General features: G+C 35.3%; 346 protein-coding genes, 2 tRNA genes and 3 pseudogenes (1 of these 351 cut by a window edge). 112 read left to right on the top strand and 239 right to left on the bottom strand.

Annotated elements, in window-relative coordinates:
- Positions 1 to 435: 435 nt before the first annotated feature.
- The 5 genes and pseudogenes from JI747_RS20530 to JI747_RS13830 form a co-directional block, all read right to left on the bottom strand.
- Positions 436 to 791 (bottom strand): annotated as a pseudogene (locus JI747_RS20530) (RHS repeat domain-containing protein); the annotation flags it as partial.
- A 211-nt stretch (positions 792 to 1,002) separates the two neighbouring features.
- The gene (locus JI747_RS13845) at positions 1,003 to 1,521 is read right to left on the bottom strand and encodes a hypothetical protein (RefSeq protein WP_225689485.1); all 519 of its coding nucleotides are present in this window, start codon (positions 1,519 to 1,521) and stop codon (positions 1,003 to 1,005) included.
- Positions 1,522 to 1,523: 2 nt separating this feature from the next.
- Complete coding sequence (locus JI747_RS13840) at positions 1,524 to 4,997, bottom strand: DUF6443 domain-containing protein (protein WP_225689484.1); 3,474 nt, start codon at positions 4,995 to 4,997, stop codon at positions 1,524 to 1,526.
- 6 nt (positions 4,998 to 5,003) lie between these two features.
- The gene (locus JI747_RS13835) at positions 5,004 to 7,892 is read right to left on the bottom strand and encodes a hypothetical protein (RefSeq protein ID WP_225689483.1); all 2,889 of its coding nucleotides are present in this window, start codon (positions 7,890 to 7,892) and stop codon (positions 5,004 to 5,006) included.
- Positions 7,893 to 7,897: 5 nt separating this feature from the next.
- Entirely contained in the window at positions 7,898 to 9,541 is a 1,644-nt protein-coding gene (locus tag JI747_RS13830) for a T9SS type A sorting domain-containing protein (RefSeq protein WP_225689482.1), read from the bottom strand.
- A 693-nt stretch (positions 9,542 to 10,234) separates the two neighbouring features.
- On the opposite strand from JI747_RS13830, the gene JI747_RS13825 reads away from it, so the two are divergent.
- The 8 genes from JI747_RS13825 to JI747_RS13790 all read left to right on the top strand — a co-directional run bounded on the left by JI747_RS13825 (position 10,235) and on the right by JI747_RS13790 (position 20,601).
- Positions 10,235 to 12,637 (top strand): hypothetical protein, encoded by a 2,403-nt coding sequence (locus JI747_RS13825; RefSeq protein ID WP_225689481.1) that lies wholly within the window; start codon positions 10,235 to 10,237, stop codon positions 12,635 to 12,637.
- Positions 12,638 to 12,716: 79 nt separating this feature from the next.
- Positions 12,717 to 14,840: a Tex family protein gene (locus JI747_RS13820; protein WP_225689480.1), complete on the top strand. Its 2,124-nt coding sequence runs from the start codon at positions 12,717 to 12,719 to the stop codon at positions 14,838 to 14,840.
- 292 nt (positions 14,841 to 15,132) lie between these two features.
- Positions 15,133 to 15,951, top strand: a complete 819-nt coding sequence (locus JI747_RS13815) for an RIP homotypic interaction motif-containing protein (protein WP_225689479.1) — start codon at positions 15,133 to 15,135, stop codon at positions 15,949 to 15,951.
- A 165-nt stretch (positions 15,952 to 16,116) separates the two neighbouring features.
- On the top strand, positions 16,117 to 16,521 hold the full coding sequence (locus JI747_RS13810) for a hypothetical protein (RefSeq protein WP_225689478.1): 405 nt from the start codon (positions 16,117 to 16,119) through the stop codon (positions 16,519 to 16,521).
- Between the two features lie 14 nt (positions 16,522 to 16,535).
- Entirely contained in the window at positions 16,536 to 17,264 is a 729-nt protein-coding gene (locus JI747_RS13805) for a curli production assembly/transport protein CsgE (protein WP_225689477.1), read from the top strand.
- Between the two features lie 11 nt (positions 17,265 to 17,275).
- Entirely contained in the window at positions 17,276 to 17,689 is a 414-nt protein-coding gene (locus JI747_RS13800; protein WP_225689476.1) for a curli production assembly/transport component CsgF, read from the top strand.
- Positions 17,690 to 17,710: 21 nt separating this feature from the next.
- A complete protein-coding gene (locus JI747_RS13795) occupies positions 17,711 to 19,078 on the top strand; it encodes a CsgG/HfaB family protein (protein WP_225689475.1) in 1,368 nt (455 codons plus the stop codon).
- A gap of 11 nt (positions 19,079 to 19,089) precedes the next feature.
- Positions 19,090 to 20,601, top strand: coding sequence for a carboxypeptidase-like regulatory domain-containing protein (locus JI747_RS13790; protein ID WP_225689474.1), 1,512 nt, complete (start codon positions 19,090 to 19,092; stop codon positions 20,599 to 20,601).
- 183 nt (positions 20,602 to 20,784) lie between these two features.
- Here JI747_RS13790 and JI747_RS13785 read toward each other — a convergent pair whose 3' ends face one another.
- Positions 20,785 to 21,435, bottom strand: coding sequence for a response regulator transcription factor (locus tag JI747_RS13785; RefSeq protein ID WP_225689473.1), 651 nt, complete (start codon positions 21,433 to 21,435; stop codon positions 20,785 to 20,787).
- Positions 21,436 to 22,012: 577 nt separating this feature from the next.
- Entirely contained in the window at positions 22,013 to 22,189 is a 177-nt protein-coding gene (locus JI747_RS13780; protein ID WP_039369265.1) for a histone H1, read from the bottom strand.
- Between the two features lie 182 nt (positions 22,190 to 22,371).
- Between JI747_RS13780 and JI747_RS13775 the strand changes: the two genes are divergently transcribed.
- A complete protein-coding gene (locus JI747_RS13775) occupies positions 22,372 to 22,617 on the top strand; it encodes a hypothetical protein (RefSeq protein WP_225689472.1) in 246 nt (81 codons plus the stop codon).
- A 1-nt stretch (position 22,618) separates the two neighbouring features.
- Here JI747_RS13775 and JI747_RS13770 read toward each other — a convergent pair whose 3' ends face one another.
- Positions 22,619 to 22,972, bottom strand: a complete 354-nt coding sequence (locus JI747_RS13770) for a DUF488 domain-containing protein (RefSeq protein WP_225689471.1) — start codon at positions 22,970 to 22,972, stop codon at positions 22,619 to 22,621.
- A gap of 205 nt (positions 22,973 to 23,177) precedes the next feature.
- Here JI747_RS13770 and JI747_RS13765 point away from each other — a divergent pair, with 205 nt between their 5' ends.
- From JI747_RS13765 to JI747_RS13745, 5 genes are all read left to right on the top strand, one after another.
- On the top strand, positions 23,178 to 24,581 hold the full coding sequence (locus tag JI747_RS13765) for a glycoside hydrolase family 28 protein (RefSeq protein ID WP_225689470.1): 1,404 nt from the start codon (positions 23,178 to 23,180) through the stop codon (positions 24,579 to 24,581).
- 1 nt (position 24,582) lies between these two features.
- On the top strand, positions 24,583 to 28,170 hold the full coding sequence (locus JI747_RS13760) for a DUF4450 domain-containing protein (RefSeq protein ID WP_225689469.1): 3,588 nt from the start codon (positions 24,583 to 24,585) through the stop codon (positions 28,168 to 28,170).
- 7 nt (positions 28,171 to 28,177) lie between these two features.
- Positions 28,178 to 30,313 carry a hypothetical protein gene (locus tag JI747_RS13755; RefSeq protein ID WP_225689468.1) on the top strand — a complete coding sequence of 712 codons (2,136 nt, stop codon included), beginning with the start codon at positions 28,178 to 28,180 and terminating at the stop codon, positions 30,311 to 30,313.
- Between the two features lie 302 nt (positions 30,314 to 30,615).
- Positions 30,616 to 31,659 carry a GntR family transcriptional regulator gene (locus JI747_RS13750; protein ID WP_225689467.1) on the top strand — a complete coding sequence of 348 codons (1,044 nt, stop codon included), beginning with the start codon at positions 30,616 to 30,618 and terminating at the stop codon, positions 31,657 to 31,659.
- Between the two features lie 88 nt (positions 31,660 to 31,747).
- Positions 31,748 to 32,191 (top strand): nuclear transport factor 2 family protein, encoded by a 444-nt coding sequence (locus JI747_RS13745; protein WP_225689466.1) that lies wholly within the window; start codon positions 31,748 to 31,750, stop codon positions 32,189 to 32,191.
- 459 nt (positions 32,192 to 32,650) lie between these two features.
- Here JI747_RS13745 and JI747_RS13740 read toward each other — a convergent pair whose 3' ends face one another.
- From JI747_RS13740 to JI747_RS13695, 10 genes are all read right to left on the bottom strand, one after another.
- Complete coding sequence (locus JI747_RS13740) at positions 32,651 to 33,802, bottom strand: alpha-hydroxy acid oxidase (RefSeq protein ID WP_225689465.1); 1,152 nt, start codon at positions 33,800 to 33,802, stop codon at positions 32,651 to 32,653.
- A gap of 3 nt (positions 33,803 to 33,805) precedes the next feature.
- On the bottom strand, positions 33,806 to 35,191 hold the full coding sequence (locus JI747_RS13735) for an FGGY-family carbohydrate kinase (RefSeq protein WP_225689464.1): 1,386 nt from the start codon (positions 35,189 to 35,191) through the stop codon (positions 33,806 to 33,808).
- Positions 35,192 to 35,567: 376 nt separating this feature from the next.
- Positions 35,568 to 36,848, bottom strand: coding sequence for a sugar isomerase (locus JI747_RS13730; protein ID WP_225689463.1), 1,281 nt, complete (start codon positions 36,846 to 36,848; stop codon positions 35,568 to 35,570).
- Between the two features lie 229 nt (positions 36,849 to 37,077).
- Positions 37,078 to 39,180 carry a bifunctional aldolase/short-chain dehydrogenase gene (locus JI747_RS13725; protein ID WP_225689462.1) on the bottom strand — a complete coding sequence of 701 codons (2,103 nt, stop codon included), beginning with the start codon at positions 39,178 to 39,180 and terminating at the stop codon, positions 37,078 to 37,080.
- Between the two features lie 252 nt (positions 39,181 to 39,432).
- Positions 39,433 to 41,499: a RagB/SusD family nutrient uptake outer membrane protein gene (locus tag JI747_RS13720; RefSeq protein ID WP_225689461.1), complete on the bottom strand. Its 2,067-nt coding sequence runs from the start codon at positions 41,497 to 41,499 to the stop codon at positions 39,433 to 39,435.
- Positions 41,500 to 41,508: 9 nt separating this feature from the next.
- Positions 41,509 to 44,550 (bottom strand): SusC/RagA family TonB-linked outer membrane protein, encoded by a 3,042-nt coding sequence (locus JI747_RS13715; protein ID WP_225689460.1) that lies wholly within the window; start codon positions 44,548 to 44,550, stop codon positions 41,509 to 41,511.
- A gap of 328 nt (positions 44,551 to 44,878) precedes the next feature.
- The gene (rhaM, locus tag JI747_RS13710; protein ID WP_225689459.1) at positions 44,879 to 45,193 is read right to left on the bottom strand and encodes an L-rhamnose mutarotase; all 315 of its coding nucleotides are present in this window, start codon (positions 45,191 to 45,193) and stop codon (positions 44,879 to 44,881) included.
- A gap of 6 nt (positions 45,194 to 45,199) precedes the next feature.
- Positions 45,200 to 46,288, bottom strand: a complete 1,089-nt coding sequence (gene rhaT / locus JI747_RS13705) for an L-rhamnose/proton symporter RhaT (protein WP_225689458.1) — start codon at positions 46,286 to 46,288, stop codon at positions 45,200 to 45,202.
- Between the two features lie 395 nt (positions 46,289 to 46,683).
- Positions 46,684 to 47,514, bottom strand: coding sequence for a GLPGLI family protein (locus JI747_RS13700; protein WP_225689457.1), 831 nt, complete (start codon positions 47,512 to 47,514; stop codon positions 46,684 to 46,686).
- A 61-nt stretch (positions 47,515 to 47,575) separates the two neighbouring features.
- Positions 47,576 to 47,830 (bottom strand): hypothetical protein, encoded by a 255-nt coding sequence (locus tag JI747_RS13695; RefSeq protein WP_225689456.1) that lies wholly within the window; start codon positions 47,828 to 47,830, stop codon positions 47,576 to 47,578.
- Positions 47,831 to 48,084: 254 nt separating this feature from the next.
- Here JI747_RS13695 and JI747_RS13690 point away from each other — a divergent pair, with 254 nt between their 5' ends.
- Positions 48,085 to 48,306 (top strand): helix-turn-helix domain-containing protein, encoded by a 222-nt coding sequence (locus tag JI747_RS13690; RefSeq protein WP_225689455.1) that lies wholly within the window; start codon positions 48,085 to 48,087, stop codon positions 48,304 to 48,306.
- 164 nt (positions 48,307 to 48,470) lie between these two features.
- Here JI747_RS13690 and JI747_RS13685 read toward each other — a convergent pair whose 3' ends face one another.
- The 8 genes from JI747_RS13685 to JI747_RS13650 all read right to left on the bottom strand — a co-directional run bounded on the left by JI747_RS13685 (position 48,471) and on the right by JI747_RS13650 (position 62,218).
- Complete coding sequence (locus JI747_RS13685; protein WP_225689454.1) at positions 48,471 to 49,619, bottom strand: glycoside hydrolase family 88/105 protein; 1,149 nt, start codon at positions 49,617 to 49,619, stop codon at positions 48,471 to 48,473.
- A 235-nt stretch (positions 49,620 to 49,854) separates the two neighbouring features.
- Positions 49,855 to 50,631 (bottom strand): rhamnogalacturonan acetylesterase, encoded by a 777-nt coding sequence (locus JI747_RS13680; protein WP_225689453.1) that lies wholly within the window; start codon positions 50,629 to 50,631, stop codon positions 49,855 to 49,857.
- 3 nt (positions 50,632 to 50,634) lie between these two features.
- Positions 50,635 to 52,515 (bottom strand): rhamnogalacturonan lyase, encoded by a 1,881-nt coding sequence (locus JI747_RS13675; protein ID WP_225689452.1) that lies wholly within the window; start codon positions 52,513 to 52,515, stop codon positions 50,635 to 50,637.
- A gap of 300 nt (positions 52,516 to 52,815) precedes the next feature.
- The gene (locus tag JI747_RS13670; RefSeq protein ID WP_225689451.1) at positions 52,816 to 53,613 is read right to left on the bottom strand and encodes a hypothetical protein; all 798 of its coding nucleotides are present in this window, start codon (positions 53,611 to 53,613) and stop codon (positions 52,816 to 52,818) included.
- 152 nt (positions 53,614 to 53,765) lie between these two features.
- Entirely contained in the window at positions 53,766 to 56,540 is a 2,775-nt protein-coding gene (locus JI747_RS13665) for a glycosyl hydrolase (RefSeq protein WP_225689450.1), read from the bottom strand.
- A gap of 117 nt (positions 56,541 to 56,657) precedes the next feature.
- On the bottom strand, positions 56,658 to 57,980 hold the full coding sequence (locus JI747_RS13660) for a rhamnogalacturonan acetylesterase (protein ID WP_225689449.1): 1,323 nt from the start codon (positions 57,978 to 57,980) through the stop codon (positions 56,658 to 56,660).
- Between the two features lie 3 nt (positions 57,981 to 57,983).
- Entirely contained in the window at positions 57,984 to 60,839 is a 2,856-nt protein-coding gene (locus JI747_RS13655) for a glycoside hydrolase family 2 protein (RefSeq protein WP_225689448.1), read from the bottom strand.
- Positions 60,839 to 62,218, bottom strand: a complete 1,380-nt coding sequence (locus JI747_RS13650) for a rhamnogalacturonidase (protein WP_225689447.1) — start codon at positions 62,216 to 62,218, stop codon at positions 60,839 to 60,841. The genes JI747_RS13655 and JI747_RS13650 overlap by 1 nt, the downstream gene beginning before the upstream one ends.
- 212 nt (positions 62,219 to 62,430) lie before the next feature.
- Here JI747_RS13650 and JI747_RS13645 point away from each other — a divergent pair, with 212 nt between their 5' ends.
- Entirely contained in the window at positions 62,431 to 63,999 is a 1,569-nt protein-coding gene (locus JI747_RS13645; RefSeq protein WP_225689446.1) for a sigma-54 interaction domain-containing protein, read from the top strand.
- Between the two features lie 667 nt (positions 64,000 to 64,666).
- On the opposite strand, the gene JI747_RS13640 is transcribed toward JI747_RS13645, so the two are convergent.
- The 19 genes from JI747_RS13640 to ilvE form a co-directional block, all read right to left on the bottom strand.
- On the bottom strand, positions 64,667 to 65,287 hold the full coding sequence (locus tag JI747_RS13640; protein ID WP_225689445.1) for a TMEM175 family protein: 621 nt from the start codon (positions 65,285 to 65,287) through the stop codon (positions 64,667 to 64,669).
- Between the two features lie 297 nt (positions 65,288 to 65,584).
- Entirely contained in the window at positions 65,585 to 66,934 is a 1,350-nt protein-coding gene (locus tag JI747_RS13635) for a sigma-54-dependent transcriptional regulator (RefSeq protein WP_225689444.1), read from the bottom strand.
- 22 nt (positions 66,935 to 66,956) lie between these two features.
- Complete coding sequence (locus tag JI747_RS13630) at positions 66,957 to 69,200, bottom strand: histidine kinase dimerization/phosphoacceptor domain -containing protein (RefSeq protein ID WP_225689443.1); 2,244 nt, start codon at positions 69,198 to 69,200, stop codon at positions 66,957 to 66,959.
- Between the two features lie 45 nt (positions 69,201 to 69,245).
- Positions 69,246 to 69,911: a YoaK family protein gene (locus tag JI747_RS13625; RefSeq protein WP_225689442.1), complete on the bottom strand. Its 666-nt coding sequence runs from the start codon at positions 69,909 to 69,911 to the stop codon at positions 69,246 to 69,248.
- A gap of 4 nt (positions 69,912 to 69,915) precedes the next feature.
- The gene (locus tag JI747_RS13620; RefSeq protein WP_225689441.1) at positions 69,916 to 70,389 is read right to left on the bottom strand and encodes a Dps family protein; all 474 of its coding nucleotides are present in this window, start codon (positions 70,387 to 70,389) and stop codon (positions 69,916 to 69,918) included.
- A gap of 1 nt (position 70,390) precedes the next feature.
- A complete protein-coding gene (locus JI747_RS13615) occupies positions 70,391 to 70,816 on the bottom strand; it encodes a DoxX family protein (protein ID WP_225689440.1) in 426 nt (141 codons plus the stop codon).
- Positions 70,817 to 70,827: 11 nt separating this feature from the next.
- Entirely contained in the window at positions 70,828 to 72,720 is a 1,893-nt protein-coding gene (locus tag JI747_RS13610) for an amidohydrolase (RefSeq protein ID WP_225689439.1), read from the bottom strand.
- The gene (locus tag JI747_RS13605; RefSeq protein ID WP_225689438.1) at positions 72,720 to 73,463 is read right to left on the bottom strand and encodes a M17 family peptidase N-terminal domain-containing protein; all 744 of its coding nucleotides are present in this window, start codon (positions 73,461 to 73,463) and stop codon (positions 72,720 to 72,722) included. The genes JI747_RS13610 and JI747_RS13605 overlap by 1 nt, the downstream gene beginning before the upstream one ends.
- Positions 73,464 to 73,655: 192 nt before the next feature.
- Entirely contained in the window at positions 73,656 to 75,044 is a 1,389-nt protein-coding gene (locus tag JI747_RS13600; RefSeq protein WP_225689437.1) for an alginate export family protein, read from the bottom strand.
- A 19-nt stretch (positions 75,045 to 75,063) separates the two neighbouring features.
- The gene (locus JI747_RS13595; RefSeq protein WP_047439490.1) at positions 75,064 to 75,696 is read right to left on the bottom strand and encodes a hydrolase; all 633 of its coding nucleotides are present in this window, start codon (positions 75,694 to 75,696) and stop codon (positions 75,064 to 75,066) included.
- A gap of 189 nt (positions 75,697 to 75,885) precedes the next feature.
- Positions 75,886 to 76,194, bottom strand: a complete 309-nt coding sequence (locus JI747_RS13590; protein WP_225689436.1) for a phosphoribosylpyrophosphate synthetase — start codon at positions 76,192 to 76,194, stop codon at positions 75,886 to 75,888.
- Between the two features lie 19 nt (positions 76,195 to 76,213).
- Complete coding sequence (locus JI747_RS13585; RefSeq protein WP_225689435.1) at positions 76,214 to 77,035, bottom strand: alpha/beta fold hydrolase; 822 nt, start codon at positions 77,033 to 77,035, stop codon at positions 76,214 to 76,216.
- Positions 77,036 to 77,331: 296 nt separating this feature from the next.
- Positions 77,332 to 78,600 carry a threonine ammonia-lyase IlvA gene (gene ilvA, locus JI747_RS13580; RefSeq protein ID WP_225689434.1) on the bottom strand — a complete coding sequence of 423 codons (1,269 nt, stop codon included), beginning with the start codon at positions 78,598 to 78,600 and terminating at the stop codon, positions 77,332 to 77,334.
- A gap of 132 nt (positions 78,601 to 78,732) precedes the next feature.
- The gene (locus tag JI747_RS13575) at positions 78,733 to 80,199 is read right to left on the bottom strand and encodes an ATP-binding cassette domain-containing protein (protein ID WP_225689433.1); all 1,467 of its coding nucleotides are present in this window, start codon (positions 80,197 to 80,199) and stop codon (positions 78,733 to 78,735) included.
- 289 nt (positions 80,200 to 80,488) lie between these two features.
- The gene (gene ilvC / locus JI747_RS13570) at positions 80,489 to 81,970 is read right to left on the bottom strand and encodes a ketol-acid reductoisomerase (RefSeq protein WP_225689432.1); all 1,482 of its coding nucleotides are present in this window, start codon (positions 81,968 to 81,970) and stop codon (positions 80,489 to 80,491) included.
- Between the two features lie 98 nt (positions 81,971 to 82,068).
- Positions 82,069 to 82,659, bottom strand: a complete 591-nt coding sequence (gene ilvN / locus JI747_RS13565) for an acetolactate synthase small subunit (protein ID WP_225689431.1) — start codon at positions 82,657 to 82,659, stop codon at positions 82,069 to 82,071.
- A gap of 77 nt (positions 82,660 to 82,736) precedes the next feature.
- Positions 82,737 to 84,479 carry a biosynthetic-type acetolactate synthase large subunit gene (ilvB, locus tag JI747_RS13560; RefSeq protein ID WP_225689430.1) on the bottom strand — a complete coding sequence of 581 codons (1,743 nt, stop codon included), beginning with the start codon at positions 84,477 to 84,479 and terminating at the stop codon, positions 82,737 to 82,739.
- Positions 84,480 to 84,554: 75 nt separating this feature from the next.
- Entirely contained in the window at positions 84,555 to 86,240 is a 1,686-nt protein-coding gene (gene ilvD, locus JI747_RS13555; protein WP_225689429.1) for a dihydroxy-acid dehydratase, read from the bottom strand.
- The gene (gene ilvE / locus JI747_RS13550; RefSeq protein WP_225689428.1) at positions 86,233 to 87,135 is read right to left on the bottom strand and encodes a branched-chain-amino-acid transaminase; all 903 of its coding nucleotides are present in this window, start codon (positions 87,133 to 87,135) and stop codon (positions 86,233 to 86,235) included. Before ilvE ends, ilvD begins: the two co-directional genes overlap by 8 nt.
- A gap of 536 nt (positions 87,136 to 87,671) precedes the next feature.
- Between ilvE and JI747_RS13545 the strand changes: the two genes are divergently transcribed.
- Entirely contained in the window at positions 87,672 to 88,550 is an 879-nt protein-coding gene (locus JI747_RS13545) for a helix-turn-helix transcriptional regulator (protein ID WP_317197621.1), read from the top strand.
- Between the two features lie 41 nt (positions 88,551 to 88,591).
- On the top strand, positions 88,592 to 89,548 hold the full coding sequence (locus JI747_RS13540; protein WP_225689426.1) for a nitrilase family protein: 957 nt from the start codon (positions 88,592 to 88,594) through the stop codon (positions 89,546 to 89,548).
- A gap of 65 nt (positions 89,549 to 89,613) precedes the next feature.
- On the opposite strand, the gene JI747_RS13535 is transcribed toward JI747_RS13540, so the two are convergent.
- Positions 89,614 to 89,778 carry a TetR/AcrR family transcriptional regulator gene (locus JI747_RS13535; protein WP_225689425.1) on the bottom strand — a complete coding sequence of 55 codons (165 nt, stop codon included), beginning with the start codon at positions 89,776 to 89,778 and terminating at the stop codon, positions 89,614 to 89,616.
- Positions 89,779 to 90,129: 351 nt separating this feature from the next.
- Here JI747_RS13535 and JI747_RS13530 point away from each other — a divergent pair, with 351 nt between their 5' ends.
- Together JI747_RS13530 and JI747_RS13525 are read left to right on the top strand one after the other, a co-directional pair.
- Positions 90,130 to 92,463: a TonB-dependent receptor gene (locus JI747_RS13530; protein WP_225689424.1), complete on the top strand. Its 2,334-nt coding sequence runs from the start codon at positions 90,130 to 90,132 to the stop codon at positions 92,461 to 92,463.
- A 3-nt stretch (positions 92,464 to 92,466) separates the two neighbouring features.
- Positions 92,467 to 93,273 carry a DUF4249 domain-containing protein gene (locus JI747_RS13525; RefSeq protein WP_225689423.1) on the top strand — a complete coding sequence of 269 codons (807 nt, stop codon included), beginning with the start codon at positions 92,467 to 92,469 and terminating at the stop codon, positions 93,271 to 93,273.
- A gap of 114 nt (positions 93,274 to 93,387) precedes the next feature.
- Here the strand turns inward: JI747_RS13525 and JI747_RS13520 are convergent, their stop codons facing one another.
- The 9 genes from JI747_RS13520 to JI747_RS13480 form a co-directional block, all read right to left on the bottom strand.
- Entirely contained in the window at positions 93,388 to 93,759 is a 372-nt protein-coding gene (locus JI747_RS13520; RefSeq protein WP_225689422.1) for a response regulator, read from the bottom strand.
- Positions 93,760 to 93,787: 28 nt separating this feature from the next.
- Positions 93,788 to 94,357 (bottom strand): chemotaxis protein CheB, encoded by a 570-nt coding sequence (locus tag JI747_RS13515; protein ID WP_225689421.1) that lies wholly within the window; start codon positions 94,355 to 94,357, stop codon positions 93,788 to 93,790.
- Positions 94,358 to 94,369: 12 nt separating this feature from the next.
- On the bottom strand, positions 94,370 to 95,200 hold the full coding sequence (locus tag JI747_RS13510; protein WP_225689420.1) for a CheR family methyltransferase: 831 nt from the start codon (positions 95,198 to 95,200) through the stop codon (positions 94,370 to 94,372).
- Complete coding sequence (locus JI747_RS13505; RefSeq protein ID WP_225689419.1) at positions 95,201 to 95,566, bottom strand: response regulator; 366 nt, start codon at positions 95,564 to 95,566, stop codon at positions 95,201 to 95,203.
- A 15-nt stretch (positions 95,567 to 95,581) separates the two neighbouring features.
- The gene (locus tag JI747_RS13500) at positions 95,582 to 99,190 is read right to left on the bottom strand and encodes a response regulator (protein ID WP_225689418.1); all 3,609 of its coding nucleotides are present in this window, start codon (positions 99,188 to 99,190) and stop codon (positions 95,582 to 95,584) included.
- Between the two features lie 4 nt (positions 99,191 to 99,194).
- Entirely contained in the window at positions 99,195 to 100,670 is a 1,476-nt protein-coding gene (locus JI747_RS13495; RefSeq protein WP_225689417.1) for a hybrid sensor histidine kinase/response regulator, read from the bottom strand.
- Positions 100,671 to 100,936: 266 nt separating this feature from the next.
- A complete protein-coding gene (locus tag JI747_RS13490) occupies positions 100,937 to 101,236 on the bottom strand; it encodes a hypothetical protein (protein ID WP_225689416.1) in 300 nt (99 codons plus the stop codon).
- A 154-nt stretch (positions 101,237 to 101,390) separates the two neighbouring features.
- Entirely contained in the window at positions 101,391 to 102,671 is a 1,281-nt protein-coding gene (locus JI747_RS13485; RefSeq protein WP_225689415.1) for a cryptochrome/photolyase family protein, read from the bottom strand.
- Between the two features lie 11 nt (positions 102,672 to 102,682).
- Entirely contained in the window at positions 102,683 to 103,159 is a 477-nt protein-coding gene (locus tag JI747_RS13480) for an SRPBCC family protein (protein WP_225689414.1), read from the bottom strand.
- Between the two features lie 210 nt (positions 103,160 to 103,369).
- On the opposite strand from JI747_RS13480, the gene JI747_RS13475 reads away from it, so the two are divergent.
- The 3 genes from JI747_RS13475 to JI747_RS13465 all read left to right on the top strand — a co-directional run bounded on the left by JI747_RS13475 (position 103,370) and on the right by JI747_RS13465 (position 104,800).
- Positions 103,370 to 103,750, top strand: a complete 381-nt coding sequence (locus tag JI747_RS13475) for a hypothetical protein (RefSeq protein WP_225689413.1) — start codon at positions 103,370 to 103,372, stop codon at positions 103,748 to 103,750.
- 13 nt (positions 103,751 to 103,763) lie between these two features.
- A complete protein-coding gene (locus tag JI747_RS13470) occupies positions 103,764 to 104,282 on the top strand; it encodes a hypothetical protein (RefSeq protein WP_225689412.1) in 519 nt (172 codons plus the stop codon).
- Positions 104,283 to 104,440: 158 nt separating this feature from the next.
- Positions 104,441 to 104,800 (top strand): hypothetical protein, encoded by a 360-nt coding sequence (locus JI747_RS13465; protein WP_225689411.1) that lies wholly within the window; start codon positions 104,441 to 104,443, stop codon positions 104,798 to 104,800.
- A 302-nt stretch (positions 104,801 to 105,102) separates the two neighbouring features.
- On the opposite strand, the gene JI747_RS13460 is transcribed toward JI747_RS13465, so the two are convergent.
- The 3 genes from JI747_RS13460 to JI747_RS13450 all read right to left on the bottom strand — a co-directional run bounded on the left by JI747_RS13460 (position 105,103) and on the right by JI747_RS13450 (position 112,867).
- Positions 105,103 to 107,847, bottom strand: a complete 2,745-nt coding sequence (locus tag JI747_RS13460; protein WP_225689410.1) for an RCC1 domain-containing protein — start codon at positions 107,845 to 107,847, stop codon at positions 105,103 to 105,105.
- A 620-nt stretch (positions 107,848 to 108,467) separates the two neighbouring features.
- On the bottom strand, positions 108,468 to 110,720 hold the full coding sequence (locus tag JI747_RS13455; RefSeq protein ID WP_225689409.1) for a T9SS type B sorting domain-containing protein: 2,253 nt from the start codon (positions 110,718 to 110,720) through the stop codon (positions 108,468 to 108,470).
- Positions 110,721 to 110,791: 71 nt separating this feature from the next.
- Positions 110,792 to 112,867: a T9SS type A sorting domain-containing protein gene (locus JI747_RS13450; RefSeq protein ID WP_225689408.1), complete on the bottom strand. Its 2,076-nt coding sequence runs from the start codon at positions 112,865 to 112,867 to the stop codon at positions 110,792 to 110,794.
- Between the two features lie 882 nt (positions 112,868 to 113,749).
- Between JI747_RS13450 and JI747_RS13445 the strand changes: the two genes are divergently transcribed.
- On the top strand, positions 113,750 to 114,856 hold the full coding sequence (locus tag JI747_RS13445; protein ID WP_225689407.1) for a glycine-rich protein: 1,107 nt from the start codon (positions 113,750 to 113,752) through the stop codon (positions 114,854 to 114,856).
- Between the two features lie 208 nt (positions 114,857 to 115,064).
- On the opposite strand, the gene JI747_RS13440 is transcribed toward JI747_RS13445, so the two are convergent.
- Together JI747_RS13440 and JI747_RS13435 are read right to left on the bottom strand one after the other, a co-directional pair.
- On the bottom strand, positions 115,065 to 115,574 hold the full coding sequence (locus JI747_RS13440) for a hypothetical protein (RefSeq protein ID WP_225689406.1): 510 nt from the start codon (positions 115,572 to 115,574) through the stop codon (positions 115,065 to 115,067).
- 201 nt (positions 115,575 to 115,775) lie between these two features.
- The gene (locus tag JI747_RS13435; RefSeq protein WP_225689405.1) at positions 115,776 to 116,657 is read right to left on the bottom strand and encodes a helix-turn-helix domain-containing protein; all 882 of its coding nucleotides are present in this window, start codon (positions 116,655 to 116,657) and stop codon (positions 115,776 to 115,778) included.
- A gap of 396 nt (positions 116,658 to 117,053) precedes the next feature.
- Here JI747_RS13435 and JI747_RS13430 point away from each other — a divergent pair, with 396 nt between their 5' ends.
- The 5 genes from JI747_RS13430 (at position 117,054) to JI747_RS13410 (ending at position 120,716) form a co-directional block, all read left to right on the top strand.
- Positions 117,054 to 117,287, top strand: coding sequence for an alpha/beta hydrolase (locus tag JI747_RS13430; RefSeq protein WP_225689404.1), 234 nt, complete (start codon positions 117,054 to 117,056; stop codon positions 117,285 to 117,287).
- 165 nt (positions 117,288 to 117,452) lie between these two features.
- Positions 117,453 to 118,538 (top strand): NADH:flavin oxidoreductase, encoded by a 1,086-nt coding sequence (locus JI747_RS13425; RefSeq protein WP_225689403.1) that lies wholly within the window; start codon positions 117,453 to 117,455, stop codon positions 118,536 to 118,538.
- A gap of 371 nt (positions 118,539 to 118,909) precedes the next feature.
- A complete protein-coding gene (locus JI747_RS13420; protein ID WP_225689402.1) occupies positions 118,910 to 119,275 on the top strand; it encodes a DsrE family protein in 366 nt (121 codons plus the stop codon).
- A 77-nt stretch (positions 119,276 to 119,352) separates the two neighbouring features.
- Positions 119,353 to 120,240 carry a helix-turn-helix domain-containing protein gene (locus tag JI747_RS13415; RefSeq protein ID WP_225689401.1) on the top strand — a complete coding sequence of 296 codons (888 nt, stop codon included), beginning with the start codon at positions 119,353 to 119,355 and terminating at the stop codon, positions 120,238 to 120,240.
- A gap of 8 nt (positions 120,241 to 120,248) precedes the next feature.
- Entirely contained in the window at positions 120,249 to 120,716 is a 468-nt protein-coding gene (locus JI747_RS13410) for a nucleoside deaminase (protein ID WP_225689400.1), read from the top strand.
- A 69-nt stretch (positions 120,717 to 120,785) separates the two neighbouring features.
- Here JI747_RS13410 and JI747_RS13405 read toward each other — a convergent pair whose 3' ends face one another.
- The 6 genes from JI747_RS13405 to JI747_RS13380 all read right to left on the bottom strand — a co-directional run bounded on the left by JI747_RS13405 (position 120,786) and on the right by JI747_RS13380 (position 129,655).
- A complete protein-coding gene (locus JI747_RS13405; RefSeq protein ID WP_225689399.1) occupies positions 120,786 to 122,354 on the bottom strand; it encodes an ABC transporter permease/substrate-binding protein in 1,569 nt (522 codons plus the stop codon).
- Positions 122,351 to 123,271, bottom strand: a complete 921-nt coding sequence (locus JI747_RS13400) for an ABC transporter ATP-binding protein (RefSeq protein WP_225689398.1) — start codon at positions 123,269 to 123,271, stop codon at positions 122,351 to 122,353. Before JI747_RS13400 ends, JI747_RS13405 begins: the two co-directional genes overlap by 4 nt.
- 9 nt (positions 123,272 to 123,280) lie before the next feature.
- Positions 123,281 to 124,471 (bottom strand): ergothioneine biosynthesis protein EgtB, encoded by a 1,191-nt coding sequence (egtB, locus tag JI747_RS13395; protein ID WP_225689397.1) that lies wholly within the window; start codon positions 124,469 to 124,471, stop codon positions 123,281 to 123,283.
- 15 nt (positions 124,472 to 124,486) lie between these two features.
- Positions 124,487 to 125,467: an L-histidine N(alpha)-methyltransferase gene (gene egtD / locus JI747_RS13390; protein ID WP_225689396.1), complete on the bottom strand. Its 981-nt coding sequence runs from the start codon at positions 125,465 to 125,467 to the stop codon at positions 124,487 to 124,489.
- 269 nt (positions 125,468 to 125,736) lie between these two features.
- Complete coding sequence (locus tag JI747_RS13385; RefSeq protein WP_225689395.1) at positions 125,737 to 128,628, bottom strand: AsmA-like C-terminal region-containing protein; 2,892 nt, start codon at positions 128,626 to 128,628, stop codon at positions 125,737 to 125,739.
- A gap of 238 nt (positions 128,629 to 128,866) precedes the next feature.
- A complete protein-coding gene (locus JI747_RS13380; RefSeq protein ID WP_225689394.1) occupies positions 128,867 to 129,655 on the bottom strand; it encodes an SDR family oxidoreductase in 789 nt (262 codons plus the stop codon).
- 696 nt (positions 129,656 to 130,351) lie between these two features.
- Between JI747_RS13380 and JI747_RS13375 the strand changes: the two genes are divergently transcribed.
- Positions 130,352 to 130,519: a hypothetical protein gene (locus tag JI747_RS13375; protein WP_225689393.1), complete on the top strand. Its 168-nt coding sequence runs from the start codon at positions 130,352 to 130,354 to the stop codon at positions 130,517 to 130,519.
- Between the two features lie 45 nt (positions 130,520 to 130,564).
- On the top strand, positions 130,565 to 131,659 hold the full coding sequence (locus JI747_RS13370; RefSeq protein ID WP_225689392.1) for a heparan-alpha-glucosaminide N-acetyltransferase domain-containing protein: 1,095 nt from the start codon (positions 130,565 to 130,567) through the stop codon (positions 131,657 to 131,659).
- Positions 131,660 to 131,798: 139 nt separating this feature from the next.
- Here the strand turns inward: JI747_RS13370 and JI747_RS13365 are convergent, their stop codons facing one another.
- The 4 genes from JI747_RS13365 to JI747_RS13350 all read right to left on the bottom strand — a co-directional run bounded on the left by JI747_RS13365 (position 131,799) and on the right by JI747_RS13350 (position 138,741).
- The gene (locus JI747_RS13365; protein WP_225689391.1) at positions 131,799 to 133,376 is read right to left on the bottom strand and encodes a Na+/H+ antiporter; all 1,578 of its coding nucleotides are present in this window, start codon (positions 133,374 to 133,376) and stop codon (positions 131,799 to 131,801) included.
- A 399-nt stretch (positions 133,377 to 133,775) separates the two neighbouring features.
- Positions 133,776 to 133,847 (bottom strand) — tRNA-Arg (locus JI747_RS13360).
- A 76-nt stretch (positions 133,848 to 133,923) separates the two neighbouring features.
- Positions 133,924 to 135,687 (bottom strand): TonB-dependent receptor, encoded by a 1,764-nt coding sequence (locus JI747_RS13355; protein WP_225689390.1) that lies wholly within the window; start codon positions 135,685 to 135,687, stop codon positions 133,924 to 133,926.
- Positions 135,688 to 135,777: 90 nt separating this feature from the next.
- Positions 135,778 to 138,741, bottom strand: coding sequence for a tetratricopeptide repeat protein (locus JI747_RS13350; RefSeq protein WP_225689389.1), 2,964 nt, complete (start codon positions 138,739 to 138,741; stop codon positions 135,778 to 135,780).
- Positions 138,742 to 138,991: 250 nt separating this feature from the next.
- On the opposite strand from JI747_RS13350, the pseudogene JI747_RS13345 reads away from it, so the two are divergent.
- The 3 genes and pseudogenes from JI747_RS13345 to JI747_RS13335 all read left to right on the top strand — a co-directional run.
- A pseudogene (locus JI747_RS13345) lies at positions 138,992 to 140,650 on the top strand (APC family permease); the annotation flags it as partial.
- A 422-nt stretch (positions 140,651 to 141,072) separates the two neighbouring features.
- The gene (locus JI747_RS13340) at positions 141,073 to 141,384 is read left to right on the top strand and encodes a DUF962 domain-containing protein (protein WP_225689388.1); all 312 of its coding nucleotides are present in this window, start codon (positions 141,073 to 141,075) and stop codon (positions 141,382 to 141,384) included.
- Between the two features lie 86 nt (positions 141,385 to 141,470).
- On the top strand, positions 141,471 to 141,818 hold the full coding sequence (locus JI747_RS13335; RefSeq protein WP_225689387.1) for a DUF4377 domain-containing protein: 348 nt from the start codon (positions 141,471 to 141,473) through the stop codon (positions 141,816 to 141,818).
- Positions 141,819 to 141,853: 35 nt separating this feature from the next.
- Here JI747_RS13335 and JI747_RS13330 read toward each other — a convergent pair whose 3' ends face one another.
- Together JI747_RS13330 and JI747_RS13325 are read right to left on the bottom strand one after the other, a co-directional pair.
- Complete coding sequence (locus JI747_RS13330; RefSeq protein ID WP_225689386.1) at positions 141,854 to 142,804, bottom strand: SPFH domain-containing protein; 951 nt, start codon at positions 142,802 to 142,804, stop codon at positions 141,854 to 141,856.
- A 176-nt stretch (positions 142,805 to 142,980) separates the two neighbouring features.
- The gene (locus JI747_RS13325; RefSeq protein ID WP_225689497.1) at positions 142,981 to 144,336 is read right to left on the bottom strand and encodes a deoxyguanosinetriphosphate triphosphohydrolase; all 1,356 of its coding nucleotides are present in this window, start codon (positions 144,334 to 144,336) and stop codon (positions 142,981 to 142,983) included.
- Between the two features lie 72 nt (positions 144,337 to 144,408).
- Here JI747_RS13325 and JI747_RS13320 point away from each other — a divergent pair, with 72 nt between their 5' ends.
- Complete coding sequence (locus JI747_RS13320) at positions 144,409 to 145,143, top strand: DNA-formamidopyrimidine glycosylase family protein (protein WP_225689385.1); 735 nt, start codon at positions 144,409 to 144,411, stop codon at positions 145,141 to 145,143.
- Here JI747_RS13320 and JI747_RS13315 read toward each other — a convergent pair.
- Together JI747_RS13315 and JI747_RS13310 are read right to left on the bottom strand one after the other, a co-directional pair.
- Entirely contained in the window at positions 145,140 to 145,862 is a 723-nt protein-coding gene (locus JI747_RS13315) for a LytR/AlgR family response regulator transcription factor (RefSeq protein WP_225689384.1), read from the bottom strand. The two genes, JI747_RS13320 and JI747_RS13315, sit on opposite strands and share 4 nt — an antisense overlap.
- Entirely contained in the window at positions 145,859 to 146,938 is a 1,080-nt protein-coding gene (locus tag JI747_RS13310; protein ID WP_225689383.1) for a sensor histidine kinase, read from the bottom strand. The genes JI747_RS13315 and JI747_RS13310 overlap by 4 nt, the downstream gene beginning before the upstream one ends.
- A 194-nt stretch (positions 146,939 to 147,132) precedes the next feature.
- Between JI747_RS13310 and JI747_RS13305 the strand changes: the two genes are divergently transcribed.
- From JI747_RS13305 to JI747_RS13290, 4 genes are all read left to right on the top strand, one after another.
- A complete protein-coding gene (locus tag JI747_RS13305; protein ID WP_225689382.1) occupies positions 147,133 to 147,561 on the top strand; it encodes a hypothetical protein in 429 nt (142 codons plus the stop codon).
- Positions 147,562 to 147,563: 2 nt separating this feature from the next.
- Positions 147,564 to 148,535: a hypothetical protein gene (locus JI747_RS13300; protein WP_225689381.1), complete on the top strand. Its 972-nt coding sequence runs from the start codon at positions 147,564 to 147,566 to the stop codon at positions 148,533 to 148,535.
- Between the two features lie 763 nt (positions 148,536 to 149,298).
- Positions 149,299 to 150,018, top strand: a complete 720-nt coding sequence (locus JI747_RS13295) for an AAA family ATPase (protein ID WP_225689380.1) — start codon at positions 149,299 to 149,301, stop codon at positions 150,016 to 150,018.
- Between the two features lie 37 nt (positions 150,019 to 150,055).
- Positions 150,056 to 150,607, top strand: coding sequence for a GNAT family N-acetyltransferase (locus tag JI747_RS13290; protein WP_225689379.1), 552 nt, complete (start codon positions 150,056 to 150,058; stop codon positions 150,605 to 150,607).
- An 88-nt stretch (positions 150,608 to 150,695) separates the two neighbouring features.
- Here the strand turns inward: JI747_RS13290 and JI747_RS13285 are convergent, their stop codons facing one another.
- Positions 150,696 to 153,692 carry a LamG-like jellyroll fold domain-containing protein gene (locus tag JI747_RS13285; RefSeq protein ID WP_225689378.1) on the bottom strand — a complete coding sequence of 999 codons (2,997 nt, stop codon included), beginning with the start codon at positions 153,690 to 153,692 and terminating at the stop codon, positions 150,696 to 150,698.
- Between the two features lie 288 nt (positions 153,693 to 153,980).
- On the opposite strand from JI747_RS13285, the gene JI747_RS13280 reads away from it, so the two are divergent.
- Both JI747_RS13280 and JI747_RS13275 read left to right on the top strand, forming a co-directional pair.
- The gene (locus JI747_RS13280; protein WP_225689377.1) at positions 153,981 to 154,466 is read left to right on the top strand and encodes a hypothetical protein; all 486 of its coding nucleotides are present in this window, start codon (positions 153,981 to 153,983) and stop codon (positions 154,464 to 154,466) included.
- A gap of 162 nt (positions 154,467 to 154,628) precedes the next feature.
- A complete protein-coding gene (locus JI747_RS13275; protein WP_225689376.1) occupies positions 154,629 to 155,168 on the top strand; it encodes a contractile injection system tape measure protein in 540 nt (179 codons plus the stop codon).
- Positions 155,169 to 155,323: 155 nt separating this feature from the next.
- Here JI747_RS13275 and gcvP read toward each other — a convergent pair whose 3' ends face one another.
- Positions 155,324 to 158,182, bottom strand: a complete 2,859-nt coding sequence (gene gcvP, locus JI747_RS13270) for an aminomethyl-transferring glycine dehydrogenase (protein WP_225689375.1) — start codon at positions 158,180 to 158,182, stop codon at positions 155,324 to 155,326.
- Between the two features lie 393 nt (positions 158,183 to 158,575).
- On the opposite strand from gcvP, the gene JI747_RS13265 reads away from it, so the two are divergent.
- Positions 158,576 to 158,731, top strand: coding sequence for a hypothetical protein (locus tag JI747_RS13265; RefSeq protein ID WP_225689374.1), 156 nt, complete (start codon positions 158,576 to 158,578; stop codon positions 158,729 to 158,731).
- On the opposite strand, the gene JI747_RS13260 is transcribed toward JI747_RS13265, so the two are convergent.
- The 20 genes from JI747_RS13260 to tpx (JI747_RS13165) all read right to left on the bottom strand — a co-directional run bounded on the left by JI747_RS13260 (position 158,728) and on the right by tpx (JI747_RS13165) (position 173,301).
- Positions 158,728 to 159,378 carry a J domain-containing protein gene (locus tag JI747_RS13260; RefSeq protein WP_225689373.1) on the bottom strand — a complete coding sequence of 217 codons (651 nt, stop codon included), beginning with the start codon at positions 159,376 to 159,378 and terminating at the stop codon, positions 158,728 to 158,730. The two genes, JI747_RS13265 and JI747_RS13260, sit on opposite strands and share 4 nt — an antisense overlap.
- A 458-nt stretch (positions 159,379 to 159,836) precedes the next feature.
- Positions 159,837 to 160,109: a hypothetical protein gene (locus JI747_RS13255; RefSeq protein WP_225689372.1), complete on the bottom strand. Its 273-nt coding sequence runs from the start codon at positions 160,107 to 160,109 to the stop codon at positions 159,837 to 159,839.
- Positions 160,110 to 160,193: 84 nt separating this feature from the next.
- Positions 160,194 to 160,535 carry a hypothetical protein gene (locus tag JI747_RS13250; protein WP_225689371.1) on the bottom strand — a complete coding sequence of 114 codons (342 nt, stop codon included), beginning with the start codon at positions 160,533 to 160,535 and terminating at the stop codon, positions 160,194 to 160,196.
- A gap of 13 nt (positions 160,536 to 160,548) precedes the next feature.
- Positions 160,549 to 161,103, bottom strand: a complete 555-nt coding sequence (locus JI747_RS13245) for an RNA polymerase sigma factor (RefSeq protein ID WP_225689370.1) — start codon at positions 161,101 to 161,103, stop codon at positions 160,549 to 160,551.
- A gap of 357 nt (positions 161,104 to 161,460) precedes the next feature.
- Complete coding sequence (locus JI747_RS13240) at positions 161,461 to 163,464, bottom strand: S9 family peptidase (RefSeq protein ID WP_225689369.1); 2,004 nt, start codon at positions 163,462 to 163,464, stop codon at positions 161,461 to 161,463.
- A 171-nt stretch (positions 163,465 to 163,635) separates the two neighbouring features.
- Positions 163,636 to 164,100, bottom strand: coding sequence for a DoxX family protein (locus JI747_RS13235; RefSeq protein WP_225689368.1), 465 nt, complete (start codon positions 164,098 to 164,100; stop codon positions 163,636 to 163,638).
- Between the two features lie 40 nt (positions 164,101 to 164,140).
- Positions 164,141 to 164,584, bottom strand: coding sequence for an SRPBCC family protein (locus JI747_RS13230; protein ID WP_225689367.1), 444 nt, complete (start codon positions 164,582 to 164,584; stop codon positions 164,141 to 164,143).
- A 27-nt stretch (positions 164,585 to 164,611) separates the two neighbouring features.
- Positions 164,612 to 165,040 (bottom strand): SRPBCC domain-containing protein, encoded by a 429-nt coding sequence (locus JI747_RS13225; RefSeq protein ID WP_225689366.1) that lies wholly within the window; start codon positions 165,038 to 165,040, stop codon positions 164,612 to 164,614.
- Between the two features lie 102 nt (positions 165,041 to 165,142).
- Positions 165,143 to 166,009 (bottom strand): VOC family protein, encoded by an 867-nt coding sequence (locus JI747_RS13220; RefSeq protein ID WP_225689365.1) that lies wholly within the window; start codon positions 166,007 to 166,009, stop codon positions 165,143 to 165,145.
- 103 nt (positions 166,010 to 166,112) lie between these two features.
- Positions 166,113 to 166,352, bottom strand: a complete 240-nt coding sequence (locus JI747_RS13215; RefSeq protein WP_225689364.1) for a helix-hairpin-helix domain-containing protein — start codon at positions 166,350 to 166,352, stop codon at positions 166,113 to 166,115.
- A 34-nt stretch (positions 166,353 to 166,386) separates the two neighbouring features.
- Positions 166,387 to 166,800: an SRPBCC family protein gene (locus tag JI747_RS13210; protein ID WP_225689363.1), complete on the bottom strand. Its 414-nt coding sequence runs from the start codon at positions 166,798 to 166,800 to the stop codon at positions 166,387 to 166,389.
- A gap of 78 nt (positions 166,801 to 166,878) precedes the next feature.
- Positions 166,879 to 167,310: a VOC family protein gene (locus tag JI747_RS13205; RefSeq protein WP_225689362.1), complete on the bottom strand. Its 432-nt coding sequence runs from the start codon at positions 167,308 to 167,310 to the stop codon at positions 166,879 to 166,881.
- Positions 167,311 to 167,601: 291 nt separating this feature from the next.
- Positions 167,602 to 168,375: an alpha/beta fold hydrolase gene (locus tag JI747_RS13200; RefSeq protein WP_225689361.1), complete on the bottom strand. Its 774-nt coding sequence runs from the start codon at positions 168,373 to 168,375 to the stop codon at positions 167,602 to 167,604.
- 3 nt (positions 168,376 to 168,378) lie between these two features.
- Positions 168,379 to 168,903, bottom strand: a complete 525-nt coding sequence (locus JI747_RS13195; protein ID WP_225689360.1) for a DinB family protein — start codon at positions 168,901 to 168,903, stop codon at positions 168,379 to 168,381.
- A 97-nt stretch (positions 168,904 to 169,000) separates the two neighbouring features.
- Positions 169,001 to 169,453: a hypothetical protein gene (locus JI747_RS13190; protein WP_225689359.1), complete on the bottom strand. Its 453-nt coding sequence runs from the start codon at positions 169,451 to 169,453 to the stop codon at positions 169,001 to 169,003.
- A 108-nt stretch (positions 169,454 to 169,561) separates the two neighbouring features.
- Positions 169,562 to 169,969 carry a VOC family protein gene (locus JI747_RS13185; protein ID WP_225689358.1) on the bottom strand — a complete coding sequence of 136 codons (408 nt, stop codon included), beginning with the start codon at positions 169,967 to 169,969 and terminating at the stop codon, positions 169,562 to 169,564.
- A gap of 41 nt (positions 169,970 to 170,010) precedes the next feature.
- A complete protein-coding gene (locus JI747_RS13180; RefSeq protein WP_225689357.1) occupies positions 170,011 to 170,421 on the bottom strand; it encodes a VOC family protein in 411 nt (136 codons plus the stop codon).
- Between the two features lie 77 nt (positions 170,422 to 170,498).
- The gene (locus tag JI747_RS13175; protein WP_225689356.1) at positions 170,499 to 171,089 is read right to left on the bottom strand and encodes a Crp/Fnr family transcriptional regulator; all 591 of its coding nucleotides are present in this window, start codon (positions 171,087 to 171,089) and stop codon (positions 170,499 to 170,501) included.
- A 367-nt stretch (positions 171,090 to 171,456) separates the two neighbouring features.
- Entirely contained in the window at positions 171,457 to 172,668 is a 1,212-nt protein-coding gene (locus JI747_RS13170) for a DUF763 domain-containing protein (protein ID WP_225689355.1), read from the bottom strand.
- Positions 172,669 to 172,800: 132 nt separating this feature from the next.
- Positions 172,801 to 173,301, bottom strand: coding sequence for a thiol peroxidase (gene tpx / locus JI747_RS13165; protein WP_225689354.1), 501 nt, complete (start codon positions 173,299 to 173,301; stop codon positions 172,801 to 172,803).
- Between the two features lie 162 nt (positions 173,302 to 173,463).
- On the opposite strand from tpx (JI747_RS13165), the gene JI747_RS13160 reads away from it, so the two are divergent.
- The 3 genes from JI747_RS13160 (at position 173,464) to JI747_RS13150 (ending at position 177,400) form a co-directional block, all read left to right on the top strand.
- A complete protein-coding gene (locus JI747_RS13160) occupies positions 173,464 to 173,916 on the top strand; it encodes a T9SS type A sorting domain-containing protein (protein WP_225689353.1) in 453 nt (150 codons plus the stop codon).
- Positions 173,917 to 173,931: 15 nt separating this feature from the next.
- Entirely contained in the window at positions 173,932 to 175,056 is a 1,125-nt protein-coding gene (locus JI747_RS13155) for a hypothetical protein (RefSeq protein WP_225689352.1), read from the top strand.
- A 124-nt stretch (positions 175,057 to 175,180) separates the two neighbouring features.
- A complete protein-coding gene (locus JI747_RS13150; RefSeq protein ID WP_225689351.1) occupies positions 175,181 to 177,400 on the top strand; it encodes an NADP-dependent isocitrate dehydrogenase in 2,220 nt (739 codons plus the stop codon).
- Positions 177,401 to 177,647: 247 nt separating this feature from the next.
- Here the strand turns inward: JI747_RS13150 and JI747_RS13145 are convergent, their stop codons facing one another.
- A complete protein-coding gene (locus JI747_RS13145; RefSeq protein ID WP_225689350.1) occupies positions 177,648 to 177,986 on the bottom strand; it encodes a winged helix-turn-helix transcriptional regulator in 339 nt (112 codons plus the stop codon).
- 103 nt (positions 177,987 to 178,089) lie between these two features.
- On the opposite strand from JI747_RS13145, the gene JI747_RS13140 reads away from it, so the two are divergent.
- From JI747_RS13140 to JI747_RS13110, 7 genes are all read left to right on the top strand, one after another.
- Positions 178,090 to 178,836, top strand: a complete 747-nt coding sequence (locus tag JI747_RS13140) for an SDR family oxidoreductase (protein WP_225689349.1) — start codon at positions 178,090 to 178,092, stop codon at positions 178,834 to 178,836.
- 197 nt (positions 178,837 to 179,033) lie between these two features.
- Positions 179,034 to 180,017, top strand: a complete 984-nt coding sequence (locus tag JI747_RS13135) for a heme-binding domain-containing protein (RefSeq protein WP_225689348.1) — start codon at positions 179,034 to 179,036, stop codon at positions 180,015 to 180,017.
- Positions 180,017 to 180,457, top strand: coding sequence for a hypothetical protein (locus tag JI747_RS13130; RefSeq protein ID WP_225689347.1), 441 nt, complete (start codon positions 180,017 to 180,019; stop codon positions 180,455 to 180,457). The genes JI747_RS13135 and JI747_RS13130 overlap by 1 nt, the downstream gene beginning before the upstream one ends.
- A gap of 138 nt (positions 180,458 to 180,595) precedes the next feature.
- Complete coding sequence (locus JI747_RS13125; protein ID WP_225689346.1) at positions 180,596 to 181,612, top strand: sensor histidine kinase; 1,017 nt, start codon at positions 180,596 to 180,598, stop codon at positions 181,610 to 181,612.
- Positions 181,593 to 182,357 carry a LytR/AlgR family response regulator transcription factor gene (locus JI747_RS13120; RefSeq protein ID WP_225689345.1) on the top strand — a complete coding sequence of 255 codons (765 nt, stop codon included), beginning with the start codon at positions 181,593 to 181,595 and terminating at the stop codon, positions 182,355 to 182,357. Before JI747_RS13125 ends, JI747_RS13120 begins: the two co-directional genes overlap by 20 nt.
- Before the next feature lie 145 nt (positions 182,358 to 182,502).
- Positions 182,503 to 183,282, top strand: a complete 780-nt coding sequence (locus tag JI747_RS13115) for a DUF1223 domain-containing protein (RefSeq protein ID WP_225689344.1) — start codon at positions 182,503 to 182,505, stop codon at positions 183,280 to 183,282.
- 152 nt (positions 183,283 to 183,434) lie between these two features.
- A complete protein-coding gene (locus tag JI747_RS13110; protein ID WP_225689343.1) occupies positions 183,435 to 183,827 on the top strand; it encodes a DoxX family protein in 393 nt (130 codons plus the stop codon).
- Between the two features lie 261 nt (positions 183,828 to 184,088).
- Here the strand turns inward: JI747_RS13110 and JI747_RS13105 are convergent, their stop codons facing one another.
- The 4 genes from JI747_RS13105 to JI747_RS13090 form a co-directional block, all read right to left on the bottom strand.
- Positions 184,089 to 185,279: an MFS transporter gene (locus JI747_RS13105; protein ID WP_225689342.1), complete on the bottom strand. Its 1,191-nt coding sequence runs from the start codon at positions 185,277 to 185,279 to the stop codon at positions 184,089 to 184,091.
- A 69-nt stretch (positions 185,280 to 185,348) separates the two neighbouring features.
- Positions 185,349 to 186,350 carry an aldo/keto reductase gene (locus tag JI747_RS13100; protein WP_225689341.1) on the bottom strand — a complete coding sequence of 334 codons (1,002 nt, stop codon included), beginning with the start codon at positions 186,348 to 186,350 and terminating at the stop codon, positions 185,349 to 185,351.
- An 88-nt stretch (positions 186,351 to 186,438) separates the two neighbouring features.
- Positions 186,439 to 187,344, bottom strand: coding sequence for a helix-turn-helix domain-containing protein (locus JI747_RS13095; RefSeq protein WP_225689340.1), 906 nt, complete (start codon positions 187,342 to 187,344; stop codon positions 186,439 to 186,441).
- A 121-nt stretch (positions 187,345 to 187,465) separates the two neighbouring features.
- The gene (locus JI747_RS13090; protein WP_225689339.1) at positions 187,466 to 187,891 is read right to left on the bottom strand and encodes a hypothetical protein; all 426 of its coding nucleotides are present in this window, start codon (positions 187,889 to 187,891) and stop codon (positions 187,466 to 187,468) included.
- Between the two features lie 283 nt (positions 187,892 to 188,174).
- Between JI747_RS13090 and JI747_RS13085 the strand changes: the two genes are divergently transcribed.
- Positions 188,175 to 188,462 carry a GNAT family N-acetyltransferase gene (locus JI747_RS13085; protein ID WP_225689338.1) on the top strand — a complete coding sequence of 96 codons (288 nt, stop codon included), beginning with the start codon at positions 188,175 to 188,177 and terminating at the stop codon, positions 188,460 to 188,462.
- Here the strand turns inward: JI747_RS13085 and JI747_RS13080 are convergent, their stop codons facing one another.
- Positions 188,463 to 189,560, bottom strand: a complete 1,098-nt coding sequence (locus JI747_RS13080; RefSeq protein WP_225689337.1) for an MBL fold metallo-hydrolase — start codon at positions 189,558 to 189,560, stop codon at positions 188,463 to 188,465.
- Between the two features lie 142 nt (positions 189,561 to 189,702).
- Here JI747_RS13080 and JI747_RS13075 point away from each other — a divergent pair, with 142 nt between their 5' ends.
- Both JI747_RS13075 and JI747_RS13070 read left to right on the top strand, forming a co-directional pair.
- Positions 189,703 to 191,238 carry a S41 family peptidase gene (locus JI747_RS13075; protein WP_225689336.1) on the top strand — a complete coding sequence of 512 codons (1,536 nt, stop codon included), beginning with the start codon at positions 189,703 to 189,705 and terminating at the stop codon, positions 191,236 to 191,238.
- A 10-nt stretch (positions 191,239 to 191,248) separates the two neighbouring features.
- Entirely contained in the window at positions 191,249 to 191,812 is a 564-nt protein-coding gene (locus tag JI747_RS13070; protein WP_225689335.1) for a YdcF family protein, read from the top strand.
- 34 nt (positions 191,813 to 191,846) lie between these two features.
- Here JI747_RS13070 and JI747_RS13065 read toward each other — a convergent pair whose 3' ends face one another.
- From JI747_RS13065 to JI747_RS13055, 3 genes are all read right to left on the bottom strand, one after another.
- On the bottom strand, positions 191,847 to 192,443 hold the full coding sequence (locus JI747_RS13065) for a hypothetical protein (RefSeq protein WP_225689334.1): 597 nt from the start codon (positions 192,441 to 192,443) through the stop codon (positions 191,847 to 191,849).
- 18 nt (positions 192,444 to 192,461) lie between these two features.
- Complete coding sequence (locus JI747_RS13060; RefSeq protein ID WP_225689333.1) at positions 192,462 to 192,962, bottom strand: RNA polymerase sigma factor; 501 nt, start codon at positions 192,960 to 192,962, stop codon at positions 192,462 to 192,464.
- 148 nt (positions 192,963 to 193,110) lie between these two features.
- Positions 193,111 to 194,730, bottom strand: coding sequence for an NADP-dependent glyceraldehyde-3-phosphate dehydrogenase (locus tag JI747_RS13055; protein WP_225689332.1), 1,620 nt, complete (start codon positions 194,728 to 194,730; stop codon positions 193,111 to 193,113).
- A gap of 161 nt (positions 194,731 to 194,891) precedes the next feature.
- Here JI747_RS13055 and tpx (JI747_RS13050) point away from each other — a divergent pair, with 161 nt between their 5' ends.
- Positions 194,892 to 195,464 carry a thiol peroxidase gene (gene tpx, locus JI747_RS13050; RefSeq protein WP_225689331.1) on the top strand — a complete coding sequence of 191 codons (573 nt, stop codon included), beginning with the start codon at positions 194,892 to 194,894 and terminating at the stop codon, positions 195,462 to 195,464.
- 48 nt (positions 195,465 to 195,512) lie between these two features.
- Here the strand turns inward: tpx (JI747_RS13050) and JI747_RS13045 are convergent, their stop codons facing one another.
- From JI747_RS13045 to JI747_RS13020, 6 genes are all read right to left on the bottom strand, one after another.
- Entirely contained in the window at positions 195,513 to 196,244 is a 732-nt protein-coding gene (locus tag JI747_RS13045) for a TonB-dependent receptor plug domain-containing protein (RefSeq protein WP_225689330.1), read from the bottom strand.
- A gap of 218 nt (positions 196,245 to 196,462) precedes the next feature.
- Entirely contained in the window at positions 196,463 to 197,047 is a 585-nt protein-coding gene (locus JI747_RS13040) for a gluzincin family metallopeptidase (RefSeq protein ID WP_225689329.1), read from the bottom strand.
- A gap of 65 nt (positions 197,048 to 197,112) precedes the next feature.
- Positions 197,113 to 198,051: a tetratricopeptide repeat protein gene (locus JI747_RS13035; RefSeq protein WP_225689328.1), complete on the bottom strand. Its 939-nt coding sequence runs from the start codon at positions 198,049 to 198,051 to the stop codon at positions 197,113 to 197,115.
- Between the two features lie 303 nt (positions 198,052 to 198,354).
- Complete coding sequence (locus tag JI747_RS13030) at positions 198,355 to 199,113, bottom strand: Rossmann-fold NAD(P)-binding domain-containing protein (RefSeq protein WP_225689327.1); 759 nt, start codon at positions 199,111 to 199,113, stop codon at positions 198,355 to 198,357.
- Positions 199,114 to 199,466: 353 nt separating this feature from the next.
- The gene (locus JI747_RS13025) at positions 199,467 to 199,922 is read right to left on the bottom strand and encodes a DUF6261 family protein (protein WP_225689496.1); all 456 of its coding nucleotides are present in this window, start codon (positions 199,920 to 199,922) and stop codon (positions 199,467 to 199,469) included.
- Between the two features lie 7 nt (positions 199,923 to 199,929).
- Positions 199,930 to 200,166: a hypothetical protein gene (locus tag JI747_RS13020; RefSeq protein ID WP_225689326.1), complete on the bottom strand. Its 237-nt coding sequence runs from the start codon at positions 200,164 to 200,166 to the stop codon at positions 199,930 to 199,932.
- 319 nt (positions 200,167 to 200,485) lie between these two features.
- Between JI747_RS13020 and JI747_RS13015 the strand changes: the two genes are divergently transcribed.
- Positions 200,486 to 201,592, top strand: a complete 1,107-nt coding sequence (locus JI747_RS13015; RefSeq protein WP_225689325.1) for a DUF4365 domain-containing protein — start codon at positions 200,486 to 200,488, stop codon at positions 201,590 to 201,592.
- A 289-nt stretch (positions 201,593 to 201,881) separates the two neighbouring features.
- On the opposite strand, the gene JI747_RS13010 is transcribed toward JI747_RS13015, so the two are convergent.
- The 10 genes from JI747_RS13010 to JI747_RS12965 form a co-directional block, all read right to left on the bottom strand.
- Complete coding sequence (locus JI747_RS13010) at positions 201,882 to 202,472, bottom strand: DUF6624 domain-containing protein (protein WP_225689324.1); 591 nt, start codon at positions 202,470 to 202,472, stop codon at positions 201,882 to 201,884.
- 386 nt (positions 202,473 to 202,858) lie between these two features.
- On the bottom strand, positions 202,859 to 204,196 hold the full coding sequence (locus JI747_RS13005) for a WG repeat-containing protein (RefSeq protein ID WP_225689323.1): 1,338 nt from the start codon (positions 204,194 to 204,196) through the stop codon (positions 202,859 to 202,861).
- A 9-nt stretch (positions 204,197 to 204,205) separates the two neighbouring features.
- Positions 204,206 to 206,191: a urocanate hydratase gene (locus JI747_RS13000; RefSeq protein ID WP_225689322.1), complete on the bottom strand. Its 1,986-nt coding sequence runs from the start codon at positions 206,189 to 206,191 to the stop codon at positions 204,206 to 204,208.
- 272 nt (positions 206,192 to 206,463) lie between these two features.
- Positions 206,464 to 206,883 (bottom strand): endonuclease domain-containing protein, encoded by a 420-nt coding sequence (locus JI747_RS12995; RefSeq protein WP_225689321.1) that lies wholly within the window; start codon positions 206,881 to 206,883, stop codon positions 206,464 to 206,466.
- 193 nt (positions 206,884 to 207,076) lie between these two features.
- The gene (locus tag JI747_RS12990; protein ID WP_225689320.1) at positions 207,077 to 211,276 is read right to left on the bottom strand and encodes a T9SS type B sorting domain-containing protein; all 4,200 of its coding nucleotides are present in this window, start codon (positions 211,274 to 211,276) and stop codon (positions 207,077 to 207,079) included.
- 410 nt (positions 211,277 to 211,686) lie between these two features.
- The gene (locus JI747_RS12985) at positions 211,687 to 211,977 is read right to left on the bottom strand and encodes a hypothetical protein (RefSeq protein ID WP_225689319.1); all 291 of its coding nucleotides are present in this window, start codon (positions 211,975 to 211,977) and stop codon (positions 211,687 to 211,689) included.
- Positions 211,978 to 212,029: 52 nt separating this feature from the next.
- Positions 212,030 to 213,013, bottom strand: coding sequence for a 2-hydroxyacid dehydrogenase (locus tag JI747_RS12980; protein WP_225689318.1), 984 nt, complete (start codon positions 213,011 to 213,013; stop codon positions 212,030 to 212,032).
- Positions 213,014 to 213,099: 86 nt separating this feature from the next.
- Positions 213,100 to 213,339 (bottom strand): prevent-host-death protein, encoded by a 240-nt coding sequence (locus JI747_RS12975; RefSeq protein WP_225689317.1) that lies wholly within the window; start codon positions 213,337 to 213,339, stop codon positions 213,100 to 213,102.
- 58 nt (positions 213,340 to 213,397) lie between these two features.
- A complete protein-coding gene (locus JI747_RS12970) occupies positions 213,398 to 213,799 on the bottom strand; it encodes a DUF1801 domain-containing protein (protein WP_225689316.1) in 402 nt (133 codons plus the stop codon).
- Positions 213,800 to 213,932: 133 nt separating this feature from the next.
- Positions 213,933 to 214,583, bottom strand: coding sequence for a protein-L-isoaspartate(D-aspartate) O-methyltransferase (locus JI747_RS12965; RefSeq protein ID WP_225689315.1), 651 nt, complete (start codon positions 214,581 to 214,583; stop codon positions 213,933 to 213,935).
- A 125-nt stretch (positions 214,584 to 214,708) separates the two neighbouring features.
- Here JI747_RS12965 and JI747_RS12960 point away from each other — a divergent pair, with 125 nt between their 5' ends.
- The 8 genes from JI747_RS12960 (at position 214,709) to JI747_RS12925 (ending at position 222,122) form a co-directional block, all read left to right on the top strand.
- Complete coding sequence (locus JI747_RS12960) at positions 214,709 to 215,671, top strand: Gfo/Idh/MocA family protein (RefSeq protein ID WP_225689314.1); 963 nt, start codon at positions 214,709 to 214,711, stop codon at positions 215,669 to 215,671.
- A 256-nt stretch (positions 215,672 to 215,927) separates the two neighbouring features.
- Entirely contained in the window at positions 215,928 to 217,649 is a 1,722-nt protein-coding gene (locus tag JI747_RS12955) for a cellulase family glycosylhydrolase (protein ID WP_225689313.1), read from the top strand.
- A gap of 65 nt (positions 217,650 to 217,714) precedes the next feature.
- Entirely contained in the window at positions 217,715 to 218,161 is a 447-nt protein-coding gene (locus JI747_RS12950) for a DUF5362 family protein (protein WP_225689312.1), read from the top strand.
- A 68-nt stretch (positions 218,162 to 218,229) separates the two neighbouring features.
- Entirely contained in the window at positions 218,230 to 219,108 is an 879-nt protein-coding gene (gene bla-A, locus JI747_RS12945) for a CGA/CIA family class A beta-lactamase (protein WP_225689311.1), read from the top strand.
- Positions 219,109 to 219,138: 30 nt separating this feature from the next.
- Positions 219,139 to 219,561 (top strand): hypothetical protein, encoded by a 423-nt coding sequence (locus JI747_RS12940; RefSeq protein WP_225689310.1) that lies wholly within the window; start codon positions 219,139 to 219,141, stop codon positions 219,559 to 219,561.
- The gene (locus JI747_RS12935; RefSeq protein WP_225689495.1) at positions 219,561 to 220,451 is read left to right on the top strand and encodes a 3-hydroxybutyryl-CoA dehydrogenase; all 891 of its coding nucleotides are present in this window, start codon (positions 219,561 to 219,563) and stop codon (positions 220,449 to 220,451) included. The genes JI747_RS12940 and JI747_RS12935 overlap by 1 nt, the downstream gene beginning before the upstream one ends.
- 72 nt (positions 220,452 to 220,523) lie before the next feature.
- Positions 220,524 to 221,843, top strand: a complete 1,320-nt coding sequence (locus JI747_RS12930) for a hypothetical protein (RefSeq protein ID WP_225689309.1) — start codon at positions 220,524 to 220,526, stop codon at positions 221,841 to 221,843.
- Between the two features lie 39 nt (positions 221,844 to 221,882).
- On the top strand, positions 221,883 to 222,122 hold the full coding sequence (locus JI747_RS12925) for a hypothetical protein (protein WP_002977986.1): 240 nt from the start codon (positions 221,883 to 221,885) through the stop codon (positions 222,120 to 222,122).
- 70 nt (positions 222,123 to 222,192) lie between these two features.
- On the opposite strand, the gene JI747_RS12920 is transcribed toward JI747_RS12925, so the two are convergent.
- From JI747_RS12920 to JI747_RS12875, 10 genes are all read right to left on the bottom strand, one after another.
- Positions 222,193 to 222,597 carry an META domain-containing protein gene (locus tag JI747_RS12920; protein ID WP_225689308.1) on the bottom strand — a complete coding sequence of 135 codons (405 nt, stop codon included), beginning with the start codon at positions 222,595 to 222,597 and terminating at the stop codon, positions 222,193 to 222,195.
- Between the two features lie 142 nt (positions 222,598 to 222,739).
- Positions 222,740 to 225,142 carry a phenylalanine--tRNA ligase subunit beta gene (pheT, locus tag JI747_RS12915; protein WP_225689307.1) on the bottom strand — a complete coding sequence of 801 codons (2,403 nt, stop codon included), beginning with the start codon at positions 225,140 to 225,142 and terminating at the stop codon, positions 222,740 to 222,742.
- Between the two features lie 161 nt (positions 225,143 to 225,303).
- A complete protein-coding gene (locus tag JI747_RS12910; RefSeq protein WP_225689306.1) occupies positions 225,304 to 226,026 on the bottom strand; it encodes a LytR/AlgR family response regulator transcription factor in 723 nt (240 codons plus the stop codon).
- A 2-nt stretch (positions 226,027 to 226,028) separates the two neighbouring features.
- Positions 226,029 to 227,060: a sensor histidine kinase gene (locus tag JI747_RS12905; RefSeq protein ID WP_225689305.1), complete on the bottom strand. Its 1,032-nt coding sequence runs from the start codon at positions 227,058 to 227,060 to the stop codon at positions 226,029 to 226,031.
- A gap of 207 nt (positions 227,061 to 227,267) precedes the next feature.
- On the bottom strand, positions 227,268 to 228,485 hold the full coding sequence (locus JI747_RS12900) for an ABC transporter permease (RefSeq protein WP_225689304.1): 1,218 nt from the start codon (positions 228,483 to 228,485) through the stop codon (positions 227,268 to 227,270).
- A gap of 169 nt (positions 228,486 to 228,654) precedes the next feature.
- Positions 228,655 to 229,392, bottom strand: coding sequence for an ABC transporter ATP-binding protein (locus JI747_RS12895; protein WP_225689303.1), 738 nt, complete (start codon positions 229,390 to 229,392; stop codon positions 228,655 to 228,657).
- Positions 229,393 to 229,473: 81 nt separating this feature from the next.
- On the bottom strand, positions 229,474 to 230,733 hold the full coding sequence (locus tag JI747_RS12890) for an efflux RND transporter periplasmic adaptor subunit (RefSeq protein ID WP_225689302.1): 1,260 nt from the start codon (positions 230,731 to 230,733) through the stop codon (positions 229,474 to 229,476).
- Positions 230,734 to 230,763: 30 nt separating this feature from the next.
- Positions 230,764 to 232,068 carry a TolC family protein gene (locus tag JI747_RS12885; RefSeq protein WP_225689301.1) on the bottom strand — a complete coding sequence of 435 codons (1,305 nt, stop codon included), beginning with the start codon at positions 232,066 to 232,068 and terminating at the stop codon, positions 230,764 to 230,766.
- 197 nt (positions 232,069 to 232,265) lie between these two features.
- Positions 232,266 to 233,396, bottom strand: a complete 1,131-nt coding sequence (gene dnaN, locus JI747_RS12880) for a DNA polymerase III subunit beta (RefSeq protein ID WP_225689300.1) — start codon at positions 233,394 to 233,396, stop codon at positions 232,266 to 232,268.
- A gap of 83 nt (positions 233,397 to 233,479) precedes the next feature.
- Entirely contained in the window at positions 233,480 to 234,091 is a 612-nt protein-coding gene (locus JI747_RS12875) for a hypothetical protein (protein ID WP_225689299.1), read from the bottom strand.
- Positions 234,092 to 234,168: 77 nt separating this feature from the next.
- Between JI747_RS12875 and JI747_RS12870 the strand changes: the two genes are divergently transcribed.
- Positions 234,169 to 234,525 carry a diacylglycerol kinase family protein gene (locus tag JI747_RS12870; protein ID WP_225689298.1) on the top strand — a complete coding sequence of 119 codons (357 nt, stop codon included), beginning with the start codon at positions 234,169 to 234,171 and terminating at the stop codon, positions 234,523 to 234,525.
- A gap of 26 nt (positions 234,526 to 234,551) precedes the next feature.
- Here the strand turns inward: JI747_RS12870 and JI747_RS12865 are convergent, their stop codons facing one another.
- From JI747_RS12865 to purB, 7 genes are all read right to left on the bottom strand, one after another.
- Positions 234,552 to 235,010, bottom strand: coding sequence for a GyrI-like domain-containing protein (locus JI747_RS12865; protein ID WP_225689297.1), 459 nt, complete (start codon positions 235,008 to 235,010; stop codon positions 234,552 to 234,554).
- Between the two features lie 122 nt (positions 235,011 to 235,132).
- On the bottom strand, positions 235,133 to 235,465 hold the full coding sequence (locus JI747_RS12860; protein ID WP_225689296.1) for a gamma-glutamylcyclotransferase family protein: 333 nt from the start codon (positions 235,463 to 235,465) through the stop codon (positions 235,133 to 235,135).
- The gene (locus JI747_RS12855) at positions 235,465 to 236,091 is read right to left on the bottom strand and encodes an SGNH/GDSL hydrolase family protein (RefSeq protein WP_225689295.1); all 627 of its coding nucleotides are present in this window, start codon (positions 236,089 to 236,091) and stop codon (positions 235,465 to 235,467) included. The genes JI747_RS12860 and JI747_RS12855 overlap by 1 nt, the downstream gene beginning before the upstream one ends.
- A 76-nt stretch (positions 236,092 to 236,167) precedes the next feature.
- Entirely contained in the window at positions 236,168 to 236,551 is a 384-nt protein-coding gene (locus JI747_RS12850; protein WP_225689294.1) for a ribonuclease inhibitor, read from the bottom strand.
- Between the two features lie 165 nt (positions 236,552 to 236,716).
- Positions 236,717 to 240,412, bottom strand: a complete 3,696-nt coding sequence (locus JI747_RS12845; RefSeq protein ID WP_225689293.1) for a phosphoribosylformylglycinamidine synthase — start codon at positions 240,410 to 240,412, stop codon at positions 236,717 to 236,719.
- Between the two features lie 31 nt (positions 240,413 to 240,443).
- The gene (locus tag JI747_RS12840) at positions 240,444 to 241,406 is read right to left on the bottom strand and encodes a WG repeat-containing protein (protein ID WP_225689292.1); all 963 of its coding nucleotides are present in this window, start codon (positions 241,404 to 241,406) and stop codon (positions 240,444 to 240,446) included.
- Between the two features lie 60 nt (positions 241,407 to 241,466).
- The gene (purB, locus tag JI747_RS12835; protein WP_225689291.1) at positions 241,467 to 242,894 is read right to left on the bottom strand and encodes an adenylosuccinate lyase; all 1,428 of its coding nucleotides are present in this window, start codon (positions 242,892 to 242,894) and stop codon (positions 241,467 to 241,469) included.
- A gap of 449 nt (positions 242,895 to 243,343) precedes the next feature.
- Here purB and JI747_RS12830 point away from each other — a divergent pair, with 449 nt between their 5' ends.
- Positions 243,344 to 244,228, top strand: a complete 885-nt coding sequence (locus JI747_RS12830; RefSeq protein ID WP_225689290.1) for an AraC family transcriptional regulator — start codon at positions 243,344 to 243,346, stop codon at positions 244,226 to 244,228.
- Between the two features lie 65 nt (positions 244,229 to 244,293).
- Complete coding sequence (locus tag JI747_RS12825) at positions 244,294 to 245,457, top strand: iron-containing alcohol dehydrogenase (protein ID WP_225689289.1); 1,164 nt, start codon at positions 244,294 to 244,296, stop codon at positions 245,455 to 245,457.
- Positions 245,458 to 245,660: 203 nt separating this feature from the next.
- On the opposite strand, the gene JI747_RS12820 is transcribed toward JI747_RS12825, so the two are convergent.
- The 6 genes from JI747_RS12820 to JI747_RS12795 form a co-directional block, all read right to left on the bottom strand.
- A complete protein-coding gene (locus JI747_RS12820) occupies positions 245,661 to 246,068 on the bottom strand; it encodes a hypothetical protein (protein ID WP_225689288.1) in 408 nt (135 codons plus the stop codon).
- 111 nt (positions 246,069 to 246,179) lie between these two features.
- Entirely contained in the window at positions 246,180 to 248,507 is a 2,328-nt protein-coding gene (gene bglX / locus JI747_RS12815) for a beta-glucosidase BglX (protein ID WP_225689287.1), read from the bottom strand.
- A gap of 166 nt (positions 248,508 to 248,673) precedes the next feature.
- Entirely contained in the window at positions 248,674 to 249,381 is a 708-nt protein-coding gene (locus JI747_RS12810; protein ID WP_225689286.1) for a carboxylesterase family protein, read from the bottom strand.
- A 68-nt stretch (positions 249,382 to 249,449) separates the two neighbouring features.
- Positions 249,450 to 250,838 carry a glucoamylase family protein gene (locus tag JI747_RS12805; protein ID WP_225689285.1) on the bottom strand — a complete coding sequence of 463 codons (1,389 nt, stop codon included), beginning with the start codon at positions 250,836 to 250,838 and terminating at the stop codon, positions 249,450 to 249,452.
- 71 nt (positions 250,839 to 250,909) lie between these two features.
- The gene (locus JI747_RS12800) at positions 250,910 to 252,337 is read right to left on the bottom strand and encodes a RagB/SusD family nutrient uptake outer membrane protein (protein ID WP_225689284.1); all 1,428 of its coding nucleotides are present in this window, start codon (positions 252,335 to 252,337) and stop codon (positions 250,910 to 250,912) included.
- Positions 252,338 to 252,348: 11 nt separating this feature from the next.
- A complete protein-coding gene (locus tag JI747_RS12795) occupies positions 252,349 to 255,180 on the bottom strand; it encodes a SusC/RagA family TonB-linked outer membrane protein (protein ID WP_225689283.1) in 2,832 nt (943 codons plus the stop codon).
- A gap of 414 nt (positions 255,181 to 255,594) precedes the next feature.
- On the opposite strand from JI747_RS12795, the gene JI747_RS12790 reads away from it, so the two are divergent.
- Positions 255,595 to 256,272, top strand: a complete 678-nt coding sequence (locus JI747_RS12790) for a DUF4197 family protein (RefSeq protein ID WP_225689281.1) — start codon at positions 255,595 to 255,597, stop codon at positions 256,270 to 256,272.
- Positions 256,273 to 256,313: 41 nt separating this feature from the next.
- A complete protein-coding gene (locus JI747_RS12785) occupies positions 256,314 to 256,619 on the top strand; it encodes a DUF493 family protein (RefSeq protein ID WP_225689279.1) in 306 nt (101 codons plus the stop codon).
- Positions 256,620 to 256,672: 53 nt separating this feature from the next.
- Here JI747_RS12785 and JI747_RS12780 read toward each other — a convergent pair whose 3' ends face one another.
- The 19 genes from JI747_RS12780 to JI747_RS12690 form a co-directional block, all read right to left on the bottom strand.
- A complete protein-coding gene (locus JI747_RS12780; RefSeq protein WP_225689277.1) occupies positions 256,673 to 257,023 on the bottom strand; it encodes an ArsC/Spx/MgsR family protein in 351 nt (116 codons plus the stop codon).
- Positions 257,024 to 257,073: 50 nt separating this feature from the next.
- Entirely contained in the window at positions 257,074 to 257,688 is a 615-nt protein-coding gene (locus JI747_RS12775) for a deoxynucleoside kinase (protein ID WP_225689275.1), read from the bottom strand.
- Between the two features lie 25 nt (positions 257,689 to 257,713).
- Positions 257,714 to 258,589, bottom strand: coding sequence for a hypothetical protein (locus JI747_RS12770; RefSeq protein ID WP_225689273.1), 876 nt, complete (start codon positions 258,587 to 258,589; stop codon positions 257,714 to 257,716).
- A 139-nt stretch (positions 258,590 to 258,728) separates the two neighbouring features.
- A complete protein-coding gene (locus JI747_RS12765) occupies positions 258,729 to 259,757 on the bottom strand; it encodes a glutaminyl-peptide cyclotransferase (RefSeq protein WP_225689271.1) in 1,029 nt (342 codons plus the stop codon).
- 96 nt (positions 259,758 to 259,853) lie between these two features.
- Complete coding sequence (locus tag JI747_RS12760; protein ID WP_225689269.1) at positions 259,854 to 260,879, bottom strand: glutaminyl-peptide cyclotransferase; 1,026 nt, start codon at positions 260,877 to 260,879, stop codon at positions 259,854 to 259,856.
- Positions 260,880 to 260,915: 36 nt separating this feature from the next.
- Entirely contained in the window at positions 260,916 to 261,299 is a 384-nt protein-coding gene (locus tag JI747_RS12755) for a VOC family protein (protein WP_225689267.1), read from the bottom strand.
- 4 nt (positions 261,300 to 261,303) lie between these two features.
- Entirely contained in the window at positions 261,304 to 261,729 is a 426-nt protein-coding gene (locus JI747_RS12750) for an SRPBCC family protein (protein ID WP_225689264.1), read from the bottom strand.
- Between the two features lie 29 nt (positions 261,730 to 261,758).
- Positions 261,759 to 263,372, bottom strand: a complete 1,614-nt coding sequence (locus tag JI747_RS12745) for a Na+/H+ antiporter (RefSeq protein WP_225689262.1) — start codon at positions 263,370 to 263,372, stop codon at positions 261,759 to 261,761.
- 63 nt (positions 263,373 to 263,435) lie between these two features.
- Positions 263,436 to 264,110: a DUF2490 domain-containing protein gene (locus JI747_RS12740; protein WP_225689260.1), complete on the bottom strand. Its 675-nt coding sequence runs from the start codon at positions 264,108 to 264,110 to the stop codon at positions 263,436 to 263,438.
- A gap of 227 nt (positions 264,111 to 264,337) precedes the next feature.
- Entirely contained in the window at positions 264,338 to 264,790 is a 453-nt protein-coding gene (locus JI747_RS12735) for a VOC family protein (RefSeq protein ID WP_225689258.1), read from the bottom strand.
- A gap of 77 nt (positions 264,791 to 264,867) precedes the next feature.
- The gene (locus tag JI747_RS12730) at positions 264,868 to 265,239 is read right to left on the bottom strand and encodes a VOC family protein (RefSeq protein WP_225689256.1); all 372 of its coding nucleotides are present in this window, start codon (positions 265,237 to 265,239) and stop codon (positions 264,868 to 264,870) included.
- Positions 265,236 to 265,640, bottom strand: a complete 405-nt coding sequence (locus JI747_RS12725) for an alpha/beta hydrolase family protein (RefSeq protein WP_225689254.1) — start codon at positions 265,638 to 265,640, stop codon at positions 265,236 to 265,238. Before JI747_RS12725 ends, JI747_RS12730 begins: the two co-directional genes overlap by 4 nt.
- Before the next feature lie 2 nt (positions 265,641 to 265,642).
- Complete coding sequence (locus JI747_RS12720; protein WP_225689252.1) at positions 265,643 to 266,113, bottom strand: hypothetical protein; 471 nt, start codon at positions 266,111 to 266,113, stop codon at positions 265,643 to 265,645.
- A gap of 62 nt (positions 266,114 to 266,175) precedes the next feature.
- Positions 266,176 to 266,631 (bottom strand): DUF1569 domain-containing protein, encoded by a 456-nt coding sequence (locus JI747_RS12715; protein WP_225689250.1) that lies wholly within the window; start codon positions 266,629 to 266,631, stop codon positions 266,176 to 266,178.
- A gap of 147 nt (positions 266,632 to 266,778) precedes the next feature.
- The gene (locus JI747_RS12710; RefSeq protein ID WP_225689248.1) at positions 266,779 to 267,987 is read right to left on the bottom strand and encodes an ABC transporter permease; all 1,209 of its coding nucleotides are present in this window, start codon (positions 267,985 to 267,987) and stop codon (positions 266,779 to 266,781) included.
- A gap of 2 nt (positions 267,988 to 267,989) precedes the next feature.
- On the bottom strand, positions 267,990 to 268,943 hold the full coding sequence (locus JI747_RS12705; protein ID WP_225689246.1) for an HlyD family secretion protein: 954 nt from the start codon (positions 268,941 to 268,943) through the stop codon (positions 267,990 to 267,992).
- Positions 268,944 to 268,961: 18 nt separating this feature from the next.
- Positions 268,962 to 270,371 (bottom strand): TolC family protein, encoded by a 1,410-nt coding sequence (locus JI747_RS12700; protein ID WP_225689244.1) that lies wholly within the window; start codon positions 270,369 to 270,371, stop codon positions 268,962 to 268,964.
- 151 nt (positions 270,372 to 270,522) lie between these two features.
- Entirely contained in the window at positions 270,523 to 271,008 is a 486-nt protein-coding gene (locus tag JI747_RS12695) for an ecotin (RefSeq protein ID WP_225689242.1), read from the bottom strand.
- Positions 271,009 to 271,050: 42 nt separating this feature from the next.
- On the bottom strand, positions 271,051 to 276,978 hold the full coding sequence (locus tag JI747_RS12690; protein WP_225689240.1) for an alpha-2-macroglobulin family protein: 5,928 nt from the start codon (positions 276,976 to 276,978) through the stop codon (positions 271,051 to 271,053).
- An 18-nt stretch (positions 276,979 to 276,996) separates the two neighbouring features.
- Here JI747_RS12690 and JI747_RS12685 point away from each other — a divergent pair, with 18 nt between their 5' ends.
- The 4 genes from JI747_RS12685 to JI747_RS12670 all read left to right on the top strand — a co-directional run bounded on the left by JI747_RS12685 (position 276,997) and on the right by JI747_RS12670 (position 279,633).
- Positions 276,997 to 277,752 (top strand): UbiA prenyltransferase family protein, encoded by a 756-nt coding sequence (locus JI747_RS12685; RefSeq protein ID WP_225689238.1) that lies wholly within the window; start codon positions 276,997 to 276,999, stop codon positions 277,750 to 277,752.
- Between the two features lie 3 nt (positions 277,753 to 277,755).
- Complete coding sequence (recF, locus tag JI747_RS12680; protein ID WP_225689236.1) at positions 277,756 to 278,835, top strand: DNA replication/repair protein RecF; 1,080 nt, start codon at positions 277,756 to 277,758, stop codon at positions 278,833 to 278,835.
- 75 nt (positions 278,836 to 278,910) lie between these two features.
- Positions 278,911 to 279,285, top strand: coding sequence for a four helix bundle protein (locus JI747_RS12675; protein WP_225689234.1), 375 nt, complete (start codon positions 278,911 to 278,913; stop codon positions 279,283 to 279,285).
- A 54-nt stretch (positions 279,286 to 279,339) separates the two neighbouring features.
- Positions 279,340 to 279,633: a hypothetical protein gene (locus tag JI747_RS12670; protein WP_225689232.1), complete on the top strand. Its 294-nt coding sequence runs from the start codon at positions 279,340 to 279,342 to the stop codon at positions 279,631 to 279,633.
- Here the strand turns inward: JI747_RS12670 and JI747_RS12665 are convergent.
- From JI747_RS12665 to JI747_RS12655, 3 genes are all read right to left on the bottom strand, one after another.
- Complete coding sequence (locus JI747_RS12665) at positions 279,611 to 281,638, bottom strand: site-specific recombinase (RefSeq protein ID WP_225689230.1); 2,028 nt, start codon at positions 281,636 to 281,638, stop codon at positions 279,611 to 279,613. The two genes, JI747_RS12670 and JI747_RS12665, sit on opposite strands and share 23 nt — an antisense overlap.
- A gap of 91 nt (positions 281,639 to 281,729) precedes the next feature.
- Complete coding sequence (gene mtgA / locus JI747_RS12660) at positions 281,730 to 282,374, bottom strand: monofunctional biosynthetic peptidoglycan transglycosylase (RefSeq protein ID WP_225689228.1); 645 nt, start codon at positions 282,372 to 282,374, stop codon at positions 281,730 to 281,732.
- Between the two features lie 42 nt (positions 282,375 to 282,416).
- Positions 282,417 to 283,463, bottom strand: a complete 1,047-nt coding sequence (locus JI747_RS12655) for an ABC transporter substrate-binding protein (RefSeq protein WP_225689226.1) — start codon at positions 283,461 to 283,463, stop codon at positions 282,417 to 282,419.
- 59 nt (positions 283,464 to 283,522) lie between these two features.
- Here JI747_RS12655 and JI747_RS12650 point away from each other — a divergent pair.
- Positions 283,523 to 283,596 (top strand) — tRNA-Arg (locus JI747_RS12650).
- Between the two features lie 423 nt (positions 283,597 to 284,019).
- Here the strand turns inward: JI747_RS12650 and JI747_RS12645 are convergent.
- The 17 genes from JI747_RS12645 to JI747_RS12565 all read right to left on the bottom strand — a co-directional run bounded on the left by JI747_RS12645 (position 284,020) and on the right by JI747_RS12565 (position 298,736).
- Positions 284,020 to 284,901 carry a helix-turn-helix domain-containing protein gene (locus JI747_RS12645; protein ID WP_225689223.1) on the bottom strand — a complete coding sequence of 294 codons (882 nt, stop codon included), beginning with the start codon at positions 284,899 to 284,901 and terminating at the stop codon, positions 284,020 to 284,022.
- 115 nt (positions 284,902 to 285,016) lie between these two features.
- A complete protein-coding gene (locus JI747_RS12640; RefSeq protein WP_225689222.1) occupies positions 285,017 to 287,269 on the bottom strand; it encodes a TonB-dependent receptor in 2,253 nt (750 codons plus the stop codon).
- A gap of 50 nt (positions 287,270 to 287,319) precedes the next feature.
- Complete coding sequence (locus JI747_RS12635) at positions 287,320 to 288,213, bottom strand: urea transporter (protein ID WP_225689221.1); 894 nt, start codon at positions 288,211 to 288,213, stop codon at positions 287,320 to 287,322.
- 85 nt (positions 288,214 to 288,298) lie between these two features.
- Complete coding sequence (locus JI747_RS12630) at positions 288,299 to 289,000, bottom strand: hypothetical protein (protein ID WP_225689219.1); 702 nt, start codon at positions 288,998 to 289,000, stop codon at positions 288,299 to 288,301.
- 49 nt (positions 289,001 to 289,049) lie between these two features.
- Positions 289,050 to 289,868, bottom strand: coding sequence for an urease accessory protein UreD (locus JI747_RS12625; protein ID WP_225689217.1), 819 nt, complete (start codon positions 289,866 to 289,868; stop codon positions 289,050 to 289,052).
- Positions 289,869 to 290,507 carry an urease accessory protein UreG gene (gene ureG / locus JI747_RS12620; protein WP_225689214.1) on the bottom strand — a complete coding sequence of 213 codons (639 nt, stop codon included), beginning with the start codon at positions 290,505 to 290,507 and terminating at the stop codon, positions 289,869 to 289,871.
- Positions 290,508 to 290,672: 165 nt separating this feature from the next.
- Positions 290,673 to 291,371 (bottom strand): urease accessory protein UreF, encoded by a 699-nt coding sequence (locus JI747_RS12615; protein WP_394371146.1) that lies wholly within the window; start codon positions 291,369 to 291,371, stop codon positions 290,673 to 290,675.
- The gene (ureE, locus tag JI747_RS12610; protein ID WP_225689212.1) at positions 291,364 to 291,873 is read right to left on the bottom strand and encodes an urease accessory protein UreE; all 510 of its coding nucleotides are present in this window, start codon (positions 291,871 to 291,873) and stop codon (positions 291,364 to 291,366) included. Before ureE ends, JI747_RS12615 begins: the two co-directional genes overlap by 8 nt.
- The gene (locus JI747_RS12605) at positions 291,873 to 292,502 is read right to left on the bottom strand and encodes a hypothetical protein (protein ID WP_225689210.1); all 630 of its coding nucleotides are present in this window, start codon (positions 292,500 to 292,502) and stop codon (positions 291,873 to 291,875) included. The genes ureE and JI747_RS12605 overlap by 1 nt, the downstream gene beginning before the upstream one ends.
- A 151-nt stretch (positions 292,503 to 292,653) precedes the next feature.
- Complete coding sequence (gene ureC / locus JI747_RS12600; protein ID WP_225689207.1) at positions 292,654 to 294,375, bottom strand: urease subunit alpha; 1,722 nt, start codon at positions 294,373 to 294,375, stop codon at positions 292,654 to 292,656.
- Position 294,376: 1 nt separating this feature from the next.
- A complete protein-coding gene (ureB, locus tag JI747_RS12595; RefSeq protein WP_225689205.1) occupies positions 294,377 to 294,745 on the bottom strand; it encodes an urease subunit beta in 369 nt (122 codons plus the stop codon).
- 11 nt (positions 294,746 to 294,756) lie between these two features.
- Positions 294,757 to 295,059 (bottom strand): urease subunit gamma, encoded by a 303-nt coding sequence (gene ureA / locus JI747_RS12590; RefSeq protein WP_225689203.1) that lies wholly within the window; start codon positions 295,057 to 295,059, stop codon positions 294,757 to 294,759.
- Between the two features lie 151 nt (positions 295,060 to 295,210).
- Entirely contained in the window at positions 295,211 to 295,573 is a 363-nt protein-coding gene (locus JI747_RS12585; protein WP_225689201.1) for a hypothetical protein, read from the bottom strand.
- A 323-nt stretch (positions 295,574 to 295,896) separates the two neighbouring features.
- Positions 295,897 to 296,907, bottom strand: a complete 1,011-nt coding sequence (locus tag JI747_RS12580; RefSeq protein ID WP_225689199.1) for an NAD-dependent epimerase/dehydratase family protein — start codon at positions 296,905 to 296,907, stop codon at positions 295,897 to 295,899.
- A gap of 64 nt (positions 296,908 to 296,971) precedes the next feature.
- Positions 296,972 to 297,547, bottom strand: a complete 576-nt coding sequence (locus JI747_RS12575; RefSeq protein ID WP_225689197.1) for a Crp/Fnr family transcriptional regulator — start codon at positions 297,545 to 297,547, stop codon at positions 296,972 to 296,974.
- Between the two features lie 174 nt (positions 297,548 to 297,721).
- Entirely contained in the window at positions 297,722 to 298,480 is a 759-nt protein-coding gene (locus JI747_RS12570; protein ID WP_225689195.1) for a Cof-type HAD-IIB family hydrolase, read from the bottom strand.
- Positions 298,467 to 298,736 (bottom strand): SemiSWEET transporter, encoded by a 270-nt coding sequence (locus tag JI747_RS12565; RefSeq protein WP_225689193.1) that lies wholly within the window; start codon positions 298,734 to 298,736, stop codon positions 298,467 to 298,469. The genes JI747_RS12570 and JI747_RS12565 overlap by 14 nt, the downstream gene beginning before the upstream one ends.
- Before the next feature lie 229 nt (positions 298,737 to 298,965).
- On the opposite strand from JI747_RS12565, the gene JI747_RS12560 reads away from it, so the two are divergent.
- From JI747_RS12560 to JI747_RS12525, 8 genes and pseudogenes are all read left to right on the top strand, one after another.
- Positions 298,966 to 299,451 (top strand): pyridoxamine 5'-phosphate oxidase family protein, encoded by a 486-nt coding sequence (locus JI747_RS12560; RefSeq protein WP_225689191.1) that lies wholly within the window; start codon positions 298,966 to 298,968, stop codon positions 299,449 to 299,451.
- A 15-nt stretch (positions 299,452 to 299,466) separates the two neighbouring features.
- A complete protein-coding gene (locus tag JI747_RS12555; protein WP_225689189.1) occupies positions 299,467 to 300,471 on the top strand; it encodes a ligase-associated DNA damage response exonuclease in 1,005 nt (334 codons plus the stop codon).
- Positions 300,468 to 302,048, top strand: coding sequence for an ATP-dependent DNA ligase (locus JI747_RS12550; RefSeq protein ID WP_225689187.1), 1,581 nt, complete (start codon positions 300,468 to 300,470; stop codon positions 302,046 to 302,048). Before JI747_RS12555 ends, JI747_RS12550 begins: the two co-directional genes overlap by 4 nt.
- Positions 302,045 to 304,507, top strand: coding sequence for a ligase-associated DNA damage response DEXH box helicase (locus JI747_RS12545; protein WP_225689185.1), 2,463 nt, complete (start codon positions 302,045 to 302,047; stop codon positions 304,505 to 304,507). The genes JI747_RS12550 and JI747_RS12545 overlap by 4 nt, the downstream gene beginning before the upstream one ends.
- Positions 304,504 to 305,151 carry a ligase-associated DNA damage response endonuclease PdeM gene (gene pdeM / locus JI747_RS12540; RefSeq protein ID WP_225689183.1) on the top strand — a complete coding sequence of 216 codons (648 nt, stop codon included), beginning with the start codon at positions 304,504 to 304,506 and terminating at the stop codon, positions 305,149 to 305,151. The genes JI747_RS12545 and pdeM overlap by 4 nt, the downstream gene beginning before the upstream one ends.
- A 279-nt stretch (positions 305,152 to 305,430) precedes the next feature.
- Positions 305,431 to 305,637: pseudogene (locus JI747_RS12535) on the top strand (ferritin-like domain-containing protein); the annotation flags it as partial.
- A 126-nt stretch (positions 305,638 to 305,763) separates the two neighbouring features.
- The gene (locus tag JI747_RS12530; protein ID WP_225689181.1) at positions 305,764 to 306,201 is read left to right on the top strand and encodes a tetratricopeptide repeat protein; all 438 of its coding nucleotides are present in this window, start codon (positions 305,764 to 305,766) and stop codon (positions 306,199 to 306,201) included.
- A gap of 90 nt (positions 306,202 to 306,291) precedes the next feature.
- On the top strand, positions 306,292 to 306,657 hold the full coding sequence (locus tag JI747_RS12525; RefSeq protein WP_225689179.1) for a hypothetical protein: 366 nt from the start codon (positions 306,292 to 306,294) through the stop codon (positions 306,655 to 306,657).
- A 56-nt stretch (positions 306,658 to 306,713) separates the two neighbouring features.
- Here the strand turns inward: JI747_RS12525 and JI747_RS12520 are convergent, their stop codons facing one another.
- Positions 306,714 to 307,802 carry an alkene reductase gene (locus tag JI747_RS12520; protein WP_225689177.1) on the bottom strand — a complete coding sequence of 363 codons (1,089 nt, stop codon included), beginning with the start codon at positions 307,800 to 307,802 and terminating at the stop codon, positions 306,714 to 306,716.
- Between the two features lie 29 nt (positions 307,803 to 307,831).
- Positions 307,832 to 308,665 (bottom strand): nitroreductase family protein, encoded by an 834-nt coding sequence (locus JI747_RS12515; RefSeq protein ID WP_225689175.1) that lies wholly within the window; start codon positions 308,663 to 308,665, stop codon positions 307,832 to 307,834.
- 55 nt (positions 308,666 to 308,720) lie between these two features.
- Between JI747_RS12515 and JI747_RS12510 the strand changes: the two genes are divergently transcribed.
- Complete coding sequence (locus JI747_RS12510) at positions 308,721 to 309,140, top strand: winged helix-turn-helix transcriptional regulator (RefSeq protein ID WP_225689173.1); 420 nt, start codon at positions 308,721 to 308,723, stop codon at positions 309,138 to 309,140.
- A 387-nt stretch (positions 309,141 to 309,527) separates the two neighbouring features.
- Here JI747_RS12510 and JI747_RS12505 read toward each other — a convergent pair whose 3' ends face one another.
- Positions 309,528 to 311,846: an outer membrane beta-barrel family protein gene (locus JI747_RS12505; RefSeq protein WP_225689171.1), complete on the bottom strand. Its 2,319-nt coding sequence runs from the start codon at positions 311,844 to 311,846 to the stop codon at positions 309,528 to 309,530.
- A gap of 191 nt (positions 311,847 to 312,037) precedes the next feature.
- Here JI747_RS12505 and JI747_RS12500 point away from each other — a divergent pair, with 191 nt between their 5' ends.
- Positions 312,038 to 313,741 carry a helix-turn-helix domain-containing protein gene (locus JI747_RS12500; protein WP_225689169.1) on the top strand — a complete coding sequence of 568 codons (1,704 nt, stop codon included), beginning with the start codon at positions 312,038 to 312,040 and terminating at the stop codon, positions 313,739 to 313,741.
- Positions 313,742 to 314,329: 588 nt separating this feature from the next.
- Here the strand turns inward: JI747_RS12500 and JI747_RS12495 are convergent.
- From JI747_RS12495 to JI747_RS12475, 5 genes are all read right to left on the bottom strand, one after another.
- Complete coding sequence (locus JI747_RS12495) at positions 314,330 to 314,848, bottom strand: DUF2911 domain-containing protein (RefSeq protein ID WP_225689167.1); 519 nt, start codon at positions 314,846 to 314,848, stop codon at positions 314,330 to 314,332.
- Between the two features lie 25 nt (positions 314,849 to 314,873).
- Positions 314,874 to 316,565 (bottom strand): sodium:solute symporter, encoded by a 1,692-nt coding sequence (locus JI747_RS12490; protein ID WP_225689165.1) that lies wholly within the window; start codon positions 316,563 to 316,565, stop codon positions 314,874 to 314,876.
- A gap of 100 nt (positions 316,566 to 316,665) precedes the next feature.
- A complete protein-coding gene (locus tag JI747_RS12485; RefSeq protein WP_225689163.1) occupies positions 316,666 to 319,161 on the bottom strand; it encodes a PIG-L family deacetylase in 2,496 nt (831 codons plus the stop codon).
- A 159-nt stretch (positions 319,162 to 319,320) separates the two neighbouring features.
- A complete protein-coding gene (locus tag JI747_RS12480) occupies positions 319,321 to 319,965 on the bottom strand; it encodes a response regulator (RefSeq protein ID WP_225689492.1) in 645 nt (214 codons plus the stop codon).
- On the bottom strand, positions 319,965 to 320,699 hold the full coding sequence (locus JI747_RS12475; protein WP_225689161.1) for a sensor histidine kinase: 735 nt from the start codon (positions 320,697 to 320,699) through the stop codon (positions 319,965 to 319,967). The genes JI747_RS12480 and JI747_RS12475 overlap by 1 nt, the downstream gene beginning before the upstream one ends.
- Positions 320,700 to 320,936: 237 nt before the next feature.
- Here JI747_RS12475 and JI747_RS12470 point away from each other — a divergent pair, with 237 nt between their 5' ends.
- On the top strand, positions 320,937 to 321,203 hold the full coding sequence (locus JI747_RS12470; RefSeq protein ID WP_225689159.1) for a hypothetical protein: 267 nt from the start codon (positions 320,937 to 320,939) through the stop codon (positions 321,201 to 321,203).
- A gap of 87 nt (positions 321,204 to 321,290) precedes the next feature.
- Here the strand turns inward: JI747_RS12470 and JI747_RS12465 are convergent, their stop codons facing one another.
- From JI747_RS12465 to JI747_RS12420, 10 genes are all read right to left on the bottom strand, one after another.
- Positions 321,291 to 322,724 (bottom strand): hypothetical protein, encoded by a 1,434-nt coding sequence (locus JI747_RS12465; protein WP_225689157.1) that lies wholly within the window; start codon positions 322,722 to 322,724, stop codon positions 321,291 to 321,293.
- A 10-nt stretch (positions 322,725 to 322,734) separates the two neighbouring features.
- Positions 322,735 to 325,515 carry a collagen binding domain-containing protein gene (locus tag JI747_RS12460; RefSeq protein WP_225689155.1) on the bottom strand — a complete coding sequence of 927 codons (2,781 nt, stop codon included), beginning with the start codon at positions 325,513 to 325,515 and terminating at the stop codon, positions 322,735 to 322,737.
- Between the two features lie 33 nt (positions 325,516 to 325,548).
- A complete protein-coding gene (locus tag JI747_RS12455) occupies positions 325,549 to 326,349 on the bottom strand; it encodes a fimbrial biogenesis chaperone (RefSeq protein ID WP_225689153.1) in 801 nt (266 codons plus the stop codon).
- Positions 326,350 to 326,430: 81 nt separating this feature from the next.
- Positions 326,431 to 326,976 (bottom strand): peptidoglycan-binding protein LysM, encoded by a 546-nt coding sequence (locus JI747_RS12450; RefSeq protein WP_225689151.1) that lies wholly within the window; start codon positions 326,974 to 326,976, stop codon positions 326,431 to 326,433.
- Between the two features lie 205 nt (positions 326,977 to 327,181).
- Positions 327,182 to 327,727 (bottom strand): peptidoglycan-binding protein LysM, encoded by a 546-nt coding sequence (locus JI747_RS12445; protein WP_225689149.1) that lies wholly within the window; start codon positions 327,725 to 327,727, stop codon positions 327,182 to 327,184.
- Positions 327,728 to 327,770: 43 nt separating this feature from the next.
- Positions 327,771 to 328,316 (bottom strand): peptidoglycan-binding protein LysM, encoded by a 546-nt coding sequence (locus JI747_RS12440; protein WP_225689147.1) that lies wholly within the window; start codon positions 328,314 to 328,316, stop codon positions 327,771 to 327,773.
- A 653-nt stretch (positions 328,317 to 328,969) separates the two neighbouring features.
- Positions 328,970 to 329,515: a peptidoglycan-binding protein LysM gene (locus JI747_RS12435; protein ID WP_225689145.1), complete on the bottom strand. Its 546-nt coding sequence runs from the start codon at positions 329,513 to 329,515 to the stop codon at positions 328,970 to 328,972.
- A 203-nt stretch (positions 329,516 to 329,718) separates the two neighbouring features.
- Positions 329,719 to 330,261, bottom strand: a complete 543-nt coding sequence (locus JI747_RS12430; RefSeq protein ID WP_225689143.1) for a peptidoglycan-binding protein LysM — start codon at positions 330,259 to 330,261, stop codon at positions 329,719 to 329,721.
- 51 nt (positions 330,262 to 330,312) lie between these two features.
- Entirely contained in the window at positions 330,313 to 330,471 is a 159-nt protein-coding gene (locus tag JI747_RS12425; protein WP_225689141.1) for a hypothetical protein, read from the bottom strand.
- Between the two features lie 242 nt (positions 330,472 to 330,713).
- Positions 330,714 to 331,646: a helix-turn-helix domain-containing protein gene (locus JI747_RS12420; protein ID WP_317197620.1), complete on the bottom strand. Its 933-nt coding sequence runs from the start codon at positions 331,644 to 331,646 to the stop codon at positions 330,714 to 330,716.
- Between the two features lie 127 nt (positions 331,647 to 331,773).
- Between JI747_RS12420 and JI747_RS12415 the strand changes: the two genes are divergently transcribed.
- The 7 genes from JI747_RS12415 (at position 331,774) to JI747_RS12385 (ending at position 338,478) form a co-directional block, all read left to right on the top strand.
- On the top strand, positions 331,774 to 332,535 hold the full coding sequence (locus JI747_RS12415) for an SDR family NAD(P)-dependent oxidoreductase (protein WP_225689139.1): 762 nt from the start codon (positions 331,774 to 331,776) through the stop codon (positions 332,533 to 332,535).
- Positions 332,536 to 332,566: 31 nt separating this feature from the next.
- A complete protein-coding gene (locus JI747_RS12410) occupies positions 332,567 to 333,736 on the top strand; it encodes an aldo/keto reductase (protein ID WP_225689137.1) in 1,170 nt (389 codons plus the stop codon).
- Positions 333,737 to 333,849: 113 nt separating this feature from the next.
- Positions 333,850 to 334,266, top strand: coding sequence for a (R)-mandelonitrile lyase (locus tag JI747_RS12405; protein WP_225689134.1), 417 nt, complete (start codon positions 333,850 to 333,852; stop codon positions 334,264 to 334,266).
- Between the two features lie 72 nt (positions 334,267 to 334,338).
- Positions 334,339 to 335,337 carry a carboxymuconolactone decarboxylase family protein gene (locus JI747_RS12400; RefSeq protein WP_225689132.1) on the top strand — a complete coding sequence of 333 codons (999 nt, stop codon included), beginning with the start codon at positions 334,339 to 334,341 and terminating at the stop codon, positions 335,335 to 335,337.
- A gap of 42 nt (positions 335,338 to 335,379) precedes the next feature.
- Entirely contained in the window at positions 335,380 to 336,558 is a 1,179-nt protein-coding gene (locus tag JI747_RS12395) for an NAD(P)-dependent alcohol dehydrogenase (protein ID WP_225689130.1), read from the top strand.
- A gap of 200 nt (positions 336,559 to 336,758) precedes the next feature.
- A complete protein-coding gene (locus tag JI747_RS12390) occupies positions 336,759 to 337,655 on the top strand; it encodes a helix-turn-helix transcriptional regulator (protein WP_225689128.1) in 897 nt (298 codons plus the stop codon).
- A 76-nt stretch (positions 337,656 to 337,731) separates the two neighbouring features.
- The gene (locus JI747_RS12385; protein ID WP_225689126.1) at positions 337,732 to 338,478 is read left to right on the top strand and encodes a glucose 1-dehydrogenase; all 747 of its coding nucleotides are present in this window, start codon (positions 337,732 to 337,734) and stop codon (positions 338,476 to 338,478) included.
- Between the two features lie 313 nt (positions 338,479 to 338,791).
- Here JI747_RS12385 and JI747_RS12380 read toward each other — a convergent pair whose 3' ends face one another.
- The 10 genes from JI747_RS12380 to JI747_RS12335 all read right to left on the bottom strand — a co-directional run bounded on the left by JI747_RS12380 (position 338,792) and on the right by JI747_RS12335 (position 348,684).
- On the bottom strand, positions 338,792 to 339,712 hold the full coding sequence (locus tag JI747_RS12380) for a helix-turn-helix domain-containing protein (RefSeq protein WP_225689124.1): 921 nt from the start codon (positions 339,710 to 339,712) through the stop codon (positions 338,792 to 338,794).
- Positions 339,713 to 339,771: 59 nt separating this feature from the next.
- Positions 339,772 to 340,623 (bottom strand): SDR family oxidoreductase, encoded by an 852-nt coding sequence (locus JI747_RS12375; protein WP_225689122.1) that lies wholly within the window; start codon positions 340,621 to 340,623, stop codon positions 339,772 to 339,774.
- A gap of 174 nt (positions 340,624 to 340,797) precedes the next feature.
- Positions 340,798 to 342,375 (bottom strand): MFS transporter, encoded by a 1,578-nt coding sequence (locus tag JI747_RS12370; RefSeq protein WP_225689120.1) that lies wholly within the window; start codon positions 342,373 to 342,375, stop codon positions 340,798 to 340,800.
- A 20-nt stretch (positions 342,376 to 342,395) separates the two neighbouring features.
- Positions 342,396 to 343,454, bottom strand: coding sequence for an HlyD family secretion protein (locus JI747_RS12365; RefSeq protein WP_225689118.1), 1,059 nt, complete (start codon positions 343,452 to 343,454; stop codon positions 342,396 to 342,398).
- A 26-nt stretch (positions 343,455 to 343,480) separates the two neighbouring features.
- Positions 343,481 to 344,803 carry a TolC family protein gene (locus JI747_RS12360; RefSeq protein WP_225689116.1) on the bottom strand — a complete coding sequence of 441 codons (1,323 nt, stop codon included), beginning with the start codon at positions 344,801 to 344,803 and terminating at the stop codon, positions 343,481 to 343,483.
- Positions 344,804 to 344,851: 48 nt separating this feature from the next.
- Positions 344,852 to 345,274 carry a MarR family winged helix-turn-helix transcriptional regulator gene (locus JI747_RS12355; RefSeq protein WP_225689114.1) on the bottom strand — a complete coding sequence of 141 codons (423 nt, stop codon included), beginning with the start codon at positions 345,272 to 345,274 and terminating at the stop codon, positions 344,852 to 344,854.
- A 240-nt stretch (positions 345,275 to 345,514) separates the two neighbouring features.
- Complete coding sequence (locus JI747_RS12350; RefSeq protein ID WP_225689112.1) at positions 345,515 to 346,603, bottom strand: alkene reductase; 1,089 nt, start codon at positions 346,601 to 346,603, stop codon at positions 345,515 to 345,517.
- A 30-nt stretch (positions 346,604 to 346,633) separates the two neighbouring features.
- Positions 346,634 to 347,083 carry a nuclear transport factor 2 family protein gene (locus JI747_RS12345; RefSeq protein WP_225689110.1) on the bottom strand — a complete coding sequence of 150 codons (450 nt, stop codon included), beginning with the start codon at positions 347,081 to 347,083 and terminating at the stop codon, positions 346,634 to 346,636.
- A gap of 141 nt (positions 347,084 to 347,224) precedes the next feature.
- Positions 347,225 to 347,527: an ArsR/SmtB family transcription factor gene (locus JI747_RS12340; protein ID WP_225689108.1), complete on the bottom strand. Its 303-nt coding sequence runs from the start codon at positions 347,525 to 347,527 to the stop codon at positions 347,225 to 347,227.
- A 161-nt stretch (positions 347,528 to 347,688) separates the two neighbouring features.
- The gene (locus JI747_RS12335) at positions 347,689 to 348,684 is read right to left on the bottom strand and encodes a YhdH/YhfP family quinone oxidoreductase (RefSeq protein WP_225689106.1); all 996 of its coding nucleotides are present in this window, start codon (positions 348,682 to 348,684) and stop codon (positions 347,689 to 347,691) included.
- Between the two features lie 109 nt (positions 348,685 to 348,793).
- Here JI747_RS12335 and JI747_RS12330 point away from each other — a divergent pair, with 109 nt between their 5' ends.
- On the top strand, positions 348,794 to 349,171 hold the full coding sequence (locus JI747_RS12330) for a winged helix-turn-helix transcriptional regulator (RefSeq protein ID WP_225689104.1): 378 nt from the start codon (positions 348,794 to 348,796) through the stop codon (positions 349,169 to 349,171).
- 838 nt (positions 349,172 to 350,009) lie between these two features.
- Here JI747_RS12330 and JI747_RS12325 read toward each other — a convergent pair.
- Together JI747_RS12325 and JI747_RS12320 are read right to left on the bottom strand one after the other, a co-directional pair.
- Positions 350,010 to 350,204 carry a cold-shock protein gene (locus JI747_RS12325; RefSeq protein WP_225689102.1) on the bottom strand — a complete coding sequence of 65 codons (195 nt, stop codon included), beginning with the start codon at positions 350,202 to 350,204 and terminating at the stop codon, positions 350,010 to 350,012.
- A gap of 17 nt (positions 350,205 to 350,221) precedes the next feature.
- Positions 350,222 to 350,881 carry a DEAD/DEAH box helicase gene (locus JI747_RS12320; RefSeq protein WP_225689091.1) on the bottom strand — a complete coding sequence of 220 codons (660 nt, stop codon included), beginning with the start codon at positions 350,879 to 350,881 and terminating at the stop codon, positions 350,222 to 350,224.
- A 445-nt stretch (positions 350,882 to 351,326) separates the two neighbouring features.
- Between JI747_RS12320 and JI747_RS12315 the strand changes: the two genes are divergently transcribed.
- On the top strand, positions 351,327 to 352,274 hold the full coding sequence (locus JI747_RS12315; RefSeq protein ID WP_225689089.1) for a beta-1,6-N-acetylglucosaminyltransferase: 948 nt from the start codon (positions 351,327 to 351,329) through the stop codon (positions 352,272 to 352,274).
- A 157-nt stretch (positions 352,275 to 352,431) separates the two neighbouring features.
- Here the strand turns inward: JI747_RS12315 and JI747_RS12310 are convergent, their stop codons facing one another.
- From JI747_RS12310 to JI747_RS12290, 5 genes are all read right to left on the bottom strand, one after another.
- A complete protein-coding gene (locus JI747_RS12310) occupies positions 352,432 to 353,535 on the bottom strand; it encodes a calcium:proton antiporter (protein WP_225689087.1) in 1,104 nt (367 codons plus the stop codon).
- 45 nt (positions 353,536 to 353,580) lie between these two features.
- Positions 353,581 to 353,850 carry a heme oxygenase gene (locus JI747_RS12305; RefSeq protein WP_225689085.1) on the bottom strand — a complete coding sequence of 90 codons (270 nt, stop codon included), beginning with the start codon at positions 353,848 to 353,850 and terminating at the stop codon, positions 353,581 to 353,583.
- Positions 353,847 to 354,068 carry a hypothetical protein gene (locus JI747_RS12300; protein ID WP_225689083.1) on the bottom strand — a complete coding sequence of 74 codons (222 nt, stop codon included), beginning with the start codon at positions 354,066 to 354,068 and terminating at the stop codon, positions 353,847 to 353,849. Before JI747_RS12300 ends, JI747_RS12305 begins: the two co-directional genes overlap by 4 nt.
- 122 nt (positions 354,069 to 354,190) lie before the next feature.
- The gene (locus JI747_RS12295; protein WP_225689081.1) at positions 354,191 to 354,409 is read right to left on the bottom strand and encodes a CsbD family protein; all 219 of its coding nucleotides are present in this window, start codon (positions 354,407 to 354,409) and stop codon (positions 354,191 to 354,193) included.
- 110 nt (positions 354,410 to 354,519) lie between these two features.
- Positions 354,520 to 355,080 carry a helix-turn-helix domain-containing protein gene (locus JI747_RS12290; protein ID WP_225689079.1) on the bottom strand — a complete coding sequence of 187 codons (561 nt, stop codon included), beginning with the start codon at positions 355,078 to 355,080 and terminating at the stop codon, positions 354,520 to 354,522.
- 161 nt (positions 355,081 to 355,241) lie between these two features.
- Between JI747_RS12290 and JI747_RS20375 the strand changes: the two genes are divergently transcribed.
- The 14 genes from JI747_RS20375 to JI747_RS12225 all read left to right on the top strand — a co-directional run bounded on the left by JI747_RS20375 (position 355,242) and on the right by JI747_RS12225 (position 369,506).
- On the top strand, positions 355,242 to 355,373 hold the full coding sequence (locus JI747_RS20375) for a hypothetical protein (protein WP_262904158.1): 132 nt from the start codon (positions 355,242 to 355,244) through the stop codon (positions 355,371 to 355,373).
- Positions 355,374 to 356,402, top strand: a complete 1,029-nt coding sequence (locus JI747_RS12285) for a glycoside hydrolase family 130 protein (protein WP_225689077.1) — start codon at positions 355,374 to 355,376, stop codon at positions 356,400 to 356,402. It begins immediately after the preceding gene.
- A 43-nt stretch (positions 356,403 to 356,445) separates the two neighbouring features.
- A complete protein-coding gene (locus JI747_RS12280) occupies positions 356,446 to 358,725 on the top strand; it encodes a glycosyltransferase (RefSeq protein WP_225689075.1) in 2,280 nt (759 codons plus the stop codon).
- Between the two features lie 105 nt (positions 358,726 to 358,830).
- The gene (locus JI747_RS12275; RefSeq protein WP_225689074.1) at positions 358,831 to 359,256 is read left to right on the top strand and encodes a DUF1896 family protein; all 426 of its coding nucleotides are present in this window, start codon (positions 358,831 to 358,833) and stop codon (positions 359,254 to 359,256) included.
- Positions 359,257 to 359,689: 433 nt separating this feature from the next.
- Entirely contained in the window at positions 359,690 to 361,099 is a 1,410-nt protein-coding gene (locus JI747_RS12270) for an aminotransferase-like domain-containing protein (protein WP_225689072.1), read from the top strand.
- A gap of 81 nt (positions 361,100 to 361,180) precedes the next feature.
- A complete protein-coding gene (locus JI747_RS12265; RefSeq protein ID WP_225689070.1) occupies positions 361,181 to 361,687 on the top strand; it encodes a GNAT family N-acetyltransferase in 507 nt (168 codons plus the stop codon).
- Between the two features lie 367 nt (positions 361,688 to 362,054).
- A complete protein-coding gene (locus tag JI747_RS12260) occupies positions 362,055 to 363,047 on the top strand; it encodes a phosphotransferase (protein ID WP_225689068.1) in 993 nt (330 codons plus the stop codon).
- A 132-nt stretch (positions 363,048 to 363,179) separates the two neighbouring features.
- Positions 363,180 to 363,395 carry a hypothetical protein gene (locus JI747_RS12255; protein WP_225689065.1) on the top strand — a complete coding sequence of 72 codons (216 nt, stop codon included), beginning with the start codon at positions 363,180 to 363,182 and terminating at the stop codon, positions 363,393 to 363,395.
- Positions 363,396 to 363,868: 473 nt separating this feature from the next.
- Complete coding sequence (locus JI747_RS12250) at positions 363,869 to 364,156, top strand: putative quinol monooxygenase (RefSeq protein ID WP_225689063.1); 288 nt, start codon at positions 363,869 to 363,871, stop codon at positions 364,154 to 364,156.
- Positions 364,157 to 364,909, top strand: coding sequence for an alpha/beta hydrolase (locus JI747_RS12245; RefSeq protein WP_225689061.1), 753 nt, complete (start codon positions 364,157 to 364,159; stop codon positions 364,907 to 364,909).
- Between the two features lie 155 nt (positions 364,910 to 365,064).
- Positions 365,065 to 366,009, top strand: coding sequence for an aldo/keto reductase (locus JI747_RS12240; RefSeq protein ID WP_225689059.1), 945 nt, complete (start codon positions 365,065 to 365,067; stop codon positions 366,007 to 366,009).
- 200 nt (positions 366,010 to 366,209) lie between these two features.
- The gene (locus JI747_RS12235; protein ID WP_225689057.1) at positions 366,210 to 366,620 is read left to right on the top strand and encodes a hypothetical protein; all 411 of its coding nucleotides are present in this window, start codon (positions 366,210 to 366,212) and stop codon (positions 366,618 to 366,620) included.
- Positions 366,621 to 366,812: 192 nt separating this feature from the next.
- On the top strand, positions 366,813 to 367,376 hold the full coding sequence (locus tag JI747_RS12230) for a hypothetical protein (RefSeq protein ID WP_225689052.1): 564 nt from the start codon (positions 366,813 to 366,815) through the stop codon (positions 367,374 to 367,376).
- A gap of 6 nt (positions 367,377 to 367,382) precedes the next feature.
- On the top strand, positions 367,383 to 369,506 hold the full coding sequence (locus tag JI747_RS12225; protein ID WP_225689051.1) for a cation:proton antiporter: 2,124 nt from the start codon (positions 367,383 to 367,385) through the stop codon (positions 369,504 to 369,506).
- A 148-nt stretch (positions 369,507 to 369,654) separates the two neighbouring features.
- On the opposite strand, the gene JI747_RS12220 is transcribed toward JI747_RS12225, so the two are convergent.
- Entirely contained in the window at positions 369,655 to 369,825 is a 171-nt protein-coding gene (locus tag JI747_RS12220) for a lmo0937 family membrane protein (RefSeq protein WP_225689050.1), read from the bottom strand.
- 249 nt (positions 369,826 to 370,074) lie between these two features.
- On the opposite strand from JI747_RS12220, the gene JI747_RS12215 reads away from it, so the two are divergent.
- Entirely contained in the window at positions 370,075 to 370,581 is a 507-nt protein-coding gene (locus tag JI747_RS12215) for a pyridoxamine 5'-phosphate oxidase family protein (protein WP_225689049.1), read from the top strand.
- Positions 370,582 to 370,714: 133 nt separating this feature from the next.
- On the opposite strand, the gene JI747_RS12210 is transcribed toward JI747_RS12215, so the two are convergent.
- Positions 370,715 to 371,113 carry a hypothetical protein gene (locus JI747_RS12210; protein WP_225689048.1) on the bottom strand — a complete coding sequence of 133 codons (399 nt, stop codon included), beginning with the start codon at positions 371,111 to 371,113 and terminating at the stop codon, positions 370,715 to 370,717.
- Between the two features lie 361 nt (positions 371,114 to 371,474).
- Between JI747_RS12210 and glk the strand changes: the two genes are divergently transcribed.
- Positions 371,475 to 372,551 carry a glucokinase gene (gene glk, locus JI747_RS12205; RefSeq protein WP_225689047.1) on the top strand — a complete coding sequence of 359 codons (1,077 nt, stop codon included), beginning with the start codon at positions 371,475 to 371,477 and terminating at the stop codon, positions 372,549 to 372,551.
- A gap of 299 nt (positions 372,552 to 372,850) precedes the next feature.
- On the opposite strand, the gene pgl is transcribed toward glk, so the two are convergent.
- From pgl to JI747_RS12175, 6 genes are all read right to left on the bottom strand, one after another.
- The gene (gene pgl / locus JI747_RS12200; protein ID WP_225689045.1) at positions 372,851 to 373,576 is read right to left on the bottom strand and encodes a 6-phosphogluconolactonase; all 726 of its coding nucleotides are present in this window, start codon (positions 373,574 to 373,576) and stop codon (positions 372,851 to 372,853) included.
- A gap of 9 nt (positions 373,577 to 373,585) precedes the next feature.
- A complete protein-coding gene (zwf, locus tag JI747_RS12195; RefSeq protein ID WP_225689043.1) occupies positions 373,586 to 375,100 on the bottom strand; it encodes a glucose-6-phosphate dehydrogenase in 1,515 nt (504 codons plus the stop codon).
- 31 nt (positions 375,101 to 375,131) lie between these two features.
- Positions 375,132 to 376,562 carry an NADP-dependent phosphogluconate dehydrogenase gene (gene gndA / locus JI747_RS12190; protein WP_225689041.1) on the bottom strand — a complete coding sequence of 477 codons (1,431 nt, stop codon included), beginning with the start codon at positions 376,560 to 376,562 and terminating at the stop codon, positions 375,132 to 375,134.
- A gap of 105 nt (positions 376,563 to 376,667) precedes the next feature.
- Positions 376,668 to 377,129 carry an RpiB/LacA/LacB family sugar-phosphate isomerase gene (locus JI747_RS12185; protein WP_225689039.1) on the bottom strand — a complete coding sequence of 154 codons (462 nt, stop codon included), beginning with the start codon at positions 377,127 to 377,129 and terminating at the stop codon, positions 376,668 to 376,670.
- Positions 377,130 to 377,199: 70 nt separating this feature from the next.
- Positions 377,200 to 379,209: a transketolase gene (gene tkt, locus JI747_RS12180; protein ID WP_225689037.1), complete on the bottom strand. Its 2,010-nt coding sequence runs from the start codon at positions 379,207 to 379,209 to the stop codon at positions 377,200 to 377,202.
- Between the two features lie 287 nt (positions 379,210 to 379,496).
- Positions 379,497 to 380,747 (bottom strand): hypothetical protein, encoded by a 1,251-nt coding sequence (locus tag JI747_RS12175; RefSeq protein ID WP_225689035.1) that lies wholly within the window; start codon positions 380,745 to 380,747, stop codon positions 379,497 to 379,499.
- Positions 380,748 to 381,056: 309 nt separating this feature from the next.
- Here JI747_RS12175 and JI747_RS12170 point away from each other — a divergent pair, with 309 nt between their 5' ends.
- Positions 381,057 to 381,713, top strand: a complete 657-nt coding sequence (locus JI747_RS12170) for a 3-keto-disaccharide hydrolase (RefSeq protein WP_225689033.1) — start codon at positions 381,057 to 381,059, stop codon at positions 381,711 to 381,713.
- A 104-nt stretch (positions 381,714 to 381,817) separates the two neighbouring features.
- Here JI747_RS12170 and JI747_RS12165 read toward each other — a convergent pair whose 3' ends face one another.
- The 13 genes from JI747_RS12165 to JI747_RS12105 form a co-directional block, all read right to left on the bottom strand.
- Positions 381,818 to 382,399 carry a TetR/AcrR family transcriptional regulator gene (locus JI747_RS12165; protein WP_225689031.1) on the bottom strand — a complete coding sequence of 194 codons (582 nt, stop codon included), beginning with the start codon at positions 382,397 to 382,399 and terminating at the stop codon, positions 381,818 to 381,820.
- 75 nt (positions 382,400 to 382,474) lie between these two features.
- On the bottom strand, positions 382,475 to 383,227 hold the full coding sequence (locus JI747_RS12160) for an SDR family oxidoreductase (RefSeq protein ID WP_225689028.1): 753 nt from the start codon (positions 383,225 to 383,227) through the stop codon (positions 382,475 to 382,477).
- A gap of 174 nt (positions 383,228 to 383,401) precedes the next feature.
- A complete protein-coding gene (locus tag JI747_RS12155; RefSeq protein WP_225689026.1) occupies positions 383,402 to 384,322 on the bottom strand; it encodes a helix-turn-helix domain-containing protein in 921 nt (306 codons plus the stop codon).
- A 60-nt stretch (positions 384,323 to 384,382) separates the two neighbouring features.
- Positions 384,383 to 385,219: an SDR family NAD(P)-dependent oxidoreductase gene (locus JI747_RS12150; RefSeq protein ID WP_225689024.1), complete on the bottom strand. Its 837-nt coding sequence runs from the start codon at positions 385,217 to 385,219 to the stop codon at positions 384,383 to 384,385.
- Positions 385,220 to 385,329: 110 nt separating this feature from the next.
- A complete protein-coding gene (locus JI747_RS12145; protein ID WP_225689022.1) occupies positions 385,330 to 387,330 on the bottom strand; it encodes a hypothetical protein in 2,001 nt (666 codons plus the stop codon).
- A gap of 1 nt (position 387,331) precedes the next feature.
- A complete protein-coding gene (locus JI747_RS12140; RefSeq protein WP_225689020.1) occupies positions 387,332 to 390,082 on the bottom strand; it encodes a DUF6603 domain-containing protein in 2,751 nt (916 codons plus the stop codon).
- 92 nt (positions 390,083 to 390,174) lie between these two features.
- Complete coding sequence (locus JI747_RS12135) at positions 390,175 to 390,867, bottom strand: tail fiber protein (RefSeq protein WP_225689018.1); 693 nt, start codon at positions 390,865 to 390,867, stop codon at positions 390,175 to 390,177.
- 11 nt (positions 390,868 to 390,878) lie between these two features.
- Complete coding sequence (locus JI747_RS12130) at positions 390,879 to 392,417, bottom strand: hypothetical protein (RefSeq protein WP_225689016.1); 1,539 nt, start codon at positions 392,415 to 392,417, stop codon at positions 390,879 to 390,881.
- 5 nt (positions 392,418 to 392,422) lie between these two features.
- Entirely contained in the window at positions 392,423 to 396,784 is a 4,362-nt protein-coding gene (locus tag JI747_RS12125) for a hypothetical protein (RefSeq protein ID WP_225689014.1), read from the bottom strand.
- 2 nt (positions 396,785 to 396,786) lie between these two features.
- The gene (locus JI747_RS12120; protein WP_225689013.1) at positions 396,787 to 397,392 is read right to left on the bottom strand and encodes a hypothetical protein; all 606 of its coding nucleotides are present in this window, start codon (positions 397,390 to 397,392) and stop codon (positions 396,787 to 396,789) included.
- Positions 397,393 to 397,918: 526 nt separating this feature from the next.
- Positions 397,919 to 400,657, bottom strand: a complete 2,739-nt coding sequence (locus JI747_RS12115; RefSeq protein WP_225689012.1) for a hypothetical protein — start codon at positions 400,655 to 400,657, stop codon at positions 397,919 to 397,921.
- Between the two features lies 1 nt (position 400,658).
- On the bottom strand, positions 400,659 to 402,077 hold the full coding sequence (locus JI747_RS12110) for a phage tail protein (RefSeq protein ID WP_225689011.1): 1,419 nt from the start codon (positions 402,075 to 402,077) through the stop codon (positions 400,659 to 400,661).
- A 2-nt stretch (positions 402,078 to 402,079) separates the two neighbouring features.
- On the bottom strand, positions 402,080 to 402,818 hold the 3' portion of the coding sequence (locus JI747_RS12105; protein ID WP_225689010.1) for a zinc ribbon domain-containing protein. The gene runs 113 nt beyond the window's last position; the window shows 739 of its 852 coding nt (coding positions 114-852); its start codon lies off the right edge, out of view — the gene reads right to left on this strand; the stop codon is at positions 402,080 to 402,082.

The following is a 402,818-nucleotide window of genomic DNA, read 5'->3' as shown; positions in this document are numbered from 1 at the left end:
TTCTTTCAAAATTGCCAAAATTTGGCTGTCTGTAAATTTACTTATTCTCATATCCTAAAATTAATTGTTTTTTCTAGTTAATCTTAGGGTTATAAATTGTCCAGTTTTTAGGGAAACTTACAGATCAGCGGCAACCGTATTGCCTGATGGACTTGTGGTTACAGTATTACCCATGAATGCCCCACCAACAACGAGCTCGTTTTGAGGCGTAGTGTATGTGTTTTGCGCATTGACATTGACTGTAACCGAATGATTATCAATAGAATTAACCAATTGTTGTGCGTCAGTATTCAAAGTTCCATTTCCTGCTGGTGTGTAAGTCACCTTGCCTGCCTGATCCATAGATAAGTTTAGTTGACCTTGAACTGATTTTTGTAATTCGGTGAAAGCCGCCTGTCGCTCTGCTCCAGTGATCACAACATCAGTTCCTTGTCTTCCATCCGGATCAATAAATCTCAAAGGATTGTTAAAAGCATAATTATAAGGACTATATCTTCTCATCTTTTCCGCCAGTGGGTCAACCACACCCCATCTACCCAAATCTGGCATATAGAATCTGGCTCCATAATCATACATTCCTGAATCCGTCTGTAATTCCTTACCATTGTACTTGTATTGGTATGAAGAATTTCCAGCCGTAGGATTATACCCTTCATGCTTTAATCCAAATGGATAATAATTATTCTCTTCCAGCACTTCTATAGCTTTCCGTTATTAAAGTAACTTAATCTTACATTTCCTAAATGATCCGTGTAATTGTAGATATACTTATTATTTCCAAAATCAATCCATCACTAACTCTGATACACTAAGAATGATCTTCAATCATTTGCATATGTTTTTTTCTTCAAAAATATACAAGAGTAAATGTTCCCTACCCTTGCTTTAAAATAGCTCTTTCAAATAAGTATTGAAAATCAACGATTTATTTTTGAAAATATTCATCACTAACTCTGAAACATTACCTTTATTTAACACATCACAGCAATCGTTTGGAAAATATTATATTCCTTTATGCTCTTCTTTTATCAACTTCCATTTTTCTTCTTCACAAGAATATTGAAAAATAATAGTTGAGCCACCACCGTATGAAAATTCATACTTTTTATTTTTCAAATGTAAACTTGCATCAAGGATATTGATTGTCAGAACACTCCCATTAAGATTAGGGATTATTTTCCAAATATTTATCCCTTTTTTCAATAGCTTTCTATTTTTATGATCCTCGATATCTATTGTTTTTAAAGGAATAGCAACTTTTATATTTTCTAATTTCACCGATGAAGAATTATGGTCTATTACATACGTATTATTAATTGTATTTTCTAAATTATTTATATATATATTCCAATTATCATCTTGTCTATTTTTTTTCAATTCTTTATTATAAAATCTGTATAAATCGTTAGCTTTTATTACAATAGCTGAATCTATTAATTTTTTTAAATCATCTTTTTTTTTATTTTGTGAATAAATATTACCAAATATTAACACAAAAAAGCATATTATTATTTTTCTCATAACTATTTCTTATTTGGGGTTACAAAATACTTTTGAGGAACTGTAGCTTGTACACCTTTATTGTTATAAATATAAACAGTACCATCTCTTCTGCCGAAAACATACTCACTTTTATTGTGTCCACCTTCAATATCTCCTCCTCTAAATGAGGGTGCTTGATTCCATTTGCTAGTGTCCTTACCTTCTATTTTTACACCACTTGGGTGATCATGAAAAGTAACTTGATCTGTAAAATAGGTAGTAATTGAAATGGTTGCCGTTTGATCAACCCCTGGAACTCCTACCTTTCCAGGAGGAGCTTCTACAACCGTACCATCTTTTTTGATTCTACCACCATACTCTCTATTATTCGCATCGGATGTTCCTCCTTTTCCATCGTCTTGGTTTACAATATTTACCATCGATTGCCTTGTATCTGCACTGCTTTCTATCTCTACACTATTATCATATGCAATGCTGTTAGCTTTAAAAGCATCGGTCTTACCTGAATTTTCTGTGATGAATTTTTCTGTAGATTTTCTGTCTTTATTAGAAATCCCTTGAGAGGGTGCTCCAGAGTCAAAACTTGTCTTCGTTGTTTTAACTACATATATTTTTTTATCATCAATACCATCATTACCCAGATATGTTCCATCTTCACTTATGAAATCCCCTTCTAATCTTCCATCTGGATCAATAAATCTCATGGGATTATTGTAAGCATAACGATATGGTGACCAGCCTCTGTTAATTTCCGCCAGTGGATCCACCACACCCCATCTTCCCAAATCTGGCATATACATTCTTGCTCCATAATCATACATTCCCGAATCAGTCTGTAACTCCTTACCATTGTACTTATATTGGTATGATGAATTTCCAGCCGTAGGATTATACCCTTCATGCTTTAATCCAAATGGATAATAGTTATTCTCTTCCAACACTTCTATAGCTGTCCCGTTATTAAAGTAACTTAATCTTACATTTCCTAAATGATCCGTGTAATTGTAAATATACTTATTTTTCACAAAATCATAGTACCCTTCCGCTGTTGGGTAGAATTGTAATGCAGTCACAAAAACGGTAGTTCCTCTAGGCCCGCTTTCTGCACTTCCTTTATACTGAAAACCATCTAAGTAATCCGTAATCTCTGTGGAAAGCTGAGTGGCTGTTCCAAAAGGATCATAGGGGGCAAACTTGTATGTTTTTTTCACTTTTACCCCATCTGCACGGTACAGATAAGAGGTATTGTTTCTTAAAATCCCTGTTCTTGTCGAAAGTCCTGCATTGAATAAAAGAGATGACGGAAGATTAAGGAAATTATAACCTATTCCTAAAATCCCTTTATCTACATGACTGGTCATATTTCCATTGAGATCATAAGGAATCGTATTTCCTGAAGTATCCGGATACCCATTGTACTGACCTGAGAGGTCGGTAACACTGTTCAGCCTGTTTCCTGTATAGCTGTAGCTAAGGTCATCGATAGTCATTGCTGTAGCGCTTCCTGTCAGAAGCCCTTCGGATCTTTTCAGATTGGTAATATTTCCGTTCAGGTCATAGTCGAGTTTCTCAAAGTATTCCTGAGCCGATGGATTGGTATCTTTCTGATAAAAACCTGCCTGCAATCTGTTTAATCCGTCATAAACATAGCCGTAGCGTCTCAGATTATCACCAGATGTAGTGGCTGTTTTCCAGGATACTTCTGCTATATTTCCGTTGTATTTAGGCTTTACTTCCAGGTTAGGAAAATCTGAATTGGGAAACGCCAAACCCTGCACCTGATTGTAATTGATCTTATATCCAAAAAGGTCTGTAGTTCCCAGGTTCACAGGATCATTGATCTGCGTCATCCAACCTCTGATATTGTAGGCATAATTAACTTCCTGAAGACCAATCCCTACAGTTGTTCCTCCCACTTTCTTGGTGGTCAATTGAGAAAGTTCATTATAATCATTCTGCGCCAGTATTTCTTCAGCATTATTATCTACTTTATGCTTGTGAACTTTCAGCCTGTTCTGGTTGTCGTATTCAAAAATCTCAGTGATCACTCTTTCAGTATCGGTAGAGAGTCTTTTATGATACGTAAGAGTCTGTTTAGCCAGTCCTGCAAAATCAAGCTCAGATTCTGTTTTGGTATAGCCTCCCAGATGGTTGATGGAATGGGTGGCGATTACCCTTCCTTTGGTGTCGTAATAGCTGTAGCTCTTCGTCCAGTTATCATCTTCTATGTTTTTCACATAGGAAGCCAAAGGCAGCCCTTTAGTACTCAACTCTGAGCTCATATTGTCTGTTAATACAACACTCTGATTAGGAATTGTGGGAGTAAAAACGGGAGTCCCTGCCGGATAGGTATCGTAGTAATTGACAGACAAAACTGTTTCAATATCCAGAAAGTAGGTATTGGTATAGTAAACCTGTATTCCACTTTTTGAGTATCCATTGGTATTCCTTGATTCGGCTATGGTAAAATATCCTGCCTGGTTTTGCATATTCACTCTGTCTCCACCTGCAAGTATTCCTGTCATAATTACTCTTCCGAACTGATCATATTTGGTGAATATCCATTTGCTTTTGGCATTCAGATTGGCATCCTGAGTCATGATGAGCCTGTCTGCTTTATCATATACCATATATTCCCAGCCTTTTCCGGGAACTTTCTTTTCTACCAGGCGGTTTCTGCCATCATATTTGTATTGGTAGCAAAGGTTGTTTAGAGTCGTTTCATCAACCGCATTGGCCGCAGCTGCCAATGGCGGGATAACATAAGCCAGCTGATTGTAGTTGTTATATACATAATAGGTATCTGCTTTGGTATCCGTATCGAGCATTTTTCTTACCATTACCACCTGCCCCTTCCAGTTTTTAAACTCTATGGTCATATTGCCGTCTTCATCGGTTACCGTATTCTTATATAATTCACCCGTTGCATAAGATGCTGGTGATAAAACAATCCCGGAAACAAATGTAGAATAATTAAAGCTAGCAGTATATTTTTTTACCTCACCGTCTGTACTGGTACCATAATCAAATTGTACAGGCTTATTGCTCCATGCATCTCCCACCTGCTTCTGGCTTAAAATTCTATCTAAGGGAGAGTTTTCCACTTGCTTTTCTGTAAATATCCTGTCTCCATTATAAACATTATTGGGATCTGTAACCGGATAAGGAATTAATCCTGATGCCTGAGGATATATGGAGCCATTAGTGGTAGACTGCTGGGGAATAGGCAGATACTCTCTGGTCTGTCTGCCAGACCCGTCATAGACAATGGGAGTGGCAACATCTCTTCCTAATGGGGAAGCTTTTATATTCACCACCTGCTTGGCCCTTCCCAACCCATCAAAATACTGCACCGTTTCTGAGGTTCTTACATCAGGCTTCGTAGGATCGCTTAAATACGTTTTAGAATACACGTAATTTTCTGTTGTGCTTAGCTGAGCATGGGCAGCGCCCCCCATCAACAAAGCACTTATAGGAATCATCATTTTTTTCATCGGGTATTAGTTTTTGTAGTTGTACTTGAATTCTTTTACCGTTTTATAAATCAGGTTTCCTGCTGCATCTTTCTCCTGTTGCTTTATTTCTTTCAGGCGCTGGGTGGCATCATAAAGATAAAGCTCCCGCATACCTGATGGCTGTGTAATGCTCGTTATTCCTATAAAAGGATCATAAGTATAAGTAGATATCTGGGCGGTAAGCAATGCAGGCTGTTTTCTGAAAGCGTCTAAAGCAGAGATTAATGTTCCTTCATTGGCAGGGTCTAAAGCATCAGCATCTGAAGCCGAGACAATATCTGCTGCCAGTGCGCCAGCTACAGAATAAGGGCTCCCAACAATTTTAGCAATAGGCTGCGTCCCTCCGTATCCCCAGATTATAGAAGTTACAACGCCCTCTTTTGTAGTGTATTGCAACAAATTACCATTTGCATCATACTGGTCATAGGTAAGCTCAGCAGACATTGCTGCAGTCTGTAGATCTTGCGACAAAACAGAAGTAGGAAATAAGTGAGACGGATCATCATATCTGTTTTCCGTTTTAGAGACAAGATTGTCATTCAGTTTAGTTTGTGTCTCAATAAGCTCTTTAAACATATTTTTGTTTAAGAGCTTCGTAAGCTGTTTGCTGTAAGGATAAGAATAGTAGGTTTCGCTGATGTCTCCATGATCATTAGATTCTTTAGTATACTCTACATTAAAGTCATTTTTACTCACAAGAGTTTCCTTAAAGGTAGTTGCTGTCCTGTTTTGTGGGAAATACATAGTATTGGTCACCTTATGTTTCTTTATAAAGACCGGATAAAGGGTTGTGTAACCTGCCGCATTTTCAATAATGAATGAATCAGCGTCTAAATTTTCGTAGGTATATTCATGGTTTTCGGAAGCAATTTTTTCTTGGGCTGCGCTAAATAGCTCTTTGCTCAATAACAAACCTTTGTTATTGATATCTTCCAGATAATTATAGTATTGAAAAAAATATCCGTCATCCATCCCAAAAAATGTATATTTTGTATATCCGCCATCAGCATCCACTTCTTTCACATTCTTATAAATAATATTTTTATTAATTTCAGTATCTCCATACATGGTAATAAAATCTGAGCTTTTATTGAAGCTTATAAAAGGAGAAAGGTTTCCGCTTGATGCATGGCTGTCTGAGAATTTTTCATACACATAGTTTTTAGATTTTGAAGGGGTAGCCGAAAATTCAGAATCATAATATTCAATACTTTTGATTCTTGCCCCATACTTACTTTTATAATTGTGCTGGGCTACATCTGTATCTGTAAGCTCTGATACCGAAAAATTTCCGACCCCTGTCGTATTTCCTGTAATTGTTATGGTATGCTGCCCGGCCATTGCCACCGGAATATAGATTCTGCCATATCCATCTGCGGTCATCTGTATAGGTTCATTGTCAAACATCGGGCCTATAACCGGTATTGTATCGGGATCCAACAGCGGGTTGGGATCATACCCTATCACCTGAAAACACAATATAAGCGATCTGTGATCCGGAATATTTGTTGACCCTGGAGTCACATTAAAAGTGAATACAGTATTCTTTTTTGTATTAAAATTAAAAGAAGCAATTTGTTTATAATATTGTGTTTCTTTGTCATGCGCATATATAGTTTGCGGTCCTGTAAGAGGATCGTTGGAAACTGAAGTTCTGTTAAAATAATATTGATTGGATTCAAAATTGAATTTTACAAATCCTTTTGTAGGCAATATCATTTTTGAAAGAGTTCCTATAGTAGAATATTTGGGGTTATCCGTCCACTCTCTTATAGGCTCGGGGTCAGAAGGACATACATCAAATCCAAAGTTTGGTGATGGTCCATAATCCTTTTCTGTACCTGTGCTGTTATACGTAAATGAATAAGCTTCTATTTCATTTCCCTGTCCATTTTTCCTGGTTATTTTATCAAGAGTGTTGGTATCATAAGTTACCTTATTCGTTAATGAATATTTATAATAAACCAATCCGCCGTAAGTAAAATCAATCTGCTGAATGAGCTTATTTTGGGGATCTTTTAATTCAGCCTTCTTAATAAGATAGCAGTCAGACATATGGGTAGAATTAGATTTATATCTGTTTTGAGGGTAGTAATCATATTCCAGATTGACCTCACCATATCCGTTTGAAATAATCCTTTTAGGTTTATAATCCGTATATGACAAAAGATTATCCTCTATATAAGAATATTCTGCGTACTCAATACTAATGATTTCCTGATTCCTAGGATCAAGTACTTTACTCAGGTAATAAGCCCCCTTATGATTATAGCTGTAAGTACGATCCAGAACCTTATTGGCTTTGTCAAAAAAATATTGATTACCATATTCATCTGTAATTTTAAAACTCAAAATATCAAAATAAGCAGTAGGAGAATTGGTAAACTCTATTTTTTCTTTAGAAGTACCTAAGTTTTGTACTTTAAACGTATTATCATTCATTTTCCTGAAAATAAATTTACCCGACATCCCAAAGGCATTGAAGTAATAAACATCATTGAACTGAAAAATATCCATATTCATAAGGGGATTATTGGCATTTTTTTCATCAGGGCCTCCAATTACCGCCTTAGAAATAACATTATTTGTATTCATCAGACTCCAGCCCAGACCAACATCAGAAGATTTCTGAAATCGTCCTGCATTTTTAGAATGATAAGATAAATTGACATTAATATTGATATTCTTATTTTTGGTAGGCAAAGAAAATCCCGGCAAATCTATTTTGGGAACCCCCGTAGAAATATCAACCGGTGAATCTACATAGGTAGACAGATAAGAAACCGTAGGGATAGGTTTGAAAATATCAACCGTGGTATTCTGCGCATATATTTTTATACAAAATAGCGTTAATAGAAAGATTATTTTTTTCATCATATTTATTTCTTAATCAGTTTAGCATTCGCTGTTTTATTTGTATCCGTTTTTATCGTAATCAAATAAGCCCCCTGAATCAAAGGCTGCGTATTGATCTTCGTTACCTTGTTCTTAGTCTTCAGACTCTGAAGCTGTCTTCCCGCCATATCATACATCATAATATCTGCTTCCTTGAAATCAAACCCGATCTCTACATATGCATAATCCGATACCGGATTCGGATAGATCTTAATATCCTGCTTCTCTATTAACTGATCCACCTGTTGATCACCCAGCTTTACAATCTTCCAGTTCTCCTTTCCTAATTCCTCAGCGCTCGTTCCTGCCAGAATAATAGAACCATCTCTGTTTAATTTAATATCCGAAAGTCTTTCCTCTCTCTTTCTCGATTCTCCCTTCACATGTTTTCTCCACTGCTCATTGCCATTCTCATCGATATACAGCATCCAGAAGGTCTCATCATCGGCTTCTATTCTCCCTTCTGCCTGAGTGTAGCCTCCAAGTAAAACTCCTTTAGTAAGGTCTTTATTCTTTTCTCTTTCATCTTTTTTCAGAATCACATGCATGCCCATCAGAACATCTCTGTTCTTAAAGTTGTAGGATTTCTGCCAGATCTCTTCACCTCTTTCATTTAATGAAATCAGCCAAAGGTCGGTTCCTTCTTCTACGCCTACGGTTTTATTGCCTGAGCGTTCTGAACGGCTTTCTCCTCCTATGATAAATCCTGAGGTAGTCATGGCTAATGTTCTCAGGTGATCGTCTCCTGTTCCGCCATAGTTCTTTTCCCATTCTACTTTTCCGTCTTTGCTGAGTTTAATGATCCAGTAATCACCTTCTCCGAAGTTGTTCGTGGTTTTTGGATAACGGGATACGGGATTCGAGGTGGCAGTACCTGTACCCGAATTCGCCCCCGAATCACTCAACCCGGAACCCGAACCCCGCATCTCGGAACTCCTCGAATAGATTCCCAGTAAAACACCTCCGTCTTTTGTCGGAATCATTTTTTCTACTTCGTCTAAGCCTTTTCCGCCCAGAATAAGTTGAGAGATTTCTTTTCCGTTTTTATCTAATTTTACGATGAGAACATCCTTTGAACCGTAACCTTGTGCAGAGTTTTGAACATTTCCTGCCACAAAGAATCCTAAATCGGTGGTTTGAATCACGGCTCTTGCTTCTTCATCGGAGGTACTGCCTATGGTTTTCTGCCAAAGCTCATCTCCGAATTCATTGATTCTGATGAGCCAGATATCGGAGCCTCCTTTGGAGTCTTCTTTTTTATCAAGACCTTTTCCGGAAAAAGTGGTACCCGCCAGAACGAAACCTCCATCCTGCGTAGAAAGGGAAGCAGACAGATAGTCATGGTTCTTCCCTGCGAAGTATTTTTCCCAGACTTCTTCGCCCTGCTGGTTGAGTTTCACCAGATGAAAATCGTAGCCATTATTTTGCTTTTGGCTGCTGGCTGTTTGCGATTGGCTTTTAGATTGAATAGAGCTTCCGGTAATTAAGTACTGAAGATCTACGGTCGGGGTCACCTGGCTTAAGAAATCCTGTGTAGAGGATTTGATGTCTTTCTGCCATAGGACTTCCTGAGCCGATAAGCTCAGAATCATGCATAAGAAGTATGCACTCGTGTAGAGTTTTTTCATCCTGTGTTTAGTTAAGTTTCTTGTTATTAATTATTGAAAACGCTGCAAAAATATTGTTTTTATTTTAAAATGATGAAATATTTGTGAATATTCGTATTTTATCCTCTTTTTTATTATTCTTAATGCTGGTAAAGCAAAGATATTACTGCGCTGCGACAAATTATGTCGTGTCTTATTTTACAATCATTAAGATTCACACAAATCAGCTGAAACCGGTTGGTGAGCTGTCTGTAACCAGTATCTGGCTGGTGAAAACCACTTGTAAAAGCCCTTGCAGCCGGTTATTGAAGTGTCAGAACGCGGTTGCTAACTGCTTGCAAGGGCCTATGTAAGTGGTTTCTACCATTTAGGAAACCCCTTTTAAGGGGTTGGGAACCGGGTATACCCACCTAGAGAAGTCCCTGTCACCACTTCAGCAACTGGTTGCAGCCACTTCAGGACCACCTTAGGGGTGGTTCGGGACCGGGGTAAAAGAGGTTAGGAATTAGCTATATCAGGAAACATTATACATGCTTTTTATTTTGGAATCCCTATTCTTTTATATATCCGATGCACCACAGGCTCATCAAAAAATTGCATGATCAGACTATACCGGCAAAAACCCTCTCTATCATTCTTTAATCCTGCGATCTCATAAAATAAATTTTGAATTACGTTTGAAAAATGTATTTTTATGCCCTTAAATAAAAAATGATGAAAAAAATGATCTTCACATCTTCTTTGATGTGGTCTTTAACGCTTTTTGCACAAGGCAAAGCTGAACAAGCCTTAAAAATCTTTGAAGAAAAATACCCTCAGGAAAAAATTCACCTCCTTTTTGATAAGAAAAGTTATGTGGCAGGAGAGAACCTGTGGTTCAAATCTTTTATCTATACAGGCTATGAACCTACTTCTGTTTCTACCAGCTTATTTGTAGAGCTGTATGACAGCAACAAAACACTTCTTGATAAAAAGATGATCCCTCTGCTTAATGGTGAAGGGAACGGAAATTTTGCACTTCCGGAAAATATGAAAGAAAATGTGTATTATATTCGTGCTTATACTACATGGTCTACCAATTTCAGTGAAGAGTTTCAGGCGATACGATCTGTTGAAGTCTACAATCCGTCATCTCCCGAAAAGCTGATGATAGATACTGCTTCGGGATGGAATGTTACCCTGCATCCGGAAAGCGGTACTTTTATTGATCAAATCAATACAAAATTCGCAGTAAGGCTACATTCAAAAGGACAAAAACCATTGAACTGGAAGGGGTATATCACAGAGCTCGCCCGTCCGGACGTAAAGCTTACCTCCTTCAAAGGATTTGATGAGAATATAGGATCTTTTAAACTGACTCCTGAGCTTGGAAAAAAATATCAGCTGACCGTTGAAGATGATAAAGGAAAGAAACAAACAGTGGATCTTCCTGAAGTCATTTCTGCGGGGATTAATCTTCAGATGGAAAGCAGCCCTGAGGCAATAAAATATTCTCTGGTTTCTAAAAATATGGGAACCGAATCACAAACATATACAATTTTGGGGACCATCAACGACCAGATCGTATATAAAGCCAAGCTGAATACTTTATCTGATAAAATATATACAATCCCTACTGAAAAGCTTGTGAACGGGATTTTACAGCTAAGCATATTCAACGAAAAAGATGATCTGCTTTTACAAAGAATGTGTTTCATTCAGCCTAAACATCTGCAGGTAAAAAAAGCTGAACTCTCAAAAATATCTTTCAACGGGGCTTCCCGGTCTCAAAATATCTTTAATATCACAAACTCTATTGATTCTCCTAACTATACTGTTTTAGTTTTAAATGGAGACAGTAAAAGTACAGAAGATGAGAACAGCTTTCTAAGTACACTCCTGCTGACAGGAGATATTTCTACCGATCTTGAATCTCCTGCCCGATATTTCAGAAAAGACTCTGATGCTGATGCATTGGATGCTGTTTTAATCTCTGAAAAATGGAAAAGATATGATTGGAAAATGATCATGGCAGGAAGCTATCCGATGATCAAGAATAAAACAGAGCCTTATATCTCTTACAAAGGAAAGGTTACCCTTTCAGGAAAACCGGCAGCCAATACGGATCTGAATCTTATATTTTCTATGCCAGACAACGGAACAAAATTTTATCAGATCAAGACGGATCAAAGTGGGTTCTTTGCTCTTCACGGGCTTATGTTTGAAGATTCTATAAAATTTTCTTATCAACTGAATGACCCCAAAATCCCTAAGGAACAAGTGCAGGTAATCTTTCAGCCCAATTACTCCTACATTCCTCTAAGGGGAGCCTTACCCCGGTCTTATTATACTTTGCAGCCCCGCACCCCGGAAGACCAGACCTCTCCTGAAGTCATTAAATATACGGAAGCCAAGAATATGTATAAGGTAATCAATGAGAAAGCAACCCTTATAGAAGAAGTTAAAATTATAAAGCAGAAAAAAAATCTGACTAAAAAACTTAATGATGAACTGAGCAGTCTCACGTTTAAAAACAGCAATGAAGTAATATTCGATTTTGTAAATGACATCAATGCCGGCTCATATATGAATATCCTTGACTACCTTCAGGGCAGAGTTGCAGGATTACAGATGCAGAAACAGGGCTTTGATGTCACCGCTACCTTCAGAGGCGCTCCTATTTCTATTTTCCTTGATGAAATGCCGGCCTCGCCTTCACAGATATCTTCGCTGCCTTCATCAGATGTAGCGATGATAAAAGTTATAAGAGGCTATTTTGTAGGAGGTACTGGCGGTAATACCAACGGAGCAATTGCAATCTATACAAAACGGGGCGGTGTCTCAGGAAACATAGACAACTCTTCTAAGCCTACCAATTTGAAGCAAATTACCTTGAAAGGCTATGATAAGGAAATAGCGTTTTCAAACCCGGACTATAGCAATGAAAGCTTTAAAAACATTTCAAAAGATACACGAACAGTGCTCTATTGGAACCCATTCTTAGAGATTCAGCCCAAAGAACCGGTAAAGGTAGAGTTTTATAATAACGATGAAACAAAGGATTACAGGGTTATCATTATTGGATATGACTCCAACAGCTTTCTCCCTGTTTATTATGACAATGTATTGAAGCCATAATTTTTAAAGCCTGATCTCTTTTTGATCAGGCTTTTTATTAAGGTTAAAACTTAGTATTTTAGCCATTCAAAAAATTGAAATGAATACGACAGGCTATATACAGCAGACCCTCAATATATCAGAAAAAAGTATCAGCGCTACCTTAGCATTACTGGCAGAAGACTGCACGATTCCTTTTATCTCGCGCTACCGTAAGGATAAGACGGGAAACCTGGATGAAACGCAGATCGAGCAGATCGCTAAGCTGAGTAAGCAGTTTGAAGACCTCATCAAAAGGAAGGAAAGCATTCTGAAATCGATTGAGGAGCAAAACGCCCTGACTCCGGAACTGAAACAGAGAATTGAGGAAAGCTTCGACCTTCAGGAGCTGGAGGATCTGTATCTCCCCTTCAAAAAAAGAAAGAAAACGAAAGCCGATGCCGCAAAGGAAAAAGGCCTGGAACCTTTGGCCAAAATCATCATGAGCCAGAAAAACAACGACCTGTTGTTTTTGGCTTCCAAGTATGTGAATGATCTGGTTTCTTCTGAAGAAGAGGCCCTGCAGGGGGCCAGAGACATCATGGCAGAATGGATCAACGAGAATATGTATGTAAGAAAGAATCTCCGCCGCCTGTTCCAGAGAAAGGCTGTGATAAGCTCTAAAGTGGTGAAGGCGAAAAAGGAGGAAGAGGAGGCCCAGAAATTTTCCCAGTATTTTGAATGGGAAGAAAACCTCAACAGAACGCCTTCTCACAGGTTATTAGCCATGCTGAGAGCAGAAACGGAAGGCTTCGTCAAAACGAATGTAAGCATCGATAAGGAAGAAGCGGTAGATTTTATTGAGAATGCCATCATTAAATCTAATAATGAATCGGCTGAGCAGATCTCATTAGCCATCAAAGACAGCTATAAAAGATTGCTGGAGCCCGCCATTTCCAATGAAACGTTACAGGAAGCCAAAGAAAAAGCAGATAAAAAAGCGATCGAGATCTTTTCTGAAAACTTAACCCAGCTCCTCCTCGCTCCTCCTTTGGGCGAAAAGAGAATTCTGGCAATAGACCCAGGATATAAAAGCGGCTGCAAAATTGTCTGTCTGGATGAAAAGGGAGATCTTCTGCATAATGAGACCATCTATCCCCACGCTCCGCAGAATGAAAGCGGAATGGCCATGAAAAAGATCCGGTCGATGGTGAATGCTTATAATATTGATGCGATCTCCATCGGAAACGGAACGGCGAGCCGTGAAACGGAGTTTTTCATAAAAAAAATCGCTTTTGATAAGCCTTTACAGGTTTTTGTGGTTTCTGAAGCGGGAGCATCGGTATACTCTGCAAGTAAAATTGCAAGGGACGAATTCCCGACGTATGATGTGACTGTTCGTGGTTCTGTTTCTATCGGAAGACGTTTGGCAGATCCATTGGCAGAGCTTGTAAAAATAGACCCAAAGTCTATCGGAGTGGGACAATATCAGCATGATGTAGACCAGACCCAGCTGAAAAACGAGCTGGATGCTACGGTGATGAAGTGCGTAAACTCCGTCGGTATCAACCTGAACACTGCCAGCAAATCTTTATTGAGCTATGTTTCGGGAATCGGAGAAAAGATGGCAGAGAATATTGTCAACTACCGGACTGAAAACGGAGCATTTGAGGATAGAAAGCAATTGAAAAAGGTACCGAGATTAGGAGAGAAAGCATTTCAGCAGGCGGCAGCATTTGTGAGAATTAATAATGCTAAAAACCCTCTGGACAATTCGGCTGTACATCCTGAAGCGTACGGAATTGTAGAAAAAATGGCTAAGGATCTGGGAATTAAAACGCATGAACTGATTGCGAATAAGGAAAAGATTGCTTTAGTACCTCCTGAAAAATATATCACTGAGGATATCGGAATCTTAAGCATTAAAGATATTCTGAAAGAACTTGAAAAACCGGGACTGGATCCAAGAAAAGCGGCGAAGGTTTTTGAGTTTGACCCGAAGGTAAAAAGCATTAAAGATTTAAGAACCGGCATGGTCTTGCCGGGAATCGTGAACAATATCACGGCTTTCGGATGTTTTGTCGATGTAGGGATCAAAGAAAGCGGGCTGGTTCATATTTCCCAACTGAAAGACGGTTTTGTTTCCGATGTCAATGAGGTGGTAAAACTGCATCAGCACGTTCAGGTAAAAGTCACGGAAATTGATGAGGCCAGGAAGAGAATACAGCTCAGCATGATTTTATAAAAACAATGAATAAAAAGCCACTGTTTAAAGGATTTAAACAGTGGCTTTTTATTTACAGTCTCCGCCTTTAATTTTATTTCATATGGTTACGAGCCAAAATTTCAGGTACTTATTTGGGGTGACAGGACACCGTGATTTCCCGTAACAATTATCCGGTAGATAAGAAAACCCATAAACGGTTAGTTTTAATACCGTATCTGGTGATTTTACTAATTTACAGGAGTTTGGTGGTTTCTTACTTTGGTTTTGCGTCTACCTTTGTCTCACTATTAACCAATTAATTTTTACTAAAATGAAAAATTTTATTACTGGTGTTTTTACACTATTGGCAACAGGATTTGCATTCGCTCAAGCAAACATTGATGTGAGTACTCAAATGGGAAACTTAAATGTAGCCACTGTGAATCAGGCAGGACTTCTTAATCAAAATTATCTTGTACAGGACGGTAACCGTAATAGTGCAGATATTGATCAGACCGGAGCTTATAATGTAAATATTGCTTCGAGCCATGGTAACAGAAACTCTATTGATGTAGACCAAATAGGTTTGGCAAACGTAAATGTAACGAATCAGTATGGAAACCGAAATTCTGCCAAAACATGGCAAGTAGGAGCCTTTAACTCTACTACCCAAACACAGATCGGTAGAAGAAATGATGCGACTTCCACACAATGGGGATGGGGTAATGAGGTAGTACAATACCAGGATGGTAGAAGAAATGAAGCCTCTGCTTTACAGATAGGAATCGATAACAGTGCTACACAGGTACAGTTAGGAAGAAGAAATGATGCTTCAGCCGTACAACTTGGAAACGGAAACTCTATTATACAATATCAGGCTGGTAATGATAATATGGCTTCTCATACTCAGGTAGGTATGGATAATGTGGCTATTGCTGCGCAAGTAGGTAATGATAATTCAGCAACAGGAGTGCAGATAGGTTCTGACAACGAATTGTATCAATTACAGATTGGTAATTCGAATACAGCAATTGATTATCAAATAGGAAATAGTAATATGACATCAGTAAGTCAATTTGGAACTTACAATTTCCATTTAGGAACTCAGCTTGGAAATGGTAATTCATTGACAGTAGTACAATCTAACTAAGAAGTTAATAAGCAATGTAAAGGAGAGGCATTTTAGGCTTCTCCTTTTCGTTTTTCAATACCCGTATTTTCACTACCGAATGTAACTGGAAACAATGATTTTCATGGTGTACCCTATTCATGTGTTTTGTGGAAATAAGTATTAAGGTACCTTTAAATAAAAAAAATGAACACCTTCGCCCGATTCTTTTTCTGCTTTGGATTTTTATTTTTTTCTTCTCTAAAGTCGCAGCAGGTAGAATGGAATCAAATTAACAGTAGCAACGCTTTAGATTTAACGCTCATACAGGCTAAAGATAATTTTACTTCGTATTCAAATATTATACAGATAGGAGATGCTAATAATGTGGAGGCCATGATCAATGCCAAAACCAGTATTCTTATCCAGCAGCTTGGAGATTACAACAGCTTATTCTTTAACAATTCTTTTTCAGATACCAAGACAAAAAACGCCATCAGCACCCAAGGCAACAACAATATTGTCGATATAACGGGCAGCAACAGCGTATCTGAAAACATGAAGCTGAATGTAAAAGGGGATAATATGACCATATTTATGCGAAATTATTAAAAGGAAAAGAAATAATGAGAAAAATTCTTTTACTGTTTATTTTTCTTACCGTCTTTCTGTCCGTCGACTGTAATGCTCAGGAAGAAAGAAAAGTATCTGCCAAAATTGAAAGTGAAACCATAGAACAGCAATTAATTGTAAAAGCTTTTGCCTCCAACAGCACTCCTGTATATAAGGAACTCAATTATCTGTTAGTATCCATCAAAAAAGGAAACGGAGGCAATCTTTCAAATAACCGCCAAAGCGGAAAGTTTTCTATCAATCCGAATGAAGTAAAAAAGCTCTCTGAGCTCAGTGTAAATCTGGATAGAAAAGATGCTATAAAAATATTCCTTTATATAAGGGATGAAGAGTCTCAGAAACTGATTGCTAAAGACAGCCTGGAAATCAATCAGGAAGCCTTCAATAAAAAAACAAGTAAAATTGAAGAAGACGTTTTCTCAGAACTCAAAGGACTGACTATAGATGAAACAAAAACCAAAGTGGGAAAAGACTTTTATGATTTGTTTTATATGCAATACAGCCAGCTTCCGGAGAAAAACAATTCTACAATCACGATATCAGAAATTCCTACACAGGGAGTAAACGGACAGATTAATATCGCCATTGAAGATAAGGTCATCTATAGCTTCATGACCAATCCCAATGAAGACTATTTAAAGGAACAGCTTTTTAACAGTTTCCGTGTAATTAAAGAATTTATCGCTAAGAAAAATCTTATTAAAAATGAATTTATATACTAAAAACAAAGACCATGAAACCACTTTTCGTTTTTCTTATTCTGTTTTGCGGGGTATTTCTTGGGAAATCTCAGCAGCTTGTATATAAACCTATCAATCCCGCCTTTGGGGGAGATACTTTTAACTACCAATGGCTATTGAGCTCTGCAAACGCTCAGAATCAATTTGATAATAATAAAGATAATTTGAACGATTTGCTAGGCAAAATGAATTCTATGGATAGTTTTAGTGAGAGTTTAAACAGACAAATTCTCAGTCAATTATCACAGAAATTGTTTGAAAATCAATTTGGTGACGGTGAACTTAAACCCGGAAATTACCTTATAGGCTCTTTGTATGTACAGATTTCCAGCACCGCACAAGGATTGTTGATTAGTATTTTGGATACCAGTACGGGAGATCAATCTGAGATTGTGATTCCAAAATAAAAATAATAAAACTAATTTACCATGAGATTTTACATGTACATCAGAATTTTTTTCTGTGTAGCACTTATATGTGTTTCCATAGGGTGCAGTTCTCTATTCGGACTTCCCTCTACACCAGAAAAATCAACACTTGGCGAAAATACTCCTTATACAAAAGAGTTAAAAGATCTTATTCCGCCAAAAGAACGTATTGTAATAGGAGTCTATAAGTTCAGAGATCAGACAGGACAGTATAAACCTTCTGAAAATGGTAATAACTGGAGTACTGCCGTACCTCAAGGGACAACAACTATTCTTATTAAAGCGCTGGAAGACAGCAATTGGTTCATCCCCATAGAAAGAGAAAACATCGCCAATCTACTGAACGAGAGACAGATCATCCGTTCTACCCGTCAGGAATATATGAAAGATGCCGATAAAAACAGTCAGGCACTGCCCCCGCTTCTCTATGCAGGAATCCTATTGGAAGGAGGCGTTATTTCCTATGACAGCAATGTGATGACCGGAGGGTTGGGAGCCAGATATTTCGGAATAGGAGCATCTACCCAATACAGACAGGACAGAATCACCATCTATCTTCGCGCGGTTTCTACCTTAAACGGAGAAATACTCAAAACCGTGTATACTTCAAAAACAATTCTTTCGACCAGCGTTAATGGCAGCTTTTTCAGATATATCGATACCGAAAGACTACTGGAAGCTGAAGTAGGATTGACACAAAACGAACCTGTGCAGCTGGCCGTGACAGAAGCAATAGAAAAAGCTGTTAAAGGATTAATCGTAGAAGGAATAAGAGATAAAATATGGGGAAAAGCTGTTGAAGACAATACAGCCATTTATCAGCCTCTTATCAAAAGCTATGAAAATGAGCAGAATGATAATCAAAACAGAGTGATTGGTAATAAATACCCGGCCGACTACAGACAAAAATTCTCTTTGTATGCCAATCTCGAAGCCCAAAAGGTAAAAGATGACTACGTTAATCCTAAATTTAATCTGGGAGCTAAGTTTGGTTTTAAATACCTTATTAATCCTTACTTAAATCTAGACTTTAGTGCCAGTATTTTTACTATAGAAAATCAAAATATTTTTTCCCGTACCTATTTTGTACCTGAGGCGAATCTGGAATGTATTATTTTACCCCAGTATAAACTTACTCCTTTTATTTACGGAGGGATCGGAGCCATGTATTCCGGTGTCAATCCTCAATATAAAGGTCAGTTTGGCGGAGGATTAGAATATATGGCAGGAAAAAACTTCGGGATAAGAGCTTCCTCACAATATGATCTGGGATTCAAAGATGACTGGGACGGGATCGTGAATGGAAAAAGAAAAGACCAGGCCTTGAGATTTTCGATAGGAGTTAACTTTTACATTGGACAAAAATAAAAACTTAAACTATGAAAACGATATTTAGAATTCTCAGTATACTCCTCTTCTCCATTTTTCTTGTTTCCTGTAACGAAGACCTTATTGATCAGGCCCAATCCGGAACACTAAGAGGAAAAGTAGTAAAAAGAGGAACGAATGTGCCTATAGAAAACGTGAAAATCTTTACGGCACCTACTACAGAAACTGTTTTTAGCAAAGCAGACGGAACTTTTGAAATTCCTAATATGCCTGTTGGGAATTACTCTGTAAAAGCTGAATTGAGTGGATATCTGACCACTTTTCAGGCAGTCAATATTCAAAAAAAGGATCAGATTGTCACCGTTGCTTTTGAACTGGATGATGATAATTCGCTGAATACGGCACCTACAACGCCGCAATTACTCAGCCCTACGGACAACTCCGTCAATCAGCCTCTCACAGTAGAACTGACCTGGAACTCTACAGATCCTGATACAGATGATGTGCTGAAATATAACCTTACCATTAAAAATAATCTGGATACCAATGTGATTCAGGTTAATGATCTTACGACCAATCATTATACACTTTCGAATCTTAAATTTGGAGTAAGCTATTTCTGGCAGGTTTCAGTTTCGGATGGAATTCATTCGGCGGTATTAAGTGCAATCAGCAAATTTACCACCAACACAGTTCCAATGAATCGCTATCATTATGTGCAAAAACAAAACGGAAACCTCTTCATTGTATCGAGCAATGAATTAGGAGTCAACTTCCAGTTTACCAATTCTTCTTATAATAGTTGGCGACCTAGAAAAAATAATAATGCGGGATTAATTGCATTTTTAAGAACCGAAGGAGGAAATACGCATATTTATACTGCCAATCCGGACGGTTCCAATGTCTTTAAAGTAACAACCGTTCCGGTAGCCGGATTTAATAATAATGAAATGGATTTCTCCTGGAGCACCAACGGACAGGAATTTCTCTACGCCAATTTTAATAAGCTTTACAGAATTAATAAAGATGGAAGCGGGTTGAATTTAGTCTACACAGCGCCTTCCGGAACTATGATCTCAGAATGCGACTGGAGCTATGACGGAAGCAAAATTGCCCTAAAAACCAATAACGTGAATGGATACAATACTCAAATTTACATTATTGATATGCTGGGTAATACCTTAAAGACCATTTTATCAGGAACCTTAGGAGCCAGCGGCGGTCTCAATTTTTCAGTGGACGGAAACCGATTGCTATACACCCGTGATGTTTCAGGATTTGAAGATGGAAGCGGTAATTACCGACAACTCGATACAAGAATCTTTGTCTATGATTTTATAGCCAATGCCACCTATGACGTATCTAATGAAAGTGATAAACCTCAGGGTACAAATGATTTAGACCCTAGATTTTCGCCGAATAATGCACAGATTATTTATACCAATACCTCCAACGATAATATTTCTCCTAGAAATGTGGAAGTGATTGACCTCAACAGTTCTATGACCGATATGACGAGAACTGTTCTCTTTACCAACGCAGAAATGCCTGATTATGAATAGAGTTTTTAAATAGTATGGAAGATCTGATACAAAAAACGGATCTTTAATAAAAGTCCGGATTTTATGATCCGGGCTTTTATTTTATCATACCATTTAAAATCCTTATCATATAAAGACGAATTATAAAAAATAAACTCCGGATATATTTTATCCGGAGTTTATTTGAATACTACTTGTTGGTTATTAGTCTATAATATGATTTTCAATGGCGTATTTTACTACCCCTACAGAATTTTTGACATTTAGTTTTAATAAAATTCTTTTGCGGTGAGTTTCTACAGTATTAATGCTTATGAAAAGTCTTTCAGAAATATCTTTGCTGCTTAAGCCGTCACAAATTAGTTTTAATATTTCCAGTTCACGTTTGGTAAGAGGATCCTGCATGTGAAATCTTTGTTTTTTTTCGTCTGTGTTCAAAAAGTTGATCATTTTTTCTTTGGCATGATCACAAATATAGATTTCATTGGATAATAAAGCCTGAATAGATTTTAAGAACTCATCATATCTGCTGTTTTTATCAAGATAGCTTTTTATCCCTTTATTAAAAAGCTTCCTGATATCCATTATATCATAATTATTTCCTATGATAATGATCTTTATATTTTTGTTTTCCGTAGTAATTTTTTCTACATTTTTATAAAGATCGGTTAGCCTAAGCATATTGGAACTAATCATTAAGAATTCGGGAGATTGGTCCTGAAGATTTTCTTGAAGGGCTTCATAAGAATTACACAAATCAACAGTACTAAAAAGGTTGCTTTGAGTCAGGAGTTTTGATAAACCTTCAGTATAAAGCATCGGCTCATCAAAAATAGTTAATCGTGACTTCATCATGGTTTAGTTTTTTTGTATAGTAAATATACGAATAAAAGCTTACGTTTTTAATAAAAAAATTAAATTAATTGAGTTTTTTTTTATTTTTTTGTTTATTTTTTTAATATTTTTTTAAATATTTGATAAATAATTCTCTTTTTTTTGATTTGTGTTCGAAAAAATACGAGTTATTGTTAATAAAACCCTCTACCTATGGGCTTTTCAGAAATTACTTTATCATTTAATTAACGCTTTAGTGATATGCTTTATAGCAAAATCAACAAAGTTAATAATGAAGTAAAATTCATATTCTTTTTATTTCACAGTTCACATATGGATAAAAATTAAAAAACAGGAGATATAGCTCCGGTAATGACCAACTTTAGCCTTAAGGTATACAATTGCATTTTTTTATAAAAAAGAGACTATAAAATAGTCTCTCCTTTTTCTTTACAAATCATATTGTGTCGCTTTATCAGGCTCAATCGGATTATTATATTTTTTGATATTCTCTTTTTAATCTCGTATTTATTTCAACATTCCTCTGTTCACTGAAAGGCATAAAAAAACCGGCTGAAATAAGCCGGTAAAGAAATTTTTATTTTTTTGATTCTTCAACAGAAACTTTTCTGAAGTCTTTGAACAATTTGCTCAATTCCAAAGCTGCTTTACGAGCTCTTGTACCAGCTGCTTTGTTTCCTTTCTCAGCTTGTTGGTTAGCTTCAGTTGTAAAAGTTTCGAATTCCGCGTTGATTTTTTCAATTAGTTCTTTCATGTATTTAAAATTTTAGGCTGCAAATATAGGCTTTCAGGCGAATCTAGCCTAGTCTGATTAAAAAAAATTAATATTTAATCCATAAAATCAGGTAAAAAAAGTGAAAATTTGAGAAAAAATATCCAAAACATAGACTGACATTGAATTTTTATTTACTTTTGACGCCTTCTTACAATGACACTATGAATAAAAAAATACTGAGTTTCGCACTTCTGCTGTTCTGCATCACCCTTATATCCGCTCAAATTACCAGTACTCCTGAAAATTCTAATCAGGTAACGAATACCATTACCCAAGGCGGAATCGGATTGGGATCTGTAATTGCAGTAGTGGCTTCATGGGACAGGAACCAATCTATTTTGTGGGCCATCATTCACGGTATATTAAGCTGGGTGTATGTCATTTATTTTGCATTCACGAGAGACTAAGCTATTTTAAAGATTCCAGATAACGTTTCAGGATGATAGGATGACAGTGTTCTTCATCTTTTGCCGCGTATACCAGTGTGATCTTTTCCTGATTTTTATGCTGTTGCAGGAACTTTTCGCTCTCATCATTGCTTTGGAGTTCCTGCAGATATTTTTCTGAAAACTCTTTCCATAACTCCGGATCATGATGAAACCAGTGTCTTAATTCCGTAGACGGGGCAAGATCCTGATTCCATTCATCTATTTCTGCTTTTTCTTTGGAAAGCCCTCTTGGCCAGAGTCGGTCTACCAAAATACGGTACCCATCTTCCGGAGAAGCCTCTTCATATACCCGTTTTAAAGCAATCTCTACCATATTACCCATTTTAAAACAGAATAAAGATAGGAAGACTTCTCTTTATTTCAACATTATCGGTATTTAATTTATCTTTGAAACCATGCAATCGATTACAAAATTGATTAATATGCCGACAGTGCAGGATAATTTTTAAGTACAATTATTTTAGATTGCGATACATAAAGGAAAATCTTGGAAGCCAACTTCTTTAAAACCTTATTTTATGAAAAAATACGCCTTAGTCTTTATAATTTCACTATTCTCAGCTTCAATCTCGGCACAATACAGGCCATGGACTTCAGCACAACAGCCTTTGAAGGAAATTGAAGCCCTTAAAAAGCAAATTGTAAAGCCCAATTTCAGAAAAAAAGATTACCTCATTACAGATTTTGGAGCTATTGGAGACGGAAAAACCAAAAATACGGAAGCCTTTAAAAAAGCTATCGAAAAATGCAACGCAGAAGGCGGAGGAAGAGTGGTCGTTCCTAAAGGGATATTTCTAACCGGAGCTATTTATTTAAAAAGCAACGTCAACCTGTACGTAAGTAAAGAGTCAACCATTTTATTCAGCCAGGACAGCAACGACTACCCTATTGTTTTCACACGCTGGGAAGGAATGGAATGCATGAATTATTCTTCATTAATATATGCTTACGAAGAAGAAAATATCGCGGTAACCGGAGAAGGGACACTGGACGGAAATGCAGATTTAGACAACTGGTGGTTTTGGTGCGGAGCTACAAAATACGGTTACAACGAATCCCGTCCGGGAAGACAAAATCCGGCTCGTGCAAAGCTTCACGAATACATGGCTCAGAGAAAACCTGCAAGAGAAAGAATCTTTGGAGACGGATATTACCTAAGACCGAATTTCGTACAGCCTTACCGATGCAAAAACTTCTGGATGGCAGATGTTTTGGTTAAAAATTCCCCGATGTGGAATCTGAATCCTGTTCTTTGTGAAAATGTATTGATTGAAAGAGTAAAAGTGATCAGTCACGGACCAAACAATGATGGTTTTGACCCTGAAGCCTGCAAAAATGTGTGGATTAAAGATTCATATTTTGACACAGGAGACGACTGTATTGCCATAAAATCTGGAAGAGACGAAGACGGAAGAGATATCGGAAGACCGGCAGAAAATCATATTATTGAAAACTGTGAGATGAAAGACGGACACGGAGGTGTGGTAATCGGAAGTGAAATTGCAGGTGGTGCAAAAAACATTTATGCCACCGGCAATATCATGGACAGTAAAAATCTTGAAAGGGCTTTAAGAATCAAAACAAGTTCCAGCCGTGGCGGCATCATCGAAAATGTATTTTTCTACAATACCAAAGTGGGTGCTTATAAAGAAGCCGCAGTACGTTTCAATATGCATTATGAAAAACCTGGTAACTATATTCCGACCATCAGAAATATCTGGGTTGAAAACCTGACCGTTGAAAAAGGAGGAAAATACGCTGTTTTCTCTGATGCTTACGAATCTTCACCTGTTACCGATTTCACCATGGTAAATGCCAAAATGAACGGTATTGAAATACCGTATAAGGTAGATTATCTGAAAAATGTTACATTGAAAAACGTAAGTGTAAACGGAAAACCTTTAACCGAGCTAAAACCGTAACATGCGAAGAACAACCCTTTTCGCCGGACTGATTGTTCTATCGGCGTTCTCATCTTCTTATTCCCAATCAAAACATTGGCAGAATAATGACCGCGAGCTGCACTACAAAGAAGACAGGGGCGATTTTTTATTGGTCAACGGAAAATACCGTTTCAACCGTGCGTTGTATGGTGACAATCGTGCTTCCCGTGTAGAAGCAGGAGATCTGCCGGAATTTGCATTATATCTTCCCGGAATGGGTGGAAATCTTCAGTTTGTTATCCAAAAAGGAAATTCTATTAAAAAACTGATTAATGCAGAAAAAATTGAAACGCGTTATCGTCCCGGTTCAATGTTATATCAAATTAAAGATCCCATTTTAGGAAACGGAAGCTTGAAACTGACCGTTTTAGCACAATCAAAGGAAGAAGGTCTGGTTGTAAAACTGGAAACATCAACGGTAGACCCATCCGCAAAAATATATGCTGTATTTGGTGGAGCAAGCGGTACAACTTTCAGCAGAAATGGAGACATTGGAGCAGATCCGGAATCCGGATTTTATTTGTTGCCAGAATATTGTTCAAATAATCAGTTTCAGGCATTAAAGAACCAGTTTCAGTTGAATTATTTAAACAAAAAAAAAGAAACTCAAATGGTAAACGGGAACTTTTCAAATGTTCCTTTTTTGCAGATGACCGATGCAGAAACATTAGAAAACCTTCCTGCTTTTACTCAAAATAAAATAGTCAAATCTCCAGTTATTTACGCTTCCTATTCAGCACAACAGCAACCTGTTTATATTCAAATCTCCAAAGGAAAATCCAATAAAAATTTTTCTGATGAAGACTTAAAAACGCTTTTTAATGAAGCTGAAAAATCACGGTTAACATTAACCAATCAGATTCAGCTAAATACACCTGATGCAGAGTTAAATAACTTCGGAGCCAATCTAGCCGTTGCAGCCGATGGAATTTGGGAAAGTCCTACTTATCTTCACGGTGCTGTAGCGTGGAGAATGCGATTAAATGCATGGCGTGGCGCTTATGTTGCAGACGTTCTCAGTTGGCACGACCGTGCAAAAGAACACTTTGAAAGTTATGCCAATTCACAGGTTTTACAGCCCGATTTAGCTCCTGTGGAAATGGATACGAATCTTCATTTGGCTCGACATGCTGAGAAAATGGGAAACTCTGTATTTTCCAGCGGGTATATTTCAAGAAATCCGAACGATAATACAAAACCGCATCACTATGATATGAATCTGGTGTTTTTCGACCAGATGTTCACTCATTTCAATTACACCGGAGATCTTGAATTTCTAAAGAAAATGTGGTCCACAATGGTTCGCCATATGAACTGGGAAAAACGAAACTTCAAACGTGGTGACCTGTATGATGCTTATGCGGCAATTTGGGCAAGTGACGCACTACAATATTCGGGGGGAAAAGTTACCCATACTTCGGCTTATAATTACAGAGCTAACCGTGAAATGGCAAAACTGGCCAAAATTATAGGTGAAAATCCCCAACCTTATAAAAAAGAAGCAGAAAGTATTTTAAATGCAATGAAAACCCAGCTTTGGATTAAAAGCAAAGGACATTTCGCTGAATATAAAGACGCTTTGGGCAATCAGACCGTTCATGACATCCCCGGAATCTGGTCGATTTATCATGTCTCGGATGCCTATATTTTAAATGAATTTGAGGATTATCAAAACTTACAGTACATCAATAATCATATTCCGAAGATTCCTGTTACAGTGAAAGGTGCTGTAAACAAAGACTATTACACACTTTCTACCACCAATTGGCAGCCTTATGACTGGTCGATTAACAATGTTGCTTTGGCTGAAAACTTACAAACCGCTTTGGCATATTGGCAATCGGGAAGAAATGAAGACGCTTACAAACTGTGGAAGGGAAACCTTGTAGAAAGCATGTATTATGGAATCAGTCCGGGAAATTTTGATCAGTTATCTCATTACGATGCATTTCGTGGAGAATTGTACCGTGATTTTGCAGATCCGATTGGCGTTGCTGCAAGAACCTTAACGGAGGGACTTTTCGGAGTTTACCCTAAATTATTAGATAATACCATTGAAATAAAACCTGGTTTTCCAAAAGACTGGAATTTTGCAGCATTAAAACTTCCGGATTGGGAATTTAAATTTAACCGAAATTCAAAAAAAGCAGAATATTTTTTCAAATCAAATTATTCAAAACCGGTTGCTTTAGAAATGCAGATTCCGGTGAATCATTCCAATATAAAATCGGTAAAAGTAAACGGGAAGAAAATAGAATGGAAAATAAAACCAAATTCTATTTTACAGCCTTTTATACAATTTAAAACACCAACTGGGAAAGAATTTAATATTGAAATCAGCTATTCTGGGGAAGAATTAAAAAATGAGCAAACTGATTATATCAATTATATTTCTGAAAACCTTCAGTTGAATTTAGATTCCAAAAAGAAAATCCAACAGGTTTACGATCCTCAAGGATTAATTAAAAATTCCCCTCCAAAGGGAGAAGACGGGGTGGTCAGTCCACAATTTGAATTAATTCAACAAGAAAGAAAAGGAACATTTTTCGTTCAGGTAGAACAGGACAAAACAAGTTGGTGGCAACCTGTGAATGTGGATATCCGTTTTCCTCTGGAAACTAAATGGATCAATAAAAAACTTACCATTCAATCAGGATCTTCAAATCCTATTAATGGAAAATTGAATGTTAATGGCTTCAACAAAACTTTCTCTGTTCAGAAAGATAAAATTACATCCATTGAAATTCCTGCCAATTATTTAAGTAAAGGAACCAATTCCATAGAATTTGAATACAACGGTATTAAGCAAAATATTGAGATTACAGATTGGGAAATTGAAAATAAAGGAGAATTCAATACCATCTCATTAGCTTCGAAATACAATGAAAAAGTAACTGAAATCTTTAATCAGAAATACCTTTCACCGAGGCTTAACGTTCCTACTCTACAACTTCCGTGGCAAGGAATCGGAAACTGGTGTTATCCGTTAATTACGGCCCAAATCGATGATAACGGATTGATGAATAAAAGAAAAAACGGAAAAGTTGATTTCTTAGAAATTCCTTTCCTGATCGATAATGCAGATAAAAATATTGTCTTTACAAGTCAGTGGGATAATTATCCTAAATCGGTTGAAATCCCTGTTTCGGGCAAAGGAAAGAAAATTTATTTTCTGATGACAGGTTCTACGAATCCGATGCAGTCACAAATTATTAATGGGAAAATTACTGTTCAATATGCTGATGGTTCAACTTCAGAATTAGAACTGAAAAATCCAGTGAACTGGTGGCCGATTGAGCAGGATTTGTTTGATGATAATTTCGCTTTTGAAATTCCGGATGACAAAATTCCTTACAGAGTTCAACTGAAAACAGGAGAATTATATAAAGGCGGAAGTTTGCGCCAATATTCAGGGATTAAAGGATTTACAGACCGTGCCGTAGAAGGTGGCGCTGCAACCCTACTGGATTTACCAATTGATCCGAACAAAGAATTAAAATCAATACAATTAACAGCAGTAAGCAACGATGTTGTTATCGGAATGATGAGTGCTACTGTTTTAAAATAAAAATAAAATGAAGAAATTAGTCATATATCTGAGTTTTTTTTGCATTGGATTTTCTACTCTCAATGCTCAGAAAATCGACCGTAAAAAAGTCGTTCAGCGACATAATATTGTTAATGTAAAAGCAGATACTTTATCTTCTTTAACGGTTGGAAACGGAAAATTTGCGTACACGGTTGACATTACCGGAATGCAGTCGTTCCCCGAATATTATAAAAATGGAGTTTCTCTCGGAACTCAGTCTGAATGGGGATGGAACAGTTTTCCCAATACTGAAAACTATAAGTTTGAGGAGACTTTAAAGCCCTACGATTTTAATAATGACGGACGAAAAGCATTGTACAGTGTTCAAATAAAAGAACCTGAACGCAACAAAAAAGCCGTTGAATATTTCCGTGTGAATCAGCATCGTCTTCAATTAGGAAATGTAGGAATCGAACTGTATAAAAAAGACGGCCAGAAAGCAAAAATTTCAGATCTACAAAACATCAGTCAGACAATTGATTTGTGGACGGGAATTATTACGAGTGAATTTACTTTGGAAGGAACTCCTGTAAAAGTTTGGACGGCTTCTTTTCAAAATTCTGATAAAATCGGAGTTAAAGTTGAGTCGGATTTAATTACTCAAAAAAGGCTTAAAGTTTTCACCCATTATCCCTATCCCAGCGGACAATTCTTAGATGAAGCCACTTTTTACGGAAATGAAGATAAACACTCTACAAAAATTATTTCATCAAATGCAACGCAGGGTTTGATTGAACATAAGTTACAAACCGCTGATTATTTTACCCAATTGTATTTTACAGAGGGTAAATTAAGTGAAGCAGGAAAACATCATTTCGTTTACGAACCTTCTGCCAAAAGCAAAACCATCGAACTGAGTGTTGAATTTTCAGCTAAAAATGCAAAAACGTCTAAAAGCTTATTTGCTGATGCTGAAAAAGAAAGCACTTCTGGCTGGAAAAACTTCTGGGAAAGTGGTGCTGCCGTTGATTTTGAAGGAAGTACCGACAAAAGAGCCAACGAACTGGAGCGCAGAGTTGTATTATCAGAATATTTAACCAAAGTGCAGTGTGGGGGAAGCAATCCGCCACAGGAAACCGGTTTAACATTCAACAGCTGGTACGGAAAACCACACACGGAAATGCATTGGTGGCACGGTGTTCACTACGCTTTGTGGGGAAGACCCGAAATTTTGGAAAAGCAACTGGATTATTATTTCAGATCGTTTGAAAAAGCAAAAAAATTAGCTGAAAGACAAGGGTACAAAGGAGTTCGTTGGATCAAAATGTCGGATAATGACGGAAACGAAAGCCCTTCTTCTGTCGCTGCATTTTTGATTTGGGAACAGCCACATTTAATTTATATGACCGAACTTTTATATCGAAATAACAAGGATAAAAAAGTTTTGGAAAAATATAAAGATCTGGTTTTTGCAACAGCAGAATTTATGGCCGATTTTGCCACTTACGATAAAGAGAAAAACCACTATAACCTGGGAAAAGGAGTCATTCCTGCACAGGAGGTTTTCCCTGCGAAAGATACTTATAACCCTACTTACGAAGTTGCGTATTGGGATTGGGCGCTGAAAGTGGCTCAGCAATGGAAAGAAAGATTGGGAGAAAAGAGAGATAAAAAGTGGGATGATGTCATTTCAAAACTGGCTCCGCTTCCGGTTCAGGATAATGTTTATTTATCGACAGAATCAGCAAAAGATTCTTTCACATTCCCGAAATGGATGACCGATCACCCTTCTGTTTTGGGCGCTTTAGGAATGGTTCCTGAATCTTCAAAACTGGATAAAAAAATCATGAAAAACACCCTGGATATCGTCTGGGAAAGATGGAACTGGGAACATACCTGGGGTTGGGATTTTCCGATGACTGCGATGACCGCCGCAAGATTAGGGCTTCCCAACAAAGCTCTGGATGCGCTTTTCATGAATATTCAAACCAACACCTATCTGAAAAACGGACACAATTATCAAGATGGTAGATTGAGAATTTATCTTCCTGGAAATGGCGGAGTATTAACAACCGTTGCGATGATGTTGGAAGGTTGGGACAATTCTACGGGCGAATTTCCAGGTTTTCCAAAAGATGGTTCCTGGAAAATAAAAGCCGAAGGTTTCAAAAAAATGCCTTAATTTTTTTCACATTCATATAGTTCAAAGTCTGTTCTGAAAAGGGCAGGCTTTTTTCATTAGAATTGTTTACACAACTTGAAGATTTTCAGAACTTCCACCCTTATTTGGTCGTGAAAATTTCAGATATTCCCTCTTCATTAAACTCAATTCTTACATTAATTTCAGCTGAATAAAAGCATCTTTATTAATTTAACATAATTAAAGAATAACTTGTAAAAAATTCGTAACTTGTCTCCCATGATTGTAAGTCAAATTTTGGAGTTATTTCTTAATTTGATGCTAATATCCCTTTATTTAAAGCCATGGCAGAAACATTCGAAATTTATATTAATGAACATTCAAGAGTTCCGAAATACAAGCAGATTGTAGATTCGATTCTGAATGGAATTGATGGCGGAGAGATTCAAATTGGAGAAAAAATCCCTTCCATCAATGAACTGAGTGAATCCTGTTTTCTTTCAAGAGATACAGTAGAAAAAGCCTATAAAGAGCTTAGGAAAAGGCAAATCATAGAATCTGTAAAAGGGAAAGGATATTATATTTCGCGTGTCAACAAAAATGACATTATCAATATCTTCTTTTTGATCAATAAGCCAAGTACTTATAAAATGATGATTTATAATTATTTCGTCAATGCAATCGGTACCAAAGGCAACGTGGAAATGTACATTTACCATTGTGATGAAACGCTTTTTATTAATTCATTAAAGAAAAACATTGGAGGTTTTGATTATTATGTGATCATGCCTCACTTCCGTGATGAACAGTCAAAACATACGAGCTCAACACAGGAAGTAATTGATATGATAGAAAAGATTCCTAAAAATAAGTTACTGGTGCTGGATAATACGAAACCTAATATTTCAGGGGAATACGGCTCTATTTTTCAGGATTTTGAGCACGATATTTATGATGCACTGAAAGAAGGTTTAGATAAAATCAAGAAATATGAAAAAATTATCTTGGTATATCCTAATAAATCGATTCACCCCTATCCTTTCCGTATTGTGCGTGGTTTTGAGAAGTTCTGCAAGGATTTTAAACTTGATTATGAAATTCTGGATGAAATCTACCCCGACATGGAATTACAGAAGGATATTTTTATCACTATTCGTGAACGTGATCTGGTGAATCTGGTAAAACAAGTCAGACAAAACAATTTGAAATTAGGCGAAGACATCGGAATTATTTCTTATAATGAAACTCCTTTGAAAGAATTGTTGGGAATTACTGTGATTACAACAGATTTTAAAGCGATGGGAGAATCTGCAGCGTATATGATCTTAAAAAATAAAAAGGAATCTGTCAATAATGTATTTAAATTTATTCAGAGGGATTCTCTTTAAAGTTAATCATTTAAATTTATTTTAAAAGCGCAATCGATTGCATTAAAATAATCTAATAATAATCCCTTTAAAACTATATAAATCAATTATGATTAAAAAATTAATTTTAGCCATGAGCTTTATAATGGCAATAACTGTTTCAGCACAGAAAATCAGTGATAAAGATGCAGTGAATGCCGTTGCTGAAAAACTAAGATTGGCCATGATAAGCGGAGAAAAATCTGAGTTGGAATCTTTGATTTTACCGGAACTGACGTACGGACATTCGGGAGGCCATATTGATGACGCAAAGGAATTTGTAGAAAAATTAGTAAACAAAACATCAGACTTTTTAACCATTGATATTACCAATCAAACTGTAACTATTGTTGGAAATACAGCAATTGTACATCATCATTTTTATGCAACGACTGCTGATGCAGGAAAAGCTCCGGGTGATGTAACACTGGATATTTTATTGGTTTGGGCTAAAGTGAAAAATAACTGGAAATTATTAGCAAGACAGGCTGTGAAACCTGAAAATAAAAAGTGATTTTCCAGATCATACTAAATAAAATTCGCAAGGTTTTCTTTGCGAATTTTTTGTTGGGAATATCTAAAAAATATCCATTTAATTTGTCATGCTGTAAGCATCTAATTCAAATGATGTATTTTATACATGCTTAGATCCCTACGGGATGACAACTGAATGGATATTAATATGAATTTTTTGACGCAAAGATTTTACATTTCATTCAGAATATTTTGAGTGAGCAAAGAATGAAATCAATACATTGATTTTTATGAAGCAGGCTTCTTCAGCGACAGAGTTCGCTTTACTTTGATCACTTAAATTGAACCTTTTCAAAATTACATCTTTGCGTTTAAAAATTGTTTTAGGTTTTGGCTAAAGCCAATGACAAATACCTACTAAAAAAACGGGCTAAAGCCCATTCCTATTGATAAATTTATTCCGAAATATTCTTTTTTATTATACTCTCAGCCAAAAAAACTACTTCACTCTAAAGTTTTGCAGATCTTCCGGCTTTTCACAGCACACCTGCTCCATTACCTGTCTGAACTGCATTTTCAGCATTTCGATGATGTGATCTCCACCTTTGTCTCCTAAAGCTCCGACTGCATACATAAAAGTACGTCCCATAAAAGTAAACTCTGCACCACAGCTCAAAGCACGGGCAACATCAGGACCGGTTCTGACCCCACTGTCCATCATGATTTTAATTTTATCCTTATATTTTTCGCTGATTTCTTTTACTACGGCAATCGTGGATTCTCCTGCATCTAATTGTCTTCCGCCGTGATTGGAAATAATCATTCCGTCGAAGCCTAAACGCACTGCTTCTTCGGCATCTTCATCGGAAGCAACCCCTTTAATGACCAATTTCCCTTTCCATTTATCACGGATTGCTTTGATTCTATCCGAATTTAATCTTCCTGAAAATGTAGAGTTCATGAACTGTCCCAATTGCTTTACATTCATATTTTTATCCATGTATTTTTCCATGGTCTTAAAACTTGGAACACCATGTTTCAGCATTTCTAAACACCATTGAGGTTTTGCCAACGCCTGAGAAACATTTCTGAAATTTAATTGAGGAGGCATTGCCAAACCATTTCGGATTTCTTTTGCTCTGTACCCGAAAGTCGGAACATCAGATAATACACATAATACATCATAACCAGAAGCTTCACAACGATCGAGAATATCGTCTCTCAACCACTCTTCTCTCGGATGATACAATTGATACCAAGCTTTTCCTTCCGTTAATTCTGCAATTCTTTCGATACTGCTTGTCGTAACGGTACTTAAAATGAAAGGAATATTATGTTTAAAAGCCGCTTTTGCTAAAATTTCAGGAGCATTTGGCCACATCAAGCCTTGTAAACCAACGGGGGAAATTCCGAAAGGTGCTGAATATTTTACACCGAATAATTCGGTTTCCATATTCGCTTCTGCATACGTATTATTTAGGTAACGAGGACGAAGCAGAACATCTCGTAATTCGTTTGTATTTCTGTCTCTGTTGATGTTTTCGTTACAACCTCCATCCAGATATTCGAAAGCGAAACGGGGCATTCTTTTTTGGGCTCTTTCAATCAGTAATTCAAGAGAAGCGTAACGGGTATCAAATGGAAATGACATAGTTTATAAATTAAGAATTAAAGGTTGAAGCACTTTCATCTGATAATGCTGCTGTAAAAAAGTATCGTCGATCTTCTTATTCGAAATCACCATAGAAGCTCCCAACGCAGAACCCAGCGGAGAATGTGTTGACATTACATGATAATCCTGAAAATGGTGCGACATCAGCTTCATAAATACATCATTATCAGTAAAACCACCATCGATATAAATGGTTTTAATTTCTGAATTTCCAATCGCATTTTTAATGGTATGAATCTGTAAATCCATTAATTCGATCATTAGCTGATGATAGGCTTCTTCAAAAGTAGCAAAAGAATTTAAATCTGTTTCGCTGATCATTTTTCTTTTTAAAATAATCCCTTCAAAACGGAAATACACCGCTTTGTGCTTCATCAAACGAAGGTACAACTCCTGATCGAACTGCACTTCTCTGTGGAAGCCATATTCTTTACCGTAATGAGCACACAGTTTTTCAACCTGAATTTTATATTCATTTCCCATGAAGAAACGGGATGCTTTCACTCGTTTTCCATCGATTCGCATATAATTCAGGCAATTGTTTTCGATGTCTTCGTCGGTTAAACTTTCATCATTAAACGGGTTCAAGGAAATACTCCAAGTTCCTGTTGAAAGCAATAAAAACGGTTCTTTTTTACTTAAAATATAAGGCAAAAGCGCAGAGGAACTGTCGTGAATTCCAACGCCTATTTTAATTTTTTTGTTTCTGTAAGAGGTATTGATACTTGCAGAAGTAGGTACAATCGGAGGTAATAAAGCATCGATTTCTTCTTGATACACCCAGTCATGATAATCTGCTTTGTCATAATCCCACAAATTAGTGTGACAGCCTATGGAAGTAAATTCCGACACACAAATTCCGGTAAACAAATAGGATAAATACTGTGGCAAATGAAGACTGTAACGGATCTTTTTAAATACTTCCGGATGTTTATATTTTAACCAGAACAATTGTAATCCAGAGTTCAGCATTCCAGCTTGTGGAGAAGCTGTTTCACGGGCAATTTTCAGCTTGCTCCCGTGTTTTTCGTAAAACAGATCCAGAATTTCCTGATCCATTGGTTTGGTGTAATTGTACAAGGGTGTCAGAACGTTTCCTTTCTGATCCAAGTGTACAAAACTTGCTCCATAAGTAGAAAAATTGATGGCTTTTACTTCAAAATTTTCATCATCCAGAATCGCATTAAAGTTATCTTTAATCCAGTTTTGTAAGGCTACAAGGTCTTCTGTAGGATATCCGTCTTCATCAGTGGTGAGTGGCAGTTCGGTGTACTCACGAACGATTTCTTTATAATTTTTATCAAATAAAAAGAATTTTTTATTGGTCTTTCCAATATCAAATACGATGGTTACCTTTTTTTTAGACATTCTTGCGATGAATTAAATTGTATGTGATGAAACGAAATAATTTTTTTCAGGTTTGGTTTTATCTGGTCTCTTATATTGCAGGAAACAAAAGAATCTCCTGCAAAATTTTTGTATGAATACTTTGTATTTTTATATTTTCAAGACATTTGTGCTTAGCTAAGCGTTAAGTTTAAAGTCTTAGTAATAGTATTCCAGAACCATTAAGGAGTGTTCAGATATTAAAATTTATAAAGAAAAATCCACTAGTTTCCGAGGCAATAAGCCTAAAATTCTAATAATCTAAACACTTTCAACCTTAATGATAAAAAATAAGGATACATATAATTAAAAACTTTCGATTGCACCTGAAAGTTTAAATTATCAATTTTAAATAAGATTACAATCCTGTTGCTTTTACATTCAGACCTCTTTCTGTAATTAAGTTTTCTCTTACTTTAAGGTTTCTGTAAGCCGCAATCGGATCCAATGCTGCTCCTGTCTGTAATCTTGCAGCTCTCAATAATGGACGAACATCTGTTCTGTACGCATTTTGTAAAATCTCCTGTGCACGAACAACATCATTATTCAATTGTGCATCTTTCAATGCTTTCTGATCTACTAAAAGCGCTTGCGCATAAGCAATTAAAATCGCTTCTAAAGATTGAATCAGGTCTTCCAACGGATCTTTGATGTTATGACTTGCATCGATCATCCAAGCCGGATAAGGGTTTTGAGGATTGTTTTCAATTCCGTATACCAATTCATTGAAAATTAAGAATAACGCGTAAGGTTTGATAGAACCCACCGTTAAATCATCATCTCCATATTTACTGTCGTTGAAGTGGAAACCTCCTAATTTCCCTTTATACATCAATGTTGCAACAATTTGCTCGATGTTTGAATTCGGCAAATGATGTCCCAAATCTACCAATGTATACGCTCTTTCACCGCAAGCATTGGCCAACATGAAAGACGTTCCCCAATCCTGGATGGTTGTTGAGTAGAAATTTGGTTCGTAAGGTTTATATTCAATGAATAATTTCCAGTCTTCAGGCATTCCTGCATAGATTTCTTTTAAACTCTGCTCTGTTTTTGACAAAGCGTTCTGGAAATTCAATTGCCCTGGGAAACTAGATCCATCTGCCAACCAAACGGTTAAGCTTTTTGAATCTAATTCTTTTCCTATTCTGATCACTTCTTTGTTGTGTTCCACAGCATAAGCTCTAGAATCTTCATTTACTGAATTTAAAGAACCAAATTTATAAGAATGTTTTGCATCCGGCTGATCCTGGAACGTATTGGAATTCATTGCATCAAAAACAAGTCCGTGAGAAGCTGCTTTTTCTTTGATTGCTTTCACATCACTCGGAATATCCCATGGAATATGCAGAGAAACTGCTCCTGCAGAATGCGTTAAAGCATGAATTAAACCAACATCATCTAATTTTTGTTCTAAAGAAGAAGGTTCGCCACCGTAAGAAAATCTTCCGAAACGAGTTCCTCCAGCTCCTAAAGCCCAACTCGGAATAGCTACCTGAAAATCTGCAATTTTGTTGACGATTTCAGCAACATTTACTCCTGTTTTTGTTAGTTTATTTTGTAGAAAATCAAAATCTATATTAAAATTTTCAACTTCATTTTTATTGTACTGTTCAAGTATATCTTTTTCTATAATCATGATTTGATTTTTTAAATTGATTTTTTACCACAAAAGTCACAAAGCTTTTTGTTTTACTGTAAAGCTAAAAGTATTGAAAATAAAAGTTCAAAAAAGAAGGAGATCGGTCGTAAATAAATAGAATATTCCTTTTATGATCTTCTTAGAGTTTGAATAATATCTTCATTAAACTTTTGTGGCTTTTGTGGTTAAATCTAATCAGCAATTTAATAATTATCTGTTTTACAATTTATCTTGGGAACGCATTTGCCATTCCGCCATCTACATTGATGATGTTTCCTGTACTTTTATCTAAAATAGCCACACAAGCGAACACTCCGTTTGCGATGTCTTCAGGAAGAATAATTTCATTTAATAAGTTTCTTTTTGCATAAAACGCAGGTAATTCTTCAACAGAAATTCCGTTGGCTTTTGCTCTGCCTTCCGCCCAAGAACCTTCCCAGATTTTGCTTCCAACGATAACGCCGTCCGGATTTACAACATTCACTCTGATTTTATCAGTTGCTAATTCTGCGGCCAATAATCTTGTCATGTGCTGTTGAGCTGCTTTTGCTGTTCCGTACGCTACATTATTTGGTCCCGCCACTAAACCATTTTTACTTGCAATGTTGACGATATCCCCTCCTAAACCTTGTTTTTTGATGATTTCAACACCGTTTTTGATCATTAGGAACTGGCCTTTTACCAACACATCTTCTAATAGATCCCAATCTTTTGTAGTCGTATCTTCTAATGATTTAGAAATTGCCAAACCTGCGGAATGAACAATGATATCTACTCCACCGAAAGCTAAAACAGTTTCTTTGAAAGCGTTGGCAATTGCCTGTTCGTTCGTTACATCACATGGAACACCTACAGCCTGATCTTTGCTGTATTTTGAAGTTACAGAATCTAATGCTTCCTGATTTAAATCTGTGAACACTACAACCGCACCTTCCTGAACCATTTTATCAGCAATTGCCTGCCCAATTCCACCTCCTGCTCCTGTTACCACAGCGATTTTTCTTGACAATGGTTTTTCTTTTGGCATTCTCTGAAGTTTTGCTTCTTCCAACAACCAATATTCGATGTCGAATGCTTCCTGTCTTGGTAAAGACGTGTATTCTGAAATGGCTTCTGCACCACGCATTACATTAATTGCATTTACATAAAACTCACTTGCAACACGCGTTGTTTGTTTATCTTTTGAGAAACTGAACATTCCTACTCCCGGATAAATGATGATAACCGGATTCGGATCACGCATTGCAGGGCTGTTCGGATGCTTGCACGTTTCGTAATATTCTTTGTATTCTTCTCTGTACTGTTCGAAAAGAGGAGTTAGTTTTTCTAAAATTGCAGCTGAATCTGTAAGATCTTCGTTTGGAGAAAGACTTAAAATCAACGGCTGGATTTTCGTTCTTAAAAAGTGATCAGGACATGAAGTTCCAAGTGGAGCTAAACGGTCTAAATCATTACTGTTGATGAATTCTAAAACAGTATCGCTGTCTGTGAAATGGCCTACCATTCTGCTTTCTGAAGAAGCTAAACCACGCAATAAAGGCATGATTTGCGCCGCTTTAATCTTACGGTCAACCGGAGAAAGAGATTCTACTTTTTGTCCTCCGAAAACCTGTCCGTTTTCTTCAATTTTTTTAGCGATATATTCAGAAGCCATTTCAATAACTTCTAAACTGTTGATATAACATTCGTAAGAAGTATCTCCCCAAGTAAATAAACCATGGCTACCTAGAACAATTCCACGGATTCCGGGATTATCATTTAAACATTTTTCCAATTGTAATCCTAAATCAAACCCAGGACGTTGCCAAGGAACCCATCCCATTGTGTCTCCCCAGATTTCTTTCGTGATTTTCTCACTGTCTTTTGCCGCGGCTACTGCGATCAAAGCATCCGGATGAAGGTGATCGATATGTTTGAATGGAAGAAGCCCGTGAAGAGGGGTGTCAATAGAAGGTGCTTTGCTGTCCAGATCAAAAATACAGTGATTGAACAATCCTACCATTCTGTCTTCATCTGCTAAGCCCTGATAAACATTTTTTAAGTTTCGTAGTCTTTCTGTGTACAACCCTGCAATTCCTTTTCTTGTTAAAGTTCCGATGTCACCTCCTGAACCTTTTACCCACATTACTTCAACATTTTCATTGGTTAACGGGTCTTTTTCTATGGTTTTGCAACTTGTATTTCCTCCTCCATAATTTGTGATTCTTAAATCAGCTCCCAGAATGTTTGAACGATATAAAAATAAAGCAACCTGATCGTCTCCTAAAGCTGCTGCCTTATTTTCATCCCATAGATAGTCTACGTATTTGAATGTTTTTACTTTTTCCATTGTTTGTCTTATATTTCTAAATTGTATTCCAAAATTAGATTGTAATATCCGTTACAGCATCCCGTACTATACTGGTAAATACTGAATTTAAAGATAAATTAACGTTTGATTTTCCATCGTAATTCGTCTGTATATATCAATCTTATTAGAATTATTATGATTCTTATTTTATGATTGGTTGGTTTTATAAAATTTAAACATTAAGAAAAATTTAATTCTCTTAATGTTTAAATAATTTTTAATTGTTATTTATTAATATCCAGGAAGCTGAGTCAGGTTTGGATTATCAACTAAAGGATGACCTGCTGAAGCTGCTGCGAATGGAAGTAATTCTGTTTTATTAGGTACAAATCCGTAGAAAAGACCGTCTCCTCCACCTTCAATCCAGTTTGGATAAACTCCTCCATTTTCGGCAGAACCTGTTGGTTTTGTATAGATAATATTTCCGATTTGCAAAGCGTTAAATCCGCTTGTAAATCCTACCGCTTTTCTTGCGTTTCCATTGAAAGTACTTGTGTATGCTTCAAACATTTTAGTAGGATACCATTTATCACCAGCTACTACTGTCTGTCCATGTGCTGTAACAATACTTGCTAAAGCCGTCTGATAAGCAGCATAATTTGCGGCAGCAGTAGGAACATTTTGAACGATCGCAATTTCTGCCGGGCTGGTTATTTCAATATATTTAAGTGCCAAGAACGGATCTCCATATACCTGTGCGTTCTTTTCAAATTTATAAAGACGCAAAGCTGGTGTATTTGCATAAGCGCCAGTTTTGTCTGATAAGTTTTTCATGGCCAATTTTGTAGCTTCAATTTCACTCGCAATACGATTCATTCTTATTAAATCTGTACGAAGATTAAATTCACCCGCAAATTCCCACTTACGCTCCTGAACAATAGCTGATTCGAAAGCTTGCTGACCACTTGGTATTGGTAGTGAACCAATTCCTGCACGGGTTCTCACTTGTTGTAAAGCCGCAGTTCCTGCAGCAGTAGGACCTCCGTTTAAGTAATTTTGAGTTTCGGCATACATTAATAAAACATCAGCATATCTTAGAATTGGAATATTTAAATTACGAGCATCTGCCGCCTGAGGCGCAACACACCATCCCATTCTAAATTTCCCAGACATGATACATGAAAATGTAGTCCCAACATTTACCCAAGTATCTGTAGCAGCACCCGCATTTAAGAAATAAATACTGTAAGAAGTACAAGAAACATCTCTACGCGTATCACCTGGATTAAAAGATAGATAATAACTAGGTAGTATAAATTGTAATGCTTTTCTAGATCCATAAGTCCCTCCACGAGATCCTTCCATTGCATAGACTCCAAATGCTGAATTGGTATTTGCTCCGTATTCAGCAATATGCCAAAGCATTTCAGTGTTTGTAACTGAAAACTTTCTTTGATCGAAATTGAACCACAATGCTTCAAAGCCACTTTTACCTCCCTGAGCTTGTACTAAACTCGCAGTACCACCATTAATCACCGCTGCAGCCGCATTATCTGCAATTTGATAAAGCTGCTGAACTCTTGCGTTATCACTTCTTCTAGACATTGTTCCGGCTGATCCAGTATTAAGGTCCCATCTTAAAGAATACCCTGCTGCATATAAAGCAATCCTTGCTAACAAAGCATTACCAGCCGCTTTTGTTAAACGCTCTGTCGTTGTTCCGGTAGTTGGCAAATCATTTATAGACTCCTGCATATCGGCAATAACACGATCATAAATAACATCACGAGAAGTGCGTTTTGGATATAAAGTATTTGGATCATTAGGATCCGCATCTTCCAAAGGAATCCAAACTGCGGGAACATCTCCGTATATTCTAATCAAATTGTAATAACAAAATGCACGGATAGCTTTCACTTCCGCTAATAAAGAATTACGCTTTGCACTAGGATCCATTAAACTTAGTCTTGTGATAGCGATATTAGTTTTCTCTATACTAGAATACATCGCAGCATAAACTCCTGTAACGGTATTTGGCGTATAGGCATCATACTTATAATTACAAATATTATATTTAGAATTATTAGTAGAACCGTCTTCAGAAGAATGAGTTACAGTGTCTCCTGCACCAAGTTGATAATACATTTCTGTAGAAACCAACCCTCTATAGCAACCCTGAACAAATAAATCTGCAGTATCTAAATTTTCAAAGACCGTATTGGTATCGGTAATATTATAAGCCGGTTGATCCAAAAAATCTGAACTACAAGAACTTATAAAAAGTCCGGCAATTACAATAGAAGGAATTACTACTATTTTTTTTACAAATATTGATTTATTATTGATTATATTTTTCATGATTAAATATTAAAAAGTTAAATTGATTCCAAGAACATAACTTCTTGACCGTGGATACGATGATGTATCATATCCCGGAGTTATTGCCACCCCACTCGCCGCTGAAACTTCAGGGTCATAACCAGAGTAACCAGTAATTGTAGCTACATTATTCATTGTAAAATAAATGCGCGCATTAGTTACTGCAATATGCTGTAAAAATTCTTTATTAAAACTGTAACCAATAGTGATCTGAGCAATTCTCAAATACGACCCATCTTCTACATAATATGATGATGGATAAGCAATATTAGCCGTATTTGTGTTGCTTAAGCTCCAAAGCCTTGAGCCTTCATCGGGGTTAAGTTCTTTTAATCTTATTAAGTTTGTTGTTGCTTGTCCTGTATTTGGATCTATCAAGTGATAGTAATTGTTTCCGAATTCTGAAGGTACATTCTGAAACATTGCGTAAGGGCTTAAACTTTGCTTAGTGGCATTATAGATATCACCACCAACACTAAATTTCATGAATATATTTAAATCAAATCCTTTATAAGAGAAATTATTGTTTATTCCCCCAATAAAATCAGGAGTACCATTTCCTATTTTTACTAATTTTCTTGTAAACTGATCTCCGGCTTCATTATCCGCAGCAAATTTCATATCTCCAGGCTTGGGAGTACCTGAAGCAGGTTTTACAATACCTGCCTTTAAAGTAAGTGTTCCATCTGCAGCCTGATTAAAATCATCGGTTGTATAAATCCCTTGATAAACATAACCATACATATCTCCCAACTGCTCACCTACTTTAGCATAATATGTTACCATTCCTGATCTGCTTCCTCCTACACTAAATGGTCTGTTGTCTCTACCATCCAAAGCAAGAACCTTTGACTTGTTAAAACCTATATTAGCGTCTGTCGACCATCTGAAGGCTCCAGATTTTACGTTAAGAGTATTAAGGGTAAATTCCATACCTCGGTTTCTCATAACTGCAATATTTTGATATTGTGTAGTATACCCTGAAGAAACTGGTAAACCAACTGGTAATAACATTTTATTTACATCATTATTATAAAACTCTGAAGTTAATTTTATTCTGTTATTCAAGAATGCTAAATCTACCCCAATATTGGTTGCTTTCATTTCTTCCCATTGTAACGTTCGGTTACCTACAGTATTACCTGTTGTATATGCAGGATTATTAGGATCATTGTTGATAGGGTAGGCTGTAAGTACTAAATTTGTTGTGTATAAACTATTTGATATATCATTATTACCAGTAATTCCATATTCAAATCTTAATTTAAAATCGTTAACAATACGATTGATCTTACTGTTTTGCCAAAAATTTTCCTGAGAAATACGCCATGCTGCAGCTACAGATGGAAAAGTTCCCCATCTATATTCTGAATCAAACTTGGAAGAACCATCTCTACGAATAGTAGCAGTCAATAAATAGCGATCATCATAATTATAATTTACACGTCCAAAATAAGAACTTATCGCATAACTGGAATGATCGACATTTTTATCAGCTACTGTTGCATTACCAATATCATCTAATCCATAGTTATAAATCGGAAATTTGACTAATTTCATGCTATTATTTTCAGATTCCTGATAAACAGCTTCTTGTCCTACTAAAACAGTAACCTTATGCTTTTCTGCAAATGTTTTATTGTATGTTAAAGTATTTGTTATCTGATAACGGAAGCTTTCTGCATTTGCAATACTTCCGTTGATCCCAGTAGTTACAGGATCTGTTAAATATGCACGGGAATTTATATCTGAAAATGATGTAGATTTACTGTTATTCCAGTTATAAGAACCTGCTGTTCTAAATGTGAAATTTTTCAAAAAGTCAAATTCAACACCTGCATTCGCTACAAATGATCTAAAACGTCTGTTGGATGTAGAAGCCTGAGTTTCTATATATGGATTTTCTGTATCAAAACCAGAATCCAATCCTGAATAATCACCATAAGTCTGTGTATTAAATAACTGATCGTTTGTGAATTTAGTTCCTCCTGTAATAGGCTGAAGAAGGATTTTTTTCATTCCCGAATATGCTCCTCCTCCGTTTGTAGAATTGGAATTAAACATTGAACTAAAGTCGACTCTTATTCCTTTATATAATTCAGAATTAATATTAGCACGCAATGAATTTCTAGTTTCACTGTAATTAGCCAACAAACCATCCTGCTTATTGTAGTTATAACTAATAAAAGCCTGGGTTTTGTCATTTCCTGCAGAAATATTAACATTCTGATTTTGAGTTGTCCCTGTACCCCCAAGCATTTTGTCTTGCCAATCCAAAGAAGGGGCCAATGCATATCTGTTATTTATTCTACCATAAACTCCTGTATAAAATCCGGGAGTATCAGTTCCCAAACTATTATCGAAAACATTACTCCATTGAGTTGTTTTTCCTGAAAGTTGTGCCAGTTCATATTGATATTTAACATAGTCTTCAGAATTTGAAAGCATATCCAACTTCTTTGAAAGCATATCGAATGACATAAAAGAGTTGTAATTAACAGTCGTTCTACCTTTTTTTCCGGTTTTTGTTTTAATAACAATAATACCATTCGAACCACGTGCCCCATAGATTGCGATTGCAGAAGCCCCTTTTAATACATCAATACTTTCAATATCATTTGGATTAATTACATTTAATGCATTATCCAACTGAAAACCATCAACAATATAAAGCGGCTCTGTTCCCTGAGTAATAGATGCTCCACCACGAAGAGTAACATTGGCACCCGCTCCCGGAGCTCCTCCCGAAGTCACAATATTCAAACCTGCTGCTCTACCCTGTAATGCCTGTAAAGCATTCATGGCTGGTGTAGCCGCCAAATCTTTTGCTGAAACTGAAGATACAGACCCTGTCAAGTCAGATTTCTTAACTTTACCGTAACCAATCACCACCACTTCCTCAATATCCTTAGTTTTGTCTTTTTTTATGGTATCGTTTACGGTTTTTTGTCCGAACATAAAACCTGATGCCAGCAAAAACAGCGGTGCAATGAGCGGCTTAAAATTCTTAGGTTTAACTTTGATTAGCATATATTAATTTTTATTTACTTTTATTTACATTCCGAAAGTACATTGTTGCTCATGTTTTAGCATCCTGCCATATCCTGCATTATAAAATTCATAATTTTTCATAAATTTTTATATATTTTATTGTTTAAATATCAAAATATCGTCAATTTAATTCCGAAACCCCACAGATTCTTTAAAATTTTAAACTTATTCAAAAGCATGACATTAATCATATTTTAACTAAATAATAACTAAAAGAGTTACTAAAGATCCAAAAAAGACGATCATTCTTTTGATCGTCTTCAATTGTCAATATAAATTCTAAAAAACACTAACTGAATATGATTTATTATTTCATGTAAAATACTTCTCTTAAAGGGATACTTACAGGAGAACCATTTTCATTTGTTTTCATCATATCTTTCATATACTCCCACCATTTCTGCAAGACAGGTTGAAATGGTAAATTATGATACTTTATTTCATTGTGGCAATCTAAAACCCCATACAAAACCAAGGTTTCTTCATCTAAAAAAATAGAATAATCGTCAATTTCAGTGTCTTTCAAAAGATTGGTAAGCTCTGGCCATATCGCATCATGACGTTTTTGATATTCAGCTTCAAAACCTTTATGAAGAAACATTTTAAATGCAATTCTCTTCATAGCAGATTATCTCAAAGAGTTTCCGTATCCTACAATTAAAATAGAAACAAACATTACAATCATTCCAATAGCAATCGTGGAAATGGTCTTTTTGGAAACGCCTTTCCATTCTTTGATGACCACTCCCCATAAGTTGGCTATTAAAATGATAAATGCCATGTGTAAAATCCAAGAACTTGGACCGTTCCCCATCTTGCTTTCTCCCATTCCATAAAAGAAAAACTGTAAAAACCACATCGTTCCTGCCAATGCACAAAAGATAATATTAGCTAAAACAGGGACGTTCTTTTTCTTATAATCAGTGTAAGATTTATTTTTAAATGAAAGGTAAAGACACCCAATAAGGTTTGTCGCCATTCCGCCCCAAAGTACTACGACGTAGGTAACATTATTTTGAAAAAGGAATTCTCCCTGTCCCGGATTTGCAGCTTTCCATAGATCGTTAGCAATAATCGCCATTGGCTTTCCTGCTTCCAGTCCGAAATTAAAACAAGCGCTTAATACCCCGGAAATAATGGAAACCAATAAACCTAATCCAAATTTATATTCTGTTTTCACTTCTGTTCCATGAGGATCTAAAGAATCGGTCTGCAATTCTTTTTCTTTCATCATTCCCGCTTTTCCACTGATGATGATTCCTACCACACAAACCAAAAGTCCCAGTAAGACAAATTGTCCCCATGCATTGGAAAACATTAAACCTATATTATCTTTTCCTGATTGAGGAGAAAATTCGTAGTAAATGGAAGGAACGAGTGAGCCAAATATCATGCAAAGTCCTAAAATGATACTGCTCCCCAATGCAACGCCTAAATATCTCACCCCTAAACCATACGTAAATCCACCAATTCCCCACAAAGCACCAAATAAGAACGTTAATCCTAATATTGAAGAGCTTTCGTTCTGAATGATTTCCCAAAAGTTGGGGATTGTCATAAAAGCAGCGAGTGGCGGAACAATAATCCAGGAAACAATTCCTCCGATCAACCAATAGGTTTCCCAAGACCAGCCTTTTACTTTTTTATAAGGCAGATAAAAACTCCCCGACGAAAACCCTCCTAAAAAATGGAAAAAAACTCCTAATAATGCGTTCATACTTATAGTTTATGATTGAATTCGAAAATTAATACTATGGAATCGATTGCGCATCTTGTAGTGTCATGCACATCATTTTATTATTTTCTTTTCGGTAATAAAACTAAGATTTTTTATTAATTTCGGTAATACCAATCAAACATTCCTATTACAAAGATTTTCACAATATTTTAACGCAAAGATTTTCAATTCAATACACTATTATTTAAGTGAGCAAAGAGTGCGAAAATATTCGCTTTTTAAGCAGTAGTTTTATAAGGTCCTTTTACCATTTTTAAGCTTGGATGAAGAAAATAGAAGATAGAAAAAGAAAAACAAGCAAATATTTTACTAAAATCGTATGCTTTATTTGTCGAAGTTGTGCTTGTCAATTTATAAAAATAAACAAGCTATATTCATTCTAATTCTATAGGATTATAAGGCTTAGATTTTACTTTATCTTTAATTTCATTTCCATTACTATCATAAGATGGTGGTAAAAAGACCGCAGGATTGTCTGCATAAGTTTTTTGTATTTCCATAAATTTTTCTCTGCTTATCTGAAAAATTTTATTTTCATTTCTTAAATAAATCGGATAAGTTTTTTTGTCTAAAGCTATCGCAGTAAAATGATAATGACCTTTTTTATCTTCTATTTCCATAATTAATCCCGGAAGACCATCAAAAATAAATGGTCCATTGTTGATTGGAATATCCGAAGTATACCATGCCGTATACTTTCTCCCTCTAAAATCTGTTGTTGCCTTTTTACAATTATATCCTAAAATAACTTTTGTTTCATTTTCCAATTTCCAATTAAAAGAAGGCTGTTTTTCGGTATACTGATAATTATCCTTTACTTTATCTTGTATTATTAAAGAGCTCTGATCAATATTTCTTACAATAACTGTTTTCCATCTTGTATTTACCTGCATCATCTGGTTTACTTCTTTTGCTCCTACAGTTTCCTGATGACTAAACTTTTCAATCAACGAATCTAGCTTTATACCGTTCAATTCAGAAAATCTGGAAAATTTATTTCCGATTTCTAAAATACAATTGACTTCTTTTTTATTTGAAGATTTTGGATCTGATATGAATTCAAGTTTATAATATACATTTTGAACACTTGTATCATAATTTTCAGCACTGTAGTTTTCAGCTGGTAAAGAAAAATTACCTGATATTGATTGTGCTTTAACTGAAAACAAGCTGATATAAAGGAGTATAGCAGTTAAATATTTCATAATATAAAATTAAAATCCGTACAATAGAATTATACGGAAATAAATGGTTTTAAATTTAATGTTAATTACATTTGATATCATTAAGCTCTTGTTGAGCATCTAATAGATCTGAAACTGTATCATAATTAGATGCCTGAAGCCAATAAACTGCTCCACATGGAGAGCTGCATTCTACCCATTGAGCAGGTAATTTCAATGCGTTTTTCTCTACTAAAGTAATTTTTTTCATTTCTTTTACTTTTTTAGTTATGGTAATGTCCTTAGCACTTACCATTCCCACCATTCCAAGAACAGCACAAAAAAATAATTTTTTCATCAAATAAAATTTAAATAGTTAACTGATCTCCACTTTGGATATCAACTCAACAAATTTTATAATAAATTCTTAAACTTTTTATTCCAAATGGAATAATCGTCATTCTTTTTGGAATAAAATTTTGTCATGTATCCATTCATTTTTATCTTAGCTGTAACAAATGATAAAAAAAGACTGTTTTATGGACTCCAAGTTCATCATTATGTTTGTAATGTTTCAAACAGTTCTTCATAACCTGAAAAACACAAATGATAATGATGTATAAATTAAATTTCGGATTTAAAATTAAAAAATTAAGAGAGAGTCACAACATTTCACAAGAATTACTGGCACAAGCATTAGAAATTTCTCAAAGCAAGCTCTCTAAAATAGAAAATGGTAGAATCAAGAAAATAGATTTTGTCTTCGTACAAAAAATATGTGATAAGTTTTCTATTACTACTGATGAACTTGTAGATAATGCCATAAAAAAATAAGAGCATAAGAATTTATGTTTGGAAGTTTCGTCTGCTTGGGAGGATAACTTGTTGAACTAAAATGTAATCTTCTAAAAAATAATGGCGTAAATTTTCCCATTCAAACAAAAAGGATCTCAAAGTTATTATGAGATCCTTTATTTATTTTATCCAAATATGGGGCTTTATTTCAATTTATAAACTTCACTAGCTGCAAGCAAGAAACATCCTAATCCGTAATCTTCAAAATCCGGAACTTTATCAATGGCTAAAGGTTGACCGTCTTTCGGTTCTTTTCCTGTTCCCTGAACCCATCCTAAAAATCCGTTTGGTTGCACAGAGTCTTTTACAATCGCATTCCAAGCTTTGATTACAACCGGTAAATATGTTTTTTTATCGATTAAACCTTTGTTGATGCCGTAAGACATTCCGTATACAAACAAAGCGGTTCCTGTCATTTCTTTACCTCCAAAATTTGTAGGATCATGCAGACTTACATTCCAGAAACCATCTTCTCTCTGAAGGGAAGGCAATGTAGACAACAAATCCTTGTAATCCTGTAAGTATTCTTTGTAATGAGGATCAGATTTTGGGGTGTCGTCTAATGTACGGGCTAAAGCAGCCACTACCCAACCATTCCCACGACTCCAGTAGCAGTCTTCTCCATTGGGTTCTTTGTAAGGAGGAACAAAGCTTTTATCTCGCCACCAAAGTTTATCTTTAGCATTGTACAGACCATTTCCGCCATGTTTGTATTTTGTATAGGCATACATTTCGTAATTTCTGTCAAAATACTTCTGATCTCCTGTAATTCTTCCCAGTTTCGTAAAAATAGGCATCGACATTTGTAAGGCATCAATCCACCACCAATCATCAACTTGTTTAGTGGCAATCATACTGTCCATCGAAGCTTTTACGGCTTTAATTCTTTCAGGATTTTTTTTGCCATCAATCTCATAAAGATCAATATAAGTTTGTCCGCAAGCTTGATGATCCGCATTTCGGGTGTACGTTCCGCGCATCAAATCCCAATTATGCTTTTGTGACCAATCCATCGCGTAATTATAGTATTCCTTTTTAGGATCTACTTTGTATAAAGCGATTAAACCTTCATAATAAACGGCACGTGTCCAAAGGTTACTTGGCCATACTTTTTTTCCCACAATTTCTTTTCCCGGATCCGGCCATTTGTTCATAAAATAACGATTGGCACGTTCCGCAACTTCCAAAACTTCTTTTTTATTCGGGAGAGCCGTTTTCTGTTTTTGTGCTGAACAGGAAGAAAATCCTCCGATCATCAGTGCAAAAAAGCTTGCCGTTAATAGTTTCTTCATAATATTTTTTTTTATTTAAATTAAATTGTTGACTAGTAATTTTTTCTAACGCAAAGGACGCTGAGATTCTTATTAATTCTTTATGCAAACTTTTCGTTCGCAAAGGCGTTTCACTCAGCTAAAGGGCTTGACCATCATTTGCTAAACGAAGTGCCTTTGCGAACAAAAAATATTCTCAATTCTTTCAAAAAAATCTTTGTGGCCTTTGCTTTAAAATCATTCATTAAAAGTCCATTTATTTGATATATTTTTTCAGTTCACAATTTTTTAATTGCTTAATTCCTTTTGTCACCAACTCTGCGTTTAAGATTGCTCCTTCTCTATTGGTATGGGTATGATCTTTGGGAAAGAATACTTTCACTTTTTCCGGTCCCATTTTCTGGTATTTTTCGATAACCATTTCATTCAGATCGATAAAATAAGCTCCGGTCTGCTCTGCAACTTCATGAGCCCAAACTCCATATTTGTCTTGTTGAATTTTACCATTTTTATCAAAATCATTCCTCGGAATAGGTGAAACAATGATTGGTATGGCTCCTTTTTCTTTGGCTTCATTTGCATATTTTCTCATGTAATAGCCATACGTATACACGGTTTCATTCACTTTTCTAATCGGATTATAAATATCTTTTGATTCGTCTCCGATTCCTTTAATCGTTCCTCTCGCTCTCAACGTATCTGCCAGTTCACCCCCATCATTGTGCCCAAACTGCATCAAAACATAATCTCCTTTTTTAATGGTTTTCATAATGGAATCCCATCTTCCTTCTGTTAAAAAAGTACGGCTGCTTCTCCCGCCTTTTGCATGATTCTGAATTTCAATTTTACCGGGATTTAAATATAAATCCATAAAACTTCCCCATCCCCAAAGTGAATCCGCTCCTTTTCCGGAACCATTCTGCACCGTAGAATCTCCAATAATGTATAAAACCGGTTTATCTTGGAGTTTTTGAAAGGAAAATCCTAATAATACAACCAACAGTACAAACGGAATGATGATTTTAATTTTCATAAGTTAGTTTTTAGGATTTACTGTATAAATGTTTGGCTTCGGAATTTCTTTCACCGATTCATCGAGATAATAGTCTGTATGCGGAGGCTGATTATAGCCTACATTTTGCCATACAATGCTCAGTCTGTACTGAGGATTATGCATCAACGTATACAGTCTGTGTTTGGTCGGAATGGTGGAACTGAAAATTCTAAGCTCCTGGTTATCGGCCGTTCTGTAAATCAGTTCTTCACGCCAGTCTCCAAAAAGATCTGCCACTAAAGACGGGTTTTTCTTTGTTCCGTTATTAGATTCACATTTAAAATCTTTTGCATCAAATACGACATCCGATTTTGCATTTTTCCAGTCCCATTTTGAAACCACCGTTCCGTCCAAAATCTCGCTTAAAAAATCTCCGTCCCAATAGATTCCCATATTACAGGCAGGAGTTTTTTCTCCGATTTTATTTCCTTTGGCATCGTAAAGTCCTTTCACGCCTGCTCCGGCTGCCCAACATTCTGAACCTTCGTAACGGGGATCTATATTTAATGATAACCCTCTTCCGGGGCCTTGAAATTTACTTTTCGAACTGTATTCCAAAGAAGGTAATTTCCATAGCACTTTTCCTGTTCTTGCATCTCTGAAATGTGCTCCTGCATCATCAAATCTTTCCTGAATATCAAAAATTTCCAATCCGGGATTTGACGGATCAAGATCTCCTACGTGCAAAGCATCACCGTGACCATATCCTGTACTGTTCAATACTTTGCCGTCATCATCAACCGTCATGGCCCCGAAGATAATTTCATCTTTTCCGTCATTATCTACATCTGCAATGCTCAGATTATGATTTCCCTGTCCTCTGTATTTTTTATTTTCTTCTGAACTTTCTGTATCAAACAACCAGCGAAGACTGAGGTTTTTATCTTTATAGTCCCAGGCTGCAATGGCCGTTCTGGTATAATATCCTCTGGACATCACAATGCTTGGCGTTTTTCCATCCAGATAAGCAACAGCACCTAAAAATCGGTCGATACGATTTCCCTTTGCATCGCCCCAGGTTTCGGTCATCTGTTCATTAGTAGGATTCAAACTGCCTGCAAATCTCGGAACTTCATAATTCACAGTATTGATTTCTGCTCCGGTTTCCCCATCAAAAACGGTCAGATATTCCGGGCCGGAAAGGATAAACCCATTTTCATTAACGTAGTTTTTGGTTGGATCTCCTATATATTTTCCTTTTCCGTCTTTGCTTCCATCGGCTGTTTTCATTACAATTTCGGCTTTCCCGTCCAGATCCAGATCATAGACTAAAAACTGGGTGTAATGGGCTCCTTCTCTTATATTTTTCCCTAAATTAATTTCCCACAAGAATGTTCCATTCATTTTATAAGCCTGAATAATCGGCTCATCAGTTATTCCTTTTTGACTGTTATCATGCGACATTCCTGTCTGATGAATAATGATTTCATATTCTCCATCACCATCCAGATCCGCTACGGAAGCATCATTAGGTGAATATCCTGCAGGAGTTTTTAAAGGAATTGAAAAATATGGTTTCTGATTGGCTACATATTCCGCAGAATCCTGATCTACCCAAGGATCATTTGTATTTGATTTAACGAAATAGGTATAGCTTTTGCCTTTATCTGCGGTTTTATCTAAAAAATTAGTTTCATTAAGCAATGGCTTTTCGTTCAGCTTTTTAGTCTTATTGTTTTCCGTACGGTACAGATCGAACTGAGTATTTTGAGGTTCTGTACCCAGCAATCGCCAACTCACAAAAACGCCTGAATTTGCAGGAACAGCTATGATTCCTCTTTTCAGATGTTCCATTTGTCTTTGGGCAGAAAATGCCTGTGAAAGAAAAATGGCAGAGGTAATGAAGATATATTTGACTTTCATAATTCTAATTTTCAATTTTTGTGAGCATAATGACTTTTATTTTTCATTTTTATTATCTATTCTTTTGTCTTGAAACAAAAGAACCAAAAATTCAAGACTTGGAAACTCAGCTAAAATTTCCAAACTCGGGCGGAAAGACGATTGGATTGTCCAATAACATTTTTTGCCGCCACTCAAACACTCGAAATTTCTTAACGGAATTTCCTTAAAATTTTTTAACGCCTCCGTTTCCAATGTCATCATAAAACGCAAACAATTGAATTGCTATCATTCAATTTCAATCGATTGCACGGTTGCGATTTATTTTACCTGTTTCAACAGCCATTTTACCCATTCTTCGGTTCCCTGATAATTGGTGAAATCTGCAGGCAGTTTTTTACCGTCAATATATTCGTTGTAACACCACGGATCTCCTAATGCGAAAACAGTTCCTTTACCCACTTTTGCGATTGCTCCGATGTTTTTACCTTCTGCGGTCAGGATAGCTTTTGCAGGTGATTTCACGTCTATTGAGCTTACTTCTTTCATGTATAGCTTTTGCTCAGAGAAAACTTCATTTCCGGCAGGAACCATCACTTTTCCTTGTTCAAATTCTCTTTTCTGAACGCGGTTATAACTGTCATCATTAAAGTGAATCCCGAATTCTCCGGCCAATTTGTTGAAATGTTCAAATTCAGAATTACCGTTATCATTGCTCATTAAAACCAAAACGCCTCCTTTTTTCACCCATTCTGTAAGGTTTTTGATAGAATTGGCGTCAATCAGGTTGGCTTTTCCTCCGTACGCTTCTTTGTCAATATCCGCATCAACGATGATGTAGATGTTGGCTTTTTTCAAATCTTTTTTTGATGGAGCGGTCGTCAAAGTACTGATTTCTGCACCTTGTTTTTGGAAGATCTCACCCAGCAAAGAAAATCCGCCGTTGGTAGTATCATTCCAGGTATAATGCCAGGATTCCAATGCTTTGGTTTCTTTATTTTCTCTTTTTTCGTTGTTGAAGAAATTATCTAAAACAACTTTCGGTTTGTTCTGTGCATTGGAAATCCCGAATGTTAGGAGCGTTCCTAATGCTAATGTTTTTACTATGGTTTGTTTCATAATTTTATTTACTATTTATTTAACCTGTTTCTCTATAATTTTAACGCAAAGTCCGCAAAGTTTTATTTTTAACTGCTACCTGTTTTTAAGTTCGCAAAGCCGTACACTTAGCTAAGAATACAAAGATTGTTTAATTGCAGACTTTCATCAAATTATTTTGAGTAATATACAGGAATCAATTGAATTTCACCATCTAAACCGGAAGGCTGTACTTTCCAGTCAGAGGCATCGAACGGTTTATAATCAATATTTACAAAATTGATTTCGTGATAATTCCGCCATTCGATTTTATGTTGATCCATATAACGGATTCTGTTGGCCATCAGATTAGACACTTCAATCTGAATAGTATTCTTTCCTTTCTTCAAATATTTTCCTATGTTGATTTCAAACGGAAGACTCCATACCATTCCGGCATCCTGTCCGTTGATCATTACTTTGGCACTTTCGTACAATTTATCAAATTTTAAAACAAAATCATCTGCTTTATTATTTTTTAATTTAAATGACGTCGTATACACTCCGGTTCCAGAGAAACTTTGCGTTGAAGCATCCTCTGTGAAATTTGTCCACGGTTGAAGCGTACTCAGCGTTCTGGATTTTGGAAGTTCAGGACCGCCTTCTTTAAAAGTCAGTTGCCAAGGTTGGTTTAACACAATCGGCACATCCGTTTTTTCAGTATAATACCAATTTGGAATTGAAATATAAATATTTTCGGTGTTCTTTACAATCAAAGATTCTCCCGATTTCATTTGAACTCGTACCAAGTTATTTTGTGTTTCAGCAATTCCAAATTTTCCGTTTTCAGGATTCATCAAAACCACCTGTTTTCCTATGAAATTCAACGGAATTAATTGGTTAATTTCTTTTGAAGTATGATTGACAATATAATAATATTTTCCTTCCTCAAACTTTCTTCTTACAAATTTCAATCCTGTGTCGGTTAACTTTTCTCTTTCAATTTTTAAATATTCCAGGCCTTTTTCTACATCAGAGCTTAAAATAATCTTGCCTTTTCCGAATACTGCTGTTTTTAAATTTCCATTTTGCTGAAAAGGAATTTGATTCCATAAAGATTGTGATTCACTTCTTCTTTTTTCCACTTCAAAAAATCCGGGCACCTCTTTTGGTTCAGTCTGAAAGATTACTGAAGCTCCGTTTTGAGCCAAATTCAGAATACTTTTTAAAGTAGATTCAGGAAAATATTTAGATTGTGGAATAATTAAAACCTTATAAGAGCCTCCGTTTTTTGAAACCTGAATAGTCTGATTTTCAGACTTCGCCTCGTCAATCATTTTATCCGAAACCATATCCAGAGAATAACCGGATTTTCCCAGTTTTTCAAGGTTTTCATAAAATACAGTCGGATGCAGCCATTTTTCAATATTATGAATTTTGAAGGCCATATCTTTCCCTTTCGGACTCGCCCATTGGTCATACACCGGCCAGTACATCAGGATCTCATTGTCAGATTTCCCGCTTTGTAAAACAGATTGAGTTCTTTCAATGTAAGAGTTTAAACCTTTAATATTTGGCCACAAACTGTTTTCGGGAACGAAATTGGTCGAGGCATAAAACAGCCAGCCCGGGAACTGAACATCAGCCGGAGTGTATGTTGTTCCGTGATAAAAAATATGATTGATTCCCGACAAAAAAATCTGTTCTGCTTCAGGTTTTACCTGTGACCATGAGGTTTTGAAATGCTCTGTCAACCACGTAAAAGATTCATTGGAAATCAAAGGTTTTCCTGTAATGTTTGCTGCTGAAGAGGCAAATTTCAGCATATTGATATCAGGAATTTCTTTCGTATTGATGTCTTCAACATTTCTTTTCAACCCCTGAATATCGAATTTTGTGCTTCCGAAAGTTTCAGATTCGGGAATATCAACTGCGGCATATAAATCCAGCAAATTTCCCGGCGAACCGTGTGCCTGATTGGTATTTTTGGAATTTTTTGAATGCGCCCAGTTTGTAAAATTATCCGTAAAATTATGTAAGATCAGCTCACTCATCGTTTCGCGGTAATCTGATTTTATTCTTCCTGTTATCTCATTTTCTTCGTCACTCACCAGATATTTGATGTACGGACTTAGATCATATCCTCTTCTCTTTTTAAATTCATCTTTAAAATCGGCAGTCCAGTCGGCATTATAAACTTCATAGCTGTCATTGAAGAAAGAACGAACACCATAATTCGAATTTCCAAAGGCTGTATCGAAAGTTTTCAGATAATCCTTCGTTGCATCGGGAGAGAAATGATCTAATGTGAAACCTTCTCCACCTGGAGCGGCACGTTTTACTTTTTGCAGTGTTTTACCTACAAAAACAGCATAAATGGTCCATTTTCCTACACCTGGCTTCCAATTAAGTGAACCGTCATCAGAAATTTTATCGATTACAACAACCGCTTCATTTTTTTCGTTATATGCGGTTACAATATCAAGTTTTATTGTTTTTAAATTCTTCTGTTTTTCATCTTTCAGTACAATTTTTTCTGAAAATTTTTCATTTGGCTGAATGGTGTAAGTCTGAACGATCATTTTCGTTGCAGCATCCTGCTCATTAACCTGCGGTCCGCCAATTGGCCAACCAGTTCCGATCGCCATATCAACTCCCATATTCAGGCTTTTTGCTTTATTTGTCGTGAACTGAAGCATTTTCATCCATTCCGGAGAAAGATAATTGAGATATCGGTTTTCAAAACCTTTTGCACCGTAAATCGGAACAATCTCAACGCCTCCAAAACCGGCTTTTGAAAGGGTTGTCAATTGCTTATCCAGTCCTTTTTCATCAACTGCGCTTCCCATCCACCACCAACGCGTCCACGGTTGAGCCGTATTGGTCACTTTAGGCCATGGATTTTGCGCGGAGAGATTTCCGAAAGCAAAACAGAGAACGCTTAGTTTGAGTATATTTTTAATTTTCATTTTTCAACTTTAAATTTAACCACAAAAGGCACAAAAGTCTTTACACACATTAGATATTTTAAGAAAATGATCTTGTTGCTTAGAAGAGTACATTATCTTGAAAATCAACGTTTTTTTTCAATTTCCATCAGGTTTTAAAGATTCCATAAAAATACTTTCCGGCCAGTGAAATTTTTCTGCTGCATCAGGTGTGTTGGGATCAAACGTTGTATAACTTTTGGAAACATATTTCTTCAACGGCAGATTTTGATCAACAATAGATTTTACAACACATTTTGCCAATTCGTAAGCTCCATATGCATTGAAATGGGTATCATCTGCCAAAGCATTGGGCTGATTGGGATAACTGTTTGCCGGATAATATACAAATGCTTTTTTGGCTGCTTCCGGTCCCATCGCTTCGAATAATTTTTTGCTCAGTGCATTTAAATCTATTAAGCTAACATTTTCTTCTTTTGAAATTTCGCGCATTGCGTCAGGAAAATCATCCAGAGTATTCACGATTTTATTGTTTTCATCAAAAACTCTACGATTCATAGAGGTTACCAACACCGGAATTGCGCCCAATTGTTTTGCTTTTTGAATCCATGCTGTAAGTCTTTTTCTATAGCCGGATTTTGTACTGTTTCCCGCTTTTTGGTCATTGTGTCCAAACTGAATGAAGAGATAATCTCCGGGTTTAATTCTATTCCAGATTTTATCGATTCGATGCCGGTCTTCGAAGGCTTTTAAAGTTTCTCCGCTTTCGGCATAATTGGCAATTACCACTTTATTCGGAACGAAAAAATATGGCAACATCTGTCCCCATGAAGCCCACGGTTCATATTGAGCATCAACAACGGTGGAATCTCCTGTTAAATAAATAGTTTTTCCGGTTGTGTTGGGCTGAATGATTACTGAGCAGACTTTAGGTGCTTTATCATTAAATTCTATTGTCAACAGATTATCCCAATGTAAATATTTTGTTTCTCTTGGTTTTAATTTGACAATCCCTATTTTTTCTCCGTTCTGATTACGAATAATGCTGTCTTTTACATGAACTGAGATCTGTTTTTGTACAATTTCACCTTGTTTTGTTGTAACGTCATTCAACATGAGACGACGGTTTTCTACACGAACCGTTGTTTCAGATATTCCTTTTGTATCGCCCAAATTAAGGATAATATCATAATTTCCTTCAGGAATCGCTACCGAAAAATAGAACGGTTTATTACTTGTAATAAAATCTCCCGTCAATGCGTCTCCTCCTCTGTCAACAGCTTGTAAACCGGAAACATCCATAAATCCATAACCACTTTTTTTATCAAATTTTGAAGTGGGTGTAATCGGGATAAATCCATTTTCGACTCTGTTTCCGCCAAAATCAAATTTAAAAGTTGTTTGCTGGCCAAACATTAACGAACAGATAAAAAGCATTAAAAATTCTATTCTATTTTTCATCATTTAATCGGTTAAAATATTTTCTTTTGGCATTGTAAATTGCTTATTTTCATTACCCAGATCCGGCAATCCAAAATAGAAATATAATGTTCTTTTAAATGTTCCGTTCAGATGATTGGGTTCACTTTCCAATCCTAAAGATTCGGTTTTATCATTAATGTTAAACGCCAAAACGGTTCCCAAAGGCGGAATGGCATCTAAAAATGAAATATTTCCACTTGGCAATTTCGGATAACCTTCTGCTCCGTAAATTCCATAAAAATCGAAAAGTCTCACGAACATTTTTTCTTCTTTTGTCCCGATAGTGATCTTTCCTTCTGCTGTATCCAGTTGCATCCAGGAAATGTCATCAAAATAGCCTTTAAATTCAGGATAAATCCAAGGAGACTGTCCGGTTCTTGTTGAGTTCTTTAAATTCTGCCAGACATTATAAGTCTGTCCCTGGGTTCTATTTTTCCAAACGTGATAAGGTCCTTTTCCCAACCATTTTGCACTGATGACGTAATTTTCAGGATAATCAAAACTTACTCCTGCAAACGGGTAATCTCCCGAAAGCGAATATTCGTAGTTTAATTCTAAAACTCCTTTTGGATTGAGCTTCCAAAGAATTTTATTGCCGTTTTTATAGGTTGCTTCTATATTTTGATTCTGTCCTTCTGCAAAAGATTTTATGGATGATAATTCCATTGTCCCATTCACGAAAACAGGACCGTTTCTGAAGGTCATTTTTTTGCCTTTTTTATCAACCACGACAGATTTTAACAAGCCATCTTTTTTCCCGATGCCAAATTCTTTTTCATCAGATTTCAGAATATACAATGAATCATTTTCTGCAACAGAAACCGGAAATTCTTTACTTAAAGATTTAGAAAACTGTTTTGAAATTTCTTCATTAGTATTAATTTTCCAAGTCCAGGTGTAAATTTCTTTTCCGAAAGAATCGGTTGCCGTTAACAATAATGCTTCATTTTCTTTCCAATTCGATGGAAGATTTAAATTGATATTTCCTTTCTCCGTCGGTTGAATAGCCGGAGATTCTACTTTTCCTGTTTTTATTACATCAAATCCGGATTCAGAAGAAAATGATGTTTTAAACTTAACTAATTTCCATTCGAACTGACAATCCTTCAGATTCGTAAAATGATACCGGTTTTCTACAGGAATGATTCCATTAAAATCATCTGGAAGCGTTTTTAAATCAATTTTTACCGGACTGTAAATTTCGCGGATGGCATAAAAACTCCCTTCTTTTTCACGATGTGGACCCAACACTCCGTCGGGCGCATTAATCGCATTCACATCAATCTGATGATTAAAATCGGTTCTTACCAACCCTTCATCCACAAAAGCCCAGAGAAATCCTCCCGCTCCTTTCTTAGAATTCCAGTGAAGTTCCCAGTAATCGGCTAAAGAAGTTCCGCCACCACCGTCATCCTGTGCGTGTAAAAATTCGGTCGGCATATAGATATTTTCGCCTTCCAGGATGTTTTTTGTGCTGTAATAATCTTCGTAGTGATTACAGTCAATTCCGTTGAAAGCATTTCCCGGTTTATGGTGTGCGTGAATGACGGGACGATTTGACAGATCATATTTTGCAAATTCTGCATCCAAATCAAAATTATGTCCGCCTTCATTTCCGTTGCTCCAGAAAATAATGGAAGGATGATTGGCATCTCTCATCACCATTTCTTTCACGAGTTTTTTCCCAAGTTCCGTGCTGTATTTTTTTTGCCAGCCAGCCAATTCATCCAAAACGTATAAACCAAGTGAATCGCAAATTTTAAAAAATGATTTGTTGGGTGGATAATGGGAACAACGAGCCGCATTCATATTCATTTCTTTGATAAGCTGAACATCCATTAAATCTATATTTTCTGTAACAGCTCTACCCGTTTCCGGCCACCAAACGTGGCGGTTGATGCCTTTCATTTTCACTTTGGTACCATTGATAAAAATTCCGTCGCCTTTTCGGATTTCAATCGTTCTGAAACCAAATTTTTCTTCGGTTTGACTGATTGTTTTTTTGTTTTTGGTTAAAGTAAATTTTGCTTTGTACAAATTCGGAGTTTCTGCCGTCCAAAGTTTTGGATTTTTTACGGAAAACTGAATATGTTTTAAAGTATCTCCTTTTTGGATTTGAACCTGAGATTCGCCAACTAAATTATTTTTGACATCAAATAATTCTACCTTTATAATGTTAGCGGTATTGATTCCTTTTACATGAACATTAGAACGAAACGTTCCGTCCGCTTTGGCTTCAATAGCTGTTGATGTAATATATTCTTTCGGGTTTGCTTCCAAGTACACCGGGCGAAAAATTCCTCCCAAAATCCAATAATCAGCTAATCTTTCTGCATTATTGACCGATTTATCAGCCGACATTTTGGAAACTTCTACTTCCAGAATATTTTCTTTTCCAAACTGAATTTTATCTGAAATATCATATTTAAATTCATAAAAGGCTCCCTGATGAACTGCTCCTGCCAATTGTCCGTTGATTTTCACTTCGGTATCGGTCATAGAGCCTTCAAAAACAATATTGATGGCTTTTCCTTTCCAAGAATTGGGAATCATAAAATGATGTTTATACAAACCTACTTCATCATTAAATTTAAAGTTTCGTCCATACGTCACATAATCGCGACCATAATTGTAAGAACCGAAACCCTGCTGCTCCCAATGAGAAGGCACATTAATGTTGTCCCAACTTCCCGATTTCCGGCCTCCGCTGATCCAAAAATCCCATTCTTTGGTATGCTCTGCATCTTTCCCACTCAGGAATTGAATTTCCTTAGACTGAGAAAATAAAAGCTGTGAGCAAACACATAAAAAAGCGAATATTTTGGAAGAAAAACTCATTATTTTGTAGCAATGTCGGAGTCGTCTTTTTTATCGTAAGTCTGTCCTAAAGAAGCTACTTTAGTAACATTTACCTTGATTTGTTTTAAGTTTTGAATCGCACTTAAGTTTTGTTCTTCAGGCTTTAATGCTTTTATTGTAAGATTTTCAAACGTGAAATCCTGTAACTCATATAAATCTGATTTTTCAACTGCAAAAGCAGTTTCACAACTGATATCGATATTTTTTAAAACTACATTATTAGCCAAAGATCTTTTCGGCTTTTCTTCGCCTTTTAAGTCAAAAAACTGGCTCCATCCTTTTACATATAAAAACGTTTTCACATTTCCTTTGATATTATCAAGCGTGATGTATTCGTAATGTTGTGGAGTATCGGGACGCATTTTCAGGTGTAATAATCTTGATGCATCTTTTACCGTTGAATTTCTGAAAAGAATATTGTAATTGTGAATCGATTCACTTCCGCAAGTCAATGCAGAATGACAGAATCCGAACGTATTGTCTTCGATAATGATGTTTCTGTTTTCTCCATTTTCAGGAGCTCTGTCGGCTTTCGGGCCTTTTCCACCTTTTAAAGCAATGGCATCGTCATTGACAGACAGATAGCAGTTTTTCACCAGAAAATTGGTACAGGCATCGATATCAATTGCATCTGTACTCGGTGCTTTTACAGGTTCTTTCGGTGCTAAAATCGTTAAGTTTAATAATTTTACGAATTCACTTTTATAGTAATGAGTACTCCAAAACGGAGAATTTTTTACTGTAATTCCTTCAATCTGAATATTTTTTGAGTTGGAAACATAGATAATTCTAGGTCGCATTTCATCCATATTGGTACATTTAGGATTCCATTCGCGTCTTTTCCAGAATGATTTCCAGTACCTCAATCCATTTCCGTCAAGAGTTCCTTTTCCTGAAATGGTAAAGCCATCCAATCCGTCTGCATTAATGATAGCCGGAAAATATTTCACGGTTTGACCTTCCATTCTGGTGGTGACTACCGGAAAATCATTGATATCGTCGCTTCCTTTTAATTTGGCTCCGTTCTCTAAATATAAATGAGTTCCCTGTTTAAAAAACACAGAACTAATGAGGAAAGTTCCTTTAGGTACGACGATTACTCCGCCTCCGTTTTTAGCTGCGTTATCAATAACCGCCTGAAATTGTTTAGTCTGAAGAACAGTACTGTCATTCTTCAACCCATTATCAGTAAGAATGTATTTTTTTCCTAATCTGTTGATGTCTGTAGGTTTATTTTCTTTAAACCATTTTGGAATCGCGGTTCCGTCGGGAAATTTATCCTGACTTTTAACTTCCGTTGAGGAGAAAAAAAGTATAAATAGAGCGCCTAATACGCCAGATGTCTTTGAAAGTTTCATAACTTTTTGCTGTGAATCCTGAATTATTTTAACTAAACTAATTAACAAAAATAAAAGTATACATTTTAAAAGCTTACGGTATCCTGCTCTTTCATGTGGAAATTTTGATTTTAGATATCAGAAAGGTATAAGTTTTTATTATTTTAAAACTTGTTTCACTAAAGAAATCTCTCCCAATTTCATTATCTTTAACTTTTATTTCTAATTCTTTTATGGATACAAGACCTGATCAGAATTCCATTATTACCCAACGTCTTCAGGAAATGCAGAAAGAATGGTCTGTTCTATCTGCGCTGAACCGTTCATTTTCAAAGGCTTTGGATAAAAAAAGTTTTGGACAGGCTTTACAGCAGTCTTTCAAAGAAGAATTTGGATTTAATGAATGCTTAGTTTTGCAAATTGATGAGCAACATAAAGAAAGCGAAATTTTTTATTCTACGTTTCAAGTTCAGTCTGCCCAAAATCAGTCTTTGATAAGCTATTTTCAACAGTGCATCAATTCTCCTGAAGTTGTTCTTTCCGATCTCAAAGATTTTAAAGAAACTAAAACATTCTTTTTTGAAGCCAAGAATAAAGAAATGCGCTCTGTCATTGGTTTTTGTCTGCCTTCTGTTGACGAAACCATAAATATCATCTTTCTATTTTATAAGAATTTTGTTTCGTTAGGTGGCATCAATGAAAGAATTTTAACCCAAATTTCTACACAGCTATCCATCACCATCAGAAATATTTCTCTCACGGAAAAGTTTAAGAATCTTGAAATCCAGAATGGAAATTCACAAATTGAGATAGAAACAGAGGTTTCTCAAAAATCGGAACATGGATTTCAGGGAATTATCGGAGAAAGTAAGATCATGAAGGATATTTTTGAGAAAATCTCACAGGTTGCTCCATCTGAATCTAATGTTCTGATTCATGGAGAAACAGGTACAGGAAAGGAATTGATTGCTCAGGCTATTCATCAGCTTTCTAATTTTTCTAATAAGAAAATGGTCAGAATCAACTGTGCAGCCATTCCGGCGAACCTCATCGAATCCGAACTTTTCGGACACGAAAAAGGAAGCTTTACAGGAGCAACGGAGCAGAGAAAAGGAAAATTTGAGGAAGCTCACAACAGCACTATTTTTCTGGATGAAATCGGCGAACTTCCTTTAGAATTGCAGGGTCGATTATTAAGGGTTTTACAGGAAAAAGAGATTGAACGAATTGGAGGAAATAAAAGAATCAAAGTGAATGCAAGAGTCATTACCGCCACGAACAGAAATCTGGAAAAAGAAGTACTTGAAGGAAACTTCAGAAGTGATTTGTTCTATCGTCTGAATGTTTTTCCTATTGAATTACCCGCTTTGAGAAAAAGAAAAGAAGATATTCCATTATTGGCAGAATATTTTCTGAAAAAACTACACATAAAAACAGGAAAAAAAATCACCGGATTCTCACAAAAAGTAATGAATCAGATGATCGAAAATCCTTGGCTGGGAAATATTCGTGAGCTGGAAAATATAATAGAAAGAAGTATTTTAACTGCGAAAGACAACATCATCAAAGAAATAAATCTCCCAAAAGCCATAACTGTTCAAAATGATCATCAGGATTTTCAGATCAAACCATTGCAGGAGATTGAAAGGGAGTATATTTTAAAAGCTGTTTCAAGATGTAACGGAAGAATTTCCGGTAAAAATGGGGCTGCTGTTTTATTGGGTTTGCCTTCTACAACATTGATTTCTAAAATGCAGAAGTTAGGGATTAAAAAGGGGCATTATTTTAGAGGAAATGAATAGTTTTTAATCTGTTAAGATTTTTTAGTAAAGGATTTAAGTTAATTAAGATCTTTAATTATCATTTTTTTGACGCAAAGAATTATTTTTCTTCTTTCTGATTTAAGAGAGCAAAGACTGAATCAATTTCATTGATTTTATGAAGCTAATGTATATTTACTTTTTTCAAATCATACTTAAATATTCTACACTTCTTAAATAATATCTTAATGGTTTAAAGGAACTTATTCTTTCATACTCATCTCAATTTTCTCGGAAAATAATGTTGCGAAATTTTTATCTATCATTTTTTGACGCAAAGAATTATTTTTCTTGTTTTTGATTTAAGAGAGCAAAGACTGAATCAATTTCATTGATTTTATGAAGCTAATGTATATTTTACTTTTTTCAAATCATACTTAAATATTCTACACTTCTTAAATAATATCTTAATGGTTTAAAGGAACTTATTCTTTCATACTCATCTCAATTTTCTCGGAAAATAATGTTGCGAAATTTTTATCTATCATTTTTTGACGCAAAGAATTATTTTTTTTTTGTTTCTGATTTAAGAGAGCAAAGATTGAATCAATTTCATTGATTTTATGAAGCTGATGTATATTTTATTTTTTTCAAATCATACTTAAATATTCTACACTTCTTAAATAATATCTTAATGGTTTAAAGGAACTTATTCTTTCATATTTATCTCAATTTTCCCGGAAGATAATGCCCAAAAGATCCAAAGTCCTAGGATGATCATTAATGAAACGACAGGAATCCAAAAGGAAAAAATGAGTGCTATTACGTAAATCGGTAATCCGTAAAGGTAATTATTATGAATTTTTCTGATGGCTAGATCTGTAATTCCCGGACGGAGCAGTTTTTTATCGCGACTCGCCAAAAACCAGAGAAGATTGTAAGCAAGATTAATGAAAACAAAAATTCCCGTATACAGAGCTACTACGACAGAGGAAGCTTCTCCGTCAAAATAACGGGCCAGTAAAGCTGTCGGATATGAAACTGCAGAAACTAAAAAGAGAATCAATCCGTTTGCAAACATAATCGCTGAATTTCGACTGTAAATCTGCTTAAAAATTTTATGATGGTTCACCCACATGATGAAAATGCTAAAGAACGAAAGGATGAAAGCCAAAAAAGCCGGCCATTGATTTTTGATATACACCAAAATGTCACTCCCGTTTTTTATAGTATCCTTTTCCGGAACATGAAGATCCAATACCAAAAGTGTGACTGCAATGGCAAAAACGGCATCGCTGAAGCCTTCTATTCTTACGGTTTCTTTTTCCATGACTGATTATTTTGTTTGTTTTTGTTGCTGATTGTAAAGGCGCAAGGATTTTATCTTCGGTAAAATTGAAGATTAGTTTTTATTGAATTTTTTTAAATAAATTTTGGCTAAAGCCTTTATATTTTACGTTTATTGAAAAGCGGACTAAAGTCCGCTCCTATTGAATGGATCGTTTATGTTTTTTGCCATTGGCTACGCCGCATCATTGATTTCTGACGAAGGGAAAATCTTATGAGAGAATATTAGAGATTCTTCACTCCGATTTGCTGCATTCAGAATGACAAAATCGATGTATATTTACTTATATCCTTTATCAATTCCCAGTTTTTTCATTTTTGAATATAAAGTCTGCGGTTGGATCTTCAATAATTCTGCAGCACCTCCGATTCCTGAAACTTTCCCGCCACAATTCTGAAGTGCATTCATAATGTGTTCTCTTTCCATTTCTTCCATTGATTTCAAAACACCTTTGTTCTCAACTGATTCCTGAGTATTTTTGGGAAGTTCAACGTTTTCAATTTCATTGGTTTTTGCCAAAAGAACGCTTCTTTCAATCAAATGCTCCAGTTCACGGATATTTCCCGGCCAGCTGTAATTTAATAATTGTTCTACAGCATTTTTGCTGATGGAAGTTATATTTCTTCTGGAAGCTGTTGCATATTTATTGAGGAAAAAATTGGCTAACAATTCGATGTCTTCTTTTCTTTCTCTCAAAGCTGGTAATTCAATCGGGAAAACATTTAATCTGTAATATAAATCTAGTCGGAATCTGCCTTCTGCAACTTCTTTTTCAAGAGAACGATTGGTTGCTGCAACGATTCTTACGTTAACTTTAATGGTTTTATTTCCGCCTAGTCTTTCGATTTCTTTTTCCTGTAGAACTCTCAATAATTTCACCTGAGAATCTAATGGTAATTCACCAATTTCGTCCAAAAATATAGTTCCTCCGTTTGCTTGTTCAAACTTCCCGATTCTTTGTGTATTCGCTCCTGTAAAGCTTCCCTTTTCATGCCCGAAAAGTTCGGATTCAATTAAAGATAAAGGCAATGCCGCACAATTGACAATCACAATCGGCTGAGATTTCCTCTCGGAAAGTTCATGAACAGAATGGGCTATTTTTTCTTTTCCTGTACCACTTTCTCCGACTACCAAAACCGAAGTATCTGTTGGAGCCACCACTCTTACTTTTTCAACAACATCCTGAAGCACCTTACTTTTTCCGATGATTCCTTCAATCGATTCGCTGTCTGAATTTTTAATGAATTCACATCCTTTTTCAATATCAAAACGATATTTGGCTATGTCGAGCATAACGATGAGATCCCTTTCTCTGAAGGGCTTTACCATAAATCCGTAAGGTTGGGTTTCCTTCACCGCCTCAAGTGTCGACTGGTTTGTATTTGCAGAAATGTATAAAAACGGAAGATTGATCTCGCGCAATTCCCACGCAAGATCAATTCCTGTAAGATCGCCTTTCAGCATGATGTCGAGAAGTACCCAATCCGGTCTTTTTTCGGCAATGGATTTTCTTGCCTGAATCACAGAAGAAGCAATTCCCGTCACCTGATATCCGGCTTTTATTAACATAATTTTGAGATCATTGGCGACAATAAACTCATCTTCTACAATTAAAATTTTTTCTTTCATTGTTATTTAAAATTTCCGCTTCTTATTTTGAAGTTTCCATTTCTATGTTTTTCTTAAATGTTATTTTTATAGTTAAACCATCTTCATTTTCAAGAGAAAAAATTCCGTCCAGCTGATCGGTCAGTCCTCTCATTAAGTTCATTCCCAAAGATTCGGTTTCGTCAATATTAAAGTCTTTTGGAAGACCTATTCCGTTATCTGAAATAATCAGTTCATAAGAATCATTTTCAACACTTTTAAACGAAACTTTAACTTCGCCTTTCCGATCGTCCGGAAATGCATATTTCACCGTATTATTAATTGCCTCATTCACAATAAGTCCCATCGGAACGGCTTGTGCAACATCCAGGAAAACTTTTTCTGTATCCATCGTAAACTGAATCTTCTTTTCTGATGAATAGCATTCTTTGATGTAAGCAATCAATTCATAAATATACCACGACATATCAATCGTCGAAAGATTGTCTGACTGATATAATTTCTGATGAATCAAAGACATCGCATGCATTCTGTGCTGGCTGTTCTGAATGGCTAACAACGCATCTTCATTGTCTAAATAAGCGGATTGTGTATTCAGTAAACTAATAACAATCTGCAAGTTATTCTTTACACGATGATGAATTTCCTTTAAAAGCCATTCTTTTTCGGAAAGTAATTTTTTCAGCTGCTCGTTTTGTTCGTCAATCTGTTTTCTCTTTGATTCTAACTTTTTATTTGCATTTGATTTCAGCCTTGAACGATTGTACAGTAAAGCAGCAAAAAGAAGCAGAACTAAGATACTTCCTATAAAAACATACCGAATTACTTTTTCATTTTGAATTTTTGCTTCCTGTAATTTTCGCTGGTGGGTAAGCAGTTTAATGTTTTTATCTTTCTTTTCTGTTTCAAACTGAAGCTCCAGAGCCTCAGAATGTTTTAGCTTCTCCATATTAAAAAGTGAGTCTCTAAAAATCTGATGCTGTTTCAAGTGTTTTATTGCCGATTCGTATTTTTTATTGGCATGATCAGACTGGTAGGTTAACAGCTCAATCTGTGAATACAAAATGAGCTGGTTGGATTTTTTAGCAAATTCTTTAAATTTCTCAAGATATGCATAGGTTTCTTCTGCGTGACCTGAGTTTTGAAGATAAATAATGATTCCGTTGAGTTTGTAATACAGCCCCACCTCAGATTCTTTATATTTTTTCAATAATTCCTGATAATAAGGTTCTGCTTTATGAGGTTGTTTTAGTAAAGAATAGCATATTGTAAACATAAAAAGCTGTCTGACTTTGGTCAATTCGTCTGTCGGAGGATATGTTTTCTCGGTTCTTTTCAACGTTCGTAATGCTGCACGATAATTCTTTTGCTGACAATATAAGGAGGCTAAATTATACGTTAAGACATTAATATCACTAATATTTTTGTATTTCACAGCCAAATCCAGCGATTTTTCGAAATTAGCAAAAGCCTGAGTATATTTTAAAACATCATAGTAAGCCAATCCCAAATGATTGTAAATTGTACACCACTGATAACTTTTATCATCTACATATTCTGCTGTTTTTTCCGCTAAAAGTGCGTATTGCAAAGACATTTGTGCATTTTGTAGTATTCCGTAATTTCCCGACATTAGGGTATAAACACCTTGAAGTTCCTTGAAACCTATAGATTTATAAATATTCACCGCATTTTCGAGGAGCTCCAAAGATTTTTGATTCTCCCCTATAATGCTGTAATAATCTCCCAAATCTTTTAAGGCATCACCTTCTTTTTTGAAAAATTTATATTTCTTATAAAGCGGTACTGCCAATTCAAGATATTTTATTTTCTTTCTGAAATCTTCTTCTTCATAACCTTCATAAGCACAAAGCTCGCGGTATATATCGGGAAGAACAGACAGGTTGTTTTTTATCGCATACGAAAGTGCTTCATTGGTCTTTTTCTGTGCGGTTTTAGAATCTCCTTTTTCACGGGTAATCTGCGCCTCCAAAAGCATCAGCTTTCCGGTTCCTAATTTATATCCTAAAGAATTGCTCAGTTTCTGACCTTCCTGCCTCAACTGATTTGCCTTATCTATATCTGATTTTATTTCACCTTCTTTCGTAAGATAATAGTCGCTTAATCTGATAAGCAATTCAACTTTCTGCGTATTATTTCCTGCTTTACTAATTTCTTTTTCCAATTGTTTTGGATCTTCTTTTGGTTGACCGTTTACTATTAAAAAAGCAGAAAAAAGCAATATTATTGAAGATAAAATACGCCAAGAGGTAAAAGTGAATTTCATTGTTTAAAGATAATCTATTATGCTTTTATTTACCAATGTTGCTCCCTAAATTTTACGGTGATAAAAATAGCAAATCAACATCGCCAAACCAGGTAAGACAAGTGTTACCAAACCGAATTCCTTTCCTGCATATGCACCTAAAAAACAACCAACCAAAAAACCTAAAATGGTAATCAACTGTTTTTTCAAACTATCTAAAGCTTCCGGATGATGGAATCCGTTTTTCAACAGTGTTCCGAAATCTAAAGAAGCCTGAGTGACGTTTCCTGTCATCATCGTAGTTGGTCCGTGCGTTTCCTTTGCATACAGCTTTCCAAAGGCATTCTGAAGTCCCATTGCAAAAACTGCCATCATCGTTATTGCATACATCATCCATTCTTCGAAGACATTATTATAATGTAAAACAGCAACAATAACTCCGCTTAACAATAATAAAATACCTTCCCAGCACAAAATCGTATAATGATTAAGTGCTTTTCCTGCAATTCTTCCACCAACCATTACGGCTAAAATAAAGACCGGAAATGTGAGTAGCTTTACCCAAGCATGAATATCGGATCCTTTCACAAACTGGTAGGCAAATACAATAAAGTTTCCTGTAACATGGGCCGAAAAAATAGCATCTGCCGATACAAAAGTTACCGTATCACAATAGCCTGCAATCATTGTGAGCAGCAATGTGACATAGCCAATATTATGTTTTACTTCCATTATTTTATTTTAAATGAGAACGAAGCATCCATGCCATTTTTTCGTGAATTTCCAATAATCCGGTGATAAAATCACTTGTTCCGGCATCACGAAATTCAACAGCAAAATTTTCTATATTTTCACGAAGATGAATTAAGATACTTTCATGATCAGAAAGCAGGGTTTTAATATATGTTATACTGTCGTTCGATTCTAAATGATGCTCTGAAAGGTGCGTTAATGAAAGATATTCTCTCAGTGTCGCAGGAGCGTAATGTCCTAATGTTCTGATTCTTTCAGCAATAGTATCAATAATTCCGTCTAACTGCTGATATTGTGCTTCAAAAAACAGATGTTTGTTGTAAAAGTCCTGCCCTTCTATGTTCCAGTGGGCTTTTTTTGTTTTTGTATATAGGACAAATTCATCTGCTAAAGTTTCTACTAATTTTTCAGCAACTTTTGCTAAATTTTCGTTTTTAATTCCAATTGAAGTGTTCATTTTAAATATGATTTAATAAGTAATAATCGAGTGAATATTTTCCTGCGCCAAGAGCAAGAATGAGTAATAATGATAAGGTGTACATAAACGGAACATCGCGAACTTCCAGAGAATCTTTTCTGTGAACTACAAAATATCCGATGGCTGTTACACCAATTGTTGGCAAAACCGCCAGTCTTGTTCCCAACCCTAAGATGATTAAAAAAGGAACGATCAAATCAGCAAATGAAGCTACCAAAGCATTCATTTTATCGGGTAGTCCGAGCGGATTCGGAATGATTTCTTTCTGTCCGTTTTCCAGCCTGAATTTCTTTAATCCATGAACTCTGAATAATTGAATTCCAAGTAGCACACGGAAGATCAGAAAGGCAATATCGTTAAATGACGAACCCAAATCTGAGGTTAAAATTTGTTTTAAAATTTCCATAATTTTTAAGTTTAAAAAGCAAAACAAGAACAGCCCAACGCACCCCAAAATGAGTGATAATTATTAACAGGAAGATTGCTCATTCTCGCTGCATTATGATTGTGCTCATGAACATCGCAACTTCCTGCACAACTGTGAATTTGAGAAATCAAAGGTGCTTTTAATTGAGATTGTGTATTCTTCTCAATTTCTTTCTGAAAATGTCCGCCGACAGGATAATAACCGTTATATAAATTCGTAGGGGACCAATCGGGAAGGACAGGAATTGATGGCGGTGCAAATGATGAGAATTCTCCTTTTGCATAGACAATTTTTCCGTCAACAACTGTCATTTCAGATTCTATATTTTTTATTTCTTCGTCTTCAACGGTGAAAAAATCTTTATCTAAAACAGCCAAATCGGCAAACATCCCTACTTGAATATCTCCTTTTTTCTGCTGTTCCTGAGAAAACCACGCACTTCCTTTCGTGTATAATTCAAGCGCTGTTTTGCGGTCTAATCTTGTTTCGTGATACAACTGAAGTCCGCCAACCGTTTTCCCAACTGTTAACCAATACATGGAAACCCAAGGATTATAACTGCTTACTCTCGTTGCATCCGAACCTCCACCCACTGGAACTTCCATTTCCAGCATTTTTTTGATTGGAGGAGTGCTTTCTGCGGCCGCAGAACTGTAACGATCTGTAAAATATTCGCCCTGATAAGCCATTCTGCTTTGAATCGCGATTCCTCCGCCCAACATTTTTACTCTTTCTATATTTTTTTCATCAATGGTTTCAGCATGATCAAAAATCCATGGCAAGCCGTTGAAAGGAATATCCTGATTTACTTTTTCAAAAACATTTAAAAACCTCGTAATGCTTTCGTTGTACGTTGCATGAAGTCGGAAAGGCCAACGGTTTTCGACTAACAATCTGACCACTTTTTCGAGATCGGCTTCCATATTTTCAGGTAAATCAGGTCTTGGCTGTAGAAAATCTTCAAAATCTGCCGCCGAAAATACCAACATCTCTCCTGCCCCGTTGTGTCGATACATATCATCCCCTTGATGCAGCTTTACAGTATCAATCCATTCACTGAAATCTTCAAATTCATGTTTTGGTTTTTGGGTAAAAAGATTGTAGGCAATTCTTACGGTAAGCTGTTTTTTTTCATTTAATTCATTCACCACCTGATAATCATCCGGAAAATTCTGAAAACCACCACCTGCATCAATAACACTGGTAATTCCGAAGCGGTTCAGTTCTTTCATAAAATGTCTCGTAGAATTCACCTGATGTTCATACGACAATTTCGGACCTTGTGCTAAAGTCGAATACAAAATCATTGCGTTTGGTGTTGCGATAATCAATCCTGTCGGTTCTCCGTTTGCATCTCTTTCAATATATCCACCAGCGGGAGCAGGGGTATTCTTTGTAAATCCAACTGCTTTCAGAGCCGCTCGGTTCATCAAAGCCCGGTCGTACAAATGCAGGATAAAAACAGGAGTTTCAGGAGCAATAGCATTAATTTCTTCCAACGTCGGCATTCTTCTTTCAGCAAATTGAAATTCTGACCAACCGCCAACTACACGGACCCATTGCGGAGAAGGCGTTCTGTCAACCTGATCTTTCAGCATTCTCAAAGCATCTGCTAAGGAAGGTACTCCATCCCAACGTAATTCAAGATTATAATTTAATCCCCCACGAATCAGGTGAATATGAGAATCATTGATCCCCGGAACGACTCTTTTCTTTTTTAAATCAATCAATTTTGTGGATACATCTGAAAATTGATCTACCAAACCATCATTTCCAACCGCGATAATTTTTCCTTCTTTAATCGCCACTGCTGAAATATCCGGTGTTTCCTGATTGAAACTGTAAATTTTTCCGTTGTATAAGATTAGATCTGCCTTCATCATTACTTAGTATTCAATTTTGTGATTGCTTCTTTAATTCCACCTCCAGCAACATTGAAAAATGCAGGACCTGCCAATAAAATCAGCTTCTGAACCGTTATTTTTTCGGATAAATGTCTTTGGTTTAAATAAGATTGAGCTCGATATGCATCAAAAGCACCTAATACTACATTTTCTGCTACCAAAGCTGTTGGAGAATCGATTCCTGCATCTTTGATATCGCTGGCAAAAGACACGGTTTTTATTTTTAGTTTTAAGGCTTCTCTCATTGCCACGCTTCCCACTTCTTTCATTAATTCAGCATCGAAGGAATTTCTGTTTCCCAATCCGATTAACAATAATTTCTTAGAGGATAAACTTCCTTTTGGTGGCGTTATTAATAATGTTTCCAAGGCATGACCTTTGAATTTTCCGGTTTTTCTTACATCAGTGATTGCTCCTTTTAAAGCATCATCCAAATGAACCATTCCGTTGAGTTCTTTGGGTAAAGCAGGTGGATTGAAAATGTCGCCGTCAGTATATTCGAAAACGCAGGCAATCTGCAAATCTGCCATTGCCGCAGAAGGTCCCTGAACAAGTCCGACAACGGAAACTCCGTCAACCGTCCCCCATGTTGTAGTAGTTCCAATCGCCGTTTTTGTTTCCGTTGTTTGTGCGGAAACGAAACTGGTTGCTGAAGTGGCTAAAACAAATGCCGTGAATATTGTTTTTGACCAGTTTAGATATTTTGAAATTGATTGTTGCATAATAAATGATTTTATTGTTAATGTTGGTTTATCGTAAAGAGGTAAGGATTTTATTCGTGATACAATCTCTCTGCTTCTGTGCAAACCTCATAGGTTTTAAAAACCTATGAGGTTTAGTTTAAGAGCATGTCAAATAGCTGCTTAATAAATTTTTAGAGTTAGACAGAATTTAGAATTTGAGGGGTTCAATAATTAAAATTTAAATCCTAATCGGATGTTGTAGAAGACACCGCTTTTTGCATTCGGAATAACATCCTCAATAAAAGCTCCTTTTCTGAAGTACTGAATTCCGCTCACTAAAGAAATATATCTATTAAAACTGTATGTGAAATTGGTTAAATAGGCTGTTCCGATATATCTTTTGTCTGAGCTGCTTCCGGGACGGTTCAATACTCCGCTTGGTCGGTAAACTCCATCGTTAAGGGAATATCGCCAGTTAAAAACGGCATCCATCTGCATTTTAAGTTTTGAGGTTAAATCCAGTGTGACGTAGGGATGAATATCTATTAAATTAACAGGACCAATCTGCGGACTAAAGCCAAAATAACCTCCTTTCGGATACAGAGGATTGAAAGTCTGGAGTTTTCCGTCATTTTTTTCTTTGTCACCGGAAATATAATCGTTTCGAAGGTTGATACTTGGTTTGAATTTTACATTTTCAAATAAGTATCCGATATCTACAGAACCTGTCCATGCACTGATCCTTTCTTCTCCGAAAGTTCCGAACTGATAGGCCGCTTCCAGATTGTAAATAAATCCTCCTCCGTATTTCCAGAATCTTCCACCGACAGTATGACGTTTTTCTTTAGCTGTTCCGGCTTCAAATTGGGATTCGTCTCTTCGGATCCCGATGTAATATAAATCCAAATTTCCTGCTTTTGGGAAAATAATTTTGGAATATAATCCCCACAAATTGAGCTGTTTTGACATTTTATTATCGAAAAATCCGACATTGATACTATCTGCCATCATTGCAAAAGCATCGACTGAAATATTCTTCTGGGAATACATTAATTTAGCTCCTGTAAAAGAAAGCCTCGCGTTGGGACCTTCTCTTACGGAAATCAGTCTTCCTGAGCCATAATCCAACTCTTGTCTTCCGATTCTGGAGGTCAGTTTTCTATTTTTATTTTTTAAAAGATCTACATCAATAAAGAGATTCTGAATGCTCAACTGATCTTCATCGATTCCGCGGGGGCCGTTTTTTCTTCCGTCCTGCAAAGCACTTCGAAGCTGTGAAAAAATCCTCACCCTTTCACCCAAATGCAAATCTGCATGAACATCATACCGTTGCAGAAAAAAATTGTTGTGACCGATATTCAGCCTTCCCCAATCTTCATTGTTGAAATCTACATATTCATACCGCGCTTCTCCTCCGAAAGACAGATATATATTTTTCTTTTCATTCAGGGGGAAAAATTTAACTTTATTATAAAAAGTATCTGAAGAATCTTTTAAATATTCATAGTTTTCGTCGTAACGCAGGAGCTTGAAACTCTGTGCCGATAAACTTACAGAACAAAAAAAGATAGTTAAGATGACAATTTTTAAAAGCGATAGGGAAAGTGCTGATTTCAACATTGAAAATTGTATATAAATATTAGTGGTTCAACATATTGTGAGCATAGTGAATTCCCAATCCGTAAGAACCTCCATATTTTTTCATAAGATTCGTTACCGGAACATACGTTTCCTGACGTGCCCAATCTCTCTGCAATTCTAAAATATACTGAATTGAGGTCACAGGTTTTACGCCCGCGTGAATCATTCTCTGAACAGCTCTTTCATGGGCTTCATCAGTTACATCTCCACAAGCATCGGTAATTACATATACATCGTAACCTTCTTCCAATGCAGATAATGCAGGTCCTACGATACAAACTCCCGTCCACAAACCTGCAAAAACAAGTTTTTGTTTCTGAGTTCCTGTAATCGCTTTGTAAGCGTTTTCATCTTCCCAGGTATTCATTGTTGTTCTATCGATATAACCTGAAGTGGCAATTGGATATGCTTCTTCGATTTCAGGAAAAACAGGTCCTGCAAAGCTTTCTTCAGCAACAGTTGTAACGATAGTCGGAACGTTGAATATTTTTGAAGCTCCGCAAACTACAGCAACATTATTACGAAGTTCGTTCATAGAGATACTTTTTGTTGCAAATGCCATCTGACCTTCAAAATCAATAAGGACAAGAGCATGATTATCGGGAGATAATAGTTTTGTTGATGGTTTCATAAAACTTATTTTTTATTTTTTTAATGTCGATTTTTACTTACATTTTTTATTTTAACCACAAAAGAGACAAAAGATTAACACTTTGGTTATTTTAAGTTTACTATTGAATCGTAAAGAAGAGCATATAAATTTTATACAATCTTCATTGAGACAATAAGTGCTTTTGTGACTTTTGTGGTTTAAATTTCATCAGTTTACAGTCAGTTTTTTAATAAGTTCTGCACTTGTTGTGTCGGCATAAATTCCGTAGGCACTCGTCATAATTCCTTTGATAGAATGTTTTTCGGAAGCGATCCCGTAGACTACATCTTCATCACCCTGATCTGTATCGCCTTCAAAACGAAATGTATATTCAATTCTGAAATCTTTTGGATAGAGATTGAGGAAGTTATTGAGGAGGATACAATCGTTTTTCAGGTTAAAATCTTCTGTAAATCCTTTTTGATTCAACCATTGAACCGCCTCAGTCAACGTATCAAAAGCTGGCTGTGTATTCATTTCTTAAAAATTGTAGGGATTATTCTGTAATGAACGCTAAAATATCGTTGTTGATGGTTTCTGCTTCCGTAGTCGGCATTCCGTGAGGGAAACCAGGATAAGTAATCAGTTTTCCGTTCTTTAATAATTTTGCCGCTTTGATGGTTGCATTTTCGATGGGAACAATCTGATCATCTTCCCCATGAAGCAATAAAACAGGAAGTTCAACAGCCTGTAAATCTTCTCTGAAATCCGTCTCGGAAAAAGCTTTAATTCCATCATAATGAGCAACAATTCCGCCCATCATACCCTGTCTCCACCAGTTTCTCTGTACTCCTTCTTTAATTACTGCTCCTTCTCTGTTGTATCCGTAAAAAGGAATTGTTAAATCAATATAAAACTGTTGCCTGTTATTTAAAGTCTGATCTCTGATATTATCAAAAACTTCCATCGGAACTCCATCCGGATTGCTTTCATTCTGAACCATTATTGGAGGAACCGCACTGATTAGTACTGCTTTTTTAGCTCTTCCATTAGCGTATTTGTTGACGTAGCGAATTACCTCACCCCCTCCTGTTGAGTGCCCAATGTGAATAACGTCTGTCAATCCTAAAAAATCAACCAATTCTGCTGCATCAGAAGCGTACTGTTCGATCGTATGATTGTAAATATTCTGACTTGAACGACCGTGCCCTCTTCTGTCATGAGCAATTACTCTATATCCTCTCTGTAAAAAGAAAATCACCTGTGCATCCCAATCGTCCGATGATAAAGGCCAACCGTGATGAAACATCAATACTGGTCCCTGTCCTTGATCTTTGTAAAAAATTTCTGTTCCGTCTTTTAATGTTAATGTGCTCATTGTTGTACTATTTTTATTTTAAAATTTATAATTGAACTTATGAACATAATGCCAAAAAACGACCCAAAACATTTAAAACATTGATTTACAAAACATTTATTAAATTAATTTTCATTTTTAAATTACGATATTTCGTAATTTTATGATGCATTATTTTGATTTATATAAAAGCATATAATATTTATAAGTAAAAGCACCAAACAAAAAATTTGTTTAGTGCTTTTTATATTTACCATTATTTTCATTTCTAATGTAAAATATGAAATACAAGCTTTCATTGAACATTCTTTGATATTTTAAACCATCATATTTAATATATCAGGATTATCATTCAGATAAGATTCAAAATAACCAAGATCTTGCATTCTTTGTTTTAAACCATTAAAATCAGAAATATTGAAAAGCTCGATTCCGACAATTGCCAAAGCAGTTTCTCTAGAATTTTTTTTAGTATATTCAAAATGTGTGATGTCATCATTTGAACCGAGAACATTCAATACAAAATCTTTTAAAGAACCGGGACGCTGTGGAAATTTGACCATAAAATAATGTTTTAAACCATTGTAAAGCAAAGCACGTTCTTTGATTTCTTCCATTCTCGTAATGTCGTTATTGCTTCCACTAATAATGCAAACCACATTTTTTCCTTTAATCTGATTTCGATACTGCTCTAAAGCTGAAATAGAAAGCGCTCCGGCTGGTTCCAAAACAATTGCATCCTTATTATAAAGCTGAAGAATCGTATCGCAAATTTTCCCTTCATCCACAGGAATACAATCTGTAAGTGCATTCTTACAAATCTCAAACGTCAAATCTCCTACTCTTTTCACCGCGGCACCGTCAACAAAACCATCAACTTCAGAAAGTTCTGTATTAAGATTATTATCGATAGAAGTTTTCATAGAAGGCGCACCTTTTGGTTCAACTCCAATCAACTGTGTTTCTTTTGACAGTTCTTTAAAAACCGTAGAAATTCCCGAAGCTAAACCACCACCGCCAATCGGAATGAAAACAAAATCAATATTCTCTTTTTGCTGTTCTAAAATTTCTAAAGCTAAAGTTGCCTGTCCTTCAATAATCTGAACATCATCAAATGGATGAATAAAAGCCGCTCCCGAAGTTTTCGCAAAATCTAAAGCTGCATTTTTTGAAGCATCAAATGTATCTCCAACCAATTTAATTTCAACAAAGCTTCCACCAAACATTTCGACTTGTTCCAGCTTTTGTTTCGGAGTAGTGACCGGCATAAAAATAGTTCCTTTGATCTGAAGTTGTTTACAGGAAAATGCCACACCTTGACCGTGATTTCCGGCACTTGCGCAAACTATTCCCTGATAAACTTTGCCTTCATTGAAAAGGCTTTTGATTTTATTATAGGCACCTCGCAATTTATATGATCTCACAGGTTGCAGGTCTTCTCTTTTCAGGAAAATATTTGCTGTAAATTTTTCTGACAATCGGGCATTGTATTGCAAAGGCGTATAATTCACGACATTTTCTATACTTTTTCGGGCTTCTTTTACCGCTTCCAAGGTTGGGAATATTAGCGTTTTGTTCATCTCCATTTATATTACAGATTCTTTGATTTTGGCTTTAAACTTAGTTGTTTTAATGATTTTTTATAATTCTCGCAGATTTTGCTGATTGGGCAGATTTAAAATTATGAATCTGCTGAATTTGCGAGAGTACATTATCTTTTAGGACTTTATTAATTCTATTTGACTATTAATTTTCACTTTTCCATTTTCCAGAACAAGTTTATGACTGAGTTTTTTTGGTAATTGAGATTCAAAATGACCGACATAAATCAACGATTGTCCTTGACCTGCCAAATCATCAATCACCTGATTGAAATATTGCGTCTGTTCATTGTCCATTCCCTGACAAGGCTCATCCAGAATCAAAAGCTTTGGTTTTTTAATCAATGTTCTTGCGAGCAAAGCCAAACGTTGTTTTCCTAAAGGAAGTGTACACAATTTTTTGTTTTTATCTTCTTTCAAATCGAAGAAATAGAGAATCTGTTCCAATTGTTGTTGTTGGTCAAAACTCAGTTTCTGATACAAACTCATTGAATCAAAAAAACCGGATGCAATGGTTTGTCCGACATTCAAATTCATATCAAAATACCAATGTAATTCAGGCGAAATCATCCCGATTTTTTCTTTGATATCCCAAATACTTTCGCCACTTCCCCGCTTTTGTCCGAAAAGATGAATTTCATTAGCGTAAGCTTGAGGATGGTCGCCATTCAGCAAACTTAATAAGGTTGATTTTCCTGAACCATTATGCCCCTGCAACAACCATTGTTCTCCTGAATTTACTTCCCAATCGATGTTTTTCAGGACTTGTTTTTCGCCGTAAGAAATATTGATTTTTTCTAGTTTGATGAGATTGTCTTGTTCATTTTCCGGATTATTCTGAAGGAAAAAAGGAAGCGATTTTGGAATCCTTTCTTTGCCTTTGGAAAAGTCTTTTGGAGAATTTCTGTGAATTAATTTTCCATTTTCTATTTCAACAAAGTACTGAATGCTTTCTGGATATTCGTCATCATTATTAATTAAAATCAGTGTTACATTCTCTTTAATAAAATCATCAAAAGCCTGATTCAAAAACTGTCTCGATTTCACATCCAATCCTGTGTAAGGCCGGTCGATAATCAAAACTTGCGGTTTTAACCAAAGCGCTTTTAACAATTGTAATTTCTTGTGTTCACCACTTGACAATTCTATTAATTGCTGATTTTTAAAATTTTCAAATTCAAAATATTTTAAATAGGATTCTAATGTTCCGAAATCCAGACTTTCTTCTTTTCCAAAATGATTCAGTTCTGCAAAAACGGTCAAAGTATCGTTTTTTGCCAATTGATTATAACGTTGCTGATAATAAAAATTGCGGTCGCCTTCCAGATTACTGAACTGAAACCAATTGGAAACATAAAGAATCTTCTTTGGCAACTTTGAGTTTTCGTCAAAATTAACCTCAACTTTTCCTCCAAAGTTTTTGATTTCTCCTGAAATAATTTTGGCCAAGGTTGTTTTTCCACTTCCGCTTAATCCACCTAACATCCAACATTCACCGGAAGATATTTCCCAGTTGAAATCTTCCAATATGGGTTTGTTATATTGGAAATTTAGGTTTGAAATTTGGATGATTGGAGTTGGCATTTTGATCTAATTTTTAACGCAAAGACGCAAAGTTTTTTTATAATCTTATTGAAAATATTTTAAGGTTCGCAAAGGCGTAAAACTCAGCAAAGATTTTACGAGTCTAATTTGTCATTCCGTAGGAATCTAGGCAGACTTTGTAGAGATTCTTACGGAATAACAAATATGATATTAAATGGTGGATTTTTATTTTTATGACAAATTCCATAGCCCCGATTGCAGCGGCATCCTTTTGTGATGAGGAACGAAGAGCAAAAGATATAGCGGAAAGCGGGATGAGCTCCTAATTTTAAACCGTTTTAATAGACTTCATCGCGGTCATTGCCTGTCGCAGTTTTCTTCCGACAATTTCTACGGGATGATTTCTCAAAATGTCATTCACCTGAACCAGTTGAACGTTGTCAACCGAAGCTTTTTTTCCTTCGTTAAAGTCTTCTCCGACCAAATCTGTATCCACCGATTTCATAAAATCTGCCAGCAAAGGTTTGCAAGCCTGGTCGAAAAGATAGCAGCCGTATTCTGCGGTGTCAGAAATCACACGATTCATCTCAAACAGTTTTTTTCTTGCGATGGTATTGGCAATCAAAGGAGTTTCGTGAAGTGATTCATAATAAGCGGATTCTGGCTTGATTCCGGCTTCAACCATCGTTTCGAAAGCCAGTTCAACACCCGCTCTGACGAACGCCGACATCAAAAGATAATTGTCAAAATATTCCTGTTCATCGATCTTCACATCGCCTGCAGGTGTTTTTTCGAAAGCAGTTTCACCCGTTTCTGCTCTCCATTTCAAAAGATTGGCGTCCCCATTTGCCCAGTCTTCCATCATTGTTTTGGAGAATTCTCCCGAAATAATATCGTCCTGATGTTTTTGGAAAAGTGGGCGCATAATGTCTTTCAATTCTTCTGATAATTCGAACGCTTTGAGTTTTGCAGGATTTGAAAGTCTGTCCAACATTCCGCTCACACCACCGTGTTTTAAGGCTTCTGTAATGACTTCAACACCGTACTGAACCAATTTGGATGCATAACCTGCATCAATTCCTTTCTCCACCATTTTATCAAAAGAAAGAATAGAACCCGTTTGCAAAAGTCCACATAAAATGGTTTGTTCTCCCATCAAATCAGACTTCACTTCTGCTACGAAAGAAGATTTCAAAACGCCGGCTTTGTGACCGCCAGTTCCTACGCAATACGCTTTTGCTTCTGCCCAGCCTTTTCCTTGAGGGTCATTTTCTGGGTGAACTGCTATCAAAGTAGGAACACCAAAACCACGCAGATATTCTGCACGAACTTCTGAGCCGGGACATTTTGGAGCGACCATAATTACGGTCAAATCTTTACGAATCTGCATTCCTTCTTCCACTATATTGAAACCATGAGAATAGGACAAAGTCGCTCCCTGCTTCATCAAAGGCTGAACCGCATTAATTACAGCAGTATGTTGTTTGTCGGGCGTTAAATTGATAACCAAGTCCGAAGTGGGAATCAGTTCTTCGTAAGTTCCGACTTTGAAATTATTTTCGGTTGCATTTTTCCAAGAATCTCTCTTTTGGTCAATTGCTTCCTGACGCAATGCGTAAGAAACGTCCAAGCCGCTGTCTCTAAGATTCAGACCTTGATTCAGACCTTGAGCTCCACATCCTACCACTACGATTTTCTTTCCTTTCAACGCAGAAACGCCATCAGAAAATTCTGAACTGTCCATGAATTCTGCCTGTGCTAACTGATGCAACTGATTTCTAAGTGATAAGGTATTGAAATAATTTGCCATATTTTTAAGTAAAAAGTAAAAAGTATCAAGTAAAAAGATTACCGTAACTACTTTTAGGATTAATATTTTGTTTAATTTTTTGAATTTTTCTTTGAACACTACATTGTAAACACGCCATCGCGTTTGTCGAGGTATTCATTTTCTATGAGTTCTGCGGAAGGTTCTCTTCTCTCGAACTCGAGGACTTTTTCGTGGATTCCTGCACTGTTTTTGATGATGGCGATTCTTGCACCACGAACGAATTCGATGAGCCCGTATTTATTAAGTTCTTCGGTTAACCGGTCGATTTCTTCACGATGTCCTGCCGTTTCAAAAACAATATAATCCTGCCGAATTACAACCGTAGATGCTCCATATTGACGAAGCAGTCTTTCTACATACACCTTCTCTGTCACGACATTGGCTGGAACTTTGTAAAGCGCCTGTTCCTGCCAGACAATTTCATCATCGGTATTAAAATAAGCTTTCAGAACATCAATTTGCTTTTCCAGCTGACGGCAAAGTTTTCTCACAACTTCTTCATTTTCATGAATAACTATCGTGAATCTGTGAATGCCTTCAACTTCCGATGGAGATGTATTCAAACTCTCGATATTGATTTTTCTGCGTGAAAAAATCCCAGATATTCTGCCGATTAATCCAACCGAATTTTCGGTGTATAATGTGATGGTAAATTCTTGTTTTTCCATTGTAAAAGTGAAAAGTGAAAAGTTAAAAATGAGAAGTGAAAAATGATAACATTTTACTTTTAACTTCTGATTCTATATTATTTTAATCTGATTTCTGAAACCGAAGTTCCTTGTGCAACCATTGGAAAAACGTTATTTTCTTTCCCAACCATAACTTCCAAAAGATAAGCATCATCGTGATTGATCATTGTTTCCAATGCTGTTTTGAGGTCTTTTCTTTCAGATATTTTTTGTCCATCGATATAGTAACCTTTTGCTACTGCAACGAAATCAGGACTTGTGATATTCACAAAAGAGTAACGTCTGTCGTGGAAAAGCTGTTGCCACTGCCTTACCATTCCAAGGAATTCGTTATTGAGAATCAGAATTTTAACTTTAGCTCCAAACTGCATAATTGTTCCTAATTCCTGCAACGTCATTTGGAATCCCCCATCGCCGATAATTGCAACGACTGTTTTTTCCGGGGCGCCATACCAAGCTCCAATCGCTGCCGGTAAACCAAATCCCATTGTTCCCAAACCTCCTGATGTTACACTTGATTTAGATGAATTGAAATTAGCATATCGACAAGCAACCATTTGATGCTGACCAACATCAGTTGTAATGATAGCATCACCATTTGTTAATTCATTCAGAACTTTAATTACTTCTCCCATTGTCATTACATCGGTTGTAGGATTCAGTTCTTCTGTAATTACTTCTTTGATTTCTTCTTTTTCCAATTCACGGAATTTTTCCAACCAAGCTGAATGGTCATTGTCTTTAAGAAGTGCCATCAACATTGGCAAAGTTTTTTTGCAATTTCCCCAAATCGGAACCGTAGTTTTTACATTTTTATCGATTTCAGCTGGGTCAATATCTAGATGAATAATTTTTGCCTGTTTTGCATATTTGTCCAAACGACCTGTAACTCTGTCATCGAAACGCATTCCGACTGCAATCAGAACATCGCATTCGTTGGTCATTACGTTTGGCGCATAGTTTCCGTGCATTCCTAACATTCCAACGTGTAATTTATGATTGGTTGGAAGTGCACTCAATCCCATCACCGTTGCTGCTGCGGGAAGATTGATTTTCTCAATAAACGCTTTGAATTCTTCTTCAGCTTTTCCTAAAATCACACCTTGACCAAACAGAACAAATGGTTTTTTTGCCTGATTAATCAATTCTGCAGCTTTCTCAATATATTCATTTCTGATTTCAGGTTCCGGACGATAGCTTCTGATATGATTGCATTTTTTATATCCTAAATATTCGAATAATTGTAGTTGCGCATTTTTGGTAATATCAATTAAAACCGGACCGGGACGACCTGTACTTGCAATATGAAATGCTTTGGCAATGGCTTCGGGAATTTCTGTTGCATCAGTTACCTGATAATTCCATTTTGTAATTGGTGTCGTGATATTAATAACATCGGTTTCCTGGAAAGCATCTGTTCCCAAAAGCGAGGCAAAAACCTGGCCTGTGATACAAACGATCGGATTGCTGTCGATCATTGCGTCTGCTAAACCTGTCACCAAATTGGTTGCTCCGGGACCACTGGTTGCGAATACAACTCCTGTTTTCCCCGAAGTTCTTGCAAATCCCTGTGCCGCGTGAATGGCACCCTGCTCATGGCGAACCAAAATATGTTTCAGTTTTTCGGAGTAGCCGTACAACGCATCGTAAATCGGCATAATTGCACCACCCGGATAACCAAAGACTGTATCCACATTTTCCTGCAACAGCGCTTCTAAAACTGCTTTTGAACCGGACATCTCTACCGTTTTTGATTGTACAGATTCTATATTTTCTATTTGTGAAATGGTATTACTCATACTAAATGTTTTAAATTTTGGCTAAAGCCCCATAATTTCTGCTGACGAAAACAGGCTAAAGTCCGTTCCTATAATTTATAAATCGGTTACACAACCTTGCGATGCATCTGCTACAGACTTGGCATATTTGTACAAAACACCGCTTTTCACTTTATATTCGGATTGTTGGAACTCGGCTTTTCTTTTGTCAATTTCTTCATCTGACAATAGGGCATTGATGGTATTTTTTTCTGCATCCAATTCAATCACATCACCGTCTTTTATTAAACCTATCAATCCTCCGGAAAAAGCTTCCGGTGTAATGTGACCAACAACAAAACCATGTGTTCCTCCGGAAAATCTTCCGTCTGTAATCAAAGCGACATTTTTACCTAAACCAGACCCCATCAAAGCAGAAGTTGGCTTTAACATTTCCGGCATTCCGGGGGCGCCTTTTGGGCCTTCATTTTTGATAACAACTACATTTCCTTCTTGGATTTTTTTGTCTTCGATACCTTTGATGAATTCTTTTTCGCCGTCAAAGACAATCGCGGTTCCTTTAAAATAAGCGCCTTCTTTCCCTGTAATTTTGGCAACAGAACCTTTCTCAGCAAGATTTCCATACATAATTCTGATATGTCCTGTTTCTTTAATTGGATTTTTGATATCGTGAATGATATTCTGCTGTCTGTCGATAATTGAAGTCACGTGTTCCAGATTTTCTGCGATGGTTTTTCCTGTAACCGTTAAACAATCTCCGTGAAGCAAGCCTAAATCCAAGAGATATTTCATTACCGCCGGAACTCCGCCCACTTTGTGAAGGTCTTCCATCAGATATTTCCCACTTGGTTTTAGGTCAGCTAAAAATGGAGTTTCATCGCTTATTTTTTGAAAGTCATCTAAAGTTAAATTGTATCCGATGGATTTTGCAATTGCAATGAAATGTAATACAGCATTTGTACTTCCACCCAAAATCATAATTAACCTTAAAGCATTTTCGAAAGCTTTTGGTGTCATAATATCAGACGGTTTAATGTCTTTTTCCAAAAGGATTTTAACGTAATGCCCAGCGAACTGGCATTCTTCTTTTTTTTCTTTACTAAGTGCAGGATAAGATGAAGAATAAGGCAAACTCATTCCGAGCGCTTCGATTGCAGAAGCCATTGTATTGGCAGTGTACATTCCGCCACACGCACCTGCACTTGGACAGGAGTTTTGAATGACCCCTTGAAAATCTTCCTCGGAAATTTTACCTGCGATTTTGTTTCCTAATGCCTCAAAAGCCGAAACAATATTCAAATCTTCTCCTTTGTAATGTCCCGGCGCAATACTTCCGCCATAAACCATTATCGAAGGGCGGTCTAGACGAGCCATCGCCATCAGAGAACCAGGCATATTTTTGTCACAACCGGGAACGGTAATCAATCCATCGTAATATTGACCTGCACAAACGGCTTCGATAGAATCTGCAATGATATCTCGGCTTACAAGAGAATAACGCATTCCGTCGGTTCCATTGGTCATTCCGTCACTTATTCCGATGGTATGGAACATTAATCCAACTAAGTTTTGTTCATTGACTCCTTTTTTTACAATTTCGGCCAACCCATTCAAGTGCATATTACAAGTGTTTCCGTCGTAACCCATACTTGCAATTCCAATCTGTGCTTTGTCGAAATCTTCTTTTTGAAATCCAATCCCATAAAACATCGCCTGAGTTGCAGGTTGAGTCGGGTCTTTTGTGAGTGTTTTGGAATATTTGTTCAATTCTACGTTACACATATTGCAAGTCTGATTTTAAATAAGAATAATCTTCTTCTAACACAAGGTGGCGATAAGCTGTTTGAATTTTTGCTGATAAACTGTCTTCCCAATTCAGTTTGAAAGGAATGTTATCCAGAGAATCCAATGCTACAATTTCAGCTGCTGTTCCGCAGAAAAATCCGGCATCTGCGCCTTGCATTTCTTCTGGTTTGAAGAATTTTTCTACTGTCGGAATTCCCAATCCCTCACAAAGTTGTAAAACCGTTGCACGTGTAATTCCCGGAAGAATACTTCCTTTGGCTGGTGTAAATAATTTCCCCTCTTTTTCGAAGAAGATATTGGCACCTGAACTTTCTGCTACATTTCCATCTGCATCCAGAACTAAAGCTTCATCAAAACCTTTGTCTTTCGCTTCCTGACAAGCCAAAATGGAGTTTACATAATGACCGCTCACTTTTGCTTCAACTTTAAAAGCTTTTGGATTTGGGCGTTCAAATGACGACGTCATAATTCTCATTTTGTTTGCCATATACCCGTTGTCCCAATTCCAAACTTCGATTACGAGATAACTTTTTTGACCTTTTGACAAAGCCATATTCGGAGAACAAATGACCAATGGACGAATGTATGCGTTGCTTAGATTATTAATTTCGAGTAATTTATAAGTTGCTTCCACCATTTCCTCGGTAGAATAATTGAAAGGCATCAACATTGTTTCTGCAGATCTTCTCAATCTGTCATAATGTTTTTCTGCTTTAAAAATTTTGGTTCCATTGGCTGTTTTGTAAGATTTAATTCCTTCGAAAACAGCATATCCGTAGTGTAACGATTGACTGTACAAGTCGGTCTTGGCTTCTTTTGCTTTCACATATTCCCCATCAAAAAAGAGAACACTGTCGTCATTGTAATACATTTTGTGTTGATTTTTTATGTTTATTATTTGTTTTATCTTTTTTAAATAAAAAAACCACTCTCGTGATGAGAATGGTCTGTCGTATTTCAATTTCAAAAATTATCACAAGCCATCACTCACCACCGGAATCCGATAATGACAAGGATGAAGAAAATAATTATTGTTTTATTCATATCTGCTCGTTTTGAACGATACAAATGTATAAACTAATTTGAATAAACATTGATTTTTTAATAAAATTTCAGCCTTAAAATTATCAAAAATATACTAATTGTCATTTTTTTTACGACATCCACCAAACAACAAACAACACGTAAGACACTTTCTTTCAACAGATTACAATAATCATAATTACGATGTCTAAATTTTACTTAGAACAAGGAATTTTGATATTCTGTTATAATCTTTTACACAGTTATATTAAAGAAAAACAAAAAACACCGATTGTATTATGAATTATTAAGAATTCTTCAAATTTTAAAAATTGAGATTTACTTCATTTATTCGCGAGTATACATTTTCCATAACAATGGGAAATGCGTACATTTGAGATAGTGAATTTCCGGATCCGGCTTATGCAGATACTTCCAATAAAAATTTTAACGCCCTATATTAAACACTATCTTTTTTTGGAAAGTACTCATGATCAGCATAAAAAACTGCGTTTATTTTCGGATGGAAATACCGGGATGGTATTTCTTCTGAATGAAAGCAATTTATCTATCAATCACAGTCAACATCTCCCACATTCATTTTTGTATGGCCAGATCAGCCATTTTCAAGACCTCGCCTTTTCCGAACAGGCTTCCTTTATTATTGTTGTATTTCAGCCCGATGGACTGTACAGGCTGCTTGGCATTCCCGCTATTGAATTAAAAGACCAGATCATTAGCTCACAGGAAATTTTTGGATCGTTAGCTAATAACCTCTATGACAGCCTTTTCAATATTACATATACAACAGAGAAAATAAATGCTTTAAATACCTTCTTTTATGAATTATCACTTAAGCGTCAATCTCCAGGTCAAACTTTACTTCCTAAAGTACTGCAGCATATCGATCAGCATAAAGGTTTGGTAACTATTGAACAACTTGTTAACTATACTGGTTATACTGAGCGGCACATAGAAAGAACATTTGCACAACAGGTCGGAATGAGTCCAAAAAAATATGTCAATATCATCCAACTTCACTCCTTTCTGAAATTACTCCGTAATAAACCAACTGAAGCCAATCTGACCGGCATTAGCTATGAAAGCGGATATTTTGATCAGTCTCATCTTATCAGAATGTTTAAAAAATATACAGGCATCACCCCTTCCCAGTATTTAAATAGTACAAACAGGCTCGCTGTAAATTTTATGGAATTTAAAGACGGTCCTAATCAGATGTCGGGTTTGTACAATTTGGTTTAAGAATGTTGGTTTAGCTTTGTCCATCGATTAAACAAAAAAATATGGACAAATTAAAAATTGCAACCGCACAGTTTGAGCATAAAAGTGCGGACAAAGCCTATAATCTTTCTGTTATTGAAAAATTGGCACAAGAAGCTGCCGCACAAGGAGCGGAAGTGATTGCTTTTCACGAATGCTCCATTACAGGTTATACCTTTGCGCGAAAATTAGATAAAGAGCAAATGCTTGCTATCGCCGAACTTGTTCCCGACGGGGAAAGTACCCGGCAACTGATTGCAATAGCGGCTCAATATAATATCATTATTCTTGCAGGTTTATTTGAGAAAGATGAAAACGATAATTTATACAAGCCTTACATCTGTGTAGACGGCAATGGATTAATTGCAAAACATCGTAAGTTACATCCTTTTATAAATCCTTATCTAACTGCAGGACAAAACTATACTATTTTTGAAATTAAAGGATGGAAATGTGGTATTTTAATCTGTTATGATAATAATGTGATTGAAAATGTGCGTGCAACAAAATTATTGGGTGCTGATATCATCTTTATGCCTCATGTGACTATGTGTACACCTTCGGCCCGGCCCGGAGCAGGCTTCGTAGATGTTCAGCTCTGGCAAAACCGAAAAAACGATCCCACATCACTGCGTTTGGAATTTGACGGAATGAAAGGACGCAGCTGGCTAATGAAGTGGTTACCGGCTAGAGCCTATGACAATGCAGTGTATGTTGTTTTCTCAAATCCTATCGGCATGGATGATGATCAATTAAAAAATGGGTGTTCCATGATTTTAGATCCATTTGGGGATATTCTTGCTGAATGCCGCACATTTGAAGATAGTTTTGTCATTACAACCATTACACACGATAAGCTAATGCAAGCTGGTGGATATCGTTATATTAATGCACGACGGCCAGACCTGTATAAAGATATTCTAGGACAAGAACACGAATCAGCTCAAAAAGTAGCCTGGTTGCATCTCAACAATAATTAGAAGTTAAAAGTGAATAAATACCAATCATTAACTTTTGACATTGAAAATGATTAGTTTATTTATATTTAAGACTGAGGCAATTTTGATAAATGTCCATAAATACAACCTTTTGTTAGTTTAGTAGATTCTAAAACATCATCAATACTTACTCCGGAAATTCCTTTCTCATTATAAATAGGACTGGCCGTTTCCAAGATAAATTGTTTCGTTTTTTCTGCCTTCGTTAACATAGTCTTACTTATTCATGACAAAAATATACTTTTAAGTAAATACTTTTTATTGCTATTATTAAAAAGCTAAACAATAAGAATTGTTTAACTTTTTACATTTTGTTATCTATTTATTTCCTGTAGATTCAATTTTATTCTTACAAATTACAATAAACTTACAAAAAATACGATTTAATTATTTCCCGTAAACATTTCTAGTTTTATAAAAAGTTATAACGCTTGAAACATTTGCAGGATTCATGTTACTAATTAATAAACATATCACTCTATTTTGATAAATACTTTAGAAATAGAGTATATTTGAGAGTCAAATACATTTACTATACAACAATAAACTTATAAAATATTGAGATGCAGACATCTTCCATGAAAATTGCGACTACTATGGCCGCAATCTGTTTCAGTACAGTTTTTTTTGCCCAGCAAAATTATTCGGTGAGCGGGACCGTGAAAGATAAAAAAAATGGAGAATTGCTCTTGGGCGTTTCCATAAAAGTTGCAGAAGATCCCAGTATTTCTGTCGTTGCCAACGAATACGGATTTTATTCTCTTTCATTACCGAAAGGTTCTTATACTTTACTTTTCTCCAAATCAGGTTTTAAAGATCTGCAACAGATTGTAAATGTAGAAGATAATGTGAAGATTAATATTGAGCTTCCTGCTGAAGAACAGGATAAAGTCGCACAAATTGAGGAAGTGGTCGTTTCCGGTGTGAAAAAAGACAAAAATCTTTCTTCGGCTCAAATGGGGACCGAAACGCTGAGCATTAAAAACATTGAAAAACTTCCAGTTTTGTTCGGAGAAAAGGACGTAATGAAAACCATTCAGCTATTGCCGGGAATAAAAAGTACCGGTGAAGGAAACAGTGGATTTTCTGTACGAGGTGGTGCTACGGATCAGAACTTGATCTTACTGGATGAAGCCCCTGTTTATAATGCGTCCCATTTACTTGGGTTTTTCAGTACATTTAACAGTGATGCGTTAAAAGACGTAAGTATCATCAAAGGAAACAGTCCTGCTCAATACGGAGGCCGACTTTCTTCTGTGCTTGATGTGAAAATGAAAGACGGAAACAATAAAGATTATAATGTAAATGGGGGAATTGGTTTAATCAGCAGCAGGCTGAGCGTTGAAGGTCCTATTCAAAAGGAAAAATCATCGTTTATCATTTCAGGAAGAAGAACCTATGCCGATTTGTTTTTAAAGGCAACCGATGATTTTAAGGACAGTAAATTGTATTTTTATGATTTAAATCTTAAAGCCAATTATCAGATCAATGACAATAACCGTCTTTATTTATCCGGATATTTTGGGAGGGATGTTTTAGGTTTGGGAGATACTTTTTCAACCGACTGGGGAAACACAACGGCTACTTTGCGCTGGAACAGTATTATAAGCAGCAAGTTATTTTCGAATACGTCATTTATTTACAGCAATTACAATTATAATGTAAGTTTAAGCAGTAACAACAACACTTTCGGGCTTGATTCTCAAATCGAAGACTGGAATATAAAGCAGGATTTTTCGTGGTTTGCAGGAAACAAGCATAATGTGAAATTTGGTGTGCAGTCAATTTATCATACGATTACTCCAAGCAGTGCTTCGGGAACGAGTGTAAGCAGTTTCCCGAGAAATGCAAGATATTCATGGGAAAATGCAGCTTATATTAATGATGATTTCAAAGCGACAGAAAAGTTGACGATTAATTATGGAGTAAGACTTTCGGTATTCAGTGTGTTGGGTGGTGATACCTTCAACACGTATGAAAATGGTGTTCTTACCGATTCTGAATATTTAGAAAAAGGAAAATTTGGTAAAACGTATGTCAATCTGGAACCCAGAATTACGGCGAATTACAGAATTAATGAAGTAAGCAGTATTAAAGGAGGATATTCAAGAAATACTCAGAATTTACATTTATTAAGCACCAGCGGAAGCGGAAATCCTACTGATCAGTGGATTGGAAGCAGTTATACTGTAAAAACTGAAATCTCAGATCAGATCAGTGCAGGATACAGCCGAAATTTTAACAACAATAATTATGAACTGAATGCTGAGATTTATTATAAATCTATGCAGAATCAGATTGATTATAAGAACGGAGCGCAAATTACTTTCGATACTGCTGCAGACGTAGAAAGTGAGCTGTTATTCGGAAAAGGAAGAGCATATGGTCTGGAATTAATCGCCAAGAAAAAAAGCGGTAAACTGACGGGATGGATTTCTTATACGTTATCTAAAACGGAGAGAAAAATAAACGGAATTAATGATAATGAATGGTACAACGCAAGACAGGATAAAACCCACGATCTTTCTGTGGTGGCCACTTATCAATTGAATCCGAAATGGTCTTTCTCGGGATTATTCCTTTACAGCACCGGAAATGCAGTGACCTTCCCTACCGGAAAATATGAACTGAACGGACAAACCGTTTTCCAGTACAGCAGCAGAAATGCAGACAGAATGCCTGCTTATCACAGAATGGATTTGAGTGCAACGTATGAACCGAGTTCTAATAAACGTTTCAAAGGTTCATGGTCATTCGGAATTTACAATGTGTATGGAAGACAAAATGCCTATACGATTACTTTTGAGGATAATCCTGACAAACCAGGAACGACAAGAGCAATGCAGACTTCTCTTTTCCGTTGGGTACCCAATATCACTTATAATTTCAAATTTTAATTCATGAAAAATTTATTTTTAATCATATTATCCCTGTTTATCGTTACATCTTGTGAAAAGGAAATCGATCTTGATCTGGCGAATGAAAGCGGAAAAATCGTTATCGAAGGAAATATCACCGATCAGGCCGGACCTTATTATGTGAAGATCACGAAATCTGTTGCCGTTACAGCAGCGAATCAGTATCCGGCAGTCGAAAATGCACAAGTTGTTTTAAGTGACAATATGGGACAGACGGAAACCTTACAATATGTAGGCAATGGAATGTATACAACCTCATCTTTTGTAGGACAATCGGGAAGAACATATACTTTGAAAGTGAATGCAGAGGGACAACAATATTCTGTGCAAAGTACAATGCCTACAGCAGTTTCTTTTGACGGTCTCGATCAGGATTCGTTTATGGTGGGAGGTGAAACAAGCTATACTCTTCTGCCAGTTTTTACGGATCCTTCACCTTTAGGAAACCGTTATCTTTTTGTGTATACCGTAAATAATAATCCAAAAAAGTTTTTCTCTGAATTTTCCGATAATGTGAATAATGGAATGCTTAATCAAAGACCTTTAATACTTCCCAATGATGACAGTAATGCAGATGATATTAAAGTCGTGGTAGGTGACACCATTCACGTGGAAATGCAGTGTATTGATGAAAATGTGTACACTTATTATTCAGCGCTTCTGCAACTTTCCGGAGGGGGTCCCGGAGGAGGAATTACTCCTGCAAATCCTCCAAGCAATATCAGCAACGGAGCTTTGGGTTATTTTTCTGCGCATACTGTAAGGACAAAAAGTACTGTAATTCAATAAATTTCATAAAAGATTAAACAAAACCCAATTTTATAAAAAAAGGATAATGACACAAAATCATTATCCTTTTTTATTGAATAGCTTATTGCTACTTTATTCCAAAAAATAAAAGTATTACACCTGTTCTTTTACATATTTTGCCACTTTATCTTCCAGATCATCCAGATTAAAAGGTTTTGAAATATAATCATCTGCCTGTGCTTCTGATGCCAAAGCCGCAATATTATTATTTGCTGTCATGTAAATAACCGGAATATGCTTAAATTCTTCATTGTTTTTGAGAATTTTTGTCGCTTCTACCCCTCCGATCTTCGGAATCCAGTTATCCATTAAAATAATATCCGGTTTACATTCGCCTACTTTCTCAAGAATATCATGTGATGTTTCTGAGATCTTGACCTCATAACCGTTCTCTTCAAATATGATGGTAACTACTTCCAAAATAGCAACATCATCATCAAAAATTAAAATTCTCTTATTCTTCATATTTTTAAGTTTAATTTTATCTTATTTATTACAATTGATTAATATAATTCGCTAAACTATTTGGTTTTATGATTAAATTATAATCAATTTCTTCCATAGCATGTTTAGGCATATAATCAACTTCTGCGGTCTCCGGATCCTGAATCCAAACCTGCCCTTTGTATTTTTTAATATAACTCAATCCTTCTGCTCCATCGGCATTGGCTCCTGATAAGAGAATTCCTATCATATTTTTACCGTAAACTTCTGCTGCACTTCTAAAGGTGACATCAATGGAAGGACGGGAATAATTCATCTTTTCTGAACTGTCCAGCGACATATATTTTTTGTTCTCAAACAGCAAATGATAGTCTGCAGGAACAATATATATAGTACGATTCTGAATTTCAGTTTTATCTTCAACCTCAACCACCGGTTTTCTTGTAAATTGCTCCAGCAAGGTACGCAATATATCGCCGGATTGTGCTTTGCGGTGAATAACCAATACAATGGGAATATTCACGGTATCATCAAGATTTTTAATCATCTCAATAATGACCTGCAGACTTCCTGCTGATCCTCCGATAACAATTAATTCTATGGTGTCTTTTGATTCCAATATCTCAATGTATTAATGATGATCAATTTTTTTCCATATTTTCTGATCTTCTACCTGATGATAATTCTTTTCAATGGTAGAAAATCTAAGGGTTTCCTTCGCTCCCAATGCAAGAAATCCTAAATTCTCCAAGCTGTTATCAAAAAGGCTGAATACTCTTTCCTGCAGATCTCTGTCAAAATAGATCAAAACATTCCTGCAGATAATCAACTGAAAGCTGTTAAAAGAACTGTCCGAGACCAAATTGTGGGTGGATAAAATAAGTTTCTCCTGTAAGCTTTTGTCAAATTTCACGCTGTCATAGTTAGCCGTATAATACGTAGAGAAATCTTTAATTCCTCCCGAAAGCATATAATTTTCTGAATACTGTTTCATCTGCTGCAATGGAAAAACTCCGGCTCTTGCAGTTTCCAGAACCGAAGGATTTAAGTCTGTACCATAAATAAGTGATTTATGATAAAGCCCTGCTTCTTTCAGTAAAATGGCGATGGAATACGCTTCTTCTCCTGTTGAGCAACCTGCAACCCATATTCTGATGAGCGGATAAGTGCCAAGTTGTGGCAATATATTGTCTCTTAAGGCTTTAAAAAAGGAAGGATCTCTGAACATTTCTGTCACGTTTACCGTAACTTCTTCTACAAAACGTGTGATGTAATCAGGATCATTCATGATTGTATATCTGAGTTCTGCGAAACTGGTAAATCTGTCTAAGAGGCATATCCTGTTCATTCTTCTTTTAAGGGAAGCTCTGCTGTAGCCCGAAAAATCATAGCCATACATCTCATAGACATCATTAATGAGGTATTCTACTTCCTGATCTTTTATGATATTCGGTTCTAGCATTTATGAAAGTTTTTCTATCGCTGTTAGTAAAAGATCGACATCAATTGGCTTTGAGATATAGTCATTGGCTCCCACTTCCATACATTTCTGACGGTCTTCAGGCATCGCCTGTGCAGTGACAGCAATGACAGGAATATCTTGTATTCCGGGTGTATTTCTTATGATTCTGACTGCTTCATACCCATCTATCCCCGGCATCATCATATCCATCAGGATGACCGAAAAATCATGATCTGTATTCAGGATGTCAAAGGCTTCCTGAGCCATTGTACAGGTTTCAACGACATATCCACGCGCCTTAAGGGTAAGTTTTAATGCAAATATGTTTCGCGGATCATCGTCCACTATTAAGATTTTCTTATTCATCAGAATTTTATCTGTTTAACTTTCATACAACCAAACACGAAGCAACGACAAGAGCTGATCGATATCCACAGGTTTTGAGATATAATCTGAAGCTCCTGCATTAATACATTTTTCACGATCTCCGATCATGGATTTTGCAGTCACTGCAATGATAGGTAATTTTCTGAATGCAGGTATTTTCCTGATTTCCTTGATTGATTCATACCCATCCATTTCAGGCATCATCATATCCATCAAAATAACATCTATATCCGGATTTTCCTGAAGCTGCTGCAGTGCATGTTTTCCATCCATGGCTACAATAACATCCACTTTGTATTTCTCCAATGCTTTAGTCAAAGAAAAGATATTTCTTACATCATCATCAGTGATAAGGACTTTTTTCCCGCTTAATACTTCCGTAAGAGATCCCAATGCTCTTCCTCTCGCAGATTCGACAGAGCTGTTTTTCTCTTCCACCAAATGTAAAAACAATCCTACTTCATCTAAAATCCTCTGGTACGAATGTGCTGTTTTTACGACAATAGAATCGGCGTATTGTTTTATCTTCAGTTCCTCTTCTTTGGACAGGTTATTTTCTGTAAAGATAATAATGGGAAGATTTTCCAGCCCCTCATAGCTTTTTATGGATTCAATTACGCGATATTTATCTCCTTTTAAGCTTCCTACATCCAGAATAACACAGTCTACCCGATCGGAAGTCAATGCTTCTACACTGTCTTCTACGTTATGTTCTACAGACAAAGAAATATTAAAATTACTCAGGAAATAAGATAACGCACTGGCATGTTTGGCATTTTCTTCAACAATAAGAACTTTCTGTGGACCTTTTTTTAAAGCTTCTTCAATCTTTTTGAATACATCCGTCATTTTATCCAGAGCCACCGGTTTGTTAATAAAATCAACCGCTCCTTTCATTAAGCTTTCTTTTTTAACGTGCAGGACGGACATCATATGTACCGGAATATGTCTGGTCTCTGCATGAGCCTTCAGTTCATCCATTACTTTCCACCCGTCTTTTACCGGAAGTTGCACATCGAGTAAAATCGCATGTGGCTTAAATTTCTGAGCAGCTGAAAGTCCCTGATCTCCTCTTACCACTACAATTCCTTTATAATTCTGCAAGTGGGCATATTTCAGTAAAGCTTTTGCAAAATTGATATCATCTTCAATAATCAGGATCACTTTATCCCCGTCATTTATATTTTCTCGGTCGTCTTCAACATCTTCAGGAATTTCCAATGTTTTTACCTGAATTGTATCTGTTCCGTTTTCATCAAGTATATTTTGAATTTCTTCTACATCTTCACGGATAGTTTCTACCAGATCATGCTCTGTTTCAACTTGTCCGGTTTCAGATACAGCATTCACAGGAATGATAAAGCTGAACTCACTTCCTTTATTCACCTCACTTTGCAGCGTAAGCTCACCCCCAAGAAGTTTTGCAATTTCTCTGCTTATTGACAGTCCTAAACCTGTTCCTCCAAATTTTCTTTTTGTAGATCCATCTTCCTGCTGGAATGCTTCAAAAATGATTTTTTGTTTGTCTTTTGCAATCCCGACTCCTGTGTCTTTTACTGAAAAAATGATAAACCCGGGTTTTTCAGAATGATTTCTGATATGTAAATCTATACTTCCCTGTGCCGTAAATTTTAAAGCATTGGACAATAGGTTTCTCAATACCTGATCGATACGAAGGCGATCTCCTTCAATAACTTTTTGAACATTAGGTTCAATCTGAATCTTGAACGGCAACGCTTTTTCCTTAAATACCGGATTGAATAGGTTCTTTAAGTCTCTTACCACTTCTTCAATGGCCACATCCTGATATTCAAGAGTCATCTTACCGGATTCTATTTTGGCTAAATCCAGAATTTCATCGATCAGTGTTAATAAACTTGTCCCCGAACTCTGAATAACCTTAGCAGATTCCACCTGATCTTCATTAAGATTTTCATCAGGGTTTTCCGCCATGAGTCGCGATAAAAGAAGGATCGAGTTGAGAGGAGTACGCAATTCATGAGACATATTGGCTAAGAACTCAGATTTATATTTGGTGCTTAAAGCCAGTTCTTCTACTTTTTTCTGAATTTCATTATTTCGTTCTGCAATCAGGTGATTTTTCTCTTCCAACAGTCTTGAACGTTCTTCCAGCTCAACATTTGCCTGCATCAATTCTTCCTGCTGTACTTTTAATTCTTCTTCTGAAGCCTGAAGTTTCTGAGTCTGTGCTTCCAGCTCTGTATTCAGATTTTCAAGTTCGGAATGCTGAACCATAAGTTCTTCAGACTGAGCCTGTGTTTCCTCCAATAACTGCTGTTCTTTTTCTCTCCCTTTTGCTGCACTTAAAGCAATCCCTATATTGGCGCAACATTCTTCAAAATAGCTAATTCTGTCTTCTTCAAAGTTAGAAGTAGAACCCAGCTCCAAAACTCCTATTATGTGTCCGTCTGCAAAGATCGGGAGCAATATAATTCCATAGATTTTGATCGTACTGCTGGCAAAAGTTACTACAAACTCATCTTCATGCAGGTTATTATAAACCTTAGTCTCAGCGTTGATAAAAGCCTGCCCTATCATTCCTTCTCCAAGTTCGAAAGTTTTTTTCATATTAGCTTCCAGCCCGAATGCTTTATTCAGTTTTAAGATTCCTTCATCATACAGGTACAAAGAACCATTGATGCATTTACCGTATTCTATCAGCTGCTTTAACGCTCTATTGGAAACTTCTTTCACCGACTTGTTCCCAACAAGGGATTCATTGAGTAAAGCAAGACCTTTCTGACGCCAATCACTTTTATTAATTGTATCAAATGACGTTTTTAGAGATTCTGTCATATAGTTAAGAGATTCTACAAGATCTCCGAGATCACCTCCCTCATTATCAATAACCTTTTCACTGTAATCACCATTGGCCACTCTATTGGCAATCTTTTGAATTGCGCTTACACGGCGGGTCATTTCCTGATCTTTTTCTTTGAGCATTCTTTCCAACTTATCTCTTCTGATAAGATCTGCTCTCATTTTGATGTAGAAAAAGGCAGTTACCACAACAGCAGCGATAGCCGAAAAAATTATAAAAAGAACTGTGGTACCGGATGAACGGGTTAAGTCTTTATTTTTAATTTCAAGCTGGCTTTCTTCATACTGAACAAAATCATTAACAATTTTACGACATTGATCCATATAGTCTTTGCCGGTAACGATTTGCTGCTGAGTCATGATATTGCCTCTGCGTCTCTGTTCAACCAAGTATTTCAGATTTTCCGTCACCTGATTCACCGAAAATTTTAAATTTCTGAGTCTTTCCAACTGATTCTTATCATCCAGCCCCAAAGATTCTACACGAACCATAGCTTTAGGATATTCTCTCAGTCCCCGTTTGTAAGGTTCAAGAAAATCTTCTCTTCCGGTCATCTGATAACCTCTGTTGCCTGTTTCCGCATCCAGTAATGACACCAAAACATCTTTTACAGCCGTCATTGCCAGTCTGCTTTTGGAAAGATTTTCACGATGATTCATCTGGTTCTGGATACTCCAATAGGAAGCCAATGAACTGGAGATTAAAATCAAAAGTGAAAGGCCAACTCCAAACTGGAGATTTCGTATAATTTTTTTCGGCATACAATTAATTTAATGGTAAAGTGAAATAAAAAGTAGAACCTTCTCCCAAAACACTGGAAACCCCAACAGTTCCATGATGCTGCTTGATGATTTCTGAACAGATAAATAGTCCGATTCCCATTCCCTGAAACTGGAGTGAAGATTCTTCTACTCGATAAAACTTTTTGAATACAGCATCCTGTTTAAAGTCGGGAATACCGATCCCAAAGTCGGTGACATTCACTCTTACTTCTTCTGCTTCTTCGTCTACAAAAGTTGTAATGATAACCTGATTGTTATGGGGAGAATATTTTATTGCATTCGTCAGAAAGTTAATTAATACCTGTTCTATACGGATTTCATCTAAAGGGATCAGAATATCCGGTTTCATTCCCTGGCGTTCAATCTTTACGATACGCTCTTCATGGGTCTGCTGTATGGTCTCAATAGCATTGCTGATCACGCTTTCCAGATTTACCTGTTTTTTGTCAATCTTCAATTTCCCGTTTTCTATTTTGGAAACATCCAACAGATCTGTAATAAGTGCGTTCAGTTTTTCAATCTGCCCCTGAACTTTGGCTACAAAACCTGCCTCAGAGCTTTCTTTATCAAGTTTCAGCTTTCTTTCTAAAAGCTGCACATAAGCTTTAATGCTAGTTAAGGGAGTTTTTAATTCATGACTTGCGATGCTCAGGAACTCATCTTTTTCTTTTTCTATTTTCTTCTGATCGTCAATATCAGTGAAAGTTCCTACCCAATTTTTAACGCGTCCTTCATCGTATACAGGAGTTATCCTTAACAGATGATAACGATATTCATGCGAAATGCGATTTTTAATTCTCACTTCTAATTCAAGGGCTTTTCCTTTTCTTTTGCATCTTTCAAACTCTTCTCTGATATTAAGGTCATCCAGATGACTTTCAGGAAAATTTTTCTCAGTTTCTGAATACTGATACCATTTGCCATTCACAAAATCAACAATACCATCTTCATTAAGTGTAAATGCGATCTGAGGAAGAGATTCCAGCATCAGATGAAAATGATCGATCTGAGATTTCATCGTCACCTGTGATTCCCGTCTGCCTTTCACTTCCAGTTCAAGATTCTGCTGTGTTTTCTTCATGGCTATATTCTGCTCCTGAAGATTATAGAATGTTTTTACTTTCAGCAAAAGTATTTCAGGATCTACAGGCTTGGTCACATAGTCTTTGGCTCCGGAAGCGTATCCACGCGTGATAAATTTTTTATCTGTGTTGACAGCGGATAGAAATATAATGGGAATGTCTTTTGTCTTGCTATATCCTGCCAATGATTCTGCAACTTCAAAACCATCCATGTCGGGCATTTGAACATCTAAAATGATTAAGGCATAGTCGTTTTTTAATGCTTTACCCAGTGCCTCTTCCCCAGAACCGGCTGTTTCAACTTTGAAATCCTTGGATTCAAGTAATTTTTGCAGAGAATACAGGTTGTTTTGATTGTCATCAACAATTAAAATCATAGAAGTTAAAATGAATTATGTGTTACTGATCGTTGAACTTCAAAAATACTTACAATATTTGAAAAAACAGCAATTTTTCAGGGATTATAAAGAATTCTGCTTCTCTTATTTTTTTCAATTCAAAATAACTTAACTCCAATTTTCCTGACCTAGTTGATCTCCATCCATTGAGAGCGATTCCTCTTATTAAGAAAGTAAAAAGAGGAATCGCCAATACAATCAAAATGACCGGAACTTTATTGCTCCGGTCATTTTATAAATTACTATTAATTGGTCTTTTTTCGCCATTCTGCTTTCACATCTTCAGCGGCATCTTTGGTTTTTTCCCAAGCTTCATCCGCTTTATCCTTTATGTCTTCCCAAGTGTCAGCAAAGTTTGATTTTACTTTGTCCAGCCAATCTTCCTGAGTCGCCTCTTCATCATTATTCCTTTTTTCATTGATATAGTCTCTGGCTTTATCTGCTAATTCGCTGATCTTCCATTTTGCATCGTTGGCAGCATTTTTCAGAGAGTTTTCTGTGTTATTGACTGCATTTTCGGCTTTGTTGTAATCTGAATTATTCATAATATAATATTTTGGTAATTGGTATATAAACAAACAAGGTCTGTGCCTTTATATTTATTCACACCGTTAAAAATTTCTTAAAATTTAATTTTTCTTACCCCCATATTATATTGCCATCGCAGAATAAATTGAATACAATTGCTGTTATCTATCACTAAACCAATGCTTTTTTATACGTTTCCAATGCTCTTTCTCTTGCGAATTTATGTTCAACTAAAGGTTCGGGTTGATCATCATCCGGAAGCCATTTTTTAATATATTTCAGATCTTTATCAAATTTTTTGGTTTGTTCTTCAGGATTAAAGATTCTAAAGTAAGGCGCCGCATCACATCCTGATCCTGCAGCCCATTGCCAATTCCCATTATTGGCAGAAAGATCATAATCCAATAGTTTTTGTGCAAAATAAGCTTCTCCCCATCGCCAGTCAATCAGGAGATGTTTGGTAAGGAAGCTTGCCGTAATCATTCTTACTCTGTTATGCATGAAACCTGTTGTATTAAGCTCATGCATTCCTGCATCTACAATAGGATAACCGGTTTTCCCTTCGCACCAGGCTTTGAATTCTTCTTCATTATTTCGCCAGCTGATATTTTCGTATTTTTTCTTAAAACACCGGGTAACCACATAAGGAAAATGGAAAAGAATCTGCATAAAAAACTCCCGCCAAATCAATTCATTTAGCCATGTTTCACTGTGTTCAAGGGCAAATTTCACGCATTTTCGTACGGAAACAGTTCCAAAACGAAGGGCAACTCCCAGATGGGTTGTATGATCCAGGGCAGGAAAATCTCTATACTGTTGATAATCTTTAATTATTTTTATATCGAGAGAAGGTTTTGTAAATACGATTTCTGTCTTTTTAAAACCGATATCCTCAAGACTGGGAATATCCGGAACATTGTTTAAATGAACCAAATTGGTAAAATCAGAAGTAAAGGTTTCTATGAATTGTAAAGCCTCTTTCCATTTTTTTGAATAGGGCGTGAAAACCGTATAAGGAGACTGGTCACTTTTCAGAATTTCATTTTTTTCAAAGATCACCTGATCTTTAAAGTCTGAAAAACCAATATCTTTTTTATGAAGAAAATCCTTTACCTGCTGATCTCTTTTGATCGCTTGCGGTTCGTAATCCCTGTTACAAAATACGGTATCAATTTCAAATTCTTCGGTTAATCTTTTAAAAACATCCAGAGGTTTTCCATGGTATATGGTAAGTCCGCTTTTTAAGGTAGCCAAATCTCTGTGCAGACTAACAAGAGCCTGCTGAATATAATCCACTCTTTTGTCTGACCTATCCTGAAGCTGATCCAGAATTTCTGTATCAAATATAAAAACAGGCATTACTTTAAGCCCTGACTTCAAGGCATGATACAATCCTACATTATCTTCCAGTCTGAGATCTCTCCGGAACCAGAAAATATTAATTTTCTCCATTTTTTTAATTTTTAAGATAAACACGTTTTATTTTTATTGAAGAGTTCTTCCAACACTTTATATCTATAGTTAAAAATGTGTTCAATCTTTTTTCTTACAAATATTTTGTGAGCGAGTTCACCCAAAAATCCAAAAGGAAGTTCATATTTCACTGAATCTTTCATAAATACTCCTTGCTCATTAGTTATAAATTCATGATGGTGATGCCAAAGTTTGTAAGGTCCTTTTTTCTGAAAATCGGTGAAGCTTTTTTGAAAATCGACCTGTATAATTTCTGTTTTCCATTTCATTCTTATTCCCAATATCGGCGAAACATAATAATCAATGATCATTCCTTCGAAAACTTTGTCGTCTTCCATTTCAGTAAGCACCGTAAATTTCATATCCGGAGGTGTAATGAGAGAAAGGTTATTCGCAGAAGAAAAAAACTTCCAGGCTTTTTCTATATCACAATGTAGCTGCTGTTCTCTATAAATTGTATGTATCATTGTTTTTTAATGGCATTATGCTCTAAAGGATAGATTTTACGCTAATTTCTTCATTTTTTTTCAAATACAATACTTATCGTTTGATGATGTTTATCTTTCTGAATTCATTGTCTGTATTTATAATTAAAATTATTTTTAAATAAAACACAATAAAGTGAGATATTTTACTATATTCGCAAAACTAAATACATTTTTTAAATATTAATAATTATGAAAAAAACTCTTTTATCGGCAATCTTTGCCAGCATTTTCTGTGTAGCCGTTTCATGTTCAACAGAAAGACCAAGTTTAGCGTCTATTGAGGATATGAAATCAACAGAAATGACATCTTTTGACAAAGCGCTGAAAGAAATCATGAAACCTGAGAATCTTTCAACTCCGGAAGAAAAAGCCCGATGGGGTGCACAACTGAATGACAGAGCCCTGACTATACTTTTCAATGCTTCATTAAAAGTGGTAGGGAAAAATGAAAATAACAGACTGAGCGAAAACAGCAGCAGACTGGAAAAAGAAAAAGTAATTGTACAGGCTACCGAATTGTATTTTTCTAAGCTGAATGCCATAAAAGCTAAACAAAAGGCAGAGAACTAAAATTTTTTAAGTCATGAAAAAAATATTTCTCTCACTTTTTGTCATGAGTACGTTGCAAATATATGCTCAGAAAACAATTAACATATTTAATTATTCCAGCTATAATTTAATAAATTCTTTAGTTGGTGCTGATCAGACTAATAATTGCTATCCCTCAATCAGTGGAACCAATTACCCTATTCCTGTGCCTCCTTCTGGAGCAGTAAGTTATACGGGGTATTACAACAGTCAGCTTCAAAGCCCTTCTATTAATACCTGGGACGTAATACTTGCTCCCAATAATGGCAGCGTACAACCCAGTAATTCTCCTCTTCTTATTGCATTGGGTGCAAGCACGGACTGGATGATGAATAAATTTTATGTGTCTGACCCAAGTGGTGCCCCGCTTTACTACAGTGGCGCTTCTATAGGAACTATCGGATGTGGTAATCCTTTGGTTACCTCTTTAACACCAACGCCTACAACACCATATCCCTTTGAGGCATTTTGGTTTGTTGCTGGCGGCCAAACATATTTTGTAATCCAACCTTAAAAACTATGAAAAAAATATTAATTCCAGTAACTATATTCCTGTCTTCTCTATCATTCGCACAAGGAAGTTTAAACATTTTTAACAATTCAACTTATGATCTTGCTATGCGTGTTGAAGCAGGCAACACCACGAATTGTCTTCCTTCTGTAATAACCAGTATGAATTTTCCGGCCTCCACAAGTGATGTTATTAATAATTTCAATGACTCCCTGCCCTATGCTGCAGGTTGGTCTGTGAGATTATCTACAACAGGCAGCCCAACGAATGTTGCAGTTCCTTCCGGTCTTTTAACAACCTTATCACCACTTACTCGCTGGCAATTTTGCTGGTATCAGACCATGGATCCTGTTACTGGCAATACCGTCTATGATACAGTAGACTTTAATATGGGAGACCCTACCGCTTTTCCAAATTGCGGATGGACCAGCTCGCCTACTGTTTTAGGAACTGTTACCCATGCATTTTGGTTTTATATTCCTTCATCAAATGCTACTTATTTAGTGATTGATCCTGCTTAATTTCTGAAGAGGCTGTTTAAAATTTAGAAATATATTATTTTGTATAAAAAATGTTAACAGGCTCTTTCCAGTAATTAAGTTTATAAATTAATTGAATTTGAATCTTATCCCTAGACTTTTTGGTTTAGGGATTTCTATTATAATCCGAATTTAAAAAGATATTCAAGTGTATTTGAACTGATAAAAAAAGCAACGCCACTTAATCAGTGACGCTGCTTTTAAATCTGATATTGGGTTGTAAACTGAAATGAACTAAGTTTGAATTTCGCTACACCTCAACTTTTACTTTAAGAATATAGTGTTTATCGTTTGATAACTTTTACCGTTTTTACAAAGTCATTCGCCGCATTTACTTTCACCAGATAAGTACCCGGTAAAAATCCGGATATATCCACAGTCCCTTTAGTATCATTGATCGTCTTTGTAAGTACAAGCTTTCCTGTCGTATTGTAGATCATTACAGATGAGATCTTTTGATCAAGTGAAACCGTCAGGATATCCTGAACCGGATTTGGATAGACTTTCAGCTCATCTGCCTTTACTGAAACAGGCGTAACTGCTAAACTATCTGCCATACGGGTAACAGTTGAACTACCTGTAGAACATGCAACAGGTGTGAAGATCTTCTTTTGAACTTTTGTGCCATCCCCTATCGTTCCCAGCGAATTAAAGCCAGACATTACCAAAAATCCATCATTGTTTATAGCCAATGTATTATTAGCTCCTGCTGCAATGCTTTGCCAATTTGTAGCAATTCCTATATGTAGGGTTACAGATCTATGAGTTTCTGTTCCATCTCCCAATTGTCCTGAACTATTGTATCCCCATACCCAAAGACTTCCATCCGTTTTTATGGCTATAGAAGAACCATGGTAACCCGTGCTAACACTTTGCCAATTTGTTTCTGTTCCTATCTGTGTTGGGGTATTCTTTGAATTTGTAGTTCCATCGCCTAATTGTGACCATGTATTATCTCCCCAGGTCCACAGTGTTCCATCTGTTTTTAGTCCTATTGAATGACCTCTTCCTCCATCAACAGCTTTCCAATTCATAGCTGTTCCTATTTGAATAGGAAAAGTGCTTGCTATTAAAGTTCCATTACCCAGTTGGCCTGTAGAATTATCTCCCCAAGCCCAGAGTGTTCCATCTGTTTTTATGGCAAGGGTATGATTTCCTCTTGATGCCACACTTAGCCAGTCTGTTACCGTTCCTATTTGTACAGGTACTGTTTTATTGACGGTTGTTCCATCTCCTAATTGACCTGTGGAATTGTTGCCCCATGCCCAGAGTGTTCCATCTGTTTTTATGGCAGCTATATGACTATTACCAGTCGCAATATTTACCCAGTCTGTATCTGTTCCTACTTGTGTCGGAATATTTTTCTTGATCGTAGTTCCATCACCTAGTTGACCTGTGGAATTGTTGCCCCACGTCCATAGTGTTCCATCTGCTTTGAGCCCTGCCGAATAAGAAAAACCTGCAGCTATTTTTACCCAATCACTTTCGGTTCCTATTTGTACTGGCTTATTTTTATCAGTGTTAGTACCATCTCCTAACTCTCCATTATAATTATCTCCCCATGCCCATAGTGTTCCATCTGTTTTTATTCCTATTGAATGATAATTGCCAACTTTCACAGTTTGCCAACACCCTGTTTCAGTGGTAGGAAGTGTAGTAAAAGAACCAGCCGATACCCAGTCTGTCCAACTAAATCCACAATCCGGTGCTACCCACCAGTAGTAAGTGGTATCAGGCAATAAGTTTGTCAAATTTACTGTTGTAGAAGAAGTCTTTCCATCGTTCCCGCCAATAGTAGGATTCGTACTATAAAGATATAAATAACCGTTACCAGGAGCCTGAGTTGCTGCTGTCCAGTTAAGAGTAGCCGTTGCAGAAGTAACATTGGTTGTTGAAAATTGCGTTGGAGGAATACAGACTCCAGGACAAGCAATGAAAATAAATGTATTTTTGTTAACAGTCGTATTATCGCCTAGCTGACTGTATGTATTTTTTCCACAAACTTTTAAAGATCCGTCAATACTTTTGATAAGAGTAAAATTTTCTCCTGCAACAACCTGTAAGTTATCTGACGAGTTACTTACTTGTGTAGGTAATGTAACATTTGGACCTCCATTTGTACCATTTCCCAGCTGTCCATAATAATTATATCCCCATCCCCAAAGAGTTCCGTCTGTTTTTGCGGCTAATGTATAATTATTGCCAGCACTCACATTTTGCCAATCTGTTGCTGTTCCTATTTGCATAGGAGCTGTTTTTCTGACAGTAGTACCATCTCCTAACTGCCCATAAAGATTATTACCCCACATCCATAGTGTTCCGTCTGTTTTGAGTCCTGCCGAATGCTGATACCCTGCATCAACACTTTTCCAATTCGTAGCTGTTCCTATTTGTACCGGAATTTTTTTTAAAACGTTAGTTCCATCTCCAAGTTGCCCCCAAATATTATATCCCCATCCCCAAAGCGTACCATCTGTTTTAATGGCTAATGTATAATTCTCACCGGCACTCACGCTTTGCCAATCAGTAGCTGTTCCTATTTGCGCAGGAGCACTTTGAGATATGGCAGTTCCATCTCCCAATTGTCCATTATTGTTACGTCCCCATGTCCATAATGTTCCATCTGTTTTGATTCCTACTGAATGTTGGCTTGCTGTACTTACACTTTGCCAATCTGTTCCTGTTCCGATTTGTATGGGTACATTTTTCCCAACGGTGGTTCCGTCTCCCAGTTGTCCATACTCATTATCTCCCCATGCCCACAATGTTCCATTGGTTTTAATGGCGAATGTTTGATTGCTGCCGGCATTCACACTTTTCCAATCCTTTAATGTTCCTATTCTGGTCGGAACCTTTTTACCAGCTCCTGACCCATTACCTAATTGGCCTGAGAAATTGATTCCCCACGTCCATAATGATCCATCAGTCTTTACTCCTGCTGAATACTCAACTCCCGTACTAAGGCTTTGCCAGCATTGAGCAAAGGAATGCAAACTGATAAATACGAATAATAAAAGTACTTTTCTCATATTTTAATTTTCATAATATTTTCCTACTCGTATAGCTTTTCGGTTCCGCTTCGTTTAAATGGTTTCTGAACTCCATATAATAAGTGATCTGGACAAAAAAATTTCAGAATCAAATGAATTCATAAATAATACAACATGAAAATCTCCCTAAACTTCAATAAAAGCCTGTGTCACTTCTGATCGAAAATGAAATATCAGCAGTCCTTTTACTACCCAATATTGTTTATATATGATATGTGGAATAATCAAATAAAACCAATGGGCTCTATACGATTGTAGCTCTAAAGAAATGGTAAGGATTTACTGTCGTATTAAATTATTAACAGCAATTAGTTTTGGAGTATCTATAAAAATAAATAGAATGTAGTTGGGTTCATTTTCATGGTTTAATGTTTTTAGGTTTAGTTTTTAGAGGAAACAACACCGCCTGTTACAATAACTTTATGTTGTTGATCACAAAAATATATTTTTATTATGATTCACGAAACAGTGTATAATAAATATTTTTTCAGCTTACCAGTATTTTTTTAAACACAAAAAAAGCGTTGAAAAATCAACGCTTTTTAAATCTGATATTGAGACTTAATTATTAAAAGTTTACATAAGAATGAAGTTCTCAATTAATCTCTATTCTTTAATAATATCCAGCCCGTAAATACAATTTTAGGTTTTTCTTTTGATGATTCATCCCATGAAATGTGATACCAATAGGTTTGAGTAGGTACTTTTCTGCCTTGGATTGTTCCGTTCCAGGTATAATTATTAAAAGAAGTTCCTTCGAAAACTTTATTTCCGTATCTGTCGTAGACAATGAATGACAAGTTTTTCTTGTAACCTAATTCCGAATAATTAATTACATCATTGTATCCATCACCGTTTGGAGTAATTACATTGACAAGATTCGGGACGGTAATCGTTACCTCCACAGGATCACAATTGTAAAAATCTTTCACATAAAACGTGTTTTCCCCTCTTGTTAAATTGGAAAATACATTAGATTCCTGCCATTGAATACCATCCAAGGAATACTGATAGGGAGCTTTTCCTCCTTTAACCTCAACAACTGCCGTATTGCCGTCCAAATTGATCCCTTTAATAACAGGGGATTCTGATGGAATTACTTTTACGTACTGCCTCAAAACACATTCTCCGCTTTTAAGATCAACCCAATACGTTCCTACTCCAACATTTGTAATACTTTGTGTCGTTGCTCCGGTACTCCATAAATAGGATGAAAAGTTGGGTCCTGCATCAAGAGTTGTTGTGTCTTCTATACAAATAATCTGATCTTTCAGTATTTCAGAATACACAGGAGGAATCACGTTTAAAGTTACTTTGGCGATACTTCCGCATCCGTTGCTGTTAATTACTTTGATGTAAACTGATCCGTTTACTGAAATATAAGACTGAGGATTGGTTATTTCATTGATTCCTGCGAGAGCATCATTGTAATTGGTGAAATATTTTTTGGTAATTCCTGTTTCCGTAGTTACAGATGCCTGAATAAGATTAAAAGTTCCTGTTGAAACATTATCCGTATTAAAACAGCTTCTTAAGATAGCTTCATTTACAGTCGGAACAGGATATAACTTTAAAGAAATTTTGGCGATTGCAGTACATCCTGTTGCCGTATTAATTTTAACATACACTTCGCCTTCTGCCGATGAAAAAGTTGCGGGATTCGTAATTTCATTTGTTCCGGAATTTAAATCGGAAAGTGTCCTGTAATATTGCTTCGTTACATTGGTAAGCGGAGTGACATTAGCCTGTGTAAGATCAAAAACTGCGAAACCATTCATCGGGCAGCGAAATAAGGTTGCATCTGTCTTTTCTACGTCTTTCGGGGTTAAAATAATCTTTGCATCTGGATTGTCACAAAACGTTCCGCTGTTGTCTTTTACAATTACATTGACTGTTGTATTGGCCGAGAACTGATAATTGGAAGGATTGGTAACCTGTGTCCCGTTCACAAGATAGGTAAAGGTATAATTGGCAGGATTATTTACAAATTGGGAATTAAAAGATGTTAAATCCGTTGTGACTACCCCTGTAAGAGCATTCGGACACGTTTCTGAAGGCATTACCGTATTCTGAAGCAAAGGAACTTTATCTACATATACTTTTACGTTTTTAATGGAATGTCTTGCACTTGCAGCTCCTGTAGAAGCTGAAAATCCGAAATATCCCTGGGTCATCGTTGCCGCTCCGCCGGATGGTGCAAAAGACTGATTAACCACCGTAGTATTATCAATTTTAATGATAATGATCCAATTGGCAGTATTGTTCGGATCAATTTCCCCGTTTACCTCAACGTGTTTGTAAGTACTGCCTACAAAAGGAATAGTGGAGATCAGATCTGGAGTGTGATAAGTACTGTTTGGAGTATTGTTATATTCAATATTATTATTTCCGGCCGGAAGGTTGTTGGTTCCGTATAATACGTGAACTTTACTCATTTGCCCTTCAGAACTGTTATTGAATATATCAAATGCTACCATCAAGCCGCTTGCATTGCCCGGAATTCCCAAACCTCCTCCCTGAGGATAAGATACAGGCGGATTGGCAAGATACCAAAAAGCAAAACCATCACCCCGTCCATAGCTGGTGGTACCGTTACCATCTATTCTAAAGTCAAATTCCACTTTCCATTTATCACAATACTTAAGGTTAATGGGATCATCCAGTTTTATGCCTCCCACCTGACTGATCTGATCTGCCGTAAGCTGAATAAAATCTGTATTTACGGTAGCAGAAGGAACTAAGCTCCAGCCGGCAGTATTCACCGGGCTTCCTGATAACTGATAAGATTGGGCATTTATTTGATGGCACAAAGCCAAAAGCGCAACAAAACCTGTAATTAAAAACTTCTTCATGATATAAATTGTTTAAACGCAAAACAAAGGACTTTAAAAAGCCCTTTGTTATTACTCAAGTGTAAAGTGTTTTAATTTTTGATAATTTTTTTAGTTAAAGTATTTCCACCTTTTAATTTTATTTCTACGATGTAAACTCCTTTAGGTGCAGATTCAAGGTCAATCTGATTGCTGCTGAATTTCACATTTAATTTCTGACCTGCAACATTGTAAACATTTACACTGTCAATTAAGGTATCAGCTTTGATATAAAGAATGCCTTTAGTTGGATTCGGGTAAATTCCTACGTTTATTTTCGGAGTATTCTCGGTAGTTCCCAGTGCTGTAAAATCTTTAATACATCTTACCGACTGTCCACCGTCTCTTCCCATACTGTTACTAATGGCAACATTCGGACTGATGTATAAATGCTGTCCGGATCCAGTATAAGGTGATGAAGTAGAAGACCAAAGATATAAACGTGTACCTGGTGAAAAAATTCCGCTATAGTCTTTCATTCCAGCAGGAACGAATTTTAAATTACTTGCTAAAGCTGAATTAATATCTGAAATATTTTCGGCACTTACAACATTTTCCACTTCACCAATGGAAGGAAGCCTCCAGTTAGTTCCGATTGCTTTACAAGGGTCAACTCCTTTTGTGCTGTTGGCAGAAGATGCTGTTTCTCCGTCCCATGTATCGCTTGTCTGACCGTTTGACCACCAGTTTGAACCTGAATTATAACCCGCAGAATAAAAAGAAGCGCTTCCTGCAGTAATTCCCTGAGGATTGTTAGGCGAAGGTGCTGTTCCGTTCAGAGCTGAATTTCTGTTTTGATGCCCGTCTGCCCATCTTCCCCATTGGAAAAGGTCACCGTAAGCATCTTCGTCGGTAAGTGAAGACGCTACTTTTGTACTTCCTAAGTTTTGCTGCAGCCAGATTTTCCCGTCCGCTCCTCTTACTGTAGTATATGTAATCGATTGCGCGTTATAATTAAAAGTTACGCAACCTGTATCCCCCGGTGTATTTCCTGGATCTGTATTGTTACAGCCCGGAGTCGTGTTGGTAGATAAAGCTATTCTCTTCACGATCGTGTTATCCTCAGAATAGGCTAAAACCAAATAATTATTGATATTGTCAACTGCAAGATCATTATAAGTAGCCTGTCCCGCAGAAATAAAATCTCCTCCAAAGGTCACCCAGTTTTGAGTGGCGGTATCTAACTTATATACTGTATTTCTTAAAAAATCATCATTTTCCCATCTGCTTGCTACTACATAAGGTGTTCCCGATGTGGTTACCGCCAATGCAACATGCTGTGTTTTCCCGCTTGAAAAATTGGCATTTCCGACCTGTGTCCATGAAGTTCCGTCAAATTTTTTAACGTTTACTTTTTTACCTGCTGAAGTCGTTGAAACATAAGCTACATAAAGATTATTATTCCCATCAATCGCAAGATCTGATGTGTATTGCTCCCCGGAAGAAGCATTATCAACAATAGCTCCGCCTACAAGAGACCAGGCATCAGATGCTGAAGCATTTACGCTATTCTGATACACTTTTAAGCCGCTGGAAACATTAGCTGTGTAGATCATATTGTTAGTTCCGATCACCATTTCTGCAAATTCGGCCCCACCGGAAAACCCTGCATCTCCTACCTGTTCCCAGGCTCCGTTTGTATAACGCTTTACAGTTCCGCTTCCATAACTTCCATAAGTAAATAATACATTGGAAGCAGAAACAGCAGAAGCCTGATAGTTTGTGGTAGTGGTTACAACTTTTGGTAAAACAGTCCATGAACTCCCATCGAATTGTCTTGCTTCAAAGCCTGTTCCCTGATTGGTATAATATATATTTGTTCCCGAATGATCAATTGATAATGAGTTGTAAGTGGCATAACTCGTCGTTATTCCGGCACTTCCTCCTACATAAGACCACGAAGTTCCGTTAAATTTCTGAACTGAACCTTTTGAAACAGACAGATCATAATAAGACAGATAATAGTTTCCTACATTATCTATCACAAGGTTATTAAAACTGCTTCCCCCGGCAGAAACAGCAGATACTCCTCCTACGTTTTCCCATTGTTGGGCATGCAGATTTCCCAAAACGAGTAATCCAACTCCTATTCCCCATTTTTTTAATAAGTGATGTGCAATCGTATACATAATTTATTTTTAATTATTCTAATTAACCACAAAAGTATACTAAGATGATGAAGCTTTATTATCATTATCCAACATATGATTATCATATTAAAGGATAATTAACTATTTATTAGAAAATAGTAAAGTGGATTAGGGTTTACTTAGATTTAAATTAAGGGAAATAATTCAGTTAAAATATTTGTACTGTGCTTTGGTACATTTAAGGAGATGATTACCAAATTTTATTAATTAAAAATGCTTAGTCACAATTTACGTCTAAGAATATTTATCTGTTTTCAAACAGTTAAAATTAGTCTTGGCAATTCTCACAAATTCCAAAACAACGGATAACACATTATATATATCCAATTCATTAAATATTTTATATTATTTTTTTTAATATATTCAATTTTTAATCATATATTACACATAAATTTATTTATTCTATATTTTAACATTTAAATAAGATAGCCTATGAAACAACATCTTTACAACATTACAAATCCTTTTTTCTTTAATTCAACCTGAAAATCAATAACAGGAAGTACACTATAATCTAGTAAAAAATACATTTATCTTAACAAACAACTAATCAATAAGAATTCTATAAATGTGAAAAAAATCTACTTATTTTTCTAGCCATTTTACTATCAATGCAACGTTTTGGGTTGCAGTATGAGTATGATGGTACTTCTCATTGTACAGGTAATGCGATACTATTTACAAGTGAGACAACTCCCAATTCCAGACAATGGATATATTCTCCGTCTGATTTTGCTACCGTATCTCCGTAAGGAAATATAGTAGCTGCTTATATGAACGCCTCTAGCGAATCACCAATTTAACGGTGAAAATGGGCGCAATGGGCTCAAAGCATATGTTTAATACTTTAAATTTTAAATCATGAAAAAAAATATACAACAATCGAAGCTTAAGATATGGGGATTAAAAACGAAAACCTCAGTTTTAATATTATTTGGTGCATTTTTGTCTGTTACTCAAGTACAAGCACAGACTTTCTCTTATACAGGAGCTGTACAATCGGTAACCCTTGCCGCAGGTTCATATCAGATAGAAATGTGGGGAGCTGATGGAGGTGATGCTCTTAGGGGAACAGGCGGTAAAGGCGGATATAGTACCGGAACTTTACAGGTTTCTACCTCTACAACTTATTATATTTATGTTGGAGGTAAGGGAAGCACGGCAACAAGCTCAACACAAGGCGGATGGAATGGTGGTGGTGGCTGTTTAGGTACATATACTACCGGGTATAACGGAGGAACTGGCGGTGGTGGAACTGATATCAGGACTACTCAAAATACGACCTATGCAGACAGAATAATTGTTGCTGGCGGCGGTGGCGGTGGTACCGGTTATAGTACTTATACTGGAAATGGAGGTAATGGCGGCGGCGCTACTGGAAGTAATGGAGGAAGTAGTCGCGGAGCAACTTATGTAGGTGGTGGTGGAAGTCAAACCGCAGGAGGTGCATCTGCAACTGGGGGAATAATCTCTTATTCTTTAGCCGGAGCATTAGGAACTGGTGGAAGCTATTCAAGTACAGGAACTTTGGGTGGTACTGCTGGTGGCGGTGGATATTATGGTGGTGGCAGTGGACACTGGGGAGGAGCCGGCGGTGGCGGTTCTTCTTATGTTGGAGGTGTAACGGGAGGTGTAACGATACAGTATGGCCAATCCGGTTTTATTACCAATCCTGATACTACGGGTAACGGGAGGGTTACTATCACTAATTCTCAGTTATCAACATCTGAGGTAAGTACAAAGAATGATATAAATATTTATCCCAACCCAGCGACAGATTTCTTAAACATAACAAAAGTTTCAGATAAAGCAACATATAAAATATATAACGTTGCAGGGCAGTTAGTAAGTCAGGGACAAATGAATGGTGGAATAATTAATGTTTCAGCATTGACAAGAGGTACTTATGTGATTGCTATTGAAGATAAAGGAAACGTTTTCTTTAAATCTAAGTTTATTAAGAAATAATAAATTATTTAAGTTTTGAAGAATCTCTCCTCTTACATGTAATCAATATTAAGATGCCTCAACTTCGGCTTAGAAGAAATTCATCAAGGAATAATAATTTTTTTTAAAATGAATAAGCTCTCAGAAATGAGGGCTTATTTTTTGTAAACACTTTAAAGATTTTTAAATCTCAACCCCGTAGAAACATCATTTAATGTTGGTTTTACGATTATTCTTCTATATAAAATGGAGCCGTTTTGTTATTATTTTTTTTCTGTCTAATGTATTGAAAAATAGCTCCCACGACGAATAGAATGAAAAGAACAAAAAGTGTCTTAGCTATAATTGGATCTTTTACATCCTTAGCCAACGGATTCCCCACCGGAATCCTTGTAAAAGTCTCATTAATGGTAGGAATCAAAGAAAGAAAAAAGCTAAATGAAAGTAAAAAGTTCTCGAAATACCGGGCTCTTTTATTTCTTTTTTTGCGTGAATAAAGAAAATATGCAGTTATGACCAAAAGAAGTATAAATAACGAAAAAACGTGACCAACATTGAAACCACCATGTTTCGAAATTCCTAATGCTGTAACAGAAGTGATAATGGTAGTATAAAAATAAATTTTTCCGGATAGCCCGTCCAAATTGATTTTTCCATATTTCACAAATCCCACTATTCCACTTACAATAGCCATAATACCAATAACGGTATGAAAAATTCCTAAACCTGATAAACCCATTTTATTATATTTTAATTATTCGTATTCAATTGAAAACTGTTTATTTACGATATTTCATTACCTCAAATGAACGATACAAAGTTGCGACAGCTGCACGAAAATGGTTTTGTGATTTGGTTCAGATTTTTGAGATTTTAGTTCAAAAAAAGCATTTTTGATTGTATTTAGAAATGCCTCTTCAGTTGTATATAATTATTTGATTTATTTACTTTTCCCTTCCTGCCGGTAATTTGTAGGAGTACTATGGAATTTATCACTGAAACTTTTTGTGAAAGTGGCAAGATCATTAAACCCGCAGTCAAAGGCGATATCGGTAATTCTTTCATCAGATATTAACAGTAGTTCTGCAGCTTTTTCAAGTTTCTTATTTTTAATATAATTTGCAGGTGTATCATTGTAGAGTTTAGCAAATTCTCTCTTAAAGGAAGATACGCTCAGATTATTTTGTTTAGCCAACTTTTCCACAGTCAATTGTGAGAATAAATTAGCTTCAATAAGTTGTTTAAAAGAATAAGCTGTTGGAGAAAAAAGTTGCGACAAAATCAACTGAATAGAATCAGCATTTTGTGACTGAGCCAGCAATAATACGATTTCCTTTAATTTAAGAGTCAGAATATCTTCATTAACGAGCGATGGATTTTCAAAATAAAAAAGAAGCCCTTCAACATACTTCTTGATGAGAAAATCATTGCCGGTTTTTTCATTGGATTTGGTTGAAATTAAATTCTTTGGTTGTTGAAAAAGTGAAGGCAGTTCCTTATCGTATATCCTCTTTAAAATGTCAGGATAAAAAGTAACAATAACGATCTGACAATTCTCTTCTTTTTTAGAATTATGAATCATTTTCCCTGAATTGATACAATTTAAAAACAGCGAATAATCCGAAGGAATACTGAGGCTGATCTCATCTGTTTTATATTGAAATTCGCCATTTAAAACATACAAAAAACAGGCTTGTTCAGCCACGGGAAAATCATATCTGAAAGGTGCTTTCAAATCAATTTTCTGCATCAGAGTTTTTCCGAACAATTCATATTTTTTGTAGTCGTTGACCATAATCTGTAAGAGGAATGCTTTTATCAAATATACAAAAGCGTTTGAGATTCCAATGGCATTTTGTTGTTAGCAAATTAATATTTTCCATTACTCTTTTACAGCCTTTAATTCACTGGACTATTTCATTGCATTGCTTATCTGTAAAACTTTCATCTTAAAGCGCAGCGCATCAAGTAACCTGAAATTTTTTCTGTTGTTTTTTCAAAAAAAATACGACGTATGTATTTCTGTAATAATACGATCAAAGTTTAAATGGCAGGATAGCTTAGCAACCGAATAAATATTCTTTTAAAAAGTCTCAAATTTTCCTTTAAAGATATCAACGTCTATTTCAACGCTCAAAATGTCCCGTTCGCCTATTTAATAGATGATCGCTGATTAGATATACAATATGTTTGTACTATAATTACTTAAAAAAATATAATGAAAACACTGGAAGCCAAACTTGCAAAATCACCGGATATTTGGGTACCTACCGTTACGCTTGAAGGTGATGCCAATGGTGCTGCATTTCCGCTTCCTGAAAATTATGCTTCTAAATATAAAGGGAAATATGTACATCATACTTTAAAAGGAGGAATAGGACACAACTTGCCACAGGAGGCTCCAAAGGAATTTGCAGATGCTATTGTTGAGGCAGATTCTTTGTCCAGATAAGTCCGTATTTATAAACATAATAGATGGGAATATTGTTTTATTTTCATACTTGCACATATAAAGAGATCCATCATATAGTAAAAATCATCCATTTTTAACGACTCGTTAAAAGACCAAATTTGTAACAGACAAAAATTGATAAGTAAAACCAAAAATTTAAACAAAATGTCTGTTTCTGATTTATTTAAACCTCTTACATTTCTTCACGGTCCTGCAATGGGAAACCGGTTTATGTTGGCCCCGCTGACAAGTCAGCAAAGTAATTTTGATGGTACCGCATCCCAGTATGACCAGATATGGATGGAACAATTGGCACAGAGCGGTTACGGATTAATCCAAACCAGCGCATCTACTGTGGAAGCCGGAGCCATTGCATTTGAACGTCAGTTGGGAATCCATAGTGATCTGCATTTACCCGGGCTGACCAAAATGGCAACAGCAATTCGTGAGGGAGGTGCATTATCTGCAGTACAATTGCATCATGCTGGACATCGTGCTGTTCCCTCATTAGGAGGAATTCCAGCTCCTGCATCAAATAAAACACTAAAGAATATTAAAGCTATTTCCACGGAAGAAGTGGAAAGAATCCGAGACAGTTTTATTGAAGCGGCAAAAAGATCACAGTTAGCAGGATTTGACGGAGTTTCTGTTCACGGTGCTTTTGGCTGGATTTTATCTGAATTTCTGTCTCCAAATCTAAATGACAGAACGGATCAATACGGTGGCACTATAGAGAACCGTGCAAGATTTACCATTGAAGTGATTGAAGGAATCAGAAAAGCCTGTGGTTCTGATTTTCAGATTGGATGGCGATTATCAATTGAACGTTATGGATTGCGTTTGGAAGAATTACGTGAAATTACAGCCGAAATTTTTAATAAAGAATTAATCGATTATCTGGATTTGGCACTTTGGGATTCGGCACAGCTTGTAAGGGAAGGAAGCTTTCAGGGAAAAACAATGTTGAGCGTTTTTACCGAACTCCCAAGAAAAGGTGTACGTTTAGGTGCTGCCGGAAAAATAATGAGCGCGCAACGTGCCGGAGAATTGCTGGATGAAGGCTGTGATTTTGTATTAATTGCAAGAGCCGGAATTCTTCAAAGAGATTTTCCGCTTCAGGTAAAGGCGAATCCTATGTATGACAGTCCGAAATTGCCTGTGACCGCAGATTTTCTTCGTAAAGGCGGACTGAGCGAAAGATTTATTGAAACGATGAGGGGTTGGCAAACTTTTGTAAAACCGGGGTCATAACGAATTTGAATTTTCTATTTAATAATTTAAAATAAAGCGAACTTTAATAAAAAAGTTCGCTTTTTCTATTTTTAGAAGCTCTTTTTCGGTTTCGGCGAGGCGGCTTTGCCGCCTCGCCGAAATCGAAAAAAAACGGAAACGGAATCTGAAACCAAATATTCAATCGTAGACTGCTGTCATAGCCCCGATAGAAACGGCATCCTTTTTTGTTGCGGCTGAAGCAAAGCGGAAGCCGTGACAAAAAAGATATAGTGGATAGCGGGATGAAGCTACTGGAAAACAACTTAAAAATCTCCATTACAAAGTAAAAATCATCCATTCTTTAGCGACCGTTATTCACACACCTTTGCAGTGTAATTAAATTTTATACAATGAAAAAAACAGCAATTATTATTCTTTCTGACCCAAAATCTGGTTCGGAAGAAGCATTGGGAAGAGTGTTCAACGCTTTGGCTTCGGCTTACGAATTCAAACACGCAGGTGAGGATGTGAAAATCATTTTTCAGGGAACGGGAATCAGATGGCCGGAACAATTGGAAAAAGCAGACCATCCTGTTCACGGGCTTTACAGTGAAGTGAAAGATTATGTTCACGGGCTTTCGAAAGGTTGTGTAGCCGTATTCGGGACTGAAGTTTCCGGGTATGAACTATTGAACGAGAACGAGGTTCCGGGAACTCCAGGATTGCCAAGTTTCCTAAATTTAAGAAATGAGGGTTACGATATTTTGATTTTCTAATCTTGTTTTGAAACTGCCTTTTGAAATTTTTCGGAGGGCAGTTTTGATTTAAAAATAATAATTAAATTGCAGATACAATGTTATCACAATCTGTCTATACGCTCGTGAATGAGCAGAACGGGAATCTGGCTTTCAAGCTTTTTGAGTTTGATAACAATAGCTATTTTGACCATATTCAGCGGAATAATTATTTTACTTTAATCCTTATTACTTCGGGAGAAGGCGTTGCGACGGTTGACCTTTGTGATTATTCTTTCAAGGAAAACACGTTGTTTGCATTGTATCCGTATCAGCCTTTTATGTTGCAATCTGCGAAACAGATTATGGGAATTTCGATACAGTTTCATCACGATTTTTTCTGTATTTACAGGCATCATAAGGAAATTGCGGCCAACGGGATTTTGTTCAATAATGTGTATCAAAAACCTTTTATCAGTTTAGATGAATTTAGTAAAAGTTCTATTTTGAATTTGATTAACGGAATTGCTAATGAACTTAAGAATGATGCTTTCAGAAAAGATGAAGTTTTGATTTCTTATTTAAAAATTTTACTGGTTACAGCAACAAGAATTAAACTGGAACAGCAAACGATTCAGAATTCTGAAACAACTCATATCAAGCAACAGTTTGTCATTCAGAACCTTAAAAATGCGATTGAGGAGAATTTCCGCACAAAACATTCAGCCAGTGATTATGCGGATCTGTTGAATCAGACCCTTGCTTCTTTGGCCAGAATCACGAAAAATCATTTTAATAGAACGCTTTCTGACCTGATTACGGAACGAATTATCATTGAAGCTAAAAGAGAACTGTATCTTACTGATAAAACCATTAAAGAAATCGCCTATGAATTGGGATATGACGATGAATATTATTTCAGCCGGCTTTTTAAGAATAAAACGGATATTTCGCCCCAGATTTATAGAAATACCATCGGTTTCAACAGAGGTTCAGCATCTCATTAAAAATAAAAATGGATAAGTATAATGAATATATGCTTGAATGCATTGAACTTGCAAAACAGGCTTTGAAAAAAGGAAATCCGCCAGTCGGTTCCGTATTGGTTTTTGAAGATAAAGTTATCGGCAGAGGAATTGAATCAGGAAAATCAAGCGGAGATATTACACAGCACGCAGAGATTTTAGCAGTAAAAGATGCTTTGAAAAATGGTTACAGAGATGTATTGGAACAGTCTGTAATGTTTTCCACACACGAACCCTGCATCATGTGTTCTTACCTCATCAGACATCATAAAATTAAAAAATTAGTTTTTGGAGTTTCGGTTCCTTTTGTTGGTGGACAGTCTTCTGAGTTTAAGATTTTAGAGACAGAAAATATTCCGAAATGGGGGAAAAGACCTAAAATAGAAACGGGTATTTTACAACGTGAGTGTGAGGTTTTGAATGAACAGTTTACAGCATATCTTGCTAACCAGAAATAAGAAATCAAAGTTTCGGTACTGATAGATTTTTATTTATTTCATCGAAATTATATTTCATTTTTACAATCATTATTTTGAATCCATATAATTTTTCAAATCCGAAATATTTTTGATTTTCAGCTCCTCTGCTTGTTTTCTTCGCATCATCAAAGCATAAGAATTATTGAAACCAAGCGGTTTCAGCCATTCTATTCCATATTGTTTTTGAAATTCTGAATTTACATAAAGAAAAGTTTTTTCCGGACTTTTAGAAACTTCTTTAATCTTTTTTTGTGAAGGCTTCAGCAAAACCAAAAGTCCGGTTCCTGTATATTCAGGATAAAAATCAATGGCATCATTCATTAAAGCATCGAAGCAAATTTTCGTTCCGCCTAATCCAGTTTTCGTTTCCACTTTATAATCTGTATAACCTTCAATCAGCATTTTGTAGATTTCAGTAAGAATATATTGTTCGCCAAAAATCTTGGACCCGATCTTTACCGTTTGAGAATTTCCTTTACGTGGATTTTTATATAAATTGATTTTAATTAAAAAATCCTTAGCAATTTTTTCAGGCGTCTGATTCAGATAATCTGATTTATAATTCAAATCGGTCATTATTGAATCATTGAATTTTGCTGATAACAGATTCAATGTTTTTTCCAATTCGGGAAACTTCTCCAGTGTTTTCGTTTTAATAATCGGAGCAGCAAAATAAGGTGGAAAAATCTTCTTATCATCCCCCAGAACATACAAATCAAAAGCCTTGATTCTCCCGTCTGTTGAATAACCGCTAATTAAATCCAATTCCTTTTCATAAGCTGCTTTGTACATGATTGCATCGCTTACAATCACCGGATGCACATTCAATCCATACACCGAACGAAGTCCCAGATCACCGTCCTGTCTTCCCATAAATTCAGGTGTAAAACCTGCTTTCAGTTTATTGGTATCAGAAACAGATGTTATCAAATAAATTATTCCAATACTCAGTAATAAAACCGGAACAATATATTTTAATTTTCTTAATAATTGATAACCAGATTTCTGCAAAACCGCAATAATTTGGTCCAATAAAACGGCTAATAACGCAGCCGGAATTGCTCCGGCCAAAATCATATTTGTATTATTTAATGAAATCCCTCCAAAAATAAATTCACCTAAACCTCCTGCTGCAACAAACGACGCTAAAGTTGCCACACCGACATTAATTACGGCTGCCGTTCTTATTCCTGCAATAATTACAGGCATTGCCAACGGAAGCTCGACCTTGAAAAGCATTTGCTTGGGGTTCATTCCCATCGCTTTTGCCGCTTCAATAACAGTTGGATTAACTTCTGTAATTCCCGTATACGTATTTCGGACGATAGGTAAAAGGGCGTAAATCAGCAGTGCAACGATTGCCGGAGTTGCTCCGATTCCAAAAGCCGGAATCATAAAACCGAGTAAAGCAATACTGGGAATAGTTTGTAAAATCCCTGCAATTCCTAAAATGGGACTTGATAATTTTCTTCTTCGGGCAATTAAAATTCCTAATGGAAGACCCACTAAAATAGCTAAAAACAGAGACAAAAAAGTAAGTCCCAAATGCTGAAGGACCTGACTCAGCAATTTCTCGTGCTGTTCTAAAACAAATTGCCAAAAACTCTGTCCGCTCATACAATTGCTAATTTTCGATACTCGTTAAAAGCTTTCATCAGGTTTTCATAATCTTTTGAAAACAAATGATCTGAACTTAATTTCTGTAAAGCATCCCAAAGATTCGTGTTTTCTGAAAATTGAAATTTTTCATACAAATGCGCAAAATTAATCTCGGTTTTTACATCATTTAAAGTCGCCACTTTATATTCCAGTAAAAGTCGGTTTTCAGAAAAAAAATCCTTGACAAAATCATTTGCAGGACGATATAACATCTCTTTCGGAGTTCCTGTCTGAATAATTTTTCCTTTATCCATTAAGCAGATTTTATGACCTAATTCAAATGCTTCCTGAACGTCATGAGTAACCAGAATAATGGTTTTATTTTTTAATTCTTCCAAAGATTTAAATTCCGAATGAATATTTGCTTTTGTAATATTATCCAGCGCTCCAAAAGGCTCATCCATCAATAAGATTGCGGAATTAGCAATTAAAGCTCTTGCTATGCCTACCCTTTGTTGTTGGCCGCCGCTTAATTCATTTGGAAATCTTTTGAGAACATCTTCTGAAAGATGAAGTTTATCAAGTAATTCTTCAGTTCGCTTTGCCGTCTTTTTTTTATCCCATTTTAGTAAATCGGGAACAACAGCAATGTTTTGCTCAACAGTATAATGCGGAAATAACCCGGAATGCTGCATGACAAAGCCAATTCTCATTCGCAAATCCTCCACTTTCTGATCACGGATATTTTTTCCGTTAATCAAAATGCTGCCGGAATCTGATTCTATAAGTCGGTTGAGCATTTTCAAAGTTGTCGTTTTTCCGCAACCGCTCAGTCCCAAAAGAACCAATATCTCCTTATCATTAGCCTGAAAGGAAATATGGTCAACTGCTTTTTTTCCGTCAAAACTTTTTGAAACTGATTCTACTGTAATCATAGGCAGAAATTATTGTCCAAGTCTGATTCCTGTAAACTGCCATTGCATATTGGTCGGAAAAAAATTACGATAAGTATTTCTGCTGTGACCGACCGGTGTTGCTACTGAACCACCCCGCAAAACAGTTTGATTGACCATAAATTTCCCGTTGTACTCTCCTACTGCCCCAACTTCTTTTTTAAATCCGGGATATGGCAGATAAGCAGAATTCGTCCATTCCCAACGTTGTCCCCAATCAAAGCAATCCGATGCAACTTCCCATTCTGCTTCAGTTGGCAGACGTTTTCCCTTCCAGGAAGCAAATGCAGAGGCTTCAAAAAAATTGATGTGACAAACGGCTTCCTCCCAATCGATTTCCTGCAAGCCATGTAAGGTGTAATGCATCCATTTATCATCGATAAAATGCCAGTATAGTGGAGATTTTGCTTCATTTTCTTTTACCCAGTCCCAACCTTCAGCGTGCCAATGGCGGAAATCCTGATAACCACCTGCATTTATAAATTCCAAATATTCCTGATTAGTAACCAACTGACTGGAGATTTGAAAGTCATTGAGATAGACTTTATGTCTTCCCAATTCATTATCAAAACAAAAACCTTCTCCTTTAAAACCGATTTCATAAACTCCTTCAGAAAAACGGAGCATTTCTGAATCTCCAACGCTTTCTTTTTTAGAAATACTTTCCTTTTTATAAGGCGGAAATAAAGGATTGTGCCCTAAAATATATTTAATATCCGTCAATAATAATTCCTGATGCTGCTGTTCGTGGTTTAAACCTAATTCCAATAGAGATTCTAAAGATTCTGTAAGATATCCGCTTTGAAGAAATCTATTCATTTTTTCATCAACATATTCGCGATACTTAAAAACATCCGATACGGAAGGACGACTCAGATTTCCTCTGTCTGTACGGATTACGCGAGCTCCTATGGTCTCATAATAACTGTTGAACACAAAATTATATTCCGGATCATAAACTTCGTACCCTGGAAAATGAGGCTGCAAAATAAAGGTTTCAAAAAACCAGGTTGTATGACCCAAATGCCATTTCGGTGGACTTACGTCAACAATCGGCTGAACAACATAATCTTCTATTTCCAGAGGTCTGCAGATTTCCACGGAATGATTTCTGATTTCTGAATATTTTTCCGCCCAGTTTTTTATGGGATTTATATTTTTTAACAATGAATCTGTTTTCATAAAAATCATTTTAAATTATATCATCCAAATAGAATCTACAAACCAGTTTTTTGAATCTTTAATCTCATTAAGAATATGAAACCCTGAATCTTTTGCCAGTTTTTTAATATCTTGTTCTGAGAATTTTTGTGAGATTTCCATATCGATCAATTCGTTTTCTTTGAAATAAAATGAACGATTTTCTATCTCGACTTTCTGGTCACAAAGACTTACCAGAAAACTTCTGCAGGCTCCTGAAACCGGATCATAAGTCTGATAATGCTGAAACTGCTCCACCTCAAAATCGGCATGCAATTCACGATTGATTCTTGTGAGAAGATTAAGATTGAATGAAGCTGTAAGTCCTGCAGAATCGTTGTAAGCAGCAAGAATCGTGTGGGGATTTTTCTTTAAATCAAAACCTAACAGAAATAAATCGCCGGGATTGAGTTTTCTCTTCACTTCACCGCAAAAATGTCTTGCTTCTTCTATATCCATATTTCCGATGTTTCCCCCTAAAAAAAGAACAATCTTTTTTCTTTTTGAAATGTAAGTTGCTTTGTCGAGCATATCAAAATATTCACCTTCCAAAGGAAAAATTTTTAATTCGGGAATTTTTTGATTCATATTTTCCTGCAAAACAGACAGAATATTTCCTGAAATATCGATAGGCATATAGGTAAAATCTGCACCTTTTTCCACCAATTTTTTAAGAAGAAAAGACGATTTCATTGCATCTCCGGCTCCTAATTCAATCAGATCAAAAGATTCATTGATATTGGAAATTGCTTTAACAATTTCGTCTGTTTTATTCTGAAAAATATCTAATTCGCACTTGGTAAGATAATATTCCGGCATAGCCATAATCTTTTGAAAAAGATGGTCACCTGTTTTGTCGTAAAAATATTTTGAAGATAATTTTTTAGGATCCTCGGAAAGACCTTCCCATACCTCCGAACGGAACCTGCGGGAATCATCATTTTTGATCTGAATATCCTGCTGTAACTGTATATTCATAGCTTATATTTTGTTTGGTTTTTAAGTAACTACAACTATCTTGCCGCCACTGGAATTACTCTCCGTCAACTTATGAGCTTCTACAATTTCATCTTACTTAAAGATATACTTTATTTCCGTTTTAATGTTACCAATTTCTATTTTAATGATGAAATCCTGAAAATATTCTACATTAATTTTTGTTTATCCATTGTCATCAACTGTGAGATAAGCTACTGCCGAAATAAAATCCACTAGAATAATTTGTACTCTCTCTTGACCTTGGAATGTTATTTTTTATTCTTCAGATCTTTTGTTATCGTGTTCTCTGCAGCTTTTGCCTTCTGCTCCTGGGCATCCTTTTCTTTTCGCTGTTGTCTTCTTGTTTTTTTCTCGGCACGTCTTTCTTCACGAATCACTTTATTGGTTTTTCTGTTGTATAAAGCATCTATAATTCCCTGGCCTGTCTTACTGAAAATTTTTACTTGCGGTTTTTCGTGCGTTCCTGTAACAACAATAGGGAAACCAATAATCCCACCCGGAAAAATCCCTACTCTTATCCGCAGATCCAATAATCCGTTGAAGCTTGTTGTTCCGCTTACAGTAGGTCTTAAAATAGATACTTTGAAGGTAAATTTATCCACATGAATAAGATTATTCTTGATGTGTGTTTCAATATTGACACCCTTCATATCGGGATCGTTGAACGCTTTAGCTCCAATGTTATCCCCGACTGCTGAAAGCATTTTCAGATTTTTGACTTCCACATCACGAAGGTTGACCACTCCTCCCCCTTCCAAAGACGGATAAATCGGCTTCATGTTTTTATCAAAATCTCCTTTTAATTTATAATCCAAAGAAACTATTCCCTTAACATTTTTGGCTGCAGTAACCATTTCACGCACCATATCGATTTCATTGTAAGCCCTCTGAACATCAAAATCCAGCACATTTAATGCAATATCATAATTAGCAGTCAAAGGAGATTCATCCTGATAACGGGCATCAATCTTCATTCTGCTTCCTATAATATCAAATGAAGTATTCTTAAGAAAAACTTCGCCTTTATTTACCGAAGCCAAACCAGAAAGATTATTCAGTTTTAATCCCTTAAACTCTACATTTTTCACATCTGTCTCCAAAGAGACATCTAAATTTTTAGGAATAATTACCACTCCACTGCTCTTCGGATTTTCAACTTTCGCATAGTCAACCTCAATTGATTTTTTTGAATTATCTCCGTCTTTCAACGCCATAAATTCATCAATCAGAATATATCTTGATTTTAATTTAAACTTACCGTGCAGTGTTCCTTTTCTTTCAATAAAATAATTGATGGTATTTAAAAGATAACCGTTCAAAGCAAAATCTGATTTTCCGTAATTGGCAAAGAATCTTCTAAACCTCATTTTTTCGTTCTCAAACTGGAAATTTCCTTCTTTGATGTAGAAAGATTTTGGAAGGTATTCTGTAGTGGCCTTAATATTTTTCAATATTAAATTTCCTTTGTTGTCCAGTTTGCTGTATTGGCCTGTTGTTGCGTAGCTTTGTCGCCCGTTCAGGGATAAGTCAGCCATAATCAAACCGCTTATATCTAATCCTTTTTTAGCAAAAACTTTATAGATTCTTCCTACATTCAAAACACCTTTTGCACGAACTTTATACAAGACATCTTCAAAATTCTGCAGATCAGCATTTACAAAAACAGGATTTCCTTCAAAATCAAACTTAAACGGATCGAGTTTCACCCCTAAACTTTTGAAAGTACCATCTGTATTTGTAATATTTGCAACAATATTGATATTTTGAATGGGATTTGGGTAATATTTGGTTTTTAGCCAACCGTTTTTCAGGTTGAGATACCCTTTAGTTTTTGGAAACAGTTTTTTATCCAGACTAAAAATTCCATTTGCCTGAATGTTGGTATCCATCAAACCTCTCACATCTATATCTTTTAAACCAAGAGCCTGGCTTAAAGTCTGCAGATTAACCGCTCCTTTTACATTGGCATTAATCTGCATTTCATCCAAGCCTTTCGTTTTGACAACGGCTTTGAAATTATTATTCGGACCAAGATCAAAACTAAGATTTTTCAAGTCTAGACCCAGTTGTTCTGTATTTAAATCCGGTAGATCGACATTTAAATCCATATTAAAATTGTTCATCGGCACCGGAGCTTTCCCGTTCGAAACAAATCCGTCTTTTACAAACAATCTTGCTTTTAATCTTGGTTTCAGATTTTTAAGTTCACTAAATCTCCCTTTTAAGCTGAAAAATAAGTCACTATTTCCTTCAATTTTGGTGTCTTTTGCCCAATTTAAATATTGGGGCGGAAGAACGGAGATCATATCACGAATCGTTGTTTTTTCTGAGGCGGCATTAATATCAAGGTTGTAGCCATCTTTCAGAATACTTAGAAAGCCAGTAAATTTTAAAGGCAACTCATTTATTCTCAATTCGTTTTTACGCAATACGAATGTTAGTGCATTTGTATTAATTCTGGTAATCAAATCTGCATGTAGTGTTTTTTGTTTTGCATAATAGATTCTGTTTAAGCTAAAATCAAGTTTATTAATGTCAAGGTCTGTGGTAAGATCAAAAATATCTTCGCTTAAACCACCTTTACCTGTATAATTAAGACCTTTTGCATCAACTAAAACCCGTGCAGAATGATCATTATATTTTATATTCCAGTTTCTTAACTTAATCAAATCCAGCTTAATGGATGCGCCTGCTTCCGTTGTATCTTTCGGCTGATTTGAATTTTTGGAAACATACACATTATAATTAGCTTCCCCCTTTGAATTCACAAAAACATTCGCATAGGCATCGGTCACATAAATTTCATCAATCTTCACGTCTCCATCAAAAATCAGATTTTTAAGATTAATTCCTACCGCAACTTCTTTTGCAGCCAATAAAGTGTCATTTTGAAAAGGTTTTGAGCCTTTAAGTAAAAAATCATCGACAGAAACTGTAAGTGAAGGAAAATGCCTGAAAAATGTAAGATGCGTTTTCTTATAATCGAGTTTGCCTGCCAGATTTTTATTGGCAAATATTTTTACCTGTTCCGAAATAGTTCCCGGAAAAAGAATTGGAATGATAAACATGAGAAAGAGAACGGAAGCAATTAAAATACCTGTCCACTTCAATATTCCTAAGATGATTTTTTGAAATTTCATAAAGCATTTTATTAAAACCATAATCATAAAGTAAGCCAATTATAAAATCAGAAGGTAATAAGGGTAAATTTTTGCTCACTATTACTAATTATGTTGGTCATTTATACTTTATAATAAAACCGAAAAAAAAGAATGTTTTTTGGACTTTTTTCCGTCGAAAACGGAGGTAATAATGAAAAAAGCACCCTTTATCGGTGCTTTATATACAATAGTTTCCTTGATTAAAAAAGATTGCTGTTTAATAAATATTAGCTAGCCCTCCATCCAAAGGAATACTTGTTCCCGTAAGATAAGCTGCATATTCTGAAGCTAAAAAAGCAACCAAATGTCCGTATTCTTCCGGCCTTCCTAATCTTTTCATTGGGATTTTATTTTCTCTGGCTTTTTTGAGCTCTTCAACAGACTTATTATTTTTCTTCGATTCCACGCTGATTAACTTCTGAATCCTTTCGGTATCGAAATAACCTGTTAAAATATTGTTGATGGTAATGTTATGCTGGGCAACCTCATTCGATAAAGATTTAGCCCAGGCTGCTACTGCAGAGCGTATTGAATTCGATAATACCAAATTATGGATGGGTTCTTTTACGGATAATGAGGAAACATTGATAATCCTTCCGTTTTTCTTTTTTATCATATAAGGTAAAGCTAATGATGTTGTCTCGCACACGGTCTTAAATAATAAATCAAAAGCTGCCTGAAAGTCATCAACGTTTTTTTCCAGGGCTAAACCAGGTTCAGGACCATTGGTATTGTTAACAAGAATATCTATTGAATTAGTCTTAAAAAAATTATGAATCAGTATTTTATATTCATTAAATTTCAAAAAATCGGCCACGAGGTACTGATGTTTTTGACTGTCGGAAACAACAGGAAGTAGCGATACAAAGTTCCTGAGCTTTGATTCATTTCTTGAAATAACAGTAACATTTGCACCACATTTAGCAAGTTCGATTGCAATTCCGGCTCCTATTCCTTGTGTACCTGCTCCGACCAGAGCATTCTTTGATAATAGGTCTATTTTCATAAAGCTAAAATTTAAAGTTAGCATACTTATTCCTTACCATAAGTTGCTTTCATAATATAAATTTAATAAAATGCCTCTTTACTGATGCTTTTTATTTTGTAATTTTTCTTTCTTTAGAAAATTTAAGTCTGTTTAAACTCATATTAAAATTAACCACAAAAGATACAAAAGTGATTTATATAATAATTTAAAGTTGAACATTAGGCTGAAAAAAGAACACCCCAAGTCTTTAAAAATCTTTGATTTTTATCCTTTTGAGAACTTTCAGTATCTCATAGCATCTGTATAAATCGCTTTTGTATCTTTTGTGGTTAAATAAAGGTATATTTTCTAAAATTGAGTAAATTATTACGTCGTCTAAAATACGGGTGATAACTTTCTTTAAAAACCATTCGCGGCCTCTTTAATCATTTTCCGTTCCTGTAAAGTAATTTTAATCACTTTTGGAAACAATTTCACCTGAGCTTTTAGGGTATTTTTTAAAATTTCTGTAAAATTTATATAAAAAAAATTGGCGGTTAATAATAATTAATATATTTGTTTTTAATTATTCTAAATAACAATAGTGAATTCAGATTTACAATCCATTATAAAAATACAAAATACTAAAACTTAAAAAATATTACCAGTCCAATAATATACTCTATGGACAAAATAAGTATTAACCATTATTTCTAATATCACCACAAAAAAATTATGATTAACAATTTAACATCCCAGTCTAAACCTGCCACAGCAGTTTTACCTCATGATTTGAGGAATTTACAAAATATTTTTCCCACCGCTAATTATGATCACTACCGAAATGCAATTAATGCAACTACGGATCTTGTTCAGGAATTTCTCAGAGAAAAAAAGCACTAAAAAATCACTAAAATTTATTTGCAATTCATATTTTCAATAAAAACCATGGAACAACATAATAAAAGAATACTTGCTCTGGACTTGATCAAGGGAATGAGTGTTATCGGAATGATTATCATACACACGGTATTGATTTACGCCAATGTAAAATCACAATATGAAACAACAATCGGCAGTTTTATTGTTTTTTTGGGGAGAGGAACTTCAATATTCCTTATCTGCATGGGAATAACATTCATGACATCCCGTCATCAAAGCCTTACAAGTGCGTTAAAAAGAGGACTTTTATTAGTCTTTGCAGGTTTATTCATGAATTTCATGAAGTTCATGATTCCCGTGATTTTTAACTTTGCACCTGATAATTTTATCCAGAAATACGAATGGCATGCCCCTCTGCATCAACAGTATATATATCTTGTACAGCTGGGTGATATTTTACAATTGGCAGGAATGTCCTTACTATTTATCGGATTTATCAGGAAATATGTAAAAAATAAATACATCATTCTGGCTATAGGTTTATTTGTAGCACTGATATCGAGGGAGGTGAGCGGTCTAAATTTGGATTATCCTGTTATCAATTATGTCTTAGATCTGCTTTTCAATACGGATTATCCTGCTTATGTTTATTTTCCTGTTTTCCCATGGATGGCCTTTATTATTATCGGAATGTTTTTTGGCAAGTGGTTTCAGGAATTGAACTATGACATCAAAAAGATTTTTGAAAAAATGTTGTATTTTGGAATAGCTTTCATTTTTATAGGCGCACCATTAGTCTTTATCTATGGTAATTACAATTATAACAGTTTCTATCATATGGGACCCGGAGGTGTTATTTATTTTGCAGGATGGACTTTATTATTTCTATGGTTAATCAATACAATTACGACAAATATCAAAGAAAATGGATTTATACGCATTCTAAAATATTGCAGTAAAAATTTAACCTCCATGTATATGATTCAATGGATCTTAATTTCATGGGGAAAAGGTATTTTCGGATATAGAGAGCACGGGATTGATTATGTATCAGTACTTATATTACTCTACCTATTTCTTACTTTTTCAATACAGTTTATCATAGATATAGTAATAAAAAAGGTAACAATATACTTAAATGCACCAATAGCCAGAACTTAATAAACCCAAAACTTGAATTTCAAGAAACTGTATTTCGAACACCTAAATTAAATTCCACAAAAATTATAAAAAAAAGTCCGTCATCACGAATTGTGAGACGGACTTTTTATTCTATACTTAAAATAATATTTCAACAGTATCAACCTTTCATATTGAGTCTTTCCTCCTGTAAATCCAATAGTCTCAGATGCTTCCTAATGATATTTTCATCCAGTAGGAGTTCCTCACGATTTTTGTTAATAAGCCAGCTCCTTTGAGTGTCGAGAATGTCAATATAAATACGTCTGTATTCCTCATAATTCAGAATAATTTCAGAACTGCTCAATTGATTTTCATATTGTTGCAACTGATCTTTCAACGCCGGAAAACTTTCAATTTTGTGAGCATACTCACTCTGTATTTTATCAATCGCCACTTTTGCCAGGTTGTTCTGTATGTCGTAATCAATCTCTTTAACGCTTCTTATAAAATCCCGGTCTACCGGAGGAAATTTCCTTAATAAAAATGGAAGGGTAAGCCCTTGTAAAAGCAGCGTCAGCAGGATGACAATAAATGTAATAAAAAGAATCATGTTTCTTTGTGGAAACGGAGAGCCATCATCTAAAGTCAGGGGAATAGAAAGAGCCGCCGCTAAAGAAACCACCCCTCTCATTCCGGTCCATCCAATAATCAATGGTGTCTGCCACCCAGGTGACTGCGGATCGGCAACGGTAATAAAATTTCTCATTATTAAGGTTGTAATCAACGCTCCGTATCCCGCTAAAATCCTGACAATAATCAGAACCAGGGTGACTGCAATTCCGTAACCGATAGCAGTATAAATATCTGTGTCGCCTAAGCCTGAAACAATTTCCGGCAGATCCAGACCAATCAGCATGAAAACAATCCCATTCAACAGGAAACAAAAACTTTCCCAGACCGTTACCGTACGTATTCGTGATGCACTGCTTAAAAAATCATGACTGCGGTAAGAAAGAAACAGCCCGCCAGTAACTACCGCTAAAACTCCTGACGCATGAAGCTGTTCAGCAGACAGATACATGGAGAATGGTGCAATAAAAGTCAGCAGTATATCTATATTTGAATCAGTAGGCAACATTTTATGGATTTTCAAAAAAACATATGCAATCCCAAGTCCGATTCCCAAACCTCCAAGGCACATCCATACAAAACTTCCAGCTGCTTCATGCCAGACAAACTGTCCTGTTGCAGCAGCAATCATCGCAAACCTGAAAATGATCAAAGAAGAAGCATCATTCAGTAAACTTTCGCCTTCCAGGATGGAAGCCAATCTTTTCGGAACTTTTACAAACTTTAAAATTGCTCCGGCGCTCACTGCATCTGGTGGCGAAACAATACCACCCAGCAAAAAACCAAGTGCCAGAGAAAATCCCGGAATAAAATAATTAGCAAAAACAGCAACAGAGAGTGCAGTAAAGAAAACCACTACGAAAGCAAAGCTGAAGATAATCCTGCGCCATCGCCATAGCTCTTTCCACGAGGTTGACCATGCTGCTTCATACAGTAATGGAGGCAAAAAAATAATAAATAATAATTCGGGTTCTATTTTAATGGAGGGTACTCCGGGAATAAAACTTATGACAAGTCCTGCTAATACCAGTAGAACCGGATATGCAACTTTAATCTTATTGGCCAGCATGATGAGCATCGTGATTAAGAAAACCAAGAAAAGATAAAATTCAAAGTCTTTAAGCATATACAAAATTTTAGATACTTAAATATATATTAAATTCTTAAAAATATTTACACTTCTACGGAATTTTCCCCTTAGAAAACTCATTATTTCTTTCGTTCATACTTCAGCTGTAAAAATTCTTTTTTAAATGTTTTTGCTGTAATGAATTCAAGCGTCTGTTCCGATCTTTCGTCTTTAATAGCAAAAAAACTACGATGAATTAGAACAAAGAAAAAGTTCAAAAATTAAGGAGATTTCGAACACTTAATGATTGTAACAAGCCTATTGTGCCATTTTCAGACTGTTTATTGCAAATAGACATGGGTATTGTCAAAAACAAAATATGGGCTTATAAAAACTTTATAAAGAAATGTTTACTAATAAAAAAAGAGACAACTGATAATTAGTTGTCTCTTTAAGTGACCGCAGAAGGATTCGAACCCTCACTGTTGGAGCCGAAATCCAAAGTTCTATCCATTAAACTATGCAGCCGATTTATATCATTGATAAATGATAATTTATGAATGATTATCGTATCACTTATAAATTATCATTTATCAATGATGTTTTAGAAAGTAATCTTCACACCTCCCAAAATCTGGGCACCAAGAACTTTATATCCTTTGTACGTCTGATATTTTGAGCTCAGAAGGTTATTTCCGAGTGCGAAAATACTGAAATTTTTGTGAATTTTATACTCTGCTGAAAGATTTAAATCTGCATACCCCCCTACTTTATCATTGGTATTTTCAGTAGACTGATACATCATCGGGCTTCCAACTCCCTCAAGCATAAACGAATTCGTTGTTCTGTCGCTTGCGAAAATCCCTTTGAAACCTAGTAATAATTTTTGGTCAAGCATGGTATATTTAGCTCCGATACTTGCCGTTAACAGCGGAACATTATAGATATCCGAGTAGTTTTTTAAGTCAAACTTTGTGAATTTTGCTTCAGCATCCAATACTAAATTAGCCAATGGAAAATACTGTAAACTTCCTTTAATATCACTTACATTTCCATCATCATACACTGCCGAGAAGATATTGGCAAAATTGTAGGCAGAACGGTTTAAAGTATAAGTATTATCGAACAGACTGTTTGCCTTAAAGAACATAATATCTCTCATTTTTCCGTATCCTGCAGAAACATCATATTTGAATGTTTCGTCGATATCTCCTCTCAACCCTATATAGAAATGGTATTTTGTTTCTGTAGGTCGCAAATACTGGTCAGAAACAATGAACGGATTCTGTTGTAATAAATCTGCGTACGTATTCAGTTTTAAACCTCCGTCAACACCACCGTAGAATTTAAATCCGTTGATGGCTGCATATTGAAATTCTGCTTGAGGAAACCAATATGTTTTATTGTTTTTCAGCTGTTCAGACATCAGATCATTTGAATTTTTTGCATTTAAAAACTCAAATGAAGAACCTAACATTAAGTATGAATCTCCTTTTCTGAACGTTACTTTCGGAGCTAAATTGGTATTGAAAAAGTCAGCCGAGTTTTTATCTCTTATTGCAAATTCACTCTTGATTGCTTCTAAGCCTACTCCTAAATCTGCATTCAGGTTGATCCCTGATTTTCCGATCTCTACAGCATGCTTGGAAAGATTCGCCAATACGGAAACCTGATTCTCCTTTGCATCAAAATGATCTTTTAAGAAAGAAGATTTCACTCTGATATCATTCAGGATTTCATTGGAATAGAAGTCGTAATATCCGTTTACTTTAAACTGGTTTACTCGCTGATCCAAATCTACATCTCCCGGTTCCAATGCATAGATTCCGTAATAATTATAGCTGTTTAAATTGTATTCAGCATTTAAGTTGAACTTTCCTTTATCTCCGTAAGAATTAAGAAAAGCACCAAGCGTTGTAGCACTTTGTTTGGAATCCCAGGCATATTCTTTTTTCAGTCCCTGAGTAGAAAGGAAATGAGCATCTGCCCCTACTTCGATTTTATTTTCTAATGTCTTCGAAATATTGGCATCTCCTAAAATCTTTCCGAAATTTCCCATTCCGAACTGAATATAATTGTTCTGGGCAGTTCCGTCAAATTTAGGCGTTACATCAGCTCCCTGAATGGTTGAAGTTTTGAAATCTGAAACCGCAGGAACATCTGTAATGGTATATTTTACAGGGTTTTGGGATTTTTCTTCCGGTGGATAGTTTTTAATGGTTTCCACAGAAGTTTTCTTTTTTTCGATCTTCTTTACTTCCGGTTCTCTTTTTTTGTTAAGAATCAGTTTTTCTTCTCGGATCTGGGAAAACGCCACGGACGAAAACCCTAAAAATATGATGGATAATAATTGAATTTTTCTGTTCATTTTTATTATGGGTATTAATGTATAATGTCGGATGTATAATGCATTATTCTACATTTTACTTTTTACATTCTACGTTGTACATTTTCTACTTTACTTTTTAATCGTCTTCTTTACTTCTTTCGCTTCTGCTACAATCTCAGGGAAATCCTTATAGTTTTCAATGATCTGATCGCAGGTATAACTTGCCTGATAATTATCTTTTAATCCCAGATAATTTTTCGCCATCAATACCAAAGCTTTTGCTCCCCAATATTCTTCTGATGCATAATTATTAGCTAGTTTAAAGATGGTTTCATTCGAAGATTTGAAAGCCTTTCCTTTGTTTTGATAAAAAGCTTTTGCATAAAGCGATTCGGCAGCAACCGATGTGTTCGAAGACTTTTCAAGAGATACATAAGCCGTTTGTGCATCTTTATCTTTTCCTGAATTCATCAAACTTCTTGCCTTAATTACTTTTGCCGTTTCAATTACTGCTGCTGAGTTTTTGGTATTTGCAATTACTGCATCTGCCAGTTTTTCAGCCTGAGAGAAATTCTTTTCATCGGCGTAAATTTTCATCAATTCTACATTCGCATAGTTCTTAATGTTTACGTTTGATGAATTTTTAATGTTCTCCAGATATTTCTTCGCCTCGTTATTATCACCCTGCGTCACATAAATCTGTGCTAAACGGGTTTGCGCGTCATCCTGATAATCATTCTGAACATTCGCAACTTCCTGCAAAACAAGCAATGCTTTTGTTGTATTATTGGTTTGATAATAACTTTCTCCTAATTCATATTTCGCCTGATAAAGTCCCTCTCCTGTTGGATTTTGTGTTAAATATTTCTCGTAATAAGAAATCGCATTCTTATAATCTTTCTTCGTGAAATATTGTTTTCCGGTAGACAGGTTGATTTCGTCAATTTCTGCAGCATCTACATTAATTCCTAGATTTTTTGCAAAACTTTCATATCCTGCCACATCACCGTTTTTCGTGAAAATTGGTTTTGCTGCCTGAACAATCTTCTCTGCATAAGGAGTATTTTTATACTGTGCACCCAGAGATTTCAATTCAGACAATGCTTTATCATTCTGATTCTGGTCGATATAATTCTGTGCTCGGTAAATAGAAGCATTGGCTACCAAATCTTTATCAGAAGAAGTTTTAATGACTTTATTGAAGAAATCATTTGAATTATTAAAATCGTCCTGAGCCGCATACGCAGTTCCGATCTCATATTGAGCATCATCATAATATTCAGAGCCCGGATATTTCGATAATAAACTGTTCAGATTCGTAATTTTTGCTTGAGTATCTCCTTTAAATCCTAAAGCCATTGCTTTTTGATATAAAGTATAGTCTGTAGCATCTTCGTTCTTATCGTAAATGGCAATCGCCTCATTCAGGTCGTTATTCGCGTAGTGAATATCTGCCAGACGAAGCTCTGCATCATTTTTAAACTCAGGTTTCGGATTAGTTAAGTATTGTTTAAAATACGTCGCTGCCTGATCGAATTTTTTAGATTTAAAATAAGCATATCCCAAATCATAAGGCAACTGTTGTTTTTCAGGGAAAGTTTCGTTCAGCAATCTTTCGTAACGAACAATCGCAGAAGGATAATTCCCTTTTTGATAATATACCTGACCCAACCAGTATAAAGCTCTGCTGTTGAATTCTTTATTAATATTAAATTCTAAACTTCTCAGAAAATATTTTTCAGCCTCATCATAATTTCCTTTATTAAATTCTTCGGTTCCTAATAAGTAAGAAACTTCCTGATCTACCTTATCGATATCAGGAGATGAAGTTTTCAGCTTATCTATGGCATTCAGTGTTTCTTTAAAGTTTCCGGAATACAGATAAGATTTCACCAAAAGTGATCTCATTTCCGATGCATTCCCTGCATCCTGATTTTCGTTGATATAATTCTGAATAACCGTAGAAGGACTTTCAAACGGGTTACCGATATCGTAGCTTAATTTTGCATATTGTTCATGCGCCAGTTTTTTCACCTTCGGATCATAATTCATCTGATAAGACGAACGGAATGCAGAAAGCGCTTCCTGCTTTTTATCAACTGCCAGATAAGCATTTCCAAGCTGATAATAGGCATTCTGAGCCAATGCAGAATTACTGTTCAATAATTGATTGTAATAAGAAACGGCTTCATCATATTTTTTAAGCTGAGCTGCAACAAATCCCATCTCATACAAATCATTCTCAGAAGGATTCTGCTGAACACTCAGATAATCTTTTAAATGCGGATAAGCAGCATCATAATCATTCTTCATGAAATAACTTTCCCCGATGATCTTGTGAACTTCTGCTTTATAAGAATCCGAAATATCTTCATGTAATAAAGTATTCCCTTCTGTAATTGCCTTATCATAATCTTTATCATTATAATACATCTGTACATAATACGGACGTACCAATTTAGAATATTTCGGCTGGTCTTTTACAGAATCGAAATACTGGAACGCCTTATCATTCTGTCTGTTCGAATAATAAAGGTGACCCAACATATAGGCAATATCTCCTTTTTGAGAGGCATCGGCAGTTTTATACGCTTCTTCCAAAGCATCTGTTGCGCCTTTAGAATCTCCAAGCATAAATTTAGCATACCCTAACTTCAGAATATACTGTGTATTTTCTTCTTTTGAAAGCTGATACTGGTTTACCTTTTTCAGGGTTTCCAACGCTTTATCAAAATCTTTTTTAGCCAGATAATAATCAGCCAAAGGAAGATTCGCCTGAGCAAAATAAGCAGAATTCGGATATTCTTTCATAAAAGCAGTCAATCCTTCTTCAGCATGATTTTTCTGAAGGATCACTCCTATGATGTTATCAAAAAACTGCGCTGCTTCTTTTCTTGATCTTGATAGGTTCTGATTATAAAAATACTGTCTCGCATATTCAAATTGCGAGGCATTATATATCTTGGTCTGATAAAGATTTTCAGCAAGATTGAATCTGTAATTTTCTTTTTGTGTAAAATATTGGGACTGCTGAGCCTCGGAAATTCCGAAATACACCACCGCAGCCGCTAGAAGTATTTTTTTTGATTTCATTAATATCAAATTTAAAAATGTTTAAGCCCTGAAAATGAGCTGAATATTTTAAATTGAAGGTGAATTTTATCCACAATTCATCAACGAAAATATTGAAAAGATATTGTATAAACAAGTGTTTTAACATATTGTTAAAATGTGGATTCCTTTTTAATACTTCTTAACTTTTCGGAGAAGAAGTATTAAGAAAATCAAAATTATTTCATAGAAATAATTACATTTGCTTTTTTCAAATCAAATATAAGATTGGATGAGTCAACTTTTTAGAAGGAAAATCTATTCAGAATCAGATACATCGACTAGCCTTTTAAGGGTTTTGGGTGTTTGGGATATTGTGTTTTTTGGTATTGCGGCCATTATCGGTGCAGGAAGTTTCAGCAGTTTGGGAGAGGCCGTTTTCAGAGGAGGTCCCGGTGTTATTTTATTATATTTGATTTGCGGTTTTGCCTGCGGTTTCACAGCACTTTGCTATGCGGAATTTGCAAGTAGAATTCCAACAGCGGGTTCTGCCTATACGTATGCATATGCCAGTTTCGGGGAATTAATTGCCTGGATCATCGGTTGGGCATTGATTATGGAATATTCTTTCGGTAATATCTATGTTGCTTTTTCCTGGTCAGATTATTTCACAAGCTTTTTAGAACGTTTGGGAATGCACATTCCGGATTATCTGACTTGCAGTTATACCGAAGCCAGAAAGGCCATCATGAACGGTTCCGAAAACAAAGAACTTCTGAATGCCTGGAAAACCGCTCCGTTATTAGGAAGTTTAAAATTCATCGTTGATGTTCCCGCTTTGGTTATTAACGGATTGATTACCTGGTTATGCTACGTTGGAGTAAAAGAAAGTAAAAACTTTAACAATTCATTGGTGATCTTAAAATTAGCGGTAATTGTTTTAGTTATTTTAGTAGGTTATTCTTACATCAATACAGATAACTGGACGCCGATAAGCCCTGCAACAGGAACTCCTTCTTTCATGCCGAATGGTTTTGTAGGGGTAATGAGTGCTGTTTCCGGAGTTTTCTTTGCTTATATCGGTTTTGATGCATTAAGTGTACTTTCTGAAGAAACAAAAGATCCTCAAAAAACATTGCCTAAAGGAATGATTATTTCTCTGGTGCTTTGTACGGTTATCTATATCGCTTTGACTTTAGTATTGACCGGAATGGTGGATTATAAAAAGTTTGATGGTGTAGGTGATCCGCTTTCCTTCATCTTTGAAAAAGGGAATGCCAATGTTGCCTGGATGGAACTTACTGTTTCATTTATAGCCATTGTTGCGATCACAACAGTGCTTTTGGTTTTCCAGATGGGACAACCGAGAATCTGGTATGCAATGAGCCGTGACGGATTAATGCCTCAGAAATTCCAGACTGTACATCCTAAATATAAAACACCTTCTTTTGCTACGATCGTTACAGGAATTGTAGTAGGTGTACCTATTTTATTTACAGATAAAACCTTCATCCTTGACTTTACAAGTATCGGAACTATTTTCGCATTTGTATTGGTATGTGCAGGAGTTTTAATGCTTCCGGCAAAGGAAAAAATAAAAGGAAGATTTCATTTACCGTATATCAACGGAAAAATCATATTCCCTGTTGTTTTCATCGGAGGACTGCTTGTTTTTTATAAATGGCAACCGGAATTTTTCCAGAATTTAATGGATTGGAAAGATCCTAAAGAGGGCGAATTCAGAGCTTCTATTTTCTTTTTCATCCTGATTAATCTAATCCTTTGCGTTTGGACTTTCGTTAAAAATCTATCTTTAATCCCATTGATCGGATTGAGTTCGTGTCTTTATCTTCTTACCGGAATGAGCCATGAAAATTGGTTTTACTTCGGATTGTGGTTTGCAGTGGGGCTAGTTATTTATTTCTTATATGGAAAAAAATATAGTAAACTAATCGAAAAAACTAAAAAAGCTTACAAAACAAATAGAACTGATTACATTATTGTCCAAATCATTATACTATTTATTGGATTTTTAATTCAAACTAAAGTCCCAATAAATACAATTGGAAACTCAGTTTACTTTTTTATAATTTATATATCACTTGGAGTGTTATCATTAATTAATTCAATTGGTAGGTTAAAGGACATTAATTTATCACCTTTTTACTCAGTTTTAAATTTAATTCCCTTTTTGAATGTATTTTTTATAATATTTCTAGGTATAAAAAAAGGAAGTGAAAACAAATAAATACTGGGTAAATATGAAATTTAAAAGGCAAAATTGTAAAATTACAGTTTTGCCTTTTCTTTTTAATCCTTGCCATAAAGACTTGGCGAGCTTATTGCTTTTATCATTTTATAAACTTTAATGCCATGTCAGAAAGAATTAAAACCTTCCAGGAATTTTATAGGTTCTATCTTACCGAACACAGTAAAATGGGAACACGGATTTTCCATTTTATAGGAACCCTTCTCGTATTTGTAGTGATTGGCTATGTCATCAGTTCCGGAAAAGAAAGATTCCTGTGGTATGTTCCTATTTTCGGATATGGCTTTGCGTGGTTCAGTCATGCTTTGATTGAAAGAAACAAGCCGGCTACTTTTAAATATCCAATATGGTCATTGATTTCAGATTTTAGATTGTTTTTCGAATTATTAATCGGAAGACAAAAATTTAGTGGATAATAGTATCTTTATTATCTATTTTTTCTGATTCAATAAAATATTGTTTCCGGCACAAAAGTTGTCTAATAACGACCAAATTCGAAATTATGAACATAAAATCAATTGTATTAACAGGGATATTAGCTTCTTCAACATTGTTAACGACATTACAGTGTAAAGCTTCTTCCAATACTTCAGGCGACAATGAGAAAACTTTCATTATAGGTCCTGAAACAGCAGACTGCACAGGAGTTGCTCCTATGAAATGCTTACAGGTAAAAGAGAAGCCAACCGATAGTTGGACTAATTTCTATACCAATATTGAAGGATTCACTTATGAACCCGGATATGAATATGTACTTAAGGTAAAAACTGAAAAACTGGAAAACGTACCTGCAGATGCTTCTTCCATTAAGTATACCTTGATCAAACAGATTTCAAAAACGAAAAAATAAATAAAAAACCTCCGAAAGTTTCGGAGGTTTTATTTTTACAAATTGCTTTTTCTATTATGATCATGCTCTTTCGGAGGTTGAGGATAACTTCCTTTGCTAGCTTCTCCTACTGTATTTGCTGTGGTCATGGCAACAACCAGATCGTTGAGCATTCCGCTTGCTGCTGTCGGTGAATTTGGAAGTAATACTAAATTACTTCTGTTACTTGCCCCCACTGAATGTAAGGTATCATAATGTTGAGTCACTACAATTAACGCCGAAGCTTCATGTGAATTGATATCTACATTATTCAGCATTCTTACCGATTCTTCAAGACCTTTTGCGATCTCTCTTCTTTGATCGGCAATCCCTTGTCCCTGTAATTTTTTAGATTCTGCTTCAGCTTTTGCAACAGCAACAATTCTGATTCTCTGTGCTTCAGATTCATATTCTGCCGCAGTTTTTTCTCTTTCCGCTGCGTTGATTCTGTTCATCGCGTGTTTCACCTGTTCATCCGGATCAATATCGGTTACCAAAGCTTTAATAATATCATATCCGTAACTTTGCATGGCTTCCTGAAGTTCTGCTTTTACAGCAATCGCAATATCATCTTTTTTTAAGAAAACATCATCCAGTTTTAATTTCGGAACTTCTGCTCTTACAACATCAAAAACATAAGATGTGATTTGGTCATGCGGACTTTCCAAACGGTAATAAGCATCTCCTACCTGTGTTCTGATCACCTGAAACTGAACGGAAATTTTCATTTTCACAAAAACATTATCCAATGTTTTAGTGTCAATCATTACGTCCAATTGCTGAATCCTTAGATTCATTCTTTTTGAAATTCTGTCCAGATAAGGTATTTTCAGCTGTAATCCCGCATGACGGACAGAATGAAATTTACCTAAACGTTCTACAATTGCTGCAGTTTCCTGTTTTACAGTAAAAAAAGAGGCAAATAACGTAACAAGACCAATAAAAACAATAATTCCTAAATATGTCATAATTTGATTTTTTTAATGAGTCGTAAATATGTATGTTTTGTTAAAAAAAATACGGATTAAGTGTCTTTTTTAAATATACTAAAATCTTTACATTCTTAAAAAAAATGACATATATAAAATCTAATCAAGCCTTTATAGTTATAATTTTATTTTTCAGGGGTATTGAAATATAAAAATTACATCGTCATTCCGATATCAATTCCCTTGATTTTTCTGTAAAGATCAGTTGCATAATTATCGGTCATTCCGGAAACAAAATCTATGACTCCAAGCACTTTCTGGTAATCGGTTCCTTCTTCATAAACAAATTGTTTAGGCAGAAGCTTTAAGGCTTTTTTATCATAAGATTTTCTTTCGTCATCACTTTTTAAAACTGAAGGGATGAAATGATCCAGTAACTCATACATTACATTATACCCCGCATTCTCTATTTCTACCACTGCTTTATGATTGTAGATTTTTTCAATCGAAAAGCTTTCAATATCCTGCAATGCTTTATTTTCAGACTTATAAATATCCAAAAGTCCGTTACTTAAATTCCCTTCCAGAATAGTATTAAAATTACTTTGATAAAGCTGAATCGATTTATTAATTAAAGCATTGATCACTTTTGCCCTTAGATAAGAAATCTGCTCGTTTTCATTACCTATAGAGTTCAGTTTCTGCTCCACCCTGTTCACATCATCTGTTTCAGATTTTACCAGCTCAAAGAATAGGTTTTTACAATCTGCTGTTGAAACGATTCCTAACCGGTGCGCATCTTCCATATCGATAATATTGTAGCAAATATCATCGGCTGCTTCTACCAACCAGACGAATGGATGTCTTTTAAAAATATACGGCTCTTCACTTTCTGAAATTAAATTCGTGCCTTTTGCAATCTCTAAGAAAATATCTTTTTCATTTTGAAAGAAACCAAATTTCTTTCTGTGGATAATTCCTTTCTTTTTAGCAATGGCTTCACACGGATATTTTGCAATACTTGCCAACGTTGAAAATGTCAATTGGATTCCTCCTGCATCTTTCCCTTGCTGCTGCTGCGCCAAAACCCTGATCGCATTGGCATTACCTTCAAAATTTACAAGATCTGCCCATTCTTTCTCATTGAATTTAGGCTTTAAATCATTTTCATTCCGTTCAAAATAGCTTGCAATAGCATCTTCTCCGGAATGTCCAAACGCCGGATTTCCCACATCATGACAAAGACAGGCTGCAGCAATTACATTTCCTAAATTATGCAGGTAAAAACTTTTAGCATCTTTCGTTAAATCATTTTTGAAGCTGTCATGAATAAATTCTCCAATGATGCTTCCCAAACTTCTTCCCACCGATGAAACCTCAAGAGAGTGCGTCAATCGGTTGTGCACAAAGACACTTCCCGGCAGTGGAAAAACCTGGGTTTTATTTTGTAATCTTCTGAAAGCCGAAGAAAATATAATTCGGTCAAAATCTCTCTGAAAATCTGTTCTCGAAGCCTTAGTATGCGGATTGTTTCCTGTACGTTGATTGGTGAAAATCTGGTTTAAATTCATCATTTTTCAAAATTACTCCAAATTTTATTTTTATGGAATAGTATTTGAATTTTTGTTGAAAACTGAGCTTCTATGCCTGAAGGTCCTTCCATACTATTAATGAAAGAAAGCCTGCAAAAATTTGTAGGTAAAAAGATATTGGAGTCTCAGGGAAATGCAAAATTTGATAAAGAAGTTCTTGAAAATAAGACTTTGAAAGAAATACGCACTTTCGGGAAACAGACTTATCTTGTTTTTAGTAAAGTTGCTGTCAGAATTCATTTGCTGATGTTTGGTTCCTATACTGTGGATAAACAAACAAAGCCTGACAAAAATCTCCGGCTCTCATTAGTTTTCAAAACAGGAGGAATGTATTTCTATAATTGTAATGTAAAACTTGTCGATTCTGAATTTCTGGATACAATCGATTGGGAAGCCGATGTGATGAGCGACCAATGGAATCCGGAAAAAGCAAAACAAAAGTTAATCGCCAATCCAAAAATGATGGTTTGTGATGCCTTAATGAATCAGGATATTTTCTCAGGAGTCGGAAATATTATTAAAAATGAAGTATTGTTCAGAATTGGAGTACAACCTGAAAGTTTACTTGGAAATCTCCCTTCCGGAAAGGTGGAAGAATTAATTGCAGAAGCCAGAAATTACAGTTTTGAATTCCTAATATGGAAACGGGATTTTGTGCTGAAAAAACACTGGCTCGTTCATACAAAATCCATTTGCCCGAAATGCGGTGAGAAATTAGTCAAAAAACAAACCGGACTGGGAAAACGCAGAAGCTTTTACTGTCTGAATGATCAAAAATTATATTAATCGATATTCAGAGAACCACCCGAATATTTTGTGAAAAATTCAGATCTGTACACCTCTCCCAGCGGAATTTCCACATCACCGATATAAACATTATGGTTATCAAATGATTCAATATAATCAATATTAACCACAAAAGATTTGCTCACACGAAGGAAAATATCTTGCGGAACTTTTTGATGAATCGTTTTCAGATTCATTGCTGTAATCAGCTTTTGAGTCTGGGTATGAATGACCACATAATCTTTCAGCCCTTCTATAAACCGGATGTCTGAAAAATATATTTTATAGTATTTTCTGTCTGCCTTGATGAATAAAAAATCGGCTGTATTTGATTCTATCGTATTTTTTACCGTTTTGGATGAAAGTAGCTCCTTGTAAAGAACAGCTTTTTCAATTGCCTTTTCAAGCCTTTGTTTTTCGATGGGCTTTAACAGGTAATCTACTGCATCCAGCTCATAACTTTTCAATGCATATTGTGAATAGGCGGTTGTAAAAATCACTAATGTATTTTCCGGAAGCATTTCTGCAAATTCCAGTCCTGAAATCAGCGGCATTTCAATGTCAAGAAAAATTAAATCAACAGTTGAAGTCTTTAAAAACTCAATTGCTGCAGGAGCATTTGAAAAACTTCCCAGAATTTCCAGCTGGGAAACTTCATTGATTAAAGATTTCATTTCCGCTCTTGCCAAAGGTTCATCATCAACAATTATACAGTTCATAAAGGCACAATTAAGGTTACAATATATTCTTTATCGGTGGAAGTAATGTTTAATTCATGGGTGTTTTGGTAGAGCAATTCTAATCTCCGTTTAATATTGACCAAACCTAAACCTCCATATTTATTATTAAAAGCAGAAAAATCTGAGTTTTTTGAATTGATACAGGTAAAATACAGTCTGTTATCTTCCATTTTTAGATCAATTTTAATATAATTTTCCTCTCCATTAATACTAATACTATGTTTTACTGCATTTTCCACAAATGTTGTAAACAGGTTGGGTGGAATAAAAATACTGTTCAAAGTTCGTTTATCCATATCAATGTTAATATCTACGGACAGATCTTCTCTTCTTATTTTTTCAAGGTTTATAAAATTGGAAAGAAAATCAATTTCCGAAGTGAGCAGTGTTTTTTCTTCATCATTTTCATACAACTGATACCTCAAAAATTCTGAAAGCTTCATGATTACAGCTGTTGCTTTTTCCGGATCTGTTCTGATCAATGCTTTAACATTATTCAGCATATTAAATAAGAAGTGAGGATTGATCTGGTTTCTCAATTCGTTCAGCTCCATTCTCAAGGTAAGGTCATTCAGTTCAGTGATTCTTTGGCTGTCTTTAATCCATTTTTGAAGAAGTTTTACGGTAGTAGTAGTCAGAATAATGGGAATACACATCAGAACTCCCTGATATATTCCTCCTCCTTTTTCTTCTCTGGTGACAATATTTATTATACGGTATTTGGAAAAGAATGTTTCGAAACAATATCCAATCATATTGAGTCCTACTACACCAAGGAGAATGAGAAGAATGAAATAAGTCAAATAACGACCTTTAAAGAAAAAACAGGGAACCAATACATATATATTAATATAGATCATCCCAATTAATAAAAGGTATACAAATAATAAAATGTAATATTTATAATCATCTGAATACCATTCCCAAAACTGGGCGTTATACATCAGTACCCAAAAGAAAACCAGAAATAAGAAATGTCTCAAAAACCTGAAGCGATCTTCAAGAAGAAAATCCATGACAAGGGTTTCTTTAAAGTTTTGAGAGGAATATTTCATTTTTTACTTCAAGCTTAATAACTTAACAAAAATAGGTAATAACGTAATTTTTATTTAAAATATTATACGAACTCCCTATTTTATTATACAAATTTTAAAGTTCGGGATTTCGTATAAAATAACGGGGAACTTGTATAAAAAATAATTTTTCAAAACCCATTCTCTATTTCTTTGTTCTGTAAAATTTTAGAATTATGGAACTGACCGCTTTTCAGGAACTGACAGAAGAAATCGCCACAGAATGTTTTTATATGACCGATCGTGAACAGGAGGAAAAAGTAATACAGCTTATTGATCTGCATCATTTCATCGATTGTTACCATTCTCATTTTAAAATCATTGAATACATCAATCATCCTGTCAATATTATAGAGGAACACGGAATAAAAAAAGGAATTCTGTTTTATGACATCAAGCATCCTACTTCTTTTGATATTAACGTTTTCGAATCTTTTAAAAGACAAAATGATTTAAAAGAAATGTGGTTCGTCTTTGTAGAAGAAGATGCAGTGTGTCACTCTGAAAGGTATTTCAGGTTTATTACAGAAAACTGCATTGAGATTTTTTACGATAAAATTTTCCTTTTCAATTTTTTCCAATCTACCATTAAAGAACTTAAATAATTATGAAAATACTCAGAAAGGCAATTCTTCCATTCGCCATTCTTCCTTTTCAGCATCTCGTGTATGCTCAGAAGAAAGATAGCATTCCTATAAAAGTAAGAGCTTTTGTAGCAGATAAATTTCCACAGGCAAGAGATTTCAACGTAGAGTTTACGCAGAACACTCCTTATAAATTCTCTTCCGCTCTTCGTGGGAACGATTTACCGGAAAATAAAGTCAAAGACTTTCATCAGGTAAAAGCCAATGCCAATATATACCTTCTTAAAAGTAAAAACTGGTTGGTAAGCACTTCTTTGAACTATCGTTTTACTTCAATAAACACAGAGAATTCAGTTTCGGCTTATTCTCAGGAGAAAAACTTTCATTATCATTCAGAATCAATCAACGCCAGTTATTCTTCCAAATTGTTCAATAAAATAGCCATTTATTCTGCTTCGGTTTCAGTAGACGGGAGCGAACAACATTTTGAAAGAATAAGAGGAATGTTTACAGGAGCCATTCTTTTGAAAGCCAATCAAAAAACAAAAATGACAGTGGGAGTTGTTGCATTTATTGATCCCAGTTCGCAGATTCCCGCTTTTCCTCTTTTCACCTATGAACATAAATTCGACAACGGTTGGGTTGCAGACATTATTTTACCTAAAAAGATCCTTGTAAGGAAAAATGTCTTTTCTAACGGAAGAATTTCCTTCGGATCTGAGATGGATAACACTTCTTTCTATCATTATATATCAGGAAAAACCTATGAATACAGACAAGTGGAAATTAATTCAGGAGCCATTTATGAACATAATTTAGGCGGAAATTTTATAGGAACTTTAAAAACAGGAATCAGAGCAACTCCCAATGCTCGGGTTTTTGAAAAGCAGGAATCTTTTAAAGATTATATTTTTGAAGCCAAATACAAACCTTCTTTCTATTTCAATATCGGAGTTTCATATAATCCTTTTGGGAAACCCAGAACGAAACAATAAGCAAAACTGTTTCTACTCAAATAATATAACTTGTTGATATTTAATCTTGAGTCTACCTATTCCGGTAGGCTTTTTTTATTTTATTAAAATTTTATACTGCTGCATTTTTTTAAACTGAAAAAAGCAAAATCAATTCATCACCGAGTGATAAAAATTATTATTTCCTACATAATATTACCAACTGTTAATATTGTGAATCTCTAAACAACAAATATAGAAACATTAATAATTTCACATTTTTTTGAGAATAACACAATTAAAAACAATATTAAAAGTATAAAAAAAATATCATAAAGCCAATTCAAAAACCCTTAAAATAGACTGAAAATTAACATAAAACACTGATAAACATCATTATAATTTAATTTACATTCCCATAAAATTGCCGTAATATTGCAAATGTAAAATCGACAATAAAACGTCAAATAATTAAAAATAAAACAAATGGTAACTTACATCGGAATTGCAACATGTTTAATAGTATTCTCATCTTACTTCATGACTACTAGAAAAGAAGGGAATTAATTAAATCCTTTATAAGAATAAGTATCTTATAGAGCAGATTTACTAATTGTATTGTTATATGTTTTCAATCTGATAAAGATTGTTCGCTCTTTTACTCCATTGAGTAAAAGGGCAAAAAAAACATAATGTAAGAAAAATTCAACGCAACAAATTTTAATTTTTATAATAGCCGATAAGGTCGAACTTCATGTTCGGCTTTTTTGTTTTATAAGCTTTATCTTTGCATAAATCTTATAAAATGAACCTGTACAACCTTATTATTCAAGATAAAGAAGAAGTAACCCTGGACGATGTTTTTCTTGATTCTAAAAACAGGGAACAGATTGTACAGCTCATCAAAGAAAATACATATTCCAAAGAATTACAGGAGTACGGACTACCTGTGAACAACAAAGTTCTTCTGGAAGGGAATTCCGGATGCGGAAAAACCATGACAGCAAAAGCAATTGCCAATGCTTTGGGTAAAAGTATCATCATCCTTAATTTAAGCAATATCGTTTCTTCAAGAATTGGAGAAACCTCACAAAATATCAAAATGATCTTTGATAAAGCCGCCCGCGAAAGATCAGTCCTTTTTCTTGATGAGCTTGATCAGATAGGAAAAGCCAGAGGAAGCGATGATAAAGATGTCGGTGAAATGAGAAGACTGGTGAATACATTGATCCAGCTGATCGACTATTATCCTAAAAACGCGCTTTTATTGTGTGCAACCAACCATCCTGAAATCATTGATACTGCTTTAATCAGACGTTTTCAGCTGAAAATCAATTATACAATGCCCTCAAATGATTTTCTGGATCAGTTCTATGATCGTTTATTATCGAAATTTCCGGAAGATGTCAGAAGTCTTGAACGCAAATACGGAATTTCTTTTGCTGAAGCGAAAGATTATACTTTTACGGTGGTTAAAGGGAATTTGATTAGAAAGCTGGAAGGAAAGCATGAAATTAGCTCTTAATATTCTGTCATTCTCAAATAAAAACCAATCAAATTAAATGAAAGAGAATAAAGGCTACATCTTCACATCAGATCGGCTTGGATTTAGAAACTGGAGCTTGAGCGACATTGAGAAAATGCACGAAATAAATTCCGATCCAGAGGTTATGGAATTTTTTCCGAGCATCCCAACCAAAGAGCAGACAACTGAATTCATCAAAAGAATGACAAAGCAATTTGAAGATAAAGGTTTTTGTTATTTCGCTGTAGATAAATTAGAAAATAATGAATTTATAGGATTTATAGGATTTTCCGAACAAACTTACGAAGCTGATTTTACCCCTTGCATAGACATTGGGTGGAGAATAAAAAGCAGCGAATGGAATAAGGGTTTCGCCACAGAAGGTGCAAAAAAATGCCTTGATTATGCATTTGAAACTCTAAAACTAAAAGAAGTGTATTCAGTTGCCCCTAAAATTAATTTAAAGTCAGAGCACATTATGATCAAAATAGGAATGAAGAAGCAATATAAATTTGAGCACCCCCTTTTAAAAGATCATAATGAATTAGAGACCTGTATTTTATATAAATCAAGTAATTTTCAAGAGTAAATTTTACTTTAATAAAAAATCCCTCTCATTACTGAAAGGGATCATCGCAAAATTTGTATAAATATGAATAAAGTAACTTTTACTTATTTTACTTTGCCACCACTTTAAAATTGCTGTTCAGATTTGCTCCTGAGACATTCAATATATAATTTCCGGATGCTTTTATACTGGATATATTTAGAGTAAAGAGTCCTTCTTTATTGGATTTTATTTTTTCCTTTACAATCACTTTCCCCGTCATATCAATTAACGTAGCAGTAAGGTCTGATTTTTTATATTCAGGAAGGTTTATGAAAATCTGATCTTTTACAGGATTAGGATATATTGTTCCTACATTTTTGCTAATACTCAATTCACTGTTTCTCAACACATCCTGATTGTATAAAGCACCTATTTCAGATGAAGACAATGCATAGTTGTACATTTTAAGTTCATCAAATGCGCCTTTATAAGGAGCCGGAGCATTGGCGGTTGATAAAAATTCCAGCTCACCGATATTTCCGATGATAAAATCGCTTGTTTCACCGATACCTGTAACAGCTGTTTCATCACCTTCAGCTGATAAAACACCATTGGTATAAATTCTCATTTTATGGGCTGCAATATCTCTCATGATCACAACATGTACCCAGTTTCCTGTAAAATAATTGGCAATAGGTGATGTAATTTCTTTTTTCGTGATGTCATCATCTATCGCATATCGCAACTGACCTCCTTTTATCTCTACATTAAAACGTTTTCCTGTGGCGCCGGTTGTCGTATTTTTGGTAAATGAACCTTTACATAATACATAAAGACTTGTAGAAGACGACGACGGGATCATTGTTGTCGGAGCTTTCATCCAGAAAGAAACCGTAAAGGAATTCGTATTAAAGAAAATCTGATCCTGATGAGGAATACTGGCTATATAAATATTCGGTGCACTCGCAAGATCAAGAGCAAAATTTTCTTTTCCGGGTACTCTTACATTGCTATTATCATAGGCTACGTTTAATGTTCCATGATTTGCATAAGACGTTAAATCTGTAATTTGTTCACCAGACAAAGGTGCTTCTAAAAACGGCCAGTTCCCGACAAGACTCGGCGTTAAAGCACGGAAACTCCACACATCTCCCGTCACAGATCCAAGAGCATTGGAGGCATCTATTCTCCAATAATAATCTGTTCCTGTATTTAAATTGGTAACCTGATAGGAAGGTGTAGTATTATAAGCTACAGTACCGATATTACTTAAGTTTTGAGGGTTTGTTCCAAAATAAACAGAATAAGTTGTGGTGTTTGAGCTTCCATTCCATTTTAAAAGAAGATTACCACTGCTAAGTTCTACATAATTATTTCCATTCGTTGGAGTTGGAGTGGTCGGTTTTGTCGGTGCCGAAGGAACAGGCGGTGTCGTTACAGATGTATTTGAAGTATACACAGAAGATTCTGTCGCATTAATTGCCTTCACTCTGTAATAATACTGAGTATTGGGTGTTAAACCAGATTCATTATAACTTACCGTATTGGCGGGAAGTGTTGCAATTACTGTAAAATTAGTTCCGTCATTTGAACGTTCTAAAACATAATTGGTTTCATTAGTCGCATTATCATTCCAGTTTACCGTTAAAGAACTTGAAGCCGGACTTCCTGTCGTGACTGCATTGGTAAAGTTCAGATTGGTTGGCGGAATAATAAAGTCCGGCGCAGCTGTATTGGGTAAACCATTAATATACACCTCAATATTCAGATAAGGAGCATACGTTGTACTTACCGCCAAAGCATCGAAAACATTAGGATTTAATCCGTTTGCAATTTCCCATGCATCCGGCATTCCGTCATTATCGGTATCTAAAGGAGCCGGAGCACCATAAACATGTCCTGCTCCACCATTTGTAAAACCAAACTGAGTGGTTAAATCTGTTTGTACATATACATAAGTAGCAGTTGTCCCTTTAGACAACAGATCAGAAATCATCAACTGATCTACCTGATCACGTCTCGGATACGATGCTCCTCCTTTTGCAATAATGTTATTATATGCAGTCTGAGCCGTTACCGTTGTATTTTTCATCGGATAATCATACGCAGAAGACTGTATTGCTGTCACATCTCCTACCGGATACCCTGTCAAATCCTGAGGAACTAAAGCTCCGTCTAAAGCACCGTTTCTATTATTATCAAAATAATTTCCTGAGCCATATAAATTGAAATTGGCATTTCCTACACTGAATGGTGTGGTAACTGTAGTACTTGTATTCGGCCCTCCGATGAAATAATTATTGATAATATTGGCATAAGAAGGTCCCGCAGAATCTCCACCCATAATGTAAGCTTCACCAGATTGGGTGTGTCCGTAAGTATTTCCATAATTTCCCCAGTTGTAGACTACATTGTTGACAAATTCATTAATTCCTTTTATCTTATTATTTCGGGTCTTATTACAGATGTATAAATTTCCAATCAAACTTATCTTTCCTCCCGGTGGCGGCTGCATCAAACCTCCTGCAGAATGATTATGACGGTGCATTCCCTGTCCGATAATTGAATTCTGGATCGTTATATTATCCGGACTTGTTCCATTACCATCCCAGTTGACAGAAAATACCTCATCGGTTCCCCAGGTAAAAGTCATATGATCCAGAATGATATTGGCACCATTTGCAATTCCGGAGGCATCCTGATTTTGAGAGGTGCCTCCGTAACGAAGACGAAGAAACCGGGCAATGGTATTATTCGCTCCCGAAAAAGATACTCTCGGTCCTAAAAATACAATTCCCTCTCCGGGAGCCGTTTGTCCGGCAATTGTTGTATTAGCTGCAACAGCCACTATGGATTGTAAATTAACAATACCTCCTACTCTGAAAATAACGAATCGCCCGGGCTGGCTCACCGCATCACGAAATGAACCGGGACCGCTGTCATTTAAGTTCGTCACCAGATAAATTTGAGGGTTTGCAGCCCCTCTGGCTCCTGTAGTATATCTACCGAAACCTGTGGCTTCAGGAAATGCCAATGTCTGAGCATTGGATTCGATTGTGGACAATGTTAAACCACAAAAAAGCAAAGAAGCAAGCGTTTGCTTGAAGGGTAAGGATTTTTTCATAGAATTAATTTTGTGTTAACTAATCTAAACACAAACGTAAACACCGGCATCCTGCCCCATCCTGCTACTAACTAAATATCAACACATTACAAACAATTATATTAAAAAAATATGAAAACTCTGATATTAAGAATCTTTTACACATACAACAATCAATTTCAGGAAAATGTATTACAAATCATTTAATTTATATAAAAAACTTCTTTAAAACAAAGCAACCCTCTTATCAAATAAACTTTTCCATCAAGTGTTTTTTTGTTATTTTTACAGGATCTAAATAAGTCTTATATGAAAAAAATTTTATTTGCCGGAATCGCTGTTTTAGGGGGATTTTTAACCCTAAATGCGCAATGTAAAACCGTATCAACTCTTACCGAAAATTTTGACACCTGGAAAGATATTAACAAATGCTGGACAGCTCAACAGGGAAAAGCAATGCTGTATGCCAGTGATAAAAAAATTATATTTTATTCGATGAATAACCCCAGAGAAAATATGTATTTAGTAACCCCGAAAATCAAAGCGGGAAATTATACATTAACTCTTGATACTTCGGATAATGGTGGAGAAACTACTCTGGAACTGTTCACCATCAACAATACAGCTGATTCAAAATCATATGTTTCTATTGCCAAGCCTTCAAAAATAACAGGCGATAAAAAAACATTTACGGTCTCTTTAAAAAAGGATGCCAATTTAGGACTGAAAGTTGTACTGAACGGTGTTCATCAAGCAGTTTATGTTGATAATTTGTCTTTGAAGCCTAAAAAATAAGTTTTAGATAGTTTACATAGAATCCCTTTCATTGATGAGAGGGATTTTTTATATTCTGTTAGCTAGTCTTATTATCAATTAACAGCAATAAATATTTGGTTCAGATTGAATACATTTACATTAAAAAAGATCAATCATTAAATACTAATCACCACTGACAAAATGGAAATTACACAAAACCAAAAAACAAATTCAAATACAGGAATTATAGTCCGAAATGCAGGAATTGTAATTTTAAACAACTATTTCGTTATATTATTTGAACGCTTAGGACTATTACATGAAAAAAAATTCACTTCTCTGGAGAATCAATCAAAAGCTGCACAATTTCTACAATATTTAGTTACAGGATTAAGTAATACTGAAGAGATTGATCTGCCATTAAATAAAGTTCTTTGCGGCTTACCTCTTACCAGTACTATCCCAGACACAATTGATATAACAGCAGAAAACCAGGTACTAATAAATTCTTTACTACAAGCTGCGATTTCATACTGGAGCGTAATAGGAGACAGTTCTTTAGATGGATTTAGAGGCAACTGGCTTGTTCGGAATGGGATTCTGACAGAATCTGCAGACAAATGGGAACTTACGGTAGATAAGAGAGCTTATGATATTTTAATTAATAAATCTCCCTTCTCTTTTTCCATTATAAAATTCCCGTGGATGGAGAAGCCACTACATGTTACTTGGCCTTATTAAAAATAATGGGGATTAATTGAAGCAGGATTAATTATCTATAAAAACAAAAAACTTTTGTCTTAAAAAGAGATTGCTTTATCCCTTCATTCTTCGCAACAAAAAATAAAATCCCTCTCATCACTGAAAGGGATTTTTTTATATCTAAAAACTTTTAATTACATATAAGCTTCAATCGGCTCACAAGTACAAACCAAGTTTCTGTCTCCGTAAGCTTCATCAACTCTTGATACAGAAGCAAAGAATTTGTGATCTCTCACCCACTCCAATGGATAAGCAGCTTTTTCTCTGCTATATGGTTTATCCCAAGAATCAGAGATTACCACTTGCTCTGTGTGAGGTGCGTTTTTCAATACGTTATTTGCTGCATCAGCTTCACCGTTAGCAATCTCATCAATTTCTTGTTTGATAGCAATTAGAGCTTCTGCAAAACGGTCGATTTCTGATTTGCTTTCAGATTCAGTCGGTTCAATCATTAATGTTCCTGCAACCGGGAAAGAAACTGTAGGAGCGTGGAATCCGTAGTCCATCAATCTTTTTGCAACATCAGCAACTTCAATTCCTAACGATTTGAACTGTCTGAAATCTACGATACATTCGTGCGCTACTTTTCCGTTTTCGTTTGAATATAAAATCGGGAAATGCTCAGCTAAAATTTCTTTCAGATAATTAGCATTTAAAATTGCATGTTCAGTTGCTTTTTTCAATCCTGAAGTTCCTAACATTTTGATGTAAGCATAAGAAATATTCAAGATCAATCCAGAACCATAAGGTGCTGCAGAGATACCGTCGATCGCTTCTTTTGCTCCGATTCTGATGTTTGCGTTTGAAGGCAAGAAAGGAACCAAGTGTTTAGCTACACAGATTGGACCAACTCCAGGACCTCCACCTCCGTGAGGGATTGCGAAAGTTTTGTGAAGATTCAGGTGACAAACGTCTGCTCCGATGTTTCCAGGACTTGTATATCCTACCTGAGCGTTCATGTTGGCACCATCCATATATACTTGTCCTCCGTGTTGGTGGATTAAGTTTGTAATTTCAATAATGTTCGCATCAAAGAATCCGTAAGTTGACGGATACGTGATCATTACACAAGATAAGTTTGCAGAATGTTCTTCTGTTTTAGCTTTTAAATCTTCGAAGTCAATTTCTCCGTTTTCAAGATTTTTAACCACAACAATTTTCATTCCTGCCATTGCTGCAGAAGCAGGGTTTGTTCCGTGTGCAGACTGAGGAATCAATACTACATTTCTGTGACCTTCACCTCTTGAGATGTGATATTCTCTGATCACCATCAAACCTGCATATTCTCCCTGAGCTCCAGAGTTTGGCTGAAGAGAAGTTCCTGCGAAACCAGTGATTTCAGCTAAATCTTTTTCCAATTCAGTGATCATTTCTTGATAACCTCCTGCTTGATTTACCGGAACAAAAGGGTGAACTGCTCCCCAGTTTTCCCAAGAAAGTGGTAACATTTGAGTTGCTGCGTTCAGCTTCATCGTACAAGAACCTAGAGAAATCATTGAATGCGTTAATGATAAATCTTTTCTTTCCAGACGCTTGATGTAACGCATCAATTCTGTTTCCGTATGGTATTTGTTGAATACTTCTTCCGTAAGAATTTCGTCTTTTCTTAAATTCTCTTCAGGAATGCTGTATCCTTCTTTGATTTCTAATTTGAAAGTCTGCTTGTCTTTAAACTGAGCGAAAGAAGCCATCAGAACATTTAATTTTTCCAATGTTGTACTTTCATTGATTGCAATGCTTACAACGCCTTCTGTGAAGTAGTTTAAGTTCAATCTGTGATCAAGCATCATTCTCATCAATCTTCCTTTCTCATCTTCATTCATCGTGATTTTTACCGTATCAAAGATCGGCTCTTCTACGATTTCATATCCTAAAGCTTTCAAACCTCCTTTCAAAGCATTTGCTTTAAAGTGAATCTGATCAGCAATATAATTTAATCCTTTTGGACCATGATAAACAGCATACATTCCAGCCATTACTGCAAGTAAAACCTGAGCAGTACAGATGTTTGAAGTTGCTCTTTCTCTTTTGATATGCTGCTCTCTTGTCTGTAGAGCCATTCTCAATGCACGTCTTCCGTACATATCCTGAGAAACTCCGATAATTCTTCCAGGAATATCTCTCTTATATTCTTCTTTACAAGAGAAAAATGCTGCGTGAGGACCTCCGTAACCTAATGGAATACCAAATCTTTGGCTCGTTCCAACAGCACAATCAGCACCCATTGAAGCCGGAGATTTCAATTTAACCAAAGCCATAGGATCACAAGCTACAACCACCTGAAGATCTAATTTCTTATATTCAACGATATTTTCGGTATAGTCTAACACGATACCGTTTTTACCCGGATATTGTAAAAGAACTCCATAGTAAGAACCATCAAACTCATGAGTTTTGTGATCTCCTTCTACGATTTCGATAGCTAGTCCTTCAGCTTTTGTTTTTAAAACTGAAATTGTTTGTGGCAAAACAAGGTCAGAAACAAAGAATTTGTTTGCTCCTGCTTTCTTCTGATCTTTTGTTCTGTTATTGAAGAACATATGCATTGCTTCTGCAGCAGCCGTAGATTCATCTAATAATGAAGCGTTTGCCAAAGCAAAACCTGTAAGATCACACACAACAGTCTGGAAATTAAGAAGAGCTTCCAATCTTCCCTGTGCGATTTCCGCCTGATAAGGAGTATACGCTGTATACCAACTCGGATTCTCAAAAATATTTCTCTGAATTGCTGATGGCAACAATGTATTGTGATATCCAAAACCAATGTAGCTTGTATAATCAGTATTTTTCGCAGCCAATTCTTTTGAGTGAATCAGCATTTCGTATTCTGAAAGCGGTTCTGAGATTTCAAGATCTTTTTCTAAACGGATAGAAGAAGGGATGGTTTGAGAAATTAACTCTTCGATACTTGAAACGCCAACTTTTTCCAACATCGCCTGTTTATCGGCTTCATTCAGGGAAATGTGACGGCTCACAAACTGTTCTGTATTCATTTTTTATATTAGATTTTGTTTGTAAAAAAGATGGGTAAAATTACGAATTTTTAGAAAATTGTACAAGTAAGTTGAAAACACAAATAATTTGAATAATTAATCTATCTTATTCAATATTAGCACTATTTCATTATTGTTAAAATCATAAAAACAGTTAAAATATGTATTAATATTAAATTAACGTTAATTTTAAAAACTTCAAATTTTTGTAAAAAGAAGAGATTTTACTTGAAAATTTCATTTTTACCACTCACTTTAGATTTTAGGAGATTATTTTTCATTTTCCTCATTCAAAAGTCATCATAAAAATCATTTAAACAATTAAAAACCAATACAGTAATATTTTAACAAATTTTATTATCTGTATTTATTCTAAATTAATATATTTGCACCATGAATATGATTGTCCCTTTCAAAATTGCACCTTTGGCTCCTGCTTTTTCTATGACTCCTGAAGAAATGTATTGTGGCGATAAGAAATCCTGCTGCAAGAAATTCAAAAAAGGGAAAAGATGTAAAAAGTGTCCGGGAAATAAGAAATTAGCTTAATTGCTAAAACTTTTTATTAAGAAATAAATCGCAACTATTAATAACAGAATACCTGCGACTATTCTCGCTATTTTTGGCTGCCCATGCGGATTGGCAACTGTTCTTGGTTGTGACTTGAATAATTCTTCCGCTTTATCTTTGAATTTTTCAGTAGGAGTTTCGAAAACCTCAGTAATGGTTATTCCCTGAACTGCCGTTTTATGCAACAACGAATTGGTTGCGTGAAGTAAGATCTGGAATTTTCCGTCCTTAAATTCCGTTATCTTAAAAACTCTTTCTCCATAAGGTTTTTCCAGTCCAAAAGGTAATACTTTTACTACATCAGCATTTTGTGTCTGCCAATTGATGATAATCTCCTCTCCTTTTTTCGCATGAATTTTATTGGCTGTAAAAGTCTTTATCGAAGGAGGAATATTGTATCTGAAGCTTTTTTGATGACTTTCTAAATTCTGATCGTAAGAATGTCTTCTGCTTTTGTCGCTCAACGTCTCGTAAGCTTCCTGAATTTCACGAAAACGGTCGGCAAAGAAATCATCGTTTTCATTTTTATCAGGATGATATTTTAAAGATAATTTTCTATAAGCTTTTTTGATGTCCTCTTCTGAAGCATCATGAGAAATCCCGAGAAAATAATAGTAATCTTTCATTGAACTCTACAAAAATAAGGATTTTTGTTATTGTGAGCAAAGAGACATAATCTGTTTTTAATTCCATTTCCTTTTCATTTGGAAAGTGAAATATCTATTTTTTTAACGCAAAGTCCGTAAAGGTTTTCTTTGAAATGATTGGGGTATTTTTTGATCGCAATGGCGTTTCACTCAGCTAAGGGATATAGTTTCTATAAAATGTTTTAAAATTCCCCTTCCTTGAAGGGCTGGATTTTTGCGAAGCAAAAAGACGGGGTAGTTTATATATGTATTACAAACAAAGTAAAATTACTTAACAAAATTTAAAACCATCCCCGTCAAAAATTCTTTGAATTTTCGCCACCCCTCATTGGAGGGGAATTTACGATTGCAGATGGTCATGTATAAAAAAAGTTCCGGCTCGGGAAGCGAAGCTTCCCGAGCCGGAACTAACAATTTCAATTTAGCTACTTTCTATTTTATGCTTCCACAATATCTTCTTTTCTTTCAAAACCTCTGTGGTGGCATCTTGAAGCAAACTCTTTCTTGAATTTTCCTTTCAATTCCTGATATTGCTCTTCATTCATTTCTCTGATCTTATCTGCCAATCCGAAAGGAGATTTTTCTTTGATTCCGTATTCTTCAAAAATACCTTTTACAAATCTTTTTCTTTGGATCGCTTTTTTTGCGATGATAGCAACTCCGGCAACGGCTAATGCTCCCAAAGCTCCTTTTAATACTGAATTTTTCATTTTTTCAAAATTTTAAATTTTACTACTTTCTTTTTTATATAGACGAATCAATTTTAATTTTACTTTACTACTTCTAAAATTTAATTATTCGTTTGTTCTGTTATGTCTGTTGAAGAAACCGCCTTCGCATTTATTTCTCCAGACTTCTTTGAATTTTTCTCTTTCTTCAGGAGACAGATGCATCATTTTCTCTCTCATTTTTCTTTCCTTAAAGTCTTTCATTCCTTTTCCGAAATGGAAACCTCCGAAAAGTATTTTACTTAAAATCAATATTCCCATTGCCTGCCAATACGTTATCGATTTCACTCCTAAAATATCGGGAAGAAGGCAATTCCACAGCGCCATGACGATCCATGTCACTCCTAAAAAAATCAACGGGGGGCATAGTATTAAAAAAATCCACCCTTTTTTATGTTTATGATTCATATCTTTCTTTTTACTAACTATTTAAATCTTCGTATAATTTTCTCAATCTGTTTCTCAAATGCTTTACGGCATAGTTTTTACGACTGATAATTGTTTTTATGTTTTCGCCATGTTCATCGGCAATTTCCTGGAGGGTTTTGTCGTTGAGTTCATTTTCTACGTAGACCAACCTTTGTTTTTCGGGTAATTCTTCCAATGCTTCAAACAGCTTCTTCCAGATTTCATCCTGAAACATTTTCACTTCCGGTCCTGCACTTTCATCCATCAGTAAAATATCTTTGATGGAAAAATCTCCGTCTTCATCTTCATAGACAAAATCTTCTAAATTTTCGGTTTTCTTTTTACGGTATTTATCCGTGATTTTATTAGCCGTCACTCTGTACAGCCAACCACCCACATTCACAATCTCAGACAAATTGGTGAGACTACTGAACTGATACCACACCTCCTGCAGAATATCTTCCGCATCCTCCGTATTTTTCACTTTCGGGCGAATGTAAGACATCAGCTTTCCTCCGTACTTTGAAACGGTTTGCGAGATGATATTTTCCTTCTCCTTCTGTGGCATTGTTACTTTTTCGACAACCTCCATATTGCTATGACGATTGAAATTTTTGTTTTACTTTAATAAATTTAAAATATTTTTTGGAATTTTCAATTTTTCTTTTATTCATCGGATTTTGTAGACTTCTTGATTTAACCACAAAAGTCACAAAAGATTTAGGTAAAATCTTTAAAGTTGATCTTTAGACTGAAAAAAGAACATATAAGCTTTTAAAAATCTCTGATTTTTATTCTTTTGAGAGCTTTTATTATCTCATTAATAGATTTATAAATATCTTTTGTGGTTGATTTAAATTGTTTAAAAAACAAAAACGGAAAGTAAAAAATCACCTCCCGTTCATTAATTATAAAAATATCAGTTTTACTTTTTCAAATTCTCAGCAAAGAAACCAAGCATCGATTTATAAAAATCCAGTCTGTTTTGTTCTTTTCCGAATCCGTGTCCTTCATCATATTTTACCATATACGGAACTTCAAAGCCTTTACTTCTCAATCCTTTTACAATTTGGTCAGATTCATTGATATTCACTCTTGGATCATTCGCTCCCTGAACCACAAATAGTGGCTTTTTAATTTTATCGATCTGGAAAACAGGAGAAACTTCTTTCGCAATTTTTGCTTCTTCAGGATTGTCAAGATCATACCAGATCTGCTTCACCATTTCTTTGTAAGGTTTCCAGTATTCAGGGAATGAATCGAAAAAGGTAAAGATATTGGAAACTCCAACGTAATCAACTCCACAAGAATATAAATCCGGAGTTTTAATTAAACCCATTAAAGTAGCATAACCGCCATGGCTTCCTCCATAAATAGCCACTTTATCTTTATCTACCCAACCTTGCTGAATGGCATATTTTACCCCGTCTTCTACATCATCCATTGCTTTTCTTCCGATCTGTTTGTAGCCTGAAGTCTGGAATTCTTTTCCGTATCCTCCGGAGATTCTGAAGTTCACCTGTAAAGTTGCATATCCCCTGCTTGCAAACAGTTGTGTTTCAGGATTGAATCCCCAATTGTCTCTGATTCCCTGCGGACCACCGTGAGGATTTACAATTAGTGGCACTTTTTGATCTTGTAAAGCTGCTTTTGGCAGTGTAATATACCCATGAATTGTCAATCCATCATGGCTTTTAAATTCAATCGGTCTCATTTCTGCCATATCTTCTTCTTTCAGCTGCGGCATCAGATCGAAAAGAAGTTTTAAACTTTTTGATTTGGTATCATATTCATAGTATTTTCCGTAAAGCTTGTCGCTGCTTACAACTACCAGAAGTTTATTTTCATTATCATCTGAGGAAACAACATAATATTGTTTGTCTCCAAATTCTGATTTCAGCTTTGCATATACTTCTTTGTAAAAATTACTTACAGGAATCACCTCATCTTTAATTCCATTATAATTAATATAATCCAGTTCGTAATTTCTGTTTTTTTCAGCAGTACTTATTGAACTTACATCAAATGTCGGATTTGAATAGACTTCTTTGATGATCGCATTTTTCTTCAGATCATACAAAACAATTCTTGCTTTATCACTGTCTAAATTGGTTACTACATAAGCCTCATCTTTATTTTTGGAATTATAATTAAAGCCAATCACACTGAAAGTATCTTTCCAGTCGGTTGATTTTAAAAGATTGAACTTTCCGGTCTGTAAGTCTTTATAATATGTTTTTGTGGTCAAACCGTTTTCAAGCACAGTATATCCTCTCAGATTTCCGTCTTTATCGAAAATATAGTCATCAATAGGACTTTTAGCATCTTTATTTTCATATAGCTGCGTCATTTCTCCTGTCTTGAAATTGATTTTATACGGTTCAAAAATCTGCTTATTGTTTTTATTCATCGTCACAACAACATAGTCAGTATCTTTAATTAATCTTATAGTTCCTAAAGTAATTCCTTCAAAAGGTGTCAAATCTTTAAGGTTTTTACCGTCAATATCCGCCGCGTACAAATGAATATTTTCATTTCCTCCTTTATCCTGAGTATAGAAAAGACGGCTTTTATTGAGCCAGCCATAACTTCTTATAAGGTCTTCTTTTTCAACAAGGGCTTTTGTGATTTTCCCGGATTTTAAATCTTTTACATACACATGATTTTTCATGTCTTTATCCTTCTCTTTGTACGAAAGGTATTGTCCGTCTGGGGAAATTTTAAATTGTGAAGCTTTAGGTCTTGCAAAATAATCTTCAACTTTATATTTAAAGTTTCCTTTATCGTAAGAGATCAATTTTTCTAAAGTCGCTTTGGAAGATACCAAAGTGGGATCGCCCGGTAATTTTGCCGACGAGCTTTGTGCATGGATCATAATCGTAGATATTACAATGTGAGCGGTGGTTAAGATTTTGTGATTGAGGTTCATAACTTATATTTTGGTTAGGTTTGTGACATTCATTTCATATAAAATAAACATTTAATAATAAGACACTTAAACCTTCCAAAAAGTTACATCATTTTTCAAATACTTGTGAAAAAATTCAATATAAAAACCCGAAATTTAATTTCCGGGTTCTAAATTATTGTACATTTTTCTTTAAATCCAGGTGAGATAAATTCCAAAATACCAGGTCCAAGCGATTAAAATAAGCTGCATCGGAATTCTTTCTTGATATAAATAATTCATTCCGGGACCAGTGTAATTGGCCTTGAAAATATTGATCTTTTTCTTTGAGGAATTGATATTGGCTACGAAAACCAACACATAGAATATAATCAGCAAAATGGCTGTAATTTCACGAATGGAAGGAATCATCAATCCGACTCCGGCTGCAATTTCAATAATTCCGGTAAAGTACACCCAAAACATTTTGGCTGGAATAAAATCCGGAATCATCATGGCCATTCCCTTCTGAAATTTAAAATGAGAAAGTCCTGTAAATATTATAAAAACAGCCATTCCCAAATTTCCTGAAAATAAAAAATTCCAGCTTCCTTGAAAAATTTTAGTTCCCAACAAAGCCAGAATAAAAGTTGCGAAAAGGATTACTAATAATTTCATTCTTTTTTCTATTTTCGAAAAGTTAAAGGATCATATTCTTTTATTTATTTTCTGCAAGCTCTTTTACAATTTCCAATCCTTTTGTAAAGCCTGTATTCATGTGATCCTGCCATTCTTTTTCCACCTGAACTTCTGTATGAAGTTTCGTTTTTCCATCAAAATCAATCAGAATATATTTCTCAAAACAACCACTCCATTCTTTCACTTCTTTGCTTTCAGTATCTTCGTTTCCGTCTTTATCCACCATTCCCAAATGTTTAAAAATGATCTGGTCAGGTTTTTCAATATTATCAATGGTAGAAACCATTCCTGCGCCTTCTGCACTTAAAAAATAGGTATTCCCTCCTACTTTCCAGTCAGATTTCATGATACATCCGGGAGCAAAAAATTTTGTCCATTCACTGTACGTTTCTGTACCCCAAAGTATATCCCAAACTTTCTCTTTCGAGGCATCGATTATTTTTTCGTAAGATAAAGTTTCCATATGGTAAATTTTAATGATTTTACATTTTTAAAGCTGGTTTTCAGAGAGATTCTTCACAATCCCCAATGCTTTTGGAAATTTTTCCTCAAAGAAACCCTTGAACTCTGCCGGTGTCTGAATTTCACTTTTCAGTTTTGTTCCTTCCTCATTTTCTTCCAGAATATAAGCTTCTGTTGCTTCTCCCCAATCCTGAGGTGCTTCTACTCCACTATAAATTTCTCCAAGATGTAAAAATTTGATTTCCTTTCCGGGAATGCTTTTTTCTACACGGCTAAACATTCCGTTGTTATTAGGATCTAAGAATTTTATGGTATTCCCCTCTTCTAATGTTCCCTGATAAAAAGAACCTTCCGTAAAAGCTGTTGTCCACTGTCTATACGAAATATCATCCCAAAGTACACTCCACACTTTTTCTGGAGAAGCGTTTATCTGTATTTCAAAAACCAGTTTTTCCATTACTTCAAATATTTTTTTAGATTAATTTAAAATCACTTTTCGTCATCCAACTCTTCCTATATCACATCAAACAATAAGCCGAAAAATGAAAATAAACCATCTTTAGGAATTATAGGCATTTTCTAAATCTGCAATACTGATTTTCTGCATTTTCATCATTGCCTGTACAACTTTCTGAGCTTTTGCCTGATCCGGATCGCTCATCAGCTGAATCAGTCTTTTAGGTACAATCTGCCAGCTAAAACCAAATGGATCTTTCAACCAGCCGCACATACTTTCTCTTCCCCCGTTAGAAGTCAGAGAGTTCCAGTATTTATCTGTTTGCTCCTGATCGTCGGTCATTATCACCATTGAAATTCCTTCATTGAAATCAAATGGATGGTCGTAAGAATTATCCATACAGAAGAAGTCATAGCCATCAATTTCAAAGTGGGCATGCTGAATATTTTCAGCGGGTTCCGGAGTTGGATGTCCTTCACTTCCTTCTCCGTATTTTAAAATATTACCTATTTTAGAATTAGGGAAAATGTTGGTGTATAATTGCATGGCCTCCATCGCTTTTCCATTGTTTTCATGAATGAACATTAATGTGGGAATAACTTTCTGATCGCTTGCTTTTTCTCCTAAGAAAATCTGCCAACTTACTCCATATTTATCCCGAATCCAGCCGTATTTCTTGCTCCATGTGTAAGAATCTAAAGGCATTAAAGCCATTCCGCCGTCAAGCAGCTGATCCCAATATTTTTGAACTTCAGCTTCAGTTTCGCAAATAACCATAAAAGAAACGGAGGCATTTTTTGTAAAATGAGGTCCGCCATTTAAAAGCATTAATTTTTGTCCGAAAATCTCTATATTCATTACAACAGGAGTATCTGCTGTAATTTTTCCGTCAAAAACTTTACAGTAGAAATCGGCAGATTCTTTGGCTTCTCCGTCGTACCAAAGACACGGAAAAATATCGTTATTCATATCGTTTTAATTTAGAAAGTCATTGACAAAGCGAAGCAAATCGAGTGCAAATAGCATCAAAAGATTCTTCCTTCGTCAGAATGACAGTATGTGTTACTATTTTTTAATTATTTTTAAAAGAAACATTATTTTCTTTCATATAATTCTTCAGTTTTCCCATGGTATTCTTCCCGAAACCATGTAATTGCATGATTTCTTTTTCAGAATAGTCGGAAAGTTTTTCCAGAGAATCTATTTTTTCCTTTTCCAAGGCTCTTCTTGCAGGCATAGCAATAATTCCTCTCAGAAAATCATTTTCCACAACATGATTAACAACGCAAATAGAGGTCAAGCACTTCGCCATTATTATTAAGTTTATCATGATGATCAAAAGGTTTTTAGTGGTTTTCCACATATTTATGGAAGTTATTCAGAATCGCATACCAACCGTCTCTTTGCATTTCTACAGAGTTCTGTTTTTCCGGATCGAAGTTTATTTTAACATTCGTCGTATTTTCATCAATTGTATCAAAAACCACTTCTACATTTCTTCCGTCTTCCATGTGGTATTTTATTTTTTCGTTAGGAATCACTTCATCATAAACGCCTTCGAAATCAAATCCGAAACTTCCGTCTTTCGCTTCCATTCTGTTTTTGAATTTTCCGCCCACTTTTAAATCATTTTCAGATCGTGGACATTGCCAGGATTCGTGGGCAAAATTCCATTTGGTGATGTGTTTCGGCTCGTTGTAATAGTCCCAAACCTTTTGTACCGGGGATAAAATAGTAATATCAATTTTAACAGGTTCCATATTTCATATTTTTTGTGGTGGAGAAAAAGGGCAACAAAAAAAATAGTTACCCTTCTATAATTTAGTTTAAAGATAAGGTTATTTTGTATATCCTTCGTTATAGTTTACCATCCAATGAACACCATATTTATCCTGAAAACTACCGAAATAGTCTCCCCAAAACTGGTCTTCAATCGGCATTTCTACATTTCCGCCTTCAGAAAGTCCTTTGAAAAGTCTGTCTGCTTCTTCCTTAGATTCAGGAAAAATTGAAACATAATTGTTGTTTCCAACATTCAGGTTCTGTCCGAAACTAGGGACAATATCTGATGCCATCAACAGATCTCCTCCAATTGGAAGAGCAATATGCATCACTCTGTTTTTTTCTTCGTCTGATAAATTTTCTGTTCCCGGAGCATTTCCCATTTTGTGAATTTCACCCAGAAATTCACCTCCAAAAACGGATTTGTAAAAGTTGAAAGCTTCTTCAGCTTTTCCATCAAAATTTAGGTAAGGATTTAATTTAGCCATGATTTCTATTTTTAAAAGTTTTTTAGTGATTGTTTGCAAAGTAATTGGGTTATTTTGCTCTCATGTTTTGTTCTCAACGCAAAGAGCGCAAAGGTTTTCTTTAAGTTTTTGAAAATATTTTTCGTTCGCAAAGGCGTTTCACTCAGCGAAGTATTGAAGGTTTCTTTTTCTTATTTTTTTGTTATTCTGACAAGGAAGAATCTTTTTTTGAATATCAGGGATTCTTCACTACACTTTGTTTTTGTTCAGGATGACAGTATGAGGGTGTTATTTTATATATAATTATAATGTTTAATTTAAAAATTTCTCAACTTCACTTACAGTAAAATCAATTAATTTTACGTCTACATTTCCTCCAAAATCTGCCATCATATAAGAACCGTGAGTCGCGGGAAGAATCATCAGTTTAGAGCCTTCCACCATACGCCACATTTCAACAGTATGTTCTGGTTTTATAACATCTTTATCTCCTGAAATAAATAAAGTAGGCGATTTTATTCCTTTCAAAATATCTTCGCTCCAGTCTTTAAAAGTCTGCATTCTCCTACTGTCTTTATCAAACATATTTTCAAGGGCAGAAAAGTCAGGATTTAAGTTCAGAAAATTAATTTTCAAAGGTTCCGGCATTGAGTCTAAAGTTGCATCCATCATGCTTTCGAAAAAACCGTCCATCATTCCGCTTCTTTTGAAAAGTGCAGAGGCAACCACTAACTTTTCAACCATATCGGGATACAGATGAGCAATTTGCATTACCGTACTTCCGCCATTACTGAAACCCCAAAACGATGCTTTTTCTATATTAATTTCCTTTAAAAGAGCTGCTACATCTTGTGCATCCTGCTCGAAAGTCTCTGGAGTATCACGATGTTCGGTCATTCCGTGATTTTGCAGATCAATTCCGATTAACTGAAATTGATTTTCCAACCTTGAAACGATTTCTTTATAGTCGAACAGAAATGAAGAACCTCCTCCATGAATCAATACCAAAGGTTTTCCGGAACCATATATTTCGTAATACATTTTGATCCCGTTGACTTGTTTATACCCTTTTTCTACAGGATTCATGGCTTAATATTTTAAGTCTTTATCAAAATCGTATTTCATTCCTTCGTATCCGAGGATTCTCCGCATTAAGCCGATTTGTCCACACAGATAGTCTTCACGGCCAATACACATTCCCACGAAATTCAATACTGTTTCAGGAAAGAAATCGATGTTCATTCCCATAGGAAATGCTTTATCTAATTCTTCGTCTGTTGCTTCCAACAGTTTTTGATACACTAAAGGGGAGATTTTATGAAATTCTTCTTTCAATTCCTGTAAAGTCGGATACGTGAGGCTTTCATCTAAAGCCTTCCCCTGAAAGAAAAAGTCTTTATATTTAAACTCTTCGGTAAGCCCAAGAACAAATCCTAGTCCGTAACGCATATCCAGAAAGTTCCCCACCATCCAGATGATGTGATTAGTTCTTCCTTCGATTCTTTTTAAAGCGTCTTCTTCAGAAATTCCGTCAAGAACCAGCAAAAAAGTCTGACTGTGTCCTCTGTAAGCGGGAATTATGATTTCTAATTTTTTTGATATTAGTGTGTCCATTTTGTTTGATTTTTTATTAATTATTTAAAAAATTATCTCTTTCTGAATAAGGAATTATTTAGTAAAATGAGCTAGAAAAAAACCATTAGTTGTTGTCTTATTTGATTGCTCCCGGTTTTCCCAGAATCCTTCTTAAATATCCCAGTTGTCCGCTGTGATAAATTTCGTGAAAGCAAAGTGAGGCAATGTCTTTAATATGTTCAGAATTAAAGCTTTCTATCTCATTAAGCTTTGATTCTAATCTATCCTGAGTTTGTTTTAAATAGGATTTCAGCTCTTCAAAGGGAACAAATTCATCTTTTCTCTCTAAAGGAATTTCACCTCTGTTATAACATGAAAATTTTTCACTGTCCCAAACTGATTCTACACCTAAAATATTCAGTAAAGGGTTTCTGATGTAGATTAAGTGTCCTAGAACCCAGTTCAGGCAATTGGCTTCACCATTGGGAAAGACCATGGCTTCCTCGTTGATAATTCCTTCAATATTCATGGAGATTACTTTATAGTTACTTGAAATTTGAATTTTAATAATTTCAATATCGTTTTTCATATTTTTGGATTTGGATGTTTGATTGTTGTGGTTTTTCTCCCGCGGATTTTGCAGATGACGCAGATTTATAAGAATACTTTGATTCTTTTGCTTAATTATTGACCTAATTTATTCAGTCGGCAGTTGAGAAGGGTCTGCAAAAATAACATTCCAGCCGTGTCCGTTGATGTCCCAGAACGAATTCTGATACATCCAACCGTGATCCTGCGGTTCTTCATGTTGATACGCTCCGTTGGCCAGAGCAACGTTTACCACCTGATCTACTTCTTCACGACTGTCTAAACCGATCGCTACCAAAACCTGTGTTGTATCTCCTTTGGGAACCGGTCTTTCAGAAAACGTCTGGAAAAACTCCTCCGTTAAGAACATCACTTGAATATTGTCATTCAACATCACACAAACTGCTTTTTCATCGGTAATCTGCTCGTTGATCGAAAATCCGATATTAGTCCAGAATTCTTTAGTTTTTTGAATGTCTTTTACCGGAAGGTTTACATAAATTTGGTTGATTTTCATTGTATAATTTTTTAGTGTTAAACCTGAATCCAATATTTCTATTATTCTGTCGGAAGCTTAGACATATCTGCAAACATCACTTCCCACTGATGTCCGTTTAAATCTGAAAAAGCCTTTTGATACATCCAACCGTGATCTTGTGGTTCGCTGTATTTTGAACCTCCGTTTTCAATAGCAGTTTTTACCATATTATCAACTTCTTCACGGCTGTTCACTCCAATTGCAAGAAGTGTCTGAGTAGTCTCTCCCTTTGTAACCGGCCGGTCTGTAAACGTCTGAAAAAATTCTTCTTTTAAAAACATGGTATAAATATGATCTTCTTTCATAATTACGCATATTGCTTTTTCGTCCGAGAATTGTTCGTTAATTGAAAACCCCAGTTTCGTCCAGAATTCTCTCGTTTTCTGAACATCCTGTACCGGAAGGTTTACATAAATTTGGTTGATTTCCATTTTGTAATTTTTTAGTGTTAAACTTTTATTCAAAATTACCAAGTCGCCATGAAAGTCAACTTGCCATAAGGCAAGATTTAATTTTTATTTGGATGGGAAACCAATTCTTTACGAATACGGCTCAAAGAAGTATCTGTAACTCCCAGATAAGAAGCAATTTGCTTTAACGGAGCAAACTGTACCACATGAGGTTTCTGTTCTAATAAATTAAGGTAGCGTTTCGTTGCAGAAAGGGTAAACATTTCTACCGAACGTTGTTTGTAAACAAAAAGCTGCTGAGACATCCAGGCTCTTCCCCATTCTCTTAAGTTCGGAATTTTATGGAATAGTTCCTGAAAGGTTTCAAAATCAAATTTCCAACATTCGCAGTCTGTAATGCAGACAATATTTTCCTGTGTCGGAATTCTTTGAAACAATGAAGAGACTTCGATGATGATTTCATTTTCCACAAAAAAGTGTGTTGTCACTTCATTTCCGTTAAAGTCATTGACAAATGAACGAGCCAGCCCTTTCTCCAAAATATAGTATTCATTGGCTGTTTTTCCTTCTTCCAGAATAGAATCACCTTTCTGAAAAAAAACTTTTTCATGAGCCTGAAATATCTCATTAAGCTCTTCCTGCAGGAAAAACGGGAAATCATAACAGATTTCTAGGGCTTTATTACTCATCAAATTCAATGTTTTTGTAAGGTTTTAAAATTAGAATTTTTATCTGAGATGACGAAAATAATATTAAACGCAATAATAAATGCGACAAGCTAACAAAATACAACCATCTACATATGAATACTATAAACTATTTATAATAATTATAAATTATTAAACACAATCAATTATATCCTGTCATTCTGACGAAGGAAGAATCTCAGCTTTATAAAAAATTACCAAGAATTTCAATTTTAATCAGTTTAAAATTATAATCATTAAAGAAAATAAGCTAAATTAATTATCGGGATTCTTCCTTTGTCAGAATGACAAAATAACGTTTTAGAATTTTACGAATTCTGCTTCAATTAATTAAATCAAAACTTTAGAATTAAAATAAAGAAAGCTGAATCGGTTTTGGAGGAGAAGGTTTCTGGGCATCTCCAAAAACAGTTTTACCACCGAAGCGCCATGAATTTTGTCTTTCCTCTTCAATAACCTGTTGAATATCAAAATCGGGAGTAAAATCTTTCTCTGTCGCTTCAATAATCTTATGAAGTTTATTGAGTGTGTTTAATTTATCAGAATTTCCAAGCCTTGATTTTTCAATTCCTGTCTTAAGTATTTGAATACTTTCATCATAAACTTTTGTCGGAACAGGAAAAGGATGTCCGTCTTTTCCACCATGAGCAAAAGAAAATCTTGCCGGATCTTTGAATCTTGAAGGTGCACCGTGAATCACTTCACTCACCAAAGCCAAAGATTGCATCGTTCTTGGCCCTACTCCTTCCAACATCAATAAATCTTCGAAGTTTTGCGGCTGTTGTTCTCTTGTTACATATAAAAGTGCTCCCAGACGCTTCAAGTCTACATCCGAAGCCTGAACATCATGATGAGCAGGAAGAATTAATCTTGCAAAATCATTCATCACTTCCGCAGAATCGGTATGAGAAATCTCTAAAATCCCTTTTCGGTTTTCTGAAGCTTCTGAAGCTGTTAAATTTAAAATCTGACCTCTGGAAATCCCGTTAATTCCAGTATGAGGTTCTTCAATAAAGGATTTTATATTTTCAGAGTGCCAATGATAGCGTCTTGCTGTTCCGTCAGATTCATGCATTCCCTGCTGAACGACACTCCAATTTCCGTTATTGGACAGGATGAAATTGTGCAGGTACAGTTGATATCCGTCCTGAATAGCAGTATTATCAACCTTTGCAGAAAGCTTGCTGGCTTTTACCAGTTCATTTCCATTCAAACCTGTTTTATCAGCAATCTGAAGCAATTCTGAAGGCGTATCTCTCGAAAATTTACCTTTTCCTCCGCAAATATAAAGTCCCAGAGACTGAGAATTTGGATTAATAGAGCGTTTCAAAGCGCCCATAACAGAGGTTGTAATTCCTGAAGAATGCCAATCCATTCCCATCACAGCACCAAAACTCTGAAACCAAAACGGATCTGCCAATCGACGGAGAACTTCATCTTTTCCATAATCCATTAAAATTACCTCAACGATAGAAAGCCCAAGAATTGACATACGTTCATACAGCCAAGATGGTACTTTGCCATAATGTAAAGGTAAATCTGCTGTTCCGGAACGTTTCATTTTGTAAAGGTAGGGGTAATGTTGTTAATTTTTATTGATTTGAGTCAGCATTTTTGACGATGAAATCTTTAAAGAAAAAAGTCCTGTGAAAAATTTCCACAGGACCTTTATAGAACGTTTTATTCTATTATTTTATTTCAATGCTGCTAAAGCTGCATCGTAGTTAGGTTCGTGTACAATTTCCGGAACCTGTTCTGTGTAAACCACTTTATTGTTTTCATCTGTTACAATCACAGCACGGCTCAAAAGTCCCTGCATTGGAGAATCTGTAATGGTTACTTCATAATCATCTCCAAAGCTTCCTCTGAAATCTGAAAGGGTTTCTACATTATTCAATCCTTCTGCTGCACAAAATCTTCCTAATGCAAAAGGCAGATCTTTAGATACATTAATTACCACTGTATTTTCTAAATTTGAAGCTTCCTCGTTAAATTTTCTTGCAGAAGCGGCACAAATTCCTGTATCGATTGAAGGGAAAATATTGAATACTTTTTTCTTTCCATCAAAGTTTTCCAACGTCTTCACATTTAAAGCAGAATCTACCAAAGCAAAATCTCTGATTGTTGTTCCTACTGAAGGAAGAGCTCCTGTTGTATGTATTTCGTTTCCTTTTAAAGTAATTGTGGTTGACATAAATTTATTTTTTAAGTTTTTCAAATTTAATCAAAATAGAATTCTTTTTAAACTTCAACAAGGTTAAATTAATCTTAAAGTGAGAATAAAAGCGCTGATATCTGACAATCATAATTTTAAATTAAAAATTTATTTATCTTCGCAGATTAAAAAACATTAACCATGCGAAGAAAAATTACTTTCTTTTTATTCGCTGTGCCTGTTTTCGGTTTTGCCCAATCTGTGATTGGCAATATTAACTCCGGAGCAGTTTCTGCGGATAATTTCACACATTCTGTCGGGGAAATCTACGTGATTCCAATTGATCCCGATCAGACAAATTCAGGTACAATGGGAATTTATTATCAATCTGTTTTACAAGTATTAGGCGTTTCTGAGCTTGAAAAAGACAAAGTAAAAATCTACCCAAATCCAACTGCCGATTTTATTTATGTAAAATTAAATTCAAAATCAAAAATCGAAGCCGCAGAAATCTATGATCTTTCAGGAAAGCTTGTTTTTAAAACAAAATTAAATTCAGAACAATTAGATCTAAGACAGCTTCAACAAGGAGTTTATATGATTGTTTTCAAAAATTCTGACATCAAGCCAATTAAAATTATTAAAAAACCTTAAAAAAACCATTTGAAAATGAAAAAATTATACGCAACGATAGGATTATTTATCGCTTCTTTATTAAGTGCACAGATTCCACAAGCTTTCAGCTACCAAACTATCGCTTTCAACGCCTCCGGAGCGCCTATTGCTAACGGAAATGTCGCTTTGAGAGTAAGTATTTTGGACAACTCTGCAACAGGAACGGTTTTATACACAGAAACTCATTCCAAAACGACCAATGCTAAAGGCTTGGTTAATCTAAATATTGGGCAGGGGACGGCTACAACAGGAAGTTTTGGAGGAATCAACTGGGGAACAAATGCAAAATTCGTAAAAGTGGAAATGGATCCGCAAGGTGGTTCTAATTATACAAATGTTGGAGTGAATCAATTGATGAGTGTTCCTTATGCCTTAGTTGCAGGAAGTGTTTTATCTACAACATCTTCAAATAACGGAGGAAATATCGTCTCTCTTAAAAATAACTCTGGAAACGGAACTATTATTGTTTATTCTGATAATGAAGCAAAAGCATATTATCTAAATCCGAACGGAACAAATTCTGGAAGCTGGAATAGTAGTAATGTAACTTTTTCTTCACCTGTTAAAGGTGCTGTAGCTTCTAATAACACGATTGTTGTTTATTCTAATAATGAAGCATATGGTTATTATTTGAATCCAAATGGAACAAACTCAGGAAGCTGGAATAGTAGTTCTGCAACTTTTTCTTCATCTGTGAAAGGTGCTATCGCATCAAACAATGCAATTGTTGTTTATTCTGACAACGAAGCAAAATCTTATTATTTAAATCCAAACGGAACAAATTCAGGAAGTTGGAATAGTAGTTCAGCAATTTTTTCTTCACCAATAAAAGGAGCCGTTTCATCAAATAATACAATTGTTGTCTATTCTGACAATGAGGCAAAAGGTTATTACTTAAATCCAAATGGAACAAATTCCGGAAGTTGGACAAGTAGCTCCGTGACATTCTCTTCACCTGTGAAAGGCGGAATGGCATCAGGAGGAAGCATTGTTGTGTATTCTGATAATGAAGCATATGGTTATTATTTAAATCCAAATACAACCAATTCCGGAAGCTGGACAAGCAGTAGTGTTACTTTTTCATCTCCAACAAAAGGGATTATCTCTACCGGAAAATAACATTCAGATAAGTAATAAATTAAAAAGAGGTTTCCACCTCTTTTTTTATTTAAAATAAGTTGAAAAAACAATCATAATCACTAAATTTGTAAGTCTTAAAAAATCAAATAAAAATAACAGTATAATGTCAGACAAATCAAAAATCTATTACACCCTTACAGATGAGGCTCCAATGTTGGCGACACACTCGTTTTTACCGATTGTAAAAGCTTTTACAAAATCAGCAAACATCGAGATCGCAGTTCCGGATATTTCTTTGGCTGGAAGAATTTTAGCCAACTTCCCTGAATTTTTGAAAGATGATCAGAAAATCGGTGATGCTTTGGCTGAATTGGGTCAATTGGCTACTCAACCTGATGCAAACATTATCAAATTACCAAATATTTCAGCTTCGGCACCTCAATTAGATGCTGCTATCGCTGAATTGCAGGCTAAAGGTTTCGCAGTTCCAAATTATCCTGCAGAGCCTAAAAATGAAGAAGAAAAAGCTATTAAAGCTAAATATGCTAAAGTTTTAGGAAGTGCTGTAAATCCTGTATTAAGAGAAGGAAATTCTGACAGACGTGCTCCAAAAGCTGTTAAAAATTACGCAAAAGCAAATCCTCACAGAATGGGAAATTGGGCTTCTAACAGTAAAACCGACGTTGCTCACATGGACAACGGAGATTTCTACGGAACAGAAACTTCTACCACTCTTGAGAATGCTACAAAATATAAAATTGTTTTCAAAGGAAATGATGGTGCAGAAACTTTACTAAAAGATTTTGCTGGTCTTCAGGCTGGAGAAGTGATCGATTCTTCTGTAATGAACTTAAATGCTTTGAGAGCTTTTGTACAGCAAGCTATTGAAGAAGCTAAAAACAGAAACGTACTTCTTTCTGCTCACCTGAAAGCTACGATGATGAAAATCTCTGATCCAATTATTTTTGGAGCTATCGTAGAAACTTTCTTTAAAGATGTTTTCGCTAAATATGCTGAAACGTTCAAATCTCTGGATGTAAATCCAAACAACGGTCTTGCTGATCTTTTCGACAAAATAAAAGGAAATGCTCAGGAAGCTGAAATCAAAGCTGATATTGAAGCTGCTTTGGCAAACGGACCAAGAGTAGCAATGGTGAATTCTGACAAAGGAATTACGAATTTCCACGTTCCTTCTGACATCATTGTTGATGCTTCTATGGCTGCTTTAGTAAGAGGCGGAGGTAAAATGTGGAACAAAGACGGAAATGAAGAAGATACAGTTTGTATCATTCCGGACCGTTCTTATGCAGGTTTCTATCAGTCTGTGATTGATGACATGAAAGCTCACGGAAAATTAGATCCTACCACAATGGGTTCTGTTCCAAATGTGGGTTTAATGGCTCAAAAAGCTGAAGAATACGGTTCTCACGACAAAACATTCCAGGCATCTGCTGAAGGAACAATTGAAGTTCAGGACGAAAACGGAAACGTTCTTCTTTCTCAGAAAGTAGAAAAAGGAGATATCTTCAGAATGTGTCAGACGAAAGATGCTCCAATCCAGGACTGGGTAAAATTAGCAGTAAACAGATCTAGATTATCTGATACTCCGGCTATTTTCTGGTTAGATAAAGGAAGAGCTCACGACAGAGAAATCATTAAAAAAGTTGAAAAATACTTAGCTGATCACGATACAAACGGTCTTGACATCAGAATTATGGATGTAAAAGATGCTATGACTGAAACGTTAAGAAGAGCAAGAGAAGGAAAAGACACGATTTCTGTGTCAGGAAACGTATTGAGAGATTACTTAACTGACCTTTTCCCAATTCTTGAACTTGGAACTTCTGCTAAAATGCTTTCTATCGTTCCATTGATGAACGGTGGTGGTCTATTCGAAACAGGAGCTGGGGGTTCTGCTCCAAAACACGTTGAGCAATTCTTAGAAGAAGGATATTTAAGATGGGATTCTCTAGGTGAATTCTTAGCACTTCAAGCTTCTTTAGAGCACTTAGCACAAACTCAAGGGAATACAAAATCTCAGGTTTTAGCTGATGCATTGGATGAAGCAAATGCTAAATTCTTAGCGACAGATAAATCTCCTGCCAGAAAAGTAGGACAAATCGATAACAGAGGTTCTCACTTCTATTTGGCAATGTATTGGGCAGAAGCGTTGGCAAACCAGACTGCAGATGCTGAATTGGCTAAACAATTCGCTCCTGTTGCTGAGGCAATGAAAGAGAACGAAGAAGTGATTAACGCTGAATTAATCGGTGCTCAAGGGAAACCACAAAACATTGAAGGTTACTACAAAACTGATACGTACAAAACGTATGCAGCCATGAGACCAAGCACAGTTTTAAATGAAATCATCGACGGAATTTAATTTTCAGTCTTGATATAAAAATAAAAGCTCCTTTTTTAAGGGGCTTTTTTGTTTGAGAAGTAATGCTTAAACGCCCTGCTTGTGATTCTGACGAAGGAAGAATCTAGGCGTAGTATTATCTAAACATTTTTAAGTTTTGGCTAAAGCCAATTTTGATTGATTTAAAATAAAAACGGGCTAAAGCCCGTTCCTATTGATGGGATAAAACCGTTATAAATTGTACTATTTGTGTGTTTATATTTAAAAATTAAATTTTATCTTCCACAATCACTCTTCGGTGTTCTCTTCCCCAATTGATCATTTCAGCAATGATATTTCCAAACGTTCTGCAGTATTCTGTGGGTTCATATTCTATTAAAACAGGAGTTTCCGGATAAACGGTTCGCTTTACCAGTTTATTCAGTTCCATATCTTTCAATTCTTTTGAAAGCATTCTTGTAGTAATTCCGGGGATGCTTCTTTCAATTTCACGGAATCGTCTGTTTCCGTTACATATTGAGTTAATCACGGGAATCCTCCACTTCCCTCCAATAAAATAAAGGGTATTCTGTAATGCTCTCAATTCTTCGGTTTGATCTCTTTCCATGATGACAAAGTTAAGTGATATAATACATGATATTGATATACTCTGTGATACTGATTACAAAAGTATATCAATTTGAAATAACTTTGTGAAAAATTTTAAAGAAATGAAAAAGTTTAATAACAAATTAGCCATTATAACAGGCGGAAATAGTGGAATTGGATATGCTACCGCAAAAGAATTATTAGCAGAAGGTGCAAAAGTAATCATCACAGGAAGAAGAAAAGAAGCTCTTGAAAAAGCAGCAGAAGAATTGGGAGCAATTCCATTTGTGGCAGATCAGGCTAATCTTGATGATATTGAGGCATTAAAAAAAGAAGTTGAATCCCAATATGGAAAAGTAGACATTCTATTTATCAATGCCGGGATTACTGGTGGTTTAATTTCTATTGAAAATATGTCCGTTGAGAATTTTGACAGTGTAATGAATATAAATTTCAGAGGAGCTTATTTCACATTAAGTAAATTCATTCCTTTATTGAATCATGGCGCTTCTGTTGTCGTTTTATCATCAATTGTAGCCTCAACTTACAAACCTAACAGTTCAGTTTATCAGGCGAGTAAAGCAGCTTTAAATTCTATTGCAAAAACAGCAGCAGCAGAACTAGCGCCACGAAAAATCCGTGTGAATATGATCAGTCCGGGACCTACAAAAACTGAAATCATGAATAAAGCAGGGTTGGACGAAAATACGCTAAACGGTTTAATAGATTATCTCATCAATGAAATTCCGTTGAAAAAAATGGGAACCGCAGAAGATGTTGCCAAGCTTGTCTCTTATTTATCCAATGATACTCATTCAAGTTTCATCACAGGAACAGAAATCATCGTAGACGGCGGAATGGTGCTATAAGCAGGAAGAAAGGATGATGGAAGATGGAGGCTTAAATTTAAGTATATGTATAAAAACTTCTCTCTTCCATCCTCTAACTTCATTTCTTTTTAATCCCTTAAAATTCCATTTTCACCTTTTGATTTGTCCGGTTCACCTAATTCCTGATTTCAAAACGTTCTTCAGCTTTCTACTTTTGATCCATAAAAAAATCAATTATGGACTCAATAAAGAAAAAAAGAAAGGTAAATCTCATTGCTATCATCTTTTTAACAATTCTGGGAATCTTCGGAATGCTCCAGCTTTTCAATAAGCCACTAGAAGGAAAACCTGCTGCAAAGAAAATTAAAGCTCCCCGTGAAGTTCTTGCTATTCTGGAAAATTCGTGTTTTGCCTGTCATTCCAATGCGCAAAAACTGACTTGGTATGATAAAATTGCACCCATTTCCTGGGCAGTGGATAAAGATGTAAAAAGAGCCAGAGAAGTTCTCAATTTCTCAGAATGGACAGATTCTCCCGGCGAACACAAGGGAAATATGTATGCGATTCTCAACATGATGCAAAGCGGAAAAATGCCACTTCATGAATATACATTGCTTCATCCATCTGCAAAAATTACAGCAAAAGATATCGAAGTGATTAAAAAATATACACTTTCACTTTCCAGCGTTACCCCTGCAAAAAAAGAAACAAAAGACACTCATCAAAATATCGAAATTAAAGAAAACTCAACACCTTCAAAATTTCCGGTTTCTCCAAACGGAGTAAAATATACGGATGAATATAAAAAATGGAAAGTCATCAGTATGAGTACGCTTTTTGACAATTCAATCCGTGTGATTTACGGAAATGATATTGCTGTAAAAGCCATTGAAACAGAAAATTTTCATCCCTGGCCAAATGGAAGTGTTGTTGTAAAATCTGTCTGGAAACAGGAAAAATCAGCCAATGGAGAAATTAGAGCCGGAGACTTTGTAAACGCTCAGTTCATGGTTAAAAATTCTAAAAAATATACTGATACAGAAGGTTGGGGATTCGCAAAATTTTCAGGAAATGATCTTCATCCGACAGGAAAAACAGCATCATTTGCAAAAGAATCTTGCATTGCCTGTCACAGACAATTAGCTGAAAAAACAGGATATCTGTTTGATGTACCCATGAAAGTAAATACCGAAAGATTAATTAAAAACCTACAGAAATAATGAAAAAAATATTCCTAATCATCGTATCAGTTTGTGCCCTATTCACTGCCTGTAAAATAGATGAACCTGATAAAGATTTAAAACGAATCGTTTTTAATCCCGGAAATTTACAGTTCATTTCAACGTCATTAAATCCAACAAAAGAAACGTCGTCTGCTTTATACGGAAATCCAGAAGCTTTGAAATCTTTAACCCATGAAAATCATCAGCCAGATCCCAATTCTGAATTTAAACTGGTGACCTGGAAATACCATGAAAATCCACAATACATAGGAGGAACCATCACAGGAGAACTGCTAAGTATAGAAACCCTCAGCGTTGATAAAAACGGAAATATTTCCTACAAGATCCAAAACTCTTCAGAAAAAGAAAAAATTCAGCCGAATAAAGAAGAAAGAATACAATATATTTTAAGCTACAAACCCGTCGTAAGACCTTAAATAAAAGTAAAAATGAAATCTGAAAGTCTGGAGTTGAAAAATCAGCTCCGGATTTTTTGAGTGAAATGTAAATTATCAATTCACTATTAAATTCAAAGCATTTTACCTACCTTAACACCTTTAAAATCCGCAGTTGTCATGCAACAACAAAAAATCAAAATCTCACAGGCCGTTATTTGGATAAGCTCCCTCTTTTTGGGAATATTATCTTCAGTTCCGCAACTGGCTTCCCATGCATTCAACTGGGAAGAAGCGGTAGTAAATTCAGCCATAACCGCTGCTTTTTCTGTCATCATGTGGTACCTCAACATTTATATGCTGAACCGGAACACAGGAAAAAGACGTCAGAATATTTCCTATTCAAGACTGATGGTTGTTCTTGCTTTCGGAATGATCGTGATGCTTGGTTTGGCATGGATTCAGCAGCTTATTTTATCGCATATTAATTTTGGACCGACCATGTTAATGATCGAAGTTCGCGGAATCCTGATCAACCTTGTATGTTATATGTTTCTCACTTTATTGCAAAATAATTATGCCGGACAACAGGTTCAGCTGGAGTTGGAAAAAGTAAAAAGCGACAATCTGGGTGCTCAGTTTGAGCTATTAAAACAGCAGATCAATCCGCATTTTCTTTTTAACAGCTTAAATACATTGAAATCTATGGCGGAAACGAATGATTCTGAAACCGTAGATTTCATCATGAAGCTTTCTGATTTTTACAGATTTACACTGGAAAGCAGAAAACTGGATCTTATTACCGTTCAGGAAGAAATGAAAATCATCGATTCGTATATTTTTCTACAAAAAGCCCGTTTTGGCGAAGGAATCACACTTACTCAGGAATTAAATGAAAACGTTTTAAAAACATTAATTCCACCTTTTACTTTGCAATTATTGGTGGAAAACTGTATTAAACACAATATTGTTTCACAAAGCAAACCTTTACACATCAAAATCTATGATACGGAAAACAAGATCATCATTGAAAATCCCATTCAGAAAAAAATGACTGTTGAAGATTCATTAGGAATTGGGCTTGACAACATAAAATTACGTTATCAACACCTGCTTGAACAGGAAATTGAAATTAATTCCGACGAAAAAACCTTTCAAATAAAACTCCCTCTTATCCATGAATATAATCATTATTGAAGACGAATTCAGAGCCGCAAAATCCCTTCAGAACTTAATCACAGAATTAAAACCTGAAGCAAAAATCATTGGAGTTTACGACAGCATTGAAATGAGCATTGAAGCGCTGAAAGACAGCAAACCCGATCTTATTTTCATGGATATTCATTTATCAGACGGATTATCCTTTGAAATCTTTAAGCAGACTGAAATCACCTGTCCGGTGGTTTTCTGTACCGCTTTCGATCAGTACATGCTCGATGCCTTTAAAAGTAAAGGAGTCGATTATGTGCTAAAACCCTTTTCACGTGAAGATATTGCCGAAGCTTTCAGAAAAGTGGATGAATTAAAGAAATTCTTTCAGAAAACAGAACTTCCCGACCTTGAAGCTCTCATACAGAAAATTACGCAGCCTCAGACTCCTGCAAAAACAAGTTTTTTAGTTTTTAAAAATCAGAAATACACGACCATTCCAACGGAAAACATTGCTTATTTCTTTATTCACAATGAGATTACGCATTTGATGACTTTTGATAAGCAACAGTTTCAGCTTACCCAAACACTCGGACAAATTGCGGAACAGGTTTCTCCCAAACAGTTTTTCAGAGTGAATCGGCAATACATTATCAATTTCAGTGCGATCAAGGAGATGGAGCATTACTTTCAGCGAAAAATATTAGTAAAGTTAACCGTTGAAACTCCGGAGCAACTCTTGATCAATAAAGAAAAATCCCACAGTTTTTTCACCTGGCTGGAAGACCGCTAAAACTACAATCTTACCTCTTTCAGCATTCTGCTAAAAAATTTTAAGTTTATAAAATACAGGTTCACCATTCATTTTGTCCGGTTGAACCTTTTTTGTATTCTTCTGCCTCGGAAAGGTATCTACTTTTGAATCAAAATTAAAAGAAATGATACTAAAGAATCTAATAGGAACAGCAATTTTCATAGCATTACTATTCGCTGTATCCGCATTCGTTTATCAGGAAAAAAAAGAAACGGCACCACAACGTACCTCAACAAAAGCAAACAATAACGGACTTGCCGTGTTGGAATTATTCACTTCCGAAGGCTGTTCAAGCTGTCCACCCGCAGATAAGTTGATGGGAGAAATCGAAGAAAAATACAAAGATCAGCAGGTCTACATCCTCTCCTATCATGTAGATTACTGGAATAATCTTGGCTGGAAGGACAAATTCAGCAGTGCGGAAAATTCCAAACGCCAACAGCAATATGCCCAGACTTTACACTCACAGGTGTACACACCACAATTGATCATAAACGGTAAAAAGGAGTTTGTAGGCTCTGATCAGGAGGCGGTAGAAAATTCAATCCAAACCGCTTTATTTAATTCTAATAACGTTACAATTAATCTCTCTGCAAAAACTTCTGAGAAAGAAATCAGTGTAAATTTTAAAACTTCAGAAAGTAATTCTCAAAATAAAGTACTCATCACACTGGTTGAAAAAAAATCTTCTACCAACGTACAAAAAGGCGAAAATGAAGGCCGTCATCTGATTCACTGGCAAATTGTTCATCAACAGAATCAAATTGCTTTAAAAAATGCTACAACAGGAACAACAAGCTTCAGACTTCCGGAGAATTTCAATACGAATGACTGGGAAATTATCGGAATGATCCAGAATATGAGATCGGGGGAAATTCTTGGTGCTGCAAAAGCTTCTTTCTAAAACAACATCTCTTTTGTCATTCTGAATGAAGTGAAAGTGCAATGAAGAATCTATTATTTGAGGTTGAGATTCTTCCTTCGTCAGAATGACAGTAATTCACAAAAATCATCTTAAAAAACAATAAAATATTAACAACTTAAAACAATAAAAAAATGGAAACAAAAACAGAAAAAATCATCTTTTGGTCAGGCGCAATCTTTATGTCTCTTTGGTTTGGAGCAAGCGGTTTCTTTGAACTGACAAAAAATCCGGTCGTTTGGGATATCACACAACAACTAGGCTATCCATCGCATTTCATCTACATTTTAGGCGTATTCAAATTATCTGGAATTATCGTTTTATTACTTCCTAACAGGCTATTAAGATTAAAAGAATGGGTATTTGCAGGAATGTTCTTTGATATTATTTTCGCCTTTTTCTCAAAAATTGCAGTGCTTGGTTTTCCAGCAACTATTGATGCGATGGTTGCGTTCACAGTGCTTTCTGTCACCTATTTTATGTTCAGAAGAATCTATGATCAGAAATTAGTGTTGGAAAGAATTTAAAGTAAAAATAAAACTCATCCGTCTTTACTAAAACAAATATCAACTTTTCAAATTACTTATGTAAAGATAAAACCTCTCAATATCTGAGAGGTTTTATTGTAGAAAATTATGAGTAGAAAATATAAATATTGATGTAAACCATTAAGCATCTGTAAGATCATAAGTTGAATTAAGAAAAACATCCTGTTTTAAGCTTTAAAGCTGAAACAATCTTATTATTCTTAAATACAACTTAATGGTTCAAATTCTTTATTTTTAAAATTAAGCATGTGCTTTTCTGAATTTAATCATACTTAAAATAAACAATCCCAGCATTCCTAAGACAAAGTAGCCTTCTGCAACCTGTAACTGAATCTGAGGCTTAATGATCGCCACAATTCCGTAGCTGAGCGCTGATGTAATGATAAAAGCAATTCCGCCTGTTAAACCACCCGCAATTCCTGCTGAATTCGGGAATCTTCCGATACAGTATGAAAAATAGTTATTAAAGATAAACCCGGCCGTCACATGAATTAAAAACGCAAATGCAACTAAGCTGTAAATATTGCTTGAGAAATAAGAAGCCACAAACATCAGAATGATTAAAATCAGCTGCATGAAGTTGGCATAGCGAATTTTAGGCAAAAATGCTCTATTAATCAATGCTTTTCCCAAGAATCCTCCTGTCATCCAGGCAAAACCAAGGATAAGGGAAACATATCCTGCAACCACTTCCGAATAGCCCATTTTATGCTCAATAATAAAGGATCCGCACAGATTAAAAAACATAATCATTGAATAGCTCAGTCCGCACATCAGCATTCCGTAGAAGAAATCTTTTGCTTTAAACATAGAATCATATTCTTTCAACAAGAATTCAATATGAAAAGGATTTCTTTTTTTCAGTGTCTCACCCGAGAATAGGAATTCTAACACTAAAAGCAATACACTGTATCCCGCCAATACATAGAAATTGGACTGCCATCCGAAATTTTTCTGTAAATATCCTCCGATAAACGGCGCAATGATAGGACCAACAGACCAAACAATGGTCATGATACTCAAATAATGTTTCCGTTCGTCTCCTTCATATACATCTACGAAAAACGCTCTTTTGGAAACTACGGCAAAACCTGACAAAACACCCTGTAATACACGCATTGCGTAGATCACAAAAATATTCTGAGTCGTCGCTGTTATTAAAAATGAAATCACAAATAAAGCCAGCGAGGCCATTGAAACTTTATATCTTCCGAAAGAATCAACGATACTTCCTGCAAAAAATTGGGTAAGTCCATAGCTGATTAAAAATATGGATAAAGTAAGCTGAATATTGCTTTCCGTCTGATGCAGTTCGGTCGCCATACTCGGCATTGAAGGCAGGTAAATATCGGTTGCCAAACCCGACATAGGAATTACGGCAAATGCTAAAATTGTAGCAATAAATTTATTTTTTTGTTTCAGTGTTACCATTCTATCATTACATCTTTTCATTAAAAATTCAGATTCCCAGATGATCCGGGAATCTAAATTTTTCTTTTTTTAGTTGTTTACTAATTTCATAGAACCTTCGCTGTATCTTTCACCAATATTTGGGTATTTTTTCAAGATCGTATCGATGGTTTCCAAGTCTGATGAAGAAAGTTCGAGATTGATGGCCTCTACATTTTCTTCTAAATATTTGATACGTTTTGTTCCTGGAATCGGGATGATATCTTCCCCTTGATTTAGTACCCACGCAAGAGCCAACTGAGTTCCTTTCACTCCTTTTGAAGCGGCAAAATCATTGATTTCTTTGGCTAAATTTCTGTTGTTTTCAAGATATTCCGCCTGATAACGAGGTAACGATTTTCTGAAATCTTCATCCCCGAAATTCTGAACTTCATTGATATTAGAGAAAAGCCCTCTCGCCAAAGGAGAATAAGGAACTAAAGCAATTCCAAGTTCTCTGATCGTAGGCAGAATTTCTTTTTCGACATCTTTCGTTAAAATAGAATATTCTGATTGCAAGGCTGTAATTGGGTGAATTTTATTAGCTTTTCTGATAGATTCTGCCGAAGCTTCAGACAATCCCAAATATCTTACTTTTCCTGCCTTCACAAGATCTGCCATTGCACCTACCGTTTCTTCAACAGGAATATTCGGATCTACTCTGTGAGCGTAATACAAATCGATCTCATCAATCTTTAATCTTTGAAGGCTTAAATCAACGGCCTGTTTGATCCACTCTGGAGAACCGTCAAAATAAGTTCCGGGAGCTCCGCTGTGGCTGGCTTTTCCGTCTTTAAATCTGAATCCGAATTTTGTAGCAATAAAAATTTTGTCACGGTTCGGAACCAATACTTTGGAGATCAGTTTTTCATTTTCTCCATTTGCATACATATCTGCCGTATCCCAGAAATTCACTCCAAGATCTAAAGCTCTATGCAACGTATTGATACTTTCCTGTTCGTCTGTCGGTCCATACGCAAAACTCATTCCCATACATCCCAAACCGATCGCAGATAACTGCTCTTCTGTGTTTCCTAATTTTCTAAATTTCATGATATGCTGTGATTTAAAATTTACAGGACAAAATTATCACCGAAACTTCACGATTGCAATATAGAATTCAAACGAAGAATTATAAAATTCAAACAACCGAAGTTCTTACGGCATTCGGAGTTATCCCCGTCTGTTTTTTAAAGTAATTGGTAAAATAGGCTGGTTCTTCAAAACCCAGTCCGTACGCAATTTCAGAGACATTCCAGTCTGTATGTTTCAGCAAGGCATTGGCTTCCTGAATAATCCTTGAAGTAATCTGCTGGCTTGTTGTTCTTCCTGTAATCTCTTTTACAGAACGGTTTAAGGAATTAACATGAATGGATAAGTTCTCTGCATAATCTACAGGACTTTTCAATTTTAAAAACCTCTCCGGACTGTCTATGGGAAACTGTCTTTCCAATAGTTCCATGAATAAGGAAGCTACTCTTTGCGATGCATTCTGATAAGGTTCAAAATTTTCCGCAGGATGCATTTTCATCGTTTCATGAATCAGAAGATGAAGATATGCCCGCAACATATCGTATTTATGCAGATAATCCGATTGAATTTCGGTCATCATTTTAATAAAAATATCGGAAACAATTTTCTGTTGCTCCTCATCAATAAAGAAAATCGGAGTTCCCCCAATCCTGAAAAGCGGTGATTCCTGTAAGGTTCCCAAACGGTTTCCATCGTACAAAAAATGATCGGTAAAAAGACAGAAAAAACCTTTCTGATCATCATCTTCTGCATCCCATGAATAAGGAATAACAGGATTTGAAAACAGTAAAGCCGGTTTGTCTACATAGATCCATTTATCTGCGTAGTGAAGTTTTCCTTTTCCAATAATTAATGATATTTTATAGTAATCTCTCCGGCTATAAGGCGTAATCGATGAACAGTTTTCACGAGAAAACACGTTAAAATGCCCTACTCCGGGAGTTTTAATACACTGTAAACCTTCGTTCTGAGCATTACGCTCATAAAAACCTTTTATTGTCTCTCTGGATTCCATGATTCAAAATTATAAAATTCAAACAAAAGTAAAGGGATAAAATAATTACTATTGATAAAATAAAAAATGGCTAATCTTTCGATTAGCCACTTCAAAATTGAATGTATAGTTGATAATTGGTTTAATGATGATTTCCGTGTTCATCTTTTTCTTTATGAACGTACACTTTTTTCTCTGTTTTCTTATACTTTTTCTCGTTGTTTTTATTACGATTATAAACGGCAACAGGATTTTGTCCTTTGTAATATTTATTTTTGAATTTTAAATATTTATCACGCCCCATTATTCTTTCCAGCTCCACATATCTGTCATTTCTCCATTTATCGGGATTATGAACGTAGACTTTATTCCAGGAATTGTAATCGTGATATCGGTCGTTCAGAGCATAGATCTGATTTGCCTGTGTTTGTGACAACACCAAATCGGTAATTACTGTTGCCCAGTTAACGTCTGTAACACTTCTTCTATAATCGTTGTAATAATCTGATTGTGCATATGTTAATCCGAATGTTCCAACAAGCATTGCTGTTAATAATAACTTTTTCATCTTACATCTTTTTTTTAAATTAGATATTAATGAATTTTCAATTAGAGTGCCAAATCAGTTTTAAATTGGAATATAAAGCAGATGAGAAAATATAAACAACTGATAATCTATTATATAAATTTCAAAAGTCTGGAAAAATACAGCCTAAATATCTTCTCAGCCTCTTTGATTATTAATAAGTATTAAAAATCTTTAAAAAACATCATTTTTCATTTTAAATTTGTAATTTTAAGAAGGAAAAAATGATAAAACCTCATTTTTCAACCACCAAAATCTCAATATTATGGAAAATATAAAATTTGAAATATCTCCATACCAAGACGAATTGCAGATATTAATTGATGAAAAAAAAGCAGGGTATATGTCAATTGAGATTGACGGAAGACTTCTTATCGTATATTATACCAAACTTGATGAGCAAGTGGAAGGAAAAGGATACGCCAAAATGCTTTTGGATGAGTTGGTGCGTTACGCCGAAGAAAAAGACCTACTCGTAGATCCCGAATGTGATTTTGTAAGACAACAGTTTGAAAATCATCCGGCAAGGTATAAAGGGATTTGGCATGCCTGATTAGTCTTCCCACCAGATTTTAAACTGCTGGTTTGATGCGTTTAGATCAACAGATTCTCCAATCATTGGCGTTAAAATATTCAGATTTTTTTCTTTTCCAAGTTGTACTACTTTTCGTAAAGGTTCATTCCATGGGTGTAATGCCAATGCAAATTTTGATGAATGTACAGGAATGATCTTCTTTGCTCTCACGTCTATACTTGCCTGGATCACATCTTCCGGTAATGCATGGATATATTTCCAGGCTTCGTTATATTGACCATTCTCCATAATAGCGTAGTCGAACGGACCAAATTTTTCCCCGATCATTTTAAAATGGGTATCGTATCCGCTGTCACCACCTAAAAACATTTTCTTGGTAGGCGTTTCCAGCACATAAGAAGTCCAAAGCGTAACATTTCTCTGTGTTTTTCTTCCTGAAAAGTGTCTTGCAGGGGTAAATGTTATTTTAATATTATTCTTTAAAACAGCTTCGGCTCCCCATTCTTCTTCAATCAATTGTTCAGTTTTGTAGCCCCATTTTTCTAAATGAGCACCTACACCAAGAGGTAAGATCACTTTTCCTACTTTATTTTTAATCGCTTTCACTGTTGGATAATCTAAGTGATCGTAATGATCGTGTGTAATTACCAGATAATCGATGTTGGGAATATCTTCAGGCTTAAAAATATCTGCTCCGGCAAATGCTTTATTGAAAAATTTAAAGGGAGAACCATATAAACTTAATACAGGATCAATTAAAAATGAAACACCATCCGTTTGAATAAAATAGGATGAATGCCCCATCCAGATAAAAACATCTTCCTCTTTTAAAAGATTTTTCAGATCTGTATGAATAGACGGAAGATTTTTCACCGGCTTTAAAAGCGGATCTTTCTTTTTGAAAAAGAAATCATACATCACTTTCGGCATTGAATGTCCTTCAGCCAATGACGGAGTATGACTTAAATTCTGGAACTGTTTATCTTTAAAATGTTTTGACTGCTGCATTCTCTCCAACCTTTCCCCTTTTGCTTCGGCTCCGAAAACTTCCTGATTGATCACTATAAAATATAACAGGATGATTACAACAACTATGCTAATAACTATATATATCATTTTCTAAAATAGTGTCAAATGTATGACATTATCTTGTATGACGATCAGAAAACTGAATACCTTTATTTTTTACTAAATTTTATTTAAAAAGCAAAACATTATTCTAAACTTTTTTAAATTAGCCCATTGAAATTTCAAAACATTGAAACATTTTTCACTCACCATATTATTCATTTTCATCATTTCTTCTTGTTCATCTGTTAAAAAGCACAATGAACAGAGATCTTCCTGTATATCACCGGAAGAACTTAAAGAGGATGTGGATTACGCCCATGAAAAGATCAAAGAGATGCATCCTAAGCTTTACTGGTATATTTCAAAAAGCCAGCTGGATCATAAATTTGACAGTCTCAAACAAACCATCACCCAGCCTCTTACTCCGCTTGAGTTTTATTTTAAACTACAGCCAGTAATTGCGAGTATAAAGGAAGGACATCTTTCGTTGAGAATTCCGATTAAGAAATTCACGAAAAAAGAGATCAAAACTCTGGATAACAAAAAAGGAATGTTCAGCCGGTTTGAATACTACGTTACAGGTGAACATTTATATATCATAGAAAACAAGGATTCTATTGAACATATAAAACCGGGAACCGAGATCCTGAAAATCAATGATATTCCGGTGCCTTTATATTTAAAAAAATATAAAAATCTAATCAGCAGTGATGGGTACAATACTACCTTTCAGCCTTATTTCTTAAAGGATATATTTTTTAATTTTTACAGTGCAGAGTTTGGTTTTAGGGACAGTGCAAAAGTTGAAACCCTTTATCATAATCAAATCAAAACCTATACGCTAAAAAGAGCCGAAAAAGATAAAACCGATTTCGAAAAGGATAAGGAACAGAAGAAAAAAACATTAGAAAAAAAGGTGAATGATTATGTGGCTTTCAGCAACTCTTACAATCGTTCTTTTAAGTTTTTATCTCCCGACAGCAGCATTGCTTATATTAAAGTGAAAAGTTTTTCAAGAAGCTATTCAGAAAAATTTTACAAGGAAACTTTTGCCAAAATTAAAAATGCAAAAGCGAAATACCTCATTATAGATATCCGTAATAACTATGGCGGATCTCTGGATGAAATTAACAACCTGTATTCTTATCTCGCTCCGGCACCGTTTACTTTGATCAAACGTTCTCAGGTCACTTCGAAAAACAGTCCTTTAAAAACCAATTATTTCAGAAAAAGCAATGCTCTGGAATACACTTTTAAAAGTTTACTTTATCCCGCTTATATTGTAAGTCAGACGATAAATACTTATAAAAAAGACAGCGTTGTTTATTATAAAATGAAAGCAGACCGTGAAACAAAACCTCAAGAGGATGCTTTTCACGGAAAAGTTTTTGTGCTCATTAATGGAGGAAGCTTCTCTGCATCCTCAATTATATCCGCTAAACTTAAAAATGACAAGCTTGCCACTTTGGTTGGTGAAGAAACTGGAGGTGCCAATGACGGTACTATTGCCGGATTTTATTCTTATCAGAAACTGCCTCATTCAAAGATCAGCTTACCCATCGGATTGGCTTTAGTACAGCCTAATATTAATTTTACCAATACAGAAAGAGGGGTTCTTCCTGATTTTACCGTTACAGAAAGTATTCAGGATATTTTAGATAAAAAAGACCGCCAGATAGAATGGGTAATGAAGAAAATCAGCAATGAGAAAAATGGAAAATAATCTACTTTGAATGAAGAAAAATATTTTTAAACTCTTCAAAATTCTCGTTTCTTCTATTATTGTATGGTTCCTTGTTCATTCTCTGTACATTACCATTGACGGTTTGTCTGATCATGGCAAAAATGCAGATCTTGCCGTTATATTGGGAAACAAAGTCAATGAAGACGGAACTTTATCTAAAAGACTAGAAAAACGCCTGGAAAGCGGAATTGATTTATACAAAAAACATCGCATCAAAAAGATTTTGGTAAGTGGTGGATTGGGAAAAGAAGGATTTTATGAGGGTGATAAAATGAAAGAGTTTCTCGTTGAAAAAGGGATTCCAGATTCTTTAATCATTGTAGATAATCACGGAGACAATACAAGAGCTACCGTTATCAATACACTCAAATTGAAATCACAGTTAAAATTCAACAGTATTATTATTGTCTCGCAATATTTTCATGTGACACGAACCAAAAAATTATTTGAAGATCAAGGTTTTGAAAACGTAAGCAGTGTGAGTCCAACTTACTTTGAATTCAGAGATCTTTATTCAATTCTAAGAGAATTTCCGGCTTATTATACTCAATAAAATAGGATTCGGCGGGCTTTCAGCCCGCCGAATCCTATTTTTTCAACTCTATCAAAAGATTTTCGATCTGTCGGATATGTTTTCCATAAAACTTTTCAAACCATCGTTTTCCGGATAAATACACTAAGGAACCTCCTACTACCACAAATCCTATAAGAATCATAAGAATGTAGACGAGATTTAGCTCGCGCATCCACGGAATCACCTCTATCACAAGAATGATTTCACACACCAAAAACGGAATAAAGCTTACGTAAAATGACAGATAATATTGTTTATTCAGATTAAACTGCATCAACAGATCATTTAAAGCATCATAGGTCTGTAAAGCAGGGTTACTTAATTCTTTGTACAGTTTAAAAAACTTACTGAAAAAGAAAATGGTCACAAAAGCCATAGAGGCTACTAAAACCAGCACATAAAACTTAAATTTCAGAGGGGCATTACAAATGGCAACGACAAAAAAGGAAAAGATAAATACCACCAAAGTATACCAGAATTCCTTGCGCATATTTTTACGCATTTTCTCCAGTGGCAAATTAATTTTCTTGGCCTGCTCAATACTGATTTCAGGAACTTCTTCAAAAGAATCGTCTCCATTCCATGCATTTTTCAGTTCATCTATATTCATGATAATTGATTTAAAAAGTTAATAGGTATTTGTGTTTAAGATATCTTTCAGTTTATTCTTGGCGCGATTCATTTTTACTCTTACATTTCCTTCAGAAATCCCCATTTGCTCAGCGATCTGCTTTCCGGAAAAATCTTCCAAATAATAAAAAATAAATGCTTTATCTATCGGACTCAATTGATGGATCGCTCTGTACATCTCTTTTAACCGGTCTTCTTTTTCCTGATCATATTCGTCCTGTACGATTTTATAGTTGGAAACATTATCATTTTCTATAAAACTCCTCTTCTTCTCAGACTTCAGGAATATAATGGCGGTATTCAGAGCAATTCTGTAAAGCCACGTCGCAAATTCACTCTCCCCTTTAAAACCCGGATAAGCTTTCCATACCTGATACGTAATTTCCTGAAAAAGATCATCGCGGTCGTCTTTTTCATCTACGTACATTTTAGAAATCTTGAAAATGATTCCTTTATGCTTTTCGATCTTTTCTAAAAATTCCTGTTCTAATGAGGTCATGATTTTCGTTACTCTAAAGAGTTAGTTGCATTTAAAAAAAATTGTTACAAACATTTCTTCTAAAAATTTAAAATCATCTAAAATAAAATCCCCAATATATCAAAAAGATTATTGGGGATTTCATTATAAAATAGGTTGGAAGGTAACCCTAGAAAATATAATCGGTACTTAAAAAATTAGAATCATGCTTTCTCACAATAGTATTCAATAATTCTTTATTGGAATCCGTCACTTTTGCAGCTACCAAAGAACGGATCGAGAATGAGCGTAAAGCATCAAAAACAGAAAGCGTTCCTTCTGCGCTGTCTTTTCTTCCTGTAAAAGGGAAAACATCGGGGCCTCTCTGCGCCTGGCAATTGATATTTACCCTGCTTACCAAATTTACAAAAGGATCAATCAGTTTCGCTACCTCAGCAGGATCTTCACTGAAGATACTTACCTGCATTCCGTGGTCGGCATTCACCTGATAATCGATAGGTTCTTCAATATTATCAAACGGAACCACAGGAATCACCGGTCCGAACTGTTCTTCATGATACAGCTTCATATCGCTATTCACAGGATACACTACTGCCGGAAACACAAAAGATTCTTCCGTAAATCCTCCGTTTTCATTCAGTACTTTGGCTCCTTTTGATAAGGCATCTTCAATACACTCTTTTAAATAAGGAGGTTTATTTACTTCCGGAAGTGGAGTAATTTTTACGTCCTTTTCCCAAGGAAGCCCCGGTTTCATTGTAGAAACAGCTGCAGTCAGTTTTTGGGTAAATGCTTCCGCCACATCTTTCTGAACGAAAATTAACTTTAAAGCCGTACATCTTTGTCCGTTAAATGAAAGCGATCCTAAAATACATTCACTCACCGCTACATCTAAATCTGCATTTTTCGTAACGATGGCCACATTCTTAGCATCCAAACTTAGAATAGCTCTTAAACGATTAACTTTCGGATGCAGTTTTTTCAATCCATTCGCTACTTTACTGGAACCGATAAATGCTAAAACATTCACTTTACCGCTTTCCATGATCGGTGTAATAATCTCGGAACCTTTTCCGTATAATGTATTCACCGTTCCTTTAGGAAACGCTTCTTTGAATGCATTTAATAAAGGATAATGTGCTAAAACGCCATGTTTTGGAAGTTTAAACAAAATCGTATTTCCCATGATCAAAGCAGGAATCAGCGTAGTGAAGATTTCATTTAAAGGATAATTAAAAGGTCCCATGCTCAGTACAACACCAAGCGGAGCTCTTCTGATCTGTGCAATTGTTCCTTCTGCCTGCTGAAAACGGGAAGACTCCCTGTCTAAATCTTTTAAGGCATCGATCGTCTGATTGATATAATCTACTGTTCTGTCGAATTCTTTCGTAGAATCAGCCAGTGTTTTTCCGATTTCCCACATCAGTAATTTAATTACTAAATCCCTCTGCTGAATCATTAAATACACAAACTTCTGCATACATTTGATTCTTCCCTCTACAGACATTGTCGGCCACTCCCCAAGTCCGTTATCATAGGCTTTCACGCAAGCATCAAGAACTTTCATTGCCTCATCCGGACCAATATTCGGGATACTTCCCAGCAATTTTCTTTCCAGTCCGTTTTCTGTTGGAATGCAGACAGGAGAATAAATATTCTGAACTTCCCCATTCCATTCTACCAATTCTCCGTTTAACAAATACACTTTCTGGTGAATCTCAGGAACTTTATATTCTTCCGGAATTTCATTTTCGCCTTTAAATATCTCATGAAATGATGATGAACTCATAAATTTTATTTTTTTAATAGTATTAGTATAAACTTTTGATAGAATAAAGGTAGAGTGAAAAATCGACTTTAAAAAGAGGCGTTTAATAGATTTGCTCTATTTGAAAGAAAATTAATATTGGAAGATGAAAAAAAGAATAATTTTGTTTAAAAATAAAATTCATGTATTCAAAATTCGTTTTCGGTGCGTTGCTGTTTTTCTCATCGTTTGCTTTGGCACAAAACTCTAAAACGGCAAACACGGTTCTTGCCGGAGGAAAACCCGTACATACGTACGCCAAATTACCGGCAGTAAATAAACCCGCTCCCAAATTTACCCTTACCGATGTGACGATGAAAGATCAGACTCTGGAATCTTACAAAGGGAAATATCTTATTCTGAATATCTTTCCGAGTGTAGATACAGGCGTTTGTTCTGCTTCTGTACACCATTTCAATGAAGATGCGGCAAGCATTCCGAATACGGTGGTTCTTTGTATCTCTAAAGATCTTCCTTTCGCGCAAAAAAGATTCTGTGGTGCAGAAGGAATTAAAAATGTAGTGATGCTTTCCGATTTCCGTTCAGACTTCGGGAAAACGTATGGTGTAGAAATTACAGATTCTGCAATGAAAGGATTACTAAGCAGAGCTGTTGTTGTGATTGATCCTTCAGGAAAAATTGTTTATGAAGAGCAGGTTGCCGATATTTCTCACGAACCGAATTATGAAGCGGCTATTAAAGCTGTGAAAAATTAAATTTCACTTTTAAATAATAAACCTCCGGTACTAGTTGCCGGAGGTTTTTTATTTCCTGGATTTCCATTTCTTTTTGGTTGTTACCAAAATGACTCCATTTTGAGCTTTTGAGCCATACAATGCCGTTGCAGAAGACCCTTTCAAAATATTCATTGTTTTTATTAAATCAGGATCCAATTCCTGTAAATTTTCAAAATCAACTATTTTTCCATTCAAAACCACCAAAGGCTTAAGATCTCCTCTCAGACTTGAATTAGCTCCCCCAATCCTTATGGTATTATTTACATTTTGAGGCGTCTGATTGATCTGCAAATCTTTTACAATTACAACCTCTGCTTTAGGATTACCATTCTGAACTTTATTCATGACCTCACCTGGTACTACCGTAATTGATCCCAGCATTTCTTTTTTATACTTAGGCTGTCCGAATGCAGAAACTACCACTACCTCATCCAATGCCGCCACCTGCAAAGTATCATTAGCCACGTGTTGCTGAGCCTGTACAGAAACCAGACCTCCTGTCGTAAGAATAAATCCCACTGCAAATTTTACGAAAACAGAATTGATGTAAGAATATTGCAGGTTCCTGTTCAGCTGGGATTCATAAAAATTACCACAGATTTCTTCCGTAGTATTTGAAAATACATCGATAATTTCATCATCGGGAGCAGCGGTAAAATCTCTTACCGTTTTTGAACATACAGAGCAAAATCTTCCTTTCTCTTCGCGGGTCATTGCTTCCCAGTTTTCATGACATGGTGTTGGTATTGTGATTTTCATGCTATTCTTTTTATATAAAGATGTATGATTCTTGAAAAAGGTTGGAAGTAATTTGATTAATTTACTATTTTATTTAAAAACTAAAGAAGCAGTTTGTCATTTCCATGAAGAAATATTCAGCACGCTTGTCATTCTGACGAAGGAAGAATCTCAGCACACCTAAGAGATTCTTCACTCCACTTCGTTCCGTTCAGAATGATAGATTATATCATAAAAGTCTATTTATTTTTAGGTTTCTTTTTGGAGGTGATGACAACTGCACCATATTGAACCTTTTCACCATAAATTTCAACGGCCCTTTTTTCATCTAATATCTCAATTGATTCTATATTTTCCCGATTCAGCTTTTTCATTTTAGTTTCTGATATTCTGAATCCATCTAAAAAAATCTTAGGTTGCGTAGATTCTATATCTTCCTTTGAAGGGGTTCCTAACCAATTAGAACGACCAATTGTATCATTTACTTTACGAAAACCAACAAAACCTTGTTTAAAATCTATTTTTTTTATGTCTTCCTCTGTTTTTAATTTCTGTCCGTTCACAGTAATGGAAGCACCAACACTTACGACTAATCCCAACGCTATTTTCCCTACAACAGATAAAGCGATATTCCTGTTTAATTGATTAGCTCTGAAATTTCCGCAGGTATGGGGATCAGATTGTATTTCATGATAAAGCTCTTCATCAGAACACTTCGTGAAGTCTTTTACCGTTTTCGTACAGACTTCACAAAATCTTCCTTTTTCATGGGAAGTCATAGAGTCCCAGTTTTCATGGCATGGCGCAGGTATTGTGATTTTCATATTATTTTTTATATTATTTATGCTAAAGATACAAGACTTATTAAGGATGACTGGAAAGATCCAAATTATTTCATCACTAATGAAATTTTTTTTCTGAATCCAAAAACAATAAGCCCAGAAAAAATTAATGCAAAAACAGAAACAAATATTCCTATGAGACGAGCTTTTCTTGTTGGTTTTGTCTCATGTTTTATTGCTCTGATAGCTTTTCTTTCCAAATGATCAACAACCGGCGGAGAATACAATGCCATTCTTTCCTTTAAAACAGGTTGGTCAAATCCGTATTCTTTCGCAATTTTATAAGTTTCCAACGCTTCTCCTTTCTCACCGAATAAATAAGAAATATTTCCTAAATCAAATAAAAGCTGTGCTACGATCTTATCTTTAGGCTTTACAAATGAAATTCTCTCGTTCAGCTGATAATAAATCATCCCCCTAAGTTTAAAAAGCTCTTCTTTCTCCAGATTTGATACAGGATATTTTTTATTGCTAAAGTCCTGCCCGATTAAAAACTTAGATGTGATATAGTGCTCACCTTTAATTTTAGCCTTTAAAATGTTGATATGAATCCATTCCGAATGAAAATGAGATTCAGGGCTAATTTTTACTGCTTTTTCAATCCATTGTAAAGCTTCGGAATTATTACCTGTTAATTCATAAGCTGTTCCTATATTGGAAGCGGTAGAATATCTGTCAGGCTGAAGCTGTTCAATTTTTTTATACAGATCAATCGCTTCCTTATATTTCCCCTGAATAATTAAGATCAGTCCTTTATCTGATAAATACTCTATTTTCCCGGTTTCTTTATAATTTTGTTCCAATGAAGCTAAAATCCGCATCAACTCTTGATTATCCCTAAACTGATGGCCATAAGGGACATATCCTTCATAATCTTCATAAAGAACGGATCCATTCTCTAATCGTAAGCTCTCGCCGTTCAGACATCCCAACACAGGAATTGAAAATAAAACTCCGAAGATTAAACTAAAAAAGGATTTTCTCATATTAACACTTCTTATTTTCTGATTATGATTGGGTTAAAAATAAAGAATTTAATGAATTAAGGAGTTTCATTATTATACAAAATATACAGCCCGTTTGTCATTCTGACGAAGGAAGAATCTCAGCACACATAAGAGATTCTTCACGCCACTTCGTTCCGTTCGGAATGACAAATTACCTCTTACTTTTAATAAAGAAAAAAACATTCACCACTCTGTCATTCCGACGAAGGAAGAATCTCAGCACACATAAGAGATTCTTCACTCCACTTCGTGCCGTTCAGAATGACAGATTATCTCTCTATTTTAAAGATGAAAATACCTCGGATCGGGATACTGAAATTCAAAATCCAGTTCTGCAATTAATTTTGCGGAGGAAATAAGCCTTCCTTTTTCAGTACGTTCTCCCGAATACGGCAGATTGTTCTGTGCATTGATAATCTCTTCTTTATTCGGATGAACAGGTGCTGCAAGATTATAGACCTTTCCTTTAGACTGCTGATCCAACATTTTTTCAAAAACGGAACAGATATCCGCGTAATGAATATGGTTCACCAGCTGATCCAGATTGGAAATATTATAGTTCTTCAGCAGTCTCTGACCTCCCATTAATCCGGACAGTCTCAGAATATTGGCATCCGGAAATCTGCTCTGAAGAAAATACTCGCTTTCCACATTTTCTACGGGCTGATCTTCTTCAGTAAATTCTGTTTCATGTTCTGGATAAACACCCGTTGAACTTGTCAAAAAAAGCTGACCTTTATAATCTCCAAGGAATTTCAGCACATTTTCCTGTCTTGTTTTCATGGAAACCTGTTTTCCCCTGATTCCTGAAAACGGAATACTGATGATAATGGCATCCAGTTCATTTGCCGCTTCCCATTCATTCATGTTTTCAGAGTTTTCATCTGAAAAACTGATCAGAGTCGGGAAATATCCTTTCGTTTTAAATTCTTCTATTTTAGATTCGGAAGTTGTTGTCGGAAAGATTTCATATCGGTCTGAAAGACGTTCTGCCATGTGATTTCCCAACCAGCCGCAGCCGATGATTCCTAGTTTTTTCATTTGTTATTCTTTATTCTTAATCGTCAGTTCGAGTATTTCCCGAAATGAAATGGAGAGAAATATATCGAGAACTTGTATGGAACCCGATTTCTCAATACGCTGTATTTCATTACGCTCTCTGAAAAGGGAGATTGAATGCAAGCTACAACAGTTTCATCTCCCAAAAATATCATTTTTAATCATATAATTTCAAAAACAAATCCGCCGGTTCTGGTGAAATTCTTAAAGAATTTTGTATCAGGGAACTTGGGTATAATTTACATAAAAGTTCTCGATACATTTTTCCTTCGGAAAAACACTCGAACTGACGGAAATAAAACATTCAACACAATGCTGTATTGTTTTTTTATGATCTAGGACGGATTTTCGTCTTTTCTCTTGATCTCAGAATTTTTTGCGGCCTTCACCAGCTCATTCGTATCGCTGTAGAGCAGCTCCCATCCCGCAACTTCCTTCATTACGGTCAGCAGATTAAAGTACGTTTTCAGGTTTTTCTCCAGTATTTTACGGATGGCTGTAGCACTTGTCATCTGACGGAGATCGGCATTGGCTCCTGCCTGATCGGCAAAAATTGTTTCAAAGGCTTCATGCTTGGTTTTCATGTCTGCAAAATCGGCATCCAGAGAGAGCTGCGAGATTTTCTGAAGGTTATCAGGGGTTTCCAGCTCTTCTATCAGCTTTTTCATCTGGCCCGTCTGTGAAGAATAGCTTAAACGGTCCAGATCCAGTCCGAATGTTTTAAATACACTGTACAGGTCTTCTGCAAACTGATAATTAACGGCTGTAGGAAGTTTTCTGTATCCGTTCAGGAAGGCTTTAAGGCTGTTCTAAGCAAAGATCCCTTTCATGGTCTGCCGTAGCAACGTCTTTGCCTTTTCCGCTGTAGACCTGCTTTGCATACACTTTGTCGTACTCCATATATGAAGCCGCCAAAGTTGCCGTAAGAGGATGGTTGGTAATGACAGGATATTTTCCTGACTGAATGTTCGAAATAACGCGTTGAGCCAAGGTCACAAGATCCTTAGTACCTAGCCTTACTAATATAATTTTCATACGTGATTTGTGTTTTTATTATTAAATAGGAACTATTTCCTTGAAACAAATATAAAAAAAACAGTATTTATAATTGTGTCAGAAATAAAATACAATTGTATTTGGTTGCAAACAATTCTGTTTTAAAGAAATGTAAAGTATATTTTTTTATAAATTAGGTTGTTAATGGGAAATATAATGTGTATTTGGTTTAAATTAAGATTGTTTATAAGAAATTTTAATTTCTGACATACTTGACTGAAATTATTTTTATTTAATATAATAATCTATTACAGATTATTATATTTGAAAATCTTAATAGGTATTAATACCTTATACAATGATAGTAAATAAAGTTATGAATAGATATAATCCAACTGAAAGACTAGGAGTTAATGAAACTGAAAAAATTGTAATTCAAAATCTTGGATGGATATTCCGTGAACAACCAATTGTTGATGTAGGGCTAGATGCTATAATTGAACAAGTTGAAAATGATGAACCAACTGGGAAGTTTATAGCTGTTCAAATTAAAAGTGGTTCAGGAAATTTCTATAAAACTCAAAAAGGATTATCTTATTATGTTACTAATATACATTATAATTATTGGTTAAATCTTAGTATACCAATAATTCTTATAGCACATATTCCAGAAGAAGGAAAAACATATTGGCAGGAAATAATAGGGACTAATCTAAAAAGAAATAAAAAAAGTTGGAAAATTGAAATTCCTTTTAAACAAGAGTTTAACGAAAAATCAGAAAAGAGACTTACTAAAATTGCATCTGTAAAAAATGATAAAAGATTTGATATATATCGTGGTAGAGTAGATTCTAATAATATAAAAGACATAATTGAAGATTTAAGATCACTTAATAATGCAACAGATTGCCTCTCTAATATAGCAGCAATAATTGAAAAGCAAACTAAAGAAACAATTAATATGGGTGATAAATTAAAAGAACTCAGCTTGAAAAATACACCAAACGCTATAACTGAATTTTCAATTTTATACAAAGGCATATCAAGAACAATGAATATAACTACAAAAAGAATCGAAACTGAAGTTGAATTATTTTCACAATTATATTCAGTAGGAATTACTTCTTTTGAAAAATTTCTAATTACTCAATATACTTTTATCTTAAAATTAGAAGAATTTACTGGCAGTAATACGACACAACTCCCCATCGAAATTAATTCCATATTATCTGAATATGTCGACTTGAAGGAAACTCTCAAAGTAAATTTTAAGCAACTCCCAAACCAAATTGATTCTGCAGTGTCGGAATATATAAACTTGAGAGAAACTCTCAAAAACACACCTACACATAATTTTTCTTTTTTTAAAGAGGCTAAAAATCAACTTGTTGAAGTTTTGAGCTTTTTGATACATGAATTTCAAGATGCCAAAGGATTGACAACAAGAATCTTAGAAAAATTATGACAAAAAATATATTGCGAAATGAATATGTAAGAAAACAAAAATAAAGCACAGATTACGATCCACGTTGTCATAAAAGATGAAACCTCCCTCGCAGCAGGTTTTTCCATACTTTCTAAGGTTTTTTGAAAATGAATATTTCTACGTTATAATACGTCGCTGGCGCGAGCTTCACGCTCGTGTCTTAAACTAAATTGAGTGAGTACGAGCAAAAATATTCGCACCAGTGGGGGGAGAGACAAACTGCATTTAATTTTGACCGGAGTCGTATATGTGATTATATGTTGTGCTGTTAATTCGGATTGAACTGAATATTGAAATACTTTAAATAATCCTCTATTGGTTCCATTCCCATTTCTTTTCTTCTTTCGTTCACAGTTTCAGGATTCTCTAATTTATACAATTTGCCATTTTCTATTTGTGAACCATATATTTGAGGTTTTCCTTCATCCATTAACATCCTATCTTTCATCAATGCGTATTGTTGTTTAGATAAGTCTCCATTTTTTACCGCTTTCTCTATTTGTGGAAAATACTTTTTTCTGATTTCTTTAGTAGTATGTTGCAGTCCCAACCAGATTGCATCCATTTGTCTTTGACCCACCTCCTTTAATGTTGGCATACCACACTTTTCAATAATGCTAATCACTAATTCTTGATTCCTATGATCTTCTTTAGCGTATTTGATGAGTTCATTTGATTTTCTAATCCTTTGGTCACTTTCTAAAACTTCGCTCAAGATTTGATTTTTTTTGCTGCAATCGACTTCAATAATATCTACTGAACCTACATAGACAAATTTATCCCTATTCATATAAAGGAATATTGATATTATTAAAACAAGAGCGGTTAATATGCTAAATACTATTTTTTTTATTTTCATTTCTATTTTTGTGTCATATTCCAAAATAGGTTGACCATTTTTGGTTAAAAATTAATTGTCTCAAAAGTAGGAATTATTTTTAAGTGTCGGAATAAAGTATGGATAATTTCTTCCCGATCTCGCGGATTTGCAATCCGTGAGCAAAAAATCAAAGCACGGTTATAAATCCGTACTATCATAAAAAAAAACCTGCCTCACAGCAGGTTTTTCAATATCTAAAAAAGTTTTAAAACAAACTATCATCCACAATATTCGGAAGCGTCACCTTTAAATTCGGTTTCATTTCCATCGCTCTTTTAATCACAAAATAGCGCCTTCACTTCTTGCCCGGCTGCGTCTTAAAATACCGTTGTAGTGTATAACAAATGGATGATTTTGCTCAGCAGTTATTCAATTTTCTTTCCGTTTTTATCAATAAAATAATACCTATTATTTTTACGGACGAGGGCAGAACCATTGTTGAATTCATGAGCCTGATCATAAATCAACGGAACAATTTCCTTTCCGGTTTTGTCTATATAACCGTATTTCCCTTTTTTTGATTTTACGGCCATTCCTTCATAGAAAAAGCCGATGTATTCTTTCATACTTCCAGGATTGATGTCTGATTCAAACAGGATCTTTCCTTTTGTATCGAGATAGACATTTTTCCCATTATAAACGGCTTTTGCAACGCCATCAAAAAAACTCCAGACCCTGTCAAATTTCAGTGGAATGACGATCTTTTTATTTTCATCAATAAAGCCATACTTACCGTCTTTCCCTATGGTGGCAAAGCCTTCTCTGAAATTACCTATATCATAGTTCAACGGCAAAATAATTTGGTTATTACTATCTATAAATCCTGACCTCACCTTATACAACCCCTCTTTTTCATAGGCATGAAAATGAATATTGTTGTTTTTATCAAAATAGGATGCTGCAAGATCAGAATAGGTCAGCTCAGAAATTCTTCTTTTGCTTTTGAGATCATACATATAGACTCTGCTGTTCTCTCCAACGGCAAGGGTGTTATCATTGAGTTCCTTTAGCGTTTTGGAAATGATATTCGTAAGCAGTGTTCCTTTTTTATCAAATACATCAAACCCACCCTCTTTTTTTGCAAAAATAAAATGCTCGCTGCTGCTTATATCCTGATATTCAAACGGCAGTAACAGATGTCCTTCTGTGGTAAAACAACCGTAGCGCCCATTTTTCTTTGCAATAATGAGGTCTTTGTCATACACTGACACAACAGAATATTCACACTTTAAAATTTCATTTCCATCCAGATCGATAACTCCGTATACATTTCCGTTATTGGTCTGTGTAAGTTTCCCGTCCTGTATATAAGAGATCACGCTGTATTTTTCAGAAATATCTTTCTTATAGGTAGTATTATACAGCCAGTATTTATCATTGTTTCTAAGCCTTACGACCGCATCATTTACTATATTGATCTTTTCAAAATTCCGGGGCAGGATAATCTTTCCGGTTTCGTCTATAAGTCCACATTTTTCAGGGCTTTCAATCGTTACATTATTGTCAGAGTATGTTACGGAACTGAGGGAGGCTTTATTACAAAACATCCCTTTTCCGTATCTGAATTTGTCGACAAAATAAATGCTGTCTTTATCTTTTGTTGTGAAGATTCCATATTCTTTATTATAATCTCCTTCTAACTTTTCCTGTGAAAAAAGCATGGTAGAATGAAACAGCAATAAAAGGAAAAACTGTCGGCTCATGATTACTCCTTAAAACAAACTATCATCCACAATATTCGGAAGTGTCACTTTTAAATTCGGTTCTATTTCCATCGCTCTTTTAATGGCGAAAATAGCACCTTCGTTTCTTGCCCAGCTTCGTCTTGAAATACCGTTATTCACATCCCAGAACAGCATCGATTTTAATCTTCTGTCGGCATCATCGCTTCCATCCAGTAACATCCCGAAACCACCGTTGATTACTTCTCCCCAACCGACACCGCCTCCATTGTGAATGGAAACCCAGGTTGCCCCACGGAAACTGTCACCAATCACATTGTGGATTGCCATATCTGCGGTAAATCTTGAACCGTCATAGATGTTGGAAGTTTCTCTGTACGGAGAATCCGTTCCTGAAACATCATGATGGTCTCTTCCCAATACTATCGGTCCGATCTCCCCGTTTTTAATGGCTTTATTGAAAGCTTCTGCGATTTTCATTCTTCCTTCTGCATCGGCATATAAAATTCTTGCCTGTGAACCTACCACAAGATTGTTTTCCTGCGCTCCTTTGATCCATTGGATATTATCTTTCATCTGTTGCTGGATCTCTTCAGGAGAGTTCTGCTGAATTTCTTCCAGCACTGCACAAGCAATATCATCGGTTTTCTGTAAATCTTCCGGTTTTCCGCTGGTACAAACCCAACGGAACGGCCCGAAACCGTAATCGAAACACATAGGCCCCATAATATCCTGAACATAAGAAGGGAATTTAAATTCTCTTCCCAACGTAGGATTTTCTGCCATTACATCGGCTCCTGCTCTTGAAGCTTCCAAGAGGAAAGCGTTTCCGTAATCGAAGAAATAGGTTCCTTTTTCCGTATGCTTATTGATAGCTGCAGCATGTCTTCTTAATGTTTCCTGAACTTTTTCTTTGAATAATTCAGGATCTTCCGCCATCATTTTATTGGATTCTTCAAAACTTTGCCCGACAGGATAATATCCTCCCGCCCACGGATTGTGAAGGGAAGTCTGATCTGAACCGATATCGATTCTCAGGTTTTCCTGATCGAATTTTTCCCAAACCTCAACAATATTTCCAAGATACGCCAGAGAAACGGTTTCTTTGTTTTCCTGAGCTGTTCTTACTCTTGCTACCAGTTCGTCAAGGTTTTCATGAATTTCGTTCACCCATTTCTGATCGTGACGGATTTTTGTGATCTTTGGATTCACCTCAGCACAAACGGTAACACATCCTGCAATATTTCCTGCCTTCGGCTGAGCTCCACTCATTCCTCCTAATCCTGAAGTCACGAAAAGTCCGCCTTTTGGCTCTTTATTCATTTTTCTGAAAGCATTTAAAGCAGTAATCGTAGTTCCGTGAACAATTCCCTGCGGACCGATATACATATAACTTCCCGCTGTCATCTGTCCGTACTGCGTCACACCAAGTGCATTGAATTTCTCCCAGTCATCCGGTTTAGAATAGTTCGGGATCATCATTCCGTTGGTAACGACTACTCTCGGCGCATCTTTATGCGAAGGGAACAACCCCATCGGATGCCCTGAATACATTACCAAAGTCTGCTCATCCGTCATTTGAGACAGATATTTCATCGTCAGAAGATATTGCGCCCAGTTGGAAAACACCGCTCCATTTCCACCATAGGTAATCAATTCATGAGGATGCTGCGCCACCGCATAATCCAGATTGTTCTGAATCATCAGCATGATCGCTTTGGCCTGCTCAGATTTTCCCGGATATTCAGAGATCGGTCTTGCCTTCATTTCATACTCAGGACGGAAACGGTACATATAGATTCTTCCGTATTTTTCTAGCTCTTCTTTAAATTCAGGCAGCAATTCCGCATGAAACTGAGGTTCGAAATAACGTAAAGCGTTCTTTAAGGCTAATTTTTTCTCTTCGTCCCCTAAAATTTCTTTACGCTTCGGAGCATGGTTGATATTGGTTTCGTAAGGTCTGGATGGTGGTAACTGGCTTGGAATGCCTTGTTGTATCTGTTCCTGGAAAGTCATTTATTGTCGATTGTTATTTATAGTTGATAGATTTTTTGTGGTTTTAAAGATATTCAAATTAGAAAATTCCTGCAAATAAAACAAAAGATATGAAGTATGATGGAAATTCCCCTCCAAAGGAGGGGTGGCGAAAATTCGTGAGAATTTTTGACGGGGTGGTTTGAAGTGATGTTGTTTGAGTACTTTTTTAGTATGTTTCTTTGAACCACCCCGTCTTCTCCCTTTGGTCGAATCCACCCCTCCAGAGGAGGGGAATTTTGTTGTGTATATTCTTACTGGTGACTATAATCTTCGATAATGAAATTTTCTAAATCTCTCATTACTACACTTAGATTGTTTTTAATATCAAAGTCTGTAATTCTAAATACATTTAATCCAAAAGATTCCAGATACTTTTGTCTTTCCCTATCATCAGATGCTTTATTATCGTGGCTCCATCCATCAATTTCTATGACTAATCCAAGAGTTTTAGCATAAAAATCAACGATATAATTCCCAATAATTCGTTGTCTGTCAAAATCTATTCTATAGAAACTTCTTGCCCGAACCTGTTTCCATAACAGCACTTCACTGAGAATTCCTGCTTTCCTTTTTCCATTGAGCAATGGTTTTAATTTGGGATTGTAAGGTAAGTTTTCTACGAAGTTTCTTCGAATGGGAACTCCGTTGATTTCGGTGAGAATTTCTTTCATTATTTGTTGTTTTTTTAAATTGTTGTGTCATATTAACCACCCCGTCTTCTCCCTCCGGTCGAATCCACCCCTCCAAAGGAGGGGAATTTCGTTGTGGATAGTTGGAATGATTTTATTGTGTTTTTTCTTTTCAAAAATAAAAAGCCTCATCGAAAATTCAATGAGGCTTTTGTTTGTAAATATATCTTTAAAATTAATTATTATTTTTCACTAAAATCCATCCTGTAAAGGTTCTACCATCCGGAAGGGTAATCACATACCAATAACTTGATGTAGGAACAGGTCTGCCTTTAATTGTTCCGTCCCAGAAGAATTGTTTGTTTGAGCTCTGTTCGAAAATCAACATCTGATAACGGTCAAAGATTTTTACGGTCGACATTTTATCTCCGAAAACCTGAAGATTTTTAACAATCCAGTGATCATTTAATCCATCTCCGTTTGGTGTGATGGCATTTTTAATATCTAAAATTACACTTTGCTGTTGTACAATACATTTGCTGTCCGCATATTTTATATAGAAAGTAATGATTCCGGTCTGCAGATTATAGAAAATATTACTTGCCTGCCACGTCATTCCATCGATAGAATATAAGATGGGTTTCGAGCCTGTTGCATGAACTGTTGCGGTTGTTCCATTAATTTCAATTTGTTCGATTACAGGAACTTCAAAATGTTTTATTTCAAAAGTTTCGGTGTAAGAACAGCCGTTGCTTGCCGTTACAGTAAGGGTGTAAGTTCCCACTGTTGTAATTCCTGTAATGGTATCCGTAGTGGAAATTACCTGTCCTGAAGGGTTTGTCCAAACATAATTTACAATGGTATACCCTTCAATATGAACCGTATAATCTAAGGAGCCTTCCGGACAGAAATATTGTGTCGGGATATCAAAAATCGGAGTTTGCTTTAAAGTTAAATGAATTTCTACACCACTTGGGCAAAAACCAGGAACACTTACTTTTACATAAACAATATTTGAGCCTGAAGCTTGATTATAACTAAAATTTCCAGGCGTTGAGATTGCATTTGTTCCTGCATTAAGATCAGCTAAAGTCGGATAATAAGTGAACGTAACGTTCGTTCCTGTATAAATTTGTGATTGAAATTGCGTTAAATTAACAATCTCAATTCCATCATTTCCTGTATCACAGGTTTCTAACTGAAAAGGTCCGTTATTTTGTAAAGTCACTTTATTTCCAAAAACAAAACTGATGGTGGCAATATCATCACAACCCGGAATATTCTGAACTTTCACCCAAATTTGTGCAGGGAAAGGATTTGCAGAATAATCAGACGGATTTGCAATCGGATTTGTTCCGTTTTGTGCATTTTGTTGAGTCAGATAGAAGGTAAATGAATTTGCAGGATTCGGAATATCAACCATTAAATTTGTAAAATTTAATAAATTCACTTCATAGCTTCCATCTAAATTTTCATCACAAACCGTAATAGTAGAATTGATGGCTTTTGGAGGGAAATAAGTATTCAGCTGAATAGGCGCAACCGAATAACAACCTGTTGTCTGTGACTGGAATCTCGTCCAAACCTGAATTGAAGAAATACTCGTAGTAATCGAAGTTCCGATCTGGTTTGCCGGATTTCCGGCGTTGGCATCAGCTTGTGTATTATAATATGAAACCGTCATATCAGACAACGGCTGTGTATTTTGTGACGAAATAAACAATTGCGGAATGGCATCATTCAGCTGAAAGGTTTCGCTTAAATTAAAATCTTCATCGCATGTATTTAAAGTCGCACTGTTTAAAACTACTGGTGGTAAAAACGTCATTTGAATATTGATCTGGGCAGCTGAAAAACATTCGCCATTATTTAATTTAACCTTCACAAAAACCGTTGCATTTCCTGCTGCAACTACAAATTGTGTCGGATTTGTGATTTCATTGGAAAAAGTATGCGTTGCCGGATCATAATTTACATAATACGTAAAACTTACATTTCCAGCAGAAGTAATTTGAGGCTGAGCCTGCGTTAAATCGTAAATTTCACTTCCGTCATTATTATTGTCACAAATATTATTTAAAGTAATATTCACAGGAGAATTCACAACCGGAGTAGATGTTAAGCTTAGATTCACCGGATAAATCTGCTGACAGTTATACGAGTTAATTTTAACGAAAATCTGCTGTGTTCCTGTAACCGTAAGATTGGTAATCGGGTTTGTTCCATTGGTTGCATCTGCCAAAGTAGGATAAAAAACTGTTGATGCATTCTGGCTTCCGACAATTGCCGATGAATATTGAGATAATTGTATATTTTCCGAATTATCATTATTAAAATCACAAATTACAAAACTGGACTGAACAATTACCGGATGAACCAAATTCACTGTAATTGGTCTTACCGTAAAACATTGATCTGAAATTTCAAACCGGACAAAATAGGTCTGTGTCACAAAATTTCCGTCTGTCGTAATGGTCTGGTTCGGACTGATTGATCCTGTTCCCAAATTGGCAGCAGCAGAACTGTTGTAAAATTCAGTCACAGGAACGGTTGCAGGAGAAATCAGCATTCCGTTTGAAAGCGTACTTAAATTAATGCTAATATCATCTGTTCCATTAAAACAGATGTATTCATTTTTTTCATTAGCCAGAATTTTTGTGAAAGTTACGTTCATATTCACTGTTGCAACTGCAAAGCAGCCATTAGGAACGTGAACTCTTATATAAAGTGTATAAACTCCTTCTTTTATAGTATTTACAACACTTCCGTTTCCGTTATAAGCTTCATCATAGGTATTGTAAACTGTAAAAACGGCTCCGGTTTGTGTTGAAATTAACGGGCCAATATTTAATGTGAAATCAAAAGGTTCCTGGTTATCTGCATTAATATCACAAATCGTATATGGAAAATTGATAGGAGAATTCAGATTCACACCCGGTTTAAACTGGAAATGAACAGGTCCCAGAATATACGTACAGGCTCCTTCCTGAAGCCTTACCCAAAGATTCGTGCTTACTGTAATATTTGCTGTAGTGATCGCATTTATATTATTCTGAGCATCAGATTGAGTATTAAAATAAGTAATTCCCGTCGTTCCGGCAACGAAAAGTTCAGGATTTAACAGGCTTACATTATAGTTCTGCTCTACTCCGTCATTGTTGGTGTCGCACAGTTCTACAGTATCTTTAATTAAACTTTTACTTAATAAATTTAAAGTTAAAACGGCTACACGATAACAAGTTGGCGTTGTTGGATTTTGAATTCTTACATATAAAATGGTGTTATTGGCTAATGTAAAATTGTTTGGCAAAGCACCGACATTATTCTGCGCATCCTGCAAACTCAAGTGATAACTAAAGGTAAAATTCACCGGACTTTGTGAAGTTACATTAGCATTGAAACTGTTTAAAGTAAGATTAACGGACGTATTTCCACAGAAATTCTGGGTATAGTTTTTCGCAGCCGGATAGGTAGGATCAAAAGTTAACGGAAAATCATCGGTTATTGTCAGATCACTGTTTCCACAAATATTAAACTTAACATTCGCTGTATAAACATCATTCTCAGTCGGACAAACCGTCGTCTGAATTCCTGTTCCTACCGTCTGTCCCGCAGAATTTGTCCAGGTAACGTTGGGCTGAATTACATTTCCAAGCGGATTAAATTTCCAGCCTTCCTGCATTGCCTGCCAAACTCCTGTATTTCTGCCCGCCGGAGAAACTCCTTGAGTTCCGTCATTATTGATGATCCCAATGAGTGCATTTTCAAACTTCCTCGTCGGACAAGGGAGCAATTTTTTTTCAACAAAGACTTCTATTACATTAGTCGTTTCATGCAATACGATTTGTGATGAAGACCGGTCTGTACAGCCCGAAATTCTCCCATCAAAAAAATTGATGACAAACTTTCTGAAAGGCGCCGTTCCAATGGTTGAATAATAAATTTCCGAAGAATCTCCTGATGAAAAAACCATGTCATGATATACCCCGAAAATCGAATTTTTAGGAAGGCTCGTATTTGGATTCTGCCACTGAACATTCGGATAATTGATATTTCCCAACTGGTTCAAATCGAAAGTTACCATTCCGTTTGAACCTACAATAAGCGCATCGAAATATTGATTATAAAAACAAAATTTGAAAGGTAAATCCAGTTTTGCAGCGAAAAGATCATCATAATTGGCATTTAATGACGTTCCCTGATCCATCGGAATCGGAGGATTGTAGGTTTCCTGAGTAGCTTCATAACTTGTAGCCTGTCTGAGCACAGGATATTCCACATGAAGTGCTATGCAACCGTTCGCATCGAGATCATTAGTACAGGTAACATTGAAACTTTCATTTCCTGCTGCATCTTTCACTTTCACATTTACCGGAGCCTGAGAGAAGCCTAAAGCACTAATGAATAAGAATAAAATTCGTAAAATATTCATCATAAGCTAAAATAATTAATCACTAACACATGATAAATTTACCACTTTTATTTATAGAATATTCAATAATAACCATTTATTAATATTAAATAACATATAAAAAATCTATATAATTATTACATAATCATTTGCATTTTAAATAATATCCTGTTTAAACTTTTTATTTAACCACAAAAGGCTCAAAAAATTTATATAATACATTTAAAGTTGAACATTAGACTGAAAAAAAAACGCCCAAGTTTTTAAAAATCTTTGATTTTTATCCTTTTGAGTGCTTTCAGTATCTCATAGTTTATCTGTATCAATAGCTTCTGTATCTTTTATGGTTAATTTTAATATGAGTTTAAACATACTTAATAACAAAAAAAGCCTTACTGGTTAAGTAAAGCTTTTTTTTATGATCGGTACATTATTTAAGTCAGCACATCATCATTTTCCTCTTCGTGATCATCTTCATTGTCACTGAGACTCCAATAATTATTTTCTTCGTCTTCGCTTCCAATTTCTTCCATATCATTGTCGTCATCTACGCCCGGAATATCTAGTCCTTTGTCTAAGCTGTCATAGGCTTCTTCATCTTCTATCGGTTTTCCGTCTCCGTCAATCGGAATATGTTTTTCGCGGTTAAAAATGTCTTCGCTTGAACTGTATTCAAGCTGTTCCAATCTTCTGTCTTGTTCTTGTTCGCTATTTTCGGATATCATAATTGTAGTATTTAGTGGTTATATAAATGTAAACAAAAATAATTCCAAGTTCTTAAGAATTCTGAGAATACACTTCCGGATTTGCACAGGTCGGCATTTTTTCTCCTTTTGAAAAGGCAATCAGATTTTCTGCGGCTAATTTTGCCATTCCGTTTCTTGCTTCTATGGTGGCAGAACCAATGTGCGGAAGAACACAAACATTTGAAAGCTCCAGAATAGGATCTTCTTTAAAAATCGGTTCAGGATTGGTAACATCTAACCCGGCTCCCCAGATTTTCTTTTCTGCAAGGGCATTATACAGGTCTTTCTGATTGTGAAAGCCTCCTCTTGCGGTATTAATGAAGATTGCATTTTCTTTCATTTTCTCGAATACTGAAGTATTGAACAGTTCTTTCTGCTCAGGTCTGAAATTAGCGTGAATACTTAAAACATCAGACTGTGCAATCAGTTCTTCGAAGGAAACATAAGTAGCATTCAGTTCTTCTTCAGCTTCTGTATTTTGATGGCGGTTGTGATAAATAATGTTCATATCAAAGGCTTTCAGAGATTTCTTAGCCATTTCAAATCCGATTCTTCCCAAGCCGAAAATCCCTAATGTTTTACCGTATAATTCCTGTCCCAATGCATGTAAAGGATCAAAATCTCCCCAATTTCCGGATTTTACTTTTTCAAAATTATAGCTTGCTCTTCTTGCAACCGATTGCATCAATAAAAACGCAACATCTGAGGTAGCTTTACTTAAAACATCAGGTGTATTTCCAACCGGAATATGTCTGTGATTGGCCTCCTGAATATCCACATGATCAAAACCTACGGAATACAATGCGATCGCCTTTATATTCGGACATTCTGCAAAGAAATCTTTGTCATATTTAAATTCACCGCCTACACTCAAAATAACATCGTGGCTTTTACAATAGCTCAGCCATTCATCCTGAGACAGATTTTCATGTTCAGGAATAAAAACTTCCAATCCTGCGTCTTTCAGCATATGAATTCCGATCTCGGGAATTCTCTTGTTTACGAATACCTTCATTTTATTTTGTAATTAATTTTGATTGTTTTCAAATAAAAAACCTTACTCATGTAAAAGCAAGGTTTTTCTAACTTTAGTATTAAAAATTATTTTTTGTCATCTTTATGTCTATTCCAAGATCCGGAATTCATTTCCTGAATTTCCATCCAAACCTCTTTAGCAGTTTTTGGAGCATGAGTCACAAAAGCATTTTTGGTTGATTCCTGATTTTGGTTTTTCATATCGGCTTGCGGAGAGTGACTTGTTGCCTGAAATCTTCTGTTGTGAGAAAGATTTTTCTGGATATTGCTGAAGTCATGTGATGCTTTAAATCTGTTAGTGTCCATAATAATAAGATTTAAAAGATTAGGTTTTGAGTTGAGTCCAATTATCATTCCGAATCGTTCAAAATTTATTTTTTATTTGAATTAATTCTCCCTTTCTTTTCACTATATTTTTATAGTCCCACTGAATTTTTTCAGATTTTTCAAGGCATCTTTTGACATCTTCTTCATTGATTTCAGAGACCTCATTATAAAAGACAGAAGCATCCTGAAACTTTACTCCATGAACATTTAATAGTTCTTCATTAAATGATTTTCCGCTCCAAAACATTAACCTGATTCCTTTCTTTTGCTTACTATAACCTACAATAGGATTTCCTTCCAAAAACCAGACAGGATGGGCGTGCCATATTTTTGATTCGGCTTCTATTAAATTTTCATTGATGATCTCGGAGAGTTTTGAACAAATCAGTTGGTCAGATTCTGTTTGTGACTCAATGTATGTTTGGATATCGGAACTCATGTTTTTAGTTTTAATACAATGATGCTTTACCATTCTCTATAGGAATACTAAGTGCCTAGATTCTTACAGAATGACAAAAAGACTGTTTAAAGTTAAACAATCCTTTTTTAAATCTTAAAATATAATATAAGATTTACTGATTGGTGCTTCCCAACATCGGTACAAATTTATACGCTCCGAATTCTTCTTTTTCAAATTCGGTAGGTGATATTTTTGTAAACCTGAATAATACCTGCTCATCGGTAGGTCCTAAAGGAATGACCATTTTCCCTCCCACTTTCAGCTGTTTCAGTAATTCTGTCGGTAAAATTGATGCTCCACAGGTTACAATGATTTTGTCAAAAGGAGCAAAGGTGGGAAGTCCTGCAAACCCATCTCCGAAGCTTTGAAATTTGGGAAACAGATGCATTTCGCGAAGTTTTTTCTTTGAAAAGTCGAAGAGATCTTTTTGTCTTTCCACCGTATATACATGGGCTTTCATGGCTAATAAAACAGCTGTCTGATAACCACATCCGGTTCCTATTTCCAGGACTTTTTCACCTGGTCTTACCTGTAAAAGTTCCGATTGTTCTGCTACCGTAGAGGGATGGGAAATCGTCTGATGAGCCAAAATAGGGAAAGCACGGTCTTCATAGGCATAGTCCTCGAATATGCTTTCAATAAATAGATGCCTCGGAACTTCATTCATTGCCGAAAGTACATTTTGATCCGAAATTCCTATTCTATTTCGAAGATAATCAACTAAAATCTTTCTTTTTCCCTTGTGTACAAACGAATCCTGCATGTCACAAAAATAAGAAATTAGATATTAGATTTCCGAGATTCTGCAAAAGATTTATCCACAAAAAACCAAATTCTACGCTTTGAAATCTAACTTCTTTATTATCTTTACAAAAATTTAATACAGCTATGTTAAAAGCAGGTTTGGTAGGTGCCGGACATTTAGGAAAAATACATTTACGTCTTCTGAATCAATCTGATAAGTATGATTTTGTAGGATTCCATGATAAAGATGTAGAAAACGGAAAAAAAATAGAAGCCGAATTCGGATACAAATATTTTGAGAATTTTGATGAATTGCTTGAGCAGATTGAGATGCTGGATATTGTAACACCCACCATCTATCATTATGATTATGCATTAAAAGCGATTGAGAAAAAACTTCATTTCTTTATTGAAAAACCGGTAACCCAAACATTGCAGCAGGCTGAAGAGATTCTTTATAAATGTCGTGAAAATGGCATCAAAGCGCAAGTAGGACACGTTGAAAGATACAATCCAGCTTTCATGGCAACCAAAGAATATATTAAAGATCCGATGTTCATCGAAATCCACAGACTGGCGGAGTTCAATCCTCGCGGAACGGATGTTTCTGTAGTGCTGGATCTAATGATCCACGATCTGGATATTTTATTAAGTGTTGTAAAATCTAAGGTTAAGAACATTCATGCAAGTGGTGTTTGTGTAGTCAGCAAAACTCCGGATATTGCCAATGCAAGAATAGAGTTTGAAAACGGATGTGTTGCAAATCTTACAACTTCAAGAATTTCAATGAAGGCCATGAGAAAGAGCCGTTTTTTCCAAAAAGATGCTTATATATCGGTTGATTTCCTTGAGAAGAAGGCGGAAGTGATCCGAATGAAGGATGCTCCTGAAGAGCCTACTCCATTTGATATGATCATTGAAAATGCTGACGGGGAAAAGAACCAGATTTTATTTGAATATCCTAATATTGAGCCTAATAATGCGATTTTGGATGAGTTAAATTCTTTTGCAGATTCTATTATTGAAGACAAACACGTAGAAGTTTCTCTTGAAGATGGGACGGAAGCTTTGAAAATAGCTTTGGAGATCATGAAACTGATTTCTTAATTTTTAGATTATATTAATTTTATATCATATACAAACGGGCTTTTGTCCGTTTTTTTTGTGAATTAATTTCAAATTAGCTTTGGCTGAACCTTTTAATTAAGAAAATCGTTCTGATCTTATTATCTTCATTTTTTAAACAAAATCTTTAGGGTTTATTTATTATTTAATTTTTATTCAACAATTTTTAAATATATTTGTGATTGTATAAACCCTAATTCCTAAAATAATCCCCTAATATTTAAATAATTAAACTATTATGAAAAGAGTCATCCTTCTATCCGTTTTTTTATTGTCTCAATTTGGGACATCGCAACTTTTAAAAACTGACGGTCAGAAAATTGTAAACGACAAAGGAGAAAATATTCAATTGAGAGGCCTCGGTTTGGGAGGATGGATGCTGCAGGAAGGTTATATGCTGAAAACTGCAGATTTTGCAGGGCCGCAATACAAAATCAAAGAGAAAATCGCTGAACTGATTGGTGAAGACGGAATGAATGAATTTTATGCTGCTTATTTAAAGAACGGAATCACTAAACAGGATATTGATTTTCTAAAAAAAGCCGGATTCAACTCCATCAGACTTCCGATGCATTATAATCTGTATACCTTATCGATTGAAAAAGAGCCTAAAAAAGGACAAAACACCTGGCTGGAAGAAGGTTTTAAAATGACTGACGATCTTTTAAAATGGTGTGCAGCCAACAAAATGTATCTGATTCTGGATCTTCATGCAGCTCCTGGAGGACAAGGAAATGACGTTAATATTTCTGATAACGATAAAACGAAGCCTTCACTTTGGGACAGCGACGAGAATCAGAAAAAGACCATTGCATTATGGAAAAAGCTGGCTGAACGATATAAAGATGAACCATGGATCGGAGGTTATGATTTAATTAACGAACCGAATATCAACTTCACAGGCAAAAATCCTAACGGAACAGACGAAATGTCTAATGCCCCTCTTTGGAAGCTACAAAAAGAGATTACAGAGGCCATCCGTACAGTTGATAAAAAACATATCATCATTATTGAAGGAAATGGTTGGGGAAATAACTATAATGGCCTAACTCAGCTTTGGGATAACAATATGGCATTCAGCTTCCATAAATATTGGAATTACAATGATGATGCAACCCTAAAGTTTGCTTTGGATCTGAGGGAAAAACATAATGCTCCGATTTGGCTGGGAGAAACAGGGGAAAACTCGAATGTATGGTTTACGGAACTCATTCAGCTTTTAGACAAGCATAATATTGGTTATGCATTCTGGCCGATGAAAAAGATTGATAATATTGCAGGAATTACCAATGTTAAAATCACTCCTGAATATCAAAAACTGTTGGATTACTGGAAAAATGGAGCCGAAAAACCTTCAAAAGAATTTGCTGAGAAAGCTTTAATGCAGATTGCCAATAACTATAAGTTCAGTAATGTCGAAGTTAAGAATGATGTGATTGATGCGATGTTCAGACAGACTAAAGAGGGTTCTACAAAACCTTATAAAAATCTTCAGGCTCCTGGAAAAATATCAGCGACAGATTATGATTTGGGAAGAATCGGTGCTGCCTATTCGGATAAAGATTTCATCAATCTTTGGGTAAGCGATCCTGCCAAAAGATCGGAATGGAATTCAGGAAATCAGTTGAGAAATGACGGAGTTGACATTTATGAAACCTATGACAACCAATTCTACATTGGGAAAACAGAAAGTGGAGAATGGCTACAGTATACCATCAATGCGAAATCGGATAAAGCATATACTTTTGACCTCAATTATTCCAGCACCAATGCTGCAAAAATAAGACTTGAAGATGCTTCAGGGAAACAACTGGCAACATTTTCATTAGGTTCAACCGGAGGAAAAGCAATCTGGAAAACCGTTTCTGCCAAAGGAATTAACCTGAAAAAAGGAGAAAATAAAATCCGGATCTATTTCGAAAATGACGGGGTAAACCTGAAATCTTTTGAAGTGAAGTAAAAATTTAAGATTTATAGAGCAGAGTTAAAATAATTTTAATTATTTTGCCACAAAATTAAATAATTATGATGGAAACAAATTCTCCTTTTGAACAATTTGAGGAGTTAAGAATCGACAGAATTTCAAGAGAATTTCTTACGGAAACCGCAAAATGGGCTAACTTTTTGTCTATTCTAGGATTTATAGGTCTTGGATTGATGGTACTTGTAGCTTTATTCATGTTCGTTGTAGGCGCCTCAAATAGTTTTATGCCTCTAGGTAGCGGTGTTTTTGTAGGTATTTTTTATATTCTTATTGCAGGTTTTTATTTCGTACCGATTAATTACCTTTATAAATTTTCTTCTAATATGAAGGATGCCTTACGTACAAATAACCAGGCAAGCCTTACCTCTTCATTCGAGTACATCAAATCGCATTATAAGTTTATCGGAATTCTTACCATTGTAATAATGGGAATCTATATTCTTATGATTTTATGGGGCATGTTTGCCGCTTTCGGACGTGTGATATAAATTAATTTATTTATATTTGAATACAATCCTTCTTAAAAATTAAGAAGGATTTTTTAATCTCTATTATTATGAAAAAAATAAGTCTGCTTTTCTTTTTGGTTTCTGCGTTTATATTCGCTCAGCAATCTGCTTTAGATCAAAAAATCAATTCTATTATCAAAGATAAAAAAGCAACCGTCGGAGTTTCTGTACTGGGTTTTGAAAACGGTTTTAAATACAGTAAAAATGCAGACAAAAAGCTGCCAATGCAAAGTGTTTTCAAATTTCATATTGCAGCCGCCGTTTTAGATTTTGTAGACAAAGGAAAACTTTCTTTAGATCAAAAAATTGTATTGGACAAATCTAATTTACTGGAAAATACATGGTCTCCTCTCCGCGACAAATATCCTAATGGAGGTGTAGAAGTTCCTTTGAGCGAAGTGCTTGAAATGACCGTTGCTAAAAGCGACAACAATGGTTGTGATATTCTGCTGAATTTATTGGGAGGAACACAGACCGTTCAGAAATTTATGGATTCTAAAGGCGTAAAAGGTTTCCAGATTAAGTATAATGAAGAAGCAATGCACAAAGACTGGAAGGTTCAGTACGAAAATTACAGTACCATGACTTCTGCAACAGATGTTTTGAAAAAGTTTTATGAAGGGAAACTGTTATCAAAAAAATCTACAGATTACTTAATGAAGGTGATGTTATCTACCTCAACAGGACTCAATAAATTAATTGAACAGCTTCCAAAAAACACTCCTGTCGCAAGAAAAACGGGAGCTTCAGGAAAAAATAAAGAGGGCTTAACGGGCGCTGAAAATGAAATTGCGATCATTACTTTACCGAATGGCAAGCATTATGCAATAGCTGTATTTGTCAGTAATTCAATGGAAACGGATGCTGTCAACTGCAAGATGATTTCAGACATTTCAAAGACAGTCTGGGATTATTTTAATAAGTAAAATTTAAAGCTTAATTTTAAAACCGTTAAAATGAAAAAAATATTTTTAATCATAGGAATTTTCACTTGCACATTTTTCTTTGCACAGAAGAGTGAAACATATCTTTATCTGGATTATAACAGCATGTGTTGCGGAACACCCTCAACCAATCCTGTAATGACTTATATCGAAACTTTTCAAAGCAAAAACAAGAGAAAACCGATTGAAGTCTACAGACAGTCGGGGCTTGGAAGAGAAGGTGAATTCAAGCTTTTTATCGGAATTGATGCGCTTTCAAAATCTAAAAGACAACAGTTCATAAAAGGTCTTGCAGAAACGGTGACTTCGCAGAACAATAAAAGAAACCGTAGTAGTGACGGTTCTGTATTTTTCACACCGACCAATTCTCTAAGTAAAGAAAATTTAAACAAATTAAATAATTTAACTATCTATAAAAAAGAAAAATTAAAATGATCAAAAACATTGTAGTTATCGGAGCAGGAACCATGGGGAATGGTATTGCACATACTTTTGCACAAAGCGGGTTTAAAGTGAATTTGGTAGATGTATCTCAGGAAGCTTTAGACAGAGGGCTAAAAACCATTACTACCAATCTTGACAGAATAATTGCAAAGGGAAACCTTACGGAAGAACAAAAAGCTGAAACTTTAGGAAATATCACGACTTTCACAGCGCTTCAGGATGCTGTAGGATCTGCAGATCTTATCGTGGAAGCAGCTACTGAGAATCAGGAATTGAAATTGAAAATCTTCGGTCAGATGGATGAATTTGCGCCTGAAAACTGTATTCTGGCGACCAATACTTCATCTATTTCCATTACTAAAATCGCAGCGGCTACAAAAAGAGCTGATAAGGTAATTGGAATGCACTTTATGAATCCGGTTCCTATCATGAAACTGGTTGAAATCATCAAAGGATATTCTACTTCTAAAGAAACCTTTGATTCGATCTATGAAATGAGCAAAACGTTAGGGAAAGTTCCTGTAGAAGTAAACGATTACCCAGGATTCGTAGCTAACAGAATTTTAATGCCGATGATCAATGAATCTATTGAAACACTTTACAACGGTGTTGCCGGAGTTGAAGAAATTGATACAGTAATGAAATTAGGAATGGCTCATCCGATGGGACCACTTCAATTGGCTGATTTTATTGGTCTTGACGTTTGTTTAGCCATCTTAAATGTAATGTACGATGGATTCAAAAATCCTAAATATGCACCCAACCCATTATTGGTCAATATGGTAATGGCTGGAAAACTTGGCGTAAAATCAGGAGAAGGTTTCTACGACTATTCTGAAAGCAAAAAAGCTGAAAAAGTAGCAAAAATGTTCTCAAAATAGACTTTGAGTTGTAAGTTTTAAGTTATACATTTGGCTTGTTAAAAGCTGCAATCTAACCTAATAACTGCAACCTTGATAAAATTTAAAGAAAAAAATATTCAGATATTATTGGTCATCATTACTGTAATGGTGACCATTTTACGTTTTTTACTCAATGAAAACGGAAGAGTGAGTCCTGATTCTATCCGGTACATGAAATTTGCTCATGTGCTTCCGGAGATTGACAATACCATTACGCCTTTAGGATATCCTTTGGCAATTAAGATCTTTACTTTCTTAGGAACTGATGAATTTTGGGCGAGTAAAATTGTAGGCATTGTAGCCATGCTTTTTATTGTTTTTTTCTCATGGAAAAAGAACTTTTATTCAAGAGAGTCTACCGTTCTGGTTGCCCTTTTCAGCTTTGTTTCCATTTTTGCAGTTACTTTAAGTGAGGGCTGTATTTTACCTTTTGTTCTTCTTTTTCTTTACGCTTCCGATCAAATTATTAAAGGAAATATTAAAACCAGAAACGCAGTTCTTTATCTTTCTTTAAGCTTAATTGCTCTTTATACTATAAGATACAGTTCTTTATTTTTCATGGGAGCGGTAGGTTTATACGGGCTTTTGTTTTATAAGCGTCAATACGGACGTTCATTTTTAATTTCAGGGATTATTTCAGGAGTTTACATCGTTCTTTATAAACTTTTATTTATTGATTATTTTAATGAAGATTACATAAAGCAGTCTTTGGAAATAGGACTATACCCTACTTCTCAACTTTTAAAGGAACTATTTGAAGGTCTTGCTACCACTTTCAATCCGTTCATCCATATGTCTGATCCGGGAGGCGGAATGATTAATTATGGTATTTACGGATTAGGAGCTTTGAATATTATTGTCATGATCTTCCTGTTTACAAGGTCTAAGCTTACAAATTCAGAGTTTTTCTTTGTTTTTACAAGTGTTTTCGGCATTGTATGTTCATTTTTCATCCAGTATTTTTATCCTGTAGATGCAATTGGTTACAGAATACTTGCTCCGTTCAGCTTTCCGTTGTGGCTGGTTTATTTTAGAAAATTATTTCAGCTTTTTGATGTTAAAGTCTACGTTATCGGAATTTTAAGCATCATGTCTGGAGTTCTTTTCACGTGGCTTTCAAAAGGGAATTATCTTGAGAACAGAAAAGAGGTGGTTCATTTTTTACAGTCTGAAAAATTGGATAAAGTTCCCTTACAGTTTTATTTAAAATCTATGGAAGATCTTGATAAAATGCAGGTTGCAGAGCTTGTAAGCACGGTAAATTCCAATTTAGAGGTAACATTTAAAGCTTCTGACACTCTAAAAAAGACAACCTTAACCTATTATAAAGTTTCACAAAAAATTAAAATCGACAAGAACAAATACCAATAATTTTGTTATCTTTGATTTAAAGTTAAAACATTAAAAAAAATGAAATTACCAAAGTTTTTATTAGCAGATAATTCAGAATTTCCGGAAGATCTATTTGTAGTTCATACAGAATATCCAAGATTTATCTTAAACGTTGAGGAAGAAGAAGTTGAGTGGTTAGATGATCTAGAAGGAGATGATGAAGAAACGATGGCAGATGAAGCTACTAAAGTTGTAGAAGCTGCTTTCAAGTGGTGTGATGAAGAGTTGGCTAAGTACGACGAAGAAGAGGAAGACTAATACATAATCCTATTAAAACATAAAAAGGAACTCAATAGAGTTCCTTTTATTTTTATATATTCTTTGCTGATTATTCTGCTTTATTGAATTTAAGCAATAAAAGATTGTCCTGATACAATTCTAATGTACTTCCGGAAACAACATATCTGTTTGCCTTCTGTACCATATCCAGGAAGTTTTTTTCCACGCTCATATTGTCACAAGCCATCTTGGTAGATCCCATTTGTGAAGCCTCGAACTTTCCAGAAGCAGTCTCCATAGTTACAGCTCCGAAATATCTGTTACACCCAGAATTTCCGTTGATTTTTGCCCCTTCTACATTCAATGTAGGAGTCTGCCCTTTCACATTATCCGCTAAAGTCCATTTTGTATTGGCAATAGAAGGCTGTGCTTTTCCGGCTTTTGATGAAGAAGCCGTTGTTCCGCACGATACCAAAACTGCTGCTGTGCATATGCTTAAAAAAAGGTTTTTCATTGTATTCTTTTGATTTAACCCAAATTTACGGAAATTATATTATTTACAAAGTTGTCTAAAACAATTATATTTTTTTAACAGTTCTTCCAACAAAAAACGGGCTTTAAAAGCCCGTTCTGTATTATTTTTGATTTCCTGATCATTATCCTCTCAATTCAGCATTGAATTCTTTCTGGAAAGATTTAACCAAAGATTCCATTACTGCTGCAATTTCTTTTTCTTCCAACGTTTTTTCTTCGTTTAAAAGCTCAAAACTCATAGCGTAAGACTTTTTACCTTCCGGAAGGTTTTTCCCTTCATATACGTCAAATAAATTAATATTTTTAATGTAAGGAGACTTATTCTTTTTGGCAGTCTGGTAAAGATCTTCATAGTTTACGCTCTTATCGATCAGCAATGCCAAATCTCTTCTGATCTTATTGAATTTAGGAATATCCTTGAATTTCAGCTCATTTTTAGAACGTAATTCCTGAGCAAATTCCAATTCAACTTCTGCATAGAAACATTCCTGATCGATATCGAAATCTTTCAATTGCTGAGCAGAAACTTTTCCGATTCTTACTAATACTTTTCCATCTACTTCATAAGCTAAAGCATCAGAGAACCTGTCATCTGATAAAGCAACTTCTTTATAATCAATTGCCAGTCTTTCCAAAAGAACTTTTACATACGCTTTTAAGTTATAAAAACTTGTTGCAGATTTTGGCTGTAACCAGTTTTCAGCAACTTCTCTTCCTGAAACTAAAATAGCCAGCTGCTTTCTCTCAGTATATTTATCTTTTTTATGATAGATTTTTCCGAACTCAAAAAACTTGATGTCCTGATTTTTTCTGTTGATATTGTAGATTGCATTCTGAAGAAGACCTTCTAACAAAGATTTTCTCATGAATGCCAAATCACCGCTCAAAGGATTCAATAACTTCACAGCATCCGTTTCATCTTTTACAGAAGTTAACGAGTTGTTCATTACTTCATTGAAACCTAAGCTTTGTAAAGTTCTTGCCCAGTTGTTTTCCAACTCATCCTGATCGTTTGCACTCAGCTTTACAGGAGTAAATGAAATCTTTTGTGGAGCATCAATTTTGTTGTAACCGTAGATTCTTAAAATCTCTTCAATAACGTCGATCTCTCTCGTTACATCTGCTCTGTAAGCAGGAACAGAGATTTCCAAGCCATTCTGAATTTCATTCAAAACCTGAATTTCCAGCGATTTTAAAATTTCTTTTACTTTTTCTCTGTGAATTTTTGTTCCTAAAATCTGTTCGATTTTAGAGAATCTGATAATCACATAGCTGTCTTCTATTTTCTTCGGATATTCCTCCAATAATTCTCCTACTAATTTACCTTCTGCCAATTCTGAAATTAATTTAATGGCATGAGTAATGGCAGTTCTAGTAATATTCGGATCTACTCCTCTTTCAAATCTGAAAGAAGCATCGGTATTCAATCCGTGGAATTTAGCTCCTTTTCTTACCGCAACCGGGTTGAAATAAGCACTTTCCAAGAAAATCGTTTTTGTTTCTGAAGAAACTCCTGAATTGGCACCACCGAAAACTCCGGCAATACACATTGGATTGTCTTTTCCGTCTTTAATGATGATTTCAGAACCGTTCAATGTTCTTTCAACACCGTCTAAAGTTGTGAATTTTGTTCCTTCTTTTACAGTTCCTACTTTCACTTTTTTGTCTGCAATCTTATCTGCATCAAAAGCGTGAAGCGGCTGACCGTACCCATGAAGAATATAGTTTGTAATATCTACAACATTATTGATTGGACTCAATCCTATTGCTTTTAATCTGTCTTTTAACCAAGCCGGAGAGTCTGTAACTTTTACGTCTTCAATTACCGCTCCGATGTATCTTGGGCACAATTCAGTATCTTCAACTTCCAATTTGAAATCGTGAGAACCTTCGTTATTCAGTACTACTGAAGAAACTTTTTCAAAAGTAGCTTTTAACTGATTGGTAGAAAGGAAAGCGTATAAATCTCTTGCCACACCATAATGAGACATGGCATCGGTTCTGTTTGGCGTTAAACCAATTTCAAAAACCTCATCGTTGGTCAGTTCAAAATAATCAGCGAAATTTTTACCTACTTCATATTTTTCCGGATCTAATACCATGATTCCTCCGTGATCTTCGCTCAGTCCCAATTCATCTTCTGCACAAATCATTCCCTGAGAAACTTCTCCTCTGATTTTTGCTTCTTTTATTTCAAAAAAGTTTCCGGTTTTATCATAGATTTTAGTTCCGACAACTGCTACAGGAACGGTTTGTCCGGCTTCCACGTTCGGAGCCCCGCAGACAATGTTCAAAACTTTTCCTTTTCCTACTTCTACCGTAGTTTTCTTCAGTTTATCTGCATTAGGATGTTTTTCGCAAGTTAAAACCTTACCCACAACAATCCCTTCCAAGCTGCCTTTTACACTTTCAAATTTTTCAATTCCTTCAACCTCAAGACCTATATCGGTAAGGAACTCTCCTATTCTTTCAGGTTTGATTTCCGTTTTAATATAGTCTTTCAGCCAGTTATTTGATATCTTCATTGCTCTATTTTGAAAATTTTTAAATGAATTTTTGCGTGTACAAATGTCGTCATTTTTTGAGAGATAGAGAAATTTAGAAGTAACTTTAAAGCAAATATTTCACTTTTTATTTTTCACTAAACCATAGATTTCGTCAATAGAAAGAAGGGTTCAAAGTTTTTTTATAGACTTTTACCCTCTATATAATCCATTAATGTTTTCTTGTAGTTTGGAGCAATGACGATCTGCTGATTTCCGATAACGATGTGGTTTCTCTCAATGGCTTCTATTTTACTTAAAGCAATAATGTATGATCTGTGAACGCGCATGAAGTCATCGGAAGGCAATTCTTCTTCAAGCTTTTTCAGGCTCATCAGTGTTAAAACAGGTTTAGGATTATCTTTAAGATATATTTTCACATAGTCTTTCAATCCTTCAATGTACAATACTTCTGAAAACTCAATTTTAACCTGTCTGTATTCTGATTTTACGAAAATAAAGTTTTGTTTTTTCTCTGTTTTTTGCTCAGCAGCAGGAACAGTTTCAAAATAGTTTCTTGCTTTTTGGGCAGCATTCAGAAATTCATTATAGTCAAATGGCTTTAAAAGATAATCTAAGGCACTCACTTTATAACCGTCGATCGCGTATTGATCGAATGCAGTTGTAAAAATCACTTTGCTTGTTGCAGGTAACAATTTTGAGAATTCCAAGCCTGAAAGTTCGGGCATCTGAATATCCAGAAAGAAAAGATCAATGTCTTTTTCATCTTCACATACCTGCATGGCTTCGATTGCGCTGTTGCATTTTGCTTTCAGTTCCAGAAAAGGAGTTTTCAGGACATAGCTTTCTATGAGACTCAAAGCCATAGGTTCATCATCGGCAATCAAGCAGGTAATTTTTCTCATTTTTATTTTGTTTTCAGTTTCATTTCTGCAATATACATTCCGTTATTGAGATGGGAATGGAATTCATATTTTTCGGGATACAGCAAACTTAATCTTTTTTTGAGATTTTCAACCCCAATCCCAGAACCGCTTTTATCCATTTCTGTTTTTGGGAAATTAGAGTTGGAAGCGGTAAAATGAATTTCGTCATCCACAATTTCCATTTTAAAGCTGATATCTGAATGCTGCGTTGCCGAAACCCCATGTTTAAAGGCATTTTCTACTATAGAAATGAAAAGTAAGGGAGCGATCTCAAGATTTGGGATCATCTTCGGAAAGCTTGTCAATACTTTGGTATTATCGTTGAGTCTGAGCGTCATCAGCTCAATATATTTGTTCAAAAAGTCGATCTCATCAAACAATCTTATTTTTTCTACGTCAGTTTTGTACAGAAGGTGTCTCATCAGTTTGCCTAGACTGTGAATGCTGTGCTTTGCTTTTTCCGGTGCAAAATCAATCAAGGAATAGATGTTGTTTAAAGCGTTAAAGAAAAAATGCGGTTGCAACTGATATTTTAAATGCTGCAATTCTGATTTCAATTTGATATTATCTGCTTCACGCTTGATTTCTTCTGCCTGTTTCATTTTCTGTCCGGAACTTATTGCAATTGAAAAAGCAACGGGAATCATATAGATCATAAAATCCATGAAGTAAATGAATCCTTCCGGCGGTCGTCTTCCTCCTCCTCCCCCTTTTGGTCTTGGTGATTCTATCCAGTCAAAAATCTGGTGTTTAAAAATGATCAGCGCAATAATAAGTCCAATATTTATTAAGACAAAACCTAACTTTTTATTGGTATAAAGCCAATTGATCAATACCAGATAATTGATATAAAAAATAACCGCCAGAAAAATCAACTGCAACCAAAAATGCTTGAAAAGCTCCAGCCAGTTTCCATCTGAGCCCAGCGAAAAAGCCGCAGGAAGGAAGAAAAGAACCAGCCAGATCAATAAGTGAATGCTGACTTCCAGTTTTTTATTTTTTAAGGTAATCATTGTTTATTGTTGCTTCAGTTATATATATGTTGCGAAACCTGCATTAATTCTTTAAAAACAAATGTTTTCTATAAGATGATTTTCTTCTCAATCAAAACTTAAATTTATTCAGTCCGTTGAAAATTCCGGATTTATGAAATTTTCGGATTAGTGAATTTAAAATTTTTTCCAGCATTTTTCTTATAATTTTAGAATTAAATTTTTCATTTATTCGTATCTCAGTGCATTGATAGGATCTGCCTGAGCCGCTTTTCTTGCAGGATACCATCCGAAAAAGACTCCTGTAATTGTACAAACTGCAAAAGAAATAATGATAGAACTCATGGTAATACTTACGGGCCATCCTGCAAATTGTTTTACACAGAAAGTTGCGACCAGGCCAATCATTACGCCTAAAATTCCGCCTGTAATGCTGATCAGCACCGACTCTATGAGAAACTGCATTAAGATGTCATTTCCTTTTGCTCCGATCGCCATTCTCAAGCCTATTTCTTTGGTTCTTTCTTTTACGGAAACATACATGATATTCATAATTCCGATTCCTCCTACCACTAGAGAAATGCTTGCAATAGCCACTAAAAGTACGGTTAACATTTCACTGGTAGAGCTAAATGTAGAGATAAGTTCCTGCTGGGAAGAAACGTTGAAATCATTGTCTGCTTCAGGTTTTATCTTATGCTGATTTTCCATCACGGCTTTTATTTCATTGACTGCCGCTTCGGAATTTTCTTCATTTAAAGAGGACGCTACAATAGATTGCAAATAGGTCTGAGCCAAAATTCTTTTCTGAACCGCCGTATAAGGCGCAATAATGATATCATCCTGATCCTGCCCAAAGGTATTTTCTCCTTTTTCTTTTAAAACCCCGATCACTTTAAACGGAATATTTTTAAAACGGATCATTTTTCCGATCGGGTTTTCATTCGGGAAAAGATTTTCCTGAACGGTTTTTCCGATTATTGCAACTTTCCCGTATGTTTCAATATCATCTTCTGTAAACATAGAACCTTCTTCTACTCCCCAGTCACGGATTTTCAAATATTCTGGAGACACTCCGTAGATTGAAGTCGGCCAGTTGTTGGAACCTGCTATACTCTGTCCGCTACCATTTACCAAAGGCGAAATATTTTTAATGAGTTTCACCTGCTTTTTTAAGGCGTTGTAATCTGCTAAAGTCAGCGTTTGCATTGCGGAAGGATCTGAACGCACACCACCCATCATTCCTGCTCCGGGACGCACTGTAATCAGATTGGCTCCCATACTGGAAATATTTTTTTTGATACTTTCTTTGGATCCTTCTCCTATTGCCAACATCGCAATAACAGAGGCTACTCCTATAATAATTCCGAGCATGGTAAGCATTGCTCTGGTTTTATTAAGTAAGATTGCTTTCCAGGCTATTTTAAGTAAGTTTAAAAAGTTCATTTTTTTCTTTTTTTAATTAAAAAAACATTTGCAGACCGCCTTCTTCATTTCTTCGTCATTCTTTCTTTTCAATCCGGCTTCATTGCCGGTCTGCAAACATTACTGCATGTAATCCGTCTTCATTAAAACACACCAAACTAATTATATATTAGAACAAAAAATTCTCTAACTATTCTGCCGGTGGGAGTTTTGCCAACTCTTCCGAAGCGTATAATCTTTGGGGCACCAATCGGTCTTCAGTAATATTTCCATCTTTCAAAACCACCGTTCTTTTACTGAATTTTGCAATGTCATTTTCATGGGTTACAAATCCTATAGTAATTCCCTGATCATTTAATTCCTGAAAAAGATTCATGACTTCATAAGAAGTTCTGGTATCTAAGTTTCCGGTTGCTTCATCTGCCAATAAAATGACAGGACGATTGACTAACGCTCTTGCAATAGCGACCCTCTGCTGCTGTCCTCCGGAAAGCTGGCTGGGAACATGATGAATTCTGCTTTCCAACCCAACCTGTTTCAGCGCTTTTACAGCACGCTCTCTCCTTTCTTCTGCTGAAACTTTAGGGTTATACAATAATGGCAATTCTACATTTTCCAGCGCACTTGTTCTTGCCAATAAATTGTAGGATTGGAAGATGAATCCGATTTTTTTATTTCTAATTTCTGCCAGTTGGTTCTTATTAAGCTCTTTTACCAAAACGCCATCCAGCTCGTACGTTCCTGAGGTCGGCTGATCTAAACATCCTAAAACATTCAGAAAGGTAGATTTACCAGAACCACTGGTTCCCATTATGGTTACAAATTCACCTTCATTTATGGTAAGATTGATTCCTTTTAAGGCGTGAACAATTTCGTCTCCCATTCTGAATTCGCGCTTCAAATTTTCTATATGGATAATGGGTTTCATGCTGCTTTGATTTTAGATTATAAGTCAAATCCAAAAGGTTTAAACTTTTTTATTGCTGATTAATTTTAATGCTCCTTCTTTTTAGTTTCCGGGAGGAGTCGGACTTTGGCTTGAGCTTGATTTTTTATTGTTGTTATTCGGTCTTTTAGGCATGAAAGGACTGCTTTCTGATCCTGATTTTGCCACTGCTTCCTGCTGTTCATCCAAAGCGGTTACAATTTCTTCACTACCCGCTAAGCCATTACTAACCTGAATATTAATCCCATCACTGATTCCTATTGTAATTTGCTTCTGGGAAAGGCTATTGTCTTTATTTTTTATCCAGATATATTTCTCTTTATTTTTTCCTGTTTTCGCTTCAGGAATCTTACTTGTCAACTGATTTTGCAAATAGTATTTCTGTAAGACTTCTGTCTCTGGACTAAAGCTAATTGCTGCCGCCGGAACACTATTAATATTCTTTAATTCCTGTGTAAAAATGGTAACTGTTGCAGTAAGGCCGGGTTTCAATTTCTGTTCAGAGTTATCTGCATCGATAATTATGGTATAGGTCACTACATTCGATTCTGTAGTCGCCGCTAATCTCACCTGACGAACTTTTCCGTTAAATTCTTCCTGAGGATAAGCATCTACCGTAAAACTCACTCGCTGTCCCACTTTCACGTCACCTATATCTGCTTCATCTACATTGGCTTCAACCTGCATTTTGGTGATATCTTTTGCAATAGAGAAAAGCGTAGGTGTCGTCATACTTGCTGCAACCGTCTGTCCTTCTTCTACTTCACGGCTTAAAACAATCCCGTCAATAGGCGCATAAATATTCGCATAACTTAAATTTGTTCTTGCCTGTGCTAATGCCGTTTTTCTTTGGCTTACAGTCTGTTGAGAATTTTTCACCTGATAAGCGGCCTGTTCATAATCTGCCTTGCTGATGACTCCTGATCTGAACATATTATTTTGACGGTTATAATTCTGCTGATAGTAATTAAGTTCATTCAAAGCGGCTTCATATTGAGCCAATGCATTGTTCACAGACTCCTGCAGGTTGGTTTTGTCCAGTTCTGCCAACAGTTGTCCTTTTTTTACCTGAGAATTGTAATCAACATAAATATGATTAATGATCCCTGAAACCTGCGTCCCTACTTCTATCTTATCTACCGGCTCTACCGTTCCCGTTGCTGTAACAGATGTAGTGATATTTTGTTTACTCATCTTTACGGTCTGTATTGAGATGTTCGCATCTTTTTTCTGAGTAAAATATTGATAGATAAAGAAGATCGCAACAACTGCAACAAGCGTAATAATTGAGTTTTTAAAGTATTTTTTATATTTCGGATTCATAGCTTTATATTTTGTTCCGTTATTTTTATTTTAGTTTGTCGTCAATGTTTTACCTTGGTAAAAGTTCAGAAGCTGCGTGTACAAAACCGCCATATATTTTGACTGAATGTACGTCTGTTCATTTGTGAGATACGTATTTCTGCTTACCGCAAGTTCAGTGGTTGTCAATCCTCCGAATTCAAATTTCTTATTAGCTAAATCGTACGCAAGTTTCGCATTATCTCTCGCTACTTTTGACGATTTCTGCTGAGCCTGATTGGCAACTGCATTTTGCCAAGCCGTTTCTATATTGGAATACAATGTTTTTCCAGCGCTTATTTTGTCCAGATTATTCTGTTCAATATTTATTTTTGCAAGCTGCACATTGGTCTCATTTTGTTTTTTTGAGAAAATCGGAATATTCAGAGACAGTCCAACAGATTTGTTAAAGTTATTTTTAACCTGATTAAAATAGCTGTAATCCTGTGTACTTGTAAATCCTGTATTCAAGCCTGCTGTTGCAGAAAGTGTTGGTAAATACCCTGTTTTTGTAATTTTAAGACTTTTGTTAAGAATTTCACCTTGGGCATCATAAATTTTCAGATCCGGAAGATTTTCTGTTGCTAATGCATATACCTGCTGTTTTTCAGGAATTTCATCCATCAAATCGTTCATCTCCACTTTTTCAATCTGAAAATCAACACTTGGATCTAATTCTAGCAACTGTTTCAGTTTTAAAACCTGCTGGTTATAAAGATTCTGACTACTCACCACCGTATATTGATTCTGAGCATTTTGAGTTTCTACATCTGCCAGTTCTAATTTTGAAATAGCCCCGTTTTTATATTTTGTCTGTGTGAGTTTCAATTCCTGAGCTGAAGAACTTACCGTATTGTTTGCAATTTCTATCCCTTCATAGTAATACAAAGCCTGTAGATAAGCATTCAGAACATTCAGAACAATATTATTTTCGGCTTGTTTCTGGTACAATTCTGACTGATCTGCCAGTATTTTATTTTGCTCAATCTGAAGGTTCAATTTATTCCCCTGATACAAAACCGCATTGGCTGAAATCCCGAAACTGTTTGAAAGAATATTCTGGTTGACAAAACTACTGGTAATAGGGTCTATACTCGATCCATTAGTCAGTCCCAAAGAAGAGGAACCATAAATAGTCGGCAGTTTATTGTTTTTTTGTTGCTGATAATTGATTTGAGCAGTTGTTTTATTTAAAACTGTTTTTTTAACAGTGATGTTATTTTCTACTGCATAATTAAGACAATCCTGAAGCGTCCATATTTTTTGAGCAGGCGCAAAGATGCTGGTAAAGAGTGCTATAATAAGATACTGTTTCATTGTCTGTCTGTTTTACAAAACAAAATTGCTCAATCATGAAACCAATATCAAATGTAATAGACAAACGGTAGAATTGTATAGAAGAACAGCCGTTTTTTACGATAAGAAAGTATTACAAAAGTCTTTGAAAGGATATAAAAACAAAAAAAAGAGACTGAAAAAATCAATCTCTTTTTTATCTATTTTTTTAAATATTATTACAATCCGATTACCGGCATTGATAACATTAAGATGTTTTCGTTGTCTTCAAGACCATCAAGCGGCTCGATGATTCCCGGTCTGTTAGGTTGAGACATTTTCATGGTGATATCGTCTGACCCTAGAATTGTCAACATTTCTGTTAAGAATTTAGAGCTAAATCCGATGTTGATATCTTCCCCGTTGTAATCACAAGGAATCTGCATATCTGCTTTGTTTGCATATTCTGTATCTTCTGCATGAAGGTGAAGAATGTTTGCAGAAAGCTTGAATCTTACCTGATTGGTAGATTTGTTTGACATGATAGAAGCTCTTTTGATTGCTCCCAACAATAAGTTTCTGTTAATCGTTAATACATTCGGGTTTTCCTTAGGAATTACCGCCGTATAGTTAGGATATTTCCCATCGATCAGTCTACAGATCCAGATATGCTTACCAAACGTAAATTTAGCCATGTTCTCATTGAAATCGATAGTCACATCTTCGTTTGAACTTGCTAAGATATTTTTGAAAATATTCAAAGGTTTTTTAGGCATAATGAATTCCATTGGCTCGGCATTCATTAAGTCTGTTCTTTTGTACACAACCAATCTGTGAGAATCGGTAGAAACGAAGTTGGTTTCGTTTTCTCCAAACTGGAACAATACTCCTGTCATTACCGGACGAAGAGAGTCGTTACTTGTTGCAAAAAGGGTATTGGTTAATGCTTCAGACAAAACTCCTGCAGACATTGTAACACTTTGGGAAGCGTCAAATTCAGGTAATTCAGGATAGTCATCTGCATTATCTAATGCTACTGCGAAATTGTCTTTCTCATCTAAAATCTCAAGCTGACTTCCCGTTCCTTCCGCATTATCCTTCACCGCTAAGGTAAGTGGCTGCTCTCCGTATGTCTTAATAAAATCCTGAAAAATTTTAGCCGGAACAGCAAATTTCCCTGTATCATCAGACTTCACTTCAAGAGAAGTTACAAGAGTAGTCTCGCCATCAGATGCTGTAATGGTAACGTTGTTTCCGTCTAGTTCAAGAAGATAGTTTTCTAAAATAGGTCTCGATTGAGAGCTTGATATTACACCACTTACAGTTTGTAACGCCTTCTGCAGTTCACCACTTGAAATAATAAATTTCATAGATTTAAAAATAAGTTTCTACAAATATAATAAATAGAAAACAGATAGAAAAGAATAATTATGAGAGTTATTAACATCCATCGTTAATCTGTTTTCAAACTTGAAATTATGTTTAAGTTTTTATAATCGTTGATTTTTGCATCAAAAATCTCCGTTGTATAGTAGCTAATATTCACTTTTTTATTTACCAGACCATTGTATTCTTTAGGCAAATCAAGATTGGATTCTATGGTTGAGACCCAATAAAATTTGGTTAAGTTTTTATTGTCTCCCACCACATGAAATACTAAAAAATTATCTTTTTCAATTTTTGAAACAGTTCCGCTAATAAGCAGTTGAGAAGATTCTGCGTCACCATCATTTTCGTCATCACCCATTACTTTTGAAAAAACATCAGGACATTCGGTCACCATCATCATTCCCACCTGTACTCCAAAATTTTCCATCTTTTTTTCGTTAGAGATATCCGCAACAAGATCAATTCCAAAATCTCTTTTAAGCTCATTTTTATAAGATGCCGCATGTTTGAAAGCACATAAGCCAAACTGCGTACTCATCTCTTTTTTCGTTTTGTTTGTTGCATCAATATTTTTTATGCATTCACAAACTTCGCGGGAAAATTTTTGTTTATATTCTTGAGAAAAGGCAAAAGCTGAAACAGAAACAAATATACCGATCAATAGATTTTTCTTCATTATTGTTATTTTTTTCAAAGATAATTGATTCGCATAGTAATTTCAAAGTACTTATTCTATATTTGTAAAAAAATATCATGCGAAAGCCTCCTATTCATAAAAGTTTTTTTAACGCTTTCCGAGGTATTTTTTTGATGATAAAAAGTGAACGAAATTTTCAGATCGAGCTTTTGGCTTTTTTTATTAATCTCTCTTTGATTTTCTATTTAAAACTTTCTTCGATAGATACCATTTTAATTTTAATTGTCTCTTTTGGTGTTTTAATAGCCGAGATCTTCAATACAGCCATTGAAAAAATCTGCGATATTGTACACCCTGAATTTGACAGAAGAATTGGGTTTATTAAAGATATTGCAGCAGGCGCAGTGATTTTAATGGCGATCGTGTCTGTAATTGCAGGAATTTTAGTCTATTGGAAATATGTTTTTAATTAAATATCTACAAGATTCATTCTACACGCTTACTTTACCGCAATTAAAATATCAACTTCCGCATCGGTAGGATTTTGAGCTTTTTCTCCATAAATTTCAAAATCCGCCGTAAAAATTCTCCCAACATCCATCTTCCAAATTTTCAACCATTCATTAATAACTAAATTTTTTGACAGGTCTCCTGTTGCTGTAAATTTCACATATTTTCCGCCATCAAAGGAATAACCGACCATTCCCTCCGGAATAAAATCCAGGCTTTCTACTTTACAGCCCAGAACTGTTGTATAAGGCTTTGTATGATCTTTCTCATAATCCGTATATATTGAATAAATGGTGTTATCAATTGTATTCGGAATATTACTCAAAATATTTTCATTCATCAGTTTCTCCCATAGTACCGGAATATCTTTTCCTGCTTGCTCGTTTTCATTAGTCGTTCTTACCGAGATACCGATTACTTTGAAAGGTTCTATTTTAACATTTTCCATTTCTTATTTTTTTGTAGAACAAAGATAAAGACATGCAGTGACAACTAGTTGTCAGGAATACAATGACTATTTTAAATTCCTCCTTGAACAGAATATGTATGAACATTAAATAATGAAATTGTCTATTTTCCAACGTAAATAAATCCTGATTTTCCGGATTTAAAAACCGTTTCTATTCTTTGATAATCATCCACTTCATATTCATCAGCTTGTAGAATTTCTTCCTCCGTAACTTCAAACAAAACACCTTCTACCTCATCTTCTGTATTTCCGGAAAAGACCAAAATCGGATGGTATTTCTGATTGCTTTTTCTTAACACTTCAGGGTCGGTGATTTCCAGCATTTCAAGTTTATATCCTGTCAGAATATCTTTTTCTCCTTTTAAAACCCGTCCGAAAGTTTCAATCTGAACCTGCTCTTTCTGCAAAGTTCCGTAAGAAAATAAATTAGTCATTATAAATATTTTTCAATAATTGGAATTGCAATTTCAGCCATCATTCCGTACCCTTTTTCATTGGGATGCACACCATCTGCAGAAAGTAATATTTCTTTATCATGTAAAAAAGCGGAATGAAAATCAATATAATGCAATGAATTTTCGGCCGCTATATTTTTTATAACTTCATTGTAAATAAGAACCTCATCGTTCGTTCTCAGTTTTCCTGAAGCGACAACCACTCCATCTACGTTTTTAGAAAAAGGAAGAATACTTACCAGATAAATATTCTCAGAATATTTTTTAGCTTCTTCAACTGCTTTCAAAACATTCGTTTTAAAATTTTTCGGATTTACCATTTGGACACCTTCTTTAATCGCCAAATCATTTGCTCCGTAACTAATGAAAACCACATTTCCTTCTACAGCATTTCTTGCTTCCATCTCATTAGAAATTCTTTTCACTAAACCATCCGTGGTTTCTCCCCCAATTCCGAGATTGAAAAGAATGAATTCATGACTTCCTTCATTATATTTCTGTAAAGCATATCTTTTCAGAATATCGACCCAACCGCCAAAAACTCCATCATATTCTCCGTAAGTGATGCTGTCACCGAAGAACAAGCCATACCTCATTTTTTTCATTTACTTTTTCAATATTTTTATTTGTAAACTTTGAACCATTAATCAGTCTTAAAATCTTAAATACTTAATGCTTAACCTAGTCCAAAATTAGTGTAATATTTTTGTGTGATTCTATAATTTCAATTAAAATTTCAAATAAAGTTGGTCCGTTTCCCTCAATCAGTTCATCCAGTTTTTGTTGAATCAATTTAACATTAAAAGGTTTTCCCTGCTTTATTTTATTTTCGTAAAATTCTTTGGTTACATCAAATCCTAAATCTTCTTTTGATTTTTGCGAATTTTTCCAGGTAATATCTGTTTCCACTCCATATAAAATATCGTCAAAACCATCCAAAGTTCCGACTTTCCAATCCTCATCTTTCATAAAAAGCTGAGAAAATTCCTCGTAGAAACCTTTTAAATCAGAAAAATGACTACCATCGATAACAGTTATTTTTTTATTTATTTTTTCATGTTCCATCTTTAATTATTGTTTACTAATCATTATAAAATAGCAAAAACGGACCCGAATGTTATAACACTCAAATCCGTTTTTTATTGAAATTGTATTTAATTTACTTAAGATGTATAAATGATAGTCCTAAAAAAACCTCATAGAATAAGGAATCTATGAGGTTTACTATTTTTATTTGAAGTATTCTACTCCGTTTTTGAATATATTGTGGTAATTCGCGGTTGGAATGTTTTTCAGCAATCCTTCTGCAAAACGTTCCGGATGTCCCATCCTACCGAATATTTTACCGTCCGGACTGGTGATTCCTTCAATTCCGAACAATGAATTATTTGGATTAAACGGCATTCCGTGAGCAATATTTCCTTCTAAATCTAAGTACTGCGTTGCAATCTGTCCGTTTTCATACAGCTTCTGAATCTCTGCTTCCGAAGCCATAAAACGACCTTCACCATGAGAAATCGGAATGGTGAACACCTGCCCCTTCATTCCTTTTAACCAAGGCGATTCGTCATTCACTACTCTTACATTCACCATCTGAGAAATATGTCTTCTTATCGCGTTGTGAGCCAACGTTGGAGAATTTTCATCCAAATCTTTGATTCTTCCGTAAGGTAATAATCCAGATTTAACCAAAGCCTGGAAACCGTTACAGATACCGATGATCATACCATCTCTATCCAATAATTCGTGAACTGCATTTCTCATCTTCTCGTTCTTTAAAACGTTTACAATGAATTTTGCAGAACCATCCGGCTCATCACCTGCAGAGAAACCTCCTGAGAATGCTAAAATCTGAGAAGTTTTGATTTCTTCTACCCAAGCATCAATACTTTCATCCAACAATTGGTGATTGATGTTGATTAAAGGTAAACTGCTGATTGCAGCTCCCTCTTTTGCGAAAGCATTCAACGTGTCATATTCACAGTTTGTTCCCGGGAAAACCGGTGCAAATACTTTTGGCTGAGCGATTCCATGCTTTTTGATGATAATATTTCTTGGGTTGATCGAGTTTAATTTTTCATCGATTTCAACCGTGATTTTTTCTTTTTCAATCGTTGGGAAAAGATTCTCAAAAGTGTTTGTATTTGCTGATAACAACTTTTCAATCGCGAATTCAGCCTCATTAATTTTAATACTATTTGAATCTTTAACTTCTCCAATTAATTGAAGGTTTACAGAGCTTAATTCTTCTTTAGATTCGATGATTAAGCTACCGATATTTTTAGCTAGTAAAGCATTTTCAACAACTGTAATTTCAGCACCTAATCTGTTTCCGAAGCTCATTTTTGCTAAAGCCACTGCAACTCCTCCTTCTTTAACTGTTTTTACAGAAACGATTTTTCCGGCTTTAATATTTTCGAAAATAAATTCAAAAACAGCTTTTAAAGCATCATAATTCGGAAGTCCGTTTTCCTGAGCAGTGTGATTGAAGAAATAAACTTTATTTCCTGCCTTCTTAAATTCAGGAGAGATAATATTTTTCTTTTCTCCGTTGGCACAAGCAAAAGAAATCAATGTTGGCGGAACATTCAGATCTTGGTACGTTCCACTCATTGAATCTTTTCCTCCGATGGCAGCCAATCCAAAGTTAATCTGAGCATCGTAAGCTCCCAACAAAGAAGCTAAAGGTTTTCCCCATTTTTCAGGATTCTGACCTAATTTCTCAAAATACTCCTGGAAACTAAATCTGATATTTTTGTAATCGCCACCCATCGCAACGATTTTCGCCACACTTTCAACTACAGCATAAGAAGCTCCCAACAAAGAGTTCTGTTTAGAAATCTCTGCATCGAATCCCCAACTTGCCAAAGAAACGGTTTCAATATCTTTTGCTCCGATGATCGGTAATGTCTGAACACTTCCTTCCATCAAAGTCTGCTGGTATTTTCCACCTAAAGGCATTGCAACCGTAGTCGCACCGATAGAAGAGTCAAACATTTCCAACAATCCTTTTTGAGAAGCCACATTTTTATCTCCTAAAATTTTCAGGAAGTTCTCTTCATTAAATGAAGGAGTTTCTTCTTTTACTTCATTAAGGTGAGTAATTTTAACTTCCTGACTTTTTGAACAACCGTTCGTATCTAGGAATTCTCTTGAAAGGTCAACAATTTTATCGCCTTTCCAGAACATCTGCATTCTTCCTGAATCCGTCACTTTCGCCACTTCAACAGCCACAATATTTTCAGCTTCACAGAATTTAATGAACTGTTCTTTATCTTTTGGTTCAACCACAACTGCCATTCTTTCCTGAGATTCGGAAATAGCCAGTTCCGTTCCGTTCAGACCTTCGTATTTTAAAGGTAAAACATCAAGGTTTACTTCTAGAGAATCGGCAATTTCACCAATTGCTACAGAAACACCTCCAGCTCCGAAGTCGTTTGATTTTTTAATTAATCTCGTCACTTCAGGATTTCTGAATAATCTCTGGATTTTTCTTTCTTCAACGGCATTTCCCTTCTGAACTTCAGAACTCATCGTGTGAATAGAAGTTTCGTCCTGTTCTTTTGAACTTCCGCTCGCTCCTCCAACTCCGTCACGACCAGTTGCACCACCTAAAATGATGATAGAATCACCAGCTTCAGGTTTTTCACGTCTTACCCAATCTACAGGAACGGCTCCGGCAACGAAACCAACTTCCATTCTTTTTGCTTTATAACCTTCATCGTAGATTTCAGAAACCATTGTAGTTGCCAAACCGATTTGATTACCGTAAGAAGAATATCCGTTCGCCGCCTGTTTTGTGATCGTTTTTTGAGGTAATTTACCCGGTAATGTTTTATCAACAGATTCCAACACATCAGCAGCACCCGTTAATCTCATTGCCTGGAAAACGAAAGAACGTCCGGACAAAGGATCTCTGATCGCTCCTCCTAAACATGTTGAAGCTCCTCCGAAAGGTTCGATTTCCGTTGGATGATTGTGTGTTTCGTTTTTGAATAATAAATACCAAGGTTCTTTTTCACCGTCATATTCAGCTTCGATTTGGATCGTACAAGCGTTGATTTCGTCAGAAACCACCAAGTTCTCCAAATTGCCTGTTTTATGGAAATATCTTCCGCAAACTGTCGCCAGATCCATCAAAGAGATAGGTTTCAATTCACGTCCTAAAAATTTTCTTTTTTCGATATAATCATTGAAAATAGTTTCCAATGTATGTTTGAACTGTCCTTCAAATTCAATGTTTGATAATTCTGTTTCAAACGTTGTGTGACGACAGTGGTCACTCCAATACGTGTCTAAAACTTTAAGCTCAGTTTCCGTAGGGTTTCTGTTCTCCGTTTTAAAATACTCCTGAATGAATTTCAAATCGTCTAAACCTAATGCAAAACCATGATTATTAAAGAACTCTTCAAGCTGAGCATCATCAAAATTGATAAAGTTTTCGTGAACAATTACTTTTGATGGTGTTTCTTCTGCAGGAATATTTAAAATACTTAAATCTTTCTCCTGAGATTCTACTTTATTGATTAACAAGTCTTTGATTTTTGCTAAATCAGATTCGGAAACTCCTTCAAATTCGATCAATTTACCACTTCTTACTTTAGACTTTTCATTTTCAGTCAATAAAGCAATACATTGTTGAGCAGAATCTGCACGTTGGTCGTACTGCCCCGGTAAAAATTCTAAAGCGAAATAAATTCCTTGTGCAGGATTTTCTTCGATTAAAATATCAGTAACCGGATCTACGAAAGTACTGTTTACTACTTTTTCGAATTCACCATCGTTTAAACCAAAAATATCGTAAACGTTATACACTTTTACGCTTTGGATAGACGGCACCACCGCTTTTACTTCATCAAAAATTTTTGGACTTTCAACATCGAAAATTCCTCTTTTTTCTACGAAAATTCTTTTGTTATTAGACATTAGATGTCAGATATTTAAATATTATTAGACTTTATTTACTTAATTTATTCGGATGATCCGGATGCTCTTTTTGAAAATTTTCAGCTTCTACGATTTGAGCTTCCAACCACTTTTCAAAAAGAATTTTTCCATTTTCAAAATCCATTGCATAGATCGTTTTACCATCTTGTGATGCTAAAAATTTGAATTCATATGATAATCCTGCTTCCAATTTCCTATAATCATAGGTATTGATCTGATAAAACGGGAAGTTTTCTTTTGGCCTTTCTATGATTTCAAAGAATAATTTCTTTTCATTTTCAGACAACTTCGTAAAATGGTTTACATAGTATAATTCTGAAAGCTTTTTATTTTGTTTTTCGAAAAACTGAAGAATATTCTTCTCTTTTTCATTGTATTTAAATGGATTCGGAAAATATTTCCCGTCAACTTCAACAGTATTTTCTGATTTTGAAACAGGTTTTACAATTTCTCCTTTGAAATTCATCACCCCCCAAGTTCCGCCAACGATTGCTTTATGTTCGTCTTGGGTCTTTTCCCAATCGCAACCGTCACAAAAGGCGGCATACCCGTAATTAAAAGGCGATACAAAATCATGTTCTGGTTTAATGATAACCGTTCCGTTTCTGTCTACAAAACCAACTTTTCCGTTTTTAACAAACCTTCTTGCGCCTTCAGAGAAATAGTCTGCTCCGTTGTCGTAAAAGAAAGGTTTATACAGGAAATTTCCTTTTCTGTCGTAGACATAGCCCCATTCATTTTCCTCAGGTTTTTCATCGTTTTTAAAACCATCAAAATAGATAGTTTCTCCTTTTACCAATTCTCCGTCTTTCAAATCTGAAAAAACTTTAAACTGTGCAGGAACAATGATTTTCCCGTTTTGATTTTTAACTCCAACCAACGAATCTTTTGATTTAAAATACTTTAAAACTTCCTTTTCCTGAGAAAAAGAAAGCATCGGCATTAATAAAATGGCTACAAGTATTTTTTTCATAAATCAGTTTGGTTTGGTTAAAAATAAAATATGCAGCCCGAAAAGACTGCATACTTTATATTATACTTTAAGATCAGCCTCTAATCCTATTAAGTCTTTGTTTTGATCAATGATCGGCTGAACTTCATTGGCAATGAATTCTTCCGTCTGTATTGGTGCAAAACCGATGAAGTTTTTAGGATCAAGAACTTCTTTTAATTTTGATTTATCTAGTTTTAATGAATCGTCATTCAGGATTCTTTCGATAAGGTCGTTTTCTTTTCCTTCTTCTTTTACCTTTTTAGACGCTTCCATAGAATGAACTCTGATTACCTCGTGAATTTCCTGACGGTCACCACCAGCTTTTACTTCTTCCATGATGATGTATTCTGTCGCCATGAAAGGAAGCTCTTCCATAATATGCTTGTTGATTCTGTTCGGATATACTACAATTCCATTCATGATATTATTCCAAATCAATAGAATGGCATCAACTGCTAAAAACGCTTGTGGAATTGTTAACCTCTTGTTTGCAGAATCATCCAATGTTCTTTCGAACCATTGTGTTGAAGCCACCATTGCAGAACTTGTCGTCAAAGACATTACATATTTTGCTAGTGCTCCGATTCTTTCGCTTCTCATTGGATTACGTTTGTAAGCCATAGCCGATGAACCGATCTGGTTTTTCTCGAATGGTTCTTCAATTTCCTTAAGATTTTGAAGTAAACGTAAATCGTTTGTGAATTTATGTGCAGATTGTGCGATATTTCCTAATAAAGCAACCACTTTAGCATCGATTTTTCTGTCATAAGTCTGTCCGGAAACTCCGAACACTTTTTCGAAACCGAATCTTTTTGAAAGTTCTTTATCTAAGTGTTTTACTTTAGAATAATCTCCGTTGAAAAGTTCCAGGAAACTTGCAGCAGTTCCCGTAGTTCCTTTCACTCCTCTGAATCTCAATGTTTCTAAGAAGAAATCAAGCTCCTCGATGTCAAGAACCAAGCTTTGTAACCAAAGTGTAGCTCTTTTTCCAACAGTCGTTAACTGAGCTGGTTGGAAATGGGTGAATCCTAACGTTGGAAGGTCTTTATACTGAATTGCAAAATCCGAAAGATTTTTCATCACGTTCACCAACTTTTTCTTTAAGATCAAAAGTCCGTCACGGATTTGAATTAAGTCTGTATTATCTCCTACAAATGCTGAAGTTGCTCCCAAGTGAATAATTCCTTTTGCTGAAGGCGCCACATCACCATACGCATGAACGTGAGCCATTACATCATGACGGAATTTTTTTTCATACTCAGCTGCTTTATCGTAATCGATGTTTTCAGCATTAGCTTTCAACTCAGCGATTTGCTCGTCTGTGATGTCAAGTCCAAGGTCTTTTTCGATTTCAGCAAGGGCAATCCAAAGCTTTCTCCAGTTCTGGAATTTATTGTTGTGAGAAAAGTTAAACAACATTTCTTCGCTTGAATAGCGTTCTTCCAAAGGATTTTTGTAGGAATTCATTCTTTTCTTTTACTTTTTAGATGATGCAAAAATACGGTTTTTAAACGAGAGAGAAAAATGCTTTTTTTAAACACAAATTGCAGTAATTTTTATATTAAAAGCATCAATGAGATCTTGAAAAATTCATTATTATAAGAGCCTGTTTAAATTTGATTAATTAAAAAGAATCTTCATTCATTTTTTGACGCAAAGATTTTACTTAAAGACTGATTATTATAAAGTGAGCAATGAAGAATCAACAAGTTGATTTGATGAAGCTGCGTTTTCAAGCTTCGCGAAGTAAATATCATGTGTCTTTGCTTCCTAAAAATAATGGATAAAGTGGAATTAAAATTTTGCGTTTTAAAATCATAGAATCATACAATTATTAAATTTAAACAGGTTCTAAATCTTGCAAACTGAAAATGTTTTATCATAAATTTGTTGCTTCGTTTTAAAACAATAATGAAATGGGCAGTCTGAAGAAATTAGAAATTAAAAAGAACATTCAAAAAGAGGAAGATAAAAATCTGTCTTTTCGGGTTTTTGATTTGACGGAAGAGAATCTGAGAGATTATTTTAAACCACACAAAAAAGATCATTTTTTAATTATTGTTATTGAAAACGGAACATTACAGCTTCATATTGAAGATAAAATTAATTATTTGAAGGCTGGAAAAATTTCCGTTGTATTTCCGGAACAGGTTCATTTCATTTCAGATCTAAGTCAAGATTTACAGGGGAAAATCATTCTGTTTGAAGAAATATTATTCTGTTCCGATATTCTTAAAAATGAGCTGAGTACTTATAATGTCAATCTTTCAACACAACTCAACTGTACCATTCTTTCGAAAGAAGATTTTGAGCAAAGTCTACATTCAATTCACCTCATCCAGGGAATTTATCAGAAGCCAAGTCTTATAAAGAAAGAACAGGCTAGATTTCTAATCAAAATATTTTTGTTAGGTTTAATTGAATCTGTTCATGGTTTACATCCCATTTTACATAAAGAAACGACTGATAAACCAGTTTATGTCCAGTTCAAAAAATTACTGAATGAACATTACAAGGAATATCGCACAGTTCAGTATTACGCGGAAGAATTAGCAATTACTCCAAAAAAATTAAATTCAATTACCAAAAAGCATTGTGGAGAGACTGCAATTCAGGCCATTCACAATCGAATTTTAATGGAAATAAAACGTCAGTTGATGTTTTCCGACCTTTCTCATAAGGAAATCGCCTTTGACTTAGGTTTCAATTCTCCTTCTGCTCTCAATAAATTTGTAAAGGCAAAACTGAAAGAAACTCCTACCGAACTTCAGCAGGAATTGGCGCAAATGTATAACGCGTAGTCCTGTTTGTATAACATGTCTTGTTTTGGCTTATCTACTTTTGTATCATCAAAAATTAAGAAAAAATGAGCAAATTATTTATTGCAGGAGAGGTTTTCCATGGTGCAGGAACTCTTGAAGAATTAAAAAATATTAAAGGAACAAAAGCAGTAATTGTAACAGGAGGAAGCTCAATGAGAAAGAGCGGAACACTAGATAAAGCGGTTGCTTATCTTGCTGAAGCAGGAATCGAAACTCAGATTTTCGAAGGTGTGGAAGAGGATCCATCCTCTGAAACTTGTATGAAAGGAGCTGAAATGATTCAAAATTTTCAGCCGGAATGGATTATCGGTTTAGGAGGTTGTTCAGCAATTGACGCAGCAAAAATTATGTGGGTATTTTATGAATATCCTGATGCGGATTTCGATGCAATGATCAAGCCTTTTACTGTTCCGGTTTTAAGAAATAAGGCAAAATTCATCGCGATTCCTTCTACAAGCGGAACGGGAACTGAAACAACAGGTCTTGCTGTTATTACAGACAGAGAAAAAGGGGTAAAATATCCTATCGTTTCTTATGAACTAACTCCGGACATTGCCATTGTTGACGGTGAAATCTGTGCTTCAATGCCGTCTCACGTTACTTCTAATACAGGGCTTGATGCATTGACTCATTGCGTGGAAGCTTATGTTTCAAACATTGACAATAATATTGCAGATGCACTTTCTAAAGGTGGTTTGGAGATTGTTTTTGATAATTTGAAAGAAGCGGTAGAAAATCCGAACAATATTACAGCCCGTCAGAATATGCATGATGCATCATTTATGGCTGGCTTGGCATTCAACAATGCATGGCTAGGAATTGTTCATTCATTGTCTCATCAGGTTGGTGCTTTGTACGGAATTCCTCATGGTGCTTCTAATGCCATTTTCCTTCCGAATGTGATTCGTTACAACGCTCAGGCGACAAACCGTTTTCCTGATTTGGCGAAAGTGATCGGTAAAGAAACAGCGGAAGATTTGGCTCAGGCCATCGAAACATTGCGTTCTGAAGTTAATAATCAATCAGCAATTAAAGAGTTTGGAATTTCAAGAGAGGATTGGGATAAAAACCTTGATTACATTGCTAACAATGCGTTAATTGATCCTTGTACAGGGTTCAACCCTAGAGTTCCATCATTGGAGGAGTTGAAAGCGATTTACAATGCTTGTTATGAGGGCGTTGTTTATCAAGAGGCTGTAACCGCTTAATTTTCAATTCAATTTTAAAATAAAAAAACAGGAAATTTCATTGAGGTTTCCTGTTTTTTTGATCTTATACTTTAAGTTTTTAGATTATTTACTTATGATTGAGATGCTTCCTTCGTCAGAATGACAAAAGTAAAACACAGTTTGTTATTACATCAAAAAGCCACTCTTTCGAATGGCTCAGATCTGTTTTTTTGAAAACTATTTTACTGATAGATCACCACATCATTTTTAGTAATCTGATATCTTTTTTTATAAGGGATCAAAGTATACGTGTCTTTTATATGACTTCCACTTTTCCAAAGCTTTTCTTTTCCCTGTCTGTCAAGAATAATACTTTTTGCACTTGCATCGGGAATAAAAACCTCAGCTTTTTTCATGTCTTTGCTGAAAATAACGGCTGTCATTGAAGTATAACTTTTGTCTGTGCTTACTTCTTTTAATTTAATTTTCTGTTCGAAAACTCTTACACAGTTATTTCTAAGCTGTGAATACGTATAGCCTGCTGAAGCTTTACAGCCATGAACATCTTTGTCACCTCCCACAACAGGAGCTTTTTGTGCAAAAGTCAAAGCAGCAAGGAACAAGATACTGAATACAATTGTTTTTTTCATGTTTTTAAATATTAAGTTTATGGTTTGGTAAAAATTACACCAAAAATATGGTATCAGTTTATTTCTTTCTAAATTACAAAAAAACCGCTCAAATTGAGCGGCTTATATTATTTATTTTGTCCAGTTGATTTTTGAATGTTTCACATCGGAAGAGTTGGTTCCGATCATGATATCAAATTCTCCGGATTCCCAATCATACTTTAAGTCTCCGTTATAGAATTTTAAGTTTTCAGGACTAATGTCAAAGGTAATTTTTTTAGATTCTCCTTTTTTCAGCATCACTTTCTGGAAGCCTTTTAATTCTTTTACCGGTCTTGTAATGCTTCCCACCATATCTCTGATATATAATTGGACAACTTCTGCCCCATCATAGTTTCCTGAGTTAGTTACTGTAACTGAAGCCTGAACGGTCTGGTTTCCTTTTGGATTTGCATTGGAAACCGTCATATCAGAGTAATTGAATTTTGTATAACTCAATCCGTAACCAAATGGATACAACGGAGTGTTGCATTCATCCATATAGTTTGAACGGAATCTCTGATATTCACATTTATCAACCAATGTCTGATCTAATGGGCGACCTGTATTTTTAGCATTGTAATAGATTGGAACCTGACCTAAACTTCTTGGGAATGTCATTGGCAATTTTCCTGAAGGATTTACTTTTCCGAAAAGAACATCGGCAATTGCATTTCCTGCTTCTGAACCTGCAAACCAAGCATTCAGGATAGCATCAGGAGTGTCTTTCACATTCGTTAAAGCTAAAGGACGACCTGTGAAAAGGACCATTGCGATTGGTTTTCCTGTCTTTTTTAATTCATTTAACAAGTCTACCTGAGACTGAGGAATCGTAATTTCAGTTCTTGAAGAGGATTCACCGCTCATTTCTGCCGATTCTCCGATTGCCAAAACGATCACATCTGATTTTTTTGCAATATCAACCGCTTCTTTCAATAATTCTTCTTTTGAACGGCTATCTCTGTCGGTTTTTTTACCGTGAGCTGCATAAATGTCTTCTAATTTTGCATCGTAATCAATATTCGCTCCTTTAGCAGAAAGGAATTTCACATCTTTACCATAATTTGCCTGAAGACCCTGCATTAAGTTAACAGAAATAGCATGTTTTGTAGCTACACTCCAGGTTCCTGCCATATTCATCGAATTGTTTACCAATGGTCCAATGACAGCAACTGTACCTGATTTCTTCAAAGGCAATACCTGGTTTTCATTTTTCATCAATACCATCGACTGAGCTGCGGTATTTCTTGCGATGTTACGGTTTTCCAGATTGTAAACCTCTTTTTCAGCCAGCTTTGCACTTCCGTATTTGTAAGGATCATCAAACAATCCTAAATCATATTTAGCTTCAAGAATTCTTCTTGCCGCCATATCGATTTCAGCCTGTGTAACTTTTCCTTCTGATAAAGATTTTTTTAATGTTGTTAAAAAACCTTCTCCTACCATATCCATATCAACACCTGCTTTTAACGCCAATGCAGAAACCTGCTGAAGATCTCCCATTCCGTGATCTACCATTTCGTTGATTCCTGTATAATCGGTAACAACAAAACCTTTGAATTTCCACTGATCTCTTAAAACATCGGTCTGCAACCATTTGTTTCCTGTTGCCGGAACTCCGTCAACTTCATTGAAAGAAGCCATTACAGAAGCTACTCCCGCATCAACCGCTGCTTTGTAAGGTGGGAAATATTCGTTGAACATTCTCACATGACTCATGTCAACTGTATTGTAATCTCTTCCCGCTTCTCCTGCTCCGTACAATGCGAAATGCTTTACACAAGCCAAAATGGTATTTCCGATTGAAAGATCTTTTCCTTGGTAACCATACACCATATTTTTAGCAATCTCACTTCCTAAGTACGGATCTTCACCTGAACCTTCAGAAACTCTTCCCCATCTTGGTTCACGGGAAATGTCTACCATTGGCGAGAACGTCCAGTTAATTCCGTCTGCTGAAGCTTCTCTTGCGGCAACTCTTGCTGACTGCTGAATTAAATTCATATCCCAAGAAGCCGCTAAACCTAACGGAATCGGGAATGTCGTTTCATAACCGTGAATAACATCCATCCCAAAAATCAAAGGAATTTTCAAACGGCTGTTTTCTACTGCCACTTTTTGAACGGCTCTGATCTTTTCGGCTCCTTTTATGTTAAATAGTCCTCCCACTAAGCCCATCTCAACTTTTTTTCCAATATCTGAGCTTTTAGCCAATCCTGTGGTAAAATCACCTGAACTTGGTAAGTTTAGCTGACCAATTTTCTCGTCTAATGTCATTTTAGACAAAAGATTGTCTACAAAAGCTTTCTTTTTAGACTGATACTGCGCCGTCTGATATGACTGAACAGGCTTCGTGACCATTTCCTGCGCCGAAAATACAGGTGCCAATGCTAAGGTGGCGATTACAATTAACTTTTTCATAAATCTATCTTCTTTAATTATAGTTCTATTTTTTTTGTTTTTTTATAATGTATTTTAAACGCAAAGCTCACAAAGGTTTTTTCTTTAAAATTACCCTGCCTATTTTTTCTTTTTGCAAAGGTGTTTCACTCAGCAAAGGCTTACTGTTTAAAATATTTATACTAAATTATTTCTCTTTTTTCTTTGAGAGCATCCATTCATACAGTTTAGGATTTGAATAGGTTGAATCCCAAGAATTATGGTTGTCATTTGGAAAGATTGTCAATTCTGCAGATGGATTCACCGGATGTAGTGCCTGATAAAAATGAAATGCATTCTCCGGTAAAACTACATCGTCCATTCCGCCATGAAAGATCTTCATGTTTAAATTTTTGTACTGATCGATGTTCGCATACATCACTCTATCGGTAGGTGCACAGACTGAAACTACGGCAGCAAACATTTCCGGATGCTCCATTGCCAATTTCAACGTTCCCCAACCTCCCATAGAAAGTCCTGTAAGGTAAATTCTGGAAGCATCTATCTTATATTTCTGCTGAATTTCTTTAATCAAATTATAAACGCTCACCGTATCCCACCAAGTGTTTTCCGGACATTGAGGCGCTAAAATCGCAACCGGTTCTTTTATCAGATGTTTATAGGTAAACGGGCTGTGCGCTTTCACAATCTCCAGATTGTTTCCTCTTTCACCGGAACCATGAAGAAATACAATCAAAGGAACATTCCCTTTTGCTTTTTGAGGATAGTCAAGAATGTAAGATATCTTTTCATGTCTTGTAACTTCTTTATTTAATTCTGCCTTGATTTCCTGAGCGCTTAAACTCAATGACAGTGGCAGAAGTAAAAGCGGTAAGTGTTTTAGCTTTAAGTTCATTTTTCTATTTCAGGTTTTTGTGTGGTTTTGATTGGCTTCAATTAAACAGACATTAAATTCACAAAGAATTACTTAATGTTGTATTTTTCAGATTTGAAACTTAATTTCTTTAATCCCTGCTGAATTTCAGGAGCATTCATGAATAGTTTCCATAAAAATCCTGTTCTGTAGTTTTCAATCATCGGAGCTATCGTTCCCTGATCAATTGCCAAATATCTCGGCGTTGTCCAATTGTTATAATTGATTGAAGTCGCGTCATAAGGTCCTGCAGAACCAATAAATTCAGGTTTTTGAGTATACATAAATCTCATGAAATCCATAGATTCTTTTGGTGAATATGGAAAACTGCTCAATGCCGCAGTCGGAGTAATTACCCCACGATCATTTTGTGGAAAATGTGCGTCGTATCCCACACTTCCATCTTGATTTCTTGAGTATCCTGCTGTTAATCCCCAATAATTTGGACCGTACCCTTTCCATCCTTTTGGATTTTCAACACAATACTTGTAGTCGATAAGCACCTGATTTTTATTTAAATCAAAGTAATTTTTAATCAATTTATCTGATAAGTTCGTCGGATCTAAACCAATATAAGAATACTGAGTCCAAAATAGCGGTCCTCCATATTCTTCGGCTCCGTTATGCTTTACATACATTGGAAGTCCGTATTTTTCTTTGTCTGAAAGATAAGTTCCGTTTCTTGTCCAACCTTTGTAATAGGTCTCCGCATCAATTGAATAAGTTGGTGATGAAGCTGCTAAAATGTAAGTAATCAAACATTCATTATACCCCTGTAACGGAAAATTCATTTCCCACTGATATTCTGGCGACCAATGCCAGTAAAGAACTTTTTCACCACCTTTTGTATACCAGTTCCATTGAATTCCTTTCCAAAGCTCGTCACATTTTTTGGCCAAAGCTTTTTCTTCTGCATTTCCGTTTTTAAAGTATTCACGAACCATTAGAATTCCTGAAGTTAAAAACGCTGTTTCTACCAAATCTCCACCATTATCTTTTTTTCCAAAAGGAACTGTTTTTCCCGTTTCTCCATTGATCCAGTGTGACCAGGCTCCTTTATGACGATCTGCTTTTGCAAGGAAATCCATCATATGAGTCAGTCTTCTTACCGCTATTTGTCTTGGAACAAAACCTCTTTCAACTCCGACTAGTATTGTTGCTAAACCAAATCCTGATCCACCCGTTGTCACAACATGTTTATCATTATCCGGATAGATATCGTCTTCGTGATAACGCTCTCTTCCCAACATGGAATTGGGTTCCGCATAATCCCAAAAATACTTTAGGGCATCTTTTTGCACTCTGTCCATCAATTGCTCATCAGTAATATTGCTTTTTACAGTTTTTACTTTTGAAACTTCTTGTTTGGCATTTTGGGTATTTTTGCAGGAAATAGCAAATAGTGATGCTACAATGATGGGTAGTATTATCCTTTTCATTGAATCTTTTTTAAGAGAATATAAAAGAAGAGGAGAACTTTCATTCTCCTCTAAAGTTTTATCTGTAATTATTAGTAACCAGGGTTTTGAGTTAAAACACCGTTACTTTGATTAATGGAATTGAATGGAATTGGGAACACTTCATTTTTCCCAGCTTTATATCCATAAGAAGCTAAAACTGTTGTAGCCTGACCTGTTCTTACAAGATCTACAAAACGATCACCTTCTAACGCAAGCTCTACCCTTCTTTCATGCCAAATGGCATTCCTTAAGCCTACCTGTCCAGATGCAGTCGTATTTGGAAGCTGTGCTCTTGTTCTCACTTTATTCAAGTTAGTCGTTGCTGTCGCAGTATTTCCTAATTCATTCGCTGCCTCAGCATTGATCAGAAGAATTTCTGCGAATCTTAAGATTCTAATATTCTGAATAGAGCCATATGATCCACAAGTGCTATTATTCAAAGATGTTGGAACATATACTTTTTGATTCCACATATCACCTGCTTGAGAGTCTCCTTTGTGAATCAAATCGCCTTCAGGAGTTGTTTCTCCTTCTCTTAGAATAGTTAATTCTTTTCTAATATCTCCTAACTCAAATGCATTTTCCAAAGCTGTTGTCGGAGTAAAGAACCCCCACCCAAACTGATTTCTAACCCCTTGAACTTCTGCATACTGACTACCTCCAAACTGTGAAGAACAATCACAATTAACCTCAATGACAGACTCTGAGCCAAATTCCCCAGCAGGACGGAACAAATGATTAAAATCTGGATCAAGAGAATACCCTAAAGCAATCACTTGATTTGAAGTATCATAAGCTTTTTGCCAATCTTTTTTGTAAAGATATACTTTAGAAAGTAAGCCAAGAGCACCACCTTTAGTAACTCTTCCTAAGTTGGCTGCATCATAAGATTGAGGTAAAACAGCAGCAGCAGCAGTAAGATCTGAAATAATGAAATCATAAACCTCATTAACAGAATTTCTTGGAATATTGTAATTTTTATCTGCCGGAAGTCCATCATAAATAGGAACACCTCCGTAGATTCTTACCAGATTAAAATAAAAGTATGCTCTAAGCATTTTAGCTTCTGCCACCAATCTATTTTTAAGGGATTCATCCATATTGATGTTGGGTACGTTTGTGATCACCTGATTACATCTGTTCACAAATTGCCATTGGCCAATCCAATACCCTTCAACTCCAGAATCACTTGCCGTATAGGTAAAATTATTATATACATTAATAAACGAACCGTCACCAGGATTAGATCCTTTTTCTACATCATCTGCAGGAACCCCAAAAACATATTGTGCAGGAAATGCTGAATTTTCCCAGCTTCTAAGTGCTACATAAATAGCATTTGTAGCTTGCATTGCATCGTCTTGCGTGGTAAAAAATGTTGCTGCTTCTACCCTCCCTGGTTGTACGGTATCCAAATAATCATCCTTACAACTTACTACAGCTCCTATTAAAGTTAGTGCTAAAACTATTTTTTTCATGATTTTCTAAATTAAAAAGTGATACTTGTACCCATTGTGTAAATTGCAGACATCGGATAGATATTATTATCCACTCCCATACTTACCCTGTCTGTACTTGTAATCTCAGGAGAGAAACCGTGGTATTTGAAAGTTGTCCAAGGATTCTGAGCACTTAAATAAATTCTTACTTTATTGAAGTTAGGCCATTTTGAGAATCCTTTTGGGAATGTATATCCAACCTGAATATTTCTGATACGGAAATAGCTTCCATCTTCTACATAAAAACTACTTGGTAAAATGATAGATTGGTTATTGGTAGCCATCGAATAAGAATTTGATGTACCCGCTCCATGCCATCTGTTATTATAGAAATCTAAATCCCAGCTTTCATTACCATAACGCTGTTCTCTATTGTAATTATAGATTTTGTTTCCAAATACACCTTGGAAGTCGATTCCAAAATCAATATTTGATATATTCATATTAAATCCAAAACCGTAAGTACCTTTTGGAACCGGGCTTCCCAAGAATGTTTTATCTCTTTCATCAATAATACCATTTCCATCTTGGTCTGCAAATTTAAACCAACCTGCTTTTGCTCCCGAAGCTCCCTGCGCTGAAGCTGCAGCTTCAGCATCTGTTTGGAAAACTCCAGCAACTTGATAGCCGTAGTAAGAACCTACTGCTTGACCAGCTTCAAGTCTTACAATCTGGTTTCCAAAAAGGCTTGCTCCTGCATTCTGATAAGATCCTCCGAAAACAGAGGTAATTTCGTTTTTAAGTGACGTAAAATTTCCATATATTCCCAATTTCACTTTTTCAGAAATCTTTGCATCATAGTTCACAGACAGTTCTAAACCTTTGTTTTTAAAAGAAAAAGCATTAGTAATATAATTATTATAATTACTTGCTCCAGAAACTGTACCTTGAACGATACCGTACACTACATCTTTAGTATCTTTATCAAAATAAGTAGCTTCAAACTTTAATTTATTTTTTAAAAAAGCCATTTCAACACCAAAATCCTTTCCAGTTGTAATCTCCCAACCAATCGTAGTATCAATAAATTGACTAATTGTTTGAGCTGGAGATCCCGTAGAACCATAATACGCTCCTTCCTTTATAGCAGTAGCAGATAACTGATAGGCGCCATATTGCACATTTGGATTTCCTGTTCTACCCCAGCTTCCTCTTAATTTCAATAAATCAAAAATATTCTGATTACTCATGAAGTTTTCCTTCGACACTACCCAACCTGCACTTACAGATGGAAACACTTCATTTCTATTAACGTTAAAATTAGAAGATCCATCTCTACGAATAGATGCATTAATTAAATATTTCCCTGCATAATCATAATTAACTCTTCCAAAAAACGATTGAATTCGGGATAGGTAAGGAACCACATTATAACCTGGATTATATACGTCTATTCCAAAAATATCGCTTCCGTTAGAAATTTGAAGAGAGCCATTAGTACCATCATAATTCACATTACTTGCATTCCAATAAGCTTGAGAGTAATAGTTTTGAGTTCTGGAAAAACCTGCTAAAACATCTAAATTATGAGATCCAAATTTTTTCTTCCAATTTAAAGTATTGTCCCAAACGTAATCTCTATTTCTAGAATCCCTTGTTATCAAAGTTGAATTCCCCGGCTTAGGCACATATGTCATTACAGGGGTATATTCATATAAACTTGAATTTAGATTATCATTAGTCAAACTGATTCTAAAAGTAAAGTCTTGTAAAAACTTCACCTCACCCCAAACATTATTCAACATTCTTTGCTGCCTGTTTTGGGATCTGAAAAGATCAAGTTGCGCTCTTGGGTTGGTTATATTAGCCAAAGTAAAGTACTGATAATTTCCTGTACTCGGATTTATAGGTCCATAAACAGGGGGTGCAATATAAGCATTCAATAAAGGGTTGCTTGCTATATTAGTAAGGATTTTAGAAAAAGTAAAATTATCACCTATCGTAATATTATCCGTAATTTTATAGCTTAAATTTGCTTTGGTAGTAAATCTCTTAAAATTACTTCCTGAATTGATGCCTTTGTTTGCATCTAAGTTTCCTTCATCCTGAAGATAACCTACACTTCCATAATAAGAAAGCTTACCAATGGCACCTGAGGCGGAAAAATCATTAGAATTAATCGTACTTGGTCGTAAAATTTCTTTATACCAATCTGTATTTCCTGGATATTGTGCTTTTGTAATAAAGTCTGTCGGCAATGGTGGAGTTGTAGAATCATTACTCAATTTTTCATTGTATAATTCTATATATTGATCTCCATTAACCATTTTGGGAATATTAGTAACGGTCTTTATTCCTAAATAAGAATTCACATTAAATGTTGGCTTCTTACCTCTACCAGTTTTTGTTTTAATGATTACAGCTCCATTACCGGCCTGTGCACCGTAAATAGCTAAACTCGCAGGATCTTTAAGAATACTCATAGACTCAATATCCTGAGAATTAAGATAAGAAATATCTGTAGTAATCGAACCATCAACAATATAAACTGTACTTCCTGTCATCGATCCGATACCTCGAATATCTACTCTAGGGGATCCTCCTGGCGTTCCTGAATTAAAAATTTGCACACCAGCCGCTTTCCCTTGTACTGAGCTTAGCGCATTAGGATTGGGTTTATCTGCCAAATCTTTTGATGAAATAACTCCAATACTCCCTGTAACATTTTCCTTTTTCTGAGTACCGTAGCCTACTACAATTACCTCCTCAATTTTCTGCTCTTTAGTTACAGAATCTTTTTTAGGAGTAACCTGCGCATTGACATTCATACCAAAGTATAGAACAGCAATGAGACATGAATACTTTAAATCACGTTGTTTCATATAGTTTAATTTTATTCGTACAATCAAGTCAGGATAAAAACTTTTCAGTTTTTATGGTCTTTTATGGGAAAATCTTTATTCTCAAAAAAAGACATTAGTCAAAAGTAAAAAAATATCTTAAACAATGTTAAAGTTACTTAAAAAATAATATTAAAGCATATAATTCGAATTAAAAATTAAAAAAAATATTAAATTATTGAAATTATCATTAAAAAAAATAGATATAATTAAATTATTCACATCGATAAAAACCTTAAAAAGTCTTAAAAAACTCCTAAAAACGGCTATCAATGCTTCTTTTTAAAGCTTTAAGTAGTTTTTTATGTTAGATACAGAATATATGCTGTTATTTTTCGTTAAATATTTACCTTTGGTGCAGTATTTGAAAAAACACTAAGAATAATTTTAAGATTCATGAAAAAGTACATTATTGCCGCAAGTCTGATTATAGGAACAGGAGCGATATTATCATCCATCACCCATTCCTGCACTTCTTTGGCAACAAGCGATTTAGGATTATCAGTTATCAGAAATATATTGTTAAACGGTATAGATAAAGGAGTACAGGTCTACGGAAACCGGGAGGTATTTCTTCAAAACAACCTTGTAGACAAAGCTCTCCCTAAAGAGTTAAGAGATATCAATTCAACACTGGAGAAAATAGCTCCTTCGCTGGTAAAAAAAGAAAGAGAATATATTGCGGATGCTGCTGTATACACGGTAAACATTTCTAAACCTATCCTGCAAAATGCAGTTCACAGCCTGAACGCACAGGATGTCACAAGAATTATTCAGGGAGAAAAAGGGACTGCGACGCTTATCTTAAAGGAAAAGACCTCTCAGCAACTTATTGCTGCTATTTCTCCTAAAGTTGAGGAAGAACTGAATAAATACGGAATTGTAAAAACAATTAACACAGCATTATCAGGAAGCAATATATTGGGAAGTCTTTTAGGCGGAAACCAATCGAATGTAAATGCAGGCGGATTGAGCACTCTGGCTTCAGAACAATTGGTAAACGGACTCTTCAATATTATTGAAGACTACGAAATTCAAAACTCCAAGTCACTCTTGGGACCGCTTGGTAAATAGAAAAAAAATTGCTATATTTATATATAACTTTATAATTGGAGATGGATATATTACAAGGAAATCAACATGCAAACCCTGAAGAATTTTATAATTCTTTGAAGGTGAAACTGGAGGATCATCACGATTTTCCGGAAGATTATTTATTCAAATTTATCATTCCTACAGATCAGGCAAAACTTACGGAAATATATAAGGTTTTTGACGGTATCAAATTCACATTAGGAAACCGTGAAAGTAAAAACGGAAAATACACCGCCTGCAATATCAATGCCTTTGTTTTGGATGCAGATCAGGTAGTCGCGATCTATAAAGAAGTCGCAAAAGTAGAAGGAGTAATCTTATTGTAAAATATAAAGTCAGCTAATAAGCTGACTTTAGTTTTTTGATATCATTAATTTGATTATTTGCTCCCTACAAAATTTTTTATATTTTCAAAAGGTCTCCCTAAGATTGCCACAGAACCTTTTATCAAAATAGGACGCTGGATGAGAGACGGGTTTTTCGATAAAACTTCAATCCAGGCTTCGTCTGAAAGCTGTTTTCCTACAAAATTATCCGTATACAATTTATCTGTTGCCCGTATAATGTAAGAAACCTCTTTTCCTAATTTTTTCAAAACCGTTTTTATCTCTAAAACACTTAACGGATCTTTAATAATATCTATTATTTCAAACGGGATATTATTTTCTGTCAAATACGCTAAAGCTGCATTTGATTTTGAACAATTTCCGTTATGTAGAACTTTAATCATCTTTCTGTTTTAAACTGTAAAACTATTGATCTTTACTATTACCTGAATTACTAAAATAAGCCATTCAGTTCAGCTTCTATTTTCTCTAAAATAAGGCCGAAATCTTCCTGTTTTTCAACAAAATCAAGATCATCAACTTCTATGATAAGAAGCTTTCCTTCTGTATAATTAGAAATCCATTTTTCGTATTTCTGATTAAGTTTTGACAGGTATTCTATACTGATAGACGCTTCGTACTCTCTTCCCCTTTTGTAAATCTTCTTTACAAGATTCGGAACATCAGATTTTAAATAAATCAATAAATCCGGAGCAGAAACAAAGCTCTTCATCAGATTAAAAACTGAAGCATAATTATTAAAATCCCTGTCTGACAAAAGATTCATATCATTCAGGTTTTCAGCAAAAATATGAGCATCTTCATAGATCGTACGATCCTGAATAATACTTTTACCACTTTCTCTGATTTCTTTTACCTGACGAAACCTGCTTCCCAGAAAATAAATCTGTAAAGCAAAGCTCCATTTGCTCATATCTGCATAAAAATCTTCCAAATAAGGGTTATGATCTACATCTTCAAACTGAGCATCCCAACCGTAATGTTTTGATAACATTGTAGTTAAAGTCGTTTTTCCCGCTCCAATATTTCCTGTAACTGCAATATGCATCTTTTGTATATTATTTAACTGATGATTATAAATTATCTACACCCAATGACTGAACTTCTGAAACTTCCTCCAAAAGTTTGATTAAATCCGGCTGCTCTTTTTTATCTTCAGATTCATTCGGATTTTTATTTTCTTTTGGTACAGGTTCCGGTTCTGTTTGAGGGATAGGTTCTTTCTTATTTTCCAGGGTGTAAAGATAAAGTTTGTTGGCTTTGATTTCAAAATAAGCAAGCGTGTTTTTATCCACAATTTGCGCATCCGAATCATCAAAAATCTTAACTAATTCTTTACCTGAATTATATCTGAAAATTGTATGTTTAGCAATGATCATAACGACATCATTCTCTCTTCTGAAGCGTTTTCCGTTTTCTACATCAGCTTCAAAGAGTTTTTCAAATTTCAGTGTATATACTTTAAATTGTTTTTTAGTCAAAACATATACCTTATTTTCATAGACCAACAGATCGATAAGATCGTCGAAATTAGCATCGAAAGGATAAGAATTGATCGTAGTTTCATTTCTGAAATTATATTGTAGAAGACGCTTTGTGCTTTCGTCCATCAGCCAGATCTGTTGTAAGTCTTCAGCGTAAGCATATTTTATGAAGCTGAATTTCTGTTTAAAATCTACACGCTGTATTTCATTCAGGTTCTGATCTACAAATTTCAGTTCCTGAGCATTTTCAGAGAACAAAGCAACACTCAAAGGATTCTGAACATTTTGAGGTTTAAAAGGTACGGTAAGCATCATTTTTCCGATCTGCTTTCCTGTAGAGTCGTATTTTGTAAAGCTGAAGTCCTTATTTTTATAAATATACAGATTGCCATAATCGTCTGCGAGCATATCTCCGGCTTCCTTAAGCTTTAAACTGTCTAAAGGAAGGGCTTTCTGCGCAGACAACGAACAGAATATGAAAAATATTATAAGATGTAAAAACCTCACCAGCTTTTTTTTAATACGGTCAATATACTTAAAAAATCTAATTCAAAAGATTGTCAAAGGTACTGGAATCATTTGTAAGATTCACTATAATTTTAGTTCAGTTTTTGATGGCTATTTCATAGATTTTTGCCCAGTTTTTGCCTGTAATCAACATATTTTCTCCTTTAAAGGCAATCCCGTTCAAAACATGCTCGGTATTTCCAGCCATACTGGTGTCTGTAATTTTTGTAAAATCAAACTTCCCTACCACTTCTCCAGTATTTGGGTTGATTTTTAAAATTATCGGTTTAAACCAGACATTGGAATAGATAAACCCGTCATGATATTCAAGTTCATTCAGTTTATCATAGACTTCTTTGTTTCCGGCTACAGAAACTGTTTTTACCACTTTTGAAGGATCGTTTACGTCAAGAAAATACAAGTTACTTGAACCATCTGTTGCTACCAGATTTTTTCCGTCGTAGGTCAATCCCCAACCTTCTGCAAGAGCGTTTGGTAAAGAAAATTCGGAAATCTTTTTAAATGTATTTTTATCATATACAAAACCAATTCTGTTCTTGTAAGTTAACTGATAGATTTTATCGCCAACAACGGCACAACCTTCAGAAAAAATATGATCTTCCTGCTTTTCTGTAAGCGTTGGGGTTTTATCACCCAGCGTATATTTTATCAGTTGAGAAGAACCTTCAAGCCCATCACTTTCATACACTGTGTTTCCTTCTAAAAGAAAACCTTCAATGAAATTATTTTCATCATGCGGATATTCGGTTACGATTTCGTATCCTATATTTTTTTCAGGAGATTTAGCCAAAACATTAATCGTGGCATCCTGATTCAAAGTCTCTCCGCTTTTTGTTTTAATGACGAAGGTAACGTCATTATTTCCCAACCCGAAAAATGCAGGATCCACTTTCAGATCTGATGTTTCCTTATCTCCAAAACTGATTGTAATTGTTTCTGCATTATCAGTAATTTCTTTTGGCAGTTGCAGTTGATCTCCAAAATAATATCCTTTGGATTCCATTGAATCATTATATCTTTTTAAAGAAGTCAGCAGTTGATCCTTATTGGAGCAAGACATAAGAAGTATCACAGACGTAAAACAGATCAATAGATTTTTTTTCATTGAATTTTTAATCTTTATTCAAAAATAGTGTTTTTATCTTACTAAAAATAGCGCTCCAAGGGAACGCTATTTTTTATTTTGAAATGGTATTTGATTTTATTCTGTAATTTCAACTTCATAAATCTTAGACCAGTTTTTACCAGTTACCAACATATTATCTCCTTTAAAAGCAATTCCGTTCAGAACATCGTCACTTCCTTTGGTATTTTGTTTAGCAATTTCTGTGAAATCAAATGTCCCTACAACTTCTCCGTTTGCAGGATTGATTTTTAAGATGATGGGTTTCTGCCAAACGTTTGCATAGATAAATCCGTTGTGGTATTCAAGTTCGTTCAATTGATCATACGCCTGAGAACTTCCTGCAACGGCGATGTATTTTACCAGTTTTGAAGGGTCATTAGGATCTAAAAAGTATAAAAGCTTACTTCCGTCAGAAGCAATCAGGTTTTTACCGTCATACGTCAATCCCCAACCTTCCCCAAAAACATTCGGATAAGCAAATTCTTTGATAAGCTTTAATGAGCTTTTGTCATAGATATATCCTTTTTTGCTTTGCCATGTTAACTGATACACTTTGTCACCAACAATGGTACTTCCTTCGGAAAAATCTTCCTGAGCCTGCTTTGTGGAAGCAAGAGGAGTTGTTGTTCCTAAAGTGTATTTTAAAATCTGTGAAGAACCATTCTGCCCGTCACTTTCGTAGATTGTATTGCCTTCGATCTGGAAACCCTGTACAAAGTTTTTAGGATCGTGCGGATATTCTGCTACAATTTTATAAGCAATATTTTTTTCAGGGCTTTTTGCAAAAACATTAATGGTAGCATCTTGGTTAAGGGTTTCTCCGCCTTTCTTTTTTATATTGAAAGTAACCGCGTTATCACCTAAAGTGAAAAATTTCGGGTCTATCGTTAAATCTGAAGTTTCTTTATCTCCAAAGCTCACTGTAATACTTTCTGCATTATCTGTAACTTCTTTCGGAAGGGTAAGTTTATCACCAAAATGATATCCTTTTGCTTCCATAGAGTTGTTATAATCACTTAATGTACTTAAGATCTTTTCATCTTTGTTACATGAAGCTAATAACAAAATTGCAGCAAAACCTGCTATAATATTCTTTTTCATTGAATTTCTAAATATTTCCCCCAAAAATAGCAAAATTTATTCCGCTTTGCTAATTTCATCTATATGTTGACCAAATTGTAATATATATCCATTGTTGTCATATACTGCAAATTCTCTCATTTCCCAATCGAAAGTTTCTATTTCGTAACAGATTTTAGTTTTGATCTTCAGCTCTTCCCAAAGCTTATTCACCTCATCTACAACAAAATAAAAAGAGCCCGTAAAACCAATTCGGTTAAACTTTTCATGTTCGTTCGGCTTAGTCAGCATAATTTCCACTCCATTTTTCTCCAATGAAGCCCATTGCCATTCCTCACTTTTTTCCTGTAAGGTAAAACCAAGGATTTGAGTATAAAAATCAATGGTATCATTCAGATTCTCTGTCCATAATATCGGACGAAGTGCTTTAAATTTTGCCATATTTTCAGTTTTCCAGATAAGGTTTTAAACTTTGTTTAAGAATTCCGTTCCAGCCATCCGCAAAAGCTTCTCTGGAAAAATTAGCTCCCAATTCTTTCAGCATATCGATATCATCATGAATAAGCGTAACACTCGTGTCTTCACCTTGCTGATTCAGTTCCCAAGTTACAGTTGTGACTCCGTCTGATAATTCGGGGTAAGACCAAGTATGCTTTAGTTTTTTATTGGGAATGATTTCTAAAATTTTGCCTTGATGATGGTATTTTTTTTCTTCTCCGGGTTCATAGAAATTAAAAACTTTTCCTATTTCCAATTCAAAATCAGAAATATCGAAATACCACGATTTCATTTCATGTTGATCTGTCAGAGCTTTCCAGACTTTTTCAACCGGAGCTTTTATTTTATATTGAACGATAATGGGTATACTCATTGTATTATTATTAAATATTGTGGAAAAAATTATCCGTGAGCAAAACCTGTAATTTTTGCTTCATCAAAATCCAACTGCATTTCAATGGTTCTCATCACATGGTCATCGAATATCTTTTCACGTTTTAATCGGTGAAGTTCATTTCTCTGCGCCTGAATAATCTGCCTCATCACATCTTTATTTTCATTCATCGCAGTTACATAGTCTCCTGTTGTTGCCATACACTGTACTTTATCTGCCATCATCATCATTTCGTTTTCCAGTTTATGTTTTTGGTGTTGCACAAGGCTGTTTTTCCCCGCCAGTTCAGAGAAATCATCATCCAGTTTCTGTAAAGCTGTTTCTTTTAATTTTCTCATTAAAATCACTTCCTGCTTTTCTTCCGGCAATTCACTTCCGGCATCATCGATTTTTAAAAATTTTAAAATCGGAGCCAGAAGCAATCCTTGTCCCACCAAAGTAATCAAGATAATCACGAAAGTGACAAACAAAATAATATTTCGATGCGGAAAAGCTTCCCCGTTTGGTAAAAATGCCGGAATTGATAATGCTGCGGCTAAAGAAACCACTCCACGCATCGCAGCAAAACTGATGATGAAAGGCTCCCGCCAATCCGGCTTTGGAACTTTTAATCTTAATTCTTTTGAGCAAAGTCTCGGAAAATACATGACCGCATAACTGTACAGAATTCTGGTAAAAATGATTGCCCCTCCAATTACAATACTGTAGAAAATACCTTCAGAAATGGTATAATCTTTCATTCCTTCTACCACAACCGGTAATTCTAATCCGATAAGGATAAAAATAATGGTATTCATTAAAAAGATAAGCACACTCCAAACATTCCCTGACTGAATTCTGGAAGTATGGCTTAAATAGCAATGAGAATTATAAGACATCAGCAATCCTCCCGCCACTACAGATAATACTCCGGAAAAATGGAAATGTTCTGCTCCTACATACATGATGTAAGGAACAATTAAAGTGATAATGGTATCAATATTTGAGTTGGAAGGAATAATTCTCAGTAAAGCTCCGAAAAGCAGTCCTGATCCTACTCCAATCGCTATCCCTCCGATTGCCATGGTGAAAAAGTCTTTTACCGCTTCTCCAAAAATGAATTGCCCGGAAATAACGGCTGCCAAAGCAAATTTAAATACAATTAAACTGGATGCATCGTTAATTAAGCTTTCCCCTTCCAGAATACTGGTAATTTTTTTAGGAATCTTCATGTGTTTCAACACTGAAGTTGCCGCTACAGCATCCGGCGGAGAATTCACTCCTCCCAACAAAAATCCCATTGCCACGGTAAGTCCCGGAATAATTGATGATGATAAATAGGCTACCACAATTGAAGTGAGAAATACCAACCCGAAAGCCATAGAAAATATCTGCTTTCTCCATTTATGAAAATCCTGCCACGAGGTAAACCATGCCGCTTCAAATAAAATCGGCGGAAGAAAAATCAGGAAAACTAAATCGGGTTCTATTTCAATATGTGGCATTCCCGGAATTAGGCTTATTAAAAGCCCCGCAATCACCAGAAATATAGGATAGGCTACTTTCAGCTTCTGCCCTATCATTACCAATATCATCACAGACAACAATACCGCGATTGATATTATGACATAATTGTGAATCATTTATTTATAATTTTTATGAATATTAAATTTTTTATCATTTTACTTTTTCCGAAGAAAATTTTTCTAATCCTTCGTAAACGGAATATTGTTATAAAATCCGATCTGAATCTGCCCTCTGTTGCGGGTTTCCTGAATCTGATTCATATAGCCTGCTTCTATTCTCATATTTTTATTAATAACATAGCCTAAAGCTCCATAGACGCGGTTTCTGTCGAAAGTAGGACTGTTAAAATGTAGAAAAATCTCATTATATACAGATCCGTAAAGGGTTTTCGGAAGCATTTCTTTATTGTTGATCGGAATATTCAATCCTAACAGATATCGAAACCTCATCCTGAAATCATCCTGTAAAAAACGCTCTTCTAAACGGTAACGGTGCTGAATATTAAAACGACCAAATTTCTGCTTCGTAATGTACTGCTGGAAAATACGGTGTTCTATATTTTCAGTTTTCTCTCCGTTTACATAAGGGCGGCTCAGTATAAAACCATATCCTAATAAAATATTATTGTTATTTTCCGTTAAATCATATCCAATTCCCGTACGGATTAAAAGCTGTTCAAGATCTCCAAGAGCATCAAAATTTCTGTATTGAATTTCATTGTGCAGGTTCAGCTTTTTACTTATTTTGTTGTTTCCAAAATACATATACCATGCTCCCAAATCGTTCTTCTGAGCAGATAAACCTATACTTCCCAACAAACCAATGCTTACTGCCAATATCTTAAAAATCTTCATTCCCTTATTTTTCAATTATTAAAATCTATCGAACCAATGAAATTCAATATTAATTATCAATAATAAGAAAAATATATTTTTTATGAAAATTTTATTTTCTGTTAAAAATCAGCTTCAGATCTTTCTACTCAAATTTAAAGATTTTTGGAATGCAGTGTATATAAAAATGAAAACCGACAGTAGTTGTTACCGTCGGTTTATATCTCTATCCTATTTTCAGAGTTTTATTATGGATGCTGCTGCATTTTTGCAGGATCATCGTAGTTTACCATCCAGTTAATCTCAAATTTATCGGTAAACATTCCGAAATAAGCTCCCCAAAATGTATCTGCCATTGGCATGGTTACCATTCCGCCTTCTGATAAGCCGGCAAATAATTTATCTGCTTCTTCTTTAGATTCTGCATTGATGGAAATTGAAAAGTTATTTCCTGCTTTAAAGTGAGAAGCCCACTCACCTCCTGTATCGCTTCCCATCAAAATTGTTTCTTTAGAAATCGGAAGAGAAACGTGCATGATTCTGTTTTTTTCTTCTTCAGATATTTCTTTTCCTTCCTCTGATGGTGGCATTTCTCCGAAAGTGCCTATATAGGGATATTCTCCACCGAAAACAGATTTATAAAAATCGAATGCTTCTCTGCAGTTTCCATTAAAGGTTAAATAAACGTTTACTGACGCCATAATATATTTTTTAGTTTAGTTTTTGTTTTAAATTCAAAAATTCAGGATTAAATATCTGATCTGAATAAAGTTTTACTTTATCTGTGCTGATCTATTAAAATCATGTTTCCATCCGGATCTTTAAGGAAAATGTGTTCCGGACCTTCTGTCGTTTCATCTGCTTCTTTGCTCAGTTCAATACCCTGACTTTTTAAATGCTTCTGAATTTCTCTGACATCATCAAAAACATCCAGATTTTGTGCATTCTGATCCCATCCAGGATTAAAGGTTAGCATATTCCCATCAAACATCGCCTGAAAAAGACCGATCAGATGATCCCCGTTTTTCATAATCAGATAGTTATGTTCCATGCTTCCTCCCATTGAACTGAAGCCCAGTTTTTCATAGAACTCTTTTGATTTTTGAAGATCTTTCACACTTAAGCTTACTGAAAATGCACCTAATTTCATTCTTTATTTTTATTTAAAGCTAATTTATATCCTATTAAAACCAATCCCCAAACGGCTATCCCCAATATCCAGAACCAAACCGGAGTCGGCAACATGACCATATTATAAATAGTTAAGAACAAAAAGATGATCCCACAAATAACTGCGGCGGCAGGATTATTTTTATTGGTCACTTTTGTGGCAACAAATCCTGAAATCAAAGCTCCTAAAGCATATCCCAAAATGACAATAAATTTGCCCATAAAAGGCAAGTTTTCAACATAAGCTTTGAATCCTTCAATATCGTCTGGTTTCAGATCTGCAGGAAAGGGATACAATGAATGTCCCAGTCTTTCCATCAACCAGATACCGAGAGAACCAACGATAATTCCAGCGATCACGGCTAAAAATTGTCTTACCATGGTTATTGATTTTTTAATCGGGTTTTAAAATTTAAACTTCCGTCATAACTTTTCCAGTCACCTATCAGCTCAATGTATTGATCTTCAATATTTTCGGTCGTTTTATTCCATTTGAAGGTATACACAAACTTACCTGTGAAAAGCCCGGAATGTTTTCCTTTGTTTTCTTCGGCCAATTCGTAAGTTCCATACACCGTTCCGCTTTTTTTGTTGTCTTTGTATTTGGCAATGGTAAACTTCCCTTCAAATTTGGCATATACTTTATCTACAAGGGAATACCCGGAAACGAAATATTCCTGATCATTTTTCCTGTTCTGCTCTGAAATATTGATCTTCAGCTTAAGAACTTCTTTATCTTTTCCGATCGTACCGAGATAGGGTTTGCTGTTATTCAGCCAAACCGATGAAACATCCGGCATTTGAGCAAAGAAAAAATTGGAAACAAGGATGAGGAATAATAAAGCTTTTTTCATGTATTTTTAAAATATTATGATGAATATAATTTCAGGTAGTCCTCAAAAAAATACCGCGTTATTTACACTCCGAATTGCGCTAAATGATGGTTCAGGTGTTTTGCAAACATATTGTTCCATTCCTGAGAAGACAGTTTACCGAAAGAATGAGATTCTTTACCATCGAAAGCAGATGCTCCCAGTTGCTGGGTTTTCTGGATAAAACCGATCAGTCTTTTCTTTTCCTCTTCAAAACTCTTCCTTCCTTTAACAACAAATTGTGGTGACGTAGGAGAATCTCTTGGATATGCTTTTTCACCTACTACCTTAGGCTTTACAAATCTCTTCAGAATGAACTTTGCAATAGCTCCCGGTTTTTTGTGTTTTTCCGGTTCATAAACCATCTCGTAAGACACACTACAATGCGCTAACATTTGATCCACCGTCATTCTCCCCCAAAGACCGTGAGTGTCTTCTACAAGGTTATTAATCCTATCAATGTAATTCTGAGTATCTTTACTATCAAATACGTTTTCCATAGTTCATGTAATTGTTGAAAAACAAATATATCAGTTTTTTTTCATGCTTTTAAATTATTTTTAAAAATACATTCAACAAATTGATAAACAATAATTTAAAACTTATTTTAACACCGAAAAAAATATGAATTATTATGAAAATCAGATCTATAGATCCTCATTTTCCGAAACAGAGTTCTTATCTGTATTTTCCGGTTTTATAAATCTGAAAATCAGCCAGAGTTTTATCTTTAGTGCAATCCATCCTAAGATCATATAAACGATTAAAAGGATTCCCAAATGCTGTAAATAGGGATAAGTAAGTTCTACGGAACCTTTTTGTATCAGGAGAATTTTAAAAGCCTGTAAGAAAGGGGTTAAAGGAATCATATTCGCAATAAACTGCACAAAAGCAGGCATTGCATTTAGTGGCCATGTAAAACCACTGATAATAAATGCGGGTGAAGCAATGACCATTAAGATCTGCGTTGCTTTCAGTGAATCAGGAATCAGCACACTGACCAGAACGCCAAGAAAAGAAACAGATCCTACAAAAAAGCTTGTAATAAGCATAAAATTGAGAATTCCCTGCGGCATGGGAACTTTAAAGATCATGTGCATAAAATAGTACATTCCTACAATCAGAATCGAGAAAACCCAAACCGGAATAACTTTTATAAGCATCGTTGGAAAAGCCCATCTTCTCATTTTGCTGTATTCTTTTACAAAAGTTCCGCCCTGGAATTCTGAAGCAAAACTTACCGCCATTGCCAAAAGAATCACCTGTTGCAAAACTACAGCTAACATTGCAGGCCACATAAAAATGAGGTAATTTCCTGTTGTGTTGAAAAGGGTAATATAATTGGCTTTAAAAGGTTCGTATTGAGTAGCCGCTTTCGTTGCGGGCATTCCGGCTTTTTGAAGCGCTTTGATGGAGACTCCCGCAGAAAACGTCCCAATGGTTAGCTGTAAAGCTTTGGAGGCAAAATTGGCTGTCAGAACATTCCCTGTATTCACATACACGTTGACCTCAGGATATTTTTTCTGAAGTATCGCCCCTTCAAATTTTGATGGAATAATGACAACCGCTGCAGCTTCATATTTGATGACTTCATCCTGCATACTTAAAGGCTCCTGCAAATACCGGATTACTTTAATACTTTTGTTGTCTTCCAGCATTTCCGTTAATTGATTTGATAAAGGTGTATTGTCTCTATCTATAACCAAAACAGGTGTATTTTCTACTTTCCCGCTTTCATAAACAAAACCCAACAAGGTAGCATAGAAAACCGGAGCCAGAAAGAAAACGGTTCTCAAGGTAGAATTCCTGATAAACAAACGGAATTCTCGTTTTAAAAGTCGGAAAAATTCTTTCATATCTATTTCAGGATAACGTTTGAATTGACCAGCAAATCCTTCGCTTTTTTCACATCGGTTGGCCTTACTTTAATCTCATAAATAGCATCCTGCAACTGATAATCCGGATAAGCTGTGGTAATATCTGCATATCTCGTCAATTGTTTGATGTATAAAATTTTCCCTTCCAGATGTTCTTTATTGTAAGTAACCTCCATATTCACAGTCTGCCCTTGTTTATATTTTGAAATCTGGCTTTCAGGAACTGTAAATCTGAAAAATGTACTTCCGGGAATATATCCATTGAACAGTGCAAAACCAGCAGTTGCCAATTCTCCTGTATTTAAACTGATGGTTTCAATTTCCATATCATTGGTTGCGATAATATATCTTTCGGAATAGGCTACATTTGCTTCCTGTAAAGCACCTTTCGCCTGAGAAGCCTGTCCTGCTGCCATTTCTACTTTTTCAAAACGGGTTCCTCTTTTCACATCATCCAATTCTGCAATTACAGCATCATACTGGGCTTTTGCTCCCTGCATTTTGGCATAGACCTCATCATAAGCCTGAGGCGACATCAAACTGTCTCGGTACATATTGGATGCTCTGCGAAAGGACTTTTGTGCAAAATCATACTGTTCTTTCAGCCCTTTATATTTTGCCTGTAATTGTTTTAACTGATCTGCAGTGGCACCATTTTTAGCCATTTGTTCCTGAGCGGTTGCCGCACTTACCGCGCCTTGAGCCTGAGCGATTTTTGCCGAAACTTCAGGAACATCCAACAAAGCCAGTGTATCTCCTTTTTTCACAGTCTGTCCTTCTGTAACGTATATTTTTAAAATTCTCCCGGTCACTTTCGGAGCGAAAGAAATCACTTCTTTTTTAGTTTTGCCTTCTTCAATATTCAGTTCTTTTTTTTTGCTGCAGCTTCCTAATAAAAGCAAAGCAGTAAATATGAGGGATATATTTTTGTGCATCATCTTGAGTTTAATTCGTTAATAAAGTTTAGTAATATCCAATTCCTGAGTAGATCTCATGAGCTCTATTCCTGCTCTTCTTTGGTTGAAAATCGCGTTCTGATATTCCAGTTCCACCATTTCCAGATCATTTTCTGCGTCTATAAGCTGGGATGATTTGCTCATTCCGTATCTGAATTCTTTTTCAGCCTGAGTCAGTGCATTTTTTGCCAGCTCTTTTTCTTTAGCCTTTAAAGTAATCTGAGCGGTTGCAATATCATAATTGGTCTGATTATTCGCTAAGTTTAAGGTCAGCTTTTTTAAAGCATCTTCTTTTTGATTCTGAAGAACTTCTTTTCCTATTTTAGCGGTTTCTTCAGCATGTTTTCCTTCTTTACCGTCGAAAACTTCCCATTTAAAGCCAACTCCGGCAGTAATTAGTGGTAAGATATTAATATTTGTTGGTCTCCAATCTAATTTTGCACCTCCATATCCAATTTCCGGGATGGCGGGAACAATATTTTCGGAAGTTTTAATTCTACTGCCATACAAACCAATATAATAGGCTGAAGCCATTAACTGAACTTTAGGAATCATCCAGGTTCTTTCTGCTTTTATTTTATAATCAGCCGCTACGATGCCATGATTTAGAGCCTGAATTTCTGCTCTTTCTTCAATCCCTTTTTCCGGAGCCAGTAATTCTACGGGCTCTAGCACAGGTTCAATTAATTTTAAACGTTCTTTATTGATTCCTGTAAAAATATAAAGCTGGGTAAGAAGAAGTTCTTTTTTGCCTTCGTATTCAACAATTTTAGCGTTTAAAGTGGCTTGGGCAAGTTCTATTTTTTTATGATCGTAAGGAGTGATCAAACCATAACCGAGAGCTTTATCCGCAGTTTTCCTGTTAATATCCAGTCTTTTTTTGCTTTCATCCAAGACTTTTTTAGACTGATGAATTAAGGCTAACTGGTCGTATGCTCTTGAAACATTGGCCACCACCTCATCTTTGGTTTTGGTAAGTAATATATCTTCGGATATTTTCTTTTCCTCAATCGCTTTTTTCAGGTATTTTACTTTTCCGCCTGAATACACCAACATTTTCGCATCGGCTTTAGCAATTCCAGAAAACCCTGAAATATTCAAATTGTTATTAAAATACCCTTTTGGAATCTGGATAAACGGAGCAAGATTAATTTCCGGAGAGGTCAACCGAACCGTTGCATTGAGATAACCAGCTTGCCCGCTCATTTCCAGAGTAGGGAGAAAAATATCTTTCAGTTTATGCTCATCAAGGTCCGTAAGTTTGTTTTGGGTAATTTGCATTTTGAGATCGGAATCCCGAATCATTGCACTGTCTAAAAGCTCTCTGAAATCCGGAGCAGACTGCGACCAGCCTAAAGCCGGAAATAATAAAAAACCAAACAAAAAAATCAATAAATTGTTTTTCATAGTTCCTGTTTCTAACAAATATAATACAAAAAACTCTTAAATCCCAGAATAAAATTCTATAAATAGTGAATTTAAATAAAATTAATATTAACCGTTATTCACAAAAAATCCCCACAAAAATTTGTGGGGATTTTTCTTTATAATTGGTCATTTATCTTTGAACCGCTTTCTTCATTACATCTGGCCTAAGAACTCTGTAACGAACTTCCATATCTTTCGGGACGTAGAAAACCAGTGGCAATTTACTATTGTATCTTACCGTTTCAGGCTGAAGAGAAACAAATTTTTTAGTCAGTTTCTGATCCGGACAAGCCATCAGTGTTCCACCTGTCTCTCCTTTTGATTCTACTTCGTAATAATTGTACCCCCAACCTTGAAGATCCTGATTATTCACTTTTCCCATCAGGAAATGCTTATTACAGTCTAACATTTTTTCTACCCCGACAAAAAATTCAACTTTTAGGTCGCTTTCATTTTTTGCAATAGGAAGTTGGATGTAGACTTGTTTAAATCCTTCTTTTGCTTTTGGGAACATTTCAATCTGTAATTTCTCAAACTTTTCAGCTTTCTTCTGAGCAAAAGTATTTACTCCCACAAACATGATCAACCCAGCAATAATTGTTTTTGAAAATTTCATATTTTTTGTATTTAATTTTTACTGATTCTTTAAAGCCAAAAATCATTCCAAAATCTGAACATTGGTTCCTTTTGTATGACTATTCATCTGCGGTGCATAATAGTTCTGCATTGTCGTAATACCATTTGAGAATTTTCCGGATGCATTGACAACGTAATCATATTCGAATACATATTTCCCTTTCGGCATATATTGAATATAGAAATTTGTAGACGCATCTTTAGTAGATTGATAATATCCTAAATTATTTTTCCACTGATATCCTGAAAGCACATCTACAGGTTCAAATCCGGCCGCTCTCATATCTTTGATATGAATAAACTCCATTGCACGGTCTGTATTCAGAATCATTCTTACGGTCACTTTATCTCCTACTTTTAATGGAGTTTCGGGTGAGATCTTCTGTAATTCTTCCCCATTCACTGTCTTGATTTTTTTGTACAGTTCTTTGGTAATAGAAATATAATTTTCAGAAGATTTTATCTTATCTAAATCCTCATAATATTGCCAGAACAATCCTCCCTGAACAATTCCCGGACCCGGTTTGGTTACAGTTACAGTCGCCAGATTTTTATCCAAAACATCCGTTTTTAAAGAAGATTTCACATATCCTGTTGCCTGAGTTTCCGGTTTCAGTTCTTTTCCACCCCAAACAATGGTTGTTTTATCACTTTCAGCACCTGTCCATGATTTTCCTGAATTCAAGATGGTGAAAATCACTTCTGATGTTCCTCTTGAACTTCCCCAAGAATTTACTTCTTTTTGTGTGATTAACCAGATCTTCATATCTTCAATGAATTTCTGATCGTTTGGCTTTAAGGTATTGAAAGCTTCCAATGCACCCGCCTGGTTCACTACTTTTGAACTGAACCAGCCCCAATCATCTAAATTTTGTTTCCAATACACTCCCTGAGTTTTTGAATCTACAGAAGTTTCTTTTAAATAGGTCATTAGCTTATTGGAAACATCTTTTAAACCATAACTATTCATCAACAGAGCCGCTCTATGCAATCCAAAGAAGGTGAAATCCGTAATCTTTGCAGTTTTTGCTTTTTGTTTTACTAATGATTTCAAGGTAGCTCCTTTACCTTTTAGTGGATATTGTTTTTCCCAGTAATTTCTGGTATCCAGATAATCTATAGCCCAGTTGCTCCAGACATTATCTTTCTTTGCATCCCAGTATTTACCAATTTCATTATCTATATATTTTATTAAATTCTCAACCAATTCTTTCTGTTCCTGACTTTGGTAATCTTTCGCATTATCTTTAAGCCAGACATTGATCTTTCCTAAGTTTTTTAAAATATACAACGATGTTGAATAAGAACTAGGATACCCTTGATACCATGAGAAACCACCATCCGGATTTTGCAGTTTTTTGAAATCATCCCAGTCTCCCTGAATCGCATTTCGCATATTATTCACATCGAATAAAAGTGAAAGTTTCTGCATTTGTTCGCTTTCATTTTTACTTTCCAGCACCCAAGGTGTTTCTTCCAGTAACAATTGCTTCAATTCCTGATTTTTTTCAAGATTTGAATTCAATAATTCTTTGTTCTGATATTCTTCAAAAACGGTTTTCATTTTTGGATTTGCTTTAAAAATTTCTGAAGCCAATACATCGGCAAACCATTTATTAAAGGTCACATCAGCAGAATTATTCTGATCATTTTTAAGGCTTGGAAGCGCAAACATGATTTCCCAGATCGGATTGGTCGTCAGTTCTAAGGTATTTGAAACATTGGAAATGGTTGTTGAAGTTGCGTTTTTAAGATTTTCCAATTCAAATGTTTTCGTTTCTCCTTCTTTCACAAAAATCGGAAGCGCGTCTGTCACCAACATTCTGTTCGGTAAAATGGCAACTGCTTTTTGTTCTCCGTCAGAATATTGTCCGGCTTTTGCTACAACTTTAAAAATGATCGAAGAAACATTATTCGGAACTTTTATCTTCCATGTCAAAGCAGTATTTCCGTTTTCATCTAATGAAAAAGCCTGTTCTTTATTATATCCTGAAGCAGCAGTCAAAGTACTTAATCCAAATTTTTCTGAAATATCCTCATTGGTAAATGCATCAAGAATTTGTAACTGAGCAAAACCATTGAGTTTTTTGTTCGTTAAATTTGAAAGCTTAGACTGAAGATTCAGTTCATCTCCCTCTCTTAAAAATCTTGGATAGTTGGGCGTTACGGAGAATTCCTTCTGCGTAACCACTTCTTTTTCCAATGTCGCTGCTATTGCGTCTTTTGTATGAGCAAGGAACATCAGCTTCCATTTTGTAAGTGCTTCCGGACAAGTGAATTCAAAACTTACATTTCCCTCTGAATCTGTTTTTAAGTCTGGGTAGAAGAAAGCAGTTTCGTTTAGATTTTGACGGACCTGAACTTTACTCAAATCTGCTTCTACAGGCGGCGTTTCCATTTTTGGAGCTTTCACCGGTTCAGGAACAACGTTTTGAATCACTTCAATTTTGTCTTCTTTCATTGCCATTTTCATTGCAACACTTCTTTTCGCCCCTCCTATTGGTGGTGGTGGCGGAGCTGAATAGACTGCTGCTTTTACACCTTCCTGATTCACCAAGCCTGTAGTTGTCTCTAATAAACGTCCTCCCGTCCACAATACAGCAGGGTCAAACCAATCAAAACCAGGAACTTCTACCTGTTTTCCATCAAAGTATTCTAATCTTTTCTGATAATATTTTTGACGAAGATATTGTCTTATCTCATAAGATGTTATAATGGAAGTCGGCGTATAGAAATAATACCAGTCAAATTTATTGGCTGCAAGTTTATCCAAAGACATATCATACATATTGGCCAAAACTTCTGCATTTATTTTCTCTTTATGGTTACCTATCACCTTCACAGACCATTTTTCTTTTGAATTGGGTTGAATTTTATCTCTAAAAGTGACGGTTTCTATATCTAATATTGTTTCTTCGTCTGAATCACTTATTGGAAGATTCAAAGCTTGTGTCTGAACATCATTAAAGGCAACAATCTGAAACTGCACATTCAGAGTTTCTACACTCTTATCTTTTGGAATGTCTGTAGTGAACTGCAATATCCCGTTTTTAAGCTGATGAACTTCTGAAGTTGTTTTTCCCGATCCGTCTTGTACAAAAACATTTACCAACGCATCCGGAATTGAAGAATACACATACAAAACAGCTTTTTCTCCTCTTGTAAATTCTTTTTTAGCCTTCAAAACAGTAAGAAATGTTTTTTGATGGGCCTGTAAAGAATTTTTGTTCCAAACACTGAAGTTCTGAGTAGTTTTTATTGTGTCTTTACCTTCAATATTATAGAGTTCAAGCAGATAATCTCCAGCTTCCAGTTTTCCAAGATCCAGAGATTCTTCGTTGCGGGTTTTATCATTCAGTATAACAAAAGAGACTCTGAAATTTTCTGCCTCATCATTTTTATCGAACAGATCATGCGGGAATTTACTGATGAACTCCTCTTTTGAATATTTTGGTAAATCCTGAACTTCAGATTTAAAATTATTTCTAAAAATTCGGTCAGGCGATTGCAGCTTTGAAAGTTTTACCTGATAAGATTTTTTAAGCAGCTGTTCATTATAGTTTTTCGTTTCCACTTTTACTTTTACGTTCTCATCAGAAAAGGTATTTTTAATTTCTTCAGCCTGAATGTAATGAGAAACCGATGCTACTTTCAATTGTGTATCTGCGGCTTGAGTTTCACCATTAATATCCGTTACCGAAGCATTGATTTCATAATTATCTATCTGGATTCCGTCTAATTTTTCATCTTTTTTAAGATCAAGTTTGATGATAAATTCTCCTTTATCATTGGTTTTAACGTCTCCTAAAATGGAATTCTCATTATCATTCTGTTGTGGATACCAACTGAAATATTTCCAACGGATATTGCGTTTTTTAATTTCATAATTGACCGTGGTATTGCTCAGAGCAACTCCGGAAAACATCATTGCTTTTCCTTTCAGCTCAATAGTTTGTCCGTATTTATATTCTTCTTTTACAGGATCAAAAGTAACTTCAAACTTTGGTCTTTTGTATTCTTCTACCCTGAAATTATAATGTCCGTCATTTTCAGAAGTTTTCATATAAAACGTTCCATTGAGTTTACCTTTTGGAAGGATAAAACTTCCATGATATGAACCAAATTCATTGGTGGTAAATGTTTGTGAAGAAACTTCCTGACCGTTTGTATCGGTAAGGGTAATTTTTTGCTGTAATCCTGCTATAACAGATTCAATTTCTTTATCACGCTGAATATTGATCACTTTAAAATAAACGGTTTGCCCCGGTCTGTAAATAGCTCTGTCTGTAAAAATCTGAGCTTTACTACTCTTGGTTTGCTTATTTTGATTAGGCACATCAACAGATCTATTTCCATAAACCTCCATCATTTGGAAATCATTTGTTTTGGGCTGCCTGATTAGAAAAGTTCTGTAATACTCATTATTCGTGGTCGTTGGAAGTTTGAAAACTCCTTTCTCATTCGTTTTTCCTTCTACTTTATTCAAAGTTTTATTGGCAACAAATTCATAAAAAGTGAGATTTTCATTTATTACAGGTTGCCCGTTCTCGCTATCAACCAATTTCAATTCATCTGATAACGGATTTCTCTCCTGTCTTGTCTGATAAATAATTTTATGATCTGAAACCAGGAAATAAAAATCTTTCTCATCATCACTCTCCTTATTACTTATTCCTGTTACAGCATATTCTGCTACATACAGTCCGGAAGGAAGTGATTTTATTTCTAAGGATGTTTTATGGTTTTTAAAGTCTTTTGGATCATCTAATGTATAGACTTCTTTTCTGACAAGACTCTTTTTAATCTTACTTAATTGAGTTCCGTAGGAATTTTTTGCATACTGTAAAAAAGAATTCAGATCCTCTTTTACTTCATAAATATTGATTGAAAAAGCAGAAACATTTTTGTATTCAGCTACAAAATGAATCGGTTTTTTGCTTTGTGTCTGTGACTCATATTTAATACTTAAAGAAGGAATCAGAATTTGATTTTCTTTGTTTTTAATATTTTCAATAAAAGGAGATTTCGGGTATTGGGTTTTTGCCTGATTAATGAATTCAAAAGCTTCTTTTTCTTTGTTTTTATTGATCAGTTCATCAACAATATCATCAATAATCAAAACTTTGTAATCACCACTTACTTCAGATTTTAAAAGAGTTTGAAGTTGTTCCAACTTATCTTTACAACGATTAAAATCACAGTTATTCTGCAATTTTTTGTGCATGAAATACAATTTGAGATTTCCTGTATTCTGAACAATCAATTCATCATAAATTCCATTAACAATCGTATTATTTACTGCCAGTTCGTTTTTCGTAAAAAGATCACTGCTCGAAAGAAAGTCTATTTTTTTCACAGAATACCAATCCCATAATGTCGGGAAATAGGAAATATAATCGTTGTATGAAAAAACATTCTCATATTTTTTAAGAGCAATTTTTCTCATTTCCGCTTTTTGCAGATCAAGCTCTTGGTAGTTTTTATTTAAATAGTTTTTAAAACCCAGTTTGCTCCATGTTTCAATTTCAGAGGTATCCTGAGAATTGATATTTGTCCGGTTTCCGATTTCCCATGAATGTTCATTATAATATTCCATGAGAAAACTATTCAATAATACCTCAAATACGATTTTATCCTCTCCTTTTAATTGTTTCTGAACATCCTGCAGCTTTTTGAAAAGCTTGCTTACAGAATCGTTCTTCTCATCATCATTTGTTCGGTTCACTATGGTAAATTCTCCTTTTAAAGACTGTATAAGCTGTACAATATTATTTTCTTTCATCGCCTGTTTTTGTATGTCTAAAATGATAGGAAGACTCGATTTGTATATGCCTTTCTGAGAATTGGCAGATACTTTTTTCCACTGATCGTCATAATATTTCTGGGCAAAAGCAACAGAAAAGTTCAGCAGAAGAAGCAAAAGCAGAAAAATCTTGGATTTTTTTTTCATAAATGTTATTTTTGATAAATGAACCTTTTAAAAATACTGAAAAAATCCGTCATCGACAGTCAATTGTATGTGTCTTTAATGGGAACTCTTTTTGCAGTGTTTTTCATGGAAGAGCAAAATACATTCCGTTTGCCGAGTGTTGTTTTAATTTTCATCACCTATTTCAGCGGTTATCTTTACACCAAGTATCAGTACACCAAATATTTTTTTAAAATTCTAGTTTTAAACGGTATTGCAGGTATTATCTGTGCCTTTCTGATTTATCATAACCATAATGAAATACGGTTGGTAAAATGGTTTGTTATTGTTGTTTTGGGACTGCTCTATAATAGCTTTTTTCTTGATGTTTATATTCGTAAAATTCCGTTTTTAAAAGTATTTTATGTGGGTTTAGTCTGGGCTTTAGTTAACTGTTGGCTGACTTTACCCGAATTTAATTTTCCCATATTTTTTATAAGCTTATTTTTTATTACGGCATTGGTTTTACCTTTTGATATTCGGGATATGAAACGGGATACTGTTCAGACATTTCCAATGTTAGTTGGTGTTCAAAACACGAAATATATTGCTTACATACTCATTTTCGCAAGTGTTATTCTATCTATATTATATTTAACGCCTCATTATTACATTCCTTTTTTTCTTTCGGGAATGGTCTCTTATATTTTTATTTATTTTTCTGAAAATGAGAGAAGTGACGCTTATTTTTCATTCGGAGTAGAAACTTGTTCGGCACTTCCTTTTTTATTTCTACTAATAATGGAGTATTTTTGACGAATGATTATTAAGAAACTTTCCCTGTACAATTTCAAAAACCATTCTGAAAAGAAATTTGAATTTTCTCCACAAATCAACTGTTTTGTGGGAAATAACGGTGCCGGAAAAACCAATATTCTGGATGCACTGCACTATCTTTCTGTGGGTAAAAGTTTTCTGGGAAACACCGATCTTAATAATATTCTGAAAGACGAAGATTTCTTCACCATCGATGCTGAAATTCAAAGTGAAGACCATGAAGACAACATCAAAATCCTTCAGCCTAAAGAAGCCAAAAAAGTCATTAAAAAAAATGACAAAAGTTATGATAGAATGGCAGATCATATTGGATATTTGCCGAGTGTAATGATTTCTCCTTATGATTCTAATTTGATTTCAGATTCCGGTGAAAGCAGAAGAAAGTTTTTAGATTCGATGATTTCTCAAACCGATTCTGAATATCTTTTTGATTTAATTCAATATCAAAAAACGATTCAGCAGAGAAATGCCTTATTAAAATATTTTGCTAAAAACCGTGTTTGGGATAAAGATTCGCTGGAAATTTACGATGATCCGATTTCTAAATTCGGAACTAAAATTTTTGAAAAAAGACGAACGTTTGTTGAAAAACTAAACCCAATTGTCCAAAATTTTTATCAGATTATTTCAGGAGGAAAAGAAACCGTTTCTGTTATTTATGAATCTCACTTACTGAATGATTCTTTTGAAAACCTTTTAAAGGAAAGCCTGGAAAGAGACAGAATGCTGACTTACACTTCAAAAGGAATTCATAAAGATGATCTTCTTTTTGAAATGGATTCTATTTTAATCAAGAAAATAGGTTCACAAGGACAACAAAAATCCTTTTTAATTTCTCTAAAACTGGCACAAATGAGCCTGATAAAGGAATTAACAAACAAAACTCCTATTCTTTTATTAGATGATATTTTTGATAAGCTGGATGACCACAGAGTTTCTCAATTAATTGAATTGGTAAACCAAGAGAATTTCGGGCAGATTTTCATTACGGATACTCATAGAGAACGTACAGAAAGTGTGGTAAAAAAGATTAATGAAGAAAGTATAATTTTTGAGATATAATAATTGAGATACGAGGTTCGAGGTTTGAGATGCGAGTTTAGATTAAGAATTTAAGAATAGTAAATAAATACACAAATGAGTTACAAAAATTTAGACATCTACAAAATGGCTTTTAACTTATTTATCAAAACACATAAGGCTTCTTTTCTGCTCCCTAAATATGAATTACATGAATTAGGAAGTCAATTAAGGAGGTCGTCCGATTCTGTTATTACGAATATTGTTGAAGGATATGGAAGGTCTTGCTACAAAAATGATTACTTCCGTTTTCTCACATTCAGCCACGCCAGTAATGATGAAACTATTAACCATTTAGATAAAATCATCATCTTATATCCTGAGTTTTCTTCTCATTTTGAAATTTTAAAGCAAGAGTATGATTTATTAGGAGGAAAAATAAATAATTATAAAAAATGGGTGAAAGAAAACTGGAATGAAAATAATTCCTAAATTAATTAACTTTCCTAACCCGAATCTCAAAAACCCGAAACCCGTACCTGATTTATGAAGAAGAAAAAACGTGAATACCAATCCTCAGAACTTGTAAAGTCTTTTGCAAGGATTCATGGTTTTGAAAGCAAACTGGTTGCTTTTGAAATTAAAGATTTTCTGGAAGAATACCTTGATGAAAGCCTTTTTAGTGAAATAAAAAGCGTCAATATTGAAGACCGTTGTGTGATTATAAAAATCAATTCACCTTTATTAAAACATGATTTTCAGCTTCGTAAAAGTTTTTTTCTGAAAAAATTTCAGGCTCAGTTCGGGGAAGAAAAATTTAATGATCTTCAGGTTTTGTAATCGTACTGTTTCTTAAATCATCTGCTTTCTGATCTAATTTTGAACGTAACGGAATAAAGAATCTCAGCGGATTTTTCAAAAAGTATCTGAAGATTTCTTTATATATCTCACTTACCTGACCAAAGTTTAGTTTTCTTGATCTGAATGCTAAAAACATTGACAATGTAAAGCTTACTAAGAAATTAAAGAATCCGATCAGGAAAACCGTCACAAACGAAATCCAGAATGTATAGGAATCTACCGAAAAGTCTTTTCCATAAAGACCTAAAGCAAAGTTTCCGGCAGCAAAGGTAATATGGCGAATATCTAAGTCTAATCCTAAGAATAATCCAACCGGAGCTGTAGCGCCTAAAAATACCCCAAACCAGAAATTAGAAACGATTCCCGGCCAATTTTTAGCATAATATTTTGAAAGACCTTTGGCAAATTTCTTTCCAAAGAGTTTTCTGATGGACAGGTTTTTGGCAATACGTTCAGGAATCTGATAAAAGACAGAATTGTTCCCGATATTTCCTGAAATAATCCCTGAAATAAAAAGATAAAATCCGGCAATACTCGCGTGTAAAATTGCTTTTGACTTGAATGGATCGAGATCTTTCAATAATTTATCCGATCTGTCTATCGCCATATTCTGGGAGGTAAAAACATCCAGTCCATAGATAATAATTAATGCAATCGGAAATGAAAGCAAAACGTTTCCTACAAAAGCAATAAACTGACTTCTGAACAGTTGGGAAACAAGGTGAGCAAATTCTGTATTGTTTCTTGTTCCTCCTCCTTCTTCTGAAAGTACCTTGGTCATTGTTGCTGCCGTCATTGCGGGCTGCTTTGTTGCTAATGTAAACCCCATCAGATAAATCATGACAAATCCCATTGCATAATTCATAGAGTATAGGAAAGCATGGAAAAAATCACTTCCGGGAAAGTATCCGTAAAGCATTTTCAGCACACATAAAGCACCTACAATGATCCCTCCTCCACTGGCTTTATAGAACATTTTCATATATTCTTTCCGGGAAGAAGTGATGTAGTGACTTCCTGTTTCTGCTGTATGATTGGTAATAAGGTGAGAAATAAGCCTTGTGCTGTCGTTTACAAGCTCAGAAATATTATTTTTATGAGATTTATATCTTATAATATTAAATACCAGCTGTTTTGAATTGATAAAAACGTCTTCGTCCTGATCAATAACCAATAACTGAACAATTTCATAGATTCTGTTGGTCTGCTGACGGATTTTCAGCAAAGACTGATTTATTTTCCCTGAAATCCCATATTTAGCAGAGTTTTTAAAGGCAATTGTTACAAATTCCAAACATTGCTCTACATAGATTTTGATCTGCTTATACCGGCTGTCTTTGGAATGAAGTTGTAGTTCAGGATTATTTTCAAATTCTTCTGCAAGTCCTTCCAATTCATTTTGTAAAGCCAAAAACGGATTATCAAAATTTCTGTATTCGGGTGCCATTCTTACGACCTCAACTTCCATTGCCATTCCTGTTGCACGCCAGGAAAGGATATTCATTGCAAAGATCAGTTCTTTCTTGACTAAGGGTTTGATAATAAAGTCTGAAGCTTCAAGAAGTTTTAAGAATTCATCCACTTCATTTTCGGGAAGATTCTGAAAAAATTCAAGATCTTTATGAGGGCTTAAACTAACGTTATCAATCATATACCATACTGTATTTTCATTTTCTACAGGTGGAAGGATTTTATTTAAGACTCGTTTTTTAAGTTCAGGAAAAAAGGAATTTTCTGATAAAATATTCGCTTCAGTTAACGATAAATTAAAAGGTCTGTTTTTAAAAATACTATGAATATAATATTTAAAATGCTCCGTTAGCTGAGGATTGCTTTTAAGAAAATTGAGTACGTCTGTAAAGTCTGCCCTTTTTATACTCTCTAAGAAGTCTGCAAAGGGTTCTAGAGAAAGGGTTTCGTTCTTAAAGGAAAAATATTTTTTAAGAACAGACTCAAAGTTTGTACTGGAATTAAAAAGCTTCATTAGTACAAAGATACTAAACTTGTTTCAACTTCTTAAAAACTCTGGCGGATACGTATGTTTAAATATTAAGTTTAACCTAATTTTAAGACGATTATTTCAGACTTACGTTTCTCATCTGTCTCATGATCCAGTTGTGCTTCTTGGTCAAATAAGGGGAAGGGTTTTTCGGATCATATTTTTTTGGATTCGGCAATACAGCTGCAATCCATGCTGCTTCTGAGATTGTAAGGTCTTTTGATGATTTTCCGAAGTAATATTTTGAAGCGGCCTCTATTCCGAATACACCTTGTCCCATTTCAATAGAATTAAGATATCTTGCCAAAATAACATCTTTTCCCCAAGCTTTTTCAATAATAAAAGTATAAACGGCTTCCAGTCCTTTTCTGAACCAGCTTCTTCCCTGCCAGAGAAAAATATTTTTTGCAGTCTGCTGAGAAATTGTGCTTCCTCCTCTTATTTTTTTCCCTTTTTCATTATGTGCCATTGCTTTTTCAATAGCTGAATAATCAAAGCCATCGTGCATAAAAAACTTCTGATCTTCGGATGCAATGACCGCTTTTTTTACTTTGTCTCCCATTTCATCATAAGAAATGTAATCTCTCTGAAGTTTTCCATATTCAAAAAGACCTCCGATTTGTGTAATCGTAATAGGTGGATTAAAAAATCGTCCCCAAATAATAAACAAAACGTTCAGGATAAGAATAATAAAAATAATCTGTTTAATTTTTTTCCACATAAGTTCTAAAAAAGAGAGACAAAAATAAATAAATCTATCGAGTTATTGTAATTCTTTCATGTAAGTAAGTTGATAATTGGGCAATAATTCCGGATGGAAAATTTTAATATAATCTTTCAATACCCAATCTGCTCTTACGATACCGCTTTCAAAGAAATCGTTGGCTTTTTCTTTTTCCCGACCTGCAATTCCATAAACGTAACCTTTATTGAAAACATCCAGTTTACTGTAAAACGGATTCATATTGAGCATTTCTTTCTTCGAAATATGATTTCCTGCATTGACCCAGTATTTCACTTCTTTAGCAGTTGAAAAAACTTGTTCAAAGCTCATAGTCACAGCTTTTTCATCGTTATTATCTTTAAGGATATATTGAGCATTCGCATCTGAAATATAATTTGCCACAGAGGTTTTTCCTCCCGGAAGATACCAAACATCGCCGTACATTTCATTAGCCAAAACCAAAGGTTTTTCTTTCGAATTAAAAGCCAATTGCTTGAGTTCATTATAGTTCTTCTCTATTTCCGCATATTCAGCTTCTGCTTTTTTATCCATTCCCAATAATTTTCCAAATAGCTTTATGTAAGCAGTTTTCTCCAGTGGTTTCTGTTCTTTGTAATCATCCAGAAAAATCACCTGAATTCCATTGTTCTTCAACAGCTCATAGGTATTATCAAAACTGGCAACATGGTTGGTAAAGATCACGTCCGGTTTTAAGGATATAATTTTTTCCACATCATATTTCTGCTCATTTCCTACATTTTGAATGCTTCCCTCTTTTACTTTTTTCTGAATGTTCTCAGAAAAAATGTATTCCGGGCTGGAAACTCCGATAATTACATCTTCTGCTCCCAATTCAGCAATATATCCTGCCATACTTGCATTCAATAAAATCACTTTCTTAAAAGGAATCTGACTTTTCTTAAAATTATAAGTAAAATTACCCGATTTTAGCTTTAAAACACCTCCATCTTCATTATACTTTACGTATTCTGAAATGGATATCCATTGTGAGGATGAAATTTTTGGTTCTCTTTTACAAGAGATTAGCGCACAAATCGCAAATATTAGGAAAATTCTTGGTTTCATGTTTCAAAGAAAAGAAAAAAGTGCTATATTTGCAAACCTTTAAACAACAAGGTTACAACGGGCTCGTGGCGCAACTGAATAGCGCATCTGATTACGGCTCAGAAGGTTACAGGTTTGAATCCTGTCGAGCTCACAAACAGCCAAGTGGCGCCAACTAAAGACAGTTGGCGCCATTTTTATTTACTTAGAATATTTTTTTTCGCATAATACTATATATAAAAGATTATGTCTTAAATCTCAATGTTCTATAATAATAAACCAAATCGATTATAGGTATATTAAAATATATTTTTGCCATATTTAATGTACCTGTAGTAAGAATAGATTAAATTCAGAATATTATCACACACTGTAAATGATAATGATTCTTCTCTTCTCTAAAATCATTATTGAAATTTGTTTGATACATTTAAGTATATCATTACTAAAAGTCATTATTTATCCATAATAAACAACCAAATTGGCACCTATTAAACTCGTTAAAAAAGAATTTAATTGATTTAAATAATTATAAAAAGATCTTTTTCACGAAATTTTGTATATTCTTCAGATATCATCAACCTCTCACTTTTCCAAATTGCAACCTATATTCCTTGGGTGTTATTCCGGTAATTTTTTTGAAAAGTTGTGTAAAATGAGAAGGTGTATGGAAGTTTAATTCATAAGCTATTTCTGCAATATCTTTACTAGACTGTAGAAGAGCTTTGCTATAATTTACATCAATTTCGTTAATCCATTGTTTTGGAGATTTCTGGGTAACGCTTTTCACGCATTTATTAAGATAATTTTCCGTAACAGAAAGCTTATCAGCATAATAAGCAACACGCTTTTCGCAGACATGATATTTAAATAACAAATCCCTGAACTGAAGCGATAGTTCCATAGGACGAGTCGCGGATTTATGATGTGAATCGGAATCTGTGCTTAACATTTTAATTAAAATCAAATGCAGCATTGTAACTACTACATCATTAACGTTCAGTTTATTCAGCCATAATTCCTGTTCCAAAATGGGAAGAAGCTGGGTAATTGTGCCATAAGTCAGACTATCCAATTTCAGGAAAGGAGTCATGAAAAAAATGCTGGTTTTGTGTTTTGGAAGTTCCTGTTCAGACAAAACATTATTTTCATATGCCAAAAAGAATCCTTCAATATCATCTGAGAGTTCCAAAGTCGCAGTAATTGTTCCCTGCTTAATGAAAATAACGCCTCCTTTTTCGGCATTATACTCCTCATTCTCAAGGTATTGCTTGATATGTCCGTTGGTAACAAAAATAATGAAATTAAAGGTCGTACGGTACGGAATCACAGGCATCAGAATTCCTTTAAGATAGTTCTCCAGCCGATACAACTGTATATCTGCATTGTTTGCCAATATTTTTTCCGTGATATTGGGAAGGAACAACTTTTTGTACTGAAAATTGGATAATACTTCCATATCAGATCTTATAATTATTAAAGTTAGATAAAAAATATTAGGTAAAGCTCGGAGAATCTGAAAATTCAGAAATGCAAGAACAGATTCTCTTTTTCAAATCCTCCGAAGTCTTATGCTAAAACTTATAATACACTCCTACTCTTACTCCCAACGGGCTTCCCGGTGTGTAAGTAAGATCAGTAATAGGTTCTGTCTCCCCTTTTAATTGGGTTTCTGTGGCAAACTGTGCTTCGTTCCATTTTACATTAAAAAGATTATTAAGCTGAATATTCGCACCCCATTTCTGACGATTATAAGACAGTATTAAATCATTAACAAAATAAGCTTTCGTTTTAATGCTATTGTCTTCTACAGCGGGTCTTTCTCCCAGATAACGGTATTGCAACCCAAGGGAAAAACCGTGATAAAAGTCCCAGTTTACTGAACCGGTGCTCGTCACAATCGGAGATAATGGAACGTAATCCTGTCCTTTTTCTTCTTCGATGAATCTTGCGTGAGAATAATTAATATCCGCATTTAGGTAGAAGTTTTCTAACGGCTGAAAACGGATTCCCAAATCTGCCCCAAAACGTCTTGATTTCCCGGAAGGCTCTACCACAGCATCATCTCCTACATACACAAATTCCTGTTGTAGATACATGTACCAAACGGTTGGAGTGATAATCAGGGATTTTAAAGGATGCAATCTCACTCCAAAATCTCCTCCGATAGAATACGGAAGCGTATTTTCGTTTTTATTGGTGACAACCACTCTCATATCATTGGAATGGAAGCCCATTCCGGTTTTTAAGAACCACATGACGTTGTCATTTTGGGTATAAGAAAAGTTCAGTTTCGGACTTAGTCTTGTCGCTTCTTTTGATTGTCCGGAAGGCAGATTATCAGGATTCAGCAAATCGTGCATATTAAAAATAAAATGATCAACTCTCACTGCAGGATTAATTGTCCATTTTCCTGTTTTCCAAACCAGTCCTGAATACGCATGAAGATTGGTTTCCGTTCCGTTAACATCAGACATTCTATCAAGCAATAAATCCCTATGATAAACATGATTTAACTGCAAAGTTCCAATATCATCATTTCTCACACCTACTCCTGAAATCCAGTCCAGTGTACCATTTCCCAAGGAAAAATTCTTCGTATACTTGATCTCTGCTCCGTAGATATTTCTACCGTCGGTTTGCTGAATTTCGTCGCCGTGGTCTTTATCTTTTAAATAAAAAGTAAAATCCGAATATAGATTGAAATTATATTTTGAATAAAAAGCCATCGCATCAATCTGTTCAGAAGATGAAATAATATGTTTAAAATTCATCTGAAGATTCGTTCTGGAAGTTTTTCCACCTTCAGTAGGATCTATACTTCCCCAACGGCTGATGATTCCTTCATCCACGGCACGTTCCGGGATTTGCCCCGAAGCATTCCATGAAGAATTGAAAGTAGAGAACTGGATATTAAAATAATCGTTGTCCGTAATCCACTGATTGTACTTTCCGAAAATATTAACACGATTAAAGTTCTGTTTTACGTCAAACGGTCCGTCTGTATAATTGTATTCGGCTGCCAGATACGCATTTTTTCTTCCTGAAGTATCATTCAGAATATTGAACATTCCCAATACCCTTTTTGAATTAAAAGAACCTCCTTCTAGCTTTACCATGCTGTTATTCAGTCGGTCGTAGGTTTTGAAATCCACATAACCCGCCGTATTGAAATCCCCGCGATCCATATAATAAGCACCTTTTCCGAAATCGATATTATTTACCGTTTCAGGAATCACGAAATGCAAATCGGAATATCCTTGCCCATGTGCATGAGAAACTACGTTTACAGGCATTCCATCAACATTTACACTGACATCTGTTCCGTGGTCGGCATCGAAACCTCTTAACAAAAGTTGTTCTGCTTTTCCGCCTCCTGCATGTTGAGCAATAAACAATCCCGGAACTTTTCTCAATAAATCCTGTGCGGAATTTACCGGAAATTTATTCAAATCAACTTTTGTAATTGCCGTTAAAAATGAATTATGGCTAATTGCCACCTCTGAAATTTGCTGTGGTTTATGCTGTAACAGGACAAGATTGTTTTTATCTTCAGCACTGTTTACTATTAATTTTACTTCATCATATCCGTTGTGGCTGATCGTTAAGGTGTCGGGATAAGATTTTATTCCTACCACAAAAGAACCGTTCTCTCCCGAATGCGTATGGTCTTCTCCATGATTATACTTCACCAAAACATCTCTGATAGGATATTTTTCATCCACATCTTTTACGACCATTTTTTTCTCTGTAATCACTTCCTGTGCCTGTATCAATCCTCCGATTGTCAAAGCAAGAAAAGCTGCCAGAATCTTCGTTCTCTTCATTATTTTCTAAATTTCATACATTTTTTCAGTGTAAAGTGTACCGATCAACTTTAAGCATTATTATTTGTTTTAATCAAAAACTTTTTCAAAAGCAATGTAATCCATGTTCCGGCAACGAATGGAAATGTAAATACTCCTCCAACAGCACTCAGTAAATTATTATCTATTAAAAAATCATCAATAATAATTGTTAAAACAACTGCAATAAGTACCCACAATCCGTCTGTTTTTTTCGTACCTGAAAATACAATGGCAGAAAGTACCGCATTGAAACCGAATAATCCCATGTGGATTTCCTGAATAGGTTCTCCGTTCCATTGAGATAAACCTGCACCTAAAATAGATGCTACAAGCCCGTATAATGCCGCTATTGGTGAGCTGATGAATACTGCCAAAAAGAAAATCAATCCACATAATACACCTCCCTGAAAAATCACTTCTCCAAAACCATTAGTACATGTAAGAAAGTCATCATATTTAGTAGAAGTCACTTCAGCACTGATAAGATCTGATGGTAAAATATGAGTAAATTGGTGCAGCAAAAATACCAATACCCATGCAATTATGATAAAAGGAAATGTAAATACCGGAATTTTCTTCTGAATAAAAAAATGCTGAATAATACTCGCCAATGCTCCACCTAAAATAATCAGTACCCAAATAAGCGGTGTCGCCTGGAAGATAAATGCCAATGCAACTCCAACCAAAGCCGCACTGAAACCGTATAATCCTGCATTGATTTCGGATTGGTCATATTTCAGCTTCATTGCGGTGAAAGTTCCCGCCGCTGTTGCAAGAATAACGGCTACTCCACACTGCCAACTTCCCAAAAAGATTCCGATGATGAATAAAAGCCCCGTCCATCGGTTCTCCTGAAGCATGATTTGCCCGACTCCTTTTAAAACATTGTCGATAAAAGGTATTTTTTGAAAAAATTTGTCCATAGAATTTATTTTTTATAATTGATAAATGATTATCAATAATTGATTGAAGTTCACTTTTATCATTGATCAATTATCATTTATGATTTTACCAGCCGAGGAATACCATCCCGATACCACAAACCGTAACAACGGCACCGCTTACCATTCCCATATACCGCTCCAGTTTTTCGGTGTTGAATAATGTTGAATATCCGTAACGTCCTAAAAGGACCATTCCGAGCATCGTTAAAACCGTAGTTACCGTAAATGAAGTCACCAAAACAGCAATTTCTGACATAGAATGCTTTACTCCCGAATAAAACAGCAACGGAATCAACGGTTCACTCGGTCCCATCACAAAAATCATGAACAGTACCAACGGTGTTACTTTTATTCTTTTTTGCGGCATTACAACTTCGCTGTGATTGTGCTCATACACGTAAACATCATCACCCATCACATCAAAATGTTTGTGAGGTTTGTTTCGAACTGCCTGAATGATTCCGTAAATTAAATAAACACCTCCGAAAATCAACAATGCCCAACCTGAGAAATTGCCTCTCAAATCCTGAAACCACGAAATTTTATTCAATTGCCAACCGAGAAAAACGCCAATGAAGCCAAGAATTAAAGAACTGAAAACGTGTCCAAATCCGCAAACGACTGTTAAAATCGCCGTTTTCATACCACTCCATTTTTTTGATTTTGAAATCACAATGAAAGGTAAATAATGATCGGGACCCGAAGCGGTATGTATAAAGCTTATTGAAACAGCACTCAGTAAAAGTGCCCAAACTGTACTATCCATTTTTTATTTATATTTTATTTCCAGCCTTGTCAAGGCTTTTTGATGCTCACTAAAACTTAACACAATCCTCAACATTCTTTTTATCCAAATCCCAAAGAATGTCCTGAATATGCAGGAAAAAATTATACATCACTTCACCTCCATGTCCTAAAGCACGCACTACAAACCCGTTATTTTCCATTGCTGAAACGCCGATTTCCATTTCTCCTTTGACTCTTTCTGAATCTTCAACGACAGTTTCAATTAACTGGTCTTTATGAACATCATTTTTGGTACTGTAAAAAATCAATGTTCCCTGATGCGTGTACTGTTCGAGGTTTCCGATACTGTTAATCGGGATTAAATCTGGTTGAATCAGTACATTATCTTTGATCACCAATTTATTTTCGTGGTAAATCTCCATCAGGTTCTGGAAACGCTTTAATTTAAAAACTTCTCCGTAATGCTTTCTGCCACACGTAATAATCTCACTGATAATCAACTGGCTGTTTTTCCCGATATTGATTTTTGCCTGACTTTTAAAATTGGAATCTTCATGCGGAACCACAGGATGTGGAACGTAGGCAAAAGACGTATCATCTTCCATCAACACATTCAGCTCCTGAACGGCTTTATCTTTCATATTGAAAAGCCTTTGGTACGACTGCGACTGCAATTGCAATGAAGCTCCTTGTTCAAGGCTCACCTCCAATTGGTAATGGTCTCCGTCCAGAATTCCGGGCGAAGAACTCATGACCATTTGATACAATTTATTATCGTCTTTACGCTGCCCCACGGAAACTACGCGGAATGGAAGCGAAACATAAAGGTCTTTTACATAAGACTTTCCGCCCTTGAATCCTGCAATTATATTTAAACGGCTATTCATTTATCTTACCAAATTCGGTTCTTCAATTTCTTCTAAAAGGGCATATTTTTTAATCCAGCCAATTACTTTATCCAGCCCTTCGTCAGTTTTCAGGTTGGTAAATACGAAAGGATTTCCGTTTCTCATTCTTCTCGCATCTCTTTCCATCACTTCAAGGCTCGCTCCAACGTGTGGCGCCAAGTCAATTTTATTGATAATCAACAAATCGGAACGGGTAATACCGGGACCTCCTTTTCTCGGAATTTTTTCTCCTTCGGCAACGTCAATAATGAAAATCGTAACGTCTGCAAGATCCGGACTGAAAGTCGCTGAAAGGTTATCACCTCCACTTTCGATTAAGACCAACTCAATGTCTGGGAAACGTGCTGCCAATTCATCTACAGCCTCAAGGTTCATACTCGCATCTTCACGGATGGCGGTGTGAGGACAACCTCCTGTTTCTACCCCGATGATTCTATCGTGAGGAAGAAGGCTGTTTTTTGCCATAAATTCAGCATCTTCTTTGGTATAAATATCATTGGTAATTACGCCCAAATCGTAAGTTCCGAATAATTTTCTGCTTAATCTTTCCAATAATGCAGTTTTCCCTGAACCTACCGGTCCTGCTACTCCTACTTTTATATATTTTCTATTTTCCATTTTATTTAAATTTTACTTTGTTTGGTTTTTAAGAATTATTTGTGGGGAAATATCTACTTGTTTTTTTAATGGTACCACCCCGTCAAAAATTCTCTGAATTTTTGCCACCCCTCCATTGGAGGGGAATTCTTCACACTCTTACTTCTTACTTCTCACTGTTCATTTTTAAGACATATAAAGCCTTGAGTACAGTCTTTCGTGCTGCATACATCTAATATCAAACGACGTATTGCACAATCCTACCATATCTCTGTCCAATTCTATGGTTTCTTGGGCGGTTTTTTCCATGACGAAATACAGCGAGAACAAAATATCCTGTCCGTCCAATTGTCCCAGAGGAACCAATTTTACTGCATTGGTAATCATTCCTGCAGTTGAGGTATAATAAAATCCTAACAATGCTTCATACATCGGAATGTTCATTAAAGCCGCATACATCCCGAAAACGATACAGTAATGCGAATTGGCTTCACGCTGCTGAACTGCCTTTTCATACGCTTCTATCAAAGGAAAGCTTTCTCTTCTTTTGAAAATTTTGATTAATCGTAATCCTAATTTCTGACTTGCCTGTCGGATTTCTTTCGGGCATTTTAGGGAATTGCATTCGTTATCAAGATTTAATAACAATTCTAAATCTCCATTTTGTGCGGCTTCGTATGCCAGTTTTACAAAAGCTCCGTCGTTGTATTTCAGGTTGTACTGAAGCATATTTTCAACAAATTCTTTTGCGGTAACTCGGTCATGAACAATTCTTTGCTGAACGAATGTTTCCAACCCGTTGGAATGCGTGTAACCACCGATAGGCAACGTAGGATCCGAAAGGTGCAGTAATCCCGATAAAAAGTTTAAATTCAAATTATTCATCTTTTGAAGCTGCCATTTTTAATATTTTAGTAAAAATTGTAGAGCCTAAACTTCCGTGTCCGTGAGGCTCTACGTTAGATTTAAGAAGATTCAAGAGTTTTACGGAGTGCTTTTCCGGTTTGAACCCGCTTGCTTCCAGCCATCTGAACATCGGCATTTCAAACGGAAGCAATACTTTATCTTCCTGGATGAAAAGCGGAATATGCTTGTTTCCGATTTCATAACAAACGGTTCCCATTTCCAGTAAAGAAGCCGGTGACATCACGATGGCTTCTGTTTCCAGAACATTGACTGCAATTACCTTTTCTTCATTTTCAAAAAGAATATCGCCTTCACGCAAACGTTGCCCTTCTCTCAGAAATTTGATGGCAATATCCACACCCTGTCTGGTTTTTTTACGCTGAATTCTTTTGGTGGTTTCAAACCATTCCAAATCCAGATAATCTACCGGTTTTGAGGTCGGGTTTTGGATGAGATTGCCTATTGTTTCGTTAATTATCATTATTTATCGGTTTTTTTTCTAAAGTCAAAATTTTTGGAAATTCCTACCCCGAATGTGGAACCGCTGATTCCCGCTACATAAGTTTTCGTCCAGCCTTCCTGTTTTGTTTTAGTCTGCAACATCGAAAGTTCTGCAAACTTAAATTTCAACGCCCAACCGCCGCCTAACAATATCCCAATCAAAGGATAGGCACGAAGACGGAATCCATTAAAATTTTCCATTGGTCCTGCAGTCGGCATCTGCTGTTGTCCCCAAACGTAATGGGCATCTACCTGACCAATAAGTACAAAGTATTTTCCGAGCATTAATGACGGACTATACCAAAGTCCTGCTTCGTTTTGCTTATACACAACATTATGGTCAACAGCGTTTTGTGAGTAAGCATAGTTTACCCCGATCAGGTCATTATTATTGATAAAGTATCCCACTCCAATCGGTGCACTCGAAACTGTACTGCTGCTGCTAGATGGGGTTGTTATTTTTGAATAATCCAATGAGCCGTATATCATGATTTGGCCTTTTGGTCCGTCTTCATCACTCTTAATCCTGTGTCCTCCCAAAACCTGTGCATTTGCAATGGTTGCTCCTGCGATGGCTAGTGGAAGAATTATTTTATTCAGATATTTCATTTTGAATGTAATTCGCTAATGATTTTAAATTTTGTTTGGTAAATCTTTTTTGCTGTTAAATAAAATCCAATAAGTTTTTGAAACTTTTTAGATTTTGTCTTTAGATAAACCTAACAGGTTTTTGAAACCTGTTAGGTTTGCAAGATTTATCTTAGAATAAGTAATACAACTGTGTTAATGGCAGTTTTTCAGCTGGCTCACAGGTAACATATTCTCCATCTACTGTTACTTTATAATTTTCAGGATTTACTTCAATTAAAGGCGTTTTATCGTTGTGGATAAGGTCTTTTTTAGAAATGTTTCTGCAGTTTTTCACCGGAAGAATCATTTTTTCTAATCCATAAGAAGCAATCGTTCCGTTGTCGATAGAAATTTGAGAAACAAAATTTGCACAGGTTCCGAATTTAGCTTTTCCGTGAGCACCAAACATATTTCTGTAAATGATAGGTTGAGGTGTTGGAATTGAAGCATTCGGATCACCCATTTTGGCAGCGATTACGAATCCTCCTTTTACAATCATTTCCGGTTTCACTCCAAATAATGCAGGTTTCCAGATGACTAAATCCGCTAATTTTCCTTCTTCAAGAGAACCTACATATTCTGAAATACCGTGTGCAATTGCTGGATTGATGGTATATTTAGCCACATATCTTTTTGCACGGTAGTTATCGTTTCCGTGGTCTTGATCTTCTGCTAAATCACCTCTTTGCTCCTTCATTTTGCTTGCTGTCTGCCAAGTTCTTGTAATCACTTCACCCGGTCTTCCCATAGCCTGAGAGTCGGAACTCATAATACTGAAAACACCCATATCGTGAAGAATATCTTCTGCTGCAATCGTTTCCGGACGGATACGTGAATCCGCAAATGCCACATCTTCAGGAATGTTTTTACTCAAGTGGTGGCAAACCATCAACATATCCAAGTGTTCATCGATTGTATTGATTGTATAAGGACGAGTCGGGTTTGTAGAAGCCGGTAATACATTTGGATACATTGCTGCTTTGATGATATCCGGTGCGTGACCTCCACCTGCTCCTTCCGTGTGGAAAGTGTGGATTACTCTACCATTAATTGCTCTCATCGTATCTTCCAAAAATCCTCCTTCATTCAAAGTATCGGTATGAATAGCAACCTGAACATCATATTTATCGGCTACTTTTAATGCTGCATCAATCGTTGCAGGTGTTGCTCCCCAGTCTTCATGGATTTTCACTCCTAAAGCACCTGCTTCAACCTGCTCTTCAATAGGTTCTTCTGCTGAACAGTTTCCTTTTCCAAAAAAACCAAGATTCATTGGATATTCTTCCGCTGCTTCCAGCATTTTCTGCATATTGAATTTTCCCGGAGTTACTGTTGTAGCATTAGTTCCATCGTTTGGACCTGTACCGCCACCAATCATGGTTGTGATTCCGCTATATAAAGAAGTTTCAATTTGCTGAGGACAGATATAGTGAATGTGAGTATCAATTCCTCCGGCAGTCACGATATATCCTTTTCCGCCATGAACTTCCGTTGAAGCACCGATAATCATGTTTGGAGAAACTCCATCCATTGTATCTGGGTTTCCGGCTTTACCAATTCCTACGATTTTACCATCTTTGATCCCAATATCTCCTTTTACAATTCCCCAGTGATCGATGATTACTGCACCTGTGATACAAAGATCCAAAACACCTTCATCTCTTTTTGCAGTTACATTCTGTCCCATTCCGTCACGAACGGTTTTTCCACCTCCGAAAACGGCTTCGTCTCCGTAATGGGTGAAATCTTTTTCGATTTCAATAATAATTTCAGTATCTCCCAAACGGATTTTATCTCCCGCTGTCGGACCTAATATATTGGCGTATTGCTTTCTGTCTACGTTTAAGCTCATGTTACTGATTTTTAAAGTTTAATACTGTAGCTTTATCAAGGCTTGCTCTTTTTTGCTCTTCTGAGTCTACCTTCCCATCAACAAGATTATTGAAGCCCATTGCTTTTTTATTACCTCCGATTTCTACCAATTCCACTTCTTTTTCCTCTCCCGGTTCGAAACGTACTGCTGTACTTGCTACAATGTTCAATCTCTTTCCGAAAGCCTTCTCACGGTCAAAGCTCATCGCTTTATTAACTTCAAAAAAATGGAAGTGAGAACCTACCTGAATCGGTCTGTCTCCTGTATTGGTTACTTTTATTTTTACGGTCTCTCTGCCTTCGTTGCAGATGATGGTACCTTCTTTTACAAAAATTTCTCCTGGTATCATAATAACTGGTATTAACGGATTGGATTGTGTACGGTTACTAACTTCGTCCCATCTGGGAAAGTGGCTTCTATCTGCACATCATGAATCATTTCTGCTACTCCCGGCATTACGTCGTCTACAGTAAGAAGATTTGCGCCTTCCTGCATCAGCTCGGCTACTTTTTTCCCATCTCTTGCTCCTTCCAGTAAAAAGTGGCTGATCAGTGCAATAGATTCCGGATAGTTCAACTTAAGGCCTCTCGCTTTTCTTTTTAAGGCAAGTTCGCCTGCCAGGAACAGCATAAGCTTTTCCGTTTCTCTTGGTGTTAAATGCATAGTATTATTTTATTTAAAATTGGACACAGAATATCTTGTCTGCCTTGTAATAAAGGCAAATACGAAGTCTATGTAAAGTTGAAAATGATGTTGGATAAGACAGATTTATATCTAAATACAAATCAGGAAATCCATAAAATGTGAAAAGGAATTAACAACCCGCAATTTGCAGGGAATGATACAGAATATATCTTGGTTCTGTAATATAAATACAGTTTTGAACAGCCGCAACTGGTTTGTGAGATAATGATTCAGCAAAGAAATAGCTTAACCATGTTTGTCCAAGAATTGAATAGTCAAATTTTACTTTTTCAAGGTCGTTGCAATCTGACAAATCCTGAATTTCTGACACACTATAAATTTCCGTCTGTCCGCCGTTGTCTGATTTCTGTAAAAAATGATCTTTTAAAGTACTATTATGGGAAGCATTATTTTGCCCCTTCTGTACCATAAATCCGGCACATAAAGTAGCAAAAAATAAAACGAAAGAAAACAATATGAGTTTCTTTTTCATACCCATTATTAATAGTGTAAATTTAAGGTTAATCTCTTTTTATAAACTATCAAAAAAAATATTCAAAATGTTCAAAATCGTGACAGATTCCTTTGTGGAATGTTTAATGAACGTAAAATATGGATATCAATACTTTCATTATAGTTACTGGAACAGTTACAACAGCAGGAATCGAATTCCCGCCAAAAAAGAATTAAAACAGATATCGTTTTGATCACCTATTTTTCACCCTTCGCTTGCCACCAATACGATTTTAGCAAAAAAGAGACTTGTTTTCTAAGCCCCTTTTTTATTGATTAGGTTATTTCATTGCATATTATAATTTATAGTAAATCCTTATGCTCCATAAGATAAGCTAATGCTTCTTCGACTGCCTGTTCAGGTTTTTTAGGATTAAATCCCAATTCATTTCTTGACTTAGAAATATCAAAATTTTGCTGTAAACCTGAGAACATAGCTATTTCCTTTCTCGTCAGAACTGGAGCCTTTCCACTTATTTTTGCTGAAAGCTCCATAAATCCAGCAATCGTATAGAGTATAAAGTCAGGGACAGAACCCGGAACTTTCAATTTTATTTCAGGATAAAGCTTTTGAGCTAATCTGGTTGTATCGGTAATGGTCATACATTTCTCATTGGCAAGGATATAACGCTCTCCAGAACGTCCCTTTTGTGCAGCGAGATAACAGCCTTCAGCTACATCTTTCACATCTACCCAATTAAGGGTAATTTTGGTATCCATCGGAATTTTTTTATTTAAAATTAGCTTTAAAACACCATAAGAAACATTCAACGGAAGAAATGCTTCACTCCCGATCATTGCTCCGGGCATCACAGACACTAGCTCTACGCCCAATTCCTCTGCCAATTGGAAAGCTAGCTTTTCACCATCATTTTTGGAATTATAATACATATCTCTGCGGTCAGGATTGTAACCATTACTCTCTTTAGTCGGCAGTTTGGTGTAATCTAAAGCAGCAATTGAACTTACATATACTATTCTCTTTACTCCTGCTTCTGCGGCAGCTTCTATCGTGTTACGGGTTCCATCCATATTTACATCGTAAATTTCTTTTTTAGGATCTTTTGCCCATAATTTAAAACTGGCACCTACGGCATAAAATGTTTCGACACCCTGCAGTGCCTTTACAAATGAAGCCTTGTCTGTAATATCTGCCTGAATAACCTCACAGACCAAACCTTTGAAACAATCCTTATTTTTAATGTTACGAACCGAGCATCGAACCTGAAATCCTTTTTCTATTAGTAATCTAACAAGATTATTACCCAAATGTCCGTTTGCTCCAGACACGAGTACTAATTGTTTATTTGTCATATCCTTTGATTTTAATTGATAGGACAAAGTTCAGTCTTGCTATTTCAAAAACACTTCACAAATGTTACTTAATAATTTGTTTGCGGATACGGCTCAAACTTTTAGGGTTCATTCCAAGAAAAGAGGCGATATATTGCATTGGAACATTGTGGAGTATTTCCGGATGCTCATTTAAAAGTTTTAGATATCGCTTTTCCGCACTAAGCGTTGCCAATTCTTTAGAACGTTTTTCATTGTAGGATAACGATTGTTGAAATACCAAAAAACTAAAATCCTTAAATGCGGGACTTTCTTGTATCAACAGATCAAGATCAACTTTTTTGATTCTTAAAAGCTCACATTCGGTAATACATTCCAGATTTTGGTCTGATTTGGTTTGATTTACAAAATGACTGTAAGCAGTTATAAATCCGGGAGGACAATTGATATGTGTAGTTATCTCATCACCCTTCTCATTATAATGAAATAAACGAACAAAACCTGATACAACAAAATACAGATAGTTAGGAATTTTATCTTCCTTTTCCAGTACTACATTTTTGGCGTAAAGGACAGGTTCAAAATAATGCACACACAAATCTATTTCCTTATCAGAAAGTTTTATTTTTTGTAAAATAAGTTGGATGAGCTTTTGATGCATATAACAAAGGTAAAACATATGCGGTTATCTAACATTAAATTTAAAAATTGATATGTTCTAAATATCACTACTCTACCATCTATTACGCTTAAAAAATCTCCTTAGGGATATAGCTTTTTTATCCCTTTAGGCTTATTTTAGTATTGCCTACTAAATTTAAAAGTTTCATCATATTTAACTTAGCAAACCAAAATGCATTAAAGCACTCTCCACACCATGGTTATCAACCTCCTCAGTTACAAAATCAGCAATTTCTTTAACATTATCTCCTGCATTTCCCATCGCAACTCCAATTTCTACAAATTTTAGCATAGAAATATCATTTCCTCCATCTCCGAATGCCATCGTTTCGGAGACATCAATATTAAAATGTTCACAAAAGTATTCTACTCCTTTCTGCTTACTTATTCCACCCGGATTGACATCAGCAAATAAAGATGTCCATCTCGATGACTGTGAATTAGGCATCACTTCCTGCATAAAAGATTCTTCCTTCTCAGGATTAATAAAAACATTGACCTGCAGAACATTTTCTACATCAACAGTTTCTTTATCATACAAAGGTGGTAACGGAAGATTCACGTGAGTATATAGCTCCAAAACTTGTGGACTTTCGTGGCTGATTCTTACTTTATCTTCATACATTAATGAAAAGCTCACACTTGATTTTTCCGAGTGATTAATCAAATTCTTAATATCATCAGGATGAATAGTCTGTTTAAACATCACCTGACCATCGATTGTCATACAATATCCTCCATTAAAGGTAAGAAAACCATCAAACTCAATATGTTTAATATGATTGAGGTCATTGATAGACCTACCTGTTGCTACAATAACTTTTATACCTTTTTCCCGAAGGTTTTTTATGGCATTTTGAGTTGACTCTGGAATTACTCTTGTTTTTAAACTAAGCAGTTTATTTATCCGCATTATTTTTATACAAAAAATAGCAAATAAAAAGACACACATTTACCAGTACGGCAAAAGCGTTTGAAAAAATAATGGGCAATTCATCGTTAAGAAATCCATACCATACCCATAATGAAAGTCCTATAATAAGGATTAGAATCATGACCCAAGATAGCTCACCAACATTTTTTTCTCTGATTACTTTTATAAGCTGAGGAAGCATTGAAAGCGAGGTTAAAGTTCCGGCAACAATTCCTAAAATATTCTCATTGATCATTACAGTCTTCTTTTTATCTATTGATATACTATACTAAGCTTTATCTTTTGTATTTTCCACTAAACCTATTCCATAAAAAAAACCTAAGATGGTTACAAAAGTTTATTTAGCTCTCATCACTATTTGTTTGTATATGGTATTATTAAGATGCAAATTTTAAGCCGCTGGATAAAAAAACAAAAGGCATAATAGTTGATTTACAGTAAGAATTAATTACAATTTTACTATCATGTCAAACACCACTTCACCCTACGAAAATCTGAGCGGTCCAGCCGCAATTGAAAAAATCAAACATGTTACAGAAGAATCAGATACCTGTTTTTTCTCTACCCGTGTAGACGCAAATACCCATAGTCGCCCCATGACCATACAGGAAATAGATCCTGAAGGAAATATTTGGTTCTTAAGCGATGTAAACAGCGATAAAAATCATGAAATCAGCTCTGATTCAGAAGTAGAGCTTTATTTTATGAATACCACTAAAAATGAATATATTTTTATCAAAGGAAAAGCTACCCTATTTCAGGATAAATCTCTTATCGAAAAGCACTGGAACAATTTTGCCAATGCATGGTTCAACGGAAAAGAAGATCCCAATCTTACCGTCATAAAAGTTATACCTGATAACGCTTACTATTATGAAACCAAAGAAAGTAAGCTGGTTGCAGGGAACTCTACAGAAAATAATAATGTTGAAGGCACGTTGGAAATCTGATAAAAACCTCTTTACATGCTCCTTAAATTCACTTCTAAAGGTATTTACTGTATTCCTGGCAAATTTTATATTGACCCGTGGAAGCCTGTAGATTTAGCGGTCATTACACATGGGCACGCCGATCACGCACGAAGTGGAATGAAAAAATACCTGTGCCATCACTTTACCAAACCGATTCTGCATTCCAGGATTGGAAAAGAAATTGAATGTCAAAGTGTGGAATACGGTGAAGTCTTGAATATTAACGGAGTAAAAGTTTCGCTGCATCCGGCAGGACACATCATAGGTTCAGCACAGATCCGTATGGAATATAAAGGTTATGTTTCCGTTGTTTCTGGCGATTATAAAATTCAGAATGACGGAATTTCCACCCCTTTTGAATCTGTACAATGTAATGAATTCGTTTCCGAAAGCACTTTCGGGCTTCCTATTTACAACTGGCTTACAGTAGAGGAACAGGAAAAACAAATGCGGAACTGGGTGGAGCAAAATAAATCGAATGGTAAAACCTCTGTATTTATAGGCTATTCATTAGGAAAATCACAACGAATCATGAAAGCTTTGGATGGGCTGGATGAACTCCATGTACACTACTCTATTGCCAAACTAAACGAAGCCTATGAAAGTGTAGGGATACAACTCCCCAACTATAAAACAGTCGATCTCCGTGAAGACAAAAAACATCTTGATGGTAAAATAGTCATCCTTCCGCCCGCTCTTATTGATAATCCGGCAATGAAGAAAATTCCCAATTTGGCATATGCCATTTGCTCCGGCTGGATGCAGATCCGTGGAGCCAGACGTTGGAGAAGTGCTGATGCAGGTTTTGCGGTAAGTGATCACGCTGACTGGCCGGGATTAATTTCAGCTATTAAAGCTACTGAAGCAGAAAAAGTACATATCACCCACGGACAAACCGCTGTATTTTCAAAATATTTAACTGAAATAGGAATTTCCGCCGATGAAGTAAAAACCGAATACGGAAATGACGAAGAAACCACAGAATTTGACCCCGAATGAAAGATTTTGCCACTTTGATCAACGCACTCAACAGCACCAACAAAACCTCCCTGAAACAGGAGGCAATTTTAAGGTTTCTGGAAGAAGCAGATCCACAGGATAAAATGTGGTTTCTGGCATTGTTTACAGGCAAAAAGCCCAAAAGGAACATTAATTCCACGATTATGAAACAATGGGCTATGGAAACTGCCCATATTCCTGAATGGCTGTTCGTGGAAAGCTATTCTGCAGTAGGAGATCTTGGGGAAACTATTTCGCTGCTGCTTCCACAGCCTCAACACATTACAGAACACTCACTTTCTGAGTGGATGCGTAAAATCGTTGCCTTGAAACACTATACCGAGGAACAGAAAAAAGAATTTGTTTTAGATGCCTGGAAAAGCCTTGATACTGTGGAACGTTTTATTTTCAATAAATTATTGGGTGGAAGTTTCCGAATCGGCGTATCTTCTAAGACCCTCATTAATACACTGGCAAAACATTATCATTTAGAAGCAGCGGCTATCGCACACAGCATTATGGGCGACTGGAACCCTCAGGAAATAGACTTCGATGCATTAATCAAAGGAGAATATACCAATACCAATCTGTCGAAGCCCTATCCTTTCTGTCTCGCCTATGCATTAGAAAAAAAACTGCAGGATTTAGGCCCGGAAGAAGATTGGCAGGCAGAATATAAATGGGATGGCATTCGCGGGCAGATGATTAAAAGAAATGATGAGATCTTCATTTGGTCCCGTGGCGAAGAATTGGTTACCCCGCAATTTCCTGAAATTGAAGCAGAACTTTCATCCTGGCAAGGAAACTTTGTATTAGATGGCGAAATTCTGGCTTTTAAAGACAATGCGGTTCTTAATTTTAATGAACTTCAAAAAAGACTGAACCGGAAATCCTTAACAAAAAAAATGATGGAAGAAATTCCTGTCGTAGTTTTTGTTTATGATCTTCTGGAGTTTGAAGGAGAAGATTATCGTGAAAGACCACTCGCTGAAAGACGAAAAAAACTAGAGGAGCTCCTGCAAAAGAATTCTTCAGAAAAACTGGTTCTTTCCCCTGTTATTCCTTTTAAAGAATGGCATGACCTTCCCGAAATCAGGGAAAAATCACGGGAAATCAACAGCGAAGGTCTGATGCTGAAAAATTACACTTCCCCTTATCACACCGGCAGAAAAAAAGGAGACTGGTGGAAATGGAAAATCGATCCTCTAACGATTGATGCTGTTCTTATCTATGCTCAAAAAGGCAGCGGAAGACGAAGCGCATATTATACAGATTACACTTTTGCTGTAAAAAAAGAAGGAAAACTAGTGACTATCGCCAAAGCTTATTCCGGTTTAACGGATAAAGAAATTCAGGAAGTCAGTAAATTCATTTCTAAAAATGTGCTGGAAAAATTTGGTCCGGTACGAACAGTAAAACCTGAGCTAGTTTTTGAGATAGCCTTTGAAGGGATTGGATATAGCAGCCGTCATAAATCGGGAGTAGCCTTACGGTTTCCACGGATCTTACGATGGCGAAGAGATAAAAAAGCAGATGAAATAGACGATATAGAAGAGATAAAAAAACTTATTACGTGACATCAAAATTCGAACAGTCGGAAGGTTTTCGCATCATTCAGCAATGGCTGCATGAGAAAGATAGGTCACCTTTTTCTTTTCAGAAAGAGACGTGGCATCGCTTTTCCAACGGCTATTCGGGAATGGTAATTGCGCCTACAGGCTTTGGAAAAACCTTCTCCGTCTTTGTCGCCGTTCTTATCGATTTTTTTAATCATCCTAAACGTTATAAAACAGGATTGAAGCTTCTTTGGATTACTCCTCTTCGTTCTTTGGCAAAAGATCTGGCAAAAGCCATGCAGGAAGCTGTGGATGAAATAGGACTAGACTGGATTGTGGAAGTAAGAAACGGAGATACGGATGCTAAACAAAAACAGCGTCAAAGCAAAGCCATGCCGGATATTCTGCTCGTTACTCCGGAAAGCTTACACCTTTTAATGGCTCAAAAAGACAATCAGCGTTTTTTTAACAACGTACGTTGTATAGCAGTAGACGAATGGCACGAGCTATTGAGTACCAAACGCGGTGTTATGGTAGAATTGGCATTGGCTGTTCTCAAATACAGAAATCCTCAGATCAGAGTCTGGGGAATCACCGCCACCATAGGAAATCTTGATGAAGCGCTGGAAGTTTTAATTCCGAATCCTAAGAAAAGAACTAAAGTAGTCGCTAAAGAACAAAAGAAAATTGATATTTTATCCGTTTATCCTCCGGAAGTTGAAATATTACCATGGGCAGGACATTTAGGCGGAAAATTAGTACAGGAAGTTATTCCTGTCATTCTAAAATCAAAGTCAACGCTTGTTTTTACCAATACACGGAGCCAGGCTGAAATGTGGTACCAATTGCTTTTAGACGCTTATCCCGATTTTGCGGGGCAAATTGCACTACATCACAGTTCTATTGATGCCCATTTACGGCAATGGGTGGAAGACAATCTTACTTCCGGGGCATTAAAAGCAGTAGTTTCCACCTCATCTTTAGATTTAGGAGTAGATTTTAAACCTGTGGATACCGTTATCCAGATTGGCTCCAGCAAAGGAGTTGCCCGGTTTATGCAGCGGGCGGGACGAAGCGGGCATTCCCCGTTTGAAACTTCTACTATTTATTTCGTTCCTACCCATTCGTTAGAGCTCATCGAAGTTTCGGCATTGAAAGAAGCAGTAAAAAATAAAGTGATTGAAAAACGGGAACCTTTTATTTTGGCTTATGATGTATTGGTTCAGTTTCTCGTTACTCTTGCTTTAGGAGGTGGATTTTATGCGGATGAACTCTTTCCTGTGATTAAAGGCACTTATGCTTTTTCAGAACTTAAAGAAGAAGAATGGAAATGGTGCATTTATTTCATCACACAGGGCGGAAAAACAGGAAAAAACTATGAAGAATTTCATAAAGTCGTTCGTGAAGAGGATGGAAAACTGGTCGTTGAAAAAAGAAAAATTGCCATGCTTCATCGGATGAATATTGGTGTTATCGTCAGCGATTCTATGCTGAGGGTAAAATTTCTGTCCGGAGGTTATATAGGAATGATTGAGGAATATTTCATTTCAAAACTGCATAAAGGAGACAAATTTGTGTTGGCGGGTCGTATTTTAGAATATGTGATGCTGAAAGAAATGACGGTCTACGTCAGATTATCCAGCGGAAAAGCTATTACTCCAAGCTGGCTCGGCGGAAGACTACCTCTTTCATCAAACCTCAGTTTCTTTTTAAGAAAAAAATTAGCAGAATCTTTATCTCCCAACTCCAGAGAGAAGGAACTTAAATTTTTACATCCTTTACTTGTCAATCAAAATGAAAATTCACATATTCCGAAAGAGAATGAGTTTTTGGTAGAGCAAATTAAAACCAGAGAAGGCTATCATTTATTCTTTTATCCTTTTGAAGGGCGGTTGGTACATGAAGTGATGGCTGCTTTATTGGCTTACAGGATCTCAAAATTATATCCTATAAGTTTTTCAATGGCAATGAATGATTATGGCTTTGAGTTGTTTTCAGACAAAGAAATTAAATTATCAGAAGAAGAGCTTCATCACATTCTTTCCAAAGAAAATCTAATGCAGGACGTGATTAGCAGTGTAAATTCGACGGAAATGGCGAGAAGGAAGTTCCGGGATATTGCGGTAATCTCCGGAATGGTTATCCAGACGATGCCGGGAAGACAGGTCAATAACAAATCTCTACAATCCTCTTCAGGTATTATCTTCTCGGTTTTAGAAGACTATGATCCCGAAAACTTACTGCTTCGTCAGGCTTATACGGAAGTTTTCAACCAGCAGTTAGAAGAAGTACGATTGGTCGCCGCATTTGAGAGAATTCATCAAAGTAAAATTATTTATATTCATTCCGACCGTTTTACTCCCTTAAGTTTCCCTATAAAAGTTGACAGTTTGCGACAATCCTTATCCAGTGAAGATTTAGCTTCAAGAATCCATAAGATGCAGGAGGCCAATCTGAAAAAGAAAAACAGAAAAAAATGAAGATTATCGAAAAGCTTATTGTTATTAAAGAACAAAATTTAATTCTGACCAATCAGCGTGCTTTGTTTTGGAAAGAATCTTCTGCATTGATTTTATCTGATTTACATTTAGGAAAGACAGCCCACTTCAGAAAAAACGGAATTGCTTTACCATCTGATATTATACAGCAGGATTTAAAAAGATTATCAACTTTAATTCATCATTTTAAAGCAGAAAAAATCATTATCGTCGGCGATTTTCTTCATGCAGGAAAAAATTCGGAATTTGAAATCTTCTCAGACTGGAAAACACAGTTTCCCGCATTATCTATTATTTTAGTAAAAGGAAATCATGACCGTGTTTCAGAAAAGGATATTCTGGAGTTAGGAGTCTCTGAAATCCATACGGTTTATCAGGAAAATGAATTTATTTTCAGCCATCAGGATCTGAAAGATGAGCCAAAGTTTGTGATTTCAGGACATCTTCATCCTGGTGTTATTCTGCAATCCTCAACTAAAAGATTAAAATTCCCCTGTTATGTTGTGACAGATCATCAGTTGATTTTACCCGCTTTCAGCACATTTACCGGACTGGATACTCAAAATTATTTTCCTGATGCACAAAAATATATTTTTACTCAAGATTCTATTTATTTAATTTCTTAAAATATAAAACCTTATTTTAAACAAAGACATTGAGGAATTTAGAATAATTTTAAAGTATTAAAACCGGGTGTTGAACTTATTTTTGATAATCATACATAAATATCCCACATTATGAACACAAAAAGAATTTCAGTACAACTAGAAAAAGCATTATCCACACAAATGAACATGGAAGATTTACAATCACGAGTATATTTATCTTACGGAATCTGGGCAACTGATCAAGGTTATGACGGTATCGGAAATTTTTTGTTCCGACACGCGTAGGAAGAACGTAATCATGCTATTAAGTTCATGGAATATATCCTGAATAGAGGCGGAAAACCTAAAGTAGAAGCATTACCAGCTCCAGGATGTGACCCAAAAGGCTTATCGGACTATTTTAATTCAGTTTTCAAACATGAGGTTGACGATACAGAAAAAATGTATGCATTAGTAGATTTAGCCTTCAAAGAAAAAAAATGGGCAACCTGGAACTTTTTATAATGATTTGTAAAAGAACGAATTGAAGAAGGAACCTTAACAATAGAGCTTATAGACAAACTAAAAATTGCTGGCGGTGATCAAGTTACTGATGAATCCTTATTTACACTTGATAAAACATTAGCTGAAATGCCTGATGAAGCAAAATTGGCACAAACTGGTTTTCATAAAAATATTGGCAACACGAAATTATCACTTGGATATTATCTTGAAGCAAGAAAGTTTAATAAAGAGTATTTAAAGCAAGACTATTATTATTTTGAAATGGCTGGGTTATTATTTGAGTTAAAGAAATTTAATTTTGCAGCACGATTCTATGAAAAGGCAATCGAATTGAAAACAGAATATAGATTATCAAAAGCCCTTCTGGCTGACTCTTATATTCATCAAGGGCAATACGAAAAAGGAATTAAATTATTAGATGAATTTTTAACTGAAGAGTACGATAATAATGATATACAAAAAGATGAATCGTACTTAAAGTTTCTTTGCTTTAATTCTCCACTCCTTAATAACTATCCAAAATTTCAGAATAGAGAACCGGATAAAGAATATAAAGAATTGTAGGCTAAAAATATTGATGGCTCTCTTGACTTCGATTTATTATATTCTGAGGCTTGGGTGGAAAATGGAATTAGAGCTAATAAAATCCCAAATATGCTTGAAACATTTATTTCATACATTATGGCTGCTCTTCTACATAAAGAAGATCCTATGTTATGGGTTTTCGCAACTGTAGCAGGCCTTTTAGACGAAGGAGCAGCATATTTAAATGTATATCATGTTATAAGATTAGCTTATCAATATAACAATGAAAAGTATATTGATCTAATGTTTGAATATTTAAGTGCGAAATTACCTAATGCAATTGAATCGATAATGAACTTTGTAGAATTATATATAAAAGATATACCTAAAGGAGATTTTTCACTACGTTTTTTTGAAGATGACAAAAATTATTTTTTAGATTATAATATAATTAAAGAATATCTGATTACGTCAAAGATAAAACACACTATATAAAAAATAACATTTTTTTATTCGGTACATTCAAATAAATAGTTGCCTATATTTATCAATTATACTCTTTCATAAAAAGGATAGTCTGTATAGCCTGCAGCTCCAAGAGTATAAAATGTGCTGATATCCCATTCATTTAATGGTAATTGCTCTTCAAAGCGTTTGACAAGATCGGGATTGCTAATAAAAAGTCTTCCAAAGGAAACAAGATCAGCGGTGCCATCCTCAATAACCTCTTCAGCTTTATGCTGCGAAAATCCACCATTGATAATAAATGTTCCGTTATAAATTTTGCGATAATGCTTGGAAGTTGTAATTATGGTTTCTAAAGCATTTACTGGATCGTGAGAAAACCCACTGATGTGAAGATAAGCTAAGGAGTAATTATTAAGTTTTCCGATAATGTAATCAAACAACTTATCAGTTTCATCATCCAAAATAATCCCAAATATATTTGTAAATGTGGGAGATAACCTCACACCAATTTTAATATTTGGAATATTTTCAAGGATTTCTTCAATAACTTCAAAAAGAAATCTTGCTCTATTTTCAATAGAACCTCCATACATATCTTCTCTGTGATTGGAACATTTAGCAAAAAACTGATGAAAAAGATATCCATTCGCAGCATGAATCTCAATACCATCAAATCCTGCTTGAACTGCATTTTTTGCTGCTTGAACAAAATCTTCAATTGTTTGATTAATATCATCAAAATTCATTTCCTTTGGAGCAACGGTATCAACAAACCCCTTATCAGTATATGCTTGATATTCTGGATTTATTGCAGATGGAGCTAATGGTAAACGACCGCCTAAAAGATCAGGATGTGAAATTCTACCAACATGCCACAGCTGGGCAAAGATTTGACCTTCAGACGCATGAATTGCATCAGTTACCTCTCTCCAAGCATTAATTTGCTTTTTCGAGTAAATGCCTGGAACATTTATGTAGCCTGTAGCCCTTGTGCTAAGCGCTAAACCTTCAGATATAATTAATCCTGCTGACGCCCTTTGACTGTAATATTCAGTGTGCAACGAAGTAGGTACTAAATCATCATTATGAGCTCTACTACGGGTTAATGGAGCCATCACAACTCTATTTTTTAACTCTAAAAGATTAGTATTGTACTGCGATAATAAATTCATATTCTTATTTATTAATTAATAATATCTCGCTATAATAATTTTAAGTTTCTCTTCTCAAGTGTTTTTCTCAGATCTTCTCTCCCATCCATAAATGCCATATCACCAACTGAAAATCGAACGGAATCGGCCCAGGTTGTTTTTCTCATATTGTTGGATTCTCTAAAAATCAAAAATTCTTTTTCATAGACATCTACTTGTTTTTTCCAGGTATTTGTATCATACTTGTTGTAATGTACAATAGCTTTCTGACTAAGGCGAGGTCTTATTCTACCTTGTTTAGATAAATCAGGTTTGCCAACCAGCATACCAAATGCCACATAGCTGCGCTGCGGTAAACCAATCAGGTCTGCAACCTCTTGTGAACTATTTCTCATTACGCCTAAGTACACAACTCCCAAATCCATTGATTCAGCAGCTATTGCTGCATTCTGTGCAGCTAAGGCAACATCTATTGTGGACATTATCACAGCATCCGTATAATCAAGTACAACAGGATCTTTATCTTCCGAAATTAAACTGTTACGATACATATCGGCGACCCATAACAACATTACTGGAGCTTGCTCTATATATGGATTTCCCATCCCAGTTTTGGAGTTTTTGCGCGATGCTTCTGCTAATTTTGATTTAAGTTCTTTATCAGTAATTACTATTACACTCCACTGATTCAAATTTGAAGAGTTGGAAGCCGATTGTGCAGCTGCGACCATTGTTTCAATAGTACCTTCCGGAATTTCGTCGGGTAAGAAATTTCGTACAGATTGATGCTTTAGTAATAATTCAATCTGTTCGTTCCACCTAATATTGTTAGGTATTGATTTCTCTCCGTATCTTTGCATTAAAAGTTCTTGTCGATTATTCATATTGTTTTTTAACGATGTTTTGATTAAAAACTGGAACAAATTTAAATTGTATTTTATGCAATATCAAGTAGTTGTAAATTCAATACTTAGTATTGTGAATAATACTAATACACATTATCAGAAGCTTATGAACGATAAAAAATCAATAGAAATTGACTATAATTTTGATCTTAATGGAATATTTAAAGTTATTGGAGGTAAATGGAAGATTCCTTTGATCGTTGCAATGGGAAGTGTATGCCCTAGACGCTTTGGCGAGCTCAGGAGAGAAATGGAGAATTTGGCACAAACCACATTAACTACACAATTACGAGAATTGGAAAGGGATGGTATTGTCGAAAGAAAGGTTTACGCCGAATCTCCTCCTAGAGTAGAATATCAATTAACAGATTTAGGACTGACTTTAAAACCGGTTATTGATACTTTAGAAAATTGGTGGCAAATGTATACCGACAGAGGTTGTAAAAATTTCTAATGCAAAATTTGAAGAATTTTTGTTCAGGTAACAATATATTTTAGTACAACCAAATTTATATTTATGTAAATTATCGTTTTTGCGACAAACTAAATATTCTATTTAATTCTTCATAAAAATCTACTTCTAATTATAAAAGACAATCGAAGTAAACTAAAGACTAATAATGTCAATTTCGACTATTTCAAATAGCTAAAATTAAATTGCAAAATATTAGAAATTAAAGACTAAATTAAATATAACCAATTCTTGTTTAATTTCGCTCAAACAAATCAAATAATCGACAAAAGTGCTTGTGTAGACGTGCATCAAAGTCACAAATAGACGAATAGCGCCAACTGAAGATAGTTAGCGGTATTTTTTTATTTAATTACTTTAGTTTTATATCTATAAACGGTTTGCGTTTTCATTGACTTCTTTTTCTTTATAATTGGATTTACTGATTTTACCGAAGTTATATTTTACAGTAAAGGATATTGTAGGTGTATTACCATAAAAAGTACCTGTAGATGATATTTTTTTATAAGTTAATTTTTGAATATAATCCATTTGTTTAAATACATCGTTATACCGTAAAGTAAAATCAAATTGACCTATATTAGCATTTGCTCCAATATTTACAAGACACATTGCGTTATACTCAAAAATACCTTCTTTACGGTGGGATATATAGGAAGCATCAAGCAAAAAACTAAGATACTTTCTGAAACTATAGCTATTGTTGGTTGAAAAATAGATATAGGGTGTACTTTTCTTAGAGATAGCCATAACATCTTCAATCTTATCATAATTAAGACTTAAGTTATTCTGCGATTTAAATTTTTTAAGAGTTAATTCATAGTCTACCCCTATATTCCCTCCAATTTCTTTATCAAAATTAACAATCATGAATGTTGATATATTCTTAGCTTCGTCAAATACCAAAGTGTATCCCATCGGATTTTTGCTTTCGTAAAAGGAAGCGGTAATTGACCACTTTTTCAGTTTTGCATTCAGTGTAAATGTATTTGAATAGGAGGGTAACAACAATGGATTTCCCCTATATTCAACATAAGGACTTCCATACAAACCTCCCGATGTCAGATCACCATAATTGGGTCTTGAGATGCTTTTCCGATAATCTAAGCTGTAATTGAAATGCTCATTTGGTTCAAAACTGATTTGGAAAGAAGGAAACCAATCGGTATAATTGCGTTTAATATTATCTGCTTTGATTTCTTTATTTTCTCCTTTTGTAGTGGTATTTTCCATTCTAACACCTGTCTTCAAAGTGATTTTTTTCATATTTAAATCCAAATTCGCATACGTTGCATCATTCAATTCTCTAAAAAGATATTCCAAACGTTCCGGTTCTTTTATATTAACAAACTGAGTGATATTATCCGTAAATGTTTCCGCACTGTTAAAACTTCCTCCTAATTCAACTTTAAAAAGATCTGAGAACTTTTTCTCTATATCTATTCGCCCGGAGTAGACATTTCCGGAATAAAGCTGACGTCGGAACTGACTGAATTTGTAACCTGAAAAGTCTTTATTATCATAGAAATCGTAATTTATATGATCATTCTCTCTTTTGTACTGAAAGCCTGTGAAAATATTGGCGTTTAATTTTTGCAGATTTTTATTAAAATTGAACATCACATTGACAGTTCCCCTATTTCTATCTTGCTTGTTCAAAGTCTGTATATTAGTATGCGTTGTATTTTCAGAATAGTTGGTAATAGTTGTATTATCACCTTTATCTGGTCGCATATTGCTATTAAGAGCCAAGGAAATATAATCACCTTCCTTGCCTAATTCTTGATAGAAGTTGGCCCCAAAAATCAATTGTGGACGCTTAGTTACAGATTTTATAATATAATCTGAGTTTATTGATTTTGTATCAATCTCATAATCAAAACCATTACTTTCCCAGTGATTAATCTGATTGTAAGAAGCGTTTAATTTCCACTCCGTTTTATTTTTCTTCGCCTGGTAATTTCCCGACAGATAATTACTGTATTTTTTTTGGAAAATCCCGGTTTCGGTCAGTATTAATTTTTGACCATCCTTTTTACTTTTTTTAAGGTTGATCTTTATAACAGCCTTTCCTTCAGCTTCATATTTAATAGAGGGATTTCGAATTAGTTCTATCGACTTTATATCATCTACAGAAAGTGCACTTATTACAGAAAAATCAACTTTCTGATTATCGATGTATAACAGAGGTATACCTTTGCCTACAAAAGAGAGATTTTCACCATTTGGATCTATTCTTACAAAAGGGAGTCGAGACAATAAATCTGTAGAACTTACCACTTTGTTTAAAGCAGAATTTGCAATATCAATGTTTAAGTTTCCGTTTTCTACTTTCACACTATTCCTATTTTTAATGATCTTCAATTCTTCCAGCTCTGTCGTATGGGGGTTGAGAATTATTTTAATTCTGTAGTCTGTATTTAGGGTAAACGGAGATTCATTCTGTATTTTCGAATGATTAACAACTTGAATATAATAAGAAGTATTGGCAGCAACATTTTTGAATTCAAATGTTCCCTTTTGTGAAATTGTGGACTTAATAATGTGATCCTGATCATCAAATAAATTAACTTCAACCAATTCCAACTTTTGCTCTCTCTGATCCACAATCTCACCTGAAATACTGAAATGGCTCTGAGCGGAGAGACCAATTGAAAACACACAGAGAAGCGCAATAATGCTTTTCATATTAATTTTGAATTTTTCCCAAAAATAAGTCTGAATAAAAAATATCTAAAACATTTTATGTCCTAAATGATAAATTAAGACCATATTAAAGTCCTAATTTATCAATGTTTTAAAATAAATACTGATCTCATCCTGCTGAGCGACTGCGCCTCATTGAAAAAATAGTTTACTTTTGTATACAATAACTCCTAATGATGAAATTATTCAACAGATTTCTAGTATTGTTTTCTTTTCTCGTGCTTGGTTTGGTTTGGGAAAAAGCTGTTCCAGAGCAAGATTATAATTCTTTGAGACAACAGTATTTTTCTTTACCTGAAAATGATCGTACAGCTTTCGACAGAGGGCTAGATATTTTCATAACAAAAGCCGGCAAAGAAAAGAATTACGAAAAATTGGCTCAGGGTTATAATGATGCAACATTTTTCATCAATGATAAAAATCAAAAACTAAATTATGCCAATAAAGCCTTGAAGGCCGCCTTATTATCCAAAAACGAAGATACTATTGGCAGCGCCTATCTCAAGAAAGGTATCGTTTATTATTATAATTTCAGGCAATTCAAAAAAGCTCTTAATGAATATCTTTTTGCTTATAAATATCTGGAAAATTCAAAAAACAGAGTGTTAACCTATCAAAATCTCTATCATATTGCAGAGATGAAAGCCTATTTGGGATACAATGAAGAGGCTTTAGGTTTATTTAAAAAATGTATGGTTTTCTTTTCTGATCATGATATCAATGCAAAATCTCCATCAAAAGATTATTTGAACAGTCTGCATCAAACAATTGTATGCCTTCAAAAATTGAATCATTTTGAAGAGGCAGATAGTTATATTAATAAAGCTTTTCATCTTATAAAAAACAATTCAAGCATTAAATTACAAGAAAGTTATTTTTATAAATCTAAAGGCATATCCGAACTACATAAAGGCAATTACAAAACATCACAAAATTATTTCGATAAAGCGCTCCCGGAGTTGATATCGCACGACGATTTCATTAATATTTCTATCATTCATTTTTACCAAGGTCTTCTTTTTGAAAAAATCGATAAAAAAGATCTAGCTTTTGGTTTATTTAAAAAAATAGATTCTATTTTCAACAGACACCAATTTGTCCTTCCCGAAGTCCGTCCTGCTTTTGAGTATCTTCTGGAAAATAAACAGAATAAAATCAATATAAAAGAAGAATTATATTATACAAAACAACTGTTAAAAGTAGATGAAAATTTAAATGGAAATTTCCAGTATCTCGCTGGTAAAATCCACAAAGAATACGACAAACACTCTCTGGAAGTACAACAGGAATTATTGATAGAAAAAGAAGCAAGAACATTTTATATTCTTCTCTTTACTGCGATTTTGTTGATATGCTCAATCATATTCAGTATTTATAAATTGATGGAGCATCGTAACTCCAAACGTGAATATTTTGCATTAAAACACCAGTTACAACAAATGGAAAATGAACTTAATTCTATTAAAGATTCAGCTTCCGAAATAGTTGAAAAGCCAAAACTCCAAATCCCAAATGAAATTACTACACAAATTTTACTGAAATTGGAGACATTTGAAAAAGAGAAAGGGTTCCTGCAAAAAAGATTGACACAAAGCAAGTTAGCTACTCAATTACAAACCAATGTCAATTATCTTTCTCAAACCATCAACGAACATAAAGGTACAAATTTCAATAAATATCTAGGTACTTTAAGGATCAATTATATCACAGAACAACTACACAAAAATAAGCTATTTCTCAAGTATAGTGTAGAAACCTTGGCGCAAGAATGCGGTATTGCATCAAGGCAGAACTTTTCAGATCTTTTTTTTGATATCAACGGTATTCGGCCAACAGACTTTATCCGTAATCTAAAACAGAGGCACCAGATTTCTTAGATTATTTTATAAGTATAACGCAATGTTTATCATTAACAATTATTACTTTACTCCTCGAAGATTAACTTTTAAAAATAACTGTACAAAATTTTAAACCCCAGATTAATCAATGAAAATTTACAGCAACAATATGAAAACAAATCAAACCGTCAAAAGAGAATTTAAATTCATCAATACGAAACGGCTAAAGAAAACTGGTATGGGTTTCTAGCTAAATATATTAAATTCCCTACTAAGGTAATTGAAGCCATATGAAGCTATACAATACCACTTTTGCTTATTCTAATTTTTCATAAGCAAATTTTAAATTGAAATTACCAGATTCTTTTATAGCGAATGGACTTAATAACTCATGTTTAATTTGGCTCAAACGAATCAAATCATCAATAAAAGTGTTTGAAGATACGCTCGCCTTGGTCACTTAAGGAGACAACTATTTGATAGTTATCTCTTTTTTATTCATAAACATCTCTTTGTCAATTTTTTACAATCTGACTTTTAGTATTCAATATTTTAAGCGTAAATACTTAGCCTGTTTTAAACAAAAAATCCCGGATTAACCAGGATCTCAATTTCTTATATTTACATTTATTTGATCTCTACAGGCACTGAGATTTTATCCCAATCCATTGTAAATCCATTTTTATTTACTTTATAAACCAAAGTTTCCTGTGTTGCTGGTAAAGCTTTAGTTTTTACATCAACACGTAAAGCGTCTTTAGCTTCTTCATATTTATAAGCACCCCATTGTTTTGGCTCTTTGTTAAAAATCGCAGTCCAAGTTCCGCTTTCTTTTGGGATTAAGAAAAAGCTGTATTTGCCCGCAGGAAGTTTTTTACCCTCAACAGTAATATCTTTATCCGTTGTGAAAGTAGTTGCTTCATTTGCTCCTGCACGCCAAACTTTATCATAAGCTTCTAAACCACCCCAGATTGTACGTCCTTTCACAGACGGACTGCTATAGGCAATTGTAATGGTGGCATCTTTAATTTTTCCTGTGGCAGTAGCGGGAGGGCTTGCAGGTTTTTTAGTTTCCTGGGCAAAGGCATTAAAGGAAATTGTCATAGTCGCAACAAGGACTGTGGCAGATTTAATGATCGTGTTCATACTATTTTTGTTTATTTATTGTCCGTTACGAATTTACGGCTTTCGGCTTATAAAATAATAACCCTATTGTAGAAAATATAATGACGGCCGCCGCTCCGATTACATTAAGCCAAAGGAATGAAACGATATCAAACTGATATACGGCAATTACTGCAATTTCTGATAAAATCGCCGAAACAAACACATTCGCTCCGTCAACCTTTTTATAGTAAAATGCGACCAGAAAAATCCCTAATATCGGACCGTAGAAAAGTGAACCTAATACGTTAACCGCTTCGATAAGAGAACCCATTTGAGTGGCAAACATCGCGACACCAATTGAGAAAATACCCCACGCTAAAGTGTGTAGCCGGCTATATTTCAATTCCGTTTTGTCATCCGGAATTTCTTTTTTAAATATTAAATGAACATCTTTTAATGAGCAGGCCGCAAGGGAATTCAACGCAGCCGAAATAGAGCCCCAACTCGCCAGAAAAATAACAGCAAACAGCAAACCGATCATCCCGACAGGCAGCGTATTTTTCACGAAATACAGGAAAATGTAATTGGTATCTGTTTTCTCTGCATTAAAATTTGATTTATTAATAGCCTCTTCTACCCTGCCGTGCAAATCTTTTACCTGCGTTTGTGTATTTTTAAAATCCTGAATTGTTTTTTTTAGTTGAGGAGAATGAGTTTCTTTCAGCTTTAAAATTTCTTTCGATTCTGCATTAAATTTTATTTGTAAATCCTGATGCTCTTTTTCAAAAACCGCAGCCTGCTCAGGTTGTCTTTCCTTTAAATTCTGATAAGAGCGCTCATTAAAATAAATCGGAGCCGGTTTTAAAGAAAAGAATGCGAAAAGCAAGGCGCCAATCAGAAGAATAGCAAATTGCATCGGAATTTTAACCAATCCGTTCAACAACAAGCCCATTTTTGCATTGGTATTGTCTTTCGCAGTAATATATCTCCCGACCTGGCTCTGATCCGTACCAAAGTAAGAAAGTGCCAGAAAAAAACCACCAATCAACCCACTCCAAATATTGTATTTATCTTTCCAATCAAATTCTGTGGTGATTACATTTAGCTTTCCGGATTTTCCTGCCAGATAAAGTGCATCATTAAAACCAATTCCATTCGGCATATTTTGAATAAGCAAATACCCAGCAAAAGCCATTGTACCCAGAATAATGAGAAACTGTAATTTTTGAGTGTGAGCGATTGCTTTTGCGCCACCAACATAGGTATAAATCAACAGAATTCCACCTGTCAAAACATTCGTTAAATAAATATTCCAGTTTAAAACACTTGCCAAAATGATACTCGGAGCGTAAATGCTGATTCCTGTTGATAAACCTCTGGAAAAAAGAAAAAGCAGTGAAGTAAGTACTCTTGTTTTTTTATCAAAACGGTTTTCTAAATATTCATAGGCAGTGTAAACATTCAAACGCTGAAAAATCGGGATAAAAGTGATACAAATCACAATCATCGCCAAAGGCAAACCAAAATAATACTGAACGAAACGCATTCCGTCCGTATAAGCCTGTCCCGGTGCCGAAAGAAATGTAATGGCACTTGCCTGTGTAGCCATAATCCCTATCAACACAATGTACCAAGGCATTTTATTATCGGCTTTTAGGTATGATTCGTTGCTTTTTTGGCCACGACCGATCAATACGCCGTAAACCACCACTACAACCAATGTAAAAATAAGAACCGTCCAATCTATCGTACTCATGCCCAGAATTTAGTAAAGAAATAATAAAATGTGATCTGAGCTACTAATGCAACAGCTAATAATATGTACCAAATATTCCAATTTTTAAGTTGTTTGTTCATTAGTTTTTCTGTGCAGATAGGAAGTTTAAAAATAATCGTGCCGCACCCACATTTCCAGCAGGTAATTGTCTGAAAAATGCCAATGGTGTATAAATAAAATTCCCCTTCCCGTATTTTGCATATAAAGTTGATCCCTGCAAAGGCTCTTCACCTGTATCATGCATTTCAAAAAGCGGTTCATACGCTACATCCCATTTGTCAGGGAAATAAGCGCCACGCTCCTGAATCCAACCTTTAAAATCATCGGCAGTAATTTTGTTTGGGAAATTCAGTAATTTATGAGTTGGATTTAAAAATTTAACCTCAGCATTTTCTTCGGTAACACGCTTATTAGCAATACTGAAATTATACATTCCCAATTGTTCAACGGTGGTATCCTGATTGGTATTATATTGCATCACCAAATTACCTCCGCCTTTTACATAAGACCATAAAAATGGCATCCAACGTCCTAGTTTTTTCTCTGTGTTATTGGCACGAACACCTAATACAATGGCATCATATTGAGAAAGTTTATTTTGATTTCCGCCTGATTCATCTACATTGCCATAAAAATCTTCGTCTTTCAGCACATCAACCTGAATACCCGCAATTCTCAGAAACTCAGGAATGAAATCTCCTGCACCTTGCACGTAACCAACCTTCTTAATCTGCGACTGAATATCGCCTTTCATCACTGCGACTGTTGCAGATGTAAAATATTGTAAGGAAGGTAAATGAGGATACTGAATTAATACCTGTTTTTTATTATAAGTTACTCCATCTGCAACAAAATTCGCATCCAATTGTAACTGGTTCGACTTTATTGCGGCAAGCTTAGTTTTTGGAATAACGTAATCGACGGTAACATCTTTTCCATTCACTGATTTTAAATCGCCACCGCTTAATCGTTCTCCATTATATAGCAAGTTTACTTTTCCATTATTAAACTGTTTATTTGAATTAACCTTAAAATTTAAACTCAAATGCAAATCTTCATTTTCTTTGGTCAAATAAAGCGGTTGTGTAAATTTCAGTTCTAATGCTGGAACAATACGCAAAGCTTCGACAACATCACCACGCACCGGATCTAATTTCTTGAAAGATAAAGGAAGTTTAACCTGAAACTTTTCAGAGCCAATTTTTAAATCAAGCAAAACATTCAGCGGTGATTCTGCTTCAGGTAAACCGACTAAAGTATCATTGGGAACAGAAAAAGTTGCAGCATCTTTGGCCGGTTTTGCCAACCAATAAGGTTCCGTCAGTGCTGCATCTGCAGGAATTTGAATATCGTGCTGAATGGTAATTAAAGAATCTTTTGACAGTTTTCTATTAAAGCTTTCTGATTGACTTAACCATTTTACATCTTCTAAAACAACAGGATTTGTAACTCTTGAAATTAAATTTAATCTAAAATTGTGACTTTCTCCTGCAACAGCTTCTGCTTGATTGGTCACAACCTCGCCCATAAACCCTGCACAGCTTAAAATGATATTATCAAGAGATTTAAGTTTATCACTTTTTAGGTCTAAATCTTTAAGAGTAGCAACCTTTTTTCTCAAAGCAAGTAAGGCAGGCAAACTCTGTTCAGGTTCATTGAAATTAAAATCTGAAATAATTGTATTTAATGATTGATCAATGTCTGCATTTCCGGTTGAAGTCCATGTTTTAACGACTCCATCAAAAAGTGTTGCTTTGGCTGGCTCACCTGCAACGTGAGAAAAATATTCAGTTTTGATTCCCGCTACGGATTGTGTTCCTGCACCCTGACTTTTATGTAAACTTCGGCTTAATCCTGCCAATTCACCGTATCCCATTCCCAATTGCGCATCATATTGCCCAACAGTAACTTTCAGTTGATTTTCAGCGGTTGTATTGACTGAACCAAATCGGAAAGTATTCCACAACACGCGTTTTGGTTGCCAAACATTCACATATTTTAGCTGATCTGGGAACGCCGTTTTATCACCTGCCAATTTAAAAGCTTTTTCTGCAACCACAGCCGAAGCTGCATGTTGTCCGTGTCCTGCCGCTACAGTAGGAGGAAAACGACAAATGATAACATCGGGACGGAATGTACGGATTACCCAAACGACATCAGCCGTTATGCTATTTTCGTCCCATTGCTTAAAAGTATCAATCGTATTTTTAGAAAATCCGAAATCAATTGCTCGCGTAAAAAACTGTTGAGCACCATCTAACTTTCTTGCTTCTAAAAGTTCATGCGTTCTGATTAAACCCAATGCAGCACCTTGTTCTGTACCCAATAAATTCTGACCACCATCACCTCTGGTTAAAGATAAATAGCCCGTTTCTACATTTTGATCGTTGATTAGCCAAGAGAGTAAACCCGTATTTTCATCATCGGGATGAGCGGCAAGATATAAAACTTTAGGTAGATGTTTAAGCGTTTTGAGTTCTCGATAAATTTCAGATGATTTTGAAGGCCGAATTTGTTGAGCCGAAAAAACCGTATACAATCCAAGGATGAATACAGTGCTTACTTTTTTGAACATATGAATTTGCTTTGCGGGGCAAATATAAGTAAATCGTTTTTCTTTCAACCTTAAAAGAAAAAGCAATCAACAACTCTAAATATTCTGTTATATTCTTCGTAAAATCTTTATCTGAAAGTTAAAGAAAAAGATCACAATCAATTTTTTGTGATAAAATATTTACTGATTATACAGCCTAAGAATCTCCACCAATTCAGGTAAGGATCGTATTTTCAGCTTCTCAAACAACCTGTTTTTGTAAGTACTGATCGTTGATGAATGAAGATTCAGTTGATTAGAAATTTCTTTGAGAGGAAGACCTTCTGCTAGCTTATTGGCAATTTGCAATTCGCGGTCTGATAGTGCTTCAAAGGGAGAATTTTTTGTCGCGCCGTTTAATGATTCTAAAAAAATCGCTTCTTTTATGTTATCACTGACATATCTGCCCTTGCTGAGCATCGCCGTTAAAGCAGTCTCAATTACTTCAGTAGAGCTTAGCTTGCTTAAATAACCACCAGCACCCATCTTTAGATAACGCATCCCGTACAGCTCTTCATCCTGTGAAGAAAATATTAGAATTTTTAATTCAGGTTGGTGAATTTTTATGTAATCTATTGCTTCCTGAACACTACCATTAGGCATATTAACATCCATAATGGCCAGATCAAATTCTTCATTCAGAATTAATTTGTACAGCGATTTATAATCCTCTACTTCTGAAATGATGGCATCGGGTTTGAATCGTTTGATTGTTTGTATCAAGCCCATCCGGACGATCCCATGATCATCTGCTACCACAATGCGAATGTTTCCTTTTAAACCCATCATTCTATAAATTTACGTAAAAAAAGAGAAACCGTAGTCCCTTTATTTTCAGTGGAAATGATTTGGATATTTCCATGCAACAAGGATATAAAATTTTTTACAATTTTCAAACTTAATCCAACTCCTTTCTCGCCCGAAGTTCCCAGAAATATGGGATTACCATAAGTGTAGATCCCTGATAAATACTGTTCCTTCATTCCTGTTCCGGAATCAATTATAGAAAGCACAACCTGATCACCTTCTGTAGTCACCTGTAAATAAACATCTTGATTCTGAAAGGAATATTTTACCGCATTGTTGAAAATTTTATCTAAAACATATTCGAGCAATATGCGATCGCTGGTAAGAAATGCATTCTGATCTCCCTTAAAATAAAATTTAATGTTTTTTTCTTTCAATTTAGCAGCGTATTTTTCTTCCAAATAGAGGAAAAGATCCATCACCATGATTTTAGTGGGTTTAATCTTAAATTCTCCGTATTGTGTTTTTAGCCAGGAAATGCTGTCCTGAATAGTTTGCAGATTCTTCTGGACATCTTGTTTTACCTGCGGCAAGAACTTAAAAAAAACTTCTTCACTTATATTCTTTTGCTCCAGCTCTTCTATAAGCAACAGAAAGGTTCCAAACAGTTCTTTTGAGTCATGAGACAATATCGAGATCAGTCCGTTCTTGAAATTGATTTCGTTTTCCAGTCTTTCGATTTTTAATTGAAGTTCGTTGATAAAATCATTCATAAATTACTTATCAAAGGTTTTAGAAGCCAGCTGCTTGAATTATTTTTTTGAAAGAAGGCGGAAAGGATTATACTGTTTACACACGAATAAAAACATCTACTTCAGGCCTTTCTTCCAGGAGGTAGCAAGTTATAAAAAATATCATATTAGTTTAAAAAAAATCAAATGGGATTTACCTGAAATAATAAATGTTCTATTTTATCTCACTAAAAACGGCTGTGTCTAGTATTATCGAAAGTGGATAAAAGACAGAAAAATACAAATTATCAACAGATTACTGATCGCAAACAGCTGAATGATATAAGACAAAAACAGCAGTCTGAAGTGGCAATAATTGGTAGCCCAGACTATCAAAATACATCTATAGGTACTGAAAAAGGGGTTGATGAAGAAAAAAACATCAAAGGAAGGAAACGTATCTATGGCGACACTTCAGGAAAATCTTTTGGACAGCTTTGTGTTTTCCGCCAATTGCCTGATGAAACCATAGCCATAAAGTGCTGACAAAATACCCTCAGACAACGAACTATTAGAAGGCTTATGTCGATGAAGATGATTGATATTAAAGAGAGGACATTTCAAAAAGTATGGTTAAATTGCCGTAAAACTATAATAAACATTAATAGAGTAAGTCGTATTTTCTTTCCCTACCAGACTTTGAGCACTTGCAGGTGATATGGTATATCTCATGTTCAGTCCCTTGTCCAAAACCGGAGTTCCGTTAAAGAGTATTTTTTGAGGAGTTGTGGATAAGGCAGCATTTACAGAACTTCCATCCACACCAATTTGTAGAATATTTGAATTGATGTTGGTCTGCAGACCGCCCTTCTTGAAATAATTTTCATCCGATTTTACATAAAGCTCAAAATTTTCATTATTGGACAGCATAATTTGGTTTGGAATCATTTGTGACTGACCATCGGTGTACTGGGAAGCGGTATTAAAATTGAAATTTACATTACGCCCGGAACTGGGGATAGTGATTTCCGACAGAGGGAGCACCTTTAGCTGAACAGCTGTATTTTGCAAACTGTTAATTGAATTATCTGTACTTCCGGCATTGAAGTTCAAATCAAACGTATACGTTCCGGCTTCAAAAAAGAAGTTTTTAAAATCGTCCGCAGACACATAAAGCTGAGGAATGAAGCTGTTTCTGTTTCCCACTACAACACTGAAATTAGCAGCAGAAAAATTCTGAAAATCGGAAGATAAGGCTTTGGTTGTGAGTGAAGATCCGTTACTGCCCAATTTAATGCTTGCTATATTTCTGGTTCCCGGAACACCTTTAGAGGAAGTGAACTGCACAGTTGTGGCAGCCGCTTTCGCCCAAAAATTAAAATCAACCGTATTCGCGATTTCTGTATTCCCCAAATCCCACACCCGTGTGCTTGTATTGCGGTAGTCATTCAAAGAGGATATTTCTATGTATTTTGTCAAAGAGTTTGTGACCCATCGTATGGATGAAGGAATGACTAAAATTGTTTTAAAATTACGTGGGGTAAAATCATTATAGTTCTGAGTTATATCCATAGAGTAATTCCCGGCCCGGAAAGCATTGGCCGTAAATTGTGAGGCAGGAATTTTAAATGTAAAATTGATATTCCCCCGGTTGAATCCTCCTCCGATACTGATGGATGGCGGTTCAAACCATTTTACAGCACTTGTACTGAATGACTGAAAACCTGGTAAATAACCTGAAATTCCAGTAGACGGCATCTGTCCGCCCATACTTTCTAACTGCCACAAAAGAGTGGAACTGGGTAAAGTAAGTGAAGAAGAAGAATGAGTAAAAGTAGGCCCGGAAACAGAGGTAAATGTAGGAGCTGTTGGGAGTAATCCCAAGAAGGCATAATCCCAGTTTGTTCTGTTGGCATTCGTCATTACCCTTGTAGGCACTGAAGTAAATTCGCTCCTGTTAAAAATATTATTTTCAGGAATCGAAAGATATATATCCTGAGCTTTCATGGCTGTAGACCCGCACAACACGGTAAAAATTCCTATTAGAAAAGGCCTCATCTTTTTCATACTTTTAAATTTAAAACTTTTTCACCTTAATGGTGGTGTCTTTCTTCTTATATTCAAAAACCACTGTTTTTGAATACCCTTCTTTTGTCACCTGAATGGTTTGGATAGGTTGTGTATAGCTGTATTTGTCATTTTCAATATAGAGGTTGTATTTTCCATCTTTTAGGAAAAACTCAAATTCATTTTTTTGGTTAACCACGGCAGTATAGATCATGCCATCTTCACTTTTTGCATACACCACTATCCCGGTTACATCTGTTTCCACATCATCGTAGGCTTGCTTGATCTCTGTTAATTTCCCACTTACCCTGATGTTTTTTACCAAGCCCACTTTGCGGTTAATATTGTTATGTACCATAATAGTAGGATCCATCATCAATCGGGCACCTGCACTTTCGTTCACTTTTAGGGTATAAGTTCCTTCAGGCACATTCTGAAAAACTACTTTTCCATTCTTATCTGTTATCGCTACGTAATTGTCCAGCTTTACAATCTCATTAGTAAGTACTGGCTCGCCGGAATCCAGAAAACCATTGAAATTTTTATCTTCAAAGAACTGGAACGCCACTTTATGATTTCCAAGAGCCGTAGCTGCGGTAAAATATTTTTTAATCCCCACTCTGAACTGATAATAATTTCCACTGGTTGCATATTCAGCCGTAGATTTATAACCCGAAAGATTAAAATACCCTGTTGTGGACCAGGAAGGCGAAATCTTATATTCCAGATTACCGGTGATATTACTGTTTAAATTTTTATAAAGTTCCGAATAAAAGGTTCCAGCTGAAAAAGATCCAGTCAGATTATGATTAAGCATCTGGAAATTATACGAGGCATAAACATTGTAATTAGCGAAATTACGGTTTGCATTATAATAAGAATTTAAATCAAAGACACTGGTTACATTCCATTGGGCTGTTCCGTTAATGGAAAATGATTTATATCTGTAAGATAAAGTTGTTTTCAAACTGTTGAACCAGTCTGGTGTATTGTTCTCTTTTGAATAAGAATATTCCGCCGTCAGGTTCAATCCATGGGAACCTAATGTTGTGCTGATGTTGGCTTCCAACCGGTATGAAAAAAGCTCATGCGATGTATAAGAATTAGCTGTTTTTTGGTTTTCAACCTTTGGAGAAAGTAGAAAACTCCACTTTTTTACAGAAAACTGATACCCTAATCCCAAAGCTTCTGTGCTGTTGAAATAATAACGTAAATTAGAGGTATTGCCTGATTGGATGGGTGCATTCTGAAAACTCAGGAACTCCGGTTCTACCTGCGAATTCTGATATTGTATAAAAGCACGCTGAGTAGCAGAAAATTGGCGGCTGATACGCTGATTTGTGAAAAGCGATCCCCTTTTGATCCCTGCATAACTTTTAGTCGCAAAGGAATTGACAGATTGTATATCCCATTTCCCTATTTTCCCGTCGTAATTGGCTCCCATTGAAGCTCCTGCGTTTTCATCATTGTTCAAAAGGCCCTTTTCATTACTTAGCCCCAACTCGGTACGGAGAGTGTGTTTTTCGTTAATTAGCAATGATGTTACCGCGTTCGCTACCTGCGTATCTACATTAGTACGCGGATCATGGTCAAATATATAAGATACTTTCCCATTGAAAGATTTAGCATTTCCAAAAGCATATTTTGCACCTGCCATGGTAGATCCTTTTATTTGCTGGAAATAAGTACCATACAGATTATAATTATTTTCCAGCGCAAGAATTTCAATCTGATTATTTTCACCCAATTTGGTAGAAGCTTTCCCTCCTCGTCCGAAAATCGGGTAATCATAATCGCTGCTATTAACATTTCCTACCCGTAATACCGTATTTTTTCTCTGCAGTTCCAACCAGGTGTCATACAGGTTATAAAGACCGTCTTCAAGATAATAATCTGCACCGATATTGAAGCTCGATTTTAAATTGTCAGTCACCCGGAATGCTGTGTTTCCTCTCAATTGAAGATAATTGAAGCCTGAGCTGTTTTCATTATAGCTAATTTCCGCAAAATTACTTCCATTCACGGCTTCGTTTCCCCGAGCAATTTGTCTGTCGTGTGATAAAATGACTAAGTAGAGTGTGTTGCTTCCCACCATTTTATTATCTAGTAGGTCTGTGACGATTGCATTGATATTAAATTCCGGATAAAGTGTATTCTGTTTTCTGACTGCAATTTTAATTTCAAGCGTTTGTTTTTCTAAACCTTCCAGAGATACAGTTTGTTGTTTTGGGAAAATTTCCAAACCATCAGGAATTGATTGCAAATCAATCTTAACAGTTCGTTTGCTATACCCCTGGTTTTCTACAGTCAGCAGAAGTGAGGATTGCGGCAGAGCAGGGTTAATAAAGTTTTCGTAGGTGGCCGTATAAATTGCGATGTTTTTATTCTCGCCTTTAGCAACGAAGAACGAAGCCAGTTCATTTTTGGTAACCGTTGGAGTGGTGTAAGAAACCTGGAATTTGATCTCATTGGATCTCAATTTCATAAAATCCAGGTTGGCAATCAGTTTCACAGGAAGATTTTTAGACTGACCAGCGCCTAAGGTAAAGTCATTTTTAGGATAGAAAAGCAATCCCGGATATTTTTCCTGAGGTATGATATTCTGAATAGTGATCTCTTCAGAACTTTTATTCTCAATGACCAGGAAATTAGTAAAAGTAGAACCTTTCTCAACAGCTACACTGTCGTTTTCAAAATGGATTTGTACATCCTTCTTTTCCTGTGCAAAGGCCAACGAAAAGTGCAGAAGAACAAATACAAAAAATAAGATTGTTCTTCTTAGTACTGACATTGGTATTCCATTCTGTGGTTTCAAGGCTTAATTTTAAAATTTAAAGTTTTTTTCTCCTACACGTAAATCATTGGATTCTGCCATTTTTATAATAACCACGCCAAGGAAGTTTCCTGAAATGTTCTCTGGCAAAGAAAACTGAACAACCTGATTGGTATCCGGAAGCATGGAGATAGAAATTGCAGGTAATTTTATTTCCTTCCCACTGTCTGTGTCAGTAAGTTCAAACCCAACGGTGGCATCATTGATGGTGTTTCCGTCATTATGGATGCTTACTGAGACTTTTCTATTCGCCGAATTCTCTTTGCTCGCTTCTGAAATATTGGTGATATCCAAACTTTTCACATGGTTTCCCGGAGGAGTGTAAAAGATATGAAGTCCCACCTCGAATAAAGTGATAATACCAATACCATTCTGAATACGTGCCTTATCTGCCTGCTGAGGAAGTTGTGTGAAAAACAACATGCTGTTCGTAACGGCAGACTGTGATGCGTTTGCCGGGATCTGCATGGTTACTACAATCTCCTTTGTACTTTTCGCAGGAACTGTTACAGAGTTTTCTAAGGTAGACACCCAGGAGGCATTGGAAGTTTTTGAACTGCCTGCTTCAAGATAAACCTTATTTCCATCTTCTTCTCTAAACCAGTCTTTGTAGTTGAGATTAAAAACATAATCCTTATCTGAGCTGTTTTGAAGCGTGACTGTCTTTGTTACTTTTTCTCCCGGATTACCTGTGAAAAACAAGCGTGTAGGTGACATAGAGATACTTTGTGCCAGAAGTGAAGAAGTCCCTGTGACGATAAAGAAAATGAAAAGGTGAATAAACTTGTGCATGGTGTAAATAGTTTAATAATAAAAGATTCTCAAAACTACTGAAAACGTAGCAAAATGAACCTTTACAAATTAAAAATTTTATTATAAAGCAGTTGCGGTATAAGTTACTGTTTGCGTATAAGTTCCCGCTGGTTTACCTAAAATATCAGAAGATGATGATTTAGCTGCTGGAATCGTGTAGTCCAAATTCAGTGTTAAAGCACTTCCAAGAGGAGCGTTTGATACTAAAGTTTGATCAGTCGCAGATAAAACTACAGCGCTTTTTGTTCCTCCCATTGTTCCGGCAGCTGTAGCCGCTTTGATTGTCAAAACATTTACAGGGATTAAGTTTGTTCCATTTATGAAGTTAGCACCTCCTGCTTTTACTTTAACATTAAAATTCTTCGTTGAAGTAACTTTCAAAGAATTGGCTTTAGTAATCGTTTGATCAGAGTTGTAGTCTGCTGCAGTAGCATAGTTGAAGTCAACTGTATTACCAATTGCTGTACTTCCTGCGTCGATGGAGATCACATCGTTAAGGGTAATGTTTACCGTTGTAGTTGCTGTTGTATTTTGAGCCTGAACATTGCTTGTTCCTAATACAATTGATCCGATAGTGAAAGCTGCGATTGCGAATTGTTTTTTCATGATAGTAATATTTAATTTTTATTCTTATTTAATTGTCCTCTTTTGACATTACAAATCTACAGCGGTGAAAAAGCTTTCTTTGTAGTTGAAAATGGAAGTTCATGTAGTAAAATAACTACACGGTTTATTTATTTGGCTTAAAAAGAAAAAGCCCTCAATCCGTTCTATGTGTTGAGGGCTTATATAAAATTGCTGTTTGTTTTTATTATAAAGCAGTCGCAGTATATGTAACCGTCTGAGTATAAGTTCCCGCTGGTTTACCCAAAATATCAGAAGATGATGATTTCGCTGCGGGAATAGTGTAGTCCAAATTCAGTGTTAATGCACTTCCAAGAGGAGCATTTGATACTAAAGTTTGATCCGTTGCAGATAAAACTACAGCGCTTTTTGTTCCCCCCATTGTTCCGGCAGCTGTAGCCGCTTTTATCGTCAAAACATTTACAGGGATCAAGTTCGTTCCATTCATGAAATTAGCTCCTCCTGCTTTTACTTTAACATTAAAGTTTTTCGTTGAAGTAACTTTTAAAGAGTTGGCTTTAGTAATAGTCTGATCAGAGTTGTAGTCTGCTGCAGTAACATAATTAAAGTCAACTGTATTACCAATTGCAGTACTTCCTGCGTCAATGGAAATCACATCTTTCAGAGTGATGTTTACTGTTGTTGCTGCAGTTGTATTTTGAGCCTGAATTTTGTTAGTTCCTAATATAATTCCTACAATAATCAAAGATGCAATTGTAAATTGTCTTGGCATGCTAGTAATATTTAATATTTAGTTTATTAATTGCTTATAGATCTTACAAAGCTGTCGCAGTATAAGTAACCGTCTGAGTATATGTTCCGGCTGGTTTACCTAAAATATCAGAAGATGATGATTTCGCTGCTGGAATAGTGTAGTCCAAATTAAGTGTTAAAGCACTTCCAAGAGGAGCATTGGATACTAAAGTCTGATCTGTTGCAGATAAAACTACAGCGCTTTTTGTTCCCCCCATTGTTCCGGCAGCTGTAGCCGCTTTTATCGTCAAAACATTTACAGGGATTAAGTTGGTTCCATTCATGAAGTTAGCTCCTCCTGCTTTTACTTTAACATTAAAATTCTTCGTTGAAGTAACTTTCAAAGAGTTAGCTTTAGTAATGGTCTGATCAGAATTGTAGTCTGCTGCAGTAGCATAGTTGAAGTCAACTGTATTACCTATTGCAGTACTTCCTGCGTCGATGGAAATTACATCATTCAAGGTAATGTTTACGGTTGTCGTTGCGGTTGTATTTTGAGCCTGAACATTGCTTGTTCCTAATACGATTGCTCCGATAGTGAAAGCTGCGATTGCGAATTGTTTTTTCATGATACTATTATTTTTAATTTTTATTCTTATTTAATTGTCCTCTTTTGACATTACAAATCTACAGCGGTGAAAAAAGTTTCTTTGTAGTGGAACATGGAAGTCCGTGTAGTAAAATAACTACACAGCTTATTCATATGATTTAAATAGAAAGCCTTCAATACTTTCTGGTGTTGAGGGCTCATATAAAATTTATTGTGTTACTTACAGTGCTGTTGCAGTAATACATACAAAATCAAAGGCCTCCTATAGGAAGCCTTTGACACACCAAATCACAAAATATTAATATGAAAAATATTTACTGAAATAAATTTTGCTAACATCCTGAATCCGAATCTGGCAGCTGCAGATCTTTTTAGGATAACAAAATAAAATTAATTTTTGATACTATTTAATCCCAGCGGATATGTTTTATATATTATTATCTACTTACCTGAATAGATTCTGAACGTAGTAATGATAATGAGCTGATAAAAGTTATACTTGTACGGCTTCCATTTTCATCTACTTTCAAAATAATTGATTTACAGCAGGGCGATGCTTTAAAATAGTTCTCATAACGTGTTCCACATTTGAAACATTCTGTCACTATACTTTTATTTTTTTCCATAATATATCTAATTTAAAAAATAAATAATTTTATTAAAACTCAGCAATTATAAAGCAGTCGCCGTATAAGTTACTGTTTGCGTATAAGTTCCCGCTGGTTTACCTAAAATATCAGAAGATGATGATTTAGCCGCTGGAATAGTGTAGTCCAAATTCAGTGTTAAGGCACTTCCAAGAGGAGCATTGGATACTAAAGTCTGATCTGTTGCAGATAAAACTACAGCGCTTTTTGTTCCCCCCATTGTTCCGGCAGCTGTAGCTGCTTTGATTGTCAAAACATTTACAGGGATTAAGTTAGTTCCATTTATGAAGTTAGCTCCTCCTGCTTTTACTTTAACATTAAAGTTCTTCGTTGAAGTAACTTTTAAAGAGTTAGCTTTAGTAATGGTCTGATCCGAATTATAGTCTGCTGCAGTAGCATAGTTGAAGTCAACTGTATTACCAATTGCAGTACTACCTGCGTCGATGGAGATCACATCATTCAGAGTAATATTTACCGTTGTAGTTGCTGTAGTGTTCTGAGCCTGAACATTGCTTGTTCCTAATATGATTGCTCCGGTAGTTAAAGCTGTGATTAAGATTTGTTTTGTCATGATACTATTATTTTTAATTTTTATTCTTGTTTAATTGTCCTCTTTTGACATTACAAATCTACAGCGGTGAAAAAAGTTTCTTTGTAGTGGAACATGGAAGTTCGTGTAGTAAAATAACTACAAGGTTGATTTATCTGGCTGAAAAAGAAAAGCCCTTAATACTTCTAAAGTATTAAGGGCTTATTCTAGATATATTGTTTGAATTATAAAGCAGTCGCAGTATAAGTTACTTTTTGTGTGTAAGTTCCTTGTGGTTTTCCGAGAAGTACATTGGATGCTTTTTCGGCCGAAATAGAATAGGCTATATTTAAAGACTGTTTGGTACCTAAACTTGCATTACTTACCAATACCTGATCATTTGTCGATAAAGTTACCTCATTCAGGGTTCCTGTCAAATTTCCGCCTGGTACTGCTTTTACCTGCAATACATCTACAGGAATTACGTTTGCACCACTTACAAAGTGAGCACCTTCAGACTTTACTTTTACATCAAAATTTTTGGAGGAAATAATGACTAGACTGTTTGGAACGGTCACATTTTTTGCTGAATTATAATCTTTTGTAGATCCATAATTAAAATCTACAGTGCCTTCTGAAGCAACAGAGCCAATGTCCATTGCAATAACATCCGATAAAATAATATTTACTGATGTACTCACCTGTCCGGAATTTTGTGCCAGAACCCGGTCGGTTCCAAAAGCGATGGCTCCCAGAGACAGCGCAGCGGTAAAGATTTGTTTTTTCATGATTTGGATCAATTTGAAGAGCTGTAAGATAATATTGTCATTTAAAATGATTTATACTAACAAATCAAATCTAAGAACATTATCTGACATGACCAAAACCTTTGTCGCTGAAATCATAGAATCAGCATATTTACCGTAAGAATAATTAATTAAATTAACAGTAACGTGATGCTTAAGGGAATTGCTGAACGGTCCGATAACTGATTTCATTATCGTGGATAGATTACACTATTTTTTAATTCCTAAAATTCATTCTAAATTCAACGTGAATATTTTAAATTCTTAAAGCTAGATTACCAGAAACTTTAATTATAAAAAATACTTCATAAAAATGAATTTTACAATTCTTGTTTAATTTGACTTAAACGTACCAAATCACTGATAAAAAGTTTGAAAATATGCTCGTCTTGGTCACAAATTTGTCAAATAAGCCAGATAACATTTTAAAGTTTCTAATTCAAATACCTGTAATCTTGAGGAGTCGTTCCAATGATCTTTTTAAAAGATCTTGTAAAATGTTGTGGATATTTAAAACCCAGCTCGTAGGCAATCTCACTGACTGTTTTTGAACTATCCAGAATCTTCTGCTTTGCCATATCCATTATTTTCAGCTGAATATATTCCAAAGCCGTTTTTCCTGTTTCCTTCTTAATAAGATCACCGAAATAGTTGGTGGATAAATTGAGCTGCTCTGCACAGTAAGTAACTGAAGGTAGACCTATTGTCTGAGGTTTATCGGATTGATAATAATCATTTAGCAACGTTTCAAATTGTTCCAAAACACCTTTGTTGGCATCATTTCGAGTAATGAATTGCCTGTCATAGAAGCGGATGCAGTAACTCAGAAAAAGTTCAATATTTGCTGCAATCAGCATTCTGCTATGTTTATCTGTATTTTGTTCCAGTTCATATTTGATTTTTTCAAAACAATCCAGAACGATCCTGCGTTCTTTCTCCGATAAATGTAAGGCTTCATTGGATTGATAAGAGAAGAAAGTGTAGTCATCCATATGCTTACCCAAAGATGTCCCACGGATTAAATCCGGATGAAATAATAAGGCATATCCCTGTGGCTTATAATCTTTATTAATGTCTACATTGATAATCTGACCCGGAGCAACGAATACTAAGGTTTTATCCTGATAATCATAGGTGTTCTTGCCATATTTGATATCGCCGCAGTTGATATCTTTCAGATATACCGCATAAAATCCAAAATTCATTTTCTTTGAATAGATCTCCGGGGTTCTGCCATCAAAATCCATAATGCTTACCAAAGGATGTAAATTCTCCTTATGATAAAAAGCGTCGTGCTGACTCACCGTATCGATTCTTAAAACATCATCCATTGTAATCTGCTTTTTTATTGAATACAAATTTATCATAAAATCAACATCATTTTATAATGACGCTGTAAATCAGTGAAAATGGTAGCAGAACCTGTGGTTTGTATAAGACTTTTATGTTAATAAGATGGGAACTTTGTCATCAGAAATTTAAAATAATTCAATAATGACAACAATGAAAAATAAAGTGGCTTTGATCACAGGAGCAGGGCAAGGAATAGGATTTTCAACCGCAAAAATCTTTGCCGAAGCAGGGGCAATTGTTGTATTGGCAGATTGGGATGAAAATCTGGTCAATGCAGCTGCAAAAAAATTATCTGATGAAGGATATAAAACACTTGCCATTGTTTGTGATGTATCCGATGATGCTCAGGTACAGGCAATGATAGAAGAAACAGTGGCTGCTTTTGGACGACTTGATGCTGCATTTAATAATGCCGGTGTTCAGAATGATCTTGCAGATGCTGCCGACCAGACAAGGGAAGATTTTGACAGAGTAACAGGCATTAATCTTCGTGGTGTTTGGAGCTGTATGAAATATGAACTGCAGCAGATGCGCAAACAAGGAAGCGGTGCTATTGTAAACTGCTCTTCAATCGGCGGTATTTTAGGAGGAGCACAAAGGGGAACCTATCATGCAGCAAAACACGGCGTAATCGGTTTGACCAAAAGTGCGGCTTTAGAATATGCACTACAAGGCATCCGCATCAATACCATCTGTCCGGGACTGATTCATACACCAATGGCGGACAAAATGATTGAAGGCGGACAGAAAGAGGCATTGGATGCTATGTTGGAAACCGTACCTGTAAAACGTTTGGGGAGACCTGAAGAGATCGGAAATGCTGTTGCCTGGTTATGTAGTGATGCTGCCAGTCTTATCGTAGGACATACATTAGTTGTGGATGGCGGCTACAGTATTCAGTAAATCAATTCAATAACACCTAAAAAAATAAAATATGAAAAGTAACAGTGTAAATTCAGGAATTCACAACGAAATAAATCCTTTCAATCGCAGGGATTTTATCAAAAGTACAGCGGTCTTAGGTGCGGCTATGTGCGTTCCTTCAATATTAATGTCAAGTTCAGAAGAAAAAAACACATCATTACAAATGAATAGCTTTCCCATCATTAAAGGTCAAAGAACTCTGGGATCAGGCCAATACAGTATGCAGGTCTCCGAAATTGGATTTGGAGTGATGGGAATGAATTACCACCGCGGTATTCATCCTGATAAAAAAGCAATGATCAAATTGGGACATCAGGCTGTAGAACGAGGGATCACACTTTTTGATACCGCAGAAACCTATGGTCCGTTTTCCAACGAAGAACTGGCTGGAGAGATATTTTCATCATTTAAGAATAAGATCGCAGTCACTACAAAATTTGGTTTTAATTATGAAGGTAATAAAGTGACAGGTGTCAATAGCCGTCCGGAAAGGATCAGGGAAATGGTTGAAAACTCTTTGAAACGCTTGAAAATAGATGTCATAGAATTACTGTATCAGCATCGTTTTGATCCAAACGTCCCGATTGAAGATGTTGCAGGTACAGTGAAAGATCTGATCGAAGAAGGAAAAGTAAAACGTTTCGGGCTTTGCGAGGTTGGAGCTTCGACCATTCGTAAGGCGCACGCTGTACAACCTGTCACGGCAATTCAAAGTGAATATCATCTGATGTGGCGCGAACCGGAGAAAGAAATATTCCCGGTTTGTAAAGAATTGGGAATAGGATTTGTGCCTTACAGTCCTTTGAATCGTGGATTCCTGACAGGAAGTATCAATGAATATACATCTTTCGATTCCGGAAATGACAACCGCAATATTCTGCCAAGATTTACACCAGAGGCTATGAGAGCAAATCTCAGAATTGTAGAAGAGCTTAATAAATTTGGAAGGACCAGAGGTATGACGGCGGCACAGACCGCTTTAGGCTGGATGATGCAGAAAGAATCGTGGATAGTTCCTATACCGGGAACTACTAAATTATCACATTTAGAAGAAAACCTGAGAACCACGGATTTTTCATTTACCCAAAAAGAATGGCTTGAACTGGAAACTAACATTTCCAACATCAAAATTATAGGAGACCGCTACCCTGCTTCCGAACAAAATCAGATCGGGAAATAATTAATATCATACAAGAAAGAATGAGTAAATTAATTCATTTAAAAAAGATGATAATCACTATATGTATCATAGTGGTATTAACGGCTTGTACAATCAATAAAAATCAGCACAAAATGACAACACAAAACAACAACACTACAGCCTTATTTCCAAAAGGTGAAAAACTAACTAACGGATATTTCACAGGAGATGCCTTTCTTCAGGTACTTCTGCCAAAGGATAAAAATAATGATTTCATACTGGGAAGCGTTACGTTTGAACCCGGAGCAAGAACCAATTGGCATACCCATCCAAAAGGTCAGGTCTTAATAGTTACGGAAGGTGAAGGTCTTTATCAGGAAAAAGGCAAACCGGCTCAAACCATCAAAAAAGGCGATGTCATCAACATTCCTGAAAATATTGAACATTGGCACGGTGCAAAAGCAGGCAGTAAAATGGTCCATATTGCCATTACTAATTATGAAGGAGAAACCAACGCAGTCTGGCTGAATCCTGTAACAGAAGAAGAATATAACGAAGCCAACAAATAGATCATCAAAATGAGCAAAAGCAAATTTCTACAATGGATATTACTTTTTGTTCTCACATTAAGTATAATTAAAATGAATGCACAACAAAAAACATCAGCTCAGGATTTAAATCCTAAGGAACAAAGTCTGGTGAAGATCTCTGCCTTGACAGCAACAGGTAACCTTACAAATCTAAAAATTCAGTTAAATGCAGGTTTGGATAGTGGCTTGACCATTAATGAGATCAAGGAGACTTTGGTCCAATTGTATGCGTACTGCGGATTTCCAAGAAGTCTGAATGCACTAAATACTTTTAAAACCGTTCTGGACGAGCGAAAAGCAAAAGGTATCAATGATGTTGAAGGGAAAAAAATTATCGTTGAAAATAATGTCGATGATAAATATGAGCAAGGTCGAAAGACTTTAGAAACTCTTACTAAAACGCAGCAATCTAAACCAGCTCCCGGTTTTGGTGAATTTGCACCCCGTGTCGATACTTTTCTGAAAGAGCATTTATTTGCGGATATTTTTGTGAGTGATGTTTTGAGTTATCAACAGCGGGAACTGGTGACCATCTCAGCTTTAGCATCCATTTCAGGTGTTGAAGGACAGTTGCAGTCGCACATCGGTATGGGAAAGAATACCGGAATTACAGAACATCAACTGGAACAATTGGCCGACCTGATACAACAATCGGTTGATATTACCCAAGCAAATACAATTCGGAAGATCATTGGAAAACCAGCGGTTCCGGTGATAAAATCTGATATGATGGTTCGCATCTCTGAAATAGAGATCATTCCGGAATATATTGAGCAGTACAAAGCAATTCTAAAGGAAGAATCATCCGCATCGGTAAACATTGAGCCGGGCGTTATTGCTATTTTTCCAATGTATCAAAAAGAAGATCCGATGCAGATCAGAATTATAGAGATTTACGCTGATAAAAATGCATACCAATCTCATTTGCAGACACCGCATTTTCAACATTATAAAACTTCTACTTTGAAAATGGTGAAATCATTAAAATTAGTGGATATGGATAGTATTGATAAAGAAACGATGAAGGAGGTTTTTCAAAAATTGAAATAACTATTTAATCATTGAAATTTAAGTTCAAATAAAATATTTAAAATGAAAAACAGCAAAACATCCAGAAAAAAATTCATTCAGCAGACTGCTTTGGCGGGTGTAGGTCTTATGTTTATAAACCCTTTGCAGTTGTTCTCACAATCAAATAATTCAAAAATTATGAGCAAAAATATAAAATCAAAAGGCTACGCAGGAAAAGATACAAAAGGGAAATTACAACCTTGGGAATTCGAGCGCAGAGCGGTTGGAGATAACGATATTTTGATTGATATTAAATATTCAGGTATCTGTCACTCAGATATACATACCATCAGAGGACATTGGGGTCCACAGCAATATCCACAAGTTCCCGGTCACGAGATTGCTGGAATCGTTACCGCTGTAGGGAAAAATGTGACCAAATTCAAAGTTGGGGACAAGGCGGGTGTCGGCTGTATGGTCAACAGCTGTATGAAATGTAACAGTTGCAAAAATGGTGAGGAACACCATTGTGAGACCACAGGAATGGTCGGAACCTATGGTGCACCTGATAGTACTTCTCCATCAGGAATTACACAAGGTGGATATTCTAACAATATTGTAGTTACAGAACATTTTGCCATCAGAATTCCTGAAAATATTGATCTAAAATATGCTGCTCCCCTATTATGTGCAGGAATAACGACTTACTCACCGTTGATGAAAGCCAACTTTCAAAAGGGAGACAAAGTAGGCGTTGCAGGTATTGGTGGGCTAGGTCATTTGGCGATAAAGCTTGCCGTTCACAAAGGGGCTGAAGTGTATGCTTTTACAACAAGCGAAAGTAAGCGTAAAGATATTTTATCCTTCGGAGCAAAAGAAGTGATTGTAGTAGATTCTTTAGATAAACTGAAACCTTATGCAGGAAAGCTGGACTATATGATATCAACAATTCCTTATGCTTATGAATTGTCCGACTATGCAGTATGTGTGAAACCTTATGGGCATTTTACACAGGTTGGTCAGCCGATTAACGGCGAGTTTAAAATAGATAATGCAAAATTCTTTTTCAGTCGAGTGAATTTCAATGCTTCATTGATTGGGGGGATTCCTGAAACACAGGAAGTGATGGATCTTTGTGCCGAAAATAAGATTTACCCACAGATAGAGGTCATCAAAGCTGAAGAGATCAATGATGCCTGGGATAAAGTGGTAAACAAAGAGGCTCGTTATCGTTTTGTGATCGATGCCTCAACTATTTAAACAAAGACGTTTCAGCAAAATGATAAAAAAGGCAATTCAATATTAATGATATAGAATTGTCTTTTGTCGTTTATAATCTGAATACTTTTATTGTTTCTAAATATTTTTGAACGGCTTATTTTAATGATTTTTGTATCTTCCATAATATTTTTCTGGAATATCTTTATCATAATATGACGTTCCGAATTACAAGTTGGCTTATGGATTCATATACTATCAATAACATTGCTGTTTATCGAAATTTAGATTGGAAATTATCTAATGAGTTTTTATATCTGACTGAAATACCAACGATCTTTGAACCTTTTGTGATCCATCCTAATTATTATTCTTTTGGAATTATTAACAAAGGGTCAATGACCCTTCAGATCGATAATGATGTGCATATTATTACTCCGGCATCCTTTATGATATACCGTCCTGAGCAAACACTCAAGATTATTGAGATTGAATCCGGGACTGAAGGTGCTTTTATTCTTTTTACCCGACGATTCATTCAGGACTTTCACCCCATTCTTGATGCATTTTTCACTAATACCTTTCTTCATAATTATTTCGGTTCTCACATCATTATGGCTTCCGAAGATTATCAGCATCTGTCTACACTTTTCAGCAAGATATTCGATGTACTTTCTGCCATTTATACAGAACGCTGGGAAACCTCAGCCAGAAATCTTATCATTACCCTGATCAATGAGACCGATATCATTCTAAAAAAATATCAGAGTTCATCGCTATCAATTTCTACAAAAGAAAATTTAATCATCAGCAAGTTCAAATCGCTGGCAGAAGAACATTTTTCTACACAGAAGCCGATTACATTTTATAGTGATCAACTGAACATCAGTATAAGCAGACTTTATAAAATCTTTAAAAAGCAAAATCTGATGCCTCCATCTTCTTACCTTAATGAACTTTTGCTACAGGAGGCAAAATTTCTTCTTGCCAATTCCGAGAATAATGTTGGTGAGATTGCCGCTCGCCTATCTTTTAGTGACATACACACTTTCAGTAGATTTTTCAAGAAACATACAACCTTCTCTCCAACTGCATTCCGATTGAATGAGATTAAATGGACAGAAAAAGACAAAAATTAAACAATTTGTGGTAAACAGCCTATCACCGACCCTTGTTATCTTTGAGTTATACTTTTAATAATAACAAAAAAAGAATATGAAAAGATTAGAAGGCAAAGTTGCCATTATTACAGGGGCATCTCAGGGAATGGGAGAATCGCACGCCAGAGAATTTGTGAAAGAAGGTGCAAAAGTGGTATTGACCGATCTGAATGAAGAACGAGGTTCACAGATTGCAAGTGAATTAGGAGAAAATGCTGTGTTCATCAAACAAGATGTTACAAAGATTGAAGATTGGCAGCGTGTCGTTGCAGAAACGGAATCTAAATTTGGACCTATCAATGTTCTTGTCAACAATGCAGGAATCTTAGGACCGATCAAAACCATTACAGAAATCTCAGAAGCCGATTATCTGAAAGTAATAGAGATCAACCAAAACAGCGTTTTCTATGGTATGAAATACACGATCCCTTCGATGCTCAAAGCGGGAATCGGGTCGATCGTTAATATTTCTTCTATTGCAGGGATTGTAGCTATTCCTGGATATCCAAGTTTAGCTTATATGGGCAGTAAGTTTGCTGTAAGAGGTCTTACCAAAGCCGCTGCTGTGGAATATGGAAAAAATAATATCAGAGCAAACTCTGTACATCCCGGATATATCAAAACTCCAATGATGGTAGAAGCAACAGATGAAGATGGCGGTGGCGCAGGAGACAGCACACCTCTGGCAAGAATGGCAGATGCTAAAGAAGTAAGCAATCTTGTGATATTTTTAGCCTCGGACGAATCCTCTTTCCTTACCGGTACGGAACAGGTTATTGATGGAGGAATGAGCATCCAGTAATTCAATAATTTGATATTATTAGGAAATGTAAAGTCTCATTACTAAATGAGGTGGTAAAATAATCACAGATTCTCCGACAGGAGATCGAGAAAAATCATAAAAAGAGTCTGTTTACATGGACTCTTTTTTAGTACAAAATGATCATTGCAACAAGCAAATCACGAAAAAGATTTAATTAAAAAGTTTATTATATGCCAAAACATTAATGATAAGTTTTTTGTAAAAACTTATCATTAATGTTTTGATATTGAATTAAGTACATCTGAAAATTCTTGTAACATTTCGCCTACCACATTTCGCTACATAAAAATAATCAGTTAAAAGACTGCTTAAATTCTAAAGGAGAAAAATTTGTTTTGGTTCTAAAAAACTTGCTAAAAGATTGTGGATGCTCAAATCCTAATTCGTATGCGATCTCGCTTATTGATAAATCAGTATTACGCAATTTTTCTTTTGCTTTTTCAATCAGTTTTAAATGAATATGCTGCTGTGTATTGCATCCTGTTATTGAACGAAGCATATCTCCAAGATAACGAGGAGAGACTTTCAGGTTTTCAGATAAATATTTAACGGTTGGTATTCCCTGAATCATTGGTTGATCAGTTTTAAAATAGTTGTCTAAAAGTAATTCCATTTTACCAATCAAATCATTATTAATGTTTTTTCGAGTAACAAATTGTCGTTTATAAAATCGCTCGCTATAGATAAGCATCAATTCAACCTGAGAAATAAGTACATCCTGGCTTAAATCATCAATCGAAGTCTTGAGCTCTTCATTGATGATATTTGCAATATTGGTAATAATATTCTTTTCCTTATCTGACAGATACAGCGATTCATTGATTGAATACGAGAAAAAACCATAGTTCTTTATTTTACCTTCAAGAGGATAGCCTCGGAAAAAATCGGGATGTATCAGCAAAGTAAAACCTTTGGGGTCTCCTGTAGATTGGATCCCTGCAAGCGACTGTCCTGGAGAGGTAAAACACATACCTGCTTCATTGAAATCATAAGTTGTTTGTCCATATTTCATTCTACAACCAGACGAATCATTGTAGGTTATATGGTAAAAATTCATCACAAAATTTAAAGAAAGCAATTGATCTTTTATTTCCACTTCGCTATAATCAAGCAAACTAATTAAGGGGTGCAGTGGTTTTGGTAAACCCAATTCTTGCTGCATTTCGGAAATCGTGTCAAAGTGTTTCAAATTATTTATTTCGCTTGATTTCATAACCTCACAAATTTAATTAAAAATATGAAAATCAGATTATTTGTAACTATTCGTATTATTTAGATAATAGATTTTCCGCTATTCATCATTTCGAAAATTCCTTCACGAAATGCTTCATCACCCACTGCAAGACGATGCTTATACATTGCAACCGCATCTTCACCACAAACATAACGCAACCTCTTTGATCCGTCCGTGGCAGCACCGTATACCACTTCGGCAATTTGCTCTGGAGTCGTCATATTTTCCTGTTGAGTGATAGCGGCGACAAATCTGCTTACTAGAGAATCATACACAGGATGAGAAATCATAGGAGATTTGTTCATAATCTCTGTTGCCACCATTCCCGGCTCAATTGTTTTAATACCAATGTTTAATTCTGACAGTTCATATGAAAGGCTTTCACTCCACCCCTCAATTGCCCATTTACTGGCATCATATATTGAACCAATAGGAAATCCTGCCAGTCCTGCGGATGATCCTGTGGTTATGAATAAACCTTCTCCTTTTTCCCGGAAATAAGGAATAAATGCTTTAGTTACACGTACAACACCAAAAAAATTAGTTTCCATCTGGGTTGAAATTTCCTCATCTGATACTGCTTCTAATGCTCCCATAAGCGCGTATCCTGCATTGTTGAAGACAACATCAACATTGTGCTTGCTTAAAACATACTGCACAGTCTCCTGAATTTGTTTAAGATTGGTCACATCAAGCCTCAATAAAGAAATATTTTCAAATTCAATAAGTTCAGTTTCTATTTCAGGCTTACGCATCGTAGCGATAACATTCCAACCATTTGCAGCAAATAATTTTGCTGAAGCTTTTCCAATACCTGAAGAAGCTCCAGTGATGAAAATTGTTTTATTCATTTTATTTAATTTTAACTGTACAAAGATATTTTGCCGCAAAAATCTTCACTAAGCATAAATGGTATTTCTTGTAGTCAAAATGGAATTAAATATTAAATTCTTATTGGTCTGCTGATGTTGTAATTCATAAGATTGGTTTCTTAGAAATATAGTTAGACCAAGGATTAATTTTAAAAAGGTACTTACTATCTAACTTTTGATTGATATGAGTATTTATAATACAGCCGTAGATGCAATTTCATCCTCATTTTTAGTTTTGCCCCAGTTAAAAATATTCCTGCTTTGTTTCTTGTGTATAGGAAAGAATATCAAAATAATGAACATACAAATCCCTATAATACAAACCCATCCGTATAATTCTTTTATGGCACTTAAAGAAGCCTGAACATTCAATTCTTTGTAAGCCAGAATTGGATCGACATTGTGATGCAGACCTGGAAATCGCAACTGAAATAAAGGATCGGACTGATCTACCCACGAAGCCAGCTTATCTAATATCTGCACCTGATGATAATACAATAGAGTGCTGTAAATGCCACCGAATATGACGGGACCTAAAAAACTTCTGACAAAAATCAGTATGGTGGCAGACATTGAAAAGTCATCCGACGATATATCCACCGCAAGATACAAGCCGACTGTCATATAAGATAACAGGATCGCAATCCCACGCAGAAACATCGGGAGAAAAAATCGATAAGGCTCTGTCTGTCTATCGACAATCTGGTAAAGCATAAAAGTTGAAAGCAAATAACAAAAAACAGTGGCAAGAAGCAATATTTTAAAATTATTGTATTTTCTAAAATATAAGAAAGCAACAACAGCTCCGGTTATATATCCTAAAATAGGATACGCATTGACAGATGCATTTTCAAGAGGATTGCTTGCATACGTAATATTCAGCAAAGAATTGATAAGTGTTGAAAGAGAGAAAAAAACAGATGAAAGAAACATCATTACAATTCCTACCCTTACGTTTCTGAACCTGAATACCGTAAAGTCAATAATTTTATGTCTTCTTAATTTATTTCGAAGTAAAAACAATAACAGTAATACCAATGCAGAAATAGCTGCGAAACGTATTTTGGGTGAATCTAACCAATCATCAGTACGCCCGTAAACCATTACATAAGTAAAAGACAGCATCCATCCTGATAAAAGAAAGAGACTGAACCAGTCAAACTTCCAAAGAGGAATTCTTCTCGTGTGCATTCTGCCGGAAACTAGAAGAAATGTTACAAGTAATGTTACAAACAGAAAAATATTGGAAAAATGAAACGAATAACGCCAACCCAATTCATCTGCCAGCCAAACCTGAAACATACCTGCCAACGGGCTAACTATAAGACTGAGTGGATAATAAACGGCATACATCTGATATCGCTCGCCACGCGGCATAAGTATAGGAATAATATTGACCACCATTATGATCGATCCCATTAATCTTGCAATACCAATAAAAAAAGAAGCAATGACGACTTCGAAAGTATTATCTGTCTTACTTAAGGTAAAATTAAAAAATAGTAGAATACAGCATATGAATATCAATAATTCTTTGGAGGAAAAATAATTCCTAAGCGTTACAATTAGAGGAAAAGAAACAGCCATGCCGGCCAGATAAGCATAGCTGGTCATATTTGCATCTGCAGGATTGGCTGCCAAATCTGAAACCATATAAACAGATATCGTTGAAGAAACTCCAGAAGTGGCTCCAAGACATATGCTTATGATGACCAATAGCAATAAATCCAATTTAGGATGAACCCAATCACGAAACAGCCTGTTGTGCATTTATAATTAAATTTAAAATTTTAATTCTTTTTTGTTACTTCCACGTTCATACCGGCTCTTATGTTAGCAAGATCCTGCTTGCTGTTATGCTCCTTGGTGAAAATAATGCGCACCGGAATACGCTGTTGAACTTTAACAAAATTTCCGGTAGAATTGTCCACCGGTACGGCAGAATATCGACTTCCTGTAGCTCCTGATAAAGATTCTACCCTGCCTTCAAACACTTTTCCTTTCAGTGCATCTACTTTAATGGACATCACATCACCAACTTTAATTTTCCCGATTTGTGATTCTGTAAAATTGGCAGTTACCCATTTTTGGTTTCCTTCTACTATTGTTGCTAATGGCTGCCCGACCTGTAATAACTGACCCACAGAGATTTTACGTCTGCCCATAATACCATCAAACGGAGCCATTATATAACAATAAGAAATGTTAAGCTTTGCCAGTTCCAAAGAAGCTTTCGCTCGCATAATATCTGCATCTGAGACATTCAGTTTTTCAGAAACCGCTTTTGTGCTTAATGTGGTTGATTGTCTTTGACGAATTAAAGATTCATATCTTGCTTTCACAGCTTCATACTCAGTTTTTACTTCATCATATTGATACTGTGGAATAACATCTGCTTTCAACAGATTTTCATATCGTTTCATATTGGTAGACTGATTATCCAGACGAGCTTTTGCTTCTGCAATATTCGCATCAGAAATAAAAGTACTGTTCGCCGATAAACCTATATCAGCTCCAACAACCGTTTTTCCTGCCTGCGCATTTTTTAATGTTGCCAAAGCCTGTTCTACCTGTATTTTATATTCTTTATCGTCAATAATAATTATTGTATCACCTTTTTTTACATACTGGTTTTCATCAAACCTTATCTCTTTTATATATCCTGAAATACGTGTGTTTATCGGACTAATATATGCTTCTACCTGTGCATCTTCCGTGTAGGAATTATCGTTAAGATGAAAATAATACAACAGCCCCCAAATAAGTAGTACTACAATTAAAATAACCGAGATAGAATTAAAAAAAATTCTTGACAGCCTTTGCGTTTTTTTGTTTTCCTGTTTTAACATTTGACTTATTTTTTACTCTACTTTTTTTAATTTTTTACTTGCTGCCAATTACCTGTATTTCTTACCAGGTTGTACCAGCGATAGATAATATTTACTCTGGCATTATTGAGGTTAAGCTGTGAGGAAAGAAGCGCCGTACTGGCATCGAGCATATCTGTAATTGTAGCAAATTTGTTGAGATACTTCTGCTCTACTACACGGTAATTATCCTGTGCCAGTCTATAACTTTCCTTTTCTGAATCATATTTTTCCTGAGCTTCGTTCATTTTTACAAAAGACGAATGGCTATCAATCTCAGCCTTTTGCTCAATCCAGTTTTTCTGAGTTTCGGCATATTCTTTCTCCAACCTTGCTTTTTCAATATTCTTTTTACTTTTATAAATAGAACCAATGTCATATTTCAATCTTACACCTGCCTGAAAAAAATGCATATATATATCTATAGGAGGAATTGAGTAAAGAAACGGACGAGCCCACGCATCACCTGCGTACAAAGACAATTGCGGCAGCCTTGATGCTTTTTCGATATTTATTTGTTTGTTGGCGCTTTCAACTTTCTTTTCTGCGGCTTCAATTTCCGGAATATCCTTTTTATTAAAAGATAATCCTGCAGCTTCAAAAGCTTTATCATATAATGTTGTATCCACATCAATCAAAGTTTTTTCCGGCAGACCGATTACTATTCCTAAATCGTGATTGGTAATTGTAATATCATTCTGAATTTCAGTTAATTTCAGATTCAGTTCAGTCAGCTGAAGACTGCTTCGAATATTATCATTATGGGTAAGCATTCCCTGCTTTATCAACTGCTGAATGTTTGATAATCTGTGTTTTGCGAGTTCTATATTTTGTTGATAAATCTCTTTCTGATTGTACAACGTAAATAAATCCAGATATTTTGCAAGTAATAGCAACTGAATGCTTTCCTTATCTTTCTGATAATCTAAAACGGCAATCTGATCCTCCAGCTCGGATTTCATAAGACTATTTTTAGTTTTTCCACCATTAAAAACCGTAAATCCTGCATCCAGCGAAAAATCAATTGATGTATGAGGCATCTTGACTGTAGATTCGTAATTAAAATGATTATCCCAAACATGCGCATTACTGATATAGCCCATACTTGCAGAAGCCCCAATTTCAGGTAGCCAAGCTTCTTGTTTTTCAATTTCTGTTCTCTTTTTAACAATGTTTATTTTTTGCCTTGAACCCACTAATTGTAAACTGTTATGTTCTGCAAGTGAGAAAAGAGAATCCACAGGTAAAAAGAGATGCTTTTCCTGTGCCTTAACATTTTCAACCCCTAAAAACAGGGTGATAAATAAATAAAATATAAACGAATTATTCATTGTATTATACTGTACTGTTTGATATCAAACAATTAGATTAAATTTTTTTTAGCTTTCTATAATTAAGTTAAGAGTTTTGGTAAGCGCTTGGATATCTTCAAGACTTAGCTGTATTTTTTTAATATCATATGTCTGGTAAACATCAGGATACAGATCCTGTACAAACTGCTTTGCTTTTTCAGTAAGAGATATGATATTGTTTCTTCGGTTTTCGGGATTAATACGTCTTTCTAGCATATCACGCTTTAAAAGATTATCAATCAAAGAAGTTAGACTGGATTTATTTTTGGCTATGCCATCTGCTATTTCCTGCTGATTGGCCTCCCCTTTTTCGGTAGAAAAGCTAAGGAAATAAAGAACCTGGGTCATTTCTAATGTAATATCAGCGTGACCGTGTTCAATAAGTTTCTTTTGTACACGTTGACGAAGATCCTGACGTAGTTTCAGAACCGCATTGAAATAGTAATGCATGACACGGGCATATTCCAGATCTTTCATAGTGCAAAGATATGGAAATAGTTTGATATCAAACTGTTTTTAAATTTAAAAAAATAGTTTATTTAAATCCTCATAAATTTGAATCTTACAAATATATTTGTCAAATGGCGCCAACTTTCTTCAGTTGGCGCCATTTCTATTTACTTAAAATAATTGTTTTTAGATTATAATATAATTAAAAATATCTGACTACGTCTTTAAAAATAAAAACTACTATTGTAAAAGAAATTCATAGTCTGTATATCCATTTGCTCCACCCGTGTAATAAGTTTCTCTGTTGTTAGTATTCAATGGCGAATTATTAGCAAAACGCTCAACTAAATCAGGATTTCCGATATACAGTTCACCGAATGATACAAGATCTGCAATATCATTTTCTATCGCAGTATTGGCGGTCTGCGCATTGAAACCTTTATTAATCATCAATGTTCCTTTATAAATAGCTCTGAAATGTTTTGCCGTTGAAAGAACCAAATTAAGAGGATCTGAACTCGATGCCATTGTAAATCCTGATATATGAAGATATGCCAATTTGTAACGATTCAATCTATCAACTAAAATATCATAAAGAGCTTCGGATTCATCATCCAAAACAATTCCGAAAGTTTGGTCTAATGAAGGCGCAATTCTGACTGCTATTTTCTCCTGCCCAATAGCATCACTCATAGCATCCAATACTTCAAAAAGAAATCTGATACGGTTTTCTATTGAACCTCCATAATTATCAGTTCTGATATTGGAACATTTTGAAAAAAATTGATGAAACAAATAACCATTTGCAGCATGCAATTCAATACCGTCAAAACCTGCTTCTATTGCATTTGCCGCTGCTTTTTTAAAATCGTTAATGACTTCATTAATATCTTCAATTGTCATTTCACGTGGTACTTTTGTTTCTTTAAAACCTTCTTTTGTATATGCTGTAAAATGACCATTGATTGCCGACGGTGCTATCGCTTCTTTTCCGTTGAGAAAATCAGGATGTGTAAGTCTTCCCACGTGCCATAACTGAGCGAAAATTGTTCCTCCTTTCTCGTGTACAGCTTTTGTTACTTTTTTCCAGCCTTCAATTTGTTCCTCTGTATAAATGCATGGAACATTAATATATCCTGAAGCTGTATCATTAACGTATGTTCCTTCAGAAATCAAAAGACCTGCTGAAGCACGTTGTGCATAATATTCTGCAATAAGAGCTGTCGCAACATTTCCTTCATTATCGGCTCTACATCTTGTCATTGGAGCCATTACAACTCTATTTTTTAATTTTAATTCTCCAGAATCATATCCCTGCAGTAATTTCATAAATTATTTTTATTAAGTTATTTAAAGTGATTATTTTTTATCATCGAATGGCCAAACAACATCTAACGTACTACTTACGATGAACCATTGTTCATCAATTTTTTTATATTCGTCACGATAGATTCCAAGCAACAGCAAAGGATTTTCGTTAGGCTCTCTTTCTGTTACGTTGTCTATGAGATAACAGCTTCCACTTGCTGTATTGTCGTCATTAATTTCTATCAAATGGTTTGATACCAGATGAAGAAAAGGATATCGTCCTCTGTTATAGGTATCATAATCTTTAAAGGCTTTTTCAAGGCCTGCTTTTATTTCCTGTCTTCCATTCCAAGGATCTCTGTCCGTTTGACAAACAGCATCTTCTGAGAATACTAAGGATGCTGTTTCTATGTCATTTTTATCTAATGCGTGTGCATATTTAATTCTTAAATTCTTGATTTCTTCAATTGTTAAGAGTTTTTCTATTTTGCTGTTATTCATTGATTTTTATTTGAATTATTACTGATTGTTATTTATTTAGGCTAAATATTTTTTATTTACCTTTTCTGATAGATTCATTATTTTCAAACATATTTAAAATAATACATATTTATAATTATAGATATGTATGTTTAAATTTTTTTATTTTATAAAATCGAGATATTCATCGATTGTTTTCTGATTTCTTTTAAAATAAGTCCATTTTCCAAGTCTTTTAAGTTCCAAAAGTCCGCATCTTACCATCCCGTTTAAATAATTTGAAATCGTTGACTGGGACAACCCCGCTTTCTCATATATAAAACTCAAGCAAACTCCTTCAGAATTAGGAATATTGGTTGTATTTGGAGGAAAGTTTGCATCCGGTTGTTTCAGCCATTCCAGGATTTCCAGACGAGTACCGTTAGATAAACACTTCCCTATTTCTATTGCTTGTTTTAAATCCATACTGCAAATATATCGATAATTACCGATATGTAAATAATGTATTGAAATTTTATTAACTTTTAAGACTCTAAGTATAATTTGAAAAGTTAAGTTAATAGTTTTAAATCAGAAAAGTCCTTAATAAATCTTCGGGACTTTTGTATGAAAATTTTAAAAATACTTTAATGTTTTAATACATATCTTCCTTTTGCTTTGCCTGCGAGAATCTCATCTAATTTGTCGGGCAACTCTTCTAATCCGATTTCTTTACTAATTTCTTCTAAATTTGAAAGTTTCCAATCACTAGCTAATTTTTCCCAAATCAAGTTTCTTACCTCTAAAGAAGCTTCAACAGAATCAATTCCTGCCAAATGAACCCCTCTCAAGATAAATGGAAATATAGACGTATTCACCTCAGTAGATGCGGTCATCCCACAACAGGTAACAATACCTCCATACTGAGTAGATTTTATCATCCCCGAAAGAATTGCTCCGCCAACTGTATCAATTCCTGCAACAAATGCAGGTTTAGCAAGAGGTTTGCTATCGTACATATCAATGAAATCCTTTCTGTCGACCACTTCTTTAGCTCCTAAAGAATTGATTAAATAATCATTTTCTTTTTTTCCGGAAATTGCAAGCACATCAAAGCCTATTTTCGACAAAATGGATACTGCAATACTCCCAACACCTCCGGTAGAACCGCTTACCACAACTTTTCCATTTTCTGGACTGACAAGACTTGATTGTAATATTTGATAAACAGATAATCCGGCAGTCAAGCCAGCTGTTCCATAACTCATTGCTTCTTTTTCAGTTAAATCTGAAGGTAAATGAATTGCCCATTTTTCGGGAATACTGATATATTCACCAAATCCACCCCAAGTGTTCATCCCTAAATCAAAACCTGTAACCAAAACTTTAGTTCCAACAGGAAATTTTTCTGAATTAGATTCAACAACAGTTCCTGTAGCATCAATCCCCGGAATATGTGGAAATTTACGTGTTACCCCTTTGTTGCCCGACGCGGACAACGCATCTTTAAAGTTGATCGATGAATAACTCACTTTTATTAAAAGGTCATTTTTAGGAAGATCTGATAAGTTTATTTCCTGAATTTCTTTTGTAAACCCATTGATACTTTCATTTATAATTAATGCTTTAAACGTATTATTCATTACTTTTTTGAGTAAATTTATTTAACTTTATATTGTAAAACAAGTACTTACATTCAATTCAGATACTGAAATAAAGTACAGTTTTACTGATTATCAGAAGAAAAAATATATGGAATTGCAAAAAATAGAAATAGACGAAATCGGAGAAACGGAAAATCAATGTCCGTCCGACGTATTTTTACAAATCATAAAAGGTAAATGTAAAACAACTTTGATTGTTCTCATAAAAAAAGGTAGAAACAGATTTGGTGAATTAAGGCGAACTCTACCGACAATCAGTGAGCGAATGCTTGCCAAACAACTCGAAGAACTTGTGAAAGATGGGATTCTTACACGTCAATCATTTGGAGAAGTCCCTCCAAGAGTAGAATATTACTTAACAGATTATGGCGAAACCATTTACCCAATCATCAAGGAGATGAGAAAATGGGGATATTTGCATATAGAGCGACAAATATCTTCAGAGTATGATATTAAAAAGATATAAATTGAAAAGACACTCGCATTTAATTATGATGGAAAATTCGTCCCTTTCAATGAAGTAGCATCTACTGGTACAAAGTCTCTTTATTTATTTTACTTTTGGTATCAAAATATAAAAAATCTGGCATGGTTTCATTTGTCTTCATTGATGAATTTGACGCATTTTATCACTATTCCTTATCTGCATTGATTGTTGAAAAATTAAAAGAAACTGGAGTCAATTTATCTTAACAACCCAAAACACCTCGATTATAAATAATGATCCTTTTAGACCGGATTGTTATTTTGAAATGACTAAAAATGGGATTAGATCATTTTCAAAAAGCACTCCAAAAGAATTGAGAGAAGCCCACAATATTGAAAAAAGTATAACGCTGGATCATTCGATGTTGAATAAAGTATTATTTGTATTTGAAAGAGATAAAACTGAAGAACAAGTCATTACCAATTTACAGAAATACTTTCTAAATAAAAACACCAGTATTAAATGTAAATGTATTTATGGTGCAGAAATATATTAGATTTATCGAGAAATTAAAATTGACGAAGATTTAGACACCTTCAATTTACTCAAAGAAAGAAACGAAAAAAATCAATAATTACTCAAAGAGTATACAAGAGAAGATTTTGCTGAAATTTATTTATTCTTTGACTATGATGGTCATTCATCAATGACTGATGATAAAAAAGTAAATGATATGTTAAAAAACCTCTTACAAGAAGTAAGAGGTAAATGAACATATTAGAAAATAAAAAATATACGAATATTCGTTCAAACACTATATTCAGACTAAAAACCTGGATGTATTTTATTTTTTTTAAATTCTTAAAAAAAGTTTAATTTATGCCAATTTTACGTTGATCGCGTTTAAACCTTTGTCACTTTCTACGATATCGAAAGTTACTTTATCATTTTCACGGATCATGCGTGTGCTTAATCCTGAAGAATGTACAAATATATCCTTCCCTCCATCTGAAGGAGAAATGAATCCGAAGCCTTTTGCTTCATTGAAAAATTTTACGGTGCCTTGTTGCATTGTAATTATTATTAAAATTATATATTATTGTCTATCGAAGTTGAAGACATCTGATTTACATTAATTTCTATAGGTTTGTTGAGAATAGTTCCTGCAAATTCCCTTATTTTTGCTGACATAGTAGCAGAAAAAAACAGAGTCTGTCTTTTTATCGGAATAAATTTTAAAACCTTTTTTACATCATTTATAAATCCCATGTCGAGCATTCTGTCTGCTTCATCCAAAACTAATATCTCAATCTTAGAGAGGTCAATATGTCTTTGACTTTCAAGATCAAGCAGTCTTCCTGGAGTCGCAACAAGAATATCTATTCTTTTCCTGAGAGCGGCAAGCTGGCTTCCTATTGAAACTCCTTCATAAATAGAAAATTGAGATAATGGCATATATTTACTATAGATACTGAAGTTTTCTTCTATTTGTATCGCCAATTCCCGGGTGGGAGTGAGAATTAAGGTTCTTATTTCTTTGTGTTCGGGGGTGTATTTTTTTAACAGTTGTAATATTGGCATAGCAAATGCAGCCGTTTTACCCGTTCCGGTTTGAGCACATCCTATTATATCTTTTCCTGCTAAAATATGTGGAACGGCAGCATTCTGTATTTCCGTAGGTTGAGAGTACCCAGCCTCTGTGACCGCGCGAATAATTGGATTGATTAAGTTTAAATTTTTAAAACTCATTATAAATTCCGGTCTTCCGGTAATTGATAAACAAATCTGTTAATCAGAATTTGAATTGTTGTATAGGATAAACAAATAAAGAATACTTTTTCCGGTTTATCATTTTTGCTTGCTTTATCTATGAACAATAGCCTTAAGGCATTGTTGATTGATCAGCAATAACATATCGCTCCTATTGATCATAGGACTTTATAATCTACTATTTTTCATCAATGAAATCGAGATTATAAATTGGTAGCTGAAAAAGCAAAACTGAAAAAGAAAATTGTGATTTTAAACTTACAGAATAGCAAAGGCAGTGACCTGTTTTTATAAATGTTTTGCAAACCTACAACAAAAAAAACAAACACTACGATATTTAATCAATTGATTATCAAAAATATATTTATACCTTACGCACGTTAATCAAATTGTTTGCTACGCGGATAATTTTAAGTTCCTTGATATGCAAACAATTCTTCCCATTACAAGCCCTTACCAGCAAACTCTCCAATTAAATGCTAAGCCACTTGTGAAGATTGCTTATTTCATTATGGTTCATCATAAACCAAATGTATTCAAGGCTATGTTTCAAAAAATTTACACAAAGGATCAATTCTATCTTATTCATATTGACAGAAAGGCTAAATCAACAACAACAGAAGAAATACAATTGTACATCCTGCAATTTCCCAATGTCTATATTTTAGAAAGCCTGAATATTGTTTCGGGAGGCTTCAGTATGATTCAGGCTGAGCTGAACGCAATGGAATTTCTCTTAAATGCAAGTTTGGAATGGGATTATTTCATCAATCTAAGCGGAGAAGATCATCCACTTAAATCTCAGCAGATAATACGAAAATTCCTTACAGCCAACAACGGCCGGAATTACCTGTTTTATTATGATCAAAAATTTTTCAGACCCGACACCTTAAAGAGAATACAAAATCATTTTACCGAATTAGCTTATAAGATTTCATCTTTCGTTTATAAAAGAGAGTTTATGAAAGGGGTAGTCCCCTATATTGGCGGAAAATGGTTTATTTTTACAAGAAACACCTGTGTATTCTTAACAAACAGCAAAAAAGTAATGGATTTTGAGGATTATTATCTCCATACTTTTTTACCTGCCGAGTCATTTTTTCAGACCGTTCTCATGAATACTTCATTTAATGATATTATTGTGAATGATGATAAAAGGGCCGTATTTGAGAAATCAATTTTTCAGAACAAGCAAGACACTCTTAATTATATAGAGTCGCTAAAAGCCAGCAATCAAATTTTCATCAGAAAAATAAATAATAAAACGGATGAAAATATCCTAAGTTATATTGAAGACTCTTTTCTCCTTCCTTTAGCAGAGATTGACGAAGTCGAAAAGGAATTAAAAAGAAATAATCAAGATAATAATTGACCTCTAAAAATAGAATTTAAAATTGTAGATCACTTAACATTTATTACTTTTCAGGTTTTTGTATTTAATTTTCACCTTGATTTTTTTGAGGAATTTTTGAAGTTCTTTAAATATGAAAACTATCAATGTAGCAACAGGTCTAAAAAAATATTCAATGTTATGGTACCAGTGTTGTAAAAAGATAAAGAAGAAAAATAGAAATCAACACCATTCCCTGCATAATATTAGTACGCCCTGTTGCCAGAGATATTGTAATAATAAACAAAGACAATCCTAAGAGCAGCATTGATTTTAAATTGATTCCCAATGACATTCTAAAATCTCCAATAACAGAAACAATAGCGACGGCTGGAATACTAAGACCTATACTTGCTAATGCAGATCCAAAAGCCAGATTAAGACTTGTCTGCAAACGGTTATTGTAGGCTGCTCTGATCGCTGCAATCCCCTCGGGAAGCAATACAATTCCTGCAATAATTATTCCGACGATAGCTTTGGGTGCTCCTGCTTTTACAATCAAAGCATCAACATCTTTTGAGAGATACTTTGCTAGCAGAACTACAATTCCCAGACACAGAATCAAAAATATAATACTGATAAACATTACTTTTCGACTTGGTATTTCGGGAAGAATTTCATGTTCATCCTTATCAAAGTTTGTGTTTTTTGGAATTGGTGCAATAAAAAAATCCCGATGTCTGATTGTCTGTACCATTGTAAAACCTATATACAATAGTAGACAGATAATAGCAATAAAAACAAGTTGTAAAGAGGTATATTCACCTTCACTATGGCTGGTCGTAAAATTAGGTAAAATCAATATAAACGTAACGATAACAATTAGGGTAATCAAGGCTGTACTTACCCCCTGAAGAGTAAAGAACTGTTCCTTATAACGAATTGATCCTACAATAATACAAGTTCCAACAATTCCTGTAAGGATAATCATCACAGCTGCAAAAACAGTATCTCTGGCAAGACTGATTGTTTCTAATCCTATTGAACTGAGCATAATCGAAATGATAAGAGAAACTTCTATCACAGTAATTGCAAAAGCAAGCAATAAGGTTCCATATGGTTCTCCTAACCGATAAGCAATAATTTCTGAGTGATAAACTGCCGCTAAAACAGCCCCTATTAAAAAGAATATCAAGATGACAGAATACAGATGTCCACCAAAGGAATAATGGGCAAAATAAATCATCCAGGCAAGTATGGGAACAAGTATTGTCCACCCTACAAGATAAATTTTATTTTTCATACATTTTGATTATCTCTTATTTTAAATTGCCTTACTCTGCAAAAGCTATATAACATCATAATCATTTAAACGGGTTACAAAATAATGTTCCACAAACTTGTCCGAAGTGCTGCATAATTCAATCAGTTCAATCGTATTATAATTTTCAAAATCAAAATCGTCGGCGACATCAATTGTATATTCAATAACTTTTTCCGCATCCGAAAGCTGAATTCCCTCAAAACACTCAAGGGAACTTAGCAAAGATTGTCCTTCAAAAAAAGGAATTTTTAGAGTTACCGAATCCTTAAATTTATATAATGTTATGGTTTTCATAATTCCATTTTCTTGTCTTTCTCAAAAGTAATCAGTTGCATTCTTATCGTAGTAAGATACTGTTTGAGGTCTTTTAGTGTAATATTTTTCTCATTGGATGACATAAATAATGGAGTTTCATTCAACAGAAAATATAATTCGGGGTACGAAGACTGAATGGTAGTTGTCACCTTAAAAATCTTTCTTGTAAGGTTCTGGAAAGTATCTGGCGATTTCATATCTTTTTATTAAAAAAGTAGTACTATAATATTCAAATAAAAAAAGAACAGAAGCTTACAAGCACCTGCCCTTTTTATATTAAAACCTCTAAAATATGTTTTCTCGGGTTTTAATATGCCCATTATGAAAATTGAGTGTCATTCAGAATTTTAATGACTTCTTCACGGTTTTTGCTTAGTTTATTTCCTATTCGTTCCAGCAATTCATCTTCTTTTCCTTTATCCAAAACCAGGTCCGAATCTTTAAGCTTAGAAAACTGTTTTTTCAATTGTTGAGATTGTCTTTCCCAATTTCCTAAAATTTTAAAAGCCTTATCGCCTTTGTTATGATCTGTATTCATAATTAAAGTATTATATGTAACAGAATTATTACTCTCCAAAGTTGAATGTTTATTGGCATCCCTACCCTATACTTTTTATAAATAAATTTGCAGATTTCACAGGTTTCAGGCTATAGGTCTTCCAGATTTTTAAGGCGTTTGTATTTTAGTTGTTTATAAAATGATGGTGAAAGCCCTGTAATTTTTTTGAATTGATTGGAGAGATGGGCTGCACTACTGTAATTGAGTTTATATGAAATTTGGGTAAGATTTAGCTCATCATATAAAAGTAATTCCTTTACTTTTTCAATTTTATTGATGATGATAAAATGTTGCAGGGTGATTCCTTTTACTTCAGAAAATGTATTGGCAAGATAAGTGTAGTCATAACCAAGTTTTTTACTGATATAATCTGAGAAATTTTCTTTTGGAAGAGATTCCGAATAATAAATCATTTCTGTGACCGCATTTTTTATTTTTTCAATCAAAATGCTTTTTTTGTCGTCCAATAGTTCAAGTCCGGTTTTTAGAAGATTTTCTTTTAGCATCAGTCTTTGTTCTGAAGTAATATCGTCCAGTATTTCAACCAAACCAAGATCTACCACAACATTTTTAATGCCTAGTTTTTCCAGCTCTTGATGGACAACCATTTTACAGCGTAGACTTACCATATATTTTATATACAGCTTCATAGTCTTTATATTTTTTAGCCTGTTAATCAGTATGCTAACAGAGGCTTTTTCAAAGTTAGCTCATTAAATTCGAATATCTATGATTTATATAACAATTGAACAGACTATTGCAAAGTTTTTGGATCTTAATCAATGATCTTTACATACCACAAAAAAATTATATGTTAAAAGGAAAGGAAATCAAGAAAAAATCAGATAAAACGCCACCTTCAAAATCTGCGAAAGAGAAGCGACAAGACAAGCAAGATAAAAAAAGAAACAAAGAAAATGAAAGTCGCAACGCTGCATCCTAAATGATAGAAATAAAAAAAGAAGGAATCATCCTCAGGAAAACCGAACTAAGCTTTGAGAGCGAAGGCGTTCTAAATCCTGGTGTGATTCAAGAAAACGGAACAATACATTTGTTTTACCGTGCTGTTGCCAAAGGTAATTTTTCAAGCATCGGATATTGTGTATTATCTGATCCTCTTACTGTAGAAAGCCGATCAGACTCCCCGATTATTATTCCTGAATTTGAATATGAAAAACATGGTATTGAAGATCCCAGGATCGTAAAAATAGATGATCTGTTTTATCTTACCTACACCAGTTACGATGGCATCAATGCTTTAGGAACATTAGCAACTTCAAAAGATTTGAAATTCTGGAATCATGTAGGAGTTATTGTTCCAAAAATACCTTACGAGAAATTTAAATATTTATCAGAATATGAAAATTTAATCCCTGAAAAATATAGAAGGTATAATGAATTTCAGGTCAGTCATACGGATAATCATCCTATCTTTTTATGGGACAAAAATCTAATCTTTTTCCCAAGAAAAATAAATGGCAAATTTTATTTCATTCATCGGATAAGACCTGATATTCAAATTATAAGTATAGAAAATATTAAAGATTTAACTTCTGATTTTTGGGAAGATTATTTTTCTCACTTTAAAAATCACATCCTTTTACGTCCCAAATATGATCACGAAGCCAGCTATATTGGAGGCGGATGTCCACCTATAGAAACTGAATACGGATGGCTGATGATCTATCATGGAGTTCATGATACCGTCAACGGATATGTTTATAATGCCTGTGTAGCTTTACTGGATCTTGAGAACCCCGAAAAAGAAATCTCCAGACTTCCTTATCCTCTTTTTAAGCCAGAGAAAGAATGGGAAATTAAGGGCGAAGTTAATAATGTATGTTTTCCTACAGGAGCTATTGTAGAAAAAGATACGCTTTATATCTATTATGGAGCAGCAGACGAAAGAATTGCCGTTGCCTCTTTGAGTATTTCAAAATTACTGAAAGAATTGATGATGTATGCAATATAATTGATGATTCATTAGAATTATCAAATCTAAAAATGAAAATAAAATGAATAAAAATATTACTTCAGACGTGGAGGACAAAACCATAAGACCCTCTTTAAAAAAAGAAAAGCGCATCATTTATAATAAATCTGAGATTCTCTTCATCAGTACTTTTCCTCCGAAGGTATGCGGGATTGCTACTTATACTCAAGACCTCATAAAATCGCTTCATTCAAAATTCGAAGAATCTTTCCAGGCAATTATCTGCCCAATTGAATCGGAGGGAGAAAATTACGACTATGATGAACACCCAGAATACAAATTAAATACTTCAGACATTGTTTCCTTTTTGGAATTGGCGGAAAAGATTAATAATAATGATCATATCCGGCTAGTAATGCTTCAGCACGAATTTGGCTTTTTCAATGAAACCAAAAACGGATTATATCTTTTTCTAAAAAACCTACAGAAAGAAATCATTATCACCTTTCATACCGTACTCCCTAATCCAGATATGGAATTAAAGGCCAAAGTGAAGGAACTCGCAGATTTTTGCAAATCAATTGTGGTAATGACCGCTATATCATCAGAGATTCTTTCAAAAGAGTATAGTATTTCTCCTGATAAAATCACTGTTATTCCACACGGAACACACTTGTTGCCCTTTACAGATAAAAAGGCATTAAAAGAAAAGTATGGACTTAAAAATAAAAAAGTTTTGGCCACATTTGGATTATTGGGTTCGGGCAAAAATATTGAAACCACTTTAAGAGCTTTACCCCAAATTATTGCTCGGAATCCTAATGTTATTTTCCTGATTCTTGGCAAGACTCACCCTGCTATTGTAAGAAATGAAGGTGAAAAGTACCGTGAACATTTAGAAGATCTGACTTGTAAACTTCATCTGGAAAATTACATTCGTTTTATTAATGAATATCTGCCCTTACCTGAATTATTAGAATACCTTCAGCTCACCGATATTTATCTTTTCACTTCAAAAGACAGAAATCAGGCGGTAAGTGGTACTTTTTCTTATGCTATCAGTTGCGGATGTGCTATTGTTTCGACTCCTATTCCCCATGCTTTGGAAGTTTTAAAGGAGGAAACAGGAATTATTATTGATTTTGAAGCCCCAAAACAATTGTCTTTTGCCGTTAATACTTTACTGGAAAATGAAACCCATCGTAAAAAATTACGCGTAAAATCTTTACAGAAAATGGCTCCAACAGCTTGGGAAAATTCATCTATTTTACATGCTTTATTATTTCAGAAATTAAAAGCCGGCAATATAAAACTCAAGTATACCTTACCTAAAATAAATCTTGATCATATCCAAAATATGACAACAAATTTTGGGATGATACAGTTTGCCAAAATTAACAAACCGGATATTGATTCCGGATATACTCTGGATGATAATGCACGTGCGATGATCGCTATCTGCAAACATTATCAAATCAGTAAGAGTACAACCGATTTGCAGCTGATTTCAATATATTTACATTGTATCCAGTTTTGTCAACAGGCAGATGGCAGTTTTCTAAATTATGTTGATAAAGAAAAAAAATTCACCCCACAAAATTACGAGACCAATCTTGAGGATTCAAACGGAAGAGCAGTATGGGCATTGGGATATTTAATTTCATTAAAAGAAATTTTACCTCCGGAATTTTATGAAACTGCAGAAGCTATACTTCAAAAAAATTTGGTCAACGCCGAGAAAGTATATTCTCCAAGAGCCATCGCTTTTATCATTAAGGGATTGTATTACCAGAATTCTAAAAAAAACGTTCCTTTATTAAAAGAACTAGCTAATCGTTTGGTACAAATGTATCAACACGAATCTGAGGGAGACTGGCTTTGGTTCGAAAGCTATCTTACATATGGAAACAGTGTATTGCCGGAAGCTTTATTACTTGCTTGGGTTACTACTAAAAATGAATTGTATAAACAAATAGCGGAACAGTCCTTTACCTTTCTCTTATCTAAAATAATTGTTGATGGTGCTATAAAAGTGATTTCTAACCAAGGCTGGTTACAAAAAGAAAACCAAGAAAACAAAACATTCAATGGCGGAGAGCAACCTATTGATGTGGCGTATACTATTCTGGCATTGTCTTCATTTTATAAGCTTTTAGATGATGAAAAGTACCTGCCAATAATGCTGAATTCTTTTAACTGGTTTCTGGGAAAAAACCATTTAAACCAGATTATTTATAATCCTGTAACGGGAGGTTGCTATGACGGACTTGAAGAACACAATGTGAATATTAATCAGGGAGCAGAATCTACCGTTAGTTATCTAATGGCAAGACTGGAGTTTTCAACCTGTGTGACCTCATAAAATGTATCATTTAAATGCTTGTCAATTTCAATGATAAACCCAGGATATAAAGCCCAACACGTACAATTATTGCAAATTTATTAAGGAATATAACGTAGAGATTCTATGGAAAAGGATATATCATATTACAGGGAGCGATTACAAAATTTATTAAATAATAGCTTTCCAGAATTAGTTCATGACACGGTATTAGTAGACCAGCGCTCCAAGCAGGCTAAAATTGTATATGATGGTGCAATAAAGTCGGGATGTTCAATCGAGCAATCTGAATTTTATGCTGATCATATCCTTTTTGAGAAGCTTCATTTCTCAAAATTCGAGACGGTCTTAAGTATTGTAAGTAAAAACTTTGCAAATCTCATGAGATATGATGAGCTAGAGCCTTTTAGTATGAAAATGTTAGAATTATGTACCCCTTTATTTGATAAATATGAACTTAGTGATGATTTTGCCTATACTTATGATTATGACAAACTTTATATGGAAATAACAACTTCCATTATTAATTGGGTTAATGAATCAGAACTCTGAATATCGTCCTTTCCAATATCCTTTCAAAAGAGAGGTTCGAAATATCCTTTGTGAACCTAAGCACGCAAGCTTATCTTATTTCATGACAGACTGCTTTCCTGAAACACTCTTATTTTAAATAAATTCAGGCAACAATATACTTGAATGTAATAAGTTTCATCTTTATATAAATCCTATTAACTACATACAAATTAAATATACTTCTTAAAATCTTTATGAAAAGGAGAAGCAAATCGAAGTAAAATAAAATCAATTTATTTCAACTTCGATTGTTTCAAATGCTTTAAGTTATATGGAATCTTACAATTTCTAAATTCAGAAAGACCTATAAAAGGATAAATTATCTGTACATAATTTCAGATATTAAGAGGTCTTACTTTAATAATATGAGTACATTTATTGAAAATTTAAAAACATACATGCAGTTTTAATAATGAAGGAATATAGATACAGAGTATTTACAGATGCAATAGAAGATAATATAATGAAAGGGGTATTGAAGTATGGTGATAAATTGCCGACTGCGAGACAAATCAAAGAAGAATACCGACTCAGTATCAGCTCTGTACAAAGTGGTTATGACTACCTTATTCATAAAGGATTGGTCAAAAGCCTTCCGCGATTTGGGTATATCGTCAATTATCAATATAATAAAACCTCAAGTAGCCATCAATCTGATTTAAAAGCCATTCCAAGAGATTCTGTTTTCAGAAAAAATATTGTATTAACCTCACAGCAAAGACAACATACAGAAGTTACTGCTTTAAATGCGGCTGTACCTTCAGATTTTTTAATTCCTCAAAAATTAGTACTTAGAACCATGCAGCAAGTCATCAGAGAAAAAGGGGCTGCCCTACTCCGCTACTATCCAACTACGGGAAAAGATGAACTCCGTGAATTGATTTCTAAATATTCGGCCCAACATCACTCAAAATTAAAGCAAGAAGAAATCATTATTACTGATGGCGCATTACAAGCCCTATACATTGCATTGTCTGTCACGACAGAGCCGAATGATATTATTGCAGTTGAAAGTCCTTGTGTATTTTCAGTGTTGGAAGTGATTGCAAATCTGAAGTTGAGAACGATAGAAATTCCGGTAAGAAATGATATTGGCTTTGATACAGATTATCTTGATAATGTATGTCAAAAAAATAGTATCAAAGCTATATTAGTCACTCCAAATTTCCATAATCCAACAGGAAAATTAATGAGTAATAAAACAAAAGAAGAACTTTATCATATTGCTTCTTCTCATGATATTCCCATCATCGAGAATGATATTTATGGTGATTTGTATTTCAGTGGCACAAGACCATCAAATATAAGTAGCTACGACCATAATGGTTTAGTAATCACAGTCTCTTCATTCTCAAAAAGTCTGGCTCCAGGACTTCGATTAGGCTGGATGTCAGCGGGAAGATATTTCTCAGCGGCCGAAAGGCTGAAGTTTTCTTTAGGAAGATCTGTTTCACCTTTACACCAAGAAGTTGTTGCAAAAATATTATCAACATCCAGCTATACCAGACATCTCCGCTCATTTCGCCATCAGCTGGAGCTCAATGCGATAAAGCTGGTGAATCATTTCAATCAGTTCTTTCCTTCCGATACTTTTACTACAATTCCAGCAGGGGGTTACAGCTTATGGATAGAATTAAACCCTGAAACTGATATGATCTCTTTCTATAAAGCCTGTAAAAGATTTGGGGTAAGTTTTACGCCCGGTAATATTTTCTCATTTACAAACGCCTACGATCATTTTTTCAGAGCCGTATTTTCAAATCATTTGACCTCTGAAAATTTGGAGGGTATCAAAAAAATAGGTAGCGTGTTGAGTAGTTAACTGTACCGATCATTTTTAATTATTCTGTATCGTGAACTGCTTTTCTTTCGTCATTATATTTGCTTATTAAAAATTAATAAAATGCATATCGTAGCAAAATTTACTGTAGGTTCAGAACAAGGCATCGATCTTTTTCTTCAGCTCAAAGAAGCTCAACTGAAGGAAATGTACAAAGACAATGTTGATATCGAAAAATTAAATCTTTTTATGGAAGACGAGCTTGATCACAGGTCAGCAATTAATTATCTGAATGATATCACAACACAATTGGTGATTGTTTTTGGAGATGATAAAGCATTAGGGTACTCCATTATTAAAAATGCTTACGAAAGACCGTCCATTCTAAAAGATAAAAAAGCGGTAAAATTATCTTTATACATCCTGCCGGAATATCAGAATTCTGAAGTATTCCAGTCACTATGGCAAAAATGTTTATCTGTTACCAAAAGCTACTCTCAATGGATGGAAGTTGTATCAACCGATCCTTTGATCCCTTTTTATGAGGATTGTGAATTTAAAATCAATACCCATTCAGTTTTGCCTCCATTTCAACTCCCATCATCTGTACTGATTCGCGATAAGGAATAATTTAAATCCTTATGTAAATATTTTTAACACCATCTTCTTAAGCTTTCTCCATCGCATTCACAATACCGGACTACAAAACCAATTGAACATTAAATTTATCAGCACGCTTCCTTAAACTTATACTGCAAGCAAATATGAATATCACAAATTAGAAAGCAGGTAAGTTAAAAGAGACGTGATGAAGAATAAGATTTTGGAAAAATACAGGATTCCTTTATTAAGGTTTTCAACGACGGGAAGTGGAGAAAAAGAGAGGTTGATTAAAAAATTGCACACATCGTAAAACTCAATAACAATAGGAATTGCATATCTTTGTGAGTTTTTCCTTAATGTAAAAAAACAGCGAACAAAGGTAATCCAAGAACCAATGAAAGAGATATTCCCATCGATAAATAGCACACTTTCTCCTACCGAACTTTCTAAACTTGTTCAAGAGCAATATGGGCTCAGCGAAAAAACAGAATGTAGTATCATCCGATTGGCGATGAACCATTTATATAGAGTTCAAGATGGTGAAAACAGCTACGTTTTCAGAGTATATACCCATAACTGGCGTACCGAACTAGAAGTTGAAGAAGAATTAAGACTTTTAACCCATTTAAAAGAAAATAACCAACCAGTTGCCTACCCAATTGTAGACCGATCAAACAAGTATATCCAGAAAATTCAAGCGCCTGAAGGAAAAAGATTTGGCGTTTTATTCTCATTTGCAAAAGGCAAAAAAGCAGCAAAGTTTTCACCGGAAACAAGCTTTCTAATTGGTCAGGCATTAGCCAAAGTCCATCGGTCGACAGAAAATTTTGAACTGAAAAGAATCACCTACAATACCCAAAACTTGCTTACAAATCCGGTTTTGAGAACAAAAGAATTTTACAACAATAACATTGATGAAATTGAATTTTTAGAAAAACTCTCTTCCTATTTAATCCCAAAAATTGAAAATATCGACCGCCTAAAAACAAGATTTGGAAGTATTCATCTCGATGTTTGGTTTGACAATTTACACATTGACGAAGAAGAAGGAATAACATTTTTTGATTTTGATTTTTGTGGGAACGGCTATCTATGTTTCGACATTTCTTATTTTCTGTTTCAGTTGCTTGCAACCCATCTGAATGAAGAGGAATATCAAATAAAAGCAGACAGCTTTATTAAAGGTTACGAAACCGTAAGTGAAATCAGCAACGAAGAAAAAGAATGCATTCCTTTTGCCTGTCTATCAATAATCACGTATTACATAGCGGTTCAGTGTGACAGGTTTGATTATTGGACCAATATATTCCTGAATGAAGACCACTTAAAAAGAATGGTTGGAAACTTGAAACGCTGGATGGCTTACCATAACATCGAGATTGAATAACGATTGGAAAATACCGAATAGTTTACAAAGCTTAAAGTAGTTTAATCAGCTTTTATTAATAGCAATACCTTTTATATTACCTATAGAATTACTATTTTTAACGTAATAAACTCATTTAACAACAAAAACACCATGAACACCAAAAGAATCGGAAATATTATCATCGCAGCATTAGCTTTAACTCCTATTATTCTTTTTATTGACATCAATTTTTATGATGAGAATGGTTTAACAAGCAACAGGTTCAATGAAATATTGGGCTGGTCATTAATCAGAGCTTTAACGATTTCGTTGGCGGTTAACATTGGCAATTATTACAGAGTTGTTTCGAAAAATAAAAGTAATTAATTGTAAAACTGTGATTGGGATTATTAATTTTTACAATTACATGTAAGAAATAATAAATTCTGCCTCTTTCATAGTTTCTGTTTTAGCCTTTACATATCGACAGGATAATCGTTGTTTTCCTGTACAATCACACCCGAAAAATATTTCTTATACAAAATCTGTGCTTGAGATATTTAGTTTTGATTTAGTTATTTTTTTAATTTTCTAAATAAAGCACATGAACTTCATAAAAAACAATAAGACCTATTACAAAAAGCGGTCTTATTGTTTTTTTTGGATTCTATCCTATAATTACAAGATATTCTTTGAATATTACAATCTAAAATTTATCTTTTAGAAGCATATTTGTATAGTTATAGAAAGCTATATCAATCTATTTCAAATAGGAAAGATTCAGTTGCCATCAATAAAAACCTGAATCAGGCTCCTAACTTTTACTCTCATTTAAAATAATTACAAAAACTGAATACAAAATGTTATACGTTATTGCTAAAAGCATTTCAAAAAAAGAGGACATCTTACAGACTCAAAAAACTCTGGAAGCTTTAATAGAACCTACAAGAAAAGAAGAAGGATGCATTAAATATGAACTTCTGCAAGACCATACAAATCCCGAGGTATTTTTCTTTGATGAAATCTGGGAAAGCAAAGAAAGGCTAAATGCGCACGCCTCTTCCACTCATTTCTTACAAGCTCAGGAACAACTGAAATCTTTATTGGAAAGCCCGATGGAAGTTTATCTTTTAAATAAAATAGGATAAATGAAATCTCTCTTAAACCTTGCACTAGTATTGAGCTTAACCATTGCCTGTCAAGCTAAGGAATCAGAAAATCCAATATCTGAAAGTAATGAAATTCCAACGATCAAAAATGATTCTCTGTTTTATAAAACGAGAGAAGCAAAAGGAACAGAAAAACCTGTTCTCTTGATATTAATGCACGGTTTTGGAGCTAATGAGGAAGACCTTTTGCCATTGGCAGATTCCTTTCCCGAAAATTATATTGTGATAACACCACAAGCGCCTTATAAAATTGGTGATCAAAATTACCAATGGTATACAAGCGAAAAAGATGCTGATGGAGGATTTGGAGGAAAAAAGGAGGAGTTAACGGCAAGCATTACAAAAATTAAAAATCTGGTCAAAAGTTTACAAGAAAAATATAATGTAAAGGCTGATAAAACATTTATCGGAGGATTCAGTCAAGGGGCGAATATGAGTTATGAATTAGGACTTACATCCCCTTCTTTGTTCAGGGGAATTGCGGTATTGAGCGGAACGATTTTTAATACTTTAAAAGAAACTGAAGATAAAACCAAAGCGGGTTCTTTAAAAATTTTCATTGCTCACGGCGAACAAGACAACAGGATTCCTCTTACAGAAGCCGAATCTTCTAAAAAATGGCTGGATGCACACCAATATCAATCTGAGTTTCATATCTATAAAGGAATGTCTCATTATATTTCGCAGGAGGAAATTCAGGATTTGGTAAAATTCACTCAGAAAAATTTATAATATAAAAGACTTTAAAACAACTTATTTCTTTTTAAGATTACCTATTGTAATTTCCTTGTTAGTGCACAGACCTGTTCGATTGGCAAACTTTAAATGAAAGGATTGAACTTATTCCTGAATAAAGAATAATTAACTTAAACTAAAATATTTTTACAATGAAAAAAAGAATCATTAAAAATACAGACCTTGAAATAGCCCCAATCAATTTTGGAGGAAATGTTTTTGGATGGACGCTGGATGAGCAACTGTCATTCGGAATTCTTGACAAATTTACAGAAGGAGGATTTAATTTTATCGATACAGCCGACACTTATTCCTGGTGGGTGAACGGAAAAGGAGGGCAATCCGAAGAAATCATCGGAAAATGGATGAAGGAAAGAAAAAACCGCCAAGATATTGTTTTAGCAACCAAAGTAGGTTCAGAAACGAAAGAACATGGCTTTGACATAAGTAAAAAACACATCCTGAAATCTGTTGATGAATCGTTGCAGCGTCTTGGAACAGATCATATCGATTTGTATTATACCCATTTTGATGACAATACAACACCTGTGGAAGAAACTCTGGCTGCTTATGATGAAATCGTAAAAGCAGGAAAAGTCAGATATATTGCAGCATCCAATGTTTCTCCGGAAAGGTTGATTGAATCTTTTGAAGTCGCTGAGAAAAATAACTTCCCAAAATATGTCGCTTTGCAACCTCATTATAATTTGGTGGAAAGAGCAAAATTTGAGACAGAATACGCCCCTTTGGTTGAAAAATTCGGGTTGAGTGCATTTCCATATTGGTCTTTGGCCGCAGGATTTTTAACAGGTAAATACAGAACCGAAGCTGATTTTGAAACAACCACAAGAGGAGCCGGAATCAAAAAATATTTTGATGATAAAGGAAAAACGGTTCTGGCTGCACTGGATAAAGTTTCAGAGAAGCACCAATCTCAGCCTGCAACAATTGCTTTAGCTTGGTTACTGGCAAATCCGTTAATTACTGCACCCATTGTAAGCGCAACCAGTGAAAGACAATTGCAGACTATTTTTGATGCGCCTAAACTAGAATTAGATTCTGAAGATTTGGAAATTCTTAATAAGGCAAGTAAATAGTTAATAATTAAAAACACAATAAATAGCTATCGTAGCGGGTATTTTATACAACATTTCTGCTACGATAACCTATTTTCAGAAACCTTTTAAAATATCCAAAAACATAATGCAATCGGCCGCCGTGGTTGACAACTTATTGTTCTCCTCTTTTTCGTATTTTTAATGAATATATCAGGCGCTTTACATCTAAAAAAACTACTATGAAAAAATTAAGTACATTTCTGTTAATCTGTTTTGGATTTTTGATTATTTCAGCTCAAGAAAAAGAAAAGAGCCCTTACTATATCGATAATGACAGCATTACAATGACGGTGATTATGAAACACCAACAGACCAATCCGGTGGATTCCATCCAAGGAAAAGTAATGAAACAAGGTTTCTATAAAAAACTCAAGAGCAGTCATTCAAAAATTGTTTCCTGGAATGTGGTAATGGGAATTGGGCAGATTATTACGCTGAAATTTAAGCCTCAATATTTGAGAGAAATCAATCAGGTTTTTGAAAGCGGAGCTTGGGGAGGCTTCAATACAGAATTTTATCCTACTTATGACTTTCTTCCTGTTTACCCAAAAATGCTGGAAAAAGAAAAAAATATAAATTCAAAAAAATAGTGGTGATTAAATACCTTAATCTATCAAATTTAGGCACATTAAAATATAGTGTTGCCTAAATCAGCTCCGACTTTTTAAATCCTTAAAAACGACTTTTTTCAGTCTTATTTCCATTCAAATCCTTTCATTTCCCTTATACAAACTTGGATTTTGACTTAAGTTTTTCTTATATTTAGACAACAACTCAATTCTATGAAAAATCCAGTACTTCTACTTTTTTTCTTTCTGATCCTTCTGAACTGTGAGAATAAAAATAAAGAAAATGAATTAACAGCCAGGGAAAAACAATTACTGGATAAAGAAAAATCATTCGCGCAGAAAGAAGCAGACTACCAGTCTCTTTTGAAAATGAGAGACAGTATTTTTGCACTCAAGCATGCGGATTCAATTAAAATAATAAAATGGCCCGATGAAATTACCGGCTCATGGATCGGGAGAGTGATATGCACAGAGTCCAACTGTGGGGATTATGTTGTGGGTGACCAACGTACGGATACATGGGAATTTGCAAGCGATTCCCTTCAACTTTTCACTAAAATTGTCAATAACAACAATTTAGTAAGATTATATTCCGGAAAATTTGAAAAGAACGAAATCAGACTGAACTTCAAAACAGATTCCACAGCAAAAAAACAGGTCGATATGAATGTGCTGATCAATGATATTTCTGACACAAAAATGAAAGGCATCAGAACCATTGCCTCTGATAACTGTATGGCAAAATTCTCAGTAGAATTGGTACGTTCAAAAAAATAAACACAAATGATTTTACTAAGTATCAACAACCTAAGTCTTCCCATTGAAGATCCTGTCCTGAAGTTTCTTCTGGTGCTCATTATTATTTTGGCAGCACCCCTTTTACTCAATAAAATAAAAGTCCCACATTTGTTGGGATTAATTATTGCAGGAGCAGTAATCGGGCCCAACGGATTCAATATTTTAGCCAGAGACAGTAGCATTGTTGTAACAGGAACAACGGGTTTACTGTATATTATGTTTTTGGCCGGATTAGAAATCGATATGGGTGATTTCAAAAAAAACAAATGGAAAAGTCTTACTTTTGGCTTATACACCTTCATCGCTCCTTTTATTTTAGGCTATCTTGGAGGAATATATATCCTTAATTTTTCTGTATTAACTTCGGTACTTTTTGCCAGTTTGTTTTCATCGCATACCCTGATTGCTTATCCGTTAGTCAGTAAATTAGGAATAGCTAAAAACACAGCGGTCAATATTACAGTTGGTGGAACAATGATCACCGATATTCTTGCGCTTTTAGTTTTAGCGATTATCGTAGGAATGGCTCAGGGTGATGTCGGAACCGAATTCTGGACGAAACTTTCGATCTCTTTTATTGTTTTCGCAATCGTTGTTTTAGTTATTTTCCCTATCATCGGAAGATGGTTTTTCAAAAAAGTGGATGATAAAATTTCACAGTATATTTTTGTACTGGTCATGATTTATCTTGCAGCGATGTTAGCAGAATTAGCCGGAGTAGAAGCCATTATCGGAGCTTTCTTCGCCGGATTGGCTTTAAACAGACTTATTCCGCATACTTCCTCATTAATGAACCGTGTAGAATTTGTCGGAAATGCTATTTTCATCCCCTTCTTTTTGATTAGTGTCGGAATGCTGATTGATTTTAAAGTATTTTTTAAAAGCTGGGAAACCCTTGAAGTCGCAGGAATTATGCTCGTTGCATCAATTGGAGGAAAATATATTTCAGCCGTTGCCACACAGAAAACATTCAGACTTACCAAAGATGAAGGCAGGCTCATTTTTGGTCTGAGTTCCGCTTCTGCAGCAGCCACTTTAGCTTCTGTAATGGTAGGTTATAACATTATTCTTTCTGAAACCGAAACGGGAGAACCCATCAGATTATTAAACGAACACGTTCTTAACGGTAGTATTTTACTGATTCTTATTTCATGTACTATTTCATCATTCATATCCATGTCGAGTGCACAGAAAATTGCAGAACAGGATAATGAGGAAACCATTTCAGGAAACAGCGATGAACAGGAAAATATTCTTTTAGCTTTAAATTATGAAACGACCGTAGAAAGAATGGTTAATCTCGGGATTTTAATTAAAGCTCATTCCAACACAGAAAATGTATTTGCTTTAAATGTCATTAATGAAGACAAGAACGAATCTTCAGTAAAAAATGCGGAAAAACTTCTGCATAATGCCACAGATATTGCAGCTGCAGCGGACGTGAAGATTCAGGCGTTAAAAAGATATGATAATGATGTGATTAACGGAGTCAAGAATGTTATAAAAGAACAGAATATCACAGACCTCATTATCGGTCTGGAAGATGATAAAGGATTTTCACCCTCGTTTACCTATAATTTATACAATGGCTATTTGCAGAGCGACGATGTAAATGTTTTGGTTTACCATGCGGCACAGCCTCTGTCTACCATAAAAAAATACGCTGTAATGATTCCCGAAAAAGCGCATAAAGAAGCCGGATTTTTTCATGCTTTATTAAGGGTATGGAATATCGCTAGAAATTCCGGAGCCACAATTACCTTTTATGCTTCAGAAGAGATTTTGGGTATTTTGCAGAGAATTATAAAAAAAGCCAATATTGAAGCGGAATTCATCATTATGAATGATTGGAAAGACGGTGAGAAAACTGCCATACAATTAAAAGACAATGAAGCCCTTATTGTATTTATGGCAAAAAGAGGAATGGAATCTTATCTTCCGCAGATGCGACGAATTCCTGAATTGCTTAATAAATACCTGAATGATAAAAATTATTTACTGATTTTTCCTTTTTCAGAATTTGACAACATCAATTCGGAGAAAAGATCAGTAGGAAATCATGATGATTTTATGGAAATCGGAAATATTATCAAAAGAACGTTTAAATAAACTTCTTCTAAACATAAAAAGTGGAAATACTTCCACTTTTTATATTCGTAATTGAGCATTTTTCTCAATAGGTTTCTGAAATATCATCCTTACTAAAATCCTTATATGATAGATTTTTGATAGTCAGATAAACACCTGGTGATTATAATCAATCGAGTGGTTTTCTGCCGGAAATAATATTATATAAAACAACAATTATTGCAATAACCAAGAGCGTGTGAATTAACCCTCCTGTATCCATTCCCGGGATGATACCTGCCATTCCCAATACCCAAGCTATTATACATATAACAGCTACTAGCCAAAGTAAATTTTTCATACGTTTAATTTTTGATGTTGTACGTAGTATAGCATAAAGTGTGCCTTTAAAATAGGATGATATAAATTATCAGCTTGCTAGATTCTCTTAAATAAAATCAAGATTAAAATGGCATTATTTTTTCTTTTCTATAATTTCATAACACCAAGATATTCTATTCTGTTACAAAAAATTGCAATACATTCTAATGACAAAGAAATTGCAAAAGGATAAATATAATTAATCACACCCACTAAAAATCAAAATATTATGTCAACACAACATCTTACCAATCAGGAAGCCATCAAAAAAATCAAAGAACTCTCGGAAAAAGCAAAAATCTGCATGTTTTGCACAGAGTTAGACAAATTGCCGGTAAATTCCAGACCGATGGGAATACAGGAAACCGATGACACCGGAAATCTCTGGTTCATCAGCAGTGAAAGCAGCAACAAAAATTTTGAAATCAAAGAGGATAATCGTGTTCAGCTTTATTTTATGAATAACAGTGATTCGGAATATCTCTCTATTTTCGGAGAGGCTTTTATCTATACAGACAAAGCAACAATCGAAGAAAAATGGTCGGCAATGGCCAATGCCTGGTTTGACGGAAAAGATGATCCCAATGTTTCTATCATCCGGGTACAGCCCAAGGAAACTTATTACTGGGATACAAAGGCAGGAAAATTAGTAAGCCTCTTAAGTTTTGCAACCGCTGCAATTACGGGTAATAAAACAGATAATTCTGATGGCGTTGAAGGGAATGCGATGATCTAGAATAACATTTATACAATTAAAAAAGACTATTAGATTTACTCTAATAGTCTTTTATTTATATCTGAAATAATGAATTAAAAGATAACTTTTACAAATACTCTATAATTTCATCCTAAAAAAATTAAGAGAGCAATTAATTGCCCTCTACCTGAACCAACTCTCTTCCTGTCAGTACGAAATAAAGATTCTGTAACTGATGAAGATATTGACACTGAATATAATTTCCAAAGTATAAAAATCCTTCTAATATTTTCTCCTTTGAAAGGTCAAAATCATATTTCCCAAAATTGGGCAAATCATAACGGATTCTAAAATCTGAACGGTAACTTTCTTTAAAGCCAAACTTACAAAGCCACTCACTAGTCAGTAAAATAGGTTTTAAATCTTCTGAGTCTACAGGAATTTTAGAAGTTCCTTTTCTAATCTGCACAAGACTGCCATTATTTTTATGATCTAAGTCGAGTCCTGTAATAGGTACAATTTCTTCTTTGTATTGTATTAGATTTTGAAGTCTGAGTTCTTGAATTTTCATAATTGGGTGTGTTTAAAATTTTATAATCTGGATTTTAGAGCCTATAATAATTCAATATGATGTGTTTAAAAAATAATGATTCTTATAAAACAATTTTTCTGCCAAAATAAACTTCATTTTAAAATACATAATGAAATATTATTATTAATTTTATGACTATAATCACAACATATACATAGTTCATATCTACATAAGTTGTTTTTAAAATAACATCGTTATCTTCCATTCTGATCTGATGACTTTTTTTCCAAAACGAAACATTTATACTAAGCAGATAATCGTGATTATAAAATAATAATTCAAAAATAAAAAATAATCTAAAAAATTATTTTAACTTAATCTATTGATAAACGTCCCAGTTATGAAGAATTTTCAGGAAATCGTTTTACCCGATATTTCAGATGTAAGTATACCGATGGCTTATCCTTCGGGGCAAAAGAAACTGCCTGTTTCAGGGCTTGTTTTAGCAGCAGATGTGGGCGGAACCAAAACCGAACTCGCGCTTTTTCAGATCAAAGAAGGAAAATTACTCGCTCTGAAAAACCAACGATATGCTACCACAGATCATCAATCCTTTATAGAGGCAATCCGCAATTTCCATGATGAACAATCATCTGTCATTGACTGTGCCTGTCTAGGTGTAGCCGGTACTGTAGATGGTGATAAAGTGAAAGGGGTCAACTTTACATGGGAAATAGATGCGAAAAAAATAGCATCTGATCTTAGGATAAAAACCGTTTTGCTTATTAATGATCTTCAGGCCAATGCTTACGGTTTATCTGCACTTGACGACTCAGATTTTGAAATTATTGCCAAAGGAGAAAAAGATGAAGGTAACGCCGTGGTAATTTCACCGGGAACCGGTCTTGGTGAAGCAGGAATGTTTTGGGACGGAACTTATTATCATCCTTACGCTACTGAAGGTGGTCATTGTAATTTTGCACCTTCTAATGAGCTCGATGCAGAACTATGGAAATTTTTAAAGAACAGTTTTGAACATGTGAGCTGGGAAAGGCTTATTTCAGGACAGGGCATCCTTAATATTTACCAGTTTTTAAGAAGCTCCAACACCGAAAAAGAACCGGAGTGGCTTACAGAACAATTAAAAATTGACCATTCAGCCAAAACGATTTCTGCGGCAGCTATTGATAAGAAAGATCCGGTGTGCATTGAGACCATGCAGCTGTTTTTCAAATATCTTGCTATAGAATCCAGCCAGCTTGCATTGAAGACCAAAGCAACAGGCGGAATTTTTATCGGTGGAGGCATTGTTCCCAAAAACCTCAGCTTGATTGATAAAAAAGAGTTTTATAAGACTTTCATCAATACCGGAAGAATGGAACATTTATTAAAAAATATTCCTGTAAAAATTGTCCTCAATGATAAAACGGCTTTAATGGGAGCCGCATATTATGCTGCAATGGGAATTTCAAATTAACATTATCAATTCATATTACCACATTTTACAACTATTTCTAAAAAAAATAACTCTTAAATCATTAAGAGTTATATATCAAGTCTGTTTAAACTAATATTAAAATTAACCACAAAAGATACAAAAGCTATTTATACAGATACTATGAGATACTGAAAGCACTCAAAAGGATAAAAATCAAAGATTTTTAAAGACTTGGGCGTTCTTTTTTCAGCCTAATGATCAACTTTAAATATATGAATCTTTTGTGCCTTTTGTGGTTAAATAAAAAGTTTAAACAGATAAATGATCCAGAATATTTCTTACAATTTTGAAGCAGCCGGAGCATCTAAAAACCATTGCACATTTTTTTCATTCGATTGAATTAAACGTGCCGGATACTGATGTATTGATCCGGATTTGTCTTCCAAAACATGAAATACAGCTTCAGATTTTTCTTGTCCAAAAACCAAAAATGCAATATTTTCTGCCTGATTAATCAAAGGAGCAGTCATCGTAATCCGGAACATATCAACCTCTTCTACAAAAACCGATTTAATTGTGGCTTCGGTCTCTTCCAACACGGAAGTGTCTGGAAAAAGTGAGGCGGTATGGGAATTGTCCCCCAGTCCCAAAAGAATAAAATCGAACTTAACCGGTTGTTCCTCAAAATGCTCTGAAATAGAATCCCAATATTCTTGCGCTGATTCTTCAGGCGTTCCTGAGGTATTTACTTCAAAAATATTCGATGTATTGATTTTTAAAGGATTAAATAAAGCTTCCTTAACCATCACAGAATTTCTATTGGGATCATTTTCTGGCAGAAAGCGTTCATCTCCAAAGAAAAAATAGATGTTTTTCCAATCCATCTTATATTTGAATGTTTCGGATGCAAGTAATTCGTACAATTTTTTTGGAGAACTTCCGCCGGAAAGTACAAAATTAAAACGTCCTTTCTCTTTAATTGCTTTTTGTGAAGCCTCATCAATGATTTCTGCCAAAGCATTTATCAATTCTTCAACGTCCTTACATATTTTTAAATCGTTCATGGGTCGTTCTTATTTTTTTTGAGGTAAATTGATCCAGTGAAAGCCGTCTTTGGCAATGAGTGCATCTGCATTTTCAGGACCCCAGGAGTTTGCAGGATAATTCGGAAAGCTGGTCATTTTATTCTTTTCCCAATGATCGAGCACCGGCATTACCACTTCCCACGCTGCCTCTACCTGATCTGCCCGCATAAATAAGGTCTGATCACCCGAAATAACATCCAACAAAAGTGTTTCATACGCCTCTGGTGAATCAGTTTTTGTTTTTTCCGAATAATCAAATACCATATCCACCGTATTCAGAATCATTTCAAGACCCGGTGTTTTGCTTTCAAGCTGAAATTTAATTGCCATATCAGGTTGAATACTGATAATAAGCCTGTTCTGTTTTGGGACAGCATGTTCTTCATTATTGAACATATTATGAGGAACTTCCCGAAACTGCACTACAATATATGAAGCTGTTTTAGAAAGCCTTTTCCCTGTTCGTAAATAAAAAGGAACGCCTTGCCAACGCCAGTTATCGATATTGAATTTCATCGCGGCATACGTCTCAGTATTAGAATCCGGCTTTACATCAAGTTCTTCACGGTAACCGGGAACTTCTTTGCCTTCCACCCAGCCAGAACCATATTGCCCTCTGATTGCAGTAGTATCGATCTTCCCCGGAACGATTTTCCGGATGGCTTTTAACACATCAACCTTCCGATCGCGTACAAGATCAGCATCGAAATTTATAGGTGGTTCCATGGCAACAATACATAGCAATTGCAACAAATGGTTTTGGATCATATCCCGCAAGATCCCTGCATTGTCAAAATAACTTCCTCTTTCTTCCACCCCAATGTGTTCGGTCACCGAGATTTGAACATGTTCGATATGGGTACGGTTCCATAATGGTTCCATGATTGTATTGGCAAAGCGAAAAGCCATCACATTCTGCACCACTTCTTTGCCCAGATAATGATCTATCCTGTAGATCTGTTTTTCATCAAAAATGGTCAGTAAATTAGAGTTTAAAGCTTTTGCAGATTCGAGGTCTCTTCCAAACGGTTTCTCAATGATGATACGAGTCGTTTCCTTATCGTTCTCCAGTTTACTTTTGGAGATATTCTCTGCGATAGGACAGAACAAATCCGGCGAAACAGCACAATAATACAGCACTGAAGGATTCTGTTTCCACTCTTCCTTCAGCTTATTTATTTTCAAATAAAATTCATTGTAAGAAGCTACATCATTGATATTAGCTGCCTGATAAAAAATATTTGAGGAAAATTCTGCCCACTTTTCTTTTTTAGCCTTCCCTGTTCTGGAAAACTGATTGATTCCTTCTAATAGAGAATCCCGATATTTTTCATCACTAAATTTCGTTCTTGAAGTCCCTATGATCGCAAACTTTTCAGGCAGTCTATTTTCAAGAAAGAGATTATACAATGCAGGAATGATTTTCCGCTTGGTTAAATCTCCATTTCCACCGAAAATAATTATGACTGTAGGGTTTGCCTTTGTATCTGATGTTTTTGACATTATTTTTTTTTATTTAGAGTAAAACAACAGGTTAATTTTTAATATTTTCCATCACCCATTTGGTATGAAATACACCTTCCTTAGCTTTCAGTTCGTAGGTATGGGAACCAAAGTAATCACGTTGTGCCTGAATAAGGTTTGTCGGCATATTTTCTGAACGGAAATCATCGAAATAAGTCAATGCTGCAGAGAATGCAGGGGTTGAAATACCATGTAATACTGCATCTGAAACAATCTTACGGATACTTGGAATACTTTTACTAAAGCTTTCCGCAACATTTTTATCCAAAAGGATATGCTGCAATTCAGGGTTTTTATTAAAAGCCGCATAAATATCTTCCAGAAATTCTGAACGGATAATACAGCCTCCACGCCAAATTTTTGCAATAAGATCTAAGTTCAGCTCATATTTGAATTCTTTATTCGCCTGATAGAGCATATGCATTCCTTGGGCATAAGCGGAAACCATGGCAAAATAGAAAGCTTCCTCCAGTTGATCGCAATACTCAGCCTCATTAGTATTATACTGCTTTTCAGTGGAATCTGGATATACTCTCGATGCCTGAACCCGCAAATCTTTTAAAGAAGAAAGATCGCGCATGGAAACAGCAATATCAATAACCGGTGTCGGCAAATGCAGATCCATTGCCGCCTGAGAAGTCCATTTACCCGTTCCTTTTGCTTTAGCCTCATCTCTGATACTATCCAGCAAAAGATTTTCTTCTCCTTCATTTTTATATGCAAAAATATCAGTGGTAATCTCCAATAAGTAAGATTTTAATTTTCCTTCATTCCACTTTTTATAAACTTCATGGATTTTATCATTATCCATTTTTAGACCTTTTTTCATGATCTCATAAGATTCTGAGATCAGCTGCATGATCGCATATTCGATACCATTGTGCACCATTTTCACAAAATGACCTGCAGAACCCTTCCCCATAAAAGCAACGGTAGGTTCACCATTTACCTGGGCAGCAATTTTTTCCAGAACAGGTTTTAGAACTTCATAAGCTTCTTGATCTCCTCCGGGCATCATACTTGGACCTCTTCGAGCGCCTTCTTCTCCACCCGAAACTCCCATTCCAACAAAATGAAGGCCTTTGTCTTCCAATTCTTTGTATCGTCGTTCGGTATCGGTATAATGCGAATTTCCTCCATCGATAATGATATCTCCTTTATCCAGAACACCCAGCAATTCATTGATTACATTGTCTACTATTTCGCCTGCAGGTACCAGCATCATTACAACTTTTGGGCTTTTAAGACTGTCTGTAAAGTCCTTTAGCTGTGAGAAGCCCTGAATATTTTCATTATGTAAAGCATTAAGGGAATTTACTTTATCAACACTATTATCATATCCTGCACAGTGATAGCCTTTGTCTGCAATATTTTGTAGAAGGTTGGAACCCATAGTTCCCAAACCTATCATTCCGAATACATTTTGATTTTTTTGTTCCATTTTGTTACTTGCTTGTAAAATTTTCGATACTATTTTTAGTACTTTGGTTAAGTTATTTTATTGAATGATCCCGTTTTCAATGGAAATATTTGAAAACATTTACCATTAGGAAGGGTTTTCCAAATTCTGAATTTTTGCCAGACGCCGCAGATGCCTTTCAGCTCCGATGAATTCTGCATTAAGAAAAGCTAAGACCAACTCTTCCGCAACAGCATACCCTGTTATACGTCCGCCGAGACAGATTAAATTCATATCATCATCTTCAACGCCCTGATGTGCCGAGAAGTGCTCCGTGATTAATGCCGCCCGGATATTGGGAATTTTATTAGCTGCAATACAGGCTCCTACTCCACTTCCACATATCGCAATGCCACGGAAAACTTCTTTTGAAGCCACAGCCTTTGCCAGTGGAATTACAAAATCCGGAAAATCATCTGAACTGTTAAGTTCCGTTGCTCCGTAATCTATAGGTTCAAATTGATTTTCAGCCAAAAAAGATTTTATTTTTTCCTTAAGTTCAAAACCGCCGTGATCTGCACAGATCCCAATTTTTATGAATGTTGACATTCCAATTTGTTATTTAATTCTAAACTAATTTTCTGATCGCAAAGAATACATACTAAGGTCGTGAAAAATTCTATATGTTTTTCGAAAATAAAGCAAGCGATTTTTTCACTATATTTTCAATGCTAAACCCGTATTCTTTCATGATTTCTTCTGCCGGAGCAGATTCACCAAATTTGTCGATTCCGATAACATCGCCATCGTCAGTGGTATATTTCATCCAGCCAATTGATGAACCAGCTTCGACAGCCAATCGCTTACGGATGTTTTTTGGAAAAACTTTTTCTTTATAGGCAGCAGTTTGTTGGTCAAATAAATTCCAGGAAGGCATACTGACAACACGGGCATTAATCTGATTTTTCTTCAGTTCTTCCTGCGCCTGCAAAATTAAATGGACTTCTGATCCACTCGCAATTAAGATAATATCAGGTTCTCCTTCCGAATCTGAAAGAATATAAGCTCCTTTCTCCAGATTTTTTGCATTTGCATATTTATTTTGATCAATAACCGGAATTTCCTGTCTGGTCAATGCAATGGCGACAGGTCCGTCTTTGTGTTCAATAGCGACTCTCCATGCGTGTGTGGTTTCATTTGCATCTGCCGGGCGAATAACGGTCATATTCGGAACTGTTCGCAATCCGATCAACTGCTCTACCGGTTGATGTGTGGTACCGTCTTCTCCGAGACCAATACTGTCGTGGGTAAAAACCATGATCTGGCGTATTTTCATAATAGCGGCGAGCCTAAGCGGCGGACGCATATAATCTGAGAATATTAAAAATGTTGCGCCATACGGAATCAAATAATGGCTTAATGCCATTCCGTTAAGCACAGCTCCCATCGCATGCTCCCGGATTCCAAAATGGAAATTACGACCGTCACGGTTTTTTGCGGAAAATGATTGGTAAGCTTCAAGAACTGTATTGGTAGAAGGTGATAAATCTGCTGAACCACCTATTAATTGAGGAAAATATTCTGCAATAGCATTCAATGTTTTGCCTGAAGCCTTCCGTGTTGCCATATCTTCACCTGGTTCAAATACCGGTAGTTTTTCTTCCCATCCCTGAGGCAATTTTCCGGAAGAGATGAGCTCATATTCTTCAGCAAGATCGGGATATTTGTTCTTGTAATTTTTAAATAATTCATTCCATTCATCTTCATTTCCAGAGGATTTCTGGCCTGCCTTATGATAAAAATCTAATACATCCTGAGGTACAACAAAGCTTTTTTCAGGATCAAACCCGAAGTTTTCTTTTACTAAACGAACTTCATCTTTTCCCAAAGGTGAACCGTGTGCAGACGCAGAATCATGCTTATTGGGACTACCATAACCGATATGGCTGCGAACTTTTATTAAAGAGGGACGTCCTGTTTCTTCCTGTGCATTCCTGATCGCAACGGATAATGCTTCAAGATCATTAATATCAGGCAGATCCTGTACATGCCATCCATAAGCTTCAAACCTTTTGGCAACGTCTTCATCGAAAGCCAGATCTGTACTGCCTTCAATGGTAATATGGTTGCTGTCGTAGAAATAAATCATATTTCCCAACCCCAGATGTCCGGCAAGAGATGCCGCTTCTGCAGAAACCCCTTCCATAATATCACCATCACTGCATATTGCATAAATTTTATAATCAAAAATATTGAAATCCGGTCGATTGTAGCGTTTTGCCATATATTGCTGTGCAATGGCCATCCCTACTCCGTTTGCAAATCCCTGTCCCAGCGGACCGGTCGTCACTTCAATTCCGGGAGTGAGCCCATATTCAGGATGACCTGCAGTAATACTATGTAACTGCCTGAAATTTTCAATATCATTTAATGTAATTTTATATCCTGTCAAATATAAATAGCTGTACTGCAGCATACAGGCATGGCCGCAAGAAAGAACAAACCTGTCGCGATTTGCCCATTCCGGATTTCGTGGATTGTAATGCATTACTTCAGACCATAGTAAATGTCCTAACGGCGCTAATGCCATGGGGGTTCCCGGATGTCCTGAGTTTGCTTTCTGTACTACATCTGCTGCGAGGACCCTTACTGTATCAATACTTTTTTGAATTAAATTTTTGTTTTCCATTGTTACATTTTTGATTAATTAGTTGTAAATGGGTAAAAGAAAAAGATCGAAATAGATGTTGAATTTTTTGTTTCCAGTTTTTAAATTCAATGCACTTTGTTTTTACATCAAAACTGTGACCATTTATATAAAATGTGGCGGGATCTAAGCCTTAAATTTTGTTTTTTAATCTTTTGAATACTTTTCAGTATATAAAGTATAAGAAGTATAACTCTAGCAGCTGTCATTTAACAAAAGAGACTGTTTTTTAAACAGCCTCTTTTTATAATCTTTATTACGCATTTCTGCTATTCATATTTAGAAAAATCAACAGCAAATATGCATCTATTGACCTGACTTCCATTTTGTGCTCCTGCATTCGGTTCAAACTCCGTCAAGCTCCACAGGTAGTTATATTGAGATTCATAGTAAAGAGATTCGGCTCCGTATGGCCATCGGTAACGCACAGTATCATCTGCTCCATCAGTATAACGGGCTAATCTTGCATTGGAACCATAAGAATTGCTTGGAGATCCTGTACACGAAAGCCATGTTCTGTTTCCTTTTCGGAATACACCCTGTATTCCATGGGCGTGATTATCTGTGAAAAGGCTGTTCTTTGGAGTAACAGCGACAATTCCTGTATTTTGAAGTGTCCCATTAGCGTCAACAGGAAAACCGAATACCTGGGGAACAATGCTTGCATCGGCACTTCCTGCATAATATTGACCTGTCCAGAACTGCGTTCCTTCATCATTGACCTGAATCGTAGAGAACGGATTGGCATTGTTGATTTTTTGATACCCAACCTGAGGCAATATATACCGGTAATTGAAGGCAAATAAATTTCCATTAGCATCTTTACCGCATTTGTCAGCAGTTGTGTCTCCGGTACTTACTTCAATGATTTTATTCAAATCGAATACACGAACCCCTAAATTGGTACTGCTGAGATATATTTTCCCCTTAAAATAAGCAATTCCACCGGCATGTACATTCAATGGAGCATAAGAACCATACTGTGAATAGGTTGTTGTACTTGCAGGAATATCCGGCTGCACCAACAAAATATGACGGTACGTAAGATAAGTACTTGAACTCGGGCTGATGTCAATCAGAGTAATGCGGGAACCTTTAAATTCAGCATCATCTTTTGCATACCAGCTTACTAACAGGTAACGAACGCCATCTTTGGTAAAACCAGCGATTCCTTGTGGTCTCCAGATCGATGTAGTTTCATCATCGGTATTCCAGCGGATTCCTCTTACTCTGTTTTCTTCAGGAATATTGAATCCGTAAACCTCTGTGTAAGCACTTCCGCCTATTGCCTGACGGTTTTTATCGATCTGAGAGGGGTTTAGAAAGCTAAAACCAGAGTTGATATAACTACTTGTATCTACATAAGCATTCACACTTATATCTGCAGCTACTTTGTTGGCGTTGGCTTTTGGCGAAATTCCTTCTTCCGCTGAAACTGAAGTGATCTGATCATTTTGGCATCCGATGCTCGTTACAGCAAGCATCAGCATCCATCCAATGAATTTTTGTTTTTGAATCATGATTAATTTGATGTTTTTTAATAGTTTTTAAATTGCTTTCGAAACTATCAGATTCTCTTTTTATTTGGATCACGCCAGCATTAATTATGTATTAAGTTTTATAATTCCTTCATTCATCTAAGAATATTGCTCCAAATTTGACTATTTTTCAGTATAAAAGTGATTTTTGGTGACTTTAAAATTTCATTTCTGTATGCAACCCCACATTTTGCTGAAATCCTATCTTCTTTTATTTTAAATACAAAATCTTATAATTATTTTTACCATTTCATTTCCAGCTTTTAATACACTTTTTTTAAACTTTCATTTATGCTAAAAAAAATCATTCCCATTTTTACCTTTCTTTTTATTTTACATTCATGTAGTGTTCAGCAAAAAATAAATTCTGAAAGTGATTGGTATGCTTATACAAAAACCAGTTCTGAAAAACAGGACCCTTTAAAAGTATACGAATTCTCTGATGGAATGATCAGAATGCACGGTGAAAACATTGGGTATCTCATGACTAAAAAAAGTTATGATAACTTTGAACTTTCTCTTGAATACAGATGGAATATGGATGAGAAATACAATAAGGGAAAAGGCAAGAAAAACAGCGGTGTAATGTATAACATCCCTACAGATTCACCAGACAGGATCTGGCCGAAGGGAATTCAGTTTCAAATCAAAGAAAATACGACCGGAGATTTTATTTTTATGGATCAGATTACGGCAAAGGTGAATGGAAAGCTTGTTGAACCAGGAGCAAGCGTTACTTCTCCAAAATTCTCAGAAAATGAAAGGCCTTATGGAGAATGGAATTCGATCACGATCAGATCAGTTAATGGAAAAATCACCCAATTTCTGAATGAAAAACTTGTGAACGAATGTTTAGAGGCCTCTTCTGTAGAAGGCAGGATTTCATTAAATTATGAAGGTTCTGCTATTGATTTCAGAAATATTCGATTAAAACAAATTAAACGCTAGAGGAAATATTTTGCTTTTTAGATTTTCAAAAAATTATCTATCAGCTAGATTATATAAAAATCCCACATCATAAAGTCAATACATTTATTATGTGGGATTTTGTTTTACAATACAGACAGAATTGCCTTTACAATATCGTCATACACTTGCTTGTCTGCTTCTCCTGTTCTGGCCAAAACGCGAATTCCGGAATAATTATTAAAAATAAATCTCGCCAACGTTTTGGCATCCATATTCTTTGAAACCTGTCCGGAATCCTGCCCTTTTTGCAATGCTTTAGTGAAAATATCTTCCATGGTTTTGGTATTATTCTGTACAATTTTTGCGATTTCGGGATCGTGCATTGCCAGTTCTATGGAAGTGTTTACCATAAAACATCCTTTCGTGATGCGATCTTCCAGACTTTCGAGAACGGCCTGTTTAAAAATGGAGTGGAGTGTTTCTTTAGTATTTTCAGAAGCCTCGAAAAGGGCTACGATCTGATCTTGGGACTGTTTCTGATATTTTTTCAGAGAAGCTACAAACAATTTCTGCTTGTCTCCAAAAGTATCATATATGCTGGAACGGCTCAGACCAAGATAATTTACCAGATCCTGTGCAGAAGTTCCGTGGTATCCTTTGTGCCAAAATATTTCAATCGCTTTGTCTAAAACCTGATCTTCATTGAATTCTTTGGTTCTTGCCATGATTTTCTATTTTAAGTTGTCTTACAAAGATACGAAAATAAAAGAACGATCGTTCCAAAATATAAGAAAAAAATTTTAAACCACCGGATTCACTGTTAAACCACCGTCAACAATAATTTCTGTACCTGTGATAAATGAAGAATCATCTGATGCTAAGAAACTTACTGTTTTTGCAATTTCACTGGATTGTGCAAATCTTTTCAATAAAATTTTCTCCCCCAAAACAGTTCCGAATCCTGCTACTTCTTCGTTTGATAATCCTAATTTTCCATACAACGGAGTTTCAACAGGACCAGGAGAAACCGCATTTACTCTGATCTTTCTTGAAGCCAGTTCTACCGCGAATACTTTATTTAAAGATAAAACCGCTGCTTTACTTGCTGCATAAACGCTTGAATTCGGCATTCCTAAATGAGCATTCACCGAAGTGTTTAAAATAATGGAAGCCCCATCGTTTAAGATTGGCAATAATTTTTGAACTGTGAAATAAACACCTTTTACATTCACATTCATAATACTGTCGAAATGTTCTTCTGAAGCTGAATCTACCGGAGCAAAGGCAGCAATTCCCGCATTTAAAAACAGAATATCCACTTTTCCGAACTGAGAAGAAACCTGCTCTACCAAATTGTCAATTGATTTTAAATCGGTCTGATCTGCCTGAATTCCAATCAGATTGAAATCTGCTTCAGCTTGTGAAAGTGCTTCTTTATTTCTTCCGGTTACAATTACTTTTGCTCCTTTTTCTGCCAATTCTTTTGCTGCTGCCAATCCGATTCCGCTGTTTCCGCCTGTTACGATTGCTACTTTGTTTTCTAAATTTTTCATTTTTAAAATGTTTTAATTGATTGATTGTTAAATTTTCTGATACAAAATTACAATAACGGAACGATCGTTCCAAATTAATAAATGTTAAATTTTTGTTAAAATTAATTAGTCTCATTTTAAAGATTTTTATCCTGCTTTCTGTCGTATATCATTGGTTATGAGATCACAAAAAAATCAGTTGAAAGATTTTCTAAACTCTAAAGGGGAAAGATTTGTCTTTGTTTTAAATAGTTGACTGAAAGACTGTGAATGCTCAAAACCCAAAGCGTAAGCCACTTCTCCCACCGATAAACTGGTTGTGGAAAGCATTTCTTTAGCTTTATGAATCAATCTTTCATGGATATGCTGCTGTGTACTTTGCCCTGTAAGAGAACGAAGCATATCGCTAAGATAGCTTGGGGAAAGGTTCAGGTTTTCTGCAAGATAACTGACGGTTGGAATTCCTTTATTTAAAGTAACCTCATCGTCAAAATAAGCATTTAATAGTGTTTCAAATTTTTGCAGGAGATCGTTGCTGGTTGCTTTTCTTGTAATGAACTGACGTTTATAAAAACGATTGGCGTAATTAAATAATAATTCAATCTGGGAAATCATCACATCATGACTGAAATCGTCTATTCTTCCGTTTAATTCAGATTCTATAAAATTAAAAATAGAAAGAATCGTATTTTTCTCCTCCTCAGACAAGTGCAGGGTTTCTTTAATCGAATAGGAGAAAAAACCATATTGCTTGATTTTCTTGGCTAATGAATATCCCAAAAAGAAATCAGGATGTATCAACAGCGAATATTGTGAACAGGCGGTATCACTTCCACTTTTTCCTCCGATAATCTGGCCGGGAGCGGCAAACAGCAAACCACCTTCATCAAAATCATAATAATCCTGTCCGTATTCTATTTTCCCACCTAATCTTGGTTTGTAGGAAATTTTATAAAAACTCAGAACGTGACGGTGCGGAAGTGTTTCTACCACGGTCGCATTATTGGCTCCATTCAACAAACTGATGAGCGGATGTTTCGGCTGTGGCATTCCAAAAAAACGATGTGCATCAGTCAGTGATTCAAATCTTTGCGGAGTATTATCTTCTTTTTTCATAATGTCTTATTAAAGGTAAGAAAAACCGATTATAAAATGATAACCGGTTTTTACTTGTAATTACTTGGATTCTCCTTGTGCAGATCTTGAAACATCGTCCCATTCTTCCCAAAGAGCGATTCTTTCGGCATAAACAGATTTTGTCCATTCAAGATTATGACTTCCTAAGTTAAATCTCAACGGTGGATTTTCAGCACCAACCATTTTGAAAAGTGCTAGCGGAGTGGCTTCAGGATTTCCTCTTTCCAGATTTTGCAGCCCTTTAATAAATTCAGCTTTAAAATCGTTATAAACCTCCATTCCTTCAGAGAATTTAAGTGATTCCTGACTTCCAAACTCAGTGGCATAAGCTCCCGGTTCTATAATCGTCACTTTAATTCCGAATTGTTTTACTTCGAGAGCAAGACTTTCATAGATGGCTTCAAACGCCCATTTTGATGAGCTGTAATATCCGATCACGGGCATTGTGATATGTCCCAAATTGCTGGAAGTTCCTAAAATATGTCCGTACCCTTGCTCGCGAAGAATTGGCAATGCAGCCTGAACTACATTTACAGGTCCTAAAATATTCGTTTCATATAAAGCGCGAATTTCGTCAGCATTGGCTTCTTCAATTGTTCCGACTAATGAATATCCCGCGTTATTTAGTACAATATCAAGTTTTCCGAAATGTTCATGGGCTTTTTTTACGACTTCCTTCACCTGATCAGGATTGGTAACGTCTAATTCTAAGGTAAGAACGTTTTCTCCGTACTTTTCATTCAGCACTGAAATGCTTTCCAGTTTTCTTGCTGTAGCAACAACTTGATCGCCACGTTCCAGTGCGGCTTCTGTCCAAACTCGTCCGAAACCTCTTGATGCTCCGGTAATAAACCATATTCTATTTTGCTGTGTCATTTTATTTACTGTTTTGTTTTACATAGCAAAAGTAGGACGCTTCAGGAAGAGTTTTGTAGGCTAACCGCAGACATTTGTAGGCGAATTGAGGAAGTTTTAATTTTCTATATTCAGTTTAGTTTTAAGCCTATTTTAGGCTGCTTGTATAGATATTCATTAGCCAATTTTACGCTATCGTTTGTTATTTTAATGAATTTTTCAGCTTCAGCATTATATTCTTTTCCAAAATGGGCATTTTCATTTTTGAGATACAATTCGATATCAGAGAATTTCTGACCGGTAATGTACAAACGAAGTGTGTTGCTGATATTGGTTATGTAATGAAAATCATGGTTTTTATTTAATTCTACCACCAGATGCGGCCAGTTTTTCATGGTTTGTGACTGAAATAAAATTCCATAATAGGGCTTATTGTAATCAAATACATGATTGAGGGTTTTATTCTTGATAATGTATTCTTCAAAATCTTTAATGCTTAGCTTTGGTCCGGCACTAAAAATTCCATACAGAAAAGATAAGATCCAGGAATTATCAATTTTAAAGTATTTGATACTTTCTTCTGTACTTAAATCTGCATGGGGAAGTAAGTAATACACGGGAAAATTTCTAAATTGAATCAATTCTGTAACATAGTTCAACAATAAATCTGAAATCTGAGGAGCCTGCGTTTTCAAATTAGGCAAATGACTATATCGGTTTTGCTCCTGTACTAAATTATGCAATTGTAATTCATTCTTCCATTTTTTCAATTCCTGAAGAACTTTATTGTCATTCATAATCATTAATCTTCCTAACTGCCATGCAGCAGCATAGGTCATATCATACATCTTTGTATCATCATTGAAGAGGTTTAAGTAATCCTGATGATCGGGAATATCTACCCATTCTTTGTCTTTTAATAAATCTCCCAAGCTAAATGAGTAGTTCCAATTTGTAAATGGACCTTGATACCATGAAACTATTTTACCTCCACCCTTTAGTTGATGCTCTAGTGGAACTTTAGCCACATCAACTAATTTGATTACCGCTTCATTTTTGATATTAATATTCGTCTTAAAAGGCTGAAGTTCTAATTCACTTAAATAGCCTTTTAAGTTTTTACCATTATATTTTAAATATTCAAGAATGTAATTGTTTTCTTCCTTGAAGTTAATTTCTTCTGTACGTTCAAAATCATCAGCAGATTTGGGTTCAGGTAATGCTGCCCATCTTAGTGCACGTTCTTTTAAATAGGTTTCATTGATGGAGATTAACTTGGCAAGTTCAGCATTTGCTTTTGTTTTTAGTTCTTCTAAAGTTAAAACTTCAGAATCCACCAAATCTTTTTGAAAGGTATTAAAGTCCGGATGGCTTTTCAGTTTATTGGTATCAATCTGATACAATTGAGTATTAATACTTTCAAAAGACCATTCGGATAAAACTACACACGATCTTGTTTTCTGGTATTCGTTTTTTTCGTTAGAATTATTTAATTGATACTTGTCTTTTTCTTTGGTGATGACCTCAGCAGAATAATAGCAGACAAAAGCTCTATACTTTGTATTAGGTTCTACCATACGATGAGCAATTACAATGCTTGTTTCTTTTGGAAGATTCAAATCTTTTAATTCTGTATGTTCCTGAACTCTAACATGCGCCAATTGAGATACAAAATCTATGGAAGGAAAAAGCTCTTCATTACCTTTTACTCCCTTAAGAATTTTTAATGGTTTTGGTTCTTCAGGATCTTCCAATGAATCTTTTAAGTCATTTGTATTGGTTTCTAATATTTCAAAATCTCCGGAAGCCAATTCGTCTTCTTTGAGTACCACCAAGAAAAGATAGGGTATTTTTTTTCCTTGTGATTCACAGTTAAACTCCCATGGCAAAGTACTTCTTCTAAATTGTATATGGGGAAAAGTGCCGGCAAAATCACCGGTATGCTCCATTGGAGGATACATTGTTAGTATTTCATTTTGAGGAATCGTATAATTGTACCCGGCAACATAAAAGACAACCTCCTGCTCCTTAGCATTACTGAGGTTATTTTGCAAATCTGCCTTGATTTCATATTTTCCCGATACGACTGTGGGTATATGTGACGGAGCAATTCCTATTTCTTCATTTGCCATTTTACACGAGTTGATATTTTCCTAAAGATTTTTTCTTGTATTTATAGACATCCATTGAGTTTTCTAAATCTGTAAAATCTATTTCCTCTTGAACCAGAATTTCTAAAACACTCATAATATTCTCATTGAGCTTAATTGAACTATCCTTATGTTCTGTTTTGTGAGTTGTAAAGCTATCTTCATAATTTTTAATACTATTGTCATATAAAGAAATAGCTACCGGATCGATCTTAGATTCTATTTTAGAAAATTCTAAACGTATCCCTTTACATACTTCTTTTAATAATTGGAGATCTGATAATACCTCATCATCGTCTGAAATTATATTTGTATTATTCCATATTGATTTAGGAACTGATTTTAAAATAGGAGCACTTGTAAATGAATGAAAATCATTACTAGCCCCTTTAACTGATACATTGAGTTTATTCTTTAGCTGAATAGATTCTGTATAGACCGGATAAATATTTTTAGTATTTATATTTTCGGTAATCAACTGGCTTCCCTCTATTTCAGTGACTGGAATTTCTGAATAAATTTCTAACGCAAAGGTTTTAGGATTAACCACTACAGATTCTGTCCCGTTTGTGTTCTTTACTTTTTTGAGTATTCCTGATGTTATATTGTACGTAAGGAGTTTAGCCGGATCCGGTAAAAAAGCAGATACGAATTCTTCTTTGCTTAATGATTTATTGATAAGCCTATCATGATTACCAAATTTCACTTCTAATTCATAACCTACCACCTTAAAAGTTGCTATCCCTCTAAAATCAGGCCCTTCCAATTGTAATTTAGCCGTTAAACTAAAGGATTGATTGATGCTAAACAGCCATACATCTACGACTATTTTAGCATAAATCTGAACATATACTTCTGCCTTATAATAAAATGGCTTCCAAAAAATAATGAAATCTGCACTGAAAAGCACTCCAATTTCGGCATACACCACCTTTCCATCCAGCACAAGTTTTAAACCACCTGCTATACCTGCCATGATGCAACTCGGCGTGAGAGCAAAATAAGCTTTACCGTAGAACTGAACCGAACCTAAATTAAAACTGTATCCTAAACGAGGGACATTATTGGGATAATGCACCGGAACTTTAAAATTGGGATGATAACCACCCAAAGTAAATACAAAATCACCTGCCGGATCACCTTTCAGCCACATTCCTAAGGCAAAACCACCCGTTAATTTTAACTGGGGTAATAATACATAGGTATTATCGGTCAACTGTCCTTGAGCTAAAAAGGTACCTTCATCTAAATCTGCACGCATGGAAAATGCAAACTCAAAATTATAAACTCCTTCCTGCTTCATCGTTGATAAGCCTAAAAGGTTTAAAGATGTTTTATTCCCGAAAGCAATAGCCAATACTCCTGTGGTAAAAATCATCTTGTAGGAATCAAACTTAATTCCTGCAATAATCACATAATTATTCTCACTTGCGGGTAAATAGCGATTTAAATCGTGAAAAATCTTTTGAATATTATCTCCCTGCTTTAAGCCTCCCTGATGAACGATTTTGATGAGAGGGAAATCCGGAATTTCGGTAATATCAGGCATTATAAAACCTCTGTTGAGCCCGAATCCCAATGCAAATCCGTGAATGTAAAAAGCAGGATCTATAGGAATTGGAATCCCTAAATAACCGAATGCAAACAATGAAGAATAGGTTGGCGTTTTAATATAAGATCCAATAGCCAGGATTTCGATTTTACCAAGCCTGAAAGTAAGTAAACCGTTGTATTCTTCTGTTCCGTTATTGGTTTCTCTCAAAAATGCACCAGCGATTGAAAGCGCAGGTGTCTCATATATAATGGCTAAACCTTTTAAGGAGAATTGAATTTCTTTCCATAATTTTTCAAGACTGAAATTCTGAAAAACAGTAAAAGGCACTTGAATTCCTAACCCGACAAGCTGCAATCCGAAGGGACCAATATTAAAATCTGCGGATACCGCAATGTTTATTTTTCGGTTTTCAATGGATGGTTTTACTTCATTAATTTTTACTAATGAAGGTTTTTGGGCTTCTTCTTTTTGAATTTCACCGGAAGTACTTTTATTTTCTTTTTTTGCTAAAGCTTTATCTGGAATAGGTAAACCGGGAACTTTTATCCCATTCAGATCAAAACCGGGAAAGGTGATTTTCTGCTCTTCACTTCCCTGTTTCAAGATCATGCCTGCATTGAATCCGGCAGAAAGGGAAAGTTTTTCTTTGTGCACCCAAATTTTATTGTCGACGAAATTTTTCTTAGAATTATTAATTAATTTCAGCCGTTCATCAGTCAAAGGCTTTTCCTTTTCTTGCTGAGAAACATATACCAACTCCATAGCAGAAATAGAATACTCTTTAAGATACTCTCCTACCAAAGGCATTTTCTCAAATTTGATTCCTTCTGCAATGGCTACGGAAAATAGTTTGAAATCTTTAGCAAAAACACCTTTCAGCCTTGCTTGTGAATATCTTGCTCCTACCTGAAAAGCCGTTAAATTTTCTTTCTCATTTGAGATTTTATAAATACCGAAATTGAGTTCATTAGGCACAAAAGGAATAATAATATCCTTTATATCATCTTCTAATAGTTTAGAGATATTTTCAGAAACATCAGGTAAATTTCCGGCAAGCGACATTACAGAAATACCATCATCTGATTTGGCAATGCTTCCTGTAATTCTGAGATCAACTTCTTTTATCTGAACGTCGAGCTCGAGCTGGATATTAGTTTTTAATACTGATGATTCTTTCATGGTAATAAAGCTTTATTGGATAATCACTTTCGTTTACTATTGTATGGTTTTTAGCTGATTGTTTTTTAAGAGTTGTACATATTTTACCCTTATTATTTTGTCTTCATTATATAGGCTAATTTTATATGTTGCGGATTCGGAATTTCTATTGAATCCGGTTTATCGTGTCCTATGGCGAAATCTGAAGATATATTTTCATCTGTACACCAACTGTTGTCTTTACGAATGTTCTTATTTCTTGAGGTTGATTTCGTTCCTAAAAAATCAAAATTATTACCGTTTGTACCAGCTTCTGCTTTATAAAAACTCGTTGTAACCGTGCTCCAGACACGTGGAATATTTTTTTCATTTAAAGTGATGGGAGCAGATTTATAAACCTGCCCACTTTTCTGGCTACTTTCCTGTTTACCCTGAATAAAGCTGCCTCTCAAATCCGGAGTTCCATTCTGGCCGTCACAAAAAGCCCATCCTTCCGGAACTTTATCTCCATAAAATGCGACTATGGCTCCTACAGGTAAAGAAACTAACTCATTATTAGTATATAAAGAGGTGTTAATATCTGTTCTATTAGCACTAATTTTCACTAATTCTTTAGTGCCTTTAATAATTTTCAGTTCTTCATTTAATACTTCTATCTGATTTTTAAGTTTAATAAAATCTGCTGTTAATGTTTTGATTGTACTATTTTGTAAATCTAAAGTCTTAATGGAAGCGCTTTCAGAAGTCAGCTTATCAATTTTTCCTTGATTCGCTTCAAATTCATTTATATTTAAAATTTCTGACATATTTTTAAAACTTATAGTGAATAAAAAATCTTACCTGTTTTAATATAGAATTTTGCTTTTCCGTTTCTATATCCTTGAATGTTTTTGTATTCTAAATAGAAAGGATATGAACCTGATGGATTGGTAAAGGTGGGCTGCCTGGCTTTCAATCCTGAAATCTCTAACATGACAGACTCTCCCTTATTCAATACATATTCGTTCTGATAATATAAAAAATCATTGCCCGTTGATCTCGGCTTAGTCGGAATATCATTGAAAGAACGAAACTGTTTTAATTTAAAATTCCCGGTTTGCTGCACATCATTCTCGAGTATATCAAGAAAATTACTTATTACCCTGAAACCGCTGTTATCTGAAAACTTCAGTTGCTCATCTGTGATGTTGTTGATTAACAGATTTACAGTCTGAGCTTTGTTTCCTGTACCGTTATACAAAGTATCATTTCCCAATATGAACACCTCAAACGGGCATTCATTAGTTCCTCTCAAATCTATTACTTCAAATACTTTATCAATAATGAGAGGCTGCGATTTGGTATAGGTTGTAGAGAATTCATCTTTAGTGAGTGTCAGGTTATAAATTTCTAATTGAACTAAAACTCTTTCCTGCTCTAAACTATTAATAATGGATAAACCCTCTAATACTACCTTTAAATTGGTGGCATTCGTTTGCTGATTTTTAAGGTCAGGAGAAATATCTATCTCATCAGATTCTCCAACGTCTTTACTTTCTGTAAAATCATATTTAAAAAATCCTTTTTTTACCTTAAGTTTTGCCACACAATTGTCATACTTCTCAAGAGCCATCCCTCCTCGTAAAAACTCGAAGGATAAAGGTTGCTGCTCATTTTCAATTACTAATTTATCATATTCTGCACTGTTGGTAAGATTAAAGCTTACAGTATCCATTAAGGTAGATTTTGATAGCAGGGTAAGATGCTGTTCTATAGATTTATTAATTATATTTTCAACCTCATCTTTAGCGACTTCATTATAAACGGACAGGTCTGCAATCCGAAGCTGATCTCCTTCTTTATTACCGCCAATTATGATATTCTGGTAATCAACTGAATTATCAACTGAAATAATGGCTTTTCTGTTGATTAAAAATTTTTCATCGGTTATATAGATATCCACATTGCCGCAGTCATCAAAGTATAAAGAACCGTTGAACCATGTATTTTCCCTGATTTTAAAATCTATATCATTTATTTTAATACCATTCTTAAAAGAAACAGCATTTCTTTTATTCGATTTTAAGACACTTAATACTTCTTCCCCAATAGTTATAAGGCTTATTGTATCAGTATTATTTTTTTTATCGTAATTGAAAAAGAAATTAATTAAAGTTCCTCCTTTATTTATATTTTTTTTAAATGTTAATGCTAATTTACTTTCATCTTTAAAATTGAGATAAGAACCTTTGTACTGATCAAAATCAACTTCTATAGTATTATTTTCTAAAGCAGACTGAACCTGAGATTTATAGTTATTAATAATTTCATCATTCACTAAATTATCTAAAGGAAAGTAATATGATAGTTTTGCCATAATGTTTAAAATTTAGTTGATTTTATAGAGAGCCATCCTTCTTTTAAGACCAGATTAGGAATCATACCGGAATTGTTATTAAAATCAGTGATTTCCAGCATTGCTTTAGATTTATGATTGATCAGTTCCAATAGCATCTTCTCATATTCATCCCAATCATCTTTTATTTTGATCTTTTCCAGTTCACCGAGATCTACAAAATAAATTTGCTCATCGGGATAAAAAGAATCTTGCTGAATGATTTTTTTATTTATCAGAGATTGCTTAAAGTTTTCATTCATTATCTGATAAACATCTTCTCTCGTGAAGGCATATAGTTTTTTTAATAGCTCTTTGAGATGTATTATTTTAACGGAGGTTTTCAATGATAATAAATTCATTAGCTCTTTCTCGAAATCGCTTAAAGCAGCTTCAGCTTTTTCTTGCACCATCTGTATTCTGTCAAAGTCAATAAAGTAAACTTTGTCATGTAACAGGTTTGTTTTAGATTGAATCACATACCCTTCTCTAATCAGAAATTCTTTAAGGGCTATCAATTTTTTAGTTTTAAACTGATTAAAATCAAATGCTACTTTTTTTGATTTCCTATTTTCATCTTTCCCTATTTGATTGGTAATCGTATTGTTGATAAATCCAAGTTCTGTCTGATACTTATTGGTTTCATTTTTAGTATCGAAACTTTCCTTATCAATAAAATAAACCTTTTCATGCGGAAAAAATGCTGTTAACTCACTGACTAACAGGTTATCATTTTTTAAGTTTGACAGTAATGACTGCAAATACGTTTCTATGCCAAAATCTTTATTAAAATCTATCGCCAAATTCTGAGTCATTCTTTTTTTGACGGGCGGATTTGTAGCAGATAGAGGTTCTTTTTTGTTTTTCTTTTCCAATTCTACCCACGACCATTCATAGCGGTTATCTTTCACCAGAGAGAGTTGTAGGTTTTCTTTAGGGGTTAAAATTGGGGTTGTTAATAATGTTAATTCAATCCTTTTTAACGCATTTTTTATTTTATTATAAGGTAATTTTATGCGTTTTTCCGGCAAAATTCCTGTTTTGATATGCAGATTACCTTTAGGATGCATGAGAACATATCTTTGGCAGGCATTTAAGGTTTCATTTAATGCCAGATAACTTTCTTTGTCCTGAGCTTTATAATTAATGGTAGAGCCCGTCATAAGCTTGCCTTTAATTTCGCTCCATTTTTCGTTCCCATCAAAAGGGTTTTCTTTCAGAAAATCATTGATAGAATAAGGATGATTATCTATCTTCTTGATTACATCATTATTGAAATAAATTTTACTTTCTAAATATTTCAACCCTAATTTTTCTTCAGCATTTTCATCTTCCTGCTTTAGATTGTAATGCCAATATGCCAGTACTCCATCATTATACTGATTTAAATCACCAATAGACATAGGAATTTTAACCTTATCATATTTTCTTTGATTGTCATAGGTATTGATACTGATATTCTCCGAATAATTGATGTCATAGAGCGACTCTCCTTTAGTAAATAAATTAATATTGACCAAAGTAATGGCAATGGGAAGCGTAGATATCGTTTCTAACAGGGAAGGATTGGTATAGTCCTCAGGTGAGGTATGCTCCATCGCTTTTTGTAATTCTTTTATAAAATCATCTTTTTTATTAGCCTTACAAATTTTTTCTATGATCCAGTGTATAATTCTTCTAAGATGAGGATTTTTCACCACAGATTTATACTCTGTATTTTCCTGAGCGATGCTTATGTCAAAAGGGGAAGACTCCCACTGATTTTCTGTATCTATTGCTCCTAAATGTTTTCCATGAGCGTCAAAAAATTCCAGTCGTTGATTAAGATAAACAGGAACTATCCATCCTATTACAGGGGATTTTCTTTTATTGGTTATTGTTCTATGAAACCTTGTACTCATCGCCGCAGACTGAAGATATCTAGGTGGCAGTGCGACCCAATTCTCTTTATTTTCAATTTTCTGCACATGAGTGGTTATTATTTTTTGAGGCTCTATTATTTTGTCTCTGCCAAAAGAATCTATAATTCTGAGCCTGCTCATTTTAAAAGCTCCGTTTCTAAATGGATTAAAAATGGATAATCTATTAGGTGTTAAAAGATTTAAGTGGTTTAAGTATTCTTTACATAAACTTTCTATACTTTTTGCCAGTTTTTTATGGTCTTTAAATCCGTTGGGAATTAACGGTAAAACAGATAAACCGTTACTCCTCTGCAGCATAAGATTGTTGAAATCTGAAAGGGTTAATTCAAATAAAGCAGTATCTTCCAGTGTTTGCAGAAAGTCCTTCATTTGTTCTATTAACGGAGCATTATCTACTTCATCAATATGAGTAAGGTTTTTTTCCAGTTTTTCTTTTACATATTCCTGAACGGTATTGCTTACAAAAGAATGCCCATAATACACATTAGGATTAGGCATATACGCAATATCATTCAGTCCGTATCCTTTTATTAAATCTGCATTAAGCTCATCTAAAGTATAGGAATCCTGTAAAAAGTTTTCATTAAATTTTTTATCTGCGGCCAGATAATGACCTTCTTTTTTAGGTAAGAATAAACTTTCCCATTCTACTTTATAGGTATGCCAATGATTAACACCAACTTCCTGAAAGTCAGAAATTGTATCTAATACCGTTTTATAACTTTCTTTCTTCTTAGAATCGAATGAAGTAATGGAGTTGGTGGATTGTGGAACTGACGGATTGGCAAACAGATTGAATACCGTATTCTTTTTTTGGGAAGAAATAATGATGCTGGGAGGCAATGCATTATAATAATCTGTTCTGCTTTTTTTTGCTAAGACTGTTTTAGTTTTATATCTCTGATTGAGTAAAGTCTGAAGTTCTTTCTGATCAACGGTATCGCCAGAATATTGTGCTTTGATCAGAAATTTAATGACTGCATAATCACAGTATTTTTTATAATAATTGGAGATTTTTTCAGAAAATAACTGTTGTAAATTGGTTACATTAGTTTCGGCTTTTTTAAGCTTTTCTTTTAAGATATTAATCTGAGAAATCAACAATTTTAAGTCATCTTTAAGCTTATTGATGTTCTTGTTTTTATTCAGGAATAAAGCACTTAAATAAGTAGACCAGTGCAGATATAAACTTTCAATTTTGGTATGCAGCCTAAAAGTGTCTAATTCATAATTGTTCAATACCCTATTCAGAGCGTCCAGTTCATCTTCCAAAGATTCGTTGACAGAAATAGTAACAAGCTCTGTTAAATTTATTTTCTCCCAAATCGAAAGAATGAGTTCACCTAATAAAGGAGATTGGTTCAGAGCATTTAATCGTTCCCGGATGTTACCATATTGATCAGCAACGCTTTTACTCAATTCAAAATCTAACAGATTGATATCAAAATCATATTCCTGAATTGAATCTTCATTATCAATAGGAACAATATTCAATACGTATTTAGTAGTGCCTGATGTTTTATTAAATTGCTGCTCATGCTGCTTATTTCTCACTCTGGAAATCCAATCTAAGCTTAGATCCTTTAATTCATCAAAATTGATCATTGAAGCAATCTGCTCTTCCTGCTTTTGCAAATCTTGCTTTGATATAGCAGGATTATTGGTATTTATAATCAGTGCAGAAAGGGTTTCCGGCAAAGTATTAGCAATGGCTATATCAAATGACTCTTCATTTTCATTTTTTGCACCTGACTTTAATTGAAATTTACCTGCTATGATATATTCATTAAGAATATTCTGTCCATCACTTTCTACCCAACCTATAACAGAATAAGTATCGTTTTTTGTTCCCTTTTCATCGTAAAAGCCAAATACGCTTCTACAATTCGGATAATGTATATCAAATGAAAAACTACCCCATCCTAAAGCACTGAAATTCTTTAAATAACGACCTTCAGCAGTCCCTTTAGCAGTCCACTCCTCCAGCTTGTATTTTCTTCCTATATATTTAAAACGGAAATCATCTCCCGCTTCTTCTACATACGTACAAGTAGCATATTTATTTAATTCCGGATCGTTGACATTCCATATATAGTCACTTTCAACAATCCATTCTTCACCGTCTCTTTCTCTTTTTATATACCAACGATTAGGCGCTTTAGGCAAGCTTCCTGTATCATCAAATTTTTTAAAATATGAAGGCAGTACAAAATGAATATGTACTCCCTTATCCAAATAAATGCCATTATCATAAGAAAATGGTCTTGGGATAATAGAATTGGTTTCTAAAGGAACATTAGGATTTTCGAATACATTTTTCTCTGTATTCATCCAAGGAACATTTTCAAAACGGATATCCTGGCCAATTACCTGCTCAGGTGCTTCAAGATATAAAGCATTTATTTGGAGAGGAAGTATGTTGGGCATATTTACTTGCTAGATTCTTCTAACTGTTTAAAGATATCATCAGTTGATCCCAACGTCATCATTTTCTTCACCACATTACGATCTGTGTTCCAGATAGAAAAACTTATTGAGTTAATAGACATTGTACTAAATTCTGAAAAGAATTCCTTACTGTCAATGCTTATTGATAATGCATATTCCCATTTTGCATTTTTATCATTTGTTACAGGCTTTCCATTCTCATCACACTCTGATATTTTAGCTGGTTTTGCTTCATCAGTTTCTGTGTTTATATAGTATGCTTTTTTATATAAATAGGCAGTCTTTAGATAAAAATGAATATTATCGATGCTAAATTTACCATCCGAGCTATTTTCTTTTAACTGATCTGTAATTTTATCTGTAGCCTCCTTAGAATCTGTACCAAAAATATTATTAAAATCTTTTTTTAATTCAGTAAATGTCACATAATCATCTGATGATGGAAGTTTAGTCGGAATAAGTAAATATTCTTTAATCGTAACCTTTTTTTTCGGTGTAGCTTCGATCTCCTTTTCTGTACTTTGGATAACTACAGCTAAATCTCTTTTTAAAAAAGTTAAGGACATCCCTAATTGAAATTGACTCATGATATAATTTTATTTAAAATTCCCTACTCATCTGGCTTTTCGGTATACGCCCCGTTTGTAATGGTTTCTAGTCTCCGTGGTTATTGTTTTTTTTATATGAAATAATAAATTTAATTCTATTATTTATAATTTTTAAATATAATAGAAATAAAGCAAAAATAATTAGTTCAATAACCAAATTTACAGAAAATTAATGCAGTTTATTTCCGTATAAATACGGGATTTTCTTTTAAAAACTAAAATACTGACTATTCAATTCTAAAAAGTGGGGATTCGCAATTATCCGAACAAGAAAAACAATTTATTCAGGTCTTTAAATCAGCAATGCATTAATTTTAATAATGTCGCTTATTTTTGAAGTTTTTGATAATTCTTTCATATATTATTATTTAAACAAAAAATGCAAAACCCACAATAAGAAAACTTTTGTCTCTTATTGTGGGTTTTGTGTTATATTAAATGAGCTCGATAAATTTTTATTTTACCGGGATATATCTTTAATTGGCTACTCTATTGAATATTTTTTTTACCAAACAAAATCACACTGTTGCTGCCTTTCAGCAATTACTCTTAATGATTCTGTCACATATAATCTCAGGAAGCAATGTGATTCAATTTTATATATGGTTTTGCCATATATCTGAACTTCCATACTATTGCCTTTTTGATCAAAATTATAGATAACAATCTCTTGTTTAGGGTAAAGTTTATTAAAATTAACTCCCATTTCAACCTGTTCCCCAATAATATGGATAAGCCTGTTTCTATCGTCTACCTGAAGAATACTATAAGGATCTATTTGATATTCATTGGGATTCAATCTAATTGTATAATCAGATTCATCATTAATAATTTCATCTCTTAGTTCAGCAATCTCTCCATTAGGAATAAATATTGTATCCGGTCTTTCTTTTTCTGATTTAAAATTCCGGCTGGCCTTTACAGATCCCTCTACTGTTAACTTATCATATTTATTAGCTTCTCTTCCCATTCCGAAAAAGCCAGTTTTACAATAAAAATTTAATCCATCAACCCCACCATACTCTGAACCATAAAAATAGTATCCATCTTTTTTTGCTGCAAGAAACCTTTTCAACTGACGATCTAAAATCCCTGATTCACCTCCAAAATCATCATCCGAAATTACTAAACCTGATCCTGTATTGGTCGTAAATTCTTCATTTAACTTTATTCCGGATTGAGAGCCAAAATTAGCTAACACCCAAGATTGGGTAGCTAAGAATACATAACCATCAGTAGCATGATATATATAGGGTGCTGCTGTAGATAAACCTGACGAAAAACCTACCGCAGTTGCATTCTCATAAGACTTTACATAACCCGCCAAATCGGAAGATTCAAGAAGCCTCTTCCAAACAGCCTGGCTCCCTCCATACCAGGTTTTATAATAGAGGCCTTGTCCTTTAGAAGTGGGCGCAAATAAAGTAAAACCTAAATTTTTTGATTTCTTAGAATATCCATTAAAACTTGCAAAAGTTCCTTCAAGTGTTCTATTAGCCAGATCACCATCAAAATTAGAGCCCGAGTTTCCTGTTGAAATACTCTGTAATCCATTGGGAACTAATTCAGACTGATTAGAGATCCCGCCTTTATTGATATGATAATAATTATCTAAATCTGTCTGTGTTGCCGGATTCAAATTAGCGGTAGTCCAAAACTCATTGAAAGTTCCCCAATTAGGAGCATCATAGTCTTGCTGCACAAATCCAATTTTGCCAAATTGTTTTGACGCTACGATTGCATTTGATTTCTTAACATCGGAACCATTATAAGAAGACATCCATAAAACGTCTGACCATCCCATATTTGAAATGCCCATATTGCCACCCCCTTCCAGCATTTGGAGTTTTAATTTTCCTGCTCCGAAATAGGATGAATTAGGTTTCTCCATCCCACCTCCTATATAGTCTGCTCCTAACCATTGATTATTACCATAAGCTCTATGATTTCCCCAGCTATAAGCTGCCGCCCATGCTCCCGAATCCCCATCTAATGAGGTATAAATCCTTCCTGATTGAGAGAAATACTGTTTATAAGATGAAGCGTCACCAAAATGAAATCCGATCCCTTCTCCTACAAATTGATTCATTCCCCCACCTTGGTAATATGACATCCCCCAAGCATCAGCATTGGCAAAAGACCATATTCTATTTCTTTGATCTGATTTAAAATACCTGTTTTGAAATCCTTCATCAGATTGAATAAATCCTTTTGCATGAATACCGTTAGTAGGTATATAATTCTTATCATAATACTGGTCAGAGGCTAATAACCCACCTGATAATATTCTCTGAGCATTACTTCCTGAAGTAAACGCTCCAATATCTTTATCAGATTCTAGTGCCCAATAAGCTCCTCCGACATCTTTTTTTTCCCAAAACGTATTTCCGGAAACAAGTTCTTCTTTAGTAAGTAAATGTTTTAGATTAATCTGGACTCTTTTAGTTCCACCAGGATCTACACTGTCTGAAATTGAAGTAGCTCTGTTTTTTCCTTGGTTTAGCCCTCCGTACCCAACGGTGACTTTCACATCAAATCCTTGCCAATATCCTAATCTTGGAAACCAGAAAGCCAGTTTTCCTCCGGAATTTAAAGCAATAATATAATTAAAATAAAATAGCGTAGAATATCCTCCTTCAGAAATTATAGTATTATTGTAAATATAACCTTGAAGCTTAAAATCCAATGGCAAATAATTTCCATTACTATACATATTTCCTTTCATTTCCAGAAGGAACTGGTCTCCGGAAGTCACAGAATAGTCTACATCTGTTTCAATTAAAGTACCATTTGAAAAATCTCTTGATGAATGCAGATAAGAATCTTCTTTTTTTCTGGAATCGTAGTCTCCTCCACCTCCCGTAAGAAACATTTCATTACTTGACCCGTCTTTATAGTATCCTGCGGACCTCACGTAATCAAAAGAATTACCATTGATATTCATGAAGTAATAACCATTTGACCTATATTGTAATGTAGCGGCATAAAGACCAGGCTGATGAAATGATATTGAGGGAAATATAGTATCTGATGCTCCTCCACCTCTGGTTTCTATTCCTACTAAATTATAAGAATTACCCGTTGCTCCTGAAAAAGATTTTCTTCCGAATATACTTTGTTCTGAATACTTATCAATATATTCTGTACCATCTAAAGAACCATCTGCTTTTAAAAAGTGGGCGGCTGTACCACCCACCACTTTATAACCTTTAGAGGTGTTATAAAATGCATATTTTATATCCATATTAAATATCTTTACGGGTTACTGTTACTGATACAGTATTAGGTAAAGCAGAATCAAATTCAATTTCTATTTTATTAGGATCGGTTAATTTTATCCTGCCATCAATTTTGTAAAACGTTACTGTATCATACATCGCAACATCCACATTTCTAGTTCCTAAATTGTGGGCTAAACTTGCAGGCCCGGAAATAGCAGTAGTATATGATTTTGTAGTATTGCTTCCAGAAATTACTCTACCTTTAGCATCCACTGTAACTTCATCATAAGTTCCTGCAGCGACTCCTGTTGCAGCCAACGTTAATGCTGAAGAAACATTTACAGATCCGTCAAAAGTTGTTGTCCAGGTAGCGTCACCTGTAGCAGCAATTGTTCTTGGTGTTGTCAGTTTTGCAGCCGATCCTGTTGTATTGATTGATGCGGTTCCTGTAAGTATTGTCGCCGGAACTGCAGTAATAGGGATGGTCACATTTCCTGAACCGTCAATTGACTGTGCTGTTGCCGTAACTCCGGAAAGCGTAATTGTTCTTGCTGTAAGCCATTTTGTAGCAGTAAGAACATTTTTCGCTGCATCTGCTGTATTATCAACATTACTTAAACCGACATGAGTTTTGTTTAAAACTACAACTCCTGTTAATCCATTTACAGAATCTACAGCACCTGAAGTGATATACACGAACGTTGTCCCCGTCCATCTATAAGTTTTGTTAGTATCGAGAGATACATAAATTTTACCTGTCTCTCCGGTAATAAGATTGGTATATGCCGCTTCTTTATAAAACTTTCCGTCAGCAGTTTTGTAATATCCCTCCAATACATCATCCACATAAGACGGTAATTGAGATGCCGGAACCTGCCCTGCCGCATCCAGTGTAGCCACCCCATTCACTGAACCTTTTTGCGATAACGGGATATAATTGGCCAAATCAGATGCAGTAGGCATAGAACCTAAAGAGACCGTAATGCCATTAGCAGTCTGACTAACTCCTGTCACTACATTACCTGTACCTGAAGTAGTAACCGGTAAAGAGAATGAAGTGCCCGTTAATGTCAAACCATTCCCTGCGCTGTAAGTTGTATCCGTAGAAGCTAATGTGATGGTATTCCCGGTTTGACTGATTGCCATATTAGAACCTGCTGCAAGGGTAACATCTCCAGATACTAAAGATCCTGATGCTCCACCTTTTAGACGGGTAATAGTGTCTGGTGTTGTAAACGATCTGTTTGCTGACAAATCATAAGCTGTACCGTTAATGGTTAAAGTTCGTGTTTTTGGCACATAATCTAAAGGGTTTAAATTTCCATCATGCCAAAAAGAATTGATTGATCTTGTGCTTCCTCCAGCGGTTAAAATATCATTGTCTGTTTTCCCTTCGATTTTGTATCCTACAGAACTTCGATAATAAGCGTATTTAATGTCCATAATTATATTTTTTTAATGGTTAACTGAATTATATTGGGTGGTACAGAATCAAACAGCACTTCAATAGTATTGCTGTCTATTCTTCTCACCTTAAGGGGTACTGTAAACATTGTAACTGTGTCGTAGGCATCAATCACAAAACTTAAAGTATCAAGATTATGTTGTATTCTGGAGTCCCCCCTGATTCTCTCTTCATACTTGTTTTTTTCGGGACTGGCTGCATCTTCGATACTTTTAATTTTATTATATACTACATCATTGAACTGATTTTGATGAGTGGCTGCTCCCCAGTTTGAATAACTTCCAGTAAGATTGATTTTATCATCTGATATGTTACTGGCAAGTGCTTCTTTAAGCAAATCTATCTGTTCCTTGTTTTCTTTGATATAGTCTACGATTTCCTGAAGCTCATCCAAGGATAGATCATTCGATAATAATATCTTTTTAATATTCCCTAGCTCCAGTATTAGGTCTTTATCAGCATTTTTCAATGCATCTACAAAACTATCCACCTGTATTTTTGTGTACGCATTCCCCAACTGACCAGAGCCGTCAACCGTAGCAACATTGCTAATTCCTAATTTACTTTTCCAGCTGTTAACATCGGTTGCTGCCAGATTACTGGCATTAAGCAGGGCCAAATATTCAGAATGAGCCTTTGGATCCTCTAAATGCTCTTTAAATGCTTCTGCACTGGCAAATAATTTAAAAAGTTCTTCAAATCCTTCAATACCTTCAATA

The sequence above is a fragment of the Chryseobacterium tagetis genome (assembly GCF_016735585.2).
Classification (GTDB): domain Bacteria; phylum Bacteroidota; class Bacteroidia; order Flavobacteriales; family Weeksellaceae; genus Chryseobacterium; species Chryseobacterium tagetis.
The sequence above is the reverse complement of the archived record's forward strand: the minus strand, read 5'-3'. Positions and strand labels throughout refer to the sequence as shown.

Coding starts and splice junctions, on each gene's coding strand:
- JI747_RS13845 (WP_225689485.1), bottom strand. CDS start 1,521: ATGAGAAAAATAATAATATGCTTTTTTGTGTTAATATTTGGTAATATT.
- JI747_RS13840 (WP_225689484.1), bottom strand. CDS start 4,997: ATGAAAAAAATGATGATTCCTATAAGTGCTTTGTTGATGGGGGGCGCT.
- JI747_RS13835 (WP_225689483.1), bottom strand. CDS start 7,892: ATGAAAAAAATAATCTTTCTATTAACGCTATTTTGTATAAAAATATAT.
- JI747_RS13830 (WP_225689482.1), bottom strand. CDS start 9,541: ATGAAAAAACTCTACACGAGTGCATACTTCTTATGCATGATTCTGAGC.
- JI747_RS13825 (WP_225689481.1), top strand. CDS start 10,235: ATGAAAAAAATGATCTTCACATCTTCTTTGATGTGGTCTTTAACGCTT.
- JI747_RS13820 (WP_225689480.1), top strand. CDS start 12,717: ATGAATACGACAGGCTATATACAGCAGACCCTCAATATATCAGAAAAA.
- JI747_RS13815 (WP_225689479.1), top strand. CDS start 15,133: ATGAAAAATTTTATTACTGGTGTTTTTACACTATTGGCAACAGGATTT.
- JI747_RS13810 (WP_225689478.1), top strand. CDS start 16,117: ATGAACACCTTCGCCCGATTCTTTTTCTGCTTTGGATTTTTATTTTTT.
- JI747_RS13805 (WP_225689477.1), top strand. CDS start 16,536: ATGAGAAAAATTCTTTTACTGTTTATTTTTCTTACCGTCTTTCTGTCC.
- JI747_RS13800 (WP_225689476.1), top strand. CDS start 17,276: ATGAAACCACTTTTCGTTTTTCTTATTCTGTTTTGCGGGGTATTTCTT.
- JI747_RS13795 (WP_225689475.1), top strand. CDS start 17,711: ATGAGATTTTACATGTACATCAGAATTTTTTTCTGTGTAGCACTTATA.
- JI747_RS13790 (WP_225689474.1), top strand. CDS start 19,090: ATGAAAACGATATTTAGAATTCTCAGTATACTCCTCTTCTCCATTTTT.
- JI747_RS13785 (WP_225689473.1), bottom strand. CDS start 21,435: ATGATGAAGTCACGATTAACTATTTTTGATGAGCCGATGCTTTATACT.
- JI747_RS13780 (WP_039369265.1), bottom strand. CDS start 22,189: ATGAAAGAACTAATTGAAAAAATCAACGCGGAATTCGAAACTTTTACA.
- JI747_RS13775 (WP_225689472.1), top strand. CDS start 22,372: ATGAATAAAAAAATACTGAGTTTCGCACTTCTGCTGTTCTGCATCACC.
- JI747_RS13770 (WP_225689471.1), bottom strand. CDS start 22,972: ATGGTAGAGATTGCTTTAAAACGGGTATATGAAGAGGCTTCTCCGGAA.
- JI747_RS13765 (WP_225689470.1), top strand. CDS start 23,178: ATGAAAAAATACGCCTTAGTCTTTATAATTTCACTATTCTCAGCTTCA.
- JI747_RS13760 (WP_225689469.1), top strand. CDS start 24,583: ATGCGAAGAACAACCCTTTTCGCCGGACTGATTGTTCTATCGGCGTTC.
- JI747_RS13755 (WP_225689468.1), top strand. CDS start 28,178: ATGAAGAAATTAGTCATATATCTGAGTTTTTTTTGCATTGGATTTTCT.
- JI747_RS13750 (WP_225689467.1), top strand. CDS start 30,616: ATGGCAGAAACATTCGAAATTTATATTAATGAACATTCAAGAGTTCCG.
- JI747_RS13745 (WP_225689466.1), top strand. CDS start 31,748: ATGATTAAAAAATTAATTTTAGCCATGAGCTTTATAATGGCAATAACT.
- JI747_RS13740 (WP_225689465.1), bottom strand. CDS start 33,802: ATGTCATTTCCATTTGATACCCGTTACGCTTCTCTTGAATTACTGATT.
- JI747_RS13735 (WP_225689464.1), bottom strand. CDS start 35,191: ATGTCTAAAAAAAAGGTAACCATCGTATTTGATATTGGAAAGACCAAT.
- JI747_RS13730 (WP_225689463.1), bottom strand. CDS start 36,848: ATGATTATAGAAAAAGATATACTTGAACAGTACAATAAAAATGAAGTT.
- JI747_RS13725 (WP_225689462.1), bottom strand. CDS start 39,180: ATGGAAAAAGTAAAAACATTCAAATACGTAGACTATCTATGGGATGAA.
- JI747_RS13720 (WP_225689461.1), bottom strand. CDS start 41,499: ATGAAAAATATAATCAATAATAAATCAATATTTGTAAAAAAAATAGTA.
- JI747_RS13715 (WP_225689460.1), bottom strand. CDS start 44,550: ATGCTAATCAAAGTTAAACCTAAGAATTTTAAGCCGCTCATTGCACCG.
- rhaM (WP_225689459.1), bottom strand. CDS start 45,193: ATGAAGAGAATTGCATTTAAAATGTTTCTTCATAAAGGTTTTGAAGCT.
- rhaT (WP_225689458.1), bottom strand. CDS start 46,288: ATGAACGCATTATTAGGAGTTTTTTTCCATTTTTTAGGAGGGTTTTCG.
- JI747_RS13700 (WP_225689457.1), bottom strand. CDS start 47,514: ATGAAATATTTAACTGCTATACTCCTTTATATCAGCTTGTTTTCAGTT.
- JI747_RS13695 (WP_225689456.1), bottom strand. CDS start 47,830: ATGAAAAAATTATTTTTTTGTGCTGTTCTTGGAATGGTGGGAATGGTA.
- JI747_RS13690 (WP_225689455.1), top strand. CDS start 48,085: ATGATGTATAAATTAAATTTCGGATTTAAAATTAAAAAATTAAGAGAG.
- JI747_RS13685 (WP_225689454.1), bottom strand. CDS start 49,619: ATGAAGAAACTATTAACGGCAAGCTTTTTTGCACTGATGATCGGAGGA.
- JI747_RS13680 (WP_225689453.1), bottom strand. CDS start 50,631: ATGAAAATTAAAATCATCATTCCGTTTGTACTGTTGGTTGTATTATTA.
- JI747_RS13675 (WP_225689452.1), bottom strand. CDS start 52,515: ATGAAAGTCAAATATATCTTCATTACCTCTGCCATTTTTCTTTCACAG.
- JI747_RS13670 (WP_225689451.1), bottom strand. CDS start 53,613: ATGAAACAAACCATAGTAAAAACATTAGCATTAGGAACGCTCCTAACA.
- JI747_RS13665 (WP_225689450.1), bottom strand. CDS start 56,540: ATGAAAATTAAAAATATACTCAAACTAAGCGTTCTCTGTTTTGCTTTC.
- JI747_RS13660 (WP_225689449.1), bottom strand. CDS start 57,980: ATGAAAAATAGAATAGAATTTTTAATGCTTTTTATCTGTTCGTTAATG.
- JI747_RS13655 (WP_225689448.1), bottom strand. CDS start 60,839: ATGAGTTTTTCTTCCAAAATATTCGCTTTTTTATGTGTTTGCTCACAG.
- JI747_RS13650 (WP_225689447.1), bottom strand. CDS start 62,218: ATGAAACTTTCAAAGACATCTGGCGTATTAGGCGCTCTATTTATACTT.
- JI747_RS13645 (WP_225689446.1), top strand. CDS start 62,431: ATGGATACAAGACCTGATCAGAATTCCATTATTACCCAACGTCTTCAG.
- JI747_RS13640 (WP_225689445.1), bottom strand. CDS start 65,287: ATGGAAAAAGAAACCGTAAGAATAGAAGGCTTCAGCGATGCCGTTTTT.
- JI747_RS13635 (WP_225689444.1), bottom strand. CDS start 66,934: ATGAAAGAAAAAATTTTAATTGTAGAAGATGAGTTTATTGTCGCCAAT.
- JI747_RS13630 (WP_225689443.1), bottom strand. CDS start 69,200: ATGAAATTCACTTTTACCTCTTGGCGTATTTTATCTTCAATAATATTG.
- JI747_RS13625 (WP_225689442.1), bottom strand. CDS start 69,911: ATGGAAGTAAAACATAATATTGGCTATGTCACATTGCTGCTCACAATG.
- JI747_RS13620 (WP_225689441.1), bottom strand. CDS start 70,389: ATGAACACTTCAATTGGAATTAAAAACGAAAATTTAGCAAAAGTTGCT.
- JI747_RS13615 (WP_225689440.1), bottom strand. CDS start 70,816: ATGGAAATTTTAAAACAAATTTTAACCTCAGATTTGGGTTCGTCATTT.
- JI747_RS13610 (WP_225689439.1), bottom strand. CDS start 72,720: ATGATGAAGGCAGATCTAATCTTATACAACGGAAAAATTTACAGTTTC.
- JI747_RS13605 (WP_225689438.1), bottom strand. CDS start 73,463: ATGCAACAATCAATTTCAAAATATCTAAACTGGTCAAAAACAATATTC.
- JI747_RS13600 (WP_225689437.1), bottom strand. CDS start 75,044: ATGTTGAAATCAGCACTTTCCCTATCGCTTTTAAAAATTGTCATCTTA.
- JI747_RS13595 (WP_047439490.1), bottom strand. CDS start 75,696: ATGAAACCATCAACAAAACTATTATCTCCCGATAATCATGCTCTTGTC.
- JI747_RS13590 (WP_225689436.1), bottom strand. CDS start 76,194: ATGAATACACAGCCAGCTTTTGATACGTTGACTGAGGCGGTTCAATGG.
- JI747_RS13585 (WP_225689435.1), bottom strand. CDS start 77,035: ATGAGCACATTAACATTAAAAGACGGAACAGAAATTTTTTACAAAGAT.
- ilvA (WP_225689434.1), bottom strand. CDS start 78,600: ATGGAGATGAACAAAACGCTAATATTCCCAACCTTGGAAGCGGTAAAA.
- JI747_RS13575 (WP_225689433.1), bottom strand. CDS start 80,199: ATGCCAACTCCAATCATCCAAATTTCAAACCTAAATTTCCAATATAAC.
- ilvC (WP_225689432.1), bottom strand. CDS start 81,970: ATGGCAAATTATTTCAATACCTTATCACTTAGAAATCAGTTGCATCAG.
- ilvN (WP_225689431.1), bottom strand. CDS start 82,659: ATGGAAAAACAAGAATTTACCATCACATTATACACCGAAAATTCGGTT.
- ilvB (WP_225689430.1), bottom strand. CDS start 84,479: ATGAGTAATACCATTTCACAAATAGAAAATATAGAATCTGTACAATCA.
- ilvD (WP_225689429.1), bottom strand. CDS start 86,240: ATGTGTAACGTAGAATTGAACAAATATTCCAAAACACTCACAAAAGAC.
- ilvE (WP_225689428.1), bottom strand. CDS start 87,135: ATGTATTACAATGACGACAGTGTTCTCTTTTTTGATGGGGAATATGTG.
- JI747_RS13545 (WP_317197621.1), top strand. CDS start 87,672: ATGCGTACATTTGAGATAGTGAATTTCCGGATCCGGCTTATGCAGATA.
- JI747_RS13540 (WP_225689426.1), top strand. CDS start 88,592: ATGGACAAATTAAAAATTGCAACCGCACAGTTTGAGCATAAAAGTGCG.
- JI747_RS13535 (WP_225689425.1), bottom strand. CDS start 89,778: ATGTTAACGAAGGCAGAAAAAACGAAACAATTTATCTTGGAAACGGCC.
- JI747_RS13530 (WP_225689424.1), top strand. CDS start 90,130: ATGCAGACATCTTCCATGAAAATTGCGACTACTATGGCCGCAATCTGT.
- JI747_RS13525 (WP_225689423.1), top strand. CDS start 92,467: ATGAAAAATTTATTTTTAATCATATTATCCCTGTTTATCGTTACATCT.
- JI747_RS13520 (WP_225689422.1), bottom strand. CDS start 93,759: ATGAAGAATAAGAGAATTTTAATTTTTGATGATGATGTTGCTATTTTG.
- JI747_RS13510 (WP_225689420.1), bottom strand. CDS start 95,200: ATGCTAGAACCGAATATCATAAAAGATCAGGAAGTAGAATACCTCATT.
- JI747_RS13505 (WP_225689419.1), bottom strand. CDS start 95,566: ATGAATAAGAAAATCTTAATAGTGGACGATGATCCGCGAAACATATTT.
- JI747_RS13500 (WP_225689418.1), bottom strand. CDS start 99,190: ATGCCGAAAAAAATTATACGAAATCTCCAGTTTGGAGTTGGCCTTTCA.
- JI747_RS13495 (WP_225689417.1), bottom strand. CDS start 100,670: ATGATTTTAATTGTTGATGACAATCAAAACAACCTGTATTCTCTGCAA.
- JI747_RS13490 (WP_225689416.1), bottom strand. CDS start 101,236: ATGAATAATTCAGATTACAACAAAGCCGAAAATGCAGTCAATAACACA.
- JI747_RS13485 (WP_225689415.1), bottom strand. CDS start 102,671: ATGGAGAAAATTAATATTTTCTGGTTCCGGAGAGATCTCAGACTGGAA.
- JI747_RS13480 (WP_225689414.1), bottom strand. CDS start 103,159: ATGATACATACAATTTATAGAGAACAGCAGCTACATTGTGATATAGAA.
- JI747_RS13475 (WP_225689413.1), top strand. CDS start 103,370: ATGAAAAAAACTCTTTTATCGGCAATCTTTGCCAGCATTTTCTGTGTA.
- JI747_RS13470 (WP_225689412.1), top strand. CDS start 103,764: ATGAAAAAAATATTTCTCTCACTTTTTGTCATGAGTACGTTGCAAATA.
- JI747_RS13465 (WP_225689411.1), top strand. CDS start 104,441: ATGAATTTTCCGGCCTCCACAAGTGATGTTATTAATAATTTCAATGAC.
- JI747_RS13460 (WP_225689410.1), bottom strand. CDS start 107,847: ATGAGAAAAGTACTTTTATTATTCGTATTTATCAGTTTGCATTCCTTT.
- JI747_RS13455 (WP_225689409.1), bottom strand. CDS start 110,720: ATGAAGAAGTTTTTAATTACAGGTTTTGTTGCGCTTTTGGCTTTGTGC.
- JI747_RS13450 (WP_225689408.1), bottom strand. CDS start 112,867: ATGTATACGATTGCACATCACTTATTAAAAAAATGGGGAATAGGAGTT.
- JI747_RS13445 (WP_225689407.1), top strand. CDS start 113,750: ATGAAAAAAAATATACAACAATCGAAGCTTAAGATATGGGGATTAAAA.
- JI747_RS13440 (WP_225689406.1), bottom strand. CDS start 115,574: ATGGGTTTATCAGGTTTAGGAATTTTTCATACCGTTATTGGTATTATG.
- JI747_RS13430 (WP_225689404.1), top strand. CDS start 117,054: ATGAAAACACTGGAAGCCAAACTTGCAAAATCACCGGATATTTGGGTA.
- JI747_RS13425 (WP_225689403.1), top strand. CDS start 117,453: ATGTCTGTTTCTGATTTATTTAAACCTCTTACATTTCTTCACGGTCCT.
- JI747_RS13420 (WP_225689402.1), top strand. CDS start 118,910: ATGAAAAAAACAGCAATTATTATTCTTTCTGACCCAAAATCTGGTTCG.
- JI747_RS13415 (WP_225689401.1), top strand. CDS start 119,353: ATGTTATCACAATCTGTCTATACGCTCGTGAATGAGCAGAACGGGAAT.
- JI747_RS13410 (WP_225689400.1), top strand. CDS start 120,249: ATGGATAAGTATAATGAATATATGCTTGAATGCATTGAACTTGCAAAA.
- JI747_RS13405 (WP_225689399.1), bottom strand. CDS start 122,354: ATGAGCGGACAGAGTTTTTGGCAATTTGTTTTAGAACAGCACGAGAAA.
- JI747_RS13400 (WP_225689398.1), bottom strand. CDS start 123,271: ATGATTACAGTAGAATCAGTTTCAAAAAGTTTTGACGGAAAAAAAGCA.
- egtB (WP_225689397.1), bottom strand. CDS start 124,471: ATGAAAACAGATTCATTGTTAAAAAATATAAATCCCATAAAAAACTGG.
- egtD (WP_225689396.1), bottom strand. CDS start 125,467: ATGAATATACAGTTACAGCAGGATATTCAGATCAAAAATGATGATTCC.
- JI747_RS13385 (WP_225689395.1), bottom strand. CDS start 128,628: ATGAAATTTCAAAAAATCATCTTAGGAATATTGAAGTGGACAGGTATT.
- JI747_RS13380 (WP_225689394.1), bottom strand. CDS start 129,655: ATGAAAATAGACCTATTATCAAAGAATGCTCTGGTCGGAGCAGGTACA.
- JI747_RS13375 (WP_225689393.1), top strand. CDS start 130,352: ATGATTAACAATTTAACATCCCAGTCTAAACCTGCCACAGCAGTTTTA.
- JI747_RS13370 (WP_225689392.1), top strand. CDS start 130,565: ATGGAACAACATAATAAAAGAATACTTGCTCTGGACTTGATCAAGGGA.
- JI747_RS13365 (WP_225689391.1), bottom strand. CDS start 133,376: ATGCTTAAAGACTTTGAATTTTATCTTTTCTTGGTTTTCTTAATCACG.
- JI747_RS13355 (WP_225689390.1), bottom strand. CDS start 135,687: ATGAACAGAAAAATTCAATTATTATCCATCATATTTTTAGGGTTTTCG.
- JI747_RS13350 (WP_225689389.1), bottom strand. CDS start 138,741: ATGAAATCAAAAAAAATACTTCTAGCGGCTGCGGTGGTGTATTTCGGA.
- JI747_RS13340 (WP_225689388.1), top strand. CDS start 141,073: ATGTCAGAAAGAATTAAAACCTTCCAGGAATTTTATAGGTTCTATCTT.
- JI747_RS13335 (WP_225689387.1), top strand. CDS start 141,471: ATGAACATAAAATCAATTGTATTAACAGGGATATTAGCTTCTTCAACA.
- JI747_RS13330 (WP_225689386.1), bottom strand. CDS start 142,804: ATGACATATTTAGGAATTATTGTTTTTATTGGTCTTGTTACGTTATTT.
- JI747_RS13325 (WP_225689497.1), bottom strand. CDS start 144,336: ATGAATTTAAACCAGATTTTCACCAATCAACGTACAGGAAACAATCCG.
- JI747_RS13320 (WP_225689385.1), top strand. CDS start 144,409: ATGCCTGAAGGTCCTTCCATACTATTAATGAAAGAAAGCCTGCAAAAA.
- JI747_RS13315 (WP_225689384.1), bottom strand. CDS start 145,862: ATGAACTGTATAATTGTTGATGATGAACCTTTGGCAAGAGCGGAAATG.
- JI747_RS13310 (WP_225689383.1), bottom strand. CDS start 146,938: ATGAAATATTCCTCTCAAAACTTTAAAGAAACCCTTGTCATGGATTTT.
- JI747_RS13305 (WP_225689382.1), top strand. CDS start 147,133: ATGGAACTGACCGCTTTTCAGGAACTGACAGAAGAAATCGCCACAGAA.
- JI747_RS13300 (WP_225689381.1), top strand. CDS start 147,564: ATGAAAATACTCAGAAAGGCAATTCTTCCATTCGCCATTCTTCCTTTT.
- JI747_RS13295 (WP_225689380.1), top strand. CDS start 149,299: ATGAACCTGTACAACCTTATTATTCAAGATAAAGAAGAAGTAACCCTG.
- JI747_RS13290 (WP_225689379.1), top strand. CDS start 150,056: ATGAAAGAGAATAAAGGCTACATCTTCACATCAGATCGGCTTGGATTT.
- JI747_RS13285 (WP_225689378.1), bottom strand. CDS start 153,692: ATGAAAAAATCCTTACCCTTCAAGCAAACGCTTGCTTCTTTGCTTTTT.
- JI747_RS13280 (WP_225689377.1), top strand. CDS start 153,981: ATGAAAAAAATTTTATTTGCCGGAATCGCTGTTTTAGGGGGATTTTTA.
- JI747_RS13275 (WP_225689376.1), top strand. CDS start 154,629: ATGGAAATTACACAAAACCAAAAAACAAATTCAAATACAGGAATTATA.
- gcvP (WP_225689375.1), bottom strand. CDS start 158,182: ATGAATACAGAACAGTTTGTGAGCCGTCACATTTCCCTGAATGAAGCC.
- JI747_RS13265 (WP_225689374.1), top strand. CDS start 158,576: ATGAATATGATTGTCCCTTTCAAAATTGCACCTTTGGCTCCTGCTTTT.
- JI747_RS13260 (WP_225689373.1), bottom strand. CDS start 159,378: ATGAAAGATTACTATTATTTTCTCGGGATTTCTCATGATGCTTCAGAA.
- JI747_RS13255 (WP_225689372.1), bottom strand. CDS start 160,109: ATGAAAAATTCAGTATTAAAAGGAGCTTTGGGAGCATTAGCCGTTGCC.
- JI747_RS13250 (WP_225689371.1), bottom strand. CDS start 160,535: ATGAATCATAAACATAAAAAAGGGTGGATTTTTTTAATACTATGCCCC.
- JI747_RS13245 (WP_225689370.1), bottom strand. CDS start 161,103: ATGCCACAGAAGGAGAAGGAAAATATCATCTCGCAAACCGTTTCAAAG.
- JI747_RS13240 (WP_225689369.1), bottom strand. CDS start 163,464: ATGAACCTCAATCACAAAATCTTAACCACCGCTCACATTGTAATATCT.
- JI747_RS13235 (WP_225689368.1), bottom strand. CDS start 164,100: ATGAAATTATTAGTAATCCTTTTCGCAACTTTTATTCTGGCTTTGTTG.
- JI747_RS13230 (WP_225689367.1), bottom strand. CDS start 164,584: ATGGAAACTTTATCTTACGAAAAAATAATCGATGCCTCGAAAGAGAAA.
- JI747_RS13225 (WP_225689366.1), bottom strand. CDS start 165,040: ATGGAAAAACTGGTTTTTGAAATACAGATAAACGCTTCTCCAGAAAAA.
- JI747_RS13220 (WP_225689365.1), bottom strand. CDS start 166,009: ATGAATAACGATATTTTTCCGTGTCTTTGGTACGACGGAGAAGCCAAA.
- JI747_RS13215 (WP_225689364.1), bottom strand. CDS start 166,352: ATGGCGAAGTGCTTGACCTCTATTTGCGTTGTTAATCATGTTGTGGAA.
- JI747_RS13210 (WP_225689363.1), bottom strand. CDS start 166,800: ATGGAACCTGTTAAAATTGATATTACTATTTTATCCCCGGTACAAAAG.
- JI747_RS13205 (WP_225689362.1), bottom strand. CDS start 167,310: ATGGCTAAATTAAATCCTTACCTAAATTTTGATGGAAAAGCTGAAGAA.
- JI747_RS13200 (WP_225689361.1), bottom strand. CDS start 168,375: ATGAATCCTGTAGAAAAAGGGTATAAACAAGTCAACGGGATCAAAATG.
- JI747_RS13195 (WP_225689360.1), bottom strand. CDS start 168,903: ATGGACACACTAATATCAAAAAAATTAGAAATCATAATTCCCGCTTAC.
- JI747_RS13190 (WP_225689359.1), bottom strand. CDS start 169,453: ATGAAAAACGATATTGAAATTATTAAAATTCAAATTTCAAGTAACTAT.
- JI747_RS13185 (WP_225689358.1), bottom strand. CDS start 169,969: ATGAAAATCAACCAAATTTATGTAAACCTTCCGGTAAAAGACATTCAA.
- JI747_RS13180 (WP_225689357.1), bottom strand. CDS start 170,421: ATGGAAATCAACCAAATTTATGTAAACCTTCCGGTACAGGATGTTCAG.
- JI747_RS13175 (WP_225689356.1), bottom strand. CDS start 171,089: ATGAGTAATAAAGCCCTAGAAATCTGTTATGATTTCCCGTTTTTCCTG.
- JI747_RS13170 (WP_225689355.1), bottom strand. CDS start 172,668: ATGAAACGTTCCGGAACAGCAGATTTACCTTTACATTATGGCAAAGTA.
- tpx (WP_225689354.1), bottom strand. CDS start 173,301: ATGTCAACCACAATTACTTTAAAAGGAAACGAAATACATACAACAGGA.
- JI747_RS13160 (WP_225689353.1), top strand. CDS start 173,464: ATGCGAAGAAAAATTACTTTCTTTTTATTCGCTGTGCCTGTTTTCGGT.
- JI747_RS13155 (WP_225689352.1), top strand. CDS start 173,932: ATGAAAAAATTATACGCAACGATAGGATTATTTATCGCTTCTTTATTA.
- JI747_RS13150 (WP_225689351.1), top strand. CDS start 175,181: ATGTCAGACAAATCAAAAATCTATTACACCCTTACAGATGAGGCTCCA.
- JI747_RS13145 (WP_225689350.1), bottom strand. CDS start 177,986: ATGGAAAGAGATCAAACCGAAGAATTGAGAGCATTACAGAATACCCTT.
- JI747_RS13140 (WP_225689349.1), top strand. CDS start 178,090: ATGAAAAAGTTTAATAACAAATTAGCCATTATAACAGGCGGAAATAGT.
- JI747_RS13135 (WP_225689348.1), top strand. CDS start 179,034: ATGGACTCAATAAAGAAAAAAAGAAAGGTAAATCTCATTGCTATCATC.
- JI747_RS13130 (WP_225689347.1), top strand. CDS start 180,017: ATGAAAAAAATATTCCTAATCATCGTATCAGTTTGTGCCCTATTCACT.
- JI747_RS13125 (WP_225689346.1), top strand. CDS start 180,596: ATGCAACAACAAAAAATCAAAATCTCACAGGCCGTTATTTGGATAAGC.
- JI747_RS13120 (WP_225689345.1), top strand. CDS start 181,593: ATGAATATAATCATTATTGAAGACGAATTCAGAGCCGCAAAATCCCTT.
- JI747_RS13115 (WP_225689344.1), top strand. CDS start 182,503: ATGATACTAAAGAATCTAATAGGAACAGCAATTTTCATAGCATTACTA.
- JI747_RS13110 (WP_225689343.1), top strand. CDS start 183,435: ATGGAAACAAAAACAGAAAAAATCATCTTTTGGTCAGGCGCAATCTTT.
- JI747_RS13105 (WP_225689342.1), bottom strand. CDS start 185,279: ATGGTAACACTGAAACAAAAAAATAAATTTATTGCTACAATTTTAGCA.
- JI747_RS13100 (WP_225689341.1), bottom strand. CDS start 186,350: ATGAAATTTAGAAAATTAGGAAACACAGAAGAGCAGTTATCTGCGATC.
- JI747_RS13095 (WP_225689340.1), bottom strand. CDS start 187,344: ATGGAATCCAGAGAGACAATAAAAGGTTTTTATGAGCGTAATGCTCAG.
- JI747_RS13090 (WP_225689339.1), bottom strand. CDS start 187,891: ATGAAAAAGTTATTATTAACAGCAATGCTTGTTGGAACATTCGGATTA.
- JI747_RS13085 (WP_225689338.1), top strand. CDS start 188,175: ATGGAAAATATAAAATTTGAAATATCTCCATACCAAGACGAATTGCAG.
- JI747_RS13080 (WP_225689337.1), bottom strand. CDS start 189,560: ATGATATATATAGTTATTAGCATAGTTGTTGTAATCATCCTGTTATAT.
- JI747_RS13070 (WP_225689335.1), top strand. CDS start 191,249: ATGAAGAAAAATATTTTTAAACTCTTCAAAATTCTCGTTTCTTCTATT.
- JI747_RS13065 (WP_225689334.1), bottom strand. CDS start 192,443: ATGAATATAGATGAACTGAAAAATGCATGGAATGGAGACGATTCTTTT.
- JI747_RS13060 (WP_225689333.1), bottom strand. CDS start 192,962: ATGACCTCATTAGAACAGGAATTTTTAGAAAAGATCGAAAAGCATAAA.
- JI747_RS13055 (WP_225689332.1), bottom strand. CDS start 194,730: ATGAGTTCATCATCATTTCATGAGATATTTAAAGGCGAAAATGAAATT.
- tpx (WP_225689331.1), top strand. CDS start 194,892: ATGTATTCAAAATTCGTTTTCGGTGCGTTGCTGTTTTTCTCATCGTTT.
- JI747_RS13045 (WP_225689330.1), bottom strand. CDS start 196,244: ATGAAAATCACAATACCAACACCATGTCATGAAAACTGGGAAGCAATG.
- JI747_RS13040 (WP_225689329.1), bottom strand. CDS start 197,047: ATGAAAATCACAATACCTGCGCCATGCCATGAAAACTGGGACTCTATG.
- JI747_RS13035 (WP_225689328.1), bottom strand. CDS start 198,051: ATGAGAAAATCCTTTTTTAGTTTAATCTTCGGAGTTTTATTTTCAATT.
- JI747_RS13030 (WP_225689327.1), bottom strand. CDS start 199,113: ATGAAAAAACTAGGAATCATCGGCTGCGGCTGGTTGGGAAATCACATG.
- JI747_RS13020 (WP_225689326.1), bottom strand. CDS start 200,166: ATGAAAATTATATTAGTAAGGCTAGGTACTAAGGATCTTGTGACCTTG.
- JI747_RS13015 (WP_225689325.1), top strand. CDS start 200,486: ATGATAGTAAATAAAGTTATGAATAGATATAATCCAACTGAAAGACTA.
- JI747_RS13010 (WP_225689324.1), bottom strand. CDS start 202,472: ATGAAAATAAAAAAAATAGTATTTAGCATATTAACCGCTCTTGTTTTA.
- JI747_RS13005 (WP_225689323.1), bottom strand. CDS start 204,196: ATGAGCCGACAGTTTTTCCTTTTATTGCTGTTTCATTCTACCATGCTT.
- JI747_RS13000 (WP_225689322.1), bottom strand. CDS start 206,191: ATGACTTTCCAGGAACAGATACAACAAGGCATTCCAAGCCAGTTACCA.
- JI747_RS12995 (WP_225689321.1), bottom strand. CDS start 206,883: ATGAAAGAAATTCTCACCGAAATCAACGGAGTTCCCATTCGAAGAAAC.
- JI747_RS12990 (WP_225689320.1), bottom strand. CDS start 211,276: ATGATGAATATTTTACGAATTTTATTCTTATTCATTAGTGCTTTAGGC.
- JI747_RS12985 (WP_225689319.1), bottom strand. CDS start 211,977: ATGATATCCGAAAATAGCGAACAAGAACAAGACAGAAGATTGGAACAG.
- JI747_RS12980 (WP_225689318.1), bottom strand. CDS start 213,013: ATGAAGGTATTCGTAAACAAGAGAATTCCCGAGATCGGAATTCATATG.
- JI747_RS12975 (WP_225689317.1), bottom strand. CDS start 213,339: ATGGACACTAACAGATTTAAAGCATCACATGACTTCAGCAATATCCAG.
- JI747_RS12970 (WP_225689316.1), bottom strand. CDS start 213,799: ATGAGTTCCGATATCCAAACATACATTGAGTCACAAACAGAATCTGAC.
- JI747_RS12965 (WP_225689315.1), bottom strand. CDS start 214,583: ATGCAGGATTCGTTTGTACACAAGGGAAAAAGAAAGATTTTAGTTGAT.
- JI747_RS12960 (WP_225689314.1), top strand. CDS start 214,709: ATGTTAAAAGCAGGTTTGGTAGGTGCCGGACATTTAGGAAAAATACAT.
- JI747_RS12955 (WP_225689313.1), top strand. CDS start 215,928: ATGAAAAGAGTCATCCTTCTATCCGTTTTTTTATTGTCTCAATTTGGG.
- JI747_RS12950 (WP_225689312.1), top strand. CDS start 217,715: ATGATGGAAACAAATTCTCCTTTTGAACAATTTGAGGAGTTAAGAATC.
- bla-A (WP_225689311.1), top strand. CDS start 218,230: ATGAAAAAAATAAGTCTGCTTTTCTTTTTGGTTTCTGCGTTTATATTC.
- JI747_RS12940 (WP_225689310.1), top strand. CDS start 219,139: ATGAAAAAAATATTTTTAATCATAGGAATTTTCACTTGCACATTTTTC.
- JI747_RS12925 (WP_002977986.1), top strand. CDS start 221,883: ATGAAATTACCAAAGTTTTTATTAGCAGATAATTCAGAATTTCCGGAA.
- JI747_RS12920 (WP_225689308.1), bottom strand. CDS start 222,597: ATGAAAAACCTTTTTTTAAGCATATGCACAGCAGCAGTTTTGGTATCG.
- pheT (WP_225689307.1), bottom strand. CDS start 225,142: ATGAAGATATCAAATAACTGGCTGAAAGACTATATTAAAACGGAAATC.
- JI747_RS12910 (WP_225689306.1), bottom strand. CDS start 226,026: ATGAGAAAAATTACCTGCTTGATTGCCGATGATGAACCTATGGCTTTG.
- JI747_RS12905 (WP_225689305.1), bottom strand. CDS start 227,060: ATGATTACCTTAAAAAATAAAAAACTGGAAGTCAGCATTCACTTATTG.
- JI747_RS12900 (WP_225689304.1), bottom strand. CDS start 228,485: ATGAACTTTTTAAACTTACTTAAAATAGCCTGGAAAGCAATCTTACTT.
- JI747_RS12895 (WP_225689303.1), bottom strand. CDS start 229,392: ATGAAACCCATTATCCATATAGAAAATTTGAAGCGCGAATTCAGAATG.
- JI747_RS12890 (WP_225689302.1), bottom strand. CDS start 230,733: ATGAATCCGAAATATAAAAAATACTTTAAAAACTCAATTATTACGCTT.
- JI747_RS12885 (WP_225689301.1), bottom strand. CDS start 232,068: ATGAAACAGTATCTTATTATAGCACTCTTTACCAGCATCTTTGCGCCT.
- dnaN (WP_225689300.1), bottom strand. CDS start 233,396: ATGAAATTTATTATTTCAAGTGGTGAACTGCAGAAGGCGTTACAAACT.
- JI747_RS12875 (WP_225689299.1), bottom strand. CDS start 234,091: ATGAAGAAAAATCTATTGATCGGTATATTTGTTTCTGTTTCAGCTTTT.
- JI747_RS12870 (WP_225689298.1), top strand. CDS start 234,169: ATGCGAAAGCCTCCTATTCATAAAAGTTTTTTTAACGCTTTCCGAGGT.
- JI747_RS12865 (WP_225689297.1), bottom strand. CDS start 235,010: ATGGAAAATGTTAAAATAGAACCTTTCAAAGTAATCGGTATCTCGGTA.
- JI747_RS12860 (WP_225689296.1), bottom strand. CDS start 235,465: ATGACTAATTTATTTTCTTACGGAACTTTGCAGAAAGAGCAGGTTCAG.
- JI747_RS12855 (WP_225689295.1), bottom strand. CDS start 236,091: ATGAAAAAAATGAGGTATGGCTTGTTCTTCGGTGACAGCATCACTTAC.
- JI747_RS12850 (WP_225689294.1), bottom strand. CDS start 236,551: ATGGAACATGAAAAAATAAATAAAAAAATAACTGTTATCGATGGTAGT.
- JI747_RS12845 (WP_225689293.1), bottom strand. CDS start 240,412: ATGTCTAATAACAAAAGAATTTTCGTAGAAAAAAGAGGAATTTTCGAT.
- JI747_RS12840 (WP_225689292.1), bottom strand. CDS start 241,406: ATGAAAAAAATACTTGTAGCCATTTTATTAATGCCGATGCTTTCTTTT.
- purB (WP_225689291.1), bottom strand. CDS start 242,894: ATGAATTCCTACAAAAATCCTTTGGAAGAACGCTATTCAAGCGAAGAA.
- JI747_RS12830 (WP_225689290.1), top strand. CDS start 243,344: ATGGGCAGTCTGAAGAAATTAGAAATTAAAAAGAACATTCAAAAAGAG.
- JI747_RS12825 (WP_225689289.1), top strand. CDS start 244,294: ATGAGCAAATTATTTATTGCAGGAGAGGTTTTCCATGGTGCAGGAACT.
- JI747_RS12820 (WP_225689288.1), bottom strand. CDS start 246,068: ATGAAAAAAACAATTGTATTCAGTATCTTGTTCCTTGCTGCTTTGACT.
- bglX (WP_225689287.1), bottom strand. CDS start 248,507: ATGAAAAAGTTAATTGTAATCGCCACCTTAGCATTGGCACCTGTATTT.
- JI747_RS12810 (WP_225689286.1), bottom strand. CDS start 249,381: ATGAACTTAAAGCTAAAACACTTACCGCTTTTACTTCTGCCACTGTCA.
- JI747_RS12805 (WP_225689285.1), bottom strand. CDS start 250,838: ATGAAAAGGATAATACTACCCATCATTGTAGCATCACTATTTGCTATT.
- JI747_RS12800 (WP_225689284.1), bottom strand. CDS start 252,337: ATGAAAAAAATAGTTTTAGCACTAACTTTAATAGGAGCTGTAGTAAGT.
- JI747_RS12795 (WP_225689283.1), bottom strand. CDS start 255,180: ATGAAACAACGTGATTTAAAGTATTCATGTCTCATTGCTGTTCTATAC.
- JI747_RS12790 (WP_225689281.1), top strand. CDS start 255,595: ATGAAAAAGTACATTATTGCCGCAAGTCTGATTATAGGAACAGGAGCG.
- JI747_RS12785 (WP_225689279.1), top strand. CDS start 256,314: ATGGATATATTACAAGGAAATCAACATGCAAACCCTGAAGAATTTTAT.
- JI747_RS12780 (WP_225689277.1), bottom strand. CDS start 257,023: ATGATTAAAGTTCTACATAACGGAAATTGTTCAAAATCAAATGCAGCT.
- JI747_RS12775 (WP_225689275.1), bottom strand. CDS start 257,688: ATGCATATTGCAGTTACAGGAAATATTGGAGCGGGAAAAACGACTTTA.
- JI747_RS12765 (WP_225689271.1), bottom strand. CDS start 259,757: ATGAAAAAAAATCTATTGATCTGTTTTACGTCTGTGATACTTCTTATG.
- JI747_RS12760 (WP_225689269.1), bottom strand. CDS start 260,879: ATGAAAAAGAATATTATAGCAGGTTTTGCTGCAATTTTGTTATTAGCT.
- JI747_RS12755 (WP_225689267.1), bottom strand. CDS start 261,299: ATGGCAAAATTTAAAGCACTTCGTCCGATATTATGGACAGAGAATCTG.
- JI747_RS12750 (WP_225689264.1), bottom strand. CDS start 261,729: ATGAGTATACCCATTATCGTTCAATATAAAATAAAAGCTCCGGTTGAA.
- JI747_RS12745 (WP_225689262.1), bottom strand. CDS start 263,372: ATGATTCACAATTATGTCATAATATCAATCGCGGTATTGTTGTCTGTG.
- JI747_RS12740 (WP_225689260.1), bottom strand. CDS start 264,110: ATGAAGATTTTTAAGATATTGGCAGTAAGCATTGGTTTGTTGGGAAGT.
- JI747_RS12735 (WP_225689258.1), bottom strand. CDS start 264,790: ATGGCGTCAGTAAACGTTTATTTAACCTTTAATGGAAACTGCAGAGAA.
- JI747_RS12730 (WP_225689256.1), bottom strand. CDS start 265,239: ATGAAATTAGGTGCATTTTCAGTAAGCTTAAGTGTGAAAGATCTTCAA.
- JI747_RS12725 (WP_225689254.1), bottom strand. CDS start 265,640: ATGGTAAGACAATTTTTAGCCGTGATCGCTGGAATTATCGTTGGTTCT.
- JI747_RS12720 (WP_225689252.1), bottom strand. CDS start 266,113: ATGAAAAAAGCTTTATTATTCCTCATCCTTGTTTCCAATTTTTTCTTT.
- JI747_RS12715 (WP_225689250.1), bottom strand. CDS start 266,631: ATGGAAAACGTATTTGATAGTAAAGATACTCAGAATTACATTGATAGG.
- JI747_RS12710 (WP_225689248.1), bottom strand. CDS start 267,987: ATGAAAGAATTTTTCCGACTTTTAAAACGAGAATTCCGTTTGTTTATC.
- JI747_RS12705 (WP_225689246.1), bottom strand. CDS start 268,943: ATGCACAAAAATATATCCCTCATATTTACTGCTTTGCTTTTATTAGGA.
- JI747_RS12700 (WP_225689244.1), bottom strand. CDS start 270,371: ATGAAAAACAATTTATTGATTTTTTTGTTTGGTTTTTTATTATTTCCG.
- JI747_RS12695 (WP_225689242.1), bottom strand. CDS start 271,008: ATGAAATTTTCAAAAACAATTATTGCTGGGTTGATCATGTTTGTGGGA.
- JI747_RS12690 (WP_225689240.1), bottom strand. CDS start 276,978: ATGAAAAAAAAATCCAAGATTTTTCTGCTTTTGCTTCTTCTGCTGAAC.
- JI747_RS12685 (WP_225689238.1), top strand. CDS start 276,997: ATGAACCTTTTAAAAATACTGAAAAAATCCGTCATCGACAGTCAATTG.
- recF (WP_225689236.1), top strand. CDS start 277,756: ATGATTATTAAGAAACTTTCCCTGTACAATTTCAAAAACCATTCTGAA.
- JI747_RS12675 (WP_225689234.1), top strand. CDS start 278,911: ATGAGTTACAAAAATTTAGACATCTACAAAATGGCTTTTAACTTATTT.
- JI747_RS12670 (WP_225689232.1), top strand. CDS start 279,340: ATGAAGAAGAAAAAACGTGAATACCAATCCTCAGAACTTGTAAAGTCT.
- JI747_RS12665 (WP_225689230.1), bottom strand. CDS start 281,638: ATGAAGCTTTTTAATTCCAGTACAAACTTTGAGTCTGTTCTTAAAAAA.
- mtgA (WP_225689228.1), bottom strand. CDS start 282,374: ATGTGGAAAAAAATTAAACAGATTATTTTTATTATTCTTATCCTGAAC.
- JI747_RS12655 (WP_225689226.1), bottom strand. CDS start 283,463: ATGAAACCAAGAATTTTCCTAATATTTGCGATTTGTGCGCTAATCTCT.
- JI747_RS12645 (WP_225689223.1), bottom strand. CDS start 284,901: ATGGAAGTATTATCCAATTTTCAGTACAAAAAGTTGTTCCTTCCCAAT.
- JI747_RS12640 (WP_225689222.1), bottom strand. CDS start 287,269: ATGAAGAGAACGAAGATTCTGGCAGCTTTTCTTGCTTTGACAATCGGA.
- JI747_RS12635 (WP_225689221.1), bottom strand. CDS start 288,213: ATGGACAAATTTTTTCAAAAAATACCTTTTATCGACAATGTTTTAAAA.
- JI747_RS12630 (WP_225689219.1), bottom strand. CDS start 289,000: ATGGATAGTACAGTTTGGGCACTTTTACTGAGTGCTGTTTCAATAAGC.
- JI747_RS12625 (WP_225689217.1), bottom strand. CDS start 289,868: ATGAATAGCCGTTTAAATATAATTGCAGGATTCAAGGGCGGAAAGTCT.
- ureG (WP_225689214.1), bottom strand. CDS start 290,507: ATGGAAAATAGAAAATATATAAAAGTAGGAGTAGCAGGACCGGTAGGT.
- JI747_RS12615 (WP_394371146.1), bottom strand. CDS start 291,371: ATGAATAATTTGAATTTAAACTTTTTATCGGGATTACTGCACCTTTCG.
- ureE (WP_225689212.1), bottom strand. CDS start 291,873: ATGATAATTAACGAAACAATAGGCAATCTCATCCAAAACCCGACCTCA.
- JI747_RS12605 (WP_225689210.1), bottom strand. CDS start 292,502: ATGAAATATCTGAATAAAATAATTCTTCCACTAGCCATCGCAGGAGCA.
- ureC (WP_225689207.1), bottom strand. CDS start 294,375: ATGAGCTTAAACGTAGACAGAAAGCAATACGCCAATATATTAGGTCCG.
- ureB (WP_225689205.1), bottom strand. CDS start 294,745: ATGATACCAGGAGAAATTTTTGTAAAAGAAGGTACCATCATCTGCAAC.
- ureA (WP_225689203.1), bottom strand. CDS start 295,059: ATGCATTTAACACCAAGAGAAACGGAAAAGCTTATGCTGTTCCTGGCA.
- JI747_RS12585 (WP_225689201.1), bottom strand. CDS start 295,573: ATGAAAAAGAAACTCATATTGTTTTCTTTCGTTTTATTTTTTGCTACT.
- JI747_RS12580 (WP_225689199.1), bottom strand. CDS start 296,907: ATGACAAATAAACAATTAGTACTCGTGTCTGGAGCAAACGGACATTTG.
- JI747_RS12575 (WP_225689197.1), bottom strand. CDS start 297,547: ATGCATCAAAAGCTCATCCAACTTATTTTACAAAAAATAAAACTTTCT.
- JI747_RS12570 (WP_225689195.1), bottom strand. CDS start 298,480: ATGCGGATAAATAAACTGCTTAGTTTAAAAACAAGAGTAATTCCAGAG.
- JI747_RS12565 (WP_225689193.1), bottom strand. CDS start 298,736: ATGATCAATGAGAATATTTTAGGAATTGTTGCCGGAACTTTAACCTCG.
- JI747_RS12560 (WP_225689191.1), top strand. CDS start 298,966: ATGTCAAACACCACTTCACCCTACGAAAATCTGAGCGGTCCAGCCGCA.
- JI747_RS12555 (WP_225689189.1), top strand. CDS start 299,467: ATGCTCCTTAAATTCACTTCTAAAGGTATTTACTGTATTCCTGGCAAA.
- JI747_RS12550 (WP_225689187.1), top strand. CDS start 300,468: ATGAAAGATTTTGCCACTTTGATCAACGCACTCAACAGCACCAACAAA.
- pdeM (WP_225689183.1), top strand. CDS start 304,504: ATGAAGATTATCGAAAAGCTTATTGTTATTAAAGAACAAAATTTAATT.
- JI747_RS12530 (WP_225689181.1), top strand. CDS start 305,764: ATGCCTGATGAAGCAAAATTGGCACAAACTGGTTTTCATAAAAATATT.
- JI747_RS12525 (WP_225689179.1), top strand. CDS start 306,292: ATGCTTGAAACATTTATTTCATACATTATGGCTGCTCTTCTACATAAA.
- JI747_RS12520 (WP_225689177.1), bottom strand. CDS start 307,802: ATGAATTTATTATCGCAGTACAATACTAATCTTTTAGAGTTAAAAAAT.
- JI747_RS12515 (WP_225689175.1), bottom strand. CDS start 308,665: ATGAATAATCGACAAGAACTTTTAATGCAAAGATACGGAGAGAAATCA.
- JI747_RS12510 (WP_225689173.1), top strand. CDS start 308,721: ATGCAATATCAAGTAGTTGTAAATTCAATACTTAGTATTGTGAATAAT.
- JI747_RS12505 (WP_225689171.1), bottom strand. CDS start 311,846: ATGAAAAGCATTATTGCGCTTCTCTGTGTGTTTTCAATTGGTCTCTCC.
- JI747_RS12500 (WP_225689169.1), top strand. CDS start 312,038: ATGATGAAATTATTCAACAGATTTCTAGTATTGTTTTCTTTTCTCGTG.
- JI747_RS12495 (WP_225689167.1), bottom strand. CDS start 314,848: ATGAACACGATCATTAAATCTGCCACAGTCCTTGTTGCGACTATGACA.
- JI747_RS12490 (WP_225689165.1), bottom strand. CDS start 316,565: ATGAGTACGATAGATTGGACGGTTCTTATTTTTACATTGGTTGTAGTG.
- JI747_RS12485 (WP_225689163.1), bottom strand. CDS start 319,161: ATGTTCAAAAAAGTAAGCACTGTATTCATCCTTGGATTGTATACGGTT.
- JI747_RS12480 (WP_225689492.1), bottom strand. CDS start 319,965: ATGGGTTTAAAAGGAAACATTCGCATTGTGGTAGCAGATGATCATGGG.
- JI747_RS12475 (WP_225689161.1), bottom strand. CDS start 320,699: ATGAATGATTTTATCAACGAACTTCAATTAAAAATCGAAAGACTGGAA.
- JI747_RS12465 (WP_225689157.1), bottom strand. CDS start 322,724: ATGAAAAAGATGAGGCCTTTTCTAATAGGAATTTTTACCGTGTTGTGC.
- JI747_RS12460 (WP_225689155.1), bottom strand. CDS start 325,515: ATGTCAGTACTAAGAAGAACAATCTTATTTTTTGTATTTGTTCTTCTG.
- JI747_RS12455 (WP_225689153.1), bottom strand. CDS start 326,349: ATGCACAAGTTTATTCACCTTTTCATTTTCTTTATCGTCACAGGGACT.
- JI747_RS12450 (WP_225689151.1), bottom strand. CDS start 326,976: ATGAAAAAACAATTCGCAATCGCAGCTTTCACTATCGGATCAATTGTA.
- JI747_RS12445 (WP_225689149.1), bottom strand. CDS start 327,727: ATGCCAAGACAATTTACAATTGCATCTTTGATTATTGTAGGAATTATA.
- JI747_RS12440 (WP_225689147.1), bottom strand. CDS start 328,316: ATGAAAAAACAATTCGCAATCGCAGCTTTCACTATCGGAGCAATCGTA.
- JI747_RS12435 (WP_225689145.1), bottom strand. CDS start 329,515: ATGACAAAACAAATCTTAATCACAGCTTTAACTACCGGAGCAATCATA.
- JI747_RS12430 (WP_225689143.1), bottom strand. CDS start 330,261: ATGAAAAAACAAATCTTTACCGCTGCGCTGTCTCTGGGAGCCATCGCT.
- JI747_RS12425 (WP_225689141.1), bottom strand. CDS start 330,471: ATGAAATCAGTTATCGGACCGTTCAGCAATTCCCTTAAGCATCACGTT.
- JI747_RS12420 (WP_317197620.1), bottom strand. CDS start 331,646: ATGATAAATTTGTATTCAATAAAAAAGCAGATTACAATGGATGATGTT.
- JI747_RS12415 (WP_225689139.1), top strand. CDS start 331,774: ATGACAACAATGAAAAATAAAGTGGCTTTGATCACAGGAGCAGGGCAA.
- JI747_RS12410 (WP_225689137.1), top strand. CDS start 332,567: ATGAAAAGTAACAGTGTAAATTCAGGAATTCACAACGAAATAAATCCT.
- JI747_RS12405 (WP_225689134.1), top strand. CDS start 333,850: ATGACAACACAAAACAACAACACTACAGCCTTATTTCCAAAAGGTGAA.
- JI747_RS12400 (WP_225689132.1), top strand. CDS start 334,339: ATGAATGCACAACAAAAAACATCAGCTCAGGATTTAAATCCTAAGGAA.
- JI747_RS12395 (WP_225689130.1), top strand. CDS start 335,380: ATGAAAAACAGCAAAACATCCAGAAAAAAATTCATTCAGCAGACTGCT.
- JI747_RS12390 (WP_225689128.1), top strand. CDS start 336,759: ATGGATTCATATACTATCAATAACATTGCTGTTTATCGAAATTTAGAT.
- JI747_RS12385 (WP_225689126.1), top strand. CDS start 337,732: ATGAAAAGATTAGAAGGCAAAGTTGCCATTATTACAGGGGCATCTCAG.
- JI747_RS12380 (WP_225689124.1), bottom strand. CDS start 339,712: ATGAAATCAAGCGAAATAAATAATTTGAAACACTTTGACACGATTTCC.
- JI747_RS12370 (WP_225689120.1), bottom strand. CDS start 342,375: ATGCACAACAGGCTGTTTCGTGATTGGGTTCATCCTAAATTGGATTTA.
- JI747_RS12365 (WP_225689118.1), bottom strand. CDS start 343,454: ATGTTAAAACAGGAAAACAAAAAAACGCAAAGGCTGTCAAGAATTTTT.
- JI747_RS12360 (WP_225689116.1), bottom strand. CDS start 344,803: ATGAATAATTCGTTTATATTTTATTTATTTATCACCCTGTTTTTAGGG.
- JI747_RS12355 (WP_225689114.1), bottom strand. CDS start 345,274: ATGCATTACTATTTCAATGCGGTTCTGAAACTACGTCAGGATCTTCGT.
- JI747_RS12350 (WP_225689112.1), bottom strand. CDS start 346,603: ATGAAATTACTGCAGGGATATGATTCTGGAGAATTAAAATTAAAAAAT.
- JI747_RS12345 (WP_225689110.1), bottom strand. CDS start 347,083: ATGAATAACAGCAAAATAGAAAAACTCTTAACAATTGAAGAAATCAAG.
- JI747_RS12340 (WP_225689108.1), bottom strand. CDS start 347,527: ATGGATTTAAAACAAGCAATAGAAATAGGGAAGTGTTTATCTAACGGT.
- JI747_RS12335 (WP_225689106.1), bottom strand. CDS start 348,684: ATGAATAATACGTTTAAAGCATTAATTATAAATGAAAGTATCAATGGG.
- JI747_RS12330 (WP_225689104.1), top strand. CDS start 348,794: ATGGAATTGCAAAAAATAGAAATAGACGAAATCGGAGAAACGGAAAAT.
- JI747_RS12325 (WP_225689102.1), bottom strand. CDS start 350,204: ATGCAACAAGGCACCGTAAAATTTTTCAATGAAGCAAAAGGCTTCGGA.
- JI747_RS12320 (WP_225689091.1), bottom strand. CDS start 350,881: ATGAGTTTTAAAAATTTAAACTTAATCAATCCAATTATTCGCGCGGTC.
- JI747_RS12315 (WP_225689089.1), top strand. CDS start 351,327: ATGCAAACAATTCTTCCCATTACAAGCCCTTACCAGCAAACTCTCCAA.
- JI747_RS12310 (WP_225689087.1), bottom strand. CDS start 353,535: ATGAAAAATAAAATTTATCTTGTAGGGTGGACAATACTTGTTCCCATA.
- JI747_RS12305 (WP_225689085.1), bottom strand. CDS start 353,850: ATGAAAACCATAACATTATATAAATTTAAGGATTCGGTAACTCTAAAA.
- JI747_RS12300 (WP_225689083.1), bottom strand. CDS start 354,068: ATGAAATCGCCAGATACTTTCCAGAACCTTACAAGAAAGATTTTTAAG.
- JI747_RS12295 (WP_225689081.1), bottom strand. CDS start 354,409: ATGAATACAGATCATAACAAAGGCGATAAGGCTTTTAAAATTTTAGGA.
- JI747_RS12290 (WP_225689079.1), bottom strand. CDS start 355,080: ATGAAGCTGTATATAAAATATATGGTAAGTCTACGCTGTAAAATGGTT.
- JI747_RS20375 (WP_262904158.1), top strand. CDS start 355,242: ATGTTAAAAGGAAAGGAAATCAAGAAAAAATCAGATAAAACGCCACCT.
- JI747_RS12285 (WP_225689077.1), top strand. CDS start 355,374: ATGATAGAAATAAAAAAAGAAGGAATCATCCTCAGGAAAACCGAACTA.
- JI747_RS12280 (WP_225689075.1), top strand. CDS start 356,446: ATGAATAAAAATATTACTTCAGACGTGGAGGACAAAACCATAAGACCC.
- JI747_RS12275 (WP_225689074.1), top strand. CDS start 358,831: ATGGAAAAGGATATATCATATTACAGGGAGCGATTACAAAATTTATTA.
- JI747_RS12270 (WP_225689072.1), top strand. CDS start 359,690: ATGAAGGAATATAGATACAGAGTATTTACAGATGCAATAGAAGATAAT.
- JI747_RS12265 (WP_225689070.1), top strand. CDS start 361,181: ATGCATATCGTAGCAAAATTTACTGTAGGTTCAGAACAAGGCATCGAT.
- JI747_RS12260 (WP_225689068.1), top strand. CDS start 362,055: ATGAAAGAGATATTCCCATCGATAAATAGCACACTTTCTCCTACCGAA.
- JI747_RS12255 (WP_225689065.1), top strand. CDS start 363,180: ATGAACACCAAAAGAATCGGAAATATTATCATCGCAGCATTAGCTTTA.
- JI747_RS12250 (WP_225689063.1), top strand. CDS start 363,869: ATGTTATACGTTATTGCTAAAAGCATTTCAAAAAAAGAGGACATCTTA.
- JI747_RS12245 (WP_225689061.1), top strand. CDS start 364,157: ATGAAATCTCTCTTAAACCTTGCACTAGTATTGAGCTTAACCATTGCC.
- JI747_RS12240 (WP_225689059.1), top strand. CDS start 365,065: ATGAAAAAAAGAATCATTAAAAATACAGACCTTGAAATAGCCCCAATC.
- JI747_RS12235 (WP_225689057.1), top strand. CDS start 366,210: ATGAAAAAATTAAGTACATTTCTGTTAATCTGTTTTGGATTTTTGATT.
- JI747_RS12230 (WP_225689052.1), top strand. CDS start 366,813: ATGAAAAATCCAGTACTTCTACTTTTTTTCTTTCTGATCCTTCTGAAC.
- JI747_RS12225 (WP_225689051.1), top strand. CDS start 367,383: ATGATTTTACTAAGTATCAACAACCTAAGTCTTCCCATTGAAGATCCT.
- JI747_RS12220 (WP_225689050.1), bottom strand. CDS start 369,825: ATGAAAAATTTACTTTGGCTAGTAGCTGTTATATGTATAATAGCTTGG.
- JI747_RS12215 (WP_225689049.1), top strand. CDS start 370,075: ATGTCAACACAACATCTTACCAATCAGGAAGCCATCAAAAAAATCAAA.
- JI747_RS12210 (WP_225689048.1), bottom strand. CDS start 371,113: ATGAAAATTCAAGAACTCAGACTTCAAAATCTAATACAATACAAAGAA.
- glk (WP_225689047.1), top strand. CDS start 371,475: ATGAAGAATTTTCAGGAAATCGTTTTACCCGATATTTCAGATGTAAGT.
- pgl (WP_225689045.1), bottom strand. CDS start 373,576: ATGAACGATTTAAAAATATGTAAGGACGTTGAAGAATTGATAAATGCT.
- zwf (WP_225689043.1), bottom strand. CDS start 375,100: ATGTCAAAAACATCAGATACAAAGGCAAACCCTACAGTCATAATTATT.
- gndA (WP_225689041.1), bottom strand. CDS start 376,562: ATGGAACAAAAAAATCAAAATGTATTCGGAATGATAGGTTTGGGAACT.
- JI747_RS12185 (WP_225689039.1), bottom strand. CDS start 377,129: ATGTCAACATTCATAAAAATTGGGATCTGTGCAGATCACGGCGGTTTT.
- tkt (WP_225689037.1), bottom strand. CDS start 379,209: ATGGAAAACAAAAATTTAATTCAAAAAAGTATTGATACAGTAAGGGTC.
- JI747_RS12175 (WP_225689035.1), bottom strand. CDS start 380,747: ATGATTCAAAAACAAAAATTCATTGGATGGATGCTGATGCTTGCTGTA.
- JI747_RS12170 (WP_225689033.1), top strand. CDS start 381,057: ATGCTAAAAAAAATCATTCCCATTTTTACCTTTCTTTTTATTTTACAT.
- JI747_RS12165 (WP_225689031.1), bottom strand. CDS start 382,399: ATGGCAAGAACCAAAGAATTCAATGAAGATCAGGTTTTAGACAAAGCG.
- JI747_RS12160 (WP_225689028.1), bottom strand. CDS start 383,227: ATGAAAAATTTAGAAAACAAAGTAGCAATCGTAACAGGCGGAAACAGC.
- JI747_RS12155 (WP_225689026.1), bottom strand. CDS start 384,322: ATGAAAAAAGAAGATAATACTCCGCAAAGATTTGAATCACTGACTGAT.
- JI747_RS12150 (WP_225689024.1), bottom strand. CDS start 385,219: ATGACACAGCAAAATAGAATATGGTTTATTACCGGAGCATCAAGAGGT.
- JI747_RS12145 (WP_225689022.1), bottom strand. CDS start 387,330: ATGGCAAATGAAGAAATAGGAATTGCTCCGTCACATATACCCACAGTC.
- JI747_RS12140 (WP_225689020.1), bottom strand. CDS start 390,082: ATGAAAGAATCATCAGTATTAAAAACTAATATCCAGCTCGAGCTCGAC.
- JI747_RS12135 (WP_225689018.1), bottom strand. CDS start 390,867: ATGTCAGAAATTTTAAATATAAATGAATTTGAAGCGAATCAAGGAAAA.
- JI747_RS12130 (WP_225689016.1), bottom strand. CDS start 392,417: ATGGCAAAACTATCATATTACTTTCCTTTAGATAATTTAGTGAATGAT.
- JI747_RS12125 (WP_225689014.1), bottom strand. CDS start 396,784: ATGCCCAACATACTTCCTCTCCAAATAAATGCTTTATATCTTGAAGCA.
- JI747_RS12120 (WP_225689013.1), bottom strand. CDS start 397,392: ATGAGTCAATTTCAATTAGGGATGTCCTTAACTTTTTTAAAAAGAGAT.
- JI747_RS12115 (WP_225689012.1), bottom strand. CDS start 400,657: ATGGATATAAAATATGCATTTTATAACACCTCTAAAGGTTATAAAGTG.
- JI747_RS12110 (WP_225689011.1), bottom strand. CDS start 402,077: ATGGACATTAAATACGCTTATTATCGAAGTTCTGTAGGATACAAAATC.